The sequence below is a fragment of the Methylomonas montana genome (assembly GCF_030490285.1).
Taxonomy (GTDB): Bacteria; Pseudomonadota; Gammaproteobacteria; order Methylococcales; family Methylomonadaceae; genus Methylomonas; species Methylomonas montana.
The window spans coordinates 3,561,398-4,022,770 of record NZ_CP129884.1 but is presented as its reverse complement, the minus strand read 5'-3'; the positions used below and the strand labels follow the sequence as shown (position 1 = coordinate 4,022,770).

Genomic DNA, 461,373 nt, shown 5'->3' with positions numbered 1-461,373 from the left:
GCCGATTATTCTGAAACGCGGCGTCACTGACATCAACGATTTGTGGTCCTGGTTCGACATTACCACCAGGCAGGCTAACTACGGCTACCGTTTGAGCGGCGAGATCATCGTGTTCGGCAATCCTAGCGTCAGCGGCGCTAATGTCACCGACAAGGCGGTGATGATCTGGAAACTCAGCGGGGTGTTGCCGACCAAATTTAAAGGGCCGGACTTGTCGGCTACCGCCAGTCAGGTAGCGATCGAGGAATTGCACTTGGTGCATCAAGGCCTGGAATTGCAAAGGCCGGCAGCCGATAGCACGCAAGGCAGGGGAGCGGCATGATCGCCATCGAACGCGGCAAACTGATCCCGGTCAACGGCGACAACGACAGCCCGGACCTGGAAAACGCGATAGATGTGCAGTTCAATCCGGTCACTCTGAAAGTCAGCCTGTCCAATACCTTGAAGGAAAATGCCCGCAACGGCAACAGCCGCGCGGCGCAGTTTGTCGATAAAAGCTCGTCCAACCTGACCATCGAGCTGATTTTCGACACCACTTATATCGAACAACCGAGTAATAATCAGGGCGGTGGCGACCAAACCGCCAGCAGCGCCGGTAGCAACAGCAGCTCCAAGAAAGCCATCGAGCAAGGTTCGGACGTGCGCTTGCAAACCAAGAAAATTGCCGACACCTTCATCAAACCGGTGGCTGAGGGCGACAAATTGAAAGCGCCGAAGCGCTGTCTGTTTCAATGGGGTGCGTTCGAATTTTTGGGTCTGGTGCAAAGTTTCGACGAAACCCTGGATTTCTTCTCGCCGGAGGGCCGGCCGTTGCGTGCCGTCGTATCGTTAAAACTCAGCGAGGACCGCTACCAGTTCCGTAACCGTGACGTCGCACAAGCTGCTCGCAACACGCCCAGTCTCAGTTCCACCGGCGCCAATCCGCAAGGCGGCGATCAGAATGCCGGCCCGGTGCCGGGCGGCAGCGGCGACGGTGCCGGCAACTGGCGGGATACCTCAATGTTTAATGGCATAGAGACGCCGCGCATGCCGTCGCTGGCGGTGGTGGCAGTGCCAAGTTTCAGCATGAGTGCATCGTTGGGAATTAGCGGCGGAGTGGGCTTTGGCCTTGGTGCAGGCGTCAATATTAGTGGCGGTTTCGGTGTCAGCGTTTCGACCAGTTTGTCGGCAACAGTCAGTTCCGGAGGCTCTGCTAGTGGCTCTGCTAGTGGCTCGGCAAGTAGCGGGGTAGGCGTCAAACCGGGGCAACAGCCGCCGCCATCGTTCAGCCCAGCCTTTAAATTCGGCAACTCCGCTAGCCTGGGCACCGGCATCGAAGGCGCTTTTAGTCCGACCGGTAAAACCGCCAGTTTGAATGCGGCCAGCTTGCAGACCGGTAGCGTGCCGCTAAGGGCCGGCGCCGCGCAGACCGGCATTGGAGGGCAAGTCAGTCAATCCGGGGCTGCTGTGGCTGGCGGGCGGTCGTTATCGACTGCGGCGGCCAAGCAGGCTGGCCTGGAAACAGCGGGACGTAAAAGCAGCGGCGTATCGGTCGCCGGTTTATTAAAAGCTGCCGCCGACACTGGTGTCGGATTCGATTGAGGAGCGCTTGCGATGCCGGTGTTGATAGATGAAGTCATTGTGGAAATCCAGGACGGCGTCACCGAACCCGCCGAACAGCAACCAAGTGCTCAGCAAACCCCGCTGTCGCCAGCGGAAATCGAGTTGGCGCAGATGCTGGAATTGATTCGGCAGCGGCAGGATAGATTGAAGATTGATTGAAACGATGTAGCGACTCGATAAAACAATAAAGAATAACAATAAAACACTCAGGAACCCATGGCCGAAACCGCTTTCATCAGCACCCGCCCGACCATCAAAATCGATGGCGAACCGCGCGAAGACCTGCAACAGGCCTTGCTGGCGATGCAGGTCAATTTGCCGTTGCACGGTAGCGCGCACGCTGAATTACAACTGTCCAATTGGGGCAGGCCGCAAGGCGGACAAGAGCCGGATTTCATGTTGAACGACATCGCATTGGGGGCTGGCGTGGAGATCGCCATGGGCAACGATACGCCGCAAAGCTTGTTCAATGGCGAGATTACCGCGATCGAGGAAAGTTACGGCGAGGGCGCGCCCAGCATCGCGCTGTTATTGCAGGATAAATTGCATAGACTGGCCCGCAGCCGGCATAACCGCAGTTTCGAGGACCAAAGCCCCGACGATTTGGCGCAAAGCGTTGCCGGCGAGGCCGGGTTTCAGGCCGATGCGGCGATTTCCGGCATCACGGCCACCTGGCATCAACTCAACGAAAGCGATCTGGCGTTTTTACTGCGCATAGGCAACCGTTTCGACATTGCGGTACGCCTGGACGGCAATCGCTTACGGGCCAAGGCCGAGGAAGCCGACCCGAACCCTATTGCGCTCAGCGCCCAGGATAGCGCGCTAAAAGTGCGCTTGATCGCCGATTTGAATCATCAACCGCTCAGTAGTCAGGTGAACGGTTACAACTTGGCCAGCGCCGAAGCAGTGGATTTCGACGCCGACACGATGACGCCTGCACCGAGCGGCACTAGTGCCGCCGCGGCGCTGGGCGATTTGAGCTGGCCGGGCGCGGAAATCGTCCCGCAGCCCTTTCCCGGCACCAGCAGCGAGGCGGAAGCCTACGCCAAGGCGGCGTTTAAACGTCAGGCCAAACGCTTTATTCAAGGCGAGATCGTTTGCCAAGGCGAAGCCAGTTTGAAACCTGGCCGGGAAATCGAATTGGACGGCGTATCGCCCAGATTGAAAGGCCGCTATCAGATCGTGCATTGCGTGCATCGCTTCGACAATAACAGCGGCTTCGAAACCCATTTGAAGGTCAACAAGAGCGGGTGGCAGCCATGAACAGCCATGCGCTAGGCCATCTGCACAGCTTGCAGCTCGGTCAGGTCACCGACAATGCCGACCCGGACAGCCGCGGCCGCATCAAAGTGCGTTTGCTGGCGACCTTGATGGAAGTCTGGGCAGGCGTAGTGGCGCCGTCGGCCGGTCAGGGTTACGGCGCCAGTTTCGTGCCGCGTCTGGAAGAAATCGTGGTGCTGGCGTTTATCACGCCGGAGATGCCGCTAGTGCTGGGCAGTTTGTGGGCCGGCAATAGCAGTGTGCCGGAAGACGCCGATCCGCAGGAAGACCATTACGTGATCCGCACCCCCGAACAAACCGTGCTGGATTTCGACGACGGCAACGGTCCGAAAATCGAATTGCGCACGCGTTCCGGTTACAAGATTTCGATAGACGAGGCTGGCGGCGGCGAGATCAGCATCGAACGCGCCGACCAGAGCATCAAACTCAGTAGCAGTGGCATTGCGGTGCGCAGCAGCGGCAGCGTCACGGTCGATGCCAGCTCGGTGACCATCAACGCCAGTACCGTCACGGTCAACGCCAGCATGTCCAGATTCAGCGGCGTCGTCCAGGCCGACACGGTGATCGCCACTTCGGTGGTCGGCAGTTCTTATACGCCGGGTGCCGGCAATATTTGGTAGGGGATTATGAAAACCGAGCAAGCCTTGCATCCGATTCGATTGAAGCCGCCGTTTTATCAAGGCGGCGGGCATTGCGGTTTGCATCGGTATCTGGATGCGGAATTTGTTAACCGTTTCAAGCAGGACATCCAGCGCCGCCAGTTCAGTCTGCCGCAGTTTAGCGACTGGCAGCAGGAAGAACGTCACAGTCGCCACGGCCAGCAGCCGGTGTTACGGCTGCCGCTGCACCGGGCCTTTCATATCGTCAGTTGTGAAGTGGTTTGCGACCGTTTCGGCGAGCCGGCGCTGGACCCGCAAAAAATCACCTCGGCCGGTTTCGTGATTCGGCGGCTTAGCGGCGGCCGCGAGCAGGCCTGGATGTTGGAAGACGGTGAGGCGCTGGGTTGGCAGGAAGCGCCGAGCGAATTGCGCGACCCGGATCTGCATCGACGGCTGTGCGCCAATGGCGTGCTGCATAAGCGCGAGGATCAGGCCACCTACAGCGGCGAGGAAGTGCATCCTTTGCACGTATTCAAAACCAGCGATGTCGCCAACAAATCGCATACGCTGTTGTTCGCCTATCTGCCGCTGGGCGGCTTTTATTATCTGCGCGATGTCAGTCAGGCTTTCGATAGCGCCGATCAGGCCCAAACCGCCAGCGTCGCGGCGGCAATGTTGCCCTGGCCGTTCGGTTATCGGCAACCGCTCAATCAAACCTGGCTGACCGAATACAGCAAACCGCTGGAACGCGGCCAACCCAGCAAAGCCTTTTTCGAATGGTTGCGGATGCTGGTCAACCGTTACCACCTTGGCGAAGCCGGCATCGCCGAAAACGCCGCGCTGGAAATTAAATCTCAGCAACTTTGGCTGTACGACGAAAATACCTGGCCGGCCGCGTTGCGTTCTCAGGCTTTCCAGGAAACCAGCCAGGGTTTGTTCGTTTCCTACCGGCGGCAGACTTTTTACAGCTATTTACAAGCCTGCTTTGCGAGAGGCGGCGACAATCCCTTAGTCAACTGGATCATCCGCCAGGAACAGTTGATCGATGCCAGCGGCGGCTTGGAGCAATTGGCTCAGTTACAGCCCTTGCCGAGCGCAGACGGTGTGGGCAATTTGAATCTGACCTTATTGATGTTGGCATCCGATGCCCAGGAAATCCGCGAGCTGCTCGGCCAACGTTTGCGAGATCAAGCCTTGAACAAGGTCAAGGAAATCCCGCTGCCTAAATTCACGCAAAATCTCGACGATGTCTATCAAGCGATACCCTTCGTCCGCTTCAAAAACGAGCACGGTCAGGAGCAGATTCAATGGGCGCAAGCCGACGCCCGCAGCATCCCGTTTCGGGTGGCGGCGCCGTTCGATCCGGATGCCAGCCGGCCGGTGATGATACAGATGCCGTCCTTGGCCGATCTGCGTCGCGGCTTGGCGAAAGGTGCGGCGATGATCACGCCGGCCGACACCTTCGATTTGATGAACAAACTGAAATTGAACAAGGGCGCCAGCGAAGATACCGTCAAGGACACGTCCGGCCCGGATTTCGGCATTCAATGGATTTGCTCGTTCAGCCTGCCGGTGATCACCCTGGTGGCGATGATTTTGTTGATGATCATGATCTCGCTGCTCAACATCGTATTTTTCTGGTTGCCGTGGGTCCGAATCTGCCTGCCGTTTCCGAAGATTAAAGGAGGTTGACGATGCGCGCGCCAATACCCGAATTAATCAGTTGGCCGCTCGGCGGTCTGGACGGCGATGGCCGCGTCAGTTGGAGCCGCGACGATCAAAGCATCCGCGAGTCCATGTTGAACATCCTGTTAACCCGGCCTGGCGAACGCTTGCAACGGCCGACCTTTGGCGGTGGGCTGCTGAATTTCGTCCATCAACCCAATAACGAAACCACCCGCCATCTGCTTGCGGGTGTGGTACGCAAATCGCTGGAACAATGGGAGCCTAGGGTGGAAATCGACGAAATACAGGTGCAGGCCAGTCCGGCCAGCGTCGCCGATGTGCACATCAACATCCGCTATCGGCTGCGCCACAGCCAGCGCCCGGCGGAACTGGGATTCACACTAAACCTGAGCCTGCCGGCTTGACGGCGAAAGAGAGGCCGCTATGCCATTACCGGTACCGAATTTAGACGATAGACGCTTCGACGATCTGGTCGCGGAAGCCAAGGCCCGGCTGGCCAGCCATTTGCCGGAACTGACCCAGATTGCCCCCGGCGACCCGCTGAATAGCTTTGTCGATTTGTTCGCCTGGCTAACCGAAACGATACTGTACCGTGCCAATCTGATACCGGAGCGTCAACGCCGGGTGTTCCTGAATTTGCTGCAAATTCCGGTGCGTGCCGCTCGTCCGGCTAAAGGCATTGTCAGCATCGACGCCGGGCCGACCAGCGTGTTGCCGGCACCGTTACTGGCGGACGGTAGCCAGCTAAGGGCGGGTAAGCAAACCCTGACGGCGGTTGGCGAATTGCAACCCACTTGCCTGAGCTTGCAGGTGCTGATCAAACAAAAATTGGCAGCCGCCGATCTGGCGGCGCTGGGCTTGACCTTGCAGGATTTGCAAGAGCAGTACGGTTTGCGGAACGGCCAGCGGCCCGAGCCATTCCAGCCGCGCCGTTTCGAGCCGGTTAAGGAAGTGCTCGATTTGACGCAAAGTCTGGATCGCAGTTTCTATTTGGCCTGCATTGCGCCGCGACAATTGGAAAACCAGATTGCTTTGTTACGCAGCCATCTGGCCGGCATCAGCTTCAATATCGGTATCGCCCCGGCCGACGATTTGCTCGGCGACGCGATCAACGAATTGAATCCGCGCAAGCTGATCTGGGAACTGGTTTCGACCGGCGAGGCCGGCGAAACGATTTATCTGCCGCTGGACGTGCTGGCCGACAGCTCGAAAGGCGGCCGGCAAACCGGCGTGGTGCGCTTGCGCTTGCCGAAGAATCCGGCGCTGTTCCAGGCTTTCGTGCCCACCGATCCAATGTTCAGCGGCGTCGGCGACCGGCCGCCGGAACTTGCCGATCAGGTCGAAGCCGGTCGGGCGGCTTTCTGGCTGCGTTTGCGTTGCCCGGAGCACCCCAAACTGCAACTGGGTTATCTGGCATTGAACGCGGTAGACGTGATCGCCCAAGGCTTGAAACAGGATTTTCTGGTTGGCATCGGTACCGGCCAGCCCGACCAGGTCGTCGTATTGCCGGATCAACATATCGAAGCGGCTACCTTGCAACTGGATGTCGAAGAAAACGGCGCCTGGGTGCGCTGGCAAGCAGTCGATTTTCTGGCCGGCCAAGCCGCCGATGCCAGGGTGTACCGGCTCAATCCGCAATCGGGCTATGTGTATTTCGGCGACGGCACGGCCGGTCGCCGGCCGCCATCCGGCAACCGGATCCGCATCGCCGCGTATTTGTTCGGCGGCGGCAGCGCCGGTAATTTGCCGGCCGGCATGATTAAAGAAATCGTCAACGGCAGTTCGCGCCACAAATTGCGCCACGAATGGCCGTTGCAAGGCGGCCTGGACGCGGAAACCGTCGAGCAGGCCGAAAAACGCATCCCGCAGTTTTTAACCCACCGCAATCGGGCGGTGACGCAGCAGGATTTCAAAATTATTACGCAAGCCAATCCGGTTAATCCGGTGGCGCGCGCCGAAGTGTTGGTCGGCTTCCTGCCGGGCGCCAGCATCCGTGTGGTGCGCGACGATGTGCCGGGGGTGGTCAGTGTATTCGTGCTGCCGCCGGCGGAACCGGCTTTGGGCCATACCCCCAAGCCCAATCAGGGTTTGCTGAAGGATGTGTTTGCTTATCTGCTGCAACGGGTGATGGTGGGCACCGAATTGTATGTGCTCAGCCCGGAATTCGTGCCGATCGCGGTCAGCGTTAAAGTCCAGGTGCGCGACATCGAAACCGAGCAGCAAACCCTGCGCGATGTGCAGCAGACTTTGATCGAATATCTCTGGCCACTGGCACCCGGCGGCGCGCGCGGCGAAGGCTGGCCTTTGGGCGGCGAAGTGCGCGCCAATGAATTGTTGACGCAAGTCGCACGGGTGGCCGGCGTGCAAGCTATCAACGCGCTGAGTTTGTTTCAGCGTGGCAGCAAGGGCTGGCGACGGTTGGCGACAGACGAGACGATCAGCCTGACCCAATACCAGTTGCCGGAATTGCTGGGAGTGCGCGCCGAAAGCGGCTCCGGCACGCCGGCCCTGCCGGACGGCATCGGTTTGCTGGAAGGCCAGACTCCGGACGACAGTATGGGTGTCGCGGTGCCGGTGATTCCGGACATTTGTTGAGGCTGAGACGATGGACGTCAACAACACCCCTTATTTTTTACTCAGAGGTCAGGCCGATTTCGAACAGGGCTCCAGCCATTTGAGCTGGAACCCGAGTTTGCACGCGCTGACGCTGGCGCAAAACCAGGCCTTGCGCTTGCCGGCTTCCGACCCGGCAGCCGCCTTGCTGGCTTGGCAAGCCAGCAGGCCGCTGGCTTTGGATAGTTTTAATCAGATCGGTCGACTCAGTGTCGACGGCTCCCGAGTCGAGTTCAACAGCGGTCGCGGTTATCTGACATTACAAGACAGCGAACTGGTCGATGTTGTGGCGCCGCAGGGCAGTTTCACCGATATGGCCTTCGCGGCGGTCGCTGCCGGCGGCAATCCGGGTTTCGGCCGGCCGGCCGGCGATGGCAGACTGGCTTTGCCGTTCAGCGACGCTGTTAACCAACATGGCTTGTTGCTGTTTCATTTGGCCCGGCGCTGGCAGACCTTTTGCGAATGGGGCAATGCCGAGGGCGAAGATGCCGCGTCGCAAACGCCGCTGCGTGCCTGCATAGACGCGGAGCAACGAGTCTGGTTGATCTCGGCGACTCGCTTGATGCTGTGCAGCGGCGAACCGCTGCCCTTGCCCTATACGCCTGAGACTATCCGCTTCGAGCCCGAGCAAAGCAATCCGCATCCGCTACGCCGGGTTTGGCAACAAGCGTTGCCGGAAGGTTTGCAGGCGCTGGCTTTATGTTGCGATTTAGAGCAGCTTTATATCTTATGCCACGACGGTGCCGGCGCACAGACGATCTTGTCCCGGCCATTGTCCGATTTGGCCGATGCGCCGTTCAAAGTCTATGCCTGCCCGGCCGAGTTGCCGTTTGCCGTCGATCTGGCGCTGGCCGCCGATTCTTCGCTGCCGGACAGCGGCCGGCTGGCGGCCTTGGTGCCGCGCGCGGCCGGCGATATTAATTTCACGCAACGCGATTGCCCGGTGCTGGTTTTGCAGAGTGACAGCGAAACCGGCAGCGGCAATGTGCAATTGTTGCACGAACGCTATCCGTTGCAGTCTCTGGCGGTGCCGCGCTTCGTCAGCAGCGCCGACGGCCAGTTGCGTTATCAGGCAGCAGCCGATCCGGATTTTCCGGAAATTGTGCCGCGTCCGCGAGAGCTGCATGCCTTGCGCCGGCCGCAATTTAATCTGGAAGGCACGGCTTTGCTGCACGAACTGGATTCCGGGCAAGTCGATACCCAATGGCATAGGTTGTATCTGGACGCCTGCATCCCGGCCGGCTGCGAGATCAAAGTTGCTGTGCGGGTGTTTGCCAGCAGGCAGGCGCCGCGGCCCAAGCCTGTCGATCAACCGCCGCCGCTCTGGAACCCATTGCCGTCCGAACTGCCGTTCGCGGTGTCGCTGGCCGGCCAGCAGCCCGGCAGTAGTGGGCTGTTCGAGATTTTATTGCAGCAGCCGGCCGGTCCGATGCGGCAGTTACGCGGCCGCTATTTACAGCTTCAAGTGAGCTTGCGCGGTGACGGCCGGCAGAGTCCGGCCTTGCATGCCATCAGGGTGTATTACCCGCGCTTTTCCTATCAGGAAGCCTATTTTCCGGAATTTTACCGGCAGGAACTCAGTTACGACGCTAGCCAGACGATAGGCCCGGCCAATGGCGCCGATGTCCGCGAACGTTTATTGGCGGCCTTCGAAGGTGTGTTGACGCCGCTGGAAGGCCGTATCGCCGCCAGCGAGCAACTGGTGCATCCCGATGCGACGCCGGCCGGCAATTTGCCCTGGTTGGCCGAGGCGGTCGGCGGACGCTTGCCTTTGCATTGGCCGGAAGCCCGGCAACGGCGTTGGCTGCGGGATGTGACCCTGGTTCAGCAATACAAAGGCACGCTGGCGGCCGTGAATCTGGCCTTGGACATCGCCAGCGACGGCGGCGTACAGCGTGGCGAAATCGTCGTGCTGGAAAATTTCAGATTGCGGCGGACGATGGCGACGATCTTAGGAGTCGACATGGACGACGGCGATCACCCGCTGACCTTGGGCACCGGCATGAGCGGCAACAGCATTATCGGCGATAGTTTGATTCTGTCGGAAAGCGATGCCCGACAGTTTCTGGCGCTGTTCGCGCCGGAATTGGCCACGACCGACGAAGCAGCCCAAGTCAAAGCGTTTTTTGAAGAATATGCGCATCAAGTCAGCATCTTGCTGCACGGTCGGGCAGTCGGTTTGCGGACGACGGTCGAGGATGTATTGGCCGAGCAATTGCCGGCGCATTTGCAATACAAAATCATCGAAACCGAACATCCGTTTGTGCTGGGCATTTCCCCGCTGCTGGGCATGGATACCTTCATCGAAACCGCGCCGCCATTACGCCGCGTGACGCTGGACGATACTTATCTGGGCCGCGAGGGCGTCTTGAAAAACCCGGCGGCTTTTTCACCGGAGGACATCAATGCGTTGGCGTTATGAGTTTTCGAATGACCGAAGTGTGAAAGTATGTTCGGTGGTGGCGGGATATTTCCGCAGAGGACGCCGCGAATACGTCCCTGTAGGCTTTGCGCCAGCTTCATGTTGGCGAAACCTCTGCGCAAACATCCGCCATCTCTGCCGAGAAGAGCGTTGTATCTGATGAGTTGTTAACGTCCCAATATCGGGCGCACGTGGAGGCCGCATGGATACCCTAGACGATTTTACTACGCTGGAACAGGATGCCAGTTTGTCGGAACCCTTACGCCGGGTGGCTTACGAAGCCGGCATGATGCTGGGTCTGGAAGCCACCCGCGACGAACAGGCCTATCATCGCCGCCGGCTGACCCGCCATCAATATTGGCTGCAAGGCTACGGTACGCTGGCGGGCATGGTGGTCAGCATGGCACCGCCCAGCCATCCCAACGCCACCGATAGGCTGACGGTGCGCTTGCTGGTCAGTCCCGGCATCGGCATTGATGGTTTGGGCCGGGAAGTGCTGATCCACGAAGCCTATTGCATCAATCTCGGCGATTGGCTGGCGGCGCAATCCGAAAGCCATCTGCGCGAAGGATATAGCGACGCCGACAATCTGCTCTGGCTAAAAATCTGCGTCCGGCAAAAGGATTGTCAGGTGGCGATGCAGCCAGTGCTGGCCCGCAAGCTCAACCTGAGCACCGATGCGGTGCAGCCCAGCCGCACTGCCGATAGCGTACGCCTGGAACTGATTCCGGAATTGCCGCCGCCGGCCACTGCCGAAGCCTACCAGCCTTGGGCTTGCCATCAAGCCTTGCCGGCAGCGATGCCGGCCTTATCGGCGGCCGAGCAAGCCCTGCTGCAACAGGTGCAAAACGACAATGCCGAGGCCGGGTCGCAACTGGCATTGCATGCGCGTTTGCTGCATGGCCTGGACAGCAGCGGCGTCAATACCCGGCAACTGAACGACGAGCTGGAAGAAGGTGCCCGCCTGCTGTTGGCCAGGATCAGCATCAGCGTTGCCGACATCAACGCCATACTGGTCAATCCCCAATTAATCTCGATCAACAATCTGGTCCGGCCGTTCCTGGTAACCGCCAGTCAATTGGCTTGGCTGGCTCGCCAGCCCTGATCACGGAGGTCAACATGAGCGAAATTCTCTTTCAACCGCTGGGCAATCCGATCGCAGCCGGTCTGGGGCTGGACACGCTGGCCGACATCGATCCGCGCCTGACCCGCAGTCATTATTTCGACGGCCGCTTGTTGACCGCCGAGGACTTGACCCGCGATCAAATCTATCTGGATCAGCGTCTTCGGGAACTGGGCCGGGTGCTGGGCAGCGGCGTTATCGGCGGCCTGCAATTGAGCTTCGATCGTTTCACCGGCTTGCTGACCCTGGAGCCGGGCTTGGCGATGACGCCGGCTGGCCGGGTGTTGGAACTGGGTAGTCGGCTGATCGTCAATCTGCGCGACCGGGCCTTGATCAGCGGCCTGAACGACGGCAATTTTTCGACTTTGAACCGAGGTTTGTACGCGGTGGTGTTGCGCTACGTGGACGTCGGCACCGACATCGCCGAGGTGTTTCCGAAAGATTTGAGTGCCAAACGCGGCTTTCAATACGCGATGATCACCGAATCGGTGCAGATGGGTTTGGTACCGCTGCCGATTCCGTTGCCGCAACAAAGCCCGTTACAGATTCGCGCCCGCTTGATGCGGGAATTGCTGGGCGACGATCAACTGCACGGTCTGTTGCCGGAAGACGCGGTGGCGCTGGGCTTGGTAGCGATCCAGGAAGGTGCACCGCAATGGCTGGACGCCGAATTGCTGCGCCATCCGTTGCGCGCCGAGCCGGGCATCGATTCCTTGCAAAGCGATATGTCCCGGCAATACGAAGCCTTGTTGACCGACATTTTAGTCAATCGCCGTAGCGGCGGCCTGACCGGCGATTTTCATGCCAGCGATTATTTTTCCTTGTTGCCGCCGGTGGGGAATTTACCCAAGGAAGCGGTCGATCCGGTCAACGGCCGGCAAGGCTATTTTCCGGAAAACTACCAAGTGGCGATTGCGCCGTTGCGCCAATCCGATGTCGAATTGATCCGCTCCGAGTCGCTGGCTCTACCGCCTATCGATTTGAGCAACGGCGAGCCGGTGGACATTGTGGTGCTGGTGCCGCTGTCCAATCTGGATTACGGCCATTACGCCGCGCAACTGGAACGCAATTTCGACCCGAACAAACGGCTGCTGCCGCAGCTGGATTTGCTGCGCTTGAAGCTGTACCCGGTCAGGCCGGTGCATGCCTTGGACACCGATCAGGCCGCCTGGCAAGCGATCTGGGATCGCTTCGGCAGCAACTCGCCGCTGTATGTGCGCCGTCCCAGCCGCGCGGCGGAAACGTCGGTCAGCGGCATTGTGCTGGCCCTGGGTACCGCGTTGCCGTTGCCACCGGAAGCGGGGGGAGGTCCGGCCGATACCGGTGGCTTGATCGAGGACGAAGATAGCGTGTTTTTGCGGCGGGTCAATTACCCGATGCTGGCCGAGGTTCGTGCGCCGAGCGACGATGCCGGCCGCACGGCGTTGGCGGCTTTGGTCGAATCATTCAATGAATCGGCATTGGTTGCAGCCAGCCAGCGCATCTTGCTATTGGTCGAGCGTCATTACGATCCCGTGGTCTGGCAAACCCTGCAACAACTGGCCGCAGCCAATAATCTGGATGCGTTCTCAGGCGCGTTGCGTGCCAAGCCAACCGAACAGAGCACCGGCGAACTGGTGGTTGCGGGAGGTGCGGCACTGGGGTTAAGCAATGAGTTAATCGGGCAATGGACAGCGTTGTTACCTTGATGCCTTGAGAGGATGGTACCGAAACGAATAAGGAGTAGCTATTATGGCGATGATCTTGCTGCATAACCCAATTGCCAGTTCCCGTGCGTTGGAGCGGGTACATATGTTTCCCGGCCGGCATCTGGGCGAGGAGGAGTTCGACCGCGAGCAGGCTTATGCGGACGCCCGCCTGGCGACCGTGTTGCAAGGTAAGGCCGCCGGCATCGTCCATGGCCTGGATTTGCAATTGGGGCCGAACGGCTTAGCCGAACCCGGTTTCAGCGTCAGCGCCGGTTTGGCCTTGGCCGCCAATGGCCAGGCACTTGGTTTGTATTATCCGCTACGCGCCGAATGGGTGGGATTGATTGCAGATTTTCTAAACAACAGCCATGCCGTTGGCGCGGTGGGGGTTTATTATCTGATGCTGGTGCGAGCCGACCGGCAAATCGATGCGCCCGACATCGATCCTTGCCAACGCACCGAGCTGGACCCCTCTCGCGATACTCAGCGAGTGCTGGCCGGCAGTCTGGCCTTGCAGCGTATCAATATCAGTGACAACGCCGTCAATACACTGCCACGCGAGCAAATCGAAAACTGGGTGGCCGCCGATCGAGTCGATGCCGGTTTCATGGCCAAGCTGGGCAATTCGGTGCCGCTGGCGCTGCTGGCTATCGAGCCCAAACCTGTGGTGGAGGAAGAGCCGGAACTCCCGCCGGCAGCGCGTTATCGATTGAAATGGCTGTCTCAGGAAGCCGGCCGCTACGAGGCTTTACCGAATAGCGGTTACCGGGTGCTGCTTAATCAAACCGGCGCGGCGATGCGGCGAGTGATGCAGGCGGCCGGCCTGCCCGCCAATGCTGAGATTCCGCTGCCGCAATTTCTGCAAGACAATCTGCATCTGGGTTTTCTGCCGGCGGCCGGCCAGTTGCCGTTGGATTGGCTGCAAAGTCCGGCCGCGCCGGCGCCGAATTTATTGTGGTTGCCGACGCATCTGGGTGTGGACATGGTGCCGGTGCCCGAGGAGGCCATCATCGAGCTGTTGAACCGGCATATCGCCCGCCGGGTGATCGATCTACGCCAACCGGCCGGCGACAAAATCCGCTTGTTGCTGGCGGTCAACGAACCGGATTATCGGCCCAATTTATTGGATATTCCGCCAACCGACAGCCTACTGGAAAGCGATATTTTCCGTTTTTACATACGCGCTTACGAGGCCTGGCGCAAATGGCGGCAGCAATTCGACGTGCTGTATTTCGTCGAGCCGTCCAACAATCTGCCGCTGCCGACGGGCGATGTCGATGCGCCCATCGAACACGCGGTACTCGATCCGGCCCAGTTCAAGAATCTGGATTTGCCCAAACCGGAAATTCCACCAGCCTTGCCATTGACGATTTTCGAGCGCGTAATCGCCCGTGCCAACAGCGAGCAGCAAGATCCGCAAAACCCTGGTACGCCTTATCCCTACAGCAACGGTGTGCCTGTTCCGCCAAACTTTTATAGCGATTGGTTGGGGGAGGACGGCGCTCCGCCGCCGATAAGCGTGCCCAGCGACGATGGCCTGGTGGTGCAATACGCGGTGGCCCTGGTGGAGCTGGAGGCAATTGAAAATCAGATTCGGGCGATTCGCAGCCGGGTGGAGAAAACCCGTGATTTTTTGCTGCTGCAACGCCAGCAACTGGATTCGCAAACCGTGGCGCTGGCGGCCTTGGCTGGTGGCGTGGCTGGTGATGGCACCGGTTTGCAGGTTGCCCGTTGGTTACCGTATGCCAGTCTGAGCGCCACTGATATTCCCAAAACCTCCGATAAGCCCGCAGTTGTCGAAAGTGTAGTCAACACCGCGCCGAAATCGATCTTCGCTACCGCTTCCACAGGGATGTTCAGTAGCGCGATTAGTCAGTTGGCGGCAGCGCCGAAAATAACCGCGAGTAGTGCCTTGAGCAGCAATTTGCTCAGCAATGCTTTGACGTCGACTTCGTCGGTCTCCAAATCCAGCTTCCTGTTGAGCAGTAAGCCGCAAACCTTTTCGGCGTTTGAACTGGGCATCAACAAAAATCGCCTGGATATGTTGTCGCGCATCACCAAGGAAGCAGTCAGCAAGCCGGCCTTCGAGGCCAAAGAATACCGCTTTAGCGTGATCGATCACATCAGTCCGGATATCAACGAATATGCCAAGGCCTATTACGGTATGAAGGATCTGCTGGCGACCTTAACCGATTTATTCGATCCTACCGATGCCGCGACCTTACGCAAGCAACTGGTGACGATCGGCGAGGTGGAGGAAGGCGAAACGCTGCCAAAAGATCCGTTCAAACGCCCCAACAAATTAGAGCCGCCCGCCATGTTGGATAAATTGGCCGAAGTTGATGCCACCGACAAAATTACCAAGCAATTGGATACCGCACGGTTCAGTTTATTGCGGACTCAGTATCGTTACCATGCCCTGTTCAAGGCCGGCAAGATTCTGACGCAATGGATTGCGATATTTGAAGGCCGTTATAACAATATCGAGCGTAAATTGCAGGGCAAGCTACGCGAACAATCCAATAAACTGGCGCAGATCGACAAACTGGCCGGCCTGATCCGGGTGGCGCGGGAAACGCTGGAAGGCATGGACCGTTTCCGTGTCGAGCAACTCGGCGACTATGGCGTCGCTCAGCGTTTGCTGGACGAAGATTGGCGGCAAGTCTGGGCTTTGAATAACGAACGCAGCCGTATTCTGACCAAGGCTTTGCGCGGCTTGTATTACGTCCGGGTGCGCGGCACGCCGGTCAGCGCCGCACTGGCCGATCCATTGGCGCTGCGCTACGGCAGCAGCAAGGACATCGTCCCCGGCTGCGATTGGGAAGAAGAAGTCGATTTGCCGAATGCATTGGACCCGTTTTTCGCGGCGATTTGCGAGATTCCGATGGACGACTGGGTCGGATTAAAACCGTTGCGGCCCAAACTACCGCCGTTTCAACAATTCGATTATCTCGGTCAACTGCGTCAAGCCCGCTTCAAGGCCAGGCCCGCCGGCTTGCTGACGCCGGCCAATACCGATACCTTGCAGGCCCGGCTGCAAACCGTGCATCTGCAAACCCAAATAGTGATGCAGCAATGGGCGAGTTTTAGTTTGCCGGCTTTTACCGCCAGCAGTTTGCAAACTCAGGCTGCGGCGGCCAAGGTGTTGTCGCTGGCGGATCTGGCCGGCAGCGCCGGACCGTTGCGCAAACCAGCCCATGAGTTGCGCGAGCAACTGGAGCATTGCCAGTTTTGTTTGCTGGAAAAGCTCAATCTGCTGCCGCCGTCGCTGCGTTTGCAATGGGGGCAATTGGCCGAGGACGATCAAATTCGGGTCGAAGACGTTTCCTGGTGGCCAGGCATGGATAGAGCGGAGGCCGACGATTTCAATGCTGCCCGTACCGTTTCGGAATTGATTGCCTGGTGGTTTCGGCAGTTGGATCGGGATGCTTCGGCTTCCAGCCGCAGCGCGATGCGCAATATGATTCGGGCGGTGCTGATTCATGCCTCGCTGGGCGATCCTCAGGAAATTGTGCGAGGCAATGTGCATGTGCCGCCACGGCTAGCGGCGATAGGCGAAAGCTTGCAAGTCAAACTGAATCGGCCGCCGCTGCCAGGCACCCGTTTGCAATTGCTGGATACCGAACAACGGGTGGTGGCGGTATTGGCGGTGGAGGATCACAGTCCGCAAAGCACCCAAGTGAAAATCGTCGATCTGCTGCAAAGCAACGTCAAGATCAATACCCGCTTTAGCGTGGTGGCGAACAAGCTGACCCAGAAGCGCTTATAAGCTGCCGCGATGACTAAACTGGCCGCCGATACCGTTGCGATACACCGCCTGACCGTGCGGGCAGGGCGCGGGCAGCAGACGATGGTGGATACCTTGCGCGACAATTTGCAAAATGCTGATTGGCCGCATGCCGACCGCGATAGTTGGGTGTTTATCCGCCGCCTGCAAGCCAGCGGGTCTGGCCGGCAATTGCCACAACAGTTGTGCGAGCAAACCAAGCAGTATTTAAACCAAGCCCATAATACCGACGAGGTGATGCGCTTTGCCGGTCTGACCGAGCTGTTGGCGGCCTTGCTAACCGATTTATTGCGCGGCGGGGCAGGGTTTTATTGGTACTGGCGGCGCTGGGAACATTGGTTTGACTTGCCTACGCCGAGGGCGCTGTATGTCGTAATGTCCGAACATCTGGCTTTATTGCCGTCCATATCCGCCCGATTGGCGATACGAGGCCAGTTGCCGGCCGTATGGTTGAGTTTGGATGAAGCCGATAGTCGGCAATTGGCGGTCGAACTGGCCGGTTTAAACGGTTTCAGCTTGCCGTCGGCTCGGAATCTCACCGCTGTGCTTGCCGGGGAGATCAAGAGCGAGGCAAACCAGCAAATGCTGTCAGTCAATTTAACCACCCTGACAACCCAGCTGTATTGGCCGTCCGGGCTGTTGGCGCGCTGGCGAAACGTGTTGCAAGGGCTGGAAGTGTCGGATAGCCGTTATCAGCTGGCCTTATGCTTGATCGGCCAGGAAGTGGCGCCTTTATTATTGCAGCAACAGCCGGCCAAGTTACTGGCGACCTTATCGGCTTATTTTTCGCCGCCGGCGCATGCGGTGCGAACTCGAATCGACCAGGAGCCGGTGGCAACCAAGCTTAATGCGCTGGTCGCGCCTTTGGCAGCTTCCGCGTTATCTAAATCGTCCCCATCATCAAGCCAAACTGCCGAGACTCGACCGCAATCGGGCGGAGACCAGATGGTGCCGGCTGGTGCTTTGACACGTGACAAAGCGCTTGGATCGGCAAAGTCCCAATACCGCACGGAACAGCGTGAGGAAAGTCCTGGGCAAGCCGCGACTGCGCTGGATGTATCCGGTGCGAAGCAGGCGATGGCACAAGACCTGGATCCGGCAGTGCAAGCCGTCGCCGAGCCGGCCTTTGCCCGCTTCGATACCATGCAAGGCGGTTTGCTGTATCTATTGAATATGCTCAACCGCCCGGAAATGCGGAGCTTGATGGTAGAGCATGCCGAAACATTGCCCAGCGCTTGGGCATGGCTATATCGGCTTGGGCAGGAATTGCAGTTACGGGAAGACGATGCGCTGGTCGATTTCATTGCGTTGCAATTAGGCCTGGAAAACCATTTGGCTCTAAGCCAATTGCCAGCGCTTCCCGACCGCGAGCAGGTGTTGAATCAGGCGCGGCGCTGGTACGGTAAAACCGGCGTCTGGCAAGCCGGCCTGTTGGCACTGACGGCGCAGGTTCAATACAGTCCCAGCCATATCGATTTATATGCGCCGATGACGGCGATCCGTTTACCGGTGCGCCTGGCAGGGCTGGACATCAATCCTGGCTGGTTGCCGTGGCTGGGCCGGGTAGTGAGTTTTCATTATGACTAAAGCGCCGCCCCTGGCCGAATCGCTCAACCTGAAACCGCCTAACCAGCGCCAGCCGTTGGCGGCCTTGGTGCGGGTCGGCCTGGCGGAGTTCTGGACGCAGATGATGCCGGGCGATACCGAATTGTCCGAGCAATTGCTGCAACAAGCCGCCCAACAGCTCAATATGGAAACTGCGCCGAGCTGGACACAGATGCGCGATGCTGCGGCCGGGCAACTCTATACCTTGCCCGGCCCGTTCGGGCAGTGGCTGCGCGAGCAGCACATCGACTTACCGCAAGCCTATTTACTGGCTTTGGTCGGCAGCGCCGAGACCGATTATCTGACGACGTTGACCTTGAGCGAATTGCAGGCCCCCAATCCCGGTAACCGGCTGGCCGTGCATCTGGCCCTGAGCATGCTGGACGAATTGTTTGGCGCCGGTACTACGCTGGATGCATTGGATTTGCACAGTATGGCGCTGGTGCAACAGCAGGTGTTGCTATTGGAAGGCAGCGGGCCGCTATCATTACGGCAGTTGCGGATCGAGCCGGCCCTGTGGTCGGTCCTGTGCGGTCGGCCGGCAATTTGGCCCGGCTGTCGGATCGTGGCCTTGGCGGACAGGGAATTGCTGCCGCTACGGATACGCCGGCAGCTGCCGCATCTGGCTACCTTACTGGCCAAGGGCGAGGTGCGCGGTTTGGCGATACGCGGCAACAGCGGCGGCGGGCGGCGGGCCTTGGCCGCCGAATTGGCCGGCCTGCTGGGGTTGAATGCGATCGAGGTGCCTGGCGAACTTTGGCAACAGCAGCCTGCCTTGCCGTTGGCTTGCCAGTTGGCGGGCTGGTTGCCAGTGATCAAGGTTCATGTCGCGGCCGGTGAGAGCTGGCAATTGCCGGCGATACATCCCAATATTCCGCATGTCGTAGTTTTGGGGATGACCGATGCGATCGCGGGTCAGGACATGCTGGAAGTGGAAATGGGAGTGCCGGACGAAGCCGAGCGCCAACAACTCTGGGCGCGCTACCTGGATCAACCGGAATTGGCCCGTCGTGCTGCCAGCGCCTTGCTAAGCGGGCCGGTGATCCAGAAGGTGGCGCGCAATGCGGTGCTACGCGCCGAACAGAGCCGTGCAGCGTTAAACGCCGAACATATCGCTCAAGCCCGCCGCGATTTGGGCGCAGAACGCTTGCGCTTGTTGGCCGAGCCGGTGCGGCGCCGGGTCGAACGCGAGGCCGTGGTGTTTCCACCCTTGGTCGAGCAATATTTGCACGATTTCATCGCTCGCGCCCACAGCCGGGAATCGCTGTGGGAGTCGCTGGGTGTCACCTTGCAAGCGTCCCGCAATGCCGGCCTCAGGGCCTTGTTCGTCGGCGACAGCGGCACCGGCAAGACCTTGGCCGCCAGCTATGTCGCCACCGCGCTCGGCGCACCGTTGTACCGGGTCGATCTGGCGGCAATCATGAACAAATATGTCGGCGAATCGGAAAAAAATCTGGGCACCTTGCTGGATCTGGCCGCCGCCGCCGATGCATTGTTGTTGTTCGACGAAGCCGATTCCTTGTTCGGCCGCCGCACCGACGCCCAGCAAAGCGGTGAGCGTTATGCCAATATGCTGACTAACTTTTTATTGACCCGCATCGAAAATCATCCCGGCATCACGATCCTGACCACCAATAGCCGCGAGCGCATCGACAACGCTTTTACCCGGCGCCTGGATGCGATCGTCGATTTTCCACTGCCGGGCTTTCAGGAGCGCCTGGATTTATGGCGCAGCCATTTGGGACAGCGCAGCCCGGACGAAAGTCTGTGCCGTACGCTGGCCAGCTATTGCGACATCAGTGGCGGGCAAATTCGCAACGTGGTGTTGACTGCCGCCGGCTGTAGCCCTGCCGATCAGCCCATCGGCATCGGTCCGCTGTTGTCGGCTTTGCAACGCGAATATCAGAAACTGGGCCGCAATCCGCCGGCGCAGTTAAAACAGTTAAGGAGTTAGCTTATGGCAACCCTGGCGTCCAAACTCCGTAAAAAGCAGCCGCAGCGCAAAACCAGCGCACCGCCCAAACCCAACGAAGAGAAAAAACAGCGCAAGCCGGCTTATTTGAGCCGGAAGATGGCGGTCAGCCAGCCGCAGGACAAGGAAGAGCAGGAAGCCGATCAGGTGGCGAAGGAAGTCGCGCGGGCGCCCAAGGAACCCGCGCCAGGGCCGAAAGAAGACAAGGAGATGATTTCCAGTAAACCAGTGCCCAGCGCCCAGCGCTTGTTGCGGCGGCTTAATCGAGCCGTGGCGCGCGCTGCGAAACCGGAAGAAGACAAACCGGTGCGCCGGGCGAAAAAACCGGATGAGGAGAAGAAAAACCCTGCGGCACAGCGCTCGGTGGAAACCGAAGACAAGGATGAACAACGGGCGCCGGTACGCAAAAAATTGCGGCGCAAAACCGAGGCGGCAAAACCGGAGGACGAAAAAAAAGCGGCGCGACTGTTCCGCAAAACTGAAGCAGCCAAACCTGAAGAAGAACAGGCCCTGCAAAAGAAACTGATGCGGGCAGTGGAACATAGCGAACAGCAGGCAGAACAAGATCAGCAGGCTGCGGCAAGCGCCGCCGAAACCAATGATGTGGAGCCATCGATAGAAGAACGCATCGAACAAACCCGTGGTCGCGGCACGCCGTTACCCGAAGCAGTGTTGCGCGACATGGAAAAACAATTCGGCCAGGACCTTTCCCGTGTCGTTATTCATAACGATGCTCACGCCACGGAACTGTGCAAGGAATTGAGTGCGCGCGCCTTCACGGTCGGTAATGACATTTATTTTGCACCGGGTGAATACGCGCCGGAAACCGATCAGGGACGCGAACTACTGGCCCACGAAATGACGCATGTGGTGCAGCAAAGCGGCGGGATAAAACAAAAAGTGGCCCGCAAAGGACCTGCTGGCGGCAGCGCGGCGGCCAGCAGCGACCCCGTTTTCGAAGTCACCGAACCGCTGGAAATTCCGCCGATCAAATCCCGTCATGCGTTAAGGTATCAAGGCATGGCGCGCGCAGGCCAGTTACAACGCCCAAAGGGCAGCGTCAGCGAAAACCGCGATACCAAACAACGCGAGCAGTGGAAGGGCGTTAAACCCAACCTGAACAAGATTCCTGCCGACCAGCGTCCCAATGCGGCCCACGGTTTTAAGCTGAATCTGAACATGGCAGGTAAAAAGAAGGAAATCAAAGCCGACGACGAAGAAGCCTTTCTGGATTTACTGAGAATCCCAACCTGGGATGGATCGGGCAAGGATACGACCTATCAGGTCGATCACATCGTCGAACATCAATTGGGCGGTGAAGACGCGTTGCACAATATGGAACTGCTGAATGCTTCGCACAATGGCAGCGTCGGTTCTTCGTTTCGCGGCGAAATTCGCGATGCTGTCGAACGTACCATCGCCAAACTAAAACCCACCGATCCCCGGCTTAAGGATCTGGGAACTCCCGGCAGCAAACCGTCTGCCCAGCAAGTACTGGATAACCGCGTCACCAAATTCAAGGCCGTTGCGGCTGTTGGCGGGCACCAGCGCCGGCGCGAAGAAGGGGGCAGTACCTTCTGGAGTCAGGATGACATCAAGAATCTGGCGCCGGCTCTCGACCTACTGGATGATTCAGCGAAGGAGCGCAAGGGAACCGCCACCCGGCTTTCCATCCTGTCTCCTACCGGCGGGCTGGCTATTACCAAAATCAGCCACGCCGCCAAGGATGTATCCTTCAAGGTGCCGGCCGCCCAAAAGAGCGCACTGTCCGGCTTCACCATGCTTAATGTGACGCTGGTGCAGGGTTACAACAAACTCGGCGCCAATGCCAAAGTCGGCGATCTCAGCGTCGAGCTGGATTTGGGGCCGCAAATCAAAGTGACAGGCAATCCTGGCGCTTTCGATATCCCGCTGTACAAAGAGGAGGATGTTGATTTCGCAGGCAGAATCAGCAGCGAATCACTGGAAACCCTGTTGCCGAAAAAAGTCGATCTGAAGGGCGCCAGCCCGGTGGATTTGAGTGGTTTCAGCATCAACCGGGGCCTGGCCGCCACCGCGATGCTGCAGCCTACGCATCCGTTGTTGCAAGGCTTGCAGGTGCCCGGCCAGATCGTCAACGGCCGGCTGGGCATTTTTCACACCTTCGACGCCAATAGTCTGGCCAAGCGCCTGCCGTTACCCGGCCTGACTGTCAACGACGCCACCATTACCCTGGGCTATGACGGCGAACGGCTCAGCGTCAGCGGCGATATTCAGTTTGCCGTGCGCAATTTTGGCGACGGTTCTCTGGCCGCGGAACTGGATAGCGATGGTAATTTCGGCCTAGCCGGCCGCTTCCGGGCCGATTCCAAGCTATTCGATCAGGCCGAATTGCAAATGGCCTATCGCAGCGCCACCGGCTTCGGCATCAGCGGCACCTTGGCCATCACCAGTCCGGACAAGATCAAAGGCATACGCAGCGCGTCTATCACCGCCAGCTACAACGCCGGCAATTTCAGCGCAACCGGCACGGTGGAACCCAGCATTCCCGGCATCCAGCAAGCCGGTCTCACGGTTGCCTATTCCGAAGCCGACGGCCTTACCATCGGTGGCAACTTGCAATTGTCCGCCAATCCCGCGATCCGCTCCGGTTCGATTGACGTCACTGTCAACAAGCACGGCGATGACTGGAAAGTGCGTGCCACTGGCACTGCGCAACCTGCCATTCCCGGCATCGATTCGCAACTCACCGTCAGTTACGACGACGGCGCTTTCACCGCCGAATTCTCCGGCGCGTTCAAACGCGGCATGCTGGCAGGTACCGTTAGCGTCGGCGTCAGCAACCGGGCGGTGGGCGAAGACGGCCGGCCCAGCGGCGATCCCATGCCGGATGGGGCATTGACCGTCTTCGGTTCCGGCTCGGCGACGATCCAGATTGCGTCATGGCTGCAAGGCACCGCCGGCATCCGCTTCGATCCCAACGGCGAAGTCACCGTGTCCGGCGAAATCGGCATTCCCAGCAATGTGGAAATTTTCGCGCGCAAGGAAATCGACAAATCGCTGTTCAGTATCGGCATCGATATTCCGATTGTCCCCGGTATCACCGCCGAGATCGGCGGCGGTTTGAATGCGACGGCTGGCATCGGCCCTGGTGTAATTGACCAACTAAGTCTGGGTATTACTTACAATCCCGCGCACGAGGAAGACACCCACGTCACCGGCAAGGCCCATTTGCGGGTGCCGGCCGATGCCGGCTTGCGCTTGTCGGTGCGCGCCGGTATCGGCTTGGGGATTCCCGGTGTCAGTGTCACCGGCGGGCTGGAAATCGGCGGTACCTTGGGCATTCAGGGCGCTGCGGAAGCGGGCGTGGCGATCGACTGGACGCCGGCGCAAGGATTGGACCTCACTGCCAATCTGTCAGTGCACGCGCAACCCGCGTTCACCTTCGACATCTCCGGTTATGTGCGCGCCAAAGCCTTGTTCTGGGAGGTCTACAGCAATCGCTGGACCTTCGCTTCCTACACCTTCGGCTCCAATTACCGTTTTGGCATCAGCCTGCCGATTCACTACCACGAAGGACAGCCGTTCGACATCTCTCTCGACGACGTGCAGTTTGAGGTGCCGGACATTTCGCCGAGTGATATTCTCAGTGGACTTATCGAAAGGATTGCCTAATGACTATTGCGATTAACGATTTGCTCAGAGAAGGTGTGATTGCTCATCAGACTGGCAATCTGGCCGAGGCGGCGCGTTTGTACCTGGCGGCTCTGGAGCTGGATGCCGATAACGCCAGCGCCCATAATAATTTGGGATTCGTGCTGGCCCAGCAGCAGCAATGGTCCGAGTCTCTAGTGCATTTGCGGACCGCGTTGAGGCTAAATCCGCATATGTCGATGGCGCATTGCAATTTGGGCCAAGTACTGGTGAATACCGGCCAGCCGGCGGAAGGCTTGACTCATCTGGAACAAGCCACAGCCTGCGACCCCGATAACATCACCGCTTGGGATAATCTGGCGCGGATTAGAGTGTTGCTGGGCGATTTTCAGGGCGGCGAGTATGCGGCGATTCGAGCCTTGAAGCTACAACCCAACGCACCGCATTTACATACTCGGTTGGGCATTGCCGTGGCGGCCCAGCAAAGACTGGCGGAAGCGGTGCAGCATTATCGACAGGCGTTGGCTTTGGATGGCAATCACCAGGAGGCTTGGGCGCAATTGGGCATTACTTGTTTTTTACGCAACGACTTGGGCAGTGCGCGTGAAGCGCTGGTAACTGCACTGACGCTGAATCAAGAAGACCACAATGCCTTACGGCATCTGGCTTTGGTCAATCTGAGTCTTGGTAATCGCGATGTTGCCATTGCCCAGTTCGAGCATTTGTTGGAATTGAATCCAAGCGATGAGGCGTCGCGCCTTGATTTGGCGGTGATCTTATTGTCTGCGCATCAACCTGCCGCAGCGCTGGAGAACTTGGACTCGATCAACGGCGAAGTGCGCGCCTCAAGCAAATTCCGTTTTTATTTAGGTCTTGCTTTACAGCAAAGTGGCGAGCAGGAAGCCGGCGTCAAATTGCTGCGTCAGCTGGCGGATTTACCGGACGATGAATACGGCGTTAAGGCGCGGCAGATGCTGTTGGTTAGCTAAATACAGGCATTTGGCGAACCAGTTGATGGTTACGCTTGCGCCTAAAATTCAGGCAAGCTGTCGTTTTATTAACAGAGGATTTCGACTTTATTTTTTGACTTGGTGAACCTTATTGCCGGGTAAGGAATTAATCAGTAATGGAATGCGCGCTAATACATTGTTGGATCGGAAAGCGTATTAAATTGGGCGGGAGGAAACGCCATTTATTTTGAAGAAAATTACCCAATTAATTCGCGTTGATCCGATTTTATCCGGACGCGCGGATGGTTGGTTTTACTTGTAGATGTACGTTATTGGAGATCGTTGATATGAACAGTTTGTTAAAAAGCTTATTCTTCGAACATCGTGTCGCATCAGTTTTGATGTTTGTCTTGGTGATGGCGTGTGGTTCACAGGCGGCTAGCGCGGCGACTTCGTTCGGCCAAATAAACTTGGTGACCGATGACCAGACGGCCAACCCTGCGCAAGTCGCGGACACTAATTTGAAGAATCCCTGGGGTGTGTCTTACAGGCCTGCAGGGCCGTTCTGGGTTTCCAATAATGCCACCGGCACTTCCTCGCTGTATAACGTGGATCCCGCGACTAACGCCACTACGCCATTGGCGCTAGTTGTTTCGATTCCCGGTGCCGGCAACGTCACGGGCCAAGTGTCCAATGGCAATCCCCAGGCTTTCAATGGAGATCCCTTTCTCTTCGTCAGCGAAGACGGTACGGTGTCCGGTTGGAGAAATACCCTTGGTACGACTGCCGAGACTATCGTGACAGGTGCGCCTAACAAGCTTTACAAAGGCGTTGCCGAAGCGACAGTTGCCGGTAATAGCTATCTTTATGCCGCTAACTTTGGCACTGGAGCCATTGACGTGATCAAAGGTTCCGCAGGAGCGGCCGATTTGGGAAATTTTACCGATCCCAATCTGCCGTCGGGATACGCGCCGTTTAATATCCAAAGCCTTGGCGACAAACTGTATGTGGCTTATGCGCTCAAAGACAATGCTTCGCCGGATGAGGTGGCCGGAGCCGGCTTGGGATTTGTCAGCGTTTTCGATTTTCAGGGTAATTTCTTGGATCGCGTGGCCAGCGGTGGGGTATTAAATGCGCCCTGGGGTCTGGCGATTGCCCCATCCTCTTTCGGCGAATTCGCCGGAAACCTGTTAGTCGGCAATTTCGGCGACGGCACGATCAATGCCTACAATCTGCTTAATAATAGTTTCGCCGGCCAACTGACGGACGGCAATGGTCAAGCGCTGAAAATCGACGGACTTTGGGCTTTGACGGTAGGTAATGACGGCAATGCGGGGAGCAGTCAGAGGATTTATTTTACCGCTGGCCCTGGCGGTGAAGCGCATGGTCTGTTTGGCGCAATTACCGTGGTACCGGTGCCCGCGGCCTTTTGGTTATTCGGTTCCGTATTACTTGGGTTTGGCGTTTTCGGCAAACGTCAATCGCTGGCTTAGCAAGGATGTGGGCAACACTTTTCTGCCTACGCGGAAAAATAATCGTGCTAAATGGCGGGTAGAAAAGCGTTGGCTTTCCTATATTGGGTTCTAGTCGGGGCGAAGAATTTGTTGAGTGGTTCTTGGTGCCTTAATTGTTGAAAATGCGTCAATAAGCTCCGCAAAATCAATATTCGTGCTTGAAAAAGTCGGCCGGCAGGCCAGAATAGAACGCAGAGCGCTACTGCGGTGTTAACACTGCGCAAGCGGTCGATGACGAGTGGAACAAATGAGCGGCAACGCGTGTCCTGTCTGAGGATTGAACGTTAGAGGCAATTACCACGTAAAGAGCGGGTACGGAAAGATTCAAATTAGTGCATAGTGGCGTCGAATCCCTCGAGCAATCGTGGTTTCGTATTTTGTTCACAATTGGCTGAAATGATGGCAGATGTCTTAGTTAGTGCGGCCTCACGGTAAATTTCGGGATTTCTGACTGACTACAGACCTTGAGTCTGACCTCGTCAACGGCATCGGCGGTAGGCTGGCGGGTTGGAGACTACAGTTTAGGCTGTGGAATCCCCTGCCGGCGGGCTCGCCATCAGGTACCGATTTAGCCAATTTCCCCGCCTTCATCGAGCGGTTAGCGATCAACCCGTCGCGCCTTTGTTTCCCCACAATCATTCCCCGTTAATAACATATAAAATTCCGTGGAATAGGCCTTAACGGGTCAGCATTGATACAATAAGGCATTATTTCTCAAAGCCACATTATCCAGGGAGTACTTCATGATTCGCTTTCCAGCAGAATGGGAAACACAATCAGCCGTTATTATCGCTTGGCCGCATCATAGCGGCGATTTTACCAATCTGTCTGCCGTCGAAGACACCTACCATTTCATTGCTACCACCATCAGCCGTTTTCAGCCCTTGGTGATTATCTGCAAGGACGGCGAGCATCATCAGCATATTCAGACTCAACTGGGCCACAACGAAAAAATTCATATGGTGCAGGCCGATTACAACGATATTTGGCTGCGGGATACGGTGTTTTTGACGATGGAGTGGCAACATCCCAAAGCCAGCGTGCAGCTGCTTAATTTTCGTTTCAATGGCTGGGGCAAGAAATATCCGCATGCGGCCGACGATGCCTTGAATCTGGCGCTGTTTGCGCATCCGATTTTCAAGGGCCATCCTACCGCAACGCTGGATCTAGTGTTGGAAGGCGGCAGCGTGGAGTCGGACGGGCAAGGTACCGTGATGACCACCAAAAACTGTCTGCTCAATCCGAACCGCAATTCTGATTTATCGGAAGCGGCGATTGCCGGCCAGTTGCAAAACTATTTAGGCGCGAAGCGGATTTTATGGGTCGAGCAAAGCAACCTAGCTGGCGATGATACCGATGCGCACATCGACACGCTGGCGCGGTTTTGCGATGCCAATACCATTGCTTACACGGCTTGCGAAGATAGCGAAGACCCGCATTTCCAAAGTCTGAAAAACATGGAAGCGCAGTTAAGAACCTTCAAAACCGCAAATGGCGATGCTTATCGCTTGGTGGCACTGCCCTTGCCGAAACCGATTTTTGACGAACAAGGCCAGCAATTGCCAGCCAATTACTCGAATTTCCTGATTATCAACGGCGCGGTATTGGTGCCGGTTTACGACGATGCGATGGATGCGGTGGCGCTGGAACGGCTGAAAAATTGCTTCCCTAATCATGAAATCATCGCCACCCCGTGTCGGCCGCTGGTGCATCAATACGGTAGTTTGCATTGCGCGAGCATGCAGGTGCCGGCATTCGTTAAATTGAATTTCTAAGTTTTCGTCTGATCAACCCGGTGCAATACGCTGCCGTTATTGCACCCCATATTGCCTTTAAAAACCGATCTGCCCATGAAAAAATCGATTATCGCCTGCGCCGTGCAGCAGCCCTGCAATCGTGGCCGGGAAACCAATCTGGCTTATTCGATCAGCCAAATCGAAAACGCCGCCAGACAAAATGCCGATTTGGTGGTGTTGCCTGAGTTGCATCTGGATCATTATTTTTGCCAAAGCGAAGACACTGCGTGCTTTGATTTGGCGCAGCCGATTCCTGGTCCTACCAGTGAAACGCTGGCCGAAGTGGCCAAGGCCAATAAGGTGGTGATCGTTTCGACGATTTTCGAAAAAAGGGCGCCGGGTTTGTGTCACAACACCGCCGTGGTGTTCGACAAGGACGGTAGCGTCGCCGGTACCTTTCGGAAAATGCACATCCCCGACGATCCGGGTTTTTACGAAAAGTTTTATTTTACACCTGGCGACCTGGGCTTTACGCCTATCGAAACCTCGATAGGCAAGTTGGGTGTATTGGTTTGTTGGGATCAATGGTATCCGGAAGCGGCGCGCTTGATGGCGCTAGCGGGTGCGGATCTATTGATTTATCCCACTGCAATTGGCTGGAACCCGGAAGACGAAGCCGCCGAGAAACTGCGTCAATTGGATGCCTGGATTACCGCGCAGCGGGCGCATGCAGTAGCGAACGGCATCCCGGTAATTTCCTGCAATCGCATCGGTTTCGAAGCAGCGCCGGATCAAACGCCAGGTATTCAATTCTGGGGCAACAGTTTTATCGCCGGGCCGCAAGGCGAGATATTGACTAGCGCCGACGAAAATCAGGATGGGTTGTTATTTGCCAATCTCGATCCGCAGCGCAGCGAGGATGTCAGACGGATCTGGCCGTTTCTACGCGATCGCAGGATAGACGCTTATGCGGATTTGACGAGACGGTTTATCGATTAGGCGCCGGCGATGCCGGTGATTTGAGATAGCCGGGCAACAGTTTGTTAGCTGTTGCCCGGCTTTTTTAATCAGTCTTCGCTAGCGCTACGGCTGATAGATTCTTGAGGCGATTCGGTGTTGCGGTTGCTACTACGCTCGGCGAAATCTCTATCATAAGAGCGTGGTTGGCCGCCGCCAGTCTCACCTTCGGAGAAGGTCGGTGCCGTGCGTGGTTCGCCGCCCTGGTTCTCGGTTACTTCGCCGCCGGCATTTTGCTCGGGGCGTTTCTCGCCGCCGTTGCGCGGTCCGCGCCTACGACTACGGCTGCGGCGGCTGCGTTCCTGGCCTGCGGCCTCTCTTTTAGGGGCTGCGGCGGCATCGTTGGCATTTTCCTGGTCAATCGCGACCGGCTGTTTTGGCTCGGTTGGCGCGTTGCTGGCGGTTTCGGCATTTGCCGGATTGTTGGGCGGCCGACGATTGTTGTTACGGCGGTTGTTATTACGGCCGGATGCTGAACGGTCGCCTCTGTCGCCGCGATCGCCACGGTCCCGACGGTTGTTTCTAGCGGATCTGGGTTTGTCTTCGCTGCTTTTTTCAGCGGCTTCGGCGCTCTCGGCTGCTTTGCTGATGCCGATCAGACGTTGCCAGAAGCGTTGAATCAGGCCGGCAGAGGTTTTCTTACTTTGTACCGGCGCGGGTGAGTCGGGTAAAAACTCCTTGATCGCGGCTTTTTCAGATTTAGGTCCGGCCTGTTTGGCAAATTCCGGAACCGTGATGTCTTCTTCCTTGATTTGCAAATGGCTGGCTTTTTCTTCGCTGCTTTCGCTGGCGGATTTGATGCGTTCGATGTCGTACGCCGGTGTTTCCAGATGCTTGCTAGGCAGGACGATAATACCGACTTGCAGTCTGGTTTCGATTTCCTGAATGGCCGCGCGTTTTTCGTTAAGCAGGAAGGTCGCGCAATCGATAGGCAGATGGGCGATTACGCGCTCGGTGCCTTTTTTCATCGCTTCTTCTTCGATCAAACGCAATACCGCCAGTGTGACCGATTCGACATTGCGGATGGTGCCTTGGCCTTTGCAGCGCGGGCAAGTCAGTTGCGTGGAGTCTCCGAGCGACGGGCGCAGACGCTGTCTGGACATTTCCATCAAACCAAAGCGCGAGATGCGGCCGGTCTGGATTCTGGCGCGGTCGATTTTCAACGCATCGCGCAGGCGGTTTTCCACTTCGCGTTGGTTTTTGTTGGACATCATGTCGATGAAATCGATCACGAACAGACCGCCCAAGTCGCGCAAGCGCAGCTGGCGGGCGATTTCGTCGGCCGCTTCCAGGTTGGTGTTCAGCGCGGTTTCTTCGATGTCGCTGCCTTTAGTAGCGCGCGCCGAGTTGATGTCGACCGAGGTCAGGGCTTCGGTGTGATCGATGACGATGGAGCCGCCGGAAGGCAGCGACACTTCGCGGCGATAAGCCATCTCGATTTGGGTTTCGATTTGATAGCGGCTGAACAAGGGCACGCTGTCCTGATACAGTTTGGCCTTATGTAGATTGTGCGGCATCACCTGTTTCAGGAAGTTGTGCACCAATTTGAAGGCGCCATCCTGGTCGATCAGGATTTCGTCGATGTCGCCGCGCAAGTGATCGCGCAGTGCGCGGATGATCACATTGCTTTCCTGAAAAATCAGGAATGGCGCGGTTTGTTCGGTGCTGGAGCGGTCGATGGCTTCCCAGAGTTGCAGCAGGTAGTTCAAGTCCCATTGCAGTTCTTCGACGTTTTTATCGGAGCCGGCGGTGCGGATGATCAAGCCCATGCTGTCCGGAATTTCCAACGCGGCCATGGTTTCGCGCAATTCGCTGCGGTTGTCGCCTTCGATGCGGCGGGAAATGCCGCCGGCCTTGGGATTGTTCGGCATCAGCACCAAGTAGGTGCCGGCCAAACTGATGTAGGTTGTTAGCGCTGCGCCTTTGTTGCCGCGCTCTTCCTTTTCGATCTGGACAACGATTTCTTGGCCTTCGCGAATATTGGATTTGGAGGATTTGCCTTCGTCGCTGTCGCCGGTCCGGTATTCGGGGGCGATTTCCTTAAACGGCAAAAAGCCGTGTTTTTCGGCGCCATAATTGACGAAAGCCGCTTCGAGACTGGGTTCTACCCGAGTGATGATACCTTTATAAATGTTGGATTTTTTTTGTTCTTTTGACGGAACTTCGATGTCGAAATCATAGAGTTTCTGACCATCTACCAAAGCCACCCGCAGCTCTTCGGGCTGCGTGGCGTTGATAAGCATTCTTTTCATTAAATTATCCTTATTGTTTTATGTATCCTACTTAGAGTTTAAACAGGTTTAATTGTCGCGGATAAAGGCGGCGTGTTTCCCGATATGTACTTAAGTGAGCGGCCAGACTGACTGAAAACTGCAAGGGATTGTAGTTATTGTCGCAGTGGGTTATCGGCATTGCCGAGGGTGGCGCTTGAAAAGTGGGGGATCTGTTATACCGAACTCTATACTAAGGATGCAGCTCGCTCATCATGGGTTGAGCGATAAAACCCGAAAAAATTCTATTAAGCTTGGCGCGAAGATACAGCGCTAAAACCCTGTCTTTAAATTTTTATAATTAAAGTCTATCCAAAGATAGACTAGCCTAATATAGCAATGTTTATAGGCAGCAGCAATTTTAAACATGGTTGGCGGATATGTTGCTATCATTTGCCGCATGAATACCGCAGCAAATCAGACCAATCCGCAAGTGCAATGGCTGGAAATTACCGAGGCAAACAGCGAACAACGGCTCGATAATTTTCTGATCACTTATCTCAAAGGCGTGCCTAAAACCCGTATCTACCGCATGGTCAGAAAGGGTGAAGTTCGAGTCAACAAAGGCCGTATCGACGTCAGTTATAAACTACAGCTCGGCGACATCGTGCGAATTCCGCCGGTCAGAGTCGCGGATAAAAAAGACAAAATCATCGTCCAACCGACCTTGAAGTTCAGCCTGGAAAACCACATTCTCTACGAAGACGACGGCTTTATCGTACTCAACAAGCCAGCCGGCTTTGCGGTGCATGGCGGCAGCGGCGTCAGTTCCGGTGTGATCGAAGGGCTCAGGCAGGTCAGGCCGCAGCAGAAGTTTTTGGAGTTGGTGCATAGGCTGGACAAGGAGACCTCCGGTTGCTTGCTAATCGCCAAGAAACGTTCGGTATTGAAGGTGCTGCATGAACTTTTTCGCGGCGATGGTATCCAGAAGACCTATTTGGCTTTGTTGGTTGGGCAGTTTCAGCGCAAGAAACAACTGGTCGAGGTGCCGTTGCTGAAGAATGTCGCCCAGGGCGGCGAGCGGATGGTGGTGGTCAGTCAGGCCGGTAAATCCGCCGAGACCTTGTTCACCCGCTTGAAACAATATCAGGACGTGACGTTGGTGCATGCTGCGCCCAAGACCGGACGCACCCATCAGATTCGGGTGCATGCGGCTTGGTTGGGGCATCCGATTGTCGCCGACGACCGTTATGGCGACGATGACACGAACAAAGCCTTTAAAAAGCGCGGCTATAAACGCTTGTTTTTACATGCGGAGCAATTGCAGTTCGCGCATCCGGTCAGTGGCGACTCGCTGCACTTTACCGCGCCTTTACCCGAGGATTTACAAGAATTACTAAGCCATGAAAAACCGCTTTGATTTAATTATTTTCGACTGGGACGGCACTTTAATGGATTCGGTGGATTGGATCGTGCATTGCATCCAACAGGCTGCTGCTCGCTGTGTTTGCCCGGTTCCCGAGGCGCAGGCGATCAGGGACATTGTCGGCTTGAGCATCGAAAATGCCATACAACAGCTGTTTCCAGATCAGGATGGCGAAACCCGCCAAAAGTTGGCCGCCGATTATGGCAAAGCCTTTTTTTCCAAGCAGATCAGTCGCGACGATCTGTTTCCCGGCGTCTATGAAATGCTGGAACAGTTACGCAGCCAGGGCTATCGCTTGGCTGTGGCGACTGGCAAGAAAAGCGCGGGTTTGCAGGCGGCGATCAATGCCACTGGTGTCGCCGATCTGTTTTGTGCCACCCGTTGCGCCGATCAAACCGCTTCCAAGCCCAATCCGCTGATGCTGGACGAAATTGTCGCCGAGCTCGGCGTCGATAAGCGGCGCGCGCTGATGGTCGGCGATTCGGTACATGACTTGCAAATGGCCTTAAACGCGCAGGTGGCGTCGGTCGGCGTGACTTGTGGCGCGCACTCGGCAGCAACCTTGCGGCAGTACCAGCCCTTATTATGTTTGAACTATCCCACCGACTTAATCGGAATCATATAGGAGACAAATGGTGGAGAATAATCGCGATCTTCCCGAAGATATTGCTGAAAACAATCCCGGTTGGGAAAAAACCGTGCTGGAAAAGTTGGCGTTCGCCGCGATCGGCGAACAGAAAGCGACACGGCGCTGGGGCATATTTTTTAAATTATTGACTTTCGCTTATCTGACGGTCGCACTGGGTATAGCCGTTTATCCGCATTTCAAGGATGGGATCGATTCAGGCAGTTCCGAGCATGTGGCTATCGTCGATGTGTTGGGCACGATTGCCGAAGGCGAGGGCGCCAGCGCCGATACGATCATCGAGGGTTTGCGCGACGCGGCCAAGGATAAACATACCAAGGGTATTATTCTCAACATCAATTCGCCCGGTGGCAGTCCGGTGCAATCGGCTTATGTTTACGACGAAATCCGGCGCTTGAAAGCCGAGCATCCGCAGTTGCCGATTTATTCGGTGGTCGGCGATATGTGCGCGTCGGGTGGCTATTACATCGCTGCGGCCAGCGACAAGATATTCGTGAATCATGCCAGTATCATCGGCTCGATCGGCGTCATCATGAACGGCTTCGGCTTTACGAACGTGCTGGATAAGCTGGGCGTCGAACGGCGCTTATTAACCGCCGGCGAACACAAGGCCATGCTCGACCCGTTCTCGCCGGTTAACCAGCAAGAAAGCAAACATATGCAGTCCTTGCTCGATCAGGTGCATCAGCAATTCATTGCCGCGGTTCGGGAAGGACGGGGTAAGCGATTGAAGGAAACCGAAGCGCCTGGCATGTTTTCCGGCCTGATTTGGACCGGTACGGACGGCGTCAGGTTGGGGTTGGCTGACGATTTCGGCAGTGTCGATAGCGTGGCGCGCGACCAGTTCGGTACCGAAGAGAAGGTGAATTTTACCCCCCAAGAGCGCTTGATAGACCGCTTGGCGGGCAGATTTGGCGCGTCCTTCGGTCATGCGATAGCCAGCAGTTTGTCTCTACCATCCATGCAGTAGCCGGGTGGCGCAATTTGCTTATTTTTGGCAAGACAGTTGCTTATCGGTCGGCTTTTAAGGATAATGCGCCTCTCTTCAGCTTTTCGCTGATGTTTTATGGTTACTGTGTCGGTCCTCTCGCAACGATACGCTGTAAACCCCGCCAGGTCCGGAAGGAAGCAACGGTAGCAGCGGACTCGTGTGCCGGGATGTGGCTGGCACAGTAGCCGCCCAATTCTTGCCTTTCCGCGTTGCTAATGGCTTATCAGGTTCTTGCCAGAAAATGGCGTCCCAGCAACTTCACCCAGCTTGTCGGTCAGGAGCATGTCAGTCAGTCGCTGAAGCACGCCTTGCAGCATGATAGATTGCACCATGCCTATCTGTTCACAGGGACTCGCGGCGTCGGCAAAACTACCGTGGCGCGGATTCTCGCCAAAGCGATCAACTGCGAAAATCTGAAAGATTTCAATCCCTGCGGCGCATGTCAGGTCTGCCGGGATTTCGAACAAGGCCGCTTCATGGACTTGATCGAAGTCGATGCGGCTTCCCGCACCAAAGTCGAAGATACCCGCGATCTGCTCGACAACGCCCAATACGCACCCAATCAAGGCCGCTACAAAGTCTATTTAATCGACGAGGTGCACATGCTGTCCGGGCATAGCTTTAACGCCTTGTTAAAGACCCTGGAAGAGCCTCCGCCGCACGTCAAGTTTCTGCTGGCTACCACCGATCCGCATAAAATTCCGGTTACGGTGCTGTCGCGCTGTCTGCAATTCAATCTAAAACGGCTGCTGCCGGAGCAAATTGACGCGCAGATGCAATTCATTTTGGGCCAGGAGCAAATTGCTTTCGAGCCGGCCGCGCTAAAAATGTTGGGCCGAGCCGCCGACGGCAGTTTACGCGACGGCTTGAGTTTGCTGGATCAGGCCATTGTTTACGGCAGCGGCAGCGTCACGGCAGAAGCGGTGATCGGCATGCTCGGCACCGTGGCACAGCAGCCTATCGACGAAATGTTACAAGCATTGGCGGCTGGCGACGCGCGGGCGCTATTGGCGAAAATCGCCGATGTCGCCGAACTGACGCCGGATTTTGCCGATATTTTGCAGCAGATGTTGCGGGTGTTGCACCGGGTCGCGCTATTGCAGCAAATGCCGGAGTTCGTCGATCATGAATTCGATAAGCAGCTGCTGGAGAGCTTGGCCAAGGCCTTATTGCCGGAAGACGTACAACTGTATTATCAGATCGGCTTGATCGGCCAACGCGACCTGCCGCTGGCGCCCGATCCGCGTAGCGGTTTTGAGATGGTGATGCTGCGGATGCTGACTTTTCGGCCGCAAGCCGCGGAACCGCAAACGCTTGAGCCCGTCAAACCGGCTGTCGTTAAGCCGACTGCCGGCGTATCGGCGCCGGTTGCGCCAGTGGCGGTGGAGATAAGGCATATTGATGAGCCTCGCCCCGCATCCGCACCCGTAGCGCAAACCGCCAAACCCAGCAACTGGACCGAGATCATCGCCGCGCTGAATATCAGCGGCCGTACCCGCGAACTGGCAAACAACTGCGTGTTGGACGGTATCGACGATAGCAGTTGCCGGTTGTTGCTCGATCCCGGTTTTCAACAGGTTGGCACCAAAGCCGAGGAAAACCTCCGCGCGGCCTTACAAAATTACTACGGCAAATCCTTGAAGCTGGTGATCACTCAGCAATCCGTTCAGCAAATGACGCCCGCGCTGGAAATGCAAAAAGCTCGGGAAGACCGGCAGCAAGCGGCGGTCGATAGTATTAACACTGACAGCAACGTGCAGGCGTTGAAAGACACGTTTGGCGCCAGAATCATGCCTGGTAGTATCGAGCCGCTGAATTAAATATTGGAGAGACGATGATGAAAAATGCGCTAGCGGGCATCATGCAACAAGCCCAAAAAATGCAGGACAACTTAAAAAAGGCCCAGGAAGAACTGGGAGCGATGGAAGTGCACGGCGAATCCGGCGGTGGCCTGGTGACGATTGTGATGACCGGCAAACGCGAGGTGCGCAAGGTCAGTATCGATCCGTCCTTGGTCGGCGATGACAAGGACATGCTGGAAGACTTGGTGGCGGCGGCAATCAACGACGCAGTCCATAAAGTCGGCAAAATGAAAAAAGAAAAAATGGCCGACGTCACCGCCGGCATCCCGATCCCGCCCGGTTTCCAAATGCCGTTCTAAACATGCAAAACCAGGGTTTGCTGAAAGAGTTGATCCAGAGTCTGTGCTGCTTGCCTGGCGTCGGGCCGAAATCGGCGCAACGCATGGCTTTTCATCTGTTGCAGCGCAACCGAGATGGCGGCATGCAGTTAAGCAAAATGCTCGCGAAAGCCGTCAACGAAATCGGCCATTGCCGCGAATGCCGGACCTTGACCGAAGCCGAATTGTGCGAGGTGTGCGCCAACCCGTTGCGAGATGCGGACACTATCTGCGTGGTTGAAAGTCCGGCCGATGTTTGGGTAATCGATCAGGCTACCACCTTCAAAGGTAAATATTTTGTACTGCACGGTCGCTTGTCACCGCTGGACGGTATCGGCCCGGATCAGTTGGGTTTTGACCTGTTAGAGCAACGCATGGCGGCCGGGCAAATCAAGGAAATCATTCTGGCCACCAATTCCACAGTGGAAGGGCAGGCCACCGCGCATTTCATCGGCGAAGTCGCCGGCAAATTCAATGTCCGCGCCACCCGTATCGCTCATGGCGTACCGATGGGCGGCGAGCTGGAATTTATCGACAGCGGCACCTTGGCGCATGCGTTCAACGGTCGCCGCGAATTTTAGGAGGAAACATGAGCGATTGTTTGTTTTGCAAGATGGCTAGCGGTGAGATTAAGCCGGACGTTGTATACGAAGACGATGCCGTGTTGGCGTTTCGCGATCTTCATCCGCAAGCGCCGCTGCATGTATTGGTGATTCCCAAGCGGCATGTCGCCAATTTGAACGATCTGGATGACGTCTTATTGGGTGGGCAAATGCTGCAAGCGGCCGCGAAAATTGCCGGACAGTTGGGTTACGCGGAAAGTGGTTATCGGACGGTTTTCAATTGCAATAACGACGGCGGTCAGACCGTGCATCACCTACATCTGCATCTGCTGGCCGGCAGACAAATGCATTGGCCGCCCGGCTGAGCCTAGGGGTTTGACAGGGCTTAGTGGCCGCGATTGGCCGGCGGCATTTTTTCCCTGAGCTTCAGGAAGCGCTGATAACGGTTAGCCGCGATCAGGCCGTCATCTACCGCCGCGCGCACCGCACAATCCTTGTCGTTGAGGTGGCGGCAGTCGTTGAAACGGCATTTACCGATGTAAGGCTGAAATTCTCTATACCCCCAAGCCAATTGCGCCTCGGATAGTCCGGCCAGGCCGAAAATGGCCACGCCGGGGCTGTCTATCAAATGTCCACCGTCCGGCAAATGGTATAAGGTTGCGGCAGTGGTGGTGTGACGGCCGTGGCGGGTGATTTCGGAGACGCTATTGGTTTTCAAATTGCGTTCGGGCAGCAGCGCGTTAGTCAAAGACGACTTGCCAACGCCGGATTGGCCCGCGAACATGCTGGTCCGATCAGACAAAACCTGTTGCAATGCATCGATGCCAATTTTTTGATTGGCGCTGACCTTGTAAAGGCTGTACCCCAGGCTCTGGTAATAAATCAGCCCCTCTTCGACAGCCGGAGACAGCGGCAGATCGACTTTATTCAGTACCAGTGCCGCATCGATATTGCAGTTTTCGCAAATCGCCAGATATTGATCCAACAGCAGAAAGTCGCATTCCGGTTCGGCGGCGAACACCACGAAAATAGTATCCAGATTGGCGGCTACCGGCCGGGTATCGTTGCCGCGGCTGGGGCGTTGCAATACCGAGCGTCTTGGCAATATCTGTTCGATACGGCCTTGCTCCGGCGACGACATGGATAACATCACCTGGTCGCCGACCACCACGGTGTCCAGTTTGCGTAAAGTCTGGCAAAGCACGAGTTGCTCGGCGACTATTCCTGAATCGTCGCTCACCTCGACGGCGATGCCTTTGCCGAGATGGGCGACGACCAAGCCTTGGCGCAGATCGGCCATCAGGCGGACTGCATGCTTTTTTCGATATGCGCTATGCGGATCGCGGCGGGCGGATGGCTGTAATGGAATGCTGAGTACAATGGATCGGGTGTCAAGGTACTGGCGTTTTCTTCGTAGAGTTTGACCAAGCCGCTGATCATTTTGCTGCCTTGCGCATTGTGGGTCGCAAAATCGTCGGCTTCGAACTCGAATTTACGCTGAAAATAGGCGCTGATCGGTTGCATGAAAATGGTGAATACCGGCGAGACCAGCATGAACAGCAATAGCGCGGCGGCGTTGGAATGAGTGGTAACGCCCAGACCGTCGAAAAACCAATCCTGAGTAATCAACCAGCCCAAAATCGCAAAACTGATCAAAGTCATCACCGACGAAGCCACCAGCATCTTGATGGTGTGTTTACATTTGAAATGACCTAGTTCGTGAGCCAGCACCGCTTCCAGTTCTTCCTCGTCCAAGGAGTTGACCAGTGTGTCGAAAAACACGATGCGTTTGTTGTTGCCCAGGCCGGTGAAATAAGCGTTGCCATGGCCGGAACGGCGCGAGCCGTCCATGATGAAAATGCCGTTGCTGCTGAAGCCGCAACGTTCCAGCAAGCCCTGGATGCGTTGTTTCAAGGAGCCTTCCTGCATCGGCGTGAATTTGTTGAATAGCGGCGCGATCACGGTAGGAAACAGCCAGCTCATCAGTAGCGAAAAACTCATGATGATCGCCCAGGCATATAGCCACCATAGGCCGCCTATGCTGTCCATTACCCACAGAATCAGCGCCAGAATTGGCAAGCCTATCGCCAGTGTCAAGCCCATCGACATCAGTTGGTCTTTGATGAACTGCGGCAAAGTGTTTTTGTTGAAGCCGAATTTTTCTTCGGTGACAAAGGTTTGATACAAACTGAACGGGATTTCGATAACAGTCATCAATAAAAACACACTGGCCATGGCCGCCAGACTGGCCTTTAGCGGCGACAGGTCGAAGGTTGACCAGAAGTCGAACACCAGGCTGATGCCGCCGCCCAGGGTTAAGGCCAGCAAAAATACGATGCCCACTACGCTGTCGATATCGCTCAGCTTGCTTTTTTCGATGGTGTAGTCGGCTGCCTTTTGATGCGCACTAAGCGATACCCGGTCTTGAAATGCTGTAGGCACCTGCTGCCGATGCTGCAACACGTAATTTTTCTGGCGACGTGCCAGCCAGAATTGGATGCCGTAGGAAAGGACTAAAGCCGCTAGAAAAATGACAGTAAACGTGTTCATCAAGCCTATACAAGTGGGGTTAACAATTAGCGGTACAGATTAGCTAATGCTACAATTTGCCGCAACATTATTAATACTATGGAATCGAAATGGCTGTGGATGCGGACAATCTTATCTGGATCGATCTGGAAATGACAGGCTTGGATCCGGATAACGATCTAATCATCGAAATTGCCACGGTGGTGACCGATAAAAATCTGAATATCCTGGCCGAAGGGCCGGTAATGGCGGTGCATCAGTCCGATGCCGTTCTGGCGGCGATGGACGACTGGAATCAGCAACATCATGGTCAATCTGGTCTGATTCAGCGGGTTAAAGACTCGAACATTGATGCTGCCGAAGCGGAGCGCCGCACCATCGAGTTTTTGCAAAACTGGGTGCCGGCCAGCACCTCGCCGATATGCGGTAACAGCATCTGTCAGGATCGACGCTTCTTGTACCGCTACATGCCTAAGCTGGAAGCGTTTTTCCATTATCGCAATCTGGATGTTTCTACCGTCAAGGAGCTGGCCGCGCGTTGGGCGCCGCAATTGCGGGATGGTTTTAACAAGCAGGCCTCGCACAAAGCCTTGGATGACATTATCGAGTCCATTGAAGAATTGCGTTACTATCGGGAAACGTTCTTTAAATTCTGATGTTTCAATTGTTCGCGGTCGCTCTGGGCGGCGCTATCGGTTCCATGCTGCGCTATCTGGCTTCCAGCGGCGTGTATCTGTGGCTAGGGCGCGGCTTTCCCTACGGCACTTTAACCGTCAATCTGATCGGTTCGTTTTTGATCGGCCTAATGACCGAAGCGCTGATTCTGCAACGGCTAAACATCGCGTTGGAATACCGCACCGCGATTCTGGTCGGGGTGATGGGGGGCTTTACCACTTTTTCCAGCTTTTCCCTGGAAACATTTTATCTGCTGGAACAGGGCCAAATCGGCAAGGCCGGGCTGAATGTCGTGGTCAGCGTACTGGGGTGCCTATTGGCGGTATGGGCTGGTTTGGCGCTAGGCAAAGGTTTGTTTTTATATTCGAATGGCACCCTGCGCTTGCTGGATTGGCCGTTCCCCTATGCGCTGACACTAGTCAATTGCATCGGCGCGTTTTTAATCGGTATTGTTGCCACGGTGTTGATGCATAAACTCGACATTTCGATAGAGCACCGAGCGATTTTGGTGACCATCCTAATTGGCGTATTCATCACGCTGTCCGGTTTATATTTAATTCTCTACCTGTTGGAAAGCGGACATTCCTTTGAATCGCACATGGGGGCGATGCTGACCGTTTTTTTGAGCAACATTGCTTTTTGCAGCGCCGCGCTATGGCTAGGCTTGTGGCTGGGCAAGCAGGTATAGCCTCGTTTTACTCTCACTTTCTTAATTCAGGATACTTATTCTCATGCTAGACCCTCGTTTATTCAGAAGCGACCTGGAACTGGTTGTGCAACAACTGCAAAGACGCGGTTTTCAATTCGATGCCGCCGCTTATCAGGCCTTGGAAGACCGGCGCAAAGACGTCCAGGTCAAAACCCAGGAACTGCAAAACGAGCGTAACACCCGCTCCAAGGCCATCGGCCAGGCCAAGGCCAAGGGCGAGGATATTCAACCTTTGCTGGATCAAGTGGCGGATTTGGGCGATCAGTTGAAAGCGGCCGAAGCCGAATTGAACGATATTCAAAACCAGCTAAATGCGCTGCTGGAAGGCATTCCCAATATTCTCGACGAGGCGGTGCCGGCCGGTAAAAGCGATGCCGACAACGTCGAAATCAGCCGCTGGGGTGAACCGCGCCAGTTCGATTTTATCCCTAAAGATCATGTCGACTTGGGTGAGCCCTTGGGGATGAATTTCGAGCTGGGCGCCAAGATTGCCAGCGCCCGTTTCGTGGTACTGGCCGGTAAGCTGGCGACCTTGCAACGCGCCATCATCCAGCTCATGCTGAATACGCATATCAATGAGCACGGCTACCAGGAAACCTATGTGCCGTTCCTGGCCAACGCCGACAGTTTGCGCGGTACCGGCCAGTTGCCCAAGTTTGAGGCAGACTTGTTCACCGTCAAGAACGATCCGACTTTTTACCTGATTCCCACCGCTGAGGTGCCGGTCACCAATATCGTTCGCGATGTGATTGTCGAGGCCAAGCAAATGCCGTTGAAATTTGTCTGCCATTCGCCGTGTTTCCGTAGCGAGGCTGGCGCTTACGGCAGCGATGTGCGCGGCATGATCCGTCAGCATCAATTCGAAAAAGTCGAGCTGGTGCAAATCGTCACGCCGGAACAATCGGTGCAGGCCCACGAAGAACTGACCGCGCATGCGGAAACCATTCTGAAAAAACTGAATTTGCCGTACCGAAAAGTATTGCTGTGCGCGGGTGACACCGGTTTTTCGTCGTCAAAAACCTATGATCTGGAAGTCTGGCTGCCAGGCCAACAGAAATACCGTGAGATTTCTTCATGCAGTAACTTCAAAGACTTTCAGGCTCGCCGTCTGCAAGCGCGTTGGCGCAATCCGGAAACCGGTAAGCCTGAGTTGGTGCATACCTTAAACGGCTCGGGCTTGGCAGCCGGCCGGACCTTGATCGCGGTGATGGAGAATTACCAAAACCAAGATGGTTCGATTACGGTGCCGGAAGCTTTGCGGCCTTATCTGGGTGGTCTTGAGAAGATTCAATAACTTACATAGAGTAAGGTCTTTGGTGGCGCTGAAATAGTTTGGATACGAAACTATCATCGAGTATCATCGCCGCCGAGGCCGTTAAATTTGGCAAAATCAATCACTTGCTGGTTTGGACGCCGCCTCGAAAATTACATAATTATATGAGGAGGGGTAAATAATGAGTGAAGAAAACGAAGTGCAAGGACCATCGTTGTATGAACGCATCGGCGGCGAAGCAGCAGTGAACGCAGCGGTCGACGTGTTTTACGGCAAGGTGTTGGACGATTACCGGATCAACCGCTTCTTCGAAAGAACCGACATGGCGAAGCAAGTCGAGCATTTAAAAGCCTTTATGACGGTGGCTTTCGGCGGACCTAATAACTACACCGGACGATCCTTGCGCGACGGCCATGCACGCTTGGTAAAAATGGGTTTGAACGACTCACACTACGATGCCGTCATGGAACACTTGGGTGCAACCATGCAAGAACTGAACGTACCAGCAGATTTGATCGCGGAAGCGGCGGCACTGGTGGAAAGCGTTAGAGGCGAAGTGCTGGGTAAATAGATTGAGCACTGTTACCGTGTCCAATTCGTATCGAAATGGACACGGTAGCGTTCTCTAAAAGGCTCAGGTCTAAATCTTGAACTGCTTGGTCAGTTTTTGTAAATTTTCCGCGAGCTGATTTAGGCGGCTAGCCTCCATTGTAGTTTGCGTCGCACCGCCAGTTGTTCGTTCGGATAGGCTGGTGATATCGACGATGTTCCGGTTGATTTCCTCGGTCACCGCAGTTTGTTGTTCTGCCGCACTGGCAATTTGTAGATTCATCGCATTGATGGTCGCCACAGACTGGCTAATCGCTTCCAACATTTGCATCGCTTCCTGAGATCGTTCCACGCCGATATGTGCTTGTCTGCGGCTCTGCTGCATGACGGCGACGGCTTCCCGTGAGCCGCTTTGTAATTTGGCGATCATGTTTTCGATGACTGTTGTCGATTCTTGAGTCCGGCAGGCCAGACTGCGAACTTCATCGGCCACCACCGCAAAACCGCGACCATGCTCGCCGGCGCGGGCGGCCTCGATCGCGGCGTTCAATGCCAGTAAGTTGGTTTGTTCGGCGATACTTTTAATCACATCGATTAAAGAGCCTATGGATTCGCTGCTTTTTTCCAGGCTTTGAATCACGTTGGCTGCGTCCTCAATATCTTTAGCCAATTGGCTGATCGACACCGTGGCGCTTGCTAAGACATTTTTGCCGTTTTTTGTTTGTTCGTTGGCATTGCTGGCTGCCTGGGCGGCGGTATTGGTGGTGGTGGCCACTTCTTGGATGGTGGCGCTCATTTCGGTGACCGCAGTCGCCACCGATGTGGTTTCTTGGCGTTGCCGGTCCAGGTGGGTGGCACTTTGGCTGGCAAATGTATAGACTTTTTGCGCCGATGTATTCAATTCGGCACTGGCATGAATGATTTCTTTCAGCAACGCCGAGCTGGTATCGATCATCGCGTTGAAGTTTTCGGCAATTTCCCGCATTTCATCGTTCGATTCGATGTGCACCCTGGCGCTTAGATCGTTTTTGGCAACGAGCTTTGTTGCGGCATTAATAGCGACAATATTGCGATTGACCGACTGCATTAAGCCCAGCAAGAGCACAATCACCACTAAAAGAATCCCTAGCAGTCCGGCCAGCGTAAATTGCAGAAATCGGTCGGCCACGGCGCTACGGGTTTGGAAAATAAGGTCAAGTTCTTGTATCAGCCCGGTGTAGAGCTGGTAGGACTGGGTGATTGCATGAGTGGCTGTGTCGAAAACTGTCTGGCTATCGACGACGATCGTTTCGCTTTCGATCAATTGCTGCCGTAATAAGTCCAGCATGTTTTGCAGCGTTTTTTGATAGCTTTCGTTGAGCCCGCTGAGATGTCGGCCGACCTCCGGATTCCCGGCAAATGCCACTTTAAGGCCTTCGTCCACCTTGCGGGCATGTGTGTCTATATTGGCGATCAATATCAGCAATTTGGTCAGTGTTTGCGGATTGATAGTGCCCTTAGCGGCGATTCCGGAGGCGAGTGCGCGCGCTTGTCCCATGGCTTCGATTAACTCGGGTAAATCAGAAGTCAGCGCGAAACCCATATGAAAACTGTCGAGTTGCGGGTCGAGAATGATCCCGGATGTATTTGAAATATGAGTGAGCAACTTCAAGCTATCCGCTATCAACAGATTGTGTGCGGCTATAGCGGCGTTCAATTCTTGGTCCATAGCCTGAGTTTTGATGTCGCTCCATTGCTGACTGAGCTTGGCGAGCAGACCTTCGGTTTTCAATGCGGGTTGCAGTTCGCGGTCCACTCCCTCAAGGTCTGCAAAATAGCTATCGATTTCTTGGCGTTTGCTAAAGATGCGCTCTCTGAATTGTTCGGCGCCGTTTCTAAAGGCGTTGGTCATGCCGCGGTGTTGTTGAATATGTTCAATGGGCTTTCTAAGGGCGGCGATGTAGCGTAAACCATGGCGCTCTTGTTCCAGATAACGGGTTTCCGCCTGAAATTGCTTAACCAGAGTGCCAGCCATGAACAACATTGGAATCAGCACAATGGTGAACAATAGTGCGAATTTGGCTGGATATCGAAGTTTGTCCATCAATGCAATGGCGGGGGAAATTAGAAAATTCATGGCTGATGTTCCTAACGGCTTTGCTGGATCGAAAGTATAAGGAACTATAGTTGCTTAATGTTTTTTAGTGTTATTTTTGCTAGTAAATTTAGTAGGCGGCATTTCGCGCTGAAATCGCTTTGCTCGTATGCACAGATGAGTTAGGCTGGATTGTCTATAGTCGTGCCCACAGCAATATGGCCGCCGAAACGATTAAACATGTCCCCGCGAGCGCTAAGCCAAGGCGATGAGGTCGTTTTGAAAGCCGCAAGGCGATAACGGTGGCCAGCGAAATCAGCAGCGTTGGATACGACAATACAATTGCTAGCGTTGCCAGTGGATTATTTGCATGGGCGTCCTCAGCCGCGTAATAGCTGAAACAGCCTAAACTAGGCAATGCCACTATCAAGGCGAGTGCCAATAACTTGCGGCCGACATCGGTCATAGCTAAAAAGTTTGAATTGCTCTGGCCGTAAATAATATACCTAACTCGACTTTACGGGTGTTTTGCCGCGTAAACCAAAGCAAGCCGATAATGCGGCTTTTAAATTCGAGGATGCATTTTTCCCATAAAGCATTAATATCTACCGGCCTAATCTAGATTGGCTAAAACGCCAGATAGGCTTCGTGTTTCATAGTCAAACCTTTTTATGGAGTAGTTATGCAATTAGAGTCCATTGCTTGCCGCGCATTGATCGGTTTGATGTCGTGGCTTTGGCTACCGCCGGGCTTATCCGCGGAATTGTCTCGACAGGATGTGATCCTGATTATTGCCAAAGCCGGCGTCCAACAGCCTCAACTGGCTAAAAAGGACCTGTCGGGATTGGATTTATCCGGAATTGATTTTAATAAAGCCAATTTTTTTTCCGCCAATCTTGATGGCGCCAAACTCAATGGCGCCCGGTTGAATGGCGTCAATCTCAATCTCGCCCAAATACGTCATGCCAGCTTGCGGAAGGCCAATCTGTCTGGTGCCAGTCTGTATGGGGTGGTTTTGGATAATTCCGATTTGTCCGGCGCGGATCTGAGCGACAGTCGTGTCACCGGTTCGCTAAACAATGTCAATTTAACCGGCGCCAAACTGAGGCGGGCCAATTTAGGCGCGAATACCGAGATTCAGGGCCAAGCGTCGGATCGTGTCGAAATGACCAATGCCGTGTTGAACCATGCCGACTTGCGCGACGTTAATTTTACCCATGCGGTGATGACCAATGTATCGCTCCGAAACGTCGATTTAAGCGGCGGCCAGTTTGGCTGGGCCGACTTGTCCGGTGCGAATTTAAGCGGCTCCAATCTGTCCGGGGCCGACTTTCGAAACGCCAATCTCGATGGGGCGAGTTTGGATAATGTCAGAGGCCAGGATACCTCGGTAGGCATCAGAAATTAAACATCCCTGGTTTGTCCGCACTGAATTGAATGGTTTAGCTCGTGCGAATAATTTCGTTTTTATCTGGGTATGGTGATGGTTTCCGGCTCCGCTGATAGTTTTAATGCCGACAGCGTACCATGCGAGGATAAGGGGTAAATGCCCGGAAACGAGGAGTCGGTAAAATTGGCATCGTCGGCAAAAACGACGTTCAGCTTGGCGGTAGTTCGTTCGGGCACTCGATACCAAGGGACTAAGCCTTGGGCTTGCGAATCTATCGCGCCGCTGGCTTTGAAATCCAGCTTGCCTTGTTCGTTGCAATACTTCATCACGGTATAGGCGTTCGCGATAAAGTTCAGGCGTTTCCAGCCCCGCAGTTTGGCATGCCAACGGGATTGATCTTGCTTTCTGTTTTCCAGAAAAGCCGCGTAATTACTGCCGGATAGCACGGATTCCACTTCGTAGGCAAAGGTCAAGGCTTGGCTAAACGTCCATTCGCCGGGGATGCCGGCATGCACCAGGGTAAAGTTCAGTTTCGAGTCGTGATGAATCAGACTGCGTTGCCGTAGCCATTTCAACAACTCGTCCCGGTCCGGGGCATTGAGAATCTCATCGAAAGTATCGTCGGCGTTTGCTTGGGCGTAGCCGGACGCCACGCCCAATAAATGCAGTTCCTGAGCGCCTAATACCATCAGCGCAGCCTTGCCCAGGCTTTTGATATGGCGGAGGACTTGTAGGGATTCTTGTCCCTCGTTGACCAGATTGCCGGAGAACCACAGCCGGTCTTGTTCCGGATCGAAGCGGATGGTATCCAGAAGCTTCTTTAACGATTGGTAATCGCCTTTCACGCTGCCGATGGCATAGGTGCTCATAGGGTGTTCGTTTCCATGATTATGTATCGGTTCACTGAACAGGGTTGGGGCAGTGCTGACGGAGGAGTCGATTTATTTGGAGAGTCTTCGTCCGGTTCGTATGCAAGGCCTTATCCAAGACTCATCAATTATGATGCCAGTTGCCCGAATAATCGTTGGATGGGGGCTTGATTAGAATGGAGGTTGATAAGTATTTGATTGTTATGGGGTGGTTAATGGCGTGGATGAGAGAACAAGGAAGCATAACTTAGCGTTGTTTCGGAGATGGCGTCTATTTGTAAGAAAGTCGCCGACTTTTGCGCTTGTAAAATGTAGGGTAAACGACAGTTTTGCGACGGGAAATGCATGGGCGCATCTTTATAAGGCTCGGAGCAAAAGTACCGCTAGCCATGGCAATACCAGCAGCACCATGCCGGTTAGCCAAATGTCGCGTGTGGGAGGCGAGGGCGGCGGTTCGAGTTGGTCTGCCGCCGGATTGCTGGGTACAAAAATCAAAACCAGCGCAACCAGCAGCATCAGCGGCGGCGCAAATAGAAACCCCAACAGTATGCCCCAAGCCGAAGAGCCCATGTCGCGGCTGCGTTTGATCATCGCCGATACGCCGAATAAACCGTATCCGCCGGCAATGACTAGATATAGCGGTATCGCGTACTGGTCATGCGAGCCAGCAGTATTTATCTCGCGCACGTATAACGCCAGTAACAGGGCGTTCAACAAACTGGGTAGCCCCAAGGCGATGTATCGAGGCCGGTTGTAGCGCAGCATGCTGAGTAACTCCATTTTGAATTTATCTGGAAAAAGGCGGTTAGCCTAGCGCAATGGCTAGTGCTTGCCAATTCTGCATTGACACCTTATTGCTGGAGATCTCCAAACGCATTGCCGATGCAGACGACGCTAAAATCCATTAACTTATTCTTAGTTATGCTTGCCAAGAGCAATCCTGGCGATATTTTTCCCGGCACACCGCGCGATGATTAAAAAAATCGATGTTACCGACCTTAAGCCGAATATGTTTATCCATGACATCAATTGTCCCTGGATTGATCATCCGTTCTTGCGTAACAGCTTTTTGGTCCAGTCCGACGGGGACATCGAAAAAATCGCCGCATATGGCATCCGTCAGGTATACATCGATACCGAACTTGGGCCAGATATGCCGGAAGCGCCCAGTGCCGAAGAAGTTCATCGGCAACTTGAAAGCCGGATGCAGCACTTGGGGCAAACTCTCCAGCGGGTGCCGCCTCAGGTTGCCATTGAGCACGAACGGGTGCAAGCCAAGCATATTTGCCGGGAAGCCAACCGTATCGTGCATAACGTCTTGCAGGATTGCCGATTGGGCAAGCAGGTTGAGCTGGAACAGGTAGAGCCGGTAGTTTCCAGTATTGCCGATTCGATATTTCGCAACCCGGATGCTATCGTCAGCCTACTCAGAATCAAGCAAGCCGACAAATACACTTTCCAACATTCGGTGGCGGTTGGTACCTTGCTGATCAGCTTTTGCCGGGCTTTGGATATTGACCGCAAAACCATCGAACTGGTCGGACTGGGCGGCTTGATGCACGACATCGGTAAAATGCAGGTGCCAAATAATATTCTAAACAAGCCCGGCAAACTCAGCGAAGCTGAATTTGAAATCATGAAAAAGCACGTCCGCTATGGTCGTCTGGTCTTGGAAAAAACGCCGGGTATTTCGCCAATAGCGCTAAGCGTGGCCGCCGAGCATCACGAATGTTACGACGGCAGCGGCTATCCGCTGGGCCTGAAGGGCGACGAGATCAGTCTCTACGGGCAGATGGCATCGGTAGTGGATGTCTATGACGCGCTGACCTCGACGCGCATTTATCACGCTGGCATCGAACCCACGGAAGTGTTGCGGAAACTGCTGGAGTGGAGTGGTCACCATTTCAAGCTGACACTGGTGCATCAATTTATCCGCACCATCGGCATTTATCCGGTCGGCACCTTAGTCCGCCTGGATAGCGGCTATCTGGCGGTGGTAGTGGAGCAGCATCATGAAAATTTGCTGCATCCCAAGGTTAGAGTGGTTTACAACAGCCAGTCCCGCGTTTTCATGCCGCCGCATGATTTCGATCTGTCGAAGCCCGGCTGCCATGATCGCATTGCCTCGTTTGAAATTCCGTCACGCTGGGGGATTGATCCGAGGCGGTATATTTGAATGGTGACGAAAAACTTCAATCGATTGTAACTTCACTCCAAATTCGTCCTATGGCTTGAATAGATGCTTCAAGTTATTAGCAAAAAATATTACGCCAATCCAAGCCGTTATATGCGTTGTTACAATAATCCAAAATACTTTTTGAAAGGATGGTTTTTTGTTTTTATGTCGCATTATTCGTTGCGCAATTAGTGCGCCTGGCCAGCCGCCCAGAAGTTCAAAAAAATGTAATGTATTTTCTGGAATCCTCCATTTATTCTTATGGGCTTTAGTTTTATCTATTGCGTAAATAAGGAATATCGATAAGCTTAATAAAACATAGGAAAAAAACGGGAATAAATTGCGATCTCGGAAAATTATAAAAATAGAGCATGCGAACGGAATGGTTGCGATAACAAAAATTGGCAGTATTCCGAGTTGATATTGTGGGTTTGATTTTTGTAGAGGTTTGTTTGGGCGAAGGTTTTTTTTTGTAAAATGGCTTATTTCTATTCCTTTTATGAAAGCATCATAAGCTCTTGTTTTGCCATTTTGATCCTGGATTACTCGATAGCAAATGCCGTCCCCTTGTTGAGGGCGATAGTTTTTATGTTTTAAATCACGGATATGGATGAATACGTCTTTTCCTCCGCCATTGGGTTGTATGAAGCCAAAACCTTTATCTTCTTTCCATGATTTAATTATTCCTTCGTATAGTTGCGTCAACATATCAAAACGGTATCGTAAATATATTTCAATTTTCTATGGTTCGTAAGGACCGGATGTCGGGGGCAATGTAATGAACCCTAACATTCTATTTTGTTGGGGTTCGTCCCCCAACCTACGCTAGCCATTCCGTACCTGCTTGCTACGAATGTACAAAACATCCGTAGCGAGCAGGTGCGTGGTCTTTAGACTGCTTCGATCAAACTAGGGTCGTAATCTTCCGGCGCTTCAAAGCCCAAGAGATTCAGGATCGTTGCTGCCGAATTTGACAAACCCGGCGCCGCTATATCGCTACGTAATTTATAGCCTGGGTTCTCCCCGGAAATCAACACGAACGGCACCGGATTCAGCGTGTGCGAGGTCTTGGATTTGGTGCGGCCTTCGCCATTGCGAATTACGTTGCCTTTTTTATCCAGCTCGTACATTTCGTCGGCGTTGCCGTGGTCGGCAGTGATGATCGCCGTGCCATTCATCTCCAAAATCACCGGAATCAATCGCGCCAATTGCAGATCCAGGCCTTGCATCGCGGTGACCGCCGCCTCGAAATTGCCGGTATGGCCGACCATGTCGCCGTTGGCGTAATTGACCCGCAGGTAGCGATATTGACCGCTGCGAACGGCTTCGATCAGAGTATCTGTGATCTCCGCGCATTTCATCCATGGGCGTTGTTCGAACGGCACCACGTCGCTTGGGATTTCGACATAAGTTTCCAAGGATTCGTCGAACTTGCCGGAGCGGTTGCCGTTCCAGAAATAGGTGACATGGCCGAATTTTTGGGTTTCGCTGATGGCGTATTGCGAAATACCGTTTTTGGCCAGATACTCGCCCAGGGTGCGGTTGATGGTTGGTGGCTCCACCAAAAAACGCGGCGGCAGTTTGGTGTCGCCGTCGTATTGCATCATGCCGGCGTAAGTCACTTTCGGTAGCGGTCCGCGCTCGAACGGGCTGAATTGTTCTTCGGTAAAGGCGCGGGAAATTTCGATGGCCCGGTCGCCGCGGAAGTTGAAGAACACCACCGCGTCGCCGTCGACGATAGTGCCCAACGGTTTGCCGTCTTTGGCGATGACGAAGCCAGGCAAATCCTGGTCGATCACTTTCAGTTCGTCGCGATAGGTTTCGATGGCCTCATGGGCGCTGGCGAATTGCCGGCCCAAGCCGAGCACATGAATGTCCCAGCCGCGTTTTACCATGCTCCAGTCGGCTTCGTAACGGTCCATCGTGATGCTCATACGGCCGCCGCCGGAAGCGATCGCCACGTCGAATTCGGGGCTGCGCAAGCCGTCCAGGTAAGCTTCGAACGGATCGACGTAATCCAGAGCCGATGTTTCGCCGACGTCGCGGCCATCCAGCAGAATATGAATCCGCACCTTAGCCACGCCTTCTTGCTTGGCTTGTTCCAGCATCGCGCGCAGATGGTCGATATGCGAATGCACGTTGCCGTCGGAGAACAAGCCGAGAAAATGCAGGGTGCCACCTTGTTTGACGGTCGCCACGACTTCGTGCCAGGCATGGCCTTGCCATAAATGGCCGCTGGCGATGGATTCTGCCACCAGTTTTGCGCCTTGAGCAAACACCCGGCCGGCGCCGAAAGCATTGTGTCCGACTTCGCTATTGCCCATGTCTTCGTCGCTGGGCATGCCGACAGCCTTACCGTGCGCGAGCAGCTTAGTCATCGGATAGTTTGCCATCAAACGATCCAGGGTCGGGGTGCGCGCGGATTTGACCGCGTCGCCGTCTTCGCGCGGCGAAATGCCGACGCCATCAAGTACGATGGTCACCACAGGACCGGGACAAGCGGAAAAACGGGAAGATTTTTCTAATTTCATAGTGTTATTAAGTGGGTGGGAATTCAGAAGTTGAATGGAACAGGAAATTCGGCTTTAGCGGCGATTAAGCCTAGGAAAATTGGGGTGCTGCAACAAAACTCGACATCATACCTGATCGTTGACATCCAACAGCACATCGTCGTAAATCGCGCTTAAATCCAAAGTTAGATCCAAAGCCGATAGTGGAAGACGGTCGCCGGCGCTGGAAAAACTGTGCAACAACCAGCCTTGCTCTGTGCGTTCGAAACAATCGATAGCTTGGCTTTGGCTGTCGATCAGCCAGTAATGTTGCAGGCTGTCGAGTTGGCGGTAAGCGGCGAATTTGGCGCCCCGATCGAACGCTTCGGTGGAGGGCGACAGGACTTCGGCGATGAATAGCGGATGTTGTTTAAACAGGCGGTTGTCGCGGTCTTTGGGTTCGCAGGTTACCATTACATCGGGGTAAAAGAACGCGTTGGCCTGGGCGACATTGACTTTCATGTCGGAAATGTAGGCGCGGCAGGGCGTGTCCTTGAGTGCCTGTTTCAGAAGAAACGCCAGATTCATAGCAATCGAAACATGCGCATCGCTGGCGCCGACCATGGCCCAAACCTCGCCATCGAGATATTCGTGTTTGATCTGAGCGGATGCCTCGCCTTGCAGGTAGTCTTCCGCGCTTAATTTTAATTTCTCTGCCAGAGCCATAGCCGATTTTTCTTGGATATATAAAACGATTCTAACGTTTGCCGGCTAAATGTGGAACCCTTGCGCCAAGTATTTCAATGGCACCTTGATCAAGCAAAACGTCTTTGCGCGCTTGGACTGGAAGTCAGATTTTCCAGAATATTGCGGGATCAATCCGACCGGCACCCGAAACCGCGGATAATTGGGCGTATTCACCTATCTGTGTGTCAATCATAGGGTGGATGCAGATAGGCGATTCGCCAAAAGCCGCCCAAAACCAACAGCCATCGAATCGAGAAGACCAAGCCAAACGATACCGGCATGGCAGCGAATCGGCTTCCATTCGACGGAACCCGTTAAACCGGTTCCGCCGTACAGGTTGTCCAATGATACATGAGCCGGTGCGCGGCTGATACTTGACAATGGTTGATCGCCAATGCGAGGATTTCTTCAATACGCAACAAAAGGATAGGAGGTTGGGCATGCGGGCGACGATACGCATTGGAAGTCGAGGGGCTGACGTACAGTATTTACAGAATCAACTAAACAAGCTCTTGTCCCCAAGCCCTAATTTGCGTGCGGACGGCGATTTCGGCATGCGTACTTACAAGGCTGTGCAGCGTTTTCAAACTTTGAAAAACCTCGGTGTCGATGGTGTCGTTGGGCCTAAAACCTGGGAAGGGTTGAAAGAAAGAATTGTTCCGCCGCCCGTAGCGAATGCCCCATCAATTAACAGCGCCAACACGCCATGGATGACGATCGCGGCTAACGAAAAAGGCCAATTGGAAGTTCCCGGCAGCCTTCACAATCCGCGCATCGTGGAATATCACGCGGCAACCTCCCTACAAGCCACTAACGATGAAACGCCATGGTGCTCTTCGTTTGTTAATTGGTGCTTGAAACAAGCCAGCATCAATGGAACGAACTCCGCTACCGCTGCAAGCTGGGTATCGTGGGGTCAAGCGGCTTCATCGCAATACGGCGCCATTATCGTTATTTATAAACCTAGCGCGGCGAACTCCAGCCTTACCTCGTCGGGAAATCATGTCGGCTTTCTTGTCGAAGAAACAGCGACGCACTACAAAATACTTGGCGGTAATCAAAGCGACCAAGTAAAAGAATCCAAATTTCCAAAATCTTCCTGGCAACTAAAAGCGATGCGTTGGCCGCTTGCCAGCTAAAGGAATATGAACATGGTGCGGAGAATATTCCATTGGTTTTCTTTTGTGGCTTTATTGTCTTTATTCACAAGCTGTGCCGGTGCTGCTGAGGACTTACAGCCATTTTGGGATCAATTTCGTCAGGCGGTCAAAAATAACGATAAAAGCAAAGTCGCCGAACTGACCCAGTTTCCCTTGGAAACACGGGGGCCTGTCGATTCCGACCCGATAATTCCAGTTAGTCGGGACGAGTTTGTAACGGAAGTCTACGACAAGGTCATGGATCAATTTCAGGATTCGGTTGTTGTTGGCGGAAAACGTATCGACAAGAACCTGAGGGAGGCCATCGTGGAGAAAGCCACGCTAAGCGCCAAAGACCAGCAAAGCGACGATTTTGCTTTCATTTTATCCATGCAATTCAAGCGTATCGGCGGTATCTGGAAACTCAGCCGAATATACCTTGAAGAACCTTAGAAGAATGACAAGCCCGCGTAGATACGATTAGCGATAGCGTAATCGTACGCATGAGGTTGCTCAACATTCTCTCCGATTACGCTATCGCTAATCGGAGCTACATTTCTAAGTCTTTGTGCCCAACCTCGCCAACAGCTTCTCCAAAAACGCCACCTTATCTTCCATATCCTTAAAAGTGTTGGTAAAGCGTAACTTGTCCGAACCATCAAATTTATACACCTGCGACTGGCTTTGGATCATCAGGATCAACTCGCCGGTATCGATTTGCGGCGTTGAGGTAAACACGATGCGGCCGCCGGTGGCGTGGGCTTCGATTTTGCGGATGCCCAGATGCGCGGCCTGTTGTTTCAGTTCGGTGATCGCGAACAAGGCTTTGACTTGGTCCGGCAATAAGCCGAAACGGTCGATCATTTCGATTTTTAATTTTCGCAAATCGTCTTCGGTTTCGGCGCTGGCGATGCGTTTGTATAAAACCAGACGGGCGTGGATGTCCGGCAGATAGTCTTCGGGGATCAGCGCGGCGACTTGCAAATCCACTTCCGGGCCGGTATCCAGCGGTGCGTCCAGTTCCGGTTGCTTGCCGGATTTCAAGGCTTTTACTGCCCGTTCCAGCAGTTCGGTGTACAAGGTAAAGCCGATTTCCTGAATTTGCCCGCTTTGTTCGTCGCCCAATAGTTCGCCGGCGCCGCGGATTTCCATGTCGTGCGAGGACAGCATGAAGCCTGCGCCCAGTTCTCCGGAGGTTTCGAAGGCTTCCAGACGCTTGATGGCGTCCTTGGTCATCAGCGATTTTGGCGGCACGATGCAGTAAGCATAAGCCCGGTGATGCGAACGGCCGACCCGGCCACGCAATTGGTGCAATTGGGCTAGACCGAGCTTGTCGGCGCGGTTGATCACAATGGTGTTGGCGCTGGGGATGTCGATGCCGCTTTCGATAATCGTCGTGGCGATCAGCAAGTTGAAACGCTGGTGATAAAAATCCAGCATGATTTGCTCCAGCTCGCGTTCGGCCATCTGGCCGTGGGCGATTTGAATCCGCGCTTCCGGCACCAGCGATTCCAGCTCGCGGGCCATCTTGTCCATGGTCTTGACGTCGTTGTGCAGGAAAAACACCTGGCCGCCGCGCTTAATCTCACGTTGGCAAGCTTCCTGCACTTGCGAGTCTATCCATTCGGTGACGAAAGTCTTGATCGCGTGGCGATTCGGCGGCGGCGTGGCGATGATGGAAATGTCGCGCAGGCCGGCCATCGCCATGTTCAAGGTGCGCGGAATCGGTGTCGCGGTCAGCGTTAACAAATCCAGCTCGTAACGCAGTTTCTTGAAATGTTCCTTCTGGGTAACGCCGAAACGGTGTTCCTCGTCAATGATTACCAGGCCGAGTGCCTGATATTTCATCTCTTTGGACAGCAGTTTGTGGGTGCCAATGATGATGTCGACCTTGCCTTCGGCCAGTTCGTCGGCGATGGCTTTTTGCTGTTTGGGAGTGACGAAGCGCGAAGTCACTTCCACGCGCACCGGCCAATCGGCGAAGCGGTCGCGGAAGTTTTGAAAATGTTGTTGGGCCAGCAGGGTGGTGGGGACCAACACTGCGACTTGCTTGCCGCTCTGTACTGCGACGAAGGCGGCGCGCATCGCCACTTCGGTCTTGCCAAAGCCGACGTCGCCGCACACCACGCGGTCCATCGGTTGCGGCGCGGCCATGTCTTGCAATATGGCTTCGATGGTGCTGAGCTGATCAGGGGTTTCCTCGAACGGGAAGGCGGCGGCGAAGGCTTCGTAGTCGCTATTATCGACATCGAAGGCAAAGCCTTGGCGGGCGGCGCGTTTGGCGTGGATGTCCAGCAATTCGGCGGCCACATCGCGCGCCCGTTCCATGGCCTTTTTCTTGGCCTTGCTCCACTGGTCGGTGCCGAGGCGGTGCAGCGGCGCATTTTCGGCGCTAACCCCGCTGTAACGGCCGATCATATGCAAGGAGGCCACCGGCACATAAATCTTGTCGTGGTTGGCGTATTCCAGCATCAAAAACTCGGCGTCGATGCCGCCGACATTGAGAATCTGCAGGCCCAGATAGCGGCCGACGCCGTGCTCCTGATGCACCACCGGCGAACCGATAGTCAGTTCGTCGAGGTTGTTGAAAATGTTTTCCAGCGCGCGGGCCGTGGATTTAGCCCGACGACGGCGCTGCTGGACTTTTTCGCCGCTGAGCTGGCTTTCGGTGATGATCGCCAAGGGCGTCAATCGTTCCAGACGATTTGCCGCACTTCCGCCATCCATGGCGGTCGTGGTTTGATCCAGCCATAGCCCTTGATCCATCGGCGCGACGACGATGCAGGGCGAGTGCTCGCTTTGCAGAAACTCAGGCCAGCTCTGGACTTGTTTGGCGGCGAGTTTGACGCTTTTTAGCTTGTCAATCAGGCCTTCGCGGTGGCCGGCGGTTTCGGCGACGAACAGAATCTTGCCTTCGAAGCCTTCGATGAATTGGCGCAAGCGCTGGGCGGGCTCCTTCAAGCGGCTGTCGATCGCAACGTCGGGCAGGCTTCTGCAATGAAATGACTGCATGGATGCAGGAGGTAGGGCAACGCCGGGAGCGGTTGCCGATGACTGGGCCTGTTCGGCTTGATTGTCCAGGACGACGCGGCTAAAGCTACAGGTATGTTTCTGGAATTCCTCGGTCGACAAAAACAAGCGGTTCGGTGGCAGCAAGGGACGGTCGACATCGTATTTGCGCTGTTGATAACGTTCGTCGACTTCGCCGTAAAAACGCAGGGCGTTGTCGGCGAAGTGGGCCGGTAATACGAACAACGCGGTCTTGGGCAGATAAGCAAACAGCGATTCGGTGCGTTCGACGAACAACGGTAAATAGTATTCGATGCCGGCCGGGGCGATTTGTTTGGAAACGTCCAGATACAGATTATTCTTCGGCGAGGCATCCGGAAACTGCTCGCGGAAGGCCTGGCGGAAGCGTTTGATGGCTTCGTCGGTGAACGGAAACTCGCGAGCCGGAAACAACTCGACCTTACTCATCTTATCCTGCGACATTTGCGTGTCCGGATCGAAACTGCGAATGGATTCGACGTCGTCGTCGAACAATTCGATTCGGTAGGGCTGCTTGCTACCCATTGGAAACAAGTCCAGAATCGAGCCACGCACCGCGAATTCACCGTGTTGATACACTTGCGACACGCATTGATAGCCGACTGCTTCCAGCTTGGCTCGGGTGACGTCCAAGCTTAACGTGCCGCCTACTTCGATGGAAAAGCTGTGGGCCAGGATATGTTCGCGCGGCGCCAAGCGGTGCATCAGTGTGGCGACTGACAGGATCAGCGCGCCGCGTTTGGTATCGGGCAATAACGCCAGCGTTCGCAAACGCTCGGAAATAATCTCAGGTAGCGGCGAGAAAACGTCGTAAGGCAGGGTTTCCCAATCCGGAAAATGCAGGATGGGCAGGCTATTGTTGAGAAAGAACGCCAACTCATGTTCCAGGCGCAACGCGGTCTGGGTGTCCGGTGTGACGATCACCAGCAGGCGTTTTTCTTGAGCAATCGCGGTGGCTAGCGCCAGTGAGTCGCCGCAACCGTTAAGTCCGGCCCAGAATACGGTTTGTTCCGAGTGTTGCGGCAATGCCGAAGCAGGGATAGGCGGTAAAGACATGATGAATGCAGCGAATTTTAGAAGCCGGACATTATAACCGTGATGCTAGGGCGCTAAGTATGCTTTGACGAATAGATGCTATCTCGGCAGTCTTAATGCCGAATGGCGGGCGCACTCGGTCTTGGTGTTTTACCGGCGATGGCTTCGATAGAAGGTTGGGGACGGAGTAAAGTGCCTGTGACATTTGGGCGACATTAGTCATTATCCAATGGAAAAACTTGTATAAGTGCCAGCATAGAAATTATATTCGCGTTATGAGACGTTATCGATTGCCAGCCTTCAGCAAATATTCCTGTCTGGTCCTTACCTTATGGGTAGTGACAGCATGGTCGGCGGCTTTCAGTGCTGAAAATTCCGAGATAACTCCTTTCAGTTCGGTTGGACAATACAGTCAGCTTTCTCGCGAAGAGTTGCGTGAAATATTTTTCGGTCGACAAACACGATGGCCGGACGGTTCGCCGCTGAGAGTGTTTGTGTTGCCCGATCAACATCCGATTCATATCCGTTTTGCCAAGGAAGTGTTGGGCATCTATCCATATCAATTGCGTTCCGCCTGGGACAGAATGCTTTTTTCCGGAACCGGGACGCCGCCGGTCGTAGTCGAGTCGCCGGAGCAGATGCAAACAGAGCTGCAGAAAATGCCTAATGCCATCGGTTATATCGTGAAATAGGAGGGAAGACTTGGATACACGAGAGACATCAGCATATTTCCGTCAGGTGGTGATGGGCATCGTCACCGCGTTATCGCTGGCTGCTTCATCCGATAGCATGGCGCTGGAATTGGGGGCGGGCGATTGGCAAGCCCATGGTTTTGTCAGTCAAGGTTATACATTGACGTCAAAATACAATGTCTTCGGGCGCAGCCGCGATGGCGGTAGCCTGGATTTCACCGAAGTCGGCGTCAATGTACTGGGGCATATCACACCTAATTTACTGATGGCGGCCCAGGGTTTGTATCGATCGGCCGGCGGTTCCGATCGCGAGGGCGTTAGGCTGGATTTTGCCAATCTTGATTACCATGTGGCGGTGGGAGAGCGGGGAACTGCCGGTATTCGTGTGGGGCGAGTCAAGAATCCGTTTGGTTTATACAATGAAACTCGGGATATTGTCTGGACTCGACCAGGTGTGATGATGCCGCAGTCCGTGTATCTTGATTCGCTGGCCATGCGGCAGCCGATGATTTCCTCCGATGGCGGGCTGGTGTATGGGCGCTATGCCTTTGGCGAACATGCCGTGACATCGGAGATTCTGATTTCCGAGCCGCTGGATAATGTCGGCGGTGCGCCCGCCTTTTTGACCGGAATTCAGAATGTGCAGGGCAATATGGAAGGCCGTCCTATATTGGTTGGTCGAATGGGATACGAATGGCAGGAGGGACGTTTTAAATTGCTATTCAGTGTCGTCGATCTCGATCGCCAATTCAAATCGGCCACGCCTGGCTTGCCATCCGGCAAGGTCAAGGCTTTTTACCCGCTCGCCTCGGCCCAGTTGAATCTGGAGGAATGGAGCCTCACCGGCGAATATGGTCAGGTGACGACCGAACGTAGCGGATTTATTCCGGGGGGCAGGGTGCTGGAAAACACCTCGGAAAGTTTCTATATCCAGGCGCAATATCGATTCAGGCCGAGCTGGTCCGCCTTGCTGCGGTATGACAGTTTTACGGCCAATCTCGACGACCGCAATGGTAAACAAAGCGCGGCGCTATACGGCTTGCCCAAGCATAGCTTTTACGCTCGCGATTTGACGGTTGGTCTTCGTTGGGAGTTTCTGCGGAATTGGCTGCTGAGTCCCGAATATCACTCGGTATGGGGGAGCGCATGGTTGTCATCGGTGGACAATCCCGATTTGGCTACCAGAACGGGGCCGGAGCGCTGGGATATGTTTTCTTTGATGTTGTCTTATCGGTTCTGAGGGTGTGCGAGTAGGGATGCGCCGTGATAGCTAAAATAAAAGTACCTCAAATGAAAAGCAGATTCATCGGTCTACGCTGGAAAAGCTTTTTATGGTTGAGCTTGCTTTTACTTAGTATGAATTCGGTATTTTATGCGCTGAATTATTATTCGCTGACCAGCCAATTTCAGGCTCGTCAGGAAGCGGATGTCAGATTACTCCATCATCATATTAAGGGGCTTTTTGCGGGAACTTCCGATCGTCTGATTCGTTTAGGAGGGGCCTTGGTGACAATGGCCGACCTCGGCGAGACTTTGGTATCCAGGACCAAGGATCAGGTAAAGGGTTTGGTTTCCGGCTACTACACCAGTCTGGGATATGAACTGGATATTAGACAAATCGAACTCTATACCATCGACGGCGATAGGGTGGGGCGTTGGGCACAGTTTGGCGAGGAGGCGTTGTCACCTGACGTTTATCGGTTGGCTATCGAGAAGGTTCAGGCAACGGAAAGGCCCGTTACCTTGCTTCATTGTCATCCGCTTTGTTTGCTGTATGCCTTTGTACCGGTACTGGCCTCTGGCGAGAATGTCGGCGTCATTGCGTTGGGTCAATCGGTGGCCGATTTCATTATCGATTTTAAGCTGACGACCGGCGCGGATATCTCTTTGTCCGTTCCTGCCGATAATGCCGGTATCGCAAAGCTGGATAACTGGCGAGTCAGTGTGCCGGCCTTGACCGATACCAAAGTGTTATTGCCATTATTGAATCATCTCTCGGAACAATACCCCAATCCGGAAATGTTGGATCGGGGCAGCATCGTGAAGTGGAATAACGGTTATTACGATATTCATCGGATGCAACTGGACGAGATGATTCCCGGTCAAGCCGGGTTTATTCTGACAACGACCGATGTCAGCAGGAATTTTCAGGATATTCACAAGGCTCTTCAGGTAGGCGTGCTGACGACTCTAGCCTGTCTGATAGTGGCGGAAGTCATGTTGATCTACCTGATTCGGGCGCCGTTGCATAGGCTGAGTCGCTTGGCTTTGCATTTGCCCTTATTGGCGCAAGGCGAGCATGATCGGGTGCGCAAATATTTTTTAGCTCGGCATACCAACAAAAAATACCGGGATGAAATTGATTTTTTGTATGAAAGTGCCGTTCAGCTCTCGCATAAGCTTGAACAAAACAGTTTATCCCTGGACGTAAAAAACAGGGAGTTAGCCGAGGAACGGGATTTTATCCAGGGTTTGTTGGCGTCAGCCCAGGTGCTAGTCGTCACCCAAACCCGGCATGGCATTATCAGAGTGAGCAATAACTTCGTCGCTCAATTGATCGGTTGCGAGTCGGACCAGCTTTATGGACGCAAATTCGTCGAATTGATCGCAAATGCGGAAATGAGGCCGGATGTGCAGAGTCGGTTACAAGCCCTATGCAACAGCGATCAGCGTCGCATGGAGCATGAGAACGATTTAATTTGCAAGAACGGCGAACGACGCAAAGTGGTTTGGGTGCACACGCCATTGCGAGAAGAGTATATCGATGGCACCGCCATACTGTCGGTGGGCATGGACATTACCGAGCGTGTCCGTGCCGAATCCAAAATGCGCTGGCTGGCCAACCATGATCCATTGACGTCGCTAATCAACCGGCATGGATTCATGGAGGATTTAAACCGGTACTACAATGAAGTGCGTCTTAGCGGAAAAACCGCCGCGCTGCTGCTGTTCGATCTGGATCATTTCAAGGAAATTAACGACACCAGCGGCCATGCGGCGGGAGATGCGTTATTGCGCATGGTTGCCGGGGAATTGAAAGCCAGGGCGCGAAAATCCGATATCGTCGCCCGTCTGGGAGGGGATGAGTTTGCCATCATGATGCTGCAAACCGACGTTTACGGCGCGGAGATCTTTGCTAAAAAATTGAATGAACGTCTGGCGGGTACGCCTTTCGTCTACGGCGAGAAACGCTACCGGATAGGCGTCAGTATCGGCATTGCTTTTTTGCCGGAGCATGGCGCGGATGTGCAAGAAGTCATGGCGAATGCGGACTTGGCGATGTTCGAAGCCAAAAGAGCCGGACGTTCCCGTGCCCACGTTTATTCTGAAGAATTACAGCATAGCCAAGCGTTGACGCAGAATGTCTACTGGAAAGACGTGCTGACCCAGGCAATGGAAAACAAACAGCTGATTTTTTATTATCAGCCTGTCGTCGATATTAAAACCGGGCGATCAGCGTATTGCGAAACCTTATTGCGGCTGCGGATGGCCGACGGCAGAATTGCTGCGCCCGGCGAGTTTTTACCCGCCGCCGAACGGTCGGGATTGAACTATGCGTTGGATTGTTATGTGGTGGCGATGGCCTTGCAGGATTTGCTGGAGCATCCGCATAAACGCCTTTCCATTAATCTGTCTACTGCCGCACTCAATGATTTCGGTTGGACGGAATCATTGATTCATGCCGTACAGAAGCAAAACCTCGATCCGGAGCGGGTGATATTCGAGATTACCGAAACTGCGGTGATCACGGATATGAATAAAGCAAAACGTATCGTCCATGAGGTGATCGAGCTGGGTTTTCGGTTTGCAGTGGATGATTTCGGCGCGGGTTTCAGCTCCTTATACTATTTGAAGCAGTTGCCGGTTCATTACGTGAAGATCGATCAATCGCTAGTTAAAGAGATTGTTTGCAATCGAGAGGATTGCGATTTCGTACAGGCGTTGGTCTCGATGATTCATGTTTATGGCAAGAAGGTGGTGGTGGAAGGTGTTGAAGATGCAGCCACGCTGGACTTATTAAAGGCCATGAATGTGGATATGGTTCAAGGTTACTATCTGGGCCATCCGCGGGCCGAATATGTTTGAATGGACAAAGAGTCGATTCGACGCAATTTTTTCTGAATAAGGTGCCTGGAAGGTTGGCTTTTAGCCTATGTTTTTCTGTTGCAGTTCGATCTCGTAAATATAGTGTTGGATGTTGGATTCGAATGCTTTGGGAAGGTCCGTGAACATACCGCCTATACGGTGTTGATCGGCAGTCGCGGTGGACTTGACGGTGGTGAGGTTTTTAACCACGAAACCGATCTTGGATTGGCTGCCGTCGTGCAAATACAGTGCGCATTCGGCGTGTTGACTATTTGGCTGTAAATATTCGGTGAATTGCGGCTCAGGATTGAAAAAGGCAAATCCGGAGATACTGATATCGGCGAGATTGAAAACGACGGATTGGCTGTCGCAACTGCCGTCTTCGTTTTTAATGTTGAATACGATTTCGCAAAAACTGTTCTTATGCGACAGCGGTACCTTGGCTCGGTAATACTGGCGGCGTTGCATCCAAAAAAGCGCCTCCGGGATCGGCATCGCGAATACCCACAGCCCCTTGATTTTAGTTTTTTTGATGCTCTTGCCTCTGAACGAGACTTTAACGCCGTCATATTCGGTGCGAAATAGCACTTTAGCGGCGTTAAGCAGCTGCTGATTCAGCTCATCTGTGGGGCCAATATCGATGGTTAATAGATTGGCTTTTTGATCGAGGGCGATAATCGTAGTTAAAAACGACTGATTATTTTCGCCAAATTGTGCGGAGAGGATGCATCTCTTTTTGATCAGTTCAGTCAGGTAGCCAAAAACCAATTTGGCGCTTCTAACAAGATAATTGGATTCTTTTTCCATTAATTTCGCTAAATATTGCGGTTTGCCGGAAGCGCTATTGTAAAATGGTAACAATTATAGTGTATCCGCAAGGAGTTTTGATGGGTTGGCTGTTGTTGTTTGCCGCAGGTTGTTCGGAAATTGTATTTGCATTAAGTCTGAAATATAACGATGGCTTTACCAAGCTATGGCCAAGTGTGGTGACCGGGGTTTCCGGCGCGGGCAGTTTTTACCTGTTGATGCTGGCCATCAGAACCTTACCGCTGGGAACCGCCTATGCGGTGTGGACCGGTATGGGGGCAGTCGGTGTCGCTATTATTGGAATTTTTCTGTTTAAGGAATCGGCCGATTGGTTCAGACTGGCTTCGATTCTACTGATTATCGTCGGCATCGTCGGTTTGAAACTGACGCATGTCGAATAATGTTGCATTTATTGTCGCGTTCGCCTTTGCTGGCGGCGGTTATCGAACGGATTGGTGGCGGAGATGATGTCGTGCTGGTGGACGGCGCGGTTTGTTCTGCACTAAACGGTCATCAGGATAATTTGTTATTGCGGCAATTATTGGCCGAGGGCTGCCGGGTGTATGCGTTGCGGGAAATGTTGCTGGTGCATGGCCTCGAACCGCAGCGCTGGCTGGCTGGCGTCGAGGCTGTCGATTACGCCGGTCTGGTCGAGTTGACGGTCAAAAATCCGGTGATTCATTCGTGGTGTTGATGCTGGACGGTATTGCGCTGGAAACCACGGATGACGGTTTTCTGCGCGATGCGGCGCAATGGAACCGGCGCGTCGCGGACGAGTTGGCTCGGCTTGAAGCGATCGAGATCAACGATGCACATTGGGAAATCCTGCTGTTCATTCGCGATTATTACCAGCAATTCAAACATTTACCCAATGCCCGGATGTTCGTGACGGCCGTCCGCAAGCAATTCGGCGAAGACAAGGGTAATAGCCGTTATCTGCAAAAACTGTTTCCGCAAGGGCCGTTGAAATACGCCTGCAAAATCGCCGGCTTGCCCAAGCCACCCACCTGTTTATAAAAATGTTTTCGAGAGATTTTCATGAGTAACCCCCGCGTTGGATTTATTAGTTTGGGCTGTCCGAAAGCCCTGGTCGATAGCGAGCAGATTTTGACCCGCTTGCGCAGCGAGGGCTACCAAGTCTCGCCGAACTATAAGGATTCGGATTTGGTAATCGTCAATACCTGCGGTTTTATCGATGCGGCGGTTGAGGAATCGCTGGATAGCATCGGCGAGGCTTTGGCGGAAAACGGCAAGGTCATCGTCACCGGTTGCCTAGGGGCGCGCCAAGACGAGATTTTGGCCCGTCATCCCCAGGTTTTAAAAATCACCGGCGCTCATGCCACCGACGAAGTGGTGTCGGCGGTGCACGAGCATCTGCCGCCGGCGCATAACCCGTTTACAGACTTGGTGCCGCCGCAAGGCATCAAGCTGACGCCTAAACATTATGCCTATCTGAAAATTTCGGAAGGCTGCAATCATAGATGCACGTTTTGTATCATCCCCTCGATGCGCGGCGATCTGGTCAGCCGGCCTATCGACGATGTGATGCAGGAAGCCGAACGGCTGGCCGATGCCGGCGTTAAGGAACTGCTGATCGTTTCTCAAGATACCAGTGCTTACGGTCTGGATTTGAAATACCAAAGCCGGCGTTGGCGCGGGCGTGAATTGCAGACCCGTTTTTATGACTTGGCCGAAGCATTGGGCGAATTGGGCATCTGGGCGCGGATGCATTACGTCTATCCGTATCCGCATGTCGATGAAGTGGTGCCGTTGATGGCCGCAGGCAAAATCCTGCCGTATCTGGATATTCCGTTTCAGCACGCCAATAGCCGGATTTTAAAGTTGATGAAACGTCCGGCCGCGGCGGAAAACAATCTGGAGCGTATCCGCGCCTGGCGGAAGATTTGTCCGGATTTGACGATTCGCAGTACTTTTATCGTCGGCTTTCCCGGCGAAACCGAGCAAGAGTTTGAAGAATTACTGCAGTTTTTAAGCGAAGCGCAGATGGATAGGGTCGGCTGTTTTGCTTATTCGCCAGTAAAGGGCGCGGCGGCCAACGATTTGCCGGGTACGGTGCCGGAAGAGGTCAAGCAAGAGCGTCTGGCGCGATTCATGGAGCATCAAGCGGCGATCAGCGCCGAGCGCTTACAGCGTCGGGTTGGCCGAATCGAAACGGTATTGGTCGACGAGGTGGTCGAGGAGGGTGCGGTCGCGCGCAGCCAAAGCGATGCACCTGAAATCGATGGTCAGGTGTTTATCGACGGCGCAAGTCATCTACAAGTCGGCGAGTTCGTCGAGGTCGAAATCGAGGAAGCCGACGAGTACGACTTGTGGGGTAAACTGATCTAACGAAAAAGCCGCTGGTTAGGCGGCTTTTTCAGTTCAATTTACAGCGGTGTAACGTTTTCCGCTTGTGGGCCTTTTTGGCCATTGGTCACTTCCATCGTGACTTTTTGGCCTTCTTTCAAGGTTTTGCGGCCGTTGCCGTTGATTGCGCTGAAATGTACGAATACATCTTTGCCACCTTCTTGTTCAATGAAACCGAAGCCTTTTTCATCATTGAACCATTTTACTTTGCCTTCTACTTGAACTGACATAAATCTCTCTTGCTTATAAGTGCTATTCGCTGGTTTGTAACTAGGGTTGGTGAATAAAGCGGGTAGTGGAAAACAATGATTGTTGATCCGATTGCAGACTTCAAAAGCGACAACGATACCGAGCTAAATCGGAAGTCATTATACATGGCAATTGCCAGCTATCCACAAAAACTAGCTAGATTTTGCTCGTTAAAAAATTGTGACAATGTTTTGTCAATCGATTTTTGCTGCGGACTCTATTCGGCTAACGGTGGCAGAGAGTGGCTTGAGGGTGTCTAAGATATTGAAATATCGTTCTTTTCTGTTTCGGTGGGAGTCGTGTATGTCCCGCCCGGCTCGGTTGCCTGGCGGGGTGGAACGATTAAGTCAATGGGTGAAAAAATCTCAAAAAAATATTTGGTTTTTGCAATTGGCCTATCGGATAGACCGTTAAATCGCTTGCTTAAGCAATTCTAGGGTTAGAAATAAGCGCTGTTAATCAGGAAATGAGTCGCTATACTGCCAAAAAAACCGAGCAGAATCACCGGCATCCACTTCAGATGAGCGCTAAAGGTGTAAACGCCCTTCAGTTGACCCATCAAGCCGACGCCGGCGGCGGAGCCGATCGCCAACAAGCTGCCGCCGACGCCGGCGGTCAAGGTCACCAGCAGCCATTGGCCTTGCGAGATATCCGGGTGCATGGTGAGCACGGCAAACATGATGGTGCCGTTATCGATAAATGCCGACAGAATGCCGACTATGATATTGGCGATGGTCGGGTCCATGCCGACATATAAAATATCCGAAGCCATGGTCAGATAGCCAATAAAACTCAGGCCGCCGACACTGATCATCACGCCGTAGAAAAACAGCAGCGTATCCCACTCCAAGGTAGCGACGCTTTTGAAAACATCGAACTTATGGTCTTGATTGGCTTCCGGTAATTTAACTTGGAATAACTTATAGACATGAGCAAAGTCGCTGACTTTCTGTTTGCCTTCGGTCTTCTGCATGTAATAACTAAGAAATTTCAAATAGGTCAGGCCTGCCAACATGCCGGCGGCCGGCGGCAGTTTCAGCATATTTTCGAAACAGACCGCAGTGACGATGGTGAGCAAAAACAGCACGATCATAGCCATCGCGCCGCGTTTCATGACAGGAGCTTTACCAACAGCCGAGGGATATTCCTTGGGAATCCAGAAATGCATGATGATCGCCGGTAGTGCAAAATTGACTACGGCCGGAATAAACAGGGAATAAAAGTCCTTAAACGGCACGACGCCGCTTTGCCAGACCAACAGTGTGGTGATGTCGCCGAACGGGCTGAACGAACCGCCGGCATTGGTGGCGACCACGACGTTGATGCAGGCCAGCGTGACAAATTGGCGATTATCCTTACCCATCGCCATGATGACCGCGCCCATTAGTAAGGCCGTGGTCAAATTGTTGCAGATCGAGGACATAAAGAACGACATTATGCCGGTAATCCAGAACAATTTACGGTAGCTGAAACCTTTGCTGAGCAACCAAACCCGCAAGTTGTTGAAAACGCCTCGGTTTTCCATTGCGTTCAGATAGGCCATCGATACCATGATGAACAAAAATAATTCCGCGTAGCCTTCCAGGCAGGCACGGAACGCATGGCCGGCTTGTTCGCTCATGCCGTTATTGACGTAAATGCCGGCGATGAAAGCCCAAATCAAGCTGGCGGCCAGCACCATGGGTTTGGATTTATTCAGTTCGGTGACTTCTTCGGTCATCGCCAGTAGGTAAGCCACTGCGAAAATTGCAATAGCCAGATAGCCGACCCAGTGTTTGGTGAGATTTAAGGCTTGTGCGGCCTGTTCGACGTCCGCCCAGGCGATCAGTGGCGAAAAGGCGAGCAATAACAATAGCGGGATGCGTGAAAACACGGGTGAACTCCTTTCAAAAACTGAGAGCTGGACAATCGCCGCCCAGGATCAGTTCCGGGCAGCGATTGTTTTGTCATTCCCGCGCGCTTGCAGGAATGACGGTCACGAGATTACGCGGTTTAGCCCTGTTCGGCTTCCAGCAGATAGGTCAGCCACAGTGAGGAAAGTTTTTCCTGCACCGTGTTCTGCCGCAAGCGTGCTTGCAGGTTGGGGAAGTCGACGTAATCCAGCGCTTGATCCTGGTTGTAGCAGGAATACATGAAACTTTCCTCGCCACTTTCCGGATCGACGTGCTTGCACAGGCATTGGGCGCAGACGCCCTTCATCATGCATTGCATCGGCGAGTTGATCGAGCCGATCGCTTCGTGGCCTTCTTTCAAATAGGGTTTCAAGGCCGCGAAACGAGCGGCCTTGACCGCCGCCATCATCCGGTCGGAGCCGATCACAATCAAATGCTCGACGTCTTGCAAGCGCAGTGCGGTTTCACCCAGCTCGCCGGTGGCGTAGGCGACCATCGCTTCGACGATGTTGCCGACGAAAGTTTTATCCTGCGGCCGGGTGACCGGAATCGCTTCGTTGCCGGGACGATTGTCCACGGCCCAGACGATCACATCGGAAGCGTCTTCGATTTCCGGCACCTTGAACAAGTCTTCGCGGTTGCGGTAGCCGGCGAAATACAACACCTTGTTGCCGGCAGCGCGCATGGCTTTACCGATCGAGAACAGCACCGCGTTACCCAAACCGCCGCCCAATAACAGCACGGTCTGATTTTGCGGAATATCGGTCGGCGCGCCGGTGACGCCCATCAATACCAACGGATCGCCGGCTTTCCAGGTGGCGCACAAGCGGCTGGAGCTGCCCATTTCCAAGGCGATCAACGACACCAAACCTTTTTCCTTGTCAACCCAGGCGCCGGTCAGCGCCAGGCCTTCGGCTGCCAGCCTGGTGCCTTCGACCACGGGCGCCAAGGATTCGTAGTTTTGCACCCGGTAGAACTGACCCGGCTCGAAGTTTTTCGCCGCCGCCGGTGCTTTGATAACGACTTCGATAATGGTCGGGGTCAGGCGGTTGACCTCGACGACATGCGCCAGGAACAACTCGTCAAGCTTGTCCTGCATGGCTAACAATTGCGTGTCGCGCTGAGTTTGTTGCGCGGCATCGAGGCCGGCCAATTCGTGGGCGAACAGTTTGACGATATACGGGTAACCGTCCTTGGCGCTGGCCATCGCTTTGACGACGTTGCCGGCATAAACCGGGTGATTGTCGCCGTAAAAAGTGATGTAACGGCCCGCGCTTTGATACGAGGTGAACGGTGCAGGCTTACCGACCTTGACCTGGGTGTCGTCGGCCATCGGTACCAGTTCGGCCTTGCCTTGCAGCCAGTCCGGTTCGTGGCGTTTGTAGAACTTGCTGTCCATCACGAAGGTACGCGGATGCTCGGACTGGTAAATCGTGTTCGGCGCGGTACCGGCGGCGATGAACAGGCCGCGCAATGTGACTTCCACTTCGTCGGTTTTGCGCCAGCGTCCTTCTTGTTCGATGAGTTTCTCGAAGCGCACGGCTCGCAGATGGCCGTATTGATCCTCGAGGGCTTCCAGCGGGCTCATGCCTTCTGCCAGATAAATGCCTTCCGACAAGGCTTCGTGGATCTCTTCGTGGTTTTGCCGGTAAGCCGGCGAATCCTTGATGCCTTTGCGATAAAACAGCGTCACGCCGCCCCATTGTTTCAGGAAGGGCAGGAAGTTAGGCGTTTCGCCGGTAGAAGCCGCGCGTTGCCGCTCCTGCTCGATCACTCGGCCGTGCGCCAAAAACTCTTCCAGAATTTCCAATTCTTCGGCATCGTAACGGCCGCGCACCGAGGTTTCGCCGTATTTAGCGACCAGTTTCTCGTAACGGTGCAAAATCTTGCTAACCTGCCCCGGATAGTAAGCCAGCAGCTCGGTCGCGGTATCGATCGCGGTCAAGCCTCCGCCGATTACACCGGCCGGCAAGCGTACTTGCAGGTTGGCCAGCGAGGATTCTTTGGCCGCGCCGGTCAATTGTAGACCCATCAAAAAGTCCGAAGCTTTGCGGATGCCGCGGATCAGGTTGTTTTTCAGGTCGATCACGGTCGGTTTGCCGGCGCCGCTGGCGATGGCAATGTGATCGAAGCCCAAGTCCCAGGCTTCGTCGATGGTGATACTGCCGCCGAAACGCACGCCGCCATAGCATTTGAACGCGGCACGGCGCAGCAGCGTCAGGTAAATCACTTTCAGGAAGTTTTTATCCCAACGCACGGTAATGCCGTATTCGGCGACGCCGCCGAAGCCCAGCATCACCCGTTTGTCCAGGTCTTCGTACAGGCTGTTGAAATCGATGATCGGCATCGGCACGTTGTCGCGGTCGCCGGTCAGATGCAGCGGTAGCGGCTCGATTTTTAGCGCGTCGATACCGACCACGCCGAAACCTTCGTTCAGCAGATAATGCGCCAAGGTATAGCCGGCCGGACCCATGCCGGCCACCAATACGTTTTTGCCATTATAGGGCAGCGCGGTGGAGCGCTTGACGTTCAACGGGTTCCAGCGGGTCAGCAAGCTGTAAATTTCGAAGCCCCAAGGCATGAACAGTACGTCGGTCAGCACATTGGTTTCGATTTGCGGAATATTCACCGACTCGGTTTTTTGGTAGATACAACCGCGCATGCAATCGTTGCAAATCCGGTGGCCGGTGCCGGGGCACATCGGGTTGTCGATGATGATCATCGCCAGCGCGCCGATATTGTCGCCTTGGCGCTTGACCACATGCATCTCGGAGATTTTTTCTTCCAGTGGACAGCCGGTCATCAAGGCGCCGAGATGGTTGGTTTTGAAGCTGTTGTCTTTTTTGTTCTTGATGCCTTTTGAGCACGAGTCGTTGTCGCGGTCGTGGCAGTAGATGCAGTGGTCTACTTCATACAGCGACTGCCTTTGGTTGAAACGTTTGTCGGTCAGCGCAAAACCATCGCGGCGGCGGTGATGGTGATCGTCGCAAGCCCAAACATCATAACCGTCTCGAGCAAGCGATTGGTGATCAACCAAATTTTCCAGATTGGTTTTTTCCGGGATTTTGAAGCTTAACCATTTGGCGACTAGTGCTTGCAGTTCGGGGGCTTGCTTGGCGGCAAAGCTCCAGCGGCTGACGATGTCCAGCAGGCCGGCAACCAGTGCTGCCGGGCTGTCGTAAGCGCTGAGTTGGTCTTTGAACGCCGCGACATCGGCGTCGCTAAACTCGGCTTGTTGCGATAAACGCCACAAATCGGCAGCCAGTTGGCTGACGGCCAGTTCCGGATCGGTTTTGAATAAATCTTGTTTGCCGGCGGCGTTCAGCAAGCCGTCCAGTTGCGCGCGCAATGCGGCGATGTCCCAGCCTTCGATGGTTTGGCCTTTGAACAGTTTGCTCAGATTGCCGACGATTTCGGTGCGATAGACAAATACCGCGTCAAATTCGCCGCGAATATTGCCGATTTGTTGGTCGCGCACATCGCTGATATTGAATAAACGCGCGACGAAGGTGCCGACCAGCGGCGCCATTTTTACCAATAACTCGGAAATTTCTTCAGGCTTCATGCCATCGCCGCCGCTGGTGCGGTAAGCGTTAATTTCCGCAAACAAGGCGGCGTCGTGCTGTTGTACCGACTGATCGAATGCCGCCAGCAAATCAGCCAGACGTTTGGCATCGTACAGGTCTTTGTATGCAAAGCCGGGGATGCCGAGGGTGAGTTGGGTAAGGTCGCGAGTATTAAGCTTTTGTGTCATCAAGTTATTCCGTGAGCGTTCGCTTGAAGTTGTAAATGAAATTTTGAAATTAAGGGCGGTCGTCAACGACGCTGTCTTTGGCTGGCGGCATCAGGTCGTCGCGGCTCAAGCCCAGGCTCAGGGCCAGTGAACTGGCGATGTAAATCGACGAGTAAGTGCCTTTGACGACGCCGATCAGCATCGCGATGGCGAAGCCGTGGATGGTTTTGCCGCCGAGGAAGGCCAGGGCCAACAGGGTTAAAAATACGGTCAATGAGGTCAGAATGGTCCGGCTCAGCGTGTCGTTCAGCGCGGTGTTGACGATTTCGTTAATCGATTCCTTGATCCGGCTGCTGCGGACGGTTTCCCGAATCCGGTCGTAAACCACGATGGTGTCGTTGATGGAATAACCGATCAGCGCCAAAATCGCCGACAGCACAGTCATGTCGAATTCCCAGCCAAACACCGAGAAAAAGCCCACTGTAATGATGCTGTCGTGGAATAAAGCGGCGATGGCGCTCAGCGATAGTTTCCACTCAAAGCGAATGCTGACGTAGACCATGATGCCGACAAAGGCGAAGAACAGCGCCAGACCGCCATCGTTGACCAAGTCTTCGCCGACTTGTGGGCCGACGAATTCGACGCGGCGCAGTTCGCCGGGTTGAGGCTGGCTGCTGTTGGCGACGCTTAGCACTTTTTCGCTAAGTTCTTTTTGGCTGATGTTTTCGACCGGTTTCAGGCGGATCAACACGTCGGCCGCGCTGCCGAAATGTTGCAGATTGGCATCGGCGAAGCCTTGTTGTTCCAGCGTGCCGCGCATCTTGTCCAGATCGGCCGCTTGGTTGTAATGCAGTTCATAAACGCTGCCGCCGGTGAAGTCGATACCCAGATCCAGGCCCTTGACGAAAAATGAAACGATGGAAATCAGTAACAGGGTGCCGGAGAAATAAAAGGCTAGCTTTCTTTTGCTGAGAAAATCGATGTGTCGAACGGAAGTCATGCCAAGGTTCCTGATAATTAGTTAAAGGTTGCTGTCTGGCCGTGACGGAGGTACGGCGATATAAAACGTAGCTTGCGGACGATAAGACCGCGAATTGTACTATTTTCTCCAGAAAGTAGGAGTAAAAAGCACGACTAAGGTAAAGACTTCCAGGCGTCCGAGCAACATGGTTGCCGCGCAAATCCAGGTCTGAAAATCGTTCAGGCTGGAAAAATTGGTGGCTGGACCAAGCTGGTTTAGGCCGGGGCCGGCATTGTTGATGCAAGCGAGTACCGCGCTGAGCGCGGAAATCGGGTCCAGTCCGGTAAAGATCAGCGTGAAGGTCATCACCACGATCGAAATAAAGTACAGAAAAATAAAGGCCAGTACCGCGAAAATGATCTTGTTGGGAATGGGCATGTCGCCGATGCGGATCGGGTTGATGGCGCGCGGATGCAGGATGCTGAATAACTCGCGGCCAGCCTGCTTCCACAGCAACAGGGTGCGGAACATCTTGATGCCGCCGCCGGTGGAACCGGTGCAGGCGGTAACGCAACTTAAATACAACATCCACCAGGGCACGAACGGCGGCCATTGATCGAAATCTACGCTGGCAAAGCCGCAGTCAGTGGCGATCGATACCAGATTGAAGGTGACATGGCGTAGGCCGGTATAAAAATCAGGGTAGGTATCGAAATGCCACAGATAAGCGGCGCACAATAGAATGCTGCCGGCAATCACGCCCAGCATCGGCATCGCTTCCGGGTCTTGTAGATAATGCTTGAGGCTGCGGCGGTGCAACACCGTGTAGTGGGTGCCGAAATTCATTGCCGATATCAACATGAAAACCGTTAGTACCAATTCGATAGCGGCGGAGTCGAAATAGCCGACGCTGGCGTCGTGGGTGGAAAAACCGCCTAATCCCAGTGTCGAGAAAGCGTGACAGAGCGCATCGAACCAGCCCATGCCGGCCAGCTTTAAACAGAGGATGCAGGTCAGTGTGATGCCGGCGTAAACCAACCACAACAACCGGGCGGTTTCGGTGATGCGCGGCGTCAGTTTACTGTCCTTGACCGGACCGGCGATCTCGGCTTTATACAACTGCATGCCGCCGACGCCCAGCAAGGGCAGAATTGCCACGGCCAGCACGATGATGCCCAGGCCGCCAATCCAAACCATTTCGTGCCGCCACAGATTTAACGAGGGCGCCAGTGTGTCCAGGCCGCTGAGGACAGTGGCGCCGGTGGTGGTAAAGCCGGACATGGTTTCGAAAAAGGCGTCGGTAAACGACAGGCCTGGTATTCCCCACAGCAAGGGCAGTGTGGCCGCCGCCGACATCAACACCCAAAACGAAGCGACCAGCAAATAGCCGTCGCGGGTTTTGACATCGCCGCGAAAGCGTATCGTTAAACCGGCCAGCAGGCTGCCAATACCGATATTTAACGACATGCCGTTGACGAAATGGTCGGCCATGCCATCGTCGAAATACAACGACGTGGCGATCGGCAGCGCATAGGTGACACCGAAAACCATCAGGATCAGGCCGAGTACAAAGCCGAGAGTACAAAAACGTTGCATAGTGTTGTCTGAAAAAACCGGAAGGGTTTTATCCTGTTGTGGTGAAGTGCTGAACGGGAACGCCGGCGGGCCGAAGCAAGGCTCGGCTTGTCAGCGCGGAATTGTAACAAACTCCGCTGGTAATTGACTCGGGGAGTGCATTTTAAGGACGCGTCGGCGCCGGCGTATCGTGGTGGAGATGGAAGAATCGATTTCTTCAAGTCAGGATAACCCTGCTAGGCCGCCTAGTCGTGCAGTGAGGTTTCGAACGCCGCGGCGGACAGCGGTCTGGAAAATAAATAGCCTTGACCGAGATCGCAGCCTGCGGTTTCCACGCCTTCGGCGATCACTTTCATGCCCAATTTGTGCGCCATCACGATGATCGCTTTGCACGGCGCCGGCCTTGCGGATGGTCGACTATCGGTTGGTAATAAAGCACAGATTCCTGCCCCCAAAATTGCTTGGGCAATTGGAGATGGACTTCTCCATTTTTTACGGTCTGAATGTTGCGAATGGCTTCCATAGATTTATACCTTCTTTAGATTTAGGTAGCTGTTTAATCTCAATTCGTCTGCCGAAATTCGAACTAACTTATCGTCTTCTACGATCACGATATGGGTTTCTGTTTGAATCGCGGTTTGGCGGGCCAGTAGCGCCGCACGCTGCATAGCAACCACCGAGGCGCGAAGCGCTGGGTCTTTGGCGGTGGAAATATCGGGTGTGTTCATTATCGTACAAACGTGGTTTTGCCTGCGCCATTGGGGCCAGCAATAATGATGATTCTTTTGCTCATGGATTTAACTCACCTACACTAGGAAGAATCAGCAGCATCATGCCGTTTATTAGGCTATTTTCTCCTCCCCCTGGCAAGGGGGAGGCCGGGTGGGGGTGTTTCCCCAGACCTCCCCTTATCAGGGGAGGGAGCGAAACGAGGGCAATGCTGATTAATAACCCACTACTCATCCAGCCACCTCGTCCACTGCGGGGAACAACTGCTGCATCAGGCCTTTTTTGTGGGTTTTGAGGGTGGCGAGTTTTTGTGTTTGAGCATTAATAAGGTCGTCGATGGAAGACAGGCAGGCGGAGATCTTTTGTTGTTCTGCAAGTGATGCAACCATAATGCTAATTTTTCGTAATTCCCCTAAAGAAATTTCTTGAAATGTACTTCCCTTGCTTTTTTTATTTATATGATTGATAACCACATCGCTCATTATTTGAAAGTAAACAAATAATGTACTGTTTTCAGTATTAACAGAAATTCTTGCTGTTCCTTGAGTCAAGTTAGCTTCGGTTATTTCTTCTGGAACAATGCTCATTTGCCCTATATTTCCTCTTAAAGAAAATACTATGTCGTTTGGATGAACAGCAGAACGGCGATATTTATGATGTATTTCATTGCTGGTACATTGAAGCTTTTTCAAATCTATTATTCCACCAACATCAGAACTTTTAATATAAGGCACTCCATTTTCAATATGCAATCCAGCTTGAACAATTCCGTAAGATATTGGTTCTTTCGTTACATCTTCTAAACTTTTATATTCCCATTCACCCGAAAACTCAGGAAAGCGCAGTTTGGGGACGGTTTCGCCTTCGGCGGGGAATAGCTGCTGCATCAGGCCTTTTTTATGAGCTTTGAGGGCTTCGACTTTTTGGGCTTGTGCGGTGACCAGTTCGTCGATGGAAGACAGGCAATCGGCGATTTTTTGTTGTTCTTCTAGTTGCGGAATTTCCAGCCTTATTCCTGCTAAGTCGCTCGAATTAATTGCTGGATAGTTAGAGCCTGTACATTTTTCTAAAACTCTATCGACAAATCGCTCGTTATGTATGTATTGATATAGATATGTATTCGACTGGTGTGCCCTTAATTGCGCATAGCCAGTAGACGCAACATAATCAAAGTCATCAATAGGTCGAAAAAGATAGTTATTCTTTTGGTAAGGTCTAACCATCTGAAAAATAACATCCCCATTTTTCAAGAGTCTCTGAGCCCGACTAGGCGCACCTTCAAGTTGAATTGTTTTTTTCTGAAGTAAAACACCAGCTTCAACTGACTCAAGATCAATGTAGATAAAACTGTCCGGTAGCACTGAAGCCTTTGGGTTTATATCGCAAACCTGCTTTAGCTTTCTCTCTTTCCATTCTCCCGCATTCCGAAACTCTGGAAACCGCAACTCAGGCACCAAACCTTTTTTCGTGGGTTCATTCATCGCTCACCCTCTCGTTCTTGCGTCAGTAGTTCATGCAACTTGGCCTGTATCAGTTTTTTATCCGGCAGTTGCAATTGGTATTGCGCGATCAAGGTTGGCGACAGGTTACGCGATAGTGCGTATTCCACGACTTCATCGTCTTTGTCGCGGCACAGCAAGACGCCGATGCTGGGATTTTCGTGCGGTTTTTTGACATCGCGATCCAGCGCTTCCAGGTAAAAACTCAGTTGGCCCATGTGTTCCGGCGAGAATTTGCCGATTTTCAGTTCGAAGGCCACCAATGCCGACAGGCCTCGGTGGTAAAACAGCAGGTCGATATAAAAGTCCTGATTGCCGACTTGCAGGCGGAATTGTTCGCCCATGAAAATAAAGTCGCTGCCCAGTTCCAGAATAAAGGCCTTCATGTGCCGGATCAGTGCGGTTTGCAGATCGTTTTCGCTATGGGTTTCCGGTAAGCCCAAAAACTCCAGCACGTACTGATCTTTGAAGGTTTGCTGAATGTCGGGATGTAATTCTCTCGCCAGTGGTGAGAGTTTTGCGCTCATCAGGCTGCGCTCGAATTGTGCGGCATCTATTTGTCGCTCCAACTCGCGCTTGCTGAGTCTGTCGCTACGCGCAATCGTCAGGTAGTACCTGCGTTCTTCGGCGCTTTTGCAGCGGGAAAAGATAATGGTGTTGTGTGTCCAGGGCAATTCTCTCGCCAGTGATGCGAGTTTTTCATCAGCCTGATAGGTTTCGTAAAACTGCTTCATGCGCCAGAGGTTTTTGTCGCTGAAGCCTTTGACGTCTGGGGCGTTGTGCGCAATATAGTGCGCCAGTTCGGTGACTACACCTTTACCCCAGGCCTCACTTTGCACTTTGTGGCTGATGGTAAGGCCGATTTGCCAATACAGGTCAATCAGGGCCGTGTTGGCTTGGCTAAAGATTTTGTGCCGCGCTTGCTGGATGTGTTGCAGCACTTCGCTGAACACGGGGTTGGCTATGGCCGGTTTATTCATACGCCGCCAATCCCGAAATTTCGCGGCCTTGGGCTAGTTTGTGTAATAAGGGCAGCAAGTCATCCATCAAGGCCAGTTCGGCTTGGGTGCGGGCTTTCCAGCCTAGTTCCAGGGGGCTGAGTAGATCACTGAGCTTTTCGCCATCGAAAATCATCCGGTTCATGATGGTATCGACAAAAGCTTGCAACGCTGGTGGCTCAAGACGGTGTTTATCAGCGATGAAGGACAAGTCGCTGGCGGCCTTGGCGGCTTTGAAGGCTTGGTAGCCTTCATGAATGGCGGTTACGCTCAGACTTTTACCCACGGGCAGGCTGTTGATATAGTCAATGATGTCGTCACGTTGTTCCATTAAGTTGGCGTCGGAACTGATTTTGTCGATCAGCTCCTGACGCGTCATTTTTTGTTTGCTCGGGCCTTGTGTCGATTTGGCGATGAGTTCCATGATGTAGTCGTAATCGATGACCGCCGAGGCAAACAGCACGAATTCAAATTCCAGTTGTTCCACCGTACTGGTACTGTCATTGCCTTTGCCTTGTTGGACTTTCAGGCGTTGGGCGGTATCCAGATAGACACCTTTAAAGCTGCGCAAGGTATCTGCGGGCAGCAGTTGCTCGACTTGGGTGTGCTGTTCTTCGCCCAAGTCGGTGTATTGATCCAGTCTGGTTTTGAGGCGCTGTACTTCTTTAAAGTGGTTGATGAAGTCGGCGCGGGCTTTGTCGCCTTTCAGGTTGGCGACTTGTTCCGGTGTACAGTCGAGGCCTTGCGTCTTCATAAACGTAGCGAGCTTATCAACGGCGCTTCTAAGTTTATTGACCATCACGGGGGCGGGTTCGACCAACCAGATTTCCTTAGCGCGGTTTTGGTCTTTGCCGGAAAACAATTTAATCGCTTCATCGACGGCGTCTTCCTGATAGCGGAAATCGATGATATTGCCCCAAGGCTTTTCGCCGAATTGCGAGCGGTGGCATTCGTCGAAGATAAACACCACGCGCTTGTCGCGTAGCGGTTCCAGGCGTTGCTTGTAGGTGGGCTTGCCTTTTTGGCTGTTGGTTTGGTTGCGTTTGCTGTTTTCGTCCAGTGCCAGGCCGAGCTTTTGGATAGTGGTGACGATCACTTTGTCGGCGTAGTCTTCGGAGAGCATGCGCCGCACCAGGGTTTCGGTGTTGGTGTTTTCTTCGACGCAACCTTCCTGGAAGCGGTTGAATTCCTCGCGGGTTTGCCGATCCAGGTCTTTACGGTCCACCACGAACAGGCATTTTTCAATATCCGGATTATCTTTGAGCAGCGTGGAGGCTTTAAACGAGGTGAGGGTTTTGCCGCTGCCGGTGGTGTGCCAGATGTAGCCATTGCCCCGGTTCTGATGAATGCAATCGACTATCGCCTTGACCGCATAGATTTGGTACGGGCGCATGATCATCAGCTTTTGCTCGCTGGCGACCAAGACCATGTAGCGACTGATCATTTGGCCCAGCGTACATTTGGCCAGAAAGGTGTCGGCAAAATCGTGCAAGTGGGCGATTTTTTGGTTGGCTTCGTCCGCCAGTTGGTAAATGGGCAAAAAGCGCTCGTCGGCGTTAAAGCTGAAGTGCTGGCGGTGGTTGTTGGCAAAGTAATAGGTATTGCTTTCGTTGCTGACGATAAACAACTGCATAAAACACAGCAGCGCGTTGCTATAGCCGTTGCCGGGGTCGTTCTTGTACTCGACGATTTGCTCCATCGCCCGGCGAGGGCTGACCTGGAGGGTTTTAAGCTCAATCTGCACGACCGGCACGCCGTTGATCAGCAGAATCACGTCATAACGGTGGTGGCTGTTATCGGTGTTGATGCGCAGCTGGTTGACGATTTCAAAGTCGTTTTTGCACCAGTCTTTGATATTGACCAGGGTGTAATGTAAAGGGGTGCCGTCTTCACGTTGAAAGTAATTCCGTTCGCGCAGGGTTTTGGCGGCGGTAAACACGTCGGCGGTGACAAGTTCGTCGCGCAGGCGGGCGAATTCTGCATCGGTCAAATGAACACGGTTCAACGCCTCGAATTTTTGGCGGAAGTTTTGTTCTAGCGATTCGCGGTCGCGGATGTCGGGGCGCGGGTTGTATTTAAGATCGGTCAACTTGCCGATTAACCTTTGCTCGATTTGGTTCTCTTTTAGGGTCATTTGCAACTTTCAAAAAAACGTTATCAATGGATACGTCGTTATTGTACTCGATCTTAGAGTTCTACCTTTTAAGAGGGGGAGCGCAAAGGCGGTAGAACAATGACATTCAAGCAATCGCTTATCTATCTTTCTAGCGCTCAAAAAAATGGTCCGCCATAAGCGGACCATTTCGAAGCTTATTTCATAAAATATGAAATTTCGTACAAGAATTGTGAGATTTATTTCATGAAATAATGAGGCCTGACAGGCCGCCGGGGCGGCACTTTTGTCATGCAACCTTAAATAAAACGTCATCTAATTGTCACAAACTCGCTCTAAGCTGGCTCCGTCAACAGGGAAATAGGTATTGAACGGAAAATCGACGATTTTCAACCGCTGCGCGTTGATCGCGGTCGACACGCGCGGCAATGAGCGAGGGGCATGCCATGAAGCTGATTTACTCGATTCACAAATACGATGTGACGATGTTTACTTGGTTAAACAATGTCGCGATACACGCCAGTTTGGTGCGTTTGTGCCGGACTATTTCTCGAACCGCCGACGGTTTCTTGTATGTGCTGGTTGCCGCTTGGTTGTGCTGGGACCAGGGCGTTGACGACGTTTTGCTGCATGCCATGGTTCTGGCGTTTTTGATCGAAAGGCCGGTGTATTTGCTGCTGAAAAAAGGCTTCAAGCGCAATCGCCCACAACAAGTATTGCAGAATTTTTGCAGCGTGGTCAGGCCTGCCGACCAATTCAGCTTTCCGTCCGGGCACACCTCGGCGGCCTTCATGGTGGCCACCTTACTCGGCTACTTCCTGCCGGATTTATTGCCGGCGCTTTACCTGTGGGCGGCGCTGGTCGGGTTTTCCAGAGTCGTGTTGGGTGTGCATTTTCCCACCGACACGCTGATGGGCGTGGTGCTGGGCGTCGGTACCGCCATTTTTAGTCTCGATTATCTCTTATTATGAAAATATTTTATGGCGTGCAAGGCACGGGTAATGGCCACATCACCCGTGCTCGAGTCATGGCAAAAGAACTGTACGCGGCTGGTTTCGATGTGACTTTTCAATTCAGCGGTCGGCCGGCCGACAAGTACTTCGACATGGAAGTGTTCAACGGCTACCAAGTCAAGACCGGTTTGACCTTTAACACTCACAAGGGCCAGGTCAGTTATCTGAAAACCGCCTTGGAAGCCAGCCCGATTCGCTTTGTCAGAGACATCAATAACCTGGATTTGAGCGGCTACGATTTGGTGATCAGCGATTTCGAGCCCGTTACCGCCTGGGCCGCGAAAAGGCAAAAGAAAAAAGTGTTGGGCATCGGTCATCAATATGCATTCAAACACGGTATTCCGCGGGCCGGCGGCGACCCAATCGCCGAGCAAGTGATGAAATACTTTGCGCCGGCCGACATCGGTATTGGCTTGCACTGGCATCATTTCGGCCAGCCGATCTTGCCGCCGATTATCGAAACGCCCGAGTTTCCACAAAACAGCCGGGCCAATAAGATCATCGTCTATTTGCCGTTCGAGGACCCGCAAGCGGTGATCACGCTGTTGTGTCCGTTCGAAAACTTTGAGTTTCATGTTTACTCGCCGGAACCGGCGGTGTCGAAATATTCGCACATCGTTTGCAAGCCGCTGTCCAGAGAAGGTTTTCAAAAAGACTTGTACGATTGTGCCGGTATCATCAGCAATGCCGGTTTCGAGCTGGCCAGCGAGTCTTTGCAATTGGGCAAGAAGATTCTGGTCAAGCCGTTGCATTCGCAAATGGAGCAGATTTCCAACGCCGAAGCCTTAAAGCAGTTGGGTTACGGCCACACCATGTACGACCTGGAGGATGCGGTGATCGAAGATTGGCTACACAATCCGCACGCGGTGCATGTCACCTATCCCAATATCGCTAAAATCATCGTGCAATGGCTCAAGGACGGCATGCCGGCGATGGATGCCGAATTTGTCGAACAGGTTTGGGACACGGTTGAGGTGTTGCAGATCAAGCGCTAAGCCCGTCGCTGCTAGTCCTTATCCTCGTCGGGTATCAGTCCTTTCAATTGTTGCGACAACAGGGTTTGCGCACCGGTCGTGACGATTTCCTCGCCCGGTTGCAAGGCGTTTGCCACGAAATAGCCTTGGCTGTTGGCGGTATATTGGCTGAGCGGACGGCGGCTGAAATGTTCGGCATCCGTTTTGACGAATACAAAAGCCTGCCCCAAATGCCAGACCAGGGCAGATTGTGGAATGTTGACGCCGCTGCTGGCTTGGCCGCCTTCCGGGAGCCAGGCGGTGACATGAGCACCGAACGGCAAGCGACACGGCTCGCATTTGAAGAAATAGCGCGGGCCTTGCGACACCGGGTCGACTTGCGGTGCGGCGGAAATCAGCGTGGCGGGCAACGCGGCCTGCCGTTGGCCGCGCTCGTGGATATGAATAACGCTGACCGCCGGATCGAGCAGGTGATTGGCCGGCAGGGTGATTTGTAGCAATTGCGCGCGATGTTCCAGTAGTTGCGCGGCGTTTTTATTCTGAGCGCTGGTAAACCAGCTACTTAAGGTGTCTCCCCAAAGCAATCGGCTATTGGCGGCGATCAGTTGCTGCTGATAACTATTGGACGCCAGATTGGCTTTGTCCGCTTGCCAGACCGCCTGTTGTTCCTGCAGGCGGCGGGTGGAGACGATGTCTTGTTGATGCAGGTCGCGGGTGCGATTCAAGTTTTGCGCCGCCTCGCTATAACGGGCTTGGGCGCTGTCTTGTTGCGCGCTGGCAGCCAGGTATTGCTGGCGAATATTTAATAAGGGTTCCGGATTCAGCACTGTGCCGTAAGCGGTAAATTCCGGTGTTTGCTGGACGGCTATCAGCGACCGGGTTTGAATGCCGGCTAATTTCTGGCCGGCTTGGTCCAACTGCAAGATATTTGGGTCGTTGCTGACTGCGGCCGGCTTGGTTTGCTGGCGCGGCGCGGTATCGTCATCGTCCGCCGATACGGTGTTGGTAAGCAGAGTAGCGACGCCAAACAGGCAAATCAGGGGAAGTGCAATGCGCATGAATTCATCGAAGGTGGTTTAAAGACTGGCTCCGCCACACTGGCCGGATAGCGTCGGCTCATGTTCGGGTCGGCGGAGATTATAGAGTTTGGGCCGGCCGGGTTTGTAATTTTTTGTTGTGTTAAATAAATAGCCGGTTATCCTTTTCGATTACTGTTAAGGCTTGAGGGAAATGCAAATGAGTGAAACACCAGAAAATCTGAGATATGCCCAGACCCATGAATGGGCCAAGCTGGAAGACGGCAACCTCGTGCGGGTCGGGATTACCGACTTCGCGCAGTCCGAGCTGGGCGACATCGTTTTTATCGGTTTGCCCGATGTGGGCAGAGTAGTGAAGCAGGGCGAACAATTGGCGGTGGTGGAATCGGTCAAAACCGCGTCCGACCTGTTCAGTCCTGTCGGCGGCAGCGTGGTAGCCGTCAACGAGGCGGTTCAAGACGAACCGGAGCTGGTCAACGACGGTGCTTATCAAACCTGGCTGTTTGCCATCAAAGCGGATAATCCGGCCGAACTGGAACAACTGTTGGATGCAGAGGCATACAAGAATCTGATCGAGGAATAGGACCGGTCTATGGCAAATCAAAATGCAAAGGGATTTAAGCGGCTGATCAATGCCTGTTTTTTCTCGATTGCCGGCTTCAAGGCCACTTGGCAACATGAAGAGGCGTTTCGCCAGGAAGTAGCGCTGTTCGTGGTGACCACGCCGCTGGCGATCTGGCTGGGCCACACCGCTATCGAAAAAGCCTTGTTGATCGGCAGTGTAGTCTTGGTATTGCTGGTGGAGTTGTTGAATTCCGCAGTGGAAGCTGTGGTGGACCGCGTCGGTTTCGAGCATCACGAGTTATCCGGCCGAGCCAAGGACATCGGCTCGGCGGCGGTAATGCTGTCCTTGATTTGGGCGGGCGTGACCTGGGCGTTGATTTTGTTATAAGAAAAAGGCGAAAGACGAAAGGCCATATAGCTGTCGTCGTCTTTCGCTTTTCACTTTTCGCCTTGTGCCTGTTTCCAACATCCGTTACCTTAGCCTCCGCCGAAATTTTTTAACAAAAGGATAATAATGAGTGCATTGATCTGTGGCTCCATGGCCTATGACACCATCATGGTGTTTCACGATAAATTCAAACATCACATCTTGCCTGAGAAAGTGCATATTTTGAATGTCTCTTTCCTGGTGCCGGCCATGCGCCGCGAATACGGCGGTTGCGCCGGTAACATCGCTTACAATTTGAAGCTGTTGCAAGAAGAACCATCGATCATGGCCACAGTCGGCCACGATTTCGAACCTTATGCGCAATGGCTGAGCCAATGCGGCATCTCCAGCCGTTATATTCAAGTGTTGGACGATCATTACACCGGTCAGGCTTACATCACCACCGACGAAGACGACAACCAAATCACCGCTTTCCACCCCGGCGCGATGAGTTTTTCGCATCTCAATACGGTGCCGCTGGATGCTGGAATCAGCATCGGCATCGTCTCGCCGGACGGCAAGCAGGGCATGCAAGAACATGCGCAACAATTCGTCGAGCAAGGCATTCCGTTTATCTTCGATCCCGGCCAAGGCATGCCGATGTTCGACGGCGCGGAGTTGCTGGCATTCCTGGAGCAAGCGAATTACGCTACCTTCAACGACTATGAGTCGGAGTTGATGCAACAGCGCACCGGCTTGACTCTGGAACAAATCGCCGAAAAAGTCGACGCATTGATTATCACCATGGGCGCCAAAGGCTCCAAAATTTACACTCGCGGCGAATGCATCGAAATTCCATCGGCCACGCCTAAACAAGTGCTGGATCCGACCGGCTGCGGCGACGCTTATCGCGCCGGTTTGCTGTACGGTTTGATCAACGATTACGATTGGGATGTCACTGGTCGCATTGCTTCCTTGCTGGGCGCGATCAAAATCGAGCATAACGGTACCCAGAACCACACCTTTACGATGGCGGAATTCAAACAACGCTATCAGGACACGTTCGGTTCGACATTTTGAGTCTGAATAAAACCCAGGAACTGCTGGCCTTGATGGCTCGCTTGCGCGACCCTGAAAAGGGTTGCGCCTGGGACGTCAAGCAGGATTTTTACAGCCTGATTCCCTACACCATCGAAGAAGCTTACGAAGTCGCCGACGCCATCGAGCGTAACGACTTCGACGATTTACGCGGCGAGCTGGGTGATTTGCTGTTGCAAGTGGTGTTTCACTCGCGCATCGCCGAAGAACGCGGCTTGTTCGATTTCGAGCAGGTATCTGCGGCGATCGGCGAAAAGCTGGTCAGTCGGCATCCGCATGTGTTCGCCGATGCCAAATTCGACAGCGACGAACAACGCCAACAAGCCTGGGACGAAGCCAAAGCTCAGGAACGGCGTTTGAAAAAGCCTGTGCAGACTGAAAGCGTGCTGGACGGCGTTGCCCATAGTCTGCCGGCCTTGGTGCAGTGCGAGAAAATCCAGAATCGCGCCGCCAGCCATGGTTTCGACTGGCCGGAAGCCGAGCCGGTGTTCGACAAGGTCCGCGAAGAATTGCAGGAAGTCCACGAAGCCTGGCAGTCAGGCGACCAGCCGCATATTCAAGAAGAAATCGGCGATTTGCTGTTGGTGGTGGTCAATCTGGCCCGGCACCTTAAAGTCAATCCGGAAATAGCATTGCGCGAAGCCACCAAAAAATTCACCCGTCGCTTTAATTACATCGAAAAGCAAGTGGAAGCGTCCGGCCGGGTTTTACGCGATTGCGAGCTGGCGGAACTGGACGGCTTGTGGAACGAAGCCAAACGGCATTTGAAAAAGGCATAGAGCAATGGCGAACGTGCGCGGCTGCGAGTGCCGCTCAAAACTCATCCTTGGCCGTCTGAGCCTGCTGTTGAGCGTATGGATATATAGCGGTCAGGCGCCTGCCGAATTGCTGGGCAGAATCTCCGACGACACCGCGCCGGCCGCCAATCCCGCCGCACCGGCCCCGGCCAAACCCAACGATAGAAAGATCATCTATCGGGTGATTTGTTCGCCCGAAGAGCAAGACCTACCGGATTGCGACCGCCCGACGCTGGATGACGGCAACGAAGCTGCACCCGCCGCGACGTTGGCGGTGCCCGATTTTCCGCCGGAAAGCGAAGCGGCAGCCGACGAGTCGGACAAGGCGGCCGCAGTGAAGCAGCCGGTGCCGCAACAGCACAGCAGTCCACGAAAAAAATCCGCCACACATAAAAAGGCTGCGAAGAAGACATCCGCAAAAAAATCGGCCGCTAAAAAGCGCTCGCGCAAGTAGCGTCGGTTTGGTTTAGCGACTACAGTTAGTCTACCAAGTCGGCTCCGTCGGCCATCGATTTAGGCCGCTCGGGATGCTGCCAGATCGTTTTATCGTTTAGCGCGTTTTTGATACAGCCGTGGGAGTCCTCATGAATACCTCGTTCGCATTGTCCGACAACGAACTGCAAGCCATCGACGCCTATTGGCGGGCCTGCAATTATCTGGCGGCCGGCATGATTTATCTGCAGGACAACCCTCTGCTCAGGCAGCCGCTCGAGCCCAAGCATATCAAGCGCCGGCTACTGGGGCACTGGGGTTCCAGTCCCGGCTTGAGTTTTTGCTATATTCACCTGAACCGGCTGATCAATAAGTACGATCAAAATACCTTGTTCATTGCCGGCCCCGGCCACGGCGCGCCGGGCGTGCTGGCGCCGATCTATCTGGAAGGCACGTATAGCGAGATATATCCGAACAAAGGCGAGGATGAAGAAGGCTTACGCGAGTTCTTCAAGGAGTTCTCGTTTCCGGGCGGCATTGGCAGCCATTGCACGCCGGAGACGCCGGGCTCGATTCACGAAGGCGGCGAACTGGGCTATAGCATTTCTCATGCGTTCGGCGCGGCTTACGATAATCCGGATTTGCTGGTCGCGGCGGTGGTCGGCGACGGCGAGGCGGAAACCGCGGCGTTAGCGACGTCCTGGCATTCCAATAAGTTTTTAAATCCGCTCCGCGATGGCGCGGTGCTACCCATCCTGCATCTGAACGGTTACAAGATCAATAATCCAACCCTGCTGTCCCGGATCTCTCACGAAGAGTTGGAAGACCTGTTCAAGGGTTACGGCTGGACGCCTTATTTCGTCGAAGGCGACGAGCCGCTAACCATGCACCAGCTGATGGCGGAGACGCTGGAAACCTGTCTGACCGAAATTCGTCGCATCCAGCGCGACGCCCGTGCCAGCGGCACGGCAAGCAGGCCACGTTGGCCGATGATCGTGCTGCGTTCGCCCAAGGGCTGGACCGGTCCGAAAACTGTCGATAAGCACAAAGTCGAAGGTTTTTGGCGCGCTCATCAGGTGCCGCTCAGCGCAGTGCGCGACAATCCGGAGCATCTGCAACAACTGGAAGCCTGGCTGCGCAGTTATAAACCCGAGGAACTGTTCGATGCCGACGGCCGCTTGCGACCGGATTTGAAAGCCTTGGCGCCGAAAGGTAATCGGCGGATGAGTGCCAATCCGCATAGCAATGGCGGCGTCCTGCGTCGGGCCTTGCGAATGCCGGATTTTCGCGATTACGCAGTAGCTTTGCCCGGTCCCGGCAAGATCACAGCCGAAAATACCCGGCCGCTGGGCAAGTTTCTGCGCGACATCATGGCGGAAAATATGCACAATTTTCGGGTGTTCGGCCCGGACGAAAATTCATCCAACAAGCTGGATGCGATCTACGAAGTCAGCAAGAAAACCTGGCTGGCCGACACGCTGCCGGAAGATGCGGACGGCGGCGAGCTGGCCAGCGATGGCCGGGTGATGGAAATGCTGTCCGAACATACCTTGGAAGGTTGGCTGGAAGGTTATTTGCTGACCGGCCGCCACGGCTTTTTCTCGACCTACGAAGCCTTCGTGCACGTGATCGATTCGATGTTCAATCAGCACGCCAAATGGCTGGCGATGACTCAAGCCATTTCCTGGCGGGCGTCGGTATCGTCCTTGAATCTGTTGATTACATCCACGGTCTGGCGCCAGGATCACAACGGCTTTACCCATCAGGATCCCGGTTTTCTGGATGTGGTGGTCAACAAAAGCCCGAAAGTCACCCGGATTTATCTGCCGCCCGACGTCAACTGCCTGCTGTCGGTGGCGAATCATTGCCTGCAAAGCACCGATTACATCAACGTCATCGTCTGCGACAAGCAGAAGCATGTGCAGTATCTGGACATGGATGCGGCGATCAAGCATTGCACCAAGGGTATCGGTATCTGGGAGTGGGCCAGCAACGATGCCGGCGGCGAGCCGGACGTGGTGTTGGCCAGCGCCGGCGACATTCCCACCAAGGAAGCGCTGGCGGCGTTGATGCTGCTCAGGGAACACTTTCCGCAATTGAAAATTAGATTTGTGAATGTCGTGGACCTGTATCGGCTGACGCCGGCCAGTGAACATCCGCATGGCCTAAGCGACAGGGATTTTGACAGCCTGTTCACCATCGACAAGCCGGTGATCTTCAATTTCCACGGCTATCCTTGGCTGATTCACCGGCTGACTTATCGCCGCACCAATCACAAGAATCTGCATGTGCGCGGTTACAAGGAGAAAGGCAGCATCAATACGCCGTTGGAGCTGGCGATTCAGAACGAAATCGACCGTTTCAGTCTGGCGATCGACGTGATAGACCGGATTCCGGCACTACGGGTGGCCGGCGCCCACGTCAAGGAAAAGCTGCGCGACCGGCAGATCGAATGCCGCAACTATGCCTATGAATATGGCGTGGACTTGCCCGAGGTTGATAACTGGCTGTGGCCTTTATAGGCCAATCGCTGGCCCGGCTCGGGCGCGATGGGTGGAGAAATCCGCTCCATGACGGCCGGAGCCTAATCATTATCAGAAACGATCGCATCGAGAGCCCAACGCATGAAATTAGAAACCCGATTCAGCAATGTGCAACTGCAACGCATCAATGTCCAGGCCATCCTTTATTTGTGTTCCTGCCCGTCGCAGGTTGGCGTGCAGATAGACAGCTTGCGTAAGCTGTTCGACTATCAAGCCAATTGTTCGGATCGTAGCCGTGGCGAGTTGCAAACCAAGGTGCACGAACGCATCGCCGCAGCCAGCCGACAAGCCCATCGGATCATGGAAGATTGTCTAAAGGATGTATTGGAGATGGAGGGTTGGGATCCCGAAACCCTGGAAATGCCGGCCGAACTGCGGACTTTGCTGGAACAGGAGATCGACGGCGAGTAAGGTTTTCAGGTTAGGTGTAACGTTTTCCGTTTCCTTTTTAGGGTTGGGTTATCCGGCCGAGTTTTCCATACACGTTTTTTTTTGGTAAATCGTGATGCCGACTCGGTCTATATGTTCGATCAAGCGGCGATTTTTTAACTCGTGGTAGTTTTGCAGGTCGACGAGATAGGGAATTTCAGTATCGTCAAGGTCCATCAATACTTCGGCGATGACGAAGCGGTTTAGACCAAAGCCGAACGCGACCAAATCGATATCGCTGTGGTCGCCGTGCGTGCCTTTTGCGCGTGAACCATAGAGTTTGACTTGTTCGATAGCCGGATATTTTGTAAATATTCGTTGCAGTATGGCTAGGGTGGGCGAGTCAAGCCCCTGATCGCGAATCAAGTTTGGATTTCCGTTAATAATGCCAAATACCATTCGTCCAGCATTGGTAAATACTGGTGCCGGATGGATTCAATCACCTCTTCAAATTTAGCAAAATCGTAGGTATGGCTCATTAAATTGCGGTCACCTATCATCTTTAACCAGGTTTCCGGTGTCTGAATGTATTTCGCGGCAAATGCTTGCCTGACCACGGCTTTTGGCGAAATCTGGTCCAGCACGATGCCATCGTTTTCCATTTTGTCTTTTAAGACTTTCCAGGCCAGTTCAAAGGTATATTCGAAACGCTGAATGATGCCTTCTTTTTCGAGTTGGCTGAGTTGGTTCGAATCCTTCTCCATCGCTTCGCGTAGCAATAGAAAAGCCCGCTGAAAGTTATTAAAGCGCTGCTGCCAGCGAATATCTTGACGGTTCATTGTCCGTACTTTTTTTCCATTTCCCGAGCCAAGGCGTCGGCTTCTTGATCCGACATGTTTTCCAGTTCTTGCAGCGTTTTGCCGGTGACTCGTTTCACTGCCGCGGCGCCTTGGCCTTGACTGAGCGCGCTGCGAGCCTCCTGAGCAACGCGATTGGCCTCCTCGGTAGTCTGTTTGATCTTGGCGTCGTATAAGCGATTCACTTCCGCATCCGATTTGCCGTTGGCCGCCGCGCCCAGGGTTTGGCGTTTGCTGTCCATGCTGGCCTTATTGGCTTTGGCTTCCGCCTCGCTACGTATTTTCTGCATCTCCCGTTGTTTTTCCTGCTCGACGCGCTGAGCCGCCGCGCGTTCGGCTTGTTCGCGCGCCTCCAGTTCAGGGTCCCAGTCGGCCCAGGCCGGCGCTGCGCCGATGGCGCTCAGAAAAATTAATATGAAAAAGCGTTTCATAAGTCGTGCTCCCGAAAGGTGATAGAGATTTGCCGGTCAGCCACTGTAGTCGCCGGCCCTAAAAACTGTCAATCGCAATCGAATAGCTTGTATTCAAAGCCTTGAGCTTGATGGCGGCTTTGGCTTCAGTATCTCCTTAAACAGTTTCCGCCGTTATTGGATGACAAGTTTGTGTCGTGTTTACGGCAAAGCATGGGCTTTTTTGTTGAGTTTGTTGCATAGCCGACAGCTATTTGCCGCTCGCTGCTTTTAATTGTCCCACTGATACAAAGGTTTTATCGCCATTCATTGGCCGGCATGGATGTTGCTCTGGCTTTGCGGGGCAGTATCGGCCAGTAAATGCCGCCGTTTGCTGTGCCGCTAAGAATAACAATCAAGCGCTTTCAAATAACCTGGTAATCCCGATGGGGGGCCGGTTTCCGGTTGAGCCGGTACAAAACGCGCTACGGAGCCAGGAGTTTCCATGATCGAAACCTTTTACGATGTGATGCGTCGGCAAGGCATCACCCGCCGCAGTTTTCTGAAGTTTTGCAGTTTGACCGCTGCCTCGCTGGGTTTGAGCCCGGCATTCGCGCCGAAAATCGCCCACGCGATGGAAACCAAACCGCGCATCCCGGTGTTGTGGTTGCACGGCCTGGAATGCACCTGCTGTTCGGAATCTTTCATCCGCTCCGGTCACCCCTTAGCGAAAGACGTGATCCTGTCGATGCTGTCTTTGGATTACGACGACACCATCATGGCTGCCGCCGGCCATAACGCCGAAGCCATCGTCACCGAGATCGTCGAAAAATATAAAGGCAATTACATCCTGGCCGTGGAAGGCAATCCGCCGCTGGCCGAAGACGGCATGTATTGCATCATCGGCGGCAAACCATTCGTAGAGCAACTGAAATACGCCGCGGAAAGCTGCAAAGCCATCATTTCCTGGGGCTCCTGTGCTTCCTGGGGGTGTGTGCAAGCCGCCAAACCCAATCCAACCCGCGCCACGCCGGTACACAAAGTCCCTGGTTTGGCCGACAAACCCATCATCAAAGTGCCCGGCTGTCCACCGATTGCGGAAGTGATGACGGCGGTGGTCGCGTATCTATTGACTTTCGACAAGCTGCCGACCCTGGACAAACAAGGCCGGCCGCAAATGTTCTATAGCCAGCGCATCCACGACAAATGCTATAGAAGGCCGCATTTCGACGCCGGACAGTTCGTCGAACAATGGGATGACGAGGCCGCCCGCCAAGGCCATTGCCTGTACAAAATGGGTTGCAAAGGGCCGACTACCTATAACGCTTGCTCCACGGTGAAATGGAACGAGGGCACCTCATTTCCGATTCAGTCCGGTCACGGCTGTATCGGTTGTTCCGAAGACGGTTTTTGGGATAAAGGCAGCTTTTACGATCGCCTCACCGGGATCAATCAATTCGGTATCGAAGCCAATGCCGATGTGGTCGGTGGCACGGCCGCCACGATTGTGGGTGCCGGAGTTGCCGCGCATGCCGGTTTGACGGCTTTGAATCGCGCCAAACAATCCGGGGATAAACAACCAGGAGCGCAGCAATAATGACAGTCAGAAACACCCCCAACGGTTTTAATTTAAACGACGCCGGCCGCCGCGTCGTGGTCGATCCCGTCACGCGCATCGAAGGCCACATGCGCTGTGAAGTCAATATCGACGACGACAACATCATCCGTAACGCCATCTCCAGCGGCACCATGTGGCGCGGACTGGAAGTGATTTTAAAAGGCCGCGACCCGCGCGATGCCTGGGCTTTCGTGCAACGCATCTGCGGCGTCTGCACCGGTACCCACGCGCTGACCTCGGTGCGGGCCGTCGAAGACGCCTTGAAAATCAAGATTCCAGAGAACGCCAACTCGATCCGCAACATCATGCAGCTCAGCTTGCAAGCTCACGATCACCTGGTGCATTTTTATCATTTGCATGCCTTGGATTGGGTCAATCCGGTCAACGCCTTGAAGGCCGAACCAGTGGCGACCTCTGCCTTGCAGCAACAGATTTCGCCCAGCAATCCCAAATCCTCGCCGGGCTATTTCCGCGATACCCAAAACCGCCTGAAAAAATTCGTCGAATCCGGCCAGCTCGGCCCGTTCAAGAACGGTTACTGGACTAATCCGGCCTATTTGCTGCCGCCGGAAGCCGATTTGCTGGCCGTGACCCATTATCTGGAAGCGCTGGATTTTCAAAAAGACATCATGAAAATTCGCACCATCTTCGGCGGCAAGGACCCGCATCCGAATTGGTTGGTCGGCGGCGTACCCTGCGCGATTAACATTGACGGCGTCGGCGCGGTTGGTGCGATCAATATGGAACGTTTGAACCTGGTGTCGTCCATCATCGACCGTACCATCACCTTTATCGATCAGGTCTACATTCCAGATTTACTCGCTATCGCCCAGTTCTACAAAGGCTGGCTGTATGGCGGCGGTTTGTCAGGCGCCAGCATGCTGTCTTATGGCGACATTCCGGACAAGGCCAACGATTATTCAGCGGCCAACTTATTGATGCCGCGCGGCGCGATCATCAACGGCGATCTGACTAAAGTCCACGAAGTCGATCTGACCGATCCCGAGCAGATCAAGGAATTCGTACCGCACTCCTGGTACAAGTATCCGGACGAAGCGCTTGGTTTGCATCCCTGGGACGGCATCACCGAACCGAACTATAAAATTGGCGCCAAAACCAAGGGCGACCGCACTAACATCCAAGAGCTGGACGAAAGCGCCAAATATTCCTGGATCAAAGCCCCACGCTGGCGCGGTCACGCGATGGAAGTGGGTCCGTTGGCGCGCTACGTGATCGGCTACGCGCAAGGCAACAAAGAAATTACCGAGCAGATCAATTTTGTCCTGAAAACCCTGGACGTGCCGGTCAGCGCTCTGTTCTCGACCTTGGGCCGCACAGCGGCGCGTGGTCTGGAAGCGCAATGGGCAGCCGGCAAGATGCGCTATTTCATGGACAAGATGATGGCCAATCTGAAAACCGGCGACTTGGCCACCGCCAACGTCGAGCGCTGGGATCCGGAAACCTGGCCGAGCAGCGTCAAAGGCGTCGGCTTCACCGAAGCGCCGCGCGGCGCCTTGGGCCATTGGCTTAAAATCGAAGACACCAAAATCGCCAACTATCAATGCGTGGTGCCGACCACCTGGAACGGTTCGCCGCGCGATGAGCAAGGCAATATCGGCGCGTTCGAGGCTTCGTTGATGAACACCAAAGTCGAGGTGCCGGACGAACCTGTGGAAATTTTGCGCACACTGCATAGTTTCGATCCGTGTCTGGCTTGCTCGACGCATGTGATGAGTCCGGACGGTACGGAATTGACACGGGTGAAAGTCCGATAACCATAAAAATGTAGGGCGGATAAGCATAGCGCATCCGCCTTTTTCAAATTCCATGGTGGATGCGTTTGCCATATCCACCCTACCGGGAGAGCTTATGAACAAAATATTGCCATCCACCGCTTTGTTACTGGTTTTCGGCCAAGCCGAAGCCCACAGCCACCCCGGCATCAATGCCTTGACACACAGCCTGGAACATATGCTGACCGCTTACTCGGCCTGGCTGCCGCATCTGTTTACAGCCGCTTTATCGATAGCGGCGGCAGCACTGCTGCGTAGCCTTTGGCTTCGCAGCAAAGCATCGGGCCGGAGACCGCAATGAGCGCACCACTCGCTCCGGTTTATGTTTACGAACTGCCGGTTCGACTCTGGCATGCTATCAATGCGCTGGCGATAACGGTGTTGGCGATCAGCGGTTATTTGATCGCCTCGCCGTTATCTTCGCCGATCGGCGAAGCCAGCGAGCATTTTCTGATGGGCTATATCCGCTTTGCGCATTTTGCCGCGGGCTATGTGTTGGCGATCGGTTTACTGGGGCGTTTGTACTGGGCCTATGCCGGTAACGAGCATGCCCGGCAAATCTTTCTACCGCCCTTGTTGCAAGCACATTTCTGGGATGGCGTGCGTCAGGAAATCCTCTGGTACACCTTTTTAGCCAAGGCGCCGCGCCATTACATCGGTCATAACCCGCTGGCGATCCTGGCGATGCATTTTGTGTTGGTGTGGGGCTCGTTGTTCATGATCTTCACCGGCTTTGCCTTGTACGGTGAAGGCGAAGGACAAGGCAGCTGGCAATATGCCTTGTTCAGCAGTTGGCTGCTGCCGCTGTTCGGTGACAGCCAAACCGTGCATACCTGGCACCATCTGGTGATGTGGTTCATCGTTTGCTTCGTGCTGATTCATATTTACGTCGCGGTGCGCGAAGACAAATTGTCCGGACAAAGCATGTTGTCCACGATAGCGACCGGCTGGCGCACCTTTAAGGACGACAAGCCGGTCGATGATGCGCATTGATGATATTAAAAAACCGGTAGGATGTGCTGAACGCAGTGAAGCGCATCGATCGCGAACGATGCGCCTCCTAGCGTCGGCACATCCTACATTAGTTGACTGGCGGTGATGGTGAGCGCATCGCCGCAAGTCCTTCTACTCGGCATCGGCAACCTATTGTGGGCCGATGAAGGTTTTGGCGTGCGGGTGATTGAGTATCTGCAAAAACACTATCGCTTTCCAGATAGCGTGCAGGTGGTGGATGGTGGTACGCAGGGCGTCTATCTGATCGAGCATGTCCAAGCAGCGGATGTGTTGGTGGTATTTGATGCGGTCGATTACGGCCTGCCGCCGGCAACCATGAAGCGGGTCGAAAACGACGAGGTGCCGAATTTCCTTGGCGCCAAGAAAATGAGCCTGCATCAGACCGGCTTTCAGGAAGTGTTGGCGCTGGCGCAAATGCTGGGTCAGTATCCCCAGCATTTACTGTTGATTGGCGTGCAGCCGGAAGAGCTGGAAGACTACGGCGGCAGCTTGCGGCCGGCCGTCAAAGCGCAAATTCAGTCGGCCATCGATATGGCCTTGGCCTATCTGCAAGATTTCGGTGTGGTTGGCGAATGCCTCGATACGCCAGCGGAACTGGTCGATCCTGCATTGAATATTCAGCGCTACGAGCAGGAGCGCCCAGCCGCTGATTTGGCTTGCCGCTTAGGTGACGAGCGCATCGTGTTATCCGCCGTATTCGAAGTGAAACCGCCGCCCGCTTCCGACCTGCCCAGTTTGCAAGTGGACGTCGATTACCGGGGCAAATACTGATGTGCATCGGCATCCCCATGCAAGTCATCGAGGCGCGCGGCGATTCGGCGCTGTGCGAATATCGCGGCCAACCGACGTTGATAGACATGATGTTGGTCGGCGAACAAGCTGCCGGCACCTGGCTATTGGTGTTTCTGGACGCGGCGCGGGAAGTCATCACGGCCGAAAAAGCCGCCCAAATCGCCGATGCGCTGGAAGCGATGCGTCTGGCCATGCAAGGCGAAACCAACTTCGATCATTTATTCGCCGATCTGGTCGACCGCGAACCCGAACTGCCGGAGTTTTTAAGAACATGAGTACCCCCTTGCTGGAACAACTGCAAACCCGCCACGGCCTGCCGCTGCTCGATGCAGACAGTTACGATCATTTCGTCTACGGCCACGAAACCGTGGTGCTGTTCTTCGCCAACGATCCGGTGATGTTTCCGGAGAGTCACGATGTGGCGGTGATTTTGCCGGAGTTATTAAAAGCCTTTGCCGGTCGTTTGCACGGTGCGGTGGTCGATAAATCCGTCGAACGGGAATTGCAGGCCAGATTTCGGTTCAGCAGCTGGCCGTCCCTGGTATTTTTGCGCGGCAGCGAGTATTTGGGCGTAATTACCGGGATTAAGGATTGGGCGGAATACGGCCAGGAATTTGCACGGATTTTAGCTGCCGAGCCAGGGCAGCCGCCGGGGTTTGATCTTGGGAAGGTTTGTGGCGTTGGACACGCGTCATTAAAAAAAATGTAGGTTGGGTTAGCTCAATAGAGCGTAACCCAACATTTCGAAGCGCAAAGCCTGTCTATGGCTAGAGTGCTTCGTGGTCGAGACTTAAATTCTCACCAGCTCTTTAACAATTTGGTGTCTCTATCGCGGCAGAAATGAGGTTGGACGTATACTATCCCCGTCGTGCCTGTACTGGCGTGACTGAGTTTTCTACTTAAAGGGGAGTATCGCTGATATGAATCTCACACAACTGGAAGCCGAAATTTTTTCCTTACCGCTTCAAGACCGGGCTGCTTTGGCACAGCGTTTGTTGTTGAGCCTCGAGGAAGTTTCCGAGTCGGAGTTCGAGCGGTTGTGGGGAGAGGAGTCGGTGCGTCGAGTGGCTGACTTTACCTCTGTCTACAACAAAACGATTGGACAAGAAGGCTTGCCTCTGGACGAATGGCGATCTTTTTAACATTGCTCGTTTTTATGTAAATAACTCGATGAGCTAAACATGCGTTTTGACTGGGACGAGCATAAGAACCAACTGCTCAAAAATACTCGTGGCGTATGCTTCGAGGATGTCTTGGTGGCGATTGGTGAAGAAAGATTGTTTGATGTATTGCCACATCATAATGTTGACAAATATCCGCATCAGAAAATTTTTATCGTTCGTATCAGAGATTACATCTATTACGTGCCATTCGTGGAAGACAACGAAACGATATTTCTGAAAAATATCATTCCAAGCCGTAAATATCACAAGCAATATTTTAAAGAGGCTCATCATGGCGACTGAACTATCGGTTGAAGAACAAGAGATTGTCGATTATGTCGAAGGCGACTCAGCCGTCAGTGTCGATAATTTGGATGGCGAAAAAAGCCGTTATAGCCAAATCGCCCGTGACCAAATAGGCAAAAAGAAAACGGTCAGTATTCGGTTGTTGGAAAGCGATCTCGAACGGTTAAAGGCGCAGTCGGTTAGTCAGGGATTGCCGTATCAGGTGTTGATTAGTTCGTTGATACATCAATATGCGAATGGGAAGATTAAGTTTGATGTTTGATGAGTGAGCTTTTTGTTCCCAACCTCCAGGTTGGGAACCTTGTCTTGGAAGCTCTAGCTTCCAATCTTGTCGAGTAAATGTGTCGCTGTCGCGACGGGTGTTTTAAAGTCGGGTCTCGGCCCGACAGCCGAGATACTTTCTTTTGCTTGGCCAAAAGAAAGTATCCAAAGAAAAGGCCACCCGGAATTCCGCCTTAATCCTGCGCTTTACGAAAACCATCCATGGTTTTCGCCCTTCGGGCCAGCCTATCGGCTGTTCAAATTTGCTCCAGGCAAATTTGTCGCTTTTACCGAGGGGTTTCGGAAGGGGCTTCCCAGCCCCTCCGAAAACGAGCGGCATCCCTGCCGCTCCCCTGCGGGCTAATCTCGCCAAAAGCTGCGATGCTCGGGGCGGAATAACGGGAATAATCCACTCCAACGGTTATTGTGTGTCGCAAAGCTTTTTTGGTAGGCTGGGTTGGAACGGTAGTGTAAACCCAACTTTGACCTATATTGCTTGGTTTCGGGCTCCCTTGCCCACGTACTTAGAACACTTCCAAGATTTAACCTATTAGGAAAAAATGTGAATTATCGTAACGACGCGAGAAAACACCTTGAGCGCTTTGAGCACGAATTTAGATCTGGAGATAAGGCGCGTTTGAAATATTCGGCCCTTGAATTGCGCATGGCTATGGAAGCGCTGACATATGATCGGGCCTTACTTTACATGGATGAGTTTCCAGCATCGGAATACAAAACATGGCAACCACGTAGGGTGATGTCAGTTTTACTTGAAATTGAGCCATTGGCAGATAAAGATTGTTCCGTGGCAATTAGTGTACAGGAAACTTATGGCACGCCGGCATCAATAATGTCGCCATTAGGATCGGAAAAAGTTTTCAATATGGCGACGTTACGTAAACACTATGATGCTTTGGGTAGTTACCTTCATGTCCAAACTATGAAACAAGCTATTGACGGTAAGTCAATTAATTACACCAGGATGGAGTCTCGCCTTGAAGACATTGCAAAGTTTGTAAAGGAGGTTCTTTCATCCCATATTTTTAACGTTACTATGGGTGTCTTCTCGAAATGCGAATGTATTCAATGTGGGAAAACAATTCGCAAACGTGTATCTGATAAACAACAAGTACAAGCTAAATGCGATGAGTGCAATGCTTCTTACACGGTTATTTCAAAAGAGTCTGGGAAAGTTGATTGGCGCCCAAGTAGGAGTGAAATTACATGTGCTAACTCTGATTGCAATGAAAGTGTGATTTTTTGGGAAACAGATATTGAAATCGGAAAGAGTTGGAATTGTCCAAGATGCGAAGGAGTAAATACCTTCGTATTGGGGATTTTTTATCAAACCCCAAATTCAAAATAAGTTTTGGGTAGCAATAGTTTTCCAGTTCAATTTTCCCGGGTGGGCACGAAAAGCATGTGCCCACCCTACTATTTTATAGATTCGTTTTAAATTTCGGGATGGTTTTTGTCCCGTTATTCAGCCCCGAGCATCGCAGCTTTTGGCGAGATTAGCCCGCAGGGGAGCGGCAAGGATGCCGCTCGTTTTCGGAGGGCCAGGGATGGCCCTTCCGAAAACCCTCGCCAAAAGCGAGGAGCGCAGGATTAAGGCGGAATACCGGGTGGCCTTTCTTTTGGTGACTTTTCTTTGGCCAAGCAAAGAAAAGTCACTCGGCTGTCGGGCCGAGACCCGACATCTAAAAACATCCTCGCGATAGCGACACCAAAAAAATAATCCAGTGCCGGATGCAGTTCGCTTAACCAGCCTACAACTTAATTCAACAAACAACCAAAAAATGACCAGCATATCTCTCCCAATTTTTGGCCAAGGCAGCCAACCCGCCGAGGAAGACGGCGTCGAACTCGACTATCTGGCGATGCCGGAAGAAATGACCACCTACCGGATGCCGATGATTTCGGTGGACTTGAATGCGGCCGATCTGGCGCAGGCCAAAACCGCGTTGCAGCAGCTTGAGCAGGATCTGGCGACGTACCCGGCAAACAGCCAAACCATCGATTTGATAAGCCTGGACCAAACCAATCGCCAGTTCGTCGACGAACTGCTCGGCGAGGGCGAGGTCAGCATGCTGTGTAATGGCGCGCAAACCTTGCGGATTCAGGAATCGGTGCTGGCCGGCGTCTGGCGTTCGCAATGTCTGAATGGGCAAAAACAGATCGTTACCGACATCCTGGAAGTCGGCATCATCCCGCAAGCCATCTTGCAAACCGCGTTTGCCGATGCCGCTAAACATATCGATACCGACATGAGCGTGTTGCCGGACGGGGTGATGAACGCGCCGCCGCTACTGGCCGAGTTGAATGCCAAGATCGCCGAGTATCAACCCGGCACTGAAGCGCACATCATCAACCTGAGTTTGTTGCCGCAAACCGAGCAGGATTTGGCGTTTCTGGAGCAACGCTTGGGCAAGGGCGCGGTGACCATTTTGTCGCGCGGTTATGGCAACTGCCGGATCGACGCTACCGCCACCCGCAACGTCTGGTGGGTGCGATATTTTAATTCGCAGGATACGCTGATCCTGAATACGCTGGAAGTCAGCGAGGTGCCGAATGTGGCCTGTGCGTCGGCGGAAGACATCGCCGACAGCCACCAGCGTTTGCAGGAAATTTTGCAGGTGTATCTGTGAGCGAAGGCTTCTTTGCCGGGGCTTTCGGTGGCGATGCCTCACGCTTGCCGGCCGAGTCCAGGCTGGAATGCAAGATTTGCTGGCATGTCTACGACCCGTCCGAGGGCGACACCGTCTGGCAAGTGCCGCCCGGTACGGCATTCGCGGATTTGCCCGAGCATTGGAGCTGCCCGCAATGCGGCGCGCCCAAGCAGGGTTTTTTGGTGCTGGACGACTAAACATGGCATGGCAGGACGGTGAGCAGATTCGGTGCGTGCTGGAGGCGGTGTTTAACGACATCCTGACCACGCGGATGCACGATATGCCGGTGTTGAATCCGGCATTGGTGGTGCGAGCCCTGGGGTTTAACCAATACAACGCAGATTGGGTGGGTGTGTTGATTACGCCTTGGTTTATGAATGTGTTGTTGCTGCCGGGAGTGGAAAGCAACTGGATTAGCCAGTCGCCCGGCAGCAAATTTGAACAGCCGTTCCCGTACGGCAGCTTCGAATTTACCGTCGCCGACGAAGCGCAACTGGGCCGGTACGCGCAGTGTTCGCTGTTTTCGCCGATGTTTCAGTTTGCCGATCAAGCGGTGGCAGTGGCTGCGGCGGAAAGCGCTTTGCAAGCCTTGTTGACTGGCCCGACGCCGCGAGCACTCAGTCGCCGCGATTTGTTGCGCGGCAATTTGGTAAGACCTTAAGTGACGCCGGCGGGCGAGATTCATATCGAACTGACGCATAGCGCCGGCAAGGTCGGTTCGGTGAAGATAGACTCGACCCGACCCGAAGCGGCACGGGTGTTGATCGGCAAAACGCCTGAGCAGTTGTTGAGCGTGGTGCCATTGTTGTTTTCTTTATGCGGCAACGCCCAGGCTTACGTCGCCTTGCTGGCCTGCCGTGCTGCCTTGCAGATGCCTGCCGAGACGGAAGCCGACGCCGCTAGGGAATGCTTGGTGCAACTGGAAACCGTGCGCGAACACGCCTGGCGGATATTGCTGGATTGGCCGATTTTGCTGGGTCAGCCTGCCGATAAGATCGCGCTTGCGGCGCTATTAAAATTGGATAGACAGTTCAGGTCGTGTTTATTTAAAGATGGCGAGGCCTTTAGGCTGGATAGCCAGTTGCGGATCGACGTACCGCATTTGCAGACTTTACTTGTCGAATTAACTGGCTTGATCGATCAAGCGATTTTCGCTGGCGGCTTGAGCCAATTTCTAACAATTGCCGATGAGGCCCAATTGCGCGATTGGCTGGCTGGCAACGTGGCCATGTCCGCTGAGTTATTAAGCAGCCTTTATCAACGAGACTGGCAAGCATTGGGCGCGAGTGACGTGGCTTGTTTGCCGACATTGGATCAAGCCGAGCTGCATCGCCAATTGCAAGAAAAGGATTTATCGGCGTTCTGCCGCGCGCCGCAGTGGCTGGGCCGCTGTTACGAATCGACGCCGCTGAGTCGCCAGCAAGCGCAGCCCTTGATTGCCGAGTTGCTCAGCCGTTACGGCAACGGTTTGTTGGTGCGGTTTGCAGCGGTTTTACTGGAAGTGGCGGCTGTCCCGCAAGGTTTAACGCCGTCAAGCGTTACGATGCCGGCGTCTGCCGCCGAAGGCATCGGCCTGGCGCAAGTTCAGGCCGCGCGCGGCTTGCTGATGCATCGCCTGGCCTTACGCAAGGGCCGGGTGTACGATTACCGCATCGTCGCGCCGACCGAATGGAATTTTCACCCCGATGGCGTGCTGGCCCAAGGTTTAAAGTCTTTGCGGGTCGCCGATGCGGATGGTTTGCGGCAGCAGGCGGAATGGTTGATCAACGCGGTCGATCCATGTGTGCAATACCGGCTGGTGTTAATGCCGGAAAACTGAAACAAACAGAGTATCGCCATGCACGAAATGTCGCTTTGCGAGAGCGTGTTACAGATCATCGAACAACAGGCCAAGGCTCAGCAGTTCGCCAGGGTCAAAACCGTGTGGCTGGAGATCGGCGCGTTGTCCGGCGTCGAGCCGGAGGCGATGCATTTTAGTTTTGAGGTGGTGATGCAAGGCTCCTTGGCCGAACAGGCCCGGCTGGAAATTATCGAAGTGCCGGGTGTGGCCTGGTGTATGCCTTGCGGCTGCGAGGTGTTGGTGCAACAGTTATACGACGAATGCCCGCACTGCGGCAGTCATCAATTACAGATCGTCGGCGGCGATCAAATGCGAATCAAAGAACTGGAGGTAGAGTAATGTGCGGCGTATGCGGCTGCGGCGAGGGCCAAATTCACTCGCACGACGAATTACACGATCACGAGCATGCCCATGATCACAACCATGACCATGGACATCAGCATCATCACGAACATACAGCCGAACACTCGCATGCGCCGGGCCTGACTCAGGCGCGGATGGTGCAAATCGAGCAGGACATTCTGGCCAAAAATAGTCGTTACGCCGAGGAAAATCGCCGCTATTTTAGTGAGCGCGGCATGCTGGCTTTGAACTTGGTCTCCAGCCCCGGTTCCGGTAAAACCACGCTGTTGACCGAAACCATTCTCCGTCTGAAAGACGAGTTGAGCATCGCGGTGATCGAAGGCGACCAACAAACCGCCCGCGATGCTGACCGCATTCGCGCCACCGGCGTGCCGGCCTTGCAAATTAACACTGGCAAGGGCTGCCATTTGGATGCTCATCGGGTCGGTCATGGCTTGGAAAGTCTGAATTTACCCGAGCACAGTTTGCTATTCATCGAAAACGTCGGCAATCTGGTTTGCCCGTCGGCTTTTGATTTGGGTGAGGCGCACAAGGTGGTGATCTTGTCGGTGACGGAAGGCGAAGATAAGCCGATCAAATACCCGGACATGTTCCATGCCGCCGATTTAATGATCCTGAACAAAACCGATTTGCTGCCGCATCTGGATTTCGACAGCGCGCAGAGCATTCAGTACGCGAAGCAGGTTAATCCGCGCATCAAGGTGTTGTCCTTATCGGCCAAGACCGGCGAGGGCATGGAAAATTGGTTGACCTGGTTGAAGGTGGAGTTGGAACTGCAGCAGATAGCTTATACTTGATTGGTCTTTGTCAAATAGCTTACTTAATAGATACTACGCAGTCCTTGCCATTGATTGGAGCAATAAAGCATGAATTTAGACCTGAAGGTGCATAAACTGATCGATCAATTGCCATGGCTACTTGCCAGTCGGCTAAAACAATATTTTCCGGTTCCTGTTGGTCATTACTTTGTGGTTAGCAAGACACCTTTAGTTGTTCTAATACCGGAAGATTTTTTCGATAATGAATCCCTCTGGATTCCTTTCTTTGACGTACTGAAAAGGCGTAGAGTCTATTTTTTGGGCCTTGTTAGAAGCGGTATCGAGTATTACGCTGATACATACAAGCAGCTGTTTTCACCGGTTTTGCTAAAACATTCGAAGATCTATCCAGAGCACCGGTTCATATTTCTAGCGAATAATGCCGCTCAGACTCAGATATACGACGACCTCGGCGTCGAATCGGTATTTGTAAACCAAAATTGTCTGGCTGATGAAACTCGCTTCAAAGTTGATGCCGATGTGGCTAAGCAATTCGATGCCATACATAATGCTGTTTCTGCTCCTTATAAAAGGCATGAGTTAACGCGACTGATCGAGCGCTTAGCTATCATTACTTACCTTTCGACTCAACATCTGGACTATTTTGAGGAGATCAAAGCGATTCTAGGGCATGCCAGTTGGCTCAATTTTCCACAGGAGAATGTCGAGATTTCTTCGTTTAGACAGATTCCTCGGGATGATGTCTGCGGCTACATCAACCAAGCTCGCGTCGGGCTATGCCTGTCTGAAACTGAAGGAGCTATGTTTGCATCTATCGAATATTTGCTGTCGGGCTTGCCTGTTGTTTCCACGCACAGTTATGGAGGTCGGGACGTATTCTTTGATGATGATTATGTTGCTATTGTCGAGGCTGATCCAGAAGCTGTGAACGAAGGGGTAAACCGTATGATTGAGCGCAATATAGATCCTTTGAAGATCCGGGAAGAGACATTGCGTAAGATGGAAGAACACCGCCAGCGCTTTGTCAATATGATAGTTGATATCTCCGCAAGAGAAGGTATAGAAGCAAATGCTCAGCATGTTTATGCCGAGACCTTTCCAAATCAGCTATATAAGCTACGGCCATTGCATAAAATCCTTGATTGTTTCTGATTCTATCTAATTGCTATTAGGCCATAATGAATGGGAGGTAGAGCAATGCATAAGGTTGTTGCCGAGGACATTCTCTGAAAACTATCCTGCACCACCGATGCGGGATCAGCATTAAAATAGTCCGTCGTAATAGTGATACCAATATTGAATAACCGCGGCAAAACGAAAAAACCAACATGTGCCTAGCCCTGCCTGCCCAAATTACTGATATTGATTTTGCTACGCAGATGGCGATCGCCAGTTTGGATGGCGTTAAAGTCGAAGTCTCGCTGGCATTGGTCGACGACGTGAAAGTTGGCGATTACGTGCTGGTGCATGTCGGCTACGCGCTGAATAAGATCGACGAGGAAGAGGCGTTGAAAACTTTGGCCTTGTTCGCGGAAGCCGGTCTGGCGGCGTCATGAAATACATCGACGAATTTCGCCAGCACGATTTGGCCAAGCAATTGGCGCAGGTTATTGCCCAAACCGTTAATCCCGAGCGGCATTATCGTCTGATGGAATTTTGCGGCGGCCATACCCATGCGATTTTTCGTTACGGCGTTCAGGATTTGATGCCGAGCAACGTCGAGTTCATTCACGGCCCCGGCTGCCCGGTGTGTGTGCTGCCGACCGGACGCATCGACAACGCGATTCAATTGGTGGATCAGCACAACGTAATCCTCTGCACTTATGCCGATCTGATGCGGGTGCCGGCCTCTCATCGTAACAGTCTGTTAAAAGCCAAGGCGGCCGGCGGCGATATTCGCATGGTTTATTCTACTCAGGATGTGTTGAAAATCGCCCGGGATAATCCGGACCGGCAAGTGGTGTTTTTCGCGATCGGTTTCGAGACCACCACACCGCCGACTGCTGTTGCCATTAAACAGGCGCAAACGGAAGGATTGATTAATTTCTCGGTATTCTGCAATCACGTGTTAACGCCGTCAGCGATGCAGGCTATTTTGGATGCGCCGGAGCCGGTGGCTATCGATGCCTTTCTGGGGCCATCCCATGTGAGTAGCGTGATCGGTAGTAAGCCCTACGAAACTTTCTCAGAGCATTACGCAAAACCCATTGTCATCGCCGGTTTCGAGCCACTGGACGTGATGCAGTCGTCCTTGATGCTGATTCGGCAATTGAACGATGGCCGGCACGAGGTGGAAAACGAATATAGCCGGGCGGTGACGCGCGACGGCAATGTCAAAGCTCAAGCCTTGATGGACGAGGTGTTTGAACTGCGTCCGCAATTTGAATGGCGCGGTCTGGGTTTGATTTCGAATAGTGCGTTGAAGTTAAAAGCCGAATACGCCGAGTTCGACGCCGAACAGCGCTTCGAGATGCCGGCTATCGAAGCCAGTGACGTGAAAGGCTGTGAATGTCCTGCCATCCTGCGCGGCGCGAAAAAGCCGCAAGATTGCAAGTTGTTGGGCACCGTCTGCACCCCGGAAAACCCGATGGGCTCCTGTATGGTGTCGTCGGAGGGGGCTTGTGCCGCGTATTGGAGTTACGGACGGCTGCGATAAGGCTAGAGCATAAAAAGGTGGACACTGATGAAGTGTCCACCTGGATAACCCCAGGTTACTCTGGGGTGAGAGGGCAGGGCTTATTTATAGATTTCTGCAGCAGCGGCTTTCAATTTCGCGTCATTGCTTTGCATCGGTTTCATCATGTCGTTTTTAGACGCTTTAGCCCCGGCGACTAATTCGTCGGCGGTTTTGAATTTGGCTTTCAAAGCGTCAACAGCCGGAGCCACGGAGCCGTTATGGCAGCCTTTACAGGTATCTGCTTCGCCAGCCGCGGACAGGGAAGGGATCAATGCAACAGAAGCAATCGCCAGCAGTGCAAAAATTTTAGTTTTCATTGTAGGTTTCCTCGTGATTTTAATTATTTTACTTAGCGGTATAGCTTCAACACTTTTTCACAGAAGTATCATGCTCAAACCGATGGTGCGGATGGGTTTAATCATCGGCGGAAGTTTTCTATCACAGCCGGAAATTTGAAGCAAACATCTCCGATGCATTTAATTAGCGACGGTATTTTTGCGGAGAACGGTTTTGGCCTGATGTACATGTAAATTTAAGCTTTCCTGCCACTTGCATTCATTTCAATAACGAGACATAACCCGTGCCAGAGCGTTACGCAACCCCTTTAAATCTAAAAACCGGCCACGTCGATCTCAGCCACGGTGGTGGCGGCCGGGCGATGGCGCAGTTGATCGACGAATTGTTCATCAAGCATTTTGATAACGACTTGCTGTGCCAGCATAACGATCAAGCTTTATTCAATGTACCGGCCGGTCGGTTGGCGATCAGCACCGACGGTCATGTCATTTCGCCCTTGTTTTTTCCGGGCGGAGACATTGGCTCGCTTTCCGTGCATGGCACGCTGAACGACGTGGCGATGTCCGGCGCCAAGCCCTTGTATCTGGCGGCGGGATTTATCCTGGAAGAAGGTTTGCCACTGGCCGTTTTGGAAAAAATTGTGATCAGCATGGCTGCCGCCGCCAAGGCCGCCGGCACGCCGATTGTGACCGGCGATACCAAGGTGGTGGAGCGCGGTAAGGGAGACGGCGTATTCATTACCACCACCGGCGTCGGCGTGGTGCCGGACGGAGTCAATATCTCCGGCGACCGGGCCCGGCCGGGTTGCGCGATTTTAGTCAGCGGTTCGATAGGCGATCACGGTGTGGCGATCATGGCCAGTCGCGAGAATCTGCAATTTCAGACCAGCATCGTTTCCGATTCCGCAGCTCTGCACGGTTTGGTTGCCGAGCTAGTCGCGGTCGCGCCGTCGGCGTTGCGTTGTTTGCGCGACCCGACGCGCGGTGGGCTGGCGACCGCTTTGAACGAGTTAGCCAAGCAGTCCGGCGTCGGTATGGTGATAGACGAAGCCAAGATTCCGGTCAAGGCCGAAGTCAAAGCCGCCTGCGAAATCCTCGGGCTCGATCCTTTGTATGTCGCCAACGAAGGCAAATTGGTCTGCATCTGCGAGGCCGATGCCGCCGAGGCTTTGTTGGCGGCGATGCGCCAACATCCGCTGGGCCGAGACGCGGCTATCATCGGCAACGTCATAGCCGATCTACACGACTTCGTGCAAATGACCACGGCTTTCGGCGGGCGGCGTATTGTCGATTGGCCGGTCGGCGAGCAGTTGCCGCGCATCTGCTGATGCCCGGCAAGGCGATTCGAGTTCGCGGCGTGGTGCAGGGCGTCGGCTTTCGGCCGGCGATCTGGCATCTGGCGCGCCAACACCGCCTGACCGGCTCGGTATGGAATGATGGCGAAGGGGTGATGATTCGTGCGTTCGGCGAAGAGCAGGATCTAAATGTTTTTATCGAGCAAATACCTCTGCAGTTGCCGCCTCTAGCGCGCTTGGAAGGCTTGGAAATCGAAGAATTAGCCGGCGTCGCGCCCAGCGAATTTCAGATCGTCGCCAGTCGGAGCGATGGTATCGATACCCCAATAGCCGCCGATGCCGCCACCTGCCCGGAATGTCTGGCCGAAATAGCCGATCCCGATAATCGCCGTTACCGCTACCCGTTTACCAACTGTACCCATTGCGGCCCGCGTCTGTCCATTGTGCGCAGCGTGCCGTACGACCGTGGTCATACCAGCATGGCGGCGTTTGCAATGTGCCCGCAATGTAAGCAGGAATACGACGATCCTGCCGACAGGCGCTTTCACGCTCAGGCCAATTGTTGTCCTGTTTGTGGGCCGAAGTTATGGCTGGAAGCGCTTATCGTTCCCACGCAGAGCATGGGAGCCATGGACGATCCAATTAGCCAATCTGCCGAGATGCTTCGCCAAGGCTTTATAGTCGCCATCAAGGGTCTGGGCGGTTTTCATCTGGCTTGCGACGCGAGTAATGCCGAGGCCGTCGATATGCTCAGACAGCGCAAGCGTCGTTACGCCAAACCGCTTGCGTTGCTGGCAAGGGATGCATCTATGGTAAGCCGTTATGCGCTTATCAACTCTCAGGAACTGTCAGTCTTGCAGCATCACACCGCGCCTATCGTGCTGTTGCAAGCGCAAGGCGAATCGTTAGCGCCTGGTGTTGCACCGGATGACGACAAGCTGGGTTTCATGCTCCCGTATACGCCGCTCCACAGTTTGCTGATGCAGGAGCTGGATGCGCCTATCGTGTTGACCTCAGGCAATGTCAGCGACGAACCGCAATGCACCGATAACGCCGAGGTGCGGGAAAAACTGGCGGGCATTGCCGATTATTGGTTGCTGCACGACCGCGATATCGTCAATCGGCTGGACGATTCGGTAGTGCGATTGATGGACGGCAAGATGCGTATGCTGCGCCGCGCGCGCGGCTATAGCCCGGAGGCATTAAGATTGCCAAAGGGTTTTGAAGAATCCGGAAATACTTTGGCGATGGGCGGTGAATTAAAAAACAGTTTTTGCTTGCTGAAAAATGGCCAGGCCATTGTCAGCCAGCATATCGGCGATTTGGAAAGCGCCGCCGTGCAACAAGACTACCGGCAAGCCATCGATTTGTACCGAAAGCTTAACGACTTTTGTCCCGATCGGATTGTTGTCGACAAGCATCCTGGCTATCTGTCGACCCAATACGGCCATACTTTGGCGGCGACCGAAGTGGCCGAATTAGTCAGCGCCCAGCATCATCACGCTCATCTGGCGGCTTGTCTGGCGGAGCATGGCGTGGGGCTGGATGCACCGCCGGTATTGGCGGCGATCTTCGACGGCCTGGGGATGGGCGAGAACAGCGAATTATGGGGCGGCGAATTTTTGTTGGGTGATTACCGCGGTTACACCCGACTGGGACATTTTCAGCCCATCGCTTTGCCCGGCGGTACGCAGGCGATGCGCGAACCTTGGCGTAATACTTACGCGCAACTACGGTATTATTTCGATTGGCAAGCTTTACAGCGAGATTATGCGGACTTGGAAGTCATGCAGTGGTTGGCAGGCAAACCTTTGGCAACGCTGGACGCGATGATCGATAAGAAACTCAACTCGCCACTCGGCAGCTCCTGCGGGCGCTGGTTCGACGCATTTGCCGCCGCATTAGGTTTACATGCGGATCGGGTCGATTACGAAGGCCAAGCTGCGATTACGTTGGAAGTTTTGGCGACGCCGCTATTTGCCGAAGAACGGCCTTACCCGCAAGCCTGGTCTATCGACTCTAGCGGCGCTTTGGCGGTGTTAAGCTGGCAGGGCCTCTGGTTAGCGGTGCTGAATGATCTCAAATGCGGCACCGACAAAACTCGCATCGCCGCCCGCATTCACCACAGCTTGGCTGTCGCGACCGTCGATGTGATGAATGGCTTGAGTCGCCAAACCGGCGCGAATAGCATCGTCTTAAGCGGCGGCGTATTTCAAAACCGTTTGTTGTTGGAAGCGGTTAGCGATCAATTGCGCCAACACGATAAAACCGTATTGTCGCCGCAACATTATCCAATGAACGACGGCGGGTTGGCTCTGGGGCAGGCTGTAATTGCGGCGGCGCGGCATATTTAACCCATAAACAAGCACTTGCGTTATTTGGCTGGATCTAAACCTGCTTATCAAGCGCCACTTCAAACCTGCCATATCGCTGCAAAATCGCCGGCAACAGCAACAAGTTCAACACAGTCGAAGAGGCCAAACCGCCGATGATGATGGCAGCCATCGGTCCCATGATTTCCCGGCCCGGATTATCGCTGCCTATCGCAATCGGCAGCATGGCCAGCGCGGTAACTAGCGCGGTCATCAGGATGGCCGGCAGGCGTTCCTGGGCGCCGCGAATCAAGGTTTCAGTGGACCAATCCTGGCCTTCCAGTTCGATCAAATGCTGGTAATGTGAGATCAGCATGATGCAGTTGCGCACGGTGATGCCAAATAGCGTGATAAAGCCGACGAAGGAACCGACCGACAAGGTGGCGTCGGTGATGACTACCGCTGCCACCCCGCCCAGCAATGCAAACGGCAGGTTCAGCAAAGTCAGCAGCATATGTCGCAGGCTACCCAACGCGATGAATACAAAAATCAGCACGCCGGCACCGGCCAGTAAGGCGTGGATGATCAGCGTCTCACGGGCTTTGGCTTGTTCCAGCGCCGCGCCGATGAATTCCGGATAACTACCGTCGCGCCAGCTCATTTCGTTTTGTACCCGTTGTTTCAGTTCCGTCATGAACGCGTCCATATCGCGGTCTTCGACCTTGCAGGTGACGGTCTGGATGCGTTGCGCGCCTTGATGCAAGATGTTATAGCGGCCTTCGCCGTGGCGAATCTCGGCCACTTCGCCGAGCAGCACCCGCTGGCCTTCGCTATTTTTTAGCGGCAGCTGTGCTAAATAATCGGGTTGGCTGCGCCATTCCGGCGCCAATGCCACGGCAACATTGAAAATCCGGTTGCCTTGCAGACTTTTGCCAACGATGCGGCCCTCGTAAGCGGTTTGTAGTGCGGTCATCACTTGTGCTGGGCTGATGCCGCGAAACTTTAACTGCTCCAGGTTCAACTCGACTTGGAGTAAGGCCGTGGCTGGCGGCGAGCGCAGTTGCACATCTTCCGCGCCAGAGATGGTGTTGATCAGTGTTGCCAGTTGTTGGGCCTTGCGGTCCAGTTCGGCTAGATCGTTGCCGTAGATATTCACCACCACCGGCGAGGTGTAACCGGAAATGGTTTCGTCGACCCGCTCGGTCAAAAAGGTGTTGGCTTCGTAATTGATGCCGGGGAATTGCGCCAGTATCTCGCGCAGACTGTCCAACACTTGCTGCTGATCCTGTCCGGATAAGGGCTTTAGACGTACTTCGTATTCGCTGTAATGGCTGCCGTAGGTATCGGCGCCGCGTTCGGCGCGGCCGGCCCATTGCGACACCGATTCCACGCCGTCGATAGCCATGATCTGCCCGGTCAGCAGGCTACCGACGCGGATCGATTCCTGTAAGGAAGTACCTGGCACACTGGCGGTGTGGACGATGAAATGGCCCTCGCGCAGTTCCGGCAGAAACTTATGCTCCAAGCGCAGAAAGGCGGCGATGCCGATCAGGCAGGCAAGCACGCCCACTATCGCCACTGTTTTGAAATGCCTTATTGTCCAGAGCAATTGTCGGGCATACAGCGGTTTAAGCCGGCGTAACACGGGCGGATCGCTGTCGTCCGGTAGTTTGTTACGAAACAGCAAATGGCACAGCGCCGGCGTCAGCGTGAGTGCGACCAATAGCGACATTAAAATCGCTAGAATATAGGATACGCCCAGCGGCGCGAACAGCCGGCCGCTGACGCCGTCCAGCGTCAACAATGGCACAAACACCAAGGCAACGATGAAGCTGGCATAAACCACTGAACTGCGCACCTCCAGCGAAGCGTGATAAATCACGGTTTCTGCGCTATCCGGGAAAATTTTTAAGCGGTTTTCGCGCAGGCGTCTAAAGATGTTTTCGGTATCGATGATGGCGTCGTCCACCACCTCGCCCAGCGCAATCGCCAACCCGCCCAACACCATGATGTTCAGATTGACGCCGCATTCCAGCAGTACCAGCGCGGCGGTCAGCAGCGACAACGGAATCGCGGTGGCGGCAATAAAGGCGCTACGCAGATTGAATAAAAACACATACAGCACCGCCAGTACGAATAGGCCGCCGACCAGTAAATGTCCGGACAGATTATGCACGGAAGTTTCGATGTAATCGGCCGGCCGGAACAAATGTGAGTAGAAATCCACGGCCTGCTGGTTGAAGATGGGTTGGAACTCGTCCAGAACCGCTTCAACCTGCCGCGACACCGACAAGGTGTTGGCGCCGTACTGGCCGATCACCATCATCACGATGCCAGGCTTGCCCATAATCTGCGCCGCGCCGATGGGCGGTTCCGGCGCATAACCGATCTGTGCGACGTCAGCCAAGGTCACGTTCATGCCGTCCTGGCGTTTGACGATCAGTTGTTTGAACTGCTCGGGATTGGCCGGCTGGCCGCTGATTTGCAGCGTAAACCGCTGGTTAGCGTTTTCGATGAAACCGGCGCCGTTCATCTCCGCTGCGCCGGCCGCCGCGTTGACGATGTCGTCTATCGACAGATTAAAACGTTGTAAGGCTGCCGGTTGCAATTGCACCTGCAATTGCTGAATGTCGCCGCCGAACACATTGACGTCGGCCACGCCGGGCACAGCCAACAGACGCGGTACCAGCGTCCAGTCCACCAGGCTGCGCAGTTCCATCAATGTTTTGCTGTCCGAACTCAAGCCGATGGTTAACACCGTGGCCGAGGAGGATGACAAGGGCACAGCTACCGGCGTGCCCACGCCGGCCGGCAAGCGCTGGCCTAGGCTGTTTAAGCGTTCGCTGACTAATTGCCGGTTACGGTAGACATCGCTGTTTTCATTAAACGTAGCGGTGACGATGGACAAACCCTGGATTGACTGCGAGCGTAGGGTTTGCAAGCCAATCAAGCCGCTGATGGAGTTTTCGATTTGTTGAGTGACTAGCACTTCCACTTGTTCAGCGGCCAGGCCGGGCGCTTCGGTCTGGATGATGACTTGCTTGGGGGCGAATTCCGGAAAAATATCCAGGCCGGCGTTGGCTAGATGGTAAATCCCGTAAGCAAACAGCAGCAGCGCCAAGGCGACGACGATGCCGGAATAACGGATGGAAAAACGGACCAGAAGTGCGAGCATGAGCGACGAAGGGCGTTAAATAGCAGGCTATTGTGCCTTGTCAGCCGGATTTGGTCCATGCCCGCGGGGGTTGCCAGATTGCGGCAGGCCGGTGGGGGAGTGCTGTTGGTGCTGGCTAATTTAAATGATGATGGTCGGATAATATTCTGCCGTCGGTGTCGGGGATGGCTACAAAGTCATTTTTCTGCGGGATGCCGCGATGAAACCTAATAGAGCGGAACCCATTAAGGAAAATGCAGCAGGTATCGGCACTGGGGTTGTGGTCGCCAGTAGCTGAAATTGTCCGTCCCATGCCTCTGGGCCGGTGAAATTCAAGCGAAAGCGATGAAGGTTTGCAAACGCGGCTGGGTCAGTAAAATCGTTGAAGTTCACAAGGAAATCAGTGGTGGCACCAAAGATTTTTACGCCGGAACTTGAGGTGTCGTTAGCCACCATTTCTACATTGACGTTAAGATCGATTGCCAGCACTTTTAGCAAGATTGCGTTACCGTGGGTATTTAGGTTGATGGGATCGAAACTCCACAAGATGGAGGCGGTTCCCGCAGAGCCTGCAGCATTAGAGATTTTTAGTAAGCTTTCGCCGGAAACGATTTCTTCTTTGTTGGCAAAGCTATCGACAGTTGCTTCGGCGATAAAGGTTCTGGATGCGTTTGCCAGATCGGTGCCGGTAAGATTTGTCATCGTATTGGTGCTTGCTCCCGTGCTATCGCCTCGGTCGAATACGGTTTGACTGTGCGTGAAATTGTCTATCGTCAGGGGATTGGCTTGGCCTTGGCTGGATAAAGCTAAGGCTATGGTCAAAAGTATCAAGGAGAGGTATTTTTTCAAATATTGGGTTTGCATTTTGGCTGTCAGTGCGGTCAAAGTTGAAAATGGGAATAATCTGGGTGGATTCAAGCTACGCTATTTTTCTGCGCCCGACGCCGGCAATTCCTGCCACGCCAATCGCCAGTAAAGCAGTTACCGAAGGTTCTGGAACAGTTGCGCTACCCGCTGTCAGTGAACTAAAGCGAGCATCCCAGGCGGCTCGGGTTCCCCGTAGTTTAAGTTCCAGGCTATGCAATTGTTTAAAGGCTGATGGATCGGAGAATTGCATGAAGCTAACGATGTGCCGGCCCACGCCCCCCAAATTTTGAAAACTTAAGATTGAAGTACTGTTGGCAACCATTTCAACTTCGTAGTTGGCGTCGCTAAATTGGGTGGTAAGCAGTAGCACATCGGCGAACGTTGTGAAATCGATGGTATTGAAACTGTAAAAGATGCGCGCTGTACCAGTCGAATCGGTACTATTGCTGATACTCAATTTGCCCTTTTCAACCACAATTTCCGTAGTTGCCGTGCTGGAAGACGTGGTCGCTGTCAGTGTCCTATGTAGATTGCTCAAACTAGTGCCTGGCACGCTAAGCGGACCACTAAAGCTATTTGTTGCGTACTGAAATTTGGAAAAAGTGTCGATTAATACGGCCGATTCGGCGGATGGGGTAAACAAGGCTACAGCGAGGACTAATCCTGGTAAGTACAATTTTGGTATTACGGCGTTCACGTCGATTCCTTTTTGTCGGGGCTGAAAAAATAGATAACTCGCGCGCAACGTTTGCTGTTGCATAGCGCACGGCTTTATCTACGCAAAAATGGAACCAACTTTTTAAAGTAAATTTAATCAATAGCTTAGTTGTGAAGTGTCGAAGGTTTTGACGATGCTGCTGACAGTTCGGTCAGTGAGGCTGACAGCTTTGACAGCAATGAGGTTTTGAATTGTCATGGGGGCGCCTATAGGGAGTATTGTGATTGCCTACTGGCACACAAGCCCGTCGTCATGCTTTGCCGTTCTTTTAAAGTACGGTAGCATCGTGCTACCACCTCAACATGGAGTCCAGCTTATGGATAGTCAACACATCGATTTGCATCGCTCAGTTATTTCTTTGAGCTGCGCATTGGATTTGGTCGGTATCGACGAAGTCAAGCATGGCAAACGGGTGGCGATGATGGCATGGCATATCGCCGATAAACTCGGCTGGCCGGAGGCGGAGAGATTGAGCATTCTCTACGCAGGCATGTTGCACGATTGCGGGGTGGCCAAGATTCGCGAGCACCGGCAACTGACCGAATCGCTGGAATGGGATGGCGCCGAAGCGCATTGCCTGCGGGGCGCGGAATACTTGGAAGCATGTCCGCCGTTGGCTTATTTGGCAGACGAGATACGCTATCATCACACTCGCTGGGAAGAGTTGTTGTTATTGCCGCTGTCGCAGAGACTGCGGCTGCGCACCAATCTGTTGTTCCTGGCTGATCGCATTGATGTGTTGCAAGTACCCTATCTGAATAGCGAACAAATCCTGGTCGCCGCGCCACGAATCGTGGAGTGTTTACAAAGTTATTCCGGCTGTCTGTTTGCGCCGGAATTGTTGGCGGCATTTGCCGAGCTGGCGAGGAGTCAGGCATTTTGGTTGGCGATGGATCCGGATTATCTGGACGAGGATTTACGTGAACTTGGGCGAGACGTGGCGGAAGTGGAGCTGGGTTACGCCGCTCTGCGAGAAATGGCGCGGCTGTTTTCGAGGATTGTCGATGCCAAGAGTCCTTATACCGAACAACATTCGGAACGGGTTGCGCAAATCGCTCGGTGTTTGGCGGCGGATTTCGGCATTGCCGGTTCCGATCTGGATCAGGTAGAGATTGCCGGTTTGCTGCACGACATTGGCAAGCTGCGCGTCTCCGAGGATATTATCGATAAGCCCGGCAGCTTGACCTCCGATGAACGGGCCTGCATGCAGCGGCATAGTTACGATACTTTCCGGATTCTGCAGCGGGTGTTTGCCGATTCCAAAATACCTGAGTGGGCCGGCTTGCATCATGAAAATCTGCGCGGCGAAGGCTATCCGTTTAAGACGCTCGGCAAATCGCTGGAGCTGGAATGCCGGATTATCAGCGTCGCCGACATTTTTCAGGCCTTAGCGCAATCGCGGCCGTATCGTGAGGGCATGCACTTGGCCGATATTATCGATCATCTCCAGCAATTGGTGGAGGATGGCGTGTTAGACGGCGAGGTGGTTGCCAAGCTGGTTGCGAACGCGGACCGCTATTACGAATTGGCGCAGGGCTATTGCCCGATCGATTAAAACCTGTCTGTCGCTTCTTCCCGGTTGTTCCGCTTTAGCTGGCAGGGGATTGGCATGCTTAAATGAGGGTATAATGCCCGTCCGATTTATACCCGCCGTTCCCAATATCTCCATGTCCGAAGATTATTATTTCACTCCCGACCAGGCCGTCGAATCCTTAAAAGTACCGCCGCATTCCATCCAAGCCGAGCAATCGGTGTTGGGCGGTTTGTTGCTGGACAATCAAACTTGGGATTCTGTGGCCGACAAGGTGACCGAGAACGACTTTTATCGCCGGGATCATCGGCTGATTTTTCGTTCCATCGCCCAATTAGCCGAGAAGCAAGACCCCTTCGATGTGGTGACACTATCCGAGGTGTTGGAGACCACCGGCGAATTGCAGGACGTCGGTGGGCTGGCGTATTTGAGTATGCTGGCGCGGGATACGCCTAGCGCCGCTAATATCGTCGCTTATGCCAATATCGTCCGGGACCGTTCGGTGTTACGGCAATTAATTCACGTCGGTACCGAGATTTCCGATTCGGCGTTTACCACCGAGGGCCGGGAAACCGCCGATTTGCTCGAAAATGCCGAACGCAAGGTATTCGAAATCGCCGAGCAACGTCAACGCGGCCAAGGCGGGTTCCATTCGATCAAGTCCTTGCTGGCTAAGGCTGTCGATAAAATCGAAACCCTGTACGAACTCGACGGCGACATTACCGGGGCCAGCACCGGTTTTACCGATTTGGATGAAAAAACATCCGGCCTGCAACCGTCGGATTTGATCATCGTCGCCGGCCGGCCGTCGATGGGTAAAACCACTATCGCGATGAACATGGCCGAAAACGTGGCGCTGAAAAGCGGCATGCCGGTGGCGGTGTTCAGTATGGAGATGCCGGGCGAAGCGCTGGCGATGCGGATGATGTCTTCGCTAGGTCGTATCGATCAGCACAAAGTCCGGACCGGTAAGTTGGACGACGACGACTGGCCGCGGCTGACTTCGGCTATCAACTTGTTGGCCGAAACCAAAATGTTTATCGACGACACGCCGGCTTTGACGCCGACCGAGGTGCGCTCACGTGCCAGGCGCTTGACTCGCGAGCACGGTCAGCTGGGTTTGATCGTGCTGGATTATTTGCAGCTGATGCAATCGCCGTCCAGCGGTGAAAACAGGGTGCAGCAGATTTCCGATATTTCTCGGGGCTTAAAGGCGCTGGCCAAGGAACTGAACGTGCCGGTCATCGCGCTGTCGCAGTTGAACCGGAATCTGGAGCAGCGCCCCAATAAACGGCCGGTGATGTCGGACTTGCGCGAATCCGGAGCGATCGAGCAGGACGCTGACTTGATCATCTTTGTTTATCGCGACGAGGTCTACCACGAGGATAGTCCAGACAAGGGCATCGCCGAGGTGATCATCGGCAAGCAGCGGAATGGACCGTTGGGCACGGTGCGGCTGACCTTTCTGGGGCAATACACCCGTTTCGAAAATTTTGCCGGGGTCTATAACGGCCCCGATGATTACGAATGATGCCGGCGGCTTTTGTACGTCTGGATCTGGACGCGGTTCGCCACAATCTGGCGCAGGTGAAACGCTATGCGCCGGACAACAAAATCATGGCGGTGATCAAGGCCAATGCCTATGGACACGGTATGGACAGGGTCGCCGCGGCTTTGGATGAGGCGGATGGTTTTGCGGTGGCGCGGGTCGATGAAGGCGTGCGCTTGCGGCAGGCCGGATTCATGCAGCCGATCACGGTGCTGCAAGGTTTCGTCTGTGTCGATGAGTTGCTGCAATTGTTGAAATACCGCTTGGCGGCGGTGATCCACTCCCCGCAACAAATCGCCATTTTGCACCAGCAAGCCGGTGTCGAGGGTAAGCTTGCCGTATGGTTGAAAATGGATACCGGCATGAATCGCTTGGGTTTCAAGGGTGCCGATTTCAATGCCGCTTACCGGCAATTGCTCAGTTGTGCGCTGGTCGAGGAACCGATCAATCTGATTACCCATTTTGCCAATGCGGACGACTTGTTGGACGATAAAACCCGCCGGCAGATCGATTTGTTCAACGACGCGGTGAAAGACCATCCCGGCCAATGCAGCATCGCTAACTCGGCCGGTATCATCGGTTGGCCCAACGTCCGCTTCGGCTCTGCTCAGGACAGGGCCAGCGACTGGGTCAGGCCGGGCTTGATGCTGTATGGCTGTTCGCCGTTTGCCGGTAAGAGCGGTGTGGATTTCGGTTTAAAACCGGTGATGAGCCTGCACTCAAGGCTGATCGCGGTCAAGGACGTCGCCGCCGGCGAAACGGTGGGCTATAGCGGTACCTGGCGATGTCAGACGGCGACTCGCTTGGGAGTGGTTTCGATCGGTTACGGCGACGGTTATCATCGTCATACCAGGAGTGGCGCGCCGGTGCTGGTCAACGGCCAGCGCGTGCCGTTGATCGGCCGGGTGTCGATGGACATGATTACCGTCGATTTGAACAGCCTGCCGGATGCCCAACCCAGCGACCCAGTGACATTGTGGGGTGGCGGGTTGCCGGTGGAGGAGATCGCCCGTCATGCCGACACCATTCCGTATACCTTGTTGTGTGGGATTACGCAAAGGGTACAGGTCATCGAACAAGGCTTGGACGATCAGGCCGATCAAACCGTCACTTCGACCTCGTAGCCGGCAAATTTGCGGATATTGATTACGCCGTTGTCGAAGATCAAATACTGGCCCTTGATGCCTTCCAATACCCCGGAAACCAGCGGCTCTTTATCGAAATTGAAGGATTTGACCTTGCTGGGGTATTGCAGCACCGGATAGTCCAGCGTTAATGACTCGGCGTCGTCGAGCAATTGCGGCGGGCTGTCAGGAAATTGCTTTGCAATAGCGTGCAACTGATCCTGACATTGATTGAGCAATTGATCGCGGACGGCGACCAGATCCAATGGCACGGTGTTGTTTTTCAGCATTTGCTGCCAGCTGGTTTTATCGCTGACATGCTGTGCCAAAGTGACTTCTATCAAGCCCGACAGATGGCGGGAAGCGACTTTAAAAATCGGCAGTGCCTGCACCGCGCCTTGATCGATCCAGCGGGTCGGGGTTTGCGACTGGCGAGTGATGCCAACCTTGATGCCGGAAGAGTTGGCCAGATAAACGATATGCGGTTGGAAACAGAACTCCTCACCCCAACTCGGTTCGCGGCAGGTGCCGGCGGCGTAATGGCAGGTTTCCGGTTTCATGATGCACATATCGCACTGCGCCAGCTTGATGAAGCATGGGTAGCAGTAGCCTTGATTGAAGCTTTTGCTGCTCTTCTTGCCGCAATGTACGCAGAAAATCTGGCCGCTGTAGCGTAACGACAGCTTTTTTCCCAGCAAGGGATTGAGATCGATTTGTTGTTCGCCGACCGGCAAACGGTAAAGCACTGGACAGGCCAATGCGCTGGTCATTTTTTGCAGACTGCCTAACACCTTATTTAATCCCGATAGCCCGATAACGCCGGCTATAATGACAGCGTTTACCTGTTACTCAAAGAGGATTTGATGTCATTCATGCAAGTCGCCGCCGGCGAAAATATTCCGTTTGAAATTAATGTGGTGGTCGAGATACCGGCCTTCAGCGATCCGGTTAAATACGAAGTGGACAAACATACCGGTGCACTGACAGTGGATCGCTTCATGGGTACTGCGATGCAATATCCCTGCAACTACGGTTACATTCCACAAACGCTATCCGAGGACGGCGATCCGGTTGATGTAATGATCATCACGCCGGCGCCCTTGCTGAGCGGTTGCGTGATCAACTGCCGGCCGGTGGGGGTGTTGAAAATGATAGACGAGGCCGGTCCCGATCCGAAATTGCTGGCGGTGCCGATGCCGCGCCTGACGCCGTTCTACAATCATGTCACCGATTATCAGGATATGCAGCCGGATAAGCTGGCCAAGATCACTCACTTTTTTCAACATTACAAAGACTTGGAAGAGGGTAAATGGGTTAGCGTGGAAGGTTGGGGCGGTCTTGAGGAAGCCCGGCAGGAAATTATCGATAGTGTCGGCCGCTACAAAAGTTCACATAGTAGCCGCCGCTGATTTCAATCCGTGCCTGGCCTCCGTTTAACCGATCACTTGAGAGAGCTTGAGTTTTTTTGCCCGATACATGGCGCTATCCGCCCGGTTCAGTAAATCGATGCTGCTTTGTTCGTCGTGATGATAGATTGCGGCGCCAATGCTGGCAGTGATCGAGACGAGGGTGCCGTCCAACAGGCACGCTTCCGCCAAGCGTGATTGGATTTTCTCTATCACCGCTGCAACGCTACAATCGTCGTCGACTTCACCGAGTAGTATCAGAAACTCGTCGCCGCCGTAACGGCAAGCAGTGTCCCCATAGCGTAGGCAGGCAGATAAGCGCGCGGCCACCTCTCGCAGCAATTGATCTCCCGCCGTGTGCCCTAGGCTATCGTTCACGTTTTTGAATTCGTCCAGGTCGATGAATAACAAGGCCACCGGTTTTTGCTGGCGATCGGCTTGGGCCATGATCTGCTGTAGCCTATCCAGTAACAAAATTCGGTTGGGGAGTCCGGTCAGTTCGTCGTGATGGGCGCAATGCAAGGCTTGTCTATAGTTTTCGTTACTCTCCAGCAATTGCTGCTCCAGACTGGCATGCGATTGCCGTAGCGATTCGATTTGCCGCCGGGCACCAGCCAGTTGCTGCTGGCTGATGGTCAGGGCGCGCTGCAGAGCTGCAATTTCTTCACGAGATTGCTGCAATTGACAGCATTCGCTCTCGCATGGCGGTGTTTGCTCAAGCCAGCGTTGGGCGAGGAGAGGCGAGACAGCGGCGTTAATGCTCCGCTGGTAGTTGCTCATATTATTCATCAGAGCACCTCCTCAATAGTTAAATCGGCTGCTGTCGACCGGAATGCTACGGCAGGCTGGCGATTTGAGACACCGAGGCACATGTTCAAAGTGCCGGCGTCCGTTGTATCGGTGGGAGTCAATGCGGCGACGGCTAAGAGCAAATTATCAACTTTCATGGCAATAACCTTTTTGAATTGAGTGACTCGCAAACCCGTTATCGGCTGGCGGTTGCCTGGATAGCTTCAATTCCCATGCCAAGAGTTACCGGGCTGATGTAACTGTCAATAATGTCAGGGTGTTATTGCTGTTTTCGAGTGAGATGGCTGGTTTGCAGGCACCAACTGCAAGCGGAAGTCGGGACGATATGTCGTTAACGGTACGAAATATCGTATTTGCTAAACTGAGGTCGGTTTAGTCGACAGCGAGTTGGATCGAGCAGCCAATCTAACGAGGTTCGGTTCTCGGCAAACAGCGTCAAACTATAGCGGTCGAACTTGAGCTAAGCCAAGGATTCAAGCGGAGGCCGATCAGGTTTTTTGTTCGATGACCAGTTTTTTTTGCAATTCTTGCGGTGGTACCGGGTGAGTCGGTTTTTGGTACGAAGCCAGGATTTGCTTCACGTAATTACGGGTTTCCTGATAGGGCGGGATGCCTTGATAACGCTCCACAGCGCCTTCGCCGGCATTATAGGCGGCCAATACCAAATCGACTTTACCTTCGAAATGCCGCAGTAGCCAATGCAGATAAGCGGTACCGCCTTTGATGTTTTGAATCGGATTCCAGCTATCCTTGACGCCAAAGCGTTCGGCGGTTTCCGGGATCAATTGCATCAGGCCTTGGGCGTTTTTGCCCGAAAGGGCGCTGGGGTTGAAAGCTGATTCGGCTTGAATCACCGCCATGACCAGTTGCGGATCAATGCTGTAGATCGGCGCAATCTCCTTAACCCAGCTCTCGACCAGCTGGCGGTTAGGATTGGGGGCGGCCACTAGTTTAATCTCGGGTTCCGGTGCCGGCGCTTGGCAAGCGGGGTCGGCACTAGGCGTCATATCGCCAAAACGGGCCAGCATTTGTTGGGCATGGCTGTCGCCGCGTTCGGCCGCTTGTTTAAACCAGTGACTGGCCAGCGGAATACTGCGGCTAACGCCGCGGCCGTTGAAATACATAAAACCCATGCTGTAAGCCGATTCGGCGTCGCCTTGAAGAGCGGCCTTGCAATACATTTCGAAAGCTAGCCGATAATCCTGTTTGACGGTGCGGCCGTGTTCGAAATCGGAAGCAGTCTTGCGGATTTGTTCCAGATTAACTGGCGCAATGTCTTGGGCGCTAGCGATGTTGGTGGCGAGGCCTAAGCACAAGGCAAGTAGCAATTGGCATTTCAAGTTCATAAAATTCTCGTTCTGTATTGCTGACACTACGCTCTATTAAAACCTGGCCGGAATAGGATTAAACGAATAACCCCCAATCTTCCAGCTACCATATACATTGCACGAGCTTGATCGCCGTATTGGCCGAGATTCCATGCAATTGCGCTTCATCGCATCCCGATGGACGCTGGTCAAACCCTAAAATAGTTCAGCGGTTGGCAGACTTTAAGTTTGCATTATTAGAACCAGTTCAAGTTTTTCTGCACTATACCCACTTTCCAAAAATCTTAAATTGCCCTTATGGGCAGGTCGTGGTTTGGCGAATATAGCACAGGGTTTGATTGGACTGCGACAAAATGACGCTTTTCAGCGACGCGATTGCTGCCGTTTTTTATCAGGATTGCGATGTTGGCGACTGCTATTAATTGGAAATTGTTGGAGTGGAGCCGCGGTTGTTTTGAAGTTGGCTGCAGGACCGACAGCCGAGATTCTTTTGCTACGAAAAACGTTCCGGAATTTACGGTGGAATCGGATACATTATAGGACCGATAGCGTTGCAGCTTATCGTGTCGGTCACAGGCCGATTTCGGCGGCTCGCTTCGCCGAGCTTGCCGTCATGCCGGCCAGAATGACGGTGTCGGTACGTATTTTAAAAAGTCCCCAAAGCGGCAAAAATCTGCAAAAAATCTGACTTTTGAGTATGGTCAAGAAGAAATACGGCAAACACTGCCCCACCGATTTAAGCGCCGGAAAATGGAATTTGATTCAAGACCTATTGCCGGTAGCCTTGCCTGCCGACTCCTGCCGCTCCTAATTTTTTGCCGTATCAAACGGTATACGGTTATTTTCGGCGCTCGATTCAAGTCGGGACGCGGATGTGTTTTGACGGGGCACTAAGGGCTTGGGGCGGGCAAAAAAGCAGGACGTCATACCATCCCTGCGGGCGGGCAGTATTGATAGTCAAAGCGTCAAAACCACTGCCTTGGCGGATAGCAAAAGGGTATGTTGCGGCCAAATACAGGATCCCATATCCTTGCCGATGCTGGACCGCTGCTGGCGATCGTCGTAACCGCAGTGAATGTGCCGGAACGAGACGGAACCAAATTCACCGGCCGTTGCCAGAAACTGCTGCGCATTTTGGGCGATGGCTGCTGCCGTGGTAAATCGTTTACCGCTTGGATAGCGGAACATTTTCGTATTGTATGGGCGGTTTCCTTCGTTCCGAAATGCAAAGACCCTGAGTTGTTGCCGTCGCTGGGTTGAAGAATGTACTTTCTGCTTGGCTTTATCGTCATCGCCGTTTGCGCAAAAATTATGAAGTCATCAAGGAGTCGAGTCGGGCGTTTGCGCATATTGCCATGATTAATTTGATGCTGAAAATACTGACTGGCGAATGGCGCTCCTGCTAACTTTTGGGACAAGCACTTACAACGCAAAAAGCCGGGCCGATGTGTATGGTGCCGCCCCAAGGGGCGCATTTGTCGCGAACGATACGGTTCGCGTTGCCCCTCTCAGCCCTGACAGGTTTCGAATAACGAATATGGATTTTGGCGGGTTGAATCGAGAATGGCAGTTACCGGATTGTTGAATTGGGCAAAAGGATCAAGGGCCTTGAGGGATTTGGGTTTTCCCGGTCATTCCCAGGTAGAATTCTCCGTGGCGCAAAGCATCCGCCCAAACTCAGGCCGGCTGGCTACCGGATTTAGTCGACCATTGCCGGCATATACGAAAATCAAGCGGGCCGGCCTTGTGGGCTTGACCGTCCTGCTCGGAATATCTCCGGCTACGGCCGCCGAGCCGGTTCGGACGGTGCTGATCGTGTACGGCGAGAGCCGTTTATCGCCAGCGATCATGGTAGGGGATGAAAATATCAGGTCTGCCGCGCAGGGAGGTGGGCAGCCGGTCGACTTTCTGACCGAATTTCTCGACGTGGGCCGCTTTGCCGACGAAGGTTACGAAGCGCTGCTCACCGACTTTCTCCGAGGCAAATATCAAGGCAAGCACATCGATGTTGTGGTCGCTGGCGGACCCACGGCACTGAGATTTTTGCTCCGCCATCGCGAGCAATTTTTATCAGGCACTCCGGTGGTCCATGCAGCCGTCACATCGGCACAACTCAAAGCCTTGTCTCCCCCGCCCGACGTGGTCGGCGTGCCTATCGATCCAGATCCTCTGCCGACGCTCGAACTGGCGTTACGTTTACATCCTCAAGCACGGCGACTGGTGTTGGTCACCGGAACTTCCGCCTGGGACCTCGACGTGGAAAAACAATTGCGTCAGGCCACAGTCATGTTGCCCAGGCGGATTCAGGCGGACTTCTTAGCGAATCTGCCAATGACGGAGCTGCAGGAGAGGCTTAGTCTGCTGCGAAGCGATACACTGGTTTTTGTTGGCAGCTTTCAACGGGACGGGGCCGGGCAGTCGTTCGTCAACCGCGATGCGATTGTGCAGATCGCTTCGGCCTCGACCGTTCCGGTTTATGGTTCGTACAGTTCTTATGTCGGTGCCGGTATCGTCGGTGGCTACATGTGCACTTTTGAGGCAATGGGACGGCAAGCGGGCGAAATAGTCCAGCGCTTGCTGAATGGCGAGCCGGCATCGGCCCTTTTCTTGCCCGCCATACATCGAAGCGCCTTAATCTTCGACTGGCGGCAATTGCAACGCTTCGGCATCAATGAAAAAGCCCTTCCGCAAGGGAGCATCTTAGAGTATCGGCAGCCTTCTTTTTGGGAAACCTATTGCGGCCGCATTGTCACAGCGATAGTCGTGGTCTTGTTGCAGGCGCTGCTGATCGCCTTGCTGTTGCTGGAAAGGCGATTACGCCGGCAGACCTCGGCCGAGCTGTTGGACAGCGAAAAACGCATGAACCTGGCGGCCAATGCGGTGGGCGTGGGCATTTGGGCCTGGAACGTCGGCCGCGACGACATCTGGGCGACCCCTCAAGCCCGCAATCTTTACGGTATCGGCGAATTGGAATCTATCAATTTTGAGCGCTTCCTTAACACCCTCGATGTCTCCGACCGAGAGCAGGCTAAGAAAGCCGTGGCAGTTGCATTGGCCTCGAATGCTGGTTTCGAAACCCAATACCGGGTGAACCACCCTGATGGCAAGAATCGTTGGGTGTCGATGCAGGGCCAGGTGGAATCCGATGCGGCTGGGCAAGCCGTTTCCATCGTCGGTGTCTCCCATGACATCACCGCCCGCAAGTTAGCGGAACAGGCTGCTGAGCAACACCGCGACGAAATGGTGCGCATGGCTCGCGTGGGGCTGGTGGGGCAACTGTCCGGCTCCATTGCCCACGAGTTGAATCAACCCTTGTCCGCCATACTCGCCAATGCCCAAGCGGCGCAACGGCTGCTGGGCCGGGAAGCGGTCGATCAGCAGGAAATAAGAGACACTTTGCAGGACATCGTCGATGACGACCAGCGCGCCGTCGAGATTATTCAACGCCTGCGTTCATTATTTAATCGAGGTGAATCGCAACGCCAGCCGTTGCATCCGAATGAAGTCGTAAGAGACGCTCTGAAGTTGGCGCATAACGACATCGTCACCCATCAAGTTAGCCTTGAGGTGGAACTGGCAGACGAACTGCCGGTCGTGGCGGTGGATTGGGTGCAATTGCAGCAGGTTCTGCTGAATCTGATCGTCAATGCCTGCGAAGTCATGGTAGAGAATGAACCCGCCACGCGCAAACTCAAGGTTCGAACCTGGATAAACGAGGGAAGAGGCGTCATCATCGAAGTAACCGATACCGGTAAGGGCGTCCCTGCTGGTGTGGCGGCGCGTTTGTTCGAGTCTTTCTTCACTACCAAGACCAATGGTATGGGCATGGGGCTGGCCATCAGCCGATCCATCATTGATGCCCATGGCGGACGGCTTTCGTTGGTTAACAATTCGGAGCGAGGTGCGGCATTCCGCATCAGCTTGCCGGCTATGGAGGTGCCGGTCAATGACCATTAGAGAATTCACGATCTGCTTGATCGACGACGATCCGTCGGTACTCAAGGCGCTGGATAGGCTGCTGCGCTCCGCCGGCTATCGCGTCGAAGCATTTGCTTGTCCGGTAGCGTTTCTGAACGGCTACGATCCGAAGCAAGCCGGCTGCCTGTTGCTGGATCTGACGATGCCGGGCATGAGTGGCATGGAGGTGCAGCAGCGGCTTAACGAAGCAGGAGCGCATCTGCCCATCGTCTTTCTTACCGGCAAGGGTGACATTCCGACCGCCGTCCGCGCGCTCAAGGATGGCGCGGTGGATTTTCTGACCAAGCCGGTCTCCGACGAAGCGTTGTTTGCGGCGATACGCGAAGCCTTCGCCAAAAACGCCGCCAATCGCCTGTCCCGAGCAGAACTGACGCTGATCCAGCGCCGCCTCGCCTCGTTGACTCCAAGAGAACTTGAAGTGTTGAAGCATGTGGTGGCCGGTAGACTCAACAAGCAAATTGCCGGGGATCTAGGCACGGTGGAAAAAACCATCAAGGTACACCGTGCCCGTGTGATGCAAAAGATGCAGGCGAAATCGCTGGTTGAACTGGTTCGGCTGGCGGAGCGCGTCGGCGTCGTTTCGTAAGCGATCAGGCATATGAACGGCGAATGGCTCTCTATGTCTTTCTGGAATTGGTTTTGCTGTTAGCCCAAGGTCCAATAGCTGGCAATTTCTTCCTTTGATACCCTGCCATGGCATTGCTTGCATTAGCGACTACGGCATCAGATTCGGATGCCGTAGACCATAAAGTCTAACCATAATAATTAGGAAAAATTATGAATATTCTGTCTTCAAGGAACCACGGAAACACGCTAAGTGCGTCAAAGCCCCTCATCGTGGCGGGATGTTTGGCACTTGGTTTAATAGCTCAACCTGCGCAAGCGGCTTTGACCTTCAGCTTTAATTATCTGAATCCGGGCGAAGGCTTCGACGAACCGACTGTTGGTTTGGACAGAAAAGCGGCGCTAAATGAAGCAGCAGGCATGTTAGGCGCTTATTTCAGCAACTACACCGCAAACTTAACCTACGATGTTACTTCATATAGTATCGATAAAAACACCTTAGCCTCGGCGGGCAGCGGTCAATTCGTTGTTCCAGGTTCCTTTCAGGAAACCATAGTACAAACAAAAATTCTGACTAATGGCGCAACCGATGGCAACGGTGCCGATGCCGATGGCATCGTCGATTGGAATTTTTTCTATAACTGGGGGTTGAGTGATAATGTCGCGGCGGATGCGTATGATTTCAAAAAAGTCGCTATCCATGAATTATTACACTCGTTTGGCTTTGCCGGAAATATCAACGATGGTGGTGTTGATAATCAAGGTGCCGCACCAGGCAGCCAGGGTTCCTGGGCTACTTTCGACAATTTTTTAACCGATGCCTCGGGCAATCGACTGATCGGCACCGGCGGCGTTTTCGATAGCACCAAAGTTGCTGCATTGACAGGGGGTAGCGGCAGCGTATTGTTTAACGGCGCCAATGCGGTTGCCGCCAATGGCGGCCTGGGCGTTAACATATTTGCACCGACTACCTGGACGGGCGGTAGCAGCCTTTCGCATCTGGACGACGACACTACAGCATTTGCCGAGCTGATCATGGCATCAACCGTATCACCAGGATTAAAAACGCGCGAAATATCCGCCATAGAGCTTGGCATACTGAAAGACATCGGCTATACCCAAATCGTCGCGCCGGCCGCCGTTCCCGTACCTTCCGCGGTTTGGTTGATGCTCAGTGGCCTGATGGGGTTGTTGGGCGTCAATCGTAGACGCAGTGCAGTCTGATCGGTTTCGGCCATTTCTTAAGATGAGGTTCTTTCGGGAGCCTCATTTCCTCCAGCCCAGTCGGCCATGAAAATTCATAAATTGCCGCTTCCCGCTTTGCTGCTGTTAGGAGTGCTAGCCATGTCCAATCACGCAGAGGCGGTCGACGCAACACCAGTGCCTCCGGCGCAGTATCCGCTGGCCGAGGTTGAAATTTCTATTTTGCATCAAACCGGCCATGGCGTCCCGGGCGGTTACGAGATCGCCATTCACGGCGACGGCCATGGCTATCTGCAAAACGCCGGCGTAAATCCGGCAAAGACTGAATTGCAAATTTCAAACGATGCTTTGCTCGATTTGCTTAACGACTTTTACCGCATCCACTTTTTCGAATTAGCCGATAACTACCAGGTAAAAAAACAGGTGTTGCTACGCGACAATGCGCTAGTCGCCACCATGGCGATGAAAATGGCCGATGTCGGCAGCAAGAAGCTGTGCGTCCGGCTAGCCGATTATCGAAAGTGCGTGACCATCGTCAACAACCAGCCCGCAGAAGCCTCGCAACTGGCCGCCAAAATCGAAAAGCTGTTCATTCATTGACGACGGATTTTTACCCAAAACATCAATAATATCCTTCAAGAGGAATCCGTCCGGTTTTAATGCCGGGATGCATCGTGTTGGCGAAGGGGCCGGATTTTCTCTCGTCAAACTTCGTCGAAAGCTTCGGAGCGCAGGATCAAGGCGGCATCCGGGGCGCCTTTCTCTTGGAGGCTTTTCTTTGGCGACGCAAAAATAATTCGCCTGGAGCGAATTTGAACAGCCAAACGGGGGGGGGGGGGGGGGGGGGGGGGGAAAGCCAGGGGGGGTTTTCGTAACAAAGTATCTCGGCTGTCGGTCCGAGAATCGGCGTCAAAACAACATCACCGGTAAATTTCAATCCAAGCTTTTCGCTCGTCGATTAATGCCGATTCAATATTTTGTCGGTTTGTAACTAGAGCATTAATCGTAACGGTTTTGGATTGATTGCCGATTTTTAACCAAATTATTTTCGGCGGTTGTCCAAAAACATTCGATAGATCATAAAAATCGGCGTCTTTAGTAACAATCACAAAGTCGTTATCTTTGGCGTAGTTCCAGATAGTCCGATCATCAACGTTTTTTGTCTAAAAGGTAATTTGGGTACTGTCCGGAAAAGCGTCGCGCAAAAACGGCAGTACGCGATGCAATAGATTTTCATCCAGTAATAATTTCATTAAACAATGGCAGACAAGCTATGTCCACGATTAGCAGCAAACGCCAAACATGCTCGAATATCATCAGTTTCAAGCTCTGGATAATCTTCCAAAGTCTCGGCTTCCGTCATGCCGTCGGCCAACCATGCCAGCACGTCATAGACGGTAATTCGCAAGCCGTGTATGCAGGGCTTACCGCCGCGTTTGCCGGGTTCCAGGGTTATGATGTTGCGGTAGTCTATGGGCATGGTTTTGCTCCCTGCGGATGATTCTTGATAAAACTAATGTGAGCATGAAAAACCTGTGCCCGCCAAATTTACCCTTTCACCTTCTCAATCAACATCTTATTTACCTCTCCTGGATTGGCTTTGCCCTGGGTTTCCTTCATGACTTGGCCGACCAGCGCCATCAGCGCCTTGTCTTTGCCGGCCCGATATTGTTCAACCGGGCCAGGGTTGGCGGCAATCACTTTGTCGACGATGGCTTCGATGGCGCCGGTGTCGGTGATCTGCTTCAAGCCTTCCTGCTCGATGATTTCATCCGCAGTTGCGGTGCCGTTCCAGAGTTTGTCGAACACTTGTTTGGCGATCTTGCCGGAGATGGTATTGTCGGCGATGCGTTTCAGCAGGCCGGCCAAGCGTTCGGCGCTGACCGGGCAGTCGGTAATTTCCAGGCCCGCCTTGTTCAAGGCGCCCAGCACATCGCCGGTCATCCAGTTGCCGGCCTGCTTGGCTTCGCCACCGGAGGCCTTGACGACAGCTTCGTAAAAGTCGGCCAGTTCCCGTGACGAAGTCAGCGTCGCGGCGCTTTCCGCATCCAGCGCATATTGTTCGAGAAAGCGTTGTTTCTTGGCATCAGGCAATTCCGGCAATGTGGCGCGGATTTCGGTTTTCAAACTCTCTTCGATCAACACCGGCAACAGGTCGGGGTCGGGAAAATAACGGTAGTCGTTGGCTTCTTCCTTGCTGCGCATCGAGCGGGTTTCGTCCTTGTTGGCGTCGTACAAGCGGGTTTCCTGAACGACCTTGCCGCCGCCTTCGATGACGTCGATTTGGCGTTCAATTTCAAAATTGATGGCTTTTTCGACGAATCTGAACGAGTTGATGTTCTTGATTTCGGCGCGGGTGCCGAACTCGGCCTGGCCTTTGGGGCGCACCGAGACGTTGGCGTCGCAGCGGAACGAGCCTTCCTGCATGTTGCCGTCGCAGATTTCCAGGTAACGCACCAGTTCGTGCAATTTGCGCATGTAGGCCACGGCTTCCTTGGCAGAGCGCATGTCCGGTTCGGAGACGATTTCCAGTAGCGGCGTGCCCGCGCGGTTAAGATCGATGCCGGTCAGGCCGTGGAAGTCTTCGTGCAGCGATTTGCCGGCGTCTTCTTCCAGGTGGGCGCGGGTGATGCCGATGCGCTTGGTTTCGCCATCGACTTCGATGTCCAGATGGCCGTTGCCGACGATGGGTAGTTCGAATTGGCTGATCTGATAGCCTTTCGGCAGGTCGGGGTAGAAGTAATTTTTGCGGGCGAACACCGAGTGCGGGGCGATTTCGGCGTCGATGGCCAGGCCGAAAGTCACGGCCTTACGTACCGCATCCTTGTTCAGCACAGGCAATACGCCGGGCAGGCCCAGATCGACCGCGCAGGCTTGGGTGTTGGGTTCCGCGCCGTAAGCGGTGGCTGCGGCGGAAAAGATTTTGGATTTTGTCGAGAGTTGGGTATGGATTTCCAGGCCGATGACGGCTTCCCATTGTGAGTTCATTCGTGGTTCCTTTATAGCTTATTCGGCAAAAACGTCGTTCAGGTCGATTTGCAGTTCGGGGAATAAATACGGAGTGGCGGTTTCGTTGCCGGGATATAAGGCATGGAGCCGATATTTACCGCTGTCGTCGAGTACGAACTGTTGCACGATTTGTTCGTAAGGGTAAACCAGCCAATATTCGCTGACGCCGTTTTCTTGGTACAGATCGTATTTCAGACGCACTTCTTTTTTGCTGTTACCGGGCGACAGCACTTCAATGATCCAGTCCGGCGCACCGTCGCAGCCTTGTTCGGTGAGTTTGCTTTTATCGCAAATCACGCATAGATCGGGCTGCACGACGCTGAACACTTCCAAGTCGGACAGTTTGGATTTACGGCTGTCATAGAGTTTGACATCGAAAGGGGCAACAAACACTTGGCAGGTTTTACGCTTGAAATGATTGCCCAAGCTGAGCGACAGATTGAGTGAAATTCGCTGATGTTTCAGATTGGGCGCCGGCGACATCGCCATGATTTTGCCCTTGATCAGCTCGACGCTTTCCTCGAGCTGCCAGGTCAGATAATCGGCGTAGCTATAGGTGCCGTTCATATCCAGTTGCGACAATTCGGTGATCTTAGCCATGACTAATCTCCGTTATTCAAAACCCTTCGGCACTTGTCGATGCCAGTCGGTGACTTGCTGATAGCGATGGCCGACATTCAACAATTTGGCTTCGCTGAAATAGTTGCCGATCACATGCAATCCAACCGGTTTGCCGTCGATAAATCCGGCCGGAATCGACATCGCCGGCAGGCCGGCCAGGTTAATCGCGATGGTGTAAATGTCTTCCAGATACATTTGAATCGGATCATCGGTTTTTTCGCCGATACGGAACGCGGCGCTGGGCGTGACCGGTCCCATCAGCACGTCGACTTCGCTCAAAGCCCGTTTGAAGTCGTCGCTGATCAGGCGGCGCACTTGCTGGGCTTTTAAATAATAAGCATCGTAATAACCGGCCGACAATGCGTAGGTGCCCATCAGGATACGGCGTTTGACTTCGGCGCCGAAGGCTTCGCCGCGCGAGCGGGTATATAGATCGGTTAAGTCTTCAGGATTCTGGCAACGGTAACCGAAACGCACGCCGTCGTAACGCGACAGGTTGGACGAGCATTCGGCCGAGGCAATCACGTAATAAGCTGGAATCGCCAGTTCCAGATTCGGCATGTCCACTTCTTTGACTTCGGCGCCCAGCTTTTGGTATTCGGCAATCGCCGCTTGAATGGTTGCCGCCATCTGGCCGTCCAGCTCGGCGCTGAAAAACTGTTTCGGCAGCCCAATTTTCAAGCCTTGCAGGTCGTCGTTCAGACCGGCGCTGTAGTTCGGCACGGCTTGTTCGACGCTGGTGGAGTCCTTGGGATCGAAGCCGGCCATGGTTTGCATCAACAAGGCGGCGTCTTCGGCGCTGCGCGCCATCGGGCCGCCTTGGTCCAGGCTGGAGGCGTAGGCGATCATGCCGTAGCGCGACACCCGGCCATAAGTGGGTTTCAAACCGGTGATGCCGCACAGCGCCGCCGGTTGACGAATCGAGCCGCCGGTATCGGTGCCTGTGACTGCCGGCGCCAGTCGCGCAGCGACTGCTGCTGCCGAGCCGCCGGACGAGCCGCCGGGTACGCAGTCGGTCGCCCAGGGGTTACGCACCGGGCCGTAGAAGCTGTTCTCGTTGGAAGAACCCATCGCGAATTCGTCCATGTTCAACTTACCCAGCATCACTGCGCCGGCTTGATTGAAATGATCAACCACGGTGGCGTTGTAAGGGGCGATGAAATTGTCGAGCATTTTCGAGCCGCAACTGGTTTTGGTGCCCAGCGTGCAGAAAATGTCTTTTTGGGCGATGGGAATCCCTGCCAGTGGTCTGGCATTGCCGGCGGCAATGAGTTGATCGGCGGCCTGAGCTTGTTGCAAGGCGCTTTCTGCGCTGACGGTAATAAATGCGTTCAGGTTTTGATGCTGGCGGATGCGGGTCAAAAAATGTTGAGTCAGCTCCACGCTGGAAAATTGTTTGCTGCGCAGCCCGGCAGCCAGTTCTGCAAGAGTCTTGTTGTGCATAATCGTCCTTAATCGATGACTTTGGGAACCAGGTACAGTCCGGCTTCGGTTTGCGGGGCGATGGCTTGGAAGTGGTCGCGCTGGTCGGTCTCGGTGACGACATCTTCCCGTAAGCGCTGCATTTGATCCAGCGGGTGAGCCATGGGCGTCACTCCGTCGGTATTTAACTGTCCCATGTGCGTCATTAAGTTCAGTACGCCGGACAGGTCTTTTGCGTAGTGTTCGACATCTTGTTCAGCAATGCCCAGCCTTGCCAGGTGAGCGATTTTTTTAACGTCATTCGCCGTTAACGACATTCTTCTAACTCCAGGTTTTCTTAGTAAAACTATGATACTTTATATCTTGCTCAAATACCTGCTTGATTGTTAAAGTAGCAGGATTTTCCGTGTGCGCTTAGGGTACTGCTAAAAATGTTTAAAAGAATTCGTGGCCTTTTTTCCAATGATTTGTCGATCGATTTGGGTACGGCAAATACGCTAATTTATGTTCCAGGCCAAGGAATCGTACTCAACGAGCCTTCTGTGGTGGCCATCAAAGAAGACAAGATTCGTGGCCAAAAAACCATCGCTGCGATTGGTGCCGACGCCAAAAATATGCTGGGTCGTACGCCCGGCAACATCACAGCAATCCGGCCGTTGAAAGACGGGGTGATCGCCGATTTCGCGGTCACCGAGCGGATGCTGCGGTTTTTTATCAAGAAAGTACACGAAAACAAATTGCTGCGGCCTAGTCCGCGCATCCTGATCTGTGTGCCGTGCGGTTCTACCCAAGTGGAGCGGCGGGCGATTCGTGAGTCGGCGGCGATGGCTGGCGCCCGCGAAGTCTATCTGATCGAAGAACCGATGTCGGCAGCCGTCGGCGCAGGCTTGCCGGTCGATACCGCCCACGGCTCGATGGTGCTGGATATCGGCGGCGGTACTTCCGAGGTGGCTGTGATTTCCTTGAATGGTATCGTTTATTCGGCGTCGGTTAGAATCGGCGGAGATCGCTTCGACGACGCCATCATCAGCTATGTGCGCCGCAACTATGGCACCTTGATCGGCGAAGCGACAGCCGAAAAAATCAAACACCAAATTGGTGCTGCCTATCCGGGCAGCGAAGTGCGGGAAATGCAGGTTACCGGTCGTAATCTGGCGGAAGGCGTGCCGCGCAGCTTTACGCTGAACAGCAACGAGATTCTGGAAGCCTTGCAGGAGCCTCTGTCCGGCATAGTCAGCGCCGTGAAAGTCGCTCTGGAGCAAACACCGCCTGAGCTGGGTGCGGATGTGGCCAGTCGCGGTATCGTGCTGACCGGCGGCGGTGCCTTGTTGAAAGACATCGACCGTTTGATTTCCGAAGAAACCGGTTTGCCGGTGTACATTGCCGACGATCCTTTGACCTGTGTGGCTAGGGGCGGCGGCATGGTGCTGGAAATGCTCGATGCCAAAGGTGCATCGGCGTTCTCTTTGGAATAAGCGCTGCTCGATAAGAAATTCTGGAAGGCGGCTTTAACCACTTTGACGGGGTTAAAGCCGCCTTTTCTATGAAATTTATACCGCTCGGCATCTCTATATTCACGCGGGCGGAGGTCGATTGTTCTTTCTGTCACGTCGATAGGCGTCGGGCGTGTTCGAGCTTGTCGCGTCTTGATTGTTAGAGGTTTGCCATAAAACTCTTATTTGCCAAAGGCCCTTCGCTTAATACCCGTTTACTGGTGGCATTGCTGGTATCCATCTCTTTGCTGGTTATCGACTATCGTAGCGAACGATTAGATCGACTGCGGTCCTTTTTATCGGTATTCACCTATCCGCTACAGTCACTTGCCAGCCTGCCGGTCGATTTTTATCAATCGGTTTCCGGAACGATCATTTCTTTCGTCGAATTGCAAAAAGAAAACCACCGGCTGAAAGAATTGCAGTTCGTCAACGATGCCAAATTGCTGAAATTGGCGGCTTTGGAAAAGGAAAACACCCGTCTGCGGATGTTGCTGGAAAACTCGTTTCAGCTTGGCGAACAAGTGTTGGTGGCCGACCTGGTTTCGGTGAAACTGGCGCCTTACGAGCACACGGTAGTGGTTAATAAGGGTTCTCGCTTCGGCGTACACGCCGAACAGCCGGTGCTGGATGCCAACGGCATCGTCGGCCAAGTGATTCGCGCCTTGCCGTCCAGTTCCGAAGTGATGCTGATCACCGATCCCGATCATGCCATTCCGGTGCAGGTTAACCGTAACGGCCTGCGTACCATCGCTTTCGGCACCGGCCAGCCCAATCGCCTGCATCTACCCTTTTTGGCCAATAATGCTGATATCGTACCGGGCGATTTGCTGGTCACGTCCGGTTTGGGCGGGGTATTTCCAGCCGGCTATCCGGTGGCTGTGGTCGATAAGTTCGAGGCCCGGCCTGATAAATCTTTTGCCAATATTTACGCCACCCCCAAAGCTGAACTGGATAAGAGCCGCGAATTTTTGATCGTTTGGAGCCATTCGACGCCGGTCTTACTGGGCGAGCCGGGTAAGCCAGCGGAGCCGGAAGCCAAGGAAGCAGGGCATGTCGCGCCTTGATTTAATGGCGACTTCTTATTTCATCATTACCGTGGCGGCTGCTATGGTGTTGCGGGTGATGTCGCTGTTTCCCAGCATGGATATGTTTAATCCCGACTGGATCGTTTTGGTGTTGATCTATTGGTCGATCGCCTTGCCGGAACGCTTTGGCGTGTTTAGCGCCTGGATGATAGGGTTGCTGACCGATGTGTTGACCGGCCGCTTGTTGGGCCAATATGCCTTGATTTACGCGCTGATTTGCTATTTCAGTGTCAACGAACATCGACGTTTGCGGCAGTTTCCAATGCTGCAGCAATGTTTGTTTGTGTTTTTTTGTTTGCTGGGTTCGCAGAGTATCATTTTCGGTACGGAAAGCATGCAAGCTGGTAACCGGCTAACGTTATCGTTCTGGTATCCGGTGCTGTCGGGGGCTTTGGTGTGGCCGCTGGTGTTTGTGGTGTTGCGGTATATCCGAGTCATGGCGCGCATCGTTTGACGAGGCATGGATAGAAAATTCGCCATCAAGGATCCGCTAGCCGAGAGCCGCTTATTCTTAAGCCGTATCGTCACGGCTTTCATATTGATCCTGTTTTTGATCGCTGGTCTGGTCGTGCGGTTGGTTTATTTACAGGTGGTCGGCCACGAACACTACGCGACATTATCGAAAGACAACCGCATCAAAATTTCGCCATTGCCGCCGACGCGCGGTGTTATTTACGATCGCAAAGGGCGGATGCTGGCCGAAAACGTGCCGACTTACAGCCTGGAGTTGATCCCCGAGCAAATCGAGAATCTCGACAACACGCTGGCCAGATTGCAGAAGCTGCTGGATATTTCCGATGAAAAAATCGATTTGTTTCAAAAGCAGCGCAAGCGCAACAAGTCATTCACCAGCACACCGTTGCTACAGAACCTCAGCGACGAAGATGTTGCCAAATTTGCGGTGGTCAGACCTTATTTTCCCGGCGTCGATGTCTATGCGCGTTTGGTTCGGCATTATCCTTACGGCGATCTGGCTTCGCATGTGGTCGGTTATGTGGGCAGGATCAACGAGCAAGAATTGAAAACCCTGCCGGTCGCCAAATATCGCGGCACCAACCACATCGGCAAAACCGGCATCGAAAAAACCTATGAAGAGCATTTGCTGGGCACTGCCGGTTACGAGGAAATAGAAACCAATGCCCAGGCCAGGGCAGTGAATACGGTGGCCACCGTGGAACCCGTAGCGGGTTCCAATATCTATTTGACCCTGGATATCGATCTGCAAAAAATCGCTTACGATGCCTTGTCAGAATATAACGGCGCGGCGGTGGCGATTGAAATCAAAACCGGTGGTGTGCTGGTGTTTGCCAGCCGGCCCGGGTTCGACCCCAATCCTTTTGTTTCCGGTATTTCCGGCAAGGATTACAAGGCACTACAGGATTCGCCGGACCAGCCTTTATACAACCGTGCGCTACGCGGTCAGTATCCACCGGGTTCAACGGCCAAGCCGTTTCTGGCGTTGGCTGGTCTGGAATATGGTGTGACCGATTTTAGTCATCGCCTGTTCTGTCCCGGCTATTACAAGCTGCCCAATGTCGATCACAAGTATCGTGACTGGAAGAAGTGGGGGCATGGCATGGTCGATATGAATGACGCTATTACCCAGTCTTGCGACGTGTATTTCTACGATCTGGCACTGGCCTTGGGTATCGATAAAATGCATGATTTCATGGATAAATTTAGCTTCGGCAGGAAAACCGGGATCGATATGGTCGGCGAAGTGGACGGCTTGATGCCATCCAAGGAGTGGAAACGTCATTATCGCAATCAGGCATGGTTTCCCGGCGAAACCTTGATCACCGGGATTGGCCAGGGTTATACCCAGGCTACGCCGTTGCAACTCGCTCACGCGACTGCCACGTTAGCCAACTATGGCAAGGTCATCACGCCGCATCTGGTGCATAGCATTATCAGCGCCGATTATGCCGATTTAATCGGCGGCAAGGCCGATGCCATTATTCCGCTGAAAAAACAGAACGTCGATAATATTATTAAAGGCATGACCAACGTGGTGCATGGTGCGCGCGGGACTGCCGGCCGGCTGGCCAAGGCCATTACCTATCAAATTGCCGGTAAGACCGGTACCGCTCAGGTATTTACCATCAAACAGGAAGAGAAATACAACGAGGACGCCATTGATTTCAAAATGCGCGATCATGCCTTGTTCATCGCCTTCGCGCCGGTGCATGACCCGCAAATTGCGGTGGCGATCATCGCTGAACATGGCGGTCACGGTGGTTCGGTGGCGGCGCCGATTGCCGGTGAAATTATCGATGCCTATCTGAATCAGAAAAAGGATGGCCAGCCATGAGAAGTGAAATGCGCAACGAACAGTTCCAGGCGCCGTCGCTGCTCGGGAATTTGCTCAGAAAGCTGCATATCGATATTCCGTTGTTTATTGGACTGCTGTTAATCTGCGCGGCCAGTTTCGTCATTTTATATAGCGCCGGCGGCCAGGAGATTCCGTTATTGATTCGGCACGCGACTCGGATGGGTTTCGCGCTGTTGTTGATGATTGTGTTGGCACATGTCAATCCGCGCCGCTTTCAAAGTTTTTCGGTGGCCTTGTTCACGGTGTGCGTACTGTTGCTGGTGGCGGTGGCGGTGATGGGGCAAATCAGTATGGGCGCCCAGCGTTGGTTAGATTTGGGTCTTTTTCGTTTTCAGCCTTCGGAGTTTACCAAGATCAGCGCGCCGATGATGGTGGCTTGGTATTTATCCGAACATGCTTTGCCGCCCAAACCCAAGCAAGTGCTGGGGGCCGGCATACTGCTCATCTTGCCGGTGCTGCTGATCGCCAAGCAACCGGATCTGGGGACATCTCTGCTGGTAGCGAGTTCCGGTGCGGCTGTATTGTTTTTTGCCGGTTTGTCGTGGTGGTTCATGCTCGGTTGCCTGGTGTTATTGTCATCCTTGACGCCGGTGCTATGGCATTTCATGCGCGAATATCAACGTAGCCGGGTGTTGACCTTCATGAACCCGGAAGCGGATCCGATGGGGGCCGGCTACCACATCATCCAGTCAAAAATCGCGATCGGCTCCGGCGGCATCAACGGTAAGGGCTGGCTGGGCAGCAGTCAGGCGGAACTGGATTTTCTGCCGGAAAGCTCCACCGATTTTATCTTCGCGGTATTTGCAGAAGAATTCGGTTTGTTCGGCTGCGTTGGGTTATTGCTGTTGTATTTGCTGATTATCAGCCGCTGTTTTTATATCGCCGTGCAGGCTCAGGATACCTACTGCCGATTGTTGGCCGGCAGCTTGGCCTTTACCTTCTTTGTGTATGTGTTCGTCAATATCGGTATGGTGATCGGCGTATTGCCGGTGGTGGGTGTGCCGCTGCCGCTGATCAGTTACGGCGGAACCTCGATGGTGACGTTGATGGCGGGCTTTGGTATTTTGATGTCCATCCATACTCACCGTAAATTATTACCCGTTTAAGTCGCGCTTATGAAAATTAAAAAAAGTTTATCCCTATTGACGCTGATCGCCGCTGGTTTGCTGCGTTTTGAACCGGTGCAGGCCGAAGTCGCCGAGACCGACAGTTTTAAGCAATTTATCGGTAATATGGTCAAGCAGCAGCATTTCAATGAAGTTGAATTGAGGAAGTTGTTCAAAGTGGTGCAGATTCAGCAGCCGATTCTGGATGCGATGTCCAAACCGGCCGAAGGCAAGCCCTGGTTTCAGTACCGCGAGATATTTATGACCGAAGCCCGTATCGCCGGCGGCGTGCAGTTCTGGAAGGATAACGAAGCAGCGTTAAAGGCGGTGGAAAGTCAATACGGCGTGCCGGCGGAAATCATCATCGCCATCATCGGCGTGGAAACTAAATATGGCGCATTTACCGGCAAATACAGGGTAATCGATGCGCTGGCAACCTTGGCTTTCGCCTATCCGCCACGCAGCGAATTTTTCCTGAAAGAATTGGAACAGTTTTTGTTGCTGGCTCGGGAAGAGCGTATCGACCCGCTGCAGCCTATGGGGTCTTATGCCGGCGCGATGGGTTTGCCGCAATTCATGCCGAGCAGTTTTCGCGGCTATGCCAAGGATTTGGATATGGACGGCAAACGCAACATATGGACCAATAGCGCCGATGCGATCGCCAGCGTCGCTAATTATTTCGTACGCAACCAGTGGCGGGCCGGTGCACCTATAGCCTATCCGGTTAGCGCCCGTGGCGAAGCGTACCGGCAAGCGCTTGGCAAAGGCGTCAAACCCGATGTCAGCGTCGGCGAGTTGCGCCGCATGGCGGTGGATATACCGGCGCAATTGGCCGCCAGCGAAATGGTCAAACTACTGGCTTACCAGCAACAAGAGGGTGAGGATTTATGGTTGGGGCTGCACAATTTCTATGTCATTACCCGCTATAACCACAGTCCACTATATGCGATGGCGGTTTACCAACTCAGTCAAGCCATTGCCGCCCGTAAAGGCTGATTGATTGGTTTGCTGGTGCCGAATCTAATTGCGGGTCGTCAGATGCTATCGGCCGCCATTTGCTTCATCAGCGAGGGCTTTTTCTGAAAAGCGGGTTAATGGGACAAGAGGGGGATTTCGCCCCCCATCTCCTTTTGTTCAGTCGATAGCCGCTCTGCTAGGCAATATAATTAAACAAAGACAGGTTTTGTACTTTGCTGAAAGCCTGTTGGGCGGCTTGTAACGCCACTTGCTGCAAATTGAAGTTGCTAACGGCCTCGGCATAATCCAGATCGCCGATTTCGGAAACCATGGATTTATAGTCGATGATGTAGTCCTCGTTGAGGCTTTCCTGTATATCCAAGGTGTTCAAGCGAGAACCGACCGACGCCTGGGTTTTACTCAACAGATTCAAGGTGTTGTCCAAGTCGGTCATTGAGGCGTTTTTAGGGGCATTCGCTTTCAAATCGGTTGATAATTGTGTGATTGCCTGAAATACATTGGTAATGCTGCCGGCAACCGGCGATGCAACGGCTGCGCCAAATACCTCGTCCCCCTTGTCGCCGTCGGCCATGGTCCGCGCCGGTCCGATGGAGAGGCTGCGTTGCTTATCGCCTTGATAAGCGTAACTGCTGTCAAACGGCTGTTGATCGCTGGCATAACCGGAAAAAATATATTCGCCATTCGGATTCTGGGTGTTGGCGATGGTCAGTAGCTGTTCTTTCAATTGATCGATCTGGCCGGCAATTTGCTGTCTGTTGGTGCCTTGGTTGATATCGTTGAAACCCTGCAATGCCAAATCGCGAATCTGCATGATGACCTCAATACTCGCATCGAGGCCACTGTTTTCCTGGTCCAGCCGTTGCCGGACCGTGCTGATATTGTCCTGATATTGCTGGTAAACCTTGATGCGCTGGTTAAAGTCGATCAAACTGGCGGCAGCTTGTGGATTTTCCGACGGCGTCAGATATTTTTTTCCGGACGCCATTTTTAACTGGGTGTCGGTCAGCTTACTTTGCTGCTTGAGCATTTGGGTGACGCTCACTTGATGTTGCCATGTGGTCGAAATACGCATACTGCCTCCTAACGGATCGCTCCAATCAGCGCGTCGAACAGGGTATTGGCTACAGAAACCGCCTTTGCCGCCGCCTGATACGAGTTTTGGAATTTGATTAAATTGGCTGCCTCTTCGTCAAGATTCACGCCCGATAAATTTTCCTTGGCGGTGGTTGCATTCTCCAGCAACACGTCGTGCGCGGAACGACTGACCAAGGCCGTATTCGTCTTTCCGCCAACCTCTGTCACCAATTGTCCGTAAACTTGAGTAAACGTTATTTTGCCGTTTTGCATCAGGGTTGCGGTTTCCAATTTCGCCAAGTCAAGAGCGTTACGATTGTCGCCGGTTAGCCCGCTAGCGGTAGCGGCCGCGATGTCCCGCGAGCTGTTAATGTCCGAGCTACGTTCCAGGCTACGAGCAGCATTCATAGATGGACTGACCTCGAATTGATCACCAGCGTTCAAACTGCCGCCAGAAAAATTGATGTCGAATCCAAAAGCCTGCGTGGCGGTCTGTAAAGCGGCCAGCGATCCATAAGAGTTACTGCTGTTATCGCTCAAATTAGTGAGGTCAAAGCCTCCCGCAGTGACATTAATCCGATAAGAGGTGCCTAGGCTTGCCGACGAAGTCGGTGCCACGAAAGTCGCGCTCGCCACTAAGGTAGCGTCCGTGGTTTTTCCCAATACTTGCACCGTCGGTGTTCCCAAGTCAAAAAAGTTCAGGCCGGTATCGCCATCCAGATCGTAACCGTTTTGGTGGACATTATTGAATTCGGTGGCCAGGCCGAGCGCCAATAACCCCAATTGGCGTTGCGCGGGGTAGAGGACTTCGTCGCGAAAGCGCAGATTGCCGCTGAGTTGGCCGCCAGAAAGCATATCGGTAATATCCGAGCCATTCAAGGTAATCTGCATGTGAGTCGGGTCGGAGGCGTTTCCGACCAAGGACAAGCTCGACGCAGTAGGCCCCAGGACCAAAGGTTGGCCTTGGCCGATGAACACGCTGACCGAGCCGTCGCTTTGGCTTACCACGGAAGTATCGATTTTTTCGGAGACTTTTCTGAGCAACTCATCGCGCTGGTCAAGCAGGTCGTTCGGCATTTGTTGGCCATTAGCGCGGCCAATATAATCGACGATTTGCACATTGAGTTTGGCAATGGCGGCGGCATAATTATTTAGATCGCCAACACCAGTCTCCAGATTGCTGTCGACCTGTTGCTCGATCTCATCCAGTCGGGCACCCATCGTGTTGAAGTGGTTGGTCAAACCATCGGCTTCGCTGATCAAAACGTTTCTGATCGGAGCTGAACTCGGATCGTTGGCGACGTCGTTGACTGCGTTAAAAAACGATTTCATAGATGACGATAAGCCCGTAGCCTCATCGGCGAGCAATTTGTCGATTTGCGACGCCAGCGAGTGATAGCTATCCACCTCGGAAAACGCCGAAGTACTGGCGCGAACCTGGCTGGTGATGAATTGATCGTAACTGCGGGTGATATTCACCACATTAACACCGGTGCCTAGATAACCGCCGCTGGTATATTGCTCGGGACGGGTGGCCAGCTCGGTTCTTTGCCGGCTATAACCTTCGGTGTTGACGTTGGCGATGTTATTACTGGTGGTTTCCAGGGAGCGCTGAAAAGCCGCCAATCCGGATAATGCGGTATTTAGAATGCCGATTGACATATTTCCCCCTACCCAGCGCTAGCCAATGGTTGGTCGGCGATTTGGCTATGATAAATGCTCATGATTTTTTCCGCGTATCTCGGATCCGTGGCATAACCGGCTTCTTGTAATTCTCGCATATACTGTCTAGCATTGCCGGCCTTTTTAAGCGCCTCGCTATAGCGAGGATTGGATTTAATAAAATTCACGTAATCGTCAAAGCTGTCTTTATAAGAATCGTAAGCGCGGAAACCGGCCATTTCTTTTTTGGCCACGCCGCCATCGAACTCCAGCGTCATTGTTTTGGCTTGTTTGCCTTGCCAGGATCTGTCGGCCTTGATGTTGAACAGGTTGAAACTGTTTTCGCCTTGGCCGTTTTTAATCACCGATTGCCCCCAGCCAGTTTCCAGCGCGGCTTGCGCCAGCAACAGATTGGCATCGACGCCCAATGCCCGCGCCGCTTGTTGGGCATGTGGCCATAACTGATTCACGAACGCCTGCTTCGATGTTAGCGGCTGATCTCCGTCGTTCTGTAGTGTATCGTCCAGAGTTTGCCATTGGCCGGCCGCGATTTGCTGGCTGCGTTCCAAGCGTGCCAAACTGCGTTCCAGGCTGCTCAGTCCCGAGGCGTCCAGCGGTTTTTGCTCGGCAGTATCGGCGGTCGCCGTTTGCGGTTTGGCGACGCCCGTGCCGATTTTGGCGCCGCTGCCGGCGGCTCGATTCAGGTAATCGTCGATCGCCAGTTCATCGTCTTTTAAGTCTTCGCGGTTTCGTTTAGGCGATAACTGTTTGGCAATCAGATCAGCAAAGCCAATGCCGGGTTTACCGGCCAGATGCACGGCCATTTGCTGGTCGTACATATCTTGAAAAAACTGGCCTTGCTGACTGTCCAGGATACCATCGGCCAATTTGGCCTGACGCATGTTTTTCATCACCATGTTTAAAAACACCGATTCGAACTGCTTAGCGACTTCCTTGATCGCCTCGGGCGATTGTTCGCGGGCGCTTTGCTTCAGTTTCGCCAAACCGCTGAAATCGGTGTAAATGTTGGCAGTATCGGTATTTAACATGGGAATCTCCTATCGGGTTCAAATTTGAACCTTGCTATATCACGATCAACTCGGCTCGCAGCGAGCCCGCGGATTTCAATGCTTCCAGTATCGCCACTAGGTCGCTGGGTGCGGCGCCGACGCTGTTTACGGCCTGCACGATTTCATCTAAGGAAATGCCGGGGTTGAAGACAAACATATGGTTCTTTTCTTCTTTTATAGTCACGTCGGATTGCGGCGTAACTACCGTGTTGCCGTCGGATAGTGGGTTGGGTTGGCTGACCTGCGGATTCTCGTTGATGGTCACCGTCAGGCTGCCGTGAGATACCGCCGCAGGTTGCACTCTCACCTTACTATTGATGATTACAGTGCCGGTGCGCGAGTTGATGATCACTTTGGCGGGCGCATCGTCTGGTGTCACCTCAATGTTTTCCAGTATCGCCGCGAAGCTGACTTTCTGATTGACATCGGCGGGCGCTCTGACACTGACCGAAGTGGCATCGATGGCGGATGCGGTGCCGGCGCCAAGCGCTTTGTCGATCGATTCCACCATGCGGTTGGCGGTGGTGAAATCGGCGGTATTCAGATTAAAGATTAGTTCATTGCCTTGTTCGAACGGCGTGGATACGGTTTGCTCGACGCTGGCGCCATTCGGGATGCGACCCACCAGCGGATTGTTGACGGTGATTTTTGAGCCGTCTTGGCCGCCTGCGCTCAAGCCGCCTACCACCAGATTGCCTTGCGCCACCGCATAGACCTTACCGTCGGCACCGCGTAACGGACTCATCAGCAGCGAGCCGCCGCGCAGGCTTTTAGCGTCACCGACCGACGATACGGTAACGTCAATTTTTTGACCTGGTTTGGCAAATGCCGGTAAATCGGCGTGAACACTGACGGCGGCGATATTTTTCGATTTAGGGTCGACGCCGGGCGGCAGGGTTAAACCGCTCTTGCCCATCAAGTTACGCAAGGTTTGGCCGGTAAAAATAGTTTTGTCGCCGGATTTATCCAAGCCAACCACCAGACCATAGCCCACCAGTTGGTTGCTGCGCACACCATTGATCGAGGCGATGTCTTTAATCCGCTCGGCGTGTGCCGGCAAGCTAGCCAGCAATAGTAATGCGATTAGTAACTTGTTCATGAGCTGTTCCTCTGTCTATCGCAAATCAGAATGGGAAAAACGGGCTTAGCAAAATCCGTCCCAGCCAGCCCACTTTGCTGGGATCATGTACGCCTCCCTCGCCAGTATACATAATGGTTGCATCGGCCAATTTAGAAGAAGGAAGGCTGTTGTTGGTGTCAATGTCAAAGGGTCTGACGATGCCCGAGACCCTGACATATTCGTCGCCGTCGTTTAAGGTCACCCGTTTTTCGCCGCGCACTTTTAAGTTGCCATTGGGCAATAGCTCGACGACGGTGACGCTGATGTCGCCCTTCAAACTGTTGCTTTGTTGCGCGTCGCCTTGGCCTTTAAAGGTTCTATTGGCCTGCATCGAGGTTTCCAGGTCATGACCCAGTACCGCGCTGCTGGCCATGCCGAACAGGGTAGGGGCAGTCACCGAGACATTGGTGTCCTTGGTTTCGCTGGCATTGGCTTTTTTCAGGGCCGTGGTGGCTTCCAGCAGTTTGATAGTCAAAATATCGCCCACTCGCCTAGCGGCGTAATCCTCGAACAGACGCATGTCGTAACCGGCCTGAAAAATCGCGCCGTTATGGCTGGTCGGTGGCCGCAGGTCCGCAGGCTGAACCGGGGCGAAGTCTGGGTCGCGCTTCGGCAATGTTTCGCAGCCGAACAAGGAGCCGGCTAACAAGCCGATCAATAGGATTTTATTCATGATCCACCCCCTATAATTGTTGTGTGGCGAACGACAGCATTTCGTCCGTCGTCGAAATCGCCTTGGAGTTCATTTCGTAAGCGCGCTGGGTTTCAATCATGTTGACTAACTCTTCGACCACATTGACGTTGGAAGTTTCCAAGGAGCCTTGGAAGGTCACGCCCAGTTCGTTGTCGCCGGGGTTGCCGATCACCGGCGCGCCGCTGGCAACCGTTTGCCGGAACATGTTTTCGCCTATCGGTTCCAGGCCGGCCGGATTGATGAAGTCCGCCAACTGAATTTGGCCGATTTGCACCGCGGCCGGGCTGCCGGGCTGCTGTACGCTGATGGTGCCGTCACGGCCTATGGTCAGGCTGGTGGTGTCTTGCGGCACGGATACGGCCGGTTCCAGCGGTAAGCCGCCCGAGGTGACCACCTGGCCATTAGAATCCAGCTTGAAAGAACCATCGCGGGTATAGGTGATGTCGCCGTTGGGCATCAGAATCTGCATGAAGCCGCGGCCACTAATTGCCACATCCAGCGAGTTTTCGGTTTGCTGGATATTGCCTTGGGTGTGCAGCTTTTCGGTGGCAACGGTTCTAACCCCGGTACCTAGTTGCAAACCGGTGGGCAATTGGGTGTTCTGGGTGGATTGGGCGCCGGCCTGACGGATGTTTTGATAGATCAGGTCTTCGAAAATCGGCCGGCCTTTTTTAAAGCCGGTGGTGTTGACGTTGGCCAGGTTATTGGAAATAACCGCCATTCGAGTTTGTTGGGCATCGAGACCGGATTTGGCCACCCATAATGCGCGCTCTGTCATAAAGCCTCCTGACTGACATTTTTTTGTCTTGTCAGGATTAATGCAGGTTTTATGCCATTTGCATTAATTTGGTAGCGGAGCCGGCCACGTTGTCGATGTTCTTCATCACTTTCGATTGCAGCTCGAAATTTCTGGACAGTTCTATCATCTCCACCATTGCCGACAAGGCGTTGACGTTGCTGGATTCCAGCGAGCCTTGAATCAGATTGATGTTGGCGTCGGCCTGAATCGGCGGGCCGCCGGCCTGTTTGAGGTGCATCAGGCCGTCCTCGCGTTTTTCTAGCGCGTCGTTACCGGGGTTGACCAGTTTGATTCGGTCCACCAGTGCGGTGACCGTGGCGTTAGAGCCCTGCGGGATAATGCTGATGGTGCCGTCGCGGCCGATCTCTACTTTCTGTGCCGGCGGAATCGCGATGGGGGCGCCGGTTTCGCCGATCACTTGCTGGCCGGCGCCATTTTCCAATAGACCGTCGGGGGTAATACGCAAGTCGCCGGCCCGAGTATAAGCCTCGCTGCCGTCGCCAGCTCTTACCGCGATCCAGCCCTCGCCATTGATGGCGATATCCAGGTCGCGTCCGGTGGTTTGCAAGCCGCCGGACGACAGATCGCTGCCTGGCCGTTCGGTCATCGAATAGACTCGCGTCGGATAACCGGGACCGAAGGCCGGCATGGCCCGAAACTGCTCGAAATCGGATTTGAAGCCAGTGGTTTGGGTGTTGGCCAAATTATTGGCGTTAGCCGTTTGCGCCAGCAAAGTCTGCTTGGCGCCGTTCATGGCAATGTATAGGCTACGGTCCATAATGTGTCTCCATTAGCATCAATCTAGCATCTATCGGATGTTGAGGATGGTTTGCATGATGGTATTTTCGGTGGTGATCGTTTGAGCGTTGGCTTGGTAGTGTTGCTGGGCCACGATCAGATTGACCAATTGCGCGGATAAGTCAACGTTGGAACTTTCCAGCGCGCCGGACTGAATGCCACCAAAGTTGTTGGAACCGGCTTCACCGCGGATCGGTTCGCCGGAACTGGCGCTTTGTCCCCAGGTGGTATCGCCCAGTTTGGCGAGACCGTTGGTATTCGGGAAGCGAGTCAGGGCGACCTTGCCGACGGTTTGCGAGCCGCCGTTACTGAAGCGGGCAAAGATTACACCTTCGTCATCGATATCGATTCCGGTCAAGCGTCCGGCGGGCAAGCCGTTTTGAGTCATTGCGTTGACGCTGAATTTTTGTTGGACCTGGGTGGAGCCGGTGTAGTCCATTGAGGTAATGGTAATCGGCGCGGCGCCAGTTGCCGGCAGAATGGTATAACTGCTCAGCGCAAACGGATTGGTTGGAGCGGTCAATTTACCGCCGGAATCGAAAGTCATCGTGCCCGAACCGTCGGCGTTGCCGCCCGCTACGTTGACCAATGTTTTGGTATCGGGGGTCGCAGGTTCGCTCATATAGTGATAAACGTTCCAGGTGTTGGCGGCGGATTTGCGAAAATACGTGGTCAGAATATGCGGTGAACCCAGAGAGTCGTAAGTCGTTACGGAGGTTTGACTGTTATAACTATTGCTGTTGGTTGGATCGAAAACAGTCGCGGCTGGTATCACCGTGTCATTGGCATTGACGTTGACGGTAATCTCGACGCTGTCGGTTGCCGATGGCAATCCAGTCAAGGTGTTGATTTGCACGGGCTGGGTGACGCCGACGCTAAACCCGTCGCTAACGGCGGTGCCGTTTGGTCTGTAGACTAGTAACGCCGCCCCCTGGTTATTCACCATGTAACCATCCTTGTCCAGTTTAAATTCGCCCGCGCGGGTGTATGACAAGTCGTTGACTTCACTAGGGCTTTTGGCTAGTGTAAAAAAGCCTTCGCCGCTGATGGCCAGGTCGAGATTGTTATCGGTGAACGATAAATTCCCTTGGTTGAATTGTTGGGCGACATTGGCGACTCGGACGCCAGCACCCGGTGTTGTATTGCTGACACCGCCGAGACTGGTGGCATAGACATCAGCGAATTCGGAGCGTGAGCGCTTAAAACCAGTAGTATTGGCGTTGGCGATATTGTTGCCGGTTACCGCCAGATTGTTGGATGCGGCATTCAAGCCGCTAAGTGCTGTTGTAAAAGGCATGACGCTCTCCTAACTATAAAATTTGCTTGATTTCGTTGAATTTCACCGAGCCGACACCGACTAGATTGATTTGCAATCCGGTGCTGCCGCTGCCCATGGTCACGCTTTGCACCCGAGATTTGATATTGGTGGCGAGATTGGTGTTTTTCCCGTCTAGCCACGCGCTAGCCTCGACTTTATAAATCCCAGGATTGGCAAATTGACCATCGTTATCCATGCCGTCCCATTGGAAAGCGGTTGTGCCCGAGGCTTGGGTACCCAAGTCAATATCTCGAATGGTTTCTCCGGTTTCGGAATCGATGATTTTGACGCTGACATTGGGTGAACTACCGGGCAAATCAAAGTCGCCCGACACGCTGCCGCCGGCGGACAATAGTGCTTCTTGGCTGGGAGCCGACACGTCGTGTCCCACCAGTCCGGCCGCTTGCAGCGCCTGAGCGGAACTGATCGAAGTGGCAAAATCCTTGAACGAAGCCTGTAAATCCTGGATGCCGGAGACGGTACTGAATTGCGCCATTTGGCCAAGAAATTCGCCGTTTTCCATCGGTTTCATCGGATCCTGGTGGGTCAACTGGGTGGTCAGCAGTTTTAAGAACTGATCTTGCTCCAATGTTTGTTTTTGGCCGGTTTTCGAGGTGCTGGAACTGGTGGTGGCCAAGCCCAGCTTGTTAAAAGTGTCTATTGCGCTGGCGCTCATACGTTAGCCTCAACTTCCCATTTTTAGGGTTTGCAGGATCAGGTTTTTGGCGGTGTTCAACACCTCCACATTGTTTTCATAGGAACGGGTGGCCGACATCATATTGGCCATTTCTTCCACGGTGTTGACGTTGGGTTTGTAGATATAGCCGGTGGCGTCGGCCAGTGGATGACTAGGCGCATATTCCATTACCGGCGGCGCCTGACTTTCGACGACGCCCAGCACATTGACGCCGCTGGCGGCGTTGTTTTTGTCCATGATGTTTTTCAGCTCGGCGGCAAACACTGGTTGACGGGATTTGTAGACCTGGCCGATGCTGCTGCTGACGCTGTTGGCGTTGGAAATATTGCTCGCTACCAGATTTAGTCTCAGGGTTTGTGCGTTCATGCCGCTACCGGCGACATCGAAGATTCGGAATGTGGACATGATTATTCCCCTCTGATGGCTGACATCAGCCCGGAAAACTTGCCGTTGATAAATTGCAAACTGGCTTGGTATTGCACGGCGTTCTCGGCGTACTTGGCTTGCTCGATATGGGTTTCGACGGTGTTGCCGTCTAGCGAAGCCTGCTGTGGATTGCGATAGAGCAGGTCGGCGCCGAGCACGCTGTTTGGGTTGGCTAAGTGCCCTTGCTGGCTACGGTTGATTTCTGAACTCTTGCCGGCCAGGGTTTGCTGGAATACGGTTTTGAAGTCCAGATCGCGGGCTTTGTAGTCGGGGGTGTCGGCGTTGGCCAGATTGGAAGCCAGGATTTCGCCGCGTTTTTCTCGCAACGCTAAAGCCTGCGGATGTATGCCCAAGGCATTGTCGAAATTGATTGCCATATTTGCCACCTCATGTGTTTTTTAAACATAAAAAGCAGTAAACATGCCATAAAAAAAATCTACTTTAATTTCACAGGCATGGATAATTTTGAGGAAGGGGCTGGCGTCAAAAAATTGCGGTTGAGGCGGGGCGGCAAAAAACTGCCGCTTAATAATATCGTCAATAAATCGACGGAGGTATTAACCGATTTTTCTGAAGTAGCTGGTTAGGCCGGAGCGGACCAGCTCGAAGGCGTGTATGCCGGCCGGCATGGCTTCGGTGCTGCTGAGGAATAAATAACCGCCTGGCTCCAGGCTGTCGGCCATTCGGGTCAAGATGTCGCGTTTGACCTGGTCGGAAAAATAGATCAGTACGTTGCGGCAAAAGATGATGTCGAAACGTCCCAGTGCTGTAAAAGACTTGAGTAGATTGAATTGCTGAAAGCGGACTTGTTGGCTGACTTCGGGGTTGAGCGTGTAGCCATCGTAGCTTTTGTGGAAGTAGCGGGCCTTAGTGATTTCATCGACGCCTCTGGCCAATGCGGCTTCCGAATACACCGCTTTCTTGGCCTCTTCCAATATCGCTTCGGAAATGTCGGTGCCGATAATTTGCAGTGATCTGTTTTTTGCACTGGCTTTAAGGGCGTCCAGGCCGCAGATGCTGATCGAATAAGGTTCTTGGCCGGATGAGCAGGCCGCCGACCAAACCCGGATGCTGCCGTTTTTTTGCTTGAGTAGCTCAGGGAGTACTTTGTCCCTAATTTCGGCAAACTGGCGTTCATCACGAAACCAGAAAGTTTCGTTGGTGGTCATCGCGTCGATAACCGCGCTTTTTAATTTCTGCGAAGAAAATGCGCTGGATTGCAAGACTTTGGTGAGATCAGTGAAGCTCGATAATTCAAATTTACCCAGCAAAGGTAGTAATCTGCTTTTCACCAGATACTGTTTGTTTTCGCCTAGTGCGATACCGCAGCTTTGATTGAGGAATTGCTGAATGGCCTGATATTCCTCGGCGGAAATGTCGATATTTTTGCCGATGCTGTTGCCGGAGTCAGCTGATTTGAACATGTTTAGATTAAGCGATGGAGCGGGAGATGAGGTTTTTTTTGTCAGTTGCGCGCGGCATGATAAAGCTTGAGTTGTTGCTGAATAGAATGCATTAAGGAATCGGGATCGAACTTAGCCAAAAATTCGTTGGCGCCGACTTTTTGAACCATCGCGGTGTTAAATACGCCGCTCAACGAGGTGTGCAGAATCAGGTAGACCTGTTTCATGTTTGGGTCGGCCTTGATTTTGGTGGCCAGGGTATAGCCATCCATGCGCGGCATTTCCACGTCGGAAATGATCATTGAATAACGATCCTGAATATTGATGCCTTCGGCGACCAGCGTGTTCAAATGATCCCAGGCTTCCTGGCCATCTTTGAGCAGTGTGCATTCTATGCCAATTTGTTGGCAGACTCTTTTCACCTGATTTCTGGCGACCGAGGAATCGTCGACCACCAGGATATGATCGTTTTTGCCGCTCACATCGGCGTCGATGGCGTCTGCGGAGGCGTCTTCGCGGCCGCCGATGACTTCTTTCATGACCTTTTCGACATCGATCACTTCGATCAACTCGCCCTCAATTTCGGTAACGGCGGTCAGATAGCTTTCTTTACCGGCACCGCTGGGGGGGGCTTTAACTTGTTCCCAGCCGATGTTGATGATCCGGTCTACCGAGCCGACCAGAAAGCCTTGAATCGAGCGATTGTACTCGGTGACGATCACGTAACAGCCGGTGTCGCGCGCTAAGGGTCGCATGCCGATAGCCATGGACAAATCCAATACCGGAATGGTTTTACCGCGCAGGTGAGCGACTCCGCAAATCACCGAGTGGGAATTGGGAATTTGGGTTAAAGGTGGGCATTGAATGACTTCTTGGACTTTAAAAACGTTAATTCCAAAACGCTGTTTGCTGACCAGTTTAAACAACAGTAATTCGAATCTATTGTGACCTGCCAGTTTGGTGCGCTGATCGACTCCCTCTAACACTCCGGCCATAAAACCCCCTGAAATACGCTGATCGCAATTATAGCGACTTTGCTTTGTTTTACTTTAGAAAATTATTGGTATGTTTTGTGCTCAAGCTATGGTGTGAGTCAAAAAAATGGCGACTAATATGAAGAACATTAAATTTCTGTTCATTTTGCAGCTGGCTTCCGAAATGGTGTGCGCGGCACCGATGCAATCGGTGCCGTCGATTCAGAATTCGGTTAACCAATATGTAAATGCAAGCCTTGAGCCAGGGGGCAAGTATGAAATCGGCGGAGTGCAAATCGATCCGCATCTGCAACTACCGCAGTGCGAGCAAGCTTTGCAGGTCTTTGGCCAATCCGGCGACATTAAACCCGGCCGGAATACGGTTGGGGTGCGATGCCATGGCGAGAAAGGGTGGACGATTTATAGCACGGTGTCTGTGAAGGCCTTTAAAGATGTGTTGGTATTGAAAAAGTCCCTGAATCGTAACGATATTATTCGTGCGGAGTATCTCGGTGTTGAGGCTCGCGACACCGGCTTATTGCAACAAGGTTATTTGGTCGAGCCGGAAGATATCGTTAATAAGCAGGCTGTCCGCAACATTCCTGCCGGCAGTGTACTTAATAGACAGCATTATGCCGATTTGACGCTGGTGAAAAGAGGTGAGCGGGTAACGATTCAATCGGCCAAGGCCGGTATGTTGATCAGCGCGATCGGTACCGCGATGGCGGATGGTGCCAAGGGCCAGAAAATCAATGTGAAAAATATGTCGTCGCAACGGGTGATACAGGCGACTGTCGTCGATGCCGGTCAGGTTTCGGTTTATTTTTAATCGACTATTAAAGGAATTTATGATGATGCCGCTAAATGCTTCAGATAAAACTCATTTAGGAATTTCGTCATGGCTATCGAATCCATCACCGGTAACCCTGTTGGTGCTCCGCTGCCGGCAAAATCAGCGGTTAAAGACTCGGTCGGACTTAAAGAGAAGCTTGCAAATGGGCTCTCTGCGGACACAGTCGAGATCACCGCGGCCGCGCAGGATATTAAGTCGGCTACCGCCGCAAGCGCTGCTGCTTCCGTGGTGAACGAGGATCGTGTTGCAGCTATAAAAGCGGCATTGCAGGAAGGCAGCTATCAGGTCAATGCCGAGAGCGTTGCCGGGAAAATATTGCAATTCGAAAAACAGTTAACTAATAGCTCATGACGCCATGATAGAGAAAACCTATTTAATCACCGAAAAATTATTGAACAACGGTTTAAACGTCACGCAGAATTTGCTTGAGTTGTTAAATGCCGAATCCGATAAACTAAAACAAACAGTCGATCCGGACGTTATTTCGGCGATTGCCGCCAATAAAAAAGATCTGGTTGTTCAACTTGAGCAATTCACCAAGCAACTGGGTCAGGTGCTTGCCACCGAGCAGTTGGCGATCGGTAACGACGGCATCAAAACTTATCTTATCAAAGCCAAAGAGACGGGCATCGATATATCCGAGACCTGGAATTGCTGGCATCGTATCTCCAAGCTTGCCGAAAAATGCCGGGCCGTTAACGAACAAAACGGCGCTAGCATTGCGTTGCTGAGTCGGCATACTCAGCGATCGCTGCAAATTCTTAGAGGCAAATCGCCATTAGCAGCGACGTATGGGCCTGACGGCGTCACCCGAAACGAGCTGTTTTCGCACACATTAATTTCAGTGTAGACTGCTCGCCTAAATCAATAGATAGGCCGCTTCGCATGCTGGGAAAACTTAAGCATTTATTTTCAAAACCGATTGAGTCGGCGCCTGTTTCCAGCGAAGACGATCTGTTAACTTTTGAAAATCCTAACTTTCTTACCGATCAAGAAAAAATCGCCAAGTTACTTTGCGAAATCGAAAATAGTTCACCCTTGTGTAGTGTTCAGGTCGACGGTTCGGCTGAGGATTTCAGCTCGTCGATACTTGGGGTTAAGTTGGATAAAAATTCCATTATTCTCGATGAGCTAATGCCCAAACACGGTAACGACCTTTTGTTGCACAGCAGATCGCTAAAACTCTCTACCTTTCATAAAGGTATACATTTATCGTTCAATCTGACGGATATTGAAATCGGTCATTCCCGCGGTATCAACTATTACAAGGCACCATTGCCGGAGCGCATTTTTTATCCACAGCGCAGGCGTTCGCCGCGGTTGGAAATCAGTTCTATCGATATTCCGTTTGGCGGTGTCGTACAGCGCACGGGTATATCAATCGGCGGTTATCTTTTTGATTTGTCGAGAGGCGGGGCCGGTATCAGTGTGCCGATTAACAGAGCCAGGGTACAGCGCGGCGACAGGATTAAAAATTGCCAAATCAATTTTGAAAATTATGTAATGGACTTCGATTTGTCGGTACGTTTTGTCAAGTCAGCCTCGGCGGGCTCATCGAAAGTTCAAATTGGCGGGCTTTTCGAAAATCTATCCTCAAAAAGCCAATCAAAGCTGTCTTATTTTATTACCTCGCTGGAGCGGGTTGAGATCAGAAAACAGAAAGCCTAGTCTCTCGCTATGGTAGAATTGCCGCCCAACGTCCCGGTAGCTCAGTAGGATAGAGCGGTCCCCTCCTAAGGGACAGGTCGTACGTTCGAATCGTATCCGGGACGCCATAGAAAAACGTCAAAAACACTTTGTGTTCAACAGGTTATATCACCATTCGGTGAGCCTTCATCATAGCGCTACTTTTCGCGCGCTGACCTGAAAAATCCCTGCTACATCAGGCTTTCAGCGGCAAGCTTTAAGGTAGGGGACTTCTGACGTTTAAGTTGACCTGATCGAACGATTTGGACTAGATTAGTCGCAATACGCCGCCATCCTCAGGGCGCTACCCTACCATGCAAACCTTTACCGCCAACGAAGCCAAAACCCGTTTTGGCGAATTTCTCGACATCGCCCAGCGCGAACCGGTACGAGTGACACGCCATGATCGCGTGGTCGGCGTGATGGTCAGTGCTGAAGATTACGAAGCCATGCGAACCTTTTACGCCGACCGCCTGAGCAAAACCATGGACGAAACCGCCGATGCAGTCGAGAAAGCCGGCATGACACCGGAAATCCTCGAGCAGTTGCTGGCGGATGAAAGCTGAAAACTTAGGACTCCTCGCTGTCGTCGACACCAACGTCTGGATCAGCGGTTTCCTGAGCAATGCCGGCGCACCGGCGTTGTTGACCCGGCAGGTGGTCAGGCATGGTCGGCCGGTTTTCACGTTAGCTACTTTGCCGAATTGCAGGAACGCTTATGGCGCCCCAAATTCGATCGGTACTTGAACCTGGAACACCGCAAGCAATTGTTACGCGATGTCGACACTGCCGCCTTTTTGGGGCACGGTGTCAGCGGAAATCGAGCAACAAACCTTTTCGCGCGACCCATACGACGATAAATTCATCCGCGCGGCACTGGTTGCCAACACACCTTGGCTAGTTTTACCGGCGATCAGGATTTGTTGGTGCTGGCAAACGATTTACAACCCTTGGGCGTACACATTCTGTCGCCCGCTGATGCGTTGCAGTCGCCGAGTTTTCAAGCCACCCACTAGTAAAATAAGCGCGCTCAACGACGCTGATACTTTCAATTAAACGGAGTTAATAAATGTCTACCCAGCGTTACTCAGTCACCCCGCACCCGATTGAAACACTGCTAACCTGGGTAAAGTCTGGCGAGATTGCCATCCCCGAAATTCAGCGGCCGTTTGTTTGGGAAGCGACCAAGGTACGTAACTTACTGGATTCGCTATACCAAGGTTATCCTGTAGGGTATTTGATTGCATGGCGCAATCCGAATGTCAAACTGAAGGACGGTACGACCTCGACCGGCAAACGCATTTTGATCGACGGTCAACAACGGGTCACCGCGTTGATGGCGTCTTTGCTGGGTGTGGAAGTATTGAACGAAGATTATGAGACGGTGCAGATTCGCATTGCCTTCAATCCGCAGGAAGAAACCTTTGAAGTGGCTAACCCGGCTATCCGTAAAAATGTGGCTTGGATACCGGACGTGGCGTGCGTGTTCAACCCTGCCACCAGTGTTTTTCAGCTAGTCAGCGATTACTGTAGGACCAACCAAGACTGTACACAAGACAAGATATTCAAAATCATTGAAAAGCTGCGCGGGATCGTCCATAACCATGTCGGGATCATAGAACTGGCTGAAGATTTAGACATTGAGACCGTGACGGAGATTTTTATTCGGGTCAATTCTGCGGGGTCGCCACTGTCGCAAGCCGACTTTGCCATGTCGAAAATCGCGGTGAATGAAACCTATGGTGGCAATCTGTTGCGTAAGGCCATCGATTATTTTTGTCACCTTGCTATTGCGCCTGAGTTCATCAGCAAAATTAAGAAGAATGACACGGCTTTTGTCGGTTCAGAGTTTTTCGACAAGATGAAATGGATCGCCGACGTTAACGACGACATTTACGATCCGACCTATACCGACATGCTGCGCGTGGCATTCACATCGGAGTTTGGCCGGGGTAAGTTGCAGGACTTAGTGGCGTTGCTTTCAGGCAGAAACTTTGAAACCAAGCAATTTGAAGACGCTATCGCCGAAGCATCATTTGGTCGTTTGAAGAACGGGATTTTTGCATTCATTAACAAGACTCATTTTGACCGTATCACGATGATTCTGCGTTTCGCCGGTTTCGTCACCAGTGGTTTGATCGGTGGCCGCAACGTGGTCAATTTTGCCTATATCGTCTATCTACGTGGTCGAGCGGAAAATGTGCCTGCGGCTGACTTGGAACGTATTGTTCGACGCTGGTTTGTCATGTCGATGCTGCGCGGTCGTTACAGCGGGTCACCGGAGTCAACGTTCGATTTCGACATTCGGCAGATTAGCAGCCGTGGCTTGGTGAGCTACATCGAATCGGTGATACCGAACGAATTGCCCGACAGTTTCTGGACTGGCATGTTGCCGCAGTTTATGGATACGTCGTCGATCAACAGCCCGTACTTTTTGTGCTATCAAGCGGCTCAAGTCAAGCTGGGCGATAAAGGCTTTTTGTCCCGAGATATTACAGTTACCGATTTACTGTTAAACCGTGCCGATGTGCATCATGTTTATCCGCGCAAATTTCTGAAGGATGAAAAGGGTCTGTCGCGCGGCACCTATAACCAAATTGCGAACTATGTGATCGCTCAGAGCGAGATCAACATTGCGATTGGCGCAAAATCGCCCACAGTCTATTTTGCTGAGTTGAAAGCGCAATGCGAGGGAGGCGCAAAGAAGTACGGCGGCATCACTAACCGCGACGAACTCATTGCAAATTTGGCGACGAATTGTATTCCTGCTTCCATGTTGGACGGTGAGATCAAAGAATTCAGCGAGTTTTTGGAAGAGCGCCGTAAGTTGATGGCGTTAAAAATCAAAATCTGGTTCTCGGCTCTATAAATGAACGAAGCCGAAACCCGACTCTTCCGGCCCTGAAAGTGGCTGGCTGGGGCGTGGTGGAAGGTAGTCGCTACCTGACACACTAGGCAGGCTGGAAGGCCACGGTAAACGAGGCAAGGCGCTGTCTGCCGACTATATGTTGGAGCATCGCAACCTCAAACTGGCGGTGGTCGAAGCCAAAGCCTGGGACAAGCCGCTAACAGGAAGGTGTGGCATAACTCTTTGCGGGTAGGCTTTGTCAGGTTATTCAATCTAAAATTACAAGTAAATTAAGCCCGGAAACAAGCTCGAAAGGGTAGCTTGTTTGCCGCAATAGAGCGGACGAACCTTGAAATACCCCGGTTGAATTTGGCATGCGCGCCATTCGCCGACAAGCAGCCAATAAAGGTTTTCAATCCTGTTTTTCTTCTTGCGCTTCTTCGGTTCCAGGGCTTTCAGTGCTAGCTTCCTTGTAATCGTTTTCATGAAGCTCACACTTCCCTTCGAGTAAATCAATAGCGCCTTCCCAACAAGATGCTTTTACATAAGCCTTGGCATACCAACGAAAGGCTACTCCCGAACAATCTTCATATTCAATTTTGACAGGAACATTAATGTCGTCGTCATAAATTCTTTTAACTTTACAAAGGTTTACTGGCTCAGACCACGCCGCATTTGATGTGAGATATAACAACGCTAAAATAGAAATTCTTTTTGGAAAGGTCATTTTTTATATCCGCAAATTGTAAAGAGTAGATTGAATGGTCGAATTTACCATCTTGGTTGTCAAAATTTACATCTATTTTTTAACACAAAATGCGGGTAATCGGCCTAGGCTAATCGTCAAATTCTATGGGTTATAGATATTGCTTTTGCCTCTTATTAGCTACACCGCGTTTTGTTTCGACCGTCCCGGTGGTTTGTAAAAACTTGGGCGGGCTTTTTTCGCCGCTACGCTGGTAATCCGTAGCTAGGTTTACCAAGGTATCCGCACTAGGCACCCCTAATGTCTCGATCATCGCAGTGTAAGTCAATTCGAACAAGCGCTTTAAAGCGATTTGCCAGGTGCTGTCGGTTAATGCATATAACGCGTCGCTGAATTGCATGAAGCGCGCAAATGGCCGGTCGGCAAGAATAAGCGGTAGCGTTGCGGCAAAACGTCCGGAGTTACCGATTAAGTCCCAAAATCGAGCAAAGCGGTTGATGCGTTGCAGGTCGGCAAAACCTAGATCGCGGGTATGGAGAATCGTATACGGCGGGTTGGGGTCGTAACGTAATTGGTAGTCTTGATTATGGCGATTGATAGGCGCGCCGCGCAGGCGTTTCAATATGCCGACTTGAATTTCCTGCGGATTTAATGCGATCAGTTGATCGAAGCTGGCGCCGAAACCACCTAATGTATCGCCAGGCAGGCCGGCAATTAGGTCGGCATGGATATGAGCATTTGAATGTTGGCGTAGCCAGCTTAAATTGGCTTGGGTTTTTTGGTTGTCTTGCTTACGGTTGATTAATTGTTGAATGGCCGGATCGAACGTTTGCACGCCGACTTCAAATTGCAGTACGCCGGGCGGGAATTGCTTGATCGCCTGTTTCAGACGCTCGGGAAGATTGTCTGGAATCACCTCAAAATGCAGATATAAATCGTCGCTTAGGTGCGCCAGGAAAAACTCCAAAATTGCCACGCTGCTATCGACTTTAAGATTAAAGGTGCGGTCGATGAATTTGAAGTGCCGCGCACCGCGTTGGTAAAGGGTCTCCATTTCCCGCAAAAATGTGTCCAATGCAAACGGCTTGGCGGTGGTATCCAGCGACGACAGGCAAAATTCGCATTTAAACGGACAGCCGCGCGACGCTTCGACATAGATAATCCGCTGGCGAATATCGGTGTCGGTGTAGTGCGGATAGGGGGATGCCAAGGTCGCCAACGGCGCGGTTTCACCCGTCACGATTTTTTGTTCCGGTTTGACGCCGGCCAGCAATTGTTTGCATAAACCAGGAAAGCTTATTTCGCCGTTGCCAGTAATGATGAAGTCCGCGAGGTCGGCGACAGCCGGTAAATCCGGCGGGTGGCTGACTTCCGGTCCGCCTAACACCAAAACGATTTCCGGCGCGACTTGTTTCAGGATAGAAACGATGGCGGTAATCTCGGCAACATTCCAGATATAAACGCCAAAGCCGATAATCCGGGCTTGCTGTTGCAACAGTTTCTCGACTATCTCGATCGGCCGTTGTTGGATGCCGAATTCTAGCAATTCCGTATCGGCTTGCAGATTGCCCATATTGGCATACAGATAACGCAAGCCAAAAGCGCTGTGAATATAACGGGCGTTGAGCGTGGTGATAACGATACTGGCCATGCCGGTGGGATAGAGTTGGGGCTTGAGTAGAATGAGCTCAGCATAACACCGATTTTATTCGGGGCGGAATGTGGCGGCTTATCCTAATGGCTGATTGACCGTGGTGGTGGCGATGTTGGCCGAGTCGATAGATTATCGATTTTAGGCCTTGAAAAGCGGTTCGGTAGCGGCAATCATGGCTGGTGTTGTCGCAGGCGCATACCCGACTAAGGCGTTACGGGTAAAATAGTGTCTACAGACAATTGTTTTTCAAAACTAAGCCGAACCAACCAAATAACGAATGAAGAAATTACTGAACCAAAGCTTTTTAACCAATTTCATCTCTTTGCTGATCATCGCCGCCGGCTATCTCAGTCCGATCTATGCCGAAACGCTGAAAGCCATCGGCTTTTTTGCTTTTTCCGGGGCGATTACCAATTGGCTGGCGATCCATATGTTGTTCGAGAAAGTGCCGTTTCTGTATGGTTCCGGGATTATTCCGGCTCGCTTCGAAGAGTTTAAAGCCTCGATCAAAGCCTTGATGATGCAGCAGTTTTTTACCGTGGAAAATATCGAGCAATTCATCGAAAGGGAAGAGCAGCAAGGCGGTAGGGTGCTGAATCTGCAACCCTTGTTGAATGCGGTCGATTACGACAAGGTCTACGAAGGTCTGGTGGCGTCTATCATGGCCTCGTCGTTTGGCGGTATGTTGCTGATGATGGGTGGCGAGGAAGCCTTGCTGCCGTTGAAACAACCATTCACCGAGAAAATGCAGCACACCTTGTTGGAGATGGTGGAATCGGAGCGATTCAAGCATGCTTTGCAACAAGGTTTGAATGCGCACAAGATCGGCGAGGACTTGACCGGCAAAATTGAAATGGTGATCGATAGACGCCTGAGCGAACTGACGCCGCAAATGGTCAAGGAAATGGTGCAGGCTATCATCAAACAGCATCTTGGCTGGCTGGTGGTTTGGGGCGGCGTGTTCGGTGGAATACTGGGCGCGATGTTTGGGTTTGCTTGATGGAGCGCCAATGAGCAGCATCGAACTGGCCTATGAGAGTTTCGGCGAACCAGGCGACACGCCTCTGCTGATCGTGCATGGTTTTTTAGCCGCTTCGCGGAATTGGCGGAGCGTGGCTAAACAGTTGGCCGAGCACCATCATGTCTATGTGCTGGATATGCGCAATCACGGCAATTCGCCGCACGCCGAAGTGCTGGATTATCCGAGTATGGCCGCCGATTTGTGGGCGTTTTTGGAAAATCACCGGATTGCCTCCGCGCATTTGTTGGGTCACAGCATGGGCGGTAAGGCGGCGATGTGGTTTGCGCTGCAATATCCTGAGCGAGTTGCTAATTTGATTGTCGCCGACATCGCGCCGGTCAGTTATCAGCATAGTTTCGACGATCTGGTTGCGGCGCTGAGCAGTCTGCCGGTGGATAGCATCGGCAACCGCAAGCAGGCAGAGGAGGCGTTGGCTGAATCGATACCGGACCTGGCTTATCGGCAGTTTTTGTTGCAAAACCTGTTGTTGAAGGATGGCACTTATTATTGGCGGATCAATTTGGACATCATTCAAAAAAATGCCCATCACATCGTTGGGTTTCCCGATACCGGCGAAGCCCGCTTCGCCAAGCCGGCCTTGTTCATCGGCGGCGGCAATTCCAAATATCTGGACGAAGAAGCGATTTATACGGTGTTTCCGCAAGCGCGGATCGTGGAAATTCCGGATACCAGTCACTGGTTGTACGTGGAAGCGCCAGACGCATTTTGCCGCTTGGTCAACGACTGGATTGGCGGCGGAGCGTCGTTAACTGTTTGATATAGGCAGGTTTAGAACCTTGGTACACTAGCTAATAATCGCCGTAACGATAAGCTTGTTCCCGCAATACAGCTAGATTTGCGCGGAGCAGCAGTACCATGACAGACAAATTACCCCGACAAACCCAAGGTCCTCGACGAGCTCGATTGGCTCTGTCCTTGGGCGACTTATTACTTGCCGAGCCGGAAACAGGGCTTAGCGATTACTTGTGCCTATCGCTGAGCAATCGCGACAGCCATACTAAAATCAGCATTACCACGACCGGGGCTGAACCGGTCACTTATTCGGCTTTTATCCAGGCGAATGCCGCGCTGGATTGGCTGTCCGTGATGTTTGTCGCTCAGCCGCCAAGGCTGGGCGAGGTAAGCGACCATCGATCAGTGCCTGATAAAAGAAAAGCTTGTGTTAGAATCGCGCGGCTTGCACCGTTTTGGCCGGGGCGTTGGTCGAGAGGCCCGCAACGCCGGCGTTGAAACGCGGCGATAGCTGATGGTTAGCACACTGAGCCGTCACTTTTTATTAACTTTATATTCGAAATGCTCATGAACAAACCCAAAAAAGTCGCAATCCTCACGGCCGGCGGTTTGGCGCCTTGCCTGAACTCCGCAATCGGCAGCCTGATTGAACGCTACACAGAAATTGATCCTAGCATCGAAATTATTTGTTATCGCGGCGGCTACAAAGGTCTGCTGCTTGGCGACTCCTATGCCGTGACCGCCGAAGTGCGTCAAAAAGCCGGTTTGCTGCAACGCTTCGGCGGTTCCGTGATCGGCAACAGCCGCGTCAAACTGACCAATGTTAAAGACTGCGTGAAACGCGGCCTGGTCAAAGAAGGCGAAGACCCGCAAAAAGTCGCGGCTGACCAATTGATTAAAGACGGCGTCGACATTCTGCATACCATCGGCGGCGACGATACCAACACCGCAGCGGCCGATTTGGCAGCCTTCCTGGCGAAAAACAACTACGGCCTGACCGTGATCGGCTTACCGAAAACCGTCGATAACGATGTATTCCCGATCAAACAATCGCTGGGTGCCTGGACTGCCGCAGAACAAGGTGCCAAATACTTCTTGAACGTGGTTGCGGAAAACAATTCCAACCCGCGCATGCTGATCGTCCACGAAGTGATGGGTCGTAACTGCGGCTGGCTAACTGCCGCGACCGCGCAGGAATACCGCAAACTGCTGGATAAAGCCGAGTGGTTGCCTGAACTGGGTCTGAGCCGTGAGTCTTATGACGTGCATGCGGTATTCGTACCCGAAATGGCGATCGATCTGGAAGCCGAAGCAGCTCGTTTGCGCGCGGTGATGGATAAAGTCGATTGCGTCAACATCTTCGTTTCCGAAGGCGCCGGCGTGGAAGCCATTGTCGAAGAACTGCAAGCCAAGGGCCAGGAAGTGCCGCGCGACGCGTTCGGCCATATCAAGCTGGATGCGGTCAATCCCGGCAAATGGTTCGGCGAACAATTCGCGCAAATGATAGGTGCGGAAAAAACGCTGGTGCAAAAATCCGGCTATTTCGCCCGTGCTTCAGCAGCCAACATCGACGACATGCGTTTGATCAAATCCTGCGCCGACTTGGCGGTCGAGTGTGCATTGCGCCGCGAATCCGGTCTGATCGGTCACGACGAAGACCAAGGCAACGTGTTGCGCGCGATCGAATTCCCACGCATCAAAGGCGGCAAACCGTTCAATATCGACACTGACTGGTTCACTAAAACACTGTCCGAAATCGGCCAGAAAAAAGGCGGCAAAGTCGAAGTCAGCCACTAATTAGTAGCAAGCTTGACGCTAGGGGCGGATTTATCCGCCCCTTTTTGTTTGGGTGGTTGAGATCGCCCAAACAGTTCCAGCATTACAGTCCCAATTCGCTCAAACCCGGATGCTCGTCCGGTCGTCGGCCCAAAGGCCAATGAAATGAGCGCTCGCTTTCCTTGATCGGCAAATCGTTAATGCTGGCAAAGCGGCGTTGCATCAGTCCAAATTCGTTAAATTCCCAATTTTCGTTGCCGTAACTGCGAAACCAGTTGCCGGCATCGTCATGCCACTCGTAGGCAAAGCGCACGGCGATGCGGTTATCGGTAAAAGTCCATAATTCCTTGATCAGCCGATAATCCAGTTCCTTGGCCCACTTGCGCTGCAAGAATTCGCGGATTTGTTCGCGACCGGCCGGAAATTCGGCGCGGTTGCGCCATTGGCTATGTTCGGTATACACCTGTACCACGCGGTCCGGATCTCGGCTGTTCCAGGCATCTTCGGCCATGCGCACTTTTAATGCGGCAGTGTCGGCGGTAAAGGGCGGTAGTGGGGGCTTGGTTTCCATAGTGGCGTTCCGGGTTGATGTTGATAAGGATGTAGACAGATTTGTCTACTGGTGGCGATGGTAGCAATAGTGGACAGACTTGTCTACAATGGATTGATGATTTCTACTTCTCCTGCAACCCTTGATCTCCCGGCCCGGGAGAGAATTCTGCTGACCGCTCATGACCTGTTTTATCGGGACGGGATCCGAGCTACCGGTATCGATAAGGTGATTGCCGAAGCCGGTGTCACCAAGGTCACTTTTTATCGGCATTTCCCCAGCAAAAACGATTTGATCCGGGCTTTTCTGGATTATCGACACCAACGCTGGATGTCTTGGTTCACCGATTCGCTACAACGTCACGGCGGTCGTGCGGGTGGCGGTTTGTTGCCGCTGGTGGCGACGATGGCAGAATGGTTTTGCAACCCGATTTATCGCGGCTGTGCCTTTATCAATACTGTCGCGGAATTGGGCGGGGCTTTGCCGGATGTGGTGGCGATTTGCCGTAGCCACAAGCAGGACATGGCGCGGGCGATTGCCGAGTTATTGCCGGACGGCCTGGCGCGTTGGCAATTAGCTAATGCGGCGGCGATGGCGATTGATGGCGCAATTGTTAAGGCGCAACTGGAATCGCAAGGCACGGCGGCCGAACAATCCCTGCAAGGCCTGGAAACGTTGTTGAAGGCACTGGATGCGGCGTCGGGCTTACCGGCGCCGACTCCAAAGTCGGACGAGTAGCTTTTCCAGGCCGATGGTCGCATAAATCACTACGCTCACCGCCAGAATCAATAGCCATTCGTCACAGCCGATCGCCGCACTACCGAACAAGGCTTGCATCGGCGGCCAGTAGGTAAACAGCAGTTGCAGCAGCGTCATCAATATCACGCCGAAAATCAGCCACGGATTGGAAAATAAGCCGACGTGAAACATCGAGTACTGCAAGGAGCGGCAGTTGAACAGGTAAAACAATTCGCCGAATACGAACACGTTGACGGACACGGTCCTCGCTACCGCCAGTGGTTCGTTATGAGACAACTCCCATTCGAACAAGCCAAAGGCCCCCGTCAAGAGCAGGAAACCGACCAGGCAAATGCGAAACATCAGATGTTTGGTCAAGATCGGCTGCTTCGGACTGCGGGGTTTGCGGCGCATCAAGCCCGGTTCCTTGGGCTCGAAAGCCAACATCAGGCCTAATAAGACCGCAGTGGTCATGTTGATCCACAGGATTTGCAAGGGGGTGATCGGCAGTGCGACATTGGCAAATACAGCGGCCGTGATCAACAGACCCTCGCCAAGATTGGTGGGCAAGGTCCAGGCGATAAATTTCACCAGATTGTCGAACACCCCCCGGCCTTCTTCCACGGCGGCTTCGATGGTGGCGAAATGATCGTCGGTAAGCACCATCGCTGCGGCTTCCTTGGCCACTTCGGTGCCACCCATCCCCATCGCGATGCCGATGTCGGCTTGCCGAAGTGCGGGGGCGTCGTTGACGCCATCACCGGTCATTGCCACCACATGGCCGTTGGCTTGCAGGGCTCGCACCAATTGCAGTTTTTGTTCCGGCGCGATGCGGGCGTATACGTCACAGTTTTGCACCAATTCCCGATAGTCCGCTTCTTCCATGGCTTGCAATTCGGCGCCGCTGACGACTCGTTCTGTATGGCGCATGCTCAGTTGTTTAGCGATGGCCAGCGCGGTGACAGGGTGGTCGCCGGTGATCATCTTCACGGCGATGCCGGCCCGGTAACAGGCCGCAATCGCTTTGGCAGCCTCGGGGCGCGGCGGATCCATCATGGCTTGCAAACCCAGGAAGGTCAGGCCGCTACGCACTTCGTGATGCTCGATGGCGTCGTCGTCATGTTCGGTACGGGCGAAAGCCAATACCCGGAGACCTTGGCCGGCAAACGCTTCGGCTTGTTGGAGCAGCCGATTTTTATCAAGAGGTACGGCTTGCATGTCTGCGGAGAAGGCATTGTCGCAGCGCTCCAGTAGACTTTCCAAGGAACCTTTCAAATAAATATGCCGGGCATCCTCAGTCAGATTGTGGTGCAGGGTTGCCATGAATTGATATTCGGATTCGAAGGGAATCGCGTCCAATCGGGGATGATCGTCGCTGACACTGGCGTGATGCAGACCCGCTTTGTGGGCGGCAACCAGCAGGGCAGCTTCGGTCGGGTCGCCTTCGATACGCCAGTTGTCGACATCGGCGATTAATCTGGCGTCGTTACAAAGCAGGCCGGCTTTTAGACATTCCAGCAGCGCCGGCTTTTGTTCGGGGTTTAGCGATCGATGATTACTGCGAAAATCGCCATCTGGCGTGTAGCCGCTGCCGCTTACCTCGAAATCTTCGCCGCCGGCATAGACGAATTGTACTGTCATCTGATTTTGAGTCAGCGTACCGGTTTTGTCGGAACAGATGACCGTGGTGCTGCCCAAGGTTTCCACGGCTGGCAGTTTGCGGATGATGGCGTTGCGTTTAGCCATCCGCGATACGCCGATAGCCAGCGTAATGGTTAATGCCGCCGGCAGACCTTCCGGAATCGCCCCGACTGCCAAGGCCACCGAGGCCATGAACATATCCAGCATGGTTTCGCCTCGCCAGACGCCGACCGCAAAAGTCAGCAAGGCAAAGCCAATGATGACCCACAGCAGCAATTGGCTGAACTGGCTCATTTTTCTCGTTAGCGGCGTTTCTAACGGTTCGGCACTGGCAATTAAGCGATTAATGCGGCCAATTTCGGTGTGATCGCCGGTTGTGACTACCACCGCCAGCGCGCTGCCATAGCTGACCAGCGTTGACGAATAAGCCATATTGCAGCGGTCGGCCAGCAAGGTTGATAGGGGCAGGGTTTGCGCCTGTTTTTCCGCTGGCACCGATTCGCCAGTCAGCGCGGATTCGTCGATTTTCAGTTCTCGGCATTGTAGTAATCTGAGATCGGCCGGTACCTTGTCGCCGGATTGTAGAAAAACCAGGTCTCCGGGTACGAGTTCTTCGGCGGCAAGGCTACGACGTTGGCCGTCGCGCAGGACGTTGGTGCTGATATTGAGGGTTTGTGCCAGGGCATTGATGGCTTTCAGCGCGTTGGCTTCCTGAATAAAGCCGATTGCCGCATTGATGATCACCACGCCAAAGATGACGCTGCTGTCGGTCCATTCTTCTAAAAATGCAGTGGTGGCCGCTGATAGCAGCAAGATGTAAATCAGCGGCTGATTAAATTGCGCTAGCAATAACAGTAACGGACCTTTTCCGCGCGGCGCGGTTAAGCGATTACGGCCGGCTGTGGCCATGCGCTGCCGGGCTTCGTCAGAATTTAAACCTAGCCCGAGCTTAACGTTCAATCGTTCTAATACTGTTTCCGGGGCTTGGCTGTGCCAGTCGGTTTGCTGTTTGTTGTCCATATTCGTAGATCGGTGCATAAAACAGTTTGGGTCCATTAAATGCTAGCAAGTTCGCCAACGTTAATGCTACGGGTTGACAGGCATGATTTTATGCTTGTTCCCTATAAGGTATGGGGTTATAGTCAGTACCCGAGGCCTCAGGCCTTATTCTAAATTAAAATAAAAACAAATAGTTGGAGGTAATTATGGGTGGAGTTGTTGAATTAGTGTTGTTGATGCTGATTATTGCCATTTTTGCTTTTGCACCGCTGGGGTATTTCATTTATATGTATACGATGAAGAGCGGTGAGCCGTTTGGCGATACCGAGCCACACGGTGATAGCGAATCGGCGTTGCTAACGTCGGTCGGCAAGGTGATCAATCTCGTTAAAGGTAAAATCGGCAAAAGTTAAAGATTTGCCGATCAGTAATAAAAAGCCGGATTTATCCGGCTTTTTCATGAGGATATTACCTTTGGCAGTCGCCGCACGTCGGGCAACTTGGGTTTTTATTCAAGCGCATGCTGTGCCATTCCATGCTAAGCCCATCTAAAAGCAGCAAACGGCCTGTTAGCGTTTTGCCCGCGTCTGTAATCAATTTTATCGTTTCCAAGGCTTGAATGCTGCCGACGATACCGGTAATCGGCGCAATGACGCCGTTACGGGCGCAATTTTGCAATTCCTCGCCGTCACTTTGATAGAGGCAATTGTAACAGGGACTGTTATTACGGCCTGGGGTGAATACACTGACCTGGCCTTCGAAGCGGATTGCCGCGCCGGAAACTAGCGGGGTTTGCCGGGCAACGCAAGCTTGGTTGACGGCAAAACGGGTAGCGAAATTATCGCTGCAATCCAGTACCACGTCGGCTTTCATCACTTCTTCAAGCAGTTTTTGACCGGATAAGCGTTGCTTATGGGCAATTATGTTGATTTCCGGATTGATTTTTTCCAGGGTCTGTTGGGTTGAAATAACTTTATCCAGCCCTATATCGCAAGTGTTGTGAGCAATCTGGCGTTGCAAGTTGGTTAGATCGACCTGGTCGTCGTCGTAAATAGTCATTTGACCGACGCCGGCCGCAGCCAGATACATCGAGGCTGGTGACCCGAGACCGCCGACGCCGACAATCAATACTTTGGCATCGAGCAATTTTTGCTGACCGGCAATATCGATTTGCGGCAGCATGATTTGGCGGCTGTAACGGAGTAATTGGTGATCGTTCATAGTTTGGGTTGGGTTCGCTAAGGCGCAGATGATGCCAAAGAGCTTGACAGAGTGCAAAAGCTGGATATTATTAGCACTCGTTGCTAGAGAGTGCTAATAAACTTGAGGCCGTTTAAAAGCTCGCTTCTTCTGCAAGGACGTAGTCGTTTTTTAAACAGCTTTATTAAGTTTTAACCTTTAACTTTATCTACATTGAGGAGACATTGATGAAAATTCGTCCGTTACATGACCGTATCGTCGTTAAACGTGTTGAGGAAGAAACCAAAACCGCAGGCGGCATCGTATTGCCCGGTTCAGCTGCGGAAAAACCTAGCGAAGGCGAAGTTTTAGCGGTAGGTTCAGGTAAACCGTTAGACAACGGCCAAGTACGTGCCCTGGAAGTCAAAGTCGGCGACAGAGTTTTGTTCGGCAAATATTCAGGCACCGAAGTTAAAGTCGATGGCGAGCAATATATCGTCATGCGCGAAGAAGACATCATGGGCATTTTGGGTTAATCCAATCTAATCCAATTCAATCTTTTTCAACTTAAACTAATCTCAGGAATAAGAAATGGCAGCAAAAGACGTAAAATTCGGCGGCGACGCTCGTGCATTAATGGTGGCGGGTGTCAACATTCTGGCTAACGCAGTGAAAGTCACCTTGGGCCCTAAAGGCCGTAACGCCGTGCTGGACAAAAGCTTCGGCGCGCCAACCATCACCAAAGACGGTGTATCGGTTGCCAAAGAAATCGAATTGAAAGACAAATTCGAAAACATGGGTGCGCAAATGGTCAAAGAAGTCGCGTCAAAAACTTCCGACGTGGCTGGCGACGGTACCACCACTGCGACCGTACTGGCACAAGCCATCGTTAACGAAGGCTTGAAATCAGTCGCGGCGGGCATGAACCCGATGGACCTGAAACGCGGCATCGATCTGGCTGTTTCCTCAGCAGTTGCCGCTATCGAAAAAGCTTCGACACCTTGCACTGACACTCATGCAATTGCGCAAGTCGGCACCATCTCTGCCAACTCAGACGAATCCGTTGGCGCGATTATCGCCGAAGCGATGGAAAAAGTCGGTAAGGAAGGCGTTATTACCGTTGAAGAAGGCACTGGCCTGAACAACGAACTGGACGTGGTTGAAGGCATGCAATTCGACCGTGGCTATTTGTCACCTTACTTCATCAATAAACAAGAAAACATGAGTGTAGAGTTGGACGATCCGTTCGTTCTGCTCTATGACAAAAAAATCTCCAACATCCGTGAAATGTTGCCGATTCTGGAAGGCGTGGCTAAATCAGGCCGCTCTTTGCTGATTATCGCTGAAGACGTTGAAGGCGAAGCATTGGCGACTCTGGTCGTCAACAATATGCGCGGGATCGTTAAAGTCGCGGCTGTCAAAGCGCCTGGTTTCGGCGATCGTCGTAAAGCCATGCTGGAAGACATCGCGGTCCTGACCGGTGGTGTGGTTATCGCTGAAGAAGTGGGGCTGTCTCTGGAAAAAGCCGACATCAGCCAGTTGGGTACCGCAAAACGCGTCCAAATCAACAAAGAAAACACCACTATCATCGACGGTGCTGGCGACGAAGGCCAAATCAAGGGTCGTGTCGCGCAAATCCGTGCTCAAGCCGACGAAGCAACCTCCGATTACGACCGCGAAAAACTGCAGGAACGTCTGGCCAAACTGGCTGGCGGTGTAGCGGTCATCAAAGTTGGGGCTGCGACCGAAGTGGAAATGAAAGAGAAGAAAGCACGCGTAGAAGACGCTCTGCATTCGACTCGCGCCGCGGTTGAAGAAGGCGTTGTGGCCGGTGGCGGTACCGCGCTGATCCGTGCGCTGTCTGCTCTGGAAGGCTTGAAAGGCATCAACCACGACCAAGACGTGGGTATCAGCATCCTGCGCCGTGCAATGGAAGAGCCTTTGCGTCAAATCGTTGCCAACGCAGGCGACGAAGCTTCCGTGGTCCTGAACGAGGTCAAAAAAGGCACCGGTAACTTTGGTTACAACGCGGCAACCGGCGAATACGGCGACATGATTGCGATGGGTATTCTGGATCCTGCCAAAGTAACCCGTTCGGCGCTGCAAAACGCGGCATCGGTTGCCGGCCTGATGATCACTACCGAAGTGATGATCGCCGACGCGCCAGCCGACAACAAAGCCCCTGCGATGCCTGACATGGGCGGCATGGGCGGCATGGGCGGCATGATGTAATCGCCGTTCGGCTCTCGGCCTGAAAGCCCCGGCTACCGCAAGGTGCCGGGGTTTTTTTATTGCCGGGATTCTACAAATCGGAAAGTGTTTCGGCGTTAGCTAAATTACAGTAGATTAAGCCTTGCGGAAATTATTCGATAACAAACATTCGCCGGGTAACTGCCACTTAAATGGGCGGAAATTTAAAACATGACAAACGATTTTGCGATTCTGATTGCCGATGATAATGAAATCAATCTTTGGTTGTTGCGAGAACAATTGGAGCATTGGGCGATGGATATTACTTTGGCACAAGACGGCAGGGAGGCCTGGCAACTGTTACAGCAATATAGCTATGCTCTGGTATTTTTGGATGTGAACATGCCGTTTTTAAACGGCTTCGAGGTGGTCGAAAAATTGCGAACTACGGACGGTCTCAATCGGCAAACGCCGGTCATTGCGGTAACGGCCCACGCCCAAAGCCAGCAACGACAGCAAGCGGTGGATGCCGGATTCAACGAGTATTTAGTTAAGCCGATCCGGTTAAACCAGTTACAGCAGATAGTGACACGTTGGCGGCAAGGTGACGATAATAACGCCAATTACTACGCCGTGCAGATATTGCGCAAAACGCAGGATAATAGTCAGCTCAGCCAAACATTATTGAGCAAGCTATTTGCGGAGTTGCCCACGCATATGCTTGACATCGAGCGGTCCTTACAAAATATGGCGATTCAGCAAGCTTGGGAGCTTGTTCACAAATTGCATGGCACCTTCTGTTTCTACGATTTTGCCGATTGCTTGGGGGTTGTTGAAAGTTTGGAACAAGCGCTGTTGCACAATGAGGAGGCACAAGCGAACCAGCAATTTAGCTTATTAAAGGTCAAACTGGATTGGTTGCTGGACAATCAGGGCGTTATTTTACGGAACGTGATGTCGAATGAGGGCGGTAGTGACTAGATAAAGCCCGGTAAGTGCCGGGCTCTTTCCTTGATCGTTGATTATTTCAGTTCGTCCAGCAATGCCTGTGCGGCTTGTTGCTGCTGTTTAGAGCCTTTGGCGAGTACGTCTTCAGCAATCGATCTCGCGGCTTCGGTATCGCCCATGTCGATATAAGCTTTTGCTAGGTCGATTTTGGTTTCGAACTCGTCCATATCGGTCAGATCGGAAACACCCAAGTCAAGAGTATTCTCGCTACTAGCGCTGATTACCGGTGTGTCGAAGTCGAAATTGAAATTGAATTCGTCATTCGCTTCACCCGCTGAGAGAGATTTATCGGTGGTTTTAGTCGTATTTGAGGTAAGGCTATCGAAATCGGAAAAATCGAAGGTCTCAAGTTTCAATTCAGATTCAAGATTAAGCGCCGAGTCGTTTTGCTGTTCTTTAGCTAATGTTGGTGCGGTGGCTTCGGTATCGAAGTTAAAATCGAAGCTTTCGATGTCGGCCGGGGCATTTATTCCAGCTGTAACGGGTTTTTCGCTATCTGGAGCAGGTTCCGCTTTGATGCTGTCGAAATCGGAAAAATCAAACGTTTCTAACTCCGGTTGCGATGGAATATCGGTTTGAGTTTGATCTTCCGAGACCGAGCTGGTGGTATCAATGTCAAAGTTGAAGTCGAAGGACTCGATAGCCGAATCAGGAGTATCAGCCGAGCTGGGAGCGACGCCACTGAGTTCGATGGGTTCTTCAAACGAAATTTGCTGGTTGAAATCGATACTTTCCAACTTTGTTTCGGCTTGCTTGGTTTGTTCTTGCTGTTTGGAACTACCGCCGAAGTCTCCTAAATCGAAATCCAATCCGCCGTCGTCGAGTGCGGAATCCTGGGCCATGTCCAAATTCAGATCGAAAAGGTCGTCATCCAACCGGGCAAAATCGTCGTCTTCCAGTTCGGCTGTCTTGGGGGCGGCAGTTGCCGCCAAAACTGAGCTGGTTGCGGTATCGACTTTACCGGTGTGTACAGGCGTTGCCGAACCACCACCGAATAGTGGCGAGTCCGGAATGATCTCCTTGGCCATATCCGTAATTTTCTTCCAGAACGGCTTGTCGGTCTGTTTGCCGGCATCGGCTAATTCTTGCGCATAGCTGGAGAAGCCATCTTTGTTTTCGCTGGCGTAGAAAATCTCCAGTAATTTTAGTTTGCATTCGTCGCGATTTGGCTGTTCGGCTATTGCATGGCGGATCAACTCTTCTGCTTGTTGGTAGCGGCCATAAGCCAGATAAACGTCGGCTTCCGAGATGGGATCGACTTCGTTTTGATCGGTATCGAACGCATCGAAATCGCTGGGCGTGAAATCGCTGATGAACGAGCTTTCGCCAACGGTGCCAACATCGTATTCGTCCGGATTATTGATGTCCATGATCGGCACAGACAAGCTGCTTTCCGAGTCTGGCAGGCGAATTTGGCTGGCTGATGCGAACATGCTTTCGGTATTGGTGCGCTCGTCGATTTTGCGCTTACGCCATAACAACCAACCCAATACACCCAGTATGCCGGCACCCAGACCACCGCTTATTAGGTAATACGAGTCGGATGAAAATAGTCCTTCATCTTGGGCTACGACCGGTGCTGGTGTAGGCGCAACCCTGGGCGTAGGTGCGGGCTGCGGCGCTGGTTGAGGCGTGGGTGCGGGCAGTGGCGTGACAACGGCTTCGCTAGCCGGTGGCTGGGCCGTGGTAGCCGGTGGTGGCGCTGGTTGTTCAGCGACAACTGGCGCTTGTGGCGCCAGTTGGTTTGGTTCGGTCGGTGCGGTTGTTTGAGCTTGTTTGCCTTGCAGCGAGGCTAGCTGTTGATCTTTCAAGGCCAGCAATTGCTGCATCATGCCTAACTGCTGCTCGAGTTTTTCGATGCGGGCTTGCATTTCCAAATCCTTGCCGTCGCCAGCCTGATTGGCAGTGCCATCGGCAGCGGCGCCCGTCGTTGGCGCAGTAGCTGGTTCGGATTTGGTTTGGCCGGTAATAACGGCATTGGCGGCGATTTTCGATTCGGTGGGCGCCACTAGTTCCAACGGTTTGCTGGTCGCTTCGGTTTGGCTTGTCTCCGGTTTAGCCGGTTTGCGCTCGACTTTCTGTTCGTTGCGCGCTTGTTTTGATGATGGATGCAGAATTGCATCCGATTCGGGAATCTTTAATGTAACGCCCTCTTTCAAGGCGTTCATGTTGCCGTTACTAAATGCGCCTGGATTGGCTTTGTATAGCGCATTGATCATGCGTTGGGTTGGAATGTTTTTTTCTTGTCCCAACTGAGTGGCGATGCCCCATAGCGTATCGGATTTTTGGACGGGACCAAATTCACCGCTAGTCGGTGTTTGTGGGGTGATGCCGTCTGCAGGTGCGGCGCGGACAGCCCGTTTTGGCACCGGTCGAGATTTCCTGACGGGGCGCTCTAGTTGTTCTATGGGTTCGGCACTGTAGCGACTCGTTTCGGTGACGGGAATGATCGGTTGGTTGTATGCGGTTGGCGGATCGATCAATAACGTGAACTCGCGCACCATACTGCCTTGTGGCCAACTGACTTCCAATAGAAAATCCAGAAAAGGTTCGGTCAAGGCTTCGCGCGAGGATACTTTGACGATAATGGAACCGTTTGCTTGGATGACTGGCTCAAGCTTGATTTTGGATAGGAAGTAATTCCAAACAACGCCGGCTTGATCGAATTTTTCCGGTGGCGCCAGTTTTACGGAGACATCGGCCGGATTTTCGCCGGCCGCAACGCTCAGTCTGATTTCGGCATTGAGGTTTTGATTCAGAGTGGAATGCAACTCAATTTCGCCAATACCTAACGGTTGGGCACTGACTGGCGTCAATAGCGATACAACCGCTAAAGCTTTAGTTAAATTGCTCACATTGCTTTCCTTCACTTGTAATACCTCGGCACTTACTGACCCACTATAAAACACAGACCTAAGCGTAGACTAGATGTAGTTTTTTACCAGCACTTCGGCTATTTGCACACTGTTAAGCGCTGCACCTTTTCTGACATTATCGCTGACTACCCATAGGTCGATGCCGGTTGGATGGGAAATATCCTCACGGATTCGGCCAACAAACACATCGTCGTTGCCAGATGATTCAGTCACAGCTGTTGGATAGCCGCCGTCTGTACGCGCATCAAGTAACGTAATTCCAGGCGCCGCGGCTAACAGTTCGCGGACACGTTCGGCGGAAATTTTCTGCTTGGTTTCAATATGCACTGCTTCCGAGTGCCCGAAAAATACCGGTACCCGCACTGCGGTCGGATTAACTTGAATATCGGCGTCGCCAAGAATTTTTCGCGTTTCCCAGACCATTTTCATTTCTTCCTTAGTGTAACCGTTGTCCATGAATACATCGATTTGCGGCAACACGTTGAAAGCAATTTGTTTCGGATATACGCTAGGCGCAATCGGTTTGGCGTTGAGTAGATTGGCGGTTTGTGTCGCCAACTCTTCGATCGCTTCCTTGCCGGTGCCGGAAACGGCCTGGTAGGTAGCGACATTGATGCGGCTGATACCGACGGCGTCGTAAATGGGCTTCAGTGCCACCAACATTTGAATGGTCGAACAATTGGGATTGGCGATGATGCCGCGATTTTTGTATTCGGCGACTTTTTCCGGATTGACTTCCGGTACCACCAGCGGAATGTCGTCGTCGTAACGAAACTGCGAGGTGTTGTCGATCACGACGCAACCGGCCGCGGCGGCTTTGGGCGCGTATTCAGCCGACACCGAAGCACCTGGTGAAAACAGGCCGATCTGCACTTTCGAAAAATCGAAGTTTGCCAGATCTTCCACCACCAGCGAACCACCTTTAAATGGGATACGTTTGCCGGCCGAGCGCTCGCTGGCCAGTGCATAGACTTTGCCGACCGGAAAATTGCGCTGCTCCAGGATTTCGATCATGGTTTCGCCTACCGCACCGGTGGCGCCGACTACTGCTACATCATAAGTTTTCGACATATTGATTATCCTTTTAAGGCGTTGAGTACGGCATCGCCCATGCCGGAAGTACTGACTTTGATCATGCCTTCCGAGTAAATGTCCGCGGTTCTGACTTTGCTGTCCAGTGCGGTATTCACCGCGCGCTCTATGCGCTCGGCGGCGTCAGCTTGATTAAAGGTGTAACGCAGCATCATCGCGACCGACAAAATCGTCGCCAATGGATTGGCAATGCCTTGCCCGGCAATGTCCGGTGCCGAACCGTGAATCGGTTCGTACATACCCTTGGCGTTGGCGTCTAATGAAGCCGACGGCAACATGCCGATCGAGCCGGTCAGCATCGCCGCGATGTCGGACAAAATATCGCCGAACATATTGCTGGTGACGATCACATCGAATTGTTTTGGTGCCCGCACCAGTTGCATCGCGGCGTTGTCGACATACATATGCGTGAGTTGCACGTCCGGATACTCTTTACCCACTTCGGTCATCACGCTACGCCACAACTCGGTCACTTCCAGCACGTTGGCTTTATCCACCGAACACAGCTTTTTATGACGTTTTTGCGCGATCTTGAAAGCGGAATGACCGATGCGGCGAATTTCAGACTCGCTGTAAATCTTGGTGTTGATACCCACTTTCTCGCCGTTTTCGGCAACGTGCACACCGCGTGGCTGGCCGAAATAAATGCCGCCGGTCAGTTCGCGGACGATCATCAGGTCCAGACCCGACACCACTTCCGGTTTCAAGGTCGAGGCATCGACCAGTTGCGGATATAAAATCGCCGGACGCAGATTGGAGAACAGATTCAGTTCGGAACGAATGCCCAATAAACCGCGCTCTGGACGTATCGCATGGGCCAGCGGTTCCCATTTCGGGCCGCCGACCGCGCCCAGCAACACTGCGTCGGCGTTTTTGCACAGATTCAGTGTTGTTTGCGGCAGCGGCGTGCCGAAAGCGTCGTAAGCCGCGCCACCGATCAGGGCGTTTTCGAATACCAGGCCCAGATCCATGTCGGTATTCAGGAAGCTCAGAACCTTGATCGCTTCGGCAACAATTTCCGGTCCGATGCCATCTCCGGCCAGAACTGCAATTTTTTTGGGCATTTTTTTACCTTTCAATGGAGCTTACGCGTCTTTGAACAACCACGGGGCGCGTTTGGCGCGCTCGGCTTCATAGGTTTTAATTTTGTCGGCGTGTTGCAGCGTCAAGGCGATGTCGTCCAGACCGTTCAATAACCGATGCTTGCGTGTTGGGTCAATTTTGAAATTAATAAAAATACCACTGGGCTTCTTAATTGTTTGCTCTTCAAGGTCAATTGTTAATTGATACCCTTCTGTTAATCCATTAAATAGGCTATTGACGTCGTTAGTTGGCAAAATAATGGGCAAGATGCCGTTCTTGAAGCAGTTGTTAAAGAAAATGTCGGCAAAGCTAGGCGCGATAATCGCCCTGAACCCGTAATCTTCCAATGCCCAAGGCGCATGCTCGCGCGAGGAGCCGCAGCCGAAGTTTTCGCGGGTCAGCAGGATTTGTGCGCCTTGATATTTGGCCTGGTTCAGCACGAAGTCTTTATTCAACGGCCGGTTGGTGCAATCCATTTCCGGTTCGCCTCTGTCCAGATAACGCCACTCGTCGAACAGATAGGGGCCGAAGCCGGCGCGGCGGATGGACTTTAAAAACTGCTTGGGGATGATCGCATCGGTATCGATATTGGCTCTGTCCAAGGGCGCAACCAGTGCTGTCAAAGTAGTAAAAGCCCTCATGCCTCACCTCCGTGTGCGACACCCTGACGGGTCGCCGATGGCGATGCAAAAATCCTATCCTGTATTTTTGTCATGATTATGCCTCCTCAGCAATGTTGACAAAATGGCCGGCAATCGCTGCCGCGGCCGCCATGGCCGGGCTGACCAAGTGGGTGCGGCCGCCGTAGCCTTGTCGGCCTTCAAAGTTACGATTCGAGGTCGAAGCGCAATGCTCGCCGGCTTCCAAACGGTCGGCGTTCATTGCCAGACACATCGAGCAACCGGGATCGCGCCATTCGAAATCGGCGGCAGTGAAGATTTTATCCAGGCCTTCCGCTTCAGCTTGTTGCTTGATCAAGCCTGAGCCGGGCACGATCAGCACCTGTTTTACAGAGGCAGCTTTTTTACGGCCTTTAATAACGGCGGCTGCGGCGCGCAAGTCTTCGATGCGCGAGTTGGTGCAAGAACCGATAAAGACTTTATCCAACTTGATGTCGGTGATTTTCTGGCCGGCTTGCAAACCCATGTATTGCAAAGCCCGCTCGATGCCTTGGCGTTTAGTTGGGTCTGCTTCCTGCGCAGGATCGGGTACGTTGGCATCGACTGCCACCACCATTTCCGGTGAAGTGCCCCAGCTGACTTGCGGTTTTATCCCGGCAGCATCTATCTGGATGACTTGGTCGAATAAATCGCCGCTGTAGCTGTCGGAGCGCAGATTTTGCCAATAGCGCACCGCCATGTTCCAGTCGTCGCCTTTGGGTGCATAGGGGCGGCCTTGGTAATAATCGATGGTAATGTCGTCGACCGCAATCAAGCCGGCACGGGCGCCCGCTTCGATCGCCATGTTGCAGACCGTCATCCGGCCTTCCATAGACAGCGACCAAATCGCATCGCCCCCGAATTCGATGGTGTAACCGGTGCCGCCGGCGGTGCCGATTTGGCCGATGATCGCCAGCACAATGTCTTTAGCTGTAACGCCCGGACCGGCTTTGCCGTTGACTTTGATCAGCATGTTTTTGGCTTTTTTCTGTACCAGACATTGGGTCGCCAGCGCATGTTCGACTTCCGAGGTGCCGATACCAAACGCCAGAGCCGCCGAAGCACCATGAGTGGAGGTATGCGAGTCGCCGCAGACGATGGTCATGCCGGGCAGGGTGGCGCCCTGTTCCGGGCCGATCACATGCACAATGCCTTGGCGAATGTCGGCCATGTCGAATTCGGTAATGCCGAATTCTTTACAGTTGCTTTCCAGCGTTTCGACTTGCAACCGTGAGACCGGATCGGCAATGCCTTTATCGCGATCGGTGGTCGGCACGTTGTGGTCCGCGACTGCCAGGTTTCTGGCGATGCGCCAAGGTTGGCGGCCGGACAGGCGCAAGCCGTCGAAAGCTTGCGGTGACGTCACTTCGTGCAGCAGTTGCCGATCGATGTAGATCAGGCACGAGCCGTCGTCTTCGGTGTGGACGACGTGGTCGTCCCAGAGTTTGTCGTATAAGGTTTTACCAGCCATCTAAGTTTCCGATAAAGAAGTTAACAATAATGCTCAGCCCAAAATGGCGAGTAGTTTGTTGGTAATGTCGCTGACCGAGCCAACGCCGGCGATCGAAGCGAATTTAGCGTTTTGATTGGGCGCGGCATAAAAGCCGACCAGCGGTTTGGTTTGTTCGTGATAGACGCTCAAGCGCTTACGGACCGTTTCTTCCTGGTCGTCGTCGCGTTGGATCAAAGGCTCGCCGGTAACATCGTCCAATCCTTCCTGTTTAGGCGGATTAAAAACCACGTGATAGGTACGGCCGGATACCATGTGTACGCGTCTGCCGCTCATGCGTTTGATGATTTCCTCGTCGTCCACGGCGATTTCAATTACATGGTCCAGTTCCACGCCCATGTTCGCCAGGCCTTCAGCCTGAGCGATAGTGCGCGGGAAGCCGTCCAGCAAGAAACCATTTTTGCAATCGTCCTGGGCGATACGTTCTTTAATCAGTCCCAGAATGATCTCGTCGGACACCAGTCCGCCGGCATCCATGACTTTCTTGGCTTCGATACCCAGCGGGGTGCCTTCGCGGACGGCGGCGCGCAGCATGTCACCGGTGGAAATTTGCGGAATCGCAAATTTTTCCGTGATGAACTGGGCTTGGGTGCCTTTGCCCGAGCCGGGGCTGCCTAACAGGATAATGCGCATATCAATCACTCCAGAGTATGAATCAGGCTGGTTGCCTTAATATATAAAGAGAGCCGGCTCAAGCGCATCGGTTCGTGAGCCTGGCGGAAAAATCCGGCATTTTATCGCACTTGCCATGCGAATGCCGCCAAATCTTGTCGAGCCAGCGGCTTGGGCGGTTGCAAGCCTAGCTGGCGATGTTTGCTTGGATGTGCGCGCTGATCAACGCAAACTCCGCCAAGCTGACCGATTCGGCGCGCAGATTGGCGTCGATTCCCAGGTCGATGATCTGCTGCTCGGCTATGAAATTTTTCAGTGAATTGCGGATGGTCTTGCGGCGCTGCGAAAAAGCCTGGGTAACCAATTGACTAAAGCTTTTCATGTCCGGAATGTTGACCGGCGGCTGTGCATGCGGGGTCAGCCGGACGATGGCCGACATCACTTGCGGGATGGGATCGAAACTTTCCGGCGGCACGTCGAACAGTAATTCGGTTTCGCAGTAATACTGCATCATCACGCTGAGTCGGCCATATTTCTTGTTGCCCGGTTCGGCGCAAATCCGGTCCACCACTTCTTTTTGCAACATGAAATGCATGTCCTCGACGCAATCGGTGGTTTCCAGCAGATGAAACATCAGCGGCGTGGAAATGTTGTAAGGCAAATTACCGATGATGCGCAGCTTTTCGCCAGCTTGCGCCAGCGCGGCAAAATCGAAATTTAATGCATCGGCACTATGCACGGTTAAGTTGCTGCGGTCGGCAAACTGTTTTTGCAGGCGACTGACCAAATCTCTATCCAGCTCGACTACATCGAGTTTAGCGCCGGACTCTAGCAGAGGCAGGGTTAGTGCGCCCAGACCAGGGCCGATTTCTACCCAATGTTCGCCAGCCACCGGATGGGCATGAGCCAGAATGTTGTATATGATGCTGTGATCGTGCAGAAAATTCTGGCCGAAGCGTTTGCGGGCGGTGTGGGTCATGTATTAATTTTTTTAGTGAGGAATCATATCCAGCGCAGTCTGCAACGCAAACTGCAAACTACCGAGATTGGCTTTGCTGGTGCCGGCCAGTTCCAGCGCGGTGCCGTGGTCTACCGAAGTGCGGATAATCGGCAGGCCGAGGGTAATGTTGACGGCTTGGCCGAAGCCTTTGTATTTCAATACCGGCAGGCCTTGGTCGTGATACATCGCTAACACGGCGTCGGCGGTTTCCAGGTATTTGGGTGTGAACAGTGTGTCAGCGGGGAGCGGGCCGTAGAGATTGATGCCTTCACAGCGCAAGCGTTCGAGGGTCGGCACGATGATCTCGATTTCTTCGCGCCCCAGATGGCCGCTTTCGCCAGCGTGAGGATTTAGGCCGCAGACCAGTATTTTGGGTTTGTCTATCGCAAAGCGCAATTTTAGGTCGCGGTCCAGTAAACGGATGATTGTCGTCAGCGAATCCGAGGTGATCGAGGCGCTGACCTGGGATAACGGTAGATGCGTCGTGGCCAAGGCAACGCGTAAACCCGGGGTCGCCAGCATCATGACCGGCGTGCCGCCAGTCAGCTCGGCGATAAATTCGGTATGGCCGCTGAATGGCATGCCGGCATCGTTGATGACGCCTTTGTGTACTGGTCCGGTAACCATCGCTGCGAATGTGCCGCTCATGCAGCCCAATGTCGCTTGGCGGATAGTTTCCAATACATAGCGGCTGTTGGCTGGGTCAAGTCGGCCGCAGGCAGCAGTGCTGCTTAAGCTGATCGGTAGTATAGTAATCGTGCCGGCCTGATGTTTTCTCGCGAGTTGGTTTAGGTCGAAAGGTCGAATTTCCAGCGGCAAACCCAATGTTTCGGCGCGTTGCTTTAGCATGGCTGGATCGGCAACGGCGATCAATTCGCAGGCATGTTCCTGCTGCGCCAGTTGCACGCATAAGTCCGGGCCGATGCCGGCGGGTTCGCCTGGTGTTAATGCTATTCTTGGTATGGACATGGCTAATCGACCCTCAAAAACATAATCAAAACAGCATTAATCCGGCCGCGTGTAGCCGGCGTGGCGCCGATAGCGTTGAGAAAGTCAGACAGGATTGTGTTCCTGACAGATTTGTTCGCTATCGTCGTTGCTGAGCTTTTCCTGGGTGAGCTGGCAGAAAAATCCGCCGTCCTTTTCGCTGAAATTACGGCAGGTTTTGCAGACGCCGAACGATTGTGATTGGTTGGCTTTTTGCAACGCGGTCAGCGCTTGCTGAAACACGTTGGCATCGGATGGCGGAGAATCGCTGCTTCGCAGGATTGCGGTGGCACCATGGAATAGGTCGGACGGACGAGCTTGCTGCAATATCGCCGCACCATCCGGCAACAACTGCAAATGCACGACGCGTTTGTCGTTGGTATCCGGGGTTTTGCCGATATAGCCCTTTTTCTCCAGAATAATCAGCGATTGCGACACCGTGCCGCGGGTCATACCCAGATAATTGGCTACCGCGGCCGGCGTGTTGCTATATTTGTTACAGCGCGATAAGTAATTGAGCACTTGAAAGTGCACCGGTTGCAAACCCAGTTCGGTGCATTTTTTCCGTTCTTCCGAACGGATTAGCGTAGTCATGCACTCAATAAGTTCATATATATCAGTTTGTTGCATAAATTGCATTCTCTTCGTGACCCACAAGGTTGACAAGGCGAGGTTTCAAGGAGTAAATTGATAGCGAATCGAAACTTTACTTTATAACATCGGCCTGGAGTCAACAAGCTGTTATTTTACCATGCTAAATCGGGTGGCTGTTCGTCCCGGTCTTTTATGGTTTAATGCACCAAGTTGGCTCTTTTTTTTAACTTGCGGGTGGCAGGAATTTTAAATGAAAAATACTATAAAAATGCTGAATAAATCCCTACTGGCGAGTTCTATCGCCATGCTGTTGTCATCCGGAGTGGCAATGGCAAAATCCGACGATTTCCATAAGTTGTATCAAGACAATTGCGCCAGCTGCCACGGTTCCGATCACGGCGGTTATCTGGCGCCGGCGCTCAACTCTGCTACATTGAAAGGCCGTAGCCCGACCGCATTGCGCACCATCGTGATGGCCGGCAGCTTCGATACCTTGATGCCTCCATTTTACGGCAAGCTGAGCGACGACGAAATTCGCGGCGTGATCAAACATCTGCAAGAAACGCCAAAACAACCCAATCCGGCCTGGACTATCGACGACATGAAAAAGTCGTTGAAAGTCTATGTCAAAGACGAAAGCACGCTGCCCAGCAAGCCTACCTTCCAAATCGACGACAAATTCGAAAATTTGATCGGCGTGGCGGCACGCGGCAAATACGGCCGTGGCGAAGGCTCTAAAGCCATCTTCATCAACAGCACCACGCATCAAAAAGTCGGCGAAGTACCGACAGGCACGGCGGCGCACATCATCGATTTCAACCCGGCCAATCCGCGTTGGGCCTATGTAAAAACCGACACCGCCGAGATTTTCAAGGTTGATTTGTATTCCATGCAAGCGGTGCGCAGCATCAAAACCGGCTGGAACGGCCCCGGCATGGGTGTGTCCCGTGACGGCAAATACATCATGGCCGGTTCCTTCGTGCCTCATAACGCGGTGATTCTGGATGCCGACACGCTGGAGCCGTTGAAAACCTTCGAACTGGAAGGCACCGATCCGGATGGTAAACATGTTTCATCCGACTCCGGCATGATCATTGGCACGCCGTATGCGGACATCTTTGCAATCGCATTGGAAAACGCCGGCCAGGTTTGGGTGATTGATCTGAACAAAGAAGGTTTCCCTGTCACCCGGATCGAGAACGTCGGTCGGCATTTGCATGACGCTTTCCTGACCCATGGCGGCAAAAAATTGATGATTGCTTCTTACGACGACAGCATCGTCGCGGCCATCGACCTGGAAAAACGCGAAATCATCAAAAAACTGGAAGCCGGCTGTGTGCCGCACGTTGGCGGCGGTTCGGCAGTGAAAGTTGACGGCCGTACCTTGGGCTTCGGCACCAACTTCGGCGATTGCGACAAAACCGTGGTCAGCGTTTGGGACCTGGATAAAATGGAAGTCGTCAAACAAGTACCGGTTTCCGGCGGCACCGAATCGCCGGCCGCACATGCCAACGCGCCTTATGTCGCGGTTGACATCATCAGCAAGGACAGACGCGCCCGCACTGTACAATTGATCGACAAGAAAACCCTGGAAGTGGTGAGAACCCTGGATGTTGGCGGTCATGCCTACTTCCCCGAGTACAGTGCCGACGGCAAGTTCCTGTATATCAGCGCCGGCTATAACGGCGACGAAGTGGTGGTTTACGATTCCAACACCCTGCAAAAAGTCGCTTCCGTGCCGATGGAAAGTCCCGCTGGTATCTTCTCGCGCGGCCGGGTCAAATACATGACTCGCGGCTTGTCGCCTGACGAAATGGAGCAATCAAAATGAAGATGACTCCTTTTATCGTGACGCTGTTGGCGGGGCTGTTCACCGCCGGTAGCGTTCAGGCGACTAGTCTGTATGTCGGTCAATACAAGGCAGGCGCGGTATGCGCGCAATGTCACGGTATCCGGATGCCCAGCGCCGATGCGCCTTTCCCCCCCTTGGGCGGCCGCGATCCCGAGTATTTGAAAACCGCGATCAAGCAGTACCGCGACAAGACTCGGAAATCCGACATCATGAACGCGATTGCCGGTTCGCTGACCGATGCCGAAATCAACGACATCGCCGCGTATTACGGCAGCGTTAAACCTTAATAATGGGCTATCGCTGGCTGTTGCTCGGCTTGCTTTCTACCGGCGCCTTTGCGGACCAACCCAATCCGCAAAGGCAGCAGGAATTGCTGAATATGCTCAAGCATGACTGCGGCTCCTGCCACGGCCTGCCGCCGAAAGGCGGTTTGGGGCCGTCGCTGATGCCGGAAGCATTGGCCGATAAAAGCGATGCGTTGTTGCTCGATGCTATCCAAAACGGCCGAGCCGGCACCGCTATGCCGCCCTGGAAGACTTTTTTGAGTGTCGATGAAACTGGCTGGTTGATTCAGCAACTAAGAAAGCGTTGAGAGTTGTTTTGGTAATCGCTGGGCTTAGCCGCTTAATGGGCTTTACTTCTTGAATGATCGTCGCTAATTAACACGCGCCCTATGAAACTTTCTTATTCCCGGTATCTCCTGATTTTCCTGTTGTCGTCTGCGTTACCCAGTCATGCGGAACTTAGAGCTACCGGCGATCTCGGCGTAGTGATCGAACGCGAAACCGGCAGTATACAGATCGTCAATACCACGAAACCGGCGTCACTGAGCCGTATCGAAGGTTTGGGCGATTTATCCCACGCCTCGGTAGTCTTCTCCCGCGACCAGCGCTACGCCTATGTGTTCGGCCGCGACGGCGGTTTGACCAAGATCGATTTACTCCAAGATAAAATCGATAAACGCATCATCCAGGCTGGCAACAGCATCGGCGGGGCGATTTCTCAGGATGGCAAAGTTATTGCTGTTTCCAATTACACGCCCGGCGGGGTGAAGCTGTTCGACGCCGTGACGCTGGAACAACTGGCCGAAATCCCCGCCGGTTACGGCGAAGACAACAAATTATCCAAAGTGGTGGGTTTGGTCGATGCACCGGGCCAACGCTTCGTTTGCAGTTTGTTCGAAGCTAACGAAATTTGGTTGATCGACGCCAAGAATCCGCGTCAGCCCATCGTCAAGAAATTTAAAGACATCGGCAAGCAGCCTTACGATGCCTTGCTGACGCCGGACGGCCATTTCTACGCTGCCGGTTTGTTCGGCGAAAAAGGCTTGTCTTTGCTGGATTTGTGGCAGCCGGAGAAGGGTGTCGAACATATCCTGGAAGACTACGGCAAGGATGACGAGCAAATGCCGGTCTACAAAATGCCGCATCTGGAAGGCTGGACCGTAGCCGGCGATTGGCTGTTGGTGCCGGCTGTCGGTTTGCATGAAGTCTTGGTGATCGATACCCGCGAATGGGAGTTGGTCAAACGGATTCCGGTGGCCGGCCAGCCGGTGTTTGTCACCTCGCGGCCGGACGGGCGGCAGGTCTGGGTGAATTTTGCTTTCCCGGATAATCATACTGTGCAAGTCATCGACTTGAAAGACTTTAACATCGTCAAAACCCTGCAACCCGGTAAAGCCGTGCTGCACATGGAATTCAGTCCGCGCGGCGAAGCGGTGTGGCTGGCGGTGCGCGACGAGGACAGGGTGATGGTCTACGACACCGAGACCTTCGTCGAGACCGCTCGCCTACCGGCGCAAAAGCCCAGCGGCATATTCTTCAGCGACCGCGCGAACAGGATAGGCTGGTAACATGCTGGCACCCTTGCACAAACGCCTGCTCAACGACTATCAGCAGGATTTTCCGCTGAGTCCGACCCCTTACCGCGACATCGCCGAGCAACTCGGCGTCAGCGAGGAGGAAGTGTTGGATGCCTTTTATGAGCTGTCCGAGCAGCAAATGATCAGCCGCATCGGTCCGGTCATCGCGCCCAACAGCATAGGTAGCAGCGCGCTGGTGGCAATGGCGGTGCCGGAAGCTGATTTGGCGCGGGTTGCCGAACTGGTCAACGCTTATCCGGAAGTCAATCATAACTATGAGCGCGAGAACCGTTTCAATCTGTGGTTTGTGGCGGTGGCCGACGATGAAGGCCATCTGTACAGCGTGATTGCCGACATCGAAGCCAAGACCGGTTACAAAACCATGTTATTGCCGATGCTGGCCGATTATTTCATCAATTTGGGTTTTGAATTGAATCTGCATGATTGACGCCATCGATTATCAATTAATAGCCGCCGTGCAGGCTGGTTTGCCTATCGCCGCCCGGCCTTATGAGGTAATCGGGGAAAAATTGGCGATTGCCGAGCAAGAAGTCATCGAACGTCTGGCAAGGCTTAAATCCCAAGGTCTGATCAAGCGCTGGGGCGTGGTGGTCAAACACCGAGCGCTCGGCTATCAAGCCAACGCGATGATCGTGATGAATGTGCCTGACGAACGCGTCGGCGAAATCGGGGCACTGATCAGCCTACAGCCATGCGTGAATCTCTGCTATCAACGGCCACGCCAGGGCGAGGTCTGGCCTTACAGCCTGTATTGCATGATTCACGGCAAGAGCCGGGAAGTCGTGCTGGAGCAATGGGCCGAATTGCGTCATGCCTGCCAGTTGACCGATTATGCGTATGAAGTCTTGTTTAGCCGCCGCTGTTTCAAACAGCGGGGGGCGATTTATGCGCGCAACACAGCGGTCCGCGAGAAGAGTAGGGCTGAGCATCGTCAACATTCACCCGTCGAGTTTCAAAACCAGTCAGGATTCGGGTTGCCCGCCGTTTGAAACATGGATGACATCGACAAAACCATCATCAATTGCCTGCAACAAGGCTTCCCGATCTGCGCGTCGCCGTATCGGCAAGTCGCCGAACAACTGGGCATCACGGAAACTGATTTGCTGAATCGATTGCAAGCAATGCTGGCTGACGGCGTGTTGTCCCGCTTTGGGCCGATGTATCACGCCGAGCAGATGGGCGGTGCCTTGACGCTGGCCGCGCTGAAAGCACCGGGGGCGCGTTTCGACGAAGTCGCCGAAATCGTCAACGCCTTCCCGGAAGTTGCCCACAATTACGCCCGCAATCATGCGTTGAACATGTGGTTCGTACTAGCCACCGAGAAGCCGGAACAGGTGCAAAACGTGATCGCCGAGATCGAAAAAAAAACCGGTTTGATCGTCTACAACATGCCGAAAATCAGCGAATATTACGTTGGTTTGCAGCTGGAGGCCTGATGCTGCTGGATGCTGCTGATAGGCAAATCATTCAGGTGACCCAGGCTGGCTTGCCATTGGTCGCGGAGCCTTACCAAGCCGTCGCCGAGCAACTGGGTTTGACCGCCCAGGAAGTGATGCTGCGCATGGTGGGCATGCAGCAGGCCGGCGTCATCCGCCGCATCGCCGCGGTGCCCAATCATTACAAGCTGGGCTACCGCTATAACGGCATGACGGTCTGGGATGTCGACGATGACCATGTCGACGCGCTGGGACAGCGCGTCGCAGAACTACCTTTCGTCAGCCATTGCTATCAACGGCCACGCTATCTGCCGGAGTGGCCTTACAATTTGTTTGCGATGGTGCATGGCAAGACTGAACAGGACGCTGAGCGGCAAATTGCCGTGATCGCCGATTTGCTGGGCGAGGACGCGCGCCGGCATACGGTGCTGTACAGTAGTAAAATTCTGAAAAAAACCGGTCTAAGGATCGCGGGGTAGAGATGTTTAGACTAAGCCAATATATGCGCGAGCTGTTGCATCCCACTCCAATAAAACCCGCGCGCAAACCGTCCGGGCCGGTGGTGATCTGGAATTTGATTCGCCGTTGCAACCTGACCTGCAAGCATTGCTACACCACCTCCGCCGACATCAACTTTCCGGGCGAATTGTCCACGCCGGAAATTTATACGGTGATGGATGATCTTAAGGCTTTCAAAGTGCCGGTGTTGATCCTGTCGGGCGGCGAGCCGTTGCTGCATCCCGACATTTTTCCGATCTCACAACGGGCCCGCGACATGGGCTTTTACGTGGCGCTGTCCAGTAATGGCACGCTGATCAACCAAAGCAATATCGAGCAGATTGCCGCGATTGACTATCAATATATCGGCGTCAGCCTGGACGGCATGCGCGAGGCGCACGACAAGTTTCGGCAGAAACAAGGTTCGTTCGACGCATCGCTGGCCGGCATCAGATTATGTCGCGACCATGGTATCAAGGCCGGCGTGCGATTTACCTTGACGCAGGATAATGCCCACGATTTCGGGGCGATGCTCCAATTGATGGACAACGAAGATATCGACAAATTCTATCTGTCGCATCTGAATTACGGCGGCCGTGGTAACAGAAACCGTAAGGACGATGCCGAGTTTCAATTGACCCGGCAGGTGATGGATAAATTATTTGAAAAATCCTTGAGCTGGGAGCAGCAAGGTCTGCATCGGGAAGTGGTGACCGGCAACAACGACGCCGACGCGGTGTATTTTCTGCATTGGATTAAACGTCGCTTCCCCGAGCAAGCAGAACATATCCAGGCCAAATTAGAGCAATGGGGCGGCAACGCCTCCGGCGTCAACGTTGCCAATATAGACAACCTCGGTAACGTCCACCCCGATACCTTCTGGTGGCATTACGGTTTGGGCAATGTCCGCAAACGGCCGTTTTCCGAGATTTGGCAGGATGTGTCCGATCCGTTGATGGCCGGTTTGAAAGCTTCGCCCCGGCCCTTGCGGGGGCGTTGCGGTACTTGCCATTATCAAAGTATTTGCAACGGCAACACCCGCGTCCGCGCTCAGCAAATGACCGGCGATTTCTGGGCCGAGGATCCTGGTTGCTATTTGGGCGACGAGGAGATTGCCGCATAGAGCGGATTTTCTGGAGGCCCGTCTAAAGGACTCCAGGCGATCCGCTATTTGCAAAGTTATCCACCGCATACACGGCGAAAAGACCGTGTGTACCCATTTTCGGATAGCGGTAAATCGGCAATGGGCGATTTGCGCCTACGCTGTCTGATCAATAATGCTGTATTTCTTCCGCATGGCTTTCACGATCAAATCCAGTAACAGTTCGAATATTTCCTGTTCCACCCATTCCGGCACATAAGGAATATCGAGCCTGTTGTTCAGGCGAGTGCCCAGTACCAATTTCAGCGCTTCCGCGTCTTTTTCGGAAATGCCGGCGCTGGCATTTTTAACCAGGCCATATAATTCGTTGGGCAGGCTTTGATACAACATCCGGTCGAATTGCTTAACGGTCTTGACGAAAATGACCTGTTCGGTGCCTTCCGGGATAAACGGGATATCGATCTTTTTGTTCAATTTGCTCGCTAAAGCCTCGACTTCTTCATCGGATAGCATTTCTATCTGGCTATCCATGTCGCGCCTAATGATTTCGCGTTGTTCCTCGGTCAATACAATTGCAGTCATTTTATGTCTCCTGTTGTCTGTGAAAATTTGCCCTATAGTTTTTACCAACTTGCGCCAGCGCCCGTTGCTGCCACCGAGAGTAGCCGGTAACTTTAAGTCGTGTCAATCGTAAAAGGGCATACAGGGCAAATGGCGCGATATGAAGCGATGCCGGTCACACTGGTTTAAGTCGGTTCCAGAGTATCCTGTCCATGGAGGATCGAATGGCGCTGGCGTCCGGTTACGCCTTGGTATATGTCGGCGGCGGAGGGCGGCCGCCTTGGGTTTTTGATCGCAAACAGTCCTTCGTCGAAACATCGGGTGAGATGACAATGGGTATGTTTACTTTTGCCGCATCAGGGAGTTTGGTACGCTCCACAGCAATCTAGCCGTGGGAACATCGGAAAAGTCGACATCCAGGCGGGTAAGGGAGGCTTTTTTGACGATAATATTATAGGGAGCGGTGGCTAATACGCGGGCGATGATCTCGGAAAAATCCGGTTCGTGGCCTACCAGCCAAACGTCGTCCAGACCTTGTTCGACTAGCTTGCTTAGTTCGGAAAGCAGGGTTGACACCGATGTGTCGCTGCCCAACCAATCCACTATTTGCGGCGCAGGGCAACCGGGTAATCGCTCGTTCAGGATCGTTGCGGTTTGTTGCGCGCGTAGTAGCGGGCTGGAATAAATCGTCCCCGGAATCAACTGATTGGCCTGGCAAAAGGCGGCTAACCGTTTCACTTGCTTTTCGCCCTTGTCGATTAACGAGCGGTCGGCATCGGTTTTGGATAGGCTGCCTTCTTCGGCGGTAGCGTGTCTCAGGAAGGTAATAAGCATGATAAGCCTCCTAATGGACTGATCGGGGAAGGGGTTTTAAGGTGTCGATTATCCTTGATTCTAGTATGAGGCGACGAAGTTGGTAGATTATTCTCGACGGCTATTCTTGTCGGCCTAAGAGTTGGGGTTTAGTTGGAAGTGTTCCGAGTGGAAGTGGACATGCGATAATTCTTGACTGAATTACTGGGTATAGTCATAATCTCTCCATTTTCAATTGCTTATAGAGTTTTATATGGCCGATCCTATTGTGTTTACCGATAGTGCCGCGCAAAAAGTTGCGGGTTTGATTCAAGAAGAAGGTAACGATAATCTTAAACTTAGAGTCTATATCAGCGGTGGTGGCTGTTCAGGGTTTCAATACGGTTTTACCTTTGACGAAGAAGTGAACGACGACGATACTCAAATCGTTAAGGATGGCGTGACGGTGTTGATCGATTCGATGAGCATCCAGTATTTGAGTGGCGCCGAAATCGATTACAAGGAAGATTTAACCGGCGCGCAATTCGTGATTCGCAATCCTAACGCTACTACGACCTGCGGTTGCGGCTCGTCGTTCTCTGCTTAAATCGTTTTGCCCGGATAAATTCCACCTAAAACCACGGGCGTATTGGCGCCCGTGACGCTACACAAATTACCCGGCTTGTTGTTGAGTGTTTGCCGCGCCAGCCAGGCAAACGCAATCGCTTCGACATGATCGGGGTCGATTCCTTGTTCGGCTGTCGACATAACCGGCATTTTCAGATTTTCCCGCAAAAGACTCATCAATCGGCTGTTATGCGCGCCGCCCCCGCAGATTAGCGTTTGTAAGGTATTGGGGGCGTATTGACGAATCGCGTCTGCAATGGTGTCGGCAGTGAGCTGACAGAGTGTGGCTTGAATGTCTTCGGGTTTAAGATCGTTGAATAAGCTAAGTTTTTGTTGCAGCCAAGCGGATGAAAAATACTCCTTGCCGGTACTTTTCGGTGGCGTTAAGCGAAAATAGGCATCGTCTTTTAAGGCGCCGAGTAAAGTCGGGAGGCGGCGGCCGCTTGCCGCCCAGTCGCCGTTCCGGTCGTAAGCTTGCTTGCAATGCTGCTGGCACCACCAGTCCATTAAGCCGTTGCCGGGGCCAGTGTCGAAGCCGATGACTGGTTTGTCGTCCAATATCGTGATGTTGGCGATACCGCCGATATTGACGATTGTCCTGGTTTGCGATGGGTCGGCAAAGATGGCTTGATGAAAAGCCGGTACTAATGGCGCGCCTTGGCCGCCGACGGCGATGTCGCGGCGGCGGAAATCGGCGACAGTGGTGATGCCGGTCATTTCGGCGATGCGATTTGGATCGCCGATTTGCAGGGAAAAGCCACTGGCTGTTTCCGGCGCGTGATAGACGGTCTGACCGTGGCTGCCGATGGCTTGGATTGCCGAAGTCGGAATTTGAGCGTCATCGAGTAACTTTAAGGTAGCTTCGGCAAATAGCTGGCCAAGTCGGCTGTCCAGCGTGCCGTAATCCTTTAACAGAATCGGTTGATCTGCTTGGCTGATATTATGGATTTGTTGCCTAAGTTCGGTGGGAAAAGCTTGATAGTGGAAGCCGACCAGACGAATTTTGCCGTGGCTAAAATCGACGAGGCCAGCGTCGATACCATCGACGCTGGTCCCTGACATTAGGCCTATATAAAGCTCGGACACGACTTTAGTTTTGGGCAACCAACGCTTCGCCCTTGGCTTGTTTGAGCTGCACCATCAAAGGCTGAGTTTGTGCCTTGAATTTGGCCAACAAAGCTTTGTCCATCGGCATGGAACGCGGTATTTTGGCGGTAACCGGGTTGACGTGCTCACCGCCGATTCTGAATTCATAATGCAGATGCGGGCCGGTCGCCAGGCCGGTTTTGCCGACATAGCCGATCACGTCGCCTTGTTTAATGGCGCTGCCGAGTTTTTGACCGGATTTGAAGCCGGACAAGTGGGCGTAAAGGGTAGAGTATTTTTGACCGTGTTCGATTTCCACGACATTGCCGTAACCGTTTTTCACGCCGCGAAACACAATTTTACCGTCGCCGGTCGTTTTAACCGGCGTGCCGATAGCAGCCGAATAATCGACGCCTTTGTGAGCGCGGATGGTATTCAGAATCGGATGTTTGCGATGTAAATCAAAATGCGAGCTGATTTTGGCGAAGTCCATCGGCGTTTGCAGGAAGGCTTTGCGCAGGCCGTTGCCGTCTGGGGTGTAATAGCCGGTGTTACCTTGATTGTCCTCAAAGCGCACGGCGGTATAGGTTTTGCCTTGGTTGACGAATTCGACCGAGAGGATTTCGCCGGTGTCGAATTCTCTGCCGTCGACGAACAGTTTTTCGTAGACGACAGTGAATTGATCGCCGTCTCTCAAATTAAGTGCAAAGTCGATATCCCAGGCAAAGATGTCGGCCAGTTTCAGGATCAATTTTTCCGGCAGGCCAGCTTCCTTGCCATCTTCGAACAGTGAAGAATCGATAGAGCCTTTGGCGTTGGCAATTTGGTAATCGACTTTTTTACTGAGTAGTTCTACGTCGAAATCGTCGTCGTGCCGCGTAGCAATCAATGTTTCGAACGGATTTTTGCTGTAAGTCAGCTGTTCCAGTTCGCCCGAAGCGTTGAGCGTAGCGACGACGTCCTGGCCTGGTTCGACGTCGGCGAATTGTTTGCCGGTAGCGTTGGCGTGGACGATTTTATGCAAATCTTCCCGGCTCAGATTTAGTGCGGAAAAAATGCTGGAGAGGTTCTCGCCGGATTTGACGGTGTGTTCCAGTTCCTCGGTTATATCGAGGTGTTGTACTTCGGGCGGTTCTACGTATTTGGTGTATTGATTGATCTTGGATGAGATCAGTCTGTCTTGTTCCAAAATCCTTGCATCTTCAAAACCATTATGCGGTATCAATCCGTAACTTGCGCTGGCGGCAACAACGGTGTAGGTGCCTAACAGCACCGACTTGAGTATTCTGTTCTTCACAGTAATCACATTTCATTGTTTGTCGAGCATGCCATTGTAGGCAATTTTTGCGGATAAGGCTAACAAAAGGGCATATTTTATCCTTCCGTACAATTGCATCACTTATAATGCGCGCCCAAAACTTAAGGCTATTAGGAGATTAACTTGTTGCAAGAAACCTTGGCTCAGTTGCGTTATGGCGCTGATGAAATTTTGCTGGAATCGGATTTGATTAAAAAGTTGGAAGAAAATCGGCCGTTGACGATCAAGGCTGGATTTGATCCCACCGCGCCGGATTTGCATCTAGGGCATACGGTACTGATTAATAAGTTAAAGCAATTCCAGGATGCCGGACACAATGTGCAATTCCTGATCGGCGATTTCACGGCGATGATTGGTGATCCCACCGGTAAGAATGTGACGCGCAAACCTTTAAGCCGTGAAGAGGTGGCGGAAAATGCCAAAACCTATCAGGCGCAGGTGTTCAAGATTCTCGATCCCGATAAAACCGAGATTAAATTTAATTCCAGTTGGATGGGCGTCATGACGAGCGCCGAATTGATTCAGTTGGCGGCGAGAAATACCGTGGCAAGAATGTTGGAGCGTGACGACTTCAGTAAACGCTACAAGGGCGGTCAGCCTATCGCGATTCACGAATTCCTGTACCCATTAATACAAGGCTATGACTCGGTTGTGATGAAAGCCGATGTCGAGTTGGGCGGTACCGATCAAAAATTCAATTTATTGATGGGTAGGCAGTTGCAGGAAGTTTATGGGCAAAAACCGCAAGTCGTTTTGACGATGCCTATTTTGGAAGGTCTTGACGGTGTGCAGAAGATGTCCAAATCGCTGAACAACTATATAGGTATTGCCGATTTGCCTGATGACATGTTTGGCAAGATTATGTCGATTTCCGACGAGTTGATGTGGCGGTATTTCAAGCTATTGAGCTTTAAGTCAATGACTGAGATAGAGAATTGGCGGATTGCTTGCGAGAGTGGCGAAAATCCGAGAAATTACAAAGTGGCGCTCGCTCAGGAAGTCGTGGCCAGATTCCACGGTCTTGAGGTGGCTAAATCGGCATTAGAGAATTTTGAAGCACGCTTTCAGCGCGGAGCGCTGCCGGATGAAATGGAAGATGTTCAAATAAATGTCGGAAGCGAAGGTATGCCTATTGCCAACCTGTTAAAGAGTGCGGGTCTGGTCGAAAGCACATCCGAGGCGCTGCGGTTGATTAAGCAGGGCGCGGTAAAGATCGATAGTGAAAAGTTGGAGAATCAGAAGGCTATCATTTCAGCGCCAAGCAAGCATGTTTATCAAGTAGGCAAGCGCAAGTTCGCGCGGATAGAATTAATGCTTGACTTGGTGTGAGTGGGATGTATAATGAGCGGCTCTTCACTGCTCAGGCAGGTTGGTTTTGACGGTGAAGCGGTCGACTGGGTTCGGCGGGTTGGTGGCGGTTAGGTTGCTGTTATTTTTTTTGTATTTCGGTTTTTTTGAAATGACTTAAAAATAAATTTGACAAACACTGAAAACGCTGTAGAATATGTCGGCTCAACAGGGCGAAATGCCCTGGCTCTTTAACAAACTAAATCGAAATAATTTGTGTGGGTATGTGTGATGGCTATGTTCTGTATAGAAATAGTCGACACAGAAAACCACGTCAATTCGCAAGAAAAGATGTTCTGTAGTCGAGCCAAGATTGGTTACTAATCTTATTTAGTAACAAGTTAAAATTAAACTGAAGAGTTTGATCATGGCTCAGATTGAACGCTGGCGGTATGCTTAACACATGCAAGTCGAACGGTAGCAGGCCTTCGGGCGCTGACGAGTGGCGGACGGGTGAGTAATGCATAGGAATCTGCCTATTAGTGGGGGACAACGTGGGGAAACTCACGCTAATACCGCATACGCCCTACGGGGGAAAGCGGGGGCTCTTCGGACCTCGCGCTAATAGATGAGCCTATGTTGGATTAGCTAGTTGGTAGGGTAAAGGCCTACCAAGGCGACGATCCATAGCTGGTCTGAGAGGATGATCAGCCACACTGGGACTGAGACACGGCCCAGACTCCTACGGGAGGCAGCAGTGGGGAATATTGGACAATGGGCGAAAGCCTGATCCAGCAATACCGCGTGTGTGAAGAAGGCCTGAGGGTTGTAAAGCACTTTCAATAGGAAGGAATACCTATCGGCTAATACCCGGTAGACTGACATTACCTATACAAGAAGCACCGGCTAACTCCGTGCCAGCAGCCGCGGTAATACGGAGGGTGCAAGCGTTAATCGGAATTACTGGGCGTAAAGCGTGCGTAGGCGGTGATTTAAGTCAGATGTGAAAGCCCTGGGCTTAACCTGGGAACTGCATTTGATACTGGGTCACTAGAGTTTAGTAGAGGAGAGTGGAATTTCAGGTGTAGCGGTGAAATGCGTAGAGATCTGAAGGAACACCAGTGGCGAAGGCGGCTCTCTGGACTAAAACTGACGCTGAGGTACGAAAGCGTGGGTAGCAAACAGGATTAGATACCCTGGTAGTCCACGCCGTAAACGATGTCAACTAACTGTTGGGTTCTTAAAGAACTTAGTAGTGGAGCTAACGTATTAAGTTGACCGCCTGGGGAGTACGGCCGCAAGGCTAAAACTCAAATGAATTGACGGGGGCCCGCACAAGCGGTGGAGCATGTGGTTTAATTCGATGCAACGCGAAGAACCTTACCTACCCTTGACATCCAGAGAATCTGTTAGAGATAGCGGAGTGCCTTCGGGAACTCTGAGACAGGTGCTGCATGGCTGTCGTCAGCTCGTGTTGTGAAATGTTGGGTTAAGTCCCGTAACGAGCGCAACCCTTATCCTTAGTTGCCAGCGCGTAATGGCGGGAACTCTAGGGAGACTGCCGGTGATAAACCGGAGGAAGGTGGGGACGACGTCAAGTCATCATGGCCCTTATGGGTAGGGCTACACACGTGCTACAATGGCCGGTACAGAGGGCTGCGAACTCGCGAGAGTAAGCTAATCCCAGAAAGCCGGTCCCAGTCCGGATCGTAGTCTGCAACTCGACTGCGTGAAGTCGGAATCGCTAGTAATCGCGGATCAGAATGCCGCGGTGAATACGTTCCCGGGCCTTGTACACACCGCCCGTCACACCATGGGAGTGGGTTGCAAAAGAAGTAGGTAGTTTAACCTTCGGGAGGGCGCTTACCACTTTGTGATTCATGACTGGGGTGAAGTCGTAACAAGGTAGCCCTAGGGGAACCTGGGGCTGGATCACCTCCTTACAAAGACAGAGCAACTGTCATACGTACTCACAACAAATTATTTCGATTGAAAGACGCACCTGGGTCTGTAGCTCAGTTGGTTAGAGCGCACCCCTGATAAGGGTGAGGTCGGAGGTTCAACTCCTCCCAGACCCACCAACTAACGAAAAAAGGCGAAAGTCTTTAGTCTATTCGGGGCCATAGCTCAGCTGGGAGAGCGCCTGCCTTGCACGCAGGAGGTCGGGAGTTCGATCCTCCCTGGCTCCACCATCAAGCCAACATCGGTTGAGCGGTGAGTGTGAAAAGTGTCGTCGATGAGAGGTGTCAGAACATCAGCGCTATAGGGTTTTATCTTTAAGGTAAAGATAAAGACTTTATAGCATTGGTATTCGTACCAATAGCTCTTTAACAATATGGAAATCTGTAACTATAGTAACGATCAGCAATGATCGAAACTGAAACGAGTTGCGGTTTATAACGCGTCATTATCGAAAGATAAAGACAAGAAGTAAACGGCATGTCGTTCTCAAGCAGAAAAAATCAGCGAAAATGTCAGCTGACAAATAACTTAAATAGAAAGCCTAGTAAAGCTCAGGATTAACCTCCAAGGCCGAGTGAAAGCAGACGTATTCGGGTTATATGGTCAAGTGAATAAGCGCATACGGTGAATGCCTAGGCAGTAAGAGGCGATGAAAGACGTGGTAGCCTGCGATAAGCTTCGGGGAGGCGGCAAACAGCCTTTGATCCGGAGATCTCTGAATGGGGAAACCCGGCCAACATAAGTTGGTCATCTTTGAGTGAATACATAGCTCACTGAAGCGAACCCGGAGAACTGAAACATCTAAGTACCCGGAGGAAAAGAAATCAACCGAGATTCCCTAAGTAGTGGCGAGCGAACGGGGACTAGCCCTTAAGCTAGAATTAGGTTAGTGGAACGGTCTGGAAAGTCCGGCGATACAGGGTGATAGCCCCGTACACGAAAACCTGTTTTTAGTGAAATCGAGTAGGTCGGAGCACGTGAAACTTTGACTGAATATGGGGGGACCATCCTCCAAGGCTAAATACTCCTTACTGACCGATAGTGAACTAGTACCGTGAGGGAAAGGCGAAAAGAACCGCGGAGAGCGGAGTGAAATAGAACCTGAAACCGTATGCGTACAAGCAGTGGGAGCCCCTTCGTGGGGTGACTGCGTACCTTTTGTATAATGGGTCAGCGACTTACATTTTGTGGCAAGCTTAACCGAATAGGGGAGGCGTAGCGAAAGCGAGTCTTAATAGGGCGTTTAGTCGCAAGGTGTAGACCCGAAACCGGGCGATCTATCCATGGCCAGGCTGAAGGTTGGGTAATACTAACTGGAGGGCCGAACCCACGTCTGTTGAAAAAGACGGGGATGAGCTGTGGATCGGAGTGAAAGGCTAATCAAGCTCGGAGATAGCTGGTTCTCCTCGAAAGCTATTTAGGTAGCGCCTCGTGTATCACTGCTGGGGGTAGAGCACTGTTTCGGCTAGGGGGTCATCCCGACTTACCAACCCGATGCAAACTCCGAATACCAGCAAGTGCCAGCACGGGAGACACACGGCGGGTGATAAGGTCCGTCGTGAAAAGGGAAACAGCCCAGACCGTCAGCTAAGGTCCCCAAATCTATGCTCAGTGGGAAACGATGTGGAAAGGCACAGACAGCCAGGAGGTTGGCTTAGAAGCAGCCATCCTTTAAAGAAAGCGTAATAGCTCACTGGTCGAGTCGGTCTGCGCGGAAGATTTACCGGGGCTAAGCATAGTACCGAAGCTACGGATTTACACGTAAGTGTGAGTGGTAGAGGAGCGTTCCGTACGCCTGCGAAGGTGCATTGAGAAGTGTGCTGGAGGTATCGGAAGTGCGAATGCTGACATAAGTAACGATAAAGGGGGTGAAAAACCCCCTCGCCGAAAACCCAAGGTTTCCTGCGCAACGTTAATCGACGCAGGGTTAGTCGGCACCTAAGGCGAGGCTGAAAAGCGTAGTCGATGGAAAACAGGTTAATATTCCTGTACCAGTAGTAACTGCGATGGGGTGACGGAGAAGGCTATATCAGCGGTCGGTTGGAAGTGGCCGTTTAAGCAGGTAGGCATGCATCTTAGGCAAATCCGGGGTGCTCTATGCCGAGACGTGATGACGAGCGGTTCGAAAGAACAGCGAAGTGATAGATGCCCTGCTTCCAGGAAAAACCTCTAAGCTTCAGGTTACTAGTGGCCGTACCCTAAACCGACACAGGTGGGTGGGATGAAAATTCTAAGGCGCTTGAGAGAACCCAGGTGAAGGAACTAGGCAAAATGATACCGTAACTTCGGGAGAAGGTATGCCCTCATGTCGTGAAGAGACTTGCTCTTGGAGCGAAAGAGGGTTGCAAAAAATCGGTGGCTGCGACTGTTTAGCAAAAACATAGCACTCTGCAAACACGAAAGTGGACGTATAGGGTGTGACGCCTGCCCGGTGCTGGAAGGTTAATTGATGGGGTTATCTTCGGAGAAGCTCTTGATCGAAGCCCCAGTAAACGGCGGCCGTAACTATAACGGTCCTAAGGTAGCGAAATTCCTTGTCGGGTAAGTTCCGACCTGCACGAATGGCGTAACGATGGCCACACTGTCTCCACCTGGGACTCAGTGAAATTGAAATCGCTGTGAAGATGCAGTGTACCCGCGGCTAGACGGAAAGACCCCGTGCACCTTTACTATAGCTTGACACTGGACTTTGAACCTACTTGTGTAGGATAGGTGGGAGGCTTTGAAGCGGGAACGCCAGTTCTCGTGGAGCCAACCTTGAAATACCACCCTGGTATGTTTGGAGTTCTAACCTCGACCCGTTATCCGGGTTAGGGACAGTGTCTGGTGGGTAGTTTGACTGGGGCGGTCTCCTCCTAAAGAGTAACGGAGGAGCACGAAGGTACCCTCAGCCTGGTCGGAAATCAGGCAATGAGTGCAAAGGCATAAGGGTGCTTGACTGCGAGACGGACAAGTCGAGCAGGTACGAAAGTAGGTCTTAGTGATCCGGTGGTTCTGTATGGAAGGGCCATCGCTCAACGGATAAAAGGTACGCCGGGGATAACAGGCTGATACCGCCCAAGAGTTCATATCGACGGCGGTGTTTGGCACCTCGATGTCGGCTCATCACATCCTGGGGCTGAAGCAGGTCCCAAGGGTATGGCTGTTCGCCATTTAAAGTGGTACGCGAGCTGGGTTCAGAACGTCGTGAGACAGTTCGGTCCCTATCTGCCGTGGGCGTTTGAGATTTGAGGGAAGCTGCTTCTAGTACGAGAGGACCGAAGTGGACGAACCTCTGGTGTTCCGGTTGTCATGCCAATGGCATTGCCGGGTAGCCACGTTCGGACAGGATAACCGCTGAAAGCATCTAAGCGGGAAGCCCCTCCCAAGATGAGATCTCACTGGGACTATAAGTCCCCTGAAGGGCCGTCGGAGACTACGACGTTGATAGGCACGGTGTGGAAGCGCAGTAATGTGTGAAGCTAACGTGTACTAATTGCCCGTGAGGCTTGACCATATAACACCCAATGCGTTTGGGTAGCAGTTGACCAGCTGATAAGCAACTGAGAACGACAAACTCGATACAGATTTCCATGAAAGACAGGTCAAAGGCAAAAGCCGCAGCGAACACCCCTCAAAAGTGAACGTGCGCGCGAAAAGCCTAAAGGCACAAAGCCCAATGAGGCTAAACCTAACCTGTTGCATGACGGTTGGATAACCATCCAGCCCAACCAGTTTGCTTGGTGAACATAGCGAGCGTGAACCACCCGATCCCATCCCGAACTCGGAAGTGAAACCGCTTAGCGCCGATGATAGTGTGGCAGGTTGCCATGTGAAAGTAGGTCATCGCCAAGCTCTTAACACTAAAGCCCAGCTAGTGATAGCTGGGCTTTTTTTGTTGTTTAAACTATTGCACTGTTGCTAAGATTCAAGCCAGCAAATAGCGATTGCTAGTAAGCATTTAATTTTATATAAGGGAAACTCCATGAGCGTTGTCGAAAGAATTCAAAATCAGTTAGCAGGTCATGCCGTTGTGTTATACATGAAAGGTACACCCGATTTCCCGCAGTGCGGTTTTTCCAGTCGAGTCGTTCAGGCGTTGGAGGCTTGTAACGCTGATTATGCACACGTTAATATTTTCGAGGATCCAGAGTTGCGGGAAGCTTTGAAAGTCTACTCCAACTGGCCAACATATCCACAATTGTATGTTAAAGGAGAATTAATCGGTGGTTGCGATATTGTTATCGATTTGTACAACAAGGGTGAATTAACAGCTATGCTGGCTGCTATAGGAGCGGTTCATTAAGCTCTTTCTACTGGTTGGTAGATTTTTGTGCGTGAAGGTGTGATTTATTTTCTGTGGCGCTATCTCACGCCGATGTCAGATTGATTAGGGGAATCTCCAAATCAAACCTTGTCGATTTCTAAGCAAGCTGGGGCCAATACAGCGGTTACGGAAGTATGCTGGGAGGGTTGCGTGGCAAAGGAAGCGTAAAAAAGGGTCTAATGCCATCTCGTCGACGCGAGATGGCAAAAGAGGTCATCCACAATTCAAGTCAACCGGTATCCGGTTGGCCGTACGGTATCCAAGTCAAATCGGTGCGCCAGTTTTGTTCGCCGAGAACACCGCAATCGTCAATGGGATCCGTCTGGCGCAGACCTATGCGTGGATTTGCTTGAACGACTTTCCTAGCGAAAATCGATTTTGCTCTAAAAACCGGCCGATCTTTGGCGCACAAAAACCAGTTTATTCAGAACGAACAAAATTCGATAAATGGGTTTATATTAGGAGTTTAGAGGATTCGAATTACTTCAAGGACTTCCCTGAATAAAAACGGTAGAAGTTTTTTGGGGGAATTTATTGGGGTGAACGATGGGGCTCGAACCCACGACAACCGGAATCACAATCCGGGACTCTACCAACTGAGCTACGCTCACCATAATGATGAATTTTTGCGATGGCACGCTTGGCAGGACTCGAACCTGCGACCCTCGGCTTAGAAGGCCGATGCTCTATCCAGCTGAGCTACAAGCGCAAATCTTGGTCGGGGTAGAGAGATTCGAACTCCCGACATTCTGCTCCCAAAGCAGACGCGCTACCAGACTGCGCTATACCCCGAATTGACCTTCTTATTATCCTGGGAAGCTGATGCTGTCCAGAAAGATGACTATAATAGAGAGTTTTGTTTTTTATGTCAACTGATTTTTTATTTTACGGTAAAAAATTATTTGGCGGCGTTTGCTGTGGAGTGGAAATGGCAGTTAAAACTAGAGCTAAGCTTATATAAACGTTAACGAAATTAATATTTATATAACAGTTAAGCTCTTAATCTATCACGCACTCCAGTCCATCGACTTTTTGAAATCCACGCGGTAATGCCGTTCCCCGATTGGCTCGGTTGCCGGTATATTGGGCGATGTCCATCGCTTTCAGTGTGACGAAGCGTTTGCCGGACAGAATTTTCAGCTCGCTACCCGCTGTCAACGCTGTAACCGCTACTACCGCATCTTTGCCGGATGCAATGTCTCCGCTCGGAATCTGGATTAGCTTGTTGCCCTTGCCTTTTGCCAATTCCGGTAAATCCTGGGCAGGGAAGATCAGCAAGCGGCCTTGCAAGGTCGCCACCGCCAGCAAATCGTCGGCATTTGGAATCGGCGCCGGCGTCATTACTTTCGAGCCTGTCGGCAGACTCAGCACGGCCTTACCGGCCTTGTTCTTACTGATGAGTTCCTTCAACTGAACCCGAAACCCGTAACCAGCATTACTGCTCATCAACAACCAGTCATCCGGCTGACCGCTGAACACGTCGGTAAACAGGCTGCCCGGCGGTGGATTCAGGCGACCGGTCAAAGGCTCTCCCTGGCTGCGCGCCGACGGCAGGTCGTGAGTGGTGATGGTGTAGATCCGGCCGCTGGAATCCAGCACATAGGCCGGCTGGGTAGTGCGGCCCTTGGCGGAGGACAGATAGGCGTCGCCGGCTCGATAGCTGAGACTTTCCACCTCGATGTCATAACCCTTGGCTGCACGTATCCAACCTTTTTGCGACAGGATGATGGTCACCGGTTCGTTGGCGATCAGCTCGGTGGTGTCCAGGGCTTGTGCAGCCTCGCGGGCGACGATGGGCGAGCGGCGGTTATCGCCGTATTTTTCCGCATCGCGCTCAATTTCCTTACGGATCAGGCGATTCAGCAAACGCTCCGAGCCCAGGGTTTTTTCCAGCGCCTGGCGTTCCTGTTCCAGTTCGTCTTGTTCGCCACGAATTTTCATTTCTTCGAGTTTCGCCAGATGGCGCAATTTCAGCTCCAGAATCGCCTCGGCTTGCAAGTCGCTCAGGCCGAAACGTTCCATCAACACTGGCTTGGGATGGTCTTCGCCGCGGATGATCGCGATCACTTCGTCGATGTTCAGATAGGCGATCAGCAAGCCTTCTAAAATATGCAAACGCGCCAGCACCTTATCCAGCCGATATTGCAAACGGCGGCGCACGGTTTCGGTCCGGAAGCTGATCCATTCGGTCAGAATTTGTCTCAGGTTCTTGACCTGCGGCTTGCCGTTCAAACCGATCATGTTCATATTGACCCGGTAATTTTTCTCCAGGTCGGTGGTAGCGAACAGATGCGACATTACCGCATCGACATCGATGCGTTTGGTTTTGGGAATGATCAACAGCCGGGTCGGATTTTCGTGGTCGGATTCGTCGCGCAAATCTTCGATCATCGGCAATTTCTTCGCCAGCATCTGCGCGGCGATCTGTTCCAGCAGTTTGGCGCCGGATACTTGATGCGGCAGTGCGGTGATGACGATGTTGCCATCCTCTAGCTCGTATTTGGCACGCATCTTCACCGAGCCGTTGCCGGTGGTATACAGTTTTTGAATGTCGGCTGCGGCCGTGACGATCTCGGCGTCGGTCGGATAATCCGGGCCTTTGATATGCTCAAGCAAGCCTTCCAGCCGCGTTTCCGGTTCGTCCAGCAATTGCAGGCAGGCACCCGCGACCTCGCGCAGATTGTGCGGCGGAATATCGGTAGCCATGCCCACCGCAATACCCATCGTGCCGTTCAGCAATACATTCGGCAACCGCGCAGGCAACAGGCTAGGTTCTTTCAAGGTGCCGTCGAAGTTGTCAGTCCAATCCACCGTGCCCTGGCCCAACTCGCTGAGCAGGGTTTGGGCATAGGCTGTCAGCCGCGATTCAGTGTAACGCATCGCCGCGAAAGATTTCGGATCGTCCGGCGAGCCCCAGTTGCCCTGGCCGTCTATCAATGGGTAACGATAGGAAAAGTCTTGCGCCATCAATACCATGGCTTCGTAGCAGGCCGAGTCGCCGTGCGGATGGTATTTACCCAGCACGTCACCGACGGTGCGCGCGGATTTTTTGTATTTGGCCAGCGCGGTCAGCCCCAGTTCCGACATCGCATAAACGATGCGGCGCTGCACCGGTTTCAGACCGTCGCCGATATGCGGCAAGGCACGGTCCAAAATCACGTACATGGAATAATCCAGGTAGGCTTTTTCAGTGAAATCCTTTAAAGGCAGTTGTTCGAAGTTTTCCTGTACACCCATTTTATTGCTGATGATCCTGTTTGGTTAGCCGTCGAGTCGTGACGTATTCGAGGGGCGCTAAAATACCACAACACCACGCTATTGCTCAGTAAAAACCTAGCTTCCCTGATGGCAACGTCTACGCTGGCGACGACTTGCCAAGCCGCGCATGACCAATACCTAACTACTTTTTGGCGCTGCACAGTCATGTTTGGCATCGTCCAGCCAATATCCCTTTCCATCAGCACATAGTTTTGGCCTCTACCGGCGACGCAAGATGTTCCTGGAGCCGTTACTCGCGCTCAATCAAGTCAATGGCGAGCTCTAACGGATTAAGTGATATGCCTCGATATTTTTGAGTTAAATAACGTTGCGAACCAATTTTATGCCGATGAGACAGCAAACATAAAACAATCATTTCAATATGTTATGAGTTTGGCATCAGAGTTGCTCAGCTCGAACTGCTATGCATTTTGGGGGATTGGTTACTTCATAGGGTCGTCATCCAGCGATACATAACGCCTGCCTGGGGGTTAACAAGGCGACGAGGACGCTAAAAACGGAATATGGCTTTAAAAGTAACCAATGGCTAGCAGGGAATAGAAACACTGTTTATTAGCGAAATGGTTTTAAAAAACAAGCGTGTAAAAGCCAAACCTGCCGTGAGGCAGGGACGGAAAGCCATGGGTCTTGCGGATTCAAAACGGTAAGACAGCCGGGCTGCCACCTTATTCATTAATGTAAGGGGATTGATAAATGAAAGTGATTAAATATGGACGATGGATGTTGGCGGTGGTGTTACCGTTGGTTGCTGGAGCGGGTAACGCAGCGACTTCAATGACTGATGGTAAATTCACGTACGATGCACCCGGCGTCGGCGAGCCAAGCTGGCCGTTATTCTTGGATACCAACGAGACTATCAAAATAAGTAAAAAAGGCTCGGGCTCCAATACTTATTGGCAGCTGATTGGGAGCGGCTCAAGTGCTTCATTCTGGGGCAGCCTGACCAATCATGTCAATTTGGGCAAAGAGAGCGTGAAATATCAGGCAAACTTCAACTCTGCCGGTGAACTGATCACTTCGATAGGCACTACAACGCTAAAAAACTATTTGGAAATCAAAGGGACATTACCAGCTGGCTCAATTGGCGAAACGTCGTGGAATGATCTACCTTATCAAACCTTGCTGAAAGCCGACCTGCTGGATGCAAACCCCGCTAACGGCTCACCGAATTTGATCGGCACCTATGGAGGTGTCGCCCTGGGCTTCAACACCAAGTTTACTGGTGGCTGGGCGCCGAGCATCCCCGGATTGACGGGCGGATCGACCGGTGAAAACTTGTGGCTGGCAGGCGTGAGTTCCGATTTCTTAAAGCTGGTCAAAGCCCTCGACGGCGATGGCAGCAACGGCACGCTGAGTTCATTGATCGGTTCGTCAAAAACCATCAATTATGTTTCATCAGTGGCTGCGGTCCCCGTACCTGGCGCCGTTTGGCTGTTCGGAACCGGCCTGATGACTTTATTGGTCAGCCGCAGAAAAAATGCCGGCTGCAGCCTCGCTGTCTAACAAATCAGAAATCGCCTGATGCCACGTTAACGGGAATGACGGTAACGTGGCCTTTCGGCAAAGCAGATGGCTTTTAGTTTAGGCCATTATCATAAGTTACTGCGCGCGGTCATCATGATCATCGGCACGCGTGCATTGTTGCTGCTGACTGCCGTGGTCGGCATTGACCGACGCTTCACGTGCGGCGACGCCGGTGTCGGTGAAGTCGGTAAACAAGCCGTCGACACCCAGATCAAAGTAATAAGTCATTTCCTGCTTGGGGTCGGTGAAGCCGTAACCGCTGGCATCGTTACGAAAAGTCCAGGTATGAACCAACAAACCTTTGTCGTGCGCTAGTTCCACGACGCCGGTACTGCCGTCGACGCGGCGGTCGTTGATGGTGATTTTGCCGTCGCCGTTGCGGTCTATGCCGTCGGCTACGGTTTTAAGCAGATAAGGTTTCCAGGGGCCGATAGCGTCGGCATAGGATTTGACGAAATCCAGACCGTCATTGCTCAGCAAATCGGCGAAGGTGCGCGGATCGCCTTTCACGACGAAGTCGTAGGGTTGTTTGTACGGTGGCACTAACGAGATCGAACCGTCGGCGTTGACATCGTCGGCATCAATCAATTGCACTAGTTTGATGTCGGTGTAGTGACTCAGGTATTGCAGGTTGCCGACTTCGAAAGACTGGATGAATACCGGCGCGCAGGCGCTGTTGCCGTATGCTTGATGCAATTTTTTCAGTAGCTTGTTTTCAAAGAGGTTCGCACCGAACAAAGGTTTTTGGTTGGCGCCAATCAACGTGGCGTGATAGGTGGAGTGTTTGATTTCGGGATAGATGCCTATGGGGCGGCCAGTTACTTTGCTTTGGCTTTTAGCTAACGCGATCACTTCGTTGAGCGTAGGGATTTGGTATAGGCCGTTGTATTGCTGATCGCGGTCGGCGCGGGCTTGCACGGCGCGCAGGGTTTTGATTTCTTTCAGCGTGAAATCGCTGGCGAACCAGTCGTTGTATTCGACACCATCCACCAGGCGCTTGGCTTTGCGGTCGGCGAATTCCGGATGGCTGGCGACGTTGGTGGTGGCGCCTATCATCGGCTCGTGGCGGGCGATCATATGGCCGTCCTTGGTCAATACCAGGTCGGGCTCGATGAAGTCGGCGCCCATTTCGATCGCCAAGGCATAGCCTTCCAGGGTGTGTTCCGGACGATAACCAGCTGCGCCGCGATGGCCGATGACGAGAGGACTCATGTCGTGATGCTCGTGGTGTTCGCTATGCGGCCGCGCGTTGGCGCTGCCTTGAGCGGTCAGTATAGCCAACATGGCGACTGTCAACATGGTGGGTTTGTGGCAAGGTTTTAACATGGAGAGTATTCCTATCATTTTGAGGTTGCGTTACTTGGCGAGAAAGAATGCCGGGCTGGCCGAAGTTTACCCGGCAGCCTGCTTTAGTCGCGGTCGTGCTCGTGTTCGTGTTCCGCTTCGGCCGGCAGCGTTTTGCTGAACACCACGGCGCCATCGATGTCTTTCAAGTCCACCGTCATCGCTCGGCTTTTCTTGTCGATATTGACTTCGCCGAAGAACTGCAATCCGGCGTAAGGCGATAGATTGACTTGGCCAGCCGGCGGCGCTTTATAAAACGCCACTTGCGGACCGAAAGTGCCGTCGGTGCTGTTTGGGCCGAAGGAACCTGCGTTCAACGGGCCGGCGACGAATTCCCAAAACGGTGCAAAGTCCTTGGACGCGGCTTTCGTCGGATCGTAATAATGCGCCGCCGCGTAATGCACGTCGGCGGTCAGCCAGACGATGTTGTGGATTTGCTCGTGCTTGATGAATTTCAGCAACCTAGCCATCTCCAGTTCGCGGCCGGCGGCCGGGCCGTCGTTGCCGTTGGCAACCGCTTCCCAGCGCGCTTGGCCTTGAGCATTGTTGCCGTCGCCGATATTCAAACCAATCGGCATGTCCGCTGAGATGACTTTCCAGGTGGCTTTGGAATGTTTCAGTTCGTCTTGCAACCAAGCCAGTTGTTCTGCGCCGAGGAAGGCGGTTTCGGCGCTTTCCTGGGTTTGCAGGTTAGCGGTGTTGGGGCCGCGATAGCTGCGCATATCGATCACAAACACATCCAGCAGCTTGCCATAGGAGATTTTCCGGTAGACGCGTTCGGATTCTTCGGCATCGTGGCGGCGTAGCGGCGCGTATTCGTGGAAGGCTTGCGTGGCGCGGGCAATCAGCGTCGGCACATTTTTTTCGGTGTAACGGGGATCGTTGCTCAGGTCTTTGGAATCCGACCAGTTGTTGACCACTTCATGGTCGTCCCATTGCCAGATTTGCGGGACTTCGGCATTGAAGCGGCGCAGATTTTCGTCCAGTAAATTGTATTTGTAGCGGCCGCGGAATTCGGCCAGGGTTTCCGCGACTTTACTCACTTCCGGCGTCACCAGGTTAGTCCAGACCTGGCCGTTCTCGGCAAGCTTGCTGTCCGGAATCGGACCGTCCGAATAGACGTTGTCGCCGCTTTGAATGAAGAACTGCGGTTGCACTTGGCGCATGGTTTCGTAGATTTTCATGCCGCCGAAGCTTACGTTGATACCCCAGCCTTGGCCGGCGGTGTCGCCGCCCCAGACGAAGCGGATATCGTCGCGCTTGCCGATGGTATGGAAGTGGCCTGCAACAGGCTCACTTTTACCGCGCGCGTTTGTTAAATCTTCAAACCAGACTTTAACGTAGACATCCTGGCCTTCGGGCAGGCCGGTCAAATCTTGACGCGCGGTAAAGTCGGTTTCCGCCAGTGCATAAGCTCCGCGGATCGTCACGGCATCGGCGAATTGCGGGTTATAGGCGTATTCCACCATCATTCGCGCCGGGCGGTCGGCGCGGCTCCAGATCATTGCCCGTCCCGGTGCCAAGTCGCCGATCTGGATGCCTTGTTCCATTTGCGGAATGTCGCCGCTTTCGGCGTGGACCGCCGGGGCAAGGATCAATAATCCGGCGATGGCCAATGTCAGATTGATCGGCTTGATAAAGGAATGAGAGTTTTTCATTGCACGGTGCATGGATATGACTCCTGGGCTATTTTGTTGAGGCCCCGATTAAAGCAGCGGCAAATGACAAAATGATTAAGGGTGGCGGAGTAAAGTTCTAAGTTGAGACGGGTGTTAAGCGGAGGTATCGACAGTTCCCGTTTGTTAGGATCAAAAATGAGCTGGAAACTAGGTTTTGTGATGAGATTCGCATTTTAGGCACGGTTGTTGCTAAACAACATTTTGTCTTTAGCTTTTTATTTCAATTAGTTACGATTGGTCTATTATTGATGTTCCCCTATAGCTTGGTATTTGCATGATCGATGCATTATCAATGGTAGCCCTGCTCGACAACGGCGGGCTTAAGCAGACTATTTGGATGCTTGTCCAGCGCCCGGTTGCAGGTCTCCAAGCCTGACCGGTGCAGCCGCGCTAGGTGTGGGGCACCGAGTTGTCGCATTAAAACAATAACAATAGAAAGCAAGAGGTAGGAAACATGATAAAACCCGGAAACTCGAGGCGAGGCCTTAAATCCAAGCAGCCATATCGTTTGTTGACGATACCGGTATCCCATATTTGCGAACTGGTGCGCTGGATGTTGGATCGCGGCGGTGTGCCGTATTGCGAACAATACAATGGCCCGGTCATACATTTATTGACCTTCAAACTGGCTGGCGCCAGCGCCTCGGCAATGCCGGCGCTGGTCACTAGCGAAGCGACCTTATCCAGTTTGCGGGCGTCGTTGGAGTACATCGACGCCCGCTTGCCTGCCGAGCTGCGCTTGTATCCCGACGATGCGGATGGCCGGGCAAAGACCGATCGATTGTTAGAGTTGCTGCTGGATAAATTCAGTTTGGCGACCCGCAATTACGGTTATTCGATGCTGTTACCTCACAAGGATCTGTTGTTGCCGGTCTGGAGCCGGCGAGTACCGGGCTGGCAAAAACTGATCCTGGATAAAGCCTATCCCTGGATCAGCCAAACCATGCAAAAAAACTTGCCAGCCGATCCGGGCCAGGCCGAGCCCAGTAAAAGGCAGATCGAAGCGATATTCGCCGAGATCGACGCATTGCTGGCGGACGGCAGAGCTTATCTGCTGGGCGATAAGCCCAGCATCGCCGATTATTGCCTGGCGGCCCTGTCAGCGCCGGTGGTCCTGCCGGCGCAATACGGCGGCGATCAGTTGCCCTTCGATGCATTGCCGCAAGCCTATAAAGACTTCTCCGCGCAGCTGCGCAACACAGCGACCGGCGCCTTGGCGCTGAAAATGTACCGAGAGCACAGACCGGCACCGCAAGCGGCACTCGACCATCACCCCACCTCCACCACGCCGCAAAATATCGTCAGTTACTATCTGGCGCGCGGCGTTGCAATGTTGACCGGTGCCGCGGTGCAGCGAGTGTTGTTCGGATTGCTGCGTAAACATAAGCCGGTGTTGGTGCTCGGTAAACGGGCCTTGGTGACCCGCGACAGCGATGTGCGCGAGACGCTGGCGCGCGATACCGAATTTACCATTGCCGAAATCAACGCGCCCAACATGCAGCGCCTGAACGGGCCGTTCTTCCTGGGGATGGATCGCTCGGAAACCTATAGCAAAGAACAGGGCGCGTTGCGGCGGGTGATCAAGCCTGGCGAGGATCAGCTGATCCGCCGCATTGCGCGCCAGCATTGCGAAGATATGATTCAGGCGGCCTTACCGGTAGGTAGGATCGATATGGTGTCGCAATTGGCCCGCCCGGTGGCGCGGCGCTTCATCCGCGATTACCTCGGCGTACCGGGGCCGGACGAAGTGACGATGATGCGCTGGATGCGTTCCTTGTTTCACGATCTGTTTTTGAACCTGAGCAACGACCGCAGCATACAAATCACCGCCGAGCAATCGTTCCGCGAGCTGGGGCCTTATCTATTGAACCTGATCGCCGAGCGCCGACAACGCATCCAACAAGGCGAAGCGTTCGAGGATTTTCTGTCGCGGCTGATCAAGATGGGACTGGACGGCGAGCACGATCTGGATGACGATGGTATCCGCCGCAACATCTCCGGCTTGATCGTCGGTGCGCTGGATACCACCTCGATGTCCAGCACGCTGATCGTCGAATTGCTGCTCGACAGGCCCGAGGTGTTGCAACGCGCCAGGAAGTTGGTCGACGACGAGGAACAGTTGCTGCAACTGTGTTTCGATGTGTTTCGCTTCAACACGATGGCGGCGGCGATGCGCCGGCATTGCAAAAACGGCGCCGAGATTGCCGGCGTATCTATTCCCCAAGGCTGCGAAGTGTTTGCATTCACCGCATCGGCGATGTTTGACGAAAGCGCTTGGCCCGATCCGCTCAGCGTGCGTACCGATAGATCGCTGGACCGTTATCTGCATTTTGGCGACGGCATGCATCGCTGCTTTGGCGAATATATCAATCGGATTCAAATTCCGATGATAGTAGGCAGTTTGCTGCGCTTGAATAATTTAAGAAAAACCAGCGGCATTCTGTATGACGGACCGTTTCCCGATCAGTTTGTACTGAGTTTCGATCGGTAAATCCTTCATTGGCACGATAATAATTTCAAGAGGACGCGTGTATGCAACAAAATCCCATGACTGTGATCACGGAAATATTGCCGGATCAGCAGAAAAAACTGCAAGACTATCTGGCGCCGATAGGCACGGATATCAAAAACAATCCGGTGATTAAATTCGCCAATTACCAACAACTGCACTATTGCACTTTTTTCGTCATCCCAGGTTCGCATCCGTCCGAGGTCGAAACCGGCGAGCCGGCCTTGCTGGCGTTCGAGGCCAATATTGACGGCGACGTCAAGCAATTTATCAAGGACTTGATCGCCGGCAATCCGGAGTTCGTCGATACCGTGTACAGCTGTTGCAAGGGCTATCCGGGCAATAACGCCGGTCAATTGGCCGACTATCTGCTAAGTAACGATTACGGCGCCAATGCCTTTTACGTGGCGCATCCGGGCCAGACCCGCAACGGCATCTACGAACAGCAGCAAATCCGCCAACGCGTCGAAGACTATATCGATGCCCATCGGGATGCACTGTCGGCCAAGCAGCCGGCGGCGATTCACGCCGATATCGTCAAACACTTGGGTAGCATCAATAAGCCTACACCGCAACCGTTTTTGAACAGCGCCGGCCAGATGATTTTCAACGGCTTGCTGGCAGTGTTGGGCATTTTATTGCTGGGCGGTTTTTTCGGCTTGTTTGGGCCGTTAGTGGAATTTCTGGCGGTGATCGTGTTGATCGTCGGCGTCGCGTTCGCGGTGGTGTTGCGCTGGCACGAGATGCGCGACAAACAGGACGACAAGCCCTGGGTGGTATACGAGCAGATGAAAGCCATTCAACGGGTCGAGGACCGGCAGTTACAAAACCATCTGACCAGCGTCATCGAGATCAAGCCGGGCTGGTTCAGGCTGACCACGTTGAAAGTAGTGCTGGCCGGTATCAATCTGGTGGCCAAGCTGGTGGCGACCAAGGGCGATCTGAGTGGTATCGTCACCATCCATTTCGCGCGCTGGGTGATCCTGCCCGGCAACAAGCGTTTGCTGTTCATGAGCAATTACGACGGCAGCTGGGAAAACTACCTGGGCGAGTTTATCGATCATGCCAGCGTCGGCTTGACGGCGGTGTGGAGCAATACCCAGTTGGGCACCGATCGCGGCTTCCCGGATACCCAATGGCTGGCCTTGCGCGGCGGCTCCCGCGACGAACAACGTTTTAAAAATTTCGCCAGAAACAGCCAATTGGCCGAACTGGTCTGGTATAGCGCTTATACCGACTTGTCGGTCAAAAATATCGCCAATAATCGGGCGATTCACGAAGGCTTATTTTCCACTTCCAATCTGGCTGCATGGCTGAAATGCTTATAAAAGGGTTCTCACAATGACCACCATAGAAAAATTAGAAGACGTTCAAGGTATCGTGTTTAGCGGCTACAACAAGTACATGGCCAGTTGTAGTTATTATCTGTTGAAAATCGACGATGCCGCCAAGACCAAACCCTGGCTAAAAAACCTGGTCGAACAAAACCAGATCAGCCACGGCGCGGATAAACCCACCGAGGAAACCGAAAACCGCCTGAACCTGGCGATCAGTTATTCCGGTTTCGAAAAACTGCAACTGGATCAAGGCAGTTTGGACAGTTTTGAGCTGTCATTCCGGGAAGGCATGCATTCCGAACATCGTTCCGCGTTACTTGGCGACCGCGGCATCAACGATCCGAGCAAGTGGGACTGGGGCAACGAAGCCAGCTTGGTGGACGTGTTATTCATCCTGTTTTCCAAGGATGACGCCATTCACAACGCCAGCCGCAAATATCATGAAAAAGCCTTTAAAGGCGCCGGTTTAAGCGTGGTGCAGCGTTTGGAAGCCGGCGAGAAAAAGCAAAACGAGCAAGGTTTCTCGGTGGAGCATTTCGGCTTTGCCGACGGCATTTCCGACCCGATAGTGGATGGCTTTCCAACCACCATCGGTGCCGGCGAAATCGCCACCGGCGAATTTTTGCTGGGTTATCCGAATCAATACGATGGCAAGCTCACCAAACTGCCGCGGCTGGGCGCGGCCGGCGAAGCCTTCGGCAAGAACGGCACTTATCTGGTGTTGCGCCAGTTGAAACAGGATGTCGGCGCCTTCTGGAAATTCATGGAAGAAGAGGCCGCTCGTCAGGGCATCACCGCCGACTATCTGGCGTCCAAATTTGTTGGCCGCTGGAAAAGCGGCGCGGTGGTTGAGCCGCATCAGCATACCGATCCGAATAAAGTCGACAACAGCTTCAACTTTACCAAAGACCCGAACGGTGTCGGCTGTCCGTTGGGCTCGCACATTCGCCGCGCCAACCCGCGGGCGGTAGGTTTGGGCGCTACCGAAGCAGAATCGCTGAAAGTCGCCAACCGCCATCGCATCCTGCGCCGCGGCCGCAGCTACGGCACTTTTTTGGACAACCCGGCGCAAGACGACGGCAAGGATCGCGGCCTGGTGTTCATCTGCCTGAACGCCAATATCGAGCGCCAGTTCGAATTTGTGCAACATACCTGGATCAATAACGTTAAATTTGCCGGCTTGTACGACGAAGACGACCCGTTGATTGGCAGCGGCGTAGCGGAGAACCGCAATTTCACGATTCAGGATGAACCATTACGGCGGCGGGTTTGCGGGTTTCAGCAGTTTGTCACGACTCGGGGCGGGAGTTATTTCTTTTTGCCGAGTTTGAGTGCGCTGGGGTTGTTGGGGAGTTCTTGATTGGATATTTCGATATAGGCGTTTCCGGCAGGACAGGATTGTCGGAGTTGGAATCGCTATCGCGATAGGTGTTTTTAATGTCGGTTTCACGAAAAACATCTTTGTTTTTCGCCCTAACGGGTAAATGCAAATCGGCTATCCTGCCGATTTGTCGGACCGACAACCGCGATACTTTCGCTACGAAAACCATCCCTGGTCTTCGCCCGGCGGGCCAGCCTATCGGCTATTCAAATTCGCTCCAGGCGAATTTGTGCTTGTCCAAAGAAAAGTATCCAAAAGAAAAGACACCCGGATGCCGCTTATATCCTGCGCGCCGAAGCTTTCGCCGGGGATTGACGAAAGGGGCTTCCTGCCCCTTCGTCAATGTGCGGCATCCCTGCCGCACCCCTTCGGGCTGTTCCCGCCAAAAGCTCCAGTGCTCGGCGCGGCATGCGGGAGCGCCCCCATTTCTAACAATTCGTAGGTTGGGCTGAATGCAATGAAGCCCAACAACCGCAAACAAACATGCGCTATCGAAGATCAAAAGCCACGGGTGCAAGCTATTTCTTTACGGTCAATCTTGCAAACCGACAATCCGATTGTTTAGTACGCCATATCGAAACGCTACGCGAAATCACCCGAACCGTAAAAAACAGCCATCCTTTTGCGATTGAGGCCATGGTTGTACTACCCGACCACATTCATGCCATCTGGCGATTGCCCGAAAACGACGCTGATTACCCGGTACGCTGGTCATTGATTAAAGCCGGTTTTTCTCGTCAATTGGAAAAAGCCGAATTTATACGCCCCAGCCGACAGAGCAAACGCGAACGAGGTATTTGGCAGCGTCGCTATTGGGAACATCAAATCAAAGACGATCTCGATTTTGAAAGACATGTGGATTATATTCACTATAACCCGGTCAAACATGGTTATGCGAAACAACCAATTGATTGGCCGTTTTCAAGCGTCCATCGCTACGTGCGAACAGGCGTTTTGTCGGCGCATTGGGGTGCTGATCTAATATTGGAGGAAATTATCTGTGGTGAGCGCTAATTCGATTTGTTGGGCTTCATTTCATTCAGCCCAACCTACGAGCTTTTTCAAACATCCATCGCGATAGCGATACCTCAATTGATCAAGTCCCTACCCAAATGCCGCCTTTAAAATTAATGAAAAATTTAATCATCAACAACGCATGTCCAACGCGTAAAGCTGATAAGCTCAAGACTTTGCTTAGCCCAGTAAACACTGGAATCGCCTTTATCCCGGCTGGATAAACCAACAAGCAATGCCAAGTGGCTTACGAAACGCCATGCCTGCAAATCCGGATTTCTTTGAGGAAAAATCATGCGACCCACTAACCACACGTCTTATGCCGCCGTCCCATTTCTGATCTTTGGCATTATTTTGCTCTTCGCGTTTTTCTTGAAGTATTTTGAACCCATGCTGCCGGAGGTGTTGCAGCACTGGGCAGAACATTTGTCGATTGCGATGATTGTGGCGGTGGTGATTGGCTTGACCTATGAATATACCTCGCACTTGTTTCGCGAAGAGATATTGAAGAATTTGCTGCATGAGAGCCAGGAGCAGGTTTACCAGGCGCTCAAAGCCTACAGCGTCCTGACGCCGGTCGAAGTGTTCCGATTGTTGAAGGAGATCGCCAGCCAGATTAATCAGACGCCAACCCTGCTTTATCCGGCGAGGCCGGAATGCAACGAGTATACCTTTACCGAAAGCATGGATTTTTTCGACACCCTGGTCAATATGCGCCCTAAGGAGATCATCAAAATTCTGAATACCTGGATAGAACCGAAAAGCCATCCCAATCTGAAATATCTGGCTAGCGATTTTGTCGGCAAGTATCAGCTGACGGACGTGGCCGATGAGTTGCGGCGCCAGGCGGAACCGGTGTTGCAGATGGGTAACTTGACGGAAGAAGACAGAGGTTGGGTATTAAATTATCTCTGGGCCTATTCCCGTTGCGAGACACCTATCTATAAAACCTTGGGCGAAGTGATGCGCACCACGTCCGATCATGAAATTGAAAAGTGGATACTTTTTCTGCCAGTACAAATGCCGTCCATCGAACTGGCCATGATGATCAACGACTATCTGGAGCGGGAAGCCCCCATTGCCGACGACAATTTGTTGCTGGTGATTCAGGCGGTTGCCGCTTTACATCGCGCGCAAATGACGGACGGCGTGGCCTTGTTAAAGAAATTTCCAAACCGTTTTGGCCCTCACCACCAGGAGGACGTCGAGCGAATTTGGCGGAATTACGCCCTGGTACCGGAAGAATTGAAAGGCATTTTCTTGCCGGCCTGATCAGGCCGCCATTGATTGCCGGAAGAAGCCCACACAGAAAGCGTTAGCAATAGCGTCGCAGCCTTTCATGCTCGGCGAGTCATGCCAAATTAGCATGGCTCGGCATGGCTAGTCCGCTTGTTCGGCGATACCAGCCATCCCCACATACCCCGGCAAAGCTTGCATCCGCTTCGTCCACTCTCGAATGGCCGGGAAATCGGCTAGGTCTATACCGGCTTCCGGCGCCAGTGCTATATAGGAGTAGCAGGCAATATCCGCTATCGTCGGTTGGTCGCCGATCAGCCAAGGGTTAGCCGACAACTGCTGCTCCAGCACCGCAAGACCCTGCTTGCCATGTGCCTGGCATTGTTCAATATCCCAGGGACGCTTGAATTTTAAGGCTGCCCTGGCTCGGGCCAGGCCGTAGAGCAACTCGTTTTGGGACACGCTCAGCCATTGCATCACCGCCGCCATCGGTTTGGGCGCCAATGGCAACCAATGTTCGTCGCCGTATTGGCGAGCTAGATACACCAAAATAGCCGAGGAATCCCAAATCAGCGCGCCATTGTCTTCCAGTACCGGTATCTGGCCGCGCGGATTCAGCTGTAGAAAAGCCGCCGATTTGTGTTGTCCCTGCCAGAGGTCGACCGGTATCTTTTCGTATTTTAAGCCTAGCAAGGCGCACAACAGTCTGATTTTGTAGCAATTACCGGATAACTCCATGTCATATAGTTTCATTACATTCGCCTGTATAGGGTGTGAGGGGGTGAAAAATTTATTTGGAAATAGTCGCCGGCATTCGACGCCGAGCCGGAAATCATGCAAACTGCGACTCATCCGATCACACACTGCCGTCCCGGCGAGGAGTCAACAAACATGAACATCGAACCGTGCACCTACGTCATCTTCGGTGCTACCGGTAATCTGGCGCGGCTAAAGCTTATGCCGGGGTTTTACCATCTGGAACTGGAAAAAAAATTGCCGGAAGGCACCCGTATCCTGGCTATCGGCCGGCGTCCCTGGGATCGCGCCACTTGGTTGGCGGAAGTAAAAACCATGCTACAGGAACAAGCCAAAGGCCAATTGGATGAGGCGGTGTTCGCCCGCTTCAGCGAACGCCTGGATTATCATCGAGGCGATCTCGACCAGCCGGAATGTTATCAGACACTAGCGACGTTGGTAAGCGGCAATCCGCGATTTTCTCGTAACATGGCGTTTTATCTGGCGATAGGCCCAGGCGATTTCGGCAACGTCATCGAAGCCTTGAGCGCAGTGAATTTGTTGAACGAAGAGTATGGCTGGCGGCGGGTCGTCATCGAAAAACCCTTCGGCTACGATCTGGAAAGCGCTCAAGCCCTGCAAAAACGCCTGAACCGCTATCTAAGCGAAGACCAGATTTACCGGATCGACCATTATCTGGGTAAAGGCATGGTGCAGAACGTGCTGGTGTTCCGCTTCGCCAACGTGATGCTGGAACCGTTATGGAACCGCAATTACATCGACCATATTCAGATCACCCATGCCGAAGAATTGGGTATCGGCAGCCGCGGCGAATATTACGACAGCGCCGGCGCTTTGCGCGACATGCTGCAAAGCCATCTGCTGCAATTGCTGACCTTGGTGGCGATGGAGCCGCCGGTGTCGATGGATGCCGAGTCGTTGCGCGACGAGAAAGTCAAAGTGCTGAAATCGATCCGGCCGATTCCCAAATCGGCGGTGCATGCCCATGCCTTTCGCGGTCAGTATGCCAAGGGCAGCATCGGCGAACACAAAGTCAGCGGTTATCTGGAAGAAGCCAATATCCCGGCCGACAGCAGCACCGAGACTTATGCGGCGATGAAACTGATGATCGACAACTGGCGCTGGCGTGGCGTGCCGTTTTACTTGCGTACCGGCAAGCGCATGGCCAAAGGCCAATCCTCGATTTCCATTTGTTTCCGGCATCCGCCTTTGCAGTTTTTCCGCGACACCCATGTGCAATGCATGACGCCAAACTGGGTGCTGCTGGGGATACAACCCGACGAATGTATCCGCATCGAAATGACCGTGAAGGAAGCCGGCCTGGAAATGCGTACCCGCACCACCAGTCTGGACGCCAGTTTCCGCAATCCCGACGAACGCCGGGTCGATGCCTACGAGGATTTATTGCTGGACGTGATGAAGGGTGATCGGTCCTTGTTTCTACGCTTCGACGAAGTGGAATACGCCTGGCGTATCGTTGATCCTATTCTGCAAAACTGGGCGATCGAGCGTGATTACATCGCCACCTATCCGGCAGGGTCCTGGGGGCCGGAAGAAAGCAATCGTTTGTTTGAAAAAGAAGGGCAGTATTGGCGCAATTCCTTGATGCCGGAGTGCCAGCCTTAAAGCAAAGGCTATGTCCGAACTAGGGTCGAAGGCATTCGACCCTAGCGATTTGTGGGTTTATTGCTTGGGATAAACCTGCACCCATTCGATGCGCGGGCCGTTCATTTCCTTGACGACGATTTCAAAATCGTTGAAAACAATCTTTTCCCCAGTGTCGGGAATGTCGCGCAGTTGGGCCAGAATCATGCCGCCCACCGAATCGACGTCGTCCAGATCCAGCTCTTCGTTTTCCACATCGATACCCAGAATCCGTTCCAGCGAGAATATCGGCAGGCTGCCTTTGCCCAGCAGACTGCCGTCGTCCTGGCGGGTCCAGTCGCTTTCGGTCTTGCGAAATTCGTCGCGAATCTCGCCGACCATCGCCGACAGCAAATTATCCAGCGTGATGAAACCGTGCGGTTTGTGGCCGCGCTGGCCGATCACCGCGAAATGCGGCGAGCCTTGGGTAAAACGCCTAAATAATTCCAGGGCCGGCATGTGCGCCGAAATATGTTGAATCGGCCGCAAATAGGGTTCCAAATCGTCGATCTGTTGGCCGTGTTGTTGGGCCAGAAACAAATCTTTCAAATGAATGACACCCAGTACATCGACGCCGTTGCTGTCGAAATAAGGGTAACGGCTGAAACAGCTGCCATAAACGGTATCCAGCATTTCCTGTCGCGACTGGCCGCGGTAGAGCGCGGTGATTTCGTGTATCGGCCGCATCAGATCGGAGACTTCCAGCTTGCCGAAATCCAGTGCTTTGGCCAATACATTGCATTCGTCGTTGGTCAGGTTTTCGCCGGCCCGGCTGGAGCGCAGGATCAGCTTTAGTTCGTCATTGGAATAGTGGCTGTCGTGGTTGTGGCTCGAGCTGAGTCCGGCGATGCGCAATACCAAATTGGCGCTGCCGTTCAGCAGCCAGATGGCCGGATACATCAGCCAGTACAGTGCGTACAAGGGTCCGGCGCTCCACAGACCGATGCCTTCCGGATTGCGGATCGCCAACGATTTGGGCGCTTGCTCGCCGACTACGATATGCAAAAACGAGATCGTGCAAAAGGCGAAAGCAAAAGAGACGTTATGGATTATTTCCGGGGAGGTGACGTCGATTTTGGCGAATAGCGGCAACAGCAGGTCGGCAAAAGCCGGTTCGCCGATCCAGCCCAATCCCAGCGAGGCCAGCGTGATACCGAGTTGGCAAGCCGACAAATAGGCGTCGAGTTGTCTGTGCACTTTGGCAAGTATCCTCCCACGCCAGCCCTCAGTTTGTTCGATGGTCTTGAGGCGGGTCTGTCGCAATTTCACCAGGCTGAACTCGACGGCCACAAAAAAGCCGTTCAAAAATACCAGCAACAAGGCGCAGGCAACCAGAACAAGATTACTCATAGATAAAGCAGGGGTAACAACGGAATCGCTATTATACCGAGAATCAAGCAGTTTGCTTGCGGCATGATAAGTAGATATTAGCTCAGTAAATTGACCCGCACATCGACCACCATGCGCGGCGTGGCTTGGCGGGGACCGATAAAGCTGCCGGACACGGGCGGTATCGATTCCGGATCGCGGGCCACCGCGACGGCGATGTGGCGGTGGCTGGTGATTTCACCGGTGGTGGGATCGAAGCCCTGCCAGCCGCAGCCGGGCAAATAAACTTCAGCCCAGGCGTGGGTCGATGCATTGCCGGCTTCTGTGGCCGGCGCGTGCAGATAGCCGCTGACGAAGCGGCTGGCCAGGCCCAGGCAACGGCAGGCTTCGATGAATAAGGTGGCATAGTCTCGGCACGAGCCGCTGCCGAGACGAAGGGTTTGGGCGGGCGATTGCACGCCGGCTTCCTCGCGCATCCGGTAGCAAAACCGGTCATGGATGGTGTGATTCAGTTTGGATTGCAAACTGAATGTTTCCATGCCGCCGCCTAGACCGATGTCTTGCAACCATTGCTGAACGGCTGCTTGATCGTCGGCAAACACCGGTTGTTGAAACGCGGCCAGGTCGATACGTTCGCTGGTTTTATAAGCAAAAGGGTAAGTCAACGCATAATCGGCCACACAAAAATTCAGCGGCGCCTCTTCGTAGTGCTGAATGATCACATCGCTGGTAATGCTCAATTTGTCGGCCGGCTCTAAAAAGTCGACCAGCGCCAGCGAATTATCGAATATGTCCCGATACCACTTGATGCTATAAACCGGGCTGATCTCAAGCCGCGACGATTCTATTCGCACATCGTGGCCCTCGCGCGGGCGCAACAGCAGGCGATGCTGATTCAGTATCACCGGACCGGTAAACCAATATTCGGTCAGATGTCGTATCCGTAAACGCTGCATGGCTTTAATTCGGCAGGTTCTCTAACAGCTGGACGCCGGCTTGCATCTGCGTCGGATACAACGCCGGGCCGAACTGGGTGAAGATCGCCACGTCGGCGGCATCGTGTCCGTAAGCGACGATCACCCGTCCGCCGCGCGGCTCGGCTTGGGTGGGATCGAATGTATACCAGCGTCCGCCGACATAGGCTTCAAACCAGGCATGAAAATCCATCGGCTGTAGGCCGTACAAATAGCCCACCACCATGCGGGCCGGAATGCAGAGCGCCCGGCACAGTGCGATACCCAGATGCGCCAATTCGCGGCAAACGCCTTCGCCGGCCAGATTGACTTCCACTGCCGACATCTGAAAGTGCGGGGAATCGGGATTGAAGCGGATATAGTCGCGTATCCATTGGTTCAGTCTGGCGACCTGATCGTAGCCTGGCCTCTCCTCGGCGACGATTTCCCTAGCCAGATCGATGAAGCGGTCGGATTCGCAATAGCGGGTCGGCAGCAGATAAGTCAGTACCGTTTCCGGCAAATTCTGTACCTCGGTAAACGGCGCGCCGGGACAGGTGTCGATATGTTCGGTGGTGTGAATATCGGCGCTGGTATGCACGGAAAACTCGCCGGGCGGCGCGATCAACCGTTGACAGAGGTTGCCGTAGTAGTCGGTATATTCGAAAACCGGCACCGTCGGCTTCAAGGTGTAAGACTCGCGGGCCACCCATTGATTGGCGCCGTTACGCGGCCGCAACATCAGGATAAACGGGGTATCGACGCTGACGTCGAAGTTGATTTCGCAGCTAGTTTGCAGCCACATGTTGGTTATCCTTTTTTGATTACCGAGAAATGTCAGCCATATTTTAGCAGCTGTCGGCAGGCGGTAATTTTACTCTGGAATGACGGTTACGGATGGCTCTCCGTCAACGGCGATTACCTGTCGGCGTTGACGCGCCGACGCAATCATTATACGGGCCTATCGAGCTTCGTGGTTTCCTGGAAATGGAATAAATCCGCAATGCTTGGATATAACAGGCACCTATCCCTGACCATTGTCTTGGAAAACTATGTTATCTGGCATTTCGATAATCAGGGATTTAACTCGCTTTGTCACAAAATTCACGTTTTCCGACCGTGCTGAGCCATGCCGACCAGTCAAAAGCCAAGGATGAACGACATTGGTCTGCTTATTGCTTTGGTTTGCTAGATCACTTGCTGCGGCATGGCCGCAATCGGAATAAGGCCGGTCATGCCAAGTACTAGCAAGTATTTGAACGACTACTCCCTTCAATCCGGAGTAATCCACAAAATTCAACAGCGTTATTTTAAATGCTTGGCATGATCAGGATGCCTTCGCTCAAGGAGAGGAGCGGCGTCGTAGGGATGACGACATTTAGCCACATCCGCCGTGAGACGGAGTCGGAAAGCCACGGGTCTTGGAACGAGACAGCCGGGTTACCTTCAAGTGACAGGCCTGAGAGTACTGTTTGCCGGAATTGCGAAAACCACTGCAGCGGTCGGCCAAGGCCTTGAAGATTAACTGCAACCGTAAATCGCTTTTTAAGGATAAATAATGAAACAGAGAAAAAACCATCGCTCGAAATTGGCTAATGCCGGGGTATTGGCATTTGTGGTATTCAGCGGATTATTGGCACCCGCGTCGGCCAGTGCGGCCTTGGTTAGCGGCAATGCCCGCATCAGTATCGACAATAGCGCTTTTAGCGCGGCGGCCGGCTGGATTGTGGATCGTTATTTCGACGCCAGCTATAACACCACCGCCATCAATGCAAATACGGCCGGCGGTAGCGGTTCGACCTCGAATATGCAGTTTTCAGTTAACAGTGTCGATACCACGGTTTTTTACGGAAATCCGCCCAATCGTTATCTGGAAGCCACCACGACGGATACCGGTAATACCGCAGCGGGTCAGATTGGCTTGAGTGGCGCTTTAAGGCTGGCTGTGCCGGGTAATCCGGGGGCAGGGGTTTTGATGCCTTATGACTTTACCTTGGAAAAAATCGGCAGCATCTGGAATTTGGTTTCGCATGACTTGTTCTTTAAAGGGACGACTTTTCTACAGTTAAGCAATGCCAGCGAATCGGTCAACGCTAACGGCGAACTGACATTGAGCGGCGACTTGATCTTAGGCGGCGGCGTGGGACCTACTACTTATCCGAACGCATTTGGCCTGACCTGGAGTTCGTTCCTGGGGGTAAGCGGCGCCGGACAGACCGCTGTTGTCGGTAGCCTGAGCCTGACGCCGGCTGCGGTACCGCTACCGAGCGCAGTGTGGTTGTTCGGCAGCTCGCTGTTGGGCTTGATTGGCTACAAACGCCGTCAGTTGCATTGCGTGAGCGCTTAGATCATTGTCCTGCCAGATGCAGCCGTATGCGCTGCATCTGGCTTCCCCACCTGTTTGCAATGTCGTCGTGGGGCATTCCGTCAGGAGCGAACCACGGTATTTGTTCGACGGCTATTCAAGCCGGCCAACGAAGATGCAATACCGGGCTGATCGCCGCTCAAATCCATAGACCCTGGACGTAAATCCAGCGAGAGAAAATAATGAAAAAGTATCACTACCCTGTTATTCGCGGCATGCTGGTTGGCGTGGCCGTATATGGTGCATTCGCTTTCGGCAATGCGGAAGCGGCCACGGTAAGCGGTGGCGCCATGACGCTAAATCTGGATCGGGACGCGCTGATTGCCGGGGTGATTAAAGATAATTACCCCGACGCGCCGACCGAGACATTTTCTATCTGTTGCCGGCCTTCTCTTTACCTGGAAGAGTATTTCGATGCCTCGGCGGCATCGAAAACGTCTAGCCAGCTTCGAGATGAAAATACACCGGATCTTTACGACAGCGTGTCGGATGAAATTTCCGCCCTTGGTCGGCAATTTCAGGTCAACGCCTCGTCCCTGCCGGTCAATCCGTTAGGTAGGCAAAACAAAGCCACCACCTTTTCATTCGATCCCGCCAATTTAAGCGGCACGGCGACCGGGCAGATCGGATTGGGCGGCGTGATGCGTTTTCGGGTCGATGTCGACCCGCCGAATAACCGCGTACTGTTTGGCGATCTGGATCTGGAGTATATCCCGGCGTTGGCAAATGCTGTCACCGGGCAATCCGGTTGGATTTTGATGAACAACATCGGCTTTCGGATCGGCGGGTTTGATTTGTTCGATGTCAGCACCCAATTGAGCGGCAACACATTGAGTTTGAGCGGGATTCTGGGTCTGGGCAATGGCTTCGATCATCTCGGCGGCATCCGCGATACCCGAGTCGGCACCTTTAGCTTTCAAACCACTGTCGTCCCGTTACCGGCTGCCTTTTGGTTGTTTGCGAGCGGGATAGCGGGGCTGGGGTTCTCGACTTATCGTAAACGTTGGTCCTGAGCCGTACGGCGAATGGAAAAACTATGGAAGCGCTGAACAAATAGTCATCTTTTTGTAGTGCTAATACTCGTCATGTCCCAGATTGCATCGGGACATGACGTCAATTTTAATTAGCCATCGATAACGTCGTCGTCGGCGCTTTCTAACGCTACCGGTTTGGCCTTGAACACTTCGGCAACCAGCTCCAACTGGGCGCTGAAATGCGGCAACGACGGAATCTTCCAGCCTTTACCGATGACGCGGGCCAGCAGGTTGTTCAGCCAGGGTTTGTTCGAGCTGGCATGATGGATGATGAAGCGGTAACCCTCGCCGTCATTGAACACGGCAAAATCTTCCAGGCTCAATTCAATCGGTACTTCCTCGCCATAAAGCAAGGTCTGCGCATAGATTTTTCGGGCATCAATGTCGAAATTGAAAGCCTGCAATTCGGCAACCCCTTTGAGTATCTTGTTGGCTACCCAAATGATCAGTGCGTTGGGTGTCAACTTGATAACGATTTTGACCAAACTGGATTTAAAACTCATGGCTCCCCCTGTTTTTATTGTTTTATGGTCAGTTGTAGGCCGGAATCAGCATAAGTGTTTTCGGCAAGTTTGCTACTCCCGGTCGCCCAGCTTAGGTAAGCGCTCGGCCAATCCCATTGCATGTCGGGTCAGCAATTGTTTGGCAAACGGTAGGTGGTCCAGCAGGGTCAGGCCGGCGTTACGCACGGCTGCCAACGGCAGATTGCCGTTGGAGAACAGCTTTACCACGCTGTTGGTAAAACCTATGGTTTTGCCATGATCTTGTTGGCGTTGCCGGCTGTAGTTTTTCAGCAGGCGGGCATCGCCCAAATCGCCGTTTTGCTGTTGTTGGTCGATCAACATTTCTGCCAGCAAAGCCACATCGCGAATGCCTAAGTTAAAGCCTTGGCCAGCGACTGGATGCAATTGATGCACGGCGTTGCCGATGATCACGGTGCGGCCGGAAACCATGCTTTCGGCACGGATCAGGCTTAACGGAAAAGCCCGGCGCGGCGCGGCGAGTTTCAGTTCGCCCAAACGGTAACCGAAACAGTTCTGCAGCTCGGCGAGAAACTCGCGGTCGTTGACGTTAATCAGTGTCTCGGCTTGCTCGTGGCTGCGGGTCCAGACCACCGCCGATTGTTTGCCGGCCACCGGCAGCAAGGCCAGCGGGCCGAATTCGGTGAAGCGTTCGAAGGCAGTGTTGCGGTGCGGCAGCGCCGATTGCACCGTGGTGACCAGTGCGGTCTGTCCGTATTCGGTAACTTGTTGCGGAATTTCCAGCAGCTTGCGTACCGTGGAGTTGCCACCGTCGGCGCCGACCAGCAGTTGCGCGCTGACATTTAACGAGCTGCCGTCGTGCTGTTTCAGACTGACATTGACCGCGTCACGGCCGGACATCAAGCCGGCGACTCTGGTTTGGTACAGGCAAACCGTGTCGGTTTTTTCGACCAGATCGGCCATGTGCTGTTCGATGTCGCGGGCGACGATCACGTAACCCAGCGCTTCGACGCCTTGATCTTCCGCCGCCAGCCGGGTCTTGCCGAAGTGGCCGCGGTCCGAGACGTGAATATGTTTGATGGCGGTGGCTTTGTCGGCGACGCCGCGCCAGGCGCCCAATGCATTCAGCAGTTCCACGGTGCCGGCCGCCAAGGCCAGTGCGCGGTCGCCGGCCGGCGAATGGCGCAGTTGTTCACGGCTATTGGCTTCGACCAACGCAATCTTCAAGCCGCTATTTTTCAGCGCCAGGGCCAGACAGTTACCGGCCAGGCCGGCGCCGACGATGATCAGGTCGAAATCGGTTTGCATTGCTTAGCCCGCCATCAGCGCTTCGATGTCGGCAACTGCTTTGGGGACGCCGTGAGTGAGAATCTCATGGCCGTCTTTAGTCACCAACACATCGTCTTCGATACGAATACCGATGCCGCGCCATTGCTTGTCCACCGTTTCGCAGTCGGCCGGCACGTACAGGCCTGGTTCCACGGTTAAGACCATGCCCGGTTCCAGCAGGCGCCATTCGTCCTTGATCTTGTAATCGCCGACGTCGTGCACGTCCATGCCCAGCCAGTGGCCGATGCGGTGCATGTAAAACTGTTTGTATTTTTCGTCCTTGATCAGTTTTTTGGGTTTGCCTTTTAACAGACCCAGTTCGATCAGGCCCCTAGTGAGCGTTTCCACCGAAGCGTCGTGAGCCTTGTTCCAAGGGTTACCGGGTTTGATCTCGGCCAGCGCGGCGGCTTGGGCATCCAACACCAATTGATAGAGCTTTTTTTGCGGTTCGCTAAATTTGCCGGATACCGGAAAGGTGCGGGTAATGTCGGCGGCGTAATGGTCGCACTCGACGCCGGCGTCGATCAGAAGTAGATCGCCTTTGTTGAGTTTGTCCTTGTTGTCGACGTAATGCAGCACGCAGGCGTTTTTACCGCCGGCGACGATGGATGGATAAGCCACCGCGCGCAGGCCGTCTTGAATGAATTCGTGGATCAGCTCGGCTTCGATTTGATATTCGTACACACCGGGTTTGCAGGCTTGCATGGCGCGGATATGAGCCTTGGCGGACACTGCGCCGGCGCGGCGCATCAATTTCAGTTCTTCCGGGCTTTTGAATAAGCGCATTTCGTGGAGGATGTGTTCCAGCGACACCAGTTCGCCGGGCGCGCTGACGCCGCTGCGCGATTGCTTGCGAATGTGATTGATCCATTCCAGCAGTTTGTGGTCCAGATCGCTGTCCTTGCCCATCGGGTAGAACACCTTGCCCTTGTTTTCCAGCATGCCGGGCAGGATGTCGTCCAGATCGTCGATCGGAAAAGAGTCGTCGGCTTCGTAATGCTTGGTGGCACCTTCCAGGCCGGCGTGAGCGCCTTCCCACAAGGCTTTTTTCTCGTCGAATTCGCGGCAGAACAGGATGTATTCGCCTTGTTCGCGGCCGGGGATGAATACGGCCATCGATTCGGCTTCGTTAAAGCCGGTCAGATAGTAAAAATCGCTATCCTGGCGGAATGGATAATGGACGTCGCGGTTGCGGGTGCGTTGTGAAGCGCTGGCGATAATGGCGATATTGCCCTTGCCGATTTGCTTCATCAGGCTGGCTCGGCGTTTTTTGAATTCGCTTTGTTTCATGGTCGATTTTTGGCGTTAGTGGCTTTGCGACGATTGGCTGAGTTCGGCAAACTGATCGCGGACGGTAAAAACCGCGGCACGCACGTATTCGCGAATTTCGATCAGCGCGCTTTCATCGTCTTCGCCGGCGACGTCGGTGTCGATTTTGGTCAGTTCTATGATATCGCGCATCACTTCGGCGGTATCCCCCGGCCAGTCGGCACCGGTTTGCGCGTAACCGACGCCGAACAGAAAACCCTGGCACCAGCTACGCAGAGCTTCCACTTGCTCTTCCAAGGGTTCGTCGTCCTCGGGCATCAGTAAGTCGAAGGCAAATTCGTCGTTCTGATTTTCCAGTAATTGCCGGGTTTTTTCGAACACACCATGCAATAAGGCTTTGTCCTCGTCGATTAACTGCTGTTCGTCTGCGAATAACTCGCGCAGCCAGTTTTCGGCATCGGCCCGGATTTCGACACACAGTATGCCGGTGGCAATGCCATGCGCTTCCGCCGCACCGATGTCGGTATCCTGTTGCTCCAAAATGGCATTAACCGAGCGATAGGTCATTTGATCTGTGTTCCTATTAAAGCTGTTTAATAACATGGCTTATGCTAACATTCTTCGCCATCCACGATGATTATAACGTCATATCGGCCCATACTCCTGCTATGTCTGAAACAGAAAAAGACCCGTCAACCGAACTCGAAGCGTTGGAAGCTAAACTGGATGTGCTGATCACGCAGTTCAATCAAGTCAAAAACGAGAATAAGTCATTGAAAGTCAAGCAAGATGCTCTGGTCAAGGAAAAAGCTAAGCTGTTGGAGAAGACCACGCTGGCTAAGGCGCGGGTCGAGGCGATGATCGCCCGATTGAAAGCCATGGAGCATGATTCGTGAGAAAAACCGTACAACCTGTCTCGCTGAATATTCTCGACAAGGAATACAAAATCGCCTGTGCCGCAGACGAAAAAGAGGCTTTAATCAATTCGGCCCGCGAGTTGGATAAGCAAATGCGCAAGATTCGCGACACCGGTAAAGTCAGCAGTACCGACCGCATCGCGGTATTGGCGGCGCTGAACTTGGCGCATGATTCAGTCACGACGAATAAAGACGACAGCGTCGATATTGGCGCGCGTTTGGCGCAATTGCGCAGCAAGATAGAAAACGTTTTAGAAAATTCGTAAATCTGTATAGAATGCTCGCCCTATCTCCTGCGGCGTTCGAGCAGTACTGGGTGTTTCCTGAACCTGTTTTTACCCCGGAAACTTTTTGCCATTCATGGTGCGCATGCCTGTTTATTCAGGAAGCCTGATTGACTGGATTTGGTTTCCACTTGAACCTTCGGTTCAAGGACGAAAGTATCAGACGGCGCAGGCGGGAGATCTCTTCTTTTTCCCTTTCTTTGTTCACGACTTGATTTGCAGTGTTCCCCCTTCTGCTGCGCAGAGTTTGCTGACGATTTTGATTAATTGGGTGTTTTTTGTGTCACTGGCGCGACGGGTGTTTTAGCATGTTCGTATCCGGTAGTGTCGGGCTGGATACTTTCGGATGCCTATGAACTCCCTCGGTACATTGCGCGTTTTGTCCTATAGTGCTCGGAGTGCGCCATACACGGGAACTTGTTCCATGAGTCACAAGACTTATCTGCGCAAGCGATACGCGCCGACTGGTTTCGGCGTGGATGCGGCATAATACGATTATCGCCTTTGACCCCCTAAGGATTACACTTGATGGCTCTTTAGCCAGAGCCCCAAACCCTCACAAATACTTTGGAAAAATGACTATCGAATCCCTGATTAACTTTGTAATTCAGCTTCTCGGTGCCGTGGCCGTATCATTTTTGGCCTACCGCTCCTTTCAGAAACGCCGGATTCAGCTCGGTGCGGAACCTACTCTGCCGCAGTATTTTATCCGACGCAGCACTTACTGGACCGGGATTGCCCTTTATTGCACGTTAATGGCAGCCTTATTCTGCTTGCTGACCTGGCAGTGGTTACCGTTGGAGCCGCTGGTAACGCTGATCGTCAGCCATCTGCGCGCCGGCGAGTTGGTGAATCTGCTCTACGGCTTGGACGGCAATAAACTGTTGCCGTTGATCGCCGCCGGCATCATGTTGTTTTTCGTCGCCTGGGAAAGTCCATTTAATCCGTTGCTGATTTTACGGGACAGCATTCACGACGCTTTTGCGATTCCGACCAAAGCCGTCGAAGTTTACAACGCGCTGATCAAATCCCGGCTATCGGCGGCGGACGACAACATAAAAGCCAAAATTGCCGATCGCCTATTGGTGCAAAGCATCGACGCCGGCGATTTCGATAAATCAGGTGCCACGGTCGAATACAAATGGGCCCATAACAGCCTGCTGTTCGATCAGATTCAGCACTACGCCGACCAATCCTCGTATCGGCGCCTGTTCAGTGAGCCGTCGCTGAAATGGGGCGAAATCTGTATTTCCTATAATGCGATGTCGGAAAAAGTGAATATTTGGAAAGAAGCCGAGCCGCATTACACCAAGACCGTTAATTTGTTAAAAGACTTGGACCGCCTGACCGGTCTGCTCTGCCGATTGCTGGCGGCGGCGGTGGTGTTCGGCAGCCCCAGCGAGAACGATATGTGGACGACCGTGAAGAAACTCGGTGGCAATGTCCATGAAGCGCGCTTGAAGCATACCTATAAATACGTGCTGATATTTGCGGCCGCCACGGCGTTCGGCGTGATTTTGGGCCGCGAAGTGTCGGTGGCGCTGCACAATGTATTCCTGTTTCCGGATAAGCCGCTGCCGCACTTTAGCTATACGACCTTGCGCTGGATAGCTTATTCGATCGTGATTTACGTGTTGCCGATTTCGCTGGTCTTCGTGTTGCGGAGTATTGCCTTCAGGCACCAACAGGAACCAGCCGAACACTATTACGGTTTCTACATGGCAATCATGTTCGTCGGCTTCGTGGTCAGTACCACGATATCGACATTCATCCTGGAACTGACCTTTTATCACCGGGATGACTTCAATTTCCTGGAGAGTTTCTTCGACCATGCCCGCTGGGGCATTATGCCGGCTCTGATCAGCGGTTTCGTGGCCTACCGGATGGACGCGCCGGCCAGCGAAGCGGAGGCCTTGAGCAAAACCATCATTTCCGCCGCGTTGCGTTTTCTGGCCTGGGGCGGGATCGCGGTGATTTTCATGTTGTACGCGACCGACGATTTAGCGATCGAGAAGCTGAATCTGCGGTTTACACTGGTTGGGACGGCGTTTTTTGTTACCGGGTTGCTGGGGGCTGCGGCTCGGTTTAAGACGGCTAGTGATTAGTTTGGATTTGTCGGGTGGGCGCGAGATTGAAGTTTATGTGTCGCTGGCGCGACGGCTGGTTTTGAAGTCGGGTCTCGGCCCGACAGCCGAGATACTTTCTTTTGCTCCGCCAAAAGAAAGTATCCAAAGAAAAGGCGGCCCGGATGCCGCTTTGATCCTGCGCTCCGAAGCTTTTATCGAGGGTCGGCAGAAGGGGCTTCCCAGCCCCTCCGCCGACGCACCGCATCCCTGCGGTGCCCCTTCGGGCTGATCTCGATAAAAGCTCCGGTGCTCGGCGCGGCAAACGGGAATAAACCCGTCGTGAGATAGAAAGTTGTTAGATAGCTTTTGATGTTGGATGTGGATGAATTTGTAGGATGCTACCGACGTTAGTAGACGCATCTTCGCGATCCGTTCCTCCTATGTGCTCAGCATATTTTACGAAATTATTTATTTTTTGGATTTCACAGAATAATCATGAACAGACTGTTAATAGCGTGCTCAATATTTCTCGTAGGTTGCTCAAACATTACACGTACTGTTGAAACGCGATTTGAGCCAATACGAACAGAGCCATCGGCCCAATATTTTAAATACACGTCGATTGCCGCTGCTGACTATCCAATCGATTCTCAGGAGGCAGAGCGGACAAGGATTGTCTGGCTTGAGCGCTGGTTGCAAGACAACGGGTATAGTCCAAAACACTATGAAATAATTTCACGAGTACCGGTATTAAAAAACAAGGGTTTACTTGGTGATTTGTATGACATTTTTTACGAAATAAAAGTGCCAAAATAGGTTTTAGTCGGCAAACCCAATATTGGTTGGTGGTAATAGGATAAGTTTGTAATAAATTGAAAATATATGTCTCCAGAATCGGTTTTTAGTCTGCTCGTTGGAATTCCTATCGGCCTTATCAGCGGTCTTTATACGGGCTTAATTGTTACTCGATATGCTCGTTTTGCAGAATTACGAAATGAAGCGCTAAGAATTATTCGCGCAATTGATTACATTGAAGAAGGACCTCTTGTTAAGATTTCAAATAACGAAGATGTTCCAAAATTAATAAATGTCGCCAGTGATTTGCTTTTTTTAAAACATAAAAAAGCTGGTGAACAAGTTTGTCAATTACTCAAGAATATTTCGGATAAAACAAATGATGCAAAGCTAGGGAAAATTAGTGTTGTTGAGTTTGGTGAGCAACATTCTAAATGGCAAAAAACTGCTCGAGAATTGCCGGGGAACAAAATAGTTTTGTGGGCATTGTGGGGCAATCTTTAATTTAGCCAATGGTTTTGGTCCCGTATGCCGCGCCGAGCACCGAAGTTTTTGGCGTGATTAGCCCGATAGGGGAGCGGCAGGGATGCCGCTCGTTTTCGTCGGGGCTGGGAAGCCCCTTACGAAAACCCATGCCAAAAGCTTTGGAGCGCAGGATCAAAGCGGCATCCGGGTGTCGTTTCTTTTGGATACTTTTCTTTGGACAAGCAAAGAAAAGTATCTCGCTTGTCGGTGCGAGAACCGATATTAAACTGGCTTCGCGATAGCGAAACTTAAATAATTAACAAACTTTTTGCTGGGTTTTGCGTTGCTACATAAAGTCTACAACCTAAAGTAGTTATATATCAAAGTCTGAAAAAATTTATGAAAGGAAAACCAGATAATCATATAGTTGCGTGGTTGTATGTTTTTGTGGCAATAATAGCTATAGTGGTTTTTGGGTGTTATTTGTTTTATTTTAATGATCGTGTATCTGAAAAACCAGATGTTTGGGGGGATTTTGGTAGTTACTTTGGCGGGATTCTTAGTCCGGTTGTTGCGGGCGTTACATTTTACTTAATTACTAAGTCTTACGAAGAGCAAAGAAATCAAACTAGGTTGGCTGCATTAACTTCATTAATTAATGTAAATTTAATGAATATAAGTTTTCTGCAAGCGGAATACGATATGTTATTGAAAGAGTTTAATGCGTCAGCCACTGATAAAAAGCTTTCCCAGAGACTTTTCTTTCTTAATGAATGTTCAGGGTTAGGCGGATTGTTGCCAGATGACCCAGAGTTTGAGCAGAAATTGTACGAAGCTGGTTTTCGGAATTGTGAGTATGATTCTTTACTCAAGGGTGTTGGTGACGAGATGGGTGACGAGTTTGTATTAATATATCACCGAATTATTGAGATAAAAAGATCGATCTCTGAATATCAACTCGACAATCAACAATTAAAGGATAAAGTAAATAAATATTGTAATTAGTCGGTAGCTGGGTAGGGTGGGCACGATTTAGTGCCCACGCGGGATGAAAGCCAATGGTGGGCAAAGTTGCCTACCATACACGGGATGGTTTTTCTTCCCGTATGCCGCGCCGAGCACCGGAGCTTTTGAACGGATCAGCCCGCAGGGGTGCGGCATGGATGCCGCACGTTGACGAAGGGGCAGGGAGCCCCTTTCGGCAGCCCCGTTCAAAAGCTTCGGAGCGCAGGGAATAAGCGGCATCCGGGTGTCTTTTCTTTTGGATACTTTTCTTTGGACAAGCAAAGAAAAGTATCGCGGTTGTCGGTCCGCGAACCGACATTAAAACAACCGTCGCGTTAGCGACACGTCAGACACAAAAGTCATCACCGCGTGGGCACAAAAACCGTGCCCACCCTACATCTAACAAGACTCAGACGTTATACGGCGTCGCAATCCAATCCCTCAGCACCGCCTCATCCCGCTCAGGCAAATAAGCAAAATCCCCCGAGATGTCCTTGTAGACCGCGTCGGCGCTGTGAGTAGAAACCAGCTTACCTTTGACCATGTAGAAAAACCAGGCGAACGGGTAGCCAGCCTGGCGGTCGAAACGGCTCAATACGTTGCTCAGAGCGCTGCCTTTCTTGCTGGCGAAATCTTCCAGATGCGGCAGGTTGTTTTTGTGGGTGTTGATGATTTCGACATTGACGATCTGTTCGCCGAAACGGCCGGTATGGCGGTAGGGGCGGATGATCCAATCGTCGCACATCCGGCTTTTCTGGCCGGCGCTGCTGCGGTTCCAGTCGTCCATGAAGCGTTGCGCCGGATGTTCGCCGGGATGGCGTTCGTTGATGACTTCCATGAACAATCTGACGTCGGTTTTACGGCGGTAGGTATAGCGGGAATGGCCAAAGCCGAAGCTCTCGATGCAGAAGGGCTGCAGCGGGTCGATGAACTCTTCCAGATCGTCGGGCGGATTGTTTTCGTCGACCAGCATCCGGTCCGAGACTTCGTGGGTTTTATCGATTTCGATCAGGGTGAAATCTTCGGCTTTGTCACCGGTTTGCACGACAAAATACAGGGTCTTGCCGGTCTGTTTGGTGGCAATCAGCTTTTGTTCCAGCGTGTAGTCGATCAGGGTTTGCAGATTTTGGCCGCACTCCAGATAGGTGCGTTCCACCCATTCGATCAAATCGTTGGCGATCCGTTTGCCGGCCATATCCACCACGCCGCCCAACCGATACCACTCGTCGCCGGTCGAGGCCAGATGGATGGGATAGTCGGGGATCAGCGCCTGCAATTTGCTCAGCAGCAAATCGTCGGTTTGGCCGGGGATGATTTTTTTACAGCAGTCGGTAATGTCTTGTCCGGCAAGATTGAGTCGTGCTTCAGTCATGATCGGCTTGGGGAGTAGAGGTTGAATTGAGGCGTTGCTGCACCAGTTCGCGGACATCGGGCTCGGGATCGTCGGCTAGCACGGCTAAGTTGGCCGGATCGACCTTTAACGCCGCCGTGTAGCGCACGACCCAATCGCTGTCGCCGAGCAGCATGGTAGCATCTTCCGGCGACATGCGTTCCGCGACAATACGGCGCACGTCGGGCGAGGCGTCGTTGGCCATCAGGCCCAGACTTACTTCCGGTAGTCGCTCGGCGACGCGTTTGCGTACTTGTTGGTCGCCATCCTTGATGAAGCGGAACAGCCGGCCGGGTGGCAGACGTTTGGCGACCATCAAACGGACGATGTAGTCGTGGTCGGCGGCCAGCATTTCCAGATGGTCCAGATCGATCCGATCCGCGACTGTCATTCGCACTTCGCGATCGGGATCGTTGATCAAGGCTTGCAGTTGCAGGGCCGGTAGCCGAAAAGCCACGGCACGGCGTACCACTTCATCCTCGTCGCTGATCAATGCCGTTAAGGCTTTTAGCGGCGCGTAGCGTACCGCGATCGCCCGACGCTCCCAGAACGGATCTTGCAGAAAATGGATGGCGTAGGCCGGGTTGACCCGAAAGAAACGGTCTATTTGCCGGCCGCTGTTGACGAATACGCAGGTATCGCCCGGCATGCAACGTCCCATCAGCAGGGTTTTGCCGCGGAACGGGCACAGGCCACAGTCCCCGACTGGCAGGGTAACGGATTTATCTTGGTCGGCCACGTAATAGCCTTAGTCGCTTATAATTTCCGCAATGACGATGCCGGTGGCGTGCTCGTAATTACGCGTCAGGCATAAACAGTGTTCGCGGCCATCGACCAGATACAGATTGAACCCGGAGCCTTCCACTAGCGGTTCGTGATTGGGAATGTCGTCTTCCATGCAATAGGTGAAATGGATACCGGGGTATTCGCCGCGTAGCGAGCCAACCACGGTCTCGTTCAAGGATTGGCCGTTGATTTTGTCGGCTATGGTTTGCAATTGGTCTGGACTGATCATCGTTAGGATTCCTGTTCGAAACAAACACGTTGTACGGGCTGGATGCCCATCGATTTGGCTAGCCACGGCGGTGGGGCATGCGCGAGAACGGTTTGCAGCTGATTGATGATTTGGGTTATGGCTTCGCCCTGATCGGCTTTGATCGGATGAATGCCGTATTTGATAATCTTCGCCGCCGCCGGTCCGCCGATAGAGGCGATGTACAGCACCTGGCAATCGGCGATCAGTTGGGCGCGGTAGACATTCTTGTCGGGATGCTTACGTTGCGCATCGGTGTCGATACTGCGCACATCGATTAAACGGGCATGCTCGGCAGCTACCTGATAAATCAAAAATTGCCGGCAGGAGCCGAAATGACCGCTAATCTGCTGCGGATCGTCGCTACCGATAGCGACATTGATAGCGCTAGGCCTTGCCGTTGCCGGTTGCTTATCAGCCGTTGTTTGGCTGTCGTTAGCGTCTTTCAGTATGCGCAGCGATGCGCGGATGCTGTCGATGTCGGCGACGATGCCGAAATTGTTTAAAGCTTGTTGAAACTGCGCTTCGCCGAGCCCGGCTAAACTGCGTTGATTCAAGGCTTGGTCGGTACAGGCACGCAGTACCGAGATAAACAGCTTGGGTGGCGTATCGGGCAGGGCGCGAGCCGCTAGCCCGATACGCAATGCCAGCTCCCGGGTTAAGGTCGACTGGCTCATCGGCTTACGCCACTAAAGGCAGAATGCAGTTGTCGATTGGACAAACCTTGACGCATTGCGGTTCGTCGTAATCGCCATTGCATTCCGTGCAGGTCTTTTTGTTGATTTCAAATACGATGGCGCCTTCCTTGATGGAGTCTGTTGGGCAGACAGGTAGGCAATCGCCGCAGGAGATGCATTCTTCAGCAACAATATATAAAGTCATAACTACCTCATTCCGATAAACGTTTTGCTTGCAAGGTCATCGGGATTTTAGGGGGAGTATCCATAGGTTCAAAGTAATATTTTGAACCGTCGCCCAAGACGACTTCGCCGCCCCATCTATCGGGGCTATCGAATTCCAAGGATTCGATGGTTTCTTCCAGGTCTTTTTTTGCGATGTAGAACAGCAATTTGCCGTCTTCGCGTTTCCTGAGCATGACGCTAGGCATTGGGATTCTCCAGACAAGAGTAGGTCGGGTTAGGCGTTAGCCGTAACCCGACACGAGGGCTTTGATTTCTTGGGTTGCCGCTTTGCGTTTATGCGCAGCGGCTAACCCTGGCTACGTTAACGAATCAAATCGTAGTTGTAGTCGGTGGTTCCCATACCTTTGGTTTCTTTATCCAGCTGTTCCAACAAGGCGTTGACGATGGTGGTCAGCATATACATACCGCCTTCGTAACCCAGCGTCGTCATCCGGTGCAGATGGTGACGATCGAAGATTGGGAAACCGATACGGATCAATGGCACCTCGAACTCTTCACCTTTGTAAACGGTGTCGCGTTGGATGAATTTGCCGTAGGAGTTACCGATCATGAAGTCCGGTTTGTTGGTGAACATCAAGGAACGGAAGTGCCACAAATCCTTGCCGATATGCACGGTAGCGGTTTGGCCGTAAGGTGAGGCTTTCAACACTTCTTCAACTGCTTTTTTGTAACGTTTGTTCGCGTGGTTGACTAACACATCGGTCACTTCGGCGCCCATTTCCAGCAGGAATTTGGTCATGCCCAGTGCAAAGTCCGCGTCGCCGTACAAAGCAAACTTTTTACCATGTAGCCAAGCGTGCGAGTCGGTCATCATGTCAACATAGCGGCCGCGTTCGACTTCCAGCGATTTTGGGATCGGTTTGCCGGTCAGTTCGGAGATTTTCATCAGGAATTGGTCGGTCCATTCCAGGCCCATCGGAATGTTCAGCTTAGGAACATCTTGTTTCCAGGTGGTTTCGACGAATTTTTTGGTTTTTTCCAATTGCCAAGGTTGCAGCAACACGGTAGTGATCGCGTTCGGCGCATCCTTAACTTCATCGATAGTGGTACCGCCGGCATACATGTTGAAGTGACCGTCGGCTGGGGTATCCAGCACTTCGGTTGGATCGCTCAACAAGGTGTGATCGACACCCATTTCGTTCATCATCCGGTGGATGACGCGGAAGTTGCCCAGATAGGTTTCGAAGCCAGGCACCAAATTGATTTTGCCGTTGGAGCCTACTTCTTTGCCTTCCATGTAGTTCAGCGTGAAGTAACGGGCGATACCTTCGAACATATTGTCCCAACCGGTGGTATGGCTACCGACGAAGCTAGGAGTATGGGCGAACGGTACTGGATAGTCTTGATCAACGTGACCTTCTTTTTTAGCGTTGTTGATGAACGCATTCAAGTCGTCACCGATAACTTCCGCCATACAGGTGGTCGATACCGCGATCATGGTGGGTTTGTACAAGGCTTTGGCGTTTTCCAAGCCGGCAAACATGTTTTTCTGACCGCCGAATACCGCCGCGTCTTCAGTCATCGAGTCGGAAACGCAAGAGATAGGCTCTTTGAAATGACGGTTGAAGTAAGTACGGAAGTAAGCGACGCAACCTTGCGAACCGTGCACATAAGGCATGGTTTTTTCGAAGCCCAGTGCGCAAAGTACCGCGCCCAGAGGTTGGCACGCTTTCGCCGGGTTAACGGTGATCGCTTCGCGGTTAAAGTTCAACTCTTGATATTCCTTGGTGGTAGTCCATTGGAATACTTCGTCGATGGTATCTTGCGGGTGACGCTCTTCGTATTGTTCGCGTTTGTTGGCAAGACTTTCCTTATATTCGTCGTTTCTGAATAAAGGATAACTGGGTTCTATTTTATCGACATTTTGGCTCATGATAATCTCCTAACGCGCCACTAATCTGTGGTCCGGCGTTGATTGGATTTTGCCGGGAATGAAATCCCGACCGACATTTTGGCACCTGGTAGGGTGGGCATAAGCCCACCTTTCCGGGAATTAAGGTGGGCAATGCCCACCTTACGGATTACGCAACCGCTTTAACGGGTTCGCTCTCGGTGGCCTCGGTTTTCCAAGGTGCTTTAAAGCTTTTCCAGCAAGGATTGTTGATAGTCATGTCCATATCGCGGGCGAAGATGGCGAAGCCGTCGTAGCCGTGATAAGGGCCTGAGTAATCCCATGAGTGCATTTGGCGGAAAGGCACACCCATTTTTTGGAAAATGTATTTTTCTTTGATGCCGGAGCCGACCAAGTCAGGTTGGACTTTTTTGACGAATTCTTCGAATTCGTAACCGGTGACATCGTCGTACAACAAGGTGGCATTGCCCATTTCCTTGATGGTACGGTCGTAGTCGTCGTTGTGACCGAACTCGTAACCGGTACCGACCACTTCCATGCCCAAGTCTTCATAAGCGCCGATCACGTGACGAGGGCGCAAGCCGCCGATGTACAGCATGACTTTTTTGCCTTCCAGACGTGGTTTGTATTTGGCAATTACCGCATTGTATTCGGACTCGTAGCGTGCAATTACGCGTTCCGCGCCTTCTTTGATGGTGTCATCGAAGTGCGAAGCGATTCTGCGCAGCGACTCGGCGATTTTGGTCGGGCCGAAGAAGTTGTACTCGATCCAAGGGATGTTGTACTTTTCTTCCATGTGCCGAGCGATGTAGTTCATCGAGCGGTAGCAGTGAATCAGGTTCAGTTTCACTTTCGGGGTTTTTTCGATCTCGGCAATGGTTCCGTCGCCGGACCATTGTGCGACGACACGCAGCCCCATTTCTTCCAACAAAGTCCGTGATGCCCAAGCATCGCCGCCGATGTTGTAGTCGCCGATCACCGCGACATCGTAAGGTGTGGTAGGCCAGCTATCGTCGCCGTCGCGAGCTTCCAGTACCCAGTCGCGAATCGCGTCGTTGGCGATATGGTGACCCAGGGATTGAGAAACACCGCGGAAACCTTCGCAACGTACTGGCACGATGGTTTTGCCGTGTTCTTTGTTTTTAACTTTGGAAACCGCTTCGATGTCGTCGCCGATCAGACCGATCGGGCACTCGGATTGAATCGAGATACCTTTGTTCAATGGGAACAACAATTCGATTTCGTCGATACATTTAGCCAGTTTTTTGTCGCCGCCGAACACGATGTCTTTTTCGGTAAAGTCCGAAGTAAAGTTCATCGTACCGAAGGTGTTGACACCGGTAGTACCTACGTAATAGTTACGGCGTCCGGCGCGGGAATATTGTCCGCAACCAACCGGGCCGTGTGAAATATGGATCATGTCCTTGATAGGACCCCAAACCACCCCTTTGGAGCCGGCATAAGCGCAACCACGAATGGTCATGACGCCTGGCAGGGATTTACGGTTGGAAGTGATACATTTGTTGGATTTTTCCAAGCTTTGATCGTTGATGGCCAAGTGTTTGGCGCGATCGGCTTTGGCTTTTTCGGGATAGACTTCCAGCACTTCTTGAATAAGCGCTTCGGTCTCTTCTCTTGTCATGGCTGCCATGAGTTTATCCTCCTTGTAGTCGTGGGTAATCCCCCACAGACCTGTTAGGAACAATGCGAAATAGGTTGGGCCGGCATAGCCTGCCCAACCTACGTTTTGATTAAGCTGTGGCTTCTGCTGCCGCGGTTACACCGACGACGCTTTCATCCACTTCTTCCATGACGCCAAATTCCATCAACAGGTCTTCCAGTTCGTCCATAGTGATTGGAGTTGGGATGACCAGGTTGGTATTGACGACGATTTTGTTAGCCAAGTCGCGGTATTCTTGCGCTTGTTTGGCTTCTGGTTCGTACTCGATAACAGTCATACGACGGATTTCAGCGCGTTGTACAACGTTGTCGCGTGGTACGAAATGGATCATGTGAGTGCCCATTTTTCTGGCCAACTCCATAATCAGTTCGTCTTCACGAGCTGTTTGACGTGAGTTGCAGATCAAACCGGCCAAACGCACGCCGCCTGAGTTAGCGTATTTCACGATACCTTTAGCGATGTTGTTGGCAGCGTACATAGCCATCATCTCGCCTGAGCAAACGATGTAAATTTCTTGCGCTTTGTTTTCACGAATTGGCATCGCGAAACCGCCGCATACAACGTCACCCAATACATCGTAGAAAACGAAGTCGAGATCGTCGGAATAAGCACCTTCCTCTTCCAGGAAGTTGATAGCGGTGATAACACCACGGCCGGCGCAACCTACGCCTGGCTCTGGACCGCCGGACTCAACGCATTTAATGTCGCGGTAGCCGACTTTCAATACATCTTCCAGTTCCAAGTCTTCCACGCTGCCAGCGTCAGCTGCCATTTGCATGATAGAGTTTTGAGCTTTTGCATGCAGGATCAAACGAGTAGAATCGGCTTTAGGGTCGCAGCCGACGATCATTACTTTTTTGCCAAGCTCAGCCAAGCCAGCAACCAGGTTTTGCGTGGTGGTAGATTTACCAATACCACCTTTACCGTAAATAGCACATTGACGTAATTTCGCCATGATCTTCTCCTCTTGAGTAGGTGTTGTTAATAACAACCTGATAAGAGCAATGGCCGTGCCAAATATTTATTTATTAATAAGACACTGATATATAAGGGTTTATTTTGGATGAATAAGGCGATTAGTATGGTGGCATACCTAACATTTTATGTAGGCGCTGTCGTTTTACTCACAGCGGGTGTGGGTTTTGTGCGGTAACTGGTTCAGAAGGTAGGAAAGGCATCACGAGATTTGGGCATTTTGACACCTAAGTTTGGTCGCGGCGAATCCCCAAAATTTCGATAAAAAGAAGATAATGTGTATAGGGGGAGTGTTAGTGCTCTGATAATGCATCGAGACGAGCGATCAATGACTGCAAACCTGAGCGCACTTGCTCACCGATATATTGCAGCCATGCTGATTTGTCGCCGCCGTGACGCGTTATTTCCAAAGTCTCGAAATAGTGCGGCCGACTTTGTAGAGCGCCGGGGATAGTTAACAGTGGATAACCTTCTGTCAATAACACCAGATTCATCGCCTGTCTCGCACAAGCACCGTTAAAACTGCCGAATGGCTGTAAAGTCAACAGTCTGAAATGGGTCTCGGCTGCGAACACTAATGGATGTTTGAACGGGCCGTTCAAGCGTAAATCGTGCAAGGTATCGACAAGCAATGCTGGTAGCTCATTGGTAGAAAGGTCAGGAGTATCCGCAGAGTTGGTATGAGTTGAATTACGAAAACGACCGGCGCCTTGTCTATCGATGCCTCTTGCCAAGATTGCGTGAGTTTCCATGAGTAACCCCATGCTCAGCAGCGCCTGATCACTAGCCTGTTCACGAATAAATTGCAGTGCCTCAAAAAAGTTGAGTGTTGCAAGGCTTTCGACCATTGGAATATCAGGTGGCATTAATCCGTTTAGTATCAAAATTTCGGTTTGTCCAAGTGTCAGGTTGCCGCCTTCCAATTTGTTATTTTGCCAACTGGATTCTATGTCCAACATCCTATTCAAGGCGCCATCCAAATGGTGTTGTTGTAATTCAATCTGACTTTTTAGCAGATCGATTTCGGCAAGCAAAAGATCGAGGTCATTATTCATTAACATGGACGAGTATTATTTAGCAGATGTAGCGTTGCTAGTGCGTTCTGAATCGAGCAAACCATAAAACGATGTTGTCTAGGCCGCAACCCGATTAGATTGAACTGTCACGATAGCGATACAACTGGCCTATTTGATATTCCGAACCAAAAAATCTTTTTGGCCACAGGACTTGGCGGCACTTTTTACCACATCCACTCCGCAATCGGCCGCCGCGCCGCGCTTATCCAGACAGACGAATATTTCCTTGAAAAACCGCCCGGCACCGGTGCAGAACGGGGCAATGGCTTGTTCTTTTAGCCAGGGGTTGGTCTCGACGAAGGCTTGTTTCAATCCGTCTGCTGTGGTCCTGAAAGGTTTTTGCGGGCGTTGGTAGGCTGTCGGGATGGCGACTTTGCCTTTCAGCATTTGCGAGAATTGAAAATAGCCGGTTTGAGTGAGACCGGAACAGGTGCCGTGCTTTTCCCATTCGTGCTTGAACAGAAATTGGGACGGATAGAGGTCCGGAAAAGCCTGGGCTTGACTCGGCGTATAGGCTTCTTTAGTGCAAAAACTGGGATAACCGACTTTGTATTGCGGCCACAGGCCATGCAGCACCAAACCCAGTTTCTTGCCGCACTGTTCGTCTCGCGGTTGTTCCTCGCAATAAGTCGGTGACCAGGACAAGGTCAGCAGATAATTGTCGAACTTGCCGGGTTTGCCGTTAGCGGCCGCGCCGGTCGTGAAACATGCCAAAAATAGCAGTAACCATGCCTTCATATAATGCTCCAGGCTTTAGAGAGGGTAGGGACGAATTCACTCGCCCAGAAACCGGCCTGACGGTGCCAACTACTTTGACCCGTACTGACCGGTACCAGTATTACAGCATAAACTGTCCCCAAATCCGCTCGACTTCGCTCCGCAGTTCCCTAAATTCGTCGGCGTGAGCGGTAGCACTGAGGCCTTGCAGAACCTGATGATGGCCGTAATCGCGGTAGGCGCAATAGGCTTTTTTCAATAAGGCCGCATCGTCGGCCGACATGAAGCCGTGTTGCTGCAAGCCTGCCAGCAATCTGACGTTATCGGTATAAGTGGCCAGGTCCGGATGCTCTGCGGTGGCGGCCAATACGCCGAACTGAACGATAAACTCGATGTCGGCGATGCCGCCGGCGCTTTGTTTCAGGTCGAACACGTCGGGGGTTTTCGGCGCTAAATTTTCCCGCATCTTTTCGCGCATTTCTCGCACCTGGGTTTTTAATTCTGTGCGGTCTCTCGGCAGCGCCAGAATCCGGCCGCGTATCGCTTCGTAACTATGTTTTAAGGTTTCGTCGCCGGCCACGAAACGGCCGCGCACCAGGGCTTGATGCTCCCAGGTCCAGGCTTCGTTTTTCAAATAGGCTTCGTAATGATCGATATGCGTGACCAACAAGCCGGAATCGCCGTTGGGGCGTAATCGCAAGTCGGCTTCGTACAGTACACCGGATAGCATTTTGGTATCCAGAATATGCCGAATTTTTTGGCCGAGGCGCAGATAAAACTGGCCGCAGTTGATCGGTTTGTCGCCGTCGGTTTGGGCATCGCCGTCGGCGCATGCGTACAAAAACACCAGATCCAGATCGGAGCCGTAGCCCAATTCGATGCCGCCGAATTTACCGAAGGCAACGATAGCGAAATTTTGCGGCCGGTCGCCGGTGCCGGGCGGATGGCCGTGTTTGCCGGTCAACATTTGCCAGGCGCGTTCCAGCACTTGTTCAAGGATCGCTTCGGCGGTCCAGGTCAGGTAATCGCTGACGATCATCACCGGTATCGCGCTCATGATGTCGGCTGCGGCGACCCGCAACACGTTCAGGTGTTTGAACTGGCGCAAGGCGATCATCAATTGTTCGCTGTCCTGCGGATCGACCTTGGTCAACGCCCGCTGCAAGTCTTCGCGTAGGGCTTGTTTTTGCAAGGGGTCATACAAGGAGCGGGTATCGAGTAATTCGTCGAACAGGATGGGATATAGCGATAGATATTCGCAAATCCAGGGGCTAGCCGCCGCCAGTTTGATCAGCTGGTTCAGCGCGTCGGGATTTTCCGCCAGCAAGGCCAGATAGACATTGCGGCCGGCCACCGCTTCGAACAGTTCCAGAATGCGCAACAGTGTGACGTCGGCATTTTCCATGTTCGGTACTTGCTCGATCAGTTGCGGCATCAGGCGATCCAAGACCCCGGCGCCCTTGCTGGTCATGCGCTTGACGGCGTAGGACTCCTTGAATTCGACGATGGCTTTTTGCATGGCGACCGCGTCGGCGAAACCGTAGTCGACCAAGGCTTCCAGCGCCTGTTCGTCGTCGGCGTCGCCGGCCCAGATCAAGCGGGCGCTTTGCTGTTTATTATCTTGTTCACTCAGCGAAAACACTTGATCGAAAATCTCATGTACCGAGGCCCTGACCTCGTCCAGTTCGTGTTTGAAATCGGTCCAGTCCTCGAAATCCAGCGAATAAGCCAGAATCCGTTGTACCAAGGGATTGCCGGGCAGGTCGTGAGTTTGCTTGTCCTGATATTGCTGGATGTGGTTTTCCACTCGGCGCAGGAAACGGTAGGCGAATTTCAGGGTCGCCACATCGTCGACACTCATCAGTTCCAATTCTTGCAACACGCCTAGGATGATCTGGATTTCCCGCTGCTGCAAGGCCACTTCCTGGCCGCCGCGGATCAATTGAAAGGCTTGGCCGATAAATTCCACCTCGCGGATGCCGCCCGGACCGAGTTTGACGTTGTCCATCCGGTCTTTGCGTTTCAATTCCTGGGCGATTTGGAATTTCAAGGAGCGCAGTTCCTCGAAGGCGCCGTAATCCAGGTAGCGGCGGTACACGAAAGGTTTGATCAACGCGGCCAACTGCTTGCCGGTCTCGAAGTCGCCGGCGACCTGGCGGGCCTTGATCATCGCATAACGTTCCCATTCCCTGGCTTGAGTCAGATAATAATTTTCCATGCCGTCGAAACTCATGATCAACGGCCCGCTGTCGCCGAATGGCCTGAGGCGTACGTCGGTGCGGAACACGAAGCCGTCCACGGTGATTTCGTCCAGCATTTTCACCAATGAACGGCAGATGCGCGTGAAGAATTCGGCGTAGCTGATTTCTTTTTTTTCTTTCAGTACGCCGTCCTCGGCATAAGCGAAGATCAGGTCGATGTCGGAGGAGTAATTCAGTTCCCAGGCACCCAGCTTGCCCATGCCCAGTACCACGATGTTAAACGGCGTGCCGTCGGTCAGCGTCGGCGTGCCCCAGCGTTGGCAAGCCTGTCGGTATAAAAAATCCAACGCGGTTTGAATGCAAGCCTCGGCCAACGCGGTTAAGTCGGCCAAGGTTTCGTCCAGATTGGACCAGCCGGCCAGATCGCGCCAGGCGATACGCACCATTTCCCGGCGGCGGAACCCGCGCAACTGCTTGGACAAGGCCGGTTCGCCGTCGTTGGCGATTTGTTGCAGCGCGGCGGCATAATCGCCACGGCGCAATGGGGCGAATAGATCAGTCGAGGTCACCAGGCCGGGGACCAGTTCCGGGTCTCGCAGCCAACTTTCGCGAACGAACTGGCTGCATGTGCACACCTTGAGGGTCGATTTGGAAACCGCTTCGTTTTCGAAAACCGTTCGTTGTTCCGGGGTGAGCTTTTCGGCGATCTGCGCGCAAAAATCGGCGGCGATGCCTCGTAGATCATCCGGTAAATGCACTGTTTGCAGGGACAACGAATCGAGATGTGGCATAGGCGGTATCCTGGAAGGTAACAGATAGATTCAGCATGATACCTAAACTCCGCGGGCAGTCAGTTAAAAAATATCCGCGTTGCTGTAGGGTACAATTGATTTGATCGATGCGTCTCGGGTCTGTTTCACGATGGGTGTGATTCAAGACGTGAGCCGGGTATAAGGTTTACAAATTCAGTTTTCGACAGAGCAGGGAGAAGAGCGTGAAAATTACCATTATATTGGCAACATTATTTGTCTTGAGCGCTTGTGCCGGTTCGACGTCGGAGCCTGCGCTGATCAAAGGCGGCCGTAGCGAGACGGGCCGGCCGGCGCTGCACGCGGTGCGCGACAATCAGTTGCGGACACTGATGGACCGGATGGACAGCTTGATGCAGGAACGCTTCATGACCGAGCTTCAACTGGATGTCGAGCGGCGTAAATATTCCCGGCAAATTGCCGAAACCGCCGGAAGTATGGAGTCGACGGTCGATGCGATTATCGCCAGTATGCCTGGCTTACAATTGAGTGCCACCGAGAAAACTACTTTTCAGGCCCTGGCCGGCAAACTGCGCGAAGAAATTCAACAGTTGCAGCTGCAAGCCCAGCAAAATCAGATCGACGCAATTGCCACTAGCGTGCATGAGATCAATACCACCTGCACATCCTGTCATGCGCTGTTTAGAAAGCTGGGAGACTAATTGATGAAGCTGGTGCATAAATTGTCGATGATACTATTGTGGCTGGGATGGTTGATGGCTGGCCCGGTGCTGGCCGACGAGGAAACCAAAGCCTTGCTGAAAGCGCTGAGCCAGCAAATCAGCGAGTTGAAACAGCATGCCGAGCGTTCGGATGCTCGGGTAGCGCAACTGGAAAATGAGCTTCGCCAATATCGGGCCGAGCCGCAGTTGGCCGTGAAGCCTGCCACGGAAGGATCGGCGGGCAGCATTGGTCAAGCCGCTGGGCCGGTGGCGCAGACAGTGGCTAGCGCGCCGGCCGTTGTCAGCGACAAAGCCAAGGACAAACCGGCGGTAACGGTGGGCGATGTGAAAGGTACGTTCAAGATTCCCGGCACCGACACCTCGATCGGCCTGGGCGGTTTCGTGAAAATGGATGCGATGTTTAGCAGTGTCAGCGCCGGTCGCGATAAGCTGGGTGACCAGCAGATGCTGTACTCGCAGATACCCGTTGGCGCGGCTGGCGAGCGTGCTCAAACCACGTTCCATGCCAAAGAAAGCCGGCTATGGCTCAAATCGTTTACGCCTAGTGGCTGGGGCGACATCAACACCTATGTGGAGTTCGATTTTTTCGGCGATGCGGCGACGTACACCTATACGCCTAGGTTGCGCCACGCTTACGGTTCAATCGGCAATTTCCTGGCAGGACAAACCTATACGACGTTTCTTAACGTAGCGGCGATACCGGATCATCTGGATATTGGTGGCTCGGCCGGCGGGCTTACTACCTTGCGGCAGCCATTGGTTCGTTGGACTCAGCCTTTTTCCTGGGCTGGCACGCCGATGGAATGGCAGTTGGCGGTGGAATCGCCGCGTAGCCGGTTGTGGGTGAATAATCAGCTTGAACCGACCACAGGCAATAGAGCGGGCAGTCTGGACCCCAACGCCGATAGTTACTTCATGAACCCTAGCGCGGATCGTTATCCGGATATGCTGGTGCGCATTAATTTCAATCCTGATTGGGGCAATCTGTCCGTGGCGGCGATGGGGCGGCAAATCCGCTACAGCAAGCCCAACGGCTTCGAACAAGCCGGCTGGGGCGGTTCCGCTAATCTGGCCGGTAAAATCAATACCTTTGGATTGGATAATGTGCGATTCATGATGCACTACGGCAACGGGCACGGCCGTTATATCTCCACCACCAATACCTTCAGCGACGCATCGCTGGATGCCAATGGACATCTGGATTTGACGGTCGCCTATGGGGCGATGGTGTCTTATCAACACTGGTGGAACAAGCAGTGGCGTTCCAGTTTGACCTACGGTTTTTCCCAGGCGGATCAACCAGACTATGTCAATCGGGTTTTGAACAGGCAGGTGCAGTCCTTGCACGCCAACTTGTTATGGAGCCCGGTGAGTCAGGCCATGCTGGGCGTCGAATATGCCTATGGTAATCGGGAATTGATCGACGGCCGCGAAGGTGACGTGCAGCGCGTGCAGTTTTCCGCTAAGTACAGTTTTTAGAGCTGCAAAATCAAGCCTGTCTGCCGGCTTAGCGGACAGGCCTTCGTGTTAGCCGTTGAGAAGTGGCGATTGCAATATCACCGCGGCGCTTATCATCGCCGCCGCGCTGAGGATTGCTAACAGGGTACGGGCGTTATTTCTGTGCAATTGCTTGCGTAACTGGATCATCTCGCGCTGATGGTGCTGTATCTGTTGCTGCATATGCGCGGCGCTTTGTACGGCCTGCAATACCAGCGCTGGGAATTCCGGCAACTGCTCGGCGATTTCGGGGAATTTACCCAGCAGTTCCTTGATTTTGGCCGATGGCCCCAGTCGCTGTTTGAACCAGTTTTCCAGGAACGGTTTGGCGGTTTGCCACAAATCCAGATCCGGATAAAGCTGGCGGCCCAGGCCTTCGATGTTCAGCAGGGTTTTTTGCAGCAACACCAACTGCGGTTGCACGACCATGTCGAAACGACGGGCGGTCTGGAACAGTCTTAGCAGCAGCAGGCCAAAGGAAATATCTTTCAACGGCTTTTCGAAAATCGGCTCGCAAACGCTACGGATCGCCGCTTCGAATTCTTCTACCCGCGTCGTACTCGGCACCCAGCCGGATTCGATATGCATTTGGGCGACGCGGCGGTAATCGTGGTTAAAAAACGCCAGAAAGTTTTCGGCCAGATAACGCTGGTCCGAATTGGACAGGCTGCCGACGATGCCGAAATCCACCGCCAGGTATTTGTCCGGCAATTGCACAAAAATATTGCCGGGATGCATGTCGGCATGGAAAAAATTGTCACGGAATACCTGGGTAAAGAAAATCTCCACACCGCGCTCCGCGAGCTTTTTGAAATCGGCATTGCCTTTGCGCAAGGCCTCGATATCGCCGACGGGAATGCCGTAAATGCGTTCCATCACCAACACTTTGCGGCGGGTTAGCGGCCAGTGGATTTCCGGGATGTAGAGCATCTCGGAATTCTTGAAATTAGCGCGGATTGCGCTGGCGTTGGAGGCTTCCCGCACCAGATCCAGTTCGTCGAGGATGGTTTTCTCGAATTCGGCGACGATTTCCATCGCCCGCAGCCGGCGGGCATCGCTCCAGAAGCGCTCGGCCAGACGCGCCAGTTCGTAAAGCAAGCCGACATCGGAATGGATTTTGTCTTCGATGTCCGGACGTAATACTTTAACGATGACTTTTTCACCGCTGTTCAACGTCGCGGTATGTACTTGCGCGACCGATGCCGAGGCCAGCGGTTGCGGATCGAATTCGGCAAAAGCTTCTTCTATCGATTGACCCAGCTGTTGTTCGATGATCTTGCGGGCGGTTTCGGCGGGAAACGGCGGCACTTTGTCTTGCAGCTTGACCAGTTCTTCGGCGATGTCTTCCGGCAGCAAGTCCTTGCGCGTCGATAAGGTTTGGCCGAACTTCACATAAATCGGCCCCAGGTCTTCCAGGGTTTTGCGGATACGCACGCCGCGCGGTTCACGGGCTTTGCTAGTCCAATAATTCGGCGAAAAGAAGGCGATATAACGAATCGGCCGCAATAAATGGGTTTTTAACACGATCTCGTCCAGGCCGTGGAACATCATCACCCAGTTGATGTGGATGAGGCGCATCAGAATTTTCGGGCGAATCACGGGTTTTGTCCTTTTATTGAGGCTCGGATGTGTGGTTGATCGAGGCTTCCAGGCGGTCGAGGCGGGCGCTGAGCCGGTCGCAATCGCTACGGCAGGTATCGATTTGCCGAAAAAACGCTTCGGCTTCTGGTTTGGCTGGCAGCTCGCGGGTTTCTTCCTGCAGAAATTCTTCCAGGTTCATCCGGAAGGTGGTCAGACTATGTTGAGTCCAGTCGCGGCTGCCGCGAAACAGTTTGCCCAGGCGCTGGGCAAAGGCGTCGCCGGTATAACGGGCAATTTTGCCTTCCAGGTTGATATCCAACTTTTCGAACAGGCGTTGCAGGCTGCGGGCCAATTGGCTGTCGCCGTCGATGCGCACTTCGCCCTTGAACAGCGAGCGCATCGGCGTGGCGCTGAGGCCCATCAAGCCCAAGGCCGACAGCGAGCCGCTCAACGTGGCATCGACCGTGCCGGAGTAGCTTTCCAGAATCTGGATGCCTTGCGTGCTTGGGCAGAGATAGAGGCTGCTATCGAAAGAGGAAATGTGTACGGCGATGACCCTACCGGCCATTGGAGTCAGGTATTGTTCGATATGATCGTCCAGCGTCAGATACCGATTCAACGCGGTTTCGAGGGTGGCGATAAATAATGATTTAACGGTGCCCGACATCACTGTACCTGTTGTTGCAGAAACTCTTGCATGTCTTCGTTATTGACGCGTTGGTACAAGTCGCTGACTGCCACGGTTAGGTCTATTGATTCCAGGGTAAGGCTGTCGCCGAGGAAGTAGTGTTCCGACAGCCAGTGAGTCGAGCGGCGTAAGATTTCGACATCGACAAAATCCTGTTCGATCAGCAAATATTCTTGCAGGCTGGGCAAGGCTTTATAGGCCGCCAGTTTGGTGGATTTATCCATACGCCGGGTGGCTTTGGATAACACTTCGACGATAATGGTAGGTTTTTCGGTGTAGTACTCGTCGCCGTTTTCATCGGCGCAGACCACCATCACGTCGGGATAAAAAAAATTAGTCGCAGCCTTGATTTTTAAATCGGAGGAAAAGGTGGCGCAGGGGCCGTCTTGCAAATGATTGCCGAATATTCGCACGGTATTGCTGACCAATAAATTATGGTTACGGCTGGCGCCGGCCATGGCATAGGCTTCACCGTCGATCAATTCGTGCTTGATATCGCTAACCATTTCGCCCGCCAAATATTCGGTTTCGCTGATGTAATGCTGAGACTGTTTCAGAGCCATGGGCTATCCTCCGTTTTCAGGTCGGCGAGCAGGAGGCTTAAAATTTATAACCTCGGTGCACGGCAACGATGCCTTGGGTCATGTTGAAATACTCGCAACGTTCCAGACCGGCATTTTCCATCATTTGTTTCAGTTCATCCTGCTTGGGATGCATGCGGATCGATTCGGCCAGATAGCGGTAGCTGTCTTCGTCCTTGGCGACGATGGCGCCGATTTTGGGCAGCAGATTGAACGAGTAAAAGTCGTAGACTTTTTCGGTGATCGGATCGGTCGGGTGGGAAAATTCCAGCACGATGACCCGGCCGCCGGGTTTCAATACCCGGTACATGGAGCGCAAGGCCGCGTCCTTGTCGGTGACGTTGCGCAGACCAAAGCCTATCGTTACGCAATCGAAAGTGTTATCGGCGAACGGCAGGCATTCGGCATTGACCTGGGCGTAGCGGATATTGCCGCTCAAGCCGTGATCGATCAGACGGTCGCGGCCGGTGCGCAGCATGGCGGCGTTGATGTCGGCCAGTACCACTTGGCCGGTCTTGCCGACGCGTTTTTCGTAAAGCATGGTCAAATCGCCAGTGCCGCCGGCCAGGTCCAATACGCTATCGCCTTCACGGACGTTGGCCAATTGCACGGCCACCCGTTTCCAGATTCGGTGGATGCCGAGCGACATCAAGTCGTTCATGATGTCGTATTGGCTGGCAACCGAGTCGAACACGCCGCGTACCAGCGCGACCTTTTCTTGTTTGGGAACCTGTTTGAAGCCGAAATGGGTGGTATTGTCGTTTGTCATGATGTGCATTAATTGTGTAAGGGCGAGCGGCGCGCGATGCCGGCGGCTTTCAGTTCTTCGAGGTAATTCGACCACAGCAGCGGGAAATCCGCACCCAGTTTGTACAGCAAGTCCCAGCTGTAAATGCCGGTGTCGTGACCGTCGCTGAACACCAGTTTGATGGCGTAATTGCCCACCGGCTGGACGTCGGTAATCGTCACATCTTCCTTGCCGATTTGCAGGGTTTCCTGGCCGGGGCCGTGGCCGACCGCTTCCGCCGACTGAGTAAATACCCGCAGATATTCGCTGGGTAGCTCGTAAATGCTCTCGTCGTCGAAATGGATTTCCAATATCGCCGATACCTTGTGCAGCTTGATTTCGGTCGGGACTCGATGAGTGGGGGTGATGTTGACTCTCATGGCTTACAGGATGTAGCGGCTAAGGTCTTCGTCGTCGGCCAGTTCCATCAGATGCGCGTCGACATAAGCGGCGTCGATGTTGATGGACTTTTCGACCAGGTCCGGGGCGTCGAAGGAAATATCCTCCAGCAACTTTTCCAGGATGGTGTGCAACCGGCGGGCACCGATGTTTTCGGTTTTTTCGTTGACCTGCCAGCCCAGTTCGGCGATGCGCTTGATACCGTCGGCGCTGAATTGCACCTCGACGCCTTCGGTTTTCAGCAAAGCCTGATATTGTTCGGTCAGCGAAGCGTCAGGTTCGGTCAGAATCCGTACGAAATCGTCCGCGCTCAAGGCATTCAGTTCCACCCGAATCGGGAAGCGTCCCTGTAGCTCGGGAATCAAATCCGACGGTTTGGTCAGATGGAAGGCGCCGGAGGCGATGAACAGGATATGATCGGTCTTGATCGCGCCATACTTGGTGGTGACGGTGCTGCCTTCTACCAACGGCAGCAGATCGCGCTGCACGCCTTCGCGGGAGACTTCGCCGCCGCCCATTTCCGAGCGCTTGCAGATCTTGTCGATCTCGTCCAGGAAGACGATGCCGTGCTGTTCCACGGCTTCCAGCGCCGATTGTTTGATTTCGTCTTCGTTGACCAGTTTGCCGGCCTCTTCTTCCTGCAACAGTTTCAACGCGTCCTTGATCTTCAGTTTGCGGGATTTGGTGCGGCCGCTGCCCAGGTTTTGAAACATACCTTGCAACTGGCTGGTCATTTCTTCCATGCCCGGCGGCGCCATGATTTCCACGCCCACCGCCGGTGCGGCGACGTCGATCTGAATTTCCTTGTCGTCCAGATCGCCTTCGCGCAGTTTTTTACGCATTTTCTGACGGGTGGGCGATTCGGATTCGGACAACATGCCGCCTTCCGCAGCCGGTAACAGAATATCCAGCACTTTTTCCTCGGCGGCATCGGCTGCGCGGTTTTGTACGCGCTCCATCGCCGACACGCGGGTCATCTTCACCGCGCTGTCGATCAAGTCGCGAATAATCGACTCGACGTCGCGACCGACATAACCCACTTCGGTGAATTTGGTGGCTTCGATTTTGATGAACGGCGCATTGGCCAAGCGGGCCAGGCGGCGGGCGATTTCGGTTTTGCCGACGCCGGTGGGGCCTATCATCAAGATGTTTTTCGGGGTGATTTCGTCGCGCAATTCGGCGCTGACCTGGCTGCGGCGCCAGCGGTTGCGTAAAGCAATCGCCACCGAGCGTTTGGCCGAAGCCTGGCCGACGATGTGTTTATCCAGTTCGCTGACGATTTCTCTGGGGGTCATTTCACTCATTATGCTTACTCTTGCTCTGCCGGTTTTGGTTCGGCGTCCAATTCTTCGATGCGCAGATTGTGGTTGGTGTAGATGCAGATATCGGCGGCAATGCTTAGCGATTTTTCGACGATGTCACGGGCGCTGAGTTCGGTATTTTCCAACAAGGCGCGCGCGGCGCTTTGCGCGAAGGCGCCGCCGGAGCCGATGGCGATAAAGTCGTGTTCCGGTTCGATCACATCGCCGGTGCCGGAAATCACCAGCGAGACTTTGCTGTCGGCGATGATCAACAGCGCTTCCAGCTTGCGCAAGGCACGGTCGGTGCGCCAGTCTTTGGCCATTTCCACGGCGGCGCGGGTCAGATTGCCGCGATGTTTTTCCAGTTTGCCTTCGAAATGTTCGAATAGTGTGAAGGCGTCGGCGGTGGCGCCGGCGAAACCGGCAATGACTTTGTCGTGGTACAAGCGTCTGACTTTGCGGGCATTACCCTTCATCACGGTGTTGCCCAGGGTGACTTGGCCATCGCCGCCGATCACGACCTTGTCGCCGCGTCTGACGGAAAGAATGGTGGTGCCTCTGAAATTCGTCATGTCTGTGAATGAAAAAGGGAAAGGCGGCGATTTTACATGTTCTCGGCGGCGATGGGGTAGAAGTTTAAAACCGCATGTCTGGTGGGTAAAAAGCGCAAACATTGAACAAAGCTGGAAAACTGATTAAAGTTCAAAACGCTGGTATTTTAAGGATGCGCCGCTTTGTACGGCGTTTCCAACATTACAATAACAACAAGAGGCAGGTCATGACATTATCAATATACTGGAGAAGTACGGTTTTACTGTGCGCCATGGGGTTTTCGAGCGTAGCGTTGGCGGTGACGCCGGAAGAGGACGAAAAACAACAATGTAAAAAACCCAAGTTCCGGGATTTCGCCCCGGCGGCATTAACCGAAGTCGCGCCTGGTGCCGATATTTCGTTTCACATTTCGCACAATGCCGATCCGTTCACGGTCACCGCCGAAGCGCGTGGCGAGAAGATGAAAGTCAACGTGGTGGATAAGAAAACCTTTCTCCTGGTGACGTCAAAACTGCCAGCCATGAGCGGCGGTTTCGCCCGCATCCATGTCACTGCGAAAGCCGCGGAAAGTAAAAACGTCGAAAGCGGTTGTTTGGGACAGGACGGCTGGTTACTGAAAATTCAAGGCGAGGAAGCGGCCGCTAAACCGGCGGAACAGCCTGCCCCGGCTCAATAGCGAATCTTATCCGCTTTGGTTTGCCAAAGCTCGAAGGGGCGGTTGGCTGTGTCCATTGCCAAGTGGCGCATGGCAATTCGGCGCTGCTCGGCCGGTTTGTCGATTTCGGTATAAATAAAACTGTCGTCGAAACCGGCGTCAGCCGCGTCGAAACGGTTGCAGGCGTAGTACACGGCTTGCAATCTTGCCCAATAGATGGCGCCCAGGCACATCGGGCAAGGTTCGCAACTGCTGTAGAGCGTGCAATCGCTTAATTGAAAATCGCCCAGTTTGCGGCAGGCCAGCCGAATTGCGGCGACTTCGGCGTGCGCGGTAGGGTCGAGGTCGGACGTGACCCGATTGCCGCTGCTGGCAACGATTTCGCCGTCTTTGACGATAATCGCCCCGAACGGGCCGCCGCCGGTTTCGACGTTGGCGCAGGCCAGTTCGATGGCGCGATTCAGAAAGCCTCGATGCACTATAAGTTCAGCGGGTTGTTGGGATCGATGCCGACCATGAACGGCAGGCGGCGATCTTCGTTGGTGATTTGATAGACCTTGCCCAGCCAGTTATTGAATACCGCCTTGGCCGAGTCCCGCCAGGTAATGTCCAGATGCTCGATGATCTGCGCTTCCGGCATGGCTTTCAGCTCTCTGCCACCGTGTCTGGCTGCTTTGACATGCTCTGCATAATCGGCCAGCACGCGTTGTACCTCGGTATCGAAATAGTGCTCGGGGTAGGGCGGATAATCGTCGCGCTCGCCACGGTAAAACCTCAGCACTTCGCGCTTGTATTCCTTTAACAGGCTGATGTCGTCGTATTCGGGGTGACCCTGGAAGAACACGATGCGAAAGCCGTCCGGACTGACGGCCAGATGCACACCGGCGGTTTCGCTGGCTACCAATATCTTCAAGCCGTGTTTTTCCATATCGCGCTGAAATACTTCGTTGAAGCGCGAATGCGGCACATCGAAGCGGGTATTGATTTCCGCGACCAGAGGGTGCTGCCTGTCGATAACCCTATGCGAGAACACGCCCCAACGCTTGGCCGGCAGGCGCGTGCGTTCCACGCCGTAGCAATGCTGAATCAGTGCATGGGTCGCCTGACAAGAACACAATATTGACGTAACGTTTTGGTTGGCCCACGCGAAAATTTCAGTCAACGGCCCCCAAAATACTTCATCTTGCACACGGTCATGGGTGACACTGGCGCCGCTAATGATTAGCGCGTCCAGACCGTCGCGTTTGATTTGCTCGAAGGATTCGTAATAATTTTCGATATGCGCACAGGCCTCGGGGCCTCGTTCCAATCCTGTGATTGTGAACGGATGCACATGAAACTGGGCGATTTGGTTACAGGCGCCGACCAAACGGAAAAACTGGCGCTCGGTAGCTTCCAGCGCCGCGTCGGGCATGATGTTCAACAAGCCGACATGCAGTTCGCGTATCGACTGGTGGCTGGCGCGGTCCGGGCTGAGAATTTCTTCGCCTTCTTCGTGCAGGCGCTGAAAAGTGGGTAAAGCAGTATGGGCAACTAGCGGCATTACAAGAACGGTCTCAGGATTGTTGCCGGGCAATCGCCTCGGCAATCAGACGAATGAAATCGTCTTCGTTGTTGACTTTGGCGGTTTCGTCGGCGCTGATGGTGTAGCCGTATTGAGCGGCAATCGCTTCGTAGCGTGGCACCCTGGCTTTGAATAGCTCCGGAAACACCCAGCTGACGAACTCGTCGGGCGGAATCTGATCGGTGGAATTATAGCTGTGCTCCCGCATGAACTGCGTCAGCTTTTCGTCGACGAACTCTGGCCGGTAATACAGTGGCTTTGGCTCTTGCTTGGCGCGGTCGATGATGGTTTGTTCCAGCGTCGGTGGAATTTTGATGTAGACAATCAGCGTGTGTTTGGCCAGATTTTCCAGCACCTCTGGGCAGTCTAATTCGCAAACGCTGCCGCCGGCGTCATTGATGAAATGTTTGTAGCCGTAGATCGTTTCGGCTTTATGAATAAAATCAGGCACGTCGTTCATCGCGGCGATTTCCGCTTGATGATGCAAGGCTTGGCGACGTTTGAATTCGCTCAGCGACAGGCCGCCCTTGGCCGGATCGCCGATCTTGCCTAGAAAACTGGAGACCGGTGCCAAGTTTTCCACGGTGATATTGCTGCAAATGTAGATCGAGTCTGATTTAAGCAAATCGCGCAAAAATGGTACGCCCATCGCTTGTTGCTTGATGTTGTCCAGAATCGGTTCTTCCAGATATTTGGTGCCTATCCGGTAATCGCCGGAGTAGTGAAACCATTTGTCCTTGGGCAACTTGGCGGACAGCGTAGTCTTGCCGGCGCCGGACATGGCCAGCAGGGTAATGCTCTTGGATTCCCAGTCCAAAAATTGTTGGGGAGTCATTTTCATAAAGTGTCTCAGTCCAGCAAATCGCTAATGTCCAAATCTTCCGCGTCCGGACGGGCATGGCGGTCCGGGTCGGTATAGCCTAAATCGTCGGTTTCCACATCGTCGAATGGTGCGCTCCAGTCTTCCGGATCTTCGATATAGTCGATGGTGGAGTTATACCAAGATTCGTTGTCGTATTCGCCCAAATCGCCATTGGCGAACTGTACTTCGATCGATTCGTCGTTACCTTCAATGGCCACTACCTTGAAGGTGAGATTACTTTCCAGGTCTTTATACCAGCGGCCTATCACTGGATCTGCAATAGTTGTCATCGTTGCATCCTCGCTCTGTTGATGTGCGTGGCAATGATAGCGAGTTTATAGAGGCAGTGCGAGTGCGTGGCGCAAAACTATCGGTATTTTCGATTAGAATGCGTCACTTAAATGTTACCCGGCGCAATCATGAACGAAGACAGAATCATCGAGTTGGAAATCAAACAAGCTTATCAGGAGGACTTGATTCAAGCTTTGAACCAAGTGGTGGCCGATCAGCAAAAGCAAATTGGCAAATTGGAAGAGACCTGCAAATTACTGCACGACAAGATTAAAAGCCTGGCACTGGACGACCGCCAGCCCGGCGCTATCGATGAGAGGCCGCCGCATTATTGATTTGGCAATCAGGTTTTGCGGTGACTGCGGCGTATCGGTTTAGGTTGAGCGGTGGCTAAGGTGCGGGCGACTGGCGCCGAAGCGCTGCAATCCATATTTTTGGCGTGCAGCCGTCTGCAAAAGTCCTGGCTATCGTCTTGCTGTAAACCGGTCCATTGTGCTCGCCAAGCCGTGCTGCCTTTCATTCTGGTTTTGACGATCCGCGGCTGGCCGGTTTTTGCTAATGGCCCCAAGGCGTTGCGAGCGCGTTGCAGGTTGACGTTAGCATCGATTTTTCTAGGGTAGTTGCCCATGTTGACCGTCCAATTGTTGCTACGGCTTTGCGGTTTAGCTTCAGCTAACTGGGTCATTTTTTCGCGGCGACTGTTATAAGGTGCGTTGATGCGGATGGGCTCGTAACGGCTGCTGCCGGAATCGGCGCCCATCTGCTCGGCACTGCCGGCGCAGCGGTTGGACGATAATTGAAACGGCGGTGGCAGCGCGCTGTAATCTTTCAATTGTGAGATGTGTTCGCCGATTAAGCCTCGGTCGCTATTGGCAAAGCCCATATCCAACAGATTGCCCATTTGCTCGAAGCGTTCGCCGCTGCTATGTGCACCCAATAACACGCCGATCAGCCGGTGGCCGTTACGTTTGGCCGAGGCGATCAGGTTGTAGCCGGAGCCGCAGGTAAAGCCGGTTTTCAAGCCGTCCGCATCCGGATAGCTTTTTAAAATGCGGTTGGTGTTGGGCATTACCCGGCCCTTGTAACGAAACTCGGTCGCCGAAAAATAATGGTAATACTGCGGAAAGTCTCGAATCATAATCGCCGACAACAAAGCCAAATCGCGGGCGCTGCTGATCTGGCCGTCGTTCGGCAGACCGCTGGCGTTCTCGAACGAGCTGTTGTACATGCCCAGACGGCGGGCATGTTGGGTCATCATCGCCGCAAAATTGCTTTCCGTGCCACCCAATCTTTCCGCCAGCGCCACGGCGGCATCGTTCGCGGAGCGGGTGGTGACCGCCATGATCGCTTGTTCCACCGTCAGACTCTGACCAGTGCGCAAGCCCAGTTTGGAAGGGGGTTGCATCGCGGCGTGCCGGGAGGCGTACACCGTATCGCTCAACCTAAGATCGCCGGATTCCAGCGCCAAAAAAGTCATATACATGGTCATGACTTTGGTCAGCGATGCCGGATACCAGCGTTGGGTGGATTCGGTTTCGTGAACCACGCGGCCGGTATCGGCGTCGATCACGATAGCGGCGTAACGGGCGGCCGCAAGAGGGCTTTGCAACATTAGGCAAACTAGAGAAAGTAGGGCTAATCGGGTTTTCGGTAGGGTGCTCAAGTTAGTACGTTGCTCCAGATGTGTGGCCTAAGCGTTTGACTGTATTATTTAATCAGAATTATCGATTTCGAAAAAGACCCAATTTATCCGAGGGTGATCTATTTTGATCTGTTTTTCCATGGCATTGATCGACTCGACGGCTTCACGCACACTCAAATCCGCCTGCAACTCGGCCTTGATCGCCACCATCACCTGCTTGCCATGACTAATGGCCCACAAATTCAGCACACGATTGACGCCGGGCTGCTTTTCCAGATAAATGCGAACTCGGTCGCGAATCTGCTTATCCGCTTCGCCGAGCAGCAGGGAATGCACTTCGTGGCCGACCAAAACCGCCACGATGATCAATAGCATGCCGATCAGTATCGAACCCAGTGCATCGTAAAGCGGATTGCCGGTGACCAGCGTCAAACTCAGCATTGTGGCGGCGATCACGAGGCCAAGCAATGCCGCTAAATCCTCGCCGATCACCACCATTAATTCGCTGGATTGGGTTTCTCGGAACCATTGCCACAAACCGCGATTGCCGCGTTCGGTCTGCATCGCACTCAGCGCGGCTTTCAGCGAAAAAGCCTCCAATACTACGGCTATCAGTAAAATCAAAAGGGCCACGCCGGCGTTTTCCACGGCCTGTGGTGCTTGATAACGCAGCCAACCCTCGTGGATCGAAAACAGGCCGCCGACCGAGAATAAGGTAATCGCCACCATCATCGACCAGATATACGATTCCCGGCCAAAACCCATCGGATGTTGCTGGGTCGCGGCGCGCGCCGAGCGTTTCATGCCGATAAACAGTAAGACCTGATTGCCGCAATCGGCAAAGGAATGAATCGCTTCCGCCAGCAACGAGCCGGAACCGGTCCAGGCTGCCGCGCCTGTTTTGGTGAGCGCGATACCCAGATTGGCGGCGAAAGCGTAAACGATGGCAGAGGTCGAGTCGGCGTGGGACATGGTCTTAAGAATTGCTGTTTTGGGATGCCTTGATTGTAGTTTAGGTCGGGTGCTTTTACAGGGTGCTTGCTGGAATTATCCGTTCGCCGTCATACGGAAGACGCAATTGGGTTCTAACATAAGACGGGGCCTCTAAAAATCCAAAAAAGTCTCCTCATCTCCCCGCGGGAGACGGAATTTTAGAGGTCTCCATGACTATCCGAACCGGATGCTCGGTTCGTAACCGGTTCGGGGCGGCGTCGAACGGGCGCTAAATTCCGGACTATCGTGCCGCTAATGCTAAAAGTGAGTTGGATGAATGCTCCCGAGTGGTTATTGTTCGATTTAGGTGGCGTCTTGATCGAAAGCACGGTATTCGAGAATCTGAATCGTCTGCTAGCCGAGCCGCTCGATGATGCGTCCATCAAACGGCGCTGGCTGTATTCAGCGTCGGTCAGGCTATTCGAGCTGGGTGAAATTACAGCCGAGGAATTTGCCGAGCGATTTATTGCCGAGTGGCAACTTAATCTGTCGGAAACGGCTTTCTTGATGGAATTTGCGTCGTGGCCCAGAGCATTCTTTCCAGGCGCAAAGCAAACCCTGCGCGAGCTTAGAAAAAATCACCGTCTAGCCTGTTTGAGCAATTCGAATCCGTTGCACTGGGGACGGTTTGGCGATTTCGACACAGATTTCGATGTGGCTTTGTTTTCGCATCAACTTGGCGTTATCAAGCCCGACCCGGAGGCGTTTTTACTGGCTCTGGACAAGTGCGGTGTCGAGCCGGCGGCGGTTTATTTCTACGACGACTGCGCGGCCAATGTCGATACTGCGCTAAGTTTAGGTATCAAAGGTTTTCAGGTCGATGGTTTCGAGTCGCTTCGGCAACTATTGCGTTCCCAAGGATTGTATCCGGCTTAGAATTCTCCTTTGGCAGGAATAGAGGGGAGCTTGTCATTGAGCATGGCCGGATTCTGGTTCATGCTGTCGTCACTGTCCGTTACCGAGGTATCGACATGACTACTTTCAGTTTCTCCAAGTCTGATAGCTTTATCTTCAAACACCGGAAAATCGGTATCGTGGCGTTTCCCAATGCCCAGAGTTTGGATATTAGCGGCCCCTTCGAAGTGTTCAGTTTTGCCAACTATTCATTACAAAGACTAGGCGTCAGCGAGCAAAACGTTTATTCGATCAAGATTCTGGCGGATGCGCCGGGGCCGATCACCACCATGTCCGGTCTACAAATCATCGCCGACGAGGCTTATGGCGATCCCAACAGCCAGTTCGATACCCTATTAGTGGCTGGCGGCAATATCGAAGGCGAGTTGTCCAATACCCGCTTGCTCGACTGGATCAAGATAATGTCGCCCAGGGTCAATCGTCTGGCTTCGGTGTGTACCGGCGCGTTTTTACTGGCTGAATCCGGTTTGCTGGACGGCTGCAAGGCCACTACCCATTGGCATTACTGTCAGCAATTGGCCAAGAATTATCCCCGTGTACAGCTGGAGCCTGACCATATCTTCGTCAGGGATGGACATATCTTCACCTCGGGCGGCATCACCTCGGGTATCGATCTGGCTTTGGCCATGCTGGAAGACGATTGGGGACAGGAGTTAGCGCTATACGTTGCCCGCTTTTTGGTGGTGTTTTTGAAACGTCCCGGTGGTCAATCGCAATTCAGTACCTATTTGACCTGTGAGGCCAGTCATCGTCCGGATTTACGCGAGCTGCAAACCTGGATCATGGCGCATACCGGCGATGACCTGCACGTCGAAGAACTGGCCGAGCGCATGGCGATGAGTCCGCGCAATTTTGCTCGGCTATTTTTAGCCGAAACCGGCATGACACCAGCCAAATTCGTGGAAATGGCGCGTATCGATCAAGCGCGGCATTTGCTGGAAACCACGGAGATAGCCGTGGAAACGGTCGCCGACAAGGCGGGTTTTAAAGATCCCGAGCGGATGCGTCGGGCGTTCATTCGCCAGCTCGGCGTCAATCCGCAAAATTACCGGCAACGCTTTAGCGGGGCGATTGCCGGGTAGCACTTAACACATCGAGTTTTGATGCTGTCGCCAAGGGCTTGTCGATAATAAATACAAACAGGAGGTCGACATGCGTATTTTACTCATATCAACCGCATTTTCAGGGCTAACCCAACGCTATTACACGGAGCTCGAAGACGCCGGCTATACGGTGTCCGTGGAGTTGCATTTGGGCGATGAAACCAAGTTGTTAGAAGGCGTCGAACTGTTCAAGCCGAATCTGATTCTCTGTCCATTTTTAACCCGGCGGCTACCTAAAGCGATTTACCAAAACTATCGATGTTTGATCGTCCATCCCGGTATCAAGGGCGATCGCGGTCCTTCGTCGTTGGATTGGGCCATTCAATCGGGCTTGGACGACTGGGGTGTGACTTTGCTGCAAGCGGATGACGAGATGGATAGCGGCGCGATTTGGGCCAGCAAGACCTTTCCGCTCCGTGCCGCGACCAAAAGCAGCATCTTCAATCGTGAAGTCACCCAGGCGGCGGTCGATTGCCTCTGGGAAGCGTTGAGTTATTTCGATGCGCCCCATTTCCAGCCGGAGCGGCTGGATTACATGCGGCCGGATGTGACGGGCCAATTGCGGCCGCAGATAAAACAAGCGGATCGCGCTATTGATTGGAAAAAGCACAGTACCGAGCAGATATTGCAGCGAATACGGGCGGCGGACGGTACGCCCGGCGTGTTAGACCAGATTTACGGCCAGGCCTTTTATCTCTACAACGCGCAGCGAGCAGAGCAATTACGCGGCAAGCCCGGTGAGATCGTTGCTATCGCCAATCAGGCCATCTGTCGGGCAACGATAGACGGTGCGGTGTGGATCGGTCATCTGAAAGCTAAATTGCCGGATGGCAATGGCATCAAATTACCCGCCGCGCTGGCGCTGCAAGACTGGCTGCCCAAACCGGTCAACGGCTTGCACGGCTTATTTGGCAAAACCTTAAAGATTATCGACATCGATCATACCAAGCCCGGCCGGCAATTGGCCTGTCAGGAAGTCTGGTTCGAAATCGAAGGCAAAGCGGCTTATATCCATTTTGCTTTTCACAACGGCGGCATGAGTACCGCGCAATGCAGATTGCTGCTGTTCGTCTATCGGCATGTTGCGACTCTGGATGTGAAAGTCATCGTGCTGATGGGCGGCGAGGACTGTTGGTCCAACGGCATTCATCTCAACCATATCGAAGTCGCCGATAATCCCGCCGAGGAATCCTGGCAAAACATCAACGCCATCGACGACCTGATTTATCAAATCGTCACTACGCTGGATAAATTGACCGTTGCTGCGCTGTCCGGCAGCGCCGGCGCGGGCGGAGCGATATTGGCGATCGCACCGGATAAGGTACTGGTCAGGGACGGTGTGATTTTTAATGCGCATTATAAAAACATGGGCGAGCTATACGGTTCTGAGTATTGGACCTATCTGCTGCCTAAGCGGGTCGGACTGTCCATGGCCAATCAACTGACGGAACAGAGGCTGCCGATCAGCGCCAAGAAAGCCTGGAGAATCGGTTTGGTCGATAAGGTTTTGGACAGGCAACACGCGATTTTCACCGCGCAAGTTAAACATTTGGTCGGCAGCTATCTCACCACTCAAGCCGAATTAACGGCTCTGTTGAACGAAAAAGCCGAGACGCGTTGTGAAGACGAGGCCGCCAAGCCGCTGGCAAGCTACCGGCGATTCGAGCTGACCCAAATGTATGTCAATTTCTACGGAAACGACGCCTATCATCTGGCCCGGCAATGTTTTGTTTTCAAAAAAGCCCAGGTTAAAACCCCCGACAATATCGCCAAACACCGGCAATTAGCCATTCTGAAATCGCCGCAGCCTGGCAGTCTGGTACATTTTGCCTGGCAGGAAAGTTACGCGTTGGGCGATGAAAAAATCGATGAACAGCACAAGGATTTTTTTGTGCTGGCTGCAAAACTGCTGGCCGCCGAAAGTAAGGAAGCCATGACCGATACCATGTTCGACTTGTACCAACACGTCAAAGTCCATTTCGGCGAAGAAGAAGCTTTCATGAAACAAGTTGGATTTCATCACTACAAAAACCATGTCAAGGAACACAATCTGATGCTGGAAAAGCTGTTGGCAATGGATAACAAAATCCAACAAGGCACCTGGAATGCCGGCGAAGTGACCAGCTTTATCGATAAATGGACTCGGCATATTTTGAATTCCGATATGGCGTTCAATCAGCATTGGAAGGAAATGTTTAAGTTTTGCGTGTGAGTGGCTTGGCATTCCGATTGGCCGATGCCTAGCAGTTTAAATTACCAATGATTTCAACTGCTAGGGCAAAATCCATGCTGGGTGCCAGCATTTTTTCCATAAGGTATAAGCGGTCCGGTTTGTAGCGGACGGATGCCACCATTCATGAAAAACGAGCTGATTTTGATCGGTAAATTTCGGCCATTTTCCGACATTCAAATTAACAAAATTCATGCGTATTGAATGACTACTATCTGCTTATAACCGGACTTTCACCGTTAATTATCTATGATTCTAATAAAAGTTATGTCTTCGGCTCGACTCCTCAGTCTTCAACCTGACAGACAGACCATTAACCGACGATTTTGCCAAATTCTGAATGTCGCCAATTATGAGTTTTCCATGAAAAAATTTAGTTATCTCGCGTACGTCTAGGTAAATAAACATTCTCACGATCAAATATGCTGGAAGATGTTTGCATTCGCTTTTCATCGCTCACGTCGGCCCAAACGTCACGCCTACGCTCTCCTTTGCGCCTTTCAAGTATGTCTGGTGATAAATTTTTTTGAGCCAGCCTTCGATCATTCTTCCTTGAACGGATAATAAATTCTCTTACCTCTATAACCATCCGCTTGAAGCGTTTACCGTTGAGCTTTTTGATTAAACGCAACCCGGCTTTTCGACTATTAAAAAAAAGGATGCCGTAATAAATGAAACGGCCACTTTTAAGTTCCTTCACAGAAAATAAGCCGATTTTTTTGATTTTTCCTCCCCAGAAAGGAAAGATAAACCCAATTTTCAGAGATGAGACAACAAGATCGCGTAATTCAGATTCTTTAGTGTTGGCAGGAAGATTTTTTATTAAAACAATCATAAATCCATTGGGAGTAGCTATTGAATGTGAACGCTTGAAATTTGTCAGAGTGTTGATATTGTGAAGTGCTATGTTCACATGGCTGAACTATTCAAAGATCACGCCGGTAGCAGTTTATTTTCTTTTAGGTAAGCGCTTTGGGCATAGCGGAACAATGAAGTCAAAGCGCACTTGTAAAAAACCGTCCACTAATAGCCAGCCTGACTACTGCTGAATCTATCGTTTTCAGCCTGTTAAGCGGTCTTTTTGCTATCTGTCGTATGTTAAGACCAATAAGGTAAGCTCGGCCTGCTTAAGGCCAGTCAGAGACATTTAAAATTCACCTAAATGGCGGTGGCGAAGGGAATTCAAAGCGCAGCTTTGGGCTGTCCAGTTGACTGAAAGGTTAAGCAATGGGTTTCTAATCCAGGCTACCAGCATTCCGCTACGGATGCTGAGGATACACCTTTTACCCCCGTATTAGTAAGCGTCAATGTTCCGCATTTGTCATTCGCCTGCGCGCCGGTTGGCGTGGCCAACAATGTGTAGGTATTTGCGGTGACCGCGCTAATGGTCAAGGCATAGGCGGCGTTCCCTGACGCAGGGCTCTGAGCAGGATAAATCGATGGCGAGCCGGTATCATTGGTGCCTGCTGCGCCACAACTATTGGCGCCATCCGCGCCTCCGGCATCGCAATAGCTATTGGCTTCCGTAAAGCGTCTTTCCATGGCGTTGGCCAAGCCCAACAGCGCACCTTCGGCGTCGGCTCGCCGCGATTTCTTGACAGATTCTTGGTAGTTGGGAATGGCGATAGCGGCAAGAATACCGACAATCGCCACGGTCACCATCAACTCAACTAAAGTGAATGCCTGTTGTTTATTCATTAATGATTGATCCTTTGCCTATACATCATAAGAGTTGACGCCAGGATTGCCGTCTGGCTGGGAGCAACGTGGGGTTTACGCTTTCGGGCGCTTTTTCCTTGACCAGCCAGAGATTGGCGCTGCTGCCGCTGGTGTATTTGCAATCTATGCCATTTTCACAATTGATCACGGCCGGCGTATCGACAATACCGACCTGAGATTTGACCCCAGAAGCGGCAACGGCGATACCATTTATCATCACCATGTCATTGGCATCGACTTTGCCGTCACCATTTAAATCGATGGGCGTGCCTGCCAAGCGTGCCCCGGACAATTGATCCAACTCCATCAGCCAACTCGTTCCCCCCGCTGTGCAAACATTGGTGTTTGGTATCAAGGTGGGAAAGATTACGACGCCATGTCGCAAGATGGGCATGCTTACGACCTTTTCGCCCTGCAATCCGGCAACCGGTGAAACCAAATCCATATACCAGCCGCGTCTATTCACGTTGTTGGTGCAAGGGGCTCCGGTTGTGGTTGGCACCGTGGAGCCATAGCCTACTTCGCAATGTGAGGTTATGCGTACATCGCTATTGGCGGTGGCGCCGTCGGCCAGTGTCGGACTACTGGTTTCGGCGATAATGCTCTGCTGCTGAAGCGATGTGCGGCCCGATACGACGCCGTTACAACCGACTGCACTGGATTTATCGCACTGATCCCATATGGCGTAAAAACTTTGTACTTGCGGTGTGGTTGGTACTACATTATCACCCGTCTCGAAATATTTTCCTGTACCAACATAAATCATCACGCCGCTGGTCTGTCCGTTAGCCGTCGCCTTGCCCACTGCCGGCTTAGCGGTAATTGGCTGCGTCGCGGCAAGGCTATCTTCGGCGACGAAAACGGGTAAGCCGGCGTATGCGACTCCCCAATTGGCGGTGTCACTGCTGCTGACATCGAATTTCCACAAATTTCCGTTCAGATCGCCGGCATAGATGTAATCCACTATTTTGTCATTATCGCTATCGACAGCAACCGGGCTAGATAAACCGTTAGTCCCGCTTGCGGTTTCTGCTTCTATTTTCTTGATCAAGGCGCCGGTTTCGATGTTGATGATAAACAGCACGGCCTTGCCGACCAAACTGTTATAACCGTTAGCAACAATTGCCGCCCATTGACCGTTAGCCATACGCACCACGCTGGCCTGCGGTAACGTGTAGCCCAGATCGGCATCGTTGGTGCTAGAAAATTCCCAAAGTACATTGCTGTCGCCGAAGGTATCCGGATCGGTGATGTCAAGAGCAAAAACACCTTTGCCTCCTCCACCCAAACTGCCCACCAATACGGTATGCCAGGCGCTGCCGTAGAACACGTCACTGCTTTGCGCAGAGCCGTCAACAAAATAGTGGTGGCTATAAGTTGGGTTGGTTAGCGTGACTAAATTGCTGCTTATCACCGAATTGGGAACATAGGCAAAGAGCTCTTTGCCGCCATCGATGCCGGTGCTGGCATCAAAGCCGTGCAACATGCCGTCGTTGGCGCCGACATAGATCATCTGACGGCGTGTGGTGCTTACGAAGCTGCCATAACTGGAGCCTTCGCTACCGGGCAAAGTCGCATATCCGGCATCGTCCCTACCCACGAAAAGAGGATCGGAGTTGACGATATCCCCCAGGATATTGCTGCGGTTTTTAAAGGTGCCTCCATTGCTCTGTTCCAGGGTTTGATCGCCTCTCAAATAGTCGACTACAGCTTGGCTGCCCAGTATGTTCTGCTGGCTGGTATTTAGGCTGGTCCAAATAAAGGGAATACCCTTGCCGGTTGTCGCCGAAGGATCGTAAGAAAAAATGTCTCGATTGGCGGGACTCGGTATCAGCGCCTCAGCATTCCAAATTTTGGACCCGATCGCCCCGGCATCGAGTTTGCCATTGCTATTGGTGTCCTCGCCCGGATCGAGTACCTTATTGCCGTTAAGGTCTTCGGTGAGGATTCTGAAAGCCTGTAAGTTACCGCTCCAGTCGCTGCTGTCGAATACGGCCAGATATATAAGCGTATCGGTCTGAAACTGCGTGGAATTGGTGGCAACCGACGAGGATGCACTGGCTTGTTCGGCTATAAAGCCGAAGGCGCTGGCTAAGCTGGCACTCAATTCGGCTTCGTTACCGGCAAAATAAAATTTACCTCCCCCTTGTAGCGCCGCATCCCTAGGCAGCGGATTTACCCCAGGCATGTTGGGATTGATCGCGTCATCCGCAAAGCCGACGACAAAGGTGGTCAAATTATTCTTGGCCTTTTTCGATTCATTCGCATTGCGCAAATCCGGCCGTAAATCCATTTCATACAGGGCTTGGGTGACATCATCGAGATAATCGCTGGAATTGCTACCGGCATTGGCGACTGACAAGTTTGGCGTTGCGCCGTTACCACCGGGATACGGATATGCCTTTTTCATATCGAAGGTCGTGCATTCATTGCTGTGAGATCCCGAACAGTCTCCGTCATAGTCATTGAGATAACTGTTGGTCGATATATCTCGATCGGAAGAAGGCAAACCGTCGGTAATCAGCACCGCGAAATTCCGCTGGCAACTTTGCTGTATGGGACTGCTGGAAAACGTGGGTTCGCCGGAAATTGCAGTGCGCCCAGACCAGCCAGTACTGTTGACTAAGGCGCTCGGTAGCGCACTGGTTTTGCTTGCCGTGGATGCATTGCTGGTGCCCGCTTTCAAGACGACGTTGCTGCTGCCGGTGGTGAAATAATTACCGATGTCCGCCATGGTTTCCGCCAACGGCGTGTGGGCGTTTGCGCTAGTGGCATTGATGCGGTTTTTGATATTGGTTTTCTTGCTGTCCCCCAAATCGTCAATCGCTTCCCACAGCATGCCGCCGTTATCGACATTGAAGGTCGTAAAGCCTAGACGGGTATCGCTGGTTAAAGAATCTACCAGGAAATTCGCGGCGTTTTTGGCAACCTGTAAACGAGTCGATGTCGTGCCGGCTTTGGCGATTTCGTTGCCGTAGTACCAATTCAGATAATTGGCTCGCTGGGCGGCGGTCGTTACGTCCGCGGGCAACGAAAGGCTAGTGGTATACGAAAGGTTGGAAGCAAAACATTTTGTTCCGATGGTATAGCCTGACTTATAGCCAAAAAATTTGCTGGGTATGCTGGTGCCATACGTCACCGGCGTCGTTACTGTCACCGTGCAGCGGTTTTTACTGCTACTCCAAGAGCCGCCGGCATTCTGGCATTTGGTTTTGGTGTTGAGGGAAGAATCGGTTTGGGTGCCGGTGGTGCTGTTGGGTAGTGCATTGCTGCTACAGTTTGCGCCAGTAGGATAAGTCGTCACTGGGTTGTAATCCGCCCCCGAGGAGCTGACCGTCAGGGTTTCCGCCATGGACATCGAGTTATCTAGCATCAACATGACGTTGGGCTTGACGGAACTCGTCAAAAACAATGGTAATTGGGCTACATCAGCGTTCACCGTGGCGCTGAACAGGGTAAAAAGCGCCAGTGTGGCTTCCAGTCGACGAGCTGTAGGGTACTTGTGAAGATTGAATGCCATGTGGCCTCCCTGAGAAGAAACGAGGATGCTATGCCTTGGCAAGCATCAGGGTACATCGACTTGATAAATGGACTGCAACATCACCACCGAATCGGCCGTGCCACCCGTTGCGCGGGCAGTGATGCGAAAATTACGGCGTTGGTCGGCAGCCGGACATGGCGTCGTGGGCGACACGCAGGTAAGCCCCATGTCTTCGACAATATAACGCGGGTTAGTGCTGATATCGGCCAAGGTCCCGCTATAAAGTACCGATTGCGTATTCCAATTGACACTGTTCCATATCGGCGTGGTTTCCGGTACGCCGTCGCAATTGGCATCGCGTGATTGATAAAAACCTGTAGGATTAGCAGGATTGGCAGGGCAAGCTGAAATGGTCGTGGCTGCGGCAGCCGTTTCGCCGGCGTTTAACGCCGATTCCGCTGCCTGAAAAGCCAGGTTTCGATCCCGCATATTGCCGGCCATTTTTTCATCCAGACCGGTGACTCTAGCTCCAGTGACGCCGATCAGCGTCAACAGCAGTAACATGATCAGGCTGACGGCCAGTACCACGCCGGCTTGCCGATTTGGCGTCGAGAATGATCCGCGGTGAACGCTCAGGCATTGATCAAACATATTTATTCCCTCGCTATGAATTCAGCCGGTTGCGCACGGCTAACGTTGAGGTGAAAACTCTTCTCAGGCGTCGATCGACTGGGGTGGTCGTGGTGCCATTGAAGGTATAGGCAAGTGGCTGCGAGGCCAGATTATCGTCGTGTGTGGCAACCAGCACGCTGATGCGTATGCTGATCACATTCCCAACGTTAACCACGCTATTGGCAGGCACATAGTAATTGGCTGTGCCATCGGCATTGGTATCTTCCCCATAGAGAATTTGAAAGTCTTCGATGTCTTCCAGCAATTCCATCGGATTTGAGCTGCTGGCGACGGCCTTGGCATTATCCAATCGCCACAGCGCCGGCATTCCTGAAGCGCCGGTACGAATAAAATAGCTGTATGAGCGAAACACGAAGATTTCCGCATCGGCTCCGTATACTTTGCTCAGTTTGGGGCTGGTGTTCTGGTTATTGGCGTGAGCGATAGTTTGCTTTCCGGCTCCGGAAGAGGCGCTGGTCGCGACAAACACGTCCGCTGAGCTGCAATCAGAAAGTAGCAGCGTGTCATATTGACTGATGTTGCAAGTGTTGTTGGCGGGAATTTGAATGTTGGCGTTGTCGGATGCCATATTCCCGGTTAGGTATCCGCCGCAACTGTCGGCATACTGGATGGTTACCGCATCGGTATTGGCGATGCATTGATGGGTTCCGGAACAGGCATTGGCATTCCAGCTATTGGCGATGTTGTTATTGCCGACGATAGCGTTCAAATTGGTAAAGGGATTCACCGCCGGGTTTGGATTAGGGTTTTGCGGAGAAGCATCGATAGCTGGGGTCACCGCGCCGAGTGATGCGCATCCCAGATAGCCCGCCATGCGCAAATCCCTGCTGATGAACTCCATGGCGAATCGGCCGTTTTCCTGGAGCCTGGAGAGATTTTCCTGCATTCGATAAGTTTGCCGGCTGTTGATAAAAATCTGCAAAACGCCACCGAGCAAAAATGCGCCAATCAACAGGGCGATCATGATTTCCACCAGGGTCATTCCCGATTGCCGGCCTAGTGGTGTTTTATGACCCACTACTAACACCTCTCTCATAGTTGAAAACTCATCTGGAAATTCGGATCACTGTTGTCGATGGCGCCGTCGTGGTTGTCGTCCCAATTGACGGTCACGGTAAAAACCCCGCTGGCGTTAGCGATCGTCGCAGTGCCTCCCGGCAAAGCAGTCGCTAACGCGCTTTTCAATTCATACAGATCGTTTTGCGCCATTTTTGCCGGCGTGCAGGTCGTGCTGACTGTAGTGCAATCCGCCTGCTGCGTCGCGGCAGTCACCGCCATGGTGGTGCTTAGATAACTATTGCTGGCCGTGACATTGGCTCGCATCCGGTCGGCTATGTCATAGGCAAGCTGGGTGGCTTGGCTACGAAAATAGGCGCTTTGGTTGTTTTTAAGATTGTTGGTTTGAAGTGCCGCCAAACCGAGCAGACCGATGGACAATACCACGGTGGCGACCAAAACTTCGATCAGAGTAAATCCTTTGTTTTTGTTCATGAGGCTTTAGGGGCAAGATGCGGCATTTCCCACCGCAGTGCTGGGGCGACCAACCGCATTGACGCTAATTGTCCGCGAGTTAGTGGTATTTTGGGTGTTGTCGCAAAGCCGAAAAACTTCGCTAACCTGATTCTTGCTTAAGCCTCCCGCCAAATAAGTCGCATAGTCCTTGTAACTGCTGTTGCCTGTCCGTAGCGTATAGCCCGTCGACAATGCATCGTAGGTTTTTAATAGGCAATCTTCCGTGGCCTCGCATAGCGTACTATTGCCGTTATCGTCAAATGCGCCATTACCGTTGAGATCGACAAATACATCCCAGCCCACTTCCCACTGTTGACTTGTCGTGCCTTTTCGCCGGACTGACACCGGTGAACTGCGTTTTATGGCTTCGGCACGGGCATAATTGAGGCTGGATACCCAATCATTAGCGTAAGTCGTCAAACGATTGCTTCGCACCGTTCCGATAAAGCTGGGAACGGCCACTCCCATGACGATTGCTGCAACAGTGATCGTTACCATCAACTCGATAAGTGTAACTCCGTGGCATGACGTTTTTTCGTGAATCATCGGGAGAGTAGAAGGCAAAAAAATTGTTTATCGTATATAACAAAGCCACTGTTTTCAAACTGTGACTTGGTTCATGAACGCGAAAAGCGAAACAAATCTAAAATTCCGACAGTTGATTAAGCGCAACTGCTACCATTCAAACATCGACCTTCCAACAGGTGCTTATTTGTTACAAACGCAACATATAAGCTCAGCCTTTTTTGTCAATTAATCAATCACTTAAGAATTGGTGCAAAATATGTATTAAACGAGCTTTACAGAAATCAATGCTGTGTTTGCTTGCTTATCATTTTACGGTGCTTATGTCTGAAATCATCCAGTTCCCCGTTTCCAACAAACAACAAAAATCAGATCTTGATGCGGTTATCGATGAAGCACTAAGGGCCATCCCGAGGAAAGACCGAGAAAAGCTCAGGTTTGAGTTGATCAAAACGATTGACAGCTACGATGCCTTTTTTACTGAATGGTCCTTGAGCCTACCCGAGGATAGTAACGAAATACTCAGAAAACAAATCTACGATATTGCGCATCAGGAACATGATCGAAAAATGCGTATGTTGAAAGACATTATGCGACTAAAGATTAAAGTGCTGGTTGCGGAATACCGGCAACGGAAGTAACTCGTTTTGTACTTAACGATCCGGCTCCGTATCCAGTGGATTCGGCAGGGTGCGGATTAACAACGCCAAAGACAATCGATGGTAAGACCTTGCCTTAATCGTTCTTTGGCCCAAATATTCATTGAGGAGTGTCATATGAATCAAATTGCTGATGTAAATAGTGTTGCGGAGCTTGAAGTCGATGTAGATAAGCTGATCGTTGCTTTTGCGAGTTCAGATGGAGAAATGGTCAATCAGCATTTCGGGTCATCTTTGGGGTTTCATGTCTACGCTATTGATGGCAGTTCCGCTACGCCTTTGGCTGCCAAGTCGTTTGCTAAAGAACAACGCGACGGAAATGACGACAAACTAAAACCCAAACTTGCCTGGTTAACGGGCTGCGAACTGGTTTATTGCGGTTCTGTCGGTGGCACTGCAACCAATGAGTTGATCAAATTGGGCGCTCATCCTGTCATCGTTAAAGGCGGCCCCGACATTGAAGAAATCATTACCGAGTTGCAACAGGAAATGACCGGGACCCTATCGCCGTTGCTGGAACGCATTTTTAAACAAAAAACCGCTAAAGATAACAGCCGTTTTGCAGAGATGGCTGACGAAGGATGGGATGAATAAAGATGCCGGCCAATTTTGCCTAAATGCAATCTAAGCACCTATGTCACGCTTTTGGGCGCATCAAGAGCGTGATAAGCCCAGAGTTTATTCAATATCTCCTGCCAGTGCAGTGTCCACAGCCCGCAATATATAGTCATTGTTACGAATATCCTGTGCGAGTTCTACGATCTCTTCATAGGCATAATGGTGCAAATTGAAACTCATCTTGTCGATGTGTTTGTCGTCAATAAAAATATCGAGTACCAATAGCGCAGCGTGGTCGTGCTGATCTGCGTCATCAAGCACTTTAACGCTGGACACGATTCTCATATGTTCATCAATGGCATTGATGTATCGCAACGCCGATAAATGCTCGATTTGTGCCGGGCTTAATACGTTCGTATTGGTCATCATGAGTCTGAAATAAAGGCTATAGCAACTGTTGTTTACTTGAGATCATTCGTTCTTGGCAAGGAAAGGCTGGTCATGCGCTAAATGAAATTCTTGATTTCAAATAACAGATAATTGCTCTCGGGAAAATTCTTCAAAACATCATCGCGTACCAAGAAAAAAGCCCCTTTGCGTTATCGGGCGAGCCAGCTGGGTTGCCAAGTCTGCCCGCTCAAAGGGAAATACTGCCCTAACACCCCTAACCGCAAAATCGTCCGCAGTCCTTTCGAGTCAATAGACTCTGGATTTTATGTAACGGGAGTCCGTAAGCCATTCAAACAAGGATTGCATCCGGACAGTTAAGGGTCGATTATGACAATTAGCTTTTTAGAAAAGCAGACATTCACTTCTGACGCAATGCTAGCACAATTGGAGCTTGGTTTAGCTCGATAGGATGAGAGACGGCAGAAGGCGTATCGAGCGTAAATACATCGGCGCGACGGGCGGGGGAACTGCTTGGATAAAGTTGCCGCTGTCAAATAATTGTTTTATATCAATTTCTTAGTCCTGTTCTTTCGACAGTTCCAAACCAGGTTTGCGCATCGTTACTGCCCCAAATGCCGGGTTTGCTATATCATGCGAGCATCGTTTATTAAATCAATGGGGCGGAGTTATGGATAAGCTAAGGGCGCTGGGTTTGGGGCCGGTGGGGCAAGACGAGCAAGCGATCAAGCAGCAGCTGCATCTCTACATCAATCTGAAACTGGCGTCTTGCGGGCAGCCGACTTGTATCGACGCGGCATCGGCGCAGTTCATGGATACGGCGCAGGATTTGCTGAATAGCTATCAGGAAAAAAGCCGGCAGTTGGCCAGTTCTTCGCTGTATCCCGCCGATCGACGCATTCAGGATTTCCTGGACCGATATTGTGCGGATTTGGGGCTGGACAAAGTGCCCAGCTTGCCGACGATGACTTTTGAATTGGATAAACATGGGGTTGCCCGCGAGTTGTCCTTGCCGATGGGCGAGGACGAATTTCGTTCCGAAATCGTTTCCAGCTTTCGAGTCAAGCAGGGCATTCTGCATAATCCGGCCAGCGACCGGCGTACCACGCAAGGCTCGTTTCATATCGCCGAGGGCGGCTTGCCGGTGCCGGGCGATAAGAAGCAGGTGCCCAAGCTGACCTTTGCGTTGATGCTGGCCGAGGCATTGAATCCGCCAGATGATCTGTTAACCCTGCCGTTTACCGCGCACAAGCCCCAGCCGGCGAAGATGTTTGCCTCCTTGCTGTTGCGGCCGGTGGTGTGTCCGGAAATTCCCGGCGTCGCCGCCGAAAAATCCATGGAAATCCGTTTCTTCGCGCCCGGCAATCTGGTCAGCAACCTGGATTTCGTCGAGAGTATCTTCGGCAACGGTGGTAATCCGGCCTTGCCGCAATGCGACGCGGCCTTGGATGTCGATCATTGGTCGGGACATAGCGGTTGCGTGATTCTGGCGCCGCATCTGGCCAAACTGACTAAAAAACAACTCGGTTTGCCGCATTGGGACGAGGCCAGCGAACGGCAACGCGCCGACGGCATGTGCTGGCAAGAACCCACGGAACTGTATAACGAGGGCCAGGCCTTTAAATTGACTGCCCGCGACCGATCCGGAGTGATCGTCACCTTGCTGGCCGACAACTATTACGGCTATTGCAAGAAGGAAGTCAAAACCCAGATTAGCTATGCCGCCAATTTATTTGGTTTGGCCGAGGAAGAACATGCCGGCGGTGCGTTGGCGTTCCGACGCGTCAATCATGGCGACGAGTTTGGGATCGGCAGCCTGACCCGCGAACCGGGTTACGATTTCGACGAGATGACCTATCACTACGGTGCGATCATGGATGTGCAGCCGGAAGGTTATGCGCTCGACAGGCGTTTTCCGGAGATTATCTACGTGCCGCAGGACTTGCGGATGAGTTTAAACACTCAGACGATCACCTGGATCAGATATGGGCAGAGTCACAGCATTCGCCTGCAACCGGGCAAAATTTATATCCAGCCCAACGGTTACAAAATCGAGATGAGCAAACATCCCGGTGCGCCGTCCTGGCGTTTGGTGGGCACCGTCGCCGAGGGTACCTTTTGTCATAAACCTTGCACCGTGTCGGGCGGCGGCAAATCGGAAATTTCCAAGTCCATTGAAGACGCGGTGATATACGGCCCTCTGTATGTCGATGATTTACAACACGATCTTGATCGGGTACAGGCGATTTTCGATAAAGACTACACCGGCCGCTTTTTGCCGGGGCACGAACAGGAAGACCACGATCCCAGCCGCGCCGTGCTCAGCGCGGAACGCAGTCTGGGTTCGGTGATCAAGTTATTGACGCCGTCGCCGTATCACACGCACGAATTTAATAGTTGGCTCAGATCGATTCCGCCCAGCATTCTGGCGTTGGTGTTTTTGATCAAGCGTTTTTACCGTAGCGAATGGGGCGATCACTGGCGCGACTATCTGTCCGTGGATGTGATCGACGGCGCGCCGGGCCATGAATTGAAGTTGAATCATCGCAAGATCGTCGCGACTTATTTACGGGTAGGTTTTGATTTGGATGGCGGTTGGCGGACTTTCAAAGTGCGGCAAGATTACATCGCCTGCGAAAAAGTACAGATGGAAGACGATATCAGTGCTTCGGTGGTGGTGCCGGCGGCGGCGATTCGGCCGTGGTTGGCCGACGACAGCTATAAACATAGTGTCAAACTGGTGACCAACTGCGAATACCGGCTGTTCCAGCGTCCAGACGATGCGATCATCCCCGGTTACGACAAACAAACCGAATTGAACATGTCCGGGCCGGGCAATTTCATGGCTAACTTCGAGCCTTTGGATCACGAGAAATTATCGGCGGTGGTCGAAGACGTGATGACTTTTTCCAAATTCACCGCGCCGATGCAGAAGCTGCTGGACGACGCGTACCAGGAAGGCCAAGGCTATGTGGTGTGTTCCGCACATCCGCGCTTGGTGAACGGTAAACCGTCGAAAAATCCGCGTTATCTGGAAACCCGCGTCGACGTGGTCAAGCCCTTACGCAAATACGTCGCCGAGATTGGCGCGCGCTTGCATCGCAAGATTCCGCTACAGCAACCCTTATGCCACCCGGTGGATGCGGTGTTGACCGGTCGCCGTAACAATCCGCCCGAGCCGGGCATCCGCGCCTTGGCGGTGTACAACCCGATTCATTATCAAGAATTGCCGGAATTGTTCATGGACTTTGTCTGCTCCCTGACCGGCAAGTCGCCATCGACCACCGGCGCCGGTAGCGAAGGCGCGTTGACCAAGGGGCCGTTCAACGCTCTGCGCGGCATTACCGATCTGAACAATGCGCTGGTATCGTTCATTCTCACCGGTTATCCGGGTTTTTCCAGCTCGGCGGGCTTTATCGGCCCGAATACCAAGGTCGATCACGACATCAGTTTGTTGATTCCGGAGATTTGGGCGCGCTTGTCGCGGCAGGAGCGGCAGCCCGAGTATTTATTGCAGCATGGCTATCTGGAACCTTTGACCGATTTCGAGCATAACGGCCAAATCGTACTGGCCAGCCGGCTTGGATACCGGATTACCAGTCACTTCGTGCATGGTTTGATGGGCAAGATTTTCGATAATCCTTATGCGGTGTTTACCGACGAGATTTTGCAGCCCGAGCGCCAGGATCTGGAAGTGTTTGTCGACGGCATCAATAACATCGTCGAAACCCAGCAGCGCGTCGCCCAGCAATATCTGGAAGACGGCAGCATAGACGATGCCTGTCCACCGTTATTTGCCTTATTGCATATCATGGCCGACGGGCATTATCAGGGTAAGGATGCGCTGCATCCGGATATTCGGGCGATGTTCACTCGGGATTACCTGTTGGCGTCGGATTGGTATCGTCAGCGTCTGCAGATCAAGCAACAGCGGGAACTGGCTTTGTGGCAGCGCCATGTCGATTATTTGGGCAGTTTCTTGCGGGATGGCAGCCATCAGTCCTCGGTCGCGGAACTGAAGCTGGTGGAACGGTATCGTCAGGCCCAACAAAAGCTGGCTGAGTTGTCCGATCAGGCTTATCTGGAATCCTTGGTCGGTACCTTGGGCGCCGATCCGCTGGGGCCGTATCAGGTCGCTTAAACCAGTCGGCGTCTTGATCAGGGATACCGGCCTGCGGGCCGGTATCCCTTTTTTGTATCTTAAGATCGGCCCGCCCGAAATGCGGCGGACCGAGTTTTAGCCTTTGTGTTTGGCTTTGGTTTTGCCTTTCGGGTTGGCGTCGGCGATCAACGAGCGAGCCAATTTACGCAGGCCGTTGGAAGACACTTCCAGGCCCAGCGGCGAGCCTATCGATTCCAGTTCGTACATCAAGTCGGTGGCGGCGATCAACGTCACGTAGCGCAAGCTGGTGTTGCCGGGCAATTGAGTGGAGGCATCACGCAACAGCGGCGCGAGCCTATCCCAGGAGCTATTGAAGAATTTACGCACCGGATCGTTTTCCGCGACATATTCGGCGGTCAGGCCTTGCTCGAAAGCCACGCCGGCTTTTTGCAGTACATCGCGCAGCGTGGCTCGGTTGGCGGCGGCGTCGTTATTGATCGGCGCTTTGTCGATGGCTTTTTCCAATGAAGCCTGCCAGCCTTGCCAGAGGGTTTGCCATTGTTTCAATTCGGTTTCGTTTAACACGCCGGCCGGTTTCAAGCCGCTGGCGTTTTGATTGGTGGCGGTATAGCCGACGCTGATCAAAATGCCTTTCTCGTCAGCCTTAGCCTGATTGAAACGCAGGCTGTTGATAGTGTCATGCAATTCTTCGCTATCCTCGGCGGCGATGAACGGCAGCAGGGTTTTAGCGATGTCGGGCCGGGATTGATTCAAGTCGATTTTCAATGAAGCCAGTCTCGGTTCGGCGGCTTTTTTGATCAGCGATTGCAACTGGCTGATATTCAGCGGCTGGCCGTTGCGGTCGAAGGCATTGAGTTGGGTGACCGGAAAGCTCAGTACATTGCCGGAGGCATCCAGCGTCGGTTGTTGCAAGGTTTGCAGGATGCCGGACCATTCCACCAGCGTCATGCATTTGCCGCCCAGCGCGGTGCCAATCCGGGCTTGGACATTGTTCAGAATTTTGATCTGGCCTTGTTCGCCACTGATTTGCGGATGGTCGAGATCGAGGAAACTGCATTGCTTGCCGTCTTTCCAAGCCCTGACGGACTCATCCGGACCGTTGTAGAGCTGGCTGACCAGCAGACTTTTTATCAAACTGTACTCCATCGGCACCGGAATGTTGATTTCGCGGGCAAAGCCGTCTTGCGCGGTCAGCAGCAAACTGGTGGATAGTAATAGGGTACGCAGTGTTGACATGAATTTACTCCTTAACGTTGTCGGGCGCTGGTTGATTGAGCGCGGCCGTGCCGCGATAAGCGGATGAAATGGGATAACGGCGATCGCGGCCGAAGGCTCTGGGTGTGATGCGAATGCCTGGTGGCGATTGCCGGCGTTTGTATTCGTTTCTATCGACCAAGGAAATCGCCCGATGCACGTCGGCCGGGGCGAAGCCGAGCGCGACGATTTCCGCGGCGGATTTATCCTGCTCCACATACAGCGCCAGGATAGGATCCAACAGCGAATAGGGCGGCAAAGAGTCCTCGTCTTTTTGATCCGGGGCCAGTTCCGCCGAAGGTGCGCGGCTAATGACCCGTTGCGGAATCACCGGTGACAGCGTGTTACGGTATTCGGCCAGTTGGTAAACCAGTAATTTCGATACGTCTTTCAGTGGCGCGAAGCCACCGGCCATGTCGCCGTATAGCGTGGCATAACCGACGCTCATTTCGCTTTTATTGCCGGTAGTCAGCAGCAACTTGCCTTGTTTGTTGGAAATGGCCATCAGCAACACGCCACGACAGCGGGCTTGAATGTTTTCTTCGGTGGTGTCTTTTTGACTGCCGGCGAACAACGGCGCCAGCATCTGGTTAAAGGCTTGTACGGCCAGTTCGATCGGCAGGGTGTGATGCTTGACGCCGAGCGCATCGGCTTCCAAGCGGGCATCCTCGATACTCATATCCTGGGTGTAACGCGAGGGCATCAGCACCGCTTCGACTTTATCCGCGCCGAGCGCATCGGCTGCCAGCGCCAGTACCAGCGCCGAATCGATACCGCCGGAAAGGCCGAGTATCGCGCCCTGAAAACCGTTTTTACGCACGTAATCCTTGATGCCCAAAACCAGCGCTTTGTATTCGCTTACCACCGGTTGGTATAGCGCGGCGATACCGGCCTGCAGTGGTTGGTGGTCGACGAATTCGACTACGCTTAGCTGTTCTTCGAATTCGGCGGCACGGAATACGATGTGGCCGTTGCGGTCGGCGACGAACGAGGCGCCATCGAAGATCAGTTCGTCCTGGCCGCCGATCTGATTGACGTAGACCAGCGGTATCTGAGTGTGTTTAATTTGCGAGCAGATGATGCCCTCGCGCTGCTGCATCTTGCCGGCATGAAACGGCGATGCATTCAGCGTCAGGATAATGTTGGCCCCGGCGGCGCGGTTTTTCTCGATGATGCCCGCTTGCCAGATGTCTTCGCAGACCGTCAGCGCCAACCGGGTGTCTTTGACCGTGAACAAACAGGTTTGCTCGCCGGCTGAGAAGTAACGCTGCTCGTCGAACACGCCATAGTTGGGCAGCGCATTTTTATGGTAGTGAGCGAGGACTTCACCGTCTCGCAGTGCGGCGGCAGCGTTGTATAGCTTGCCCTGGTATTGGCGCGGGTAGCCGATCACGACCACTATGCCGGTTACCCGGGCGGTGATTTCGGCGACGGCTTGTTGCGTTTGTGCAATGAAATCGGCCCGAAACAGCAAGTCTTCCGGCGGATAGCCAGTGACGCACAGCTCCGGGAATACCACGACATCGGCTTGTTGCTGCTTGGCCTGAGTGGTCGCCTCGATAATTTTGGCCGTGTTGGCTTGAATGTCGGCAACCGTGAAATTGAGTTGGGCTAGGGCTATTTTTAAGGGCAGCATTACAAAAAATTTATTGCGGTTAAGCCGCTTGTTGATGCGGGATGCTAACTAACATGCTTTCGATGCTGAGTTGTAAATCCAGCATCGGCCATTCGATGCCGGTTCCAGCGCAGATAAAACGATGGTCGGCGCGTTGTTGATCGTTTGCAACTTGCAATTCCTGATACCAGTTCAGCGGTGTCGAGATAATGCGGCCATCGGCAAGCTCCACATGCAGATATTGCGTGTCGATACGTACATCTTTACCGGTTATGAAAGTAGTCATGCCATGCCTCCATAAATGATTGCTGATGAGCTTCGGTAATTTCCAGAGCCTGTTTTAAATCCTTGGGCTTCAAAGTACTACGAGTCACTTTAAAAGTTGCCAGCTCAATTTTTGCAAATTCATCGCCTCTGCTGACGTGTATATGCATGGGATCGTGTTCGTTGGCGTAAAAGAAAAACTTGAAACCGTTAAGATTCAATAGGGTGGGCATGATGCGGATTAAAAACAATCCCGCATCGCTGCACCAATATCCGAAGGCGAGCTGACCATGCTGACACCAGCGGCTTGCATCGCGGCAATTTTACCCGCTGCAGTGCCCGCGCCGCCGGTGACGATGGCGCCGGCGTGGCCCATGCGCTTGCCGGGCGGTGCGGTCTGGCCGGCGATGTAGCCGACGACCGGTTTGGTCACGTGAGCTTGGATAAATTCCGCCGCCTGTTCCTCGTCGCTGCCGCCGATTTCACCTACCATCACGATGCCGTAGGTGTCCGGGTCATCTTGAAAACGGCTCAACACGTCGATGAAATTCATGCCGTGAATCGGGTCGCCACCGATGCCGACGCAGGTGCTTTGACCCAGGCCTTCGCGGGTGGTTTGATGCACGGCTTCGTAAGTCAGTGTGCCGGAGCGGGAAACGATGCCTATCTTGCCGGGCAGATGAATATGGCCGGGCATGATGCCGATTTTGCATTGGCCGGGCGTGATCACGCCGGGGCAGTTGGGGCCGACCAGCAGCGATTTCGTGCCTTGCATCGCGGCTTTGACTTTCAGCATTTGCAATACCGGAATGCCCTCGGTGATGCAGATGATCAATTCGATGCCGGCATCGACCGCCTCCAGGATCGCGTCGGCGGCGAAAAACGGCGGCACGTAAATCATCGATGCCGTGGCGCCGGTGGCTTTCACTGCTTGTTGCACGGTGTCGAATACCGGCAAATCCAAGTGTGTCGATCCGCCGCGGCCAGGCGTGACGCCGCCGACCAGTAGCGTACCGTAAGCCAGTGCCTGCTCGGAATGAAAAGTGCCTTGTTTACCGGTGAAGCCTTGGCAGATGACTTTGGTATTTTTGTCGATCAGAATGCTCATTAGATTGCGCCCTCCAGGGATGACGGAAGTGCGGTAGATGGTCCCTCCGCTAATTTAACCGCCTGTTCGGCAGCGCTGTTCAAATCTTCAGCGGCGACCAGGCCCAAACCGGAGTCTTTCAACATCGCCAACCCTTGTTCGACATTGGTGCCTTCCAGACGCACCACCACCGGTATCGTCAGATGCATTTCCTCGACGGCGGCCAGGATGCCGGCGGCGATCACGTCGCATTTGACGATGCCGCCGAAAATATTCACCAGTACGGCTTTGACGGTGCCGTCGGACAGAATCAGCTTGAAGGCTTCCTTGACCTTGTCCTTGTTGGTGCCGCCGCCGACGTCCAGGAAATTGGCCGGCGCGCCGCCTTTTAGCTTGACCATGTCCATCGTGGCCATCGCCAAACCGGCGCCGTTGACCATACAGCCGATGTTGCCGCCGAGGGTGATGTAGTTGAGGTCGAACTGTTTGGCTTCGGCTTCCTTGGGATCTTCCTGCGCGGCGTCGCGCATCGCGGCGATGTCCGGGTGCAAGGCGATGGCGTTGTCGTCGAAATTGATTTTGGCGTCCAGCGCCAGCAATTTGCCGTCGTCGGTTTGAATTAAAGGATTGATTTCGATCTGGCTGGCGTCCTTGGCCAGAAACAGCTGGTAGATGCCGGTCATGACGGTTTGCAACTGGCTTTGCTGGTCCTTACCCAAACCTAGCGACGCTGCGATCTGGCGGCATTGATAGGCTTGTAAGCCGGCAGCCGGATGTACCGGCACATGGACGATTTTTTCCGGTGTTTCGGCGGCCACTGCTTCGATGTCCATGCCGCCGGCGGCGGAAGCGATGAAAATCAGCCGTTCGCTTTCCCGATCCAGCAACAGGCTCAGGTAAAATTCCTGGCTGATAGCCGACGCTTCTTCTATCCAAACGCTATCGATAGGCAAGCCGGCGGCATCGGTTTGATGGGTGACCAATCGGGTTCCCAGCATTGCCGCGCTGTAATCTTTCACTTCGTCCAGCGTCCTGGCGACCTTGACGCCACCCGCTTTACCGCGGGCGCCGGCGTGGACTTGCGCTTTGACGACCCAGGCTGAACTGGACAAGCTTCGTGCCGCTTGTTGCGCTTGTTCCGCCGTCGTTGCCACGGCACCCTGCGGCACCGGGATCGCAAACTCCCTAAATAGTTGTTTAGCCTGGTATTCGTGAATATTCATTGATTACTCCATGGATGGCTTAAATCGCGGCGCCCGAGTTGATGCTATGATTGACTCGGCATTCATTCTAACCAACTCTTGATAAAAAACGACGGGCAATGCTTTCTTCATCGGTCGATACTCTTTATCCCTGCCCTTTTTCCAAAAGGTACGGCATTCCCGTTCGCCAAGCCTGGTTGATGTTGAAAATCTTTGCCCTATACCGGTTCGTCGTCGCCAGCCTGTTCGTGATGCTGTTTTATTTACGCTTCGGGCCGTCGTTGCTGGGCTCTTATGCGCCGTCATTGTACCAGTTCGCCAGCCTTGCTTATCTGGGGATTTCGCTGTTTGCCGTACCGGTCGCGCTGCATTTGCGCTTCAGCTACGCCAGTTTGGCACAGCTGTTCATTTTTACCGATATCGTGTTTATTACCATGCTGATGCATGCCAGCGGCGGTATCGGCAGCGGCATCGGTATTTTGTTGGCCATTTCGATAGCCGCCGGCGGCTTGCTGATCGGTGGCCGTTGTGCAGTGTTGTTCGCGGCTCTGGCCAGTCTGGCGATCCTGGCCGAAGAGGTGTATGCAATAGAAACCCATGCCTTCGAAAACACCAGGCTAACTTATGCGGGTATGTTGGGCGGGGCTTTTTTTTCAATCGCCTTCCTGTCGGTTATCCTGGCGCAGCGCGCGGAGCAATCGGCGATTTTGGCGCAACGGCAACAGCGGACCATCGTTCGGCTGGAAGGGCTTAACCGCTATATCATTCAACATTTGCAATCGGGCATCATGATAGTCGATGGGCAGCAAGCTACCCAGCTATCCAACCAATCCGCGCTACGCTTGTTAGGGTTATCGGAACAACCCGAGCACTTGGGGGCGGTCTCGCCGGAACTCAGGCAAGCCTTCGAGTGGTGGCGAGTCAATGAGGATCAGGATTTCGCGATTGTCCGCTTGCCGGAGCGAGGCGAAGTTCAGGTGCGGTTTTCGGCGTTGACCATGGATGGGGAAGCCTTATACATGCTGATTTTTGAGGACATTGCTTTATATAGCCAGCGTTTGCAGCAGAGCAAATTAGCGTCCCTGGGGCGCTTAACCGCCAGTATCGCCCATGAGATCCGCAATCCGCTTAGTGCTATCAGTCATGCCGGGCAGTTATTATCGGAAGCGCCGGAATTAGAGCCGCAGGAATTGCGTTTAACCGAAATCATCCAAACCCACTGCCGGCGAGTTAACAGTATCATCGAAGATATCCTTAAATTATCTCGCCGCCATCCCTCGCGGAAACAAAAGATTGTGTTGGAGCAATGGTTGCCGGCGTATCTGCATGAGCAAAAATTGCAGATGGGGCCGCAGGCGGAATGTTTTGAATTGGTGTTTAAAGCGCAAGGTCTTAATGCTTGCATCGACGGCGGGCATTTGAAGCAGATTCTGGATAATCTCTGCGCCAATGCCTTGCAATACGGTAGGCCCGAACTCGGAAAAATTGTGCTTGAAGTCAGCAGTGTGCAGAACGAGCCTTGTATCCGGATGATTGACAATGGCAAGGGCATAGCCGAGGAAGATAGGCAGCATTTGTTCGAGCCGTTTTTCACCACTTCACACAAAGGCACAGGTTTGGGGCTTTACATCTCCAAAGAACTGGCCGAACTTAATCAAGCTGAATTAAGCTATGCCGAATGCGCTGGAAAATCCTGTTTTACCTTGTTGTTGGCTAATGCCGATCACGCTGTCATCGAAATATGAATATGCCCATTACACTGGTGGTCGACGATGAACCCGACATCAGAGAATTACTCGAAATCACCCTAAACCGCATGCAGATCCAGACCCGCTCTGCGGCGAGTTTGGCGGAAGCCAAACAATTGTTGGCGGGACAGACTTTTGATTTGTGTTTAACCGATATGAAATTGCCGGATGGCGATGGACTGGACCTGGTCGATTATATTCAGTCGGCCGGCTTGCAATTGCCGGTGGCGGTGATTACCGCGCACGGCAGCATGGATATCGCTATCAAGGCGATGAAAAAGGGCGCTTTTGACTTTCTATCCAAACCGGTCGATCTGGCAGTGCTCAGAAAACTGGTCAGTCATGCCTTGCAGGCCTCACTAAGCCGTGTGAACGAAAAGGAGCGGCGCACCCGCGATATCTTGTTGGGTGAATCGGCGTTGATGTGCAATATTCGTTCAAAGATCAATAAGGTGGCCCGCAATCAGGCGCCGGTTTACATTAGTGGTGAATCCGGTGCCGGTAAGGAATTGGTGGCCAGATTGATTCATCAACAGAGCCCGCGCGGCGATAAACCCTTTATCGCCATCAACTGTGGAGCGATCCCGCAAGAGTTGATGGAAAGCGAATTCTTCGGGCACAGAAAAGGCAGTTTCACCGGGGCTGTCGCCGATAAGCAAGGCTTATTTCAGGCCGCCGATGGCGGCACCCTGTTTCTCGATGAAGTAGCCGATTTGCCGTTGGCATTGCAAGTCAAATTGTTACGAGCGATACAAGAGAAAAAAATTAGGCCCATCGGCGAGCAGCGAGAAGTGGCCGTCGATGTGCGTCTATTAAGTGCCACGCATAAGGATTTAACCAAGATGGTCCAGGATGGCAGTTTTAGGCAGGACTTGTATTATCGGATCAATGTCATTGAACTAAGCTTGCCACCGCTGCGAGCCAGGCCGGCCGATATTCCGCAGCTCACCGAGCATTTATTGCGCGGCCTGGCGCAGGCCAACGGCATGGCATTGCCTAAATTGTCGGATGCGGCCACTAATGCCTTAAAGAATTATTATTTCCCCGGCAATGTCCGTGAACTGGAAAATATACTGGAGAGAGCCCTGGCGCTGCACGAGGGCGGTATGATCGAGGTTGACGATCTGAATTTGCCGTTGGGGCTGGAGTTGGCGGCGGCCGAGGATTTTGACGCGGAAAAAATGTCGCTGGAAAGCTATCTTGAGGACATTGAAAAAAAGGCCTTGAGCACTGCGCTGGAGGATAATCGCTGGAACAAAACCGCAACCGCCAAGCAGTTAGGTTTGACCTTTCGGTCGCTGCGATATCGGCTGAAAAAATTAGGCTTGGAATAAACCGGCAGCCCGGATTTTAGGCTGCCGTACGCGGTATGGGCGATGTTTATTGGTATTTGTCCATGGTTTTCAGTTGTTGCAAGGCCGCCTGTATTTTTGTGGTGGTCGCATCATCCAACTCATTGTTCTTATAAACTTTGTCGAGTAAGCCTTCTTCTACCAGCGCATCTTTGATCCAGCGTTTTGCGAAATTGTAACTGGCGGGAATTTTGGTGACTTCGCCGGTTTTTGGATTTTTGACACTGTCGGCCGCTGGAGCTGTTTTGGCGGCAGCGGTCTTGGCGGGGGCGGCTTTGCTGGCTGGGGTTTTGGTTGTTGCAGGTTTGCTAGAGGCGGGTTTGCTTGGAGCGGCTTTTGCGGTGGTTTTTACTGCGGCGGGGGGGGCGGTCTGTTCGGCTTGGACTACTGGTTTCGATGTTTCCGGCTTGACCGTCTCGGGTTTTCTACTTTCCGGTTTTTCCTTTTTGCCGCCGAGCACTACAAACACCACATAAGCAACAAAAATAGTCGTTGCTATAAAAAGCAATTCAGCCATAACCCTTCCCCTTTGTTTGTTTTTTTAATTAAGTTTAAGAACAATATGATGACAAGTGTATACACCGAAGGCGAATATACCAGAGCAAGTCAACTCGGTAAACTAATACCCAATTCCTTGTAAAGGCTAAATCTTTCTAAAGATGGACATTAATTTATCAGCAAGGGAGACTGTTGTGCAGCCTGCAAAATGGCTATAGAGACTTTGCTATCCAGCAAATTCCGGTCAGGTTTGCCAAAGGCGTAGCCCTGTCCGAAATTAACGCCTATTTCTCTCAATTTCAGCGCGGTGCCGGGTGATTCGACAAATTCGGCGATGGTTTTTTTGCCGAGTTTCGCGGCAATTTCCACCATTGATCTGACCAGGATTTGGTCGGTTTCATTATCGAGTAAGTTTCTAATGAACTGGCCGTCGATTTTCACGTAATCGACCGGAAAGGTTTTCAGATAATTGAAAGAACAAAAGCCGGCGCCGAAATCATCCAGTGCAAATTTACAGCCCAGCGCCCGAATTTTGTTAATCATATGCCGGGTATTTTCGAAATTATCGACGGCGGCCGTTTCGGTAATCTCGAAAGTTAGCCGGCCGGCATCGACCCAAGACATCTCCAGCTTATCGCTGATGGTCGATAACAGATCCGGATACTGAAAAGCGGAGCTGGACAGGTTGATAGCCAACGACACATGGGACATATACGCAGGAAGTGCCGCCAGAAAATCGATGGCATTTTCAACCACCCAGAGGTCAATGCCGTGGATCAAACCGGTTCGTTCCGCCACCGGGATAAATTGATCGGGTGTGATAAGGTCATTGCTTTCGCTACGCATCCTCAGCAGTACTTCGTAATGGGATATATAACCGTCGCTCAATTGCACCACCGGCTGGAAAACCAGGAACAAATGGTTTTCCCGTAAGGCTTTACGAATCAATGGTACCCAGTAAATATCCCGCCGCCTTTCCTGGACGCTAAGATCTTCGCTGCTATAGATCCAAATATTGTCACGGCCATTGCTTTTGGCGAAATTACAGGCTTGGCGGGCGTGCAGGATCATCTCGCCGGGATGAAATGCGGAAATGGCGTTATCGAGAGTGGCGATGCCGATCGAAACCGAGGCGCTGTAGCAGACTTCTCCGGTAAAGAACCTAAAGTTATCGACGGTGTATTTTATCGTTTCAGCTAGAGTTTGAGCTTGTTTTTTGGTCTTGTTTTCAAGAAACAAGCAAAATTCGTCGGCACCGATCCGGGCAAACAAACTGCCGGGCGGCACCTGTTTTCTGACTAAAATCGCGAGTTCGACCAGCAGTCGGTCGCCCACCTCAAAGCCCTCCAGTTCGTTGATCAGGCTAAAGCGGTCGACATCGATAAATAACAGCGCGCCGTCTTTTTGGGTCTTATTGCTGCGGTTAAGGATTAATCTGAGCTGACGCTCGAAGCTGCTGCGATTGAACAGGCCGGTGAGCTCGTCGTGAGCGATTAGAAACTTAAGCTTGGCATCGATAACGTTTTTGGCCGCCAGTTCGTTGATCAATTGCTCTTCTTGCCGGAGGCGTAATTGACGTTCTAGTTTCAAACTCAATAAAAATTTGACGGCGAGTAGTAATTCCTGAGTGTTAACCGGTGTGTTTATTTTGTAAGTCAGGCAGTCGCCGCACGGGGAACGGCAGTGGTCGAAGTCGCAGATAAAGTCGTCGTCATTTAGAATCACCACTGGAATAAAGGACGCCGCGCGGGTACTGGCAAGGCTTTCGCATATTTCCTGCGCTTTGCATCCCGGTAGAGAGGCATTCAAGACCAGTAGGCCGATTGCCTCGGGCTGATCGCTGTACGGCTTGATGAGCTGATAAATCTCATCGCCATTGCTTGCCAGGCGGATATCCGTATAACCTTTGGCTTTTAAAGTAGTAACAATTTTTTGTGCGGAGATTTCATTGTGCTCCGCGATGATGATCAGTTTTTCTTTCAGCGCTTCACTGGCAATCGTCATAGAGCCGTCCAGGAGTCTTCATAAACACGGGAGCTATCAACATGGGCTATGGAGGAGGGTCGGGATTAGGGGGGGTTGTATTTCCATTGAAATGGTCTAGGTTTAAGCGCAGGACTTAAAGTCGTTTCTATGCTATTGCTTTTCAGTATAGGTGTAAATTTAATTTTTTAGAATTATTGATGATAGATTCCTCAACATCCACCTTGACTGCAGCGGACTTGCTTAGAGGCGATTTACAACTAGCGTCGCCACCCAACGTCTATTTTTTGTTGAAGAAAATAGTCGATGATCCCAGTAAAACCGCCAAGGATGCCGCGTTTGTGATCGAGGACGACGCGGCGTTGGCCATGAAGTTATTAAAAATAGTCAATAGCGCATTTTATGGCTTTCCGTCGCAAGTGACCTCAATAGCCAAGGCTATCACTTTGATCGGTTCCCGCGAGTTGTATAATTTGGTACTGGGTACGGTGATCGTCGACCGCTTCTCCAACCTGCCGGGCCAACATTTTTCGATACACGATTTCTGGGCCAGAAACCTGCGTTGCGCGCTGATTACCAGGGAGTTGGATATTCAGTTCGGCAAGTCGTACGTGGACACTGCATTTTTATGCGGTTTGGTGCACAACATCGGCCAGCTGGTATTTTACCGGCGGATCCCGGTATTGGCTCGAGAAGTGGATTTATTATTGCAATCGCAAATGCATCTGGCGGTTGACGATGAAGTCAGTATCGAACAGGCGGTCATCGGTTTCGATCATTTTCAGACAGGCGCGGAGCTGTGCCGCTTATGGAAATTACCGGAAGTGGTAGTGGAAAGCATCCGCTTGCACTGTTTTCCGGACCACATCGGCGCTTATTCCGATCTTGCTGCCATGGTCAGATTGGCCAATTGTTTAAGCCGTATCGAAAACCCTTACGACGCTTTCTCCGTCAGCGCCTTGAACCTGTCGCCCGAACAAATCAGTTTTATTCTCGATAAAACCAGTGACGAGTTCGAAATCATTTTTAAGCTGTTTTACCCCACCATCTAAAGCAAACGCCGGCAAGTTGGCGTTGCCCTCCCTCGTAGGCCAATGCGACTAAGTCAAGAGTTGGACCGGCCGTAGGGTCGAATTTATTCGACCTTTAGCGCGCCCTTAGTGCGAATAAATTCGCACCTACAGGTAACGGCATTGCCTGCCGGTTCGGCTCAAGCCCCGCGACTCGCTTAAATGTTGCCGAAATGTGACAGGGCGCTCCTCGAATTGCGCCGTTCTTGCTAACGACACGCTATCGATTGGCAGGCAAAGTGTCTGCGCTGTCGCAAAAAAGCAACGGCAGCGCAATCTAAATTCGTATTGTCACAAAGTTGTCATATTGCCTCCATACAATGCGCACCAAGCTTGCTGATCGTGATGATCTTCGAGTTAACGCATTGATTTATTTAAATTTTGGAGAATCTTGATGAAACTTTCTAAACTGAGCCTAGCAGTGGCGACTGTCATTGGCTCGGGTGTCTGTGTTGATGCCATGGCGCTGGACTTATACGTGGACTCTAAAACCAAGCAAATTTTTGCCGAGCCAGGTCCGGGCCGTTCCAAACTGGGTTCGTTCGAAAAAGTCGAAGACACGGCGGCGCAAAAAGCCGAGATTCAACAAATCAAGGAAGATTTGGCGCTGAAAGACAATGCGCTTAAAGCACTGGATGAGCATGCGAAATCAGATGAAGAGAACGTGAAAGTCAAATTAGACAATAAAGGCGTGCAATTTGAATCCGCTGACAAGGATTTCAAATTCAGACTCGGTGGCCGTATTCATGCCGATGCATCGTACACCAGCGGTGACGATAACCTGCTAAGTGGTGCAACACATGTCGAAGCCAATGACGGTACCGAAATGCGTCGGGCACGGATGGAGTTTCTGGGTACTTTCTACAAAGACTGGGATTTCAAGAGCCAGGTGGATTTTGCCGACAATAGCGTCGCGGTCAAAGACATGTTTATCATGTATAAAGGCTTAAAAGATTTTGAGTTCACGGCGGGTCAACAAAAACAAGCTTTCAGTCGCGAGTTGCAGGAAAGCTCGAATGACATGATGTTCATGGAACGTTCATTGATGGATTCCCTGAATGCTCCAACCGTTGACCGGGCTATCGGTCTTAATGTCGCATCGATGCATAAAGACTGGACTGGGCAGGTGGGTGTCTACGGCGATACTGTGACTGCCAATAGTCAAAACAATAAGGCGGATGAAGGTTGGGGTATCAGCACACGTTGGACCTATGCACCGATCAACGAGAAAACCAAGTTAATCCATTTGGGTGTGGCGGGTAACTATCGCGATCCGAATGCCAACGATCAAGTCACCGATCACGCACTGAGATTGCGCTCGGAAACCTCGCACATGTCCAACCTCAATCTGATCGATACCGGAAACATCACAGGCATCAATGCTATCCAAATGGTCGGCTTGGAAGCCAACGCCCTCTATGGACCATTTACGATCGGTGGTGAATACACGCAAATGTGGCTCGATCGTAAAAATGGCGGCGATAACGCCGAATTTAATGGCTGGTACACCGAAGCTTCATGGACCATCACCGGCGAATCGCGCAAGTACAAAAACGGCAAATTTTATAAAGTGGAACCCAACAAAGTATTTAGCTTGAAAAATGGTACTTGGGGCGCATGGGAACTGGCCGGTCGTTACTCTGAGGCTGATTTGAACAGCGGTAATATCAGAGGCGGGCAGCTGTCCAATATGACCGTGGCATTGAACTGGTACTTGAACAGCAATATCCGCTTCATGGCTGACTACAACAAGACCTTGGATATGAGCGGCTCACCGATCAGAACGGTAGGCGGCGGCGAACCTAATGTTGATACCTTTATGCTGCGCGGTCAGTTGGCATTCTAATCGGTTGATTTTCCAGTCAGGCTCAAGCCGCGCCGAGGCAACTTGGTGCGGCTTTTTTTGTGTTTAATGTTTGCGTTAAGATGCAAGGCCTTGGCGTCAATCTTATTTTTATTTGGAGACACTCTTGAAAAAGAACCATCTGTTGCTTGCGATGTTGCTGCTGTCGAGTTGTGCGGAGCATCCGGTCACGGGCCCGGCCACCAGTCAGTGGCAATTGCAGCCGCATTGCCTTTATTACTCCGGACACGACAAAGGCACCGAGATCGTCAGTGTCCAGCAACAGACCCTGCGGGCGGTATTGAGCAATTTTGATACCGGCGAGGCCGATGTACTGGATGTCAGCCAGCCCGGAAAAATCACGCGCCTGAACCGGTTTAATCTGGGTTTGCACAAGGGCGAGGAGTTTACCTCGGTGGCATTTCATCCGTCGCTAGATGTGTTCGCGGCCGTGATCGACGCCGGCAATAACAGAGGCCGTTTGGAAATTCGTTCCGCCAGCAGCGGGGCCTTGCTGGATCGTGTAGAAGTGGGTTTCGGGCCGGATGCGGTGGTGTTTTCCAAGGATGGTGGCGCCGCGTTGGTCGCCAACGAAGGCGAGGAGTTTTCGTTCGATAAACAGACTGGCGATTTTTTTTCCGCCGAGGGCAGCATTTCTATCATCCATCTGGATAAAAATGCCAAAGTGAAAGCCAACGCCAATATCGAGTTGGCGGATGTCACGCATAGGGAAGGTTTTATCGTCGCGGAAAAAGGCCATTTTCTGGAGCGGGAAATCGACTGGGACGGCGATGGCAAGATCAGTAAAAAAACCGATTTCGACGGCAATGGCGCGATTGAAAACAAGAAAGTCAAAATCGGCCGTTTCGAGGGCACCGATGTGTATGCGAACGAAACCAAGGGCGAAGCCAAAATCCGGATTCCTGTCGCCAGCGACTCGAAAACCTTATTGGAACCCGAATATATTGCCCTGTCGCCCGATGCATCGAGAGCTTATGTGACACTGCAGGAAACCAATGAAGTAGCCGAAGTGGACGTGACGAATGGGCGGATATTAGGGTATTTCAATATGGGGATCGCCGAACACGGTGCCGACCGCAAGTCAAATGGCTGGGTGGAATTTAATCAGTCGGTGATGGCCTTGCGCGAACCGGACGGGATTGCCTTGACGCCGGATGGCCGTTATTTCGTCACCGCCGACGAAGGCGATACCGATACCGAAGTGCAAGATGGCGAAGAACCGTTACAAAGCGGCGGTAGGACTGTCAGCGTGTTCGACGCCAAAACCGGCGATTTCGTCGCCGATACCGGCAATCAGCTCGATGAAATCAGCTTTGCTCACGGTGTTTATCCCGAGCGGCGCAGCAACAAAAAAGGCGCCGAACCGGAAGGAGTGGTGACGTTTGAAATGGATGGCCAACCTTGGGCGGTAGTAGGCATGGAGCGTGCCGATGCCTTGGTACTGATTGCCTTGGTCGACCCCAAGCATCCCAAGACGGTGGCGCTGGGCAAGATTCCCGGTGAAGAAAGCCGCTCGCCGGAAGGTGTCGCCCATTTCGAAAACAACGGCGAGCATTATTTGCTGACCGCCAACGAAATGATAGGCACCGTCGCTTGTTTTAAAGTGGTGCGGGGAGAGTTCACGCTTGAGCATTAACGGCGAATAGCTTGCGCATATGCCGATAGGCCAGCCACTTCAGGCTGGCGAACAGCAATATGGTTGGCAATGTGTAAGCGATTGCAACCCCGCTGGCGCCGTAGAGAAAGCCAAAAATAAAACTCAGGCCGATCATGCCGATAGCGGCTAACGTGATCAACCCAACTACCAGACGATTGCGTCCCATGAACTGGAGATAGTAGGGCGAATCGGAAAACAAGGTACAAAACGCTGCGCCAATCGCGCTGATGAGTAAAGCTGTATAACCGCTCGCAAAGGTGGCGCCGAACAGATAGAGTATTTCCTGGCCCCATAGACCGATGATGCCCAGAAAAGCCCCGACAAAGGCGGCAATCAGGCGCATGCGTTTAACTTGCAGGGCTTTGATGCCAACCTGATCGCGGCGCTCCAGCAAAACCACCAGCATAGGTAGATAATAGCGATTGGTCGAGGTGCCTATCAATGAAATCAACGCCGTGGTTTGCATGGCGATTGCATAAATGCCCACCACGGCTTCGGATGGATGGAGAATTTCCAGAATGATAGTGCCGCCGTTGGTCAGCATGGTCATCATCAAACTGCTGATCATTAACGGCAGTGACTTTTTTAGCCATCGGCTTTTACGTTTCAGATCGGCGTCAATCCGATGCAGTCCTCTGGGACTGGCGGCTCGTGCCGTTACTATCATCAATATCAATGTCAGACACCAAGCGGTACCAAAACAAAGTACCGCGGAAACCGCCGTTAGTTCGATTTGAAAGTCGCTTAAACTGAGCAACAGCAGTAAAAATACGGCGGGCAGGAAAAAACGATACAAGACCAGGGAGAGAATTTGCGCACCGAATACGGTAATGACTTCGATCAAGAACAGACACAGCGCAATCACTGGCAGAAAGCCGGCATAAATTACTATGGCAATGTGCAAATCGGCATTTTGCCAGGCTAGAAAGGCTTCTAGGCCTACGCTGAGCAAGCCCATCAAGAATAGGCTGAACAACAGGATGGTACGCAACGAAAACACCCAGAAGCCGCGCAGCCTGGGCCAGTTTTCGCGCTCTATACACAAAGCAATCTGACGCAGGGCATATTTTTCCAGTCCCAAGGTGGCCAGGGTCGATAGCAAAGCGATGACGGAAGTTGCCACGCTGAAATCGTCAAAAGCATCGATAGTCAGATGACGAGCCAACAAAATATTGGCCCAATACAGCAAGGCATAATTGACTAGGCTCAAGCCAAACAACATCAAGGAGTTGAAGTTGTTCGGATGGATGGAAAAGTTGGGATTCAAGGGAGTCCTTTGGGTTTAAACCATGCTTTGGCTAGGTTTGTTTCCATGTTGTAAGGCTTAAGGGAGTGTAAGGGCACTGAAATGAAAACGTGGCGTCACTAGGCTTATATTAACCAAAAGGAATCGGTGGTGAGAGATAATATTTTCGTCATAATTTCATTAACTATTCTGGTTTAACTATGTATCCCACCATGCGCCAGTTGCTGTTTCGCCCGGTTATTTTCGTCAGCCTTGTGTTGGGTTTACTGGTGATCGGCGAACTGTTGGCGATAGGCCGATTGACTTGGGTCAACGACCAACGGATCCACACCATAGAACGCGACATCGGCCGCGGTCATCATCTGGAAGATACGTTGTTCGAGTTGCTGCAACTGCAATTGACCATTTCCACCAATCAACAGGTGACCGAGTCGGAAAAAATCCAGTTGGCGGAGATTCAAGCTCAGCTGATCGGCAGTTTGCAGGACTACAACCGTTCGATACCGGCCAACTTGCAACAATTGCAGGAAGTGTTCGCTAAGGCCGTGCAAGGCGACCAGGCCAATCTGGTCAAGGCTTTGCAATTGATTAGGGAGGTGCTGGATCAGCAGGCGCAGGAGGAAGAACGGCTGTTGATCAACATTGAAGACGACGGCCAGTTGGAGATGCAATTGGCGGTTATCCTGCCCTTGCTGTTGTTGTGGATCGTGCGTTATTTCTTCCGGACCAATGTGCTGGAACCGCTGGATTCGTTAAAAGAGCTGTTGTCCGGGCTGGCCGAGGGCGAGATGAAGCCGATTGCGCACGACACATCCGACCCGTTGATGCATGCCTTGTTCGACCGTTATAACCATTTGGTGTCCCGCTTGCTGGAGCTGGAGCAGGAGCATCTGGAGCATACCGCCCTGTTGGAATATCGGGTCAGGCAGACCAGTCACGCGCTGCTGGAGCGTAGCCAGCAACTGGCCAGGGCGGAAAAGTTGGCGGCGTTGGCGGAACTGGCCGCCAGCACCGCGCACGAGTTGCGCAATCCGCTGGCCAGCATTCAGTTGGCTTTGGAGAATATGCTGTCGGAGTGTCAGGATGCCGAACTTGCCGAACGCATGCAGTTGGTTTATCGGGAAGTACAGCGCTTGACGCGTAATCTCAACGATCTGCTGGCTTCGGCTCGCAGCAACGGCGAATCCTCACAAAGGATCGCCGTGCGCCAAGTGTTGGCAGAATTATTAATGTTGTTGAAATATCAGGCCCGCGAAAATATCGTTTTTAACGATCATGTGGCCGAGGATTTATATGTGTTTTTGCCGGAAAGCGAGTTTCGGCAAGTGTTGCTGAATTTGCTGCTGAATTCGCTACAGGCCATTGGCCACGATAGCGGCGAGGTCAATGTTACGGCGATTGCCGAAAACGGCCGCTTGGAATTGACGATTAGCGATAGCGGACCGGGCTTTAGCGAGGCTTTTCTGCAACACGGCATCAGGCCTTTCGTCAGCCTGAAAGACGGTGGCAGCGGGCTGGGATTGGCAATGGTGCAGCGTTTCGTTAAGGATCATCAAGGCCGGATGCAACTGCAAAACGACGCGCAAGGCCATGCCAGTGTGACATTGACCTTTCCGGTGGCATAAATTGTGGCAGGCCGGATTTTGGGCTAGCGAGTCTGTTAGACTATCGGCCCTTTCAAGCGCTTACCAAGCCTTATGAGTAGCCCACAAAAATCCCTCACATTATACGGTTGGCTGTCCATCATGGCGGCCGTCAGCACCATCGCTCTGAAAAGCTATGCCTATTTGCTGACCGGCTCAGTCGGCCTGTTGTCCGATGCCTTGGAATCGCTGATTAATCTGGTGGCGGCAGTCATCATGTTGATAGTGCTGACCATTTCCGCGCGGCCGCCAGACGATACCCATGCTTACGGCCATGAGAAGGTTGAATATTTTTCCAGCGGCGCCGAAGGCATCATGATCTTGCTGGCGGCTTTCAGCATCGCTTACGCGGCTTGGGAACGCTTGTGGCACCCGCAGCTATTGCATCAGCTGGATCTGGGGATTGCGGTTTCGGTGTTCGCCTCGCTGATTAATTTATTCGTCGCCCGCATTTTGATCGGAGTCGGCCGGCGCCGGCAATCGATTACGCTGGAAGCCGACGGCAAGCATCTGATGACTGATGTTTGGACCACGGTCGGTATTTTGATCGGCATCGCGGTCATTTCGGTGGCGAATCGTTTCGAAGCGACTTTAGCGTTTGCCAAACAATTGGGCCTGAACGGCTGGGAAATTCTCGATCCCATCATCGCCATCGGCGTGGCGCTGCATATCGTCTGGGCCGGGCTGCAATTGATCCGGCGTACCGTGGCCGGTTTGCTGGACGCGGCATTGTCGGCCGAGGAAATCGCCGAAATCGTCGCGGTATTGGAACAGTTTGTGGTCAGCGACGGTATTGCCTACCATGCCTTGCGTACCCGCTATGCCGGTGCCCGGCGGTTTATGTCGGTGCATGTGCTGGTGCCGGGTAGTTGGACGGTACAGCAAGGCCACGATTTGCTGGAAAGCATGGAGCGGCAAATCATGGATAAGTTCGACAACATCGATATCGACACTCATCTTGAACCAATCGAAGACTTAGCGTCTTGGGAGCACTGAAACTCATATGCCCGATACCCTGCTGATTATTGAAGACGAAGCATTGCTCGGTTCCGAGCTGGCCCGGTTTTTTCGAAAAAAAAACTGGGAAGTAACGGTCACGGAAACCCTGCAACAAGCCGAGCGGCATTTGCTGAGTCAAGTGATCGATCCTTTGGTGGTGTTGTCGGATATGAATTTGCCCGACGGTAACGCCTTGGATTTACTTGAGAGAACCAAGGATCAAATCGGCAGCAGCGAATGGGTGTTTCTGACCGGTTACGGCAGTGTCGCCGATTCGGTCAGAGCGGTACGGCTGGGTGCTTACGATTTCGTCGAAAAGCCCTGCGAGCTGGAACGCTTGAATCTGCTGGTGGAAGGTGCGGCGCGTAGTGCCAGGGCCCAGCGCCGTCTGCAGCAGCAGACCGAAGTGCAGAGCAAACGTTACACGGTCGATGCCTTGATCGGCAGCAGTCCCGTCGCCACCAGGCTGCGCAGTATGGTGGCGCAGATGGCCAGGGTGCCGTTTTCCAGTCTGATTATTTCCGGCGAGACCGGCACCGGCAAAGGTTTGGTCGCCCGTATTTTGCATGCCAGCGGTAGTCGTTCCAGGGCGCCGCTGATTGAAATCAATTGCGCGGCACTGCCGCGAGAACTATTGGAATCGGAGTTGTTCGGTTACGAAGCCGGGGCATTTACCGGCGCCAAGAAACGGCATCGCGGCCTGTTCGAGCAAGCCCACACCGGCACCTTGTTTCTTGATGAAATCGGCGAGATGGATTTGGAGTTGCAAGCCAAGCTGTTGACGGCCGTAGAAGATTTACGGATTCGCCGCTTGGGTAGCGAGGCCGAGTTTGCCATCGATGTGCAGATTATCGCGGCGACTAATCTGGATTTGGTGCAAAAGGTGGAACAAGGTTTATTTCGTAGCGATTTGTATCACCGGCTGAACGTGATGAGTTTGCGGGTGCCGGCTCTTCGGGAGCATAAAGAGGACCTGGACGAGTTGGTGCCGATGTTTATTGCTGAGAGCAATCGAAAATCCGCGAAAAACGTCAGAAACATTTCCCGGCAGACCTGGGAGCTATTAAAACGCTACGACTGGCCGGGGAACGTCCGCGAATTGCGCAATGTGTTGGAGCGTTGCGTATTGTTGGCGTACGACGACGATTTTCCCGAACAGTGGCTACAGCTACCCAATGTGTCGGCGAAGCCGGCCGCACAACACAGCGAGAACGGCATCTTCCTGCCGTTGGACGGCAGCTTGAGCTTGCAGGATATGGAGAAGTATCTGATTCAGGAAGTCTTGAACCGCACCGACGAAAACGTCACGGCCGCGGCCAGAATGTTGGGTACCACCAGGGAAACCCTGCGCTACCGGGTGCAGAAGTACCATTTGAAGTGCAAGTAGGCTTTAGGCCTCGATCAAATTCAGTACCGCTTCGGTGACGGTTTGGCCGGTGATCTTGAAGCCGCGCAATTCCAGCACGCCCTTGGTGTTCAAGGAAATAATCAAATGTAGCGCTTCCGGATAACTGGCTTGTTCGATGTCGGTAGCGGACGGCACGGCGGGAGTGTCCGGATGGGAATGGTAAATCGCGAACAGGCTTTCGCCTTTGTCGCGCATCTGTTTCATCGCGGCGATTTGCTGGCCGGCCTCGAGCAGGAAACGATTTTTCGGCGTTTTCGCACTATTGCTGATTGGATAACAGCTGACCGGCATGCCGTTGCTGTCGGCGCCGATCAGGCCGCAGACTTCGGCTTCCGGCGACAGTTGCGCCAAGTGCAGCAATTGATTGGTGAGTTTGCGCGGCAGGCTGATTTCTAAGTGGTTCATATCGGGTTCCATATTCCGGACGTTACTCGGGGATTGCCGGACAAATCGGCGTGAGTGGTGAATTGTCGGTAGTTCAACGCAGTAAAAATCGCTTGTACGTCGGTTTGTTGATTGTAACCGTGTTCGATCAATAATTGGCCGCCGTCTTTTAAGTGTCGGCGGGCTTGCTCGGCAATCAAGCGAATATCTTGCAAGCCGTTTTCGGCGCTGATCAAGGCGCTATCGGGTTCGAAACGCACATCCCCTTCCTGCAAATGCGGATCGTCGTTGGCGATGTAGGGCGGATTGCTAAGCACCAAATCAAAACCGGTTTCGTCGATCCGGTCGAACCAATGCGATTGTATAAAGCGTACGTTACCGGCGTCGAGCCGCTCGGCATTGTAGCGGGCGATTGCTAAAGCTGCCGCGCTAAGGTCGCTGGCGACTATATCCGCTAGCGGTCTTTCCGCGGCCAGCGTGATGGCGATAATCCCGGAGCCTGTGCCGAGATCGATGGTTTTGCAGGGCCGGTCGGCCGGCAGCAGGGCTAAGCTGAGTTCTATCAGCAATTCGGTGTCGGGCCGAGGGATCAGGACATCGGGACTGACTTTGAAATTACGCGACCAGAATTCGCGCTGGCCGGTTAAATAGGCTATAGGTTTGCCTTGCCAGCGTTGCTCTATCAGCATTTGAAACTGGGCGATTTGTGCCGGGCTGGGTTGATGTTCCGGCCAGGCTCGGAGAAACGAGCGGTTTTTGTTCAGGCAGTGGCAGAGCAATACTTCCGCGTCCAGTTCGGCAGAGTCCGAGTTTTTTACCAACTGCTCTATCGCGATGGACAGTAAGTCGCGGATAGAAATAGGTAGGGCCGAACTCGCTATTGCGCTCTGACGGGTCATTCGTTCTTAGGCATTGCCCAACTGGGTCAGCAATTCCGCTTGATGTTCATGAATCAGCGGTTGAATCACATGTTCCAGCCCGCCTTCCATGATTTCTTCCAACTTGTACAGTGTCAGATTGATGCGATGATCGGTGAGCCGGCCTTGCGGGTAGTTGTAGGTGCGGATGCGCTCGGAACGGTCGCCGCTGCCGACTTGCAGCTTACGGCTTTCCGATTGTTCGGCATGTTGTTTTTCTTGGGCGGCGGACATCAGGCGTGCTTGCAATACCGACATCGCGCGGGCGCGGTTTTTGTGCTGCGAGCGTTCGTCCTGACATTCGACGACCACGCCGGACGGGATGTGGGTAATGCGGATCGCCGATTCGGTGCGGTTGACGTGCTGACCGCCGGCGCCGGAAGCGCGGAAGGTGTCGACGCGCAGGTCTGCGGGGTTGATGTCGATTTCGTCGACCGCATCGACTTCCGGCATGATCGCCACGGTGCAAGCCGAAGTATGCACGCGGCCTTGCGATTCGGTTTCCGGCACGCGTTGCACGCGGTGGGTGCCGGATTCAAACTTTAATTGCGAATAGACGTTTTGGCCGCTGATACGCATGATGACCTCTTTGAAACCACCGTGTTCGCCGCGATTTTCGTTGATGATCTCGCTGCTCCAACCCTGTCTTTCCGCATAGCGTTGATACATCCGCGCAAGATCGCCGGAGAAGATCGCCGCTTCGTCGCCGCCTGTGCCGGCTCGTACTTCCAGAAATACGTTACGGTTGTCGTTGGGGTCCTTCGGCAGCAGCAGGATTTGCAGCTGTTGTACCAACTCCTCGCGTTGTGCCTCGGCAGCCTGGATTTCCTCTTTGGCCATTTCCCGCAGCTCTGGGTCACTGTCTTTAGCCATTTCCTGAGCCGATGACAGATTGGCTTCGTTGTCTTGATAGGTTTTGTAGCAGGCCACTAGCGGTTCTATTTGTGCGTATTCCTGGCTCAGGCTGCGAAATTGATTTTGATTGCTTTGCACTTCTGGTTGCGACAGCAACGCGGTGATTTCCTCGAAGCGTTCGCCGAGGTTTTCCAGTTTGGTTTGTATCGAGGATTTCATTGAGTGGTTTAACGTAATTTGAAAATTTCGCGGGAGGCGGCGATCAGGTCGTGGCGTTCATTAGCGCCGGCCTCGCGTAATTGCGCACAGGGCGTGTGGATCAGTTTATTGGTCAAGGTATGCGCCAAACGCTGTAAAACTTCCTCGGCCGCCGCGCCACCATTCAATTGTAACAGCGCTTTTTGCAAAGCCTCGTCGCGGGTGAGTTGAGCCTGGGTGCGGTAATCGCGGATGGTTTCCTGGGCGCCTTGCGAACGCAGCCAGGCCAGGAAGTGTTCGACTTGGGTGTCTATGATTTCCTCGGCCTGCTCGGCGGCGCGGCGGCGGGAATCCATGTTTTGATTGACGGTGTTTTGCAGGTCGTCGACGGTATACAGATACACGTCGCGCAATTGGGCAACCTCGGCTTCGATGTCGCGCGGCACGGCCAGATCGACCATAAACATCGGTTTATGCTTGCGGATTTTGATCGCGCTCTCCACACGGCCCTTGCCGAGTATCGGCAGTTGGCTGGCGGTGGAGGACACCACAATATCGGCTTCCGCTAAATGAATTGGCAGCTCAGACAGCGCTATCGCGTAGCCGTTGAACTGCATTGCCAGGGCGTGGGCCTTGTCGTAGGTACGGTTGGCGATGATGATGCGGCCGATGCCATGTTGATGCAGGTGGCGGGCTGTGAGTTCTATGGTCTCGCCGGCGCCGATTAGTAACGCGGTTTGCTCGCTGAGTTTGTCGAAAATTTGCTGGGCCAGTTGCACGGCGGCGAATGCTACCGATACCGGACTGGAGCCGATGGCGGTATCGGTGCGGACTTTTTTAGCGGCGGAAAAGGTGTGTTGAAACAATTTGCTGAGATTTCTACCCAGTGTGCCGGCCTGAGATGCGGCATGGTAGGCGGTTTTCATTTGGCCGAGAATTTGTGGCTCGCCCAGGATCATTGAATCCAGGCCGCAAGCGACTCGGAACATGTGCCGTATCGATTGGCTGTCCTTATAGCTGTACAGATAAGGGGCAAATTCGGCGGGTTTGATCTGTTTGGTGTCGGCAATCCAGTTGACCAGCGAGGTTTGGTCGTCGCTGTCTGCCTGGCAATAGAACTCGGTGCGGTTGCAAGTCGAGAGTATCGCCGCTTCGCTGATTTCGCGAAGATTCCATAGGTTTTTCAGCGTGTTGTCGAGGATTTCCGTCGGGAAAGCCAAGCGCTCGCGGACCGCGACCGGCGCTGTGTTGTAATTTATCCCTACGGCAAGAAGAGTCATCGGTTGCGAACAATAGCACAAGAAAAGTGCGATATTTTAAGGAATGCGCGGTTTTTGTCCAAATACAATGAAACGACAGTCCGATTCAGGGGCTTTTTCTGGTAATCTATCGTCAATAATTTCTCAAAAAATGGGTCAATAGATTGCATGAAAAAATGGATAGCCATCGCAATATTTTTATCTTTATCCGGATGCGCGGTATCGCCCGAGAAAGAACCCGAAGCGCAGGGTGCGGAGAACAAGCCCGAGGGGCTGGAAAGCCGGGTTAATCGCAATACGGTGATCGATGAAGAAGTGCTGTATTTGTTGATGGCCGCTGAATTGGCTGGGCAGCGCAATCAGTACGATTTGGCGATGGACGCCTATTTACAAGCCGCCAAGCGTGTCGATGATCCCCGGATCGCGGAAAGGGCGGTTAAAATCGGGCTGTTTTTGAAAGACGAGCAGCGTACTCGTGAAGCATTGACGGTTTGGTTGGCCAAGGACGGTAAGAATTTGGCGGCCAGAAAATTTGCCGTGTTGTTGGCGATTAAAAACGCCGACCGGAATGCGGCGGTTGAGAATATCAATGCGATGTTAGCCGACGATCCAGCCGGTTTCGAGGCGGGTTTGCTGGAAATGAGTAAATTATTGGAAAAAGAAGGCCGCACCCAGTTTACTTACGATGTCTTGGAGGAAGTGGCGAACGAGCACCCGGCGCAAGCCAGTGTGTTTTTCGTGCAAGCGGTTTTAGCGTCGGTTTTGCAGAATAACGAGTTGGCGCAACAAAAAATCAATCAAGCCTTGCTGATAGCACCCGACTGGAATAAGGCGGTGATTTTTCAAGCGCAATTGGCCGGCCGGTCCGGCGATTTGCCGAAAGCCCGCGAGCTATTGGAAAAAGCCGTCAAGCAAGCGCCGGAAGATGCACAGCTTCGAAAAATGTTGCTGGAGGTGCTGATCAACAGTCGCGATTACGACGATGCCATCAAGCTGTGTCAGAGCGTACTCGAAGATAAACCGGACGATGCCGAAACCTTATTCACGCTGGCCCTGATCCATATGCAACAGGGGCAGGTTGATAAAGCCGAAAATGTGCTTGAAAAACTGCTGAGCAATCCGGAATGGGAAGGGCAGGCCAGTTTTTATTTGGGCAAAATCGAACTCGATCAGCAGCATCCCGATAAGGCCTTAACTTGGTTCGATAGGGTGGGTGAGGGTAATTACGCTTTCGATGCCGATATGGCGGCGGTGTCTTTGCTGATGAATCAAAAGCGGCTTGACGAGGTCGAGACGCGCATCAAACGGATGGATAGCAAATATCCGGAACAGCATTTGCGAATATTGATGGTGAAGGCTGAACTTTACAATCAACTGAGTAAATATCAGGAAGCCTTTGATGTGTTGACGCAGGCCTTGAAAGACGTGCCGGACAATCGGGAGGTGCTGTATGCCCGGGCCCTGGTTGCCGAGCGCTTGGACAAGTTGGATGTGTTGGAAGCGGATTTGTTAAAAATACTGGACAAGAAGCCGGACGATGTCGGCGCGTTGAATGCGCTGGGCTATACCTTGACCGATAGAACTCAACGCTATGACGAAGCGGCTAAATATTTGGAGCGCGCAATTGCCTTGCAGCCCGATGAGGCGGTGGTGATCGACAGTTATGGTTGGTTGCAGTTTAAATTAGGTAAGGTCGAGCGAGCCTTGGAATATCTGCGCAAAGCCTACGAGAAGCAGCCCGAAAACGAAATTGCGGCGCATATTGCCGAGGTGTTGTGGACTACGGGCGAGCAGAAAGAGGCTAAGGCGCTTTTCGATAGCGTCTATAAAAAATCGCCCGATGACGAGTATTTGCTCGAATTTAAAAAGCGCTTTCTGCAAAACGGGCAATGATAATTAATAGGATTCTATTGTTTTTGTCGGCTTTGCTGCTGACGGCTTGCTCTTCGGTGTCGGACAAGCCGATTGATGTTTATCAATTGGCTGATATGCGGCCCTTGCAGCAACAGAAGCAATGGTATTTCGAGGGGCGTTTGGCGTTGGCGGACGAGCGGGATTCTATTTCGGCGTCGGTCAATTGGCGACATGACCTGGAGCGGGATGATATCGAATTCACCGGGCCGCTGGCGCAAGGTCGGCTGTTGATAACGGTTGTGGCGGATACGGTGATTGTCGACGACGGTGATAAGCGGCAGGAGTTTCGCGGGCCGGTTGAAGATGTGTTGGCTGAGCAGTTTGGCGTTGTGATGCCGGTGAATGCTTTGAAATATTGGGTGCTGGGGGTGGTTGATCCTCGGCAGCAGTTTGTAGAGTGGGCTGATGGTTTTATGCAGGCCGGTTGGCGGGTGAGTTTCAAGGAAATGCAGCGGGTCAATGCCGTATTGCTGCCGCGGAAAATCAATGCGGAAAAAGATAAAACAAGAATTAAATTAGTAGTGGATCAATGGGATTTGTCGTGACGGAAATGCAAGAAAACAGGGTGGGATGGGGCGAAAAATGGCCGGCGCCGGCAAAGCTAAATTTAATGTTGAGGATCACCGGCCGCCGTCCGGATGGCTATCATCTGCTGCAAACAGTATTTCAAATTATTGATTTGTGCGATTGGATCATTTTCCATCCTGCGGAAGACGGACGAGTGTTCTTGCGAAATCCCATTCCAGGCGTACCCGAACAGGATGACTTGACCGTTCGTGCTGCAAATTTATTGAAAGAATATGCCGGTTGCACATCGGGTGTGTGTATCGAGGTCGAAAAAAATCTGCCGATGGGCGGCGGTTTAGGCGGCGGGAGTTCCGATGCCGCAACGACTTTGGTGGTGTTAAATGAATTGTGGGATTTGAAGTTGCCGGTCCAAAAGCTGATGGAGTTGGGTTTGCAGTTGGGTGCGGATGTCCCGGTCTTTGTTTATGGTTACACCGCTTGGGGAGAGGGTGTTGGCGAGCAGTTAAGGCCAATAGTGATTCCGGAGCAATGGGTTGTGGTGATCAAGCCGGACTGTCATGTTAATACCAAACAGATTTTTTTAGCAAAAGAGTTGACAAGAGATAGTAAAACCATCACAATGCGCGACTTTCTTGCAGGGGATTCGCGGAACGATTGTCTCCCGGTTGTTAGCAAGATGTATCGAGCGATAGAAGAGGCAATGGATGCTTTATCTATTTATGCGGAAGCAAGATTGACGGGGACTGGGGCGTGTGTGTTTGCTCAGTTTGACTCGGAGGAGTCCGCTCGTGATGCTTATTCAGCATTAAGTGAAAAGTGGTCGGTTTATTTGGCTAAAGGGCTGAGTAGATCGCCTCTGTATGGAAAGTTAGGACAGGGATCGGTTTAATCAATTTAATGGGCTGTCGCCAAGCGGTAAGGCACGAGGTTTTGATCCTCGCATACCAAGGTTCGAATCCTTGCAGCCCAGCCATAATCTCCAAACAATAATCCCTTGGGAGTGCTTGAATGCGTGAAGCCTCGGTAATGGTATTCTCGGGTAATGCCAATAAGGCGTTGTCTGAAGGTATTGTGAAGAAGCTCAATATGCGCCTGGGCATGGCTAGCGTCGGACGTTTTAGCGATGGCGAGATTTTTGTTGAGATAGAAGAGAATGTTAGGGGTAGGGATGTCTTCGTGATCCAGCCTACCTGTGCACCCACCAACGAGAACTTGATGGAGTTGTTGGTGATGATAGATGCGCTAAGGCGAGCATCTGCGGCGCGGATTACTGCGGTAATGCCTTACTACGGTTACGCGCGTCAAGATAGGCGATCGCGGTCGGCCAGGGTTCCTATCACTGCTAGGCTGGTTGCCGATATGATAGGTAACGCCGGTGCGGATAGGGCGCTAACGGTTGATTTGCATGCCGATCAAATTATGGGGTTCTTCGGGATTCCTGTGGATAATGTCTACGCCTCGCCGATTTTATTAGGCGACATCTGGCGGCAGGAATATCAGAATTTGATCGTTGTATCGCCGGATGTGGGTGGAGTGGTCAGGGCTAGGGCGATTGCCAAGCGCTTGGGCGATGCCGATTTGGCTATCATCGATAAGCGAAGACCGCGGCCGAACGTCTCCGAAATTATGCACATAATTGGAGATGTCGAGGGGCGGACCTGTGTCATGGTTGATGATCTGGTTGATACTGCTGGTACCCTGTGTCATGCGGCTGAAGCATTAAAGAAACATGGTGCCGAGAAAGTTGTGGCCTACTGTACTCATCCGGTATTGTCTGGCTCGGCTGCGGAAAACGTTGAAAAATCGGTTCTTGATGAATTGGTTGTCACGGATACAATCCCGTTGACGCAAGAGTTGTCGGCGGTAAGCAAGATTAGGCAGTTGAGTGTTGCGGAAATGCTGGCAGAAACAATACGGCGAATAGCGGTTGGTGAGTCTGTAAGCTCGCTTTACGTTGATTGATGAGAATTAAAGTAGTGCTTGTGGAACAAGCTTTTGGAGAAAAAGATGGCTAACGTGTTTGAATTTGTTGCAGAAGCTCGCAGTGCCTCGGGCAGTAGCGCGGCCAAGATTGTTCGTCGGAAGGGTAAGGTGCCTGCCGTGATTTATGGCGGTAATAGTGCGCCTGAGATGTTGTTGCTGGATCATAATGAAATTGTTAAGCATTTGGTGCATGAGGCGGTCTATTCGCACGTGCTGGATGTAAAAATTGATGGCAAAACAGAAAAAGCTGTTTTGAAGCATATACAGCGTCATCCGGCAAAGCCACAGATCTTGCATATGGATTTCATGCGTGTTGATGCGACGCATAAGTTAAAAGTTCACGTGCCGCTGCATTTTATTAACGAAGCTATTTCAGCCGGCGTCAAAAAAGGCGGCGTCGTGACGCATGCCATGGTTGATGTTGAGGTGTTGTGCATGCCTTCGGCGTTGCCTGAATTTATCGAGGTCGACTTGGCAAATGCTGATATCGGGTCAACGATTCATCTTTCTGATTTGGTATTGCCGGCTAGTGTTGAGATTGCTGCGTTGCAGCACGGTGCTGAGCACGATCATCCTGTCGTCCAGATTGTTAAAACCAGAACAACTGAAGAAGCCGAATAAGGCTGCGTCAGTTTTAGGTTGAATGATTAAGTTGATTGTTGGCTTGGGTAATCCGGGTCAGCAGTATGAAAAAACCCGGCATAATGCCGGGTTTTTGTTTGTCGATTATCTTGCGGATCTTGCGGGAGTTCGTTGGGTGGGTGCTAGCCAGTTTCATGGTGAAATAGCTGAGTGCAATATTTCGGGAAGCAAGGTTATTTTATTAAAGCCAGCAACATTCATGAATAAGAGTGGTATGTCTGTTGGAAAATTGTTGAGATATTACAAGTTTAGCGCTGAAGATATGCTTGTGGTACATGATGAGCTTGAGTTGTCTGAAGGCGCGGTTAAGTTGAAGCGGGATGGCGGTCATGCGGGGCATAATGGGCTTCGTGATATTATCGCGCATATCGATTCGAGGGATTTTTACCGGCTGCGGATTGGTATTGGTCGTCCTGTTGTGGGCAAGAATGTGGCAGATTATGTTTTGTCCAAATTGTCTAGTGATGGTCAGCTAAACTTGGCAAGTCTGTTCGATGCGTTGTCCAAAAAGTTAGATGCGCTGATTGTTGGTGATTTGACTGCCATTAATGATTTACAAATTTCGCGTTAATTTTTATAAAACTGCTTGACTAAATTTATCTAAACGAGGATAATTGACTGATTAAGTAAAGGAGGGGTTCCCGAGCGGCCAAAGGGATCAGACTGTAAATCTGCCGGTTCTACCTTCGGAGGTTCGAATCCTCCCCCCTCCACCACCAAATTTAATGGGATCTGCGGGTGTAGTTCAATGGTAGAACTCCAGCCTTCCAAGCTGATTGCGTGGGTTCGATTCCCATCACCCGCTCCATTCTTCGGGGTAAGATACTTGCTCATATAGCTCAGTAGGTAGAGCACTTCCTTGGTAAGGAAGAGGTCACCGGTTCAAATCCGGTTATGAGCTCCAGTTTGGGTTGATTGTTTTGTTGTAGGGTGTTTTTATCATGGCTAAAGAAAAATTTGAAAGAAAGAAACCGCACGTGAACGTAGGTACGATTGGTCACGTTGACCACGGCAAAACCACGTTGACAGCGGCGTTAACAAAAGTCATGGCCGAGCTGCAAGGCGGCGAAGTCAAGGCCTTTGATCAAATCGACAACGCCCCCGAAGAGCGCGCTCGCGGCATCACGATTTCCACTTCACACGTGGAATACGAATCGGCTAACCGCCACTATGCGCACGTCGACTGCCCAGGCCATGCTGACTACGTTAAAAACATGATTACCGGCGCAGCTCAAATGGACGGCGCGATTCTGGTTTGTTCTGCTGCGGATGGTCCGATGCCGCAAACTCGCGAACACATTCTGTTGTCTCGCCAAGTAGGTGTGCCATATATTGTGGTATTCCTGAACAAAGCGGACATGGTTGACGATGCTGAGCTGATCGAACTCGTCGAAATGGAAATTCGCGAACTGTTGAACCAATACGAATTTCCAGGCGACGATACCCCGATCATCGTCGGTTCTGCATTGAAAGCACTGGAAGGCGATACCAGTGAAATCGGCGTACCGTCTGTCGTTAAACTGGTCGAAGCGCTGGATAGCTATATTCCAGAGCCAGAGCGTGCTATCGACGGTAAATTCCTGATGCCAATCGAAGACGTATTCTCAATCTCCGGTCGCGGCACCGTGGTAACCGGTCGTGTTGAGCGTGGCATCATCAAAGTCGGCGAAGAGGTCGAGATTGTCGGTATTAAAGATACCGTCAAAACCACCTGCACCGGTGTCGAAATGTTCCGTAAATTGCTCGACCAGGGGCAAGCGGGCGACAACGTGGGTGTGTTGCTACGTGGTACTAAAAGAGACGACGTTGAACGTGGTCAAGTATTGGCGCACGTCAACTCCATCAAGCCGCACGCGCATTTCAAAGCAGAAATCTACGTACTGTCCAAAGAAGAGGGTGGTCGTCATACGCCATTCTTCAACGGCTATCGTCCGCAGTTTTACTTCAGAACCACCGACGTAACCGGTGCGGTTGATCTGCCGGAAGGTGTGGAAATGGTGATGCCGGGCGATAACATCGCGGTGACCGTTAAATTAATTTCACCGATTGCGATGGAAGACGGTTTGCGCTTCGCGATTCGCGAAGGTGGTCGTACCGTCGGTGCGGGTGTTGTTGCTTCTATTATCGAGTAACACCTGTTGGTTGATTCAAAATATATTTTCTGAATAGGTCAGTAGTTCAATTGGTAGAGCAGCGGTCTCCAAAACCGCAAGTTGGGGGTTCGAGTCCCTCCTGGCCTGCCATTCAGAAGATTTCTATAATTTTATTCAAGTTAACTAAATGAACGCACATGCAGAAGAAGTCACCTCGGTGGTTGACATTGTAAAGCTGGCTTTATCTTTGGTATTTGTGATTGCCGGTATTGCAGCGTTCTATTATTTTTCAGACTTCCAGCTCCTTTATCGGGTTTTGCTTTTGGTGTTTGTTATTGGGGCGGCGGCGGCCGTTTGCTTTACGACAGCGAAAGGACGCGGTCTGTGGGGGTTTATGCTGGAGTCCAAGCAAGAGTTCAAGAGAATTGTTTGGCCAACAAAGGACGAAGCAGTTCGTACTACGCTGATGGTCTTTTTGATGGTTTTTATTGTGGGCTTAATACTTTGGTTACTCGATATGTTTTTATTTTGGGGTGTCCAGCTTCTGATGAGCCAGGGGATTAAATAATGACGCTACGCTGGTATGTTGTTCACGCGTATTCCAATTTTGAGAACAAAGTTAAACAAGCTTTGGAAGAGCGCATTAAACGGGAAGGTTTGCAGGAGTTTTTTGGAAAAATTCTAGTGCCTACCGAAGAAGTTGTTGAAATGCGGATGGGGCAGCAGCGTAAAAGTGAGCGAAAGTTCTTTCCCGGGTATGTGTTGGTGCAAATGGAATTGAATGACGAAACCTGGCACTTGGTTAGAAACGTCCCGAGAGTTTTAGGCTTTATCGGTGGGGCTTCCGATCGCCCTTCGCCTATATCGGAAAAAGAAGCGATGGCTATTTTGAACCGTGTTGAGGAAGGCGTTAACAAGCCTCGGCCTAAGGTTTTATTTGAAGTCGGTGAAGTTGTACGGATTATCGATGGTCCGTTTAAAGACTTCAACGGTAACATTGAAGAAGTTAATTACGAAAAAAGTCGCTTACGCGTTTCTGTTCTTATTTTTGGTCGATCTACACCCGTTGAATTAGAATTTGGACAGGTTGAAAAAGTCTAATTTACAGTTCGAGATTTTTATGAATCCCTGTCATTTTTATGGCCGGGATTTTTGTTTGTTGGGGAGCTGGAAAGCGTTTGTACCCGTTAGGAGCATATAATGGCAAAAAAAATTGATTCGTATATCAAGCTGCAAGTAAAAGCAGGCGAGGCAAATCCTAGCCCGCCTATCGGTCCTGCTTTGGGTCAACGCGGTGTTAATATTATGGAGTTCTGCAAGGCATTTAATGCTAGAACTCAAGACGTGGAAAAAGGCTTGCCTTTGCCTGTCGTCATCACAGTTTATAGCGATAAAAGTTTTACTTTTATTACTAAAACGCCTCCAGCTTCCGTTTTGCTGAAAAAAGCAGTAGGGATAAAAAGCGGTAGCAGCAAACCTAATTCTAATAAAGTGGGCACCGTAAGCCGTGCTCAGTTAGAAGAAATTGCAAAAACCAAAATGGAAGATTTGAACGCGGCGGATTTGGAAGCGGCGATCAGAATTATTGCGGGAAGCGCTCGCAGCATGGGCTTGAACGTGGAGGGCGTGTAATGGCAAAAGTGACCAAAAAAGCGAAAGCTATCAAAGAAAAGGTAGTTAGAAGTAAACAGTATTCTGTTGGCGAAGCGGTAGCGCTGTTAAAAGAATTCGCTAACAGCAAATTCGACGAATCTGTTGATGTCAGTGTCAATTTAGGCGTAGATCCACGTAAATCCGATCAAAATGTTCGCGGCGCCTCTGTATTGCCGAACGGTACCGGTAAAACGGTTAGGGTTGCTGTGTTTACGCAAGGCCCTAATGCTGATGCGGCTCGCGAAGCGGGTGCCGATATCGTTGGTATGGACGATTTAGCCGAACAGGTCAAAAGAGGCGAAATGAACTTCGATGTGGTTATCGCTTCTCCGGATGCGATGCGCGTGGTTGGTCAATTAGGTCAAATTCTAGGTCCAAGAGGCTTGATGCCTAACCCTAAAGTCGGCACCGTGACACCAGACGTCGCAACCGCTGTGAAAAATGCCAAGTCAGGTCAGGTTAGATACCGTACCGACAAAGCCGGCATTATTCACTGCTCAATTGGTAAAGTGTCCTTCGACGAAACAGCTTTGAAACAAAATCTGGAATTTTTGATTTCAGATCTTAAAAAAGCTAAACCAACAGCTGCCAAAGGCGTGTATCTGAAAAAGATTGCATTATCTTCGACCATGGGTCCTGGCTTGTGGATTGATCAAGGCAGTATCGACATTTAAGAAATTAACAAGTTGTAAGGCTTTGGGTTGCCGAGTTATCGGCAACCGTCAAAGACCGTAGGTGCGAAAGCTTAATTTTCCTACGCAGACGGGAGCTGGAGCCGCAAAGTTGGTGAAAGGGACCGTGAAAGGGGCATCGAAAGATGCGTTTCATAGATTCCGATGCATCATCGGAAAGTACCGGAGGTAGATGTGGCACTCAATTTAGATAGCAAAAAAGTTGTCGTAGAGGAAGTTGCTGAATTCGCCGCTAAAGCCCACTCTGCCATTGCGGCTGAGTATCGGGGTTTGACAGTTACCGAATTGACGGAACTGCGCAAAACCGCGAGAGAAACGGGTGTTTATTTGCGCGTAGTCAAAAATACACTGGCTAAACGTGCTGTCGCTGGGACTGAGTTTGAATGTATGCAGGAAGGACTGGTTGGTCCTTTAATTCTGGCATTTTCCATGGAAGATCCAGGCTGCGCGGCACGACTCATCAGCGAATTCTCCAAAGGCCATAACAAACTGATCGCAAAAGTAGTTGCGATTGGCGGACAGGCTTTTGACGGATCGGAGCTGGATAGATTGGCAAGACTGCCAACCCGTGACCAAGGTATCAGCATGCTGATGTCGGTCATGAAAGCACCGGTTGAGAAACTCGCACGGACTCTGGCTGCAATCAGAGACGAGAAAGAAGCGGCATAATCTCGCGTTAACCAGTTAAAACTCATTAATTTTAGAGGAATACACAATGGCAATTTCACAACAAGACATCTTGGAAGCAGTCTCTAACATGACTGTGATGGAAATCGTTGATCTTATTTCAGCGATGGAAGAAAAATTCGGCGTTTCTGCCGCCGCCGCAGTAGCTGTTGCAGCTCCTGTAGCCGCAGCTGTTGTTGAAGAACAAACCGAATTCGATGTTATTTTGACCGGTTTCGGCGAAAACAAAGTAGCGGTTATTAAGGCGGTTCGCGGTTTGACAGGTCTGGGCTTAAAAGAAGCCAAAGACGCCGTTGAAGGCGCTCCAACAACTGTTAAAGAAGGCGTTAGCAAAGCTGAAGCTGAAGCCGCTAAAAAAGAACTTGAAGACGCTGGCGCAACTGCCGACATCAAATAAGTATCTTGATTGCATATCAGGCGTAAGCCTACCAAACCGGGCTGGCGGCATTTTGCCGTCGGCCTTTTACTGTTTGTAAAAAACAGTAGTAAATAATCTCTGACGACGAAGGTATAGAAGCAATATGGCCTATTCTTTTACCGAAAAAAAGCGTATCCGTAATAATTTTGGGAAAGGTACTGAAGTACTTGAAGTTCCCTATCTTTTGGCAACACAAATTGATTCGTATGCGAATTTCTTGCAGTCTGGCATAGAGCCGGATAAAAGACGCAATCAAGGGCTGCATGCCGCATTCTCCAGCGTTTTTCCGGTAGTGAGTCACTCCGGCTATGCCGTATTGGAGTATGTTAAATATCGCTTGGGGGAACCCGCTTTCGATGTAAGAGAGTGTCAACAGCGCGGTGCTACTTTTTCAGCTCCGCTACGCGTATTAGTGCGGCTGGTTATCTATGATAAAGATGCGCCAGCCAATACCAAGGTCGTAAAAGACATTAGAGAGCAAGAAGTTTACATGGGTGAACTGCCGCTGATGACCGATAACGGTACCTTCGTTATCAACGGTACTGAGCGTGTTATCGTTTCGCAATTGCACAGATCGCCAGGGGTGTTCTACGATCACGATAAAGGTAAAACCCATTCGTCAGGGAAACTGCTGTTCAATGCTCGGGTCATTCCCTATCGCGGCTCATGGTTGGATTTTGAATTCGATCATAAAGATGCCGTTTATGTGCGGATAGACAGACGCCGAAAAATTCCGGCGACTATTTTGTTGCGGGCTTTAGGTTATGAAAACGAAGAAATGATCAAAATTTTCTTCGAAACCAATAAGTTCTCATTGAGCGCCGACAAATTAATGTTCCATGTAATTCCGGAAAGATTACGTGGTGAAATGGCCGTGTTCGATATTAAACATGACGGCAAGGTCATCATCGAAGAAGGCCGCAGAATTACCGCCAAGCATGTACGCCAGTTGGATAAAGCCGGCGTGACCGAAATCGAGGTGCCTAGAGACTATTTGTACGGGAAAATCCTCGGACATAACGTTATTGATACGTCGACTGGCGAATTGTTGGCCAATGTCAACGATGAGCTCAGCGAGAACCTGTTGCAAAAATTGATCGACGCCGGTGTCGCCGAGATCAACACCTTATATGTCAACGATTTGGATAGAGGTCCTTACATCTCCAATTCGATGCGCTTGGATACCACCACTAACCGTCTGGAAGCGCTGGTGGAAATTTACCGGATGATGCGTCCTGGTGAGCCGCCTACCGTGGAATCTGCGGAAAATCTGTTCGAAAATCTGTTTTTCACCGATGAGCGTTATGACTTGTCCGCTGTTGGTCGGATGAAATTCAATCGTCGTTTGGGTCGTGAAGAAACCGAAGGCTTGGGTACGCTCAGTAAAGAAGACATCATCGATGTGCTGAAAGAACTGATCAAAATCAGAAACGGCAATGGCACTGTCGACGATATCGACCATTTGGGTAACAGGCGCGTGCGTTCCGTCGGTGAAATGATCGAGAACCAGTTCCGAATTGGCTTGGTCAGAGTCGAGCGCGCAGTCAGGGAGCGTTTGACCTTGGCAGATTCCGAAGGCTATATGCCACAGGAAATCATCAACGCGAAACCTGTATCTGCGGCAGTCAAAGAATTCTTTGGTTCCAGCCAGTTGTCGCAGTTTATGGACCAAAACAATCCGCTGTCGCAAGTCACCCATAAACGCCGGGTTTCTGCTTTGGGCCCAGGTGGTTTGGCCAGAGAGCGAGCTGGATTTGAGGTTCGCGACGTTCACACCACTCACTATGGCCGAGTTTGCCCTATCGAAACGCCAGAGGGTCCCAATATCGGTTTGATTAACTCTTTGTCGGTTTACGCCAGAACTAATGAGTATGGCTTCCTGGAAACCCCTTACCGAAAAGTGGTAGATGGCAAAGTCACCGATCAAGTGGATTACATTTCCGCGATCGAAGAAGGCGAGTACGTGATCGCGCAGTCCAGCGTGGCTGTTGACGAAAGCGGCAAACTGGTCGAAGGTCTAGTGTCTTGTCGGTATAAAGACGAATTCACCTTGGCTTCGTCCGACACCGTGCAATATATGGACGTATCGTCCAAGCAGATCGTATCGGTTGCGGCGTCTATTATTCCGTTCCTTGAGCATGATGACGCGAACCGCGCGCTGATGGGTTCGAACATGCAACGTCAAGCGGTCCCCACTTTGCGCGCCGAAAAACCGCTGGTTGGTACCGGTATGGAACGCGTAGTTGCGAAAGACTCAGGTGTGACAGTGGTCGCTACCCGTGGTGGTCGTATCGAAGCCGTCGATGCTGGTCGTATCGTGGTGCGTGCCAACGATAACGAAACCGTAGCTGGCGTGCCGGGTGTCGATATTTATAACTTGATCAAATACACCCGTTCCAACCAGAACACCTGTATCAACCAAAAACCATTGGTTAAATTGGGCGACATTGTTAGGGCTGGCGATATTTTGGCCGACGGTCCATCTACAGACCTCGGCGAATTGGCGCTGGGTCAAAATATGTTGATCGCCTTCATGCCTTGGAACGGTTATAACTTCGAAGACTCCATTTTGGTGTCCGAGCGGGTGGTCAAAGAAGATCGATTTACGACCATTCATATCGAGGAAAAAACCTGCGTTGCTCGCGAGACTAAACATAGTCCTGAAGAGATCACCGCCGATATTCCGAACGTCAGTGAAGAAGCATTATCCAAACTTGACGAGTCCGGTATCGTTTACGTCGGTGCCGAAGTCAAAGGTGGCGATATTCTGGTCGGCAAGGTCACGCCAAAAGGCGAAACCCAGCTGACGCCGGAAGAAAAATTGCTGAGAGCGATTTTCGGTGAGAAAGCGGCCGATGTTAAAGATACTTCATTGCGGGTGCCCGGCAACGTTCGGGGTACCGTTATCGATGTGCAGGTCTTTACTCGTGATGGCGTTAAGAAAGATAAGCGCGCGCTGGAGATCGAGGAAGCCGAAATCAAGCGCTACCGTAAAGACTTGGATGACCAGTTGAAGATTGTCGAGCACGACATTTTCGCCAGGGTTAAAACTCTTTTGGCGGGTAAAAAAGCTGAAAAAGGTCCGAACGGTTTGAAGAAAGGCGACGAAATCAGTGCCGGTTATCTCGATGGACTGGTGCCATCCGAATTGCTGAAAATTCGTACTCAAGACGAAGACGTTAATCTGCAATTGGAAACAGTGGCGGAGCACGTCGAACAACAAAGAAAAGAGTTCGACGAACGTTTCGAACAGAAGAAGAAAAAAATCACCATGGGCGACGATTTGGCGCCAGGTGTGCTGAAAATGGTCAAAGTGTATTTGGCCGTTAAAAAGCGGATTCAGCCTGGCGACAAAATGGCCGGCCGCCACGGTAACAAAGGTGTTATCTCGCAAATTGTGCCGATCGAAGATATGCCTTATACCGCAGACGGTAATCCAGTCGACATCCTGCTGAACCCATTGGGTGTACCTTCGCGGATGAACGTCGGGCAGGTGCTTGAGACTCACTTGGGATGGGCAGCTAAGGGCTTGGGTATCAAGATTGGCAAAATGCTGGAAGCGCAGGCCAAGGTTCAGGAGATCAGGGGTTTCTTGGAGCAAATCTACAATTGCAGCGGTAGGAAGGAAGATTTGAATACCTTCTCGGATAAAGAAATTGTGGAGATGGCTGTCAATCTGATCAGTGGTGTGCCGATGGCGACCCCGGTATTCGATGGTGCTTCCGAAGAAGATATTCGTACCATGCTACGTTTGGCCGATTTACCCGAGCACGGTCAAACCGTGCTTTACGATGGTTTGACTGGCGAACCGTTCGAACGCGAAGTCACGGTCGGTTACATGTATATGCTGAAATTGAACCACTTGGTGGATGACAAAATGCATGCGCGTTCCACTGGTCCATACAGTCTCGTCACGCAACAGCCGTTGGGCGGTAAAGCGCAGTTCGGCGGTCAGCGTTTCGGTGAGATGGAGGTTTGGGCGTTGGAAGCCTATGGCGCCGCATACACATTGCAGGAAATGTTGACGGTCAAGTCCGACGACGTGACAGGCAGAACCAGAATGTACAAAAACATTGTCGATGGCAATCACTCGATGGAAGCCGGTATGCCGGAATCCTTCAACGTATTGGTCAAAGAAATACGTTCGTTGGCAGTGAATATCGAAATGGAACAAGATTAATTCCGTTCTTTGTGAGATAGATTCTGGACAATATCGGATAACATTTAAAGAGGATAAGCTCTTGAAAGATTTAATGAATTTCTTAAAACGTCAAGGTCGTACAGATGATTTTGACAATATCCGCATTGGTTTGGCCTCTCCAGACATGATCCGTTCGTGGTCGTACGGCGAAGTCAAAAAGCCTGAAACGATCAATTATCGTACTTTCAAGCCAGAGCGCGACGGTTTGTTTTGCGCCAAAATTTTCGGACCGATCAGCGATTACGAGTGCTTGTGCGGTAAATACAAGCGTCTGAAACACCGCGGCGTTATCTGCGAAAAATGCGGTGTAGAAGTTACTTTGTCTAAAGTGCGTCGGGAAAGAATGGGCCATATCGATTTGGCCAGCCCCGTCGCGCATATCTGGTTCTTGAAATCGCTACCTTCCAGGATCGCTTTGTTGCTGGATATGACCTTGCGTTCCATCGAACGCGTGTTGTATTTTGAGACATTCGTCGTAATTGATCCCGGCATGTCGCCTTTGGAAAAAGGTCAACTTCTGACCGACGAAGAATATTTGAACGCCATTGAAGAACATGGTGATGATTTTGCCGCGAAAATGGGTGCGGAAGCGATCTATGATTTGCTGAAGTCAATTGATTTAAAAGAAGAAATCAATACTTTGCGCGAAGAAATCAATGCGACTAATTCAGATACCAAGATCAAAAAGTATTCGAAACGTCTTAAAGTTATAGATTCTTTGCTGGCGTCCAACAATCGTCCGGAATGGATGATCATGACGGTTCTGCCGGTATTGCCGCCGGAGCTGCGTCCGTTGGTACCTTTGGATGGTGGCCGCTTTGCCACTTCCGATTTGAATGACCTGTATCGCCGTGTCATTAACAGAAACAACCGTCTGACTCGGTTGTTGGATCTGAATGCACCGGACATCATCGTTCGCAACGAAAAACGCATGCTGCAAGAAGCGGTTGATGCTTTGTTGGATAACGGTCGTCGTGGTCGTGCGATTACCGGTAGCAACAGACGGCCGCTGAAATCTTTGGCGGATATGATCAAAGGTAAGCAAGGCCGTTTCCGTCAAAATCTGCTGGGTAAACGGGTCGATTATTCCGGTCGTTCGGTAATCGTGGTTGGTCCGACGTTAAGACTGCATCAGTGTGGTTTGCCGAAAAAAATGGCGTTGGAATTATTCAAGCCATTTATTTTCAGTAAGTTACAGTTGAGAGGCTTGGCGACTACTATCAAAGCCGCGAAGAAAATGGTCGAGCGGGAAGGCGCCGAAGTATGGGATATTCTCGAAGAAGTGATTCGAGAGCATCCGGTGCTGTTGAACCGTGCTCCTACCCTGCATAGATTGGGTATTCAAGCGTTTGAGCCTATTTTGATCGAAGGCAAAGCTATCCAATTACATCCATTGGTTTGTAGCGCGTTTAATGCTGACTTCGACGGCGACCAGATGGCTGTGCATATTCCGTTGTCGATCGAGGCACAGTTAGAAGCGCGTACCTTGATGATGGCAACGAATAACATTTTGTCGCCGGCTAACGGCGAGCCCGTGATCAACCCGTCGCAAGACGTGGTATTGGGGCTCTACTACATCACCCGTGAAAAAGTTAACGCGGTAGGTGAAGGCAGTATCTTTGGCGATTTATCAGAAATCATGTTGGCCTTGGATAGCAAGTCTGTCGAATTGCAGACCAAGATCGAAGTGCGAGTCACTGAGAAATTGAAAAATGCCGATGGCGAGTTTGAAACGATAGTAAGCCGGAAGAAAACCACCGTTGGTCGTGCGATTGTCTGGGGCATAGTCCCAGATGGCATGCCATATGAGTTGGTTAATGTTGATATGACCAAGAAAAACATTTCAAGGTTGATTAACTATAGCTACCGTTATCTGGGTATTAAAGAAACCGTGATGCTGGCGGACAAGATCATGTATTTGGGCTTCAAATACGCTACGCGTTCCGGGGTATCGTTCGGTATCGAAGACATGGAAATCCCTGTCAAGAAAGCGGATATTATCCGTTCGGCCGATGCCGAAGTTAATGAAATCCAGAATCAGTATGCATCCGGTTTGGTTACCGATGGCGAACGCTATAACAAAGTGGTCGATATCTGGTCTCGCGCCAACGATCAGGTGGCGAAAGTGATGATGGAAGGTCTGGGGGAGGATGAAGTCGTCAACTCCAAAGGGGAGACGGTTAAACAAAAATCCTTCAACTCTATCTTTATGATGGCCGAGTCGGGTGCGCGGGGTTCCGCGGCGCAGATTCGTCAGTTGGCTGGGATGCGCGGATTGATGGCTAAGCCGGATGGTTCGATCATTGAGACGCCGATTACCGCGAATTTCCGGGAAGGTCTGGACGTATTACAGTACTTTATTTCAACTCACGGTGCTCGCAAAGGTTTGGCCGATACAGCGCTGAAAACCGCTAACTCCGGTTATTTGACCCGTCGTTTGGTGGACGTCGCCCAGGATTTGGTTATTGCCGAATCTGACTGCGGTACTCAAAACGGTCTGACGATGATGCCGATTATCGAAGGCGGCGATGTTGTCGAGCCTTTGGTTGATCGCGTTTTGGGACGTGTCGCGGCGGTGGATGTCACCGATCCCGCCGGCAACAATGTATTGATACCTGCCGGTACCATGATCGACGAAAACTTGGTCACCGTTTTGGAAGATAACGGTATCGACAAGATGTTAGTGCGTTCTGTCATTACTTGTGAATCGCGCCAAGGTGTTTGCGCCAAATGCTATGGTCGTGATTTAGGTCGTGGGCATTTGGTTAACATAGGCGAGGCGGTCGGCGTGGTAGCGGCTCAGTCGATCGGTGAGCCTGGTACGCAGTTGACGATGCGGACGTTCCACATTGGTGGTGCCGCGTCTCGTTCCGCTGCGGTCAGTAATGTTCAAGTCAAATCGAGCGGTAGCGTAAAACTGAATAATCTGAAAACCGTCAAAAATAGAGAAAACAACCTGGTCGCCGTTTCACGGTCAGGCGAGGTCGGCGTGATGGATGATTACGGGCGTGAGCGCGAGCGTTATAAAATTCCTTATGGTGCTGTATTGTCGGTTGGTGACGGTAGCCCGGTCAGTGCTGGTGATATTATCGTTAATTGGGATCCGCACACTCATCCGGTTATCACCGAAGTAGACGGTTTCATACAGCTGATCGACTTCATGGACGGCATTACCGTTCAGGAGCAATCTGATGACGTGACCGGCTTAACGTCGCGCGTGGTTACCGATCCTAAGCAAAGAAGCTCGGCTGGTAAAGAGTTGCGGCCTATGGTTCGACTCATTGACGAGCAAGGCGGTCAAATTAACCTGCCTGGCACCGATATACCTGCTCAATATTTCTTGCCTGCCGGCGCGATTGTGGGCGTTAAAGACGGCGGAGAAGTGAAAGTCGGTGACGTCTTGGCGAGAATTCCGCAAGAATCCAGTAAAACCCGTGATATTACCGGCGGTTTGCCGCGGGTTGCTGATCTGTTCGAAGCGCGTAAAACCAAAGATCCGGCCATTCTGGCGGAAGCAACTGGTATGGTCGCTTTCGGCAAGGAAACCAAAGGCAAGCAACGCGTCATCATCACCGATTCCGAAGGCGAGCAATATGAGACGCTGATTCCAAAATGGCGGCACATTACTGTATTCGAGGGTGAGTTCGTCGACAAAGGCGAAACTATCGCCGAAGGTGAATTGACTCCTCACGATATTTTGAGATTGCGAGGCATTGAAGAGCTAGCGGATTATTTGGTTAAAGAAATTCAAGATGTTTACCGTTTGCAAGGTGTGAAAATCAACGATAAGCATATTGAGGCGATCATTCGTCAGATGCTTAGAAAAGTTGAGGTCACAGCTTCTGGTGACAGTGATTTCGTTAAGGGTGAGCAAGTTGAGCGCACTACAATTAATGCGGTTAATGATCAACTTGAAAAAGAAGGGAAAATTCCCGCAAGTTATGATTCTTTGCTGTTGGGTATCACTAAAGCGTCATTGGCTACTGAGTCATTTATTTCTGCCGCGTCATTCCAGGAAACCACGAGAGTGCTAACCGATGCGGCGGTAAGAGGTATTAGTGATCCTTTGAACGGACTCAAAGAAAACGTAATCGTCGGTCGATTGATCCCGGCAGGCACCGGCTTGGCTTACCATGAGCAGAGGCGTAAGAGAAGGCTTGCCGACTCTTTGTCGGGTGGGGAAACTTCTTCGCAAGCCATTGAAGTAGTTGACGTTGAAGAAGCCTTGAAGCAAGCATTGAATGTAGAATAGAAAGTCGCAAAAATGCTTGACCTGGTTCCTTTGTAAAGGTATTATGCTCTGCTCGCATCAGCCAAGAGATTTGGGCGGAGTAATATCAGTCTGTGTTTCCGTAGATATATTACTTATTAACATTGCATATTCGGAGTAGTTAAGAATGGCCACGATCAATCAGTTGGTCCGTAAGCCTCGTGCTAAAAAAATAGAGAAGACCAATGTTCCGGCATTGGAAGCCTGTCCGCAAAGACGTGGCGTCTGTACTCGGGTTTATACCACAACCCCTAAAAAACCTAACTCAGCTTTGCGTAAAGTGGCAAGGGTGCGTTTGACCAACGGTGCCGAGGTTAGTAGTTATATCGGCGGTGAGGGGCATAATCTTCAAGAGCACTCGGTTGTGTTGATCCGTGGTGGTCGTGTGAAAGATTTGCCGGGTGTTCGGTATCACGTGGTTCGTGGAAGTCTTGATACTTCTGGTGTTAAGGATAGAAAGTGTGGTCGCTCCAAATATGGCGCCAAAAGACCTAAGAAATAAAGGCTGGTAACAGATGTCAAGAAGAAGAGTTGCTGCAAAAAGAATCATTAATCCGGATCCGCGTTTTGGTAGTGATATGCTGTCAAAGTTCATGAATATGATCATGGAGGACGGTAAGAAATCGGTCGCAGAGAAAATCGTTTACGGTGCTTTGGATGTTATCGAAGGCAAAGGCCATAAGGAGTCTTTGGATTTGGTTGCTAAGGCGTTGGAAAATGTTCAGCCACGTGTCGAGGTTAAGTCTCGTCGTGTTGGTGGTGCGACTTACCAGGTGCCTGTCGAAGTTCGTCCGGCTAGACGGATGGCGTTATCTATGCGTTGGTTGATCGATGCCGCGCGTAAGCGTAACGAAAGGACAATGGCTGCGAAGCTGGCTGGTGAGTTATTGGATGCGTCTGAAGGTCGCGGTGCGGCTGCTAAGAAGCGCGAAGACACCCATAGAATGGCGGAAGCAAATAAAGCGTTTGCTCATTATCGCTGGTAATAAAAGTTAGATTAGGTTGTTGTTGTGGCTCGTAAGACGCCTATAGATCGGTATCGTAATATAGGCATCATGGCGCATATTGATGCTGGAAAGACTACAACAACCGAGCGCATCCTGTTTTATACGGGTGTTTCTCACAAGATAGGTGAAGTCCATGATGGTGCTGCTACCATGGACTGGATGGAGCAGGAGCAGGAGCGAGGTATAACGATCACTTCTGCTGCGACGACTTGCTTTTGGTTTGGAATGCAAAAGCAGTATCTGGAGCATCGAATAAACATTATCGATACGCCTGGGCATGTGGACTTCACGATTGAAGTCGAGCGCTCATTGCGAGTTCTGGATGGTGCTTGTGCAGTGTTTTGCGCGGTAGGTGGGGTTGAGCCTCAATCGGAAACCGTCTGGCGTCAGGCAAATAAATACGGCGTTCCGCGTTTGGCGTTTGTGAACAAGATGGATCGTTCCGGGGCGGATTTTTTACGCGTCGCTGAGCAGATTAAATCAAGATTGGGTAGCACTGTAGTGCCGATGCAGTTGCCAATCGGCGCAGAAGAGTCGTTCAAGGGAGTTGTCGACCTGTTGAAAATGAAGGCGATCTATTGGGACGAATCCAATATGGGTGTCGGCTTTGAGGAAAAGGAAATTCCAGTTGAAATGCTCGGAGACGCCGAAAAATGGCGCGAGCGCATGATAGAAGCAGCAGCAGATGCTTCTGAAGAATTAATGGATAAATACCTGGAACAAGGTATTTTGACAAACGATGAAATCAAACAAGGCATAAGAGCGCTTGTTTTACAGAATAAGTTAGTGCCCGTTTATTGCGGGTCAGCCTTCAAGAACAAAGGGGTGCAGTGTGTTCTTGATGGTGTAATTGATTTTCTACCGTCTCCGGTCGATGTTAAGCCTGTTAAAGGGCATCATGATTCCGAAGAAGAGGTGGTGAGGTCTGCAAAAGACGAAGAGCCGTTTTCGGCCTTGGCTTTCAAGATTGCTACTGATCCATTCGTTGGTACGCTGACTTTTTTTCGGGTTTATTCTGGTGTGCTTAACACGGGCGATGCCGTTCTAAACTACGTAAAAGGTAAGAAAGAACGTATTGGTCGCATAGTGCAAATGCACGCGAATAGTCGCGTAGAGATCAACGAAGTAAGAGCGGGCGATATAGCGGCGCTTATCGGGTTAAAAGATGTTACCACTGGCGATACGTTGTGCGACATCAATGCGCCGGTTCTTTTGGAAAAAATGGATTTTCCAGAACCAGTCATAGCGGTGGCGGTCGAGCCAAAGACTAAGGCTGATCAAGACAAGATGGCGAATGCTCTTGCAAAGCTGGCGCAAGAAGATCCATCTTTTAGGGTTAGCAGCGATGCCGAGTCTGGACAGACCATAATTTCAGGGATGGGTGAACTGCACTTGGAAATCATCGTAGACAGGATGAAAAGGGAATTTAATGTCTCTGCTAATGTGGGCGCGCCACAAGTTGCCTACAGAGAGACGATTAGAAAATCCGTAGAATGCGAAGGCAAATTCATCAGGCAGTCTGGTGGTCGCGGTCAGTATGGGCACGTATGGTTGCGCATTGAACCAAGGGAGTTGGGTTCCGGCTACGAGTTTGTTAATGAGGTCGTGGGCGGCGTAGTGCCGAAAGAATATATTCCCGCGATCGATAAAGGCGTGCAAGAGCAGATGGAAAACGGTGTGTTGGCTGGTTTTCCAGTAGTTGATGTAAAGGTTAGTTTATTCGATGGTTCATATCATGATGTCGATTCGAATGAAATGGCTTTCAAGATAGCGGGATCTATGTGTTTCAGGGATGGAGCCAAGACTGCAAATCCTGTGTTGCTGGAACCCATTATGAAAGTTGAGGTGGTTACACCTGCTGAATATATGGGTGAGGTTGTCGGTGACATAAATCGACGTAGAGGCATTATTCATGGCATGGAAGATGTGCCCGCCGGCAAGGTGATTGAATGTGAAGTTCCTCTCGCAGAAATGTTTGGCTACGCAACCGATGTTAGGTCAGCAACTCAGGGCAGAGCAACGTACAGTATGCAGTTTGAAAAATATAACGAAGCACCTGCAAATATTGCGGAAGCGATTATTAGAAAAGTATCTTAAATTCTTTATAAATATCAGGTATTGAATCATGGCTAAAGAAAAATTTGAAAGAAAGAAACCGCACGTGAACGTAGGCACGATTGGTCACGTTGACCACGGCAAAACCACGTTGACAGCGGCGTTAACAAAAGTCATGGCCGAGCTGCAAGGCGGCGAAGTCAAGGCCTTTGATCAAATCGACAACGCCCCCGAAGAGCGCGCTCGCGGCATCACGATTTCCACTTCACACGTGGAATACGAATCGGCTAACCGCCACTATGCGCACGTCGACTGCCCAGGCCATGCTGACTACGTTAAAAACATGATTACCGGCGCCGCTCAAATGGACGGCGCGATTCTGGTTTGTTCTGCTGCGGATGGTCCGATGCCGCAAACTCGCGAACACATTCTGTTGTCTCGCCAAGTAGGTGTGCCATATATTGTGGTATTCCTGAACAAGGCGGACATGGTTGACGATGCTGAGCTGATCGAACTCGTCGAAATGGAAATTCGCGAACTGTTGAACCAATACGAATTTCCAGGCGACGATACCCCGATCATCGTCGGTTCTGCATTGAAAGCACTGGAAGGCGATACCAGTGAAATCGGCGTACCGTCTGTCGTTAAACTGGTCGAAGCGCTGGATAGCTATATTCCAGAGCCAGAGCGTGCTATCGACGGTAAATTCCTGATGCCAATCGAAGACGTATTCTCAATCTCCGGTCGCGGCACCGTGGTAACCGGTCGTGTTGAGCGTGGCATCATCAAAGTCGGCGAAGAGGTCGAGATTGTCGGTATTAAAGATACCGTCAAAACCACCTGCACCGGTGTCGAAATGTTCCGTAAATTGCTCGACCAGGGTCAAGCGGGCGACAACGTGGGTGTGTTGCTACGTGGTACCAAAAGAGACGACGTTGAACGTGGTCAAGTATTGGCGCACGTCAACTCCATCAAGCCGCACGCGCATTTCAAAGCAGAAATCTACGTACTGTCCAAAGAAGAGGGTGGTCGTCATACGCCATTCTTCAACGGCTATCGTCCGCAGTTCTACTTCAGAACCACCGACGTAACCGGTGCGGTTGATCTACCGGAAGGTGTGGAAATGGTGATGCCGGGCGATAACATCGCGGTGACCGTTAAATTAATTTCACCGATTGCGATGGAAGACGGTTTGCGCTTCGCGATTCGCGAAGGTGGTCGTACCGTCGGTGCGGGTGTTGTTGCTTCTATTATCGAGTAATCAAGATGGCTAATCAAACTATCAGAATCCAATTGAAAGCGTTTGATCATAAGTTAATTGATCAGTCTGCGGGTGAGATAGTAGAAACAGCGAAGAGAACAGGCGCCCAAGTAAAGGGCCCCATTCCTTTGCCTACTAGAAAAGAACGTTTTACTGTATTGATTTCACCGCACGTTAATAAAGATGCGCGTGATCAATATGAATTGAGAACTTACAAAAGGTTGCTTGATATAGTCGAGCCAACTGATAAGACTGTGGATGCCTTGATGAAATTAGATCTGGCGGCCGGAGTCGATGTTCAAATTAAGCTTAAATAGCGGCAAGTTATAATTTAGAGGGATTGGCAGATGTCAATAGGTCTTATTGGTCGTAAATGTGGTATGACCCGAATTTTTTGCGAAGATGGCTCTTCGGTACCTGTTACCGTGCTTCATATCGACTCAAACAGAGTCATTCAGGTGAAAAGCGTCGAAAACGATGGTTATCGTGCTGTTCAGGTGGCTGCGGGTGATATTAAGTCTTCAAAAGTCAACAAAGCAATGGCTGGGCATTACGCATCTGCCAATGTCACCGCAGGTCGTGGTTTGTGGGAGTTCCGGTTAAGCGATAGCGAAGGTGCCGAACTGTCCGCAGGTACAGAGCTGAAAGTAAACGTATTTGAAGCGGGACAAGTAGTTGATGTTTGCGGCACTAGTATTGGTAAAGGTTTTGCCGGTACTGTCAAACGTCATAATTTCAGGACACAAGATGCCACTCATGGTAACTCGCGTTCACATCGTGTTCCAGGTTCAAGCGGTATGAACCAAACACCAGGACGCGTGTTTAAGGGTAAGAAAATGTGTGGGCATATGGGGGCAGTCAAAACCACGATACAGAATTTGACGATCCACGCTGTTGATGCAGAGAGAAACCTGATTCTCGTCAGAGGTGCTGTGCCTGGTGCCAAAGGCGGAGATGTGGTTATTACACCCGCAGTAAAAATGTTAAATAAAGGTTAATTTATGACTTTGCAAATACCTGCAATTAATAATCAAGATTCTGCTCAGGCACTTGAAGTTTCTGAATCGGTTTTCGGTCAGGATTTCAACGAAACGTTAGTGCACCAGTTGGTTACTAAATATCTGTCTGCTGCACGGGCTGGCACTAAAGGTCAAAAAAATCGCGCCGCAGTAAGCGGTGGCGGTGCAAAACCCTTTAGGCAAAAAGGCACAGGTCGCGCTCGCGCCGGTACAACGAGAAGCCCAATATGGCGGACCGGTGGTGTAACTTTCGCAGCACAACCAAGATCGTTTGATCAGAAGCTGAATAAAAAAATGTATAAAGTCGGCATAAGATCGATTTTCTCGGAATTGTTAAGACAGGGTAGATTAGCTGTTTGTAACGATATCACCCCTGCAACCCCTAAAACTAAAGAGTTCCTGCGCAAAATACAAGGTATCGATGCGAAGCGATTGTTAGTGGTAGCGGATGATTTGAACGAGAATTTGATTCTTGCGGCTAGAAATATACCTTATATAGCGGTCGTTACGCCAAGCAGTGTAGACCCTGTTTCCTTAGTTTCTGCTGACAAGGTAATTGCGACAGCAACAGCGCTGAAACAGATCGAGGAGCGTTTGGCATGAGTATCGAACAAATTAAATTAGCAAGTATTTTGTATGCGCCGATTGTGTCAGAAAAGAGCTCTAACGCTGCTGACCAGCATAATCAATTTGTATTCAAAGTAAAGAAATCAGCAACCAAGTTGCAGATTAAAAACGCAGTTGAGTTGATGTTTGGTGTTGAAGTAGCTTCCGTTCGCGTTCTGAATGTTAAAGGAAAGATTAAACGATTCGGACGTACATTGGGTAAGCGGTCTGACTGGAAAAAAGCGTATGTAAAGCTTCAGTCTGGCCATAACATTGAATTAGCGACAGCATAATACTTTTAGGCAAATAAGGAGCGGTAGAAGAGCATGGCTATTCTAAAATCAAAACCGACATCTCCGGGTTCTCGGTTTGTAGTGCGTGTACAAAATAATGATTTGCATAAGGGTAAGCCATTTGCACAACTACTAGACAAAAAGAGCAACACCGGCGGTCGTAATAATCTCGGTAGAATCACGACTCGTCATATTGGCGGCGGGCATAAAAAATTCTATCGCATTGTTGACTTTAAACGGGATAAAACAGATATCCCGGCAGTCGTTGAGCGTATTGAATACGATCCAAATAGAACGGCGAATATTGCGCTTGTTCTATTTAAGGATGGCGAGCGTAAATACATAATTGCACCAAAAGGCATTGAAATCGGGCAGGAAATACTGAGTTCGGAAACGACACCGGTTAAGCCAGGTAATTGTATGCCTCTGCGCAATATGCCTTTAGGTACTACGCTTCACTGCATCGAGCTCAAGCCTGGAAAAGGCGCTCAAATTGCCAGAAGCGCCGGTACTTCCGTTCAATTAGTCGCTAAAGACGGCGCATATGTTACTATCCGCCTCCGCTCGGGCGAGATGAGAAAAGTACCGTCCGATTGTAAAGGTGTTGTCGGAGAGGTGTCTAATTCAGAGCATAACCTTATCTCGTTGGGTAAGGCCGGAGCTAAAAGATGGCGGGGTGTTCGGCCAACCGTTAGAGGTGTGGCGATGAACCCTGTAGACCATCCGCATGGTGGTGGTGAAGGTAGAACATCAGGTGGTAGACATCCTGTGTCTCCCTGGGGTACTCCAACCAAAGGTTACAAAACACGAAAAAACAAACGTACTGACAATATGATTGTCAGACGCCGTAAGCAAAAATAAGAGGTATCTGACGTGCCACGTTCAATTAAAAAAGGTCCATTTATCGATCACCATCTGCTGAAAAAAGTAGATGAAGCGGTGAGAACGAATAATAGGAAACCGATTAAAACCTGGTCTAGAAGGTCGATGATTAGCCCGGATATGTTGGGTTTGACCATAGCTGTGCATAATGGCAAACAACATGTGCCTGTATTGATCTCGGAAAATATGGTCGGCCACAAGTTGGGTGAGTTCTCGCCGACAAGAACTTACAAAGGCCATATTGCAGACAAGAAATCAAGATAAGGAGTGAATGTGGAAGTTTCGGCTAAATTAAGTAATGCTCCTCTTTCTGCGCAAAAAGCACGGCTGGTTGGGGATCAAATACGCGGGTTACCGGTTGAGAAAGCCTTGAACTTGCTGAGTTTCAGCTCTAAAAAAGCTGCTGCGATAATCAAAAAAGTTCTTGAGTCTGCGATAGCGAACGCAGAGCATAATGAAAGTGCTGACGTTGACGAATTACGTGTTTCTACGGTGTTCGTTAATGAAGGAAGAACCTTAAAGAGAGTTAGCGCAAGAGCAAAAGGGCGTGCGAACCACATCCTGAAAAGAACTTGTCATATAACAGTTAAAGTAGCAGAGAAATAGAGGTATAAGATGGGACAAAAGGTACATCCCACGGGGATTCGTCTCGGGATCGTTAAAGATTGGACTTCGAGATGGTACGCAAATAGCCAGAATTACCCGATTCTTCTGTTGCAGGATCTGAAAGTTCGCGAATATATCAAGAAAAAACTGGCTCATGCGTCGGTCAGCAGGGTGCAGATAAATCGTCCTGCAAATAACGCAAATATCACGGTTCACACCGCGCGTCCAGGTATAGTGATTGGTAAAAAAGGCGAGGATATCGATATCTTGAGGCAGAACATTTCAGCGATGATGGGTGTGCCTGTCCAGTTGAATGTAGAAGAAATTCGTAAGCCGGAATTGGATGCATACCTAGTAGCCGAAAGTATCGCTCAACAGCTGGAAAAGCGGATCATGTATCGTCGCGCAATGAAAAGAGCCGTGACTAACACCATGCGATTGGGTGCCGAAGGTATCAAAATCACCGTTGCTGGTCGGTTGAATGGTGCCGAGATCGCTAGAACCGAATGGTATCGCGAGGGCCGGGTGCCTTTGCATACATTAAGGGCTGATATTGATTATGGAACCGCTGAGGCGAAAACCACTTACGGAATAATCGGCATCAAGGTGTGGATATTCAAGGGTGAGGTGTTTGACATGGATGCGCATACAGCATCTCTAAGCGCTGACTCAAAAAAATAGTTGAAGGGGTATAGTAGAGATGCTTCAGCCAAAAAGAACAAAATTCCGCAAGCAACATACCGGTAGAAATAACGGTACGGCATTACGCGGTTCATCGGTAAGCTTCGGCGAGTATGGCTTAAAATCAATAAGTCGTGGTAGAATGACGGCCCGCCAGATTGAGGCGGCTAGAAGAGCGATTAGTCGCCATGTGAAGCGTGGTGGAAAAATCTGGATAAGAATTTTTCCAGACAAGCCTATTACTAAAAAACCTCTGGAAGTTCGTATGGGTAAAGGTAAGGGAAGTGTCGAATATTGGGTCGCTCAAATTAAGCCAGGAACCATGCTATTTGAAATTGAAGGTGTTTCTGAGGAATTAGCTAGAGAGGCTTTTGAGTTAGCTGCAGCTAAATTGCCAGTTAAAACTACCTTTTCTGCACGGACAATAATGTAATGAAAGCAATAGATTTACGGAAAAAAACTAAAGAAGAGTTGAATGCCAGTCTTTTAGAGTTGTCGCGTGAACAGTTCAATTTGAGAATGCAAAAAGGAACTGGTCAGCTTACCAAGTCAAGTCAAATAAAGCAGGTAAGGCGAGATATTGCTCGCATTAATACTATTCTAAATGAAATGGTAAGAGTATAGATATGAGCGAAAATCTAGAAAGTGTACGAAAAGTAACTGGCCGTGTCGTAAGTAATAAGATGGATAAAACTGCATCTGTCTTGGTTGAGCGATTGGTTAAGCATCCAGTATATGGGAAGTACATCAAACGTTCTACCAAGCTTCTTGTGCATGACGAAAATAATGCTTGTCAAGAAGGCGATATAGTATCAATTACATCTTGTCGCCCTATATCAAAAAATAAGGCGTTTAAATTGTTAGAAGTTTTAGAAGCTTTTAACAAATAATTAATAATTTTAGTTGGGATTTAAAAAATGATTCAGATGCAAACTAGCCTTGACGTCGCCGATAACAGTGGCGCAAAAAAGGTCATGTGTATCAAGGTTCTTGGAGGATCGCACCGCCGCTACGCCGGCATTGGCGATATCATCAAGGTAAGTGTCAAAGACGCTATGCCGCGTACCAGGGTAAAGAAAGGCGATGTGTACAACGCATTGGTGGTTAGAACACGTAAAGGTGTTCGTCGTGCCGATGGTTCAGTGATTCGCTTCGATGGTAATGCGGCCGTGATTTTAAATAACCAACTACAACCAATTGGTACTCGTATCTTTGGGCCGGTTACGCGCGAATTGAGAGGGGATAGATTTATGAAAATTATCTCTCTTGCGCCAGAAGTATTATAGGTTGAGGTCCAAAGATGCAAAAGATTAAGCAAGGCGACGAAATAATTGTAATCGTCGGAAAAGATAAAGGTAAATTAGGAAAAGTTAGCAAGGTTCTCGAAGATAACAAGTTGTTGGTCGAGGGTATCAATTTAGTCAAGAAGCACCAAAGAGGTAATCCCAATTTAGGTGTTTCTGGCGGTATCGTTGACAAAAACATGCCTATTGATATCTCGAACGTGGCTTTATTTAACCCGAAAACTAAAAAAGCCGACAGAGTTGGGTTTAGAGTTCTGGAAGATGGGAAAAAAGTCAGATATTTTAAATCTACAAACGAAAACGTCGGTCTTTAAGGTAATAAAGCTATGGCTAGACTACAAAGTAAATATAAAACAGAAATCGTTCCCGCGCTGCAGGAGCAATTTGGTTACAAAACCGTAATGCAGGTTCCTAAGTTAACCAAAATTACCTTGAATATGGGTGTTGGTGGAGCTGTTGCGGATAAAAAAGTGTTGCAATCTGCGGTCGCGGATATGGAAAAAATATCCGGGCAAAAAGCAGTCATCACTTTGGCAAGGAAGTCTATTGCTGGTTTTAAAATTCGTGATGACATGCCAATCGGCTGCAAGGTAACCTTGCGTAGCGATAAAATGTATGAATTCTTGGATAGATTAATCACAATTTCAATTCCGCGTATTCGCGACTTTAGAGGCATGAGTTCTAAGAGCTTTGATGGTCGTGGAAATTATTCTATGGGAATAAAAGAACAGATTATTTTCCCTGAAATTGATTATGACAAAATTGATGCGCTTCGTGGTATGGATATTTGTATCACAACAACGGCTAAAACCGACGAAGAAGGTCTTGCGTTGTTGAAATTATTCAATTTTCCATTTAAAAACTAAAGGCGTATTGAGATGGCTAAAAAATCAATGATTGCGCGTGAAGTCAAGCGCGAAGGTCTGATAAAAAAATATCAGGCAAAAAGAAACGAATTGAAGGAAGTAATTAGATCTCCTAACAGCTCTTTTGAAGAAAAGGAGAATGCTCAAATTCAACTTCAAAAATTGCCGAGAGACTCCAGTCAGTCAAGATTGCGTAACAGATGCAAGCTGACAGGTCGTCCGCACGGTTATTACAGAAAATTTGGTCTCAGCAGAAATAAACTACGGGAAGCTACTATGCGTGGCGATGTTCCGGGTTTAGCAAAAGCTAGCTGGTAGTTCTGTTTAAGTTTTGGAGAATTGAAAATGAGTATGACAGATCCAATAGCAGATATGCTAACCAGAATTAGAAATGGTCAATCTGCTGGAAAGAAAAGCGTAAAAATCCCTTCATCTAAATTGAAATTGGCAATTGCGAAGGTTTTGAAGGAAGAAGGCTATATCACCGATTACAAAACGGAAGTCACCGGTTCGCATGCAGAGATGACTGTCGAGTTGAAATATTTTAACGGTACTCCAGTTATCGAGAGTGTTAATCGGGTTAGTCGTCCAGGTCTTAGAATTTATAAATCTAAAGACGAATTACCAAAAGTGTTGGGCGGTTTAGGTATAGCTATCGTTTCAACCTCAAACGGTGTGATGACAGATCGCGCCGCTCGCGCTATTGGGCACGGCGGCGAAGTTATTTGCACTGTCTGCTAAATTTCCGGGGTATATCATGTCGAGAGTAGCTAATGCGCCTATCGCGTTGCCATCAGGTGTTGATGTCAAAGTTGATGGTAAAAAAATGGTAGTCAAGGGCAAATTGGGGCAGCTTGCATTTGATCTTTGCGATGCGGTTGATCTCGAGATCAACGCTAACGAAATAAAAATTAAGTGGGATGACAGTGTAAAAGGGGCTAAAGCCCATGCTGGCACCGCTAGAGCGTCAATTAACAATATGGTAAAAGGCGTTTCTGAAGGTTTCGTGAAGAAAATGCTTTTAGTTGGGGTTGGATACAGGGCGCAAGTCAAAGACAATCTGCTGACGCTGTCTTTGGGATATTCAAACCCAGTCGAATATTTGATTCCCGATGGCGTAACCGTTGAAGCACCTACACAAACTGAGTTGCACGTTAAGAGCAGTGACAAGCAGAAAGTAGGTCAAGTCGCTTCAGAAATCAGAGCTTTTCGTCCGCCAGAGCCATATAAAGGGAAGGGCGTTAGAATTGCTGACGAATATGTGGCTAGAAAAGAAGCCAAAAAGAAATAGGTGAAGTAATGGATAAGAAGTCTTCCAGATTAAAAAGAGCGTTAAAACTGCGCTGCAAAATTAAAAAGTTGAATGTAAATAGACTGACTATACATAGAACTTCACAGCATATTTATGCCCAAGTTTTGAGTGTTGATGGTTCATCCACCCTTGCTTCGGCATCGACCTTACAAGCTGATGTGAAAGCGGGTCTTGGCAACACCAGCAACATCAAGGCCGCAATAGAGGTTGGTCGTATCGTTGCCGAAAGGGCTATCGCTGCTGGTGTAACTGAAGTTGCATTTGATCGCTCTGGTTTTAAATATCATGGCCGCGTGAAAGCGTTAGCGGACGCTGCACGTGAAGCCGGCTTGAAGTTTTAGGGGAATAGCATGGCAACAGCACCATCTCAAGGTAGTACAGACGGATTACAAGAGAAATTAGTTTCGGTAAGACGTGTAGCGAAAGTTGTGAAAGGCGGTAGAGTATTTGGTTTTGCTGCGCTGACAGTAGTTGGCGATGGCGATGGTCGGATTGGTTACGGAGTCTCCAAAGCAAGAGAGGTTCCGGTAGCTATTCAGAAATCGCTTGAGCAAGCTAGAAAAAATATGCGTAAAGTTGCCCTGAAGGACGGGACTTTGCAATATTCAATTATGTCGAATACCGGCGCCGCCAAGGTATATATGCAGCCTGCGTCAGAGGGTACTGGTATCATCGCGGGTGGCGCGATGAGGGCGGTGTTCGAGGTTGTTGGTGTGCATAACGTACTGGCGAAATGCATCGGAACAAGCAACCCCATCAATGTTGTCAGAGCGACAATTAATGGCTTAAGCGGTATGCATGATGCTAAGAAAATCGCAGCTAAACGCGGTTTAACTGTTGATCAAATAACAGGGTAAAACTATATGTCTGGCAAAAAGTTAAGTGTAATGATGACAAAAAGCAAGAACGGTCGCTTAAAAAGTCATCAACAATGTTTAAAAGGGTTGGGATTGAGCAGGATTAGGCAGGTTGTCGAAGTAATAGATACGCCTGAAAATCGCGGGATGATCAACAAAATTGCTTATATGCTTAAAGTTGAGGAAGTTTAATGTATCTAAATACAATCCAAGCGGCATGTGGCGCAAGAAAAAAGGCCAAGCGAGTTGGTAGGGGTATTGGTTCTACCGATGGAAAAACCTGCGGTAGAGGGCATAAAGGTCAAAAGGCTCGATCTGGCGGATTTCATAAAGTGGGTTTTGAAGGCGGCCAAATGCCGTTACAGCGCAGATTGCCTAAAGTAGGTTTTACCTCAAGAATTAAGAAATTTACGGCTGAGGTTCGTCTGGCTGAAATTAATGCGCTCCCAACTGATTTGATAGACATTCAAGTGTTAATCAGCAACAACGTTATTCCTGTATTTTCGAAGAAGGTTAAAGTTGTTAATACCGGTGTTGTGTCTCGGCCTTTGACATTAAAAGGAATCAATGTTACAGCGGGCGCAAAATCAACAATAGAAGCTGCTGGTGGCAAAGTAGAGGCCTAAGTGAGTGCAAAAGGGTTTGACGTTTCTGCGGGGACATTTCGGTTTGCAGAGCTGAAGTCTAGGTTGCTTTTTGTTTTAGGAGCATTTGTTGTATACAGAATTGGTGCTCATATTCCTGTTCCAGGAATTGACCCAAAAGCGCTTGCTACAATGTTCGAGCAGCAATCAGGCTCTATTCTAAACATGTTTAACATGTTTTCGGGTGGAGCGCTGATGCGATTAAGCCTGTTTGCGCTAGGTATTATGCCTTACATTTCTGCATCGATTATCATGCAGCTTATGACAATAGTCATACCTGCAATGGAGCAGTTAAAAAAAGAGGGCGAATCTGGGCGAAGAAAGATATCTCAGTACACCCGTTATGGAACTGTGGTTTTAGCCATGTTTCAATCGGTAGGCATATCTGTGGCGTTGCAAAATCAGACTGCTGGCGGCCTTGCGGTGGTGTTGCAGCCGGGCATGAGTTTTGTAGTGGTCACGACCATAACTTTGGTGACCGGTACTATATTTTTAATGTGGCTGGGTGAGCAAGTCACTGAGCGGGGTATAGGTAACGGTATATCGTTGATTATTTTTGCTGGTATCGTTTCGGGTTTGCCTTCCGCTATTGGTGGAACGCTTGAGCTTGCACGTACCGGTGAGATGAATAGCGCATTTATTGTTGTTCTTTTTGCTTTGTCTATAGTCGTTACTGGAATAGTGGTCTTTGTTGAGCGTGGCCAACGAAGAATTACCATAAACTATCCCAAGCGCCAGCAAGGCAACAAGGTTTATGCAGGACAAAGCTCATTTCTGCCGCTGAAGTTAAATATGGCTGGTGTTATTCCACCTATTTTTGCATCGAGTATTATATTGTTTCCGGCTACAATAGCTGGCTGGTTCGGCAACGTTGATGGCTTTTCTTGGTTGCAGGACATATCTTCGGTCTTGTCTCCTGGTCAGCCTGTTTATGTTTTGTGTTATGCCTTAGCTATCATTTTCTTCTGTTTTTTCTATACCGCGTTGGTATTCAATTCAAAAGAAACGGCTGAAAACTTGAAAAAGTCTGGTGCTTATTTGCCTGGTATTAGACCGGGTGCGCACACCACCAGCTATATCGATAAAGTCATGACAAGGTTAACGCTGATAGGCGCAGTCTATATAACGCTCATCTGCTTGTTGCCTGAATTTTTAATTGTTTACTGGAATGTTCCTTTCTCCTTTGGCGGTACGTCTTTATTGATTATCGTTGTGGTAGTGATGGACTTTATATCTCAGATGCAAACTCATTTAATGTCCCAGCAGTATGAGGGACTGATGAAAAAAGCAAATCTGAAAAAATCTTAATAGTTAGAGGAGTTTGCCGTGAAAGTACGAGCTTCAATTAAAACCATATGCAAAAGCTGCAAAGTAATTAAAAGAAATGGCGTGGTCCGGGTCATCTGTAAGGATGGCAGGCATAAACAGCGTCAAGGCTAACTTGTTTTTGTGATTTATTTTGCGAGGTGGTATAATGCCTCGTTTAACCTTATAGTACTGATTTTTGGAGTATCTGAATGGCTCGTATTGCCGGTATAAACGTGGCTGATCATAAGCATGCGGAGATAGCGTTAACAGCTATCTATGGAATAGGCAGGCAAACTGCTAGAAACATCTGCAACGAAGTTGGAGTGCAGCCAACTGTTAAGATCAAGGATCTTTCTGAAGATCAGGTCGAGTCGATACGTAAGGTTATTTCTGGTATGACAGTGGAAGGCGATCTTCGTAGAGAAGTCTCTATGAATATCAAAAGGCTGATGGATCTCGGATGCTATCGAGGCATTAGGCATCGTCGCGGCTTGCCATTGAGAGGTCAAAGAACCAGAACTAACGCAAGGACTAGAAAAGGTCCGCGGAAATCAGTCACCAAATAAGAAAATCTAGATAGGCAAGTTTCATGGCAACCCAGAATAGAGTAAAAAAACGCATTAAGAAAGAAGTCGCAGACGGCATCGTTCATGTGCATGCTTCTTTTAATAATACGATCGTGACTATTACGGATAGAAAAGGTAATGCGTTATCGTGGGCCACGTCAGGCGGGTCAGGCTTTCGGGGTTCGAGAAAGAGCACCCCGTTCGCGGCGCAGGTCGCTGCGGAGAAGGCCGGTGCTGTCGCTCAAGAGTATGGCATGAAAAATCTTGATGTTATGATCAAGGGGCCGGGGCCAGGTAGAGAATCCGCTGTTCGTTCTTTGAATAGCATGGGTTTTAAAATTTCAAATATCGTGGATGTAACGCCCATTCCTCATAATGGTTGCCGTCCACCTAAAAAACGTCGTGTTTAGGATAGTGGAGTAAATTTAATGGCAAGATATCTTGGTCCTGCTTGCAAGCTGAGTCGTAGGGAAGGTACTGATTTATTTTTGAAAAGCAGAGGAAAGTCTCTGGAAAGCAAATGTAAATTAGATCAAAGACCTGGTCAACATGGCGCTAAGCGTACAAGGAATTCTGATTATGCTATGCAGCTCCGTGCTAAACAGAGATTGCGTCGCATCTACGGCGTTTTAGAAAAGCAATTTAGAAATTATTACAAAGCCGCTGATTTACAGAAAGGCGCAACAGGCCAAAACCTGCTGGATTTTCTTGAATCTCGTTTGGATAACGTCGTCTATCGTATGGGCTACGCATCAACACGCGCAGAAGCGCGCCAGTTAGTGTCTCATAAAGCCATTCTTGTTAATGATCGGTTAATTAATATCCCTTCATACCAAGTAGCTGCCGGTGATGTTGTTAAGATTAGAGAGAAAGCTAAGAGCCAACAACGAATCAAAGATTCTTTGGTGGTTACTGAGCAATACGGCTTTCCGGTATGGGTTGAAGTAAACTCGAAAGATATGAGCGGAATATTTAAATCGGTACCGGATCGTGTGGATCTGGGATCTGATATCAACGAACAGTTGGTTGTTGAGCTTTATTCTAAGTAGTAAATAAGTCCAGGATTTAAATTATGCAGAGTTCTATTGTTGGCCTACTGAAGCCTAGACTTGTCGAGGTTATAAACGAATCGGCCAACCACTCAAGAATTGTGATTGAACCTTTGGAGCGTGGCTTTGGACATTCTCTGGGTAACGCGTTGCGAAGGGTTATGCTTTCTTCGATTCCTGGCTGTGCCGTTACCGAGATATCTATCGATGGTGTTTTGCATGAATTCACCACGATAGAAGGCGTTCAAGAAGATGTTATTGACATTATTCTTAACCTTAAAAAGCTGGCAGTTATCGTTCATTCCAAAGATGAAGTGACATTAACTTTGTCGAAAAAAGGCGTGGGCGCTGTTACCGCTCGTGATATCGAGTTGCCGCATAACGTTGAAATTGCAAATCCGGATCTTGTTATCGCTAATATCACCCAGGATTGTGCGCTTAACATTAAGATTAAAGTTGAACGCGGTAGGGGCTATGTTCCTGCGAGTTTGAGAAAGGAAATGTTCGACGACGCACCGGTCGGGGTATTAATGATCGATGCGGCTTTCAGTCCAATCGTTAAGGTTGCATATCATGTTGAAAGTACGCGCGTTGAGCAGCGTACTAACCTCGATAGGCTTGTTATCGAATTGGAAACAAACGGTACAGTCGATCCAGAGCAGGCAATTAAATTAGCGGCATCTATCTTGCATGATCAGCTGTCGGTGTTTGTTGATTTCGAGAAAGTGAACGAACAGGTTCAGGAAGAAGTAGCTGTTGAAGAGGAGACTTTCGACCCTGTGCTGCTGCGTCCTGTCGATGATTTAGAGTTAACGGTTCGCTCTGCCAATTGCCTGAAGGCTGAAAATATTTTCTATATTGGTGATTTGATTCAACGTACTGAAGTTGAGCTGTTGAGAACGCCTAATCTGGGTAAAAAATCATTAACAGAAATTAAAGATATTCTTGCGATTAAGGGCTTGTCATTAGGGATGCGGTTGGAAAACTGGCCCCCGGAAAATTTGGCCGATCAATCGCAAGCTGGAATTTGAATATAAGGCATTTTAAAAATGAGACACCGTAAATCTGGAAGACAGTTAAATAAGAACAGCAGCCATAGAAAAGCACTGTTTAGTAATATGGCTTGCTCGCTGTTCAAGCATGAGTTGATAAAAACGACTTTGCCAAAAGCGAAAGAGTTGCGTGTAATGGCAGAGCCTTTAATTACGCTGTCAAAGAACGATTCAGTGGCGAAGCGTCGCCAAGCGTTTTCTAAGCTGCGCGATCGAGACGTCGTAACTAAGTTGTTTAACGAACTTGGACCTCGCTATCAGTCCAGAAACGGTGGATACTTAAGGATTATTAAGTGCGGTTTCAGAGCAGGTGACGACGCTCCAATGGCTTATGTCGAGCTGGTTGATAGACCCGAACCTGTTCAAGCTTCAGAATAGCCTCATCTAGCTTTACTGTTCTAAGTAAAATATAAAAGTCTCAATAGACAGAGTCTGGCATCCGTGTCGCTCTGTCTATTCGCGTTTTGTCCAATAGATTTTCTCCTCCGGTTTTTGCTCAGTCAAAGCCTTTCTCCAATTTACTTCATACTGAATTTCGGTTCTGTCTTATCCTTGATATCGACGGTTCAGTCGCTACGATCTTGTAATTGATCTAAGTGGCGTCGTTTTATCGATTGATCAGCGATGTCAATATTTGCCATTCGCTGAACTTATCTTGAAAAGACATGGCAGCATGGGCAGGACTAGTGGACGGTAATCGTCGGTAAGTCAATTTGTCGGGCGGTATACTGGGCTGAACGTGTTTCCGGAAGGTCTGTTCCGCAGTCGAGCCATTGAAAAATACATGCGTGATCAATGGCTGTTCTAGGAAAAAGTTAACAAAATCATTGGTGATAATGGACTGTTTGTTGATGTCTGTATCGAGGCTACTTGTCCGATAACAATATTTGACAACGTCCCATAGCGCTATCCCGGCCTCTGTTAATGCTTGAATCCGTGACGGGTACGGGCAATTAGAATCGACCATTAAAACTTGACAAATGATAGGCCAGAATTGATTGCGCGGATGTGCGTAGTATTGTTCGGCGTGCAGGGATGCTTTTCCAGGAATGCTACCCAAAATTAGTATCCGCGCATCGGCTGCTGCGATGGCCGGGAAGCCGTTGATGTAACTCATTGTTTGAATTGGTTTGTCGAGGCGGGGCGGGGCGGTTGCCGGGCTTTGTTAAAGTCCAAAATATCCAGCTTTTCATTAAAATTAAATTCGTTCCCACAGTACATATTCTATCGTCAGCCAAGAATTGTATGACTGAGTTAAACATCGTCGTCCAATGAAATAAATTTATTAGGCAATCGTAATAAGGCAAATAAGGCGCCGGCGCCGCCGGATTTAGGTTGGGCGGAGCAAAACGCCAGCACGTCTTTATGCTGGCGCAGCCAGAGGTTAATGTCATTTTTTAACACCGGTTGATTGTCCGGCGAGTTGTAACCCTTGCCGTGAATGATCTGCACACAACGGCAACCGTCCTCTACGCAACGATGCAAAAAACGCAATAATTGTTGCTGTGCGTCGCGGCTACTTAAACCGTGTAGATCAATCTCGGCATCTAAGCCGTAATAGCCTTTTCGAAGTTTTCTGATCACGTTTTTCTGCAAACCTGGTACTAGAAATGCGATCGTGTCTTCTTGAAACAAGGTTTCCAGGCAGCCGTCTACGTCTTTTTGTAAAGGGTCAACCTGTTCCAGCGGTTTATACAACGGTACTGGTCTTGGCTTTTTGTCGGGCTTAAGAAGCACTGTGTTGGTGTCTATGGCTTTGACTTTGCCGATCGTGTTTCTAAACAAGATTGCGTCGTCGGGAGTGGTTTTTTTTGTCACGTAAGCTGCTGGTTTTGCGGTTTTTTTGCTACTATGCGGGAATTTTAAAGCGTTTTACAGCAGTATGCACATACTAATCAGCAACGACGACGGTTATTTAGCCCAGGGCATTAACACACTGGCAGTGGCCTTACGCCGATACGCCGAGGTGTCGGTAGTGGCCCCGGATAAAAATCGTAGCGCGGCTAGCAATTCCTTAACCTTGGATATGCCTTTACGCGCCACTCCCTGTGATAACGGTTTCGTTCGAGTCGATGGCACCCCAACCGATTGTGTCCATCTGGCGATAACCGGTTTATTAGAGCGCGAACCCGATATGGTGTTTGCCGGTATCAACCACGGTGCCAATCTTGGCGACGACGTGCTGTATTCCGGCACAGTGGCGGCGGCTACCGAAGGGCGTTTTTTAGGCTTGCCGGCGGTGGCAATTTCTTTGGCCTCTAGTGATCCCAAACACTTCGATACAGCAGCTCATGTTGCTGTGACATTGATGCAAAAAATTCTAGCCCACCCCCTGCCAGAAGATACCCTGTTAAATGTTAATGTTCCGGACTTGCCAATCGTCGAACTGAAAGGCTATCAAGCCACTCGGCTAGGCCAACGCCATAAAGCTGAAGCGGTAATTCGTTCCAGTGATCCGCGCGGACACACCATATATTGGGTAGGTCCGCCGGGCAGCGAACAGGATGCTGGACCGGGCACCGATTTCGATGCAATTAGAAACGGCTACGTTTCAGTTACCCCATTACAACTGGATTTGACCCGCTACGAGCGTCTGCAGGGATTGCGCGATTGGCTGGTATTGGAGACACAGGTATGAGTCGACGTCTACAAGGTATAGGCATGACCTCGCGGCGCACCCGCGAACGGATGATTTCTCGCTTGCGGGAGCAAGGCATTACCAACAGCAAAGTATTAGCGGTAATGGCCGAGACGCCACGCCATATTTTTGTCGATGAGGCTCTGGAGAGCCGTGCCTACGAAGATACCGCCTTGCCGATAGGCCATAATCAAACTATTTCCCAGCCGTACATCGTCGCCAAAATGACCGAGCTCTTGCTGGAGCATGGCCCGCTTGGCAAGGTATTGGAAATCGGCACCGGCTGTGGCTATCAAGCCGCGATATTGGCCAAACTCGTTGGTCAGCTTTACTCGGTGGAACGCATCGCGCCGTTAATGAAAAAAGCCAGGGATACACTATGGGAATTGAATATCAAAACCGTCGGTTTTAAACACAGCGACGGTGGTTGGGGTTGGCCGGAACATGCGCCGTTTGATGGCATTCTAGCCGCTGCCGCACCGGTGGACATTCCCGATGCCCTGCTTGAACAAATGGCTGTCGGCGGAGTGATGGTCATTCCGGTGGGTCTCGAAGGCCTGCAAGAGTTACATCGCATCACCCGTACCGAGCACGGTTTTGAGGACGAGGTGATAGAACGAGTAACGTTTGTGCCGTTTTTGTCGGGCGTTAGTCAGTAATTATTGAATGTAAGCGCGGACTGTTTCGATTTTAGAAAATGACGCCGAGTGCTGCCGTAGGTAGAGATTGTCATTAAGGCTGTAAATCTGGCAAGTGAGAATGACCTTGCTGATAAAGGTTCGGATGATTGGGGGTAAGGCTTAATTCGGCTAGTTGTGTTGCGCTAGTGATCGACTTTACTGAACGGTATTCGCGTAGCGGTGAAAAACCAGAATATTTCGCGTTAAACCCGATTAGAATACGTTCAGCAGTAGGGGCTGATCCGCCGACGTCAGATAATAATTACAATAAACCATTTAACACGCTTGAATAAACACACTTCGTCCTATCTGGTAGGAATCGACCTAGGCACGACTCATACCGTCGTCGCCTATGCAAATACCAACGATCCAGAAAAAACCATTCACCTATTCGAAATTCCGCAACTGATCTCCCCTGGCGAAGTGGCCGCTAGGCCCTTGTTGCCGTCGGTACGTTACCATCCGGCAGAGGGAGAGCTCAGCAGCGATGCCGGGTATTTGACGACGGAGGACGGTGCGGTGCTGGGCGAGGCTGCTCGCCTATTGGGCGCGAAATCGCAAGGGCGCTTAGTCACTAGCGCTAAAAGTTGGTTGTCGCACACAGCAGTCGATCATGCGGCGCCGATTTTGCCGTGGGGTAGCGACAATTCGGTATTCAAAGTGTCGCCGTTGGCGGCCAGTGCCAGTTACTTGGCGCATGTGTGTACGGTCTGGACGCAACGATTCCCGGATGCGCCGCTGCCTGCGCAAAATGTCGTGATCACCGTGCCGGCCTCGTTTGACGAGTCGGCCCGCTCATTGACCTTGGCGGCAGCGAAGATGGCCGGTTTAAGCGATGTGCGTTTGTTGGAGGAGCCGCAAGCAGTCTGTTACGACTGGTTGCGCCACCATGCCGGCAATATCAAGCCCAGTTTGGCCGGCAGCCGGCTATTGCTGGTTTGTGATGTCGGCGGCGGTACCACCGATTTAACCTTGATCAAAATCGAACATGGCGATGGCGAGCCGCAATTGACACGGATTGGTGTCGGCGATCATTTGATGTTGGGCGGTGACAATATCGATTTGGCGCTTGCGCATCTTGCCGAAAGCCGTTTGCGGGTGGACGATAAAAAGCTTTCGACGGCAGATTTGTCGCAATTGCTCGAACAATGCCGAGTCACCAAGGAGTGTTTGCTGGCCGAAGACGCGCCGGTGCAAATGGCCGTGACCTTGTTGGGCAGCGGTTCCAAATTGATCGGCGGCAGCAAAAGCACCGCGCTGAGCCGGGAAGAAGTCGAGCGGATTGCGCTGGATGGGTTTTTGCCCTTGTCGGCACTGGATGAGTTGCCGGATAGGAAGCGTAGCGGCGTGGTGGAGTTTGGCTTGCCTTACGCGGCGGAGCCGGCGATCAGCAAGCATATTGCTGCTTTTTTGCAGTTGCACGCTCACGCCGCGCACGCCGCGCACGCCGCGCTAGACGGCGAGAGTATCGTGCCGGACGCCTTATTGTTGAATGGCGGCGTGTTTCGTAGTTCGGCCATGGTGCGGCGCGTAGTCGACCTGCTGGCGACTTGGCGCAGCGGCCAACCGCCGTTGTTGCTCGATAACCGCCACCCCGAGCTGGCAGTAGCCTATGGCGCGGTGAGTTACGCCATCGCCCGCCGCGACAAGAAAGTTAGGATCGGCGGCGGCGCGGCGCGTAGTTATTTTCTATTGGTGGACAATGGCGCCGATCTGGTCCGGCGTGGAGTTTGTATCCTGCCGAAAGGCAGCGAGGAAGGGCATGAGATTGTCTTGACCGATCGCCAATTCGGCCTTCGGGTCGGCCAGCCGGTACGCTTTCATTTGCTGTCCGCTAGCGGCGACGGCGATTACCGTCCCGGCGATATTATCGAACTCGACGAAGGACGCTTTCATAGTCTGCCGCCGTTGGCGGTCGCTTTCGACGGGCAACAGAAAGCCGAAGTGACCGTGCAGTTGTCTGCCACCTATACCGAAGTCGGCACCTTGCAATTACAATGCGTGGCTGTGGCGGATGCCGGCCAGCGTTGGGATGTGGAATTTCAAATCCGCAACAAAAGCCGGCAAACGGTTGCAGCGGAGTTGCCTAGCCAACTAACGCAAGCACTGGAAAAAATCCAGGCGGTGTTTGGTGCTAAGTCCAAGCACGTCGATCCGCAGGCTGTGAAAACCCTACGCGCGGATCTGGAAAAAGTCTTAGCCGCGCCGCGCGGCGATTGGTCCACCCCGCTGCTGCGCGAGTTGTTTGGGGTGTTGTTGGAGGGCGGCAAATACCGGCGGCGTAGCGAGCAACACGAGCGCTTGTGGTTGAGCCTAGCCGGCTTTTGCCTGCGGCCGGGTTTCGGTCATCCCTTGGATGATTGGCGCGTCGAGCAGCTTTGGAAGCTTTATCCGGAAGGTCTGCAATTTGTAAACGAAAAGCAGAACTGGGCGGAATGGTGGACGCTGTGGCGGCGAGTGGCTGGCGGCCTGCAAGCGGATGCCCAGAAACAGATCTTTAATGACCTCGCTAAATTCGTTAATCCCGCTGTGGCTCGTCAGGCCGGCGTCGCCAAACAATTGGTCACGCGTGGTTACGAAGACATGGTGCGGCTGGCCGCCGCTTTGGAACGGCTGGCGATAGCCGATAAAATTCAACTCGGCGAGTGGTTGCTGAAACGTTTGGAAAAATCCGGTGAACCGGAGCAAAGTTGGTGGGCGGTAGGGCGAATCGGCGGACGGATTCTGTTTCATGGTAACAATCATGATGTGATTGCACCGGCCACAGTCAGTCTCTGGCTCGAACAATTGCTGAAAGCCGACTGGAAAAAACAGCCGCAAGCCGGGTTTGCCGCCACGCTGCTCGCTCGCCGCTGTGCCGACCGGGCTCGCGACATCGATGAAGATTTGCGTTTGCGGGTATTGGATAAGCTCAAACAAAGCAAGGCTGCTGCATCTTGGCAAGAAATGGTTGCCGAGTATAAACAGTTGGACGAGCAACAAGAGAAGCAGATATTCGGTGAGGCCTTGCCGCCAGGTTTACGTTTGATTTAATGCAGTTCGCGGTCTATTGTTTGGCGACAATCTTGGTGCGATACCATGCGGCAACACTGATGAGTCTTCTCGCGAAAAACGTATTTCGTGCTAAGGTTTTAATGCTTCATTCGTCGCCGACGAGTTAAGTTGGTTTGCCGAAGTTGCTTGAGTAAATATAAAGGGTAATGTCCAGATCATGATAAGCGGAAAAAGTGTGCTGATAACAGGCGGAACAGGGTCGTTCGGCAAAGAGTGTACAAAGGTGCTTCTCGATCGATATAGCCCTAAAAGAGTGGTGATTTTTTCCAGGGACGAACTTAAGCAGTTTGAAATGCAACAGCGGTTTAATCAATCATGCATGCGTTATTTCATCGGCGATATTAGGGATCAAAGTCGGCTGAAAAGAGCGCTGGAGGACATCGATATCGTGATTCATGCCGCTGCGCTGAAGCAAGTGCCCGCTGCGGAATACAATCCATTTGAATGTATCAAGACCAATGTGCTGGGTGCGCAAAACTTAATTGAGGCTTGTTTGGATAGCCAGGTAAAACGGGTCGTAGCCTTATCAACCGACAAAGCCGCGGCGCCTATCAATTTGTACGGTGCAACTAAACTGTGTTCCGACAAGCTGTTCGTGGCGGCCAATAATATTAAGGGTTCCCGAGACATTCGCTTTAGCGTGGTGCGCTACGGCAATGTGATGGGAAGTCGAGGATCGGTGGTGCCGTTTTTTCTGCAACAGCGTAACACCGGGGTTTTGCCGATTACCGACCCGGACATGACACGCTTCAATATCAGTTTGCGAGAAGGCGTGGATATGGTGTTGTGGGCAATTGAGAATGCCTGGGGCGGCGAAGTGCTGGTGCCGAAAATCCCTTCTTACCGGATTACCGATATGGCTGAGGCGATCGGTCCGAGTTGTGAGCAGCAGGTGATTGGCTTACGCGCCGGCGAAAAAATTCACGAGGAAATGATTACCGTTAGTGACAGTTTCAACACCGTGGATTTGGGCAACTATTACGCTATTCTGCCGGCGGGTGCTAGTTATAACATGAAAAATTACTGTGCTCGTACCGGCGCGCAAAAAGTAACGCCAGGTTTTAGCTACAACAGCGGCAGCAATCAGCATTTTCTATCGGTCGATGAATTGCGTGATCTGATTGCCGAGCACGCTGCTTCGGCGCAATAGCGAATCAGTCGTGATTCCTTACGGTCGGCAAAATATTTCCGAGTCCGACATTCAGGCGGTCGTAGAGGTTTTGCAATCGGATTTTTTAACGCAAGGTCCAATGGTGCCAGCGTTTGAAAATGCGCTTGCTCAATACTGCGGCGCTCGGCATGCGGTGGCGGTGAATAGCGCGACCTCTGCGCTGCATCTGGCCTGTCTGGCACTGGGCGTCAAGCCGGGCGATCGGGTTTGGACTAGCCCGATTACCTTTGTAGCCAGCGCTAACTGTGCGTTGTATTGCGGAGCCGGCGTCGATTTCGTCGATATCGATCCGCTGACTTACAATCTCAGTGTCGAATGCCTGGCTGAAAAATTACGCCAAGCCGAACGGCGCGGTTGTTTACCCAAGGTAGTGATCCCCGTGCATTTTGCCGGATTATCCTGCGACATGGAGGCCATTCATCGCTTGAGTCGGCAATACGGCTTCAAAATCATTGAGGATGCCTCGCATGCGATTGGCGGCCGTTATCGGGGCGAGCCGATCGGCAATTGCCGTTATGCCGACATCGCCATCTTCAGTTTCCATCCGGTCAAAATCATTACCACCGGCGAAGGCGGCATGGCGCTGACTAACGATGCAGGGTTGGCCAAAAAGATGGCATTGCTGCGCAGCCACGGTATAACGCGCGAGCCGGCGGATATGACCCAAGCAGCGGATGGCCCTTGGTATTATCAGCAGATCGAGCTAGGCTTCAATTATCGAATCACCGATATTCAGGCGGCATTGGGCTTAAGCCAACTTAACCGGCTGGATGCTTTTGTCGATCGTCGGCATCAATTAGCCGAAATATACCGGCAGCAGTTAGCAGGGCTGCCGCTCAATTGGCAGTTACAGCCGGATGATTGCCGTTCCTCGCTACATCTTTTCGTCATCCGTCTGCAAACTTCGCAGATCGGCAAGCCCCACTTAAATGTTTTTCGGCAACTGCGCGACGCCGGCATAGGTGTCAATCTGCATTACATTCCGGTTCATTTGCAGCCTTATTATCAAAATCTGGGCTTTAAACCGGGCGATTATCCGCAAGCGGAACAATACTATGCCGAAGCAATCACGCTACCGCTTTATCCGGATCTGACCGAATCTCAAGTGCTGCAAATATCTGGCGCGTTGCAGGAGAATTTGAATTGACCATGGTCATGGTTGACCTTACGCCCGCGAACTACTGCGATGCGCGGCTTTTGATGTCATATCCACAGCTACAGAGCAAAAAACAATGAAGTTGACTCAACTGATCGCAGTAATGGAGCGGGCAAAACAACTTGAAGCACAAGGTGAGATTAGCGGTGCTATCGAGGCCTATCAAGAATGGCTAGCTCAGGCAAATAGCGATGAACTTCACTTGCGTCATGTGGCGTTATACAACCAAGGGCTTTTGTTTCGGTCACTTGGCCGATCACCTGAGTCGATAGTCGCTTATGAAGCGGCATTGCAGCTCAAACCGGATTTTTACCAGGCCGCAGTGAATTTGGGTTTGGCATATGAGGCGATGGGAGACGCCCAAAAGGCTATTGAGGTTTGGCAACGCGCTCTGCAACCCGCCGAGGCGCAAACTCTGTTATTGAATCACAGCGGTCGCGTCCATGAGAACGCGCGGCGTTACGATCAAGCGGAAATGTTGCTAAAGCGCAGCCTGATAACTAATCCCGAACAGCCCGATGTCATTCAGCACTATCTGCATATTCGGCAAAAAATATGTCATTGGCCAATTCTTGAGCCAGTGGCGGGTATATCGGAACAGCAACTGCTTGAGCACTGTGGTCCTTTAGGGATATTGGCCTTAACTGACAGCCCCTCGATACAGTTAAGCGTAATTTCTGCGTGGGTTGATCGTAAAGTGCCGAGAAATCTGCCTCGTATGTCGCCCGTAGCAGGCTATCAGCACGATAAACTTCGAATCGGTTATCTGTCGGGTGATTTTTGTTGGCATGCCGTGTCCATTTTGTCTGCCGAATTATTCGAACTGCATGATCGGCAGCGCTTCGAGATAAGTGCTATCGATTACAGTGTAGACGACGGTGGCGCTCTCAGACAGAGAGTATTGCAGGCCATGGATCATCATGTGCCGATTCATGGCCTGTCTGATCGGGAAGCAGCACAGGCGATACGTGACCGGGAAATCGATGTGCTGATCGATTTAACCGGATTGACCTCGGGAGCAAGGCCGACCATCTTGGCTTACAAACCGGCTCCTATCCAGGTTTCCTACCTTGGTTTTGTCGGCACGATGGGCATGCCGGAAATCGATTACGTTTTGGCCGATCGATTTGTGTTTCCGGAGGCGCTGGCGCCGTACTTTGTCGAGAAGCCACTGTATCTGCCAGATGTTTACCAGGTAAACGATACCCAGCGAGGCATCGGCGAGACACCCAGCAGGGCGGCGTGCGGGTTGCCGGATGACGGCTTTATCTATTGTTCGTTCAACGGTAATTATAAAATCAGCCCGGAGGTGTTTTCTGTCTGGATGAGAATATTGAGCCGCGTTCCCAAGAGCGTTTTGTGGCTGGTCGCGGACAACGAAATGGCAAAAGCCAATCTTCGTGACGAAGCGCAGAAACAGGGTGTCGATCCGGGCCGTTTGATTTTCGCGGCGAAGGTTACGCCGATGGAATATCTCGCGCGTTATCGATTAGCGGATTTGTTGCTCGATACTAGCCCATATAATGCCGGAACGACTGCTAGTGATGCCCTCTGGGCGGATTTGCCGGTATTGACCTGTCCAGGTAATACTTTCGCCTCTCGCATGGCGGGAAGTCTTTTGAACGCGGTGGGGTTACCCGAACTGATCATGCCGAATTGGCATGCTTACGAAGAGCGAGCAGTCCTGCTTGCACAACAACCGCAACAAATTGCCGATTACAAAACCTATTTGCGTACCCGTAAACTTGAAACACCTTTGTTTGATTCAAAACGATTCGTTCGTAGCCTCGAACAGGTGTTATTGGACATATGTCATCGGCCAATCCATTATTTGCCCGAGCACAATCGGAAGCCGGTCATTGAAATTGTTAGCGCCACGCTGAAGACCGAAGATGATTTTTGGATGCGATCGGCATTGGGTTTGTCTTTAAAACGTTTGCAGCACGATAAACGTATGCGTGCGCATGTGTCCTATCAAAATCGGCGTGGATTGCCGGAAGTCTATAATGAGCGGATTCTTTCCGACGATGCTGCCGATTTCTTGGTATTTATGCATGACGACGTCTGGATTGACGATTTCTATCTGGTGGATCGCTTGATCGAAGGCTTGCGAGAGTTTGACGTCATTGGTGTCGTTGGCAATAAACACAGGCAACCGTATCAACCAAGCTGGGCATTTGTTCACGTTGATGGTGGCTTGAGCGCGGATGTTGCGGAAAATTTTAGCGGTTCCGTTGCACATGGAACCGACGCTTGCGGAAAAATCAGCTGCTACGGGCCCGCGCCTAGCGCCTGCGAGCTATTGGATGGGCTATTCTTGGCCGCATCAAAAAGTATTTTGCTGAAGGCCGAACTTTTGTTCGATCCGCGTTTTGATTTTCATTTTTATGATTTGGACTTTTGCCGTAGCGCGGCGAAACACGGGTTAAAAATCGGTACCTGGCCGATTTGTCTCACTCATCAGAGCGGCGGTGCTTTTGGAACCCAGGAATGGGAAAGCGGCCGAATGCAATATTTTGGCAAATGGGGTTCGTAGCTTACTTTTGGTCATCAACACGCAACAGTTGTCAATTACTCAATATGCATGCAATTACGAATTAAATGAAGGCTTTTCTCTATCACATCGCTTATTCCCCCAAAACGTTAGATTCAATGGAAGAGGGGTATTTACTGTTCGACAATACCGCCAACGAACGTCCGGATTGGTTTGAGTATTGGCCGATACGCAAGTACTTCCAAGATTCCCCTGCTCTCGATGAGTCAGCTTATTACGGCTTTTTTTCGCCGCGCTTTCGCGATAAGACAGGCATGTCTTATCGTGATGTCATGTCATTTATCGAGGCCGGAGCAGATGATACGGATGTTTTTCTGTTTAGCCCGCAACCGGATATCGGTGCTTTTTTTAGGAACGTGTTTGAAGGCAGCAACGTTTCCGATCCAGGCGCAATGGCGACTTGTCAGCAGTTTTTTGACCGAATTGGCTTCGCCGTTGATTTGCAGACGTTGGTTATGGATTCCCGAAACATTGTCTTCAGCAATTATTTCGTGGCTAAACCGTGCTTTTGGCGAACTTGGCTGGAGATAACCGAAAAACTTTTCGCCATAGCCGAGCAGCCGAATGGCGAAGATGAATTGACCCAACAGCTATCGCATAAAACCGCTTATCCCGGAGCAGTAGCGCGTAAAGTGTTTGTTGTCGAAGGGGTCGCTTCGCTGCTATTAAGTGACAATACCTGGAAAACCGAAATCTGTAATCCCTTTACAATGAGTTGGTCCAATCAACTGGGACAGTTTAAACACCAGGCAATAATCAGTGATGCGCTGAAAATTGCGATGAATCAGCAAGGTTTTCCTGAATATGCTGCAGCTTACAATCAAATTCGGCAGCAAGTATTTCAGAAAATACCCCAAGCAAATCCACAAGGTTCTCATATGAAACAAACTCCCGCGCACGACTTATTCAACGATTCGATATTGGCTATGTTGCCACCCAAACTGGACAAAGTGGTGGAAGTCGGTTGCATGCGTGGAACGCTAGCCAAGGAATACCTGAAAACCAGTCCGGATTGCCATTGGATTGGTATCGATATTGACGACGACAATGTCGCGATTGCTCAGCAGGTGTGTCGTCAGGCGTTATGCGCTGACATCGAAAAAATGACCGATGTCGAACTAGATACTTTGTTTCCTTCAGATGTTTGGGTATTTGGTGACGTACTTGAGCATTTGCGTGATCCTTGGCTAGTACTGCGAAAACTCAGGTCTCGAATGACGCAAGGCAATGCTGTGATTGCTTGCATACCCAACGCGCAACATTGGAGTTTTCAAGCCAGACTCAACATCGGCGAGTTTAGGTACGAAGATAGCGGACTGTTTGATCGAACTCATCTGCGGTTTTTTACCCGCAAGACAATTTTCGAAATGTTTGAATCAAACGGTTTTCGAATTGAGTCGGCGGTATCAAGAGTATTTAATTTTCCAGGCGGAGACAAGTACATGCCACATATTCGGGCAATGGCAATCGCCAGCGGGCATGATCCGGAACAAGCGGAGAAAGACGCCATGGCGTTCCAGTATGCGGTGCGGGCAGTGGCGATATGATTTCTTAACACAATACCTTCGCGTTTTATCCGGTAGATATTTGCGAGACTTGGTTACCTGCGAGATGTTTGGTCAGGATTCAACTCGTCAATTAGGTGCTTGAAATGTTGTTCGAGATTCTGCACGAAGCGCGGCGTGTCGAACAGGACTCCGTTGGATCTGACATGCTGCAAATGTTCCTTGATGCGCAAGCATTGGTCGGGTGCTTGAGCTAACGCAACAGCTTTATCTTCATAATCGTGCATATTATCAGTCACCAATTCAGATAAATCTGCCGCCGTTAATAGAGCGCCGGCCATGCGTGAAGCGAAGGAGCGGCCACTGCGAGTTAATACCGGTAGGCCCATCCATAAGGCATCATTGGCGGTGGTGCCAGCGTTGAACGGAAAGGTATCAAGGAACAAATCGGCTACGGCAAAGCGAGCCAGATACTGATCGGGAGACGCCCTTGATGCGAAGATTAGACGCTCAGGATCGATGCCGCGAGTTTTGGCTTCGTTTCTCAAATTAATCTCGGCCCACGGGTTGTCAGCAAGCAACCACAGTACGCTATCAGGCGCGCGCCGTAGAATGTTCATCCAGCGGTCAAAAATTTCCGGCGTGTACTTGTAGTTGTTGTTGAACGAACAGAAAACGAAGCCTTGCGGAGGCAGATTACAGCTCTCCCTGCTCGGAATAGGGGCGTTTTGCCGTTGCCGGTCGCTCACCTGGTACACGTCGGGCATATACAGCGGCTTTTCTGAATAATAATCTGCGTATTCCTCAGGAATCAGGAAACGGTCGGCAATGACGTAATCTATCGACGGCAGTCCGGTTGTTGCCGGTAATCCAAGATAGGTGATCTGAATTGGTGCTGGCCGATAAGCAAGTAAATTGGCGCGCGCGCCCAGCGTTTGTCCTTGTAGGTCAACGAGAATGTCGATTTCGTGTCTTCGAATTAGCTCGGCCGCTTCTCTATCGCTGATAGTGTCGATACGTTCAAAGTGATCCATGGCGTCTATGATCCGCTGGCGGAGGGGCGAATGACCTTGTTGCGTCCAGCAATAACCATAAATTTCGAAATTTTCCCTATCGTGAAGTTCGAATAACTCGGCGGTCAACATGGCTACCGGATGCAAACAAAAATCGGATGAGCAATAGGCGATGCGTATTTTCTTGTGACCGTATGCTTTTGGCGAAGCCAACGTGGGAACATTCGAGTTGATCTTGTTTTTGACAAAATTTCGCGCAGCGGAAAGTTGCGCTTCCGGATCGTCGGATAGGCTGAGCATGGCAAGCGCGGAAGTCGACTGACGCATCAGCTCGGGTTTTATGCCAGGTAATGAGGCATATACAGGCCAAGCACACAGTCTTTCCCGCAGAAATACCCAGTGATGCAGCACGTCCGGCTGAAGGGGTTTGATCGCGAGACTTTTAGTCAAATAATCAAGTGCACTGGCATATTGCTTATTTGCTTCGAGTAAGCGGCCTAGATTGTTCAATGCGAGTAATAGTAATGATCTATGTTCTGAATGATTGGGCGGAATATTGTCATCGATCCAGCGCCATTCGGTGATGGCCGCATCGGCCTGCCCCATGCGCTCGTAAGTCAAACCCAGATTGAAGTGGGGTTGCGCAAATGCCGGTGCCATCTGGATGGCTTGAATATAGACATCTTTTGCACCGGATAAGTCGCCTTCATTGAAAAGCACTGTGCCCAGATTGAAGCAGACTAAATGGTTATAGGGCGTTTGGTTGCGTCGCAACCATGTTTGGTAAAGCACGGCAGCGAGAGGCGCTAAACTGTGAGTTTGCAATTGCTCCGCACAATTCAATAATTGACCAAAATCGAGCTCCCCCTTCCATGCATGCAGTAGCACAGAGTTAAAATCAACTTCGGTAAACGACACGGTGACTCACTAACGGTTGATGAAGAGTAGATCGGGCATCAGGCGGAAAATGCCCATAGCGGCATCCGGTGATTTGAATCTCACCGGATGTGCGCTATGAGCAGCTTCGAGTAGCTTGCCTAGAAAGTCAAATACTGTATTTGATCTGTTGACAGGGCAGCCACCTGAGCCGTTGTCAGCGCATGAACCTGAGTTGTCGTCAAATTGCTGAGCTGATCGGTACTGAGTGCCTGGATTTGGTCCGTAGTCAGTGAGGCGATCTGAGAGGTCGTCAATGCTGGGATTTGCGTTGTACTGATACCACTCTGGACTTGATCAGTTGTTAAAGCGCCAATTTGGGCAGTTGTCAAAGCAGCCAGGTCACGCGTTTCCAGCGCGCCGATTTGGTCGGTGGATAGCGCGGCCAGGTCGGCGGTTTCCAGCGCCTTCACTTGGGCCGTGGTCAGCGCCACGATTTGGTCGGTGCTCAGTGCTTGGACTTGATCGGTGGTCAAGGCGGCCACTTGAGTGTAAAGCATCGCGGCGATTTGTGCCGTTTTCAAGCCGCTTTGGACTTGGTCGGTGGTCAAAGCCGATATCTGGGCGGTGGTCAAAGCCGCCAGGTCGCGAGTTTCCAGCGCGCCGATTTGATCGGTCGACAGTGCTGCTAACTGATCGGTGGTCAGCGCCTTGGCCTGCGCGGTATTCAGCGCCACGATCTGGTCGGTGTTGAGTGCCTGGATTTGATCAGTGGTCAAGGCGCTAATCTGAGCGGTGGTCAAAGCCGCCAGGTCGCGCGTTTCCAGTGCGCCGATTTGGTCGGTGGATAGTGCGGCCAGGTCGGCGGTTTCCAGAGCCTTAACCTGATCGGTTGTCAGGGAGACAATTTGATCGGTGTTCAGCGCTTGGGCTTGATCGGTGGTCAAGGCGGCAACTTGAGTGTAAAGCATCGCTGCGATTTGTGCCGTTTTCAAGCCACTTTGGACTTGGTCGGTGGTCAACGCCGACACCTGGGCGGTGGTCAAGGATGCCACGTCGCGGGTTTCCAGCGCGCCGATTTGATCGGTCGACAGTGCCGTCAATTGATCGGTGGTCAACGCCTTGACCTGGGCGGTGGTCAGCGCCACGATCTGGTTGGTGCTGAGCGCCTGGATCTGATCGGTGGTTAAGGCGCCAATCTGAGCAGTGGTCAAAGCAGCTAGGTCGCGAGTTTCCAGCGCGCCGATTTGGTCGGTAGATAATGCGGCCAGATCGGCGGTTTCCAGTGCCTTCACTTGAGCCGTGGTGAGTGCCACGATCTGGTCGGTGCTGAGGGCTTGGGCTTGATCGCTGGTCAACGCGGCCACTTGTGCGGTGGTCAACGCCGACACTTGTGCTGTTTTCAAGCCGCTCTGGATTTGATCGGTCGTTAAGGCGGCTACCTGGGCGGTGGTCAAGGATGCCACGTCGCGGGTTTCCAGTGCGCCGATTTGATCGGTCGACAGTGCCGTCAATTGATCGGTGGTCAACGCCTTGACCTGGGCGGTGGTCAGCGCCACGATCTGGTCGGTGCTGAGCGCCTGGATCTGATCGGTGGTTAAGGCGCCAATCTGAGCAGTGGTCAAGGAAGCCAGGTCGTGTGTTTCCAGCGCGCCGATTTGGTCGGTAGATAACGCGGCCAGATCGGCGGTTTCCAGTGCCTTCACTTGAGCGGTGGTGAGCGCCACGATCTGGTTGGTGCTGAGGGCTTGGGCTTGATCGGTGGTCAAGGCGGCCACTTGTGCGGTGGTCAAGGCCGAGACTTGTGCCGTACTCAGGCCGCTCTGGATTTGATCGGTCGTTAAGGCGGCTACCTGGGCGGTGGTCAAGGACGCCACGTCCCGGGTTTCCAGCGCGCCGATTTGATCCGTCGACAGTGCCGATAATTGAGCCGTGGTCAAAGCTTTAACCTGGGCAGTGGTCAGCGCCACGATCTGGTCGGTGCTAAGTGCCTGGAGCTGATCGGTGGTCAACACGCCAATCTGAGCGGTGGTCAATGACGCCAGGTCGCGCGTTTCCAGTGCGGCAATTTGGTCGGTAGATAATGCGGCCAGATCGGCTAGTTCCAGTGCCTTAGTCTGTGCCGTACTCAATGCCACGATTTGGTTAGTGCTGAGCGCCTGGATTTGATCGGTCGAAAAAGCGGTGATCTGAGCCGTTGTCAATGCTGAGACTTGCCCGGTACTCAGTGATTGGATCTGGTCGGTGGTCAACGCACCAATCTGGGCGGTAGTCAAAGCAGCCAGGTCGCGCGTTTCCAGCGCGCCGATTTGGTCGGTGGATAGTGCGGCCAGGTCGGCGGTTTCCAAGGCCTTCACTTGGGCGGTGGTGAGCGCTACGATCTGGTCGGTGCTGAGGGCTTGAGCTTGATCGCTGGTCAAGGCGGCCACTTGTGCGGTGGTCAACGCCGAGACTTGTGCTGTTTTCAAGCCGCTCTGGATTTGATCGGTGGTCAACGCCGACACCTGGGCGGTGGTCAAGGATGCCACGTCGCGGGTTTCCAGCGCGCCGATTTGATCGGTCGACAGTGCCGTCAATTGATCGGTGGTCAACGCCTTGACCTGGGCGGTGGTCAGCGCCACGATCTGGTTGGTGCTGAGCGCCTGGATCTGATCGGTGGTTAAGGCGCCAATCTGAGCAGTGGTCAAAGCAGCTAGGTCGCGTGTTTCCAGTGCGCCGATTTGGTCGGTAGATAATGCGGCCAGATCGGCGGTTTCCAGGGCCTTCACTTGAGCCGTGGTGAGTGCCACGATCTGGTCGGTGCTGAGGGCTTGGGCTTGATCGCTGGTCAAGGCGGCCACTTGTGCGGTGGTCAACGCCGATACTTGTGCCGTACTCAGGCCGCTTTGGATTTGATCGGTCGTTAAGGCGGCTACCTGGGCGGTGGTCAAGGATGCCACGTCGCGGGTTTCCAGCGCGCCGATTTGATCGGTCGACAGTGCCGTCAATTGATCGGTGGTCAACGCCTTGACCTGGGCGGTGGTCAGCGCCACGATCTGGTTGGTGCTGAGCGCCTGGATCTGATCGGTGGTCAATACACCAATCTGAACAGTGGTCAAAGCAGCCAGGTCGCGCGTTTCCAGCGCACCGATTTGGTCGGTAGATAACGCGGCCAGGTCGGCGGTTTCCAACGCCTTCACTTGAGCGGTGGTGAGCGCCACGATCTGGTTGGTGCTGAGGGCTTGGGCTTGATCGGTGGTCAAGGCGGCCACTTGTGCGGTGGTCAAGGCCGAGACTTGTGCCGTACTCAGGCCGCTTTGGATTTGATCGGTCGTTAAGGCGGCTACCTGGGCGGTGGTCAAGGACGCCACGTCCCGGGTTTCCAGCGCGCCGATTTGATCCGTCGACAGTGCCGATAATTGAGCCGTGGTCAAAGCTTTAACCTGGGCAGTGGTCAGCGCCACGATCTGGTCGGTGCTAAGTGCCTGGAGCTGATCGGTGGTCAACACGCCAATCTGAGCGGTGGTCAATGACGCCAGGTCGCGCGTTTCCAGTGCGGCAATTTGGTCGGTAGATAATGCGGCCAGATCGGCTAGTTCCAGTGCCTTAGTCTGTGCCGTACTCAATGCCACGATTTGGTTAGTGCTGAGCGCCTGGATTTGATCGGTCGAAAAAGCGGTGATCTGAGCCGTTGTCAATGCTGAGACTTGCCCGGTACTCAGTGATTGGATCTGGTCGGTGGTCAACGCACCAATCTGGGCGGTAGTCAAAGCAGCCAGGTCGCGCGTTTCCAGCGCGCCGATTTGGTCGGTGGATAGTGCGGCCAGGTCGGCGGTTTCCAAGGCCTTCACTTGGGCGGTGGTGAGCGCTACGATCTGGTCGGTGCTGAGGGCTTGAGCTTGATCGCTGGTCAAGGCGGCCACTTGTGCGGTGGTCAACGCCGAGACTTGTGCTGTTTTCAAGCCGCTCTGGATTTGATCGGTGGTCAACGCCGACACCTGGGCGGTGGTCAAGGATGCCACGTCGCGGGTTTCCAGCGCGCCGATTTGATCGGTCGACAGTGCCGTCAATTGATCGGTGGTCAACGCCTTGACCTGGGCGGTGGTCAGCGCCACGATCTGGTTGGTGCTGAGCGCCTGGATCTGATCGGTGGTTAAGGCGCCAATCTGAGCAGTGGTCAAAGCAGCTAGGTCGCGTGTTTCCAGTGCGGCAATTTGATCGGTGGAAAGAGAAGCAAGATCACGAGTCTCCAGTCCTTTGACCTGTGATGTGGTCAAGGCAACGATCTGATCTGTGGTTAGCGCTTGAACTTGATCGGTTGAGAGCGCTTGAATTTGGCCCGAGGTAAAAGCTTGGAGTTGGCTGGTTGCTAAGGACTGTAAGCTGTATGTCTGTATCGCTTCTATTTGTCCGGAACTCAGTACGACGAGGTCTCTGGTTTCGATGGCCGTGATCTGGTCACTAGTGATCGCTTGGATTTGAGCCGTTGTCATCGCTTGGTAATCAGCCGTGCTCAACGCTTTGATCTGGGTAGTGGTCAACGCTGAAATTTGCGTTGGTGTCATTCCGGTAACTATTGAAACCATGGTCAATCCCCTTGTATTTAGCCCATATTCCCCGCAGAAACGGAGAGCCGTAATTGTGAATCGTTGTTAGGAGGCTGTTGTAAAAGCCAATATTTCAGATTAAGTTAATGTGGCACAATCACCGAAAAATAGCCGTCCAACCCCGTTGTTATTTTAATAATGGCTACGCGCCAAAAGCGGGGTTGTGCAATTCCTTGGTTTTTGCGCTTTCACACTAGGTATACCCCCTCCAATCGCCGATCTATCCAAACCTATCATCGAAGCTGGTGGTCTTCTATAGGCGGGTGCTAACAGAGAATATCTTGAATTCGCGTGCGACATGTGAGGAAAGCTTTTTAAGTAAATCCCAACCAATCGTGTTTTTGCCTTTGGTTTATCGGTATTTGCTGACTCGGAACAGCAAATACCGATAAACCGGTGTCAAAAGTCCTTCCCTTATCTGACTTTCCTGCTAGCTTACTTGCTTACGCAATCGGGTATCGACAAGTTGCTCGAAAACTTTAGTGTGAAATTTAACTCGCGCGACAAGTTAACCTAAAAATTGCTTGCAGTCTGTACGACTCAATTTGCTTAAAGCCCTTGACGATGACATGCGGATTAAAGATTTTTTCAAGTTTCATTGCTTATCATTGTTAGAATCCGCCTTGTGATGTCCGGTATTGATGATGGCCTTATGCATCTTCGGTGTTAAGAGAGTGTGTAGCAAAAGACTGTTAGCGATTGAGTACATCGTCGGATGTTGGAGTAAGCGGAACCCCGCTTTGTATCCGTCTGCTTCTATCGACTTATCAATCACCAAAATGGAGAGCTAATGAGAATAGCAGTGATTCCTGCACGGGGCGGTAGCAAGCGCATTCCGCGTAAAAACATCAAAGACTTTTGTGGGAAACCGATGATCGCGTGGTCGATAGAGGCGGCGGAGGCATCCAAACTGTTCGACCATATCATTGTCTCCACCGACGATGCGGAAATTGCCTGCGTTGCCCGTGAGTACGGTGCGGAAATTCCATTCATGCGTCCTCCCGAATTAGCCAATGATTATGCTGGGACCATCCCGGTCATTAACCATGCTATCCGATGGTTCGCAGAACAAGGAGAGGCTCCGCAAACAGTTTGCTGTATTTACGCCACCGCGCCTTTCATTATTGCCGCGGATTTGCGGATTGGTTATGAAACGCTGATTGCCGCAAACAGTGATTATGCATTCTCAGTCACCAGTTTTCCGTTTCCAATTCAGCGCGCGATCAGGTTTACACCTAATGGGCGTCTAGCGATGTTCCATCCAGAGCAATTCAATACCCGTTCGCAGGATCTGGAAGAAAGCTTCCATGATGCGGGCCAGTTCTACTGGGGGCGTAGCGAGGCGTTCCTTCGCGAATTGCCATTGTTTTCCGAAGCGGCCGCTCCGGTATTTTTGCCGCGCTATCGCGTACAGGACATCGATACGCTCGAGGATTGGCGGCGTGCCGAGTTGATGTTCAAGGTGTTGCGCGAATCCGGCGAGATATCCGCTTGAGGGTTGCCTTTCGGGTCGATGCTTCCGCGCAAATCGGCACCGGTCATTTCATGCGTTGCCTGACTTTGGCCAATGTCTTGACGCAACGAGGTGTGGAGGTTCGTTTCGTTTGTCGTCACATACCCAAGCATCTGCGTGGCCTGTTGCTGGAAAAAGGCATGGAATACATCGGATTGGTTAGCGACTCGGCTTTAGCTGTGTCTGGCGATTTGGCTCATGCGGCGTGGTTGGGCGTTAGTCAAGGCCAAGATGCGGATGCGACTCGTCAGGCGCTTGCTGATAAAAGCTGGGACTGGCTGGTGGTCGATCATTACGCGCTGGACAGGTGCTGGGAAGCTGTACTGCGGCAGAGTGTCAGGCAAATCATGGTCATTGATGATCTTGCCGATCGCCATCACGATTGCGACATGCTGCTCGACCAGAACTACTATGCCGAGATGCAAACACGCTACGCCGGCAAGCTGCCTGCTCATTGCCGGTTATTGCTCGGTCCTGGCTATGCATTGCTGCGAGATGAATTCCGCCAATTGCGCAAAAAAAACCAGCCACGTTCTGGGCCAGTCAAACGAATCCTCGTGTTTTTTGGCGGTGTCGATGCGGACAACTATACGGGCAAAGCCATTAAAGCTTTGACGGAGTCGGGCGTCATTGGATTGCAGGTGGATGTGGTGATTGGCGCGCAGCATCCATGCCGAGAAGAGATTGAGGCGGTTTGTGCTGCGCAGGGATATGTTTGTCATGTGCAAACTAGTCGCATGGCTGAACTGATGGCTGCGGCCGATTTGGCGATTGGCGCCGGTGGCACAGCAGTCTGGGAGCGTTGTTGTTTGGGACTGCCGGCGTTGAGTATCTGTGTAGCCGCTAATCAGCAACAACAGATTGTTGATGCGGCGCGTTTGGGCTGGTTATATGCGCCTGTTATGGACGGCGATCTGATAGAAGCAATCAAGCGACATGCTGCGGCGTTGATGGGGAATGACCCGCTAATTCAGCTTATTTCGCATAACGCAAGAAATGCCGTGGATGGGCTTGGAGCATCTCGGGTTGCCAGTAAATTGGGATGTAGTGGTATCGATATCAGAAAAGTGGTCAACGAGGATACGCTTAATTTGTTCCAGTGGCGCAACCATCCGGATATCAGGTCGGTGTCGAGAAACCCTGAGCCGATTGCTTGGGAAAACCATCGAAAATGGTTTGAGACAGTGATGTTCTCTCAGGATAAGGTATTGCTGATTGGTGAATCAAAAGGCCTGCCGGTAGGGGTGGTGCGTTTTGACCAACAACAGGATGGAGCGGAGGTGTCGATCTATCTTGTTCCGGATGCGATCCATTCCGGACAAGGCCATAATCTGTTGCTGGCGGCAGAATACTGGTTGAAACGTAATCACCCCGAAATCAAGTACATTCGAGCCTGCGTACTGGACGGCAACAAACCTTCTAGCCGTTTGTTCTTGGGGGCCGACTATCAACTCGAAGCAACGCACTATATAAAAAAACTGTAAAGACATGGCCAAAGAATTCAAAATTGCGGACAGATGGATAGGGCGAAATCATCGTCCTTTCATCATCGCCGAAATGTCAGGCAATCATAATCAATCCCTAGACCGTGCCCTGGATATTGTCGAGGCGGTCGCCAGCTCAGGCGCGCATGGGCTAAAGATCCAGACCTATACGCCTGATACCATGACCATCGATCTGGACGAGCGCGAGTTTCATATCGGCGATCCGAACAGCCTGTGGGCAGGTGCCTCGCTATACAAGCTTTACGGCGAAGCCTATACGCCGTGGGAGTGGCACAAGCCGATTTTCGAACATGCTAGGAGAATGGGTCTGATTCCGTTCAGTACGCCCTTCGATGATACGGCCGTCGACTTTCTGGAAAGTCTTGATGTGCCTTGCTACAAGATTGCTTCGTTCGAGAATACCGATTTGCCATTGATCCGTCGGGTTGCTGCTACGGGTAAGCCACTGATCATTTCCACTGGCATGGCTACGTTGGCAGAATTGGACGAGACCGTGCGTGCAGCTCGCGAGGCTGGTTGCAAGGACTTGATTCTACTCAAATGTACCAGTACTTACCCGGCGGCGGCCAATAACACCAACATTCTGACCATTCCTCATCTGCGCGAGATGTTTAATTGTGAGGTTGGGCTATCCGATCACACGATGGGGGTGGGGGTGGGAGTGGCGAGCGTCGCGTTGGGCGCAACGGTTATCGAAAAACACTTTACGCTCAATCGTGCCGATGGCGGAGTCGATAGTGCCTTCTCGATGGAGCCGACTGAAATGGAGCAACTAGTGGTGGAGGCCGAGAGAGCATGGCAGTCGCTTGGGCAAGTCAGCTATGGGCCAACGGAAGCTGAGCAAAAGTCTTTGGTTTTTCGTCGCTCGTTATATGTCGTGAAAGATGTCAAAGCCGGGGAGGTGTTAACCTTGGATAATTTGCGCGCCATTCGGCCAGGCTGCGGCTTGCCGCCTAAGTATCTGTCCATTTTGCTGGGCCGGCGTCTCGCCAAGGCTGTTAATAAGGGCACGCCCATGTCATGGGATTTGATGGGCTAATCCTGTACGAGAAAAAATTAGAAAAAGACTAAAGTTATTTTTGATTGGGTCGATAAACAAATCGAATTCGAAAGTTTCTTTAACCAAACAATAAACATTGCTTTCAGAGAGCAACAAATCTGAAAGAAAGTGGAGGGTAAAATCATGGCAATGGTAATCAACACAAACGTCGCGTCCTTGAACAGTCAACGTCAGTTAACTAGGACTAACCAATCACTACAAACTTCCATGGAGCGGTTGTCTTCCGGCCTGCGTGTCAACTCTGCAAAAGACGACGCGGCGGGTTTGTCAATCGCTGATAAAATGACTTCGCAAATTCGCGGTATGACCGTCGCGATGCGTAATGCGAACGATGGCATTTCCATGGCTCAGACGGCCGAAAGTGCGATGGGCGCGATTACCGAAACTTTGCAGCGTATGCGCGATCTTGGGGTGCAAGCTGCCAACAGGGGTGCGGTGTCTGATTCCGACCGCGAAAAATTGCAGACTGAATTTAAACAGCTGGGTGATGAGATTGGCCGGATTATCGGTAATACCGAGTTCAATGGTAAGAAAATTTTGGCTGGCAGTTTGGTTGGAGCTATATTTCAAGTAGGAGCCGGAACTTCTGCGAACAATCAGATTTCGATTACTGTTTCTAATCTGAGTAACGTGTCAGGGATAGGGGTTATTCAGGCTGGTACCGTATCGATTGGCAGTGTTGCTACTTCGGCTAATGTGTTATCTGCAATAGACAGTATAGATGTGGCCATCGGCAAAATTGATGATTTCCGTGCTAATTTAGGTGCAGTACAAAACCGCTTTACGACCACGATCGGTAACTTACAGTCTTCTATTGAAAACCAAAGTGCTGCTCGTTCACGGATCATGGATGCCGACTTTGCAGTAGAAACATCTAACTTGAGCCGGTCACAAATTCTGCAACAAGCAGGTACGGCGATGTTGTCGCAGGCTAATCAGTCGGCGCAATCAGTGCTTAGCTTGCTCCAGTAATTCTAAGAGGGAGGCCACGTTTTTTCGTGGCCTCCAGTTTAATTTGCAAGGTATAAGGTGAGCGTCATGAATAGTGAGATCCCTAGCGTGTTGAAGCTATCTCCCGTGACTGTTGGAAAAGCCGGCAATAAAAAAACTGAAGAGCTGGATGCCTCGGTTGTTAAAGGAGAAACCGGTATTCGCGAGTCAGTGACATCAGTAACTCAAGACGATCAGCACGGTAAGAGCAAGCCGGCGGCTTCACCTGAGTTGGTAAAACTGGCAGCGGATCAAGGTAATAACCTGCTACAGGCTGCCAACCGCAATTTACAATTTAAAGTGGACGACGAGACAAAAGAGCTCGTGGTTAAGGTTGTTGATAGTGATAGCGGTGAGGTGGTGCGGCAAATTCCGGCAGAGGAGATGTTAGCGTTTATAAAACGTATGCAGGAACTGGAAGGGCAGCAAGGTTCTGTACTTCAAGACCGTGCTTGATACGCATTGAGTGGGTGAGGAGGGCGTCATGGGCATAGTATCTTCAACAGGTATAGGAAGCGGCATTGATATTCAATCGCTTGTAACCCAGTTAGCGAAAGCCGAGGCCCAGCCAGGGTTAAATGCAGTCAGCCGTCAAAAAAACGTCGCCAATACTCGGTTGAGCGGTTTGGGAACATTGAAAAGTGCGTTGTCTGATTTGCGCACGGCGGTGGCTAAACTGAAAAACGGTAGCTTATTCAAGACCTACAAGTCCACGTCTTCCGATGAATCCGTTTTAAAAGTTACCACTGGCCTTGGAGCGGTGCCTGGCTCATATTCTTTTAAGGTTAATCAGCTGGCGACGGCGCAAAAATCTATTACCACAACCGAGTTTATCAATGATGACCCCCAAAAGATCGGTGGTGGAGAAGCGAAAGTCGGTGAAGGAGAGCTGACATTCGGGACGAATTCGGGCTTGTCCTTCAAAGTTAATGCCACGAGTACTACAACTTTGGAGGGCTTGCGGGATGCTATCAATCAGGCATCTGGCAATAGCTTCGTGACGGCCACCATCGTTAATATCGATCATAAGACTAACAGCGCCTATCCTGTAGGTGATCCGTTATACGGTACTGATGATCCGCTATATGGAACTACGGTTTCCAAATTGGTTTTGACAGGCAAGAATACAGGCGCAGAGAACGGCTTTACAGTTAGCGCAACCGATATTGATGGAAACCACACCGATGCATCCGGGTTGTCGAGGTTTGTCACGGGTAATCTTGAATCCCAGGTTACACCCAAAGATGCCCAGATTGAAGTTGATGGACAAATTGCAACTCGAAGTAGTAATAGCATCACGGATGTTCTGTCTGGCGTCACCCTTGAATTGAAGGCTGGAAGCGAGGGTAAAACGACTAATGTCGATATCAGTTTAGATAATGACACAATTACTGCGGCTATTAACGAATTTGTCACGGCCTACAATAAATTCAGCTCGACCAGTAAAAGCCTGGGGCAATATGGCGGATCCTCTGATGGTAGCGGTTCTGGCAATGGCCCATTGATCGGTAATTCGACGCTACGCCTTACTAGCAGTTTGCTCCGTCAGGATGCCACCGCTAAAGTTCAATCGGTCTCGGCGCGCTATGACAAGACTTATAACTCCTTGGCAATGATTGGTATCACGGTCAAGGACGGAGTAATGTCTCTGGATAGCGCGAAATTGAATAGTGTATTAAGTACTGAATTACCTGCGGTGAGTGAGATTTTTACCTCCGCTAACGGCGTTGCGACTCGGATGAATGATTCGTTGAACTCATTCTTGGAATCGGGTGGGGCGTTGGACACCCAACAAAATTCTCTAAAGAAACAGCTATCAGCTTTGGAAAGCCGGAAACTTGCCATAGAGGCGAGGCAAAGCGATTACGAGGCGATGCTGTTGAAACAGTTTACGGCGATGGACGTGGCGGTTGGAGCGTTTAATTCGACTAGTACTTTTTTAAACAATTGGATCCAAAATTCGTAACCACGAGGAACTTTCTATGCATGTTTCTGCTAACAAGAAAGGTATCAAACAATATGCCGACGTACATAACGCTGGAGGAGTAGGGGACGATTCTCCCCATCGCTTGATACAAATGTTGATGGAAGGTTTTCTGGCCAGAGTCAATTCGGCGAAAGGTGCGATGGCTCACGGTGATTTGGAAGCTAAAAGTATTTATATTTCCAAGGCGATTGGTATTGTCGGGGGCTTGAACGAAGCCTTGAATCTTGAGCAAGGTGGCGAATTGGCCGCAAATTTACACCAGTTGTATGACTATATGAATTCCCGTCTTCTGCAAGCCAGTCAAGAAAATAGCGAAGACAAGCTGGACGAGGTTGTCTTTCTGATGAAAGATATCAAGGAAGCCTGGGATGCTATCGCCTGAGGATTCAAACAGTTTGGACGAGCATTGGCTAGAAGAGCAAAGAAACGCCTTACTGGCTTATTCGGATAAAATTGAGTTCTGTATAAGTCATGCGGATTGGGAAACACTGACGATGGTTTTGGAGTCGAGACATACCTATTTGCAACAGTTGTTTTCTCCAGCGATTCCCTTTGAGTGGCAAGCATCTCTCAAACAGCTTGCGGAATTGGTTTTGCAGCAAGATGTGCTGTTTAAGTCAAGAGTCGAAGAGCAGAAACGCATTGTCGCCCAGCAGCAATTAGCTTTTGATCGCGGGCGTCAAGCAGTGCAAGCATATCGCAATCAGTAACACTTTAGAATTGGCTTCCGCTTATTAGCGGTGATAAACAACGTACTCTGGCGAATTTGTTAGAGTTGCGTTTCTTTTCCTTTTTCCTCAATTATCACTTCCCCAGCTGCGTTTTTTTCGTAGCGATCATTTTTTTCCGTGAAATGGTATTTGGCGTGGGTGGTTATTTCCGTGTCAAAACATTTGATCGGGAGTCAGTGTTTTTTCCATCCTTGCCCTCTATGTGGACGGCGAATTACTGCCGATGTTGGCGGGAGTGTGGCGTTAATCCTTGCTGGGGCAAGATGTCAAAAAAATGTCGGAAGACGTTTGTTTTATTGTAACAAATTGATATGTAATATTTTTTAAAAAATGGCATGAGAAGTGTGTGAGATGGGGTGGCGGCAATAAAGCCTATTTCATTCAAGATTCATCGGGAGAATTATCATGCCATCAGCTATGGTCATCAATACCAATATTGCATCGTTGAATAGTCAACGGATGTTGAGTAAAACTAACGAAGGTCTGCAAACCTCCATGGAAAGGCTTTCTTCGGGCTTGCGGGTCAACAGCGCTAAAGATGATGCGGCGGGTTTGTCTATCGCTGACCGTATGACTTCGCAAATAAGAGGTATGACGGTAGCCATGAGAAATGCCAACGACGGTATCTCCATGGCGCAGACTGCCGAAGCCGGAATGGGGAATATAACCGAAACGCTGCAAAGAATGCGCGACCTTGCTTTGCAAGCGGCTAACTTCGGATCTGTGAGTTCCGGAGACCGGGAGAAGCTCCAAACCGAATTCAAACAACTCGGCACGGAAGTGCTGCGGATCATCGAAAACACCGAGTTCAACGGCAAAAAAATCCTCAACGGCTCCTTGTCGAATGCGGTTTTCCAAGTCGGCCCAAATACCAGTACTAACAATCAGATTAGCATTACTGTGTCTAATCTGGAATTGATGTCTGGTCTGAATCAGCTGTTCGGCGATGTGGCGTCAATTGGCAGCAATGCGTTATTCTCGAATGTGATGTCCGCGATAGCGCATATCGATACCGCTATTTCGAAGATCGATAACTTTCGCGCTACACTGGGTGCAATCCAAAATCGTTTTTCGGCAACTATTTCCAATTTACAGTCGTCTATCGAGAATCAAAGTGCTGCCCGTTCGCGGATTATGGATGCTGATTTTGCAACGGAAACGGCAAACTTGAGTCGGGCGCAGATTTTACAACAAGCGGGGACAGCGATGCTGGCACAGGCAAACCAATCCACCCAGAACGTGTTGCAATTATTGCAATAAGAATTTACCGAAAACGGCAAAGATGAACGATGAAACTCATTTGGTAAGCGAGCACCTGCTCGGACCGTTGACGGTCAATGGATTTGGGGAGAAATTTCTATTTAACCTGAGTCGTCATAATTTTGACAAAGTGAGTGCTGCTGCGTTGTTCGATGCCAGATTTGGTGAGGCGCTGTTCAAGGAAAATACCTTGAATATTATTATCGGCACCGATTCTGGATTGCTCCCTCACTATGTACAGAACAAATCGCTGCCGAAAGGGACGCGCTATATATTCATCGAGCCAGAAGCCGTTTTACAGGCACTACAAGAGTATGAGTTGCTTGACGGTCTGAGCGAGCGCATTGTTTGCATTAGCTTGCAAGACTGGGTGACGGCGATTCGAAACTTTAAGATGGCCGATTACCTATATATCAACGCGGTCCGTTCGTTCAATGCTATCTGCGCACAGGACGATTTTATCAATGAATACGCCGAGTTGAGTTGGGGTATCGTTGAAATTTTGTCCCAATTGCATTGGGAAAATAATACTGCAATTGGGCAAGAAGCCTTTATTGATCGGCAGATTAAGAATATTGCCGATAATCGACTGCCGGCGAAATTGCTGCAGAATGCTTTTCGCGGAAAAACAGTCGTGATATTGGCCGGGGGGCCTTCGTTGGATGATGCGTTGCCTTGGGTAAAACAGCATAGGCAGAAATTTGTAGTTTTCTCGGTTTCCAGAATTTCCCGTCAATTGCTGGGTGCCGGCATAGAGCCAGATATTGTTTTTTCGGTCGATCCGCAAGATATCAGCTTCGACATTGGTAAGGAAATGTTCAGTTTTGGCCGGCGAACGGCATTTGTTTGTTCTTATCATGCAGCATCGACATTGGTGAACCAATGGCCGGGGTTAATGTTTTATTTGGGGCAACGTTTGCCGTGGATTTCTGAATTAAATGTGGTTAATCTCGGCAGTGCGGGGCCAACGGTTACCAATACGGCGCTCAATACTGCTTATGACTTAGGGTTTGGTCGCGTCATTCTGGCTGGCGTTGATTTATGCTTTACCAGAGACGGATTTACGCATGCTAAAGGTAGTAACGAGCAATTGGCGGGACCAAAGCTTAACCTCACTTCGCTGCAAGTGGAGACCAATGGTGGCGGTATGGCGCCGACCGGGAACGACTATGCCCAGGCGATCACCAGTCTAGGATGGCAAGCGCGGAGATTGACTGCGGCTGGGGCTGAAGTAATTAACGGTTCGGCGGGGGCGGCTAAGATTGACGGTGTGAGCTATATTCCGCTAGCCGATATCCAGCTTGAGGAAACCAGTATAGATGGAGCTGCCGTGATAGCGGCGAAACTCGCTGGGCCAGCGAATGCCGGAGATTATTTGAAAGCGGTGTTGGCCGAATTGAAACGCGCCGAATTTCAGGTGCGTGCTATTGCTCGACTGGCCGAGCAAGCGCGGCGAATCAACGATGCTATGTATAACGCATCCGGTATCTTGGAAAATTACAAAGACAAGAAGCAGCTTGACCGTATCGAGAAAAAATTCAAACGCGAACACCGTAGTTTTGCCAGACTTGTGAAAAGGTTCGGCATCAGGCGCTTTATGCAGGTCGTCAAGCCTTTTAATGATGAAGACTGGACGGCGGAAGAGGCTCGACAATTAGGTAATACCTATTACGAAGCTTATCAAGAAGGTGCCGCGAAATTGCAGCAGTTGATAAAAGATGCCATTCAACGTGTTATAGCCCGTCAGCAAGAAGTGTCTGCGGCGCCCGATTTCAATGTGCTGTTCGAACAGTGGCGCAAAGATAAAAGTTTTGGGCGGGTACGGTTATGGCGTGCTCAGCATACGTCGGTGGTTGTATCTCCAGAAGTGGTATCGGTATTTGCTGAGTTCGAACGCAACTTTGTAGAGATTCTTGATCAAAAGGATACTCGGCATTTTGCATTGATAAAAGCGCACAGCAATTTGGCTCTTGTCAGGCAGAGGGCAAGTTTGCTGTTTAAGCATAAAAAAGTGGATGAATTGTCGGATTTGTTGGCTAGCCTGGATAAACACGCTGAACAGGAAGCAGCTGTGCCATACCGGCATTTGATCGATGGCTATCTAGCTGAGCTGGAAAACAAGCTTGAACTTGCTCTTGAGGCTTATCATCAGATTATTGATGGTGGCGATATTTTGCTGGAAGAGGCGTTAATTAGAATCGCCAGCATCGGCATTGAAAGCAATGATGTCGGTAATGTCGATTTGGCTTTGCAATGTCTGTCGCAGTTAAATCCGGTCTTTTTGCCTTTTTATGCAGAGATACAGCGTTTACAAGGCAATGTGTTGGGTGCGATAGATACTTATAGCGCATACGTGCATCAATTTCCGGCTGATACACTGGTGCAAATGAAGTTGGCGAGCCTTTATGTCGAATGTCAGGTATACGATGGCGCCGAGATCATGTTGGATTATATTTTGCAGCAAAAGCCAGATTTTGAGGCGGCAATCGGCATGAAGCGGCAATTGGCGGCGATGAAGGGTTAGAGGTTAAAGATTGGGTGGATAGTGTCGATATCCGTATCTGTTAGTCATTGATTGGTAGGTGTCTCATGGTGTCTTCGGTTGAAAGTAGTGGTTCTTCGGCTTTGCTGGCGGCGTTAATGAAAGAGACTCTGGCGCAGCAGAACCTTGATGTGGCGGTAGTCAAAAAAGCCCAGGAAGTCGAAAAAATGCAGGGTGAAGCAGCCTTAAAGTTGATCGATGCCGCGGCAAATATAGTGGAGCCGGACAGGATTGATGTTCGCGTCTAGGGATCTTGTAGTTGGGTAAGATTTTGGGTTTGTCGAGGTTCTTTGATCGTTGTACGTTCCTGATTCGGTGGGCTAATTTGATCAAGGCCTGTTTTTGCATTTTCAGATCAGATTTTTTTCAATATCAACTCCAATACCATTTTGCTGCCGAAATAGGCCAGCAACAATGATGTAAATCCGATCAGCGTCCATTGAATGGCGCTTTGACCGCGCCAACCATAGCGAACTCTGCCAATTAGCAGGGCGGAAAAAATTATCCACGCCAGAATTGACAGTACGGTTTTGTGCACCAAGTGCTGAGCAAACAAATCTTCTATGAAAAAGAAGCCGCTGATTAAGGATGCGGTCAAAAATAGCAAGCCTGTCGCAATCATCTGAAATAGTAAAGATTCCATCGCCTGTAAGGGCGGCAGGGCCAGCATGAAACGCTTAGGATGGTGGTGGCGTAGTTGCTGGTCCTGAATAGCCAGTAAAATAGCTTGTAAGGCTGCGATATTGAGCAGGCTGAATGCCAGTATCGAGGTCAGGATATGAGTGCTCATCTGCCAATTGTGGTTAATCAGCGGGTGTGGTCTGGTTGGATAGCTTACGTCCAAAATCAACATCGCCGCCGCGACCGGGAAAATCAATACGCCCAGCTTGGTCACAGGTTTGTCTTGTGCTGCGAATAACAGTAACAAGCTAATGACCAGCGCGGCCAATGATGCGGTGCTGGAAAAGCTGAAATTAAAGCCACCATGGTTTTGAATGTTCAGAACGGTATAGGTGCTATGCAATCCCACGCCCAGCCAAGCCAGTTTTATCGAAGTACGATGCTGTTTGGCGGCAAAAATTTCTTTGACGATCAGGAGTGTAGCGATTGCATAGCACAGTATCGAAAATAGGCCGGCGGGTATGGTATACATGGCAATAGCTTGGGGAATAATCAAAAGGTGTTGGGATACGGTTATGTTAAACTAAGCGATCCAATTGTTGTAATCCGTTTGTGTTGGCAAACATTCGCCGGAATCATAGAAAAATAAAGACGCAGATATGTTTGATAATTTATCCGATCGCCTGAGTGGCACATTAAAAAAAATTAAAGGCCAGGGTCGTCTGACCGAGAGCAATATCCAGGACACCATGCGCGAAGTGCGAATGGCGCTTCTGGAAGCTGATGTTGCCTTGCCGGTGGTAACCGATTTTATTGAGCAGGTTACCCAGCGAGCACTGGGTCAGGAAGTCCAAACTAGTTTGACGCCGGGGCAGGCTCTGATCAAGGTGGTGCAATCGGAATTGGTCAAGGTGATGGGTTCCGCCAACGAAGAGCTAAATCTGCGCACCAATCCACCAGCGATCGTGTTGATGGCCGGCCTGCAAGGTGCCGGTAAAACCACGACGGTGGCAAAATTAGGTCGCCACCTTAAGGAAAAGAAAAAGAAAAAAGTCGGTGTGGTCAGCGTCGACGTTTATCGTCCGGCGGCGATTAAGCAATTAGAGACATTGGCCGCTGATGTTGGATTGAAATTTTTCGAAAGCGATGCCAGCGAAAATCCGGTTGATATCGTCAACAGAGCCATAGACGCGGCTAAACGCCAGTTTTTGGATGTGGTGATCGTCGATACCGCCGGTCGTTTGCATGTCGATGACGAGATGATGGCGGAGATTAAGGCGCTGCATGCGGCGATCAAGCCTATCGAGACTTTGTTCGTGGTGGATAGCATGACTGGTCAGGATGCGGCGAATACCGCAAAGGCTTTCCATGATGCCTTGCCCTTAACCGGCGTGATTCTGACCAAGGCCGATGGCGATGCGCGTGGTGGTGCGGCGCTGTCTATCCGGCATATTACCGGCAAACCGATCAAATTTATCGGTGTCGGCGAAAAAACCGATGCCTTGGAGCCTTTCTATCCCGATCGACTTGCCTCGCGCATCCTGGGTATGGGCGATATGTTGTCGCTGATCGAGGATATCGAGCAGAAAGTCGACAAGAAAAAAGCCGAGCAGCTGGCCAAAAAACTGCAAAAAGGCAAGAGCTTCGATTTGAACGATCTGAAGGAGCAGCTAGAACAGATGCAGAATATGGGTGGACTCGGCGCTATGATGGATAAGTTGCCGGGTATGGGCGGTGTGCCCAAGGACATCAAAGACAAAGTCAATGACAAAGATTTGGCGCATCAAATTGCCGTTATTAACTCGATGACCAAGCAGGAGAGGCGTTTCCCCGATCTAATTAAAGGTGGCCGTAAACAGCGAATAGCCGATGGTTGCGGGTTGGATTTGCAGGCCGTGAACCGTGTTCTGAAGCAGCATCAAATGATGGAAAAAATGATGAAGAAGTTCAGCAAGGGCAATATTGCTAACATGATGCGCGGCTTGAAGAGCAATATGCGTGGCATGAGAATGTGATTCTCGTAATTTGTTCTTCACTTATTGTAAAAATCGCGTAGAATAGTTTGATTAAGTTTTTTGATTCAATGTTTTTTAAGGTATCCAAATGGTAAGCATTCGTTTGTCCAGAGGCGGCGCTAAGAATCGTCCTTTCTATCATGTTGTTGTTACCGACAGCAGAAGCAGTCGCGATGGTCGTTACATTGAGCGCGTAGGTTTTTTCAATCCTTTGGCGCGCGGTGGCGAGCAAAGATTGGTTTTGGACAGCGAACGTGTCCAATATTGGAAAACCAATGGTGCTCAACCGACTGATCGTGTTGCTAGATTGATTAAAGACGCCGCTAAAACTGTCGCTTAAAGTCTAAGCTTTGCCGACGAGTGATTATTTGAACGTCGGACAAGTGTCTGGCGTTTTCGGTGTAAAAGGATGGGTAAAAGTGTATTCTTTCACCGATCCCCGCGAAAATATATTGCAGTATTCGCCATGGATTTTGCGGAAAAATAACCAAATCCACGAAGTTAAACTGCTTGGTGGTCGCCGTCAAGGTAGCTTGGTGGTTGCCAACTTGCAGGATATTAACGATAGGGATGCGGCGGCCGAATTGATGGGATCGGATATCCTGATACTCCGACAGCAATTGCCTAAGCCTGATGCCGACGAATATTATTGGGCTGATTTGATTGGGCTTGAGGTGCAAAATCAAGAGGGCTGCAAGTTAGGGAAGGTCGATCATTTGCTGGAAACCGGCGCTAATGATGTATTGGTCGTCGTCGATGGCGATATCGAACGTCTGATTCCATTTTTGCAGCAAAGCACCATCTTGAAAGTCGATCTTGACGGTGGCGTGATTGTCGTCGATTGGGATCCTGATTTTTAAGTCAAGATATGCGGTTCGATGTTGTCAGTCTCTTTCCCGAGATGGTGTCAGATGCGGCTGGTTACGGAGTAACTGGTAGAGCCATCGAGCGTGGCTTGGTTGGGTTGTCCATTTGGAATCCTCGCGATTATACCCACGATAAACACAGAACCGTGGATGATAGACCCTATGGCGGCGGGCCGGGCATGGTAATGAAATGTCAGCCCTTGCTCGATGCGGTCAATGCGGCTAAGCAGCATAAGGTCTTTGCCACCCGTAAAGTAGTTTATCTGAGTCCTCAGGGACGGTTAATTAGTCAGGAATTATTGCAGGATGCCAGTCGCTGCGAACAATTGATTCTTGTTGCGGGCCGCTATGAGGGAATTGACGAACGTTTTATCCAGAACGTTTGCGATGAAGAATGGTCGCTGGGCGATTATGTGATCAGCGGTGGCGAACTGGCGGCTTTGATTGTGATCGACGCAGTTACGCGTTTGATTCCAGGTGTGCTGGGCGACGAGGAATCGGCTAAACAAGACTCGCATGTTGATGGTTTGTTGGACTGTCCGCACTATACCCGGCCCGAGCGCGACGAGTTTGGTGATGTCCCGGAAGTGTTGCTAGGCGGGAATCACGCAGAAATCAAGCGATGGCGCATGAAGCAGGCTTTGGGGCGGACTTGGTTGAAACGGCCGGATTTGCTTGAAAAAATAACGTTAAGCGCAGAGCAGGATGCTTTGTTGAAAGAATTTAGAACTGAAGTTGTTTAATAGGGTGTGGTTATGAGTAAAATTATTGAAGAATTGGAAGCTGAACAGCTGAAAAAAGATGTGCCGGAATTCGGCCCTGGCGATACTGTCGTGGTGCAAGTAAGGGTTACCGAGGGCACTCGCGAAAGATTACAGGCTTTTGAAGGTATCGTGATTGCCAAACGTAATCGCGGTTTGAATTCAGCATTTACCGTCAGAAAAATTTCGCATGGCGTTGGTGTTGAGCGTGTTTTCCAAACCCACAGCCCATCGGTTGGCAGCATCGAAGTTAAACGTCGTGGCGATGTTCGTCGCGCGAAACTGTATTACCTGCGCGATTTGACCGGTAAAGCGGCTCGTATCAAAGAAAGACTTTCTTGATACGGAGAGTAACCTGATCGGTTGCTTCTGATCTATAGGAAAAAGGCGGCCCGAGCTGCCTTTTTTTTTGCCGACAGCAAGAGAATTGTTATGCCGCTAAATATTGTTTGGCAAACCGTTGCGAGCGGGGAAACGTTGGCGGTCAGCGTGCCACTGCTGGACGCCGAGTTGAAGTTAACTCTGGTTGGCGAAGTGGTGATTGACTCATCTTGGCATATCGGCGTTGACTCTACGGAGGCTCTATCTCCGTTGGCGGCACAAGTGCGGCGCTATTTGCTCGATCCGGCAGGTACCGAGCTGAATGTTACGTTGCTAAGTCAGGGTAGCGCCTATAGCAATGCGGTTTGGAAAGCACTATTGGCTATTCCAGTTGGTCAAGCCCAAACTTACTCGGGACTGGCGCGTATGTTGAGTTCGGGGCCAAGGGCGGTGGCCGGTGCTTGCCGTAATAACCCCTATGCCGGGATTATTCCCTGCCATCGTGTGGTGGCAAAAAATGGTATTGGTGGTTTTATGGGGCAGGCTGATGGTGAATTTGTGGAATTCAAGCGCCGCCTACTGGAATATGAACGTAAGGTAAGTTTAGCCGGGTAATGAATTCGGGGCAGACGATAGAGCATTTTTTAAACGCGCTCTGGCTGGAGTTCGGATTGAGCGACAATACCCTGTCGGCCTACGGTAGCGACCTCAGGCTATTCGTGAAATGGGTGAAGGAAAAGGATTTAACGGCGGTAGACGAAGCTTGCATCAAGGACTTTCTGGCTAACCGGCAGCAGCAAGGTATCACAAGCCGTTCCTCGGCCAGGATATTGTCTTGTTTGCGGCGCTTTTACGGTTATATGCTGCGCGAAGGCAAAATCAGCGTCGATCCTACTCAACTAATCGATGCGCCGCAGCTTGGGCGCTCCCTGCCTGGATCGTTGTCCGAAGCCGATGTCGAACTGTTGTTACAGACTCCCGAAATCAGCGATATGCTAGGTTTCAGAGACAGAGCCATGCTGGAGATGTTGTACGCTACCGGTTTGCGGGTTTCCGAGCTGGTCGAGCTCAAATTCAGTCAGATCAACTTTCGGCAGGGGTGTGTCCGTATCGTCGGGAAAGGCGACAAGGAACGTTTGGTGCCGGTGGGCGAGGAAGCCATGGATTGGGCGGAGCGTTATCTGAACGGTGCTAGGCAAGTCACTCTGGGGAACAGACAAAGCGATTATTTGTTCGTGACTGCCAGAGGCAGTTGTATGACCCGGCAGGCCTTTTGGCATATTATCAAACGTTATGCTCAGTTGGCGGGTATCGATAAACACTTGTCGCCTCATACCTTGAGGCATGCGTTTGCCACGCATTTGCTGAATCATGGTGCTGACCTTCGCGTCGTCCAGTTATTGCTCGGTCATTCTGACTTATCGACTACCCAAATTTATACACATATCGCCCAGCAGCGATTGAAAGCATTACATACCCAACATCATCCAAGAGGCTAACCATGACGACACTGATTCATCCAACGGCTTTTATCGAAGCCGGCGCAATATTGGGCGAAAATGTCAGTATTGGGCCGTTTGCGGTGATCGAGTCCGGAGCGGCAATTGGCGCGAACAGCCAGATCGGCGCGCATGCCGTGGTGCATGGCCGTGTCAAAATGGGCGACGGTAACATCCTGCATCCGCATGCCGTACTGGGTGGTTTGCCGCAGGATCTCGGTTTCCAAGCGCAGACCGAGTCGTGGTTGGAAATCGGCGATAACAATGTGTTTCGGGAAGGATTTACCGCGCATCGCGCCACCAAGGAAGGCGGAGCCACCAAGATCGGTTCGGGCTGTTATTTTATGAATAACAGCCATGTTGCGCATGACTGTGCGGTTGGCGATAAGACTATTTTTGCCAACAACGTGGCGATCGGCGGCCATGTCGAAGTCGGCAACAACGTGTTTATGGGCGGGGCTGTAGTCGTGCACCAATTTTGCCGGATCGGCTCTTATGCCATCGTTCAAGGCACCACCGGCATCAACATGGACGTGATTCCCTTTATGCTGATCGGTGGACGCCCGGCCAAACATTATCGGCTCAATATTGTCGGCTTGAGACGGGCCGGAATTGTTGGCGAAAATTACAAAGTATTGTCGGCGGCATTCAGGTTGCTGAAAAATAAAAAAAGCTTGGATGAATTGCAATCTACCGAAGAGCTGCAATACTTAAAGCAGTGGCTGGCAGTCGATTCCAAGCGTGGATTGCATGGTTTTATCGACGTTACCAGCTGATTATTTTAAAGTTTAGTCGGTTGGGTAACGATTATCGGTTTTCGATAACCAAGCTTGCTCACCGTCAAACCAGCTAAAAACACAAGTTTCACCATGAAAATTCAAGTAATCGATAACGTCGGACAAATACAACCGCACCTGTTAATGGCGGAAGCGGATGTTGATTTTTATTCTGACGAGATCCAGGCGCTTAATGCCGCCGAACGATATCAACCCGGATTGATTTTATTGAGTTTTGCAATGCGCGGCAGTGAAACCGCCGACTATACCAACCTATTGCTCCGCGCTAGTCCGTTGAGCAATATAGTCATCATCGGTGATGATCTACGGGAAGAACAAATTCTGGATTGCGTGATGGCCGGGGCTAAAGGCTATCAAAATAGTCAATCTCTGGCCGCGTATATCAACAGGATGATCCGGGCGGTGGCTGCCGGCGAGGCTTGGTTAAGCCGCAAGATCGTAACTTATGTGCTGGATGCCATTCATCAAAATTATCTGGTTCAAACGGTTTAGCTAAAAGTGTATAGCCGCTTCGAAATAGAAAGTTTGTCCAGCGATCGGCAGATTATAGGGGTAGCTGGAAGTCGCCGGCTCCTTGCCATGACTATCTAACAGGTTGCGAGCCGATGCGGTTATATCCAAGTAACCCATCAGCTTTTTAGCGTTTAAAGTCAAATCGACGGTTTCATAATCTTTTAAAACTCGCGTATCGTCCGGGCTGCTAACGCGGTGACCTACCCAGTTGATTTGCGTTTGAATCTGCCATTTCGGCATAAAATTCCAGGCTAGTGCGGTGTAGACATGATGCTCCGGCACATTGCTAACCCGCTCATGGGTTGCTTCGTATCGGGCAAATTGCCAAGCGTAATTACCGCGCAGATTCCAGTCCGGATGAAACTTCCAATCCCATTCGAATTCACTACCGTAGCCATCCTGCCCGAGTGTGTTTTGCTCGGTAAGCGTGGTGGCGCTTGAAATTGGGCCGCTGATTAAATCGTGGATCTCATAATGATATAAATTCAGGGCTGTCCTGAGGCTTTTCGTCGGGCGATAATCAAATGCCAGTTCGGTGGTTTCGATGGTTTCCGGGCGCAAGGTCGGATTGCCCAGGAAAAGCGGGCTATTTTGCTGATATTGCTCCAGGAAGCTGGGTGCTCTATAAGCTTGGCCATAAAGCAGTTTGCCGGTTAACTGTGGATTGATATCCCAAACCAGGGCGGCGCGTGGATTCCAGGTGCTGCCGAAGTCGGAGTAATGGTCGTAACGCAGACCGGTGGTGAGATGCCAATCTTCGGCAAACTGCCATTCGTCCTGGATCGCCATCGACCATATGTCTCTGTGGTGATCGTCTATCAGTGTTAATGGCGTGCCGGTTACATCCTGCAGGCCGCCCGCTACGGCCGGTAAAGGAAAGCGGTCCAGAATGCCGGCACCGTAATTTCGGGCTTCCTGGGTATTCATTTCTTCATAGCGGAAGCCCGTGATCAGGCGTATTAAGTGGTCAGGCAAGCCTTTGTAAATGCTGGTAAATTCGAAGCTTGGGACGGTGTTTTTAAAGCCCGGAATGAAGCGCAGACCGTCCGGAAATGCCACTAGCCCACGAGGTGCAAACGGATTGATGTTGCCGTCCGCTCCGATCGGTAAAATAGCACCAGCCGGAAATCCGTAAATATTGGCGGAGACATCGGTATGTAACAAGCTGGCATGGGCTTGCAGTTCCCAGTCTTCTAAGTCGTCTTCGGTGGAATAACGTACGTCCGCAAGATAATTGCTGCCGTTGCCTTTTCCTTTATTGTCTAAAGCGCCGAAAGCACCGGATCTGAATCCGTAATCCGATTCGTTAAATGCCCAAAATCCTAAATCCCAGTGCTTGCGTTGTAGATTGAGATGGCCGTTCCAGCGCTCATTCTGGTTTTGCATGGGCGCGGGTGCCAGCGATATATTCGTGCCGAGCGCTTGGTCGAGCTGGGTTTGCGCATCGGCGGTAATGACTCGATCCGGATCGATGCCGTTATGGCTATATTGCAGGCTACCAGCCACATCCCAACCTTGCCATTTACCGCCGTATTGTCCCCAGGTACTCTTGGTGTCGGCATTGCCGCCGCGCGCGCCAACGTTAAAGCCGTCTATATCAGCCGCCTTTTTCGTGACGATATTGATCACGCCGGCAAACGCATCAGCGCCATAAAGCGCCGAGCCTGGACCCCTGATCACTTCAACCCGCTGGATGTTCTCGACGGGAATGATCATTCCCGCCATGTGTGTGCCTTGATAAGGTACCGAGAAACGGGTGCCATTGAGCATGAGCAACACTTCGGCATTGGTGTCGTTACGCATGCCGCGCATGGTGTAATTGTAATCGTTCGTCACCGGTTGGATGGTGACATGCATGCCGGGTACGGTTTCCAATACCTCATGTAGTTCGGTTGCGCCCATTGCGGAAATTTGCTCGGCGGTGATGACGCTGGTTACCGCTGCCGAATGCGATATCGGCTTGGCGGTGCCGGAGGCGATGCTGACCGAAATATTCGCTAATTCGGCTGGCGACAAGTCCATCAAGTCGTTCATCGTTTGCTCGGCAAAGGCGGGTTGACCCAGTATGCTCAGTAATAGAGAAGGTTTGAAAAGCCGATTTTTCAGAGTGTCTAACATAATGTCTCTCATAATTCGCGCAAGGGTACAGGTTTGGCAATACCGTAGCCTTGCGCGTAATTCACACCCAAGGTTTGTAACAGATCGAAAATATTCTGGTTTTCCACAAATTCGGCGATAGTCTTTTTGCCCATCACATGCGCCACTTCATTGATCGCTTTAACCATAGTCAAATCCACCCGATCTTCCAAAATATCCTTAACAAATAGACCGTCTATCTTCAGGTAATCGACCGGTAGATTTTTCAGATAAGCAAATGACGATAAGCCGCTACCAAAGTCATCCAACGAGAAAGAGCAGCCTTTTTTGCGTAGCGAATCGATAAATTGCCGGGCGTAGGATAAATTGCTGATCGCGGCGGTTTCGGTAATTTCGAAGCAAATTTTGTGGGTCGGTATCTGCCATTTTTGGAATTGTTCGTCAATAAAGCCCAGCATGGTCTGATCCGATAGCGATAGGCCGGACAGATTGACCGAGCACATTTCCAAGCGCTGCAAAAAATCGGGGGCGGTCGCCAAATATTCGAACAAGCGGGCGATTACCCAGCGGTCCAAGGGGGCGGCCATGTTGTAACGTTCCGCCGCGGGTAGGAAGGCGCCAGGCGGGATGATTTTGCCTTGATCGTCGCGGTAGCGGATCAAGGTTTCAAAATGTAAACCTTCATGGCTATCGGCTATCGGTACAATCAATTGGCCGAATAATTGGAAACGGTTTTGCTCGATGCCTAGGCGGATTTTTTCGACCCATTGCATCTCGCCCTGGCGCATCGTCAATTCTTCGTCGTCCGGACTAAATACATGTACCCGATTGCGGCCTTTTTCCTTGGCGGCGTAACAAGCGGCATCGGCTTCTTTCAACACATCCACCGCGTTGCCGCAGGCGCGATTGATCGGGGCGATGCCGATACTGACGCCAATATTGAAACTGCGGTTTTCCCAAGCAAATTGGAAGTCGCAAACGGCAGTACGCAATTTTTCGCCGGTGATGACGGCCTGGTCCAGTGAGCAGTAGGACATCAGGATGCCGAATTCGTCGCCCCCCAGCCGGGACAGGATGTCCATTTTTCGTATTTGTTGCCTAAGTACCTCGCCGAGTTGTCTCAACAATTCGTCGCCGGCCAGATGGCCGCAAGTATCATTGACGATTTTGAATTGATCCAGATCCAGATAGCACAATACATGTTCGCTATTGTCACTTTGCGCCTGCAGCACCAAGTTTTGAATATGGATATCGAATTGGCGCCGGTTAACCAGGCCGGTCAATTCGTCGTGGCTGGCCTGGTAGGCGATTTTTTCAGACAGGCGCCGGGTTTCGGTAATATCCTCGCAGACCAGCAACAGGTGTTGGCGATGGCTTTCGTCTTTGACTAGGCGCGCGGTTTCCCTCGCCCAAATGATATTGCCGTTGCGGCAGACAATACGGCTTTCCAGCTTATGCACTTTTTCCGGGTGATTGCGGCAATGCTGGAAGAGTTGGTGACAGTTGTTAATGTCTTCGGGATGGGCGAAATTGAAAATCGAACAGCCTTGCAATTCTTCAACGCTCAAACCTAGCTGTCTAGCACCAAAACGATTCACCGATATGATTTGTCCTTGCATGTCCAGGTTGAAGACCATGGTCGGATTATTATCGTAAAGTGCTTGGTAATTGTTTTTGACGCTAACCAGAGCTTTATTCTGAATCTCAACGGTATCCAGCATGTCGTTAAAGGCATCGACCAGAATGCCCATTTCATCGCTACTGTGCCTGGCGGCGCGCAGGGAGTAATCGTGATCGGTGCTGACCTTCTGAGCCGTCCTGGCTAGTTGCGCGATCGGCTTGGCAACCCGGTTTAACAATGGTGCTGTCAGTAGGAAGGTAATGGATAGTGCTACAAACAATACAATCAATACCACGCCGACAAACTTCAGCTCACGCCAGAAAACCGTGCTGAGATCGGACGCCAGAAAAATCGCACCGACAATATCGTTGTCCACCTGCATCGGCTGGTAAACATAGAGATTGAGTCTATCGTAATGGGTATGCAAACCTTCCGAGCTGCTTGGACAGGCATCGGTTTGCTTGTCCAACGAGGTAAAAATCAGGCCTTTTTTGGTGTAAACACAGGCGCTGCGTAGGTCCGGCAGACTATTCAACGACACTAGGTTTTCTTTAGCCAAATTGGCATCGTCAAACATGATGGCGGCCACGCTACGGTTGGCGATCAAGCCGGCTACCGCCAGTAAGTCATCCTGGGCCTTATTTTTGACATCCGAAATGTTAACCGTGACTAAAATCACCAAAGCCAGCAGCATTGAAAATAGGCTGGACGTAATGGCAATCGTAAATAGTTTGGCTTTTATGGAAAGATGGGCGAACAATTCACTCATGTTCGCCTCCTTCCACTAGTGTGGCGACTTCCAGCAGTTTGGCGCTAACATTGAGTCCACTTTGCTTTAACGCCTTAAGGTTGATGTGTAGTTTGACTTTTTCATCGTCTAGCGCGAAGCCTATCATGCCGCCGGATTCGGCAAAGAACGGCTGGCTGCTAACGGTCAATGCTTTTTTCAACGAGCCGATCAACAATACGCCAGGTATGGCGAGGTCCGCACGCTGATCGGTGTTGTCAAAATAGACGATATCGCAATCTTTGGCCTGTTTGGCCGACTCGAATCGGTATAAGCGAATCGGCTTGTCCAGCACGGTTTTGCTTTCTAGCGGATCCAGCAATTTGCCAAAGGGATCGTTGCCTATGATGCAAATATTAAATGTTGGACTGGCTTTTTCCGGCCAGGTGATAAATTTGGTAAAGTTATAAAGGTAGGCTGCCTTTACTTTATATTCCATATTGTTTTCGTCGGCTTGCGACGGATGACTAACGCAGCAACACAGCAGCAGCCATTTGACGAGCACAACGGTGCGCCGCAGCAACAATGCGTCATCAGTGGAAAAGACGGAAACCAAGGTTATTCCCTACCGGATAAAATCATCAGGCAAGGATAGTTGAAAAATTATCGGCTGCTGAAAAATCCCCGCAAGGCCTGAATCATATAGAGATGATCGAGTACACCGGCACTTTCCCGGAGGCTGTGCATGGCCCACATCGGCGAGCCGACATCGACGCTACGGATGCCCAATTTGGCCGAGGCGATCGGGCCGATGGTACTGCCGCAGGGCAAGTCGCCGTGATGCGCGTATTTTTGATAAGGCACTTCCGCTTGTTGGCAAATGCGGATGAAAGTCGCCTCGGAAACACATTCGGACGCGTAACGGTGATTAACATTTACCTTGATGACCGGCCCTTGATTGACGATGACTTTATGGCCGGGCTCGTAGCTGGACGGGAAGTTCGGATGATAGGCGTGAGCCATATCGGCGCTGACCATAAAGCTATTGGCTAACGCGCGCCGGAAATCGTCCGGCTTATTACCAATCGAGTTGGCGATTCTCTCCAATACGTCGGGTAAAAAGCTGCCGGCGGCGCCCTTGCAACTCTCGCTGCCGATTTCTTCGTGGTCGAAAAAAGCGCAAACCAGCGTGTTGCCGCTGTTTAGCGCGTTATCGTCCAGCAATGCGCTCAAGCCGGCATGGCAGGATGCCAGGTTATCCAACTGGCTATCGGCATAAAACAATTGGTCGTCGCCCCAGAATGCGCCTTTCTGAGTGTCGTAAACATTCAGTTCCCAGCTCAAAATTTGCTCGGTGGCGATGCCGCTGGCGCGTTCCAGCAATTGCTTAAACCGGTCGGCGGGTAGTTGTTGTTCGACGCTGGCAGAGAAAATCAGTGGCAACTCGGCTTGCTTTTTCAATTTTAGGCCGTCTTCGTTGACGCCGCGATTCATATGAATGGCCAGGTTCGGCAGCCTTAGCAGAGGTTCGTCGAAACGGAGCAGCCGGCTGGCAATACGACCATCGCTTTCCTGATAGGCAACACGGCCGGCTAGACTCAGGTCGCGGTCGGTAAACGTCGCCAGGATCGGACCGCCGTAGACTTCCACAGCCAGTCGCAGCAGTTTGTCGGAGTCGAGCACGGGTTGCGGTTTGACGCGTAGGCTCGGTGAATCGGTGTGAGCGCCGAGTATCTTGAAGCCGGTTTCCGCCAAATCCTGTTTGCCGATCGCAAACGCGGCGATCGACGAATCGTCGCGGATCACATAGTAACGGCCGCCAGGCACTAGCGACCACGAGTCGCTTTCCTGGATGCGTTGGAATTGGGACGCCTGCAAGCGTTGTTCTATTGTCGCGACCGCATGCCAAGGGCTGGGGCTGGCGTCGATAAAATCCAGCAAATCCCGTACGTGTTCCCGAGCCGTCATGATTTTTTTTCCAGGGTCAGCGCCACGGAATTGATGCAATAGCGCAAGCCGGTCGGTTGCGGACCGTCCTCAAACACATGCCCGAGATGGGCGCCACAGGATTGGCAGGTCACTTCGATTCGCTGCATGCCGTGGCTGGTATCCGGTTGTTGATCGAGGCTGTCAGCATCGACTGGATTCCAGAAGCTAGGCCAGCCGCAACCGGAATGAAATTTATGCTCTGAGGTAAACAGGGCATGGCCGCAGCAGACACAGCGGTAAATGCCGGCGTCGTCGCAATCGGTATATTTGCCGGTAAATGGCGGTTCGGTGCCTTTTTCACGGCAGACATGAAATTGTTCGGGGGTTAGCTTCTCGCGCCAGGCTTGTTCGGGGTCGTGTCGATCGGTCATGGTGTTGTTCCGCAGTGGCTAAGTCTATCGGGCATTGTACTCAGTCTTAATCGGGATCAAAAGCCGCTTAAAAAGCCGAAAATTTCGGTTGCGTATATCATGAAATTCTAATATTCTTGAGTTGCACGGTTTTGAAGCATATAACAACGCTATAAAAATAATAAATACTTCAATAGTGTTCATCTAAACAGCAGCGAGGAGAATGTCATGGCTAGAATCGTAGTGTTAGGCGCGGGCATCGGCGGTGTGCCGATGGCGTACGAAATGAAGGAAATTGTCGGCAAGGCGCATGAAGTGGTGGTGATTTCGGATTCGCCGACCTTCCACTTTGTGCCGTCCAACCCTTGGGTGCCGCCGAAATGGCGCAAACCGGAAGATTTAAAAATCGAACTGGCGCCGGTGATGGCGAAAAAGGGCATCAACTTTATTCAAAAAGCCGCCACTAAAGTGGATCCGGCCAACAATAAAATCGATCTGGCCGACGGCTCTTCAGTCGAATACGACTATCTGGTCATCGCCACCGGCCCACGTCTGGCGTTTGACGAAGTGCCGGGCATGGGTCCGCATGGCGGCTACACCTCCTCAGTTTGTCATGTCGATCATGCCGCGGTTGCCGCACAGGATTGGGACAGATTCATGGATGATCCGGGGCCGATCGTCGTCGGCGCGGTACAAGGCGCCTCCTGTTTCGGCCCGGCTTACGAATATCTGATGATTCTGGAAACCGAACTGCGTAAACGCAAAATCCGCGACCGGGTGCCGATGACCTTCGTGACTTCCGAACCTTATATCGGCCATTTAGGCCTGGGCGGCGTCGGTGACACCAAAGGCTTGCTGGAAAGCGCGCTGCGGGATAAAACCGTCAAATGGATCACCAATGCCAAGGTGGATCGCATCGAAGCGGGCATGATGTATGTCACCGAAGTCGACGACGACGGCAACGAAAAGAAAAAACATGAAGTGCCGTTCAAGCATTCCATGATGCTGCCGGCCTTTACCGGCGTCGATGCGGTGCGCAATAGCGGAGCGGAGGGTTTGACCAATCCGCGCGGTTTCGTCATCGTCGACAAGCATCAACGCAATCCGACTTACAAAAACATCTATTCGGTCGGCGTCTGCGTGGCACTGCCGCCTGTGGAAAAAACCCCGGTGCCGACCGGTACCCCGAAAACCGGCTACATGATCGAATCCATGGTCACCGCGACCGCGCACAACATTCGCGACGAACTGGCCGGCAAGGAGCCTTCCGATATTCCCAGTCTGAGCGCGCTGTGTCTGGCCGATTTGGGCGACAGCGGGGTGGCGTTTCTAGCGGTGCCGCAGATTCCGCCACGTAACACGACCTGGTCGAATCAAGGTAAATGGGTGCATCTGGCCAAAATCGGTTTCGAAAAGTACTTCATGCGCAAAGTCAGAAAAGGCATCAGCGAACCGTTTTACGAACGGATGATGCTGAAACTGATGGGCGTGGTGCGTTTGAAATAGGAGGCGGCCATGTCTATAGATCGTATGGTAATGGCGTTTGCCGGCTCGTTCATCCTGATCAGTTTGGCGCTGGCGCACTGGCATTCGCCGAATTGGCTGTGGTTTACCGCGTTCGTCGGCGCCAATTTGCTGCAAGCTTCGTTCAGCGGATTTTGTCCGATGGCAATTATCTTGAAGAAACTCGGCGTCAAATCGGGTTGCGCGTTCTAAGTTGTTCCCCTCGGTCGAGTCGTCGGCATTCCGCCGCGATTCGGCCCTCTTTTTGTGTAAATCGAATCGACTATACGGCGGCAGCTGAATGGCGAGCCACGGCGGCTTGATTTGATTATTAGGCCGGCTATCGCGGACTGCGGCGGAATCGAGAGTTCTTATTCATCCAGCGGGTGTCCGCAATGTTTGCAATAAGCGGCATCGAAATCATGGCCGGCCGCTCCACAGTCGGGGCAGGCTTGATTGTCGGTTTTATCCTGTTTGCGGCTTTTCATTAATTCCGCGCTGTAAATACCGGTGGGCACGGCGATGATGCCATAACCCATAATCATGATGGCCGAGGCGATCATTTGACCCAGCGGAGTTTTCGGGGCGATATCGCCGTAGCCTACCGTGGTAATCGTGACGATGGCCCAATACACCGAGGTCGGTATGCTGGTAAAGCCGGAGGCGCTGCCTTCCACCACATACATCAAGGCGCCAAACACCACTACCAGCGTCAAAACCACGTATAAAAACACCGTGATCTTCCGAAAACTGTTGGCTAGCGCATCCATCAGAATATGCGCTTCTTGTAGGTATTCGGACAATTTCAAAATTCTGAAAATTCGCAACAAGCGCAAAATGCGCAAGGCCAACATGTATTCGACGCCGGGCATCAGCAAGCCGATATAAGTCGGCAGAATCGACAATAGATCGATGATGCCGAAGAAGCTGCGAACATAGAGCCAGGGCCGGCGGACGCAAACCAAGCGCAGTAAATATTCCCCTGTAAACAACACCGTAAAAAACCATTCCGCCAATAACAGGCTGGATGCGTAGTGTTTGTGCAATGCTTCGACGCTATCCAACATGACCGTGCCTATGCTGAGCAGGATCGCGACAATCAACACGATGTCGAAGGCCCTGCCGGCACGGCTTTCCGAACCAAACACGATTTGATTCAGCGACTCGCGCCAGACCGGCAATGAGGCGCCTTGGTTGTAATGTGATGTTTGCTTGCGTTTTCGTGTCATCGCAGATTGCCGGTAGAAAATTAAGCTGCTGTTTCAGGGGATCAGCATATTTGTGGCTTAGGATTGCTGTCAATTGTAGTCATCATTCCCTGTTAAACGGGTTTTGTCGTATTTGCTACAATTTAAAGTTAATAAAATCAGATAAAAATCAGTGTCTTATCAGATGGCACACCGGTTGCTTTGTTATTTACAAAAAGCGAGGTGTCATGCCATGAAATCGACCAAAGACATTGCGGAATTGCTGGACGAACCGGCTTGCGAGCATAACAAGAAGGAAAAGTCCGGCTGCGCTAAACCTAAACCCGGTTCGGCGGCCGGCGGCTGTGCTTTCGACGGCGCGCAGATCGCGTTGCTACCGATCGCCGACGTCGCTCATATCGTCCACGGCCCTATCGCCTGCGCCGGTAGTTCCTGGGACAACCGCGGCACCCGTTCCTCCGGCTCGGAATTATACCGAATCGGTATGACCACCGATTTGACCGAACAAGACGTGGTGATGGGGCGTAGCGAAAAACGCCTGTTTCACGCCATTAAACAAGCCATCGAAACCTACAATCCGCCGGCGGTGTTTGTTTATAACACTTGCGTGCCGGCCTTGGTGGGTGACGACATCAACGCGACCTGCAAATCCGCCGCCGAACGTTGGGGCGTGCCGGTCGTGCCTATCGATTGCGCTGGTTTTTACGGCACCAAAAATCTGGGTAACCGTATCGCCGGCGACGCGATGGTCAATCATGTGATCGGCACCCGCGATCCCGACCCATTGCCGCTCGGTACCGAACGGCCCGGCATCAAGGTTCACGATGTTAATTTAGTCGGCGAATACAACATCGCCGGCGAGTTCTGGCATGTATTGCCGCTGCTAGACGAAATGGGCTTGCGCGTATTGTGCACCTTGTCCGGCGACGCCCGTTTCCGCGAAGTGCAGACCATGCACAAAGCCGAAGTGAACATGATGGTGTGTTCCAAGGCGATGGTCAACGTGGCCCGCAAGCTGCAACAAAGCTACGGTACACCGTGGTTCGAAGGCAGTTTCTACGGCATTACCGACACCAGTCAGGCTTTGCGTGACTTTGCCAGAGTGATCAACGATCCGGAACTTATCGAACGCACTGAAGCCATCATCGCCCGCGAAGAAAGCCGCATCCGTGAGGCCTTGACGCCCTGGAGAGAGCGATTGAAAGGTAAACGGGTATTGCTGTTTACCGGAGGCGTGAAAAGCTGGTCGGTGATCTCGGCGCTCCAAGATTTAGGCATGGTGGTGGTGGCGACCGGTACCAAAAAATCCACCGAAGAAGACAAGGCCCGTATCCGCGAACTGATGGGTGAAGAAACCCTGATGATCGAAGACGGCAGTCCCAAAGCACTATTAAAAGTGGTCGCCGATTACAAAGCCGACATCCTGATCGCCGGTGGCCGCAATATGTACACCGCTTTGAAGGCACGCATCCCGTTCCTGGACATTAACCAAGAGCGCGAATTCGGTTACGAAGGTTATCAAGGCATGCTGGAACTGGTCCGGCAATTGGCCTTGACCTTGGAAAGCCCCGTTTGGGAAGCCGTGCGGGCGACGCCGCCCTGGCGGACCGGTGGCCTGAAAAAGTCTGCTGCTACGGATATTCCAGCAGAGCCTTTGTCGGCTCAGGCGGCATAACATGGCCAACATCGTCAAACGCAACAAAGCCCTGTCGGTTAATCCGTTAAAGGCCAGTCAGCCTACCGGCGGTTCCTTGGCTTGCCTGGGCTTCGATCGGGCGATTCCGATGCTACATGGTTCGCAAGGTTGCACCGCGTTTGCCAAGGTGTTTTTCGTGCGGCATTTTCGCGAGCCGATCCCGTTGCAAACCACCGCGATGGACCAAGCTAGCTCGGTATTGGGCGCCGATGAGAACGTCGTGGAAGGTATTCGGTCTATCGCCGAGAAATCCAATCCGGCCCTGATTGCGGTGTTGACCACCGGTTTGGCGGAAACCCAGGGTTGCGACGTGCATCGCAACGTCCGCGAGTTTCGCGAACGTTACCCCGAATACGCCCACGTGGCGGTGGTTGCGGTCAATACGCCCGATTTCACCGGCTGCGTGGAAACCGGTTACGCCGCTACGATTTACGAAATCGTCAAGGCCCTGGTGCCGGACGCGGCTAGTGCCGGCACCAAGCCGGGCAATCGCCAGCGCCAGGTCAACTGTTTGGTCAGTCCTATGCTGACGCCGGGCGATCTGGAAGCATTGCGGGATTTGATCGAGCAATTCAATTTACGCCCGGTATTGGTGCCGGATTTATCCGACTCCCTGGACGGTAGCCTGACCGACGACGATTTTTCGCCGGTGACTATTGGCGGTACGCCGGTCTCGGAATTGGCGACCTTAGGCGAAGCCAGAGCAAGCTTGATAATTGGTGCATCCCTGCGTAAGTCCGGCGAGCTGTTGCAGGAAAAAACCGGCGTGCCTAGCCACTATTTCGATCACCTCTATGGCCTGCAAGCCAACGATGCTTTGATCTCGACCTTGGCCGACATCAGCGAAATGCCGGTGCCGCAAAAGATCGAGCGTCAGCGCGCCCAGTTGCAGGACGCGATGCTGGATACTCATTTCATGCTCGGTCAACTGCGGGTTGCCATCGCCGCCGATCCCGATCAGCTAAATGCCCTGATTCATTTGGTGCAAGGCATGGGCGCGGAGGTGGTGACCGCGGTATGCGCCGGCAACACTCCTGTGTTGGCGACGGCGCCGGTGGACAGCATCAAGATCGGCGATTTGGAAGATTTGGAAGTGATGGCGAAAGAGCGCAAGGCGCAATTGCTGATTGGCAACTCGCATGCCGTCGCCAGCGCCGAGCGGCTGGACATCCCCATCTTGCGCATCGGCTTTCCGCTGTATGACATCATCGGCGGTTACCAAAAAACCTGGATTGGTTATCGCGGCACCCGGCAAACCCTGTTCGATCTGGCCAATCTGGTGATCAATTTCGCCCATGAAGAGATCGATCCTTACTACTCGCCGTATGCGCAAAAACCCGAATCCGAACGATTAGCCAGCTCGCCGTCATGTCATTAACGCGCCGTATACAAGTTTTGCATACTCACGAACAGAGGATTTCCATGGAAACCGCCATCAAAGTCGCTTTTGCCACCACCGACATGGTTTATGTGAATCAGCACTTCGGTTCCGCCAAATCGTTTGCCGTTTACGCGGTCGATCCGGAGCAGTCGGAGTTAATGGAAGCCGCCCAGTTTGGCGAGTTGGCGCAGGACGGTAACGAAGACAAATTGTCGGTCAAGATTCAGTTATTGGACGGTTGCGCAGCGGTCTATTGTCAGGCCATTGGCGCTTCGGCGGTCAAACAAATCATTTCGCAAGGCATCCAGCCGATCAAGGTCCACGAAGGCAGCACCATCAAGGATTTGATCGCGGATTTACAGGCCGAAATGAAGGCTGGTCCATCCAGCTGGCTGGCAAAAGCCATCAACCAACATAAGGGACCGAGTCCGGAAAGGTTCAATGCGATGGAAGAAGAGGGTTGGGATGAGTAATTGCGTTTTGCTAGCAGCATATTTTAGCCAGTCAAGTCGGGCAGTGGCTACCGCCTAACCGGAAACAGAGACTTTAACGAATTCAAACAGCTCGGTGGGTTTTACCCACCCAAAAACTTAGGAGAACCACCATGGCACAACCCGCACTCGTCGTCGAAACCGGCGACCCATTCATGACTTCGGAAATCGTCGTCGAAATGATCAAACAACTTCGGGCGCTCGATACCTACGATACTTATGACGGTTGGTCGGAAGAAAAAATCATCGATCCGCTGGTGATGACCAAGGAACGTAAACGCGAAACCCCGATTATCGGCGATCCCGATGAAATCACGCTGGCCAGGGTGAAGGCGTATTACAACTCCATCGCATCCATGGTCGAGAAAAAAGGGGGGCTGATGGCGGTGCCGGTGATCAATATCACTCACGAAGGTTTCGGCCGGGCCCTGGTATTGGTCGGCAAGCTGATCGTGGTCGACAAAGTGTTGCGCGATGTGCACCGTTTTGGTTTTCCCAGCCTGGAAGATATGTCGGAAAAAACCGCGAAGGTTGTCGAAAAAGCTGTCGAGTTGATCGAACAATATAGAGAAGTAGCCGAAGCTTGAGGTGAATTATGAGCGACGAAGAACTTAAAGCACTGGAAAAAGAAGTGAAGAAAACCAAACGTCAGGCCAACGAGGCGGCGTCGGTACTCCACGATTTAATCGAAGATAGACTGCCTGACGCCTATGGCGAATTGATGGGGATTGCTCAGGCGACTTACGATGCTTGCAAAGCCTGGGATGAAGCCAATAAGAAATTCTTGGCTGCCAGCAGCGCGGCGGCTTAGGGGGCGATAATGAGCGATTTTGTAACTGGCGTTACTTTTGGCGGCACGGTCTGGACGCCTTCCTATGTCACAGACATTAATCAGCGTAGTTGCATCGGCTGCGGCCGTTGTTTCAAGGTTTGCCCGCGCGATGTGTTCGATTTAGTCGAAAAAGACGAGGTGTTGTCGGCCGAGGATTTCGGCGACGACTACGGCGACTTTGAGGACGATGACGATAACACCATGGTGATGAGCTTGAAAAACGCCGCCGACTGTATCGGTTGCGAGGCGTGTTCCAAGGTTTGTCCGAAGGATTGTTTTACGCATCAGCATAAGGCTGCGGCTTAAACGTTTTTCAATGTCTCTGCGAGCACTATGTTGTGTCGCTGTCGCGACGATGATTTGAAGCCGGTTCTCGCACCGGCCAGCGAGTAACTTTCTTTTGCTTCGCCTCGGCAACTGCTCCATGCGTTGCCCTAGCTCCTGCATCCATGCAGTCGAAAAGAAAGTCACCAAAGAAAAGGCGACCCGGATGCCGCTTATTCCCTGCGCTCCGAAGCTTTCGACGAGGGTCGACAGAAGGGCCATCCTTGGCCCTCTGCCGACGAGCGGCTTCCTGCCGCTCCCCTCACGGGCTGATCTCGCCGAAAGCTCCGGTGCTCGGCGCGGCATACGGGACGAAAACCAATCCGGTAGGTATGTGGATGTTAAGTAAGCAAAAGTATTTAGCTTCGATCAGCAATGGTGTGTTTCAACCTTTGCTACAAAGGTTGGGGCCGGTTCCCTTATGTCGCGCCGAGCACCGGAGTTTTTGAACGGACAAATCGGCAGGATAGCCGATTTGCATGCGTAGCACCCGAAGGGCGAGGTACATGGATGTACCGAGTGAACGGCCCGTTAGGGGCGCCGCAAGGATGCGGCGCGTTGACGAAGGGGCAGGAGCCCCTTTCGGCAACCCCGTTCAAAAGCGAGGAGCACAAGGGGATAAGCGGCATAGGGTGTCATTTCTTTTGGATATTTTTCTTTGGACAAGCAAAGAAAAGTATCCCGCCCGCCGGTGCGGGAACCGGCATTAAAAGAATTCGTCGCGATAGCGACACGAACTTTTCAGCCTAACTAAATAGGAAAACTATCATGCCACGTCCCGAAAAACACGTTTTCGTCTGTACTCAAAACCGTCCGCAAGGTCATCCGCGCGGCTCTTGCGCCGCCAGCGGTTGCGCCGAAGTGATGAACGAATTCATGGCCGAAATTCAGAGCCGCAATCTGTTCGAGCGCATCGCGCTGACCAATACCGGTTGCATGGGGCCCTGCATGATGGGACCGAGCGTACTGGTGTACCCGGAAGGGATTATGTACGGCAAGGTCGGCAAGGACGATGTGAAAACCATCATCGAACAGCATCTGTTGGGCGGTACGCCGGTGGAAGCCTTAAAAGTGCCTGCCGAGGTTTGGTAAATAATGAGCCGGGTTGCGTTTCTCGAAGAGCGGGTTTTATTCAGTCCGGATGTGCCGGAAGAGGTGAATAAACTCTTACAGATGGCGGTAGCAGCCAGTCATGCCGATAAGCCTTTGGCGGAAAAGTATTTCAAACAGGCGCAACAATTGGATGGCAGTTGTCTGCAAACCTATTTTGCCTTGTATAAGTTTTATTTTTATCAAGGTCGTTTGCTGGAGGCGGAGCGCGAGGTGATGGCCGCGCTGGAGGAGGCTGCCAGGCAAGGCGGCTTCCCGGCCGACTATCAGCGCTTGGGGCGTGAGTTGGGACAATGGGATATGTATGCTAGCGACATCGCGTTGTTTTATCTGTATAGCTTGAAGGCGCTGGCGTTTATCAAGTTACGCCTACAGCTCGACGCGGAAGCGCAACTGATTCTGTCGCTGATGCGCCAATTCGATCCGGAAGACCGGTCCGGCGCTTCGGTAATCATGGATCTGGCCGAAGCCGTGCTGGAGGATGCGGCATGAGCAGCAATAACGTTGCCGAGCAGGTCGAAGCCAGACGCGCTTTCGGCAAGGCCGTCTGCCAACGCATCACCGAAAACATCGTCAAGCTGGGTTTTTCGGTGCAGACACAATTGAGTTTGCCGGATTTCGATGCCGCGGAATTCAGTTTGGTCACCGACCCGTTTACGCAAAGCCAGGATTTGGTCGGCTATTGGTATAGCGCCACTAAGCAGCGCATCGGCCAGATCAAGTTTCATGGCGACGGCAGTTTTTATGCCGAATACGATGTCGTGCAGCCGCACCCGACCAAGAAGCAATGGTTCGTCGAAGGGATCAATGCTTGGGGACAGCAGGACAACATCAAAACCGAAGCAAAATTGCTGGACGTGCCGCAATAAGGGGGGGCAATGGCTAACCCAAAACGACTGTACGAATTACTGCTGGATTATTGCAGCAGCGATGCCGTGGTGGACAACCTGATGATAGGCTTGGTGTGGACGCTGTGCCAATGCCAGGGCAAGGCTACCGCCGGTTTGGCGATGAGTCCGGGCTTGAGCACGCGTACCCTGCCGTGGTCGGGTACTTTAGTCGGCAAGCCGGTCACCGATTTGGCTGCCTGGATTAGCGAATGGGAGCCTTACAAGGCCACCGTGGCGATGGCTGCTATCAATAGCTGCATCAATGCCAGACCGTTGCCGGAATCGGTGGAGCTGGACAGTCACGACGAGCATGCCAATCTGGCCGTGTTCGATTATTTTTTGCCCCAATTGCAGGGTAAAAACGTGGTGGTGATCGGCCGTTATCCGGGTATCGATTGCTATCAAGACAAGATGCATTTGACCATTCTGGAGCGGCAGCCATCGGCCGCCGATTTGCCGGATTCGGCCTGCGAGTTTTTATTGCCGCAAGCCGACTGGGTGTTTCTGACCGCCAGCAGCATCCCCAACAAGACCTTTCCCAGGCTGGTGGAATTGTCTAGCCATGCCAAGACCGTCTTGATGGGGCCGACCGTGCCGTGGTTGCCGCAGTTGCACGAGTTTGGCATCGATTATCTGGCTGGCGTGGAAATCGTCGATACCGAAGCGCTATACCACACGGCGGCGCAAGGCGGCGGCGTGCGGATTTTTAACAACGGTTTGCGCTACCGGGTTGCCGAATTGGCGCCGCAACGCAGCATCAGTTGGCTGAAGCAGCAAATCGCCGATTGCTTTGCCGAAAGAACTCAGCTTACCGAGGCGATGGAACAATGGTATCGCGACGGCAACCAGGCCCGCTTTCCGCAGTACCCTTTGCTGGATCAGATTAACGGCCGCTTGTCGCGCTTGGATAGCAGTTTTAAATCACTATGGGATAACTATGCCGCCGGGTAAGCAATGACAAGCGTCACTCCGGACGCCTTCGAGAGCCACAGACTGCTGTTGTATTACAAAGGCGATATCAGCGCCCTGACTCTGTTTGCGCAACAGGCCGGCGGTAGCGTCTGCTTCCCCAGGCCGTTGCCGGCCTTGTCCAGCGCGCTGGAAGAAGATGCCAGCGAATCGGAAAAAGTCAGCGTGCATCCTTCGTCCTTGGTCAGCGCAATCAACCGGATTTTGCGGCTCGATAACGATTTATTGCAGGTCGAAGCGGGTTTCAAGGAATTGATCGATACGCCTGGCGGTATCGTCACCGTCTATATGGCCCGCTTCAAATTACTGGATCCGCCGCATCGCTTGATGCATAGCCTGGATTGCCGGATGCGCACGCTGCCGGAATTACGCGGCCGGCCGCCAGCGGAAATGGAGCTGTTGCGGCGCGCTTACGTCAATGTGATGGAGGGTTGAAATGTTCGACATGATGGACTTTAGCATGGGCGATTCGACGGGCGATAGCGGCTCGGCACAGCCTGCCGCTAACGGTCCCTACATCCCCGAAGCCTCGGAATGTATGCGTTGCGGCATGTGCATCAGCACTTGCCCGACTTTTCGGTTATTTCAAATCGACGCGGAAACCCCGCGCCAACGGATTCGCACCATCAGCAAGATATTGGTCGAGGACGCGCCGATCAGCGACGAAGAGCGCGGCCACCTGGACAACTGTCTGCAATGCCGTGCCTGCGAAACCGCCTGCCCGAGCCGGATGAGCTATGGCGCGCTGTTCGACCAAGCTAAAGCGAAATTGCATCAAACCGGTTTTCCGTCCTGGTTGGCCGGGCTGGGCTTACGTTTGATCGAACATAAGCGCCGGCGGCGGATGCTACTGCCCTTGGTATCGCTGTATTTGCGGTCCGGTTTGCAAAAACCGCTACGGGCCAGCGGCTTATTGGCAAAATTAAATCTAGCCGTAGCGGAGCGTTTGGTCAGCGAGCCGGCGCTGGGTAGTTTGGCCGGCGTTTATCCGTTAGCCAAGCGCGCGCGTAGAAAAGGGCGCGTGGCCTTGTTTACCGGTTGCCTGGCCGAACATTTCGACCGGGCGACTCAGCGTTCGGCGATCAAGTTACTCAATACCATCGGTTACGAAGTGGTGGTGCCGGAGAGCCAGGTTTGTTGCGGGGCTATCCATCAACATAACGGCCGATCCGCTCAGGCGCTGATCGATAAAAATATCGAAACGTTTTATGCGCTGGAAGTCGAAGCGGTGATTTATACCGCCAGCGGTTGTGGCGCGATGCTGAGTGAATATCAGGGCGAGGATCAGGAAACCGCCGGTTGGTTTCGGCGTAGCGCGCAAGACATTAACGAGTTCTTATTGGCGCATTGGCCCGCCAATTTGCAGCCGGCTGCCTCTAATCTGAATGTGGCGGTGCACGAGCCGTGCAGCCAGCGCAACGTCTTGAAAAACGGTAGGGCCGTTCACGAGCTGCTGCGGAAAATCCCCGGCCTGAATATCGAAGCTTTGCCGGACAATCAATTATGTTGCGGCGCCGGCGGTAGCTATATGCTCAGCCATCCCGACAACGCCGAGCGGCTGCGGTTTGCGAAGCGCCAAGCTATCGAAGCGTGCGGCGCCGACGTGGTGGTCAGCAGTAATTTCGGTTGCACGTTTTATTTGAACGCGGATCAAGCGGAAACCGCGCTTAAACTGGTGCATCCCTTGCAGCTGTTGGCCGACCGGGTTTAGTTCTTCGTGGCGTAAGGTCGGCGGCTGGACGTGGCATTACGATACCGGAGGCAGGCCCTCTCCGGCTTTGCGCGCCAGCCCTTCCAACCAGACTTGATGATACTTGTGCATGCGCTTGGGCAGGAACAGATTGCCCAGCCTTGCCAACCAGCCATGTTGGGTTTCTTCGGTCAGTACCCAACAGCCTAACGCGGATGGTTGCAGCAGCCAGGCGTGATAAGCGTCTACGCCCAGCCCCTTGGCGTTCCAGGCAATCCGCTTGCCGGGAATATACTCCAGCACCGTGGATGTGATCGTCACACCGAATGTCTTCCAGCGGAAGCGCGTGCCTTGTTGTAAATCTGGTCCGCTACTTTCCAACATTTGCACATTCGACGCATTGACGTACCAAGCGGGCCACAGCGTGGGGTGCGTCAACCAGGCCCAGACACAAGCCGGTGCCGTCGTCATATCCAACTCGTTTCGAACATGCACCGGACAATGGTCGGGCTGGTAATGATCGGGCCATTGAATCTTGAGAGACTGTGTCATGCGGGCTGCTCCTTTAGAAATGATGATAAAACAGGGCAAAAACCCTTCAAGCATGGACTAAGCTGAGTCACTCTAACATTGCCGGCGTCCGAAACAAACCTACATTAGCGTGTACAGCCTGCCGCTTCGCTGGCATTCTCGGTTTGGTGGCCAGTGCGCTGGGTCGGCATTAGTGCCTGACTATCCCTGGCTATTTGTGTAAAATTCCGCCACTTTTTCACTTTACAGACAGCGCAGGCAGCAGCATGAGTAAATCCATTGTCCTTACCGGTATCACCACCACCGGCACGCCGCATTTAGGCAATTATGCCGGGGCGATCCGTCCGGCGATCAATGCCAGCAAAGACGAGCAGGTCAGGCCTTTTTATTTCCTGGCTGATTATCATGCGCTGATCAAATGCAGCGAACCGGCGCGGGTGAAACAATCCAGTCTGGAAATCGCCGCTACCTGGCTGGCACTGGGATTGGATACCTCCAATGCGGTGTTTTACCGGCAATCCGATGTGCCGGAAATCCTGGAACTGACCTGGATGCTGACCTGCGTCACCGCGAAAGGTTTAATGAATCGCGCCCATGCTTATAAAGCCGCCGTGGCGGAAAACGAGGAAGCCGAAGGCAACGATCCCGATAAAGGCATCACGATGGGCTTGTTTAGTTACCCGATTTTGATGGCTGCCGATATTTTGATGTTCAACGCCAACAAGGTGCCGGTCGGCAAGGACCAAATCCAGCACATCGAAATGGCCCGCGACATCGCCAGCCGTTTTAATCATATCTATGGCGAGCATTTCGTGTTGCCGGAAGCGGTGCTGGACGACAACGCTGCTACCTTGCTGGGCCTCGACGGCCGCAAGATGAGCAAAAGCTACAACAACACCATCCCGTTATTCGAACCGGAAAAGAAACTGCGCAAGCTGATCAACAAAATCAAAACCAACTCGCTGGAACCCGGTGAACCCAAGGATACGGAAGGTTGTACCTTGTTTGGCATCTATCAGGCCTTTGCCAATCACCACGAAGTCGCTGCGATTCGCCAGCGTTACGCGGAAGGCATAGGCTGGGGGGAGATGAAGCAGGTGTTGTTCGAGAAAATCAACGACGAAATTGCCCCTGCTCGAGAGCGTTACGAAGCTTTGCTGGAAGCCCCGGAGCATATCGAACAGCAATTGCTGGAAGGCGCCGAAAAAGCCAGAGCAATCAGCCGGCCATTTGTTGAAACCTTGCGGGCAGCGGTGGGGATTTCCAAGCTGGCAGGCTAAGGGACTCTTTGGAAAGTTGGTCGTTGCAATAGAAGGCTATAGCCATGGACTTATTCGACGTCGTCCTCGAGATGCTGTTTATGATCCCTTGGCCTATCTAGGTGGGAACCCTGCTGGGTGTTTTGTTTGCAATCGGTTTCTGGCATTTTTTCCCGGAAAATGCTGATCGCTTGTCTGTCGCGGGGTACTCTGTCGTGATTGGATTCATGGGTGGGTTGCTGTACACCTTGATTACCAGAAAGTCCAAGTCTTAACGTAACGGTTCAGCCGTTGCATGGTCTAGGTGAATAGTTCTGGCTCGGTGGCGTTTCTGGGCGAAGAGTTTGCATGTTTATAACCATCACGTATGTCATCAAACTCCTGCTGTTGCCGCCGGTTTCCTTGTTGCTGTTGGCGACCGCAGGATTATTGTGGGGTAAGCGTAAATCGGGGATGACTGTCGCTGTTGTCTGTTTAGCATTATTGTGGCTATTGAGTTTACCGGTCGTGGTGAAGCAATGGGCTGTGCTATGGGAGCAAATCCCACCGATCACTGCGGAAGCGGTCAGGTCTTTTAAACCGGAAGCATTGGTGGTAATCGGCGGCGGCTTGATCGGCGATGCGGAGGAGTACCCTGGTCAGATCACCTTGCATCCGCGCAGTTTGGTGCGGGTGCGCTATGCCGCCAAATTAGCCAAGGAGTTGGGATTGCCGATTCTGGTGTCCGGCGGCAGCAGCGCCGAGCTCGAAAATATTTCCGAGGCGGAGCTGATGGCGCAAGTGCTGGGTAGCGAATTTAAGACGCCGGTGGATTGGCTGGAACCGGATAGCACCAATACCGCGGAAAACGCCCGCTTTAGCCGCCGGTTGTTGCAGGAACTTGGCGTGAATAACATCGTGCTGGTGACCCAGGCTTACCATATGCCGCGCGCAGCTCTGGAGTTTCGCAAGGCCGGTTTCCAGGTATTGCCGGCGCCGACCGCGTTTATCGGCCATGCTGGCGAATCCCGCTGGCATGATTGGCTGCCGACTCCCTCGGCCTGGGCAAACAGCTACCTGTTAGCGCATGAAACGATAGGCATGCTTTGGTATCGTATTCGCTATTGATATAGACGGAGAACGACTATCGATGAATTTTCCGATTTTTTGAAGCAAAAGAGTTTTCGTTAGAAGTCGCCGCGCCCAGCAATCCATACCGAGACAAGGCGCGGACGGCGGCCAATTGGATATAATGGCCGCCTGCTTTGCTTATCCGATACCATCATGTCCAAATCGTCAACCAAGGAGGGTTTCCGTCGCGCGGCGGAAGCGCCGCCGTTACCTACCAGTCCCTGGCGTTTTATCCTGTTTTGCCTAAAGCCGTTTCGCTGGCTGTTGCTGTTGATGCTGGTACTGGAAACCGGTCAGGCCGCCGGCAGCATTCTGGTGCCTTACGCGATTAAAGCCTTGATGGATGCGGTCGCCAGTCAGCCCATGCCGAGCGGCGATTGGCTGGAAACTTTCGAACAACCCTTGCTATTACTCGCCGGCCTGAATCTGGCCGAGATTATTTTCAGCCGCGCCAGTGGTGCTGTGTTGATCACCATGGGGCCGCTGCTGCGGCAAGGCACCAGTCGGCTGTTGTTTGCTTATCTGCAAAACCATGCGCCGCGCTATTTTGGTAACCATTTCGCCGGCGCGCTGGCGCACCGGATCAGCGAAACCGCGATGAGCGTCAATCACACCACCTGGTCCATCATCTGCGATTTCTGGCCGATCGCGGTGACCTTCTCGGTGTCGGTGACCTTACTGCTGGGCGTGCATCAAGGCCTGGGCTTGTTCGTGGCCTGCTGGGTATTGATGTATGTGCTGATCTCATATTGGCTGGCGACCCGTTGTCAGCCTTACGCCCAGGAGTTCGCCGCCACCCGCAGCATGGTCAATGGCAAGATCGTCGATGCGGTGACCAATATTCTCAATGCCAAGTTGTTCGCCCGTTTGCGTCACGAACGCGAGTATCTGGACGGTTTTCTGGCGACCGAATTAAAAAGCGCCCGCCGCACTTTTTGGTACATGGAGCGGGTGCGCTGGTTTCAATTTACAGCCGCAGCTATCCTGAAAATCGGCACCATCGGCTATGCCTTGCAACTCTGGCAGGCTGGCGAAATCAGCGTCGGCGCGTTTGCGATGAGCACCGGCCTGGCGATTTTGGTGATCGGTGATGCCCGCAATTTGAGTCGGCGGTTTTTGGAGTTTTTCGAATACGTCGGCAACGTCGCCAACGGCGTGGATACCATCATCCAAAGCCACGAAATCATCGACGTGCCGGATGCCAAGCTCTTGCAAATCAGCCAAGGCCGTATCGAGTTTAAAGACGTCTGCTTTAGCTACGAACCGGGCCGGCGCGTGTTCGATCATTTGAATGTCGCGATAGAACCAGGGCAGCGGGTCGGCTTGGTCGGTTTCTCCGGCTCCGGCAAATCCACGTTTGTGAACTTGATCCTCCGCAATTTCGAACCGCAAGTCGGGCAGATTCTGGTCGACGGTCAAGATATTACGGCGGCTACCCAGGATTCCTTGCATGCGCAAATCAGCCTGATTCCGCAAGACCCCAGCCTGTTTCACCGTAGCCTGAAGGAAAACATCGGCTACGGCAAACTGGATGCCGACGACGCGCAAATCAGCTTCGCCGCCAAGCTGGCCCACGCCGAAGAGTTTATCGCGGCGATGCCGGAAGGCTACGAGTCGCTGGTCGGCGAGCGCGGCGTCAAGCTGTCCGGCGGCCAGCGCCAACGCATCGCCATCGCCAGGGTGATGTTAAAAGACGCCCCGATCCTGATCCTGGACGAAGCCACCTCCAGCCTGGATTCGGTTACCGAAAAAACCATCCAGGAAAACCTGGATCGAGTGATGGGCCGCAAGACCGTCATCGCCATCGCCCACCGTCTATCGACGATTGCCCATCTGGACCGGATTTTGGTATTCGATCAGGGGCATATTGTCGAGGACGGCAGCCATCAGGACCTATTGGACAAACAGGGTTTTTATTACCGGTTGTGGACCATGCAAGCCGGTGGTTTTTTGCCCGAAGAGGTGGTTTGCTGAGATAGCAATAGATGTTGGCAAATGCGACCGTTCGCCGATTGTTAGCAAGATATATTTCTAAGGGTCGAGGATAGCGAGCCAAAACGGCCTGGCGTGAATATTATTCAATCGGCTGCTAGGACATTAATGCCGAGTGTTGCTAGTTAAATGTGTTGATGAAATATGCCTTTAGGTGCATTGTCGAATAGCGCATTGCATTCGGCCTCCAAAATACCGCCAACGATAGTAGTCTTACGAAAAGTGGTTTGAGCGATCACTTCAGATGCGCGAATATTAATTTGCTGCCAATTATGTTCTGTTAAATAAGGAATGGACGTTCCATAATAAACGCAGGCAATGCCAGCCCATTGAATGGCACTTTGACACATGGGGCACGGCTCTGCTGTTGTATATAGATCAAATCCGCTCCAATCTGTGGGTTGCAGTAATTCGGCGCAACGGTTAATGGCCACCATTTCGCCATGAAAAGTTGGGTTAAGTGCAGACTGATTAAAACCTTCAGCAACAATCTCACCGGTTTCTCGTTTTACGAGGATTGCGCCAAATGGAAACGGAGGTACTTCTAAAGCCAGTTCTATGGCTCTGCGCATAAAGTATTCATGATTCATTTGATTAGCCTACCTAATTATTAATAACATAATGCGGGATGAGTTCGTGATGTTTTTTAATTAAATAATTGCCGATAACCATCACAATGCTGCCGCAAAATCCTCGCGCGCTTATTTCTAAACTAGCACCAACTTTGGTTTGGGCCAATAACATCCATTCTAATAACTTAAGCATACAATTCATCTGAGCCATCCATATTATCGGTATCGCTATAATGCATCGGTACGCCAGCATTCAAAATACCCGCGTCCAACACCCGACAAATCACAATTTCATGATCTCCTGCCGGCGTGCTATGGCTGACAACACAATCAAAATAGGCTAACGCTTCGGTCAACACCGACACACCACTGGGTGCAGCTTGCCAGCTATAGCCCGTCATTTTATTTCGAATATTAGAATCGCCAAAATGAGCGGCAATCGGTAATTGCGCTTTGGCCAATACATTGATGCTGCATTGCCCGCCATCTTTTAAAATCTGATAGGAATAGTGCTGTGGATTAATGCTGAACGCGAGTAATGGCGGATCAAATGAAACCTGCATTACCCACGCGGCAGTAAATGCATGCTCGCGCTCCTTGTTTTTAACTGCAATGACGTACACCCCATGCGTTAAATACTTGCATACATTGGCTAAATCTTTACTCATATTTTGTGGCCCATTTAATGTGCAGAGAAAAGTCGATGGCTTGGATATATTTAATCGCTGCGACGATAAAAATATAATTGCCCCGTTTCAGCGAATATTAGCCAGGCTGCGGATTCAATTCAAAAGTGCAATCCAGTTATCATGCCGCCTTTAGCATAGTATCCGCAAAAAAGACAAAATGTGGTTTTTTGTTTACGTAATAATCTGCAAATGACGAGAAGTAAATAGAGTATGCATATATTTTATGAATAGTATTGCAGGGAAAGCACAGTATTGAGATTGCTCGATCTTAAGATGCCTCTTCGAAATATTGCCAGCCAGTCTATAATGCAGCTGAAAATAATTCACATAGATGAACATTCAGTGACGATCTATAATCAAGCGCTATATTCGTCTGTTACTCTATGATGGTACGGGTATAAGAAATGGTGTATTGGATTGGTAACCTCCAGTGTTGCAAATGACGGCTTTTGCCGTTTGACTTGGCTTCAATTCATGGAAATAAGCGTCAAAAATTGGCCGTTAGTGTTCTGTCGAAATCGAATCAGCAAAACCGACCCAACACTCAACACCCGACGTTCGGCATTAAATTGACCGTGCGTCCGATTCTGAAACCTTAGCTGACATCCAATCGACACGGTAATTATCCGCCAATAGCTTCAAGGTGGCTGGTATGTGAGGTAACTACCGTGATGCTGTTTCTATAAGTCATCTGTCGTAGTCCGATGAGTCCGTCCCCAGCGCCTTCAGGATAGCAGGATAATCAAAGTTATCCGTTAGTTGTGAAAGCCTCTGCTGCAAGCTCACATCATAGTTTGCCACTTGTTGAATGACATCATGAATGCGTTCAGTCTCCAAAATTTCTAATGCTTCGCGTAGCTTGTTGCGCAGTTCAGGTGGCACCACGGATAGCATTTCGGCCGTCAATGGCGTTGCGGTTGCGGCTGTGGCTGTTTGCAAACGGATCACCTCATTTTTGATATGTTCTGCCGTTTGGATGTTATCTCTGCGCTCCAGCGCCTCTTTCAAAGGCAGTTCAACCCGGAATAAAGAGCCCTTGGCCGGCGTGCTTTCCAGCGTGAGGCTGCCGCCCATCATTTGGACGAATTGGCGGGTAACGGTCAAACCGAGGCCGGTGCCCAGGTTGAGGGAGTCCTCGCTCAACTGCACAAACGGCTGGAAGATACGCTGCTGGTCTTCTAATGAAATTCCGGGACCAGTATCTTCGACTTCTATCAGCAAATGTTGGGTGGCGTTTTGTCTGATCCCAAGACGCAAGGTGACGCAGCCTCTTGCAGTGAATTTGATGGCATTGTCGAGCAGGTTGATCAGTATCTGGCGCAAACGGGCTTCGTCGCCCGTGATGAAACGTGGAAATTGCGAAGAGGGGTCGAGCAGTAACTGCAATTCTTTTCCCTCGGCGTGTATCGTGAATATGTGCATAGCCTCGCTCACCATGCCACCAAAATCGAATTGACTTTCTGCTAGTTGTAGGTGCCCTGTTTCGATCTTGGCCATTTCCAGTACATCGTTGACTATTCTTAATAGACGTACACCGCTACGGTTGATGATGTCGAGGTTGTCACGCGCCGACTGTTCCAGCCGCGCATTATTTCGCATCATGCTGGAAAAGCCGAGAATCGCGTTAAGCGGTGTGCGCAGCTCGTGGCCCATGTTGTTCAGGAATACGCTTTTGGCGCGATTGGCGGCTTCGGCGGCATCGCGGGCCATTACGAGATCGGTGGTGCGATACTGCACTTCTTCTTCGAGGTGATCTTGGTAGCGTCGCATTTTTTCCAGTAGGCGGGCATTTTCCAGTGAGATAGCAGCATGGGAGGTCAGTAACTCTGTCATGCCGATTTTCTCTTGGGTGAAAATACCTTCTGAAAGCCGGTTCTCCAGATAAAGCACGCCGATCAGTTCCGCCTGTTTGACCAGCGGTAGACACAGCACCGATCGCAGGCCGTACATAGTCACTTCGGGCGTATCGCGAAAATCACCTTCGTGTGCCGCATCGCGCAACACGACTTTTTCACGCGTACGGAAAACATAGTTGACGATAGCCTGGCAGATGCCGGGAGCATCGGTGAAGTTGTAATGTCGCTCCAGTGGCTTTTGACTTTTTCCCACATGGTTTTCAGCCGCCACAACCAGTTCTTCCTGCTCCCGGATCAGCAGATAGCCGTGCTGGGCACCGGAACTTTCCAGCACCACGTTCATAATCTTCTTCAGCAATTGCGCAAGGTCGATTTCGGCAGAAAGCACGAGTGCCGATTTCATCAGGTAATTGATGTCCAGGTTGGGCAGTGTGTACGAGTCGATGTTTTCATGGGCTTTCTCGACGGCGGTTCGGCCAATACGCAGCGCCTTGTCTAACGGTACATAAGGGTGTCTCTTCTGTAATCGGGCGCTTTTGCCCTCCGCACGACAGATCCGATAAAACCGTCTTGCCTCGGCATAAAAAATTTCAGCATCGGCATGTCCCGTATCGCTCAACAGGTCGGCCAGGCATTCGTGCAGATGTCCGGCGAGTAGGCGGTAGTCATGCATGGCCGCCTCGGCGATGGCATCGAGATAAAGGTTTCGCGTTTCGCGCATATCTCCCCGCACACGGGCTATCTCGGCATGAATAAAGGCAAGATAGGGCTGCAACAGCGGGCCGAGGATAGCCCACGTTTCTAATTTTTGCAGCAAGGGGGCGATTTCCGCCTCGATTTCCGGCCAAGAGGTATTTTCCGGCGAGCGCAGCCGGTTGAGGATGCGGAACACATACCATAGACGCTTCAGAACGTTATCGGTAAGTCCGTGCAGGTAACGGTCGACAGTCTGTAGGGAAACTGCCGCAGCCGCATAATCGCCCATGAAATATTGGGCAAAACCAAGCAGTGCAAAATAACTGCCGGATGCGGACACGTAATTTTCAGCCTCCCAGTGCGCCAGAGTTTCTGCTATGGCAACAGGCTCGTAATCCGGCCTCATCGGTGCCACCCAGCCTGCCAGCACCGCCTCCGCCAGGCCGACCGAGAACGAAAGCTGGTTCTTTTTCGAGAAGCTCAGGCATTCTTCGGCGGTTTCTTCGATCTGGCGCATGCTTTTGCCTTGCACTGCCAGATTCCACATCAGCGGGCCGTAGGATAAGCCGGCGTTGTAGAGATCGCCACAGTTCTTGCCGCACTGGATACCCTTCAGGGCATAATCGACAATGTCCGCCGGGTGGCTGCGCGAATGCATATTGCACCAGACGATGCCGTTCATCCCTCTCGTGGCACCGAAGGTATTGGGATATTTTGCACACAGGTCGTGAGCCAGATCTTCGTACTGGTAGGCTAACTCGAAGTCGCCCTGTTCGCCCAGGTTGAGGCCCATGATGGAAAACGAATAAATCACCGATTCGTCCATGCCGCCCTGTAGGCAATGTAAGGTGGACTGCGCGGCCGAAAGGTAGAGCTGCGGCACCAGCCCCGACATGTAGAGGTCAGGAATCAGTTCGCTATAGAAGGCAAGTTCGATTTTGTTCTTGCGCTCTTTGGTGAAAGGCATATGCAAGATTTTTTTCCAAACGTCGCCGTGTTCTCTGACTTGAGCCATCAGCGCCTGCATACGTTGCGTGGCCTCACCAGCATCCTCGGGAATGGCCTTGTCGAAATAGGCGAGGCCACGGTTGGCAGTTGCTATGGCCTTGATGAAGTTGCCGAAGGAAGACAGCGAAGTGGTCTGCTCCGCCAGTGCCTCGGCCTTGTCCAGGTCGCTATCGGCATGTTCGATCAGTTTGTTGAGTAGCGTTTCCGATTCATCGTAGCGGCCGCACATCAAATCGGTTTTGGCCAGCCGTTGATAAATTCTGTAGGTCAGTGGATAGACGATTTCCCAACAATCTTCCAGCAGATAATCATGGGCTTTCAGGAAAAAATCGTTGGCAGCCTCGCTGGCCAGCGCATCCAGCGCCTTGTTGCCGGCGTGAAAGTTGATATCCGCCAGCCAGTAAGCCGTATCGTTATCCAGATTATCGGGGCAACCTTGATTGAGGTGGGCGGCGATGGGGAACAGATTGTCCAGGTTTTCAGGATTGACGTTATGCTTGATAGCGCATTGATATTCAGTCATACCCACGGTCAGGATATTACTGTTTTCCTGACTGTCCTTATCCGTCTTTGCGTCAAGCAAGCGTTTGCCGATACGCCAATGAATTTCAGGGCGAGTTTGCATGTCGATCTGACGTAATACGGCTTCTTGTACACGGTCATGCACGAACTGTAGATCGGTTTTGTTCTCCAGCAAAAGCCCCAGGCTCAACACAGGTTTCAGCGCTTCAAACAGTTGCTCGAGGCCGATGTCGAGCACCAACACCAATTCTTCGGAAGTGAAACGATTGCCCATGCAGGCGCAGTGCTTGAGGATGTGCAGCGTGTCCGGCGGCAGCCTGCGTACCTTGGTGCTGAACAGTTCGACCACCGTGGTCGGCATCTGGGTTTCGCGGATACTGGCAATATCCCAGCGCCAGTGGTGCTGTTCGTCTGTGTGCAACAGATTTTCGTTGTAGAGCCAGGTCAGGCTCTCACTGACGAACAGCGGGTTGCCCTCGGTCAATCGGGCGATAAACGCAGACAGGCTCGCAGTTTCGTCGAGTGAGGCATCCAAGATGTAGGACACCATTTCGTGAGTATCGTCGTCGCTGAGCGCCTCCAAGCGGATTTCCTGCAAGGGGCCTTCATTCTCGATTATGTTACGGATCAGTTTGGTGAGCGGGTGGCTGGGATCGACCTCGTTATGGCGGTATGCGCCGATGAAGAACAGGTAGGGGTGTTCGTCATGGTTGGCAAAGACACTGGTCAGAAAATCAAACGTGGCGCTGTCGCACCATTGCAGGTCGTCGATGAACAGCACCAGCGGATTGTCGGTGCCGGCTAGGCAGGATAAAAAGCGGCCGAACAGATTATTGAAGCGGTTGCGCGCCTCCACCGGCGGCAACGGCGGCACTTCCGGCTGCGCGCCGATAATAAATTTCAGTTCCGGAACAACATCGGTAATCACGCCGCCGTTATTTTCCACGGCCCCGAGGATTTTTTCTTGCCACTGCGCCACTTGGGCATCGCTCTCGGTGAGAAAAATACGCATCAGGTTACGCAGGGCCTGAATCAACGAGCTGTAGGGGATGTTTTTCTGATACTGGTCGAACTTGCCGGAGGTGAAATAGCTGCGATTTTGTACCAGGGGTTTTTGCAGTTCCTGAATCAGGCGCGTCTTGCCGATGCCGGAAAGGCCCGAAATAAATACGGAGCGAAAGGCACCATGACTGACGGCATCGTATTCGCGCCGGATCAGAACGCTTTCTGCCTGGCGACCGACCATTTTGGAGATAAAAATGACGCGCCGGGTCCGGTCTTTCGAGCCAACAGGAAAGTTGGAGACGATACCGCTGGCGGCGAACTCGTCACGGCAGCGCATCAGATCGGCCAGCAGCCCCGCGGCGCTCTGATAACGCTTTTCCGGCTGCTTGAGCAAGAGCTTGGCAACGATTTCGCCCAATTGGCGCGGAATAGCCGGGTTGTTCTCATGCACCCTGGGAGCTTCTTCGGCAAGGTGTGCATGAATCAGCTCCAGTGGATCGTCGGCGAAAAACGGCAGGGCCCCGGTCAGCAGTTCGTAGAACACGATACCGAGCGAATAGAGATCGGTTGAAAAATCCACGCGATAATTGATGCGACCGGTCTGCTCTGGCGAGGTATAGGCCAGCGTACCGCGCACGAATTCCGGGTCGTAGATGAAATGGCTGACGTCGCGGATGTCCAGCGGCGTGATGAAATCGGTGAGGTGCAGCGTCAGCGTGCCTTGCTGCACCAGGATGTTATGCGGTTTGACACCACCGTGGGTGATGCCGGCATCATGAACGGCCTGCAAAATGTCGGTCAGCGTGCAAGCGATACTAAGGAAATCCTCCAGCCGGAGATTCGGCTGCTGTGCCACCCAGACATTCAGCGGCTGACCAGTAAACCATGGCTGCACGATGAACTGCTCATCCCCATCCGACTCCAGCGCCAACGGCGTGCAAACACGCGGGTCGTGCAGTACTTTGAGCCTTTCTATTTTCTGCCGCAGATGGCGCGACTGCTCATCCCAGCTAGAAAGCAGTTTGAGCCGCTTGAGTACCAGAGGCTGTTCCGGCTGGCTCTTGTGGTAGCCCATATACACCAAAGATTGCAGGCTCTCGCCGATTTTCGCAGTCAGTGTGTAAGACTGTAGTTTTGGAAGCGCCTGCATATGGTAGCCCTATTTTGAACGAAGTCCGGCCAACACCCACCCCAGATAAAGCTGCGTCGACATCGCGCTCGGTAAGTCAGGTGCGGCTCACCTTACAACCGCATAATCCAGCCAAACTATGGCACAAGCCAATGCAGTGCGTTCACTCGACCAAAAAACATACAGGCCGATCGTGATGACTAAGCCTTGTCTGGGCAACTAGCCAATAACGGCACCAACACAAATCCATCCAGCACAGCCATGAATCAGCGATGGGTGAAAATCCCTACCCTATACCAGATTGCAAAACCATTCTAAACCGCAGGATCGTCAACGAATTGTTTGGTATCTGCCACTAGCTTTTTGCTCGCATTTGTCACGCCTTATTTGCCGGCATGTTGGTCGCCAATGCTTTCTGTATGGCAGCATAATCAAAGTTTTCTCTATTCGCCATAGATGGCTTCCTAGAGGGTCGGGAGCGAGGCTCAGCGGACATGTACATCCCCCCAGTCAGCTCCGATGATTTGTGAGGATGAAACAAGTAATTCATCGGTACTATTGCCGGTAAGGCATATGCGCCTATATCGTAAAAATCCGAATTTTCTATCAAAATAAGCCGCTGAGTAGTATGGATTTTCTTAGAGGGCACGCGGATACATGCCACCGGATGCAGGCAAAACCGTGGGGAGAAAAGGACTGCTTATTGGCCTAGACCAGTCATCGAAAGTTGGGATTTTGTCTGCATTGGAACGACAGACCTTGGCCGATGACCGCCGAAAGTAATGCAATTTGGCTAAGGCTTTTTCGAACGGTAATATTTGGCAAAGATCGGGTTAGGCTTTGGCCATTACCCGATCGATTGCCGATCCGATTTACGCTTCTACCGGCGCTGTTAAGCCTTTGATAATCTCTAACACCGCCAGCGCATGGCCCTCATGGTTGACGCCGTACAGTGCTTCAACCAGTTTGCCGTCTTTATCGATAATGAAGGTCGAGCGGACGATTTTCCATTTTTTTACGCCGTCTTTTTCCACTTCCTGCCAGACGCCGTAAGCATCGCAAAGGTCGCCGGAGGTGTCGGCCAGCAGCTGCACGTTCAGGCCGTATTTGCCGATGAAGTCTCTATGACTTTGGCAATCGTCCTTGCTGACGCCGATGATCACGGTGTCCTGGGCGTCGAATTCGCCAGCCAGCGCGGTGAAGTCGTTGGCTTCTATCGTGCAGCCGGGGGTGTCGTCTTTGGGGTAGAAGTACAACACTACATTTTTTTCGCCCTTGTAATCGGACAAATAAATCAATTTGTTGTCTTGATTGGCGGATCTGAGAAAGGGCGCTTCCTGGTTTTTTTCTAATAATGGTGACATGCGATTCTCCTCTTGATTTCGGCCGGAAAAGCTCCGGCGCTTGGGTAGGTCGGCGGCGTCTGGCGGCGGCACCGTATTTTCACGACGATGAGTCGTTGAAACTGGAAGGCTTTTCTAAGTAAAAGCCGACTGGGTTGATTATGAACTAACTCTTTCGCCGGCTTCTACCACAAAAGTGGTGAGACAAAGGCTAGGTAATTCGATCGGCAGGGTAGAGACGCAAGCCTGTTCCGGGTGAGACGGAAGGGGGGCTTGGTCTCGATAGACCGTGCTAGAAATGGCGCGAATTTCCCGAATATCTGGAGCGGGCGCAGACTCTCCGAAGCCGGATGAGGACTATGCCCATTGTTCTTCGACTTGGCCGTCGTGTCCACAAAATACCGCGCGGGTCAGGCCACAAAAAATACCGTGTTCGACGATGCCCGGTATCGCGTTCAGGCGTTCGTTCAAGGTCTTGCCGTCGATATTGGCTTCGAACACGACATCCAGCACCAGGCTACCGTGAGAAGTCACCGATAGGCCGTCTTGATTGGGCGTTTGCCGCAGGGTGCCGTGACCGCCGATGGCTGCGACGCTGCGTTGCACCAGCTTCCAGGCAAACGGCGTCACTTCTATCGGGATCGGAAAATTCTCGCCGATGCGTTTCACGCGTTTGCTGTTGTCGATCAGCACCAAAAACGAGTCGGCGGCCTTGGCTAACAGTTTCTCGCGAACCAGGTCGTAGCCGCGCCCCTTTAGCAAGGTCAGGTCCGGTGCGACTTCGTCGGCGCCGTCCACATACAGATCCAGGCCGTCGATGTGCTCGATGGCGAGCATAGGCAGCCCCAGTTGTTGGGCCCTGATGGTACTGACTACCGAACTGGCTACGGTTTTGAATTTCAGGCCTTCCTGCTGATGGCGGCGGGCCAGTTCCTCGATGAAAAAATTGGCGGTGGAGCCGGTCCCCAAGCCGACGATCATGCCGCTTTGTACTTGTTGGACGGCATGCTGGGCAACGCGTTGTTTGTCGTTCATGATGCTATCCTGCAAAGTTGTATAGAAATCTGTCGCGCTGTAGGGGCGAATTCATTCGCCCCTACAAGCCTGTTTACTCTTCCAGTTTGTTGACCTTGGCTTCCAGAGCCTTGAATTTCTGCAGCAACTCGGGCAGTTTGGCCAGTGCCGCTAATTCGCGCCAGGCGACTTTTCTATCCTTGGCCGGGCTGCCGAATACTTGCGCGCCGGGATCGACGTCGCCGGAAATGCCGCTACGCGCCATTATTACTGCCCGCGCGCCGATCTTGACATGATCGGCCACTCCGGTGCTGCCGGCCAGGATCGCGCCGTCCCCAATGGTGCAGGAACCGGAAATGCCGGATTGGCCGCAGATAATCACATTGCGGCCGACGATATTGTTATGGCCGAGTTGCACCAGATTGTCGATCTTGCTGCCGACGCCGATGCGCGTGGCGCCCAGTGCGCCACGGTCGATGCAGGTGTTGGCGCCGATCTCGACATTATCGTCTATTTCGACATGGCCGACATGCGGCACCTTGACGTGCTGGTTGTCTCTAAATTTATAACCAAAGCCGTCGGCGCCGATCACCGCGCCGGCATGGATAATGACGTTGTTGCCGATGATGCTGTGGTCGTAGATCACCGCGTTGGGATGGATATGGCAGTGTTTGCCAATGGCGACGTGGTTGCCGATGCGGACGCCGGCCTCTATCGTGCTGCTGTCGCCGATACTGCTGTGCTGGCCGATGCTGGCGAACGGTCCGACATGTACGTCGTAGCCCAGTGTCGAGGTATCGGCTAACACCGTATGTTCGGAAACCTGGCGCTTAAATACCGGTTCCGGATGCAACAATTTAACCGCATTCAGGAAGCTGATTTCCGGATCCTTGCAGATCAGCAAGGTCAGGCTGTCCGGAATGTCGCCGTCCACCAGTTGCTCGGCAATGAAACAAGCCGAGGCTTTCGAGTCTTTTAAATATTTTTTGTATTTACCGTCGCTGAGCACGGTAACTTGGTGTGAGTGGGCGGACATGATGTCGGCCGCGGAATTAATAAACAGGTTCGCGTCGCCGCCTTGGGTGGTGGCGTCGCAACGCTGGGCAAGTTCCGTAATGAGCATGTGCTTTCCTATTTCCAAATGCCAATAATATGAGTGAAGTCGTCGGTCCAAGGTTGCAGACCAAACGTCAGCGGCAGTTTCTGCCAATGCCCGAGCCGGCTTTGTTGTAGCCGTTGTAAGCGCTCGGGCTGCTTAGCGATGACCACCCAGTCGGTGGCGACCACCAGAGGGACATCGGTTTCCGGTTTAAATTCCTGCAACAAGGCCGCCAAATGCAGTTGATTGACATGGTCGGCCAGCACTTTTTTCAGGGCCAGGTGGCGGTTGGTGATGTGGAAGGCCAGCAAACCGTTGTCTTTCAGCTTGCTGAAGTATAGCTGCAATGCCTCGCGCGTCAGCAAATGCGTGGGCACCGCATCCGAGCTGAAGGCGTCCATGATCAACAAATCGAAGCTGGCGTCGGCTTCCTTGAGCAGCGACAAACGCGCGTCGCCGACGATCATTTCCGCTTGTTTGTTGCAGCGGCTCAGATAGCTAAACCAAGCCGGATTCTGCGCCACTTCTACGACTAACGGGTCGATTTCGTAGAACTTCCAATGCTGTCCTTCCTGGTTGTAGCAAGCCAAGGCGCCGGCGCCCAAGCCTACCGCACCGATATGCCAGTGCCGATTTTCGTTGTCGAACTCCGCAAACAGCTGGCCGATGGGGCCAGGGCGGCTGTAATAGGTTAAAGGCGTGGTGACGTTGGCCGGCGTCAAGCGCTGAGCGCCATGTTTGGTGGTGCCATGGTATAACTCGTGAACTTTCTCCGGCCGCTGGTTTTCGTCAGGGATCACGGTATCGCGCACCGACATGACGCCGAAGAAAGTGCGTTCTTGATACAAGGTATTGGAGGCCATGCTATGCAAGCCCAGCGTGAATAATAAAATCACCCCGGTCAGCACACCCAGGCCGATGGGGCTATGCCGCAGGGAATAACTCAAGCCTGCCAGTAGAATCAGTGCACCGCCGATCAAGTCCAGATAATCGAATAGCTGGTCGGTGCTGAAATAAATCGTCAGGCCAGTAATTAGCACCAACATCGGAAAAATCGGCTGCAAAAACCATTTGCCGTTGAAAAAGCCCGGACGCAGCAGCAAAGCGGCGACGATCATGATCGGATATTCGTACACCGCATTAAAGATAAACGGCGCGACGAAGGTATTGAACAAGCCGCCCAGCATGCCGGCAAACGACATCACCAGATAAAAGCGGGTCAGATATTGCGGATGCGGCCGACTTTTCGCCAATTCGCCGTGGCAAACCATCACCGCCAGGAAGAAGGCCATTAAATGCAGAATCAAATCCAGCCAGTAGGGTAGGGTGGCGGGATTGATGAAGGAATACGCGATAAATACCGTCAATACCGCGGGCTGCGCGGCCAGCATCCACGGCCGGATGCGGTCGGCCCAGTTGCTGAACACCAGGATAAAGGTCAACAAATACAGCGTCAGCGGCACGATCCACAGCAAGGGCACGGCGGCTATGTCGGTGCTGATGAATTGCGTCAAACCCAGCAACAAGCTGGAGGGCACGAAAGCCAGTGCCAGCCAGCGCAATTGCAGCAGCGTTGAAGGCGGTTCAACGCCGGCATCCATTAACACAGCGTCGTCTTCTTTGTCGGCTTGACTGCGCCAGAAGCTGACCGCACAAACTAGAATCAACGCGCACAAACCGATATAGCCGCCGCTCCAGATCAGTCTTTGGTTGACCAGACCCAGATTCGGCTCGATCAGAAATGGATAGCTCAACAAAGCCAACAGGCTGCCGGCGTTGCTGGCGGCATATAAATAGTAAGGATCGTCGCTACTATGATGACCGCTAAGGGAAAACCATTTTTGCAGCAGCGGCGCGGTGGTGGAGACCACGAAAAAGGGCAGGCCGATGGCCAGGAATAAGGTCCACACCAGCCACAAGGTCGGATCGCCGCTGGTGGGCGGTGCCGAATCGGGTGGCAGTGCCACCGGCAGCGCAATCGCGCTGAAAATCAGCAACGCGGTATGAATCTGAATCTGCCGCTGGCTGCCCAATCGCGAACTCAGCCAGTGCGCGTAGAGATAACCCAGAAACAACAAGGTTTGGTAAAACACCATGCAGGTATTCCATACTGCCGGCGTGCCGCCCAGCAGCGGCAGCAGAATCTTGCCGAACATCGGCTGCAGTACGAACATCAGCGTCGCGCTGATGAACAGGGTGGCGGCGAATAAAATAACCGGGGAAATCAGGGGGTTGCTGGCGGGCTGCGGAGTGCTATTCATTGTTATTCTTGTCGTTGCTGGGCATATCTCCGCCCAATGATAAAACATTTGGCTGGGATTGTGGCTGGCAATTCCAAAAGGCGCCAGATTAGCAAGTGGCTTTAGCTAAACCGGCGGTTTGGATCAAATCGGTCCGTTCCGTTATCCTGAGCCATCGGCGGCAAGCGTGGGCTATCGGTGCGGACTGCGTTCAACTGATGGGTGAAGTATCGTCTTGGGTTGATCGACAACGATTCTGACGCCGGGGGGCATCACGCGATAGTCCTCGCTACCTTATATTTTGCCGAAGCGGCGGCGCAAACCCACTAACAGTATCCAGCATGCCCAATTCATGCATCAAAGGGTTGAACAGTTGCCCTTGGAATAGGTGGCGACGCGCTTGGCGTGGGCGTCGGCTTGCAGACCGCTATCGCTCAACAATTGTCCGGCTTGCTCGCGGCCGATATGAATGCCGGCCAGCGTGCAAAAAAAAGTTCAGGTTCTCCAGGCCGCTCATCAACTCGTACAGCGCGACGTTCTCCGGCAGATAGGCGATTTTTCGCCCGCACCAGATCGGGGTGGTCGTGCGGCGACTCGCCTTCGATCAGCACTTGGCCGCTAGTCGGGCGGTTAAAGGTTAAAAAGGTGCTGATGGTGCTGGACTTGCCGGCACCGTTGCCGCCCAGCAAGGCGTAGACGCAGCCCCTGGGTACGCCGAGATTCAAGGCGTCGATGGCGCGGTGCTGTTTGTATTTGACGACTAATTGGCGGGCTTCAAGAACAAGAGGCGAAGAACTCATGGTGTTAAGGGTTTTTCCAAAAATAGGGGTTGGCGGACGGAATACACAATTCCTGGCGTCGTTTTCAATCTCGAATAAGCGGTGGAAAGGTTGACATAATTTGCATGCCGCGCCAACGGGTTATTTTCACAAAAGTCTTGTTCCGGCCTGCGGTCGATGCCGGCGGAAACGATGTTTTTATACCTTTTGCGCATCAAATTTCGGCGCCGCAATCCCCTCTCCTGCTGGAGAGGGTTAGGGTGAGGAGATTCAAAAAACCGAAATTTGAAGTGCGATGACTATACAACTCATTCTTCAACGGGTAGTTATGGCGTATCGAAGCGGATGTTTTTTATTTTCGGCCAGCTTCTCATGTTAGGGATGCTGGTATACGCTGTTAGCCACAAATCATCAGGGACAGAGATTTCAGCCATGCAGCACATCGACAAAATCGTCAAACTTCACAACTTGCTGAAACACCGGCGTACGCCGATTTCCGGAACGCAAATGAGTGAGTGCGGCTCGAAATTGATGTAAAAACGATGGGCATAAAAAAGCCCCCTTAGGTTTTACCTTGCGAGGGCTCCGGTCGCCTGAAAGCGTTGCCTACGGAAAAACATTCCATTGGTATGAAAAGGTTAATCGGTAGACCTTAGTCGGTTACACTGTAGACTGGATTCTACACTATGGAGCAACAATGCAGAACAAGAAAGTTTTGGGCCTGGATTTGGGCAGCAATTCCATCGGTTGGGCGTTATTGGAGGAAAACGATGGCAAGCCGAGCAGGATCATCGATTTGGGTTGTCGGATTTTTATCAAGGCGGTGGAAGAAAAAACGCCCACGCCCAAAAACGCGAAACGTCGTCGCGCGCGTCTCGCCAGGCGGATATTACAGCGGCGCACAAGGCGCAAACAACGGCTGCAAAATTATCTAATCAAATTAGACTTACTGCCTGCCGAACTGCAAAATCATCCTCATCCCGAACTCGTTCTGAATTCACTTGGCGACCCGTATCCGTTGCGCGCCAAAGGCTTGGATCACGCGCTGACTGCCCATGAACTAGGCCGGGCGTTATTGCATTTGGTGCAACGGCGCGGTTTTTTGAGTAGTCGAAAGACTCTGCTCGGTGACATGCTGGACGATCCGGATGTATTGGCGGAACTGGATGCCCTGGAAAACACTGACGATGCCGACGACGAACGCGCCAAGGAAGAGTCGGCCTTCAAACACGACATTGCCGAACTCCGTGCCGCGATTGTGAATGCGGGCTGCCGGACCTTAGGCGAATATCTTGCAGGCTTCGACCGCCATCAATGCCAACGCAACCGTAGCCATGACGGCGGCCATTTACGCACTGATCGCGCTATGTACCGCGAAGAACTGGAATTAATCTGGCAAGGCCAGCAAAGGCATCATCTTGTATTAACCGACAGCGTCAAAGAACAAATCGAACACATCATTTTTTACCAGCGGCCTTTAAAACTGCGGGCGGACCGCATCGGTAAATGTTCGTTGGAACCAAAAAACAACCGGGCCAACATCGCCCGGCTGGAATGCCAACGTTTCCGCTATCTGCAAGACATCAACAATCTGCGCTATTTCGAACGGCATTCCGAGCAATGGTTACCCTTAAGCGAAGCGGATCGCCAGAAGCTGGTCGCGCTGTTTGAGCATGAAGCCGCGCCTAGCTTCGCCAAAATCCGCAAAACCCTTGGTTTAGACAAACGTACCGAATTCAATCTGGAAAGAGGCAATAAAAAACTCAAAGGCAATACCACGGCGTGCAAAATTCGTACGGTGTTGTCGTCAGCGTGGGATGGTTTTGCGTCGGAGCAGCGACAAGCCCTGGTCGAGGATTTATTGACTATTCAGAAAAAATCGATCTTGAAAAAACGCCTGATGCAGCATTGGGGATTCGACGCCGGGATTGCGGTAAAACTGTGTTTGCTGGAATTCGAGCCAGGACATAGCAACCTGTCCAGTAAAGCGATCCGCAAATTACTGCCGTATCTCGAACAAGGCCAGCTATTTTCCGAGGCACGCGTCAGCGCCGGCTACGGCTACGAAATCGACGTACTGAAGCCCTTTAAAAAACTGCCGCAACCGCCGGAAGTCAACAATCCGATCGTCCAAAAAGCGCTACATGAATTACGTCGAGTGGTGAATGCCGTCATCGCCGAATACGGCAAACCCGACGCAATCCGCGTGGAAATGGCCCGCGATTTGGAGATGAATACCAAACGCTACGCCGAACACGAGAAACAACAAAAAGCCAATACCAAGGCCAACGAAGAAGCCGAAACCAAATTCGCCGAAATACGCGGGCAAAACCCGCATTTGGCCCTCAGCCATAAAGCCAGCCGCAACGACAAGATCAAATACCGACTATGGAAAGATCAAAACCATAGCTGCGCCTATTCCGGAAGGAGTATCAGCCTGGCGACATTGTTCGGGCCAGAAGTCGAAATCGACCACATTTTGCCTTACAGCGAATCGCTGGACGATTCGTACATGAACAAGGTGGTGTGCTTCACCGCCGAAAACCGAGCCAAGGGACAACGCACGCCGATTGACGCCTTCGGCGGCGATTCAGAACGCTGGAATCAAATCGCCCAGGCCATCAGCCGCTGGGACAAACGCATGATCGCCAAGCGTAACCGCTTTTTCATGACGGCCGCCGAGGTTCAACAGCGGGACTTCATCAATAGCCAACTGAACGATACCCGCTACATTAGCCGGGTCGCGCTGGATTATTTAAAACAACTGGGGGCGGACGTATCGGTCAGCAAAGGCATCACGACCGCCTGGGTGCGCCACCAATGGGGACTCAATAACTTGGTGGGCGATAGCGCCGAAAAGGACCGCACCGACCATCGCCACCATGCTATCGACGCCACAGTAGTCGCTTGCGTGGACAGGCGGTTTTACAAAGCGCTGGTGGATAACGCCAAGGACTTGGAACGCCGAAAATCTCAATTGGACCCGCGTGATATTCACGTCGATCCCTGCTGGTCGACGTTGCGGGACGATTTAGACCACGCATTGGCTAACATGATCGTCAGCCACGCGCCGCAACGCAAACTAAACGGCGAATTGCACGAAGTCACCGGTGCCGGGTTTATCGAGGGTATTGGCAATGTGCATCGTAAAACACTGGATGGTGGCTTTACCCAAACCGACAAAATACTCGATCCGACCGTCAAGGCCTTGGTGGAACGACATTTAGCACGATTCGGCGGAAAACCCAAGGAAGCGTTCGCACCGGGCAATACGGTGTTGCATAAGGACGGCAAAACGCCGATCAAGCGGGTCAGAATTTTGCAATCCAAAACTACGCTGGAGAAACTGCAAAAAAGCAAATTCGGTGTTCGCAATCGCCAAGGCGACGTTTTCAAGTGGCTGGCTTATGGCAACCTTCACCATGTCGAAATCTTAAAGGACAAGGTCAGCGGCAAGTACTTCGGCGAATTCGTGACCATGATGGAAGCCAGTCGGCGCGTCAAAGGCATAGGCATGGAGCGTCAACCGATTATCAAAATTGATCATGGCGAAGGGAACGAATTTGTTATGGCGTTACACATTAATGATATCGTCAGCATTCAGGAAAATGGATTAACACGTTTTTATCGAATTCAAAAACTTGATGCGGCAAACAAACGCTTAAAACTTCGGATACACACTGCCGCTACTTTGATTGATGACACAGAAACTCTTCCAGATCGTCTATCTTCCATCGATGCATTGCTTAATGTTGGTTTAACAAAGTACGAGATCAATGCTATCGGAAAACCGATTTTATGATTAAACGCATTGTTGACGTTAGCGAGCCGTCATATCTGCATCTGGCTCATAAACAATTAATCATCGAGCAAAAAGGCGAAGCGGTTGGGCAAATTCCGATCGAAGACCTGGGCGTGCTGATTTTACAGAACCCGGCAATTGTCGCGACCCAAGCCGCACTGCTGGCTTGCCAGCAAAACAATGTGGCAGTAGTGTTGTGCGACCAGCGGCATTTGCCCTATTCGGTGTTACTGCCGCTGACCGAGGCTAACAGCCTGCACAGCAAAATCATTCGCCAGCAGATTGCGGTGAATCTGCCCACTCGCAAACGCTTATGGCAGCAGATTGTTCGTCAGAAAATCGCGGCGCAAGCTATCGTCTTGAAGCGCTTAAACAAGAACACCGTTGCGTTGGAGCGACTGGCCGCGCAAGTCAAGAGCGGAGATGGTGACAATCTGGAAGCGCAAGCCGCGCAAAAATACTGGCGCTTGCTGTTCGGCGATCAATTCAGACGAGATAGCGAAGCCGCCGGTATCAACAGTTTGCTCAATTACGGTTACGCGATCATGCGAGCGCTGGTGGCCCGTGCCATAGTTGCCAGCGGCTTGCATCCGGCCTTGGGCGTCAATCACAGCAGCCAATACGACGGCCTTTGTCTGGCCGACGATCTGATGGAACCGTTTCGCCCCTGGATCGATTACCAAGTGTATCGATTGGCCGAGGAATCGGCCGACTTGGCTATCGACAAGCGCAGTAAAGTGGCGCTACTGAACTTGTTGAGCGAGCCGGTGATTTTTGGAAAGCAAACGTTGCCGCTGATGGTGGCCTGCCACTATTTGCTGGCCGATTTCAAGCGGGCCTATGCCGATAGATCGGCCAAATTGGAATACCCGCGCTGGACGGTGCTGGAACCATGAATTTCGGAGGATTGGACAGCATGTGGGTCATAGTACTTTTCGACCTGCCAACCGAAACACACGAAGACCGTAAGCGCTATACCGACTTTCGCGGGTTTCTGTTGGACGACGGCTATACGATGATGCAGTATTCGGTCTACATGCGCCATTGCGCTAGCGACGAAAACGCCGAAGTCCACGTCAAGCGGGTCAAAGCCAAATTGCCGGCGGATGGGGAAGTACGTATCGTCAAAATCACCGACAAGCAATTCGGCAAAATCGAGGTGTTTTATGGTCCGAAACCGCAACCGATCGAAAGAACGCCCGAACAATTGGCGCTTTTTTAAATTAAAAGCAACCAATTGTTCAGGTGTTTCAATGAATTACCCGGCGGGTAGTGTAACCGACTAAGGTCTACCGCCAAATCACAACAATGAGCACATCATTCCGCCGCGTTAGCCGAGTGTAACCGACTAAGGTCTACCGCCAAATCACAACTTACCTTCACAAACAACCGGGAACCTTCAAAGTGTAACCGACTAAGGTCTACCGCCAAATCACAACTTTGCATAGGGCATCAAGGCTAGACCTACCAGTGTAACCGACTAAGGTCTACCGCCAAATCACAACAGGGGGCGCACCCGTACAACCATCGCCGCCAGTGTAACCGACTAAGGTCTACCGCCAAATCACAACGTTCCACGCGAAGGATGATTGACGATTTAGAGTGTAACCGACTAAGGTCTACCGCCAAATCACAACTGTAAAGGTTTGCGACAACTGTTTTCGGCAAAGTGTAACCGACTAAGGTCTACCGCCAAATCACAACCACCGCCCGTTAACGCACCCGCCACCGCGCAGTGTAACCGACTAAGGTCTACCGCCAAATCACAACCGCAAACTGTGGCAACGTATTTTCCGTTTAGTGTAACCGACTAAGGTCTACCGCCAAATCACAACACCTAACTGGGGTGGTGGGCAACAAGCAGCAGTGTAACCGACTAAGGTCTACCGCCAAATCACAACAATACAGGTGTGTTGTAACCGACCATTAAACTTCACGGCCGAGAACTCCGTCCGATTGACTTTCACCGCTTTCGAAGCAAAAGAGGTCTAGTTCAGCCGGATACTCGCGGTTCGTTCTGGCAACTGACGTTCGCCGAACCGGTTACCGGCCCGCTGGCATTGCTTTGGCTGCCATTTTGGTTTGGGTTTGTTTGTACCATTGAGCGCCAAAGGGTAACTGGGGATGCATTCAACCGTTGCCTCACCACAACCCCAAAACCCCTCTCAAACTCTTCTCCACCGCCGCCATTTCTTCGGCGGTGACGGTGGCGAGTGGACCTTCACCGAAGCGGGAGCGGTCAAGGGCGCGGACGTGTTCGATCATCACGTAGCTGAGGTTTTTCAGTTGGCCGCGCGGAGTCACAAGAACTCGCAGCGGTGCCAGGATTGGCCGAAATTGACTGGTCAGCGGTGCCACCAAAATGGTGGGCAAGCCGCTGCCTATCATCGCGTCGTCCTGCAAAATCAATACCGGTCTGGTCTTGCCAATCTCGCCGCTTTCGCTGAAAATCTTGGAAACGGAGCGATAGCGAAGTGAAGATTTTTAGACCGCGATAGCCGTAGCGCCGGGCGGGTTTTCGTAGTGAAGCGGAGAAAACCTGCAAGGCATCGCGAAACGGCGTCAAGTCATGCGAGAGCCAATGTTTCGACCCCTTGTTGGGTCGAAACGAGGTGACGCGGACGAATCGGGGCCGCCGGAGGCATAAGCGGTCGCGTAATTTTTGCCGCTTGATTGGGCTGGGATGCCCAAAACAAGCTTTCGCAAAAATAGCGACTCCCCGATGTTGGGGTTAAGATTGGCGGTCCACACTTCGCCGCGTCGCATCATTCCCACCACTTTTCATCGGGGTTTATGTCGGCGGCGCGCTCTTCGGCAATCAAGCGGTCAAGACCATCGTCCACCGCGTCGAAATCTTCGGCAATTTGTAGCGCTTCCGCCCTGGCTTGCGGATCGTTGGCCAAGGCGCGTGCCGCTTCCACCATTTCCGCCATAAACCGCTCGCGCTCGCGGCGGGCCAGGTATTCGGTAATCGCCAGCCGGGCGATTTCCGATTGGCTTTTACCTTCCAATTGGGCTTCGGCTTTCAAATGGGCTTCGACATCGTCGGGTAGACGTAGGCTGATGGCTGGCATGGCATGCTCCGAGTAACGCAATGATGAATACGGATTGTATTACAAAATGAATGACGAACGCCCGCCCATTCAGCTAGAACTACCGCTACCGTTTTCGGAGCTGTCTGGCGATATGCCGTTATTACCGGCGCGGATGATCAACGAATATCAGTATTGCCCACGTCTGGCGTACCTGGCATAGGTGCAGGGCGAGTGGGCGCTAGCCTGCATTCCCCGTCCTCCTGCCGAGCCCCAATGAATTCGTTCATACCAATGGGAATCGCTTTTTCAGGTCGCGAATTCGATCGGGCACTGGGCGTGTTGCGGGGCGTCGGCGTTTAACAGCTTGGCAAGGCGCCGATGGTTTTGTCGGCGCGGTGGCCGCTTTTTGAGGGTCCGCGCTGCCTAGTCTGGCGGGAGCAGCGGCAGTTATTTAGATGCTGTTCCCCGCTCTATTTTTGTTTACCCAAATTTACAATTTATCAGCGGCGATTTGCCGGTGTCTGGGCGATACTATAAATCGTCTATCCTTCCAGTTTATCTTGTTGCCGGAGTCGCAAAATCATGCCCCAATGTTTTACATCGCGCCTATCGTTCCGCTTGCTGTTAGTCTGCTGTCTGCCGTTATTGAGCGCTTGTTCCGCGCGGCCATCCTTGCCCAGTCAGGAAAGCCAACTGGAGAAACTGGAAGAGGCGATGAACAGCGGTGTCTATAAACCGGCACGCGGTTTTGCGATAGATAGCAGTCATGATATCTGGACGCACGACGGCACCGAGTTGGACGTGGAAATCACCGGGCCGAGCGCGCCGGGCAGCTATCCCTTGATTATTTATTTGCCCAGCTTGGGCGAGGACGCCAGGGCCGGCCGCTTGTGGCGGGAGGCCTGGGCCAAGGCCGGTTACGCGGTATTCAGCATGCAGCCCTTGGCGATCAGTCAGGCACTGAAGGCGTTGGAAGCGGAGCGCAGATTCGACGAACCGCTGGAAATGCCAGACGAAGAAGGCATGGAACCGGTGGATGACATGGAGGAGCCGCGTCGGGAGCCGGAGAGCGGCGGTTGGTTCGGCAACAAACCGCGTCAGCCTTCGCGGACGGCTCGCGAAAGCGAGCTACGTTACGTGGGACATCAGTATTTCGCGACCGAGAATCTTAAACAACGGATGGCGCATTTGTTCTGGGCGTATCGGCAGCTGAAAATTCGGGCCGGCTTGCATCAGCCAGCGTATGCGGCAGCGGATGTGTCCAAGGTGATTCTGGCCGGTTACGATTTGGGCGCGCAAACCGTAGCGGCGGTATCCGGTGAGCGTTTCGATGCCAGTTTGCCGATTGGCGATGAACTCAAGCCCATCGCGGCGATAGTGCTGAGTCCGTCGGTGGACCTGGCGGAGGGTAATGTCGGCAGCCGGTATCAGAAATTGAATTTGCCGATGCTAGTGATCACCGGCAGCGAGGACAACGATCCTTATGCGATCAGTTCGGCGGCGGTGCGGACGGCTGTCTGGGAGCACGCGCCGGCCGGCGGTAAATATCTGTTGTTGTTGCGCGGCGCCGGGCACCGATTGTTGGCGGGTAACGAATTGGGCGGACGCTTTGGGCTGAGCGGTTCGAGACGGCAGGCGCGAAGCATGGGGGGAGTTGAATCGGGTGGCACAGGCGCTGCCCGTCGTCGAGCGTTGAATACTGGCGAACCAGCCAGTGGCTTGTTCGACAAAGCCCAGCGATACGATCCCAATTTGGGTTACAAGCAGGTCGCTGCCGTGGCTAGTGTTTCCAGTGCGTTTTTGGATATGCTGATCAAAAAAGACCAATTCGCCCAAGCCTGGCTCAACGAAAAAGCCACTAAATGGCTGGACAGGGCAGGTTCCTTACAGCTTAGGTAGTAGCCCTGTTTAGCCAATTTTCGCGCAGCTTGCCGCGATGAATGTACAGCCATTGGATGGCGATGATGGGGATGCCGGATTCGAATTTGCCGTCTTCCAGCATTTGAAATGCCACCTCGAATTTGACCGCATTGACGCGGATGTCTTCGTCTTCCTCGTTCAGGCCGTGGATGCCGCCGACTTTGCTGCTATCGACCCGGCCGCAGAATAGTGTGAGCCACTCAGAAGAACCGCCGGGCGTGGTGTAGAAGCTTTGTATCTCGATAAGATCGAGAATTTCGCAGCCGGCTTCCTCGCGGGCTTCGCGATAAGCGACTTCCTCGGCGGTCTCGCCTTCCTCGATGGCGCCGGCGACGATTTCCAGTAACCAGGCCCGTTGCGGTTGCAGGATCGCGCCGACCCGGAATTGTTCGATGACGACGACTTCGTCGCGATTCGGATCGTACAGCAATACCGCCACGCAATTGCCGCGCCGGAACAATTCCCTGGTGAGAGGCGAGCTCCAGCCGCCGTTGAATAAAGTGTGTTTTAGCGTGTATTGCTCCAACCGGAAAAAACCCGCGTAGACGGTGCGGCTGTTCAGTATTTCGAATTGCTCGTCCATCATTTTCCGTAGCTCACCCGGTAGATCACGCCCAAGCTGTCGTCGCTGATCAGTAAGCTGCCGTCGCGCATTTGCACGATGTCGTTCGGCCGTCCCAATACCGTGCCTTGCGCGGTCAACCAGCCGCTGATGAAAGTTTGTTCGTTATACGGTTGGCCTTCGCGGATTTTGACCACGTTAACTTGATAGCCTTGCGGTTCGCTGCGGTTCCAGGAGCCGTGTTGGGCGACGAATAGTTGCCGGAAATAAGTGTCGGGAAACTGTTTGCCGGTGTAAAAACGCATGCCCAATGGCGCGATATGCGCTTTGTACTTCCAAATCGGGGCGGTGAATTTGTAGCATTTTTTGTCGCCGGCATGATCGGGGTCGGCGATGCTGCCGGCGTGGCAGTAAGGGAAGCCAAAATGTTGGCCGACTTGGTTCCATTCGTTCAGTTCGTCGGGCGGGGTGTCATCGCCTAGATAGTCGCGACCGTTGTCGTTGAAGAACAGATGGCCGCTACGCGTTTCCCAGTCGAATCCCACCGTGTTGCGAATGCCGCGCGCCAGTATTTCCATATTGCTGCCGTCGGCATTCATGCGAATCAACGAGCCGTAGATCGGTTTGTCCGGGTCGCAGACATTGCAAGGTGCGCCGACCGCGGTATACAGCTTGCCGTCCGGGCCGAAACGTAAATACTTCCAGCCGTGGTGGCGGTCGGAAGGCAGTTGGTCGAATACCGTGGTCGGTTGTGGAGGATTGGTCAGGCGGGTGCCGATGTTGTCGAAGCGAATGATGCGTTGGATTTCGGCGACGTACAGCGAGCCGTCCTTATAGGCCACGCCGTTGGGCAGGTTGAGCTGTTGGGCGATTAGATAGCGTTGTTCGGCGATGCCGTCGCCGTCCTTGTCTTGCACCGCATAGACATGCCCTTGCCGAGAGCCTACGTACACTACGCCGTCATCGCCTAGCGCCATCTGCCGGGCATTGGGAATATTGTCGGCGAAAATACTGATATTAAAACCAGCAGGCAGCTTTAACTGCTTTAACACGGCTTCTTGTTCCAGGCTGGCCGCCAGGCACGACGGAGCGACGACAAGCATCAATAACAGCGACTTTATAATTTTCATTTTTATGTCCCTCAAGTAAACTTTGCTTGATGTTAACACTCTATAGCCTTGAATTTAATCTTTCAGCACCCCAGATTGCTTCCACACCATAACAACACAGGAAAGTTACACCATGATGAGAATATTGCTGTTTCTGGCCACCAACGTGGCCATTATGATTGCGATCAGCATCATATTTAATGTACTAGGCTTGAAAGGGGCGTTGGACGCCCAAGGCGTCAACTTGAATTTGGAAGGCCTGCTGGCCATGTCGGCGGTGATCGGCATGACCGGTTCGGTTATTTCCCTATTCATGTCCAAATGGTCGGCAAAAAACGCGATGGGCGTGCATGTGATCGACCGTCCGCAAAACCAAACCGAACAATGGTTGGTCGGCATCGTCGCCCAACAAGCGAAACAAGCCGGCATCGGTATGCCGGAAGTCGGTATTTTCGACGCCGCCGAAGCCAACGCCTTTGCCACCGGCGCCAGCCGCGATAACGCCCTGGTGGCGGTCAGTACCGGCCTGCTGCACAGTATGAGCGCCGACGAAGTGGAAGCGGTAGTCGGCCATGAAATCAGCCACGTCGCTAACGGCGATATGATCACGATGGCCTTGATGCAAGGTGTGGTCAACACCTTCGTGTACTTCTTCGCCACCATCATCGGCCATGTGGTGGACAGAGTAGTATTTAAAACCGAGCGCGGTTACGGCCCGGCTTATTACATCACCCAGATGGTCGCCCAAATCGCCTTGTCGATTCTGGCTTCGATGTTGGTCATGTGGTTCTCGCGTTACCGCGAATTCCGTGCCGACGCCGGCGGTGCCAGCTTGGCCGGTCGTCAAAAAATGATAGGTGCGTTAAGGGCTTTACAGCGTTCGCACGAACCGGCGCAATTGCCCGGCGAACTGGCGGCTTTCGGCATCAACGGCGGCGGCGTGCAACGTTTGTTTATGAGTCATCCGCCGTTGGAAGAACGTATCGAAGCCTTGCAAAACAACCGTTAATTCATTGTTTAGCTGCGCCGGCCATGCCGGCGCGGTTGTTTCCATGTCCAATCAATTCATCCGCTTCCAACTCTATCTGAGTTCCGACCAGTATCTAAGCTTTTACCAAGGCGTTGCTAAAACCGTGACGGTGATCGCCGACGACGGCCGCCGCATCGCATTTCCGGCCGGGAACGTCAGGCGGTATTTGACCAAGGATGGAATTCAGGGCTATTTTGAAATGGAATTGACCGCGCAAAACAAGTTTGTAGGCATTAAAAAATTGGGTTGATCTGTGAACAAAACCCTAATGTGCCTCTGATCCTGCCCAAATTTAACGGGCATCCAGTTAAGAAGCCAATCTCTGCCGCTTTGGCCCAACAGCCGCGGTATGATCATTGCTTGATTATTGGTGAGATTAACTTGGCTTGTCCTAGATGCCGGGTTGATAGCGTTTTTACACTTTTGCGGGGCGAGCATGGCTATCAGCGTTTTCGATATTTTTAAAATCGGAATTGGACCTTCCAGTTCGCATACAGTGGGGCCCATGCGGGCGGCGAAGACCTTTGTCGGCAATCTGGAGCAACAGGGTATCATCGGTCGAGTTGCCCGTCTGCGGGTAGAGTTATTCGGCTCTCTCGGCGCAACCGGTAAGGGGCACGGCACCGATAAGGCCGTATTGTTGGGGCTGGAAGGCGAGGCGCCGGATTCGGTCGATCCCGATCTGATTCCGCAACGGCTACAGACGATACGCGATACAGGGATTGTGAGTTTGCTACAGCGCTACCCGATACAATTCAATGAAAAAGCCGATTTGTTGTTTCAGCGCAAGGTGTTGCCCTACCATTCGAACGGTATGCGCTTTACGGTCTTCGATGCCGGTGGCGCTGAATTGTTGCAAGCCGATTACTATTCGGTTGGCGGCGGTTTTGTGGTAACCGACGCGATTGCGGCGGCCGATCGTTTGAATAATGACGATACCTGCCTGCCGTACCCATTCAAAACTGGTGCAGCGATGCTAAAACTGTGCACCCTGCATAACAAGTCGATCAGCAGCTTGATAATGAGCAATGAAAAGGCTTGGTTGAGCGAAGCGCAAATACGTCAGGATTTGCTGAAAATCTGGCGGGTCATGCAGGCTTGCGTCGACCGGGGTATGCACCAGGAAGGCGTGATGCCGGGTGGCATGAAAGTGAAGCGCCGGTCCGCGAATCTTTATCGACAACTGAGCGGCGAAATACCGCAACAAACGCCTGGCGTACCGGTCGGTACATTGGATTGGGTGAATTTGTTCGCGCTGGCGGTCAGCGAGGAAAACGCCTCGGGCGGTCGGGTAGTGACGGCACCGACGAATGGTGCGGCGGGCATCATTCCGGCGGTCTTGCATTATTATTGGCGGTTTTGCGAGGGAGCGAACGAAGATGGCGTGATCCGTTTCTTATTGACGGCTGCGGCGATTGCGATTCTTTATAAAGAAAACGCTTCGCTGTCGGGGGCCGAAGTCGGCTGCCAAGGCGAAGTCGGCGTCGCTTGTTCGATGGCGGCTGGCGCTTTAGCCGAAGTGCTGGGCGGCACACCGGAACAGGTCGAGAACGCTGCCGAAATCGGCATGGAGCATAATTTGGGTTTAACTTGCGATCCGGTCGGCGGTTTGGTGCAAGTGCCTTGTATCGAGCGAAATGCGATGGGCTCGGTCAAGGCCATCAATGCCGCGCGGATTGCGCTACGTGGCGACGGCACCCATTTCGTGTCTTTGGATAAGGTCATCAAGACCATGCGCGAAACCGGCGCCGATATGAAAACCAAATATAAGGAAACCTCGCGCGGCGGATTGGCGGTTAATTTGATTGAGTGTTGACGGGGCTCCGTAGGTTGCAGGGGAGGAGGATCGAAGCCACTACGTCGTTTCTTTGAATAAACGCGCTTGTTTCAGCGTGGGCGGAGAACCGTCAGCCGTTTCCGCCATAGTGCCAAATACCCGATCACCAACGCCTATTTTTATTCAGCGCTGCACCCAGCCAGACGGTGTCTCCACAAATTGTCCCGGCGCGGCTTGCCCTATCACTTTCTGAGCAGTCAGCCGGGCCACTTCCTCGGCCGCGACACCGTTCTTAGCGGCAATGCGTTGGTACTCGGCTAAACGTTGGGCATTGATGCTTTTAACCAGTGCTTGTATCTCGGCGGATGCGTCAGGTTTAACCAGGCCCAGGAGACCATTCATCTGTTCGCCCACCAATCCAGAGGACTTGGCCGTCGCTAGATCGACGGCGGCACTAACCGGCATGGCGACCAGGCATAAGCCAAGAAACAGCGGCGCCAACATGGACAGCATTTTTTTGTTTTTCATCGGTGACTCCTTTAAAACAGGCCTTTCTGGCTGGTGATCAATTCGTCTACGTCTTTTTCCACTTTCAAGCGGATTTCGTGTTCGATCTTGACGTTCATATTGATTTCAATCGGTTTGTCCGGCGCTTCCAGTTTGACGGAGGGCGAACACCCCGTGAGATAGACGCTGCCGCATATGATGGCCGCGCAGCTTGCAACTTTCCAGTTCATTCATTCCTCCGGTCCGCCGGCGGCGGCTTGGTTTATTGATTCCCTATTTTGGGGGTGGTGGCTTTGGCGATGATTTAGCATTTGCCGGTTTAGCGGTGGCCTGCTCCAAAATAGTTCGTTCGAAATCGCCGGCTAAAATACCTTTTCGCAATAGCTCGGGCAGCTGGCCGCTGATATTCAGGTTAAAGGCCAGCGGATGTCCGGACAGTACTTCCGGGTTACTGCCTTCCAAACGCAAGCCCAGATGATAATCGCCATTGGGGCGATAATTTACCTTGGCTTGCAGATTTTGGTAAACCAGGTTTCGTAGCGCCTTAAAGGCAATATTCTCGCTGTCGGCCGGTCCAACATAGCGTAACACACCCGGTCGGGTCCCGCTGAGGGAGCCTTCTTGCAGGTCGATAGTTCCGGCGGCTAGCTGCAAGGGCAGTTCGCCGTCGATACGGCCGGTTCCGGAAATATTCGGGTAATGCAGGCTGTCCAATAGTTGCGACAGATCCACGCCATGCACGCGCAACGTCAACAGCATGGGCGTTTGTTCCAAGCGTATTTTGCCCGGCATCAACTCCATCGTGCCGTCGAATATAGCCAAACTGGCGTGATCTAGCGTTAATTCCTGATCGAGATAGCGCGCCTTAACGTTAAGATCGCGCGCCACTAACTCCTTGCCCAAGCCTAGTGTCGGTATCTCTGCAGACAAGTCTATGGCCCGTTCCGCCAGTTCCGGGATGGTTAGCGCGATGTTGCCGTTCTCAATTTGCGCCGCGCCGGCTGCCAAGGCCAACGCGCTAATCTTCAACTGTGCGGTTCCGGAGCTGTCTTGATCGGCTGGCTTATGCAGATTGAAGTTTCCTTGTACCTTGCCGTTGGAAAGCGTCCAGCTGGCGGCCATCGCCGGCAACCACGGTTTGACTAAATCGAACGCTTCCGTGGCGGACATGTCCAGGCGGCCGACGGTATCGATGGTCTGGTTGTTGGCCATCGACAAATCGATAGCCAGTAGAGCGCGTTTATCCCGCGTCAGCAAGGCTTTGGCTTGCAGTGTGGCGAAGTTGTCCGGCGATTGGGCGTTTGCGCTCAGTTGCGTAGCGCTTAGCAGCGGGCTTATCTTCGCTAAGTCGGTTGTTTGGGTTTTTGCCCGCAAAGTCTCCGGTATCAGCAAACTGCTGCCAAACCACTCGATAAGCGCAAGCGCGTTGGCATTCAGGCTGATTTGCTTGGCGGGTTGGTCAAGTTGTTTGGCATTCATTTCGAAAATCTTGCCGCTCGGTAGCCGTTCGACCTTGAGTTTGGCGGTGCTAAAACCAGGCTCGATTTCCAGCCAAATCGATTGTTGACTGTCCTGAAATTTTGCTTCGATCGAATCGGCCGCGCCGCGCACGATGTCCGCCTGACCGGTGAATCGGCTCAAGCCCCAAGGCGTATCGATGTCGATATCCAGTTTTGCAATGCTCAATCGGTCCAGCGGTAAGCGCTTGGCATCGCTGTCCGTAGCGTTTTTTGTTTCGGTTTTGTCGGCAGGATGGTAGTTAAATTTCAGCGTGGCGTGAGCGATGCTGAGGGTGTTGACGATTTTTTTTTCCAGGTCGTAATCGGTTGTGACATCTTCCATCGCAACCGATAAGTCGCCGGCCAGGGTTGCCAGACCGAAGCTGATTTCAGTGAGCTTGGCTTGTTTGAAATCGAACGCAAGTCCCGACAGCCTGGGGGCTATTAACGCGGTTTGTTTTAGTGAGTGTTGCAGCAGCCACTGCACCAGTATCGATCTTTGCCACCAAACCGCCAAACCAAGCAATAGCAGCGCTATTAGCGCAGCGATCGCGGTTCGTAGCCACGAACCGCGCCGTTTCGCACTTTTTGGCGTAGGGGAGAGTGTCATAGCCAACGACAGCCGATCAACTGTGCCAAAAAAAAGGTGCTGAAAATACCCTTAGCCAGCGTCACGGCGAAGGCATGCACGATCGAGGTATCGCTGGCAGCCAATAGCCCATAGGTCAGCAAGATGGTGAACGCTGATAGCGTTACGGCTAGCGCAGTATTGTTGCTGGCTTCGTCGCTGTCGGCCATCTGAAAAAAAACCGCATAATCCACCGCCGCATTCATCGCGAATCGGATGCCGGGCACTGACGATCGGCGATAGAGTAAATTTTGGATTTTAAACAAGCATATATCGCATAATAAGATTTCATTGCGGCCGGTAAAACCGGCCAAGCCGTGTTTTTAATTAACCTAAATTCATCGATTCGGTAACTAGACTATACTGTTGACACTTAGCTTATACAAACCCGACGCATTCCATTGGAGCGGGTTTGCCTTCGTGTTTATCCTGACTACTATTATCAACTTTTAACGACAGACTGTTAATTTGAACTGTTCGATCCCAGTAAATCAATGTCCGATCAAATCATCAAATATGCCGAATTAGTCGATGTCGTCAGTCTGCAATCGCTGATGGATAGCCTGAGTCAGGCGATTGGTCTTGGCAACGCAATTCTCGACACTGATGGTGGGGTTATCACGGGTTCCGGTTGGCAGGAGGCTTGCGTCGGTTTTCATCGGGTTAATCCCGAAACCTGCGCCAACTGCATCGAAAGCGACACGTCGTTAGCCAAACACCTGTTACAAGGTGAGGATTTTGCAATCTACGATTGTCTGAATGGTTTGGTCGATGTGGCAATGCCGATTATCGTCAGTGGTCAACATGTGGCTAATGTATTTATCGGCCAATGTTTTACCGTGCCGCCCGATCTGGAGTTTTTCCGCAGTCAGGCCCAGCGATACGGTTTTGATGAGCACAGTTATCTGCAAGCCGTTGCCAATATCCCGGTGATCCCCAGGCCGCGGCTGGAAAAGATCACCAAAATGTATGTTGAGTTGGCGCAAACCCTTGCCAATCATGGTCTGGACCGCTTGCAACAAAAGCAGAGCACGGCCGAACTAACGAAACTCAACAATGAATTGGCTCAGCGCGTCGAAGAGCGCACCGAAGAGTTGTATGAGAAGAATCTGCAGTTGCTGCACGAGAAGCGGGCGCTGGCCGTTAGCGAGGCGCGGTTAACGGCGCTGTTCAAGCATATGAGCAGCGGCGTGGTGGTATTCAGACTCAGTGACGATGGTGACGACTTTATCATTATTGGTTTTAATAAAGCGGCCGAACGCATCGAAAAACTCACTCGCCGCGAAGTGATCGGCAAAAGACTCACGGCAATGTTTCCCGGTATGGCGGCGTTTGGTTTGCTGGCTGTTTTGCGGCGAGTCGCCAAAACCGGACACCCGGAAGCCTATCCGGCGGCCTATTACCAGGACGAGCGGATCCAGGGTTGGCGGGAGAGTTATGTCTACAAGCTGCCCGGCGGCGAAATCGTCACCATTTACAACGATGTCAGCGAGCGCAAAGAGGCAGAACAGGCGTTGCGAACCAGCGAAGCCAATCTGAAAGCCTTTTTCGATCACTCGCCGATCGGCATCAATGTTTTCGACCAGAAGGGTAAAGTCTTGACGGTGAATCGGGCTGCGCGGGAAATGTTCGGCGTATCGCCTGACGATTCCTTGGAAAACTATTGTTTATTCAACGATCCTGCCATTTTGCCGGAGACTAAAATTGCGCTGAGCCAAGGATTATCCGCATCCGAGGAACGCTTCATCGACTTTCAGCTAATCAGGAAACATCGGCTTTACGAAACCAGTAAACCCGTGACTAGCCAAGTCTATATCCAATTAAATTTCACGCCTTGTTTTACCGACAATCAGACGCTGGCCGGCTATATCGCTTCGATCATCGATACTACCGAGCGCAAGTTGGCCGAGCAACGACTGCAATTGACCCAGTTTTCGGTGGAGTGGGCGACCGACTGTTTATACTGGATCGGCCCGGATGCCACGATTCAGTTTGTCAACCAAACCGCGTGCCGCTCTTTGGGTTATAGCCGCGAGGAATTGCTGGAACTTCGCGTGATGGATATCGATGCGCGTTTTTCGGCGGACATGTGGTGGAGCCATTGGCAAGAATTAAAACGAAACGGCTCCTTGAAGTTTGAAACTGTGCAGCGCACTAAAGATAAGCGCGAAATACCGGTGGAAGTGATCGCCAATTACATCGTCTTTGAAGGTTTGGAATATAACTGCGCCTTCGTACGGGACATTAGCCAACGCAAGGCCATGCAAGCCGAGCTGGAGCGTCAGGCGCGGACCGATTATCTGACCGGTATCGCCAACCGCCGTTATTTCATGGAGCAAGGCGAAGCGGAGCTGGCGCGGTCGGATCGTTACGGTAATCCATTGTCGGTGTTGATGCTGGATATCGATCATTTTAAAGCCGTCAACGACGGCTATGGCCATGCGGTTGGCGACCAGGTCCTGCAAGAAATGAGTGGCATTTTAGCGGCCAACTTAAGGGAAATCGACATTCCCGGCCGTTTGGGCGGCGAGGAATTTGCGGTTTTATTGCCTGAAACCAATCACAGCAAGGCCGTTGAAGCGGCGGAACGATTGCGGGTCTCGGTGGCCGATAGCCAACTCCTGCTGGATTCTGGGCAGGTGTTGCGCTTCACGGTATCCATCGGCGTCGCTACGCTGATGGATAAAAACACCAACATCGGTAACCTGCTTAATCTGGCCGATAAAGCGCTGTATCACGCCAAGCACAGCGGCCGTAACAAGGTCCGTAGTTTTTCGAAATTCGCTCAAGATTGCATTAATTTGTAACATCACCACGTCGCCGGTGGTGCGGGCCGACTTAAAATTCTCGGGTTTGGTCATATTGCCGGGGACTTTCTTCTGCTGCGCTCGGATTCGATAAATTGGGCGAGTGTTGCTACCGAGGCAAAGATTTTTACCACGTCGTCTTGTTCGGCATCGATTTTGATTTGGTATTTTTTGCGGATCGCCAGACCCAGTTCCAAGGCATCGATGGAATCCAGTCCCAGGCCGCTGTTGAACAGCGCGGCATTGCTGTCGATATCGGCCACCTCGGAGTCCTCCAACGCCAGTGTGTCGATGATCAGGTGTTTTAATTCAGTTTCCATCTCGCTCATTGCGTTCTCTTTGTTGGGTAAAATAATCCTGTAAATATTGAGTCAAACGCCGCACCGCAATCGACCGGGGTTGTAACGCTCGGAACGGCGCCATTTCGAGGTCCTCACCCACGATCATTTGTAAATGAAAGCGTTGCGGTGGAATTTGGTACCAGGCCTGGTCCTTGGTCAGCGTGTTGGGCCGGCAGCTTAGCGTCACCGGCGTGATTATACTATTGGCTTGCAAAGCAATCGCCGCCGCACCGCGTTGAAACCGATAAGGTAGGCCCGGTACCGAGCGGGTGCCTTCCGGGAAAATAATCATCGCTCCGCCGGCTTGCAGCCAGGCCGCGCAGTCGTTAATCATGGTTTCCGAATCGGCATTGCTGATATAGCCGGCATTTAAAATCGGCCCGCGCATGGCCGGATTACGCCACAGGCTGGCCTTGACGATGCAATTGGCTTGCTTAATCCGGCTGAGCAGAAACACCACGTCCACCAGGGTCGGATGGTTGGCGACGATCAATTGGCCGGGGCGGTTGAGTTTTTCGAGCCCAATCACTTCGTAAGTCATCACGCCCAAGCGATGCATCAAGCCAATAAAGGCGTAAAAACTGATATGTACGGTGAATTGGGCTCGGCGGGCTTTTTGATCCCGGTTGCCGGGCCACAGGGACAATAGCGGAAACACGAGAAGCCAGAGTAAGACGCCGCCGATGCCAAAGCTGGTAAAGCTGATGGCGGTAGCCAGCAAGCGCCAGCCGTAATCGATGTGTTGTATTAATTTTTTTGCCATTGCCAGCTGCGGCCCTGATCACCCAACTGCAATATGGTTTGCTCGGATTGCAGGAACTTGTTAAAGGTCGGCAATTGTAGCGGTTGCTCGCTGTCGTGACGAGTAGTAGGGGATAAACAAACGTAGCGTTTGGTCGTGACCGTTGCTCGCTAGCCTTAGCATCGGCGGGCAAGAAATTCGGAGTCCATCGCAAAGCCGGTGGTCGGAAAGGACTCCGGCAAGGCCTTGATAAATCCCGGCTCCAGACCTGAGGTGGCTGGCGCTCATGCAACAATCTCGGAGCGGTCGGCGTATACCATGGAAAACAAGCCGCCGGCATCGTTTCGCCCGACGCCCATGCCCCCGCCAAGGATGGCGAATTGGCAAGACATCCAGTTTCGTAACTTATTCCTTATCTCAAGCTAGATAGCCCGAGATAAGGTTTGTTGAATAGTTGAACAAGCCCTGTCGCTTGTTTGAACGGTAACGCTTACTTAGCGCGCACCCTGTAAATGGCGTAGACGGCAAAACTGATGGTTAATATATAAATACTCGCTGAAATCACTGACACCTCCTGGTTAGTTGTTGTGCGGTTACTTTTATCATTATTTCGCGCGGATGTGAACGGCCTTAATGACAAAGGTTTTTGCTTGCATGCAGAGTCTTGTGGTTTGGCCTAGACTAGGGCATTGCCGAACCTATGGAGGATGACGCCGTGACGGACTTGAAACAAACGCCGCTGTACGATCTACATTTGCACTTGGGCGCGAAAATGACGGCGTTTGCCGGTTACCAAATGCCCGTGCAGTATAAAAACGGCATCATCCACGAGCATTTGCACTGCCGCAGTCGAGCCGGCTTTTTCGACATTTCCCATATGGGTCAATGCCAGGTTCTCGGCGACATGGCTGCCGCCGAACTGGAAAAACTGACGCCCGGCGGTATCGTCGATTTGCCAGTCGGTGCGCAAAAGTACACGGTGCTGACCAACGCCGAGGGCGGCGTGATCGACGACATCATCGTCACCCGAATCTACGCGGGCTTGGCGATCATCGTCAATGCCGGCTGCAAGGATAAGGATTTCGCCTATTTGTGCGCTCAGTTATCCGGAAACTGCCGATTCGAGGAATTGGCCGATAGGGCATTGTTTGCGTTGCAAGGACCGGGCGCGGCGGCGGTGATGGCGAAGTTTGCGCCAGCGGCCGTCGGGCTGTCCTTCATGCAGGCTGGCGATACGGAGATAGCCGGCATCGCATGCAATATCAGCCGCAGCGGCTATAGCGGCGAGGACGGTTTTGAAATTTCCTTGCCGCAAGCCGAAGCCGAACGGATTGCGCGTTTATTGCTGGCGGAAGACGGCGTCGAACCGATTGGTCTGGGTGCCCGCGATACCTTGCGGCTGGAAGCGGGCCTTTGCCTGTACGGCCATGAACTCAGCGAGACGATCACGCCGATCGAGGCGGGCCTGCAATGGCTGTTCAAGAAAGGCCATCGCGATTTTCCCGGCGCCGAGAAAATTCTGGCGCAACTTCAAGACGGTGCCGAGCGGATACGAGTGGGTTTACTGATCGACGGCCGAATTCCGGTGCGCGAAGGTTGCGCGATATATGACCAGGACCAACAAGTTGGCTATGTGACCAGCGGCAGTTATTCGCCCAGTTTGAGCCGGCCGGTGGCGATGGCACTGCTGGATCGCCGATTTGCCGCGCATGGCACGGTATTAACCGCCATGGTGCGGAACTCTCCGATCAGCGTCACGGTCAGTCCGCTACCTTTCGTTCCCCATCGTTACCTGAGAAGCTAATCCCATGCCTGTAAAACGCCCCCGTCTCGACCAACTGGAAATGCGCGGTAATTTCATTCAGCGCCATATCGGCCCCAATCCACAGCAAACCCGGGAAATGCTGGCCGAGCTGGGTTTGCAGGATCTGGAAGACATTGTTCAGCGGGTGATTCCGGCCAATATCCTCAATCACGAGCCGCTGAAATTGACCGGCACCATCAGCGAGCGGGCCGTGATCAAATATCTGCGCAACATGCGCGAACGCAACAAGGTGTTGGTGTCGATGATAGGCATGGGCTATAACGACACCATCATGCCGGCGGTCATCAAACGCAACGTGTTGGAAAATCCCGGCTGGTATACCGCTTACACGCCGTATCAGGCGGAGGTGGGGCAGGGTCGGCTGGAGGCTTTGTTGAATTTTCAGCAGATGATCATCGATCTGACTGGCATGGACATCGCCAACGCCTCCTTGCTGGACGAAGCCACTGCGGTAGCCGAAGCGATGACCATGTCGCGGCGCTTGGCGAAAAGTCTTTCCAACAAGGTGTTGATCGATCAAGACTGTCATCCGCAGACTATCGCCGTGGTGAAGACTAGGGCCGGTTCCTTGGGCTATGAAGTCATCGTCGCCGATCCTTTCGACCATCTGGAGCAATACGAGTTTTTTGCACTGATCCTGCAATATCCCGGCTCCAGTGGTGCCGTGCGGGATTTAAGCGAAGTCACAAACATTGCCCATCGCAAATCCGCGCTAGTCACGGTAGCCGCCGACCTGCTGAGTCTGGTGTTATTGAAGCCGCCGGCCGCCTTTGGTGCCGATATTGCGGTCGGCAGCGCCCAGCGTTTCGGCGTGCCTATGGGTTACGGCGGGCCGCATGCGGCGTTTTTTGCGACGCGCGACGAATTCAAGCGCTCCATGCCGGGCCGCTTGATCGGCGTTTCCAAGGATAGCCACGGCCAGATCGCGTTGCGGATGGCCTTGCAGACTCGCGAGCAACACATCCGCCGCGACAAGGCCACCAGCAATATCTGCACTTCGCAGGTTTTGCTGGCGGTGATCGCCAGCTTTTACGCGGTCTATCACGGTGCGGAAGGGCTAAGACTGATCGCTGGCCGGGTACACCGTTACGCGCAGATTCTGGCCGCCGGCCTTGCCAGTAGCGGCCATCAAGTGCTGAGCCGCTGCTATTTCGATACCTTGCAAGTTAGAGTGCCGAACCGGGCCAGGCGCATCGCCGCTCAGGCCGAGGAAGCCGGCATCAATCTGCGGATTGTCGATGCCGACACGCTGGGCTTCTCCCTCGACGAATCGACCACTCGTGAGCATTTAAAAGCATTGTGGCAGGTGTTTGCGCTGCCGATCGCTGAACTGCCGGATATCGGCGCACTGGATGCGACGCTGAACGAGTGCATCCCGGATGCTTTGTTGCGCGACGATGCGATCCTGCAAAACCCGGTGTTTAGTCTGTATCACTCGGAAACCGAGATGATGCGTTACATGCGCAAACTGGCGCGCCGCGATATTGCGTTGGACCGGGCGATGATCCCCTTGGGTTCGTGCACGATGAAACTGAATGCCGCCACCGAGATGCAGGCGATCTCGTTTTACGAATTTGCCGCGATGCATCCTTTCGTGCCGCTGTATCAGGCCCAGGGCTATCAGCAATTGTTTGCCGAGTTGGAAGACATGCTCTGCGACCTGACCGGCTTCGATGCTTTTTCACTGCAACCCAACGCCGGTTCGCAAGGCGAATACACCGGCTTGCTGGTAATACGCAAATACCATCAGGTCAACGGCCAGGGCCAACGCACTATCTGCCTGATTCCAGCCTCCGCGCACGGCACCAATCCGGCCAGCGCCACTTTGGCGGGCTTGACCGTCGTCGTGGTCGCTTGCGACGACCACGGTAACGTCAGCGCCGAGGATTTGCGCGCCAAGGCCATGGCATATCAGGACACGCTGGCGGCACTGATGATTACTTATCCGTCCACCCATGGCGTCTACGAACAAGCGTTTCGCGAGATCTGCGACATCGTCCACCAATACGGTGGTCAGGTGTATATGGACGGCGCTAACTTCAATGCCTTGGTCGGTATCAGTCGGCCGGGACGAATCGGCGCCGACGTGGCGCATTTGAATTTGCACAAGACCTTCAGCATTCCGCACGGTGGCGGCGGCCCCGGCGTCGGGCCGATAGGGGTGGGCGCGCATTTGGCGCCGTTCTTGCCGGATCATCCGGTCATAGAAGGCGTCAATCCGGCGAAGGGCGAGCACGGCACGGTTGGCACCGTGTCGGCGGCGCCGTGGGGCTCTGCGAGTATTTTGACGATTTCCTGGGCCTATATCGCGATGATGGGGGCGACCGGTTTGCGGCGGGCTACGTTGGCGGCGATCATGAATGCCAACTACATCGCTCGCCGGCTGGCGCCGCATTATCCGATTTTGTATGCCGACGCCAACGGCTGGGTGGCGCACGAATGCATCATCGATTGCCGCCAGTTCAAAAAAACCGCCAACGTCACTGTCGAGGACATCGCCAAGCGTCTGATCGATTACGGTTTCCACGCGCCGACCGTGTCGTTTCCGGTGCCGGATACTTTGATGATAGAACCCACCGAAAGCGAAAACAAAACCGAGATCGACCGCTTCTGCGCGGCTTTGATTGCGATTCGGCAGGAGATTCAAGAGATCGAAAACAACTTTGCCGACAGCCATAACAATGTGCTGCACAATGCGCCGCATACCCATCGCTTATTGCTGGAGGAATGGACGCTGCCGTATTCCCGGCAAAAAGCCTTTTTCCCGGACAGCCATCAGCACGACGACAAATATTGGCCGCCGGTCGGCCGCATCGATAACGTCTACGGCGACCGCAACGTGATGTGCAGTTGTCCGACAGATTGGGCCGAACCGTTGGGAGGTTCTCCTGAGTAAAGCGATGCAGGCCTTGGCTTTTGTCGATTTGGAAACCACCGGCGCTTCCGCGACCAAGGACCGTATCACCGAAATCGGCATCGTATTGGTCGATGCCGACGGCGTGCGCGAGTGGAACCAGTTGCTGCATCCGCAAACCCGTATCCCGCTGTTTATCGAACAATTGACCGGCATCAGCAACGAGATGGTCGCCGAGGCGCCAACTTTTGCGCAAGTGGCCGGCGAAGTGGCGGAATTGCTGGAAGGACGCTTGTTCATCGCCCATAACGCCCGTTTCGATTACGGGTTTTTGAAGAACGAGTTCAATCGGATAGGGTTGACCTTCCGGCCCAGCGTGCTGTGTACCGTCAAGCTGTCCCGCGCTTTGTATCCGCAGCATCGTCATCACAACCTGGACAGCCTGATCGAACGCTACCGGCTCAAGGCCAAGGATAGACATAGAGCCTTGGCCGATGCGCAATTGATTCATCAGTTCTGGACCCATCTCGGCGAGAACTTTCCTAAAGAGACTCTCGATGCCACGGTCGAAAAGCTGGTCAACCGCTCCAGCCTGCCGTCGCATATCGACCCGCTATTGATCCACGATTTGCCGGAAGGGCCGGGCGTTTATCTGTTTTACGGCGAGAACGATCTGCCCTTGTACATCGGAAAAAGCGTCAACATTCGCTCGCGGGTGCTGGCGCATTTTGCCGCAGACCACAAGAACAACAAGGAGATGAGTCTGGCCCAGCAATTGCGGCGGATAGACTGGATCGAAACAGCCGGCGAGCTGGGCGCTTTGCTGACCGAGTCCAAATTGATCAAGCAGATGATGCCGGTCCACAACCAACGCTTGCGCCGGAAAAGCGCGTTATGTGCCTGGCAGTTGCAACAGCAGGGCGAACATTTGCGGCCGGTGTTGAGTTGGGCGGATGATCTGGATTTTGGCGAGCAAGACAATCTGTATGGTTTGTATCACAGCTTGCGCGACGCGCAAAAAGCCTTGCGTAGCGTCGCCGATCAACATCAATTGTGTTTGAGCGTGTTGGGTATCGAAAAAACTGCCGCCGGCCGGCCCTGTTTTGCCCATCAATTGAAAAAATGCCGGGGTGCGTGCGTGGCTAAGGAAGCGCCGTTGGTCCATTCCGCGAGATTGATGATCGCGATGAACAAACTCAAACTCGCCAGTTGGCCCTATCCTGGGCCGATAGGCGTCCGCGAGGGCGAGGAGTTGCATGTGTTTGATCGCTGGTGTTATCTGGGTACCGCCAAGCATGCAGCGGACATTCATCAATTACTGGCCGGCGGCCGTCCTGCATTCGATCGCGATACCTATCTGGTGTTGAGTAAGGCTTTGAAAAAAGCCGACATTGTCTCGCTGGTATCGAGTAGCCAAGGCGGCCGCGGGCTGCAAGCCTAGCAGGGGAACGAGTCTTGCAGATGGCGTTTGTAGAACCGGTTTTTGGAGCGCGCGTTCAAAAACGCGTTATACAGGTGTTCCGGCACATGGCAGAAATCCTGGGCTTGCTGGTCTCTGAAAGACACCCGTAATTTATGGGTTTGCTCGTCGTAGCCGATCACATCGATCATGCTGGATTTTACGGATTGCATTTGCATGGTAGCCTCCTGGTGGACGCTGGGACTGTGGCGATAAGGCATGACTACTCGCAAATAGTTCAATCGCGGATTTTCCGCCGGTCAGCTCACTGGAATGGCCTCAGGTTTACGGGGCGATCGAAATTTCCCGCTGCCTGGCGCTTTATTTTGACAATTCGTCTGGAGACTTAACGATGCAAACTGTTTTAATCACCGGCGCCAATCGCGGCTTGGGTCTGGAGTTTTGCCGGCAATACGCCGCCGCCGGTCATCAGGTGATAGCGGCTTGCCGCCATCCGAACAAAGCCGAGCAATTGGCCGAGCTTGCCAAGCAGTACCCGCAAATCCAAATTGAAGCGCTGGAAGTGGCGGATTTCAATCAAATCGATGCGCTGGCGGCAAAACTGGCGGACCGCAAGATCGATGTCTTGCTGAATAACGCCGGTGTCTATGCTGATAAACCGGGGCGCGGTTTCGGGCATATCGATCATCAAGCCTGGACCGCTTCATTGGCCGTCAACGTGATGGCGCCGCTTAAATTGGCCGAGGCATTTTTGCCGCATTTAAAGCGCGGCGACAAACGTTTGATCGTGGCCTTGAGCAGTTTGATGGGCAGCATGACCGACAATACTAGCGGCGGCAGTATCTTGTATCGCTCCGGCAAGGCTGGCTTGAATGCCGCGCTGAAAAGCCTGTCCATCGATTTGCGGCCAACATCGGTTGGCGTATTGATTTTGCATCCGGGCTGGGTCAGAACCGACATGGGCGGGCCGAATGGCCTGATCGATGTCGAGGAAAGCGTGTCCGGCATGCGCCGGGTGATCGATAACTTCAGTCTGGCCGATACCGGCCGCTTTGTTAAGTACGATGGCTCCGCCTTGCCTTGGTAACAGCATTGCCGATGTGCGCTCGCCAAATCGCTAAATAATATTGTCCATCCTTCGCGTGCTGCTTGCCTCGGTGTATCCGGCGCGCCTCTCCGGCAGTTTCCGCGTCCCCTTGGTTTCGCTCATCGTTAGCGCATTTAAATATCGAATCGAAACTTTATTGCTTGCATAAAAATTTCGATTCGATATTATTTGCTCAGCCCCGGCTAGACATTTGTCTATGCCGGTTGCTTAAGTGCGACGCGTAAGAATCGCATCGATAACATCAATGAGCCAAGGGGAGGGTCCTATGCAGACACCCGCCAAATTATTACTGGAAAACAAAGCTTGGTCGGAAGCCATGCTAGGCAGAAAGCCTGACTTTTTTACCAAGCTAGCTAAGGAACAAACTCCCGAATTTTTATGGATAGGCTGTGCCGATAGTCGGGTGCCGGCGGATACCATCGTTAAAGCGCAACCTGGCGAAATATTCGTACACCGCAATATTGCCAATCAAGTCGTGACGACCGATTTCAACGGACTGAGCGTGTTGCAGTATGCGGTTAACGTACTGAAGGTTAAGCATGTAATCGTCTGCGGCCATTACGGCTGCGGCGGTATCGAAACCGCTTTGCAAGCGCAACATGAGGAGCTGGCGATCGCCAATAAATGGCTGGCGCATATCAAGGAAATCTATCGGCTGTATCAGGACGAACTGGATGGCTTACCGCCCGAAAAAAGGAGCAACCGGTTAGTCGAATGGAATGTCGTCGAACAGGTCCAGCGTCTGGCGCATAGCTCTATCATGCAATCGGCCTGGATGTCCGGTCAAAAAATCAGTTTGCATGGTTGGGTATACGGGCTAAACGACGGCTTGCTCGACGAATTGGTGCAGATCGACGATAGCGCGCCAATTCACAAAATCTATCGATACGCCCATTGAGGCTGTCCGTTAATAGACCGGAGATTGCGATATGAAAACGCACTTGGACTACTATCTGAAATATTTACGTCAGGATTTTTCGGCCAGCATCGTGGTGTTTTTGGTGGCCTTGCCTTTATGTCTGGGGATTGCGCTGGCGTCCGGCGCGCCGCTGTTTGCCGGGATTATTTCCGGCATGGTGGGCGGTATGGTGGTGGCCTGGTTCAGCGGCTCGCAGCTTAGCGTGTCCGGGCCGGCGGCGGGCTTGACGGTGATCGTCTTCAATGCCATCGAAACGCTGGGCAGTTTCAAGGCATTTTTATTGAGCCTGGTGATCGCTGGCATCATGCAAATGGCGCTGGGTTTTCTTAGGGCAGGCATGATCGGCACGTTTTTTCCGTCTTCGGTGATCAAAGGCATGCTGGCGGCGATCGGTATGATTCTGATCATTAAACAAACCCCGCATGCTACCGGTTACGACGCGGGTTACGTGGGCGATGAAAGCTATATGCAGGAAACCGCCAGATCCAGTTTTCTGGATTTTGCCCAGTCGTTACATGGCATTTCGCCCGGTGCCACGTTGGTCAGCGTGGTGGCTTTGCTGATTCTGATCGTTTGGGAAAGCGGCTTGGTGAAACGCTTTGATCTATTGCGGATTATTCCCGGGCCGTTATTGGCGGTTACCTGGGGTGTGGCTTTCAATACCTGGGCCTTGCGATTCGCCCCAGAGTGGGCTATCAGCGAAAAATATCTGGTGTCGCTGCCGGAGCTGGGAAGTACCAGCAACTTCGTCAATCAATTGCGGCTGCCGGATTTCAGTTATTTCATTAATCCCCAGATATACAGCGTGGCGACGACGCTGGCGATCATCGCCAGCCTGGAAACCCTGTTAAGCGTCGAAGCAGTGGATAAGCTGGATCCACATAAACGAATTTCGCCTACCAATCGCGAACTCAAGGCCCAAGGCTTGGGCAATATTGTCAGCGGCATGATTGGGGGCTTGCCGATCACCGCAGTGATTGTCCGCAGTTCCGCCAACATCAACGCTGGCGGCCAAACCCGGATAGCCTGTTTCTTTCACGGCGTGTTGTTGATGGTTAGCGTGCTGTTTTTTGCGCATTATCTGAACAAAATTCCGTTGGCTTGTCTGGCGGCGATTTTGCTGCAAACCGGTTACAAACTGGCCAAACCGATGATGTTCGTCGAGTTCTATAAAAAAGGCTTGAATCAGTTTGTGCCGTTCAGCATCACCGTGCTGGCGATTCTGTGCACCGATTTGTTGGAAGGTATCGCGATAGGCATGGCGTGCGGCATTTTCTTCGTATTGCGGGCCAATTTTCATGTGGCGATGTCTCTGACCCAACACGGTTCGCATTACCTCCTCAGGCTGCACAAGGATGTGTCTTTTTTGAATAAAGCGCTGTTACGCCATTATCTGAGCAGTATTGCCGACGACAGTGAATTGATCATCGATGGCGACAAGGCGCTGTTCATCGATCACGATATTCTGGAAACCATCGCCGACTTCTTGCAGGCCGCGCCGGATCGTAATATCGACGTCGAATTGCGCGGCTTTGCGTTGGAATCTCAGACGCTTGAATACGAGGGAGCGTTCGTACCCAGGCTGGTCGCTGCGGCCGGCCATGCCTGACCTTGCGTAAGTCCGTAACGCAATAATCAATTCAGCTCATTTTCATGCCAGCCGAACCGACCAAGTCGGTCCGGCTGTCGGTAAGGTCTTGCACTTGAATCATCATGAATCGTCTAGGTTTACCTGGGATCGCCTGGATTTTGGCGCATGTTTTATCGGCGGTATCAGCTTGTACGTGGGCCGATGCTGAGCTGCCTGAGGCCGACCAAGGTTTGTTCGATCTGATCCCGGCACAGAACTCTGAACAAGGGTCTGCGCCTGAAAAAGGGAATCTGAAATGGGGCGGTTGGCTGAATGCCGGCATTAGTTACAACGCCAATCAGCCGGCCGATCGATTCAATGGCCCGGTGAGTTTTTCCGATCGGGCCGGCGAACTGCAACTGAACCAGTGGTATCAATTTCTGGAACGTAGTGTTTCCACCGATGCAGACCAGTGGCGTTGGGGCGGCCGCTTGGATTTTATGTTCGGCAGCGATGCATTTTATACCCGCTCGATGGGCGACCCGGCCAATCATTGGGACTCGCACCTTTTACATCAGCGCATCTACGGTATCGCCTTTCCGCAAGCCTATCTGGAACTGTCCGCGCCGCTAGGTCGTGGGCTGCGGCTTAAATTCGGCGAATTTTACACGCTGATCGGCAACGAAGCGGTCAGCGCGCCCGACAATTTCTTTTACTCGCATTCCTATAGCATGCAGTTCGGCGAGCCGTTCTCGCATACCGGCATGCTGGCCAGTTATTCTGTCAACGACAATCTCGAACTAAAAGCCGGTGCTGTGACGGGTAGCCCCTATGCCGGCTGGGACGGCAGCTTTCAGCATCGTTTGGAAAATTGGGGATTTATTGGCGGCGTTAACTGGACGCAGCCCAAAACAGGTAGCTCGCTGGCAGTGAGCGGTGCGCACGGTAGTTTGAGCGGAGCCGTGGCGCAGGACGTCAATTTGTACAGCGTGGTTTTGAAGCAAGACATTGGCGAGCGCTGGCATGTCACCTTACAACACGATTACGGCTGGGTTAGTAAGGCCCGCGGTGTCCATGGCGCGGAGTGGTATGGCGTGGTCGGTTATTTAAATTACGATCTGTTGGACGACGTGGGTTTGGGCTTGCGTCTGGAAGGGTTTCGCGACGATGACGGTGCTCGGGTTGGCGTACCCGCGCGCAAGCCGACCATGACAGGACAGGCGGCTAATTATTATGCCGCTACCCTTGGTGCAAACTGGAAACCCTGGCCCTGGCTGACCTTGCGGCCTAGCGTGCGTTACGATGTCAGTGACGGTTGGCGGGCTTTCGATGTTGGAACCAGTCATCGTCAATTATTAGTGTCGACGGATCTGCTGCTGATGTTCTGACGATGGGCTGTTACGGGCCGGATATTGAATGGTGTTCGGAGGCGTCAAAAAGACGCGATTACACTATTGCGCCCGGTATTCTTGGCTTGATAAAGCGCGGTATCAGCCTCCTGCAAAATGCTTTCCACGGATGCCTGAGGCGTGGCCATGGTGGCGACGCCGATCGATACGGTGAACTGGATGGGCTGATCCTGGTTGTCCCATACCACGCGAGTATTCTCGATTTCCTGGCGCAAGCGCTGCGCGACTTCCAGTGCCCGTTCGCCGGCTGTTTCCGGTAGCAAAATGGCGAATTCTTCGCCGCCCATGCGGCCGATCACATCGACTTCGCGCAGGATGTTTTTGCAGACGGTCGCGAACTTTTGCAGCACCAGATCGCCGGCCTTGTGGCCATAGGTATCGTTGATATTTTTAAAGAAATCGATATCCATCATCAGCATGGATAGCCAATTATCGTAACGTTGCGCGCGGGCGATCTCCAGTTCGGCCAGTTCCAGAAAATGCCGGCGGTTGGCCAGTCCGGTCAGGAAATCGCTTTTGGCCTGATGTTCCAGTTCTTGCAGTAAGTTGATGCGCTCGGTAATGTCACGGGTGACGCCGACCAGCGCCTTGACCTTGCCGTGTTCGTCGAATAGTGGCGCGGCATGCGTATCCAGCCAGTAACGGCTGCCGCGTTTGCCCTCGATGATGAACTCCAGCGATCCGGATTTACCCAGAAACACCTGGCGGTGCAACTTTAAAAATAGCGGCCGGAATTCGGGCAGGAGGAAGTTGATCAGGCCGTATTCGCGGGCTTCCTCGACGCTGTCGACTTCCAGCAGTTTCAAACCGGCTGGATTCATCTCCAGCAGTTGCCCATCCTTGGCGACCACTTTCACGCATTCCGGTTCGCTGCGCAGGATGGTATCCAAGTACTCGGTTTTCTCTTTTAAAGCCTGCTCAAACGCTTTGCGTTCGGAGATGTCGCGCACCAGCGCGCAGTTATATTCCAGGCCGCCGTATTCGAAATAGTTGGCGACGATTTCGGTGGGAAAAATAATCCCGTCGCGACGCTTATGACAGGATTCAAAGCGTAGCGTCTTGTTTTGTTTAAGTGCCTGCCAATGTTCCGGCCATTGCGAGAACGGAAAAAACGCGTCGATATCGGCCACCGTGAGTTGGAGCATTTCTTCACGAGAGTAGCCGAGTTTGCGACAGGCTGGTTGGTTGGCATCCAGAATCCGTCCATTTTTGCCGATCCAAAATATGTCTTCCCCAGCATGGTCGAGGCTAAATTGCCGGAAGCGGATGGTTTCTTCGATTTGCTTGCGTTCGGTGATGTCGGTCATCATGCCGATGTAACCAAGGAATTGGTTGTGTTCGCCATAGCGCGGCTTGCCGACATCGATAAACCAATGGTATTCGCCGTCGCGGCCGCGCAAACGGTATTCCATTTGGAAGGGTTGGCGAGTATCGAAATGGGAGGTGTAAATTTCCAGGCTATGCTGTAAGTCATCCGGATGCACGCCTTCGGTCCAACCGCTGCCATGCTCTTGCTCCAGGCTACGGCCCGTGTAATCGAGCCAGGTCTTGTTAAACCAGCTACAACCTTTATCGGTTTCGGCGACCCAGATTAATACCGGGGCGGAATCGGCGAGACTTCGAAAACGCGCCTCGCTTTCTTGCAGGGAGGCTTCGAAAATTTTATGTTCGCTGACGTCCTGCAAGGCGCCGAACAACCGGTGTTGGCCCCGGCTGTTGCTATCTTCCTCGACCTCGGCATAACTGCACAGATGGCGCAACGATCCGTCGCGATGGCGGATACGCAGCACGATTTCGCTGGATTGGCCGGGCTTCAGGGCAGTGATATGGCTGGCGAAAAGCGGCAGATCGTCTTCAATCACAAAGCTGCACCAGCAACCGAGACTCATCAATTCTTCGATTGGATGGCCGAACAGATGTTCCGCATTACCGCCGATCCACTCGATTCTGAACAGGCCGTCCTCGGCCCGATGGCAGGAATAAATCAGGTCGCTGGTCAGCTCCAGGATACGGCGGGAGCGGTTTTCGCTTTCGCGCAATGCAATTTCGGTGTGTTTACGATCGGTAATGTCGCGAATGATCGCGACAAAATAATGTTTGCTTTCGCTTTCCCAGGTGTTAAGCGATATTTCGACCGGAATCTCGATGCCGTCGCGACGCAGGCCGGTCAATTCAAGGGGATGGCCAAAATGCGTACCGCTTCCGCCTTGGAGAATGCGTTGCATCGCCGAGCTATGAGCCTCACGGAACCGTTCGGGAATGATGGTGGTGATGGATTGATTGATAATCTCGGACTGCCTGTAGCCAAAGATGCGCTCCGCGCCTTCGTTCCAAAATAGAATTTTATCGTCGGCCGTGGCAAGAATGATGGCATCGGTTGCCGTGGTCGCCAGATAACGGAAGCTCTGTTCCGAAGAGGCCAGACGTGTCTGTTCCAGTTCCAGCGTACAGGCCATGTCATCAAATGCCTGGCCGATAACGCCAAATTCGCCGGGCAGGGTGCCGACGCGGCCTGAAAGCACTCCGCCGGCCAGATGATTGATGCCGGATTTTAACGAGGCTAATGGTCGTAGGACGTCGCGACGAATGACAAAGCCCACCGCCGACCAAAGCAGTAGCAAGGTGCAGCCGGTCCACGCTAAGGTGAATAAAAAACCGTGTCGGAGTTGTGCCTGTATGGTTCGGGCCGGAATCTTGATGCTGAGGATGCCGCGCAGTTCGCCTACTTGATAGTCGTATGCCGTATCGTACAAGTCACGGATGGTGTCTGGCGCCTGATTGCGATCGCCGTGGCATTGCAGACAATACTGCTCGATCCAGATTGGCCGGGCGTAGTGATAGTAAGGTTCGCCATTTGCAGAGGTAAATGCCACGAAGCGAAGCTCGGCTTTCGGGTGTTGGCGAAAATACTCGATCGCCGACATTTCCGTCTCGTCGGCTTTTTGGGTCAAATTGCGTGGCTGATCGCTGACATTGTTGAAGGAGAAACCGGTCTTGTCCCAGTTTGTCAGATCCCTGGAAATCTGACTGAGTGCGTGAGCCGGTAAAAAACCGATGGTTTTTTCGTTGAGCGGTAAGCCACTGTCGATGAATTGATGATGATAGACGCGCCGGGTCGCCATCAACACACTACGCACCTGGTCGGCGGACGCCAGCAAATTGGCTTCGGCCGCGGCTTTTTCGGCTTGATAGCTAAGCGTGGCGAACAGGATAAATCCGATACCCAGCGTCAAGCCAATCAGAAGGTGGATGCGGTGTTTCAGACTCATCGAGTTTATGGTTACATCCTTGGCGACGCGGGAGCCGTTGCTGCTGCCAGGGTTCAGCGTGATGGCGCCATCCAAAGCAGACAATAATCGTTAGCTAATCACAATGTAGCGACTTAATCATAGACCAATGTGGATGTCGCTAACAGACCCGCTATGCTGTTCGAGGCGATTCATTCGGTATATGTACAAACTAGACGCTAGCCTAACTGGCACTAAACTGTTTAATATTGCCACGGATAGCGTAGTTTGAAGTGTCGCGTAAACCGGGTGAATTTGTATCAGTTATGTTGTCGCCTCACATCTGCCCGATATTCTCGCAGAAAAATGCGTTCCGCTGATTCAAACAATTTCTCGGGCATGATCAACCAATAAGGTTTTAAGAGCATGAAAAATAATAATAACGTTCAATTAACCGTCACCATTTCTGATCCTGATTTAGATGTCGAGGAATTACAGCAAACTGTAGAACGTTTACTTCCACAAATACGGGAAGTTGACGGTGTGGAAGCGGCGGATCTCGTTATCTCCGAAGATGCGCCGGAGGGTTCGAAAGCAGTCGGTGGATTTCTGCTAGGAATGCTGACTGCGGAGGTTAGTCTCGCCAATATAAAAAAACTGATAAATTTCCTGGGAGATCGCCTGGGGGGCAAACAAATCGAATTGATGGTTAAGGCAAAGGACGGTCGAGAGCTGAGTTTGAAAGCCGGCAGTCAGGCAGAGTTTGACTACGCTTTTCAAAAAGCCCAAGAATTTTTAAATTCATAGCAGAGGTCATTGGCATGGCTAAAATAGCTTTACTGATCGGAGTTAGCGATTACGAGCCTGGTCTGAATGCCTTGCCTGGCGCCGTTAAGGATGTTGATGCCCTGCAGCAGGTGTTAAAACGTAACGATATCGGTGAGTTTGTCGAGTCGGATATCACCGTTTTAAAAAGCCCTGACCGCCAAAAAATGGAAGAAGAGATCGAGAAGCTTTTTGCCGGCCGACAAAAAGACGATCTGATATTGCTTTATTTTTCCGGTCACGGCGTCAAAGACGATACCGGCAGGCTCTACCTGGCGACACGTTACACGCGCAAGACGCCGCGCGGCGAATTGATCCGCTCTTCGGCGGTGGCGGCTGGTTTTATCCACGAAAACATGGATCGCAGCCGCAGCAAGCGCCAGGTCGTGATTCTGGACAGCTGCTTCAGTGGCGCTTTTGCCGAAGGCCTGTCTGCCAAAGACGACGGCAGCGTAAACATTGCCGCACAACTGGGAGGTGAAGGGCGCGCGGTTCTCACTTCATCCACGTCAACGCAATATTCTTTCGAGCAACAAGACGCTGATTTATCTGTCTACACCCGCTTTCTGATCGACGGCATGGCGACTGGCGCGGCCGACTCGAATGGTGACGGCTTCGTATCGATTGGCGAATTGCATGAGTATGCCAGTCAAAAAGTCAGGGAAATTCAGCCAGCGATGAAACCGGAGATTTATCCGGGCAAAGAGGGCTACACAATCCGGCTCACAAAAACGCCGCCCGTCGATCCCAGAGAACAATACGCCCAGGAAGTCAGACGCTATGTGACTCGTGGAGATGTCAGCTTTGTCGGACGCAAGATTTTAGATGCCTTGAAAACCCGCACCCGACTATCGGACACCGAAGCCAAAGCTATCGAAGATGACATTTTAGCCGAAGCCCGCCAGGACTTCCGAGAACGCTTACTACGCTACGAATGTGACTTCACCGAAGCGCTACAACAGGATACGCCGCTCAGCGGCGTGGAGTTGAAAACGCTGACCGAAAATCTTCAGCAGATATTGGTGTTGAGAAACGAAGATACGCAAGCTATCGAGGACAACGTCCGAGCAAAAATCGCCACTTACCAGCAACACTTATCTGAATACCGGCAGGCGTTGAGTCGGGCGATGAACGGCGAAAATCCTTTGAGCGAAAAATCCCGGCGTCAATTGCAAAAGATGCGCCGGGAATGGGAGTTGGCGGATAAAGACGTATCCCGAATTGAAAAGCAAGTTACCGTCGAGATTGCCGAGTATCAAAAAAAATTGCGGCAATACGAACAGACGCTGGCGGACACTTTACAGCAGTACAATCCTCTTAACGACTCGCAACGTCAGGCATTGCTTCAGGAACAACATCAACTGGGTTTGAACCCTGCCGATGTCGAAGTCATAGAAAACCGCATCATTGGCGAATTTGCAGCTTATGGGCAAAAGTTGCAGGATTATGAACAGACTATGCGGGAGACGATCAGGCGTGAATCGCCGTTGAGCGATGAGAGTTGGGAGGAATTGAATCGCTATCAACGAGTCTTGGAACTGAAGGACGAGGATGCGGCCAGCATTAAGGTGCGGATTATTTCAGAGCACATCGCCACGCCGGATGAGGATATTGAAGCGCTTTCCGAGGAAAATCAGGGATTGGAACCGGATGTCGTTACCGAACCTGATACTCCAGAAACGCATGTATCGGGTCCGTCGACTGAGGTTGTTCCCGAGGAAGGCGATTTGGGAACCGCTCAGGAGATGGATTCTCCCGAGAATCTGCGACTATATCAGCAAGAACTGCTAGCAATCGTTCAGGCCGGCGAAACACTGGACGCCAATCACGTTCGCTATCGCCTGACTAAGTTGCAACAAACTTTGGCACTCTCCGATTCGGCAATCGCCGGCATTCAGGCGAAAGTTAAACCGCAGACGGCAGACTGCGAAGTACAGCCTCCATCAGATATCGTGGACGGGCATAAACGACCCAAAAGCGTTAGACGGCGATGGATGTTGTTTGGGAATGGGCTGATGGGTTTGATATTAACTTTCGTCGCACAATGTAGTTTTACGCTGTTTACGATTGGTGCTGCACTATTGCTGACTGTCAGTGGTTATGAAATTTTTTTTGGTGAACCGGAGACTCTGCCGGTCTGGAGACGTTGGACAATGCGGCTGGGATTAACTCTCAGCATTCCGTGGCTGATTACCATGATCAATCTTTATTACACTAATCGCATTGGCTGGAACGGCGAGTTAGCTTGTTTTGATTCTTCGATATACAGCTTAGTAGGTTTCATTCCATATCTCATATTTGTCTTCATCGGCCGCTGGTAGGCGATACCCGATACCTTGGTTGGTCTATGCCTGTTCGGTCTAGTGTGCCCGCAACATTTAAGCATTTAAGCATGGAATCAACGCAGTCCCCGCCGATTCAGGCCGTCAGTGCAGCCGATAATTTACCGTAACAAATTGTTATTTTTGGAAAACAAGACCCTCCTCTCAATAGTCCGTCTTTTTTTTACGTTTAATTCTGCACCAGGGATTTTGGTCTGAACAAGTCGCATTATCCGTTTTTTAAGGCATAGCCTTTTCACCGGGAAAATTATTATGAACAGACAGACACTGATAGCATCGGCCATATTTACCGCTTTGGTGGGTTGTGCCGCCGGGGCACCCAATCAGACAACTTTGCTCGACGGCGATTTACTGCTCTTAAAATAAGTTAAGCCATATTCATGAGATAATATTTCCATGAAATGTAAACGAGATTCAGACGGCCGGGAAATTGATCACCATACTCTGCAAGTGATGCGACAGCAGGCGGTCAAAGCGGTGAAAAATGGGCAGACGGCGGCCAGTGTGGCGGCAGCGATGGGCGTCAACATTCGCACGGTGTTTCGGTGGTTGTCCGACTTTGCAACCGGCGGTCAAAATGCCCTGCTGGCCAAGAAGATTACGGGCCGCCCACCGCTGGTGACGCCCGACGAAATGCGCTGGATCGCCGAGACCGTGCGGGACAAAACACCCTGGCAAATGAGACTGGAATTTGGCTTGTGGACCTTGTCGCTAATCGGGGAAGTCATCTATCGCCAGTTTGGCAAACGCCTGACCGCGCCGAGTGTGGGACGGATCATGCGGTTGCTGGGGTTTACCCCGCAAAAGCCCTTGTATCGGGCTTGGCAGCAGGACCCAGTCTTGGTGGAAAAATGGCAGGCCGACGAGTTTCCTGCCTTGAAAGCCGAAGCCAAACGCACGGGTGCTGTGATTTATTTTGCCGACGAAGCCGGCGTGCGCTCCGACTTTCATGCAGGCACCACCTGGGCGCCGGTCGGTCGGACGCCGACCGTGAAGGCGACCGGGCGGCGATACGGTTTGAATCTGATCTCTGCGGTCAGTGCGCGGGGCGATTTTCGCTTTATGGTCCAGGAAGGCAACGTCACCGCCGACGTGTTTATCGAATTCCTGAAACGTCTGCTGCGCGGTGCCGAACAGCCGATCATACTGGTCGTCGATGGCCATCCGATTCACAAGGCCAAGATCGTCAAAACGTTTGTGGAACAACAGCAAGGCCGGTTGCAGTTGGCCTTTCTGCCGCCATATGCGCCACAACTGAATCCGGACGAACAGGTCTGGGGCTATATCAAACCGCGCGTCGCCAAGCAAATGCCAGAAAATAAAATTGAATTAAAGAAACTCGTCCAATCCGCCATGCATCGCTTACAAAAACTCCCGCATGTCGTGAAATCTTTTTTCAGACACCCAGAATGTCAATATGCAGGTTAGTGACAATACTTTCTTTAAGAGCAGTAAGTACGAAACTGCCGGCTCCCGCTGCCGGCATTCCGTCCGAGCCGCTTTATTTTTCGACGCGGGAAGACGCCGAGAAGGCCTTGATAGGTTACAACTATGGACTGGAAACCCTCCCGGATGGCCGGGTACTAGCCTTTGTCTCGGGTCTGAATGGTTCTGGACTACAAAATCCCATAGAGGTAGTTCGCGCCAATTCGCAAAAGTCTTTATCCAAAGTCGATGATCTGGCGCAAGCCGATGCAACGGAAACGCCATTTCCACAAATTACGCTAAAAGAGAAACTCAATGGTCAAGCGGCAGTTGATGCGCTGGGAGACAGGCTGCCGTTAGTGGCAAAAGCATATGGCATGTCCGCCGAGCGTTTGGAAAACATTCTGAGAACGGATCAAACGGCCTGGATTGATGAAGGCGGAAGACTGCTTTATGTCGAGTCGGATACGAAACCGATTCCTAAACCAGAGCCCAAAGACACCAGCAATGACATCAACTCGGTCAATGCCACGACGGTAACTGACACCGCAACTTTTGCTTCTGTGGCGTCTTCAACTGCGGATCCTTTCACGCTGCATAGTAAACCCGGCGCTAGCCGAGTGATTTATCTGGATTTTAATGGCCATGTTGCGACTAATACCGCCTGGTATGGCGGGACTCTAAACGCCCAAGCCTTTGACACCGATGGCAATGCCAGCGCTTTTAGCAGTGCGGAATTGAATAATATAAGAGAAATCTGGCAGCGTGTCGCGGAAGACTACGCCCCGTTTGACGTGGACGTTACCACTCAAGAACCGGCTGCCGATGCACTGCAACGAACCAGCAGTACCGACACGCAATACGGTACGCGCGCGGTGATCACACATTCCATGCCTGAGTTGTGTAGCCAAGCGTGCGGCGGTGTGGCTTATGTCAACGTGTTCTCTTATTACTCATCCACCACGCCGGATCGTTATCAGCCGGCGTGGGCGTTCTTCGATAAATTAGGTAACGGCTATCCCAAATATGTCGCCGAAGCGGTATCGCATGAAGTAGGTCATAACCTGAATCTCAACCATGACGGCACCTCCACCGTTGGCTATTATTCCGGTCAAGGCAGCGGTGCAACTGGCTGGGCGCCTATCATGGGTGTCGGCTATTACCAACCCGTCACGCAGTGGAGCAAAGGCGAATATCCAGACGCCAACAATTTACAAGATGATGTCGCGGTGATTAGTGCGGCGGGCACGCCGTTACGCGCGGATGATTACTCCAGTACAACGGCAAGCGCTGCCCCGTTATCCGGTGATCCCGGCGCCGTGCTGCAAACGGGCATCATCGAAGGTAATGCCGATCTCGACGTGTTCACCTTTTTTACGGACGGCGGCAATGTGCAATTCAATGTCGATTCGGGATCGATAGCGCCTGATTTGGACCTCTCCGTAAAATTAATCGACAGCGCCGGTAACGCAATAGCCTCGGCCAATCCGGCCGATAGTTTGTCGGCATCATTGACCGCAAGCTTGAGCGCCGGCCAATATTTCCTGCAAATCGAGGGTGTTGGCTACGGCGATTTAACGACCGGTTACTCCGATTATGCCAGCTTCGGCCAATACCAAATTACCGGCAGCTATCCCAAAAGCGCGACGACATTGATGGCGCCGACAGCGGAGATTTCGGCTTTGCCAAGCTCTGGCGACGCTCCATTGACGTCATCATTTAACGGTACTGGCTCTAGCGATCAGGATGGCAGCATTGCCGGGTATGATTGGAATTATGGTGACGGTACCGCCAACGGCAGTACATCAATAGTAAGCCATGTTTACAACACGCCCGGCACGTATACCGCTACATTGACCGTTACCGATAATAGCGGTTTGAAAAATAGCAGTACGCAAACGATTAACGTGACTCAGGCGCCAACTGCAGTCAGCATGAAGGTGGGTAGCACCACATTAACCCGCAAGCTGCTCAGTAAAGGCAGGTCTCAATGTGTCGCAAATGTTGCGGTCAACTACGGCGCATCGACTGTTGCCAGCGCCACCGTTTACGGTTCGTGGAGCGGATCAGTGAAAACAAGTTCCGGTTATAAAGCCGTAACGGGTTCTACATCGGGCACTACTGGTGCCAATGGCACCGTCAATATCAGCAGCACGACCCTGCCAAGCAGCACGTCCGGCACCTGCGCCTTTACCGTAACCAATGTCGTCAAGAGTGGATACACTTACGACGGCAGTGGCCAAGTTGCAGGCAGCTTTTCCTGGTAAGCGATTGCCACTGAGAAGAAGGCGTGGATTCCACGCCTTCACGTAGTTGAAAAAATGGACTACTGAAGTGTCCCTTAAACTCCCTGTACCCGTCATTCCCGCGAAAGCGGGAATCCAGACCTGCGTATCAACAACGGCAAACTTGTTTGAGCAAAGAGTCAATTGCCATGGTGCGAAAAGGGGGCTTTGCACCATGCGCCTTTCCTGACACTTTCGTCGATCGCAGGCCTAAAAATACCTCTGCGATTCAAAATCAACTCGCGATCCGTTCGATCAAACCGGCTGGTTGAGGCGGTTTTCCAAAAAATCCAGGAAAGCGCGGGTCTTCGCCGGCATTAATTTTCGCCCGGGAAACACCAGCCAGGCGTCAGTCTGCGGCAGGCACCAGTCCGGCAGTATGCGCAACAGTTCTCCACTTTGCAGATACCCTTGGGTGTGAAAGCTCGGTGCGGCGACGATGCCTTGATGTTGCCGGGCCAGTCTGACGAGCAATTCAGGCGAATTGGCGGATATGCGCGCCGGCGGCAGCCCGGTCCAGTGTTGTTCGTCCCGGTGCAGGCGCCAGACTTGGGGTTCTCTGTTGCTTGTCAATAAATGCAGCGCGTCGTGGCTCAGCAAGTCTTCGGGATCTGTTGGGGTGCCATGTACACGCAAATACTCTGGCGATGCATACAGGCCGTATGTTTCCCGAAACAGGCGTTTTGCCGTTAGCGTTGTGTCGTCGTTCAGGTCTCCCATCCGGATGGCGAGATCGAAACTCTCGCCGAGCAGATCAACCCGGCGCGCGGATAAATCGATTTCCAACGCAATAGCCGGGTAGGTGTCGCTGAATTCGGCCAGCAGCGGCGCCAGGCATAGATTGGCAAAGTCATTGGGCATCGAGATGCGCAGCACGCCGCTGGGCTGGATTTGCCGATGCTGAGCCAACGCCATCGCCGCTTCGATTTCCTCGCTGACCTGTCGGCCGTGTTGCAGCAAGCGCAGACCAAATTCAGTCAGATTCAGTTGCCGGGTAGTGCGTTGCAGCAAGCGCTCGCCCAGCTGTTTTTCCAGATTGCTGATACGCCGCGACAAGGTGGATTTGGGTAGTCCAAGCGATTCGCCTGCTTTGGAAAAACTGCCGGCGTCAGCGATTTTGGCAAACAGCCACAGGTCGTTGGGTTCGATGTGCATAAATTGTTCCTCCAATGGAACAATGTTATCCATTTTCTGGTCTTCTGCCCAATATTCTGCAGGCGTATAGTCAGCCCAACTTCAAAACAATTGGGAGACTGACATGAACATTCTGCAAATCAATTCCAGCATCCGCGCCGAAAACGCTTATTCCAGCCGTCTGGCCGATACGCTGGTCGCTAGTTTGCGCCAGCAATTTCCTGCCGCGAGATTGGTGGTGCGCGACTTGGCGAAAACCCCACATCCATTGCTGGATGAAGCGGCTTTGATTGCGTTGAGTACGCCCGCCGAGCAGCGCAGCCCGGCACAAGCGCAACGCGTAGCGCTGGACGATGCCTTGATCGCCGAGATTCAACAAGCCGACACCGTGGTGTTGACCGCGCCCATGTATAACTTTGGGATTCCCGCGCAACTGAAAGCCTGGATAGATGCTATCGCCCGTGCGCGGGTGACGTTTCAATACACCGAAAACGGCGTGGAGGGCTTGCTAAAAAACAAGCAAGTCTATGTGATCCAGACCGCCGGCGGCAAACACAGCGGTACCGAGACCGATAGTCAAAGCGCTTATTTGCGTACCGTCTTGGGATTTTTAGGCATGACCGATGTCACTTTCATTTATGCGGAAGGTTTGGCGATGGGCGGCGATGCCGAACAATTGGCCTTGCAAGCCGCCGCTACCCAGATCGCCGCGTTGGCAGCCTAAATATCAATCGAACACAGGAGATCAGCCATGAACAATGAAACACGCAAAACCGATTTGGTACGCCGTTCGCGGGCTATCGAACAAATCGTGCTTGGCCACGCAACCTCGGATGGCGCCGGCGTAAAATTGACCCGCGTGCTGGGCCAAGCCCTGCAGCAACGTCTCGACCCGTTCTTGATGCTGGATGCCTTTGGCAGCGACAAACCTAACGACTACATCGCCGGGTTTCCTAATCATCCGCATCGCGGCTTTGAAACCCTGACTTATTTGGTCTCCGGGCGGATGCGGCATAGCGACAACGCCGGCCATCAAGGTTTGCTGGAAACCGGCGGCATTCAATGGATGACCGCCGGGTGCGGCATTATCCATTCGGAAATGCCCGAGCAAAAAGACGGCTTGCTGGAAGGCTTTCAATTGTGGATCAATCTGCCCGCTGCGGAGAAGATGCAGGCGGCGGGTTACCAGGATGTGCAAAGCGAGCAGATTCCGGAATGGGTCACGGCGGACGGCGTCAAGGTCAGAGTCATCGCCGGTGCCAGCCATGGCGTAATGGGGGCGATTCAACGGCCCAATACCGAACCGCTGTTTCTGGATGTGCATGTGCCGGCTGGCGTTAGTTTCAGTCAGTCTCTACCCATTGGACATAACGCCTTTTTCTACGTGTATCGTGGCGAGGTGGCGGTGGCTGAACGGTCGGTTTCCGCGCAACGGATGGCGGTTCTGAACAACAATGCGGCGGATGGCGTGATCTTGCAGGCCAAGCAAGACAGTCGCTTGATCCTGGTGGCCGGCGCGCCATTGCGCGAGCCGATAGTTCAGCACGGGCCGTTTGTGATGAATAGCCGCGAGCAAATCGAGCAGGCCATAGACGATTACCAGGCCGGTCGTTTTAACGTAGTGGCTTAGATTTTCAACGGGCAGAACACTTTATGGGAGCAGATACGATGAATTCGGCCAAGCCTGTCAACCATAACTTGCCGAGGATGCCAGCCTTATTCATCGGCCACGGCAGCCCGTTGAATGCGATTGAAGATAATGAGTTTAGCCGGGCCTGGGCAAAGCTGGGGCGGCGCCTGCCCAGGCCCAAGGCTATTCTGTGCATCTCTGCGCATTGGCAAACCGTGGGGATTCGGATTACCGGGATGCCGCAACCAAGGACCATTCACGATTTTTACGGCTTTCCGCAAGCCTTATTCGATTTTGAATATCCGGCGCCCGGCAAGCCGGCGTTGGCAGCGCGCATTCATGCGGTTATGCCGTCGATCCAGCTGGATCAGGATTGGGGTTTGGATCATGGTTGTTGGTCGATTCTGCGCCACATGTATCCGGATGCGGACATCCCAGTTCTGCAACTCAGTCTGGATAGCAATAAGTCGCCGGAACAGCATTATCAATTGGGAAAAGCGCTAGGCTGGCTGCGCGAGGAGGGCGTGTTGATCGTCGGTAGCGGCAATATCGTACATAACTTGCAGGCCGTGATTTGGCGGGACACCGCACATCATTGGGCCATCGCGTTTGCCGAACGGGTCAAACAGTTGATTGCGGACCGAGATCATCGCGCGTTAGCCAGATACCGGGAGATTACCGATTCAGCTTTAGCCATTCCTACAGACGAACATTTTTTGCCCTTGCTGTACATCCTGGGTTTGCAAACCCAGGATGAAGAGGCGACGTTCTTGACGGATAAAACCTCGCTGGGGGCTATTTCGATGTTATCGGTGCAAATTGACAGTTAGGTCTGCGCCAATTGCTTCCGGTATCGGGATATATTGTAGGGGCGAATTTATTCGCACTGCCTAATAGCCAATGGCTCAAGCAATCTCGCCCCGACAAGCTGGATCCCCAGGTAGGCGAGATAAGGATTTAATCGTTCTTCGCATCGGAAGGTTTAGCGCTGAACTCCTTGATCAGTGTGGTAAATTGCTTCAGCTGCGTAGCTATCCTACCGTTAAACGAGTCGGCCGGGTACTGGCCTTGCGCGTCGACTAAGCCCACTTCCATTTCACTCAATAAACCCAGCGCTTCATCGACATGGCTGACCGGGTAAATATGAAATTGTCCGGTTTGCGCGGCATGCACTACATCCCAGCGCAGCATTAGATGCGGGATATTGCTGGCCGGGATGATCACGCCTTGACTGCCGCTCAGACCGCGAGCCGCGCAAATATCAAAAAAGCCTTCGATTTTTTCGTTTACCCCGCCGATCGGCTGTACTTGACCCAGCTGATTCACGGAGCCGGTCATCGCCAGATCCTGGCGCAACGGCACTTGTGCCAGCGACGACAGAATCGCGCACAATTCCGCCAGGGACGCGCTATCGCCTTCCACATGGCCGTAGGATTGTTCGAACACCAGACTGGCGGATAGCGAAAACGGGCTGGTGCGGGCATAACGGGAGGCGATGAAGCTGGATAGAATCAGTACGCCCTTGGAGTGAATCGCCCCGCCCAGTTCGGTTTCCCGTTCGATGTCCACCACCTTGCCGTTACCCATCCGAGTGGTGGCGGTGATCCGCGACGGCTGACCAAAGCTGAACTCACCCAGTTGTAAAACCGACAAACCGTTGATTTGGCCGGCGACTTTGCCTTGGGTATCGATCATCACCGTGCCGCGCTGGATGGCTTCGTAAAGCCGCTCACGGAGTTTGTCCAAGCGGTGGGTTTTTTCGTCAATGGCTTGCTGAACATCGCTATTGGCGATCAGGGTATGGCCGTTTTCGGCGGCCCAGTAATCGGCTTCGGTCAACAAGTCCTTGATGCTGCGCAGATGGGTCAGCAGCTTTTCCGCATCCTCGGCCATCCGCGCGCTATGTTCGATGATTCTGGCCACGGCTTGTTGGCTGAGCGGCCGCAATTTTTCGCGGCGGGCGATGGTCGCCAGCAGGCGGGCGTATTCCAGGCTGTTGTTTTCTCGATTGACATGGCCGGCGAAGTCGGCGGCGACTTTGAAAAAGTCTTGAAATTCCGGGTCGTAAAAGCTCAACAGGTAATACAGCATCGGATCGCCGAGCAGGATGACTTTCACGTTTAGCGGGATCGGTTCCGGCTCCAACGACGAGGTGCTGATCAGACTCAAGGCTCGTTCCAGCGATTCGATGCGGATTTCGCCGGCGTGCAAGGTGCGTTTCAAGGTTTCCCAGGCGTAGGGTTGCATCAACACCTTACGGGCATCCAGGATCAGATAGCCGCCGTTAGCTTTGTGAAACGCGCCGGGCTTGATCATCGTAAAATCTGTCACCAGCGAACCCATTTGCGCCTGATGATCGATGCGGCCCAGTAGGTTGCCATGATTGGGTAAATCCTCGCAAATCACCGGCGCCGAGCGTTTGTGATTTAAATCCACCATCAGATTGACCTGATAGCGCTTGAACGGATTAGGGTCTTGCGGCAATTCCATGAAGGACAGCACCTTGTCGCTATGCGGAATAAAGTCACGGACATGGTCGATGATGTCTTGTTGCACCGCGCTGAGATAATCCAGCACCGCCTGATGCTTGGCGTATTTGTCCTTCAACTCGTCTATCGAATGATGTACCGCCAGTTCCGCGACTTCCCGGTTCAAGGCTTGCAGCTTGCGTTTGGTCTCCTTGCGCCATTGCGGAAATTTTTTGATGGCGTCCTGCACGCGCTCCTGTAACGCCAATACCGTATCGTGAAATTTATGCTGGCGGTCTTTATCCAGCTTATTGAACTGTTCCGGCGTCAGCGGTTCGTTGTTGTCGTCGGCCGGCAAAAACGCGTAACCGTTGGGCGTTTCCGTGAAAATGACATGCGCTTGTTCGGCTTCTTCGCGCAGTGTATTCAGTACCTCAATTTCCCGTTGACGGGATTGATTTTCCAGTTCGCCGGCGCGGGATCGATATTCATCGCCATCGAAGGCGGCCGGGATGCCAACGCTGAGCTCGTCGATCAACTCGGCCATGTCGTCTTGAAATCCCTTGCCTTCGCCCGGTTCCAGACGGATCGCCTTGGGTTTGGCCGGCTGTTTGAAATTATGCACATAACACCAATCGGACGGCACCGGCTGGCGGCCGGCTTCGTGCTCGGCGAGTTGCGTGATGATCGTCAGTTTGCCGGTACCGTCCGGGGCCATCGCAAAAATGTTGTAACCGCTTTTATTGATGCGTATGCCAAATTTGATCGCGGCTATTGCCCGGTCCTGGCCCAGCACGGTATCGGCATCGTCCAGCTCCTCGGTGGAGGTGAAACTTAACTGTTCCAGGTTGCACGGTTTATACAGCTGCGACGGTGCTAGCGGTTTGATTTTCATGGATTTAAATCCCTGTCCGTAAATGACTCGGTTATAGTTTTTGTTCGATTACGTTCTGAAATAGACGGCCTGGCCGAATACGGTTTCGATTGGGCTGCAGGCATGTTGCCGGATAAGCAAATCGAGGTCAAATGGCTTGGTGGCTATTTTGATGGCGGCGGAGTATCGATTGACGCATATTCGGCGCCGGAAGTGGCCGGCGGCGGCTTTCCGGCATAAAATCCACTCCTTAATCATCCTGCGGCGTTATCGATTGGCCTTTGGATCAACTGAAAATCAGCGCCCTAACATAAATAAATGGCTAAGGAACCTATGGCTATCAGTCCTCGCAAGCCCGCTGCAAACAATGGCGACATCGGCGCAGGACAAGCCGAAATAGACTTACGTGAATATGCGCTCGGCTGGCCCGATTACGAGTTGCTGGATGCCGG

Annotated in this window: 422 protein-coding genes, 11 tRNA genes, 3 rRNA genes, 2 other RNA genes, 2 pseudogenes, 1 CRISPR repeat array and 2 riboswitches (2 of these 443 only partly in view); of the genes and pseudogenes, 276 read left to right on the top strand and 164 right to left on the bottom strand. The window is 52.5% G+C overall.

The features are described from left to right. The 19 genes from QZJ86_RS18625 to QZJ86_RS18535 form a co-directional block, all read left to right on the top strand. Positions 1-322, top strand: partial view of a phage tail protein gene (locus QZJ86_RS18625; protein WP_301671996.1) — the 3' portion only. The gene continues 191 nt to the left of window position 1, outside the view; only the last 322 of its 513 coding nucleotides appear in the window; the start codon falls outside the window, past its left edge; its stop codon occupies positions 320-322. Continuing rightward, complete coding sequence (locus QZJ86_RS18620) at positions 319-1,581, top strand: CIS tube protein (RefSeq protein WP_301671995.1); 1,263 nt, start codon at positions 319-321, stop codon at positions 1,579-1,581. Before QZJ86_RS18625 ends, QZJ86_RS18620 begins: the two co-directional genes overlap by 4 nt. Before the next feature lie 12 nt (positions 1,582-1,593). Beyond that, on the top strand, positions 1,594-1,761 hold the full coding sequence (locus tag QZJ86_RS18615) for a hypothetical protein (RefSeq protein ID WP_301671994.1): 168 nt from the start codon (positions 1,594-1,596) through the stop codon (positions 1,759-1,761). Between the two features lie 57 nt (positions 1,762-1,818). Then, positions 1,819-2,865, top strand: coding sequence for a phage late control D family protein (locus QZJ86_RS18610; RefSeq protein WP_301671993.1), 1,047 nt, complete (start codon positions 1,819-1,821; stop codon positions 2,863-2,865). Next, positions 2,862-3,503 carry a phage baseplate assembly protein V gene (locus QZJ86_RS18605; RefSeq protein ID WP_301671992.1) on the top strand — a complete coding sequence of 214 codons (642 nt, stop codon included), beginning with the start codon at positions 2,862-2,864 and terminating at the stop codon, positions 3,501-3,503. Before QZJ86_RS18610 ends, QZJ86_RS18605 begins: the two co-directional genes overlap by 4 nt. 6 nt (positions 3,504-3,509) lie before the next feature. Next, a complete protein-coding gene (locus QZJ86_RS18600) occupies positions 3,510-5,174 on the top strand; it encodes a hypothetical protein (protein WP_301671991.1) in 1,665 nt (554 codons plus the stop codon). Between the two features lie 2 nt (positions 5,175-5,176). Then, positions 5,177-5,572 carry a GPW/gp25 family protein gene (locus QZJ86_RS18595; protein ID WP_301671990.1) on the top strand — a complete coding sequence of 132 codons (396 nt, stop codon included), beginning with the start codon at positions 5,177-5,179 and terminating at the stop codon, positions 5,570-5,572. A 19-nt stretch (positions 5,573-5,591) separates the two neighbouring features. After that, positions 5,592-7,763: a putative baseplate assembly protein gene (locus QZJ86_RS18590; protein ID WP_301671989.1), complete on the top strand. Its 2,172-nt coding sequence runs from the start codon at positions 5,592-5,594 to the stop codon at positions 7,761-7,763. Between the two features lie 10 nt (positions 7,764-7,773). Continuing rightward, a complete protein-coding gene (locus QZJ86_RS18585) occupies positions 7,774-10,203 on the top strand; it encodes a phage tail protein (RefSeq protein WP_301671988.1) in 2,430 nt (809 codons plus the stop codon). A gap of 202 nt (positions 10,204-10,405) precedes the next feature. Further along, positions 10,406-11,308 carry a hypothetical protein gene (locus QZJ86_RS18580; RefSeq protein ID WP_301671987.1) on the top strand — a complete coding sequence of 301 codons (903 nt, stop codon included), beginning with the start codon at positions 10,406-10,408 and terminating at the stop codon, positions 11,306-11,308. A 14-nt stretch (positions 11,309-11,322) separates the two neighbouring features. Next, positions 11,323-13,014, top strand: a complete 1,692-nt coding sequence (locus tag QZJ86_RS18575) for a hypothetical protein (RefSeq protein ID WP_301671986.1) — start codon at positions 11,323-11,325, stop codon at positions 13,012-13,014. A gap of 43 nt (positions 13,015-13,057) precedes the next feature. Then, positions 13,058-16,783, top strand: coding sequence for a hypothetical protein (locus tag QZJ86_RS18570; protein ID WP_301671985.1), 3,726 nt, complete (start codon positions 13,058-13,060; stop codon positions 16,781-16,783). A 9-nt stretch (positions 16,784-16,792) separates the two neighbouring features. Further along, positions 16,793-18,388: a hypothetical protein gene (locus QZJ86_RS18565; RefSeq protein ID WP_301671984.1), complete on the top strand. Its 1,596-nt coding sequence runs from the start codon at positions 16,793-16,795 to the stop codon at positions 18,386-18,388. Next, entirely contained in the window at positions 18,381-20,360 is a 1,980-nt protein-coding gene (locus QZJ86_RS18560) for an ATP-binding protein (protein ID WP_301671983.1), read from the top strand. The genes QZJ86_RS18565 and QZJ86_RS18560 overlap by 8 nt, the downstream gene beginning before the upstream one ends. A gap of 3 nt (positions 20,361-20,363) precedes the next feature. After that, positions 20,364-24,032, top strand: coding sequence for an eCIS core domain-containing protein (locus tag QZJ86_RS18555; protein ID WP_301671982.1), 3,669 nt, complete (start codon positions 20,364-20,366; stop codon positions 24,030-24,032). Beyond that, on the top strand, positions 24,032-25,000 hold the full coding sequence (locus QZJ86_RS18550; RefSeq protein ID WP_301671981.1) for a tetratricopeptide repeat protein: 969 nt from the start codon (positions 24,032-24,034) through the stop codon (positions 24,998-25,000). The genes QZJ86_RS18555 and QZJ86_RS18550 overlap by 1 nt, the downstream gene beginning before the upstream one ends. Before the next feature lie 308 nt (positions 25,001-25,308). Then, positions 25,309-26,454 carry a TIGR03118 family protein gene (locus QZJ86_RS18545; RefSeq protein ID WP_301671980.1) on the top strand — a complete coding sequence of 382 codons (1,146 nt, stop codon included), beginning with the start codon at positions 25,309-25,311 and terminating at the stop codon, positions 26,452-26,454. 764 nt (positions 26,455-27,218) lie between these two features. Next, positions 27,219-28,250, top strand: a complete 1,032-nt coding sequence (locus QZJ86_RS18540) for an agmatine deiminase family protein (RefSeq protein ID WP_301671979.1) — start codon at positions 27,219-27,221, stop codon at positions 28,248-28,250. Between the two features lie 75 nt (positions 28,251-28,325). Further along, positions 28,326-29,210 carry a carbon-nitrogen hydrolase gene (locus QZJ86_RS18535; RefSeq protein ID WP_301671978.1) on the top strand — a complete coding sequence of 295 codons (885 nt, stop codon included), beginning with the start codon at positions 28,326-28,328 and terminating at the stop codon, positions 29,208-29,210. Positions 29,211-29,278: 68 nt separating this feature from the next. On the opposite strand, the gene QZJ86_RS18530 is transcribed toward QZJ86_RS18535, so the two are convergent. Then, positions 29,279-31,480, bottom strand: coding sequence for an Rne/Rng family ribonuclease (locus QZJ86_RS18530; protein WP_301671977.1), 2,202 nt, complete (start codon positions 31,478-31,480; stop codon positions 29,279-29,281). Positions 31,481-31,898: 418 nt separating this feature from the next. On the opposite strand from QZJ86_RS18530, the gene rluC reads away from it, so the two are divergent. From rluC to QZJ86_RS18490, 8 genes are all read left to right on the top strand, one after another. Beyond that, entirely contained in the window at positions 31,899-32,858 is a 960-nt protein-coding gene (rluC, locus tag QZJ86_RS18525; RefSeq protein WP_301671976.1) for a 23S rRNA pseudouridine(955/2504/2580) synthase RluC, read from the top strand. Beyond that, positions 32,842-33,489: an HAD family hydrolase gene (locus QZJ86_RS18520; RefSeq protein WP_301671975.1), complete on the top strand. Its 648-nt coding sequence runs from the start codon at positions 32,842-32,844 to the stop codon at positions 33,487-33,489. Before rluC ends, QZJ86_RS18520 begins: the two co-directional genes overlap by 17 nt. 7 nt (positions 33,490-33,496) lie before the next feature. After that, complete coding sequence (sppA, locus tag QZJ86_RS18515; protein ID WP_301671974.1) at positions 33,497-34,480, top strand: signal peptide peptidase SppA; 984 nt, start codon at positions 33,497-33,499, stop codon at positions 34,478-34,480. 106 nt (positions 34,481-34,586) lie between these two features. Further along, positions 34,587-34,683: signal recognition particle sRNA small type (gene ffs / locus QZJ86_RS18510), an RNA gene on the top strand. A 33-nt stretch (positions 34,684-34,716) separates the two neighbouring features. Continuing rightward, a complete protein-coding gene (gene dnaX / locus QZJ86_RS18505) occupies positions 34,717-36,321 on the top strand; it encodes a DNA polymerase III subunit gamma/tau (protein ID WP_301671973.1) in 1,605 nt (534 codons plus the stop codon). 17 nt (positions 36,322-36,338) lie between these two features. Further along, on the top strand, positions 36,339-36,662 hold the full coding sequence (locus tag QZJ86_RS18500; protein ID WP_026603211.1) for a YbaB/EbfC family nucleoid-associated protein: 324 nt from the start codon (positions 36,339-36,341) through the stop codon (positions 36,660-36,662). 2 nt (positions 36,663-36,664) lie between these two features. After that, positions 36,665-37,261 carry a recombination mediator RecR gene (gene recR, locus QZJ86_RS18495; RefSeq protein WP_301671972.1) on the top strand — a complete coding sequence of 199 codons (597 nt, stop codon included), beginning with the start codon at positions 36,665-36,667 and terminating at the stop codon, positions 37,259-37,261. An 8-nt stretch (positions 37,262-37,269) separates the two neighbouring features. Continuing rightward, on the top strand, positions 37,270-37,608 hold the full coding sequence (locus QZJ86_RS18490) for a histidine triad nucleotide-binding protein (protein ID WP_301671971.1): 339 nt from the start codon (positions 37,270-37,272) through the stop codon (positions 37,606-37,608). Positions 37,609-37,628: 20 nt separating this feature from the next. On the opposite strand, the gene rsgA is transcribed toward QZJ86_RS18490, so the two are convergent. Further along, positions 37,629-38,543 carry a ribosome small subunit-dependent GTPase A gene (rsgA, locus tag QZJ86_RS18485; protein ID WP_301671970.1) on the bottom strand — a complete coding sequence of 305 codons (915 nt, stop codon included), beginning with the start codon at positions 38,541-38,543 and terminating at the stop codon, positions 37,629-37,631. Continuing rightward, positions 38,543-39,793, bottom strand: coding sequence for a M48 family metallopeptidase (locus tag QZJ86_RS18480; RefSeq protein WP_301671969.1), 1,251 nt, complete (start codon positions 39,791-39,793; stop codon positions 38,543-38,545). Before QZJ86_RS18480 ends, rsgA begins: the two co-directional genes overlap by 1 nt. A gap of 89 nt (positions 39,794-39,882) precedes the next feature. Between QZJ86_RS18480 and orn the strand changes: the two genes are divergently transcribed. From orn to QZJ86_RS18460, 4 genes are all read left to right on the top strand, one after another. Further along, positions 39,883-40,428, top strand: a complete 546-nt coding sequence (orn, locus tag QZJ86_RS18475; protein WP_301671968.1) for an oligoribonuclease — start codon at positions 39,883-39,885, stop codon at positions 40,426-40,428. Continuing rightward, positions 40,428-41,135, top strand: a complete 708-nt coding sequence (crcB, locus tag QZJ86_RS18470; RefSeq protein ID WP_301671967.1) for a fluoride efflux transporter CrcB — start codon at positions 40,428-40,430, stop codon at positions 41,133-41,135. The genes orn and crcB overlap by 1 nt, the downstream gene beginning before the upstream one ends. Before the next feature lie 43 nt (positions 41,136-41,178). Continuing rightward, entirely contained in the window at positions 41,179-42,450 is a 1,272-nt protein-coding gene (gene serS / locus QZJ86_RS18465; RefSeq protein WP_301671966.1) for a serine--tRNA ligase, read from the top strand. Positions 42,451-42,610: 160 nt separating this feature from the next. Next, complete coding sequence (locus QZJ86_RS18460) at positions 42,611-43,000, top strand: group I truncated hemoglobin (RefSeq protein ID WP_301671964.1); 390 nt, start codon at positions 42,611-42,613, stop codon at positions 42,998-43,000. 69 nt (positions 43,001-43,069) lie between these two features. On the opposite strand, the gene QZJ86_RS18455 is transcribed toward QZJ86_RS18460, so the two are convergent. Continuing rightward, the gene (locus QZJ86_RS18455) at positions 43,070-45,094 is read right to left on the bottom strand and encodes a methyl-accepting chemotaxis protein (protein WP_301671963.1); all 2,025 of its coding nucleotides are present in this window, start codon (positions 45,092-45,094) and stop codon (positions 43,070-43,072) included. 640 nt (positions 45,095-45,734) lie between these two features. Between QZJ86_RS18455 and QZJ86_RS18450 the strand changes: the two genes are divergently transcribed. Continuing rightward, positions 45,735-46,460 (top strand): pentapeptide repeat-containing protein, encoded by a 726-nt coding sequence (locus tag QZJ86_RS18450; RefSeq protein WP_301671962.1) that lies wholly within the window; start codon positions 45,735-45,737, stop codon positions 46,458-46,460. A gap of 59 nt (positions 46,461-46,519) precedes the next feature. On the opposite strand, the gene QZJ86_RS18445 is transcribed toward QZJ86_RS18450, so the two are convergent. Beyond that, on the bottom strand, positions 46,520-47,311 hold the full coding sequence (locus tag QZJ86_RS18445; protein WP_301671961.1) for a symmetrical bis(5'-nucleosyl)-tetraphosphatase: 792 nt from the start codon (positions 47,309-47,311) through the stop codon (positions 46,520-46,522). 357 nt (positions 47,312-47,668) lie between these two features. Then, positions 47,669-48,091 (bottom strand): DUF805 domain-containing protein, encoded by a 423-nt coding sequence (locus tag QZJ86_RS18440; protein ID WP_301671960.1) that lies wholly within the window; start codon positions 48,089-48,091, stop codon positions 47,669-47,671. A gap of 190 nt (positions 48,092-48,281) precedes the next feature. Between QZJ86_RS18440 and QZJ86_RS18435 the strand changes: the two genes are divergently transcribed. Beyond that, positions 48,282-49,487, top strand: a complete 1,206-nt coding sequence (locus tag QZJ86_RS18435; RefSeq protein WP_301671958.1) for an HD-GYP domain-containing protein — start codon at positions 48,282-48,284, stop codon at positions 49,485-49,487. A 48-nt stretch (positions 49,488-49,535) separates the two neighbouring features. Here QZJ86_RS18435 and QZJ86_RS18430 read toward each other — a convergent pair whose 3' ends face one another. From QZJ86_RS18430 to QZJ86_RS18420, 3 genes are all read right to left on the bottom strand, one after another. Continuing rightward, positions 49,536-50,195, bottom strand: coding sequence for a cold shock and DUF1294 domain-containing protein (locus QZJ86_RS18430; protein ID WP_301671957.1), 660 nt, complete (start codon positions 50,193-50,195; stop codon positions 49,536-49,538). A gap of 182 nt (positions 50,196-50,377) precedes the next feature. Further along, the gene (gene gpmI / locus QZJ86_RS18425) at positions 50,378-52,018 is read right to left on the bottom strand and encodes a 2,3-bisphosphoglycerate-independent phosphoglycerate mutase (RefSeq protein ID WP_301671956.1); all 1,641 of its coding nucleotides are present in this window, start codon (positions 52,016-52,018) and stop codon (positions 50,378-50,380) included. Between the two features lie 105 nt (positions 52,019-52,123). Further along, a complete protein-coding gene (locus QZJ86_RS18420; protein ID WP_301671955.1) occupies positions 52,124-52,702 on the bottom strand; it encodes a Uma2 family endonuclease in 579 nt (192 codons plus the stop codon). Between the two features lie 401 nt (positions 52,703-53,103). Between QZJ86_RS18420 and QZJ86_RS18415 the strand changes: the two genes are divergently transcribed. Both QZJ86_RS18415 and QZJ86_RS18410 read left to right on the top strand, forming a co-directional pair. Then, complete coding sequence (locus tag QZJ86_RS18415) at positions 53,104-53,862, top strand: NlpC/P60 family protein (RefSeq protein ID WP_301671954.1); 759 nt, start codon at positions 53,104-53,106, stop codon at positions 53,860-53,862. 12 nt (positions 53,863-53,874) lie between these two features. After that, complete coding sequence (locus QZJ86_RS18410) at positions 53,875-54,315, top strand: hypothetical protein (protein ID WP_301671953.1); 441 nt, start codon at positions 53,875-53,877, stop codon at positions 54,313-54,315. A 105-nt stretch (positions 54,316-54,420) separates the two neighbouring features. Here the strand turns inward: QZJ86_RS18410 and mfd are convergent, their stop codons facing one another. Beyond that, positions 54,421-57,966 (bottom strand): transcription-repair coupling factor, encoded by a 3,546-nt coding sequence (gene mfd, locus QZJ86_RS18405; RefSeq protein ID WP_301671952.1) that lies wholly within the window; start codon positions 57,964-57,966, stop codon positions 54,421-54,423. A gap of 254 nt (positions 57,967-58,220) precedes the next feature. Here mfd and QZJ86_RS18400 point away from each other — a divergent pair, with 254 nt between their 5' ends. The 3 genes from QZJ86_RS18400 to QZJ86_RS18390 are packed head-to-tail and all read left to right on the top strand — an operon-like array spanning position 58,221 to position 62,723. After that, a complete protein-coding gene (locus QZJ86_RS18400) occupies positions 58,221-58,637 on the top strand; it encodes a hypothetical protein (RefSeq protein WP_301671951.1) in 417 nt (138 codons plus the stop codon). Between the two features lie 10 nt (positions 58,638-58,647). Further along, positions 58,648-59,877, top strand: coding sequence for a hypothetical protein (locus QZJ86_RS18395; protein WP_301671949.1), 1,230 nt, complete (start codon positions 58,648-58,650; stop codon positions 59,875-59,877). 50 nt (positions 59,878-59,927) lie between these two features. After that, complete coding sequence (locus tag QZJ86_RS18390) at positions 59,928-62,723, top strand: bifunctional diguanylate cyclase/phosphodiesterase (RefSeq protein ID WP_301671948.1); 2,796 nt, start codon at positions 59,928-59,930, stop codon at positions 62,721-62,723. Between the two features lie 60 nt (positions 62,724-62,783). Here QZJ86_RS18390 and QZJ86_RS18385 read toward each other — a convergent pair whose 3' ends face one another. Next, positions 62,784-63,530, bottom strand: coding sequence for a flagellar brake protein (locus QZJ86_RS18385; protein ID WP_301671947.1), 747 nt, complete (start codon positions 63,528-63,530; stop codon positions 62,784-62,786). 80 nt (positions 63,531-63,610) lie between these two features. On the opposite strand from QZJ86_RS18385, the gene QZJ86_RS18380 reads away from it, so the two are divergent. The 4 genes from QZJ86_RS18380 to rimO are packed head-to-tail and all read left to right on the top strand — an operon-like array spanning position 63,611 to position 65,879. Next, positions 63,611-63,931 carry a DMT family transporter gene (locus QZJ86_RS18380; RefSeq protein ID WP_301671946.1) on the top strand — a complete coding sequence of 107 codons (321 nt, stop codon included), beginning with the start codon at positions 63,611-63,613 and terminating at the stop codon, positions 63,929-63,931. After that, the gene (locus QZJ86_RS18375; protein WP_301671945.1) at positions 63,931-64,224 is read left to right on the top strand and encodes a DsrH/TusB family sulfur relay protein; all 294 of its coding nucleotides are present in this window, start codon (positions 63,931-63,933) and stop codon (positions 64,222-64,224) included. The genes QZJ86_RS18380 and QZJ86_RS18375 overlap by 1 nt, the downstream gene beginning before the upstream one ends. Beyond that, positions 64,215-64,547, top strand: coding sequence for a TusE/DsrC/DsvC family sulfur relay protein (locus tag QZJ86_RS18370; RefSeq protein WP_301671943.1), 333 nt, complete (start codon positions 64,215-64,217; stop codon positions 64,545-64,547). The genes QZJ86_RS18375 and QZJ86_RS18370 overlap by 10 nt, the downstream gene beginning before the upstream one ends. A gap of 21 nt (positions 64,548-64,568) precedes the next feature. After that, positions 64,569-65,879 (top strand): 30S ribosomal protein S12 methylthiotransferase RimO, encoded by a 1,311-nt coding sequence (gene rimO / locus QZJ86_RS18365; protein ID WP_301671942.1) that lies wholly within the window; start codon positions 64,569-64,571, stop codon positions 65,877-65,879. A 38-nt stretch (positions 65,880-65,917) separates the two neighbouring features. On the opposite strand, the gene QZJ86_RS18360 is transcribed toward rimO, so the two are convergent. The 10 genes and pseudogenes from QZJ86_RS18360 to QZJ86_RS18315 all read right to left on the bottom strand — a co-directional run bounded on the left by QZJ86_RS18360 (position 65,918) and on the right by QZJ86_RS18315 (position 79,667). Next, on the bottom strand, positions 65,918-66,127 hold the full coding sequence (locus tag QZJ86_RS18360) for a cold-shock protein (protein WP_020483452.1): 210 nt from the start codon (positions 66,125-66,127) through the stop codon (positions 65,918-65,920). 458 nt (positions 66,128-66,585) lie between these two features. After that, positions 66,586-67,992, bottom strand: coding sequence for a sodium:proton antiporter NhaD (gene nhaD / locus QZJ86_RS18355; protein ID WP_301939033.1), 1,407 nt, complete (start codon positions 67,990-67,992; stop codon positions 66,586-66,588). Between the two features lie 146 nt (positions 67,993-68,138). After that, positions 68,139-71,792, bottom strand: coding sequence for a pyridine nucleotide-disulfide oxidoreductase (locus tag QZJ86_RS18350; protein WP_301671940.1), 3,654 nt, complete (start codon positions 71,790-71,792; stop codon positions 68,139-68,141). Between the two features lie 49 nt (positions 71,793-71,841). After that, a complete protein-coding gene (gene secF / locus QZJ86_RS18345; protein WP_301671939.1) occupies positions 71,842-72,771 on the bottom strand; it encodes a protein translocase subunit SecF in 930 nt (309 codons plus the stop codon). 99 nt (positions 72,772-72,870) lie between these two features. Continuing rightward, the gene (locus tag QZJ86_RS18340) at positions 72,871-74,328 is read right to left on the bottom strand and encodes a TrkH family potassium uptake protein (protein ID WP_301671938.1); all 1,458 of its coding nucleotides are present in this window, start codon (positions 74,326-74,328) and stop codon (positions 72,871-72,873) included. A 224-nt stretch (positions 74,329-74,552) separates the two neighbouring features. Next, a pseudogene (locus tag QZJ86_RS18335) lies at positions 74,553-74,699 on the bottom strand (EAL domain-containing protein); the annotation flags it as partial. 135 nt (positions 74,700-74,834) lie between these two features. Next, a complete protein-coding gene (locus QZJ86_RS18330; protein ID WP_301671936.1) occupies positions 74,835-75,035 on the bottom strand; it encodes a hypothetical protein in 201 nt (66 codons plus the stop codon). Positions 75,036-75,266: 231 nt separating this feature from the next. Next, positions 75,267-76,517: a restriction endonuclease subunit S gene (locus QZJ86_RS18325; protein WP_301671935.1), complete on the bottom strand. Its 1,251-nt coding sequence runs from the start codon at positions 76,515-76,517 to the stop codon at positions 75,267-75,269. Then, complete coding sequence (locus tag QZJ86_RS18320) at positions 76,514-77,515, bottom strand: PDDEXK nuclease domain-containing protein (RefSeq protein WP_301671934.1); 1,002 nt, start codon at positions 77,513-77,515, stop codon at positions 76,514-76,516. Before QZJ86_RS18320 ends, QZJ86_RS18325 begins: the two co-directional genes overlap by 4 nt. Further along, positions 77,508-79,667: a type I restriction endonuclease subunit R, EcoR124 family gene (locus tag QZJ86_RS18315; protein WP_301671932.1), complete on the bottom strand. Its 2,160-nt coding sequence runs from the start codon at positions 79,665-79,667 to the stop codon at positions 77,508-77,510. Before QZJ86_RS18315 ends, QZJ86_RS18320 begins: the two co-directional genes overlap by 8 nt. Before the next feature lie 425 nt (positions 79,668-80,092). On the opposite strand from QZJ86_RS18315, the gene QZJ86_RS18310 reads away from it, so the two are divergent. Beyond that, complete coding sequence (locus tag QZJ86_RS18310; protein WP_301671931.1) at positions 80,093-80,617, top strand: phosphatase PAP2 family protein; 525 nt, start codon at positions 80,093-80,095, stop codon at positions 80,615-80,617. Next, the gene (locus QZJ86_RS18305; protein WP_301671930.1) at positions 80,614-81,654 is read left to right on the top strand and encodes an MJ1255/VC2487 family glycosyltransferase; all 1,041 of its coding nucleotides are present in this window, start codon (positions 80,614-80,616) and stop codon (positions 81,652-81,654) included. The genes QZJ86_RS18310 and QZJ86_RS18305 overlap by 4 nt, the downstream gene beginning before the upstream one ends. An 11-nt stretch (positions 81,655-81,665) precedes the next feature. Here QZJ86_RS18305 and QZJ86_RS18300 read toward each other — a convergent pair whose 3' ends face one another. Further along, positions 81,666-82,691: an efflux RND transporter periplasmic adaptor subunit gene (locus QZJ86_RS18300; protein ID WP_301671929.1), complete on the bottom strand. Its 1,026-nt coding sequence runs from the start codon at positions 82,689-82,691 to the stop codon at positions 81,666-81,668. A gap of 178 nt (positions 82,692-82,869) precedes the next feature. Between QZJ86_RS18300 and gcvH the strand changes: the two genes are divergently transcribed. The 7 genes from gcvH to QZJ86_RS18265 all read left to right on the top strand — a co-directional run bounded on the left by gcvH (position 82,870) and on the right by QZJ86_RS18265 (position 88,882). Further along, entirely contained in the window at positions 82,870-83,253 is a 384-nt protein-coding gene (gene gcvH / locus QZJ86_RS18295) for a glycine cleavage system protein GcvH (RefSeq protein WP_301671928.1), read from the top strand. 9 nt (positions 83,254-83,262) lie between these two features. Beyond that, positions 83,263-83,622: a diacylglycerol kinase gene (locus QZJ86_RS18290; RefSeq protein WP_301671927.1), complete on the top strand. Its 360-nt coding sequence runs from the start codon at positions 83,263-83,265 to the stop codon at positions 83,620-83,622. A gap of 126 nt (positions 83,623-83,748) precedes the next feature. Next, entirely contained in the window at positions 83,749-84,681 is a 933-nt protein-coding gene (locus tag QZJ86_RS18285; RefSeq protein WP_301671926.1) for a carbohydrate kinase family protein, read from the top strand. Next, positions 84,678-85,478: a nucleoside triphosphate pyrophosphohydrolase gene (mazG, locus tag QZJ86_RS18280; RefSeq protein ID WP_301671925.1), complete on the top strand. Its 801-nt coding sequence runs from the start codon at positions 84,678-84,680 to the stop codon at positions 85,476-85,478. Before QZJ86_RS18285 ends, mazG begins: the two co-directional genes overlap by 4 nt. A 4-nt stretch (positions 85,479-85,482) precedes the next feature. Then, a complete protein-coding gene (locus tag QZJ86_RS18275) occupies positions 85,483-85,950 on the top strand; it encodes a hypothetical protein (protein ID WP_301671924.1) in 468 nt (155 codons plus the stop codon). Between the two features lie 130 nt (positions 85,951-86,080). Further along, positions 86,081-88,450, top strand: coding sequence for a phosphoketolase family protein (locus QZJ86_RS18270; RefSeq protein ID WP_301671923.1), 2,370 nt, complete (start codon positions 86,081-86,083; stop codon positions 88,448-88,450). 102 nt (positions 88,451-88,552) lie between these two features. Next, a complete protein-coding gene (locus tag QZJ86_RS18265) occupies positions 88,553-88,882 on the top strand; it encodes a hypothetical protein (protein ID WP_301671922.1) in 330 nt (109 codons plus the stop codon). Positions 88,883-88,930: 48 nt separating this feature from the next. Here the strand turns inward: QZJ86_RS18265 and QZJ86_RS18260 are convergent, their stop codons facing one another. Genes QZJ86_RS18260 through QZJ86_RS18250 form a run of 3 tightly spaced genes read right to left on the bottom strand, consistent with a single transcriptional unit; the run spans position 88,931 to position 90,128 of the window. Next, positions 88,931-89,266 (bottom strand): nucleotidyltransferase domain-containing protein, encoded by a 336-nt coding sequence (locus QZJ86_RS18260; RefSeq protein WP_301671921.1) that lies wholly within the window; start codon positions 89,264-89,266, stop codon positions 88,931-88,933. Continuing rightward, on the bottom strand, positions 89,263-89,679 hold the full coding sequence (locus QZJ86_RS18255) for a nucleotidyltransferase substrate binding protein (protein ID WP_301671920.1): 417 nt from the start codon (positions 89,677-89,679) through the stop codon (positions 89,263-89,265). Before QZJ86_RS18255 ends, QZJ86_RS18260 begins: the two co-directional genes overlap by 4 nt. After that, positions 89,676-90,128 (bottom strand): hypothetical protein, encoded by a 453-nt coding sequence (locus QZJ86_RS18250; protein WP_301671919.1) that lies wholly within the window; start codon positions 90,126-90,128, stop codon positions 89,676-89,678. Before QZJ86_RS18250 ends, QZJ86_RS18255 begins: the two co-directional genes overlap by 4 nt. A 463-nt stretch (positions 90,129-90,591) precedes the next feature. On the opposite strand from QZJ86_RS18250, the gene QZJ86_RS18245 reads away from it, so the two are divergent. The 20 genes from QZJ86_RS18245 to hypD all read left to right on the top strand — a co-directional run bounded on the left by QZJ86_RS18245 (position 90,592) and on the right by hypD (position 105,340). Beyond that, a complete protein-coding gene (locus tag QZJ86_RS18245) occupies positions 90,592-91,683 on the top strand; it encodes a hydrogenase small subunit (protein WP_301671918.1) in 1,092 nt (363 codons plus the stop codon). Then, positions 91,683-93,479 carry a nickel-dependent hydrogenase large subunit gene (locus QZJ86_RS18240; RefSeq protein ID WP_301671917.1) on the top strand — a complete coding sequence of 599 codons (1,797 nt, stop codon included), beginning with the start codon at positions 91,683-91,685 and terminating at the stop codon, positions 93,477-93,479. Before QZJ86_RS18245 ends, QZJ86_RS18240 begins: the two co-directional genes overlap by 1 nt. A 94-nt stretch (positions 93,480-93,573) precedes the next feature. Then, a complete protein-coding gene (locus tag QZJ86_RS18235; RefSeq protein ID WP_301671916.1) occupies positions 93,574-93,798 on the top strand; it encodes a hypothetical protein in 225 nt (74 codons plus the stop codon). Beyond that, complete coding sequence (gene cybH, locus QZJ86_RS18230; RefSeq protein ID WP_301671915.1) at positions 93,795-94,490, top strand: Ni/Fe-hydrogenase, b-type cytochrome subunit; 696 nt, start codon at positions 93,795-93,797, stop codon at positions 94,488-94,490. Before QZJ86_RS18235 ends, cybH begins: the two co-directional genes overlap by 4 nt. A 105-nt stretch (positions 94,491-94,595) precedes the next feature. After that, positions 94,596-95,282, top strand: coding sequence for a HyaD/HybD family hydrogenase maturation endopeptidase (locus QZJ86_RS18225; RefSeq protein ID WP_301939031.1), 687 nt, complete (start codon positions 94,596-94,598; stop codon positions 95,280-95,282). After that, entirely contained in the window at positions 95,282-95,578 is a 297-nt protein-coding gene (locus tag QZJ86_RS18220; RefSeq protein WP_301671914.1) for a HypC/HybG/HupF family hydrogenase formation chaperone, read from the top strand. Before QZJ86_RS18225 ends, QZJ86_RS18220 begins: the two co-directional genes overlap by 1 nt. After that, positions 95,575-96,012, top strand: a complete 438-nt coding sequence (locus QZJ86_RS18215) for a thioredoxin domain-containing protein (protein ID WP_301671913.1) — start codon at positions 95,575-95,577, stop codon at positions 96,010-96,012. Before QZJ86_RS18220 ends, QZJ86_RS18215 begins: the two co-directional genes overlap by 4 nt. 211 nt (positions 96,013-96,223) lie before the next feature. Continuing rightward, entirely contained in the window at positions 96,224-96,445 is a 222-nt protein-coding gene (locus QZJ86_RS18210; RefSeq protein WP_301671912.1) for an addiction module protein, read from the top strand. Between the two features lie 39 nt (positions 96,446-96,484). Next, the gene (locus QZJ86_RS18205) at positions 96,485-96,769 is read left to right on the top strand and encodes a toxin (protein ID WP_301671911.1); all 285 of its coding nucleotides are present in this window, start codon (positions 96,485-96,487) and stop codon (positions 96,767-96,769) included. After that, entirely contained in the window at positions 96,759-97,034 is a 276-nt protein-coding gene (locus QZJ86_RS18200) for an antitoxin (protein ID WP_301671909.1), read from the top strand. The genes QZJ86_RS18205 and QZJ86_RS18200 overlap by 11 nt, the downstream gene beginning before the upstream one ends. 561 nt (positions 97,035-97,595) lie before the next feature. After that, complete coding sequence (locus QZJ86_RS18195) at positions 97,596-98,399, top strand: hypothetical protein (protein WP_301671908.1); 804 nt, start codon at positions 97,596-97,598, stop codon at positions 98,397-98,399. Between the two features lie 433 nt (positions 98,400-98,832). Beyond that, positions 98,833-99,681 (top strand): hydrogenase expression/formation protein, encoded by an 849-nt coding sequence (locus tag QZJ86_RS18190; RefSeq protein ID WP_301671907.1) that lies wholly within the window; start codon positions 98,833-98,835, stop codon positions 99,679-99,681. Next, positions 99,678-99,899, top strand: a complete 222-nt coding sequence (locus QZJ86_RS18185; RefSeq protein ID WP_301671906.1) for a rubredoxin — start codon at positions 99,678-99,680, stop codon at positions 99,897-99,899. The genes QZJ86_RS18190 and QZJ86_RS18185 overlap by 4 nt, the downstream gene beginning before the upstream one ends. A 2-nt stretch (positions 99,900-99,901) precedes the next feature. Continuing rightward, the gene (gene hybE / locus QZJ86_RS18180) at positions 99,902-100,363 is read left to right on the top strand and encodes a [NiFe]-hydrogenase assembly chaperone HybE (protein WP_301671905.1); all 462 of its coding nucleotides are present in this window, start codon (positions 99,902-99,904) and stop codon (positions 100,361-100,363) included. Further along, positions 100,364-101,521 (top strand): nickel-dependent hydrogenase large subunit, encoded by a 1,158-nt coding sequence (locus tag QZJ86_RS18175; protein ID WP_301671903.1) that lies wholly within the window; start codon positions 100,364-100,366, stop codon positions 101,519-101,521. It abuts the gene before it with no gap. 18 nt (positions 101,522-101,539) lie between these two features. After that, entirely contained in the window at positions 101,540-101,881 is a 342-nt protein-coding gene (gene hypA / locus QZJ86_RS18170) for a hydrogenase maturation nickel metallochaperone HypA (protein WP_301671902.1), read from the top strand. Continuing rightward, the gene (hypB, locus tag QZJ86_RS18165; RefSeq protein ID WP_301671901.1) at positions 101,881-102,702 is read left to right on the top strand and encodes a hydrogenase nickel incorporation protein HypB; all 822 of its coding nucleotides are present in this window, start codon (positions 101,881-101,883) and stop codon (positions 102,700-102,702) included. Before hypA ends, hypB begins: the two co-directional genes overlap by 1 nt. Before the next feature lie 69 nt (positions 102,703-102,771). Continuing rightward, positions 102,772-103,836 (top strand): glycosyltransferase, encoded by a 1,065-nt coding sequence (locus QZJ86_RS18160; protein ID WP_301671900.1) that lies wholly within the window; start codon positions 102,772-102,774, stop codon positions 103,834-103,836. Between the two features lie 176 nt (positions 103,837-104,012). Continuing rightward, positions 104,013-104,240, top strand: a complete 228-nt coding sequence (locus QZJ86_RS18155) for a HypC/HybG/HupF family hydrogenase formation chaperone (RefSeq protein ID WP_301671898.1) — start codon at positions 104,013-104,015, stop codon at positions 104,238-104,240. After that, positions 104,237-105,340: a hydrogenase formation protein HypD gene (gene hypD, locus QZJ86_RS18150; RefSeq protein ID WP_301671897.1), complete on the top strand. Its 1,104-nt coding sequence runs from the start codon at positions 104,237-104,239 to the stop codon at positions 105,338-105,340. Before QZJ86_RS18155 ends, hypD begins: the two co-directional genes overlap by 4 nt. Before the next feature lie 80 nt (positions 105,341-105,420). Here the strand turns inward: hypD and QZJ86_RS18145 are convergent, their stop codons facing one another. Then, positions 105,421-105,678, bottom strand: a complete 258-nt coding sequence (locus QZJ86_RS18145) for a hypothetical protein (RefSeq protein ID WP_301671896.1) — start codon at positions 105,676-105,678, stop codon at positions 105,421-105,423. Positions 105,679-106,019: 341 nt separating this feature from the next. On the opposite strand from QZJ86_RS18145, the gene hypE reads away from it, so the two are divergent. Together hypE and hypF are read left to right on the top strand one after the other, a co-directional pair. Further along, a complete protein-coding gene (gene hypE / locus QZJ86_RS18140) occupies positions 106,020-106,985 on the top strand; it encodes a hydrogenase expression/formation protein HypE (protein ID WP_407081668.1) in 966 nt (321 codons plus the stop codon). Beyond that, positions 106,949-109,306, top strand: coding sequence for a carbamoyltransferase HypF (gene hypF / locus QZJ86_RS18135; protein WP_320415830.1), 2,358 nt, complete (start codon positions 106,949-106,951; stop codon positions 109,304-109,306). Before hypE ends, hypF begins: the two co-directional genes overlap by 37 nt. A gap of 34 nt (positions 109,307-109,340) precedes the next feature. On the opposite strand, the gene QZJ86_RS18130 is transcribed toward hypF, so the two are convergent. From QZJ86_RS18130 to QZJ86_RS18120, 3 genes are all read right to left on the bottom strand, one after another. Next, complete coding sequence (locus QZJ86_RS18130) at positions 109,341-112,439, bottom strand: efflux RND transporter permease subunit (RefSeq protein ID WP_301671894.1); 3,099 nt, start codon at positions 112,437-112,439, stop codon at positions 109,341-109,343. Between the two features lie 168 nt (positions 112,440-112,607). Then, positions 112,608-113,282, bottom strand: coding sequence for a hypothetical protein (locus tag QZJ86_RS18125; RefSeq protein ID WP_301671892.1), 675 nt, complete (start codon positions 113,280-113,282; stop codon positions 112,608-112,610). Between the two features lie 55 nt (positions 113,283-113,337). Beyond that, positions 113,338-114,045 (bottom strand): PEP-CTERM sorting domain-containing protein, encoded by a 708-nt coding sequence (locus QZJ86_RS18120; protein ID WP_301671891.1) that lies wholly within the window; start codon positions 114,043-114,045, stop codon positions 113,338-113,340. A 274-nt stretch (positions 114,046-114,319) separates the two neighbouring features. Between QZJ86_RS18120 and QZJ86_RS18115 the strand changes: the two genes are divergently transcribed. From QZJ86_RS18115 to alr, 3 genes are all read left to right on the top strand, one after another. Continuing rightward, a complete protein-coding gene (locus tag QZJ86_RS18115) occupies positions 114,320-115,558 on the top strand; it encodes an HD-GYP domain-containing protein (RefSeq protein WP_301671890.1) in 1,239 nt (412 codons plus the stop codon). Positions 115,559-115,670: 112 nt separating this feature from the next. After that, positions 115,671-117,065, top strand: a complete 1,395-nt coding sequence (gene dnaB / locus QZJ86_RS18110) for a replicative DNA helicase (RefSeq protein ID WP_301939028.1) — start codon at positions 115,671-115,673, stop codon at positions 117,063-117,065. Next, positions 117,062-118,207 (top strand): alanine racemase, encoded by a 1,146-nt coding sequence (alr, locus tag QZJ86_RS18105; protein WP_301671889.1) that lies wholly within the window; start codon positions 117,062-117,064, stop codon positions 118,205-118,207. Before dnaB ends, alr begins: the two co-directional genes overlap by 4 nt. On the opposite strand, the gene QZJ86_RS18100 is transcribed toward alr, so the two are convergent. Next, entirely contained in the window at positions 118,183-118,977 is a 795-nt protein-coding gene (locus QZJ86_RS18100; protein ID WP_301671888.1) for a DUF2797 domain-containing protein, read from the bottom strand. The two genes, alr and QZJ86_RS18100, sit on opposite strands and share 25 nt — an antisense overlap. Before the next feature lie 93 nt (positions 118,978-119,070). Here QZJ86_RS18100 and ppa point away from each other — a divergent pair, with 93 nt between their 5' ends. After that, a complete protein-coding gene (gene ppa, locus QZJ86_RS18095) occupies positions 119,071-119,616 on the top strand; it encodes an inorganic diphosphatase (RefSeq protein ID WP_301671887.1) in 546 nt (181 codons plus the stop codon). Between the two features lie 24 nt (positions 119,617-119,640). On the opposite strand, the gene QZJ86_RS18090 is transcribed toward ppa, so the two are convergent. Next, the gene (locus QZJ86_RS18090) at positions 119,641-120,402 is read right to left on the bottom strand and encodes a diguanylate cyclase domain-containing protein (RefSeq protein WP_301671886.1); all 762 of its coding nucleotides are present in this window, start codon (positions 120,400-120,402) and stop codon (positions 119,641-119,643) included. Between the two features lie 509 nt (positions 120,403-120,911). After that, the gene (locus QZJ86_RS18085) at positions 120,912-121,769 is read right to left on the bottom strand and encodes a lytic transglycosylase domain-containing protein (protein WP_301671885.1); all 858 of its coding nucleotides are present in this window, start codon (positions 121,767-121,769) and stop codon (positions 120,912-120,914) included. A gap of 981 nt (positions 121,770-122,750) precedes the next feature. Here QZJ86_RS18085 and QZJ86_RS18080 point away from each other — a divergent pair. The 5 genes from QZJ86_RS18080 to QZJ86_RS18060 all read left to right on the top strand — a co-directional run bounded on the left by QZJ86_RS18080 (position 122,751) and on the right by QZJ86_RS18060 (position 128,096). Then, a complete protein-coding gene (locus tag QZJ86_RS18080; protein ID WP_301671884.1) occupies positions 122,751-123,011 on the top strand; it encodes a hypothetical protein in 261 nt (86 codons plus the stop codon). A 303-nt stretch (positions 123,012-123,314) separates the two neighbouring features. Continuing rightward, entirely contained in the window at positions 123,315-125,708 is a 2,394-nt protein-coding gene (locus tag QZJ86_RS18075; protein ID WP_301671883.1) for a sensor histidine kinase, read from the top strand. Beyond that, on the top strand, positions 125,698-126,315 hold the full coding sequence (locus QZJ86_RS18070; protein ID WP_301671882.1) for a response regulator transcription factor: 618 nt from the start codon (positions 125,698-125,700) through the stop codon (positions 126,313-126,315). Before QZJ86_RS18075 ends, QZJ86_RS18070 begins: the two co-directional genes overlap by 11 nt. 191 nt (positions 126,316-126,506) lie before the next feature. After that, positions 126,507-127,517: a PEP-CTERM sorting domain-containing protein gene (locus QZJ86_RS18065; protein ID WP_301671880.1), complete on the top strand. Its 1,011-nt coding sequence runs from the start codon at positions 126,507-126,509 to the stop codon at positions 127,515-127,517. 66 nt (positions 127,518-127,583) lie between these two features. After that, positions 127,584-128,096 (top strand): hypothetical protein, encoded by a 513-nt coding sequence (locus tag QZJ86_RS18060; protein WP_301671879.1) that lies wholly within the window; start codon positions 127,584-127,586, stop codon positions 128,094-128,096. A gap of 320 nt (positions 128,097-128,416) precedes the next feature. On the opposite strand, the pseudogene QZJ86_RS18055 reads toward QZJ86_RS18060, so the two are convergent. The 6 genes and pseudogenes from QZJ86_RS18055 to gatC form a co-directional block, all read right to left on the bottom strand. Beyond that, positions 128,417-128,749: pseudogene (locus QZJ86_RS18055) on the bottom strand (DUF5615 family PIN-like protein). Further along, positions 128,749-128,976: a DUF433 domain-containing protein gene (locus QZJ86_RS18050; protein ID WP_301671878.1), complete on the bottom strand. Its 228-nt coding sequence runs from the start codon at positions 128,974-128,976 to the stop codon at positions 128,749-128,751. Before QZJ86_RS18050 ends, QZJ86_RS18055 begins: the two are co-directional and overlap by 1 nt. Positions 128,977-129,044: 68 nt before the next feature. Next, entirely contained in the window at positions 129,045-130,484 is a 1,440-nt protein-coding gene (gatB, locus tag QZJ86_RS18045; protein ID WP_301671877.1) for an Asp-tRNA(Asn)/Glu-tRNA(Gln) amidotransferase subunit GatB, read from the bottom strand. Between the two features lie 18 nt (positions 130,485-130,502). After that, on the bottom strand, positions 130,503-131,105 hold the full coding sequence (locus QZJ86_RS18040; RefSeq protein WP_301671876.1) for a Uma2 family endonuclease: 603 nt from the start codon (positions 131,103-131,105) through the stop codon (positions 130,503-130,505). A 12-nt stretch (positions 131,106-131,117) separates the two neighbouring features. Next, a complete protein-coding gene (gatA, locus tag QZJ86_RS18035; RefSeq protein WP_301671875.1) occupies positions 131,118-132,569 on the bottom strand; it encodes an Asp-tRNA(Asn)/Glu-tRNA(Gln) amidotransferase subunit GatA in 1,452 nt (483 codons plus the stop codon). An 8-nt stretch (positions 132,570-132,577) separates the two neighbouring features. Further along, complete coding sequence (gene gatC / locus QZJ86_RS18030; protein ID WP_301671874.1) at positions 132,578-132,865, bottom strand: Asp-tRNA(Asn)/Glu-tRNA(Gln) amidotransferase subunit GatC; 288 nt, start codon at positions 132,863-132,865, stop codon at positions 132,578-132,580. A 114-nt stretch (positions 132,866-132,979) separates the two neighbouring features. Here gatC and QZJ86_RS18025 point away from each other — a divergent pair, with 114 nt between their 5' ends. The 6 genes from QZJ86_RS18025 to mltB all read left to right on the top strand — a co-directional run bounded on the left by QZJ86_RS18025 (position 132,980) and on the right by mltB (position 139,563). Further along, positions 132,980-134,023: a rod shape-determining protein gene (locus QZJ86_RS18025; RefSeq protein WP_301671872.1), complete on the top strand. Its 1,044-nt coding sequence runs from the start codon at positions 132,980-132,982 to the stop codon at positions 134,021-134,023. 191 nt (positions 134,024-134,214) lie between these two features. Next, a complete protein-coding gene (gene mreC / locus QZJ86_RS18020; protein ID WP_301939026.1) occupies positions 134,215-135,108 on the top strand; it encodes a rod shape-determining protein MreC in 894 nt (297 codons plus the stop codon). After that, a complete protein-coding gene (gene mreD, locus QZJ86_RS18015; protein WP_301671870.1) occupies positions 135,095-135,583 on the top strand; it encodes a rod shape-determining protein MreD in 489 nt (162 codons plus the stop codon). Before mreC ends, mreD begins: the two co-directional genes overlap by 14 nt. Positions 135,584-135,589: 6 nt before the next feature. Beyond that, a complete protein-coding gene (gene mrdA / locus QZJ86_RS18010; RefSeq protein WP_301671869.1) occupies positions 135,590-137,440 on the top strand; it encodes a penicillin-binding protein 2 in 1,851 nt (616 codons plus the stop codon). Beyond that, on the top strand, positions 137,437-138,567 hold the full coding sequence (gene rodA, locus QZJ86_RS18005; RefSeq protein WP_301671868.1) for a rod shape-determining protein RodA: 1,131 nt from the start codon (positions 137,437-137,439) through the stop codon (positions 138,565-138,567). The genes mrdA and rodA overlap by 4 nt, the downstream gene beginning before the upstream one ends. 9 nt (positions 138,568-138,576) lie before the next feature. Further along, on the top strand, positions 138,577-139,563 hold the full coding sequence (gene mltB / locus QZJ86_RS18000; protein ID WP_301671867.1) for a lytic murein transglycosylase B: 987 nt from the start codon (positions 138,577-138,579) through the stop codon (positions 139,561-139,563). Between the two features lie 157 nt (positions 139,564-139,720). Here mltB and flgL read toward each other — a convergent pair whose 3' ends face one another. The 13 genes from flgL to QZJ86_RS17935 form a co-directional block, all read right to left on the bottom strand. Continuing rightward, positions 139,721-140,617 carry a flagellar hook-associated protein FlgL gene (flgL, locus tag QZJ86_RS17995; protein WP_301671866.1) on the bottom strand — a complete coding sequence of 299 codons (897 nt, stop codon included), beginning with the start codon at positions 140,615-140,617 and terminating at the stop codon, positions 139,721-139,723. 8 nt (positions 140,618-140,625) lie between these two features. Further along, entirely contained in the window at positions 140,626-142,281 is a 1,656-nt protein-coding gene (gene flgK, locus QZJ86_RS17990; RefSeq protein WP_301671865.1) for a flagellar hook-associated protein FlgK, read from the bottom strand. A gap of 8 nt (positions 142,282-142,289) precedes the next feature. Beyond that, positions 142,290-143,330 (bottom strand): flagellar assembly peptidoglycan hydrolase FlgJ, encoded by a 1,041-nt coding sequence (flgJ, locus tag QZJ86_RS17985; RefSeq protein WP_301671864.1) that lies wholly within the window; start codon positions 143,328-143,330, stop codon positions 142,290-142,292. 34 nt (positions 143,331-143,364) lie between these two features. Beyond that, entirely contained in the window at positions 143,365-144,450 is a 1,086-nt protein-coding gene (locus tag QZJ86_RS17980; RefSeq protein ID WP_301671863.1) for a flagellar basal body P-ring protein FlgI, read from the bottom strand. Between the two features lie 25 nt (positions 144,451-144,475). Further along, positions 144,476-145,144, bottom strand: a complete 669-nt coding sequence (locus tag QZJ86_RS17975) for a flagellar basal body L-ring protein FlgH (protein WP_301671861.1) — start codon at positions 145,142-145,144, stop codon at positions 144,476-144,478. 10 nt (positions 145,145-145,154) lie between these two features. Next, positions 145,155-145,943 (bottom strand): flagellar basal-body rod protein FlgG, encoded by a 789-nt coding sequence (flgG, locus tag QZJ86_RS17970; RefSeq protein ID WP_301671860.1) that lies wholly within the window; start codon positions 145,941-145,943, stop codon positions 145,155-145,157. 49 nt (positions 145,944-145,992) lie between these two features. Further along, on the bottom strand, positions 145,993-146,742 hold the full coding sequence (gene flgF, locus QZJ86_RS17965; RefSeq protein WP_301671859.1) for a flagellar basal-body rod protein FlgF: 750 nt from the start codon (positions 146,740-146,742) through the stop codon (positions 145,993-145,995). A 30-nt stretch (positions 146,743-146,772) separates the two neighbouring features. After that, the gene (gene flgE, locus QZJ86_RS17960; protein WP_301671858.1) at positions 146,773-148,059 is read right to left on the bottom strand and encodes a flagellar hook protein FlgE; all 1,287 of its coding nucleotides are present in this window, start codon (positions 148,057-148,059) and stop codon (positions 146,773-146,775) included. Between the two features lie 13 nt (positions 148,060-148,072). Further along, the gene (locus tag QZJ86_RS17955; protein WP_301671857.1) at positions 148,073-148,756 is read right to left on the bottom strand and encodes a flagellar hook assembly protein FlgD; all 684 of its coding nucleotides are present in this window, start codon (positions 148,754-148,756) and stop codon (positions 148,073-148,075) included. A 9-nt stretch (positions 148,757-148,765) separates the two neighbouring features. After that, positions 148,766-149,182, bottom strand: a complete 417-nt coding sequence (gene flgC, locus QZJ86_RS17950) for a flagellar basal body rod protein FlgC (protein ID WP_301671856.1) — start codon at positions 149,180-149,182, stop codon at positions 148,766-148,768. A 2-nt stretch (positions 149,183-149,184) separates the two neighbouring features. Further along, complete coding sequence (gene flgB, locus QZJ86_RS17945) at positions 149,185-149,580, bottom strand: flagellar basal body rod protein FlgB (RefSeq protein WP_301671855.1); 396 nt, start codon at positions 149,578-149,580, stop codon at positions 149,185-149,187. A 180-nt stretch (positions 149,581-149,760) separates the two neighbouring features. After that, a complete protein-coding gene (locus QZJ86_RS17940; protein ID WP_301671854.1) occupies positions 149,761-150,627 on the bottom strand; it encodes a CheR family methyltransferase in 867 nt (288 codons plus the stop codon). A gap of 41 nt (positions 150,628-150,668) precedes the next feature. Continuing rightward, positions 150,669-151,601, bottom strand: coding sequence for a chemotaxis protein CheV (locus tag QZJ86_RS17935; protein ID WP_301671853.1), 933 nt, complete (start codon positions 151,599-151,601; stop codon positions 150,669-150,671). 118 nt (positions 151,602-151,719) lie between these two features. Here QZJ86_RS17935 and flgA point away from each other — a divergent pair, with 118 nt between their 5' ends. From flgA to QZJ86_RS17890, 9 genes are all read left to right on the top strand, one after another. Continuing rightward, positions 151,720-152,409 carry a flagellar basal body P-ring formation chaperone FlgA gene (gene flgA, locus QZJ86_RS17930; protein WP_301671852.1) on the top strand — a complete coding sequence of 230 codons (690 nt, stop codon included), beginning with the start codon at positions 151,720-151,722 and terminating at the stop codon, positions 152,407-152,409. A 69-nt stretch (positions 152,410-152,478) separates the two neighbouring features. Next, a complete protein-coding gene (gene flgM / locus QZJ86_RS17925; protein ID WP_301671851.1) occupies positions 152,479-152,784 on the top strand; it encodes a flagellar biosynthesis anti-sigma factor FlgM in 306 nt (101 codons plus the stop codon). Between the two features lie 4 nt (positions 152,785-152,788). Then, complete coding sequence (locus tag QZJ86_RS17920; protein WP_301671849.1) at positions 152,789-153,283, top strand: flagella synthesis protein FlgN; 495 nt, start codon at positions 152,789-152,791, stop codon at positions 153,281-153,283. A 35-nt stretch (positions 153,284-153,318) separates the two neighbouring features. Continuing rightward, a complete protein-coding gene (locus tag QZJ86_RS17915) occupies positions 153,319-154,101 on the top strand; it encodes a flagellar brake protein (protein WP_301671848.1) in 783 nt (260 codons plus the stop codon). A gap of 30 nt (positions 154,102-154,131) precedes the next feature. Continuing rightward, positions 154,132-154,208, top strand: a tRNA-Arg gene (locus tag QZJ86_RS17910). Between the two features lie 225 nt (positions 154,209-154,433). Beyond that, positions 154,434-154,685 (top strand): type II toxin-antitoxin system Phd/YefM family antitoxin, encoded by a 252-nt coding sequence (locus QZJ86_RS17905; protein ID WP_301671847.1) that lies wholly within the window; start codon positions 154,434-154,436, stop codon positions 154,683-154,685. After that, positions 154,675-154,866, top strand: a complete 192-nt coding sequence (locus QZJ86_RS17900; protein WP_301671846.1) for a hypothetical protein — start codon at positions 154,675-154,677, stop codon at positions 154,864-154,866. Before QZJ86_RS17905 ends, QZJ86_RS17900 begins: the two co-directional genes overlap by 11 nt. A gap of 146 nt (positions 154,867-155,012) precedes the next feature. Continuing rightward, the gene (locus QZJ86_RS17895) at positions 155,013-155,135 is read left to right on the top strand and encodes a hypothetical protein (RefSeq protein WP_301671845.1); all 123 of its coding nucleotides are present in this window, start codon (positions 155,013-155,015) and stop codon (positions 155,133-155,135) included. A 53-nt stretch (positions 155,136-155,188) separates the two neighbouring features. Next, positions 155,189-156,988, top strand: a complete 1,800-nt coding sequence (locus tag QZJ86_RS17890; protein ID WP_301671844.1) for a GmrSD restriction endonuclease domain-containing protein — start codon at positions 155,189-155,191, stop codon at positions 156,986-156,988. A 391-nt stretch (positions 156,989-157,379) separates the two neighbouring features. On the opposite strand, the gene QZJ86_RS17885 is transcribed toward QZJ86_RS17890, so the two are convergent. Next, a complete protein-coding gene (locus QZJ86_RS17885; protein WP_301671843.1) occupies positions 157,380-157,694 on the bottom strand; it encodes a hypothetical protein in 315 nt (104 codons plus the stop codon). A 130-nt stretch (positions 157,695-157,824) separates the two neighbouring features. Continuing rightward, positions 157,825-159,324 carry a B12-binding domain-containing radical SAM protein gene (locus QZJ86_RS17880; RefSeq protein ID WP_301671842.1) on the bottom strand — a complete coding sequence of 500 codons (1,500 nt, stop codon included), beginning with the start codon at positions 159,322-159,324 and terminating at the stop codon, positions 157,825-157,827. 280 nt (positions 159,325-159,604) lie between these two features. Between QZJ86_RS17880 and QZJ86_RS17875 the strand changes: the two genes are divergently transcribed. The 4 genes from QZJ86_RS17875 to QZJ86_RS17860 all read left to right on the top strand — a co-directional run bounded on the left by QZJ86_RS17875 (position 159,605) and on the right by QZJ86_RS17860 (position 162,898). Continuing rightward, the gene (locus QZJ86_RS17875) at positions 159,605-160,327 is read left to right on the top strand and encodes a DUF445 domain-containing protein (protein ID WP_301671841.1); all 723 of its coding nucleotides are present in this window, start codon (positions 159,605-159,607) and stop codon (positions 160,325-160,327) included. Positions 160,328-160,337: 10 nt separating this feature from the next. Next, positions 160,338-161,126 (top strand): alpha/beta fold hydrolase, encoded by a 789-nt coding sequence (locus tag QZJ86_RS17870; RefSeq protein WP_301671840.1) that lies wholly within the window; start codon positions 160,338-160,340, stop codon positions 161,124-161,126. A 98-nt stretch (positions 161,127-161,224) separates the two neighbouring features. Beyond that, positions 161,225-161,599 (top strand): hypothetical protein, encoded by a 375-nt coding sequence (locus tag QZJ86_RS17865; RefSeq protein ID WP_301671838.1) that lies wholly within the window; start codon positions 161,225-161,227, stop codon positions 161,597-161,599. Positions 161,600-161,668: 69 nt separating this feature from the next. Beyond that, on the top strand, positions 161,669-162,898 hold the full coding sequence (locus QZJ86_RS17860) for a pyrophosphate--fructose-6-phosphate 1-phosphotransferase (protein WP_301671837.1): 1,230 nt from the start codon (positions 161,669-161,671) through the stop codon (positions 162,896-162,898). An 82-nt stretch (positions 162,899-162,980) separates the two neighbouring features. Here the strand turns inward: QZJ86_RS17860 and QZJ86_RS17855 are convergent, their stop codons facing one another. Then, positions 162,981-163,448, bottom strand: coding sequence for a nuclear transport factor 2 family protein (locus QZJ86_RS17855; protein WP_301671836.1), 468 nt, complete (start codon positions 163,446-163,448; stop codon positions 162,981-162,983). 96 nt (positions 163,449-163,544) lie between these two features. Here QZJ86_RS17855 and QZJ86_RS17850 point away from each other — a divergent pair, with 96 nt between their 5' ends. Further along, the gene (locus tag QZJ86_RS17850) at positions 163,545-164,165 is read left to right on the top strand and encodes a TetR/AcrR family transcriptional regulator (RefSeq protein WP_301671835.1); all 621 of its coding nucleotides are present in this window, start codon (positions 163,545-163,547) and stop codon (positions 164,163-164,165) included. Here the strand turns inward: QZJ86_RS17850 and QZJ86_RS17845 are convergent. Continuing rightward, the gene (locus QZJ86_RS17845; protein ID WP_301671834.1) at positions 164,133-166,826 is read right to left on the bottom strand and encodes a cation-transporting P-type ATPase; all 2,694 of its coding nucleotides are present in this window, start codon (positions 166,824-166,826) and stop codon (positions 164,133-164,135) included. The two genes, QZJ86_RS17850 and QZJ86_RS17845, sit on opposite strands and share 33 nt — an antisense overlap. A 185-nt stretch (positions 166,827-167,011) precedes the next feature. Between QZJ86_RS17845 and QZJ86_RS17840 the strand changes: the two genes are divergently transcribed. Continuing rightward, positions 167,012-167,218: a hypothetical protein gene (locus QZJ86_RS17840; protein ID WP_301671833.1), complete on the top strand. Its 207-nt coding sequence runs from the start codon at positions 167,012-167,014 to the stop codon at positions 167,216-167,218. A 55-nt stretch (positions 167,219-167,273) separates the two neighbouring features. Here the strand turns inward: QZJ86_RS17840 and QZJ86_RS17835 are convergent, their stop codons facing one another. Continuing rightward, a complete protein-coding gene (locus tag QZJ86_RS17835; RefSeq protein ID WP_301671831.1) occupies positions 167,274-168,026 on the bottom strand; it encodes a HesA/MoeB/ThiF family protein in 753 nt (250 codons plus the stop codon). 206 nt (positions 168,027-168,232) lie between these two features. Here QZJ86_RS17835 and groES point away from each other — a divergent pair, with 206 nt between their 5' ends. The 3 genes from groES to QZJ86_RS17820 all read left to right on the top strand — a co-directional run bounded on the left by groES (position 168,233) and on the right by QZJ86_RS17820 (position 171,155). Continuing rightward, positions 168,233-168,520: a co-chaperone GroES gene (gene groES, locus QZJ86_RS17830; protein WP_301671830.1), complete on the top strand. Its 288-nt coding sequence runs from the start codon at positions 168,233-168,235 to the stop codon at positions 168,518-168,520. Between the two features lie 55 nt (positions 168,521-168,575). Then, positions 168,576-170,216: a chaperonin GroEL gene (gene groL, locus QZJ86_RS17825; protein WP_301671829.1), complete on the top strand. Its 1,641-nt coding sequence runs from the start codon at positions 168,576-168,578 to the stop codon at positions 170,214-170,216. Positions 170,217-170,405: 189 nt separating this feature from the next. Next, positions 170,406-171,155, top strand: a complete 750-nt coding sequence (locus QZJ86_RS17820) for an Hpt domain-containing response regulator (protein ID WP_301671828.1) — start codon at positions 170,406-170,408, stop codon at positions 171,153-171,155. A gap of 41 nt (positions 171,156-171,196) precedes the next feature. Here the strand turns inward: QZJ86_RS17820 and QZJ86_RS17815 are convergent, their stop codons facing one another. The 9 genes from QZJ86_RS17815 to QZJ86_RS17775 all read right to left on the bottom strand — a co-directional run bounded on the left by QZJ86_RS17815 (position 171,197) and on the right by QZJ86_RS17775 (position 181,631). Further along, positions 171,197-174,037, bottom strand: a complete 2,841-nt coding sequence (locus tag QZJ86_RS17815; protein ID WP_301671827.1) for a FimV/HubP family polar landmark protein — start codon at positions 174,035-174,037, stop codon at positions 171,197-171,199. A 69-nt stretch (positions 174,038-174,106) separates the two neighbouring features. Beyond that, positions 174,107-175,129, bottom strand: coding sequence for an aspartate-semialdehyde dehydrogenase (locus tag QZJ86_RS17810; RefSeq protein ID WP_301671826.1), 1,023 nt, complete (start codon positions 175,127-175,129; stop codon positions 174,107-174,109). A 5-nt stretch (positions 175,130-175,134) separates the two neighbouring features. Further along, positions 175,135-176,214: a 3-isopropylmalate dehydrogenase gene (gene leuB, locus QZJ86_RS17805; protein WP_301671825.1), complete on the bottom strand. Its 1,080-nt coding sequence runs from the start codon at positions 176,212-176,214 to the stop codon at positions 175,135-175,137. Positions 176,215-176,235: 21 nt separating this feature from the next. Continuing rightward, the gene (leuD, locus tag QZJ86_RS17800; protein WP_301671824.1) at positions 176,236-176,874 is read right to left on the bottom strand and encodes a 3-isopropylmalate dehydratase small subunit; all 639 of its coding nucleotides are present in this window, start codon (positions 176,872-176,874) and stop codon (positions 176,236-176,238) included. Between the two features lie 76 nt (positions 176,875-176,950). Continuing rightward, positions 176,951-178,363, bottom strand: coding sequence for a 3-isopropylmalate dehydratase large subunit (leuC, locus tag QZJ86_RS17795; RefSeq protein WP_301671823.1), 1,413 nt, complete (start codon positions 178,361-178,363; stop codon positions 176,951-176,953). Between the two features lie 33 nt (positions 178,364-178,396). Further along, complete coding sequence (gene adk / locus QZJ86_RS17790; RefSeq protein WP_301671822.1) at positions 178,397-179,035, bottom strand: adenylate kinase; 639 nt, start codon at positions 179,033-179,035, stop codon at positions 178,397-178,399. Positions 179,036-179,201: 166 nt separating this feature from the next. Further along, a complete protein-coding gene (gene rsmA, locus QZJ86_RS17785; RefSeq protein ID WP_301671821.1) occupies positions 179,202-179,993 on the bottom strand; it encodes a 16S rRNA (adenine(1518)-N(6)/adenine(1519)-N(6))-dimethyltransferase RsmA in 792 nt (263 codons plus the stop codon). 12 nt (positions 179,994-180,005) lie between these two features. After that, the gene (gene pdxA, locus QZJ86_RS17780; RefSeq protein ID WP_301671820.1) at positions 180,006-180,983 is read right to left on the bottom strand and encodes a 4-hydroxythreonine-4-phosphate dehydrogenase PdxA; all 978 of its coding nucleotides are present in this window, start codon (positions 180,981-180,983) and stop codon (positions 180,006-180,008) included. 84 nt (positions 180,984-181,067) lie between these two features. Continuing rightward, positions 181,068-181,631 carry a MarR family winged helix-turn-helix transcriptional regulator gene (locus tag QZJ86_RS17775; protein ID WP_407081624.1) on the bottom strand — a complete coding sequence of 188 codons (564 nt, stop codon included), beginning with the start codon at positions 181,629-181,631 and terminating at the stop codon, positions 181,068-181,070. Between the two features lie 214 nt (positions 181,632-181,845). Between QZJ86_RS17775 and QZJ86_RS17770 the strand changes: the two genes are divergently transcribed. The 9 genes from QZJ86_RS17770 to nirJ all read left to right on the top strand — a co-directional run bounded on the left by QZJ86_RS17770 (position 181,846) and on the right by nirJ (position 188,386). After that, positions 181,846-183,426, top strand: a complete 1,581-nt coding sequence (locus QZJ86_RS17770) for a nitrite reductase (RefSeq protein WP_301671818.1) — start codon at positions 181,846-181,848, stop codon at positions 183,424-183,426. Beyond that, entirely contained in the window at positions 183,423-183,734 is a 312-nt protein-coding gene (locus QZJ86_RS17765) for a c-type cytochrome (RefSeq protein ID WP_301671817.1), read from the top strand. The genes QZJ86_RS17770 and QZJ86_RS17765 overlap by 4 nt, the downstream gene beginning before the upstream one ends. Before the next feature lie 2 nt (positions 183,735-183,736). Next, on the top strand, positions 183,737-184,039 hold the full coding sequence (locus tag QZJ86_RS17760; protein WP_301671816.1) for a c-type cytochrome: 303 nt from the start codon (positions 183,737-183,739) through the stop codon (positions 184,037-184,039). An 81-nt stretch (positions 184,040-184,120) separates the two neighbouring features. Beyond that, positions 184,121-185,299, top strand: coding sequence for a cytochrome D1 domain-containing protein (locus QZJ86_RS17755; RefSeq protein WP_301671815.1), 1,179 nt, complete (start codon positions 184,121-184,123; stop codon positions 185,297-185,299). 1 nt (position 185,300) lies between these two features. Then, on the top strand, positions 185,301-185,756 hold the full coding sequence (locus QZJ86_RS17750; protein WP_301671814.1) for an Lrp/AsnC family transcriptional regulator: 456 nt from the start codon (positions 185,301-185,303) through the stop codon (positions 185,754-185,756). Next, positions 185,749-186,318 carry a siroheme decarboxylase subunit beta gene (gene ahbB / locus QZJ86_RS17745; protein WP_301671813.1) on the top strand — a complete coding sequence of 190 codons (570 nt, stop codon included), beginning with the start codon at positions 185,749-185,751 and terminating at the stop codon, positions 186,316-186,318. The genes QZJ86_RS17750 and ahbB (QZJ86_RS17745) overlap by 8 nt, the downstream gene beginning before the upstream one ends. Before the next feature lie 3 nt (positions 186,319-186,321). Further along, a complete protein-coding gene (locus QZJ86_RS17740) occupies positions 186,322-186,765 on the top strand; it encodes an Lrp/AsnC family transcriptional regulator (protein ID WP_301671812.1) in 444 nt (147 codons plus the stop codon). Continuing rightward, a complete protein-coding gene (gene ahbB / locus QZJ86_RS17735) occupies positions 186,765-187,244 on the top strand; it encodes a siroheme decarboxylase subunit beta (RefSeq protein ID WP_301671811.1) in 480 nt (159 codons plus the stop codon). Before QZJ86_RS17740 ends, ahbB (QZJ86_RS17735) begins: the two co-directional genes overlap by 1 nt. Positions 187,245-187,246: 2 nt before the next feature. Continuing rightward, positions 187,247-188,386 carry a heme d1 biosynthesis radical SAM protein NirJ gene (nirJ, locus tag QZJ86_RS17730; protein WP_301671810.1) on the top strand — a complete coding sequence of 380 codons (1,140 nt, stop codon included), beginning with the start codon at positions 187,247-187,249 and terminating at the stop codon, positions 188,384-188,386. A gap of 135 nt (positions 188,387-188,521) precedes the next feature. On the opposite strand, the gene QZJ86_RS17725 is transcribed toward nirJ, so the two are convergent. Next, a complete protein-coding gene (locus QZJ86_RS17725; protein WP_301671809.1) occupies positions 188,522-188,947 on the bottom strand; it encodes a hypothetical protein in 426 nt (141 codons plus the stop codon). A gap of 321 nt (positions 188,948-189,268) precedes the next feature. Then, positions 189,269-189,760 (bottom strand): SixA phosphatase family protein, encoded by a 492-nt coding sequence (locus tag QZJ86_RS17720; RefSeq protein ID WP_301671807.1) that lies wholly within the window; start codon positions 189,758-189,760, stop codon positions 189,269-189,271. Between the two features lie 232 nt (positions 189,761-189,992). Here QZJ86_RS17720 and erpA point away from each other — a divergent pair, with 232 nt between their 5' ends. Continuing rightward, on the top strand, positions 189,993-190,325 hold the full coding sequence (gene erpA / locus QZJ86_RS17715; protein WP_301671806.1) for an iron-sulfur cluster insertion protein ErpA: 333 nt from the start codon (positions 189,993-189,995) through the stop codon (positions 190,323-190,325). Here the strand turns inward: erpA and QZJ86_RS17710 are convergent. Both QZJ86_RS17710 and QZJ86_RS17705 read right to left on the bottom strand, forming a co-directional pair. After that, positions 190,322-191,431, bottom strand: a complete 1,110-nt coding sequence (locus QZJ86_RS17710; RefSeq protein WP_301939024.1) for an anhydro-N-acetylmuramic acid kinase — start codon at positions 191,429-191,431, stop codon at positions 190,322-190,324. The genes erpA and QZJ86_RS17710 overlap by 4 nt on opposite strands. A gap of 4 nt (positions 191,432-191,435) precedes the next feature. Next, positions 191,436-192,728: a peptidoglycan DD-metalloendopeptidase family protein gene (locus tag QZJ86_RS17705; RefSeq protein WP_301671804.1), complete on the bottom strand. Its 1,293-nt coding sequence runs from the start codon at positions 192,726-192,728 to the stop codon at positions 191,436-191,438. 147 nt (positions 192,729-192,875) lie between these two features. On the opposite strand from QZJ86_RS17705, the gene tyrS reads away from it, so the two are divergent. The 7 genes from tyrS (at position 192,876) to grxD (ending at position 200,283) form a co-directional block, all read left to right on the top strand. After that, complete coding sequence (gene tyrS, locus QZJ86_RS17700; protein ID WP_407081666.1) at positions 192,876-194,078, top strand: tyrosine--tRNA ligase; 1,203 nt, start codon at positions 192,876-192,878, stop codon at positions 194,076-194,078. A gap of 367 nt (positions 194,079-194,445) precedes the next feature. Further along, a 16S ribosomal RNA gene (locus tag QZJ86_RS17695) occupies positions 194,446-195,979 on the top strand. A gap of 61 nt (positions 195,980-196,040) precedes the next feature. After that, a tRNA-Ile gene (locus QZJ86_RS17690) sits at positions 196,041-196,117 on the top strand. A 35-nt stretch (positions 196,118-196,152) separates the two neighbouring features. Next, positions 196,153-196,228: transfer RNA gene (locus QZJ86_RS17685), tRNA-Ala, on the top strand. Between the two features lie 371 nt (positions 196,229-196,599). Then, positions 196,600-199,494 (top strand): 23S ribosomal RNA (locus QZJ86_RS17680). A 222-nt stretch (positions 199,495-199,716) separates the two neighbouring features. After that, a 5S ribosomal RNA gene (gene rrf, locus QZJ86_RS17675) occupies positions 199,717-199,832 on the top strand. Together the 16S, 23S and 5S rRNA genes with 2 tRNA genes alongside form the textbook arrangement of a ribosomal RNA operon. Before the next feature lie 130 nt (positions 199,833-199,962). Then, positions 199,963-200,283, top strand: a complete 321-nt coding sequence (gene grxD, locus QZJ86_RS17670; RefSeq protein WP_301671801.1) for a Grx4 family monothiol glutaredoxin — start codon at positions 199,963-199,965, stop codon at positions 200,281-200,283. A 556-nt stretch (positions 200,284-200,839) separates the two neighbouring features. Here the strand turns inward: grxD and QZJ86_RS17665 are convergent. From QZJ86_RS17665 to parC, 4 genes are all read right to left on the bottom strand, one after another. Further along, positions 200,840-200,915: transfer RNA gene (locus QZJ86_RS17665), tRNA-His, on the bottom strand. Positions 200,916-200,936: 21 nt separating this feature from the next. Beyond that, positions 200,937-201,013, bottom strand: a tRNA-Arg gene (locus tag QZJ86_RS17660). Between the two features lie 6 nt (positions 201,014-201,019). Next, positions 201,020-201,096: transfer RNA gene (locus QZJ86_RS17655), tRNA-Pro, on the bottom strand. Between the two features lie 207 nt (positions 201,097-201,303). After that, entirely contained in the window at positions 201,304-203,541 is a 2,238-nt protein-coding gene (gene parC, locus QZJ86_RS17650) for a DNA topoisomerase IV subunit A (RefSeq protein ID WP_301671800.1), read from the bottom strand. 619 nt (positions 203,542-204,160) lie between these two features. Continuing rightward, positions 204,161-204,248: riboswitch (cyclic di-GMP riboswitch) on the top strand. Between the two features lie 55 nt (positions 204,249-204,303). On the opposite strand from parC, the gene QZJ86_RS17645 reads away from it, so the two are divergent. Then, a complete protein-coding gene (locus QZJ86_RS17645; protein WP_301671799.1) occupies positions 204,304-205,086 on the top strand; it encodes a PEP-CTERM sorting domain-containing protein in 783 nt (260 codons plus the stop codon). A 96-nt stretch (positions 205,087-205,182) separates the two neighbouring features. Here the strand turns inward: QZJ86_RS17645 and QZJ86_RS17640 are convergent, their stop codons facing one another. Further along, on the bottom strand, positions 205,183-206,433 hold the full coding sequence (locus QZJ86_RS17640) for a glycerophosphodiester phosphodiesterase (protein ID WP_301671798.1): 1,251 nt from the start codon (positions 206,431-206,433) through the stop codon (positions 205,183-205,185). An 83-nt stretch (positions 206,434-206,516) separates the two neighbouring features. Beyond that, on the bottom strand, positions 206,517-208,121 hold the full coding sequence (locus tag QZJ86_RS17635; RefSeq protein ID WP_301671796.1) for an alkaline phosphatase D family protein: 1,605 nt from the start codon (positions 208,119-208,121) through the stop codon (positions 206,517-206,519). A gap of 463 nt (positions 208,122-208,584) precedes the next feature. Between QZJ86_RS17635 and QZJ86_RS17630 the strand changes: the two genes are divergently transcribed. From QZJ86_RS17630 to QZJ86_RS17610, 5 genes are all read left to right on the top strand, one after another. Beyond that, positions 208,585-210,621 carry a cytochrome P450 gene (locus QZJ86_RS17630; protein ID WP_301671795.1) on the top strand — a complete coding sequence of 679 codons (2,037 nt, stop codon included), beginning with the start codon at positions 208,585-208,587 and terminating at the stop codon, positions 210,619-210,621. A gap of 41 nt (positions 210,622-210,662) precedes the next feature. After that, a complete protein-coding gene (locus QZJ86_RS17625) occupies positions 210,663-211,967 on the top strand; it encodes a hypothetical protein (protein ID WP_301671793.1) in 1,305 nt (434 codons plus the stop codon). Positions 211,968-211,980: 13 nt separating this feature from the next. Then, on the top strand, positions 211,981-213,336 hold the full coding sequence (locus tag QZJ86_RS17620; RefSeq protein WP_301671792.1) for a Dyp-type peroxidase: 1,356 nt from the start codon (positions 211,981-211,983) through the stop codon (positions 213,334-213,336). A gap of 504 nt (positions 213,337-213,840) precedes the next feature. Beyond that, positions 213,841-214,371, top strand: coding sequence for an REP-associated tyrosine transposase (locus QZJ86_RS17615; RefSeq protein ID WP_301671791.1), 531 nt, complete (start codon positions 213,841-213,843; stop codon positions 214,369-214,371). Between the two features lie 294 nt (positions 214,372-214,665). After that, positions 214,666-215,643, top strand: coding sequence for an SPX domain-containing protein (locus QZJ86_RS17610; protein WP_301671789.1), 978 nt, complete (start codon positions 214,666-214,668; stop codon positions 215,641-215,643). A 108-nt stretch (positions 215,644-215,751) separates the two neighbouring features. Here QZJ86_RS17610 and QZJ86_RS17605 read toward each other — a convergent pair whose 3' ends face one another. Continuing rightward, on the bottom strand, positions 215,752-216,360 hold the full coding sequence (locus QZJ86_RS17605; protein WP_301671787.1) for a glutathione S-transferase family protein: 609 nt from the start codon (positions 216,358-216,360) through the stop codon (positions 215,752-215,754). 138 nt (positions 216,361-216,498) lie between these two features. On the opposite strand from QZJ86_RS17605, the gene zwf reads away from it, so the two are divergent. Further along, positions 216,499-217,989 (top strand): glucose-6-phosphate dehydrogenase, encoded by a 1,491-nt coding sequence (gene zwf, locus QZJ86_RS17600; protein ID WP_301671786.1) that lies wholly within the window; start codon positions 216,499-216,501, stop codon positions 217,987-217,989. A 57-nt stretch (positions 217,990-218,046) separates the two neighbouring features. Here zwf and QZJ86_RS17595 read toward each other — a convergent pair whose 3' ends face one another. The 3 genes from QZJ86_RS17595 to QZJ86_RS17585 form a co-directional block, all read right to left on the bottom strand. Further along, a complete protein-coding gene (locus QZJ86_RS17595; protein ID WP_301671785.1) occupies positions 218,047-219,357 on the bottom strand; it encodes a hemolysin family protein in 1,311 nt (436 codons plus the stop codon). 77 nt (positions 219,358-219,434) lie between these two features. Further along, the gene (locus QZJ86_RS17590) at positions 219,435-220,292 is read right to left on the bottom strand and encodes a transglutaminase family protein (protein WP_301671784.1); all 858 of its coding nucleotides are present in this window, start codon (positions 220,290-220,292) and stop codon (positions 219,435-219,437) included. A gap of 4 nt (positions 220,293-220,296) precedes the next feature. Beyond that, complete coding sequence (locus QZJ86_RS17585; RefSeq protein WP_301671783.1) at positions 220,297-221,094, bottom strand: transglutaminase family protein; 798 nt, start codon at positions 221,092-221,094, stop codon at positions 220,297-220,299. 566 nt (positions 221,095-221,660) lie between these two features. Then, positions 221,661-221,737: riboswitch (cyclic di-GMP riboswitch) on the top strand. A gap of 110 nt (positions 221,738-221,847) precedes the next feature. Here QZJ86_RS17585 and QZJ86_RS17580 point away from each other — a divergent pair. Together QZJ86_RS17580 and QZJ86_RS17575 are read left to right on the top strand one after the other, a co-directional pair. Then, on the top strand, positions 221,848-222,636 hold the full coding sequence (locus QZJ86_RS17580) for a hypothetical protein (protein ID WP_301671782.1): 789 nt from the start codon (positions 221,848-221,850) through the stop codon (positions 222,634-222,636). Positions 222,637-222,836: 200 nt separating this feature from the next. Then, positions 222,837-223,667: a hypothetical protein gene (locus QZJ86_RS17575; protein ID WP_301671781.1), complete on the top strand. Its 831-nt coding sequence runs from the start codon at positions 222,837-222,839 to the stop codon at positions 223,665-223,667. A 110-nt stretch (positions 223,668-223,777) separates the two neighbouring features. Here QZJ86_RS17575 and QZJ86_RS17570 read toward each other — a convergent pair whose 3' ends face one another. The 4 genes from QZJ86_RS17570 to QZJ86_RS17555 form a co-directional block, all read right to left on the bottom strand. Continuing rightward, a complete protein-coding gene (locus QZJ86_RS17570; RefSeq protein ID WP_301671780.1) occupies positions 223,778-224,191 on the bottom strand; it encodes a hypothetical protein in 414 nt (137 codons plus the stop codon). Between the two features lie 72 nt (positions 224,192-224,263). Continuing rightward, positions 224,264-225,478, bottom strand: a complete 1,215-nt coding sequence (gene ubiH, locus QZJ86_RS17565) for a 2-octaprenyl-6-methoxyphenyl hydroxylase (protein WP_301671779.1) — start codon at positions 225,476-225,478, stop codon at positions 224,264-224,266. Between the two features lie 3 nt (positions 225,479-225,481). Continuing rightward, positions 225,482-226,789 (bottom strand): Xaa-Pro aminopeptidase, encoded by a 1,308-nt coding sequence (gene pepP, locus QZJ86_RS17560; protein WP_301671778.1) that lies wholly within the window; start codon positions 226,787-226,789, stop codon positions 225,482-225,484. Between the two features lie 15 nt (positions 226,790-226,804). Next, positions 226,805-227,335, bottom strand: a complete 531-nt coding sequence (locus tag QZJ86_RS17555) for a UPF0149 family protein (protein WP_301671777.1) — start codon at positions 227,333-227,335, stop codon at positions 226,805-226,807. A 101-nt stretch (positions 227,336-227,436) separates the two neighbouring features. On the opposite strand from QZJ86_RS17555, the gene QZJ86_RS17550 reads away from it, so the two are divergent. The 6 genes from QZJ86_RS17550 (at position 227,437) to QZJ86_RS17525 (ending at position 232,300) form a co-directional block, all read left to right on the top strand. After that, positions 227,437-227,664: a TIGR02449 family protein gene (locus tag QZJ86_RS17550; RefSeq protein WP_301671776.1), complete on the top strand. Its 228-nt coding sequence runs from the start codon at positions 227,437-227,439 to the stop codon at positions 227,662-227,664. After that, a complete protein-coding gene (locus QZJ86_RS17545) occupies positions 227,661-227,951 on the top strand; it encodes a cell division protein ZapA (protein ID WP_301671774.1) in 291 nt (96 codons plus the stop codon). The genes QZJ86_RS17550 and QZJ86_RS17545 overlap by 4 nt, the downstream gene beginning before the upstream one ends. Before the next feature lie 21 nt (positions 227,952-227,972). Further along, a non-coding RNA gene (ssrS, locus tag QZJ86_RS17540) (6S RNA) lies at positions 227,973-228,152 on the top strand. Between the two features lie 392 nt (positions 228,153-228,544). Continuing rightward, a complete protein-coding gene (locus tag QZJ86_RS17535) occupies positions 228,545-230,074 on the top strand; it encodes a hypothetical protein (protein WP_301671773.1) in 1,530 nt (509 codons plus the stop codon). A gap of 843 nt (positions 230,075-230,917) precedes the next feature. Further along, a complete protein-coding gene (locus QZJ86_RS17530; RefSeq protein ID WP_301671772.1) occupies positions 230,918-231,334 on the top strand; it encodes a hypothetical protein in 417 nt (138 codons plus the stop codon). A gap of 360 nt (positions 231,335-231,694) precedes the next feature. Continuing rightward, positions 231,695-232,300 (top strand): hypothetical protein, encoded by a 606-nt coding sequence (locus QZJ86_RS17525; RefSeq protein WP_301671771.1) that lies wholly within the window; start codon positions 231,695-231,697, stop codon positions 232,298-232,300. Positions 232,301-232,709: 409 nt separating this feature from the next. Here the strand turns inward: QZJ86_RS17525 and QZJ86_RS17520 are convergent, their stop codons facing one another. The 12 genes from QZJ86_RS17520 to glnE form a co-directional block, all read right to left on the bottom strand. After that, a complete protein-coding gene (locus QZJ86_RS17520) occupies positions 232,710-233,672 on the bottom strand; it encodes a hypothetical protein (RefSeq protein ID WP_301671770.1) in 963 nt (320 codons plus the stop codon). Then, positions 233,665-234,429, bottom strand: coding sequence for a 4Fe4S-binding leucine-rich repeat protein (locus tag QZJ86_RS17515; RefSeq protein ID WP_301671769.1), 765 nt, complete (start codon positions 234,427-234,429; stop codon positions 233,665-233,667). Before QZJ86_RS17515 ends, QZJ86_RS17520 begins: the two co-directional genes overlap by 8 nt. Positions 234,430-234,438: 9 nt before the next feature. After that, positions 234,439-234,705 (bottom strand): DUF6129 family protein, encoded by a 267-nt coding sequence (locus QZJ86_RS17510; RefSeq protein ID WP_301671768.1) that lies wholly within the window; start codon positions 234,703-234,705, stop codon positions 234,439-234,441. 2 nt (positions 234,706-234,707) lie between these two features. Beyond that, positions 234,708-235,400: a nitrogen fixation protein NifX gene (gene nifX / locus QZJ86_RS17505; protein WP_301671767.1), complete on the bottom strand. Its 693-nt coding sequence runs from the start codon at positions 235,398-235,400 to the stop codon at positions 234,708-234,710. 4 nt (positions 235,401-235,404) lie between these two features. Then, a complete protein-coding gene (locus QZJ86_RS17500; protein ID WP_036278170.1) occupies positions 235,405-235,605 on the bottom strand; it encodes a 4Fe-4S binding protein in 201 nt (66 codons plus the stop codon). A gap of 7 nt (positions 235,606-235,612) precedes the next feature. Further along, complete coding sequence (gene nifT / locus QZJ86_RS17495) at positions 235,613-235,831, bottom strand: putative nitrogen fixation protein NifT (protein ID WP_064035553.1); 219 nt, start codon at positions 235,829-235,831, stop codon at positions 235,613-235,615. Between the two features lie 116 nt (positions 235,832-235,947). Continuing rightward, a complete protein-coding gene (nifK, locus tag QZJ86_RS17490; RefSeq protein ID WP_301671766.1) occupies positions 235,948-237,519 on the bottom strand; it encodes a nitrogenase molybdenum-iron protein subunit beta in 1,572 nt (523 codons plus the stop codon). 148 nt (positions 237,520-237,667) lie between these two features. Beyond that, positions 237,668-239,149 (bottom strand): nitrogenase molybdenum-iron protein alpha chain, encoded by a 1,482-nt coding sequence (gene nifD / locus QZJ86_RS17485; protein WP_301671764.1) that lies wholly within the window; start codon positions 239,147-239,149, stop codon positions 237,668-237,670. Between the two features lie 100 nt (positions 239,150-239,249). Next, entirely contained in the window at positions 239,250-240,134 is an 885-nt protein-coding gene (nifH, locus tag QZJ86_RS17480; protein WP_301671763.1) for a nitrogenase iron protein, read from the bottom strand. A gap of 313 nt (positions 240,135-240,447) precedes the next feature. After that, positions 240,448-241,215: a Fic family protein gene (locus QZJ86_RS17475; protein WP_301671762.1), complete on the bottom strand. Its 768-nt coding sequence runs from the start codon at positions 241,213-241,215 to the stop codon at positions 240,448-240,450. Positions 241,216-241,338: 123 nt separating this feature from the next. Then, the gene (locus tag QZJ86_RS17470) at positions 241,339-241,968 is read right to left on the bottom strand and encodes a ribonuclease T2 family protein (RefSeq protein ID WP_301671761.1); all 630 of its coding nucleotides are present in this window, start codon (positions 241,966-241,968) and stop codon (positions 241,339-241,341) included. A 100-nt stretch (positions 241,969-242,068) separates the two neighbouring features. Next, positions 242,069-244,939, bottom strand: a complete 2,871-nt coding sequence (gene glnE / locus QZJ86_RS17465; RefSeq protein WP_301671760.1) for a bifunctional [glutamate--ammonia ligase]-adenylyl-L-tyrosine phosphorylase/[glutamate--ammonia-ligase] adenylyltransferase — start codon at positions 244,937-244,939, stop codon at positions 242,069-242,071. Positions 244,940-245,142: 203 nt separating this feature from the next. Here glnE and QZJ86_RS17460 point away from each other — a divergent pair, with 203 nt between their 5' ends. After that, positions 245,143-245,619, top strand: coding sequence for a cytochrome c (locus QZJ86_RS17460; protein ID WP_301671759.1), 477 nt, complete (start codon positions 245,143-245,145; stop codon positions 245,617-245,619). Positions 245,620-245,622: 3 nt separating this feature from the next. Continuing rightward, a complete protein-coding gene (locus tag QZJ86_RS17455; protein WP_301671758.1) occupies positions 245,623-247,119 on the top strand; it encodes a DcaP family trimeric outer membrane transporter in 1,497 nt (498 codons plus the stop codon). Between the two features lie 48 nt (positions 247,120-247,167). Here QZJ86_RS17455 and ubiB read toward each other — a convergent pair whose 3' ends face one another. Genes ubiB through hslV form a run of 7 tightly spaced genes read right to left on the bottom strand, consistent with a single transcriptional unit; the run spans position 247,168 to position 253,046 of the window. Further along, positions 247,168-248,736 (bottom strand): ubiquinone biosynthesis regulatory protein kinase UbiB, encoded by a 1,569-nt coding sequence (gene ubiB / locus QZJ86_RS17450; protein WP_301671757.1) that lies wholly within the window; start codon positions 248,734-248,736, stop codon positions 247,168-247,170. A 13-nt stretch (positions 248,737-248,749) separates the two neighbouring features. Beyond that, the gene (locus tag QZJ86_RS17445) at positions 248,750-249,385 is read right to left on the bottom strand and encodes a ubiquinone biosynthesis accessory factor UbiJ (RefSeq protein WP_301671756.1); all 636 of its coding nucleotides are present in this window, start codon (positions 249,383-249,385) and stop codon (positions 248,750-248,752) included. Next, on the bottom strand, positions 249,385-249,969 hold the full coding sequence (locus QZJ86_RS17440; protein ID WP_301671755.1) for a Uma2 family endonuclease: 585 nt from the start codon (positions 249,967-249,969) through the stop codon (positions 249,385-249,387). Before QZJ86_RS17440 ends, QZJ86_RS17445 begins: the two co-directional genes overlap by 1 nt. 37 nt (positions 249,970-250,006) lie before the next feature. Then, complete coding sequence (gene ubiE, locus QZJ86_RS17435; RefSeq protein WP_301939022.1) at positions 250,007-250,756, bottom strand: bifunctional demethylmenaquinone methyltransferase/2-methoxy-6-polyprenyl-1,4-benzoquinol methylase UbiE; 750 nt, start codon at positions 250,754-250,756, stop codon at positions 250,007-250,009. An 8-nt stretch (positions 250,757-250,764) separates the two neighbouring features. Further along, positions 250,765-251,154, bottom strand: a complete 390-nt coding sequence (locus tag QZJ86_RS17430; protein WP_301671753.1) for a DUF971 domain-containing protein — start codon at positions 251,152-251,154, stop codon at positions 250,765-250,767. 3 nt (positions 251,155-251,157) lie between these two features. Then, a complete protein-coding gene (hslU, locus tag QZJ86_RS17425; RefSeq protein ID WP_301671752.1) occupies positions 251,158-252,477 on the bottom strand; it encodes an ATP-dependent protease ATPase subunit HslU in 1,320 nt (439 codons plus the stop codon). Positions 252,478-252,482: 5 nt separating this feature from the next. Further along, complete coding sequence (gene hslV / locus QZJ86_RS17420; protein WP_301671751.1) at positions 252,483-253,046, bottom strand: ATP-dependent protease subunit HslV; 564 nt, start codon at positions 253,044-253,046, stop codon at positions 252,483-252,485. Positions 253,047-253,252: 206 nt separating this feature from the next. On the opposite strand from hslV, the gene QZJ86_RS17415 reads away from it, so the two are divergent. Beyond that, positions 253,253-253,702 carry a hypothetical protein gene (locus QZJ86_RS17415; protein WP_301671750.1) on the top strand — a complete coding sequence of 150 codons (450 nt, stop codon included), beginning with the start codon at positions 253,253-253,255 and terminating at the stop codon, positions 253,700-253,702. On the opposite strand, the gene QZJ86_RS17410 is transcribed toward QZJ86_RS17415, so the two are convergent. From QZJ86_RS17410 to QZJ86_RS17395, 4 genes are read right to left on the bottom strand one after another with little or no spacing between them, the layout of a single operon-like run. Then, a complete protein-coding gene (locus QZJ86_RS17410) occupies positions 253,696-254,160 on the bottom strand; it encodes a nucleoside deaminase (protein ID WP_301671749.1) in 465 nt (154 codons plus the stop codon). The genes QZJ86_RS17415 and QZJ86_RS17410 overlap by 7 nt on opposite strands. Then, the gene (metA, locus tag QZJ86_RS17405) at positions 254,160-255,224 is read right to left on the bottom strand and encodes a homoserine O-succinyltransferase MetA (RefSeq protein WP_301671748.1); all 1,065 of its coding nucleotides are present in this window, start codon (positions 255,222-255,224) and stop codon (positions 254,160-254,162) included. Before metA ends, QZJ86_RS17410 begins: the two co-directional genes overlap by 1 nt. Before the next feature lie 13 nt (positions 255,225-255,237). Then, entirely contained in the window at positions 255,238-256,086 is an 849-nt protein-coding gene (locus QZJ86_RS17400; protein ID WP_301671747.1) for an ATPase, read from the bottom strand. Between the two features lie 8 nt (positions 256,087-256,094). Beyond that, on the bottom strand, positions 256,095-256,397 hold the full coding sequence (locus tag QZJ86_RS17395; RefSeq protein WP_301671746.1) for a DUF6763 family protein: 303 nt from the start codon (positions 256,395-256,397) through the stop codon (positions 256,095-256,097). Between the two features lie 129 nt (positions 256,398-256,526). Here QZJ86_RS17395 and QZJ86_RS17390 point away from each other — a divergent pair, with 129 nt between their 5' ends. Beyond that, entirely contained in the window at positions 256,527-256,733 is a 207-nt protein-coding gene (locus QZJ86_RS17390) for a SlyX family protein (RefSeq protein WP_301671745.1), read from the top strand. 8 nt (positions 256,734-256,741) lie between these two features. Here the strand turns inward: QZJ86_RS17390 and QZJ86_RS17385 are convergent, their stop codons facing one another. Both QZJ86_RS17385 and QZJ86_RS17380 read right to left on the bottom strand, forming a co-directional pair. Beyond that, positions 256,742-258,010 carry a D-alanyl-D-alanine carboxypeptidase family protein gene (locus QZJ86_RS17385; RefSeq protein WP_301671744.1) on the bottom strand — a complete coding sequence of 423 codons (1,269 nt, stop codon included), beginning with the start codon at positions 258,008-258,010 and terminating at the stop codon, positions 256,742-256,744. Positions 258,011-258,109: 99 nt separating this feature from the next. Further along, positions 258,110-259,012: a cation diffusion facilitator family transporter gene (locus QZJ86_RS17380; protein WP_301671743.1), complete on the bottom strand. Its 903-nt coding sequence runs from the start codon at positions 259,010-259,012 to the stop codon at positions 258,110-258,112. Between the two features lie 294 nt (positions 259,013-259,306). Between QZJ86_RS17380 and QZJ86_RS17375 the strand changes: the two genes are divergently transcribed. The 3 genes from QZJ86_RS17375 to QZJ86_RS17365 all read left to right on the top strand — a co-directional run bounded on the left by QZJ86_RS17375 (position 259,307) and on the right by QZJ86_RS17365 (position 263,263). Then, on the top strand, positions 259,307-259,909 hold the full coding sequence (locus QZJ86_RS17375; protein ID WP_301671742.1) for an HAD family hydrolase: 603 nt from the start codon (positions 259,307-259,309) through the stop codon (positions 259,907-259,909). A gap of 95 nt (positions 259,910-260,004) precedes the next feature. Then, complete coding sequence (locus QZJ86_RS17370; RefSeq protein ID WP_301671741.1) at positions 260,005-261,030, top strand: GlxA family transcriptional regulator; 1,026 nt, start codon at positions 260,005-260,007, stop codon at positions 261,028-261,030. Positions 261,031-261,100: 70 nt separating this feature from the next. Continuing rightward, positions 261,101-263,263, top strand: a complete 2,163-nt coding sequence (locus QZJ86_RS17365) for a hemerythrin domain-containing protein (RefSeq protein WP_301671739.1) — start codon at positions 261,101-261,103, stop codon at positions 263,261-263,263. A gap of 391 nt (positions 263,264-263,654) precedes the next feature. Here QZJ86_RS17365 and QZJ86_RS17360 read toward each other — a convergent pair whose 3' ends face one another. From QZJ86_RS17360 to QZJ86_RS17330, 7 genes are all read right to left on the bottom strand, one after another. Then, positions 263,655-264,116 carry an RNA recognition motif domain-containing protein gene (locus QZJ86_RS17360; RefSeq protein WP_301671738.1) on the bottom strand — a complete coding sequence of 154 codons (462 nt, stop codon included), beginning with the start codon at positions 264,114-264,116 and terminating at the stop codon, positions 263,655-263,657. Positions 264,117-264,526: 410 nt separating this feature from the next. Then, entirely contained in the window at positions 264,527-264,979 is a 453-nt protein-coding gene (locus QZJ86_RS17355) for a type IV pilin protein (RefSeq protein ID WP_301671737.1), read from the bottom strand. 25 nt (positions 264,980-265,004) lie between these two features. Next, entirely contained in the window at positions 265,005-268,520 is a 3,516-nt protein-coding gene (locus tag QZJ86_RS17350; RefSeq protein ID WP_301671736.1) for a pilus assembly protein, read from the bottom strand. A 45-nt stretch (positions 268,521-268,565) separates the two neighbouring features. Further along, a complete protein-coding gene (locus QZJ86_RS17345; RefSeq protein ID WP_301671734.1) occupies positions 268,566-269,132 on the bottom strand; it encodes a pilus assembly PilX family protein in 567 nt (188 codons plus the stop codon). A gap of 13 nt (positions 269,133-269,145) precedes the next feature. Then, positions 269,146-270,210 (bottom strand): PilW family protein, encoded by a 1,065-nt coding sequence (locus tag QZJ86_RS17340; RefSeq protein WP_301671733.1) that lies wholly within the window; start codon positions 270,208-270,210, stop codon positions 269,146-269,148. Continuing rightward, entirely contained in the window at positions 270,207-270,665 is a 459-nt protein-coding gene (pilV, locus tag QZJ86_RS17335; RefSeq protein WP_301671732.1) for a type IV pilus modification protein PilV, read from the bottom strand. Before pilV ends, QZJ86_RS17340 begins: the two co-directional genes overlap by 4 nt. Positions 270,666-270,671: 6 nt before the next feature. Further along, positions 270,672-271,232, bottom strand: coding sequence for a GspH/FimT family pseudopilin (locus QZJ86_RS17330; protein WP_301671731.1), 561 nt, complete (start codon positions 271,230-271,232; stop codon positions 270,672-270,674). Between the two features lie 302 nt (positions 271,233-271,534). Here QZJ86_RS17330 and QZJ86_RS17325 point away from each other — a divergent pair, with 302 nt between their 5' ends. Continuing rightward, positions 271,535-271,852 carry a hypothetical protein gene (locus QZJ86_RS17325; RefSeq protein ID WP_301671730.1) on the top strand — a complete coding sequence of 106 codons (318 nt, stop codon included), beginning with the start codon at positions 271,535-271,537 and terminating at the stop codon, positions 271,850-271,852. A 135-nt stretch (positions 271,853-271,987) separates the two neighbouring features. Continuing rightward, positions 271,988-272,464, top strand: coding sequence for a NifB/NifX family molybdenum-iron cluster-binding protein (locus QZJ86_RS17320; protein ID WP_301671729.1), 477 nt, complete (start codon positions 271,988-271,990; stop codon positions 272,462-272,464). Positions 272,465-272,548: 84 nt separating this feature from the next. Here the strand turns inward: QZJ86_RS17320 and QZJ86_RS17315 are convergent, their stop codons facing one another. Further along, on the bottom strand, positions 272,549-272,857 hold the full coding sequence (locus QZJ86_RS17315) for a hypothetical protein (protein ID WP_301671728.1): 309 nt from the start codon (positions 272,855-272,857) through the stop codon (positions 272,549-272,551). 649 nt (positions 272,858-273,506) lie between these two features. Here QZJ86_RS17315 and QZJ86_RS17305 point away from each other — a divergent pair. Continuing rightward, positions 273,507-276,977, top strand: coding sequence for a hypothetical protein (locus QZJ86_RS17305; protein ID WP_301671727.1), 3,471 nt, complete (start codon positions 273,507-273,509; stop codon positions 276,975-276,977). A 96-nt stretch (positions 276,978-277,073) separates the two neighbouring features. Here the strand turns inward: QZJ86_RS17305 and QZJ86_RS17300 are convergent, their stop codons facing one another. The 6 genes from QZJ86_RS17300 to sucC all read right to left on the bottom strand — a co-directional run bounded on the left by QZJ86_RS17300 (position 277,074) and on the right by sucC (position 282,402). Then, a complete protein-coding gene (locus tag QZJ86_RS17300; RefSeq protein WP_301671726.1) occupies positions 277,074-278,195 on the bottom strand; it encodes a hypothetical protein in 1,122 nt (373 codons plus the stop codon). 4 nt (positions 278,196-278,199) lie between these two features. After that, the gene (locus tag QZJ86_RS17295) at positions 278,200-279,846 is read right to left on the bottom strand and encodes an NAD+ synthase (protein ID WP_301939020.1); all 1,647 of its coding nucleotides are present in this window, start codon (positions 279,844-279,846) and stop codon (positions 278,200-278,202) included. 22 nt (positions 279,847-279,868) lie between these two features. Continuing rightward, positions 279,869-280,114 (bottom strand): DUF2442 domain-containing protein, encoded by a 246-nt coding sequence (locus tag QZJ86_RS17290; RefSeq protein ID WP_301671724.1) that lies wholly within the window; start codon positions 280,112-280,114, stop codon positions 279,869-279,871. Next, entirely contained in the window at positions 280,092-280,262 is a 171-nt protein-coding gene (locus tag QZJ86_RS17285; protein WP_301671723.1) for a DUF4160 domain-containing protein, read from the bottom strand. Before QZJ86_RS17285 ends, QZJ86_RS17290 begins: the two co-directional genes overlap by 23 nt. Before the next feature lie 71 nt (positions 280,263-280,333). Beyond that, complete coding sequence (sucD, locus tag QZJ86_RS17280) at positions 280,334-281,200, bottom strand: succinate--CoA ligase subunit alpha (RefSeq protein ID WP_301671722.1); 867 nt, start codon at positions 281,198-281,200, stop codon at positions 280,334-280,336. Continuing rightward, the gene (sucC, locus tag QZJ86_RS17275; protein WP_301671721.1) at positions 281,200-282,402 is read right to left on the bottom strand and encodes an ADP-forming succinate--CoA ligase subunit beta; all 1,203 of its coding nucleotides are present in this window, start codon (positions 282,400-282,402) and stop codon (positions 281,200-281,202) included. The genes sucD and sucC overlap by 1 nt, the downstream gene beginning before the upstream one ends. A 98-nt stretch (positions 282,403-282,500) precedes the next feature. On the opposite strand from sucC, the gene QZJ86_RS17270 reads away from it, so the two are divergent. Together QZJ86_RS17270 and QZJ86_RS17265 are read left to right on the top strand one after the other, a co-directional pair. Continuing rightward, positions 282,501-284,126, top strand: coding sequence for a sensor histidine kinase (locus QZJ86_RS17270; RefSeq protein WP_301671720.1), 1,626 nt, complete (start codon positions 282,501-282,503; stop codon positions 284,124-284,126). After that, entirely contained in the window at positions 284,123-285,463 is a 1,341-nt protein-coding gene (locus QZJ86_RS17265) for a sigma-54-dependent transcriptional regulator (protein WP_301671719.1), read from the top strand. Before QZJ86_RS17270 ends, QZJ86_RS17265 begins: the two co-directional genes overlap by 4 nt. 46 nt (positions 285,464-285,509) lie before the next feature. Here QZJ86_RS17265 and QZJ86_RS17260 read toward each other — a convergent pair whose 3' ends face one another. Then, a complete protein-coding gene (locus tag QZJ86_RS17260; protein WP_301671718.1) occupies positions 285,510-285,998 on the bottom strand; it encodes a hypothetical protein in 489 nt (162 codons plus the stop codon). A 149-nt stretch (positions 285,999-286,147) separates the two neighbouring features. Further along, positions 286,148-287,983, bottom strand: a complete 1,836-nt coding sequence (locus QZJ86_RS17255; protein WP_301671717.1) for an EAL domain-containing protein — start codon at positions 287,981-287,983, stop codon at positions 286,148-286,150. A gap of 179 nt (positions 287,984-288,162) precedes the next feature. Between QZJ86_RS17255 and QZJ86_RS17250 the strand changes: the two genes are divergently transcribed. The 3 genes from QZJ86_RS17250 to QZJ86_RS17240 all read left to right on the top strand — a co-directional run bounded on the left by QZJ86_RS17250 (position 288,163) and on the right by QZJ86_RS17240 (position 292,532). Beyond that, positions 288,163-289,014, top strand: coding sequence for an HDOD domain-containing protein (locus tag QZJ86_RS17250; RefSeq protein ID WP_301671716.1), 852 nt, complete (start codon positions 288,163-288,165; stop codon positions 289,012-289,014). 412 nt (positions 289,015-289,426) lie between these two features. Continuing rightward, positions 289,427-290,878, top strand: a complete 1,452-nt coding sequence (locus QZJ86_RS17245; protein WP_301671715.1) for an OprO/OprP family phosphate-selective porin — start codon at positions 289,427-289,429, stop codon at positions 290,876-290,878. Positions 290,879-291,002: 124 nt separating this feature from the next. Beyond that, positions 291,003-292,532 (top strand): choice-of-anchor I domain-containing protein, encoded by a 1,530-nt coding sequence (locus tag QZJ86_RS17240; protein WP_301671714.1) that lies wholly within the window; start codon positions 291,003-291,005, stop codon positions 292,530-292,532. Here the strand turns inward: QZJ86_RS17240 and QZJ86_RS17235 are convergent. After that, positions 292,516-293,820, bottom strand: coding sequence for a lipopolysaccharide biosynthesis protein (locus tag QZJ86_RS17235; RefSeq protein WP_301671713.1), 1,305 nt, complete (start codon positions 293,818-293,820; stop codon positions 292,516-292,518). The two genes, QZJ86_RS17240 and QZJ86_RS17235, sit on opposite strands and share 17 nt — an antisense overlap. Positions 293,821-293,999: 179 nt before the next feature. On the opposite strand from QZJ86_RS17235, the gene QZJ86_RS17230 reads away from it, so the two are divergent. From QZJ86_RS17230 to QZJ86_RS17220, 3 genes are all read left to right on the top strand, one after another. After that, entirely contained in the window at positions 294,000-295,424 is a 1,425-nt protein-coding gene (locus QZJ86_RS17230; RefSeq protein WP_301671712.1) for a sensor histidine kinase, read from the top strand. A 72-nt stretch (positions 295,425-295,496) separates the two neighbouring features. Continuing rightward, complete coding sequence (locus QZJ86_RS17225; RefSeq protein ID WP_301671711.1) at positions 295,497-296,438, top strand: cation diffusion facilitator family transporter; 942 nt, start codon at positions 295,497-295,499, stop codon at positions 296,436-296,438. A gap of 7 nt (positions 296,439-296,445) precedes the next feature. Further along, entirely contained in the window at positions 296,446-297,828 is a 1,383-nt protein-coding gene (locus QZJ86_RS17220; RefSeq protein ID WP_301671710.1) for a sigma-54-dependent transcriptional regulator, read from the top strand. 3 nt (positions 297,829-297,831) lie between these two features. Here QZJ86_RS17220 and QZJ86_RS17215 read toward each other — a convergent pair whose 3' ends face one another. The 4 genes from QZJ86_RS17215 to hemA are packed head-to-tail and all read right to left on the bottom strand — an operon-like array spanning position 297,832 to position 301,483. Next, positions 297,832-298,254, bottom strand: a complete 423-nt coding sequence (locus QZJ86_RS17215; protein WP_301671709.1) for a M67 family metallopeptidase — start codon at positions 298,252-298,254, stop codon at positions 297,832-297,834. Next, positions 298,251-299,132 carry a peptide chain release factor N(5)-glutamine methyltransferase gene (gene prmC / locus QZJ86_RS17210; protein WP_301671708.1) on the bottom strand — a complete coding sequence of 294 codons (882 nt, stop codon included), beginning with the start codon at positions 299,130-299,132 and terminating at the stop codon, positions 298,251-298,253. Before prmC ends, QZJ86_RS17215 begins: the two co-directional genes overlap by 4 nt. 6 nt (positions 299,133-299,138) lie before the next feature. Continuing rightward, a complete protein-coding gene (gene prfA, locus QZJ86_RS17205) occupies positions 299,139-300,224 on the bottom strand; it encodes a peptide chain release factor 1 (RefSeq protein ID WP_301671707.1) in 1,086 nt (361 codons plus the stop codon). 8 nt (positions 300,225-300,232) lie between these two features. After that, positions 300,233-301,483 (bottom strand): glutamyl-tRNA reductase, encoded by a 1,251-nt coding sequence (gene hemA, locus QZJ86_RS17200; RefSeq protein WP_301671706.1) that lies wholly within the window; start codon positions 301,481-301,483, stop codon positions 300,233-300,235. A gap of 147 nt (positions 301,484-301,630) precedes the next feature. On the opposite strand from hemA, the gene QZJ86_RS17195 reads away from it, so the two are divergent. From QZJ86_RS17195 to rplQ, 52 genes are all read left to right on the top strand, one after another. Next, positions 301,631-303,355: a tetratricopeptide repeat protein gene (locus QZJ86_RS17195; protein ID WP_301671705.1), complete on the top strand. Its 1,725-nt coding sequence runs from the start codon at positions 301,631-301,633 to the stop codon at positions 303,353-303,355. Continuing rightward, complete coding sequence (gene lolB / locus QZJ86_RS17190) at positions 303,352-303,921, top strand: lipoprotein insertase outer membrane protein LolB (protein WP_301671704.1); 570 nt, start codon at positions 303,352-303,354, stop codon at positions 303,919-303,921. The genes QZJ86_RS17195 and lolB overlap by 4 nt, the downstream gene beginning before the upstream one ends. A gap of 5 nt (positions 303,922-303,926) precedes the next feature. After that, positions 303,927-304,793 carry a 4-(cytidine 5'-diphospho)-2-C-methyl-D-erythritol kinase gene (gene ispE / locus QZJ86_RS17185; protein ID WP_301939018.1) on the top strand — a complete coding sequence of 289 codons (867 nt, stop codon included), beginning with the start codon at positions 303,927-303,929 and terminating at the stop codon, positions 304,791-304,793. Positions 304,794-304,802: 9 nt separating this feature from the next. Further along, positions 304,803-304,877, top strand: a tRNA-Gln gene (locus tag QZJ86_RS17180). A gap of 35 nt (positions 304,878-304,912) precedes the next feature. Then, the gene (locus tag QZJ86_RS17175) at positions 304,913-305,866 is read left to right on the top strand and encodes a ribose-phosphate diphosphokinase (RefSeq protein ID WP_301671703.1); all 954 of its coding nucleotides are present in this window, start codon (positions 304,913-304,915) and stop codon (positions 305,864-305,866) included. Between the two features lie 45 nt (positions 305,867-305,911). Then, complete coding sequence (locus tag QZJ86_RS17170) at positions 305,912-306,508, top strand: 50S ribosomal protein L25/general stress protein Ctc (protein WP_301671701.1); 597 nt, start codon at positions 305,912-305,914, stop codon at positions 306,506-306,508. Between the two features lie 22 nt (positions 306,509-306,530). Then, the gene (pth, locus tag QZJ86_RS17165) at positions 306,531-307,100 is read left to right on the top strand and encodes an aminoacyl-tRNA hydrolase (RefSeq protein WP_301671700.1); all 570 of its coding nucleotides are present in this window, start codon (positions 306,531-306,533) and stop codon (positions 307,098-307,100) included. A 60-nt stretch (positions 307,101-307,160) separates the two neighbouring features. Continuing rightward, a tRNA-Tyr gene (locus QZJ86_RS17160) sits at positions 307,161-307,245 on the top strand. 18 nt (positions 307,246-307,263) lie between these two features. Further along, a tRNA-Gly gene (locus QZJ86_RS17155) sits at positions 307,264-307,337 on the top strand. A gap of 20 nt (positions 307,338-307,357) precedes the next feature. Next, positions 307,358-307,433 (top strand) — tRNA-Thr (locus tag QZJ86_RS17150). Between the two features lie 37 nt (positions 307,434-307,470). Beyond that, the gene (gene tuf / locus QZJ86_RS17145; RefSeq protein WP_301671687.1) at positions 307,471-308,661 is read left to right on the top strand and encodes an elongation factor Tu; all 1,191 of its coding nucleotides are present in this window, start codon (positions 307,471-307,473) and stop codon (positions 308,659-308,661) included. Between the two features lie 35 nt (positions 308,662-308,696). After that, positions 308,697-308,772 (top strand) — tRNA-Trp (locus QZJ86_RS17140). A gap of 37 nt (positions 308,773-308,809) precedes the next feature. Continuing rightward, a complete protein-coding gene (gene secE / locus QZJ86_RS17135; protein WP_301671699.1) occupies positions 308,810-309,190 on the top strand; it encodes a preprotein translocase subunit SecE in 381 nt (126 codons plus the stop codon). Then, positions 309,190-309,723, top strand: a complete 534-nt coding sequence (nusG, locus tag QZJ86_RS17130) for a transcription termination/antitermination protein NusG (RefSeq protein WP_301671698.1) — start codon at positions 309,190-309,192, stop codon at positions 309,721-309,723. The genes secE and nusG overlap by 1 nt, the downstream gene beginning before the upstream one ends. 99 nt (positions 309,724-309,822) lie before the next feature. Continuing rightward, positions 309,823-310,254, top strand: a complete 432-nt coding sequence (gene rplK, locus QZJ86_RS17125; protein ID WP_301671696.1) for a 50S ribosomal protein L11 — start codon at positions 309,823-309,825, stop codon at positions 310,252-310,254. Beyond that, on the top strand, positions 310,254-310,949 hold the full coding sequence (rplA, locus tag QZJ86_RS17120; protein WP_301671695.1) for a 50S ribosomal protein L1: 696 nt from the start codon (positions 310,254-310,256) through the stop codon (positions 310,947-310,949). The genes rplK and rplA overlap by 1 nt, the downstream gene beginning before the upstream one ends. A 192-nt stretch (positions 310,950-311,141) precedes the next feature. Next, positions 311,142-311,636 carry a 50S ribosomal protein L10 gene (gene rplJ, locus QZJ86_RS17115; protein WP_026147170.1) on the top strand — a complete coding sequence of 165 codons (495 nt, stop codon included), beginning with the start codon at positions 311,142-311,144 and terminating at the stop codon, positions 311,634-311,636. A 46-nt stretch (positions 311,637-311,682) separates the two neighbouring features. Continuing rightward, positions 311,683-312,051: a 50S ribosomal protein L7/L12 gene (gene rplL / locus QZJ86_RS17110; RefSeq protein ID WP_301671694.1), complete on the top strand. Its 369-nt coding sequence runs from the start codon at positions 311,683-311,685 to the stop codon at positions 312,049-312,051. A 124-nt stretch (positions 312,052-312,175) separates the two neighbouring features. Next, complete coding sequence (gene rpoB, locus QZJ86_RS17105) at positions 312,176-316,252, top strand: DNA-directed RNA polymerase subunit beta (protein WP_301671693.1); 4,077 nt, start codon at positions 312,176-312,178, stop codon at positions 316,250-316,252. Positions 316,253-316,325: 73 nt separating this feature from the next. Continuing rightward, positions 316,326-320,525, top strand: coding sequence for a DNA-directed RNA polymerase subunit beta' (gene rpoC, locus QZJ86_RS17100; RefSeq protein WP_455429810.1), 4,200 nt, complete (start codon positions 316,326-316,328; stop codon positions 320,523-320,525). A 145-nt stretch (positions 320,526-320,670) separates the two neighbouring features. Further along, positions 320,671-321,045 (top strand): 30S ribosomal protein S12, encoded by a 375-nt coding sequence (rpsL, locus tag QZJ86_RS17095; RefSeq protein ID WP_013820393.1) that lies wholly within the window; start codon positions 320,671-320,673, stop codon positions 321,043-321,045. A gap of 13 nt (positions 321,046-321,058) precedes the next feature. Continuing rightward, positions 321,059-321,529, top strand: a complete 471-nt coding sequence (gene rpsG / locus QZJ86_RS17090) for a 30S ribosomal protein S7 (RefSeq protein ID WP_301671690.1) — start codon at positions 321,059-321,061, stop codon at positions 321,527-321,529. A 24-nt stretch (positions 321,530-321,553) separates the two neighbouring features. After that, a complete protein-coding gene (gene fusA / locus QZJ86_RS17085; RefSeq protein ID WP_301671689.1) occupies positions 321,554-323,647 on the top strand; it encodes an elongation factor G in 2,094 nt (697 codons plus the stop codon). Positions 323,648-323,675: 28 nt separating this feature from the next. Further along, positions 323,676-324,866: an elongation factor Tu gene (gene tuf, locus QZJ86_RS17080; protein WP_301671687.1), complete on the top strand. Its 1,191-nt coding sequence runs from the start codon at positions 323,676-323,678 to the stop codon at positions 324,864-324,866. A gap of 5 nt (positions 324,867-324,871) precedes the next feature. Further along, positions 324,872-325,183 carry a 30S ribosomal protein S10 gene (gene rpsJ / locus QZJ86_RS17075; protein WP_020484801.1) on the top strand — a complete coding sequence of 104 codons (312 nt, stop codon included), beginning with the start codon at positions 324,872-324,874 and terminating at the stop codon, positions 325,181-325,183. Positions 325,184-325,213: 30 nt separating this feature from the next. After that, the gene (gene rplC, locus QZJ86_RS17070) at positions 325,214-325,864 is read left to right on the top strand and encodes a 50S ribosomal protein L3 (RefSeq protein WP_301671685.1); all 651 of its coding nucleotides are present in this window, start codon (positions 325,214-325,216) and stop codon (positions 325,862-325,864) included. A gap of 3 nt (positions 325,865-325,867) precedes the next feature. Continuing rightward, positions 325,868-326,488, top strand: a complete 621-nt coding sequence (gene rplD / locus QZJ86_RS17065) for a 50S ribosomal protein L4 (protein WP_301671684.1) — start codon at positions 325,868-325,870, stop codon at positions 326,486-326,488. 2 nt (positions 326,489-326,490) lie between these two features. After that, positions 326,491-326,784, top strand: coding sequence for a 50S ribosomal protein L23 (rplW, locus tag QZJ86_RS17060; RefSeq protein ID WP_301939016.1), 294 nt, complete (start codon positions 326,491-326,493; stop codon positions 326,782-326,784). Between the two features lie 33 nt (positions 326,785-326,817). Next, the gene (rplB, locus tag QZJ86_RS17055; protein ID WP_301671683.1) at positions 326,818-327,645 is read left to right on the top strand and encodes a 50S ribosomal protein L2; all 828 of its coding nucleotides are present in this window, start codon (positions 326,818-326,820) and stop codon (positions 327,643-327,645) included. Positions 327,646-327,657: 12 nt separating this feature from the next. Further along, positions 327,658-327,930 carry a 30S ribosomal protein S19 gene (rpsS, locus tag QZJ86_RS17050; RefSeq protein ID WP_301671682.1) on the top strand — a complete coding sequence of 91 codons (273 nt, stop codon included), beginning with the start codon at positions 327,658-327,660 and terminating at the stop codon, positions 327,928-327,930. Positions 327,931-327,939: 9 nt separating this feature from the next. Continuing rightward, positions 327,940-328,272: a 50S ribosomal protein L22 gene (gene rplV / locus QZJ86_RS17045; RefSeq protein ID WP_301671681.1), complete on the top strand. Its 333-nt coding sequence runs from the start codon at positions 327,940-327,942 to the stop codon at positions 328,270-328,272. A gap of 9 nt (positions 328,273-328,281) precedes the next feature. Then, a complete protein-coding gene (rpsC, locus tag QZJ86_RS17040; RefSeq protein WP_301671680.1) occupies positions 328,282-328,953 on the top strand; it encodes a 30S ribosomal protein S3 in 672 nt (223 codons plus the stop codon). Positions 328,954-328,972: 19 nt separating this feature from the next. Further along, positions 328,973-329,386, top strand: coding sequence for a 50S ribosomal protein L16 (gene rplP, locus QZJ86_RS17035; protein ID WP_026602118.1), 414 nt, complete (start codon positions 328,973-328,975; stop codon positions 329,384-329,386). Beyond that, positions 329,386-329,577: a 50S ribosomal protein L29 gene (rpmC, locus tag QZJ86_RS17030; protein ID WP_301671678.1), complete on the top strand. Its 192-nt coding sequence runs from the start codon at positions 329,386-329,388 to the stop codon at positions 329,575-329,577. Before rplP ends, rpmC begins: the two co-directional genes overlap by 1 nt. A 2-nt stretch (positions 329,578-329,579) precedes the next feature. Then, a complete protein-coding gene (rpsQ, locus tag QZJ86_RS17025) occupies positions 329,580-329,843 on the top strand; it encodes a 30S ribosomal protein S17 (RefSeq protein WP_301671677.1) in 264 nt (87 codons plus the stop codon). Between the two features lie 27 nt (positions 329,844-329,870). After that, the gene (gene rplN, locus QZJ86_RS17020; RefSeq protein WP_301671676.1) at positions 329,871-330,239 is read left to right on the top strand and encodes a 50S ribosomal protein L14; all 369 of its coding nucleotides are present in this window, start codon (positions 329,871-329,873) and stop codon (positions 330,237-330,239) included. A 14-nt stretch (positions 330,240-330,253) separates the two neighbouring features. Then, a complete protein-coding gene (gene rplX / locus QZJ86_RS17015) occupies positions 330,254-330,571 on the top strand; it encodes a 50S ribosomal protein L24 (RefSeq protein WP_301671675.1) in 318 nt (105 codons plus the stop codon). 12 nt (positions 330,572-330,583) lie between these two features. Continuing rightward, entirely contained in the window at positions 330,584-331,123 is a 540-nt protein-coding gene (gene rplE, locus QZJ86_RS17010; protein ID WP_301671674.1) for a 50S ribosomal protein L5, read from the top strand. Between the two features lie 12 nt (positions 331,124-331,135). Continuing rightward, a complete protein-coding gene (gene rpsN / locus QZJ86_RS17005; protein WP_301671673.1) occupies positions 331,136-331,441 on the top strand; it encodes a 30S ribosomal protein S14 in 306 nt (101 codons plus the stop codon). A 27-nt stretch (positions 331,442-331,468) separates the two neighbouring features. Then, on the top strand, positions 331,469-331,864 hold the full coding sequence (rpsH, locus tag QZJ86_RS17000; RefSeq protein WP_301671672.1) for a 30S ribosomal protein S8: 396 nt from the start codon (positions 331,469-331,471) through the stop codon (positions 331,862-331,864). 16 nt (positions 331,865-331,880) lie between these two features. Then, positions 331,881-332,414 (top strand): 50S ribosomal protein L6, encoded by a 534-nt coding sequence (gene rplF, locus QZJ86_RS16995; RefSeq protein ID WP_301671671.1) that lies wholly within the window; start codon positions 331,881-331,883, stop codon positions 332,412-332,414. An 8-nt stretch (positions 332,415-332,422) separates the two neighbouring features. Next, positions 332,423-332,776 (top strand): 50S ribosomal protein L18, encoded by a 354-nt coding sequence (rplR, locus tag QZJ86_RS16990; protein ID WP_301671670.1) that lies wholly within the window; start codon positions 332,423-332,425, stop codon positions 332,774-332,776. A gap of 9 nt (positions 332,777-332,785) precedes the next feature. Beyond that, entirely contained in the window at positions 332,786-333,292 is a 507-nt protein-coding gene (gene rpsE, locus QZJ86_RS16985; RefSeq protein WP_301671669.1) for a 30S ribosomal protein S5, read from the top strand. A gap of 6 nt (positions 333,293-333,298) precedes the next feature. Beyond that, on the top strand, positions 333,299-333,484 hold the full coding sequence (gene rpmD / locus QZJ86_RS16980) for a 50S ribosomal protein L30 (RefSeq protein WP_020484818.1): 186 nt from the start codon (positions 333,299-333,301) through the stop codon (positions 333,482-333,484). Further along, positions 333,484-333,918 carry a 50S ribosomal protein L15 gene (gene rplO, locus QZJ86_RS16975; RefSeq protein WP_301671667.1) on the top strand — a complete coding sequence of 145 codons (435 nt, stop codon included), beginning with the start codon at positions 333,484-333,486 and terminating at the stop codon, positions 333,916-333,918. Before rpmD ends, rplO begins: the two co-directional genes overlap by 1 nt. Beyond that, positions 333,919-335,244, top strand: a complete 1,326-nt coding sequence (secY, locus tag QZJ86_RS16970) for a preprotein translocase subunit SecY (RefSeq protein ID WP_301671666.1) — start codon at positions 333,919-333,921, stop codon at positions 335,242-335,244. It abuts the gene before it with no gap. An 18-nt stretch (positions 335,245-335,262) separates the two neighbouring features. Beyond that, positions 335,263-335,376: a 50S ribosomal protein L36 gene (rpmJ, locus tag QZJ86_RS16965; RefSeq protein ID WP_082885534.1), complete on the top strand. Its 114-nt coding sequence runs from the start codon at positions 335,263-335,265 to the stop codon at positions 335,374-335,376. A 77-nt stretch (positions 335,377-335,453) separates the two neighbouring features. Beyond that, positions 335,454-335,810 (top strand): 30S ribosomal protein S13, encoded by a 357-nt coding sequence (gene rpsM, locus QZJ86_RS16960; protein ID WP_301671665.1) that lies wholly within the window; start codon positions 335,454-335,456, stop codon positions 335,808-335,810. Positions 335,811-335,833: 23 nt separating this feature from the next. After that, positions 335,834-336,220, top strand: coding sequence for a 30S ribosomal protein S11 (gene rpsK, locus QZJ86_RS16955; protein WP_020484822.1), 387 nt, complete (start codon positions 335,834-335,836; stop codon positions 336,218-336,220). A gap of 18 nt (positions 336,221-336,238) precedes the next feature. Next, positions 336,239-336,859 carry a 30S ribosomal protein S4 gene (rpsD, locus tag QZJ86_RS16950; protein ID WP_301671664.1) on the top strand — a complete coding sequence of 207 codons (621 nt, stop codon included), beginning with the start codon at positions 336,239-336,241 and terminating at the stop codon, positions 336,857-336,859. Between the two features lie 23 nt (positions 336,860-336,882). Further along, positions 336,883-337,890 (top strand): DNA-directed RNA polymerase subunit alpha, encoded by a 1,008-nt coding sequence (locus QZJ86_RS16945; protein ID WP_301671663.1) that lies wholly within the window; start codon positions 336,883-336,885, stop codon positions 337,888-337,890. An 18-nt stretch (positions 337,891-337,908) separates the two neighbouring features. Next, on the top strand, positions 337,909-338,289 hold the full coding sequence (gene rplQ / locus QZJ86_RS16940; RefSeq protein WP_301671662.1) for a 50S ribosomal protein L17: 381 nt from the start codon (positions 337,909-337,911) through the stop codon (positions 338,287-338,289). 229 nt (positions 338,290-338,518) lie between these two features. On the opposite strand, the gene QZJ86_RS16935 is transcribed toward rplQ, so the two are convergent. Both QZJ86_RS16935 and QZJ86_RS16930 read right to left on the bottom strand, forming a co-directional pair. Then, a complete protein-coding gene (locus QZJ86_RS16935; RefSeq protein ID WP_301671661.1) occupies positions 338,519-339,028 on the bottom strand; it encodes a DNA-deoxyinosine glycosylase in 510 nt (169 codons plus the stop codon). A gap of 137 nt (positions 339,029-339,165) precedes the next feature. Continuing rightward, a complete protein-coding gene (locus tag QZJ86_RS16930; RefSeq protein WP_301671660.1) occupies positions 339,166-339,729 on the bottom strand; it encodes a Smr/MutS family protein in 564 nt (187 codons plus the stop codon). Positions 339,730-339,793: 64 nt separating this feature from the next. Between QZJ86_RS16930 and surE the strand changes: the two genes are divergently transcribed. The 7 genes from surE (at position 339,794) to QZJ86_RS16895 (ending at position 350,711) form a co-directional block, all read left to right on the top strand. Then, entirely contained in the window at positions 339,794-340,549 is a 756-nt protein-coding gene (surE, locus tag QZJ86_RS16925) for a 5'/3'-nucleotidase SurE (protein ID WP_301671659.1), read from the top strand. Continuing rightward, complete coding sequence (locus QZJ86_RS16920) at positions 340,546-341,208, top strand: protein-L-isoaspartate(D-aspartate) O-methyltransferase (RefSeq protein WP_301671658.1); 663 nt, start codon at positions 340,546-340,548, stop codon at positions 341,206-341,208. Before surE ends, QZJ86_RS16920 begins: the two co-directional genes overlap by 4 nt. 306 nt (positions 341,209-341,514) lie before the next feature. Beyond that, entirely contained in the window at positions 341,515-344,262 is a 2,748-nt protein-coding gene (locus QZJ86_RS16915) for an Hsp70 family protein (RefSeq protein WP_301671657.1), read from the top strand. Positions 344,263-344,440: 178 nt separating this feature from the next. Then, complete coding sequence (pseB, locus tag QZJ86_RS16910) at positions 344,441-345,433, top strand: UDP-N-acetylglucosamine 4,6-dehydratase (inverting) (RefSeq protein WP_301671656.1); 993 nt, start codon at positions 344,441-344,443, stop codon at positions 345,431-345,433. A gap of 10 nt (positions 345,434-345,443) precedes the next feature. Beyond that, positions 345,444-346,601: a UDP-4-amino-4,6-dideoxy-N-acetyl-beta-L-altrosamine transaminase gene (gene pseC, locus QZJ86_RS16905; RefSeq protein ID WP_301671655.1), complete on the top strand. Its 1,158-nt coding sequence runs from the start codon at positions 345,444-345,446 to the stop codon at positions 346,599-346,601. Positions 346,602-346,686: 85 nt separating this feature from the next. Beyond that, positions 346,687-349,146, top strand: coding sequence for an O-linked N-acetylglucosamine transferase family protein (locus QZJ86_RS16900; RefSeq protein ID WP_301671654.1), 2,460 nt, complete (start codon positions 346,687-346,689; stop codon positions 349,144-349,146). Positions 349,147-349,211: 65 nt separating this feature from the next. Beyond that, a complete protein-coding gene (locus QZJ86_RS16895; RefSeq protein ID WP_301671653.1) occupies positions 349,212-350,711 on the top strand; it encodes a class I SAM-dependent methyltransferase in 1,500 nt (499 codons plus the stop codon). 53 nt (positions 350,712-350,764) lie between these two features. Here the strand turns inward: QZJ86_RS16895 and QZJ86_RS16890 are convergent, their stop codons facing one another. Next, positions 350,765-352,600 carry an O-linked N-acetylglucosamine transferase, SPINDLY family protein gene (locus QZJ86_RS16890; protein ID WP_301671652.1) on the bottom strand — a complete coding sequence of 612 codons (1,836 nt, stop codon included), beginning with the start codon at positions 352,598-352,600 and terminating at the stop codon, positions 350,765-350,767. 119 nt (positions 352,601-352,719) lie between these two features. Further along, positions 352,720-357,102 carry a beta strand repeat-containing protein gene (locus QZJ86_RS16885; protein WP_301671651.1) on the bottom strand — a complete coding sequence of 1,461 codons (4,383 nt, stop codon included), beginning with the start codon at positions 357,100-357,102 and terminating at the stop codon, positions 352,720-352,722. 832 nt (positions 357,103-357,934) lie between these two features. Here QZJ86_RS16885 and pseF point away from each other — a divergent pair. The 11 genes from pseF to QZJ86_RS16830 all read left to right on the top strand — a co-directional run bounded on the left by pseF (position 357,935) and on the right by QZJ86_RS16830 (position 368,980). Further along, positions 357,935-358,639, top strand: coding sequence for a pseudaminic acid cytidylyltransferase (pseF, locus tag QZJ86_RS16880; RefSeq protein ID WP_301671650.1), 705 nt, complete (start codon positions 357,935-357,937; stop codon positions 358,637-358,639). Further along, positions 358,579-360,141 carry a UDP-2,4-diacetamido-2,4,6-trideoxy-beta-L-altropyranose hydrolase gene (gene pseG, locus QZJ86_RS16875; RefSeq protein WP_320415829.1) on the top strand — a complete coding sequence of 521 codons (1,563 nt, stop codon included), beginning with the start codon at positions 358,579-358,581 and terminating at the stop codon, positions 360,139-360,141. Before pseF ends, pseG begins: the two co-directional genes overlap by 61 nt. A 4-nt stretch (positions 360,142-360,145) precedes the next feature. Next, the gene (gene pseI, locus QZJ86_RS16870; protein ID WP_301671648.1) at positions 360,146-361,201 is read left to right on the top strand and encodes a pseudaminic acid synthase; all 1,056 of its coding nucleotides are present in this window, start codon (positions 360,146-360,148) and stop codon (positions 361,199-361,201) included. Positions 361,202-361,345: 144 nt separating this feature from the next. Continuing rightward, positions 361,346-362,194, top strand: coding sequence for a flagellin N-terminal helical domain-containing protein (locus tag QZJ86_RS16865; RefSeq protein ID WP_301671647.1), 849 nt, complete (start codon positions 361,346-361,348; stop codon positions 362,192-362,194). 66 nt (positions 362,195-362,260) lie between these two features. Next, the gene (locus tag QZJ86_RS16860; protein ID WP_301671646.1) at positions 362,261-362,668 is read left to right on the top strand and encodes a flagellar protein FlaG; all 408 of its coding nucleotides are present in this window, start codon (positions 362,261-362,263) and stop codon (positions 362,666-362,668) included. A gap of 28 nt (positions 362,669-362,696) precedes the next feature. Beyond that, positions 362,697-364,178 carry a flagellar filament capping protein FliD gene (gene fliD / locus QZJ86_RS16855; protein WP_301671645.1) on the top strand — a complete coding sequence of 494 codons (1,482 nt, stop codon included), beginning with the start codon at positions 362,697-362,699 and terminating at the stop codon, positions 364,176-364,178. A 16-nt stretch (positions 364,179-364,194) separates the two neighbouring features. Further along, positions 364,195-364,581: a flagellar export chaperone FliS gene (fliS, locus tag QZJ86_RS16850; protein ID WP_301671644.1), complete on the top strand. Its 387-nt coding sequence runs from the start codon at positions 364,195-364,197 to the stop codon at positions 364,579-364,581. Next, on the top strand, positions 364,568-364,909 hold the full coding sequence (locus tag QZJ86_RS16845; protein WP_301671643.1) for a hypothetical protein: 342 nt from the start codon (positions 364,568-364,570) through the stop codon (positions 364,907-364,909). Before fliS ends, QZJ86_RS16845 begins: the two co-directional genes overlap by 14 nt. Before the next feature lie 426 nt (positions 364,910-365,335). Continuing rightward, positions 365,336-366,190, top strand: coding sequence for a flagellin N-terminal helical domain-containing protein (locus tag QZJ86_RS16840; protein WP_301671642.1), 855 nt, complete (start codon positions 365,336-365,338; stop codon positions 366,188-366,190). 22 nt (positions 366,191-366,212) lie between these two features. Further along, positions 366,213-368,714, top strand: coding sequence for a motility associated factor glycosyltransferase family protein (locus QZJ86_RS16835; RefSeq protein ID WP_301671641.1), 2,502 nt, complete (start codon positions 366,213-366,215; stop codon positions 368,712-368,714). 116 nt (positions 368,715-368,830) lie between these two features. Further along, the gene (locus QZJ86_RS16830) at positions 368,831-368,980 is read left to right on the top strand and encodes a hypothetical protein (protein WP_301671640.1); all 150 of its coding nucleotides are present in this window, start codon (positions 368,831-368,833) and stop codon (positions 368,978-368,980) included. A gap of 107 nt (positions 368,981-369,087) precedes the next feature. Here the strand turns inward: QZJ86_RS16830 and QZJ86_RS16825 are convergent, their stop codons facing one another. Beyond that, the gene (locus QZJ86_RS16825; RefSeq protein WP_301671639.1) at positions 369,088-369,885 is read right to left on the bottom strand and encodes a cytochrome C assembly family protein; all 798 of its coding nucleotides are present in this window, start codon (positions 369,883-369,885) and stop codon (positions 369,088-369,090) included. A gap of 127 nt (positions 369,886-370,012) precedes the next feature. Here QZJ86_RS16825 and ffh point away from each other — a divergent pair, with 127 nt between their 5' ends. The 9 genes from ffh (at position 370,013) to QZJ86_RS16780 (ending at position 376,104) form a co-directional block, all read left to right on the top strand. Next, on the top strand, positions 370,013-371,368 hold the full coding sequence (ffh, locus tag QZJ86_RS16820; RefSeq protein WP_301671638.1) for a signal recognition particle protein: 1,356 nt from the start codon (positions 370,013-370,015) through the stop codon (positions 371,366-371,368). Positions 371,369-371,456: 88 nt separating this feature from the next. Beyond that, entirely contained in the window at positions 371,457-371,708 is a 252-nt protein-coding gene (gene rpsP, locus QZJ86_RS16815; protein WP_301671637.1) for a 30S ribosomal protein S16, read from the top strand. A 10-nt stretch (positions 371,709-371,718) separates the two neighbouring features. Next, a complete protein-coding gene (gene rimM, locus QZJ86_RS16810) occupies positions 371,719-372,228 on the top strand; it encodes a ribosome maturation factor RimM (protein ID WP_301671636.1) in 510 nt (169 codons plus the stop codon). 8 nt (positions 372,229-372,236) lie between these two features. Next, on the top strand, positions 372,237-372,977 hold the full coding sequence (trmD, locus tag QZJ86_RS16805) for a tRNA (guanosine(37)-N1)-methyltransferase TrmD (protein ID WP_301671635.1): 741 nt from the start codon (positions 372,237-372,239) through the stop codon (positions 372,975-372,977). 12 nt (positions 372,978-372,989) lie between these two features. Next, positions 372,990-373,337, top strand: coding sequence for a 50S ribosomal protein L19 (rplS, locus tag QZJ86_RS16800; protein WP_301671634.1), 348 nt, complete (start codon positions 372,990-372,992; stop codon positions 373,335-373,337). A gap of 21 nt (positions 373,338-373,358) precedes the next feature. Next, entirely contained in the window at positions 373,359-373,931 is a 573-nt protein-coding gene (locus QZJ86_RS16795) for a methylated-DNA--[protein]-cysteine S-methyltransferase (protein WP_301671633.1), read from the top strand. Beyond that, positions 373,931-374,815, top strand: coding sequence for a site-specific tyrosine recombinase XerD (gene xerD, locus QZJ86_RS16790; RefSeq protein WP_301671632.1), 885 nt, complete (start codon positions 373,931-373,933; stop codon positions 374,813-374,815). The genes QZJ86_RS16795 and xerD overlap by 1 nt, the downstream gene beginning before the upstream one ends. A 2-nt stretch (positions 374,816-374,817) precedes the next feature. Beyond that, positions 374,818-375,591, top strand: a complete 774-nt coding sequence (lpxA, locus tag QZJ86_RS16785; RefSeq protein ID WP_301671631.1) for an acyl-ACP--UDP-N-acetylglucosamine O-acyltransferase — start codon at positions 374,818-374,820, stop codon at positions 375,589-375,591. Between the two features lie 93 nt (positions 375,592-375,684). Continuing rightward, positions 375,685-376,104, top strand: a complete 420-nt coding sequence (locus QZJ86_RS16780) for a helix-turn-helix domain-containing protein (RefSeq protein WP_301671630.1) — start codon at positions 375,685-375,687, stop codon at positions 376,102-376,104. Here the strand turns inward: QZJ86_RS16780 and QZJ86_RS16775 are convergent, their stop codons facing one another. The 5 genes from QZJ86_RS16775 to msrB all read right to left on the bottom strand — a co-directional run bounded on the left by QZJ86_RS16775 (position 376,105) and on the right by msrB (position 382,930). Further along, on the bottom strand, positions 376,105-378,243 hold the full coding sequence (locus QZJ86_RS16775; RefSeq protein WP_301671629.1) for a TonB-dependent receptor plug domain-containing protein: 2,139 nt from the start codon (positions 378,241-378,243) through the stop codon (positions 376,105-376,107). Positions 378,244-378,251: 8 nt separating this feature from the next. Then, entirely contained in the window at positions 378,252-380,612 is a 2,361-nt protein-coding gene (locus QZJ86_RS16770) for an EAL domain-containing protein (RefSeq protein ID WP_301671627.1), read from the bottom strand. Next, the gene (locus QZJ86_RS16765) at positions 380,605-381,069 is read right to left on the bottom strand and encodes a YfiR family protein (RefSeq protein ID WP_301671626.1); all 465 of its coding nucleotides are present in this window, start codon (positions 381,067-381,069) and stop codon (positions 380,605-380,607) included. Before QZJ86_RS16765 ends, QZJ86_RS16770 begins: the two co-directional genes overlap by 8 nt. 164 nt (positions 381,070-381,233) lie before the next feature. Next, complete coding sequence (locus QZJ86_RS16760; RefSeq protein ID WP_301671624.1) at positions 381,234-382,538, bottom strand: M18 family aminopeptidase; 1,305 nt, start codon at positions 382,536-382,538, stop codon at positions 381,234-381,236. Then, positions 382,535-382,930 (bottom strand): peptide-methionine (R)-S-oxide reductase MsrB, encoded by a 396-nt coding sequence (gene msrB / locus QZJ86_RS16755; protein WP_301671622.1) that lies wholly within the window; start codon positions 382,928-382,930, stop codon positions 382,535-382,537. The genes QZJ86_RS16760 and msrB overlap by 4 nt, the downstream gene beginning before the upstream one ends. Before the next feature lie 207 nt (positions 382,931-383,137). On the opposite strand from msrB, the gene QZJ86_RS16750 reads away from it, so the two are divergent. Both QZJ86_RS16750 and QZJ86_RS16745 read left to right on the top strand, forming a co-directional pair. Then, positions 383,138-384,415: an NAD(P)/FAD-dependent oxidoreductase gene (locus QZJ86_RS16750; protein ID WP_301671620.1), complete on the top strand. Its 1,278-nt coding sequence runs from the start codon at positions 383,138-383,140 to the stop codon at positions 384,413-384,415. Positions 384,416-384,424: 9 nt separating this feature from the next. Further along, the gene (locus tag QZJ86_RS16745) at positions 384,425-384,625 is read left to right on the top strand and encodes a YgaP family membrane protein (protein ID WP_064007949.1); all 201 of its coding nucleotides are present in this window, start codon (positions 384,425-384,427) and stop codon (positions 384,623-384,625) included. A 158-nt stretch (positions 384,626-384,783) separates the two neighbouring features. Here QZJ86_RS16745 and QZJ86_RS16740 read toward each other — a convergent pair whose 3' ends face one another. Then, on the bottom strand, positions 384,784-385,641 hold the full coding sequence (locus QZJ86_RS16740) for an ion transporter (RefSeq protein WP_301671619.1): 858 nt from the start codon (positions 385,639-385,641) through the stop codon (positions 384,784-384,786). Positions 385,642-385,852: 211 nt separating this feature from the next. Here QZJ86_RS16740 and nifE point away from each other — a divergent pair, with 211 nt between their 5' ends. The 12 genes from nifE to QZJ86_RS16680 all read left to right on the top strand — a co-directional run bounded on the left by nifE (position 385,853) and on the right by QZJ86_RS16680 (position 395,024). Then, positions 385,853-387,295 (top strand): nitrogenase iron-molybdenum cofactor biosynthesis protein NifE, encoded by a 1,443-nt coding sequence (nifE, locus tag QZJ86_RS16735; RefSeq protein WP_301671618.1) that lies wholly within the window; start codon positions 385,853-385,855, stop codon positions 387,293-387,295. 1 nt (position 387,296) lies between these two features. Continuing rightward, on the top strand, positions 387,297-388,694 hold the full coding sequence (gene nifN, locus QZJ86_RS16730; protein WP_301671617.1) for a nitrogenase iron-molybdenum cofactor biosynthesis protein NifN: 1,398 nt from the start codon (positions 387,297-387,299) through the stop codon (positions 388,692-388,694). Between the two features lie 44 nt (positions 388,695-388,738). After that, on the top strand, positions 388,739-389,170 hold the full coding sequence (nifX, locus tag QZJ86_RS16725; protein ID WP_301671616.1) for a nitrogen fixation protein NifX: 432 nt from the start codon (positions 388,739-388,741) through the stop codon (positions 389,168-389,170). 131 nt (positions 389,171-389,301) lie between these two features. Further along, positions 389,302-389,775 (top strand): NifX-associated nitrogen fixation protein, encoded by a 474-nt coding sequence (locus QZJ86_RS16720; protein WP_301671615.1) that lies wholly within the window; start codon positions 389,302-389,304, stop codon positions 389,773-389,775. A gap of 8 nt (positions 389,776-389,783) precedes the next feature. Continuing rightward, positions 389,784-389,999, top strand: coding sequence for a CCE_0567 family metalloprotein (locus QZJ86_RS16715; protein ID WP_301671614.1), 216 nt, complete (start codon positions 389,784-389,786; stop codon positions 389,997-389,999). 9 nt (positions 390,000-390,008) lie between these two features. Next, positions 390,009-390,326, top strand: a complete 318-nt coding sequence (gene fdxB / locus QZJ86_RS16710) for a ferredoxin III, nif-specific (protein ID WP_301671613.1) — start codon at positions 390,009-390,011, stop codon at positions 390,324-390,326. Between the two features lie 786 nt (positions 390,327-391,112). Then, positions 391,113-391,436 (top strand): (2Fe-2S) ferredoxin domain-containing protein, encoded by a 324-nt coding sequence (locus tag QZJ86_RS16705; protein WP_301671611.1) that lies wholly within the window; start codon positions 391,113-391,115, stop codon positions 391,434-391,436. Positions 391,437-391,439: 3 nt separating this feature from the next. Then, positions 391,440-391,946: a hypothetical protein gene (locus QZJ86_RS16700; RefSeq protein WP_301671610.1), complete on the top strand. Its 507-nt coding sequence runs from the start codon at positions 391,440-391,442 to the stop codon at positions 391,944-391,946. Next, positions 391,943-392,323 carry a hypothetical protein gene (locus QZJ86_RS16695; RefSeq protein WP_301671609.1) on the top strand — a complete coding sequence of 127 codons (381 nt, stop codon included), beginning with the start codon at positions 391,943-391,945 and terminating at the stop codon, positions 392,321-392,323. Before QZJ86_RS16700 ends, QZJ86_RS16695 begins: the two co-directional genes overlap by 4 nt. A gap of 9 nt (positions 392,324-392,332) precedes the next feature. Further along, a complete protein-coding gene (locus QZJ86_RS16690; RefSeq protein WP_301671608.1) occupies positions 392,333-393,295 on the top strand; it encodes a DUF364 domain-containing protein in 963 nt (320 codons plus the stop codon). A gap of 3 nt (positions 393,296-393,298) precedes the next feature. Then, a complete protein-coding gene (locus QZJ86_RS16685) occupies positions 393,299-393,748 on the top strand; it encodes a hypothetical protein (RefSeq protein ID WP_301671607.1) in 450 nt (149 codons plus the stop codon). Position 393,749: 1 nt separating this feature from the next. Next, a complete protein-coding gene (locus tag QZJ86_RS16680) occupies positions 393,750-395,024 on the top strand; it encodes a (Fe-S)-binding protein (protein WP_301671606.1) in 1,275 nt (424 codons plus the stop codon). 36 nt (positions 395,025-395,060) lie between these two features. On the opposite strand, the gene QZJ86_RS16675 is transcribed toward QZJ86_RS16680, so the two are convergent. Then, complete coding sequence (locus QZJ86_RS16675; RefSeq protein ID WP_301671605.1) at positions 395,061-395,555, bottom strand: SRPBCC domain-containing protein; 495 nt, start codon at positions 395,553-395,555, stop codon at positions 395,061-395,063. Between the two features lie 245 nt (positions 395,556-395,800). On the opposite strand from QZJ86_RS16675, the gene QZJ86_RS16670 reads away from it, so the two are divergent. The 3 genes from QZJ86_RS16670 (at position 395,801) to QZJ86_RS16660 (ending at position 399,877) form a co-directional block, all read left to right on the top strand. Next, positions 395,801-396,814 carry a tryptophan--tRNA ligase gene (locus tag QZJ86_RS16670; RefSeq protein WP_301671604.1) on the top strand — a complete coding sequence of 338 codons (1,014 nt, stop codon included), beginning with the start codon at positions 395,801-395,803 and terminating at the stop codon, positions 396,812-396,814. Between the two features lie 327 nt (positions 396,815-397,141). Next, a complete protein-coding gene (locus QZJ86_RS16665; protein WP_301671603.1) occupies positions 397,142-397,900 on the top strand; it encodes a YdcF family protein in 759 nt (252 codons plus the stop codon). Between the two features lie 156 nt (positions 397,901-398,056). Next, a complete protein-coding gene (locus QZJ86_RS16660; RefSeq protein ID WP_301671602.1) occupies positions 398,057-399,877 on the top strand; it encodes an ABC transporter ATP-binding protein in 1,821 nt (606 codons plus the stop codon). Between the two features lie 143 nt (positions 399,878-400,020). Here the strand turns inward: QZJ86_RS16660 and QZJ86_RS16655 are convergent, their stop codons facing one another. The 9 genes from QZJ86_RS16655 to QZJ86_RS16615 all read right to left on the bottom strand — a co-directional run bounded on the left by QZJ86_RS16655 (position 400,021) and on the right by QZJ86_RS16615 (position 413,868). Beyond that, positions 400,021-400,485, bottom strand: coding sequence for a nucleoside deaminase (locus QZJ86_RS16655; protein WP_301671601.1), 465 nt, complete (start codon positions 400,483-400,485; stop codon positions 400,021-400,023). Positions 400,486-400,498: 13 nt separating this feature from the next. Next, complete coding sequence (locus tag QZJ86_RS16650) at positions 400,499-400,660, bottom strand: hypothetical protein (RefSeq protein WP_301671600.1); 162 nt, start codon at positions 400,658-400,660, stop codon at positions 400,499-400,501. Then, a complete protein-coding gene (locus tag QZJ86_RS16645) occupies positions 400,653-401,135 on the bottom strand; it encodes a flavin reductase family protein (RefSeq protein WP_301671599.1) in 483 nt (160 codons plus the stop codon). Before QZJ86_RS16645 ends, QZJ86_RS16650 begins: the two co-directional genes overlap by 8 nt. Positions 401,136-401,843: 708 nt before the next feature. Continuing rightward, entirely contained in the window at positions 401,844-407,393 is a 5,550-nt protein-coding gene (locus tag QZJ86_RS16640) for an AAA family ATPase (protein ID WP_301671598.1), read from the bottom strand. Between the two features lie 851 nt (positions 407,394-408,244). After that, positions 408,245-408,736, bottom strand: coding sequence for a peroxiredoxin (locus QZJ86_RS16635; protein WP_301671597.1), 492 nt, complete (start codon positions 408,734-408,736; stop codon positions 408,245-408,247). Between the two features lie 336 nt (positions 408,737-409,072). Next, a complete protein-coding gene (gene rpiA / locus QZJ86_RS16630) occupies positions 409,073-409,750 on the bottom strand; it encodes a ribose-5-phosphate isomerase RpiA (protein ID WP_301671596.1) in 678 nt (225 codons plus the stop codon). A 73-nt stretch (positions 409,751-409,823) separates the two neighbouring features. Continuing rightward, positions 409,824-410,852, bottom strand: a complete 1,029-nt coding sequence (gene lpxD / locus QZJ86_RS16625) for a UDP-3-O-(3-hydroxymyristoyl)glucosamine N-acyltransferase (protein ID WP_301671595.1) — start codon at positions 410,850-410,852, stop codon at positions 409,824-409,826. A gap of 8 nt (positions 410,853-410,860) precedes the next feature. Beyond that, positions 410,861-413,089: a fused MFS/spermidine synthase gene (locus QZJ86_RS16620; RefSeq protein WP_301671594.1), complete on the bottom strand. Its 2,229-nt coding sequence runs from the start codon at positions 413,087-413,089 to the stop codon at positions 410,861-410,863. A gap of 413 nt (positions 413,090-413,502) precedes the next feature. Then, positions 413,503-413,868: an ATP-binding cassette domain-containing protein gene (locus QZJ86_RS16615; RefSeq protein WP_301671593.1), complete on the bottom strand. Its 366-nt coding sequence runs from the start codon at positions 413,866-413,868 to the stop codon at positions 413,503-413,505. Positions 413,869-414,544: 676 nt separating this feature from the next. Here QZJ86_RS16615 and cas9 point away from each other — a divergent pair. From cas9 to cas2, 3 genes are read left to right on the top strand one after another with little or no spacing between them, the layout of a single operon-like run. Further along, positions 414,545-417,649: a type II CRISPR RNA-guided endonuclease Cas9 gene (cas9, locus tag QZJ86_RS16610; protein WP_301671592.1), complete on the top strand. Its 3,105-nt coding sequence runs from the start codon at positions 414,545-414,547 to the stop codon at positions 417,647-417,649. Beyond that, positions 417,646-418,545, top strand: a complete 900-nt coding sequence (gene cas1 / locus QZJ86_RS16605; protein WP_301671591.1) for a type II CRISPR-associated endonuclease Cas1 — start codon at positions 417,646-417,648, stop codon at positions 418,543-418,545. The genes cas9 and cas1 overlap by 4 nt, the downstream gene beginning before the upstream one ends. A 20-nt stretch (positions 418,546-418,565) precedes the next feature. Continuing rightward, positions 418,566-418,871 (top strand): CRISPR-associated endonuclease Cas2, encoded by a 306-nt coding sequence (gene cas2, locus QZJ86_RS16600; protein ID WP_301671590.1) that lies wholly within the window; start codon positions 418,566-418,568, stop codon positions 418,869-418,871. 49 nt (positions 418,872-418,920) lie between these two features. Next, a CRISPR array of direct repeats spans positions 418,921-419,550; the repeat unit is 36 nt; unit sequence AGTGTAACCGACTAAGGTCTACCGCCAAATCACAAC. Between the two features lie 241 nt (positions 419,551-419,791). On the opposite strand, the gene QZJ86_RS16595 is transcribed toward cas2, so the two are convergent. Together QZJ86_RS16595 and QZJ86_RS16590 are read right to left on the bottom strand one after the other, a co-directional pair. Further along, the gene (locus QZJ86_RS16595) at positions 419,792-420,079 is read right to left on the bottom strand and encodes a type II toxin-antitoxin system PemK/MazF family toxin (RefSeq protein WP_301939014.1); all 288 of its coding nucleotides are present in this window, start codon (positions 420,077-420,079) and stop codon (positions 419,792-419,794) included. A gap of 335 nt (positions 420,080-420,414) precedes the next feature. Then, on the bottom strand, positions 420,415-420,723 hold the full coding sequence (locus tag QZJ86_RS16590) for a ribbon-helix-helix protein, CopG family (protein ID WP_301671589.1): 309 nt from the start codon (positions 420,721-420,723) through the stop codon (positions 420,415-420,417). Between the two features lie 46 nt (positions 420,724-420,769). Between QZJ86_RS16590 and QZJ86_RS16585 the strand changes: the two genes are divergently transcribed. Together QZJ86_RS16585 and QZJ86_RS16580 are read left to right on the top strand one after the other, a co-directional pair. Further along, positions 420,770-420,904 (top strand): hypothetical protein, encoded by a 135-nt coding sequence (locus tag QZJ86_RS16585; RefSeq protein WP_301671588.1) that lies wholly within the window; start codon positions 420,770-420,772, stop codon positions 420,902-420,904. 362 nt (positions 420,905-421,266) lie between these two features. Then, positions 421,267-422,583 carry an alpha/beta hydrolase gene (locus tag QZJ86_RS16580; RefSeq protein ID WP_301671587.1) on the top strand — a complete coding sequence of 439 codons (1,317 nt, stop codon included), beginning with the start codon at positions 421,267-421,269 and terminating at the stop codon, positions 422,581-422,583. Here the strand turns inward: QZJ86_RS16580 and QZJ86_RS16575 are convergent. Beyond that, on the bottom strand, positions 422,576-423,187 hold the full coding sequence (locus QZJ86_RS16575) for an NUDIX domain-containing protein (RefSeq protein WP_301939012.1): 612 nt from the start codon (positions 423,185-423,187) through the stop codon (positions 422,576-422,578). The genes QZJ86_RS16580 and QZJ86_RS16575 overlap by 8 nt on opposite strands. Next, positions 423,187-424,296 carry a PQQ-dependent sugar dehydrogenase gene (locus QZJ86_RS16570; protein ID WP_301671586.1) on the bottom strand — a complete coding sequence of 370 codons (1,110 nt, stop codon included), beginning with the start codon at positions 424,294-424,296 and terminating at the stop codon, positions 423,187-423,189. The genes QZJ86_RS16575 and QZJ86_RS16570 overlap by 1 nt, the downstream gene beginning before the upstream one ends. 112 nt (positions 424,297-424,408) lie before the next feature. On the opposite strand from QZJ86_RS16570, the gene htpX reads away from it, so the two are divergent. The 3 genes from htpX to QZJ86_RS16555 all read left to right on the top strand — a co-directional run bounded on the left by htpX (position 424,409) and on the right by QZJ86_RS16555 (position 427,121). Beyond that, entirely contained in the window at positions 424,409-425,284 is an 876-nt protein-coding gene (gene htpX / locus QZJ86_RS16565) for a protease HtpX (protein ID WP_301671585.1), read from the top strand. Positions 425,285-425,327: 43 nt separating this feature from the next. Continuing rightward, the gene (locus QZJ86_RS16560; RefSeq protein WP_301671584.1) at positions 425,328-425,555 is read left to right on the top strand and encodes a DUF2835 domain-containing protein; all 228 of its coding nucleotides are present in this window, start codon (positions 425,328-425,330) and stop codon (positions 425,553-425,555) included. Positions 425,556-425,741: 186 nt separating this feature from the next. Continuing rightward, positions 425,742-427,121, top strand: a complete 1,380-nt coding sequence (locus tag QZJ86_RS16555) for an L-serine ammonia-lyase (protein WP_301671583.1) — start codon at positions 425,742-425,744, stop codon at positions 427,119-427,121. A 144-nt stretch (positions 427,122-427,265) separates the two neighbouring features. Here QZJ86_RS16555 and QZJ86_RS16550 read toward each other — a convergent pair whose 3' ends face one another. From QZJ86_RS16550 to QZJ86_RS16535, 4 genes are read right to left on the bottom strand one after another with little or no spacing between them, the layout of a single operon-like run. Beyond that, the gene (locus QZJ86_RS16550) at positions 427,266-427,610 is read right to left on the bottom strand and encodes a YdbL family protein (protein WP_301671582.1); all 345 of its coding nucleotides are present in this window, start codon (positions 427,608-427,610) and stop codon (positions 427,266-427,268) included. 11 nt (positions 427,611-427,621) lie between these two features. Beyond that, on the bottom strand, positions 427,622-427,819 hold the full coding sequence (locus QZJ86_RS16545; protein WP_301671581.1) for a YnbE family lipoprotein: 198 nt from the start codon (positions 427,817-427,819) through the stop codon (positions 427,622-427,624). A 43-nt stretch (positions 427,820-427,862) separates the two neighbouring features. After that, positions 427,863-429,698: an intermembrane phospholipid transport protein YdbH family protein gene (locus QZJ86_RS16540; protein WP_301671580.1), complete on the bottom strand. Its 1,836-nt coding sequence runs from the start codon at positions 429,696-429,698 to the stop codon at positions 427,863-427,865. Beyond that, a complete protein-coding gene (locus QZJ86_RS16535; RefSeq protein ID WP_301671579.1) occupies positions 429,695-429,943 on the bottom strand; it encodes a hypothetical protein in 249 nt (82 codons plus the stop codon). The genes QZJ86_RS16540 and QZJ86_RS16535 overlap by 4 nt, the downstream gene beginning before the upstream one ends. Before the next feature lie 267 nt (positions 429,944-430,210). On the opposite strand from QZJ86_RS16535, the gene QZJ86_RS16530 reads away from it, so the two are divergent. Further along, positions 430,211-432,523 carry a diguanylate cyclase gene (locus QZJ86_RS16530; RefSeq protein WP_301671578.1) on the top strand — a complete coding sequence of 771 codons (2,313 nt, stop codon included), beginning with the start codon at positions 430,211-430,213 and terminating at the stop codon, positions 432,521-432,523. A gap of 50 nt (positions 432,524-432,573) precedes the next feature. Here QZJ86_RS16530 and QZJ86_RS16525 read toward each other — a convergent pair whose 3' ends face one another. Together QZJ86_RS16525 and QZJ86_RS16520 are read right to left on the bottom strand one after the other, a co-directional pair. After that, positions 432,574-432,843, bottom strand: a complete 270-nt coding sequence (locus QZJ86_RS16525) for a phosphopantetheine-binding protein (RefSeq protein WP_455429809.1) — start codon at positions 432,841-432,843, stop codon at positions 432,574-432,576. Then, the gene (locus tag QZJ86_RS16520) at positions 432,833-433,627 is read right to left on the bottom strand and encodes a lysophospholipid acyltransferase family protein (protein WP_301671576.1); all 795 of its coding nucleotides are present in this window, start codon (positions 433,625-433,627) and stop codon (positions 432,833-432,835) included. Before QZJ86_RS16520 ends, QZJ86_RS16525 begins: the two co-directional genes overlap by 11 nt. 694 nt (positions 433,628-434,321) lie before the next feature. Here QZJ86_RS16520 and gcvT point away from each other — a divergent pair. From gcvT to QZJ86_RS16505, 3 genes are read left to right on the top strand one after another with little or no spacing between them, the layout of a single operon-like run. After that, positions 434,322-435,410, top strand: coding sequence for a glycine cleavage system aminomethyltransferase GcvT (gene gcvT, locus QZJ86_RS16515; RefSeq protein ID WP_301671575.1), 1,089 nt, complete (start codon positions 434,322-434,324; stop codon positions 435,408-435,410). A gap of 4 nt (positions 435,411-435,414) precedes the next feature. Continuing rightward, positions 435,415-438,327, top strand: a complete 2,913-nt coding sequence (gene gcvP, locus QZJ86_RS16510) for an aminomethyl-transferring glycine dehydrogenase (RefSeq protein ID WP_301671574.1) — start codon at positions 435,415-435,417, stop codon at positions 438,325-438,327. Positions 438,328-438,331: 4 nt separating this feature from the next. Then, positions 438,332-439,726 (top strand): 3'-5' exonuclease family protein, encoded by a 1,395-nt coding sequence (locus QZJ86_RS16505; protein WP_301671573.1) that lies wholly within the window; start codon positions 438,332-438,334, stop codon positions 439,724-439,726. Here the strand turns inward: QZJ86_RS16505 and QZJ86_RS16500 are convergent. Next, positions 439,723-439,923 carry a KTSC domain-containing protein gene (locus QZJ86_RS16500; RefSeq protein WP_301671572.1) on the bottom strand — a complete coding sequence of 67 codons (201 nt, stop codon included), beginning with the start codon at positions 439,921-439,923 and terminating at the stop codon, positions 439,723-439,725. The genes QZJ86_RS16505 and QZJ86_RS16500 overlap by 4 nt on opposite strands. A 173-nt stretch (positions 439,924-440,096) precedes the next feature. Between QZJ86_RS16500 and QZJ86_RS16495 the strand changes: the two genes are divergently transcribed. The 4 genes from QZJ86_RS16495 (at position 440,097) to QZJ86_RS16480 (ending at position 444,690) form a co-directional block, all read left to right on the top strand. Continuing rightward, the gene (locus tag QZJ86_RS16495; protein ID WP_301671570.1) at positions 440,097-440,792 is read left to right on the top strand and encodes an SDR family oxidoreductase; all 696 of its coding nucleotides are present in this window, start codon (positions 440,097-440,099) and stop codon (positions 440,790-440,792) included. A gap of 286 nt (positions 440,793-441,078) precedes the next feature. Then, entirely contained in the window at positions 441,079-441,711 is a 633-nt protein-coding gene (can, locus tag QZJ86_RS16490) for a carbonate dehydratase (protein ID WP_301671569.1), read from the top strand. A 31-nt stretch (positions 441,712-441,742) separates the two neighbouring features. After that, positions 441,743-443,341, top strand: coding sequence for a SulP family inorganic anion transporter (locus QZJ86_RS16485; protein ID WP_301671568.1), 1,599 nt, complete (start codon positions 441,743-441,745; stop codon positions 443,339-443,341). Between the two features lie 104 nt (positions 443,342-443,445). Further along, the gene (locus tag QZJ86_RS16480) at positions 443,446-444,690 is read left to right on the top strand and encodes a porin (RefSeq protein ID WP_301671567.1); all 1,245 of its coding nucleotides are present in this window, start codon (positions 443,446-443,448) and stop codon (positions 444,688-444,690) included. Positions 444,691-444,734: 44 nt separating this feature from the next. On the opposite strand, the gene QZJ86_RS16475 is transcribed toward QZJ86_RS16480, so the two are convergent. Continuing rightward, the gene (locus tag QZJ86_RS16475) at positions 444,735-448,064 is read right to left on the bottom strand and encodes a PAS domain S-box protein (protein ID WP_301671566.1); all 3,330 of its coding nucleotides are present in this window, start codon (positions 448,062-448,064) and stop codon (positions 444,735-444,737) included. Positions 448,065-448,364: 300 nt separating this feature from the next. On the opposite strand from QZJ86_RS16475, the gene QZJ86_RS16470 reads away from it, so the two are divergent. The 4 genes from QZJ86_RS16470 (at position 448,365) to QZJ86_RS16455 (ending at position 454,797) form a co-directional block, all read left to right on the top strand. Then, entirely contained in the window at positions 448,365-448,745 is a 381-nt protein-coding gene (locus tag QZJ86_RS16470; RefSeq protein ID WP_301671565.1) for a hypothetical protein, read from the top strand. Between the two features lie 14 nt (positions 448,746-448,759). Continuing rightward, complete coding sequence (locus tag QZJ86_RS16465) at positions 448,760-451,084, top strand: caspase, EACC1-associated type (RefSeq protein WP_301671564.1); 2,325 nt, start codon at positions 448,760-448,762, stop codon at positions 451,082-451,084. 417 nt (positions 451,085-451,501) lie between these two features. Beyond that, on the top strand, positions 451,502-452,533 hold the full coding sequence (locus QZJ86_RS16460; protein ID WP_301671563.1) for an IS630 family transposase: 1,032 nt from the start codon (positions 451,502-451,504) through the stop codon (positions 452,531-452,533). Then, positions 452,533-454,797, top strand: coding sequence for a PKD domain-containing protein (locus QZJ86_RS16455; RefSeq protein ID WP_301671562.1), 2,265 nt, complete (start codon positions 452,533-452,535; stop codon positions 454,795-454,797). Before QZJ86_RS16460 ends, QZJ86_RS16455 begins: the two co-directional genes overlap by 1 nt. A 273-nt stretch (positions 454,798-455,070) precedes the next feature. On the opposite strand, the gene QZJ86_RS16450 is transcribed toward QZJ86_RS16455, so the two are convergent. Then, positions 455,071-456,003, bottom strand: coding sequence for a LysR family transcriptional regulator (locus tag QZJ86_RS16450; protein ID WP_301671561.1), 933 nt, complete (start codon positions 456,001-456,003; stop codon positions 455,071-455,073). Between the two features lie 70 nt (positions 456,004-456,073). Between QZJ86_RS16450 and QZJ86_RS16445 the strand changes: the two genes are divergently transcribed. The 3 genes from QZJ86_RS16445 to ygiD are packed head-to-tail and all read left to right on the top strand — an operon-like array spanning position 456,074 to position 458,409. Next, positions 456,074-456,673, top strand: coding sequence for an FMN-dependent NADH-azoreductase (locus QZJ86_RS16445; RefSeq protein ID WP_301671560.1), 600 nt, complete (start codon positions 456,074-456,076; stop codon positions 456,671-456,673). 27 nt (positions 456,674-456,700) lie between these two features. Further along, positions 456,701-457,579, top strand: a complete 879-nt coding sequence (locus QZJ86_RS16440) for a pirin family protein (protein WP_301671559.1) — start codon at positions 456,701-456,703, stop codon at positions 457,577-457,579. Between the two features lie 38 nt (positions 457,580-457,617). Further along, positions 457,618-458,409 (top strand): 4,5-DOPA-extradiol-dioxygenase, encoded by a 792-nt coding sequence (gene ygiD / locus QZJ86_RS16435; RefSeq protein WP_301671558.1) that lies wholly within the window; start codon positions 457,618-457,620, stop codon positions 458,407-458,409. Between the two features lie 127 nt (positions 458,410-458,536). Here the strand turns inward: ygiD and QZJ86_RS16430 are convergent, their stop codons facing one another. After that, positions 458,537-460,942: a Lon protease family protein gene (locus QZJ86_RS16430; RefSeq protein WP_301671557.1), complete on the bottom strand. Its 2,406-nt coding sequence runs from the start codon at positions 460,940-460,942 to the stop codon at positions 458,537-458,539. A 297-nt stretch (positions 460,943-461,239) separates the two neighbouring features. On the opposite strand from QZJ86_RS16430, the gene QZJ86_RS16425 reads away from it, so the two are divergent. Further along, on the top strand, positions 461,240-461,373 hold the start of the coding sequence (locus QZJ86_RS16425; protein WP_301671556.1) for a class I SAM-dependent methyltransferase. It continues 793 nt past the right edge of the window; 134 of the gene's 927 nt are visible here — the first part of the coding sequence; the start codon lies at positions 461,240-461,242; the stop codon falls past the right edge of the window.

Bases quoted from the DNA above. Each gene is read 5' to 3' on its own strand.
- QZJ86_RS18620 (WP_301671995.1), top strand. From the start codon at position 319: ATGATCGCCATCGAACGCGGCAAACTGATCCCGGTCAACGGCGACAAC.
- QZJ86_RS18615 (WP_301671994.1), top strand. From the start codon at position 1,594: ATGCCGGTGTTGATAGATGAAGTCATTGTGGAAATCCAGGACGGCGTC.
- QZJ86_RS18610 (WP_301671993.1), top strand. From the start codon at position 1,819: ATGGCCGAAACCGCTTTCATCAGCACCCGCCCGACCATCAAAATCGAT.
- QZJ86_RS18605 (WP_301671992.1), top strand. From the start codon at position 2,862: ATGAACAGCCATGCGCTAGGCCATCTGCACAGCTTGCAGCTCGGTCAG.
- QZJ86_RS18600 (WP_301671991.1), top strand. From the start codon at position 3,510: ATGAAAACCGAGCAAGCCTTGCATCCGATTCGATTGAAGCCGCCGTTT.
- QZJ86_RS18595 (WP_301671990.1), top strand. From the start codon at position 5,177: ATGCGCGCGCCAATACCCGAATTAATCAGTTGGCCGCTCGGCGGTCTG.
- QZJ86_RS18590 (WP_301671989.1), top strand. From the start codon at position 5,592: ATGCCATTACCGGTACCGAATTTAGACGATAGACGCTTCGACGATCTG.
- QZJ86_RS18585 (WP_301671988.1), top strand. From the start codon at position 7,774: ATGGACGTCAACAACACCCCTTATTTTTTACTCAGAGGTCAGGCCGAT.
- QZJ86_RS18580 (WP_301671987.1), top strand. From the start codon at position 10,406: ATGGATACCCTAGACGATTTTACTACGCTGGAACAGGATGCCAGTTTG.
- QZJ86_RS18575 (WP_301671986.1), top strand. From the start codon at position 11,323: ATGAGCGAAATTCTCTTTCAACCGCTGGGCAATCCGATCGCAGCCGGT.
- QZJ86_RS18570 (WP_301671985.1), top strand. From the start codon at position 13,058: ATGGCGATGATCTTGCTGCATAACCCAATTGCCAGTTCCCGTGCGTTG.
- QZJ86_RS18565 (WP_301671984.1), top strand. From the start codon at position 16,793: ATGACTAAACTGGCCGCCGATACCGTTGCGATACACCGCCTGACCGTG.
- QZJ86_RS18560 (WP_301671983.1), top strand. From the start codon at position 18,381: ATGACTAAAGCGCCGCCCCTGGCCGAATCGCTCAACCTGAAACCGCCT.
- QZJ86_RS18555 (WP_301671982.1), top strand. From the start codon at position 20,364: ATGGCAACCCTGGCGTCCAAACTCCGTAAAAAGCAGCCGCAGCGCAAA.
- QZJ86_RS18550 (WP_301671981.1), top strand. From the start codon at position 24,032: ATGACTATTGCGATTAACGATTTGCTCAGAGAAGGTGTGATTGCTCAT.
- QZJ86_RS18545 (WP_301671980.1), top strand. From the start codon at position 25,309: ATGAACAGTTTGTTAAAAAGCTTATTCTTCGAACATCGTGTCGCATCA.
- QZJ86_RS18540 (WP_301671979.1), top strand. From the start codon at position 27,219: ATGATTCGCTTTCCAGCAGAATGGGAAACACAATCAGCCGTTATTATC.
- QZJ86_RS18535 (WP_301671978.1), top strand. From the start codon at position 28,326: ATGAAAAAATCGATTATCGCCTGCGCCGTGCAGCAGCCCTGCAATCGT.
- QZJ86_RS18530 (WP_301671977.1), bottom strand. From the start codon at position 31,480: ATGAAAAGAATGCTTATCAACGCCACGCAGCCCGAAGAGCTGCGGGTG.
- rluC (WP_301671976.1), top strand. From the start codon at position 31,899: ATGAATACCGCAGCAAATCAGACCAATCCGCAAGTGCAATGGCTGGAA.
- QZJ86_RS18520 (WP_301671975.1), top strand. From the start codon at position 32,842: ATGAAAAACCGCTTTGATTTAATTATTTTCGACTGGGACGGCACTTTA.
- sppA (WP_301671974.1), top strand. From the start codon at position 33,497: ATGGTGGAGAATAATCGCGATCTTCCCGAAGATATTGCTGAAAACAAT.
- dnaX (WP_301671973.1), top strand. From the start codon at position 34,717: ATGGCTTATCAGGTTCTTGCCAGAAAATGGCGTCCCAGCAACTTCACC.
- QZJ86_RS18500 (WP_026603211.1), top strand. From the start codon at position 36,339: ATGAAAAATGCGCTAGCGGGCATCATGCAACAAGCCCAAAAAATGCAG.
- recR (WP_301671972.1), top strand. From the start codon at position 36,665: ATGCAAAACCAGGGTTTGCTGAAAGAGTTGATCCAGAGTCTGTGCTGC.
- QZJ86_RS18490 (WP_301671971.1), top strand. From the start codon at position 37,270: ATGAGCGATTGTTTGTTTTGCAAGATGGCTAGCGGTGAGATTAAGCCG.
- rsgA (WP_301671970.1), bottom strand. From the start codon at position 38,543: ATGGCCGATCTGCGCCAAGGCTTGGTCGTCGCCCATCTCGGCAAAGGC.
- QZJ86_RS18480 (WP_301671969.1), bottom strand. From the start codon at position 39,793: ATGAACACGTTTACTGTCATTTTTCTAGCGGCTTTAGTCCTTTCCTAC.
- orn (WP_301671968.1), top strand. From the start codon at position 39,883: ATGGCTGTGGATGCGGACAATCTTATCTGGATCGATCTGGAAATGACA.
- crcB (WP_301671967.1), top strand. From the start codon at position 40,428: ATGTTTCAATTGTTCGCGGTCGCTCTGGGCGGCGCTATCGGTTCCATG.
- serS (WP_301671966.1), top strand. From the start codon at position 41,179: ATGCTAGACCCTCGTTTATTCAGAAGCGACCTGGAACTGGTTGTGCAA.
- QZJ86_RS18460 (WP_301671964.1), top strand. From the start codon at position 42,611: ATGAGTGAAGAAAACGAAGTGCAAGGACCATCGTTGTATGAACGCATC.
- QZJ86_RS18455 (WP_301671963.1), bottom strand. From the start codon at position 45,094: ATGAATTTTCTAATTTCCCCCGCCATTGCATTGATGGACAAACTTCGA.
- QZJ86_RS18450 (WP_301671962.1), top strand. From the start codon at position 45,735: ATGCAATTAGAGTCCATTGCTTGCCGCGCATTGATCGGTTTGATGTCG.
- QZJ86_RS18445 (WP_301671961.1), bottom strand. From the start codon at position 47,311: ATGAGCACCTATGCCATCGGCAGCGTGAAAGGCGATTACCAATCGTTA.
- QZJ86_RS18440 (WP_301671960.1), bottom strand. From the start codon at position 48,091: ATGGAGTTACTCAGCATGCTGCGCTACAACCGGCCTCGATACATCGCC.
- QZJ86_RS18435 (WP_301671958.1), top strand. From the start codon at position 48,282: ATGATTAAAAAAATCGATGTTACCGACCTTAAGCCGAATATGTTTATC.
- QZJ86_RS18430 (WP_301671957.1), bottom strand. From the start codon at position 50,195: ATGTTGACGCAACTATACGAAGGAATAATTAAATCATGGAAAGAAGAT.
- gpmI (WP_301671956.1), bottom strand. From the start codon at position 52,018: ATGAAATTAGAAAAATCTTCCCGTTTTTCCGCTTGTCCCGGTCCTGTG.
- QZJ86_RS18420 (WP_301671955.1), bottom strand. From the start codon at position 52,702: ATGGCTCTGGCAGAGAAATTAAAATTAAGCGCGGAAGACTACCTGCAA.
- QZJ86_RS18415 (WP_301671954.1), top strand. From the start codon at position 53,104: ATGGTTGATCGCCAATGCGAGGATTTCTTCAATACGCAACAAAAGGAT.
- QZJ86_RS18410 (WP_301671953.1), top strand. From the start codon at position 53,875: ATGGTGCGGAGAATATTCCATTGGTTTTCTTTTGTGGCTTTATTGTCT.
- mfd (WP_301671952.1), bottom strand. From the start codon at position 57,966: ATGTCTTTACCGCCTATCCCTGCTTCGGCATTGCCGCAACACTCGGAA.
- QZJ86_RS18400 (WP_301671951.1), top strand. From the start codon at position 58,221: ATGAGACGTTATCGATTGCCAGCCTTCAGCAAATATTCCTGTCTGGTC.
- QZJ86_RS18390 (WP_301671948.1), top strand. From the start codon at position 59,928: ATGAAAAGCAGATTCATCGGTCTACGCTGGAAAAGCTTTTTATGGTTG.
- QZJ86_RS18385 (WP_301671947.1), bottom strand. From the start codon at position 63,530: ATGGAAAAAGAATCCAATTATCTTGTTAGAAGCGCCAAATTGGTTTTT.
- QZJ86_RS18380 (WP_301671946.1), top strand. From the start codon at position 63,611: ATGGGTTGGCTGTTGTTGTTTGCCGCAGGTTGTTCGGAAATTGTATTT.
- QZJ86_RS18375 (WP_301671945.1), top strand. From the start codon at position 63,931: ATGTTGCATTTATTGTCGCGTTCGCCTTTGCTGGCGGCGGTTATCGAA.
- rimO (WP_301671942.1), top strand. From the start codon at position 64,569: ATGAGTAACCCCCGCGTTGGATTTATTAGTTTGGGCTGTCCGAAAGCC.
- QZJ86_RS18360 (WP_020483452.1), bottom strand. From the start codon at position 66,127: ATGTCAGTTCAAGTAGAAGGCAAAGTAAAATGGTTCAATGATGAAAAA.
- QZJ86_RS18350 (WP_301671940.1), bottom strand. From the start codon at position 71,792: ATGACACAAAAGCTTAATACTCGCGACCTTACCCAACTCACCCTCGGC.
- secF (WP_301671939.1), bottom strand. From the start codon at position 72,771: ATGACTTCCGTTCGACACATCGATTTTCTCAGCAAAAGAAAGCTAGCC.
- QZJ86_RS18340 (WP_301671938.1), bottom strand. From the start codon at position 74,328: ATGCAACGTTTTTGTACTCTCGGCTTTGTACTCGGCCTGATCCTGATG.
- QZJ86_RS18330 (WP_301671936.1), bottom strand. From the start codon at position 75,035: ATGAACACACCCGATATTTCCACCGCCAAAGACCCAGCGCTTCGCGCC.
- QZJ86_RS18325 (WP_301671935.1), bottom strand. From the start codon at position 76,517: ATGAATGAACCCACGAAAAAAGGTTTGGTGCCTGAGTTGCGGTTTCCA.
- QZJ86_RS18320 (WP_301671934.1), bottom strand. From the start codon at position 77,515: ATGAATAAACCGGCCATAGCCAACCCCGTGTTCAGCGAAGTGCTGCAA.
- QZJ86_RS18315 (WP_301671932.1), bottom strand. From the start codon at position 79,667: ATGACCCTAAAAGAGAACCAAATCGAGCAAAGGTTAATCGGCAAGTTG.
- QZJ86_RS18310 (WP_301671931.1), top strand. From the start codon at position 80,093: ATGAAGCTGATTTACTCGATTCACAAATACGATGTGACGATGTTTACT.
- QZJ86_RS18305 (WP_301671930.1), top strand. From the start codon at position 80,614: ATGAAAATATTTTATGGCGTGCAAGGCACGGGTAATGGCCACATCACC.
- QZJ86_RS18300 (WP_301671929.1), bottom strand. From the start codon at position 82,691: ATGCGCATTGCACTTCCCCTGATTTGCCTGTTTGGCGTCGCTACTCTG.
- gcvH (WP_301671928.1), top strand. From the start codon at position 82,870: ATGAGTGAAACACCAGAAAATCTGAGATATGCCCAGACCCATGAATGG.
- QZJ86_RS18290 (WP_301671927.1), top strand. From the start codon at position 83,263: ATGGCAAATCAAAATGCAAAGGGATTTAAGCGGCTGATCAATGCCTGT.
- QZJ86_RS18285 (WP_301671926.1), top strand. From the start codon at position 83,749: ATGAGTGCATTGATCTGTGGCTCCATGGCCTATGACACCATCATGGTG.
- QZJ86_RS18275 (WP_301671924.1), top strand. From the start codon at position 85,483: ATGGCGAACGTGCGCGGCTGCGAGTGCCGCTCAAAACTCATCCTTGGC.
- QZJ86_RS18270 (WP_301671923.1), top strand. From the start codon at position 86,081: ATGAATACCTCGTTCGCATTGTCCGACAACGAACTGCAAGCCATCGAC.
- QZJ86_RS18265 (WP_301671922.1), top strand. From the start codon at position 88,553: ATGAAATTAGAAACCCGATTCAGCAATGTGCAACTGCAACGCATCAAT.
- QZJ86_RS18255 (WP_301671920.1), bottom strand. From the start codon at position 89,679: ATGAACCGTCAAGATATTCGCTGGCAGCAGCGCTTTAATAACTTTCAG.
- QZJ86_RS18250 (WP_301671919.1), bottom strand. From the start codon at position 90,128: ATGAAACGCTTTTTCATATTAATTTTTCTGAGCGCCATCGGCGCAGCG.
- QZJ86_RS18245 (WP_301671918.1), top strand. From the start codon at position 90,592: ATGATCGAAACCTTTTACGATGTGATGCGTCGGCAAGGCATCACCCGC.
- QZJ86_RS18240 (WP_301671917.1), top strand. From the start codon at position 91,683: ATGACAGTCAGAAACACCCCCAACGGTTTTAATTTAAACGACGCCGGC.
- QZJ86_RS18235 (WP_301671916.1), top strand. From the start codon at position 93,574: ATGAACAAAATATTGCCATCCACCGCTTTGTTACTGGTTTTCGGCCAA.
- cybH (WP_301671915.1), top strand. From the start codon at position 93,795: ATGAGCGCACCACTCGCTCCGGTTTATGTTTACGAACTGCCGGTTCGA.
- QZJ86_RS18225 (WP_301939031.1), top strand. From the start codon at position 94,596: ATGGTGAGCGCATCGCCGCAAGTCCTTCTACTCGGCATCGGCAACCTA.
- QZJ86_RS18220 (WP_301671914.1), top strand. From the start codon at position 95,282: ATGTGCATCGGCATCCCCATGCAAGTCATCGAGGCGCGCGGCGATTCG.
- QZJ86_RS18215 (WP_301671913.1), top strand. From the start codon at position 95,575: ATGAGTACCCCCTTGCTGGAACAACTGCAAACCCGCCACGGCCTGCCG.
- QZJ86_RS18210 (WP_301671912.1), top strand. From the start codon at position 96,224: ATGAATCTCACACAACTGGAAGCCGAAATTTTTTCCTTACCGCTTCAA.
- QZJ86_RS18205 (WP_301671911.1), top strand. From the start codon at position 96,485: ATGCGTTTTGACTGGGACGAGCATAAGAACCAACTGCTCAAAAATACT.
- QZJ86_RS18200 (WP_301671909.1), top strand. From the start codon at position 96,759: ATGGCGACTGAACTATCGGTTGAAGAACAAGAGATTGTCGATTATGTC.
- QZJ86_RS18190 (WP_301671907.1), top strand. From the start codon at position 98,833: ATGACCAGCATATCTCTCCCAATTTTTGGCCAAGGCAGCCAACCCGCC.
- hybE (WP_301671905.1), top strand. From the start codon at position 99,902: ATGGCATGGCAGGACGGTGAGCAGATTCGGTGCGTGCTGGAGGCGGTG.
- hypA (WP_301671902.1), top strand. From the start codon at position 101,540: ATGCACGAAATGTCGCTTTGCGAGAGCGTGTTACAGATCATCGAACAA.
- hypB (WP_301671901.1), top strand. From the start codon at position 101,881: ATGTGCGGCGTATGCGGCTGCGGCGAGGGCCAAATTCACTCGCACGAC.
- QZJ86_RS18160 (WP_301671900.1), top strand. From the start codon at position 102,772: ATGAATTTAGACCTGAAGGTGCATAAACTGATCGATCAATTGCCATGG.
- QZJ86_RS18155 (WP_301671898.1), top strand. From the start codon at position 104,013: ATGTGCCTAGCCCTGCCTGCCCAAATTACTGATATTGATTTTGCTACG.
- hypD (WP_301671897.1), top strand. From the start codon at position 104,237: ATGAAATACATCGACGAATTTCGCCAGCACGATTTGGCCAAGCAATTG.
- QZJ86_RS18145 (WP_301671896.1), bottom strand. From the start codon at position 105,678: ATGAAAACTAAAATTTTTGCACTGCTGGCGATTGCTTCTGTTGCATTG.
- hypE (WP_407081668.1), top strand. From the start codon at position 106,020: ATGGCGCAGTTGATCGACGAATTGTTCATCAAGCATTTTGATAACGAC.
- QZJ86_RS18130 (WP_301671894.1), bottom strand. From the start codon at position 112,439: ATGCTCGCACTTCTGGTCCGTTTTTCCATCCGTTATTCCGGCATCGTC.
- QZJ86_RS18125 (WP_301671892.1), bottom strand. From the start codon at position 113,282: ATGCAAACCCAATATTTGAAAAAATACCTCTCCTTGATACTTTTGACC.
- QZJ86_RS18120 (WP_301671891.1), bottom strand. From the start codon at position 114,045: ATGCAACAGCAAACGTTGCGCGCGAGTTATCTATTTTTTCAGCCCCGA.
- QZJ86_RS18115 (WP_301671890.1), top strand. From the start codon at position 114,320: ATGGATAGTCAACACATCGATTTGCATCGCTCAGTTATTTCTTTGAGC.
- dnaB (WP_301939028.1), top strand. From the start codon at position 115,671: ATGTCCGAAGATTATTATTTCACTCCCGACCAGGCCGTCGAATCCTTA.
- alr (WP_301671889.1), top strand. From the start codon at position 117,062: ATGATGCCGGCGGCTTTTGTACGTCTGGATCTGGACGCGGTTCGCCAC.
- QZJ86_RS18100 (WP_301671888.1), bottom strand. From the start codon at position 118,977: ATGACCAGCGCATTGGCCTGTCCAGTGCTTTACCGTTTGCCGGTCGGC.
- ppa (WP_301671887.1), top strand. From the start codon at position 119,071: ATGTCATTCATGCAAGTCGCCGCCGGCGAAAATATTCCGTTTGAAATT.
- QZJ86_RS18090 (WP_301671886.1), bottom strand. From the start codon at position 120,402: ATGAATAATATGAGCAACTACCAGCGGAGCATTAACGCCGCTGTCTCG.
- QZJ86_RS18085 (WP_301671885.1), bottom strand. From the start codon at position 121,769: ATGAACTTGAAATGCCAATTGCTACTTGCCTTGTGCTTAGGCCTCGCC.
- QZJ86_RS18080 (WP_301671884.1), top strand. From the start codon at position 122,751: ATGTTGCGGCCAAATACAGGATCCCATATCCTTGCCGATGCTGGACCG.
- QZJ86_RS18075 (WP_301671883.1), top strand. From the start codon at position 123,315: ATGGCAGTTACCGGATTGTTGAATTGGGCAAAAGGATCAAGGGCCTTG.
- QZJ86_RS18070 (WP_301671882.1), top strand. From the start codon at position 125,698: ATGACCATTAGAGAATTCACGATCTGCTTGATCGACGACGATCCGTCG.
- QZJ86_RS18065 (WP_301671880.1), top strand. From the start codon at position 126,507: ATGAATATTCTGTCTTCAAGGAACCACGGAAACACGCTAAGTGCGTCA.
- QZJ86_RS18060 (WP_301671879.1), top strand. From the start codon at position 127,584: ATGAAAATTCATAAATTGCCGCTTCCCGCTTTGCTGCTGTTAGGAGTG.
- QZJ86_RS18050 (WP_301671878.1), bottom strand. From the start codon at position 128,976: ATGCCCATAGACTACCGCAACATCATAACCCTGGAACCCGGCAAACGC.
- gatB (WP_301671877.1), bottom strand. From the start codon at position 130,484: ATGAACTCACAATGGGAAGCCGTCATCGGCCTGGAAATCCATACCCAA.
- QZJ86_RS18040 (WP_301671876.1), bottom strand. From the start codon at position 131,105: ATGGCTAAGATCACCGAATTGTCGCAACTGGATATGAACGGCACCTAT.
- gatA (WP_301671875.1), bottom strand. From the start codon at position 132,569: ATGCACAACAAGACTCTTGCAGAACTGGCTGCCGGGCTGCGCAGCAAA.
- gatC (WP_301671874.1), bottom strand. From the start codon at position 132,865: ATGTCGTTAACGGCGAATGACGTTAAAAAAATCGCTCACCTGGCAAGG.
- QZJ86_RS18025 (WP_301671872.1), top strand. From the start codon at position 132,980: ATGTTTAAAAGAATTCGTGGCCTTTTTTCCAATGATTTGTCGATCGAT.
- mreD (WP_301671870.1), top strand. From the start codon at position 135,095: ATGTCGCGCCTTGATTTAATGGCGACTTCTTATTTCATCATTACCGTG.
- mrdA (WP_301671869.1), top strand. From the start codon at position 135,590: ATGGATAGAAAATTCGCCATCAAGGATCCGCTAGCCGAGAGCCGCTTA.
- rodA (WP_301671868.1), top strand. From the start codon at position 137,437: ATGAGAAGTGAAATGCGCAACGAACAGTTCCAGGCGCCGTCGCTGCTC.
- mltB (WP_301671867.1), top strand. From the start codon at position 138,577: ATGAAAATTAAAAAAAGTTTATCCCTATTGACGCTGATCGCCGCTGGT.
- flgL (WP_301671866.1), bottom strand. From the start codon at position 140,617: ATGCGTATTTCGACCACATGGCAACATCAAGTGAGCGTCACCCAAATG.
- flgK (WP_301671865.1), bottom strand. From the start codon at position 142,281: ATGTCAATCGGCATTCTAAATACCGCATTATCCGGATTGGCGGCTTTT.
- flgJ (WP_301671864.1), bottom strand. From the start codon at position 143,330: ATGTTAAATACCGATACTGCCAACATTTACACCGATTTCAGCGGTTTG.
- QZJ86_RS17980 (WP_301671863.1), bottom strand. From the start codon at position 144,450: ATGAACAAGTTACTAATCGCATTACTATTGCTGGCTAGCTTGCCGGCA.
- QZJ86_RS17975 (WP_301671861.1), bottom strand. From the start codon at position 145,144: ATGAATAAAATCCTATTGATCGGCTTGTTAGCCGGCTCCTTGTTCGGC.
- flgG (WP_301671860.1), bottom strand. From the start codon at position 145,943: ATGACAGAGCGCGCATTATGGGTGGCCAAATCCGGTCTCGATGCCCAA.
- flgF (WP_301671859.1), bottom strand. From the start codon at position 146,742: ATGGACCGTAGCCTATACATTGCCATGAACGGCGCCAAGCAGACTTTG.
- flgE (WP_301671858.1), bottom strand. From the start codon at position 148,059: ATGCCTTTTACAACAGCACTTAGCGGCTTGAATGCCGCATCCAACAAT.
- QZJ86_RS17955 (WP_301671857.1), bottom strand. From the start codon at position 148,756: ATGAGCGCCAGCGCAATAGACACTTTTAACAAGCTGGGCTTGGCCACC.
- flgC (WP_301671856.1), bottom strand. From the start codon at position 149,182: ATGTCCACATTCCGAATCTTCGATGTCGCCGGTAGCGGCATGAACGCA.
- flgB (WP_301671855.1), bottom strand. From the start codon at position 149,580: ATGGCAATCAATTTCGACAATGCCTTGGGCATACATCCGCAGGCTTTA.
- QZJ86_RS17940 (WP_301671854.1), bottom strand. From the start codon at position 150,627: ATGTTCAAATCAGCTGACTCCGGCAACAGCATCGGCAAAAATATCGAC.
- QZJ86_RS17935 (WP_301671853.1), bottom strand. From the start codon at position 151,601: ATGGCCGGAGTGTTAGAGGGAGTCGATCAGCGCACCAAACTGGCAGGT.
- flgA (WP_301671852.1), top strand. From the start codon at position 151,720: ATGAAGAACATTAAATTTCTGTTCATTTTGCAGCTGGCTTCCGAAATG.
- flgM (WP_301671851.1), top strand. From the start codon at position 152,479: ATGGCTATCGAATCCATCACCGGTAACCCTGTTGGTGCTCCGCTGCCG.
- QZJ86_RS17920 (WP_301671849.1), top strand. From the start codon at position 152,789: ATGATAGAGAAAACCTATTTAATCACCGAAAAATTATTGAACAACGGT.
- QZJ86_RS17915 (WP_301671848.1), top strand. From the start codon at position 153,319: ATGCTGGGAAAACTTAAGCATTTATTTTCAAAACCGATTGAGTCGGCG.
- QZJ86_RS17905 (WP_301671847.1), top strand. From the start codon at position 154,434: ATGCAAACCTTTACCGCCAACGAAGCCAAAACCCGTTTTGGCGAATTT.
- QZJ86_RS17900 (WP_301671846.1), top strand. From the start codon at position 154,675: ATGAAAGCTGAAAACTTAGGACTCCTCGCTGTCGTCGACACCAACGTC.
- QZJ86_RS17890 (WP_301671844.1), top strand. From the start codon at position 155,189: ATGTCTACCCAGCGTTACTCAGTCACCCCGCACCCGATTGAAACACTG.
- QZJ86_RS17885 (WP_301671843.1), bottom strand. From the start codon at position 157,694: ATGACCTTTCCAAAAAGAATTTCTATTTTAGCGTTGTTATATCTCACA.
- QZJ86_RS17880 (WP_301671842.1), bottom strand. From the start codon at position 159,324: ATGGCCAGTATCGTTATCACCACGCTCAACGCCCGTTATATTCACAGC.
- QZJ86_RS17875 (WP_301671841.1), top strand. From the start codon at position 159,605: ATGAAGAAATTACTGAACCAAAGCTTTTTAACCAATTTCATCTCTTTG.
- QZJ86_RS17870 (WP_301671840.1), top strand. From the start codon at position 160,338: ATGAGCAGCATCGAACTGGCCTATGAGAGTTTCGGCGAACCAGGCGAC.
- QZJ86_RS17865 (WP_301671838.1), top strand. From the start codon at position 161,225: ATGACAGACAAATTACCCCGACAAACCCAAGGTCCTCGACGAGCTCGA.
- QZJ86_RS17860 (WP_301671837.1), top strand. From the start codon at position 161,669: ATGAACAAACCCAAAAAAGTCGCAATCCTCACGGCCGGCGGTTTGGCG.
- QZJ86_RS17855 (WP_301671836.1), bottom strand. From the start codon at position 163,448: ATGGAAACCAAGCCCCCACTACCGCCCTTTACCGCCGACACTGCCGCA.
- QZJ86_RS17850 (WP_301671835.1), top strand. From the start codon at position 163,545: ATGATTTCTACTTCTCCTGCAACCCTTGATCTCCCGGCCCGGGAGAGA.
- QZJ86_RS17845 (WP_301671834.1), bottom strand. From the start codon at position 166,826: ATGGACAACAAACAGCAAACCGACTGGCACAGCCAAGCCCCGGAAACA.
- QZJ86_RS17840 (WP_301671833.1), top strand. From the start codon at position 167,012: ATGGGTGGAGTTGTTGAATTAGTGTTGTTGATGCTGATTATTGCCATT.
- QZJ86_RS17835 (WP_301671831.1), bottom strand. From the start codon at position 168,026: ATGAACGATCACCAATTACTCCGTTACAGCCGCCAAATCATGCTGCCG.
- groES (WP_301671830.1), top strand. From the start codon at position 168,233: ATGAAAATTCGTCCGTTACATGACCGTATCGTCGTTAAACGTGTTGAG.
- groL (WP_301671829.1), top strand. From the start codon at position 168,576: ATGGCAGCAAAAGACGTAAAATTCGGCGGCGACGCTCGTGCATTAATG.
- QZJ86_RS17820 (WP_301671828.1), top strand. From the start codon at position 170,406: ATGACAAACGATTTTGCGATTCTGATTGCCGATGATAATGAAATCAAT.
- QZJ86_RS17810 (WP_301671826.1), bottom strand. From the start codon at position 175,129: ATGTCGAAAACTTATGATGTAGCAGTAGTCGGCGCCACCGGTGCGGTA.
- leuB (WP_301671825.1), bottom strand. From the start codon at position 176,214: ATGCCCAAAAAAATTGCAGTTCTGGCCGGAGATGGCATCGGACCGGAA.
- leuD (WP_301671824.1), bottom strand. From the start codon at position 176,874: ATGAGGGCTTTTACTACTTTGACAGCACTGGTTGCGCCCTTGGACAGA.
- leuC (WP_301671823.1), bottom strand. From the start codon at position 178,363: ATGGCTGGTAAAACCTTATACGACAAACTCTGGGACGACCACGTCGTC.
- adk (WP_301671822.1), bottom strand. From the start codon at position 179,035: ATGCGCATTATCCTGTTAGGCAGCCCCGGCTCGGGCAAAGGCACCCAA.
- rsmA (WP_301671821.1), bottom strand. From the start codon at position 179,993: ATGACCCACACCGCCCGCAAACGCTTCGGCCAGAATTTTCTGCACGAT.
- pdxA (WP_301671820.1), bottom strand. From the start codon at position 180,983: ATGTCCATACCAAGAATAGCATTAACACCAGGCGAACCCGCCGGCATC.
- QZJ86_RS17775 (WP_407081624.1), bottom strand. From the start codon at position 181,631: ATGCAACAAACTGATATATATGAACTTATTGAGTGCATGACTACGCTA.
- QZJ86_RS17770 (WP_301671818.1), top strand. From the start codon at position 181,846: ATGAAAAATACTATAAAAATGCTGAATAAATCCCTACTGGCGAGTTCT.
- QZJ86_RS17765 (WP_301671817.1), top strand. From the start codon at position 183,423: ATGAAGATGACTCCTTTTATCGTGACGCTGTTGGCGGGGCTGTTCACC.
- QZJ86_RS17760 (WP_301671816.1), top strand. From the start codon at position 183,737: ATGGGCTATCGCTGGCTGTTGCTCGGCTTGCTTTCTACCGGCGCCTTT.
- QZJ86_RS17755 (WP_301671815.1), top strand. From the start codon at position 184,121: ATGAAACTTTCTTATTCCCGGTATCTCCTGATTTTCCTGTTGTCGTCT.
- QZJ86_RS17750 (WP_301671814.1), top strand. From the start codon at position 185,301: ATGCTGGCACCCTTGCACAAACGCCTGCTCAACGACTATCAGCAGGAT.
- ahbB (WP_301671813.1), top strand. From the start codon at position 185,749: ATGATTGACGCCATCGATTATCAATTAATAGCCGCCGTGCAGGCTGGT.
- QZJ86_RS17740 (WP_301671812.1), top strand. From the start codon at position 186,322: ATGGATGACATCGACAAAACCATCATCAATTGCCTGCAACAAGGCTTC.
- ahbB (WP_301671811.1), top strand. From the start codon at position 186,765: ATGCTGCTGGATGCTGCTGATAGGCAAATCATTCAGGTGACCCAGGCT.
- nirJ (WP_301671810.1), top strand. From the start codon at position 187,247: ATGTTTAGACTAAGCCAATATATGCGCGAGCTGTTGCATCCCACTCCA.
- QZJ86_RS17725 (WP_301671809.1), bottom strand. From the start codon at position 188,947: ATGACTGCAATTGTATTGACCGAGGAACAACGCGAAATCATTAGGCGC.
- QZJ86_RS17720 (WP_301671807.1), bottom strand. From the start codon at position 189,760: ATGCTTATTACCTTCCTGAGACACGCTACCGCCGAAGAAGGCAGCCTA.
- erpA (WP_301671806.1), top strand. From the start codon at position 189,993: ATGGCCGATCCTATTGTGTTTACCGATAGTGCCGCGCAAAAAGTTGCG.
- grxD (WP_301671801.1), top strand. From the start codon at position 199,963: ATGAGCGTTGTCGAAAGAATTCAAAATCAGTTAGCAGGTCATGCCGTT.
- parC (WP_301671800.1), bottom strand. From the start codon at position 203,541: ATGGGTGTACAGGAAAACTTCGAACAACTGCCTTTAAAGGATTTCACT.
- QZJ86_RS17645 (WP_301671799.1), top strand. From the start codon at position 204,304: ATGTTGGCGGTGGTGTTACCGTTGGTTGCTGGAGCGGGTAACGCAGCG.
- QZJ86_RS17640 (WP_301671798.1), bottom strand. From the start codon at position 206,433: ATGTTAAAACCTTGCCACAAACCCACCATGTTGACAGTCGCCATGTTG.
- QZJ86_RS17635 (WP_301671796.1), bottom strand. From the start codon at position 208,121: ATGCACCGTGCAATGAAAAACTCTCATTCCTTTATCAAGCCGATCAAT.
- QZJ86_RS17630 (WP_301671795.1), top strand. From the start codon at position 208,585: ATGATAAAACCCGGAAACTCGAGGCGAGGCCTTAAATCCAAGCAGCCA.
- QZJ86_RS17625 (WP_301671793.1), top strand. From the start codon at position 210,663: ATGCAACAAAATCCCATGACTGTGATCACGGAAATATTGCCGGATCAG.
- QZJ86_RS17620 (WP_301671792.1), top strand. From the start codon at position 211,981: ATGACCACCATAGAAAAATTAGAAGACGTTCAAGGTATCGTGTTTAGC.
- QZJ86_RS17615 (WP_301671791.1), top strand. From the start codon at position 213,841: ATGCGCTATCGAAGATCAAAAGCCACGGGTGCAAGCTATTTCTTTACG.
- QZJ86_RS17610 (WP_301671789.1), top strand. From the start codon at position 214,666: ATGCGACCCACTAACCACACGTCTTATGCCGCCGTCCCATTTCTGATC.
- QZJ86_RS17605 (WP_301671787.1), bottom strand. From the start codon at position 216,360: ATGAAACTATATGACATGGAGTTATCCGGTAATTGCTACAAAATCAGA.
- zwf (WP_301671786.1), top strand. From the start codon at position 216,499: ATGAACATCGAACCGTGCACCTACGTCATCTTCGGTGCTACCGGTAAT.
- QZJ86_RS17595 (WP_301671785.1), bottom strand. From the start codon at position 219,357: ATGAGTAATCTTGTTCTGGTTGCCTGCGCCTTGTTGCTGGTATTTTTG.
- QZJ86_RS17590 (WP_301671784.1), bottom strand. From the start codon at position 220,292: ATGCAGCGTTTACGGATACGACATCTGACCGAATATTGGTTTACCGGT.
- QZJ86_RS17585 (WP_301671783.1), bottom strand. From the start codon at position 221,094: ATGTGGCTGCAAACTAGCTGCGAAATCAACTTCGACGTCAGCGTCGAT.
- QZJ86_RS17580 (WP_301671782.1), top strand. From the start codon at position 221,848: ATGAAACAGAGAAAAAACCATCGCTCGAAATTGGCTAATGCCGGGGTA.
- QZJ86_RS17575 (WP_301671781.1), top strand. From the start codon at position 222,837: ATGAAAAAGTATCACTACCCTGTTATTCGCGGCATGCTGGTTGGCGTG.
- QZJ86_RS17570 (WP_301671780.1), bottom strand. From the start codon at position 224,191: ATGAGTTTTAAATCCAGTTTGGTCAAAATCGTTATCAAGTTGACACCC.
- ubiH (WP_301671779.1), bottom strand. From the start codon at position 225,478: ATGCAAACCGATTTCGACCTGATCATCGTCGGCGCCGGCCTGGCCGGT.
- pepP (WP_301671778.1), bottom strand. From the start codon at position 226,789: ATGAAACAAAGCGAATTCAAAAAACGCCGAGCCAGCCTGATGAAGCAA.
- QZJ86_RS17555 (WP_301671777.1), bottom strand. From the start codon at position 227,335: ATGACCTATCGCTCGGTTAATGCCATTTTGGAGCAACAGGATACCGAC.
- QZJ86_RS17550 (WP_301671776.1), top strand. From the start codon at position 227,437: ATGTCTGAAACAGAAAAAGACCCGTCAACCGAACTCGAAGCGTTGGAA.
- QZJ86_RS17535 (WP_301671773.1), top strand. From the start codon at position 228,545: ATGACTATCGAATCCCTGATTAACTTTGTAATTCAGCTTCTCGGTGCC.
- QZJ86_RS17530 (WP_301671772.1), top strand. From the start codon at position 230,918: ATGTCTCCAGAATCGGTTTTTAGTCTGCTCGTTGGAATTCCTATCGGC.
- QZJ86_RS17525 (WP_301671771.1), top strand. From the start codon at position 231,695: ATGAAAGGAAAACCAGATAATCATATAGTTGCGTGGTTGTATGTTTTT.
- QZJ86_RS17520 (WP_301671770.1), bottom strand. From the start codon at position 233,672: ATGACTGAAGCACGACTCAATCTTGCCGGACAAGACATTACCGACTGC.
- QZJ86_RS17510 (WP_301671768.1), bottom strand. From the start codon at position 234,705: ATGATCAGTCCAGACCAATTGCAAACCATAGCCGACAAAATCAACGGC.
- nifX (WP_301671767.1), bottom strand. From the start codon at position 235,400: ATGAGCCAGTCGACCTTAACCCGGGAGCTGGCATTGCGTATCGGGCTA.
- QZJ86_RS17500 (WP_036278170.1), bottom strand. From the start codon at position 235,605: ATGACTTTATATATTGTTGCTGAAGAATGCATCTCCTGCGGCGATTGC.
- nifT (WP_064035553.1), bottom strand. From the start codon at position 235,831: ATGCCTAGCGTCATGCTCAGGAAACGCGAAGACGGCAAATTGCTGTTC.
- nifK (WP_301671766.1), bottom strand. From the start codon at position 237,519: ATGAGCCAAAATGTCGATAAAATAGAACCCAGTTATCCTTTATTCAGA.
- nifD (WP_301671764.1), bottom strand. From the start codon at position 239,149: ATGGCAGCCATGACAAGAGAAGAGACCGAAGCGCTTATTCAAGAAGTG.
- nifH (WP_301671763.1), bottom strand. From the start codon at position 240,134: ATGGCGAAATTACGTCAATGTGCTATTTACGGTAAAGGTGGTATTGGT.
- QZJ86_RS17475 (WP_301671762.1), bottom strand. From the start codon at position 241,215: ATGTTAATGAATAATGACCTCGATCTTTTGCTTGCCGAAATCGATCTG.
- QZJ86_RS17470 (WP_301671761.1), bottom strand. From the start codon at position 241,968: ATGAAGGCATGGTTACTGCTATTTTTGGCATGTTTCACGACCGGCGCG.
- glnE (WP_301671760.1), bottom strand. From the start codon at position 244,939: ATGCCACATCTCGATTCGTTGTCCCTGCAAACAGTGCATTTACCGGAT.
- QZJ86_RS17455 (WP_301671758.1), top strand. From the start codon at position 245,623: ATGAAGCTGGTGCATAAATTGTCGATGATACTATTGTGGCTGGGATGG.
- QZJ86_RS17445 (WP_301671756.1), bottom strand. From the start codon at position 249,385: ATGTCGGGCACCGTTAAATCATTATTTATCGCCACCCTCGAAACCGCG.
- QZJ86_RS17440 (WP_301671755.1), bottom strand. From the start codon at position 249,969: ATGGCTCTGAAACAGTCTCAGCATTACATCAGCGAAACCGAATATTTG.
- ubiE (WP_301939022.1), bottom strand. From the start codon at position 250,756: ATGACAAACGACAATACCACCCATTTCGGCTTCAAACAGGTTCCCAAA.
- QZJ86_RS17430 (WP_301671753.1), bottom strand. From the start codon at position 251,154: ATGAGAGTCAACATCACCCCCACTCATCGAGTCCCGACCGAAATCAAG.
- hslU (WP_301671752.1), bottom strand. From the start codon at position 252,477: ATGAGTGAAATGACCCCCAGAGAAATCGTCAGCGAACTGGATAAACAC.
- hslV (WP_301671751.1), bottom strand. From the start codon at position 253,046: ATGACGAATTTCAGAGGCACCACCATTCTTTCCGTCAGACGCGGCGAC.
- QZJ86_RS17415 (WP_301671750.1), top strand. From the start codon at position 253,253: ATGACATTATCAATATACTGGAGAAGTACGGTTTTACTGTGCGCCATG.
- metA (WP_301671748.1), bottom strand. From the start codon at position 255,224: ATGCCGCTAGTTGCCCATACTGCTTTACCCACTTTTCAGCGCCTGCAC.
- QZJ86_RS17400 (WP_301671747.1), bottom strand. From the start codon at position 256,086: ATGAAAATGACTCCCCAACAATTTTTGGACTGGGAATCCAAGAGCATT.
- QZJ86_RS17395 (WP_301671746.1), bottom strand. From the start codon at position 256,397: ATGACAACTATTGCAGATCCAGTGATAGGCCGCTGGTATAAAGACCTG.
- QZJ86_RS17390 (WP_301671745.1), top strand. From the start codon at position 256,527: ATGAACGAAGACAGAATCATCGAGTTGGAAATCAAACAAGCTTATCAG.
- QZJ86_RS17385 (WP_301671744.1), bottom strand. From the start codon at position 258,010: ATGTTGCAAAGCCCTCTTGCGGCCGCCCGTTACGCCGCTATCGTGATC.
- QZJ86_RS17380 (WP_301671743.1), bottom strand. From the start codon at position 259,012: ATGTCCCACGCCGACTCGACCTCTGCCATCGTTTACGCTTTCGCCGCC.
- QZJ86_RS17375 (WP_301671742.1), top strand. From the start codon at position 259,307: ATGAATGCTCCCGAGTGGTTATTGTTCGATTTAGGTGGCGTCTTGATC.
- QZJ86_RS17370 (WP_301671741.1), top strand. From the start codon at position 260,005: ATGACTACTTTCAGTTTCTCCAAGTCTGATAGCTTTATCTTCAAACAC.
- QZJ86_RS17365 (WP_301671739.1), top strand. From the start codon at position 261,101: ATGCGTATTTTACTCATATCAACCGCATTTTCAGGGCTAACCCAACGC.
- QZJ86_RS17360 (WP_301671738.1), bottom strand. From the start codon at position 264,116: ATGATTGTTTTAATAAAAAATCTTCCTGCCAACACTAAAGAATCTGAA.
- QZJ86_RS17355 (WP_301671737.1), bottom strand. From the start codon at position 264,979: ATGAATAAACAACAGGCATTCACTTTAGTTGAGTTGATGGTGACCGTG.
- QZJ86_RS17350 (WP_301671736.1), bottom strand. From the start codon at position 268,520: ATGGCATTCAATCTTCACAAGTACCCTACAGCTCGTCGACTGGAAGCC.
- QZJ86_RS17345 (WP_301671734.1), bottom strand. From the start codon at position 269,132: ATGTTTGATCAATGCCTGAGCGTTCACCGCGGATCATTCTCGACGCCA.
- QZJ86_RS17340 (WP_301671733.1), bottom strand. From the start codon at position 270,210: ATGAGAGAGGTGTTAGTAGTGGGTCATAAAACACCACTAGGCCGGCAA.
- pilV (WP_301671732.1), bottom strand. From the start codon at position 270,665: ATGAACAAAAACAAAGGATTTACTCTGATCGAAGTTTTGGTCGCCACC.
- QZJ86_RS17330 (WP_301671731.1), bottom strand. From the start codon at position 271,232: ATGATTCACGAAAAAACGTCATGCCACGGAGTTACACTTATCGAGTTG.
- QZJ86_RS17325 (WP_301671730.1), top strand. From the start codon at position 271,535: ATGTCTGAAATCATCCAGTTCCCCGTTTCCAACAAACAACAAAAATCA.
- QZJ86_RS17320 (WP_301671729.1), top strand. From the start codon at position 271,988: ATGAATCAAATTGCTGATGTAAATAGTGTTGCGGAGCTTGAAGTCGAT.
- QZJ86_RS17315 (WP_301671728.1), bottom strand. From the start codon at position 272,857: ATGATGACCAATACGAACGTATTAAGCCCGGCACAAATCGAGCATTTA.
- QZJ86_RS17305 (WP_301671727.1), top strand. From the start codon at position 273,507: ATGGATAAGCTAAGGGCGCTGGGTTTGGGGCCGGTGGGGCAAGACGAG.
- QZJ86_RS17300 (WP_301671726.1), bottom strand. From the start codon at position 278,195: ATGTCAACACTGCGTACCCTATTACTATCCACCAGTTTGCTGCTGACC.
- QZJ86_RS17290 (WP_301671724.1), bottom strand. From the start codon at position 280,114: ATGACTACTTTCATAACCGGTAAAGATGTACGTATCGACACGCAATAT.
- QZJ86_RS17285 (WP_301671723.1), bottom strand. From the start codon at position 280,262: ATGCATATACACGTCAGCAGAGGCGATGAATTTGCAAAAATTGAGCTG.
- sucD (WP_301671722.1), bottom strand. From the start codon at position 281,200: ATGAGCATTCTGATCGACAAAAATACCAAAGTCATCTGCCAAGGCTTC.
- sucC (WP_301671721.1), bottom strand. From the start codon at position 282,402: ATGAATATTCACGAATACCAGGCTAAACAACTATTTAGGGAGTTTGCG.
- QZJ86_RS17270 (WP_301671720.1), top strand. From the start codon at position 282,501: ATGCTTTCTTCATCGGTCGATACTCTTTATCCCTGCCCTTTTTCCAAA.
- QZJ86_RS17265 (WP_301671719.1), top strand. From the start codon at position 284,123: ATGAATATGCCCATTACACTGGTGGTCGACGATGAACCCGACATCAGA.
- QZJ86_RS17260 (WP_301671718.1), bottom strand. From the start codon at position 285,998: ATGGCTGAATTGCTTTTTATAGCAACGACTATTTTTGTTGCTTATGTG.
- QZJ86_RS17255 (WP_301671717.1), bottom strand. From the start codon at position 287,983: ATGACGATTGCCAGTGAAGCGCTGAAAGAAAAACTGATCATCATCGCG.
- QZJ86_RS17250 (WP_301671716.1), top strand. From the start codon at position 288,163: ATGATAGATTCCTCAACATCCACCTTGACTGCAGCGGACTTGCTTAGA.
- QZJ86_RS17245 (WP_301671715.1), top strand. From the start codon at position 289,427: ATGAAACTTTCTAAACTGAGCCTAGCAGTGGCGACTGTCATTGGCTCG.
- QZJ86_RS17230 (WP_301671712.1), top strand. From the start codon at position 294,000: ATGTATCCCACCATGCGCCAGTTGCTGTTTCGCCCGGTTATTTTCGTC.
- QZJ86_RS17225 (WP_301671711.1), top strand. From the start codon at position 295,497: ATGAGTAGCCCACAAAAATCCCTCACATTATACGGTTGGCTGTCCATC.
- QZJ86_RS17220 (WP_301671710.1), top strand. From the start codon at position 296,446: ATGCCCGATACCCTGCTGATTATTGAAGACGAAGCATTGCTCGGTTCC.
- QZJ86_RS17215 (WP_301671709.1), bottom strand. From the start codon at position 298,254: ATGAACCACTTAGAAATCAGCCTGCCGCGCAAACTCACCAATCAATTG.
- prmC (WP_301671708.1), bottom strand. From the start codon at position 299,132: ATGACCCGTCAGAGCGCAATAGCGAGTTCGGCCCTACCTATTTCTATC.
- prfA (WP_301671707.1), bottom strand. From the start codon at position 300,224: ATGAAATCCTCGATACAAACCAAACTGGAAAACCTCGGCGAACGCTTC.
- hemA (WP_301671706.1), bottom strand. From the start codon at position 301,483: ATGACTCTTCTTGCCGTAGGGATAAATTACAACACAGCGCCGGTCGCG.
- QZJ86_RS17195 (WP_301671705.1), top strand. From the start codon at position 301,631: ATGAAAAAATGGATAGCCATCGCAATATTTTTATCTTTATCCGGATGC.
- lolB (WP_301671704.1), top strand. From the start codon at position 303,352: ATGATAATTAATAGGATTCTATTGTTTTTGTCGGCTTTGCTGCTGACG.
- ispE (WP_301939018.1), top strand. From the start codon at position 303,927: ATGCAAGAAAACAGGGTGGGATGGGGCGAAAAATGGCCGGCGCCGGCA.
- QZJ86_RS17175 (WP_301671703.1), top strand. From the start codon at position 304,913: ATGCGTGAAGCCTCGGTAATGGTATTCTCGGGTAATGCCAATAAGGCG.
- QZJ86_RS17170 (WP_301671701.1), top strand. From the start codon at position 305,912: ATGGCTAACGTGTTTGAATTTGTTGCAGAAGCTCGCAGTGCCTCGGGC.
- pth (WP_301671700.1), top strand. From the start codon at position 306,531: ATGATTAAGTTGATTGTTGGCTTGGGTAATCCGGGTCAGCAGTATGAA.
- tuf (WP_301671687.1), top strand. From the start codon at position 307,471: ATGGCTAAAGAAAAATTTGAAAGAAAGAAACCGCACGTGAACGTAGGT.
- secE (WP_301671699.1), top strand. From the start codon at position 308,810: ATGAACGCACATGCAGAAGAAGTCACCTCGGTGGTTGACATTGTAAAG.
- nusG (WP_301671698.1), top strand. From the start codon at position 309,190: ATGACGCTACGCTGGTATGTTGTTCACGCGTATTCCAATTTTGAGAAC.
- rplK (WP_301671696.1), top strand. From the start codon at position 309,823: ATGGCAAAAAAAATTGATTCGTATATCAAGCTGCAAGTAAAAGCAGGC.
- rplA (WP_301671695.1), top strand. From the start codon at position 310,254: ATGGCAAAAGTGACCAAAAAAGCGAAAGCTATCAAAGAAAAGGTAGTT.
- rplL (WP_301671694.1), top strand. From the start codon at position 311,683: ATGGCAATTTCACAACAAGACATCTTGGAAGCAGTCTCTAACATGACT.
- rpoB (WP_301671693.1), top strand. From the start codon at position 312,176: ATGGCCTATTCTTTTACCGAAAAAAAGCGTATCCGTAATAATTTTGGG.
- rpoC (WP_455429810.1), top strand. From the start codon at position 316,326: ATGAATTTCTTAAAACGTCAAGGTCGTACAGATGATTTTGACAATATC.
- rpsL (WP_013820393.1), top strand. From the start codon at position 320,671: ATGGCCACGATCAATCAGTTGGTCCGTAAGCCTCGTGCTAAAAAAATA.
- rpsG (WP_301671690.1), top strand. From the start codon at position 321,059: ATGTCAAGAAGAAGAGTTGCTGCAAAAAGAATCATTAATCCGGATCCG.
- tuf (WP_301671687.1), top strand. From the start codon at position 323,676: ATGGCTAAAGAAAAATTTGAAAGAAAGAAACCGCACGTGAACGTAGGC.
- rpsJ (WP_020484801.1), top strand. From the start codon at position 324,872: ATGGCTAATCAAACTATCAGAATCCAATTGAAAGCGTTTGATCATAAG.
- rplC (WP_301671685.1), top strand. From the start codon at position 325,214: ATGTCAATAGGTCTTATTGGTCGTAAATGTGGTATGACCCGAATTTTT.
- rplD (WP_301671684.1), top strand. From the start codon at position 325,868: ATGACTTTGCAAATACCTGCAATTAATAATCAAGATTCTGCTCAGGCA.
- rplB (WP_301671683.1), top strand. From the start codon at position 326,818: ATGGCTATTCTAAAATCAAAACCGACATCTCCGGGTTCTCGGTTTGTA.
- rpsC (WP_301671680.1), top strand. From the start codon at position 328,282: ATGGGACAAAAGGTACATCCCACGGGGATTCGTCTCGGGATCGTTAAA.
- rplP (WP_026602118.1), top strand. From the start codon at position 328,973: ATGCTTCAGCCAAAAAGAACAAAATTCCGCAAGCAACATACCGGTAGA.
- rpmC (WP_301671678.1), top strand. From the start codon at position 329,386: ATGAAAGCAATAGATTTACGGAAAAAAACTAAAGAAGAGTTGAATGCC.
- rpsQ (WP_301671677.1), top strand. From the start codon at position 329,580: ATGAGCGAAAATCTAGAAAGTGTACGAAAAGTAACTGGCCGTGTCGTA.
- rplN (WP_301671676.1), top strand. From the start codon at position 329,871: ATGATTCAGATGCAAACTAGCCTTGACGTCGCCGATAACAGTGGCGCA.
- rplX (WP_301671675.1), top strand. From the start codon at position 330,254: ATGCAAAAGATTAAGCAAGGCGACGAAATAATTGTAATCGTCGGAAAA.
- rplE (WP_301671674.1), top strand. From the start codon at position 330,584: ATGGCTAGACTACAAAGTAAATATAAAACAGAAATCGTTCCCGCGCTG.
- rpsN (WP_301671673.1), top strand. From the start codon at position 331,136: ATGGCTAAAAAATCAATGATTGCGCGTGAAGTCAAGCGCGAAGGTCTG.
- rpsH (WP_301671672.1), top strand. From the start codon at position 331,469: ATGAGTATGACAGATCCAATAGCAGATATGCTAACCAGAATTAGAAAT.
- rplF (WP_301671671.1), top strand. From the start codon at position 331,881: ATGTCGAGAGTAGCTAATGCGCCTATCGCGTTGCCATCAGGTGTTGAT.
- rplR (WP_301671670.1), top strand. From the start codon at position 332,423: ATGGATAAGAAGTCTTCCAGATTAAAAAGAGCGTTAAAACTGCGCTGC.
- rpsE (WP_301671669.1), top strand. From the start codon at position 332,786: ATGGCAACAGCACCATCTCAAGGTAGTACAGACGGATTACAAGAGAAA.
- rpmD (WP_020484818.1), top strand. From the start codon at position 333,299: ATGTCTGGCAAAAAGTTAAGTGTAATGATGACAAAAAGCAAGAACGGT.
- rplO (WP_301671667.1), top strand. From the start codon at position 333,484: ATGTATCTAAATACAATCCAAGCGGCATGTGGCGCAAGAAAAAAGGCC.
- rpsM (WP_301671665.1), top strand. From the start codon at position 335,454: ATGGCTCGTATTGCCGGTATAAACGTGGCTGATCATAAGCATGCGGAG.
- rpsK (WP_020484822.1), top strand. From the start codon at position 335,834: ATGGCAACCCAGAATAGAGTAAAAAAACGCATTAAGAAAGAAGTCGCA.
- rpsD (WP_301671664.1), top strand. From the start codon at position 336,239: ATGGCAAGATATCTTGGTCCTGCTTGCAAGCTGAGTCGTAGGGAAGGT.
- QZJ86_RS16945 (WP_301671663.1), top strand. From the start codon at position 336,883: ATGCAGAGTTCTATTGTTGGCCTACTGAAGCCTAGACTTGTCGAGGTT.
- rplQ (WP_301671662.1), top strand. From the start codon at position 337,909: ATGAGACACCGTAAATCTGGAAGACAGTTAAATAAGAACAGCAGCCAT.
- QZJ86_RS16935 (WP_301671661.1), bottom strand. From the start codon at position 339,028: ATGAGTTACATCAACGGCTTCCCGGCCATCGCAGCAGCCGATGCGCGG.
- surE (WP_301671659.1), top strand. From the start codon at position 339,794: ATGCACATACTAATCAGCAACGACGACGGTTATTTAGCCCAGGGCATT.
- QZJ86_RS16920 (WP_301671658.1), top strand. From the start codon at position 340,546: ATGAGTCGACGTCTACAAGGTATAGGCATGACCTCGCGGCGCACCCGC.
- pseB (WP_301671656.1), top strand. From the start codon at position 344,441: ATGATAAGCGGAAAAAGTGTGCTGATAACAGGCGGAACAGGGTCGTTC.
- QZJ86_RS16900 (WP_301671654.1), top strand. From the start codon at position 346,687: ATGAAGTTGACTCAACTGATCGCAGTAATGGAGCGGGCAAAACAACTT.
- QZJ86_RS16895 (WP_301671653.1), top strand. From the start codon at position 349,212: ATGAAGGCTTTTCTCTATCACATCGCTTATTCCCCCAAAACGTTAGAT.
- QZJ86_RS16885 (WP_301671651.1), bottom strand. From the start codon at position 357,102: ATGACACCAACGCAAATTTCAGCGTTGACCACTACCCAGATCAAAGCG.
- pseF (WP_301671650.1), top strand. From the start codon at position 357,935: ATGAGAATAGCAGTGATTCCTGCACGGGGCGGTAGCAAGCGCATTCCG.
- pseI (WP_301671648.1), top strand. From the start codon at position 360,146: ATGGCCAAAGAATTCAAAATTGCGGACAGATGGATAGGGCGAAATCAT.
- QZJ86_RS16865 (WP_301671647.1), top strand. From the start codon at position 361,346: ATGGCAATGGTAATCAACACAAACGTCGCGTCCTTGAACAGTCAACGT.
- QZJ86_RS16860 (WP_301671646.1), top strand. From the start codon at position 362,261: ATGAATAGTGAGATCCCTAGCGTGTTGAAGCTATCTCCCGTGACTGTT.
- fliD (WP_301671645.1), top strand. From the start codon at position 362,697: ATGGGCATAGTATCTTCAACAGGTATAGGAAGCGGCATTGATATTCAA.
- fliS (WP_301671644.1), top strand. From the start codon at position 364,195: ATGCATGTTTCTGCTAACAAGAAAGGTATCAAACAATATGCCGACGTA.
- QZJ86_RS16845 (WP_301671643.1), top strand. From the start codon at position 364,568: ATGCTATCGCCTGAGGATTCAAACAGTTTGGACGAGCATTGGCTAGAA.
- QZJ86_RS16840 (WP_301671642.1), top strand. From the start codon at position 365,336: ATGCCATCAGCTATGGTCATCAATACCAATATTGCATCGTTGAATAGT.
- QZJ86_RS16835 (WP_301671641.1), top strand. From the start codon at position 366,213: ATGAACGATGAAACTCATTTGGTAAGCGAGCACCTGCTCGGACCGTTG.
- QZJ86_RS16830 (WP_301671640.1), top strand. From the start codon at position 368,831: ATGAAAGAGACTCTGGCGCAGCAGAACCTTGATGTGGCGGTAGTCAAA.
- QZJ86_RS16825 (WP_301671639.1), bottom strand. From the start codon at position 369,885: ATGTATACCATACCCGCCGGCCTATTTTCGATACTGTGCTATGCAATC.
- ffh (WP_301671638.1), top strand. From the start codon at position 370,013: ATGTTTGATAATTTATCCGATCGCCTGAGTGGCACATTAAAAAAAATT.
- rpsP (WP_301671637.1), top strand. From the start codon at position 371,457: ATGGTAAGCATTCGTTTGTCCAGAGGCGGCGCTAAGAATCGTCCTTTC.
- trmD (WP_301671635.1), top strand. From the start codon at position 372,237: ATGCGGTTCGATGTTGTCAGTCTCTTTCCCGAGATGGTGTCAGATGCG.
- rplS (WP_301671634.1), top strand. From the start codon at position 372,990: ATGAGTAAAATTATTGAAGAATTGGAAGCTGAACAGCTGAAAAAAGAT.
- xerD (WP_301671632.1), top strand. From the start codon at position 373,931: ATGAATTCGGGGCAGACGATAGAGCATTTTTTAAACGCGCTCTGGCTG.
- lpxA (WP_301671631.1), top strand. From the start codon at position 374,818: ATGACGACACTGATTCATCCAACGGCTTTTATCGAAGCCGGCGCAATA.
- QZJ86_RS16780 (WP_301671630.1), top strand. From the start codon at position 375,685: ATGAAAATTCAAGTAATCGATAACGTCGGACAAATACAACCGCACCTG.
- QZJ86_RS16775 (WP_301671629.1), bottom strand. From the start codon at position 378,243: ATGTTAGACACTCTGAAAAATCGGCTTTTCAAACCTTCTCTATTACTG.
- QZJ86_RS16770 (WP_301671627.1), bottom strand. From the start codon at position 380,612: ATGAGTGAATTGTTCGCCCATCTTTCCATAAAAGCCAAACTATTTACG.
- QZJ86_RS16765 (WP_301671626.1), bottom strand. From the start codon at position 381,069: ATGGAATATAAAGTAAAGGCAGCCTACCTTTATAACTTTACCAAATTT.
- QZJ86_RS16760 (WP_301671624.1), bottom strand. From the start codon at position 382,538: ATGACGGCTCGGGAACACGTACGGGATTTGCTGGATTTTATCGACGCC.
- msrB (WP_301671622.1), bottom strand. From the start codon at position 382,930: ATGACCGATCGACACGACCCCGAACAAGCCTGGCGCGAGAAGCTAACC.
- QZJ86_RS16750 (WP_301671620.1), top strand. From the start codon at position 383,138: ATGGCTAGAATCGTAGTGTTAGGCGCGGGCATCGGCGGTGTGCCGATG.
- QZJ86_RS16745 (WP_064007949.1), top strand. From the start codon at position 384,425: ATGTCTATAGATCGTATGGTAATGGCGTTTGCCGGCTCGTTCATCCTG.
- QZJ86_RS16740 (WP_301671619.1), bottom strand. From the start codon at position 385,641: ATGACACGAAAACGCAAGCAAACATCACATTACAACCAAGGCGCCTCA.
- nifE (WP_301671618.1), top strand. From the start codon at position 385,853: ATGAAATCGACCAAAGACATTGCGGAATTGCTGGACGAACCGGCTTGC.
- nifN (WP_301671617.1), top strand. From the start codon at position 387,297: ATGGCCAACATCGTCAAACGCAACAAAGCCCTGTCGGTTAATCCGTTA.
- nifX (WP_301671616.1), top strand. From the start codon at position 388,739: ATGGAAACCGCCATCAAAGTCGCTTTTGCCACCACCGACATGGTTTAT.
- QZJ86_RS16720 (WP_301671615.1), top strand. From the start codon at position 389,302: ATGGCACAACCCGCACTCGTCGTCGAAACCGGCGACCCATTCATGACT.
- QZJ86_RS16715 (WP_301671614.1), top strand. From the start codon at position 389,784: ATGAGCGACGAAGAACTTAAAGCACTGGAAAAAGAAGTGAAGAAAACC.
- fdxB (WP_301671613.1), top strand. From the start codon at position 390,009: ATGAGCGATTTTGTAACTGGCGTTACTTTTGGCGGCACGGTCTGGACG.
- QZJ86_RS16705 (WP_301671611.1), top strand. From the start codon at position 391,113: ATGCCACGTCCCGAAAAACACGTTTTCGTCTGTACTCAAAACCGTCCG.
- QZJ86_RS16700 (WP_301671610.1), top strand. From the start codon at position 391,440: ATGAGCCGGGTTGCGTTTCTCGAAGAGCGGGTTTTATTCAGTCCGGAT.
- QZJ86_RS16695 (WP_301671609.1), top strand. From the start codon at position 391,943: ATGAGCAGCAATAACGTTGCCGAGCAGGTCGAAGCCAGACGCGCTTTC.
- QZJ86_RS16690 (WP_301671608.1), top strand. From the start codon at position 392,333: ATGGCTAACCCAAAACGACTGTACGAATTACTGCTGGATTATTGCAGC.
- QZJ86_RS16685 (WP_301671607.1), top strand. From the start codon at position 393,299: ATGACAAGCGTCACTCCGGACGCCTTCGAGAGCCACAGACTGCTGTTG.
- QZJ86_RS16680 (WP_301671606.1), top strand. From the start codon at position 393,750: ATGTTCGACATGATGGACTTTAGCATGGGCGATTCGACGGGCGATAGC.
- QZJ86_RS16675 (WP_301671605.1), bottom strand. From the start codon at position 395,555: ATGACACAGTCTCTCAAGATTCAATGGCCCGATCATTACCAGCCCGAC.
- QZJ86_RS16670 (WP_301671604.1), top strand. From the start codon at position 395,801: ATGAGTAAATCCATTGTCCTTACCGGTATCACCACCACCGGCACGCCG.
- QZJ86_RS16665 (WP_301671603.1), top strand. From the start codon at position 397,142: ATGTTTATAACCATCACGTATGTCATCAAACTCCTGCTGTTGCCGCCG.
- QZJ86_RS16660 (WP_301671602.1), top strand. From the start codon at position 398,057: ATGTCCAAATCGTCAACCAAGGAGGGTTTCCGTCGCGCGGCGGAAGCG.
- QZJ86_RS16655 (WP_301671601.1), bottom strand. From the start codon at position 400,485: ATGAATCATGAATACTTTATGCGCAGAGCCATAGAACTGGCTTTAGAA.
- QZJ86_RS16650 (WP_301671600.1), bottom strand. From the start codon at position 400,660: ATGCTTAAGTTATTAGAATGGATGTTATTGGCCCAAACCAAAGTTGGT.
- QZJ86_RS16645 (WP_301671599.1), bottom strand. From the start codon at position 401,135: ATGAGTAAAGATTTAGCCAATGTATGCAAGTATTTAACGCATGGGGTG.
- QZJ86_RS16640 (WP_301671598.1), bottom strand. From the start codon at position 407,393: ATGCAGGCGCTTCCAAAACTACAGTCTTACACACTGACTGCGAAAATC.
- QZJ86_RS16635 (WP_301671597.1), bottom strand. From the start codon at position 408,736: ATGTCACCATTATTAGAAAAAAACCAGGAAGCGCCCTTTCTCAGATCC.
- rpiA (WP_301671596.1), bottom strand. From the start codon at position 409,750: ATGAACGACAAACAACGCGTTGCCCAGCATGCCGTCCAACAAGTACAA.
- lpxD (WP_301671595.1), bottom strand. From the start codon at position 410,852: ATGCTCATTACGGAACTTGCCCAGCGTTGCGACGCCACCACCCAAGGC.
- QZJ86_RS16620 (WP_301671594.1), bottom strand. From the start codon at position 413,089: ATGAATAGCACTCCGCAGCCCGCCAGCAACCCCCTGATTTCCCCGGTT.
- QZJ86_RS16615 (WP_301671593.1), bottom strand. From the start codon at position 413,868: ATGAGTTCTTCGCCTCTTGTTCTTGAAGCCCGCCAATTAGTCGTCAAA.
- cas9 (WP_301671592.1), top strand. From the start codon at position 414,545: ATGCAGAACAAGAAAGTTTTGGGCCTGGATTTGGGCAGCAATTCCATC.
- cas1 (WP_301671591.1), top strand. From the start codon at position 417,646: ATGATTAAACGCATTGTTGACGTTAGCGAGCCGTCATATCTGCATCTG.
- cas2 (WP_301671590.1), top strand. From the start codon at position 418,566: ATGTGGGTCATAGTACTTTTCGACCTGCCAACCGAAACACACGAAGAC.
- QZJ86_RS16590 (WP_301671589.1), bottom strand. From the start codon at position 420,723: ATGCCAGCCATCAGCCTACGTCTACCCGACGATGTCGAAGCCCATTTG.
- QZJ86_RS16585 (WP_301671588.1), top strand. From the start codon at position 420,770: ATGAATGACGAACGCCCGCCCATTCAGCTAGAACTACCGCTACCGTTT.
- QZJ86_RS16580 (WP_301671587.1), top strand. From the start codon at position 421,267: ATGCCCCAATGTTTTACATCGCGCCTATCGTTCCGCTTGCTGTTAGTC.
- QZJ86_RS16575 (WP_301939012.1), bottom strand. From the start codon at position 423,187: ATGGACGAGCAATTCGAAATACTGAACAGCCGCACCGTCTACGCGGGT.
- QZJ86_RS16570 (WP_301671586.1), bottom strand. From the start codon at position 424,296: ATGAAAATTATAAAGTCGCTGTTATTGATGCTTGTCGTCGCTCCGTCG.
- htpX (WP_301671585.1), top strand. From the start codon at position 424,409: ATGATGAGAATATTGCTGTTTCTGGCCACCAACGTGGCCATTATGATT.
- QZJ86_RS16560 (WP_301671584.1), top strand. From the start codon at position 425,328: ATGTCCAATCAATTCATCCGCTTCCAACTCTATCTGAGTTCCGACCAG.
- QZJ86_RS16555 (WP_301671583.1), top strand. From the start codon at position 425,742: ATGGCTATCAGCGTTTTCGATATTTTTAAAATCGGAATTGGACCTTCC.
- QZJ86_RS16550 (WP_301671582.1), bottom strand. From the start codon at position 427,610: ATGAAAAACAAAAAAATGCTGTCCATGTTGGCGCCGCTGTTTCTTGGC.
- QZJ86_RS16545 (WP_301671581.1), bottom strand. From the start codon at position 427,819: ATGAACTGGAAAGTTGCAAGCTGCGCGGCCATCATATGCGGCAGCGTC.
- QZJ86_RS16540 (WP_301671580.1), bottom strand. From the start codon at position 429,698: ATGACACTCTCCCCTACGCCAAAAAGTGCGAAACGGCGCGGTTCGTGG.
- QZJ86_RS16530 (WP_301671578.1), top strand. From the start codon at position 430,211: ATGTCCGATCAAATCATCAAATATGCCGAATTAGTCGATGTCGTCAGT.
- QZJ86_RS16525 (WP_455429809.1), bottom strand. From the start codon at position 432,843: ATGGAAACTGAATTAAAACACCTGATCATCGACACACTGGCGTTGGAG.
- QZJ86_RS16520 (WP_301671576.1), bottom strand. From the start codon at position 433,627: ATGGCAAAAAAATTAATACAACACATCGATTACGGCTGGCGCTTGCTG.
- gcvP (WP_301671574.1), top strand. From the start codon at position 435,415: ATGCCTGTAAAACGCCCCCGTCTCGACCAACTGGAAATGCGCGGTAAT.
- QZJ86_RS16505 (WP_301671573.1), top strand. From the start codon at position 438,332: ATGCAGGCCTTGGCTTTTGTCGATTTGGAAACCACCGGCGCTTCCGCG.
- QZJ86_RS16500 (WP_301671572.1), bottom strand. From the start codon at position 439,923: ATGCAAATGCAATCCGTAAAATCCAGCATGATCGATGTGATCGGCTAC.
- QZJ86_RS16495 (WP_301671570.1), top strand. From the start codon at position 440,097: ATGCAAACTGTTTTAATCACCGGCGCCAATCGCGGCTTGGGTCTGGAG.
- can (WP_301671569.1), top strand. From the start codon at position 441,079: ATGCAGACACCCGCCAAATTATTACTGGAAAACAAAGCTTGGTCGGAA.
- QZJ86_RS16485 (WP_301671568.1), top strand. From the start codon at position 441,743: ATGAAAACGCACTTGGACTACTATCTGAAATATTTACGTCAGGATTTT.
- QZJ86_RS16480 (WP_301671567.1), top strand. From the start codon at position 443,446: ATGAATCGTCTAGGTTTACCTGGGATCGCCTGGATTTTGGCGCATGTT.
- QZJ86_RS16470 (WP_301671565.1), top strand. From the start codon at position 448,365: ATGAAAAATAATAATAACGTTCAATTAACCGTCACCATTTCTGATCCT.
- QZJ86_RS16465 (WP_301671564.1), top strand. From the start codon at position 448,760: ATGGCTAAAATAGCTTTACTGATCGGAGTTAGCGATTACGAGCCTGGT.
- QZJ86_RS16460 (WP_301671563.1), top strand. From the start codon at position 451,502: ATGAAATGTAAACGAGATTCAGACGGCCGGGAAATTGATCACCATACT.
- QZJ86_RS16450 (WP_301671561.1), bottom strand. From the start codon at position 456,003: ATGGATAACATTGTTCCATTGGAGGAACAATTTATGCACATCGAACCC.
- QZJ86_RS16445 (WP_301671560.1), top strand. From the start codon at position 456,074: ATGAACATTCTGCAAATCAATTCCAGCATCCGCGCCGAAAACGCTTAT.
- QZJ86_RS16440 (WP_301671559.1), top strand. From the start codon at position 456,701: ATGAACAATGAAACACGCAAAACCGATTTGGTACGCCGTTCGCGGGCT.
- ygiD (WP_301671558.1), top strand. From the start codon at position 457,618: ATGAATTCGGCCAAGCCTGTCAACCATAACTTGCCGAGGATGCCAGCC.
- QZJ86_RS16430 (WP_301671557.1), bottom strand. From the start codon at position 460,942: ATGAAAATCAAACCGCTAGCACCGTCGCAGCTGTATAAACCGTGCAAC.